This is a genomic window from Pseudoduganella sp. R-43, from assembly GCF_049913255.1.
Lineage (GTDB): Bacteria > Pseudomonadota > Gammaproteobacteria > Burkholderiales > Burkholderiaceae_D > Rugamonas.
In genome coordinates, this window is record NZ_CP183988.1 from 4,864,612 (window position 1) to 5,316,366 (window position 451,755).

At 62.3% G+C, this 451,755-nt stretch carries 428 protein-coding genes, 5 tRNA genes, 1 pseudogene and 1 riboswitch (1 of these 435 only partly in view); of the genes and pseudogenes, 127 read left to right on the forward strand and 307 right to left on the reverse strand.

Going from position 1 to position 451,755, the window contains the following annotated elements; genetic code table 11:
* Positions 1-481: 481 nt before the first annotated feature.
* Genes ACN9M3_RS22010 through pnuC form a run of 3 tightly spaced genes read right to left on the reverse strand, consistent with a single transcriptional unit; the run spans position 482 to position 2,319 of the window.
* Positions 482-1,186: a hypothetical protein gene (locus tag ACN9M3_RS22010; protein ID WP_426318623.1), complete on the reverse strand. Its 705-nt coding sequence runs from the start codon at positions 1,184-1,186 to the stop codon at positions 482-484.
* 3 nt (positions 1,187-1,189) lie between these two features.
* Positions 1,190-1,705, reverse strand: coding sequence for an AAA family ATPase (locus ACN9M3_RS22015; protein ID WP_426318624.1), 516 nt, complete (start codon positions 1,703-1,705; stop codon positions 1,190-1,192).
* Positions 1,702-2,319 (reverse strand): nicotinamide riboside transporter PnuC, encoded by a 618-nt coding sequence (gene pnuC / locus ACN9M3_RS22020; RefSeq protein WP_426318625.1) that lies wholly within the window; start codon positions 2,317-2,319, stop codon positions 1,702-1,704. Before pnuC ends, ACN9M3_RS22015 begins: the two co-directional genes overlap by 4 nt.
* 222 nt (positions 2,320-2,541) lie before the next feature.
* On the opposite strand from pnuC, the gene ACN9M3_RS22025 reads away from it, so the two are divergent.
* Complete coding sequence (locus ACN9M3_RS22025) at positions 2,542-3,009, forward strand: hypothetical protein (RefSeq protein WP_426318626.1); 468 nt, start codon at positions 2,542-2,544, stop codon at positions 3,007-3,009.
* 59 nt (positions 3,010-3,068) lie between these two features.
* On the opposite strand, the gene ACN9M3_RS22030 is transcribed toward ACN9M3_RS22025, so the two are convergent.
* From ACN9M3_RS22030 to ACN9M3_RS22075, 10 genes are all read right to left on the reverse strand, one after another.
* A complete protein-coding gene (locus tag ACN9M3_RS22030) occupies positions 3,069-5,150 on the reverse strand; it encodes a S46 family peptidase (RefSeq protein WP_426323823.1) in 2,082 nt (693 codons plus the stop codon).
* Positions 5,151-5,276: 126 nt separating this feature from the next.
* Positions 5,277-6,809, reverse strand: coding sequence for a PAS domain-containing protein (locus tag ACN9M3_RS22035; RefSeq protein ID WP_426162681.1), 1,533 nt, complete (start codon positions 6,807-6,809; stop codon positions 5,277-5,279).
* Positions 6,806-7,720, reverse strand: a complete 915-nt coding sequence (locus ACN9M3_RS22040; RefSeq protein WP_426318627.1) for a PAS domain-containing protein — start codon at positions 7,718-7,720, stop codon at positions 6,806-6,808. Before ACN9M3_RS22040 ends, ACN9M3_RS22035 begins: the two co-directional genes overlap by 4 nt.
* Complete coding sequence (locus ACN9M3_RS22045; RefSeq protein WP_426318628.1) at positions 7,710-8,714, reverse strand: chemotaxis protein CheB; 1,005 nt, start codon at positions 8,712-8,714, stop codon at positions 7,710-7,712. Before ACN9M3_RS22045 ends, ACN9M3_RS22040 begins: the two co-directional genes overlap by 11 nt.
* Positions 8,715-8,776: 62 nt before the next feature.
* Positions 8,777-10,150, reverse strand: coding sequence for an efflux transporter outer membrane subunit (locus tag ACN9M3_RS22050; RefSeq protein ID WP_426318629.1), 1,374 nt, complete (start codon positions 10,148-10,150; stop codon positions 8,777-8,779).
* On the reverse strand, positions 10,147-13,386 hold the full coding sequence (locus ACN9M3_RS22055) for an efflux RND transporter permease subunit (protein WP_426162686.1): 3,240 nt from the start codon (positions 13,384-13,386) through the stop codon (positions 10,147-10,149). The genes ACN9M3_RS22050 and ACN9M3_RS22055 overlap by 4 nt, the downstream gene beginning before the upstream one ends.
* Positions 13,383-16,433, reverse strand: a complete 3,051-nt coding sequence (locus ACN9M3_RS22060) for an efflux RND transporter permease subunit (RefSeq protein WP_426318630.1) — start codon at positions 16,431-16,433, stop codon at positions 13,383-13,385. The genes ACN9M3_RS22055 and ACN9M3_RS22060 overlap by 4 nt, the downstream gene beginning before the upstream one ends.
* Complete coding sequence (locus ACN9M3_RS22065; RefSeq protein WP_426318631.1) at positions 16,430-17,905, reverse strand: efflux RND transporter periplasmic adaptor subunit; 1,476 nt, start codon at positions 17,903-17,905, stop codon at positions 16,430-16,432. Before ACN9M3_RS22065 ends, ACN9M3_RS22060 begins: the two co-directional genes overlap by 4 nt.
* Before the next feature lie 180 nt (positions 17,906-18,085).
* A complete protein-coding gene (sppA, locus tag ACN9M3_RS22070) occupies positions 18,086-19,963 on the reverse strand; it encodes a signal peptide peptidase SppA (protein ID WP_426318632.1) in 1,878 nt (625 codons plus the stop codon).
* Positions 19,964-19,989: 26 nt separating this feature from the next.
* Entirely contained in the window at positions 19,990-21,459 is a 1,470-nt protein-coding gene (locus ACN9M3_RS22075; protein WP_426318633.1) for a sodium:solute symporter, read from the reverse strand.
* An 89-nt stretch (positions 21,460-21,548) separates the two neighbouring features.
* Between ACN9M3_RS22075 and dgt the strand changes: the two genes are divergently transcribed.
* From dgt to ACN9M3_RS22090, 3 genes are read left to right on the forward strand one after another with little or no spacing between them, the layout of a single operon-like run.
* Positions 21,549-22,772 carry a dGTP triphosphohydrolase gene (dgt, locus tag ACN9M3_RS22080; protein ID WP_426318634.1) on the forward strand — a complete coding sequence of 408 codons (1,224 nt, stop codon included), beginning with the start codon at positions 21,549-21,551 and terminating at the stop codon, positions 22,770-22,772.
* Positions 22,769-23,698: an AraC family transcriptional regulator gene (locus tag ACN9M3_RS22085; RefSeq protein WP_426318635.1), complete on the forward strand. Its 930-nt coding sequence runs from the start codon at positions 22,769-22,771 to the stop codon at positions 23,696-23,698. The genes dgt and ACN9M3_RS22085 overlap by 4 nt, the downstream gene beginning before the upstream one ends.
* A gap of 4 nt (positions 23,699-23,702) precedes the next feature.
* Positions 23,703-23,924: a DUF3820 family protein gene (locus ACN9M3_RS22090; RefSeq protein WP_426318636.1), complete on the forward strand. Its 222-nt coding sequence runs from the start codon at positions 23,703-23,705 to the stop codon at positions 23,922-23,924.
* Here the strand turns inward: ACN9M3_RS22090 and ACN9M3_RS22095 are convergent.
* Positions 23,921-24,457, reverse strand: a complete 537-nt coding sequence (locus ACN9M3_RS22095) for a pilus assembly FimT family protein (RefSeq protein ID WP_426318637.1) — start codon at positions 24,455-24,457, stop codon at positions 23,921-23,923. The two genes, ACN9M3_RS22090 and ACN9M3_RS22095, sit on opposite strands and share 4 nt — an antisense overlap.
* Before the next feature lie 99 nt (positions 24,458-24,556).
* On the opposite strand from ACN9M3_RS22095, the gene ACN9M3_RS22100 reads away from it, so the two are divergent.
* Positions 24,557-25,804, forward strand: a complete 1,248-nt coding sequence (locus ACN9M3_RS22100; protein WP_426318638.1) for a dipeptidase — start codon at positions 24,557-24,559, stop codon at positions 25,802-25,804.
* On the opposite strand, the gene ACN9M3_RS22105 is transcribed toward ACN9M3_RS22100, so the two are convergent.
* From ACN9M3_RS22105 to ACN9M3_RS22115, 3 genes are read right to left on the reverse strand one after another with little or no spacing between them, the layout of a single operon-like run.
* Complete coding sequence (locus ACN9M3_RS22105; RefSeq protein ID WP_426323825.1) at positions 25,761-26,162, reverse strand: PPC domain-containing DNA-binding protein; 402 nt, start codon at positions 26,160-26,162, stop codon at positions 25,761-25,763. The genes ACN9M3_RS22100 and ACN9M3_RS22105 overlap by 44 nt on opposite strands.
* Positions 26,162-26,542, reverse strand: coding sequence for a glutaredoxin domain-containing protein (locus tag ACN9M3_RS22110; RefSeq protein ID WP_426162705.1), 381 nt, complete (start codon positions 26,540-26,542; stop codon positions 26,162-26,164). Before ACN9M3_RS22110 ends, ACN9M3_RS22105 begins: the two co-directional genes overlap by 1 nt.
* Positions 26,539-26,964: a DUF1810 domain-containing protein gene (locus tag ACN9M3_RS22115; protein ID WP_426318639.1), complete on the reverse strand. Its 426-nt coding sequence runs from the start codon at positions 26,962-26,964 to the stop codon at positions 26,539-26,541. Before ACN9M3_RS22115 ends, ACN9M3_RS22110 begins: the two co-directional genes overlap by 4 nt.
* A 126-nt stretch (positions 26,965-27,090) precedes the next feature.
* On the opposite strand from ACN9M3_RS22115, the gene ACN9M3_RS22120 reads away from it, so the two are divergent.
* Positions 27,091-27,432, forward strand: a complete 342-nt coding sequence (locus ACN9M3_RS22120) for a KGG domain-containing protein (protein ID WP_426162709.1) — start codon at positions 27,091-27,093, stop codon at positions 27,430-27,432.
* On the opposite strand, the gene ACN9M3_RS22125 is transcribed toward ACN9M3_RS22120, so the two are convergent.
* From ACN9M3_RS22125 to ACN9M3_RS22140, 4 genes are all read right to left on the reverse strand, one after another.
* Positions 27,429-28,340, reverse strand: a complete 912-nt coding sequence (locus ACN9M3_RS22125) for a DMT family transporter (RefSeq protein WP_426318640.1) — start codon at positions 28,338-28,340, stop codon at positions 27,429-27,431. The genes ACN9M3_RS22120 and ACN9M3_RS22125 overlap by 4 nt on opposite strands.
* Positions 28,337-28,876, reverse strand: a complete 540-nt coding sequence (locus tag ACN9M3_RS22130; RefSeq protein WP_426162713.1) for a glutathione binding-like protein — start codon at positions 28,874-28,876, stop codon at positions 28,337-28,339. The genes ACN9M3_RS22125 and ACN9M3_RS22130 overlap by 4 nt, the downstream gene beginning before the upstream one ends.
* A 76-nt stretch (positions 28,877-28,952) precedes the next feature.
* Positions 28,953-29,126, reverse strand: a complete 174-nt coding sequence (locus ACN9M3_RS22135) for an EAL domain-containing protein (RefSeq protein WP_426162715.1) — start codon at positions 29,124-29,126, stop codon at positions 28,953-28,955.
* Between the two features lie 51 nt (positions 29,127-29,177).
* Positions 29,178-30,110: a LysR substrate-binding domain-containing protein gene (locus ACN9M3_RS22140; protein ID WP_426318641.1), complete on the reverse strand. Its 933-nt coding sequence runs from the start codon at positions 30,108-30,110 to the stop codon at positions 29,178-29,180.
* A gap of 105 nt (positions 30,111-30,215) precedes the next feature.
* On the opposite strand from ACN9M3_RS22140, the gene ACN9M3_RS22145 reads away from it, so the two are divergent.
* The 4 genes from ACN9M3_RS22145 to ACN9M3_RS22160 all read left to right on the forward strand — a co-directional run bounded on the left by ACN9M3_RS22145 (position 30,216) and on the right by ACN9M3_RS22160 (position 34,067).
* Positions 30,216-30,914, forward strand: coding sequence for a pirin family protein (locus tag ACN9M3_RS22145; RefSeq protein WP_426318642.1), 699 nt, complete (start codon positions 30,216-30,218; stop codon positions 30,912-30,914).
* 177 nt (positions 30,915-31,091) lie between these two features.
* A complete protein-coding gene (gene ribA / locus ACN9M3_RS22150; protein WP_426162722.1) occupies positions 31,092-31,745 on the forward strand; it encodes a GTP cyclohydrolase II in 654 nt (217 codons plus the stop codon).
* 31 nt (positions 31,746-31,776) lie between these two features.
* Positions 31,777-33,093, forward strand: a complete 1,317-nt coding sequence (locus ACN9M3_RS22155) for a S1 family peptidase (RefSeq protein ID WP_426162725.1) — start codon at positions 31,777-31,779, stop codon at positions 33,091-33,093.
* Positions 33,090-34,067, forward strand: coding sequence for an FHA domain-containing protein (locus tag ACN9M3_RS22160; protein ID WP_426318643.1), 978 nt, complete (start codon positions 33,090-33,092; stop codon positions 34,065-34,067). Before ACN9M3_RS22155 ends, ACN9M3_RS22160 begins: the two co-directional genes overlap by 4 nt.
* Here the strand turns inward: ACN9M3_RS22160 and ACN9M3_RS22165 are convergent, their stop codons facing one another.
* The 27 genes from ACN9M3_RS22165 to tpiA form a co-directional block, all read right to left on the reverse strand.
* A complete protein-coding gene (locus ACN9M3_RS22165) occupies positions 34,068-34,478 on the reverse strand; it encodes a VOC family protein (RefSeq protein ID WP_426318644.1) in 411 nt (136 codons plus the stop codon).
* 17 nt (positions 34,479-34,495) lie between these two features.
* On the reverse strand, positions 34,496-35,356 hold the full coding sequence (locus tag ACN9M3_RS22170; RefSeq protein WP_426318645.1) for a hypothetical protein: 861 nt from the start codon (positions 35,354-35,356) through the stop codon (positions 34,496-34,498).
* A gap of 10 nt (positions 35,357-35,366) precedes the next feature.
* Positions 35,367-35,669, reverse strand: a complete 303-nt coding sequence (locus ACN9M3_RS22175; protein WP_426318646.1) for a hypothetical protein — start codon at positions 35,667-35,669, stop codon at positions 35,367-35,369.
* Positions 35,670-36,204: 535 nt separating this feature from the next.
* Entirely contained in the window at positions 36,205-36,906 is a 702-nt protein-coding gene (locus ACN9M3_RS22180) for a hypothetical protein (RefSeq protein ID WP_426318647.1), read from the reverse strand.
* 36 nt (positions 36,907-36,942) lie between these two features.
* A complete protein-coding gene (locus ACN9M3_RS22185) occupies positions 36,943-37,863 on the reverse strand; it encodes a cupin-like domain-containing protein (RefSeq protein WP_426318648.1) in 921 nt (306 codons plus the stop codon).
* A gap of 4 nt (positions 37,864-37,867) precedes the next feature.
* A complete protein-coding gene (ispF, locus tag ACN9M3_RS22190) occupies positions 37,868-38,365 on the reverse strand; it encodes a 2-C-methyl-D-erythritol 2,4-cyclodiphosphate synthase (RefSeq protein ID WP_426162740.1) in 498 nt (165 codons plus the stop codon).
* Complete coding sequence (gene ispD / locus ACN9M3_RS22195; RefSeq protein ID WP_426318649.1) at positions 38,362-39,045, reverse strand: 2-C-methyl-D-erythritol 4-phosphate cytidylyltransferase; 684 nt, start codon at positions 39,043-39,045, stop codon at positions 38,362-38,364. The genes ispF and ispD overlap by 4 nt, the downstream gene beginning before the upstream one ends.
* Positions 39,042-39,749 carry a hypothetical protein gene (locus ACN9M3_RS22200; RefSeq protein WP_426318650.1) on the reverse strand — a complete coding sequence of 236 codons (708 nt, stop codon included), beginning with the start codon at positions 39,747-39,749 and terminating at the stop codon, positions 39,042-39,044. Before ACN9M3_RS22200 ends, ispD begins: the two co-directional genes overlap by 4 nt.
* A 4-nt stretch (positions 39,750-39,753) precedes the next feature.
* A complete protein-coding gene (locus tag ACN9M3_RS22205) occupies positions 39,754-40,311 on the reverse strand; it encodes an NUDIX domain-containing protein (RefSeq protein WP_426162746.1) in 558 nt (185 codons plus the stop codon).
* Positions 40,312-40,513: 202 nt separating this feature from the next.
* On the reverse strand, positions 40,514-40,816 hold the full coding sequence (locus ACN9M3_RS22210; RefSeq protein ID WP_426162748.1) for a DUF2818 family protein: 303 nt from the start codon (positions 40,814-40,816) through the stop codon (positions 40,514-40,516).
* 3 nt (positions 40,817-40,819) lie between these two features.
* A complete protein-coding gene (nuoN, locus tag ACN9M3_RS22215) occupies positions 40,820-42,304 on the reverse strand; it encodes an NADH-quinone oxidoreductase subunit NuoN (protein WP_426318651.1) in 1,485 nt (494 codons plus the stop codon).
* Between the two features lie 22 nt (positions 42,305-42,326).
* Positions 42,327-43,835, reverse strand: a complete 1,509-nt coding sequence (locus tag ACN9M3_RS22220; RefSeq protein WP_426162754.1) for an NADH-quinone oxidoreductase subunit M — start codon at positions 43,833-43,835, stop codon at positions 42,327-42,329.
* 24 nt (positions 43,836-43,859) lie between these two features.
* Positions 43,860-45,908, reverse strand: coding sequence for an NADH-quinone oxidoreductase subunit L (gene nuoL / locus ACN9M3_RS22225; RefSeq protein ID WP_426162756.1), 2,049 nt, complete (start codon positions 45,906-45,908; stop codon positions 43,860-43,862).
* Positions 45,909-45,940: 32 nt separating this feature from the next.
* Positions 45,941-46,249, reverse strand: a complete 309-nt coding sequence (gene nuoK / locus ACN9M3_RS22230; RefSeq protein WP_028104269.1) for an NADH-quinone oxidoreductase subunit NuoK — start codon at positions 46,247-46,249, stop codon at positions 45,941-45,943.
* Complete coding sequence (locus ACN9M3_RS22235) at positions 46,246-46,878, reverse strand: NADH-quinone oxidoreductase subunit J (protein WP_426162758.1); 633 nt, start codon at positions 46,876-46,878, stop codon at positions 46,246-46,248. Before ACN9M3_RS22235 ends, nuoK begins: the two co-directional genes overlap by 4 nt.
* A gap of 18 nt (positions 46,879-46,896) precedes the next feature.
* Positions 46,897-47,385, reverse strand: a complete 489-nt coding sequence (gene nuoI, locus ACN9M3_RS22240) for an NADH-quinone oxidoreductase subunit NuoI (protein WP_028104271.1) — start codon at positions 47,383-47,385, stop codon at positions 46,897-46,899.
* Positions 47,386-47,400: 15 nt separating this feature from the next.
* The gene (nuoH, locus tag ACN9M3_RS22245; RefSeq protein ID WP_426162760.1) at positions 47,401-48,483 is read right to left on the reverse strand and encodes an NADH-quinone oxidoreductase subunit NuoH; all 1,083 of its coding nucleotides are present in this window, start codon (positions 48,481-48,483) and stop codon (positions 47,401-47,403) included.
* Positions 48,483-50,813, reverse strand: coding sequence for an NADH-quinone oxidoreductase subunit NuoG (nuoG, locus tag ACN9M3_RS22250; protein ID WP_426318652.1), 2,331 nt, complete (start codon positions 50,811-50,813; stop codon positions 48,483-48,485). The genes nuoH and nuoG overlap by 1 nt, the downstream gene beginning before the upstream one ends.
* 12 nt (positions 50,814-50,825) lie before the next feature.
* Positions 50,826-52,124: an NADH-quinone oxidoreductase subunit NuoF gene (gene nuoF / locus ACN9M3_RS22255; protein ID WP_426162764.1), complete on the reverse strand. Its 1,299-nt coding sequence runs from the start codon at positions 52,122-52,124 to the stop codon at positions 50,826-50,828.
* The gene (gene nuoE / locus ACN9M3_RS22260) at positions 52,121-52,600 is read right to left on the reverse strand and encodes an NADH-quinone oxidoreductase subunit NuoE (RefSeq protein ID WP_057259375.1); all 480 of its coding nucleotides are present in this window, start codon (positions 52,598-52,600) and stop codon (positions 52,121-52,123) included. The genes nuoF and nuoE overlap by 4 nt, the downstream gene beginning before the upstream one ends.
* 9 nt (positions 52,601-52,609) lie before the next feature.
* The gene (locus ACN9M3_RS22265) at positions 52,610-53,863 is read right to left on the reverse strand and encodes an NADH-quinone oxidoreductase subunit D (RefSeq protein WP_426318653.1); all 1,254 of its coding nucleotides are present in this window, start codon (positions 53,861-53,863) and stop codon (positions 52,610-52,612) included.
* 3 nt (positions 53,864-53,866) lie between these two features.
* On the reverse strand, positions 53,867-54,457 hold the full coding sequence (locus tag ACN9M3_RS22270) for an NADH-quinone oxidoreductase subunit C (RefSeq protein ID WP_426162770.1): 591 nt from the start codon (positions 54,455-54,457) through the stop codon (positions 53,867-53,869).
* A 6-nt stretch (positions 54,458-54,463) separates the two neighbouring features.
* The gene (locus tag ACN9M3_RS22275) at positions 54,464-54,940 is read right to left on the reverse strand and encodes a NuoB/complex I 20 kDa subunit family protein (RefSeq protein WP_028104278.1); all 477 of its coding nucleotides are present in this window, start codon (positions 54,938-54,940) and stop codon (positions 54,464-54,466) included.
* A 3-nt stretch (positions 54,941-54,943) separates the two neighbouring features.
* On the reverse strand, positions 54,944-55,303 hold the full coding sequence (locus tag ACN9M3_RS22280; protein ID WP_426162773.1) for an NADH-quinone oxidoreductase subunit A: 360 nt from the start codon (positions 55,301-55,303) through the stop codon (positions 54,944-54,946).
* Positions 55,304-55,445: 142 nt separating this feature from the next.
* A tRNA-Leu gene (locus tag ACN9M3_RS22285) sits at positions 55,446-55,530 on the reverse strand.
* Between the two features lie 95 nt (positions 55,531-55,625).
* Positions 55,626-56,081, reverse strand: coding sequence for a preprotein translocase subunit SecG (gene secG, locus ACN9M3_RS22290; protein ID WP_426162776.1), 456 nt, complete (start codon positions 56,079-56,081; stop codon positions 55,626-55,628).
* 30 nt (positions 56,082-56,111) lie between these two features.
* Entirely contained in the window at positions 56,112-56,858 is a 747-nt protein-coding gene (gene tpiA / locus ACN9M3_RS22295) for a triose-phosphate isomerase (RefSeq protein ID WP_426162779.1), read from the reverse strand.
* Positions 56,859-56,933: 75 nt separating this feature from the next.
* Between tpiA and ACN9M3_RS22300 the strand changes: the two genes are divergently transcribed.
* Positions 56,934-57,335, forward strand: a complete 402-nt coding sequence (locus tag ACN9M3_RS22300; RefSeq protein WP_426162781.1) for a hypothetical protein — start codon at positions 56,934-56,936, stop codon at positions 57,333-57,335.
* On the forward strand, positions 57,332-57,724 hold the full coding sequence (locus tag ACN9M3_RS22305) for a hypothetical protein (RefSeq protein WP_426318654.1): 393 nt from the start codon (positions 57,332-57,334) through the stop codon (positions 57,722-57,724). Before ACN9M3_RS22300 ends, ACN9M3_RS22305 begins: the two co-directional genes overlap by 4 nt.
* On the opposite strand, the gene ACN9M3_RS22310 is transcribed toward ACN9M3_RS22305, so the two are convergent.
* The 5 genes from ACN9M3_RS22310 to ACN9M3_RS22330 all read right to left on the reverse strand — a co-directional run bounded on the left by ACN9M3_RS22310 (position 57,721) and on the right by ACN9M3_RS22330 (position 61,344).
* The gene (locus tag ACN9M3_RS22310; RefSeq protein ID WP_426172269.1) at positions 57,721-58,701 is read right to left on the reverse strand and encodes an NAD(P)H-quinone oxidoreductase; all 981 of its coding nucleotides are present in this window, start codon (positions 58,699-58,701) and stop codon (positions 57,721-57,723) included. The two genes, ACN9M3_RS22305 and ACN9M3_RS22310, sit on opposite strands and share 4 nt — an antisense overlap.
* Before the next feature lie 39 nt (positions 58,702-58,740).
* Entirely contained in the window at positions 58,741-59,319 is a 579-nt protein-coding gene (locus tag ACN9M3_RS22315) for a TMEM165/GDT1 family protein (protein WP_426318655.1), read from the reverse strand.
* Positions 59,320-59,324: 5 nt separating this feature from the next.
* Positions 59,325-59,500: riboswitch (yybP-ykoY riboswitch) on the reverse strand.
* Positions 59,501-59,626: 126 nt separating this feature from the next.
* A complete protein-coding gene (locus ACN9M3_RS22320; RefSeq protein ID WP_426162788.1) occupies positions 59,627-60,244 on the reverse strand; it encodes a tetratricopeptide repeat protein in 618 nt (205 codons plus the stop codon).
* 43 nt (positions 60,245-60,287) lie between these two features.
* Positions 60,288-61,049: a GIN domain-containing protein gene (locus tag ACN9M3_RS22325; RefSeq protein ID WP_426318656.1), complete on the reverse strand. Its 762-nt coding sequence runs from the start codon at positions 61,047-61,049 to the stop codon at positions 60,288-60,290.
* Positions 61,050-61,080: 31 nt separating this feature from the next.
* On the reverse strand, positions 61,081-61,344 hold the full coding sequence (locus ACN9M3_RS22330) for a hypothetical protein (protein ID WP_426318657.1): 264 nt from the start codon (positions 61,342-61,344) through the stop codon (positions 61,081-61,083).
* Positions 61,345-61,360: 16 nt separating this feature from the next.
* Here ACN9M3_RS22330 and ACN9M3_RS22335 point away from each other — a divergent pair, with 16 nt between their 5' ends.
* The 5 genes from ACN9M3_RS22335 to ACN9M3_RS22355 all read left to right on the forward strand — a co-directional run bounded on the left by ACN9M3_RS22335 (position 61,361) and on the right by ACN9M3_RS22355 (position 64,710).
* Positions 61,361-62,782 carry a DUF7133 domain-containing protein gene (locus tag ACN9M3_RS22335; protein WP_426318658.1) on the forward strand — a complete coding sequence of 474 codons (1,422 nt, stop codon included), beginning with the start codon at positions 61,361-61,363 and terminating at the stop codon, positions 62,780-62,782.
* A 138-nt stretch (positions 62,783-62,920) separates the two neighbouring features.
* Positions 62,921-63,334, forward strand: coding sequence for a hypothetical protein (locus tag ACN9M3_RS22340; RefSeq protein WP_426318659.1), 414 nt, complete (start codon positions 62,921-62,923; stop codon positions 63,332-63,334).
* 134 nt (positions 63,335-63,468) lie between these two features.
* Entirely contained in the window at positions 63,469-63,876 is a 408-nt protein-coding gene (locus tag ACN9M3_RS22345; protein ID WP_426162799.1) for a hypothetical protein, read from the forward strand.
* Between the two features lie 17 nt (positions 63,877-63,893).
* Positions 63,894-64,298 carry a hypothetical protein gene (locus ACN9M3_RS22350; protein ID WP_426162802.1) on the forward strand — a complete coding sequence of 135 codons (405 nt, stop codon included), beginning with the start codon at positions 63,894-63,896 and terminating at the stop codon, positions 64,296-64,298.
* Positions 64,299-64,311: 13 nt separating this feature from the next.
* Complete coding sequence (locus ACN9M3_RS22355; protein WP_426318660.1) at positions 64,312-64,710, forward strand: hypothetical protein; 399 nt, start codon at positions 64,312-64,314, stop codon at positions 64,708-64,710.
* A gap of 49 nt (positions 64,711-64,759) precedes the next feature.
* On the opposite strand, the gene ACN9M3_RS22360 is transcribed toward ACN9M3_RS22355, so the two are convergent.
* The 9 genes from ACN9M3_RS22360 to ACN9M3_RS22400 all read right to left on the reverse strand — a co-directional run bounded on the left by ACN9M3_RS22360 (position 64,760) and on the right by ACN9M3_RS22400 (position 73,546).
* Positions 64,760-66,121 carry a serine hydrolase gene (locus tag ACN9M3_RS22360; protein ID WP_426318661.1) on the reverse strand — a complete coding sequence of 454 codons (1,362 nt, stop codon included), beginning with the start codon at positions 66,119-66,121 and terminating at the stop codon, positions 64,760-64,762.
* Between the two features lie 112 nt (positions 66,122-66,233).
* Positions 66,234-66,554 carry an MmcQ/YjbR family DNA-binding protein gene (locus tag ACN9M3_RS22365; RefSeq protein WP_426162808.1) on the reverse strand — a complete coding sequence of 107 codons (321 nt, stop codon included), beginning with the start codon at positions 66,552-66,554 and terminating at the stop codon, positions 66,234-66,236.
* The gene (locus tag ACN9M3_RS22370) at positions 66,551-67,006 is read right to left on the reverse strand and encodes a YciI family protein (protein ID WP_426162810.1); all 456 of its coding nucleotides are present in this window, start codon (positions 67,004-67,006) and stop codon (positions 66,551-66,553) included. The genes ACN9M3_RS22365 and ACN9M3_RS22370 overlap by 4 nt, the downstream gene beginning before the upstream one ends.
* A gap of 114 nt (positions 67,007-67,120) precedes the next feature.
* Positions 67,121-67,519 carry an NAD(+)--rifampin ADP-ribosyltransferase gene (gene arr / locus ACN9M3_RS22375; protein ID WP_426162812.1) on the reverse strand — a complete coding sequence of 133 codons (399 nt, stop codon included), beginning with the start codon at positions 67,517-67,519 and terminating at the stop codon, positions 67,121-67,123.
* Positions 67,516-67,983, reverse strand: a complete 468-nt coding sequence (locus tag ACN9M3_RS22380; RefSeq protein ID WP_426318662.1) for a GNAT family N-acetyltransferase — start codon at positions 67,981-67,983, stop codon at positions 67,516-67,518. Before ACN9M3_RS22380 ends, arr begins: the two co-directional genes overlap by 4 nt.
* 145 nt (positions 67,984-68,128) lie before the next feature.
* Positions 68,129-70,411 (reverse strand): hypothetical protein, encoded by a 2,283-nt coding sequence (locus ACN9M3_RS22385; protein WP_426318663.1) that lies wholly within the window; start codon positions 70,409-70,411, stop codon positions 68,129-68,131.
* Positions 70,412-70,422: 11 nt separating this feature from the next.
* Positions 70,423-72,252, reverse strand: coding sequence for an ATP-binding protein (locus ACN9M3_RS22390; RefSeq protein ID WP_426318664.1), 1,830 nt, complete (start codon positions 72,250-72,252; stop codon positions 70,423-70,425).
* A gap of 134 nt (positions 72,253-72,386) precedes the next feature.
* Entirely contained in the window at positions 72,387-72,974 is a 588-nt protein-coding gene (locus tag ACN9M3_RS22395; protein ID WP_426318665.1) for a DUF4303 domain-containing protein, read from the reverse strand.
* Complete coding sequence (locus ACN9M3_RS22400) at positions 72,932-73,546, reverse strand: hypothetical protein (RefSeq protein WP_426318666.1); 615 nt, start codon at positions 73,544-73,546, stop codon at positions 72,932-72,934. The genes ACN9M3_RS22395 and ACN9M3_RS22400 overlap by 43 nt, the downstream gene beginning before the upstream one ends.
* A gap of 244 nt (positions 73,547-73,790) precedes the next feature.
* Between ACN9M3_RS22400 and ACN9M3_RS22405 the strand changes: the two genes are divergently transcribed.
* Genes ACN9M3_RS22405 through ACN9M3_RS22440 form a run of 8 tightly spaced genes read left to right on the forward strand, consistent with a single transcriptional unit; the run spans position 73,791 to position 84,825 of the window.
* On the forward strand, positions 73,791-75,038 hold the full coding sequence (locus tag ACN9M3_RS22405) for a PHA/PHB synthase family protein (protein ID WP_426318667.1): 1,248 nt from the start codon (positions 73,791-73,793) through the stop codon (positions 75,036-75,038).
* Between the two features lies 1 nt (position 75,039).
* On the forward strand, positions 75,040-75,807 hold the full coding sequence (gene fabI, locus ACN9M3_RS22410) for an enoyl-ACP reductase FabI (RefSeq protein ID WP_426318668.1): 768 nt from the start codon (positions 75,040-75,042) through the stop codon (positions 75,805-75,807).
* A 7-nt stretch (positions 75,808-75,814) separates the two neighbouring features.
* On the forward strand, positions 75,815-77,239 hold the full coding sequence (locus tag ACN9M3_RS22415; RefSeq protein ID WP_426318669.1) for an efflux transporter outer membrane subunit: 1,425 nt from the start codon (positions 75,815-75,817) through the stop codon (positions 77,237-77,239).
* Positions 77,236-78,309: an HlyD family secretion protein gene (locus tag ACN9M3_RS22420; protein ID WP_426318670.1), complete on the forward strand. Its 1,074-nt coding sequence runs from the start codon at positions 77,236-77,238 to the stop codon at positions 78,307-78,309. Before ACN9M3_RS22415 ends, ACN9M3_RS22420 begins: the two co-directional genes overlap by 4 nt.
* Positions 78,306-81,056: a ribosome-associated ATPase/putative transporter RbbA gene (rbbA, locus tag ACN9M3_RS22425; RefSeq protein WP_426318671.1), complete on the forward strand. Its 2,751-nt coding sequence runs from the start codon at positions 78,306-78,308 to the stop codon at positions 81,054-81,056. Before ACN9M3_RS22420 ends, rbbA begins: the two co-directional genes overlap by 4 nt.
* Positions 81,057-81,058: 2 nt before the next feature.
* Positions 81,059-82,186 carry an ABC transporter permease gene (locus ACN9M3_RS22430; RefSeq protein WP_426318672.1) on the forward strand — a complete coding sequence of 376 codons (1,128 nt, stop codon included), beginning with the start codon at positions 81,059-81,061 and terminating at the stop codon, positions 82,184-82,186.
* Positions 82,187-82,213: 27 nt separating this feature from the next.
* Positions 82,214-83,620, forward strand: coding sequence for a bifunctional enoyl-CoA hydratase/phosphate acetyltransferase (locus ACN9M3_RS22435; protein ID WP_426318673.1), 1,407 nt, complete (start codon positions 82,214-82,216; stop codon positions 83,618-83,620).
* A complete protein-coding gene (locus ACN9M3_RS22440) occupies positions 83,617-84,825 on the forward strand; it encodes an acetate/propionate family kinase (protein WP_426318674.1) in 1,209 nt (402 codons plus the stop codon). The genes ACN9M3_RS22435 and ACN9M3_RS22440 overlap by 4 nt, the downstream gene beginning before the upstream one ends.
* On the opposite strand, the gene ACN9M3_RS22445 is transcribed toward ACN9M3_RS22440, so the two are convergent.
* The 12 genes from ACN9M3_RS22445 to rpsO all read right to left on the reverse strand — a co-directional run bounded on the left by ACN9M3_RS22445 (position 84,797) and on the right by rpsO (position 96,696).
* Positions 84,797-85,321: a YbhB/YbcL family Raf kinase inhibitor-like protein gene (locus tag ACN9M3_RS22445; protein ID WP_426318675.1), complete on the reverse strand. Its 525-nt coding sequence runs from the start codon at positions 85,319-85,321 to the stop codon at positions 84,797-84,799. The two genes, ACN9M3_RS22440 and ACN9M3_RS22445, sit on opposite strands and share 29 nt — an antisense overlap.
* A gap of 84 nt (positions 85,322-85,405) precedes the next feature.
* A complete protein-coding gene (locus ACN9M3_RS22450; RefSeq protein WP_426162844.1) occupies positions 85,406-86,287 on the reverse strand; it encodes a helix-turn-helix transcriptional regulator in 882 nt (293 codons plus the stop codon).
* Positions 86,284-86,631 (reverse strand): hypothetical protein, encoded by a 348-nt coding sequence (locus tag ACN9M3_RS22455; RefSeq protein ID WP_426318676.1) that lies wholly within the window; start codon positions 86,629-86,631, stop codon positions 86,284-86,286. The genes ACN9M3_RS22450 and ACN9M3_RS22455 overlap by 4 nt, the downstream gene beginning before the upstream one ends.
* Before the next feature lie 111 nt (positions 86,632-86,742).
* The gene (locus tag ACN9M3_RS22460; RefSeq protein ID WP_426162848.1) at positions 86,743-87,006 is read right to left on the reverse strand and encodes a PAAR domain-containing protein; all 264 of its coding nucleotides are present in this window, start codon (positions 87,004-87,006) and stop codon (positions 86,743-86,745) included.
* 21 nt (positions 87,007-87,027) lie between these two features.
* On the reverse strand, positions 87,028-87,495 hold the full coding sequence (locus tag ACN9M3_RS22465) for a hypothetical protein (protein ID WP_426318677.1): 468 nt from the start codon (positions 87,493-87,495) through the stop codon (positions 87,028-87,030).
* On the reverse strand, positions 87,495-87,953 hold the full coding sequence (locus ACN9M3_RS22470; protein ID WP_426162852.1) for a hypothetical protein: 459 nt from the start codon (positions 87,951-87,953) through the stop codon (positions 87,495-87,497). The genes ACN9M3_RS22465 and ACN9M3_RS22470 overlap by 1 nt, the downstream gene beginning before the upstream one ends.
* Before the next feature lie 3 nt (positions 87,954-87,956).
* Complete coding sequence (locus ACN9M3_RS22475; RefSeq protein WP_426318678.1) at positions 87,957-89,645, reverse strand: LysM peptidoglycan-binding domain-containing protein; 1,689 nt, start codon at positions 89,643-89,645, stop codon at positions 87,957-87,959.
* Positions 89,635-90,183 (reverse strand): hypothetical protein, encoded by a 549-nt coding sequence (locus ACN9M3_RS22480; RefSeq protein WP_426162856.1) that lies wholly within the window; start codon positions 90,181-90,183, stop codon positions 89,635-89,637. The genes ACN9M3_RS22475 and ACN9M3_RS22480 overlap by 11 nt, the downstream gene beginning before the upstream one ends.
* The gene (locus ACN9M3_RS22485; RefSeq protein ID WP_426318679.1) at positions 90,183-93,410 is read right to left on the reverse strand and encodes a type VI secretion system Vgr family protein; all 3,228 of its coding nucleotides are present in this window, start codon (positions 93,408-93,410) and stop codon (positions 90,183-90,185) included. The genes ACN9M3_RS22480 and ACN9M3_RS22485 overlap by 1 nt, the downstream gene beginning before the upstream one ends.
* 144 nt (positions 93,411-93,554) lie before the next feature.
* On the reverse strand, positions 93,555-93,785 hold the full coding sequence (locus tag ACN9M3_RS22490) for a hypothetical protein (protein ID WP_426318680.1): 231 nt from the start codon (positions 93,783-93,785) through the stop codon (positions 93,555-93,557).
* Positions 93,786-94,123: 338 nt separating this feature from the next.
* On the reverse strand, positions 94,124-96,244 hold the full coding sequence (pnp, locus tag ACN9M3_RS22495; RefSeq protein ID WP_426162862.1) for a polyribonucleotide nucleotidyltransferase: 2,121 nt from the start codon (positions 96,242-96,244) through the stop codon (positions 94,124-94,126).
* A gap of 182 nt (positions 96,245-96,426) precedes the next feature.
* Complete coding sequence (rpsO, locus tag ACN9M3_RS22500) at positions 96,427-96,696, reverse strand: 30S ribosomal protein S15 (protein ID WP_130311226.1); 270 nt, start codon at positions 96,694-96,696, stop codon at positions 96,427-96,429.
* A gap of 172 nt (positions 96,697-96,868) precedes the next feature.
* Here rpsO and ACN9M3_RS22505 point away from each other — a divergent pair, with 172 nt between their 5' ends.
* Positions 96,869-97,165, forward strand: a complete 297-nt coding sequence (locus ACN9M3_RS22505) for a hypothetical protein (RefSeq protein ID WP_426318681.1) — start codon at positions 96,869-96,871, stop codon at positions 97,163-97,165.
* Here ACN9M3_RS22505 and ACN9M3_RS22510 read toward each other — a convergent pair whose 3' ends face one another.
* From ACN9M3_RS22510 to ACN9M3_RS22525, 4 genes are read right to left on the reverse strand one after another with little or no spacing between them, the layout of a single operon-like run.
* Positions 97,166-97,498, reverse strand: coding sequence for a helix-turn-helix domain-containing protein (locus ACN9M3_RS22510; protein WP_426318682.1), 333 nt, complete (start codon positions 97,496-97,498; stop codon positions 97,166-97,168).
* Positions 97,482-97,748, reverse strand: a complete 267-nt coding sequence (locus ACN9M3_RS22515) for a type II toxin-antitoxin system RelE family toxin (protein WP_426318683.1) — start codon at positions 97,746-97,748, stop codon at positions 97,482-97,484. Before ACN9M3_RS22515 ends, ACN9M3_RS22510 begins: the two co-directional genes overlap by 17 nt.
* Before the next feature lie 13 nt (positions 97,749-97,761).
* Positions 97,762-98,340: a helix-turn-helix domain-containing protein gene (locus ACN9M3_RS22520; RefSeq protein WP_426318684.1), complete on the reverse strand. Its 579-nt coding sequence runs from the start codon at positions 98,338-98,340 to the stop codon at positions 97,762-97,764.
* Positions 98,341-98,379: 39 nt separating this feature from the next.
* On the reverse strand, positions 98,380-99,687 hold the full coding sequence (locus tag ACN9M3_RS22525; protein WP_426323828.1) for an MFS transporter: 1,308 nt from the start codon (positions 99,685-99,687) through the stop codon (positions 98,380-98,382).
* A 221-nt stretch (positions 99,688-99,908) separates the two neighbouring features.
* On the opposite strand from ACN9M3_RS22525, the gene cyoA reads away from it, so the two are divergent.
* The 9 genes from cyoA (at position 99,909) to ACN9M3_RS22570 (ending at position 107,450) form a co-directional block, all read left to right on the forward strand.
* Positions 99,909-100,850 (forward strand): ubiquinol oxidase subunit II, encoded by a 942-nt coding sequence (gene cyoA / locus ACN9M3_RS22530; RefSeq protein ID WP_426162872.1) that lies wholly within the window; start codon positions 99,909-99,911, stop codon positions 100,848-100,850.
* Positions 100,851-100,852: 2 nt separating this feature from the next.
* Positions 100,853-102,856, forward strand: coding sequence for a cytochrome o ubiquinol oxidase subunit I (gene cyoB, locus ACN9M3_RS22535; protein WP_426318685.1), 2,004 nt, complete (start codon positions 100,853-100,855; stop codon positions 102,854-102,856).
* Between the two features lie 49 nt (positions 102,857-102,905).
* Positions 102,906-103,490 carry a cytochrome o ubiquinol oxidase subunit III gene (gene cyoC, locus ACN9M3_RS22540; RefSeq protein ID WP_426172271.1) on the forward strand — a complete coding sequence of 195 codons (585 nt, stop codon included), beginning with the start codon at positions 102,906-102,908 and terminating at the stop codon, positions 103,488-103,490.
* Positions 103,487-103,897: a cytochrome o ubiquinol oxidase subunit IV gene (gene cyoD, locus ACN9M3_RS22545; RefSeq protein WP_130311219.1), complete on the forward strand. Its 411-nt coding sequence runs from the start codon at positions 103,487-103,489 to the stop codon at positions 103,895-103,897. Before cyoC ends, cyoD begins: the two co-directional genes overlap by 4 nt.
* On the forward strand, positions 103,894-104,619 hold the full coding sequence (locus ACN9M3_RS22550; protein ID WP_426318686.1) for an SURF1 family protein: 726 nt from the start codon (positions 103,894-103,896) through the stop codon (positions 104,617-104,619). The genes cyoD and ACN9M3_RS22550 overlap by 4 nt, the downstream gene beginning before the upstream one ends.
* Positions 104,616-105,899 carry an ATP-binding protein gene (locus ACN9M3_RS22555; RefSeq protein ID WP_426318687.1) on the forward strand — a complete coding sequence of 428 codons (1,284 nt, stop codon included), beginning with the start codon at positions 104,616-104,618 and terminating at the stop codon, positions 105,897-105,899. Before ACN9M3_RS22550 ends, ACN9M3_RS22555 begins: the two co-directional genes overlap by 4 nt.
* A gap of 10 nt (positions 105,900-105,909) precedes the next feature.
* Positions 105,910-106,446, forward strand: a complete 537-nt coding sequence (locus tag ACN9M3_RS22560) for a response regulator transcription factor (protein ID WP_426318688.1) — start codon at positions 105,910-105,912, stop codon at positions 106,444-106,446.
* Between the two features lie 86 nt (positions 106,447-106,532).
* The gene (locus tag ACN9M3_RS22565) at positions 106,533-106,688 is read left to right on the forward strand and encodes a hypothetical protein (RefSeq protein WP_426318689.1); all 156 of its coding nucleotides are present in this window, start codon (positions 106,533-106,535) and stop codon (positions 106,686-106,688) included.
* 33 nt (positions 106,689-106,721) lie between these two features.
* Positions 106,722-107,450, forward strand: coding sequence for an alpha/beta hydrolase family esterase (locus tag ACN9M3_RS22570; RefSeq protein WP_426318690.1), 729 nt, complete (start codon positions 106,722-106,724; stop codon positions 107,448-107,450).
* Here the strand turns inward: ACN9M3_RS22570 and ACN9M3_RS22575 are convergent.
* The 5 genes from ACN9M3_RS22575 to ACN9M3_RS22595 form a co-directional block, all read right to left on the reverse strand.
* Complete coding sequence (locus ACN9M3_RS22575) at positions 107,406-108,047, reverse strand: CatA-like O-acetyltransferase (RefSeq protein WP_426318691.1); 642 nt, start codon at positions 108,045-108,047, stop codon at positions 107,406-107,408. The genes ACN9M3_RS22570 and ACN9M3_RS22575 overlap by 45 nt on opposite strands.
* 138 nt (positions 108,048-108,185) lie before the next feature.
* Positions 108,186-109,727: a 2-isopropylmalate synthase gene (locus ACN9M3_RS22580; RefSeq protein WP_426318692.1), complete on the reverse strand. Its 1,542-nt coding sequence runs from the start codon at positions 109,725-109,727 to the stop codon at positions 108,186-108,188.
* A 35-nt stretch (positions 109,728-109,762) separates the two neighbouring features.
* The gene (gene pssA, locus ACN9M3_RS22585; RefSeq protein WP_426162895.1) at positions 109,763-110,608 is read right to left on the reverse strand and encodes a CDP-diacylglycerol--serine O-phosphatidyltransferase; all 846 of its coding nucleotides are present in this window, start codon (positions 110,606-110,608) and stop codon (positions 109,763-109,765) included.
* Between the two features lie 71 nt (positions 110,609-110,679).
* A complete protein-coding gene (locus tag ACN9M3_RS22590) occupies positions 110,680-111,438 on the reverse strand; it encodes an SIMPL domain-containing protein (protein ID WP_426318693.1) in 759 nt (252 codons plus the stop codon).
* Positions 111,439-111,483: 45 nt separating this feature from the next.
* Positions 111,484-112,149 (reverse strand): SIMPL domain-containing protein, encoded by a 666-nt coding sequence (locus ACN9M3_RS22595; protein WP_426318694.1) that lies wholly within the window; start codon positions 112,147-112,149, stop codon positions 111,484-111,486.
* Positions 112,150-112,183: 34 nt separating this feature from the next.
* Between ACN9M3_RS22595 and ACN9M3_RS22600 the strand changes: the two genes are divergently transcribed.
* The gene (locus tag ACN9M3_RS22600; RefSeq protein WP_426318695.1) at positions 112,184-113,806 is read left to right on the forward strand and encodes an alkaline phosphatase family protein; all 1,623 of its coding nucleotides are present in this window, start codon (positions 112,184-112,186) and stop codon (positions 113,804-113,806) included.
* Positions 113,807-113,899: 93 nt separating this feature from the next.
* Positions 113,900-114,499 (forward strand): hypothetical protein, encoded by a 600-nt coding sequence (locus tag ACN9M3_RS22605; RefSeq protein WP_426318696.1) that lies wholly within the window; start codon positions 113,900-113,902, stop codon positions 114,497-114,499.
* Positions 114,500-114,623: 124 nt separating this feature from the next.
* Here ACN9M3_RS22605 and ilvC read toward each other — a convergent pair whose 3' ends face one another.
* The 3 genes from ilvC to ACN9M3_RS22620 are packed head-to-tail and all read right to left on the reverse strand — an operon-like array spanning position 114,624 to position 117,891.
* Positions 114,624-115,640: a ketol-acid reductoisomerase gene (gene ilvC / locus ACN9M3_RS22610; RefSeq protein ID WP_130311207.1), complete on the reverse strand. Its 1,017-nt coding sequence runs from the start codon at positions 115,638-115,640 to the stop codon at positions 114,624-114,626.
* A gap of 35 nt (positions 115,641-115,675) precedes the next feature.
* A complete protein-coding gene (gene ilvN, locus ACN9M3_RS22615) occupies positions 115,676-116,167 on the reverse strand; it encodes an acetolactate synthase small subunit (protein WP_028104341.1) in 492 nt (163 codons plus the stop codon).
* Between the two features lie 2 nt (positions 116,168-116,169).
* Positions 116,170-117,891 carry an acetolactate synthase 3 catalytic subunit gene (locus tag ACN9M3_RS22620; protein WP_426318697.1) on the reverse strand — a complete coding sequence of 574 codons (1,722 nt, stop codon included), beginning with the start codon at positions 117,889-117,891 and terminating at the stop codon, positions 116,170-116,172.
* A gap of 392 nt (positions 117,892-118,283) precedes the next feature.
* On the opposite strand from ACN9M3_RS22620, the gene ACN9M3_RS22625 reads away from it, so the two are divergent.
* From ACN9M3_RS22625 to ACN9M3_RS22645, 5 genes are read left to right on the forward strand one after another with little or no spacing between them, the layout of a single operon-like run.
* A complete protein-coding gene (locus ACN9M3_RS22625; RefSeq protein WP_426323830.1) occupies positions 118,284-118,877 on the forward strand; it encodes an RNA polymerase sigma factor in 594 nt (197 codons plus the stop codon).
* Entirely contained in the window at positions 118,874-119,284 is a 411-nt protein-coding gene (locus tag ACN9M3_RS22630; RefSeq protein ID WP_426162909.1) for a DUF3619 family protein, read from the forward strand. Before ACN9M3_RS22625 ends, ACN9M3_RS22630 begins: the two co-directional genes overlap by 4 nt.
* 3 nt (positions 119,285-119,287) lie before the next feature.
* Positions 119,288-120,148, forward strand: coding sequence for a DUF3106 domain-containing protein (locus tag ACN9M3_RS22635; RefSeq protein ID WP_426318698.1), 861 nt, complete (start codon positions 119,288-119,290; stop codon positions 120,146-120,148).
* Positions 120,135-120,665 carry an RDD family protein gene (locus tag ACN9M3_RS22640; protein WP_426162914.1) on the forward strand — a complete coding sequence of 177 codons (531 nt, stop codon included), beginning with the start codon at positions 120,135-120,137 and terminating at the stop codon, positions 120,663-120,665. Before ACN9M3_RS22635 ends, ACN9M3_RS22640 begins: the two co-directional genes overlap by 14 nt.
* A 37-nt stretch (positions 120,666-120,702) precedes the next feature.
* Entirely contained in the window at positions 120,703-121,509 is an 807-nt protein-coding gene (locus ACN9M3_RS22645) for a class I SAM-dependent methyltransferase (RefSeq protein WP_426162916.1), read from the forward strand.
* Here ACN9M3_RS22645 and ACN9M3_RS22650 read toward each other — a convergent pair.
* The 3 genes from ACN9M3_RS22650 to ACN9M3_RS22660 form a co-directional block, all read right to left on the reverse strand.
* Complete coding sequence (locus ACN9M3_RS22650; protein WP_426162919.1) at positions 121,493-121,786, reverse strand: hypothetical protein; 294 nt, start codon at positions 121,784-121,786, stop codon at positions 121,493-121,495. The genes ACN9M3_RS22645 and ACN9M3_RS22650 overlap by 17 nt on opposite strands.
* 96 nt (positions 121,787-121,882) lie before the next feature.
* Positions 121,883-122,536 (reverse strand): hypothetical protein, encoded by a 654-nt coding sequence (locus ACN9M3_RS22655; RefSeq protein ID WP_426162921.1) that lies wholly within the window; start codon positions 122,534-122,536, stop codon positions 121,883-121,885.
* Entirely contained in the window at positions 122,537-123,436 is a 900-nt protein-coding gene (locus ACN9M3_RS22660; protein ID WP_426318699.1) for a LysR family transcriptional regulator, read from the reverse strand.
* A gap of 97 nt (positions 123,437-123,533) precedes the next feature.
* Here ACN9M3_RS22660 and ACN9M3_RS22665 point away from each other — a divergent pair, with 97 nt between their 5' ends.
* On the forward strand, positions 123,534-123,761 hold the full coding sequence (locus ACN9M3_RS22665; protein WP_426162925.1) for a DUF2798 domain-containing protein: 228 nt from the start codon (positions 123,534-123,536) through the stop codon (positions 123,759-123,761).
* A gap of 5 nt (positions 123,762-123,766) precedes the next feature.
* Here the strand turns inward: ACN9M3_RS22665 and ACN9M3_RS22670 are convergent, their stop codons facing one another.
* From ACN9M3_RS22670 to ACN9M3_RS22745, 16 genes are all read right to left on the reverse strand, one after another.
* Positions 123,767-124,450, reverse strand: a complete 684-nt coding sequence (locus tag ACN9M3_RS22670) for an RNA pseudouridine synthase (RefSeq protein WP_426162927.1) — start codon at positions 124,448-124,450, stop codon at positions 123,767-123,769.
* Positions 124,450-125,481: a low-specificity L-threonine aldolase gene (gene ltaE / locus ACN9M3_RS22675; RefSeq protein ID WP_426323832.1), complete on the reverse strand. Its 1,032-nt coding sequence runs from the start codon at positions 125,479-125,481 to the stop codon at positions 124,450-124,452. Before ltaE ends, ACN9M3_RS22670 begins: the two co-directional genes overlap by 1 nt.
* Positions 125,482-125,510: 29 nt before the next feature.
* Positions 125,511-126,419: a class I SAM-dependent methyltransferase gene (locus ACN9M3_RS22680; protein ID WP_426318700.1), complete on the reverse strand. Its 909-nt coding sequence runs from the start codon at positions 126,417-126,419 to the stop codon at positions 125,511-125,513.
* Positions 126,406-126,600: a Fe-S cluster assembly protein IscX gene (gene iscX, locus ACN9M3_RS22685; RefSeq protein WP_090444923.1), complete on the reverse strand. Its 195-nt coding sequence runs from the start codon at positions 126,598-126,600 to the stop codon at positions 126,406-126,408. The genes ACN9M3_RS22680 and iscX overlap by 14 nt, the downstream gene beginning before the upstream one ends.
* Positions 126,601-126,616: 16 nt before the next feature.
* On the reverse strand, positions 126,617-126,958 hold the full coding sequence (fdx, locus tag ACN9M3_RS22690) for an ISC system 2Fe-2S type ferredoxin (RefSeq protein ID WP_090444791.1): 342 nt from the start codon (positions 126,956-126,958) through the stop codon (positions 126,617-126,619).
* A gap of 17 nt (positions 126,959-126,975) precedes the next feature.
* On the reverse strand, positions 126,976-128,856 hold the full coding sequence (hscA, locus tag ACN9M3_RS22695; protein WP_426318701.1) for a Fe-S protein assembly chaperone HscA: 1,881 nt from the start codon (positions 128,854-128,856) through the stop codon (positions 126,976-126,978).
* A 21-nt stretch (positions 128,857-128,877) separates the two neighbouring features.
* Positions 128,878-129,393 carry a Fe-S protein assembly co-chaperone HscB gene (hscB, locus tag ACN9M3_RS22700; RefSeq protein WP_426323835.1) on the reverse strand — a complete coding sequence of 172 codons (516 nt, stop codon included), beginning with the start codon at positions 129,391-129,393 and terminating at the stop codon, positions 128,878-128,880.
* 4 nt (positions 129,394-129,397) lie between these two features.
* A complete protein-coding gene (iscA, locus tag ACN9M3_RS22705) occupies positions 129,398-129,721 on the reverse strand; it encodes an iron-sulfur cluster assembly protein IscA (protein ID WP_028104360.1) in 324 nt (107 codons plus the stop codon).
* An 18-nt stretch (positions 129,722-129,739) separates the two neighbouring features.
* A complete protein-coding gene (gene iscU, locus ACN9M3_RS22710) occupies positions 129,740-130,123 on the reverse strand; it encodes a Fe-S cluster assembly scaffold IscU (protein ID WP_028104361.1) in 384 nt (127 codons plus the stop codon).
* Between the two features lie 24 nt (positions 130,124-130,147).
* Complete coding sequence (locus ACN9M3_RS22715) at positions 130,148-131,413, reverse strand: IscS subfamily cysteine desulfurase (protein ID WP_426318702.1); 1,266 nt, start codon at positions 131,411-131,413, stop codon at positions 130,148-130,150.
* 19 nt (positions 131,414-131,432) lie between these two features.
* Positions 131,433-131,915 carry a Fe-S cluster assembly transcriptional regulator IscR gene (iscR, locus tag ACN9M3_RS22720; RefSeq protein WP_057259448.1) on the reverse strand — a complete coding sequence of 161 codons (483 nt, stop codon included), beginning with the start codon at positions 131,913-131,915 and terminating at the stop codon, positions 131,433-131,435.
* Positions 131,916-132,062: 147 nt separating this feature from the next.
* Positions 132,063-132,824, reverse strand: a complete 762-nt coding sequence (locus ACN9M3_RS22725; RefSeq protein ID WP_426162937.1) for a uracil-DNA glycosylase — start codon at positions 132,822-132,824, stop codon at positions 132,063-132,065.
* Between the two features lie 55 nt (positions 132,825-132,879).
* Complete coding sequence (locus ACN9M3_RS22730) at positions 132,880-133,191, reverse strand: c-type cytochrome (RefSeq protein WP_426162939.1); 312 nt, start codon at positions 133,189-133,191, stop codon at positions 132,880-132,882.
* 10 nt (positions 133,192-133,201) lie between these two features.
* Positions 133,202-134,425, reverse strand: coding sequence for a molybdopterin-dependent oxidoreductase (locus tag ACN9M3_RS22735; RefSeq protein WP_426318703.1), 1,224 nt, complete (start codon positions 134,423-134,425; stop codon positions 133,202-133,204).
* A 46-nt stretch (positions 134,426-134,471) separates the two neighbouring features.
* On the reverse strand, positions 134,472-135,812 hold the full coding sequence (locus ACN9M3_RS22740) for a hypothetical protein (RefSeq protein WP_426162944.1): 1,341 nt from the start codon (positions 135,810-135,812) through the stop codon (positions 134,472-134,474).
* A gap of 33 nt (positions 135,813-135,845) precedes the next feature.
* Positions 135,846-136,250 carry a hypothetical protein gene (locus tag ACN9M3_RS22745; RefSeq protein ID WP_426318704.1) on the reverse strand — a complete coding sequence of 135 codons (405 nt, stop codon included), beginning with the start codon at positions 136,248-136,250 and terminating at the stop codon, positions 135,846-135,848.
* 129 nt (positions 136,251-136,379) lie between these two features.
* On the opposite strand from ACN9M3_RS22745, the gene ACN9M3_RS22750 reads away from it, so the two are divergent.
* Positions 136,380-140,057 carry an ATP-binding protein gene (locus ACN9M3_RS22750; RefSeq protein ID WP_426318705.1) on the forward strand — a complete coding sequence of 1,226 codons (3,678 nt, stop codon included), beginning with the start codon at positions 136,380-136,382 and terminating at the stop codon, positions 140,055-140,057.
* Positions 140,058-140,143: 86 nt separating this feature from the next.
* Positions 140,144-141,817: a diguanylate cyclase gene (locus ACN9M3_RS22755; RefSeq protein ID WP_426162950.1), complete on the forward strand. Its 1,674-nt coding sequence runs from the start codon at positions 140,144-140,146 to the stop codon at positions 141,815-141,817.
* Here ACN9M3_RS22755 and maiA read toward each other — a convergent pair whose 3' ends face one another.
* Genes maiA through ACN9M3_RS22770 form a run of 3 tightly spaced genes read right to left on the reverse strand, consistent with a single transcriptional unit; the run spans position 141,818 to position 144,033 of the window.
* Positions 141,818-142,462: a maleylacetoacetate isomerase gene (gene maiA, locus ACN9M3_RS22760; RefSeq protein WP_426162952.1), complete on the reverse strand. Its 645-nt coding sequence runs from the start codon at positions 142,460-142,462 to the stop codon at positions 141,818-141,820.
* On the reverse strand, positions 142,459-143,481 hold the full coding sequence (locus ACN9M3_RS22765) for a fumarylacetoacetate hydrolase family protein (protein WP_426162954.1): 1,023 nt from the start codon (positions 143,479-143,481) through the stop codon (positions 142,459-142,461). Before ACN9M3_RS22765 ends, maiA begins: the two co-directional genes overlap by 4 nt.
* Positions 143,482-143,502: 21 nt before the next feature.
* Positions 143,503-144,033, reverse strand: a complete 531-nt coding sequence (locus ACN9M3_RS22770) for a VOC family protein (RefSeq protein WP_426162956.1) — start codon at positions 144,031-144,033, stop codon at positions 143,503-143,505.
* Positions 144,034-144,119: 86 nt separating this feature from the next.
* On the opposite strand from ACN9M3_RS22770, the gene ACN9M3_RS22775 reads away from it, so the two are divergent.
* Entirely contained in the window at positions 144,120-144,989 is an 870-nt protein-coding gene (locus ACN9M3_RS22775; RefSeq protein WP_426318706.1) for a LysR family transcriptional regulator, read from the forward strand.
* 8 nt (positions 144,990-144,997) lie between these two features.
* Positions 144,998-145,558: a gamma-glutamylcyclotransferase gene (locus ACN9M3_RS22780; RefSeq protein ID WP_426318707.1), complete on the forward strand. Its 561-nt coding sequence runs from the start codon at positions 144,998-145,000 to the stop codon at positions 145,556-145,558.
* 8 nt (positions 145,559-145,566) lie between these two features.
* On the opposite strand, the gene ACN9M3_RS22785 is transcribed toward ACN9M3_RS22780, so the two are convergent.
* Complete coding sequence (locus tag ACN9M3_RS22785; protein WP_426318708.1) at positions 145,567-145,698, reverse strand: hypothetical protein; 132 nt, start codon at positions 145,696-145,698, stop codon at positions 145,567-145,569.
* A gap of 362 nt (positions 145,699-146,060) precedes the next feature.
* Positions 146,061-147,227, reverse strand: coding sequence for a PA0069 family radical SAM protein (locus tag ACN9M3_RS22790; protein WP_426318709.1), 1,167 nt, complete (start codon positions 147,225-147,227; stop codon positions 146,061-146,063).
* Positions 147,228-147,352: 125 nt separating this feature from the next.
* On the opposite strand from ACN9M3_RS22790, the gene ACN9M3_RS22795 reads away from it, so the two are divergent.
* The 3 genes from ACN9M3_RS22795 to ACN9M3_RS22805 are packed head-to-tail and all read left to right on the forward strand — an operon-like array spanning position 147,353 to position 152,603.
* Positions 147,353-147,931 carry a DUF2760 domain-containing protein gene (locus tag ACN9M3_RS22795; protein WP_426318710.1) on the forward strand — a complete coding sequence of 193 codons (579 nt, stop codon included), beginning with the start codon at positions 147,353-147,355 and terminating at the stop codon, positions 147,929-147,931.
* Positions 147,928-149,775, forward strand: a complete 1,848-nt coding sequence (locus tag ACN9M3_RS22800) for an Hsp70 family protein (protein WP_426318711.1) — start codon at positions 147,928-147,930, stop codon at positions 149,773-149,775. Before ACN9M3_RS22795 ends, ACN9M3_RS22800 begins: the two co-directional genes overlap by 4 nt.
* Positions 149,772-152,603: an Hsp70 family protein gene (locus ACN9M3_RS22805; protein WP_426318712.1), complete on the forward strand. Its 2,832-nt coding sequence runs from the start codon at positions 149,772-149,774 to the stop codon at positions 152,601-152,603. The genes ACN9M3_RS22800 and ACN9M3_RS22805 overlap by 4 nt, the downstream gene beginning before the upstream one ends.
* On the opposite strand, the gene ACN9M3_RS22810 is transcribed toward ACN9M3_RS22805, so the two are convergent.
* From ACN9M3_RS22810 to ACN9M3_RS22845, 8 genes are all read right to left on the reverse strand, one after another.
* Entirely contained in the window at positions 152,596-153,219 is a 624-nt protein-coding gene (locus ACN9M3_RS22810; RefSeq protein ID WP_426318713.1) for a tRNA-uridine aminocarboxypropyltransferase, read from the reverse strand. The two genes, ACN9M3_RS22805 and ACN9M3_RS22810, sit on opposite strands and share 8 nt — an antisense overlap.
* Before the next feature lie 15 nt (positions 153,220-153,234).
* A complete protein-coding gene (gene tssA, locus ACN9M3_RS22815) occupies positions 153,235-154,119 on the reverse strand; it encodes a type VI secretion system protein TssA (RefSeq protein ID WP_426162974.1) in 885 nt (294 codons plus the stop codon).
* Positions 154,120-154,128: 9 nt separating this feature from the next.
* Positions 154,129-156,726 (reverse strand): type VI secretion system ATPase TssH, encoded by a 2,598-nt coding sequence (gene tssH / locus ACN9M3_RS22820; RefSeq protein ID WP_426318714.1) that lies wholly within the window; start codon positions 156,724-156,726, stop codon positions 154,129-154,131.
* On the reverse strand, positions 156,723-157,181 hold the full coding sequence (gene tssE / locus ACN9M3_RS22825) for a type VI secretion system baseplate subunit TssE (protein WP_426318715.1): 459 nt from the start codon (positions 157,179-157,181) through the stop codon (positions 156,723-156,725). Before tssE ends, tssH begins: the two co-directional genes overlap by 4 nt.
* Before the next feature lie 63 nt (positions 157,182-157,244).
* A complete protein-coding gene (locus ACN9M3_RS22830; protein ID WP_426318716.1) occupies positions 157,245-157,736 on the reverse strand; it encodes an Hcp family type VI secretion system effector in 492 nt (163 codons plus the stop codon).
* A 14-nt stretch (positions 157,737-157,750) separates the two neighbouring features.
* Entirely contained in the window at positions 157,751-159,232 is a 1,482-nt protein-coding gene (gene tssC, locus ACN9M3_RS22835; protein ID WP_426318717.1) for a type VI secretion system contractile sheath large subunit, read from the reverse strand.
* Entirely contained in the window at positions 159,233-159,727 is a 495-nt protein-coding gene (gene tssB, locus ACN9M3_RS22840) for a type VI secretion system contractile sheath small subunit (protein ID WP_426318718.1), read from the reverse strand. It abuts the gene before it with no gap.
* A 10-nt stretch (positions 159,728-159,737) separates the two neighbouring features.
* The gene (locus ACN9M3_RS22845; protein WP_426318719.1) at positions 159,738-160,319 is read right to left on the reverse strand and encodes a hypothetical protein; all 582 of its coding nucleotides are present in this window, start codon (positions 160,317-160,319) and stop codon (positions 159,738-159,740) included.
* Positions 160,320-160,483: 164 nt separating this feature from the next.
* Between ACN9M3_RS22845 and tssK the strand changes: the two genes are divergently transcribed.
* A complete protein-coding gene (gene tssK / locus ACN9M3_RS22850) occupies positions 160,484-161,788 on the forward strand; it encodes a type VI secretion system baseplate subunit TssK (RefSeq protein WP_426318720.1) in 1,305 nt (434 codons plus the stop codon).
* A complete protein-coding gene (icmH, locus tag ACN9M3_RS22855; RefSeq protein ID WP_426162992.1) occupies positions 161,785-162,531 on the forward strand; it encodes a type IVB secretion system protein IcmH/DotU in 747 nt (248 codons plus the stop codon). The genes tssK and icmH overlap by 4 nt, the downstream gene beginning before the upstream one ends.
* Here icmH and ACN9M3_RS22860 read toward each other — a convergent pair.
* The 4 genes from ACN9M3_RS22860 to ACN9M3_RS22875 form a co-directional block, all read right to left on the reverse strand.
* Positions 162,528-163,274: an OmpA family protein gene (locus ACN9M3_RS22860; RefSeq protein WP_426162994.1), complete on the reverse strand. Its 747-nt coding sequence runs from the start codon at positions 163,272-163,274 to the stop codon at positions 162,528-162,530. The genes icmH and ACN9M3_RS22860 overlap by 4 nt on opposite strands.
* A gap of 14 nt (positions 163,275-163,288) precedes the next feature.
* Positions 163,289-164,245, reverse strand: a complete 957-nt coding sequence (gene tagF / locus ACN9M3_RS22865; RefSeq protein WP_426318721.1) for a type VI secretion system-associated protein TagF — start codon at positions 164,243-164,245, stop codon at positions 163,289-163,291.
* Complete coding sequence (gene tssM, locus ACN9M3_RS22870; RefSeq protein ID WP_426318722.1) at positions 164,242-167,805, reverse strand: type VI secretion system membrane subunit TssM; 3,564 nt, start codon at positions 167,803-167,805, stop codon at positions 164,242-164,244. Before tssM ends, tagF begins: the two co-directional genes overlap by 4 nt.
* 69 nt (positions 167,806-167,874) lie before the next feature.
* Positions 167,875-168,588, reverse strand: a complete 714-nt coding sequence (locus tag ACN9M3_RS22875; RefSeq protein ID WP_426318723.1) for a M15 family metallopeptidase — start codon at positions 168,586-168,588, stop codon at positions 167,875-167,877.
* Between the two features lie 102 nt (positions 168,589-168,690).
* On the opposite strand from ACN9M3_RS22875, the gene ACN9M3_RS22880 reads away from it, so the two are divergent.
* The gene (locus tag ACN9M3_RS22880; protein WP_426163004.1) at positions 168,691-169,266 is read left to right on the forward strand and encodes a hypothetical protein; all 576 of its coding nucleotides are present in this window, start codon (positions 168,691-168,693) and stop codon (positions 169,264-169,266) included.
* Here the strand turns inward: ACN9M3_RS22880 and ACN9M3_RS22885 are convergent.
* Genes ACN9M3_RS22885 through ACN9M3_RS22900 form a run of 4 tightly spaced genes read right to left on the reverse strand, consistent with a single transcriptional unit; the run spans position 169,247 to position 176,166 of the window.
* Positions 169,247-170,011, reverse strand: a complete 765-nt coding sequence (locus ACN9M3_RS22885; RefSeq protein WP_426318724.1) for an alpha/beta fold hydrolase — start codon at positions 170,009-170,011, stop codon at positions 169,247-169,249. The genes ACN9M3_RS22880 and ACN9M3_RS22885 overlap by 20 nt on opposite strands.
* Before the next feature lie 9 nt (positions 170,012-170,020).
* Positions 170,021-173,236, reverse strand: coding sequence for a DUF748 domain-containing protein (locus ACN9M3_RS22890; RefSeq protein ID WP_426318725.1), 3,216 nt, complete (start codon positions 173,234-173,236; stop codon positions 170,021-170,023).
* A gap of 11 nt (positions 173,237-173,247) precedes the next feature.
* Positions 173,248-175,188 carry a DUF6351 family protein gene (locus ACN9M3_RS22895; RefSeq protein WP_426318726.1) on the reverse strand — a complete coding sequence of 647 codons (1,941 nt, stop codon included), beginning with the start codon at positions 175,186-175,188 and terminating at the stop codon, positions 173,248-173,250.
* Positions 175,189-175,236: 48 nt separating this feature from the next.
* The gene (locus ACN9M3_RS22900) at positions 175,237-176,166 is read right to left on the reverse strand and encodes a hypothetical protein (RefSeq protein ID WP_426318727.1); all 930 of its coding nucleotides are present in this window, start codon (positions 176,164-176,166) and stop codon (positions 175,237-175,239) included.
* A 66-nt stretch (positions 176,167-176,232) separates the two neighbouring features.
* Here ACN9M3_RS22900 and ACN9M3_RS22905 point away from each other — a divergent pair, with 66 nt between their 5' ends.
* From ACN9M3_RS22905 to ACN9M3_RS22920, 4 genes are all read left to right on the forward strand, one after another.
* Positions 176,233-176,850, forward strand: coding sequence for a TetR/AcrR family transcriptional regulator (locus ACN9M3_RS22905; RefSeq protein WP_426163016.1), 618 nt, complete (start codon positions 176,233-176,235; stop codon positions 176,848-176,850).
* On the forward strand, positions 176,847-177,701 hold the full coding sequence (locus tag ACN9M3_RS22910; RefSeq protein WP_426318728.1) for an alpha/beta fold hydrolase: 855 nt from the start codon (positions 176,847-176,849) through the stop codon (positions 177,699-177,701). The genes ACN9M3_RS22905 and ACN9M3_RS22910 overlap by 4 nt, the downstream gene beginning before the upstream one ends.
* A 49-nt stretch (positions 177,702-177,750) precedes the next feature.
* Positions 177,751-178,164, forward strand: a complete 414-nt coding sequence (locus ACN9M3_RS22915) for a GNAT family N-acetyltransferase (protein WP_426163021.1) — start codon at positions 177,751-177,753, stop codon at positions 178,162-178,164.
* Between the two features lie 133 nt (positions 178,165-178,297).
* On the forward strand, positions 178,298-178,519 hold the full coding sequence (locus ACN9M3_RS22920) for a GNAT family N-acetyltransferase (RefSeq protein ID WP_426323837.1): 222 nt from the start codon (positions 178,298-178,300) through the stop codon (positions 178,517-178,519).
* 333 nt (positions 178,520-178,852) lie between these two features.
* Here the strand turns inward: ACN9M3_RS22920 and ACN9M3_RS22925 are convergent, their stop codons facing one another.
* The 3 genes from ACN9M3_RS22925 to ACN9M3_RS22935 all read right to left on the reverse strand — a co-directional run bounded on the left by ACN9M3_RS22925 (position 178,853) and on the right by ACN9M3_RS22935 (position 182,303).
* Positions 178,853-181,294, reverse strand: a complete 2,442-nt coding sequence (locus ACN9M3_RS22925) for a UvrD-helicase domain-containing protein (protein WP_426318729.1) — start codon at positions 181,292-181,294, stop codon at positions 178,853-178,855.
* A gap of 290 nt (positions 181,295-181,584) precedes the next feature.
* Positions 181,585-182,142 carry a serine hydrolase domain-containing protein gene (locus tag ACN9M3_RS22930; protein ID WP_426323839.1) on the reverse strand — a complete coding sequence of 186 codons (558 nt, stop codon included), beginning with the start codon at positions 182,140-182,142 and terminating at the stop codon, positions 181,585-181,587.
* Positions 182,139-182,303: a hypothetical protein gene (locus ACN9M3_RS22935; RefSeq protein WP_426318730.1), complete on the reverse strand. Its 165-nt coding sequence runs from the start codon at positions 182,301-182,303 to the stop codon at positions 182,139-182,141. Before ACN9M3_RS22935 ends, ACN9M3_RS22930 begins: the two co-directional genes overlap by 4 nt.
* Before the next feature lie 395 nt (positions 182,304-182,698).
* Between ACN9M3_RS22935 and ACN9M3_RS22940 the strand changes: the two genes are divergently transcribed.
* Together ACN9M3_RS22940 and ACN9M3_RS22945 are read left to right on the forward strand one after the other, a co-directional pair.
* Entirely contained in the window at positions 182,699-183,274 is a 576-nt protein-coding gene (locus tag ACN9M3_RS22940) for a hypothetical protein (protein ID WP_426318731.1), read from the forward strand.
* A gap of 290 nt (positions 183,275-183,564) precedes the next feature.
* On the forward strand, positions 183,565-184,047 hold the full coding sequence (locus tag ACN9M3_RS22945; protein ID WP_426318732.1) for a hypothetical protein: 483 nt from the start codon (positions 183,565-183,567) through the stop codon (positions 184,045-184,047).
* Between the two features lie 162 nt (positions 184,048-184,209).
* Here ACN9M3_RS22945 and ACN9M3_RS22950 read toward each other — a convergent pair.
* From ACN9M3_RS22950 to ACN9M3_RS22975, 6 genes are all read right to left on the reverse strand, one after another.
* Positions 184,210-184,285, reverse strand: a tRNA-Asn gene (locus ACN9M3_RS22950).
* Positions 184,286-184,336: 51 nt separating this feature from the next.
* Positions 184,337-185,443: a hypothetical protein gene (locus tag ACN9M3_RS22955; protein WP_426318733.1), complete on the reverse strand. Its 1,107-nt coding sequence runs from the start codon at positions 185,441-185,443 to the stop codon at positions 184,337-184,339.
* 129 nt (positions 185,444-185,572) lie between these two features.
* Positions 185,573-187,756 (reverse strand): TonB-dependent receptor, encoded by a 2,184-nt coding sequence (locus tag ACN9M3_RS22960; RefSeq protein WP_426163031.1) that lies wholly within the window; start codon positions 187,754-187,756, stop codon positions 185,573-185,575.
* A gap of 107 nt (positions 187,757-187,863) precedes the next feature.
* Positions 187,864-188,283, reverse strand: a complete 420-nt coding sequence (locus ACN9M3_RS22965) for a cupin domain-containing protein (RefSeq protein WP_426163033.1) — start codon at positions 188,281-188,283, stop codon at positions 187,864-187,866.
* 101 nt (positions 188,284-188,384) lie between these two features.
* On the reverse strand, positions 188,385-188,585 hold the full coding sequence (locus ACN9M3_RS22970) for a hypothetical protein (RefSeq protein ID WP_057259495.1): 201 nt from the start codon (positions 188,583-188,585) through the stop codon (positions 188,385-188,387).
* 70 nt (positions 188,586-188,655) lie between these two features.
* Positions 188,656-190,023, reverse strand: coding sequence for an HD-GYP domain-containing protein (locus ACN9M3_RS22975; protein ID WP_426318734.1), 1,368 nt, complete (start codon positions 190,021-190,023; stop codon positions 188,656-188,658).
* Positions 190,024-190,252: 229 nt separating this feature from the next.
* Between ACN9M3_RS22975 and ACN9M3_RS22980 the strand changes: the two genes are divergently transcribed.
* Complete coding sequence (locus ACN9M3_RS22980; RefSeq protein WP_426318735.1) at positions 190,253-190,837, forward strand: hypothetical protein; 585 nt, start codon at positions 190,253-190,255, stop codon at positions 190,835-190,837.
* Positions 190,838-190,884: 47 nt separating this feature from the next.
* Here the strand turns inward: ACN9M3_RS22980 and ACN9M3_RS22985 are convergent, their stop codons facing one another.
* The 5 genes from ACN9M3_RS22985 to ACN9M3_RS23005 all read right to left on the reverse strand — a co-directional run bounded on the left by ACN9M3_RS22985 (position 190,885) and on the right by ACN9M3_RS23005 (position 195,879).
* The gene (locus ACN9M3_RS22985) at positions 190,885-191,343 is read right to left on the reverse strand and encodes a hypothetical protein (protein WP_426318736.1); all 459 of its coding nucleotides are present in this window, start codon (positions 191,341-191,343) and stop codon (positions 190,885-190,887) included.
* Positions 191,344-191,424: 81 nt separating this feature from the next.
* A tRNA-Asn gene (locus ACN9M3_RS22990) sits at positions 191,425-191,500 on the reverse strand.
* Positions 191,501-191,552: 52 nt separating this feature from the next.
* Positions 191,553-192,242, reverse strand: a complete 690-nt coding sequence (locus ACN9M3_RS22995) for a DUF3334 family protein (RefSeq protein ID WP_426163044.1) — start codon at positions 192,240-192,242, stop codon at positions 191,553-191,555.
* A gap of 100 nt (positions 192,243-192,342) precedes the next feature.
* Positions 192,343-194,745, reverse strand: a complete 2,403-nt coding sequence (locus ACN9M3_RS23000; protein ID WP_426318737.1) for a glycoside hydrolase family 95 protein — start codon at positions 194,743-194,745, stop codon at positions 192,343-192,345.
* A gap of 84 nt (positions 194,746-194,829) precedes the next feature.
* Positions 194,830-195,879, reverse strand: coding sequence for a pectate lyase family protein (locus ACN9M3_RS23005; RefSeq protein WP_426163048.1), 1,050 nt, complete (start codon positions 195,877-195,879; stop codon positions 194,830-194,832).
* A 166-nt stretch (positions 195,880-196,045) separates the two neighbouring features.
* Between ACN9M3_RS23005 and ACN9M3_RS23010 the strand changes: the two genes are divergently transcribed.
* On the forward strand, positions 196,046-197,494 hold the full coding sequence (locus ACN9M3_RS23010) for a serine hydrolase (RefSeq protein ID WP_426318738.1): 1,449 nt from the start codon (positions 196,046-196,048) through the stop codon (positions 197,492-197,494).
* 276 nt (positions 197,495-197,770) lie between these two features.
* Here the strand turns inward: ACN9M3_RS23010 and ACN9M3_RS23015 are convergent.
* Both ACN9M3_RS23015 and ACN9M3_RS23020 read right to left on the reverse strand, forming a co-directional pair.
* Positions 197,771-197,846 (reverse strand) — tRNA-Asn (locus tag ACN9M3_RS23015).
* Between the two features lie 37 nt (positions 197,847-197,883).
* A complete protein-coding gene (locus tag ACN9M3_RS23020) occupies positions 197,884-199,086 on the reverse strand; it encodes an amino acid aminotransferase (protein ID WP_426318739.1) in 1,203 nt (400 codons plus the stop codon).
* 110 nt (positions 199,087-199,196) lie between these two features.
* Between ACN9M3_RS23020 and uvrB the strand changes: the two genes are divergently transcribed.
* Complete coding sequence (gene uvrB, locus ACN9M3_RS23025) at positions 199,197-201,263, forward strand: excinuclease ABC subunit UvrB (protein WP_426163056.1); 2,067 nt, start codon at positions 199,197-199,199, stop codon at positions 201,261-201,263.
* Between the two features lie 85 nt (positions 201,264-201,348).
* On the opposite strand, the gene ACN9M3_RS23030 is transcribed toward uvrB, so the two are convergent.
* The 5 genes from ACN9M3_RS23030 to ACN9M3_RS23050 form a co-directional block, all read right to left on the reverse strand.
* Positions 201,349-202,008 (reverse strand): peroxiredoxin, encoded by a 660-nt coding sequence (locus ACN9M3_RS23030; protein WP_426163059.1) that lies wholly within the window; start codon positions 202,006-202,008, stop codon positions 201,349-201,351.
* Between the two features lie 70 nt (positions 202,009-202,078).
* The gene (locus tag ACN9M3_RS23035) at positions 202,079-202,393 is read right to left on the reverse strand and encodes a hypothetical protein (RefSeq protein WP_426163062.1); all 315 of its coding nucleotides are present in this window, start codon (positions 202,391-202,393) and stop codon (positions 202,079-202,081) included.
* Positions 202,390-203,685: a TolB family protein gene (locus ACN9M3_RS23040; protein ID WP_426318740.1), complete on the reverse strand. Its 1,296-nt coding sequence runs from the start codon at positions 203,683-203,685 to the stop codon at positions 202,390-202,392. The genes ACN9M3_RS23035 and ACN9M3_RS23040 overlap by 4 nt, the downstream gene beginning before the upstream one ends.
* Positions 203,686-203,788: 103 nt before the next feature.
* Positions 203,789-204,385, reverse strand: a complete 597-nt coding sequence (locus ACN9M3_RS23045; RefSeq protein WP_057259514.1) for a MarC family protein — start codon at positions 204,383-204,385, stop codon at positions 203,789-203,791.
* Entirely contained in the window at positions 204,382-205,377 is a 996-nt protein-coding gene (locus ACN9M3_RS23050) for a hypothetical protein (RefSeq protein WP_426318741.1), read from the reverse strand. The genes ACN9M3_RS23045 and ACN9M3_RS23050 overlap by 4 nt, the downstream gene beginning before the upstream one ends.
* A 150-nt stretch (positions 205,378-205,527) precedes the next feature.
* On the opposite strand from ACN9M3_RS23050, the gene ACN9M3_RS23055 reads away from it, so the two are divergent.
* Positions 205,528-205,968 (forward strand): FKBP-type peptidyl-prolyl cis-trans isomerase, encoded by a 441-nt coding sequence (locus ACN9M3_RS23055; protein WP_426318742.1) that lies wholly within the window; start codon positions 205,528-205,530, stop codon positions 205,966-205,968.
* Positions 205,969-206,020: 52 nt separating this feature from the next.
* On the opposite strand, the gene ACN9M3_RS23060 is transcribed toward ACN9M3_RS23055, so the two are convergent.
* The 16 genes from ACN9M3_RS23060 to ndk form a co-directional block, all read right to left on the reverse strand.
* The gene (locus ACN9M3_RS23060) at positions 206,021-206,566 is read right to left on the reverse strand and encodes a phosphoribosyltransferase (RefSeq protein ID WP_426163072.1); all 546 of its coding nucleotides are present in this window, start codon (positions 206,564-206,566) and stop codon (positions 206,021-206,023) included.
* A 104-nt stretch (positions 206,567-206,670) separates the two neighbouring features.
* On the reverse strand, positions 206,671-207,981 hold the full coding sequence (locus tag ACN9M3_RS23065) for an adenylosuccinate synthase (protein ID WP_426163074.1): 1,311 nt from the start codon (positions 207,979-207,981) through the stop codon (positions 206,671-206,673).
* 5 nt (positions 207,982-207,986) lie between these two features.
* Positions 207,987-209,147, reverse strand: coding sequence for an ATP phosphoribosyltransferase regulatory subunit (locus ACN9M3_RS23070; RefSeq protein ID WP_426318743.1), 1,161 nt, complete (start codon positions 209,145-209,147; stop codon positions 207,987-207,989).
* 146 nt (positions 209,148-209,293) lie between these two features.
* Positions 209,294-210,169 carry a protease modulator HflC gene (gene hflC, locus ACN9M3_RS23075; RefSeq protein ID WP_426318744.1) on the reverse strand — a complete coding sequence of 292 codons (876 nt, stop codon included), beginning with the start codon at positions 210,167-210,169 and terminating at the stop codon, positions 209,294-209,296.
* Complete coding sequence (hflK, locus tag ACN9M3_RS23080) at positions 210,169-211,401, reverse strand: FtsH protease activity modulator HflK (protein WP_426163080.1); 1,233 nt, start codon at positions 211,399-211,401, stop codon at positions 210,169-210,171. Before hflK ends, hflC begins: the two co-directional genes overlap by 1 nt.
* Before the next feature lie 9 nt (positions 211,402-211,410).
* Positions 211,411-212,556, reverse strand: coding sequence for a GTPase HflX (hflX, locus tag ACN9M3_RS23085; RefSeq protein WP_426318745.1), 1,146 nt, complete (start codon positions 212,554-212,556; stop codon positions 211,411-211,413).
* A gap of 10 nt (positions 212,557-212,566) precedes the next feature.
* On the reverse strand, positions 212,567-212,812 hold the full coding sequence (gene hfq, locus ACN9M3_RS23090) for an RNA chaperone Hfq (protein WP_055931606.1): 246 nt from the start codon (positions 212,810-212,812) through the stop codon (positions 212,567-212,569).
* A gap of 190 nt (positions 212,813-213,002) precedes the next feature.
* The gene (gene der, locus ACN9M3_RS23095; protein ID WP_426318746.1) at positions 213,003-214,349 is read right to left on the reverse strand and encodes a ribosome biogenesis GTPase Der; all 1,347 of its coding nucleotides are present in this window, start codon (positions 214,347-214,349) and stop codon (positions 213,003-213,005) included.
* Positions 214,350-214,356: 7 nt separating this feature from the next.
* A complete protein-coding gene (gene bamB / locus ACN9M3_RS23100) occupies positions 214,357-215,505 on the reverse strand; it encodes an outer membrane protein assembly factor BamB (protein ID WP_426163090.1) in 1,149 nt (382 codons plus the stop codon).
* 4 nt (positions 215,506-215,509) lie between these two features.
* The gene (locus ACN9M3_RS23105; protein WP_426163092.1) at positions 215,510-216,157 is read right to left on the reverse strand and encodes a YfgM family protein; all 648 of its coding nucleotides are present in this window, start codon (positions 216,155-216,157) and stop codon (positions 215,510-215,512) included.
* 24 nt (positions 216,158-216,181) lie between these two features.
* The gene (gene hisS, locus ACN9M3_RS23110) at positions 216,182-217,480 is read right to left on the reverse strand and encodes a histidine--tRNA ligase (protein WP_426318747.1); all 1,299 of its coding nucleotides are present in this window, start codon (positions 217,478-217,480) and stop codon (positions 216,182-216,184) included.
* A gap of 44 nt (positions 217,481-217,524) precedes the next feature.
* Positions 217,525-218,787: a flavodoxin-dependent (E)-4-hydroxy-3-methylbut-2-enyl-diphosphate synthase gene (gene ispG / locus ACN9M3_RS23115; protein ID WP_426318748.1), complete on the reverse strand. Its 1,263-nt coding sequence runs from the start codon at positions 218,785-218,787 to the stop codon at positions 217,525-217,527.
* 15 nt (positions 218,788-218,802) lie between these two features.
* Positions 218,803-220,035 carry a RodZ domain-containing protein gene (locus ACN9M3_RS23120; RefSeq protein WP_426163100.1) on the reverse strand — a complete coding sequence of 411 codons (1,233 nt, stop codon included), beginning with the start codon at positions 220,033-220,035 and terminating at the stop codon, positions 218,803-218,805.
* A 13-nt stretch (positions 220,036-220,048) separates the two neighbouring features.
* Positions 220,049-220,864 (reverse strand): type IV pilus biogenesis/stability protein PilW, encoded by an 816-nt coding sequence (gene pilW, locus ACN9M3_RS23125; protein WP_426318749.1) that lies wholly within the window; start codon positions 220,862-220,864, stop codon positions 220,049-220,051.
* Positions 220,864-222,036 (reverse strand): 23S rRNA (adenine(2503)-C(2))-methyltransferase RlmN, encoded by a 1,173-nt coding sequence (gene rlmN / locus ACN9M3_RS23130; RefSeq protein WP_426318750.1) that lies wholly within the window; start codon positions 222,034-222,036, stop codon positions 220,864-220,866. The genes pilW and rlmN overlap by 1 nt, the downstream gene beginning before the upstream one ends.
* Before the next feature lie 92 nt (positions 222,037-222,128).
* A complete protein-coding gene (ndk, locus tag ACN9M3_RS23135; RefSeq protein WP_155441729.1) occupies positions 222,129-222,554 on the reverse strand; it encodes a nucleoside-diphosphate kinase in 426 nt (141 codons plus the stop codon).
* A 214-nt stretch (positions 222,555-222,768) separates the two neighbouring features.
* Here ndk and ACN9M3_RS23140 point away from each other — a divergent pair, with 214 nt between their 5' ends.
* Complete coding sequence (locus ACN9M3_RS23140; protein WP_426163108.1) at positions 222,769-223,452, forward strand: Bax inhibitor-1/YccA family protein; 684 nt, start codon at positions 222,769-222,771, stop codon at positions 223,450-223,452.
* A gap of 133 nt (positions 223,453-223,585) precedes the next feature.
* Complete coding sequence (locus tag ACN9M3_RS23145; protein ID WP_426318751.1) at positions 223,586-223,918, forward strand: hypothetical protein; 333 nt, start codon at positions 223,586-223,588, stop codon at positions 223,916-223,918.
* A gap of 3 nt (positions 223,919-223,921) precedes the next feature.
* Here the strand turns inward: ACN9M3_RS23145 and rlmD are convergent, their stop codons facing one another.
* The 7 genes from rlmD to ACN9M3_RS23180 all read right to left on the reverse strand — a co-directional run bounded on the left by rlmD (position 223,922) and on the right by ACN9M3_RS23180 (position 230,708).
* The gene (gene rlmD, locus ACN9M3_RS23150) at positions 223,922-225,262 is read right to left on the reverse strand and encodes a 23S rRNA (uracil(1939)-C(5))-methyltransferase RlmD (RefSeq protein ID WP_426318752.1); all 1,341 of its coding nucleotides are present in this window, start codon (positions 225,260-225,262) and stop codon (positions 223,922-223,924) included.
* Positions 225,263-225,418: 156 nt separating this feature from the next.
* Entirely contained in the window at positions 225,419-226,432 is a 1,014-nt protein-coding gene (rpoS, locus tag ACN9M3_RS23155) for an RNA polymerase sigma factor RpoS (RefSeq protein ID WP_426163114.1), read from the reverse strand.
* A gap of 10 nt (positions 226,433-226,442) precedes the next feature.
* On the reverse strand, positions 226,443-227,339 hold the full coding sequence (locus ACN9M3_RS23160) for a peptidoglycan DD-metalloendopeptidase family protein (protein ID WP_426318753.1): 897 nt from the start codon (positions 227,337-227,339) through the stop codon (positions 226,443-226,445).
* Positions 227,340-227,355: 16 nt separating this feature from the next.
* Positions 227,356-228,240, reverse strand: a complete 885-nt coding sequence (locus ACN9M3_RS23165; protein WP_426318754.1) for a protein-L-isoaspartate(D-aspartate) O-methyltransferase — start codon at positions 228,238-228,240, stop codon at positions 227,356-227,358.
* Entirely contained in the window at positions 228,237-228,974 is a 738-nt protein-coding gene (gene surE, locus ACN9M3_RS23170) for a 5'/3'-nucleotidase SurE (protein WP_426318755.1), read from the reverse strand. The genes ACN9M3_RS23165 and surE overlap by 4 nt, the downstream gene beginning before the upstream one ends.
* Before the next feature lie 54 nt (positions 228,975-229,028).
* The gene (locus ACN9M3_RS23175) at positions 229,029-230,081 is read right to left on the reverse strand and encodes a KGGVGR-motif variant AAA ATPase (protein WP_426163122.1); all 1,053 of its coding nucleotides are present in this window, start codon (positions 230,079-230,081) and stop codon (positions 229,029-229,031) included.
* A 21-nt stretch (positions 230,082-230,102) separates the two neighbouring features.
* Positions 230,103-230,708, reverse strand: coding sequence for a toll/interleukin-1 receptor domain-containing protein (locus ACN9M3_RS23180; RefSeq protein WP_426163124.1), 606 nt, complete (start codon positions 230,706-230,708; stop codon positions 230,103-230,105).
* A 116-nt stretch (positions 230,709-230,824) separates the two neighbouring features.
* Here ACN9M3_RS23180 and ACN9M3_RS23185 point away from each other — a divergent pair, with 116 nt between their 5' ends.
* Entirely contained in the window at positions 230,825-231,799 is a 975-nt protein-coding gene (locus ACN9M3_RS23185) for an NADPH:quinone oxidoreductase family protein (RefSeq protein WP_426163126.1), read from the forward strand.
* On the opposite strand, the gene ACN9M3_RS23190 is transcribed toward ACN9M3_RS23185, so the two are convergent.
* Genes ACN9M3_RS23190 through ACN9M3_RS23230 form a run of 9 tightly spaced genes read right to left on the reverse strand, consistent with a single transcriptional unit; the run spans position 231,789 to position 236,859 of the window.
* Positions 231,789-232,196 (reverse strand): hypothetical protein, encoded by a 408-nt coding sequence (locus ACN9M3_RS23190; protein ID WP_426318756.1) that lies wholly within the window; start codon positions 232,194-232,196, stop codon positions 231,789-231,791. The genes ACN9M3_RS23185 and ACN9M3_RS23190 overlap by 11 nt on opposite strands.
* Positions 232,197-232,208: 12 nt before the next feature.
* Positions 232,209-232,940 carry a DUF899 domain-containing protein gene (locus ACN9M3_RS23195; RefSeq protein WP_426318757.1) on the reverse strand — a complete coding sequence of 244 codons (732 nt, stop codon included), beginning with the start codon at positions 232,938-232,940 and terminating at the stop codon, positions 232,209-232,211.
* A gap of 2 nt (positions 232,941-232,942) precedes the next feature.
* Complete coding sequence (locus ACN9M3_RS23200; protein ID WP_426163132.1) at positions 232,943-233,596, reverse strand: glutaminyl-peptide cyclotransferase; 654 nt, start codon at positions 233,594-233,596, stop codon at positions 232,943-232,945.
* Positions 233,597-233,644: 48 nt separating this feature from the next.
* Positions 233,645-234,856, reverse strand: a complete 1,212-nt coding sequence (locus tag ACN9M3_RS23205) for a helix-turn-helix domain-containing protein (RefSeq protein ID WP_426163134.1) — start codon at positions 234,854-234,856, stop codon at positions 233,645-233,647.
* 6 nt (positions 234,857-234,862) lie between these two features.
* Positions 234,863-235,333 (reverse strand): hypothetical protein, encoded by a 471-nt coding sequence (locus ACN9M3_RS23210; protein ID WP_426318758.1) that lies wholly within the window; start codon positions 235,331-235,333, stop codon positions 234,863-234,865.
* A complete protein-coding gene (locus tag ACN9M3_RS23215; RefSeq protein ID WP_426163138.1) occupies positions 235,330-235,692 on the reverse strand; it encodes a GFA family protein in 363 nt (120 codons plus the stop codon). Before ACN9M3_RS23215 ends, ACN9M3_RS23210 begins: the two co-directional genes overlap by 4 nt.
* Complete coding sequence (locus ACN9M3_RS23220) at positions 235,689-236,342, reverse strand: DUF6683 family protein (protein ID WP_426318759.1); 654 nt, start codon at positions 236,340-236,342, stop codon at positions 235,689-235,691. The genes ACN9M3_RS23215 and ACN9M3_RS23220 overlap by 4 nt, the downstream gene beginning before the upstream one ends.
* Positions 236,339-236,722: a hypothetical protein gene (locus ACN9M3_RS23225; RefSeq protein WP_426163142.1), complete on the reverse strand. Its 384-nt coding sequence runs from the start codon at positions 236,720-236,722 to the stop codon at positions 236,339-236,341. Before ACN9M3_RS23225 ends, ACN9M3_RS23220 begins: the two co-directional genes overlap by 4 nt.
* Positions 236,719-236,859 (reverse strand): hypothetical protein, encoded by a 141-nt coding sequence (locus ACN9M3_RS23230; RefSeq protein WP_426163144.1) that lies wholly within the window; start codon positions 236,857-236,859, stop codon positions 236,719-236,721. Before ACN9M3_RS23230 ends, ACN9M3_RS23225 begins: the two co-directional genes overlap by 4 nt.
* Positions 236,860-236,968: 109 nt before the next feature.
* Here ACN9M3_RS23230 and ACN9M3_RS23235 point away from each other — a divergent pair, with 109 nt between their 5' ends.
* A complete protein-coding gene (locus ACN9M3_RS23235; RefSeq protein WP_426163146.1) occupies positions 236,969-237,733 on the forward strand; it encodes a hypothetical protein in 765 nt (254 codons plus the stop codon).
* 4 nt (positions 237,734-237,737) lie between these two features.
* On the opposite strand, the gene ACN9M3_RS23240 is transcribed toward ACN9M3_RS23235, so the two are convergent.
* Genes ACN9M3_RS23240 through ACN9M3_RS23250 form a run of 3 tightly spaced genes read right to left on the reverse strand, consistent with a single transcriptional unit; the run spans position 237,738 to position 241,039 of the window.
* Complete coding sequence (locus ACN9M3_RS23240) at positions 237,738-238,781, reverse strand: DUF2157 domain-containing protein (RefSeq protein WP_426318760.1); 1,044 nt, start codon at positions 238,779-238,781, stop codon at positions 237,738-237,740.
* A 15-nt stretch (positions 238,782-238,796) separates the two neighbouring features.
* Positions 238,797-240,812, reverse strand: a complete 2,016-nt coding sequence (locus tag ACN9M3_RS23245; RefSeq protein WP_426318761.1) for an ATP-dependent DNA helicase — start codon at positions 240,810-240,812, stop codon at positions 238,797-238,799.
* Positions 240,813-240,838: 26 nt separating this feature from the next.
* Positions 240,839-241,039, reverse strand: a complete 201-nt coding sequence (locus ACN9M3_RS23250; RefSeq protein ID WP_055931517.1) for a YdcH family protein — start codon at positions 241,037-241,039, stop codon at positions 240,839-240,841.
* A 135-nt stretch (positions 241,040-241,174) separates the two neighbouring features.
* On the opposite strand from ACN9M3_RS23250, the gene ACN9M3_RS23255 reads away from it, so the two are divergent.
* Positions 241,175-241,981 carry a PP2C family protein-serine/threonine phosphatase gene (locus ACN9M3_RS23255; protein WP_426163152.1) on the forward strand — a complete coding sequence of 269 codons (807 nt, stop codon included), beginning with the start codon at positions 241,175-241,177 and terminating at the stop codon, positions 241,979-241,981.
* On the opposite strand, the gene ACN9M3_RS23260 is transcribed toward ACN9M3_RS23255, so the two are convergent.
* The 7 genes from ACN9M3_RS23260 to ACN9M3_RS23290 form a co-directional block, all read right to left on the reverse strand.
* Entirely contained in the window at positions 241,978-242,679 is a 702-nt protein-coding gene (locus ACN9M3_RS23260; protein WP_426163154.1) for a hypothetical protein, read from the reverse strand. The genes ACN9M3_RS23255 and ACN9M3_RS23260 overlap by 4 nt on opposite strands.
* A 13-nt stretch (positions 242,680-242,692) precedes the next feature.
* A complete protein-coding gene (zapE, locus tag ACN9M3_RS23265; RefSeq protein WP_426163157.1) occupies positions 242,693-243,790 on the reverse strand; it encodes a cell division protein ZapE in 1,098 nt (365 codons plus the stop codon).
* Between the two features lie 101 nt (positions 243,791-243,891).
* Positions 243,892-245,325 (reverse strand): dihydrolipoyl dehydrogenase, encoded by a 1,434-nt coding sequence (gene lpdA, locus ACN9M3_RS23270; protein WP_426163159.1) that lies wholly within the window; start codon positions 245,323-245,325, stop codon positions 243,892-243,894.
* A 13-nt stretch (positions 245,326-245,338) separates the two neighbouring features.
* The gene (locus ACN9M3_RS23275; protein ID WP_426163161.1) at positions 245,339-245,668 is read right to left on the reverse strand and encodes a PspC domain-containing protein; all 330 of its coding nucleotides are present in this window, start codon (positions 245,666-245,668) and stop codon (positions 245,339-245,341) included.
* Between the two features lie 136 nt (positions 245,669-245,804).
* The gene (gene odhB / locus ACN9M3_RS23280) at positions 245,805-247,034 is read right to left on the reverse strand and encodes a 2-oxoglutarate dehydrogenase complex dihydrolipoyllysine-residue succinyltransferase (protein ID WP_426318762.1); all 1,230 of its coding nucleotides are present in this window, start codon (positions 247,032-247,034) and stop codon (positions 245,805-245,807) included.
* 76 nt (positions 247,035-247,110) lie between these two features.
* A complete protein-coding gene (locus ACN9M3_RS23285) occupies positions 247,111-249,966 on the reverse strand; it encodes a 2-oxoglutarate dehydrogenase E1 component (protein WP_426163165.1) in 2,856 nt (951 codons plus the stop codon).
* A 175-nt stretch (positions 249,967-250,141) separates the two neighbouring features.
* Positions 250,142-251,041, reverse strand: a complete 900-nt coding sequence (locus tag ACN9M3_RS23290; protein WP_426318763.1) for a LysR family transcriptional regulator — start codon at positions 251,039-251,041, stop codon at positions 250,142-250,144.
* A gap of 100 nt (positions 251,042-251,141) precedes the next feature.
* Here ACN9M3_RS23290 and ACN9M3_RS23295 point away from each other — a divergent pair, with 100 nt between their 5' ends.
* The 3 genes from ACN9M3_RS23295 (at position 251,142) to ACN9M3_RS23305 (ending at position 253,866) form a co-directional block, all read left to right on the forward strand.
* Complete coding sequence (locus ACN9M3_RS23295) at positions 251,142-251,990, forward strand: MBL fold metallo-hydrolase (RefSeq protein WP_426318764.1); 849 nt, start codon at positions 251,142-251,144, stop codon at positions 251,988-251,990.
* A gap of 192 nt (positions 251,991-252,182) precedes the next feature.
* The gene (locus tag ACN9M3_RS23300) at positions 252,183-252,554 is read left to right on the forward strand and encodes a BlaI/MecI/CopY family transcriptional regulator (protein WP_426163171.1); all 372 of its coding nucleotides are present in this window, start codon (positions 252,183-252,185) and stop codon (positions 252,552-252,554) included.
* Between the two features lie 43 nt (positions 252,555-252,597).
* Positions 252,598-253,866, forward strand: coding sequence for a leucine-rich repeat-containing protein kinase family protein (locus ACN9M3_RS23305; RefSeq protein ID WP_426318765.1), 1,269 nt, complete (start codon positions 252,598-252,600; stop codon positions 253,864-253,866).
* Between the two features lies 1 nt (position 253,867).
* Here ACN9M3_RS23305 and ACN9M3_RS23310 read toward each other — a convergent pair whose 3' ends face one another.
* Positions 253,868-257,209 carry a S41 family peptidase gene (locus ACN9M3_RS23310; protein ID WP_426318766.1) on the reverse strand — a complete coding sequence of 1,114 codons (3,342 nt, stop codon included), beginning with the start codon at positions 257,207-257,209 and terminating at the stop codon, positions 253,868-253,870.
* A gap of 198 nt (positions 257,210-257,407) precedes the next feature.
* Between ACN9M3_RS23310 and ACN9M3_RS23315 the strand changes: the two genes are divergently transcribed.
* Both ACN9M3_RS23315 and ACN9M3_RS23320 read left to right on the forward strand, forming a co-directional pair.
* Positions 257,408-258,283, forward strand: coding sequence for a hypothetical protein (locus ACN9M3_RS23315; protein WP_426318767.1), 876 nt, complete (start codon positions 257,408-257,410; stop codon positions 258,281-258,283).
* A 13-nt stretch (positions 258,284-258,296) separates the two neighbouring features.
* Positions 258,297-258,776, forward strand: a complete 480-nt coding sequence (locus ACN9M3_RS23320; protein WP_426318768.1) for a hypothetical protein — start codon at positions 258,297-258,299, stop codon at positions 258,774-258,776.
* Here ACN9M3_RS23320 and ACN9M3_RS23325 read toward each other — a convergent pair.
* The 8 genes from ACN9M3_RS23325 to ACN9M3_RS23360 form a co-directional block, all read right to left on the reverse strand.
* A complete protein-coding gene (locus tag ACN9M3_RS23325) occupies positions 258,742-259,530 on the reverse strand; it encodes a DUF6585 family protein (RefSeq protein WP_426163182.1) in 789 nt (262 codons plus the stop codon). The two genes, ACN9M3_RS23320 and ACN9M3_RS23325, sit on opposite strands and share 35 nt — an antisense overlap.
* An 872-nt stretch (positions 259,531-260,402) precedes the next feature.
* A complete protein-coding gene (gltA, locus tag ACN9M3_RS23330; protein ID WP_426163186.1) occupies positions 260,403-261,707 on the reverse strand; it encodes a citrate synthase in 1,305 nt (434 codons plus the stop codon).
* Between the two features lie 45 nt (positions 261,708-261,752).
* On the reverse strand, positions 261,753-262,034 hold the full coding sequence (locus ACN9M3_RS23335; RefSeq protein WP_057259569.1) for a succinate dehydrogenase assembly factor 2: 282 nt from the start codon (positions 262,032-262,034) through the stop codon (positions 261,753-261,755).
* 7 nt (positions 262,035-262,041) lie between these two features.
* Positions 262,042-262,752: a succinate dehydrogenase iron-sulfur subunit gene (locus tag ACN9M3_RS23340; protein ID WP_426163189.1), complete on the reverse strand. Its 711-nt coding sequence runs from the start codon at positions 262,750-262,752 to the stop codon at positions 262,042-262,044.
* Between the two features lie 16 nt (positions 262,753-262,768).
* Complete coding sequence (gene sdhA, locus ACN9M3_RS23345) at positions 262,769-264,547, reverse strand: succinate dehydrogenase flavoprotein subunit (RefSeq protein WP_426163191.1); 1,779 nt, start codon at positions 264,545-264,547, stop codon at positions 262,769-262,771.
* Positions 264,548-264,550: 3 nt separating this feature from the next.
* Complete coding sequence (gene sdhD / locus ACN9M3_RS23350; protein ID WP_130311080.1) at positions 264,551-264,916, reverse strand: succinate dehydrogenase, hydrophobic membrane anchor protein; 366 nt, start codon at positions 264,914-264,916, stop codon at positions 264,551-264,553.
* Positions 264,917-265,339, reverse strand: coding sequence for a succinate dehydrogenase, cytochrome b556 subunit (gene sdhC / locus ACN9M3_RS23355; protein ID WP_426163194.1), 423 nt, complete (start codon positions 265,337-265,339; stop codon positions 264,917-264,919).
* A 128-nt stretch (positions 265,340-265,467) separates the two neighbouring features.
* On the reverse strand, positions 265,468-266,244 hold the full coding sequence (locus tag ACN9M3_RS23360; protein ID WP_426163196.1) for a GntR family transcriptional regulator: 777 nt from the start codon (positions 266,242-266,244) through the stop codon (positions 265,468-265,470).
* Positions 266,245-266,418: 174 nt separating this feature from the next.
* Here ACN9M3_RS23360 and ACN9M3_RS23365 point away from each other — a divergent pair, with 174 nt between their 5' ends.
* The 5 genes from ACN9M3_RS23365 to ACN9M3_RS23385 all read left to right on the forward strand — a co-directional run bounded on the left by ACN9M3_RS23365 (position 266,419) and on the right by ACN9M3_RS23385 (position 273,098).
* Positions 266,419-267,408, forward strand: coding sequence for a malate dehydrogenase (locus ACN9M3_RS23365; RefSeq protein WP_426163200.1), 990 nt, complete (start codon positions 266,419-266,421; stop codon positions 267,406-267,408).
* Between the two features lie 93 nt (positions 267,409-267,501).
* The gene (locus ACN9M3_RS23370) at positions 267,502-268,503 is read left to right on the forward strand and encodes an HpcH/HpaI aldolase/citrate lyase family protein (protein ID WP_426163202.1); all 1,002 of its coding nucleotides are present in this window, start codon (positions 267,502-267,504) and stop codon (positions 268,501-268,503) included.
* Positions 268,503-268,904: a hypothetical protein gene (locus ACN9M3_RS23375; RefSeq protein ID WP_426163204.1), complete on the forward strand. Its 402-nt coding sequence runs from the start codon at positions 268,503-268,505 to the stop codon at positions 268,902-268,904. The genes ACN9M3_RS23370 and ACN9M3_RS23375 overlap by 1 nt, the downstream gene beginning before the upstream one ends.
* A 16-nt stretch (positions 268,905-268,920) precedes the next feature.
* Complete coding sequence (gene acnA / locus ACN9M3_RS23380; RefSeq protein WP_426163206.1) at positions 268,921-271,629, forward strand: aconitate hydratase AcnA; 2,709 nt, start codon at positions 268,921-268,923, stop codon at positions 271,627-271,629.
* 203 nt (positions 271,630-271,832) lie between these two features.
* Positions 271,833-273,098, forward strand: a complete 1,266-nt coding sequence (locus ACN9M3_RS23385) for a DUF2863 family protein (RefSeq protein ID WP_426163208.1) — start codon at positions 271,833-271,835, stop codon at positions 273,096-273,098.
* A gap of 16 nt (positions 273,099-273,114) precedes the next feature.
* On the opposite strand, the gene ACN9M3_RS23390 is transcribed toward ACN9M3_RS23385, so the two are convergent.
* From ACN9M3_RS23390 to ACN9M3_RS23415, 6 genes are all read right to left on the reverse strand, one after another.
* Positions 273,115-273,390, reverse strand: coding sequence for a hypothetical protein (locus ACN9M3_RS23390; protein ID WP_426318769.1), 276 nt, complete (start codon positions 273,388-273,390; stop codon positions 273,115-273,117).
* Between the two features lie 25 nt (positions 273,391-273,415).
* Positions 273,416-273,883, reverse strand: a complete 468-nt coding sequence (locus ACN9M3_RS23395) for a CYTH domain-containing protein (RefSeq protein WP_426318770.1) — start codon at positions 273,881-273,883, stop codon at positions 273,416-273,418.
* A 4-nt stretch (positions 273,884-273,887) separates the two neighbouring features.
* Positions 273,888-275,012, reverse strand: coding sequence for a M14 family metallopeptidase (locus ACN9M3_RS23400; protein WP_426318771.1), 1,125 nt, complete (start codon positions 275,010-275,012; stop codon positions 273,888-273,890).
* A gap of 156 nt (positions 275,013-275,168) precedes the next feature.
* Positions 275,169-276,632 carry a catalase gene (locus ACN9M3_RS23405; RefSeq protein WP_426318772.1) on the reverse strand — a complete coding sequence of 488 codons (1,464 nt, stop codon included), beginning with the start codon at positions 276,630-276,632 and terminating at the stop codon, positions 275,169-275,171.
* A gap of 86 nt (positions 276,633-276,718) precedes the next feature.
* Positions 276,719-277,780, reverse strand: a complete 1,062-nt coding sequence (locus ACN9M3_RS23410; protein WP_426172277.1) for a patatin-like phospholipase family protein — start codon at positions 277,778-277,780, stop codon at positions 276,719-276,721.
* A gap of 8 nt (positions 277,781-277,788) precedes the next feature.
* Positions 277,789-278,535: a transporter gene (locus ACN9M3_RS23415; RefSeq protein WP_426318773.1), complete on the reverse strand. Its 747-nt coding sequence runs from the start codon at positions 278,533-278,535 to the stop codon at positions 277,789-277,791.
* Between the two features lie 62 nt (positions 278,536-278,597).
* Between ACN9M3_RS23415 and ACN9M3_RS23420 the strand changes: the two genes are divergently transcribed.
* A complete protein-coding gene (locus tag ACN9M3_RS23420; RefSeq protein ID WP_426163220.1) occupies positions 278,598-278,951 on the forward strand; it encodes a VOC family protein in 354 nt (117 codons plus the stop codon).
* Here ACN9M3_RS23420 and ACN9M3_RS23425 read toward each other — a convergent pair.
* The 4 genes from ACN9M3_RS23425 to ACN9M3_RS23440 all read right to left on the reverse strand — a co-directional run bounded on the left by ACN9M3_RS23425 (position 278,948) and on the right by ACN9M3_RS23440 (position 282,776).
* Positions 278,948-279,688, reverse strand: coding sequence for a metallophosphoesterase family protein (locus ACN9M3_RS23425; protein ID WP_426163222.1), 741 nt, complete (start codon positions 279,686-279,688; stop codon positions 278,948-278,950). The genes ACN9M3_RS23420 and ACN9M3_RS23425 overlap by 4 nt on opposite strands.
* Positions 279,689-279,699: 11 nt before the next feature.
* On the reverse strand, positions 279,700-281,943 hold the full coding sequence (locus ACN9M3_RS23430; protein WP_426163224.1) for a LamG-like jellyroll fold domain-containing protein: 2,244 nt from the start codon (positions 281,941-281,943) through the stop codon (positions 279,700-279,702).
* 129 nt (positions 281,944-282,072) lie between these two features.
* Positions 282,073-282,228 carry a hypothetical protein gene (locus ACN9M3_RS23435; RefSeq protein ID WP_426318774.1) on the reverse strand — a complete coding sequence of 52 codons (156 nt, stop codon included), beginning with the start codon at positions 282,226-282,228 and terminating at the stop codon, positions 282,073-282,075.
* A 143-nt stretch (positions 282,229-282,371) separates the two neighbouring features.
* On the reverse strand, positions 282,372-282,776 hold the full coding sequence (locus ACN9M3_RS23440; RefSeq protein WP_426163229.1) for a VOC family protein: 405 nt from the start codon (positions 282,774-282,776) through the stop codon (positions 282,372-282,374).
* A gap of 281 nt (positions 282,777-283,057) precedes the next feature.
* Here ACN9M3_RS23440 and ACN9M3_RS23445 point away from each other — a divergent pair, with 281 nt between their 5' ends.
* Positions 283,058-283,291 carry a hypothetical protein gene (locus tag ACN9M3_RS23445; protein ID WP_426163230.1) on the forward strand — a complete coding sequence of 78 codons (234 nt, stop codon included), beginning with the start codon at positions 283,058-283,060 and terminating at the stop codon, positions 283,289-283,291.
* 58 nt (positions 283,292-283,349) lie between these two features.
* On the opposite strand, the gene ACN9M3_RS23450 is transcribed toward ACN9M3_RS23445, so the two are convergent.
* From ACN9M3_RS23450 to ACN9M3_RS23460, 3 genes are read right to left on the reverse strand one after another with little or no spacing between them, the layout of a single operon-like run.
* Positions 283,350-284,552 (reverse strand): hypothetical protein, encoded by a 1,203-nt coding sequence (locus ACN9M3_RS23450; protein WP_426163232.1) that lies wholly within the window; start codon positions 284,550-284,552, stop codon positions 283,350-283,352.
* Between the two features lie 2 nt (positions 284,553-284,554).
* Positions 284,555-292,765 (reverse strand): filamentous hemagglutinin N-terminal domain-containing protein, encoded by an 8,211-nt coding sequence (locus tag ACN9M3_RS23455; protein ID WP_426318775.1) that lies wholly within the window; start codon positions 292,763-292,765, stop codon positions 284,555-284,557.
* Positions 292,762-294,447, reverse strand: coding sequence for a ShlB/FhaC/HecB family hemolysin secretion/activation protein (locus ACN9M3_RS23460; protein WP_426318776.1), 1,686 nt, complete (start codon positions 294,445-294,447; stop codon positions 292,762-292,764). Before ACN9M3_RS23460 ends, ACN9M3_RS23455 begins: the two co-directional genes overlap by 4 nt.
* Positions 294,448-294,574: 127 nt before the next feature.
* Between ACN9M3_RS23460 and ACN9M3_RS23465 the strand changes: the two genes are divergently transcribed.
* On the forward strand, positions 294,575-295,249 hold the full coding sequence (locus ACN9M3_RS23465) for a response regulator transcription factor (RefSeq protein WP_426163239.1): 675 nt from the start codon (positions 294,575-294,577) through the stop codon (positions 295,247-295,249).
* A complete protein-coding gene (locus tag ACN9M3_RS23470; RefSeq protein ID WP_426318777.1) occupies positions 295,249-297,174 on the forward strand; it encodes an ATP-binding protein in 1,926 nt (641 codons plus the stop codon). Before ACN9M3_RS23465 ends, ACN9M3_RS23470 begins: the two co-directional genes overlap by 1 nt.
* A 51-nt stretch (positions 297,175-297,225) precedes the next feature.
* Here ACN9M3_RS23470 and ACN9M3_RS23475 read toward each other — a convergent pair whose 3' ends face one another.
* Both ACN9M3_RS23475 and ACN9M3_RS23480 read right to left on the reverse strand, forming a co-directional pair.
* A complete protein-coding gene (locus ACN9M3_RS23475) occupies positions 297,226-297,522 on the reverse strand; it encodes a Txe/YoeB family addiction module toxin (protein WP_426163243.1) in 297 nt (98 codons plus the stop codon).
* The gene (locus ACN9M3_RS23480; protein WP_426163245.1) at positions 297,500-297,772 is read right to left on the reverse strand and encodes a type II toxin-antitoxin system Phd/YefM family antitoxin; all 273 of its coding nucleotides are present in this window, start codon (positions 297,770-297,772) and stop codon (positions 297,500-297,502) included. The genes ACN9M3_RS23475 and ACN9M3_RS23480 overlap by 23 nt, the downstream gene beginning before the upstream one ends.
* Before the next feature lie 148 nt (positions 297,773-297,920).
* Between ACN9M3_RS23480 and ACN9M3_RS23485 the strand changes: the two genes are divergently transcribed.
* Positions 297,921-299,267, forward strand: a complete 1,347-nt coding sequence (locus ACN9M3_RS23485; protein ID WP_426163247.1) for a PAAR domain-containing protein — start codon at positions 297,921-297,923, stop codon at positions 299,265-299,267.
* Positions 299,264-299,488, forward strand: coding sequence for a hypothetical protein (locus ACN9M3_RS23490; RefSeq protein WP_426163250.1), 225 nt, complete (start codon positions 299,264-299,266; stop codon positions 299,486-299,488). The genes ACN9M3_RS23485 and ACN9M3_RS23490 overlap by 4 nt, the downstream gene beginning before the upstream one ends.
* A gap of 23 nt (positions 299,489-299,511) precedes the next feature.
* Here the strand turns inward: ACN9M3_RS23490 and ACN9M3_RS23495 are convergent, their stop codons facing one another.
* Positions 299,512-299,973, reverse strand: a complete 462-nt coding sequence (locus tag ACN9M3_RS23495) for a RidA family protein (protein ID WP_426163252.1) — start codon at positions 299,971-299,973, stop codon at positions 299,512-299,514.
* A gap of 243 nt (positions 299,974-300,216) precedes the next feature.
* Positions 300,217-300,293, reverse strand: a tRNA-Pro gene (locus ACN9M3_RS23500).
* A gap of 64 nt (positions 300,294-300,357) precedes the next feature.
* On the opposite strand from ACN9M3_RS23500, the gene ACN9M3_RS23505 reads away from it, so the two are divergent.
* Entirely contained in the window at positions 300,358-301,194 is an 837-nt protein-coding gene (locus ACN9M3_RS23505) for an SIR2 family NAD-dependent protein deacylase (RefSeq protein WP_426318778.1), read from the forward strand.
* Between the two features lie 63 nt (positions 301,195-301,257).
* Here the strand turns inward: ACN9M3_RS23505 and ACN9M3_RS23510 are convergent, their stop codons facing one another.
* Together ACN9M3_RS23510 and ACN9M3_RS23515 are read right to left on the reverse strand one after the other, a co-directional pair.
* Positions 301,258-301,965 carry a fumarylacetoacetate hydrolase family protein gene (locus tag ACN9M3_RS23510; RefSeq protein ID WP_426318779.1) on the reverse strand — a complete coding sequence of 236 codons (708 nt, stop codon included), beginning with the start codon at positions 301,963-301,965 and terminating at the stop codon, positions 301,258-301,260.
* Between the two features lie 11 nt (positions 301,966-301,976).
* Entirely contained in the window at positions 301,977-302,582 is a 606-nt protein-coding gene (locus tag ACN9M3_RS23515) for a TetR/AcrR family transcriptional regulator (RefSeq protein WP_426318780.1), read from the reverse strand.
* 93 nt (positions 302,583-302,675) lie between these two features.
* Here ACN9M3_RS23515 and ACN9M3_RS23520 point away from each other — a divergent pair, with 93 nt between their 5' ends.
* Complete coding sequence (locus tag ACN9M3_RS23520; RefSeq protein WP_426163260.1) at positions 302,676-303,173, forward strand: GNAT family N-acetyltransferase; 498 nt, start codon at positions 302,676-302,678, stop codon at positions 303,171-303,173.
* Positions 303,174-303,180: 7 nt separating this feature from the next.
* Here ACN9M3_RS23520 and ACN9M3_RS23525 read toward each other — a convergent pair whose 3' ends face one another.
* The 3 genes from ACN9M3_RS23525 to ACN9M3_RS23535 are packed head-to-tail and all read right to left on the reverse strand — an operon-like array spanning position 303,181 to position 308,917.
* A complete protein-coding gene (locus tag ACN9M3_RS23525; protein ID WP_426163262.1) occupies positions 303,181-304,566 on the reverse strand; it encodes an efflux transporter outer membrane subunit in 1,386 nt (461 codons plus the stop codon).
* A 1-nt stretch (position 304,567) separates the two neighbouring features.
* The gene (locus ACN9M3_RS23530) at positions 304,568-307,699 is read right to left on the reverse strand and encodes an efflux RND transporter permease subunit (protein ID WP_426163264.1); all 3,132 of its coding nucleotides are present in this window, start codon (positions 307,697-307,699) and stop codon (positions 304,568-304,570) included.
* Positions 307,700-307,714: 15 nt separating this feature from the next.
* Complete coding sequence (locus ACN9M3_RS23535; RefSeq protein ID WP_426323841.1) at positions 307,715-308,917, reverse strand: efflux RND transporter periplasmic adaptor subunit; 1,203 nt, start codon at positions 308,915-308,917, stop codon at positions 307,715-307,717.
* 167 nt (positions 308,918-309,084) lie between these two features.
* Here ACN9M3_RS23535 and ACN9M3_RS23540 point away from each other — a divergent pair, with 167 nt between their 5' ends.
* Genes ACN9M3_RS23540 through ACN9M3_RS23555 form a run of 4 tightly spaced genes read left to right on the forward strand, consistent with a single transcriptional unit; the run spans position 309,085 to position 314,857 of the window.
* Positions 309,085-311,817: a type VI secretion system Vgr family protein gene (locus ACN9M3_RS23540; protein WP_426318781.1), complete on the forward strand. Its 2,733-nt coding sequence runs from the start codon at positions 309,085-309,087 to the stop codon at positions 311,815-311,817.
* Between the two features lie 7 nt (positions 311,818-311,824).
* The gene (locus ACN9M3_RS23545; protein WP_426318782.1) at positions 311,825-313,504 is read left to right on the forward strand and encodes an esterase/lipase family protein; all 1,680 of its coding nucleotides are present in this window, start codon (positions 311,825-311,827) and stop codon (positions 313,502-313,504) included.
* Complete coding sequence (locus ACN9M3_RS23550; protein ID WP_426163270.1) at positions 313,494-314,594, forward strand: T6SS immunity protein Tli4 family protein; 1,101 nt, start codon at positions 313,494-313,496, stop codon at positions 314,592-314,594. The genes ACN9M3_RS23545 and ACN9M3_RS23550 overlap by 11 nt, the downstream gene beginning before the upstream one ends.
* Complete coding sequence (locus tag ACN9M3_RS23555) at positions 314,591-314,857, forward strand: PAAR domain-containing protein (protein ID WP_426318783.1); 267 nt, start codon at positions 314,591-314,593, stop codon at positions 314,855-314,857. Before ACN9M3_RS23550 ends, ACN9M3_RS23555 begins: the two co-directional genes overlap by 4 nt.
* Before the next feature lie 282 nt (positions 314,858-315,139).
* Here ACN9M3_RS23555 and ACN9M3_RS23560 read toward each other — a convergent pair whose 3' ends face one another.
* Entirely contained in the window at positions 315,140-316,021 is an 882-nt protein-coding gene (locus tag ACN9M3_RS23560) for a hypothetical protein (RefSeq protein ID WP_426318784.1), read from the reverse strand.
* On the opposite strand from ACN9M3_RS23560, the gene ACN9M3_RS23565 reads away from it, so the two are divergent.
* The 3 genes from ACN9M3_RS23565 (at position 316,002) to ACN9M3_RS23575 (ending at position 317,906) form a co-directional block, all read left to right on the forward strand.
* Entirely contained in the window at positions 316,002-317,063 is a 1,062-nt protein-coding gene (locus ACN9M3_RS23565) for an SPFH domain-containing protein (protein WP_426318785.1), read from the forward strand. The genes ACN9M3_RS23560 and ACN9M3_RS23565 overlap by 20 nt on opposite strands.
* 24 nt (positions 317,064-317,087) lie before the next feature.
* Positions 317,088-317,528 (forward strand): hypothetical protein, encoded by a 441-nt coding sequence (locus tag ACN9M3_RS23570; protein ID WP_426318786.1) that lies wholly within the window; start codon positions 317,088-317,090, stop codon positions 317,526-317,528.
* Positions 317,529-317,636: 108 nt separating this feature from the next.
* Complete coding sequence (locus ACN9M3_RS23575) at positions 317,637-317,906, forward strand: hypothetical protein (protein WP_426318787.1); 270 nt, start codon at positions 317,637-317,639, stop codon at positions 317,904-317,906.
* A 45-nt stretch (positions 317,907-317,951) separates the two neighbouring features.
* On the opposite strand, the gene ACN9M3_RS23580 is transcribed toward ACN9M3_RS23575, so the two are convergent.
* The 10 genes from ACN9M3_RS23580 to ACN9M3_RS23625 form a co-directional block, all read right to left on the reverse strand.
* A complete protein-coding gene (locus ACN9M3_RS23580; protein WP_426318788.1) occupies positions 317,952-318,413 on the reverse strand; it encodes a YaiI/YqxD family protein in 462 nt (153 codons plus the stop codon).
* Between the two features lie 40 nt (positions 318,414-318,453).
* Positions 318,454-319,818, reverse strand: a complete 1,365-nt coding sequence (locus ACN9M3_RS23585; protein ID WP_426318789.1) for a reverse transcriptase family protein — start codon at positions 319,816-319,818, stop codon at positions 318,454-318,456.
* Between the two features lie 220 nt (positions 319,819-320,038).
* A complete protein-coding gene (locus ACN9M3_RS23590) occupies positions 320,039-320,758 on the reverse strand; it encodes a hypothetical protein (RefSeq protein WP_426318790.1) in 720 nt (239 codons plus the stop codon).
* A 117-nt stretch (positions 320,759-320,875) separates the two neighbouring features.
* Entirely contained in the window at positions 320,876-322,762 is a 1,887-nt protein-coding gene (locus ACN9M3_RS23595) for an MFS transporter (RefSeq protein ID WP_426318791.1), read from the reverse strand.
* A 106-nt stretch (positions 322,763-322,868) separates the two neighbouring features.
* Positions 322,869-323,945: an AbrB family transcriptional regulator gene (locus ACN9M3_RS23600; protein WP_426318792.1), complete on the reverse strand. Its 1,077-nt coding sequence runs from the start codon at positions 323,943-323,945 to the stop codon at positions 322,869-322,871.
* Positions 323,933-324,994, reverse strand: coding sequence for an ABC transporter ATP-binding protein (locus ACN9M3_RS23605; protein ID WP_426323843.1), 1,062 nt, complete (start codon positions 324,992-324,994; stop codon positions 323,933-323,935). Before ACN9M3_RS23605 ends, ACN9M3_RS23600 begins: the two co-directional genes overlap by 13 nt.
* Positions 324,995-325,022: 28 nt before the next feature.
* Positions 325,023-326,798 (reverse strand): ABC transporter permease, encoded by a 1,776-nt coding sequence (locus ACN9M3_RS23610; protein ID WP_426318793.1) that lies wholly within the window; start codon positions 326,796-326,798, stop codon positions 325,023-325,025.
* Positions 326,799-326,808: 10 nt separating this feature from the next.
* The gene (locus ACN9M3_RS23615; RefSeq protein WP_426318794.1) at positions 326,809-327,891 is read right to left on the reverse strand and encodes an ABC transporter substrate-binding protein; all 1,083 of its coding nucleotides are present in this window, start codon (positions 327,889-327,891) and stop codon (positions 326,809-326,811) included.
* 29 nt (positions 327,892-327,920) lie between these two features.
* On the reverse strand, positions 327,921-328,865 hold the full coding sequence (locus ACN9M3_RS23620) for a Bug family tripartite tricarboxylate transporter substrate binding protein (RefSeq protein ID WP_426318795.1): 945 nt from the start codon (positions 328,863-328,865) through the stop codon (positions 327,921-327,923).
* 13 nt (positions 328,866-328,878) lie between these two features.
* The gene (locus ACN9M3_RS23625) at positions 328,879-329,952 is read right to left on the reverse strand and encodes a porin (protein WP_426318796.1); all 1,074 of its coding nucleotides are present in this window, start codon (positions 329,950-329,952) and stop codon (positions 328,879-328,881) included.
* Positions 329,953-330,052: 100 nt separating this feature from the next.
* Between ACN9M3_RS23625 and ACN9M3_RS23630 the strand changes: the two genes are divergently transcribed.
* Together ACN9M3_RS23630 and ACN9M3_RS23635 are read left to right on the forward strand one after the other, a co-directional pair.
* Entirely contained in the window at positions 330,053-330,739 is a 687-nt protein-coding gene (locus tag ACN9M3_RS23630) for a response regulator (RefSeq protein ID WP_426318797.1), read from the forward strand.
* Positions 330,739-332,178: a sensor histidine kinase gene (locus ACN9M3_RS23635; RefSeq protein WP_426318798.1), complete on the forward strand. Its 1,440-nt coding sequence runs from the start codon at positions 330,739-330,741 to the stop codon at positions 332,176-332,178. The genes ACN9M3_RS23630 and ACN9M3_RS23635 overlap by 1 nt, the downstream gene beginning before the upstream one ends.
* Here the strand turns inward: ACN9M3_RS23635 and ACN9M3_RS23640 are convergent.
* Entirely contained in the window at positions 332,141-333,400 is a 1,260-nt protein-coding gene (locus ACN9M3_RS23640; RefSeq protein ID WP_426318799.1) for a sensor histidine kinase, read from the reverse strand. The genes ACN9M3_RS23635 and ACN9M3_RS23640 overlap by 38 nt on opposite strands.
* On the reverse strand, positions 333,400-334,038 hold the full coding sequence (locus tag ACN9M3_RS23645; RefSeq protein ID WP_426163306.1) for a response regulator: 639 nt from the start codon (positions 334,036-334,038) through the stop codon (positions 333,400-333,402). Before ACN9M3_RS23645 ends, ACN9M3_RS23640 begins: the two co-directional genes overlap by 1 nt.
* Before the next feature lie 142 nt (positions 334,039-334,180).
* On the opposite strand from ACN9M3_RS23645, the gene ACN9M3_RS23650 reads away from it, so the two are divergent.
* The 5 genes from ACN9M3_RS23650 to ACN9M3_RS23670 all read left to right on the forward strand — a co-directional run bounded on the left by ACN9M3_RS23650 (position 334,181) and on the right by ACN9M3_RS23670 (position 338,714).
* Positions 334,181-334,828: an energy transducer TonB gene (locus ACN9M3_RS23650; RefSeq protein ID WP_426318800.1), complete on the forward strand. Its 648-nt coding sequence runs from the start codon at positions 334,181-334,183 to the stop codon at positions 334,826-334,828.
* Between the two features lie 74 nt (positions 334,829-334,902).
* Positions 334,903-336,324 (forward strand): HAMP domain-containing sensor histidine kinase, encoded by a 1,422-nt coding sequence (locus ACN9M3_RS23655; protein WP_426163310.1) that lies wholly within the window; start codon positions 334,903-334,905, stop codon positions 336,322-336,324.
* On the forward strand, positions 336,314-336,853 hold the full coding sequence (locus tag ACN9M3_RS23660; RefSeq protein ID WP_426163312.1) for a hypothetical protein: 540 nt from the start codon (positions 336,314-336,316) through the stop codon (positions 336,851-336,853). Before ACN9M3_RS23655 ends, ACN9M3_RS23660 begins: the two co-directional genes overlap by 11 nt.
* Positions 336,850-338,229, forward strand: coding sequence for a sigma 54-interacting transcriptional regulator (locus tag ACN9M3_RS23665; RefSeq protein ID WP_426163314.1), 1,380 nt, complete (start codon positions 336,850-336,852; stop codon positions 338,227-338,229). The genes ACN9M3_RS23660 and ACN9M3_RS23665 overlap by 4 nt, the downstream gene beginning before the upstream one ends.
* 173 nt (positions 338,230-338,402) lie before the next feature.
* Positions 338,403-338,714 (forward strand): BON domain-containing protein, encoded by a 312-nt coding sequence (locus ACN9M3_RS23670; RefSeq protein ID WP_426163316.1) that lies wholly within the window; start codon positions 338,403-338,405, stop codon positions 338,712-338,714.
* 59 nt (positions 338,715-338,773) lie between these two features.
* Here ACN9M3_RS23670 and ACN9M3_RS23675 read toward each other — a convergent pair whose 3' ends face one another.
* The 5 genes from ACN9M3_RS23675 to ACN9M3_RS23695 form a co-directional block, all read right to left on the reverse strand.
* Entirely contained in the window at positions 338,774-338,941 is a 168-nt protein-coding gene (locus tag ACN9M3_RS23675; protein WP_426318801.1) for a hypothetical protein, read from the reverse strand.
* 5 nt (positions 338,942-338,946) lie between these two features.
* Positions 338,947-340,086, reverse strand: a complete 1,140-nt coding sequence (locus tag ACN9M3_RS23680) for a serine hydrolase domain-containing protein (protein WP_426318802.1) — start codon at positions 340,084-340,086, stop codon at positions 338,947-338,949.
* 98 nt (positions 340,087-340,184) lie between these two features.
* The gene (locus tag ACN9M3_RS23685; RefSeq protein WP_426318803.1) at positions 340,185-340,475 is read right to left on the reverse strand and encodes a hypothetical protein; all 291 of its coding nucleotides are present in this window, start codon (positions 340,473-340,475) and stop codon (positions 340,185-340,187) included.
* A gap of 228 nt (positions 340,476-340,703) precedes the next feature.
* Positions 340,704-342,026, reverse strand: coding sequence for a homoserine dehydrogenase (locus ACN9M3_RS23690; RefSeq protein WP_426163322.1), 1,323 nt, complete (start codon positions 342,024-342,026; stop codon positions 340,704-340,706).
* A gap of 20 nt (positions 342,027-342,046) precedes the next feature.
* Positions 342,047-343,279 (reverse strand): pyridoxal phosphate-dependent aminotransferase, encoded by a 1,233-nt coding sequence (locus tag ACN9M3_RS23695; protein ID WP_426163325.1) that lies wholly within the window; start codon positions 343,277-343,279, stop codon positions 342,047-342,049.
* A 133-nt stretch (positions 343,280-343,412) separates the two neighbouring features.
* Between ACN9M3_RS23695 and ACN9M3_RS23700 the strand changes: the two genes are divergently transcribed.
* The 3 genes from ACN9M3_RS23700 to ACN9M3_RS23710 all read left to right on the forward strand — a co-directional run bounded on the left by ACN9M3_RS23700 (position 343,413) and on the right by ACN9M3_RS23710 (position 346,283).
* Positions 343,413-343,787 (forward strand): Mth938-like domain-containing protein, encoded by a 375-nt coding sequence (locus ACN9M3_RS23700; protein WP_426163327.1) that lies wholly within the window; start codon positions 343,413-343,415, stop codon positions 343,785-343,787.
* Between the two features lie 24 nt (positions 343,788-343,811).
* Positions 343,812-344,267 carry a peroxiredoxin gene (locus tag ACN9M3_RS23705; protein ID WP_426163329.1) on the forward strand — a complete coding sequence of 152 codons (456 nt, stop codon included), beginning with the start codon at positions 343,812-343,814 and terminating at the stop codon, positions 344,265-344,267.
* A gap of 237 nt (positions 344,268-344,504) precedes the next feature.
* Entirely contained in the window at positions 344,505-346,283 is a 1,779-nt protein-coding gene (locus ACN9M3_RS23710; RefSeq protein ID WP_426318804.1) for a PhoH family protein, read from the forward strand.
* A 95-nt stretch (positions 346,284-346,378) separates the two neighbouring features.
* On the opposite strand, the gene ACN9M3_RS23715 is transcribed toward ACN9M3_RS23710, so the two are convergent.
* From ACN9M3_RS23715 to ACN9M3_RS23725, 3 genes are read right to left on the reverse strand one after another with little or no spacing between them, the layout of a single operon-like run.
* Entirely contained in the window at positions 346,379-346,804 is a 426-nt protein-coding gene (locus ACN9M3_RS23715) for a VOC family protein (protein WP_426318805.1), read from the reverse strand.
* Complete coding sequence (locus ACN9M3_RS23720; RefSeq protein ID WP_426318806.1) at positions 346,804-347,670, reverse strand: ATP-grasp domain-containing protein; 867 nt, start codon at positions 347,668-347,670, stop codon at positions 346,804-346,806. Before ACN9M3_RS23720 ends, ACN9M3_RS23715 begins: the two co-directional genes overlap by 1 nt.
* Positions 347,667-348,503, reverse strand: a complete 837-nt coding sequence (locus ACN9M3_RS23725) for a DUF4349 domain-containing protein (RefSeq protein WP_426318807.1) — start codon at positions 348,501-348,503, stop codon at positions 347,667-347,669. The genes ACN9M3_RS23720 and ACN9M3_RS23725 overlap by 4 nt, the downstream gene beginning before the upstream one ends.
* A gap of 19 nt (positions 348,504-348,522) precedes the next feature.
* Here ACN9M3_RS23725 and ACN9M3_RS23730 point away from each other — a divergent pair, with 19 nt between their 5' ends.
* On the forward strand, positions 348,523-348,723 hold the full coding sequence (locus tag ACN9M3_RS23730) for a heavy-metal-associated domain-containing protein (protein ID WP_426318808.1): 201 nt from the start codon (positions 348,523-348,525) through the stop codon (positions 348,721-348,723).
* On the opposite strand, the gene ACN9M3_RS23735 is transcribed toward ACN9M3_RS23730, so the two are convergent.
* Complete coding sequence (locus tag ACN9M3_RS23735) at positions 348,707-349,453, reverse strand: glutathione S-transferase (protein WP_426163339.1); 747 nt, start codon at positions 349,451-349,453, stop codon at positions 348,707-348,709. The genes ACN9M3_RS23730 and ACN9M3_RS23735 overlap by 17 nt on opposite strands.
* Positions 349,450-350,328, reverse strand: coding sequence for a LysR substrate-binding domain-containing protein (locus tag ACN9M3_RS23740; RefSeq protein WP_426163341.1), 879 nt, complete (start codon positions 350,326-350,328; stop codon positions 349,450-349,452). Before ACN9M3_RS23740 ends, ACN9M3_RS23735 begins: the two co-directional genes overlap by 4 nt.
* A 109-nt stretch (positions 350,329-350,437) precedes the next feature.
* On the opposite strand from ACN9M3_RS23740, the gene ACN9M3_RS23745 reads away from it, so the two are divergent.
* A complete protein-coding gene (locus tag ACN9M3_RS23745; protein WP_426318809.1) occupies positions 350,438-351,130 on the forward strand; it encodes an FMN-dependent NADH-azoreductase in 693 nt (230 codons plus the stop codon).
* A 110-nt stretch (positions 351,131-351,240) separates the two neighbouring features.
* Positions 351,241-351,987 (forward strand): sulfite exporter TauE/SafE family protein, encoded by a 747-nt coding sequence (locus ACN9M3_RS23750; protein ID WP_426163346.1) that lies wholly within the window; start codon positions 351,241-351,243, stop codon positions 351,985-351,987.
* A gap of 15 nt (positions 351,988-352,002) precedes the next feature.
* On the opposite strand, the pseudogene cueR reads toward ACN9M3_RS23750, so the two are convergent.
* The 8 genes and pseudogenes from cueR to ACN9M3_RS23790 all read right to left on the reverse strand — a co-directional run.
* Positions 352,003-352,368: pseudogene (cueR, locus tag ACN9M3_RS23755) on the reverse strand (Cu(I)-responsive transcriptional regulator); the annotation flags it as partial.
* Between the two features lie 5 nt (positions 352,369-352,373).
* On the reverse strand, positions 352,374-354,557 hold the full coding sequence (locus ACN9M3_RS23760) for a heavy metal translocating P-type ATPase (RefSeq protein WP_426318810.1): 2,184 nt from the start codon (positions 354,555-354,557) through the stop codon (positions 352,374-352,376).
* Positions 354,558-354,641: 84 nt separating this feature from the next.
* The gene (locus ACN9M3_RS23765; protein WP_426318811.1) at positions 354,642-355,343 is read right to left on the reverse strand and encodes a FecR family protein; all 702 of its coding nucleotides are present in this window, start codon (positions 355,341-355,343) and stop codon (positions 354,642-354,644) included.
* A 4-nt stretch (positions 355,344-355,347) separates the two neighbouring features.
* Positions 355,348-360,069: a filamentous hemagglutinin N-terminal domain-containing protein gene (locus tag ACN9M3_RS23770; protein ID WP_426318812.1), complete on the reverse strand. Its 4,722-nt coding sequence runs from the start codon at positions 360,067-360,069 to the stop codon at positions 355,348-355,350.
* 10 nt (positions 360,070-360,079) lie between these two features.
* Complete coding sequence (locus ACN9M3_RS23775; protein WP_426318813.1) at positions 360,080-361,660, reverse strand: ShlB/FhaC/HecB family hemolysin secretion/activation protein; 1,581 nt, start codon at positions 361,658-361,660, stop codon at positions 360,080-360,082.
* Between the two features lie 135 nt (positions 361,661-361,795).
* Positions 361,796-362,413, reverse strand: a complete 618-nt coding sequence (locus ACN9M3_RS23780; protein ID WP_426163356.1) for a hypothetical protein — start codon at positions 362,411-362,413, stop codon at positions 361,796-361,798.
* A gap of 127 nt (positions 362,414-362,540) precedes the next feature.
* The gene (locus tag ACN9M3_RS23785; protein WP_426323845.1) at positions 362,541-364,796 is read right to left on the reverse strand and encodes a CHASE2 domain-containing protein; all 2,256 of its coding nucleotides are present in this window, start codon (positions 364,794-364,796) and stop codon (positions 362,541-362,543) included.
* Positions 364,796-366,400, reverse strand: coding sequence for a GAF and HD-GYP domain-containing protein (locus tag ACN9M3_RS23790; protein ID WP_426318814.1), 1,605 nt, complete (start codon positions 366,398-366,400; stop codon positions 364,796-364,798). The genes ACN9M3_RS23785 and ACN9M3_RS23790 overlap by 1 nt, the downstream gene beginning before the upstream one ends.
* A gap of 101 nt (positions 366,401-366,501) precedes the next feature.
* Between ACN9M3_RS23790 and ACN9M3_RS23795 the strand changes: the two genes are divergently transcribed.
* Genes ACN9M3_RS23795 through ACN9M3_RS23805 form a run of 3 tightly spaced genes read left to right on the forward strand, consistent with a single transcriptional unit; the run spans position 366,502 to position 370,110 of the window.
* Positions 366,502-367,347, forward strand: coding sequence for an MBL fold metallo-hydrolase (locus tag ACN9M3_RS23795; protein ID WP_426163360.1), 846 nt, complete (start codon positions 366,502-366,504; stop codon positions 367,345-367,347).
* A 10-nt stretch (positions 367,348-367,357) separates the two neighbouring features.
* Entirely contained in the window at positions 367,358-369,721 is a 2,364-nt protein-coding gene (locus tag ACN9M3_RS23800) for a GspE/PulE family protein (RefSeq protein WP_426318815.1), read from the forward strand.
* Entirely contained in the window at positions 369,718-370,110 is a 393-nt protein-coding gene (locus tag ACN9M3_RS23805) for a VOC family protein (RefSeq protein WP_426318816.1), read from the forward strand. The genes ACN9M3_RS23800 and ACN9M3_RS23805 overlap by 4 nt, the downstream gene beginning before the upstream one ends.
* On the opposite strand, the gene ACN9M3_RS23810 is transcribed toward ACN9M3_RS23805, so the two are convergent.
* The 10 genes from ACN9M3_RS23810 to ACN9M3_RS23855 form a co-directional block, all read right to left on the reverse strand.
* A complete protein-coding gene (locus ACN9M3_RS23810) occupies positions 370,107-370,709 on the reverse strand; it encodes a GNAT family N-acetyltransferase (RefSeq protein ID WP_426318817.1) in 603 nt (200 codons plus the stop codon). The genes ACN9M3_RS23805 and ACN9M3_RS23810 overlap by 4 nt on opposite strands.
* On the reverse strand, positions 370,697-371,257 hold the full coding sequence (locus ACN9M3_RS23815) for a helix-turn-helix domain-containing protein (protein WP_426163369.1): 561 nt from the start codon (positions 371,255-371,257) through the stop codon (positions 370,697-370,699). Before ACN9M3_RS23815 ends, ACN9M3_RS23810 begins: the two co-directional genes overlap by 13 nt.
* A 71-nt stretch (positions 371,258-371,328) precedes the next feature.
* A complete protein-coding gene (locus ACN9M3_RS23820) occupies positions 371,329-372,339 on the reverse strand; it encodes an anion permease (RefSeq protein ID WP_426163371.1) in 1,011 nt (336 codons plus the stop codon).
* Between the two features lie 16 nt (positions 372,340-372,355).
* Complete coding sequence (locus ACN9M3_RS23825) at positions 372,356-372,982, reverse strand: DUF47 domain-containing protein (RefSeq protein WP_426163373.1); 627 nt, start codon at positions 372,980-372,982, stop codon at positions 372,356-372,358.
* A 66-nt stretch (positions 372,983-373,048) separates the two neighbouring features.
* Positions 373,049-374,440, reverse strand: a complete 1,392-nt coding sequence (locus tag ACN9M3_RS23830) for a replicative DNA helicase (protein ID WP_130312785.1) — start codon at positions 374,438-374,440, stop codon at positions 373,049-373,051.
* A gap of 96 nt (positions 374,441-374,536) precedes the next feature.
* Positions 374,537-374,989, reverse strand: coding sequence for a 50S ribosomal protein L9 (gene rplI / locus ACN9M3_RS23835; RefSeq protein ID WP_055931250.1), 453 nt, complete (start codon positions 374,987-374,989; stop codon positions 374,537-374,539).
* Between the two features lie 34 nt (positions 374,990-375,023).
* The gene (rpsR, locus tag ACN9M3_RS23840; protein ID WP_057259638.1) at positions 375,024-375,314 is read right to left on the reverse strand and encodes a 30S ribosomal protein S18; all 291 of its coding nucleotides are present in this window, start codon (positions 375,312-375,314) and stop codon (positions 375,024-375,026) included.
* Between the two features lie 31 nt (positions 375,315-375,345).
* Positions 375,346-375,639, reverse strand: a complete 294-nt coding sequence (gene priB, locus ACN9M3_RS23845; protein WP_028104934.1) for a primosomal replication protein N — start codon at positions 375,637-375,639, stop codon at positions 375,346-375,348.
* Between the two features lie 18 nt (positions 375,640-375,657).
* Positions 375,658-376,038 (reverse strand): 30S ribosomal protein S6, encoded by a 381-nt coding sequence (gene rpsF / locus ACN9M3_RS23850; protein ID WP_090438998.1) that lies wholly within the window; start codon positions 376,036-376,038, stop codon positions 375,658-375,660.
* Between the two features lie 240 nt (positions 376,039-376,278).
* Entirely contained in the window at positions 376,279-376,740 is a 462-nt protein-coding gene (locus ACN9M3_RS23855; protein WP_426163379.1) for a hypothetical protein, read from the reverse strand.
* Between the two features lie 130 nt (positions 376,741-376,870).
* On the opposite strand from ACN9M3_RS23855, the gene lexA reads away from it, so the two are divergent.
* The 3 genes from lexA to ACN9M3_RS23870 all read left to right on the forward strand — a co-directional run bounded on the left by lexA (position 376,871) and on the right by ACN9M3_RS23870 (position 380,362).
* Complete coding sequence (gene lexA, locus ACN9M3_RS23860; RefSeq protein WP_426163381.1) at positions 376,871-377,560, forward strand: transcriptional repressor LexA; 690 nt, start codon at positions 376,871-376,873, stop codon at positions 377,558-377,560.
* A gap of 204 nt (positions 377,561-377,764) precedes the next feature.
* Positions 377,765-378,793 (forward strand): alpha/beta fold hydrolase, encoded by a 1,029-nt coding sequence (locus tag ACN9M3_RS23865; RefSeq protein WP_426318818.1) that lies wholly within the window; start codon positions 377,765-377,767, stop codon positions 378,791-378,793.
* 105 nt (positions 378,794-378,898) lie between these two features.
* Positions 378,899-380,362, forward strand: a complete 1,464-nt coding sequence (locus tag ACN9M3_RS23870) for a hypothetical protein (RefSeq protein ID WP_426318819.1) — start codon at positions 378,899-378,901, stop codon at positions 380,360-380,362.
* A gap of 92 nt (positions 380,363-380,454) precedes the next feature.
* Here the strand turns inward: ACN9M3_RS23870 and ACN9M3_RS23875 are convergent, their stop codons facing one another.
* From ACN9M3_RS23875 to ACN9M3_RS23960, 18 genes are all read right to left on the reverse strand, one after another.
* Entirely contained in the window at positions 380,455-381,684 is a 1,230-nt protein-coding gene (locus ACN9M3_RS23875) for a cystathionine gamma-synthase family protein (protein ID WP_426318820.1), read from the reverse strand.
* Positions 381,684-383,210, reverse strand: coding sequence for an amidophosphoribosyltransferase (gene purF / locus ACN9M3_RS23880; RefSeq protein ID WP_426163389.1), 1,527 nt, complete (start codon positions 383,208-383,210; stop codon positions 381,684-381,686). Before purF ends, ACN9M3_RS23875 begins: the two co-directional genes overlap by 1 nt.
* 39 nt (positions 383,211-383,249) lie before the next feature.
* A complete protein-coding gene (locus ACN9M3_RS23885) occupies positions 383,250-383,738 on the reverse strand; it encodes a CvpA family protein (protein WP_426318821.1) in 489 nt (162 codons plus the stop codon).
* 24 nt (positions 383,739-383,762) lie between these two features.
* Complete coding sequence (locus tag ACN9M3_RS23890) at positions 383,763-384,707, reverse strand: SPOR domain-containing protein (protein ID WP_426318822.1); 945 nt, start codon at positions 384,705-384,707, stop codon at positions 383,763-383,765.
* A gap of 11 nt (positions 384,708-384,718) precedes the next feature.
* A complete protein-coding gene (gene folC, locus ACN9M3_RS23895) occupies positions 384,719-386,008 on the reverse strand; it encodes a bifunctional tetrahydrofolate synthase/dihydrofolate synthase (protein WP_426318823.1) in 1,290 nt (429 codons plus the stop codon).
* 78 nt (positions 386,009-386,086) lie between these two features.
* Positions 386,087-386,959 (reverse strand): acetyl-CoA carboxylase, carboxyltransferase subunit beta, encoded by an 873-nt coding sequence (gene accD / locus ACN9M3_RS23900; protein WP_090439030.1) that lies wholly within the window; start codon positions 386,957-386,959, stop codon positions 386,087-386,089.
* An 89-nt stretch (positions 386,960-387,048) separates the two neighbouring features.
* Complete coding sequence (gene trpA / locus ACN9M3_RS23905; protein ID WP_426163398.1) at positions 387,049-387,852, reverse strand: tryptophan synthase subunit alpha; 804 nt, start codon at positions 387,850-387,852, stop codon at positions 387,049-387,051.
* A 114-nt stretch (positions 387,853-387,966) separates the two neighbouring features.
* Positions 387,967-389,208 carry a tryptophan synthase subunit beta gene (gene trpB / locus ACN9M3_RS23910; protein ID WP_426163401.1) on the reverse strand — a complete coding sequence of 414 codons (1,242 nt, stop codon included), beginning with the start codon at positions 389,206-389,208 and terminating at the stop codon, positions 387,967-387,969.
* Positions 389,192-389,884, reverse strand: a complete 693-nt coding sequence (locus tag ACN9M3_RS23915) for a phosphoribosylanthranilate isomerase (RefSeq protein WP_426318824.1) — start codon at positions 389,882-389,884, stop codon at positions 389,192-389,194. The genes trpB and ACN9M3_RS23915 overlap by 17 nt, the downstream gene beginning before the upstream one ends.
* A 12-nt stretch (positions 389,885-389,896) precedes the next feature.
* The gene (truA, locus tag ACN9M3_RS23920) at positions 389,897-390,700 is read right to left on the reverse strand and encodes a tRNA pseudouridine(38-40) synthase TruA (protein ID WP_426163405.1); all 804 of its coding nucleotides are present in this window, start codon (positions 390,698-390,700) and stop codon (positions 389,897-389,899) included.
* 58 nt (positions 390,701-390,758) lie between these two features.
* Positions 390,759-393,686 carry a FimV/HubP family polar landmark protein gene (locus ACN9M3_RS23925; RefSeq protein WP_426318825.1) on the reverse strand — a complete coding sequence of 976 codons (2,928 nt, stop codon included), beginning with the start codon at positions 393,684-393,686 and terminating at the stop codon, positions 390,759-390,761.
* 249 nt (positions 393,687-393,935) lie between these two features.
* Entirely contained in the window at positions 393,936-395,063 is a 1,128-nt protein-coding gene (gene asd / locus ACN9M3_RS23930) for an aspartate-semialdehyde dehydrogenase (RefSeq protein ID WP_426163411.1), read from the reverse strand.
* Between the two features lie 86 nt (positions 395,064-395,149).
* Positions 395,150-396,217 (reverse strand): 3-isopropylmalate dehydrogenase, encoded by a 1,068-nt coding sequence (gene leuB / locus ACN9M3_RS23935; RefSeq protein WP_426318826.1) that lies wholly within the window; start codon positions 396,215-396,217, stop codon positions 395,150-395,152.
* Between the two features lie 14 nt (positions 396,218-396,231).
* Positions 396,232-396,879 carry a 3-isopropylmalate dehydratase small subunit gene (gene leuD / locus ACN9M3_RS23940; protein ID WP_426163415.1) on the reverse strand — a complete coding sequence of 216 codons (648 nt, stop codon included), beginning with the start codon at positions 396,877-396,879 and terminating at the stop codon, positions 396,232-396,234.
* Between the two features lie 60 nt (positions 396,880-396,939).
* A complete protein-coding gene (locus tag ACN9M3_RS23945) occupies positions 396,940-397,068 on the reverse strand; it encodes an entericidin A/B family lipoprotein (protein ID WP_057259662.1) in 129 nt (42 codons plus the stop codon).
* 23 nt (positions 397,069-397,091) lie between these two features.
* The gene (gene leuC, locus ACN9M3_RS23950) at positions 397,092-398,495 is read right to left on the reverse strand and encodes a 3-isopropylmalate dehydratase large subunit (protein ID WP_426172286.1); all 1,404 of its coding nucleotides are present in this window, start codon (positions 398,493-398,495) and stop codon (positions 397,092-397,094) included.
* 180 nt (positions 398,496-398,675) lie between these two features.
* Positions 398,676-400,550 carry a chemotaxis protein CheA gene (locus ACN9M3_RS23955; RefSeq protein WP_426163418.1) on the reverse strand — a complete coding sequence of 625 codons (1,875 nt, stop codon included), beginning with the start codon at positions 400,548-400,550 and terminating at the stop codon, positions 398,676-398,678.
* A complete protein-coding gene (locus tag ACN9M3_RS23960) occupies positions 400,550-401,389 on the reverse strand; it encodes a protein phosphatase CheZ (protein WP_426318827.1) in 840 nt (279 codons plus the stop codon). Before ACN9M3_RS23960 ends, ACN9M3_RS23955 begins: the two co-directional genes overlap by 1 nt.
* A 336-nt stretch (positions 401,390-401,725) precedes the next feature.
* On the opposite strand from ACN9M3_RS23960, the gene ACN9M3_RS23965 reads away from it, so the two are divergent.
* The 6 genes from ACN9M3_RS23965 to ACN9M3_RS23990 all read left to right on the forward strand — a co-directional run bounded on the left by ACN9M3_RS23965 (position 401,726) and on the right by ACN9M3_RS23990 (position 405,834).
* Positions 401,726-402,193: a universal stress protein gene (locus ACN9M3_RS23965; RefSeq protein WP_426163423.1), complete on the forward strand. Its 468-nt coding sequence runs from the start codon at positions 401,726-401,728 to the stop codon at positions 402,191-402,193.
* A gap of 76 nt (positions 402,194-402,269) precedes the next feature.
* Positions 402,270-402,914: a response regulator transcription factor gene (locus ACN9M3_RS23970; RefSeq protein WP_130310986.1), complete on the forward strand. Its 645-nt coding sequence runs from the start codon at positions 402,270-402,272 to the stop codon at positions 402,912-402,914.
* 136 nt (positions 402,915-403,050) lie between these two features.
* Positions 403,051-403,863: a Crp/Fnr family transcriptional regulator gene (locus ACN9M3_RS23975; RefSeq protein ID WP_426163427.1), complete on the forward strand. Its 813-nt coding sequence runs from the start codon at positions 403,051-403,053 to the stop codon at positions 403,861-403,863.
* A gap of 129 nt (positions 403,864-403,992) precedes the next feature.
* The gene (hemP, locus tag ACN9M3_RS23980; RefSeq protein WP_426163429.1) at positions 403,993-404,187 is read left to right on the forward strand and encodes a hemin uptake protein HemP; all 195 of its coding nucleotides are present in this window, start codon (positions 403,993-403,995) and stop codon (positions 404,185-404,187) included.
* A 73-nt stretch (positions 404,188-404,260) separates the two neighbouring features.
* Positions 404,261-404,590: a hypothetical protein gene (locus tag ACN9M3_RS23985; protein WP_426163432.1), complete on the forward strand. Its 330-nt coding sequence runs from the start codon at positions 404,261-404,263 to the stop codon at positions 404,588-404,590.
* 8 nt (positions 404,591-404,598) lie between these two features.
* Complete coding sequence (locus ACN9M3_RS23990) at positions 404,599-405,834, forward strand: DUF2325 domain-containing protein (RefSeq protein WP_426318828.1); 1,236 nt, start codon at positions 404,599-404,601, stop codon at positions 405,832-405,834.
* A gap of 139 nt (positions 405,835-405,973) precedes the next feature.
* On the opposite strand, the gene ACN9M3_RS23995 is transcribed toward ACN9M3_RS23990, so the two are convergent.
* From ACN9M3_RS23995 to ACN9M3_RS24025, 7 genes are all read right to left on the reverse strand, one after another.
* Positions 405,974-408,742 carry a TonB-dependent receptor gene (locus ACN9M3_RS23995; protein WP_426163438.1) on the reverse strand — a complete coding sequence of 923 codons (2,769 nt, stop codon included), beginning with the start codon at positions 408,740-408,742 and terminating at the stop codon, positions 405,974-405,976.
* Between the two features lie 391 nt (positions 408,743-409,133).
* Positions 409,134-411,881: a TonB-dependent receptor domain-containing protein gene (locus ACN9M3_RS24000; RefSeq protein WP_426163440.1), complete on the reverse strand. Its 2,748-nt coding sequence runs from the start codon at positions 411,879-411,881 to the stop codon at positions 409,134-409,136.
* Positions 411,882-412,089: 208 nt separating this feature from the next.
* On the reverse strand, positions 412,090-413,457 hold the full coding sequence (locus ACN9M3_RS24005; RefSeq protein ID WP_426318829.1) for a sulfite reductase subunit alpha: 1,368 nt from the start codon (positions 413,455-413,457) through the stop codon (positions 412,090-412,092).
* A complete protein-coding gene (locus ACN9M3_RS24010) occupies positions 413,454-414,494 on the reverse strand; it encodes an FAD:protein FMN transferase (RefSeq protein WP_426318830.1) in 1,041 nt (346 codons plus the stop codon). The genes ACN9M3_RS24005 and ACN9M3_RS24010 overlap by 4 nt, the downstream gene beginning before the upstream one ends.
* A 4-nt stretch (positions 414,495-414,498) precedes the next feature.
* Positions 414,499-415,326: a DUF4198 domain-containing protein gene (locus ACN9M3_RS24015; protein WP_426318831.1), complete on the reverse strand. Its 828-nt coding sequence runs from the start codon at positions 415,324-415,326 to the stop codon at positions 414,499-414,501.
* Between the two features lie 9 nt (positions 415,327-415,335).
* On the reverse strand, positions 415,336-415,851 hold the full coding sequence (locus ACN9M3_RS24020; protein ID WP_426318832.1) for a DUF2271 domain-containing protein: 516 nt from the start codon (positions 415,849-415,851) through the stop codon (positions 415,336-415,338).
* 10 nt (positions 415,852-415,861) lie between these two features.
* On the reverse strand, positions 415,862-416,497 hold the full coding sequence (locus ACN9M3_RS24025) for a PepSY-associated TM helix domain-containing protein (protein ID WP_426318833.1): 636 nt from the start codon (positions 416,495-416,497) through the stop codon (positions 415,862-415,864).
* Between the two features lie 170 nt (positions 416,498-416,667).
* Between ACN9M3_RS24025 and ACN9M3_RS24030 the strand changes: the two genes are divergently transcribed.
* Positions 416,668-418,926, forward strand: coding sequence for a catecholate siderophore receptor Fiu (locus ACN9M3_RS24030; RefSeq protein ID WP_426318834.1), 2,259 nt, complete (start codon positions 416,668-416,670; stop codon positions 418,924-418,926).
* 45 nt (positions 418,927-418,971) lie between these two features.
* Here ACN9M3_RS24030 and ACN9M3_RS24035 read toward each other — a convergent pair whose 3' ends face one another.
* The 7 genes from ACN9M3_RS24035 to ACN9M3_RS24065 form a co-directional block, all read right to left on the reverse strand.
* On the reverse strand, positions 418,972-419,208 hold the full coding sequence (locus ACN9M3_RS24035) for a hypothetical protein (protein ID WP_426163456.1): 237 nt from the start codon (positions 419,206-419,208) through the stop codon (positions 418,972-418,974).
* 25 nt (positions 419,209-419,233) lie between these two features.
* Entirely contained in the window at positions 419,234-419,578 is a 345-nt protein-coding gene (locus tag ACN9M3_RS24040) for a KGG domain-containing protein (protein WP_426163458.1), read from the reverse strand.
* A 129-nt stretch (positions 419,579-419,707) separates the two neighbouring features.
* Complete coding sequence (pdeM, locus tag ACN9M3_RS24045; RefSeq protein WP_426163460.1) at positions 419,708-420,364, reverse strand: ligase-associated DNA damage response endonuclease PdeM; 657 nt, start codon at positions 420,362-420,364, stop codon at positions 419,708-419,710.
* A complete protein-coding gene (locus ACN9M3_RS24050; protein WP_426318835.1) occupies positions 420,361-422,820 on the reverse strand; it encodes a ligase-associated DNA damage response DEXH box helicase in 2,460 nt (819 codons plus the stop codon). Before ACN9M3_RS24050 ends, pdeM begins: the two co-directional genes overlap by 4 nt.
* 68 nt (positions 422,821-422,888) lie before the next feature.
* Complete coding sequence (locus tag ACN9M3_RS24055; protein WP_426318836.1) at positions 422,889-424,523, reverse strand: ATP-dependent DNA ligase; 1,635 nt, start codon at positions 424,521-424,523, stop codon at positions 422,889-422,891.
* Complete coding sequence (locus tag ACN9M3_RS24060; protein ID WP_426318837.1) at positions 424,516-425,520, reverse strand: ligase-associated DNA damage response exonuclease; 1,005 nt, start codon at positions 425,518-425,520, stop codon at positions 424,516-424,518. The genes ACN9M3_RS24055 and ACN9M3_RS24060 overlap by 8 nt, the downstream gene beginning before the upstream one ends.
* 2 nt (positions 425,521-425,522) lie before the next feature.
* The gene (locus ACN9M3_RS24065) at positions 425,523-426,947 is read right to left on the reverse strand and encodes a RecQ family ATP-dependent DNA helicase (RefSeq protein WP_426318838.1); all 1,425 of its coding nucleotides are present in this window, start codon (positions 426,945-426,947) and stop codon (positions 425,523-425,525) included.
* A 64-nt stretch (positions 426,948-427,011) separates the two neighbouring features.
* Here ACN9M3_RS24065 and ACN9M3_RS24070 point away from each other — a divergent pair, with 64 nt between their 5' ends.
* On the forward strand, positions 427,012-427,521 hold the full coding sequence (locus tag ACN9M3_RS24070) for a GAF domain-containing protein (RefSeq protein ID WP_426163473.1): 510 nt from the start codon (positions 427,012-427,014) through the stop codon (positions 427,519-427,521).
* Between the two features lie 157 nt (positions 427,522-427,678).
* Here ACN9M3_RS24070 and ACN9M3_RS24075 read toward each other — a convergent pair whose 3' ends face one another.
* The gene (locus ACN9M3_RS24075) at positions 427,679-428,443 is read right to left on the reverse strand and encodes a sulfite exporter TauE/SafE family protein (RefSeq protein ID WP_426318839.1); all 765 of its coding nucleotides are present in this window, start codon (positions 428,441-428,443) and stop codon (positions 427,679-427,681) included.
* A gap of 89 nt (positions 428,444-428,532) precedes the next feature.
* On the opposite strand from ACN9M3_RS24075, the gene ACN9M3_RS24080 reads away from it, so the two are divergent.
* Positions 428,533-429,432 (forward strand): LysR family transcriptional regulator, encoded by a 900-nt coding sequence (locus ACN9M3_RS24080; protein WP_426163478.1) that lies wholly within the window; start codon positions 428,533-428,535, stop codon positions 429,430-429,432.
* On the opposite strand, the gene ACN9M3_RS24085 is transcribed toward ACN9M3_RS24080, so the two are convergent.
* Entirely contained in the window at positions 429,421-430,257 is an 837-nt protein-coding gene (locus ACN9M3_RS24085; protein ID WP_426163480.1) for an HDOD domain-containing protein, read from the reverse strand. The two genes, ACN9M3_RS24080 and ACN9M3_RS24085, sit on opposite strands and share 12 nt — an antisense overlap.
* An 8-nt stretch (positions 430,258-430,265) precedes the next feature.
* On the reverse strand, positions 430,266-432,287 hold the full coding sequence (locus ACN9M3_RS24090; RefSeq protein WP_426318840.1) for a methyl-accepting chemotaxis protein: 2,022 nt from the start codon (positions 432,285-432,287) through the stop codon (positions 430,266-430,268).
* A gap of 222 nt (positions 432,288-432,509) precedes the next feature.
* On the opposite strand from ACN9M3_RS24090, the gene ACN9M3_RS24095 reads away from it, so the two are divergent.
* On the forward strand, positions 432,510-433,247 hold the full coding sequence (locus ACN9M3_RS24095) for a substrate-binding periplasmic protein (RefSeq protein WP_426163485.1): 738 nt from the start codon (positions 432,510-432,512) through the stop codon (positions 433,245-433,247).
* Here ACN9M3_RS24095 and ACN9M3_RS24100 read toward each other — a convergent pair.
* A complete protein-coding gene (locus tag ACN9M3_RS24100; protein WP_426318841.1) occupies positions 433,241-435,448 on the reverse strand; it encodes a TonB-dependent receptor in 2,208 nt (735 codons plus the stop codon). The genes ACN9M3_RS24095 and ACN9M3_RS24100 overlap by 7 nt on opposite strands.
* A 135-nt stretch (positions 435,449-435,583) precedes the next feature.
* Here ACN9M3_RS24100 and ACN9M3_RS24105 point away from each other — a divergent pair, with 135 nt between their 5' ends.
* Genes ACN9M3_RS24105 through ACN9M3_RS24115 form a run of 3 tightly spaced genes read left to right on the forward strand, consistent with a single transcriptional unit; the run spans position 435,584 to position 439,746 of the window.
* Entirely contained in the window at positions 435,584-438,676 is a 3,093-nt protein-coding gene (locus tag ACN9M3_RS24105; protein WP_426318842.1) for a ligand-binding sensor domain-containing diguanylate cyclase, read from the forward strand.
* A 60-nt stretch (positions 438,677-438,736) separates the two neighbouring features.
* Positions 438,737-439,153 (forward strand): ester cyclase, encoded by a 417-nt coding sequence (locus ACN9M3_RS24110; RefSeq protein WP_426318843.1) that lies wholly within the window; start codon positions 438,737-438,739, stop codon positions 439,151-439,153.
* A gap of 8 nt (positions 439,154-439,161) precedes the next feature.
* Positions 439,162-439,746, forward strand: a complete 585-nt coding sequence (locus ACN9M3_RS24115) for a Crp/Fnr family transcriptional regulator (protein WP_426318844.1) — start codon at positions 439,162-439,164, stop codon at positions 439,744-439,746.
* Positions 439,747-439,750: 4 nt separating this feature from the next.
* On the opposite strand, the gene ACN9M3_RS24120 is transcribed toward ACN9M3_RS24115, so the two are convergent.
* The 7 genes from ACN9M3_RS24120 to ACN9M3_RS24150 are packed head-to-tail and all read right to left on the reverse strand — an operon-like array spanning position 439,751 to position 447,216.
* Positions 439,751-440,287, reverse strand: coding sequence for a hypothetical protein (locus ACN9M3_RS24120; RefSeq protein ID WP_426163496.1), 537 nt, complete (start codon positions 440,285-440,287; stop codon positions 439,751-439,753).
* Positions 440,288-440,321: 34 nt separating this feature from the next.
* Entirely contained in the window at positions 440,322-444,023 is a 3,702-nt protein-coding gene (locus ACN9M3_RS24125; protein ID WP_426163498.1) for a pilus assembly protein, read from the reverse strand.
* Positions 444,024-444,040: 17 nt separating this feature from the next.
* Positions 444,041-444,679: a pilus assembly PilX family protein gene (locus tag ACN9M3_RS24130; RefSeq protein ID WP_426318845.1), complete on the reverse strand. Its 639-nt coding sequence runs from the start codon at positions 444,677-444,679 to the stop codon at positions 444,041-444,043.
* Positions 444,676-445,800 (reverse strand): PilW family protein, encoded by a 1,125-nt coding sequence (locus ACN9M3_RS24135; protein ID WP_426318846.1) that lies wholly within the window; start codon positions 445,798-445,800, stop codon positions 444,676-444,678. Before ACN9M3_RS24135 ends, ACN9M3_RS24130 begins: the two co-directional genes overlap by 4 nt.
* Before the next feature lie 5 nt (positions 445,801-445,805).
* Positions 445,806-446,174, reverse strand: coding sequence for a type IV pilus modification PilV family protein (locus ACN9M3_RS24140; RefSeq protein ID WP_426163504.1), 369 nt, complete (start codon positions 446,172-446,174; stop codon positions 445,806-445,808).
* An 11-nt stretch (positions 446,175-446,185) separates the two neighbouring features.
* Positions 446,186-446,776, reverse strand: coding sequence for a GspH/FimT family pseudopilin (locus ACN9M3_RS24145; RefSeq protein ID WP_426318847.1), 591 nt, complete (start codon positions 446,774-446,776; stop codon positions 446,186-446,188).
* Positions 446,776-447,216 (reverse strand): type IV pilin protein, encoded by a 441-nt coding sequence (locus ACN9M3_RS24150; protein ID WP_426318848.1) that lies wholly within the window; start codon positions 447,214-447,216, stop codon positions 446,776-446,778. Before ACN9M3_RS24150 ends, ACN9M3_RS24145 begins: the two co-directional genes overlap by 1 nt.
* Before the next feature lie 948 nt (positions 447,217-448,164).
* Between ACN9M3_RS24150 and ACN9M3_RS24155 the strand changes: the two genes are divergently transcribed.
* Entirely contained in the window at positions 448,165-449,421 is a 1,257-nt protein-coding gene (locus ACN9M3_RS24155) for an AAA family ATPase (protein WP_426318849.1), read from the forward strand.
* Positions 449,422-449,423: 2 nt separating this feature from the next.
* A complete protein-coding gene (locus ACN9M3_RS24160; protein ID WP_426318850.1) occupies positions 449,424-450,047 on the forward strand; it encodes an RloB family protein in 624 nt (207 codons plus the stop codon).
* Between the two features lie 130 nt (positions 450,048-450,177).
* Here ACN9M3_RS24160 and ACN9M3_RS24165 read toward each other — a convergent pair whose 3' ends face one another.
* From ACN9M3_RS24165 to ACN9M3_RS24175, 3 genes are all read right to left on the reverse strand, one after another.
* A complete protein-coding gene (locus ACN9M3_RS24165; protein WP_426318851.1) occupies positions 450,178-450,402 on the reverse strand; it encodes a hypothetical protein in 225 nt (74 codons plus the stop codon).
* 91 nt (positions 450,403-450,493) lie between these two features.
* Positions 450,494-451,282 carry a DNA adenine methylase gene (locus ACN9M3_RS24170; RefSeq protein WP_426318852.1) on the reverse strand — a complete coding sequence of 263 codons (789 nt, stop codon included), beginning with the start codon at positions 451,280-451,282 and terminating at the stop codon, positions 450,494-450,496.
* Between the two features lie 176 nt (positions 451,283-451,458).
* Positions 451,459-451,755, reverse strand: the 3' portion of a protein-coding gene (locus ACN9M3_RS24175) for a hypothetical protein (RefSeq protein ID WP_426318853.1). It continues 228 nt past the right edge of the window; the window shows 297 of its 525 coding nt (coding positions 229-525); its start codon lies off the right edge, out of view; its stop codon occupies positions 451,459-451,461.

The following is a 451,755-nucleotide window of genomic DNA, read 5'->3' on the forward strand; positions in this document are numbered from 1 at the left end:
GCTAGGGTCCAATTTGTTTTGAAAGGCCGACTACTGCCAACCATTCGGGAAGCGCGAAATGTGGCGGAGACAAAGCCTGGAAGTCCTAAGATTGAATTGCGTGGCCCCATCGGTCTGCCCTTACCTCTTCATTCAAACAGCTTCAGGCCTCGATCAAGACCATCGCATCGATCGCCCTTACCTAATGCAACAAGCCTAACGCCCTGCACCTCAAAGGTCTCGATCATTCTCCGAAGCTCATTGGCGTTCGATGGCTGCTTGCTCACATAACAATGCCCATCGGACGCGTACGAGAATATATCAGGGTCCACGGTAAAAGGCTTTCCACACGCAGTGCAGCAACCCGCCTCCACATAAAAGTCGCCGCTCACGTTGTCGGCGAACGGGGCGCGCCCGCCCCCTTCACTTTCGGCGCAGGAACTCCATAGCGCGTTCCGAAAAGGATGAGTGCCCCCTGGCGGCAATCTGCGATGGGCGCAGTTCAGAACAGGTACTGCGCACGCATCGAGAAGGAATTGGCTGCGCGTCCTGAGTTTTTGCCAAACAGGTAGGCCGCTTCGTATTTGAGGCGGCCCGCTTCGCCGAAGAATGCCGGGCCGGCGCGGTGCGATTGTTTTTTCGACGGCAGCCAGTTGTTCCACTTTCCTACTTCGCCAAAACCTTGCAGGCCGGGAGAGAACCAGCGCTTCCAGCGTTGTTTCACCTGCCACTGGTAGGCCAGTTCGGTTTCGTTCTGCTTCCCGTTGTCCATCTCACGCTGGAAGAACACGTTGAAGTTCAACTGGGTGCGCCAGATCTGCGTTTGCAGGACTGGTCCGAATTCCACGTAGTAGCCGTTATCGCTCCGCCGGGCACGCTCCACCAGCGTGTGCAACGCGACATCGACGTCGTACTGGCCCTGGGTCAGCAGGAAGTCGTTTTGCCATTCGACGCCGGTGTTGCGGGTTTGCCGCCCGTTGCGTTGAAACCATTGCGTGGTGAGTTCGGTGTACCAGCGCGACGTTACGCCATAGCCGATACCGATCTCCGGGCTGGCTGTGTTGCGCGAATTCTTGTAGTGGGCGTTCCAGTATTTGTAGTCGATTGAAGCCTGGCCTTCTACGTCGTAAACGGTGACCATGTAATAACCGGTCTCGCCAAACGCCGCCAAGGGGAACATGGCGGCCAACGCGAGCAGTTTTTTCATGCTTCAATCCCCCAGGAGTTGAGCTACTTGCTTCAGGCGTTCATCGAGGTTGCCCGAGATGCGCGTGTACGGTACACCGCGCCGGGCCAATTCATCGAGCAGGATCGCATCAATAATACCGCTGACATCCTGCTCCTCATGATGAAGTCCGTCAGGTATCCAGGCAAATTCGGGTTTGCAGACAAGGGTTATGTCGTATTGGCGCGACGATGCGAGACTTGCGAGCTGCTCGTCGATGCCGCCGAAGTAATGGATGCTGTAGACCGCCGTCATCAGCGGCGTGGTGTCGCAAAAGAGGAAGCGGCCGCTCTGTGCAGCCAAGGCATCTTCCCGCGCCACCTGGGTGGTGGCAATGTGGAACTGGTCGGTCGATACGGGAACGCATTGGCGCGCGTCGCAGAATTCGCGCAGGTATTCGGGCACCCAGACCGCGCCGTAGCGCTCTGCCAGCGCTTGCGCCAGGGTGGTCTTGCCGGAGGATGCAGCGCCGATGATGGCGACGCGGTATGGCTGCTTCATTTCCAGACGACTGCTTCTTCCGGTTCGTCCCTGCTGCTGTCCTGCCAGGCCAGCAGGCCGGCAATCGCCATCGCCACGAACATGCCGTACAGGACGGCCGTCAACATCAGGCCTTTGTGGATGTACAGCGCGACGTACAGCACGTCGACGATGATCCAGACGTGCCAGTTTTCGATCTTCTTGCGCGACAGGAGGGCTTGGCCGACCAGGCTGCCGGCGGTCAGGAATGCGTCGGCGTTAGGGACGTCGGTATCTGTATAGCGGCGCAGGAACCAGGCCAGTATGCCAAAGCCCACCAGCCAGGCCACGCCGCACACTACTCGGCCGCGCGCGTTCAGTGTCGACACGCCCAGCTGGTTTCCATGGTTCCCGTGCAGCCATTGGTACCAACCCCAGATCGAAACCGTGATGAACACGCCCTGCAGCGCCATGTCGCCATACAGCTTGGCGCCGAAAAACACCGCGCCGTACAGGGCCGATGACAGGATGGCAAACAACCAGGCCCAGTGGTTCTGGCGGATATTCAGCCACACGGTCAGCACGGACAGCACGAACGACACCAGCTCCAATGGCGTGGTGGTGGCGAGGCCGAACAGGGAAATGGTTTCGTTCATGGGTCTGCGTTTGGGTGACCCGGGATTATGCCATGAGCAGGAGCCCTAGCCAAACCAAGAAGTTGCAATTTCAGAATCACCTTCAGGCAGCAGTAGTAAGGCGGTCGCGATTTAGAGGGAAACTCTTATTCACTCTTATCCACACTTAGAACCTCTTATTTGAACTTTTTTTCTCTTAAATTGGTCAAAGTCTGCATGCTTTTTTGAAAGAAGGAGGATGCCATGACCAAAGTGCTCTTCAGCTTGCCGGCCTCACTAGAGACATACCAAGGCCTCGGAAATTTTATGTACACGCACGGCCTGAAACAGGAAATGTTCGAGATCGTCGACGAGGCGATCAACGCCTGGATGGAAGGATTCGTGACGGCGCAGTCTAGGCGCTCCGCATCGACACTCGATGGTTATCAATGGAAGAACGTATTCCTTCCCGACGGGACAACATTACGAAACGTCTACAAGCGCACAAGCGATCTCGCACATGTCGAAGGACGTGAATTGCTCTTTGAGGGCAAATGCGTTTCGCCGGCTCAGTTTGTCAATCGAGTCGGCGGCGCATTTCGCAACGCGTGGGCAACGATATGGATTCGTTTTCCGAATGAAGGGGAATGGAAACAGGCAATGAGCCTGCGCAAGAAAACTCCTCGATTTAAGAGAAAACAAGGTCGAACAAGAGGAAATAAGAGCGCCTAAGAGCGTTTAAGAGTTTTACCCTAAATCGAAAAGGGGCTCATTGCGAGCCCCTTTCTTGGTTACTTCTGCGGATACTTGATCGTCATTTCCTTCAGCAGGTTGTCCGCATGGTCAACCTCCTTCATGACCCACAGCATGTAGCGCACGTCCAGGTGGATGGCGCGCGTGATGTCGCGGTCGAAGTACCAGTCCTTGGTGATGGACTCGTAAGTGGAGTCGAAGTTCAGGCCAATCAGTTCGCCGCGCTTGTTCATGACGGCAGAACCGGAGTTGCCGCCGGTCGTGTCAGCCGAGGACAGGAAGTCGACCGGTACGGTACCCAGTACCGGGTCCTTGAACTGGCCATAGCGCTTGGCCTTGACCGCATCGATCAGCGCCTGCGGCGCGTCGAACGGCTCCTTGCCGGTGTGCTTCTCAAGGATGCCTTCCACCGTAGTGAACGGCCCCTTGGTAATGCCGTCGCGCCCTGGGTAGGCCGACACGGTGCCATAGGTCACGCGCAAGGTGGAGTTGGCGTCAGGGTAGACTGGCTTGCCCTGCGATTTCTTCCACGCGATCACCGCGCCCATGTACTGCGGGATGATCTTCTCCAGGTTGCCGTCGACTTCCTTGCGGCGCTCTTCCAGCACCATGGCCGCGCCGTGCATGCGCACGGCCAGCTTGATGAAGGGGTCGGCGGACTGCTCGAATTCGGCCGGCGCCTTGTCCATCCAGGCCAGGCGGGTTGCGGTATCGGCCAGGCCTGACTTCTGGTACATGGCAGGCACGTCGGCGATGGCCGGGGTCAGGTTATCTAGCCACTGCGGATGCGCCTTGGGCGGCAGCTTGGCGTAGCGCTGCAGGCCGGCCACGTAGCGGGCCTGGTCGACCGATGCCACCAGCGACTGCTCCAGGCGGCTCAGGCGCGCCTTGATGTTGGCCAGGTCGCGTTCCTGGAAGCCCGATTCGCGGTCGGCGTCCGGCTTCTGCTTTTCCAGCGCCAGGCGATACAGGGTGCGCGCGGATTTCAGCAGGTCGCTGTAGGTCGCCACGCCGTAGGCGAATTCGTCGTCGCTCAGTTCCATGTCTGCGGCGATGGCGGCATCCAGTTCGGCCAGCATGGCCTGCGAAGATTTCGGCTGCTTGCCGTACCAGGCGCGGAATTCGGCGTCCTGCATGTCCTTGATGGCAGCGATGTCCTTGCGGGCGAAGCCGTCCAGCAGGCCCTGGGTCTTCTTCATGCGATTGTTGATCGACTTGACCACGCTGGCATAGCGCACCACGTCGTTTTCCTTGCCCTTGGTGGCGGCTGCGATGGCGTCCAGGTCGGCCTGGTAGTCGGCCACCATGGCCGGGTAGCTCAGGTCGCGCGCATAGCGGATCTCGACCGGCAGCTTGTAGCGGCTGGTGCGGCCTGGATAGCCGGCCAGCAGGATAGGATCGCCGTTCTTCAGGCCTTCGGCGGACACCACCAGGAAGTCCTTCGATTTGTAAGGCACGTTGTCCGGCGACGGGTCGGCCGGCTTGCCGTCCTTGCCCACGTAAGCGCGCAGGAAGGAGTAATCGCCGGTGTGGCGCGGCCATTCGTAATTGTCGATGTCGCCGCCGTAATTGCCGATGGATTCAGGCGGCGCGTAGACCAGGCGCACGTCCTTGATCATCATCTGGCGGATGCGGTAGTACTCGGCGCCGCGGTGGAAGGCCGGCACGGAGCAGCGGTAGTTCTTGTCGGTCTCGCACTCGGCGATCAGCGCCTTGATGCGCTTTTTTACTTCGGCGTTGCGATCCTTGCCGGCCAGCTTGTCCAGGCCATCGTTGACGCGCGCGGTCACGTTGTCCACCTTGTCGGTCACGTAGACGCGCGTGGTCGGGCCGCCCGGCAGCTCTTCGGCGCGGGTCTTGGCCAGGAAGCCATTGGCGATATAGTTCTTTTCAGCGGTTGAATTGCGCTGGATGGCGCCGTAAGCGCAGTGGTGGTTGGTGACCACCAGGCCGTCAGGGGATACGAACGACGCGGAGCAGCCGTCCAGCGACACGATGGCGCTCATCGGATGCCTGGACAGGTCGGCCAGGCGTTCGGCCGGGATGGTGATGCCGATGCGTTTCAGTTCCGCCTTCAGTTGTGGCAGTTGGTGCGGCTGCCATTGGCCTTCGTCGGCCATGGCGGGAGCGAATGCTGCTAGCAATGCTGCCGAAAGTGCGAGTTTTTTAGTCAAGTCAGTCCCCTGAACGTATAAAAGCACCGGCAGTATATGCGTTCCCGGCGTGCAGGGCTATTGACTTTTTGCTTACAAAGGGAGGCGAACCGTCACGCAGCATCCCGCGCCGGCTTCGTATTCATTCAGGGTAAAGCTGCCATGCAGGGCGTCGGCGCGCTCCTGCATGCCGATCAGGCCAAAGGACCCGGGCCGCTCGCGGCAGGACGGCGCGATGCCGATGCCATTGTCTTCCACTTCCAGCAGCACCACGCCCTCTTCTACCCAGAGGCGCACGGTGGCCACGCTGGCGCGCGAGTGACGCAGCACGTTGACCAGCGATTCCTGTACGATGCGGAACAGCACCAGGCCGGTTTCGCCGCCAATGGCCGCCAGTTGCGCCTCTCCGGGCAGCTCCAGTTCGTAATGCAGGTTGCTGCGATGGCGAAAATCGTTGACCAGCCATTCGAGCGCCGCCGCCAGCCCCAGGTCCAGCACCGAAGGACGCAACTCATTCATGATGCCGCGCACGCTGCGCAGGGTCGCGTCGACATTGTCCAGCGCCGAGGCGACCCGACGCGCAAAGCGCGTCTGGCGCCCGCCCATGCGTTCATTCAGCTGCGCGATGTCCAGCTTCAGCGCCAGCAGGTTCTGTCCCAATTCATCGTGGATTTCGCGCGCGATGCGCTTGCGTTCTTCTTCCTTGACCGCCGCCATATGGGCCGACAACTGGCGCAACTGGCCGTTGGCATGCAGCAGTTCGGCGGTGCGCTGCACCACCCGGGTTTCCAGGTTGCGGTGCAGGTCCTGCAGCGCCGATTCGGCCTGCTTGCGGCGGCTGATATCGGACAGCACCGCCACCACGCCGGCCACGCCGCCATCCGGCCCGGCCAGGGCGCGCAGCGACAGGGTCGCATGGTAGTCGCCGCCGTCCGGGCGACGCCCCGTCAGTTCACCTTGCCACCGGCGGCCGTCAAAAGCTGTCAGCACGGCGTCGGGGCCGCACAGCGTGGCCAGATCGCGGCCGATCGCGACCTCATCGGTGAGCCCGCTAATCGCGGAAAATGCAGGATTTACGGTCACGATTACGCCATCCGCATCGGCAAGCGCCACCCCCTCGCCGAGATTGTCCAGCACCGCAAAGGCGCGGCGCAGGGCCGCATCGTTCTGTTCGCGCGAACGCGCCAGGCCGATCACCATGCGGATCGCCTCGCCCGCGCCATCGAGGTTGGCCTCGATGCGTACCTGCCCACCGCCAATGCCTTCAAACAGTTGCGCCTCCATGGACGCACTGGCGCCGTCGGCGCGCAAGCCGGCCAGCAGCTGGCGCAAGCCGGGCTGGTAGTGCGGCGCCAGGAAGCGTTCCACCGGCTGTCCAGGCAAGTCCTGCAGCGGCATGGCAAACAGCACTTCGGCCGCGCGGTTGGCGCCGGCGATCATGCCGTCGCGCGCCAGCGCCAGGTAACAGACTGGCGCTTGGTCGAACAAGCCAGCGTAGCGCAGCAGGCCCTGCTCCACCTCGCGTTTCTGACGCTCGAGCTCCGCCAGGGCGGCACTCTGGACTTCCAGTTCCAGCTGGCTGACTTGCAGCTCATGCCATTGGCGCAGGGCGTCGGTGCGGCTCATTTGGTGCTACCTCCTTCAGGCGTTAAACGCGCTTCCAGCAGTTTCAGTTCGGTGACGTTGACGAAGGTTAGCACCAATCCGTCGATCACGTTGTTCACTGTACGGTACGGCATGATGCGCACCATGAACCAGCGTCCGTCGCGGGTCGGGATCTGGCGCTCGCAGAACACCAGGGAGCGCAGCACTTCGGCCGCATCGTCTCCCATGTCAGGGTAGACCAGGTCGTTGGCGATGTCGCTCAGCGGGCGATTCAGGTCGGTGGCGATCAGCTTGTACAGCCGGGTGGCCTGGTTGGTGTAGCGCCGGATATTCATCTGGCTGTCCAGGAAGATCACGGCGATATCGGTACTGTGCAACAGGTTCTTCATGTCGCTGTTGACCAGCGACAGGTCGTCCACCTTGGACTGCAATTCGGCGTTGACGGGGTACAGCTCCTCGTTCAGCGACTGCATTTCTTCCTTCGAGGTGGTGAGTTCCTCGTTGGTCGACTGTAGCTCCTCGTTGGTCGACTGCAGTTCCTCGCGCACGGCCTGCAATTCCAGGCGCGCCATGGTCAGTTGCTGCTCCAGCTCCTGCGGGCGCGGATCGGCGCCGCGGCTGCCGCTCCTGCGGGCCGGCATCGGCGCTGCATTGAAAGTCACCAGCAGGTTGTGGCCGGACTGGCCGTCTTCGCGCACCACTTCGGCCGTCATGTCGACCAGCAGCGAGGACACGCCATCCTTGAACAACAGCTCGCGCACCGATTCCGTGCTTTCGCTGCGGTTGGCGCGTTCGATCAGGTCCGCCAGCTCGTAGCGCAGGCCGTCACGCGCCATGGCGTGGATATTCCAGTTGGCGCGGCCGGAAGCAGGCTCCAGGTAAGTGCCGGTACGGCCGTGGATGTAAAGGATGTCGCCATCGCTATTGATCATGACTGCCGCCGGCGTATGCGTTTTGTGCAGCAGGTGTTCTACTTGTGTCTGGATATTGCCATTCATGGTCATGGTCGTAACTTCGATGGAACTTGGTTGCGCGGTCTTTGCTATCTTGGTGGGAAAGTAATTCGCCACGCGCTGCGTGCTGGCATCGAGCCGGCGGTAAATGCGTCCGCAGCCCGGAACCGGGGTAAACAACTCGTTGTAGCTGCCGGGCGTCAAGCTGGTGCAGCTTCATGCGGCGCTCGATGCGGCGCAGCACGGTGCTCATCTTGTACTCGGTGAAGTTGTTGCCCGTATGCCGCTGCAATAGCGACATCAGCTCGCGCAAGGCCTGGCGCCGCGCACGCGCCGCACCGTGGGCGCCGCCGTGCGGCACCGAGCGCACCTGGCACAGCCACATCGGCATGGCGCCGGGCGGCGCGACAAAATCGGCCACGCCGGCGGTAATGGCGCTGCGCGGCATCGAGTCGAACTTGGCGGAATTGGGCTCCTGCGCCAGCGTCACCCCGCCGGCTTCCTGGATCGCGCGCAAGCCGGCCGTGCCGTCGGTACCCATGCCGGAGAACACCACGCCGGCGGCGGCCTGCCCTTTTTCGGCAGCCAGTGCACGGAAGAAGGAATCGATCGGGTAGCGCGCGTGGGCTTCGGCCGTTTCCACCGGCATCAGCTTTTCGCTGGAAAAGGCCAGCTCGTGGTTGGGCGGGGCCACATAGACATGGTCTGGCCGGACTTCGATCGATTCGGCGATCTCGCATACTTCCATGCTGGTGATACGGCGCAGCAGCTCCGGCAACAGGCCGCGGCGCGACGGATCCTGGTGCTGCAGGACGATGAACGCCATGCCGGTACGCGTGGGCATGGAGGCAAGGAACTCGGAAATCGCATCCAGTCCGCCGGCAGAAGCGCCCATGCCGACGATCTGCACCGCCTGTCGGTGCCGTAGCGTTTCGCTGGAGTCCGGATCGGATGAAACCAAGGGGTTAGTCATTCCACCATGATGCCAGTGCGGCAAGGAAATGGCAAACCGCCAGTTACACCCGGCAGCGAGGTTTACCGGGCGTGCCAGCCGCCTCCCAGCGCCTGCACCAGGGCCACTGCGGTTGACTGCCGGTCGGCCTGCGCCTGTAACAGGGCGCGCCGTGCATTGAGTGCCGTGACCTGGGCCGTGACCACTTCCGTGTAGCCGACCTGGCCGGCGCGGTAGCGATTCAGCATCTGCTGCTCGACCTGGCTGGCCGCGGCGGCCGACGTCTCGCGCAAGGACTGTTGTTGCGCCAACACACGGCTGGCCGCCAACTGGTCTTCCACGTCGGCCAGCGCGTTCAGGACGGATTGGCGATAAGCCGCCACCGCCACGTCGCGGGCGGCGTTGGCCTGGTCGACGCGGGCGCCGATGGCGCCGGCATTGAACACCGCCTGCGCCGCCGACAGGCCGAGCGACCACAGGGTGTTGGAGGCGCTGAACAAGCCGCCCAGCTGGCTGCCCGCCACGCCGTAGCTGCCGCCCAGGCTCAGGCTCGGGAAATAGGCGCTGCGGGCGATGCCGATCTGCGCGTTGGCCGCCGCGACCCGGCGTTCGGCGGCGGCGATGTCGGGCCGCCGCTCCAGCAGCGTGGACGGCAGGCCGGCCGGGACCAGCGGTACCTGCAGCGTCCAGGGCGCCGGCGCCAGCGTGAAGTCGGCCGGCGCCTTGCCAAGCAGGATGGCGATCGCGTGTTCGAGCTGGGCGCGCTGGCGCTGTACGGCCAGGCGGTCGGCGCTGGCGTTGGCCAGCTGGGTCTGTGCCTGCAGCAGGTCCGAACTGGGCGCCACGCCGGCGTTGACCCGGTTCTGGGTGATCTGCAGCACGCGCTGGTAGCCCTCCACTGTTTCGCCCAGCAGCGCCAGTTGGGCATCCGCCAGACGCAGGCCGATGTAGTTGACGGCCAGCTCGCCCTGTGCCGCCAGGCGCGCGGCCGCCAGGTCAGCTTCGCTGGCCTGGGCGCTGGCCTGGGCGCCGCTGACGCCGGCGCGCAGCCTGCCCCATACGTCCGGCTCCCAGCTGGCGCCGATGTTGACGCGGTACTGGTTGCCGGTACGCGTGTCCCCGCCGCCGCCATTGCGGTTGGCGCTGGCGTCCAGCGTCACCACCGGGAACAGCGCCGCGCGTTGCTCGGCCACGGCGGCGCGCGCCTGAGCGTAGCGCGCCCCTGCCGCCGCCACGTTCTGGTTGTTCACTTCCACCAGCCCGGCCAGCGCGTTGAGCGCAGCGTCGCCAAACAGCTCCCACCATGGCCCTTTTTCCAGCAAATCCGCCGGCGCGGCCGGCTGCCAGCCCTGTGCTTCCTTGAATTCGGCCGACAGCGGCGCGCTGGGCGTGTGGTAGGCCGGGCCGGTGGCGCAACCGGCCAGTATGAGCGTGCACGCGCCAAGAATTTTTTTCATGATGTGGCCTTCGCGCCACGCAGGCGCATCTTGTCGAGCAAAAGGTAGACCACGGGCGTGGTCAACAAGGTGAGCAACTGGCTGGCGACCAGGCCGCCGATGATGGCAATGCCCAGCGGCTGGCGCAGCTCGGAGCCTTCGCCGAAACCAATTGCCAGCGGCAGCGCGCCCAGCGCCGCTGCCATGGTCGTCATCAGGATCGGGCGGAAGCGCAGCAGGCAGGCTTCCCGCACGGCGCTGCGCGGATCGAGGCCGCGCGTGCGCTCCGCCTCCAGCGCGAAGTCGATGATCAGGATGGCGTTCTTCTTCACGATGCCGATCAGGAGGAAGACGCCGATCAGGGCAATCAGCGAGAACTCCATGCGGAACATCAGCAGCGCCAGCACTGCCCCCACGCCAGCTGACGGCAACGTCGACAGCACCGTGATCGGGTGCACCAGGCTTTCGTACAGCATGCCGAGGACGATATAGATCACCACCAGCGCGGCGGCGATCAATAGCGGCTGCTGCTGGTTGGTTTCCTGCGCCGTGCGCGCCGTGCCCTGGAAGCTGCCGCGCACATTGTTGGGCATGCCGATGGCGTTTTCCGCGTCTTTCACCGCTTGCTGCGCCTCGCCCAGGCTGGCGCCATCGGCCAGGTTGAAGGAGACCGTCGTGGCCAACTCGCCATCCTGGTGGTTGACCGAGGCCGGCGTCGAGCGCTCGGCGAAGGTCGCCAGCGCCGCCAGCGGCACCATTGCTTCCGCCTGCGCGCTCAGGGCCGAGCCGCCGGACGGGTCGCGCATCCCTGCCCCCACCACGCTGCCAGCCGTGCTGGCGCTGGCGCCGGCGGCCGAGCCAGCGCCGCTCGCCGATGCGCCTGCGCCATTCGCCGCACTGCCCAGCTCCTGCGCAGTCGCCGCCGCGCGCCGCGCCACATAGACATCGGCCAGGGCCTCGGGACTGCGCGCGTATTGCGGCGCCACCTCCATCACCACCTTGTACTGGTTCAGCTCATCGTAGATGGTGGCCACCTGGCGCTGGCCGAAGGCGTTATACAGCGCGTTGTCGACATCGCGCATCGTCAGCCCCATGCGCGCCACCATGTCCTTGTCGGCCGCGACGAACGTTTCCACTCCGTTGTCCGCCTGGTCGGTATCGACGTCCACCAGTGCTTTCTGCCGTTTCATCTCGTCCGCCAGCCGCGATGCCCAACGTTTCAAGTCGGCCCGGTTATCGCTCTTCAGCGTGTACTGGTAGGTGGAATTGCTCTGCCGCCCGCCCATGCGCAAGTCCTGCACCGTATTCAGGAACAGCGACACGCCGGTCACGCGCGCCAGCTTGGGCCGCAAGCGCGCAATCACCTGCTGCCCGGTCACGTCGCGCTCGGCCACCGGCTTCAGGCTGACGAACATGAAACCGCCGCCCGCCCGCGAGCCGCCGGTAAAGCCGACCACCGTGGCCACCGCCGGATCGTCGCGGATGATATTCACCAGCTGCCGCAGCTTGCCCTGCATGGCCTGGAACGAGATGCTCTGGTCGGCCCGGATGCCCCCGTTGATCTGTCCCGTATCCTGCTGCGGGAAAAATCCCTTCGGCGCCGACGCATACAGGTACACGTTCAGCCCCACCACGAACACCAGCACCAGCATCACCAGCCAGGCACTGTCCAACGCCCAGTCCAGTGATTTTTCATACGTGCGCAAGATGACGCCGAAACCGCGCTCGAACCAGCGCGACACGCGCCCCGGCGGCTTCTGCCCGGCGCCCGGCCGCAGCAGCCAGGCGCACAGCATCGGCGTAGTGGTCAGCGAGATCACAAGGGAAATCATCACCGCCGCCGACAGGGTGACGGCAAATTCGCGGAACAGCCGCCCCACCTGTCCACCCATGAACAGCAGCGGAATGAATACCGCCACCAGCGACACGCTGATCGACAGCACGGTGAAGCCGACTTCCCTGGCCCCCTGCAGCGCGGCGGCGAAGCGCTCCATGCCCTGCTCCATGTGGCGCGCCGTGTTCTCCAGCACCACGATGGCGTCATCGACCACGAAGCCGGTGGCTACGGTCAGCGCCATCAGGCTAAGGTTATTCAGGCTGAAGCCCAGCAGGTACATCACGCCGAAGGTGCCCAGCAACGACACCACCGTGGCGATCGCCGGGATCACGGTCGCCCGCGCGCTGCGCAGGAAGGCACTGACCACCAGCACCACCAGCACGATCGAGATCAGCAAGGTGAATTCGATCTCGTGCAGCGACGAACGGATCGAGTTGGTGCTGTCCGAAGCGACCTGCAGTTTCACGTCCTGCGGCAATTGCGCCTGCAGCTGCGGCAGCAGCGCGCGCACCGCATCCACCGTCTCGATCACGTTGGCGCCAGGCTGGCGCGTCACCAGCACGATGACTGCGGGATCGCCGTTGAACAGGCCCAGCGTATTGCGGTTCTCGGCGCCGTCGGTGACCTCGGCCACGTCGTCGAGCCGGATCGCGGCGCCGTCGCGCCAGGCTACCACCAGGTCGCGGTAATCGGCCGCGCTGCGCCCGCCGCTGGCTGTTGAAGCTGCCGAATAGATTTGCAGGCGCCGCCCTTCGACCTCGATCGCGCCTTTGGGCCGGTTGGCGTTCGTGGCCTGGATCGCAGCCCGCACGTCCTCGGACGATACGCCATAGCGGTTCAGCGCAAACGGCAGCAACTCGACGCGTACCGCCGGCAGCGAACCGCCGCCGATCTCCACGTCGCCGACGCCCTTCACCTGCGCCAGCTTCTGCTGCACGATGTTCGACACCGACTCATACACTTGCCCCGGGCTGCGCGTCGCCGATGTCAGCGCCAGGATGATGACCGGCGCATCGGATGGATTGGCCTTGCGGTAGGTCGGATTGCTGCGCAGCGTCGCCGGCAGGTCGGCGCGCGAGGCATTGATGGCGGCCTGCACTTCGCGCGCCGCGGCATCGATCTTGCGGTTCAGCTCAAACTGCAGGTTGACGCGGGTCGAACCGCTGCCGGATGAAGAAGTGACCTCGTTGACGCCCGCGATCACGGCCAGGCGCCGCTCCAGCGGCGTCGCCACGCTGCTTGCCATGGTGTCCGGGCTGGCGCCCGGCAAGCTGGCGCTGACCGAGATCGATGGATAGTCCACCTGCGGCAAAGGCGATACCGGCAGCACGAAGAAGGCCGCAATGCCGGCCAGAGCCAGCCCGATCGTCAGCAGCACCGTGGCAATCGGACGGCGGACAAAGGGCTCGGACAGGTTCATGCTTCTCTACCTTTTCGGCGGCGCTGCGCAAGCCGGTCAAAGGCCAGGTAGATCACCGGCGTGGTGTACAGCGTCAGCAACTGGCTGACAATCAGGCCGCCGAAGATCGACAGGCCGAGCGGCCGGCGCAGCTCAGCGCCTTCGCCCCAGCCCAACATCAGCGGGATGGCCGCAAACAGCGCCGCCATGGTGGTCATCAGGATCGGCCGCAAGCGCAGCAGTGCGGCCTGGTGGATCGCGTCGCGCGGCGCCATGCCCTGCTCGCGTTCCGCCTCGATGGCGAAGTCGATCATCATGATGGCGTTCTTTTTCACAATGCCGATCAGCAGGATGACCCCGATGATGCCGATCACGCCCAGCTCCTGCCCCGTCAGCATCAGCGCCAGCAGCGCGCCGACGCCGGCCGAGGGCAGCGTGGACAGGATGGTCAGCGGGTGGATATAGCTTTCGTACAGCACGCCCAGCACGATGTAGACGCACACCACGGCCGCCAGGATCAGCCAGAGCTGGTTGCTCAGCGAAGCCTGGTAGGCGCCGGCCGCGCCGAGGAAAGTCAGGCTGACCGACTGCGGCAGGCCGACTTCTTTCGCCGCATCGCGAATGGCGTCCACCGCCTGCCCCAGCGCGACGCCCGGCGCGGCATCGAAGCCGATGGTGGTGGCCGGGTATTGCGCCACGTGCGTGACCTGCAGCGGCGCCGGGCGCTCCTGCACACTGGCAATGGCCGACAATGGGGTCGGCTTGCCGCTGCCGGTGCGCAGTTGCAGGTTGCCAAGTGCTTCCGGCGTGTCCATGCGGTCCTGGCCGGCCTCCAGGATCACCCGGTACTGGTTGGTCTCGGTGAAGATGGTGGACACGATGCGCTGGCCGAAGGCGCTGTACAAGGCATCATCGACGGCGGCAGCGGTGATCGACAGCCGCGATGCCGTGTCACGGTCGATGCTGACGTACGCACCAGCGCCGGTAGCTCCCACGTCGGACACCACATTGCGCAGGCGCTCCTTGGCTGCCATGCGTTCGGCCAGTCTGGCAGCCCACTCGGACACGGTGGCGTTGTCGGCGCCTTCCAGCGAGACACGATACTGGGTCGGCCCGCTTTCAGCATCGATGGTCAGGTCTTGCGTGGGCTGCAGGTAAAGCTTGACGCCCGCCACCTGCGCCACGCGCTGGCGCAGGCGCTCCATCACGACCTGCAGCTTGTCGCGGTCCGGTTTCAGGTTGACCAGCATGCTGCCGGTATGCAGCATGGTGTTGTTGCCAGCATCGACGCCGACCACCGAACTAAGCGAGGCCACGGCCGGGTCGTCCAGCAGTGCGCGGGCGGCTTGCTGCTGCAGTTGCGCCATGCGTTCATAGGACACGGTCTGCGCGGCCTCGATGCGGGCTTGCAACTGGCCGGTATCCTGGGTCGGGAACAGGCCTTTTGGAATCCACAGGTAGAGCAGCACCGTCAGCAGCAGCGTGCCCAGCGCCACCAGCAGGGTCAGGCCCTGGCGCTCCAGCACCCATTGCAGGCTGCCGTCATAGCGCTTGACCAGGCGGTCGAACAGGGTCTCCTCATGCTCCTTGTGTTCGGCCAGCCAGCGGCCCGACATCATCGGCACCAGCGTCAGCGACACCACGGCGGAGATCAGGATGGTGATGGCCAGCGTGACCGCGAACTCGCGGAACAGGCGGCCCACGACGTCGCCCATGAACAGCAGCGGGATCAGCACCGCGATCAGCGACACCGTCAGGGAGATGATGGTGAAGCCGATCTGCTGCGCGCCTTTAAGGGCGGCATTCATCGGGGTCTCGCCTTCTTCGATGTGGCGCGCGATGTTCTCGATCATGACGATGGCGTCGTCCACCACGAAGCCGGTGGCGATGGTGAGCGCCATCAGGCTGAGGTTATTCAGGCTGTAGCCGAGCAGGTACATGATGCCAAAGGTGCCGACCAGCGAGATCGGCACCGCCAGGCTGGCAATCACCGTGGCGCGCGGGCTGCGCAGGAAGGCGAAGATCACCAGCACCACCAGCACCACGGCCAGCAGCAATTCCAGCTCCACGTGCAGCACCGATGCGCGGATGCCGTGGGTGCGGTCGCTCAGCACCGTCACCTCGATGGCGCCGGGCAGGCTGGCCTGCAGTTCCGGCAGGCGCTCCTTGATGGCGTCCACGGTGGCGATGACGTTGGCGCCCGGCTGGCGCTGCACGTCGAGAATGATGGCGGGCGTCAGGCCGGCCCAGGCGCCGAGCTTGACGTTTTCCGCACTATCCACTACGCGGGCCACGTCCTGCAGCCGGACCGGCGCGCCGTTGCGGTAGGAGACAATCAACTGGCGGTAGTCGTCGGCCGCCAGCAACTGGTCGTTGGCATTGATGGTGAAAGCGCGCGTGGGACCGTCGAAGCTGCCTTTGGCGCTGTTGGCATTGGCCGCCGTGATGGCGGTGCGCAGCGTATCGAGGCCCAGTCCGTAGCTCGCCAGCGCCTGGGTGTCGGCCTGGATGCGCACGGCAGGCCGCTGGCCGCCGCTCAGCGTGACCAGGCCGACGCCGTTGACCTGGCTGATTTTCAGCGCCAGCCGCGTGTTGACGATGTTCTGCACTTCCGTCAGCGGCATGGTTTTCGACGTGATGGCCAGGGTCAGCACTGGCGCGTCGGCCGGGTTGACCTTGGCGTACACGGGCGGCGCCGGCAAGTCGGTCGGCAGCAGCGAGCCGCCGGCATTGATGGCGGCCTGCACTTCCTGCTCGGCCACGTCCAGGGTCTGCCCCAGGCTGAACTGCAGCGTGATGATGGAAACGCCGGCGGCGCTGGTGGAACTCATGCGCTGCAGGCCGGACATCTGGCCGAACTGCCGCTCCAGCGGCGCCGTCACCGTGCGGCCCATCACTTCCGGGCTGGCGCCGGGATACAGGGTGCGTACCTGGATGGTCGGGAAGTCGACCTGCGGCAGCGCCGACAGCGGCAGGAAGCGGTAGCCAAGCAGTCCTGCCAGCACGATGGCCAGCATGAACAGCGCCGTCGCCACCGGCCGCTGGATAAATGGCGCCGAGGGGCTCATCGCGTCACGCCGTCCGCTGCCCGGCCCTCGCCCCGCGCCCCGCCTGACGCACCGTCACGCGTCCGGCGGCCATCGCCTCCCGCTCCCGATGCGTCGCCGCCCGCCCCGGCATCGTCGCGATGACGCCGCCACTTGCCGCCGCCCTCGCCCGCCGGCCTGCCTTCGCCGCGCGAGCGGCCCGCGTGCTCGCCGTCGGCGCCTGGTCGCTGCGTTGGCAGCGTCACGCGCGCCCCATCCTTGATGCGGTCCGCGCCTTCGGTAATCACCTGCTCGCCCGCTGCCAGGCCGCTCTCGATCTGCACCTTGTCCACGGTGGCAATCCCGCGCCTGACCGGCCGCAGCGACGCCGTCTGGCCATCCTGCAGCACGTATACGTAATCGCCCGAAGCACCGTGCCGCAATGCCGTCACCGGCACCACGACGGCGTCCTTGATTGTGCGCAGCTCCAGCCGCACGTTCACGAACTGGCTGGGGAACAGCGAGGAACCGGCGTTGGCAAAGCGCGCCTTGGCCATTACCGTACCGGTCTGGGTGTCGACCTGGTTGTCCAGCGCGTAAAACTCGCCTTTCTCCAGCACTGTGCTGCGCGTGCGGTCGTACGCCAGCGCCACCATGCGATCGCCGGCGCGATCGCCTGCGCGCTGCCCCAGCTCGGAGACCCGGTCCTGCGGCACCGCAAACTCCACGTCGATCGGCGCCAATTGCGTAATCACCGCGATGCCCCCGGCATCGCCAGAACCTACCAGGTTGCCGATATCGACCACCCGCAAGCCGACCCGCCCGCTGATCGGCGCAAGCACCTTCGTATAGCCAAGGTTCAGGCGCGCCGTGCCCTCATTCGCGCGGTCGGTGGTGACCGTGCCCTGGAGCTGCTTGACCAGCGCCGCCTGCGTATCGACGTCCTGCCGCGCAATGGAGTCCTGCGACAGCAAGGTGCGGTAGCGTTCAAGGGTCAGGCGGGCGTTTTCCAGCTGCGCTTCGTCGCGTTCGCGCTGGCCGGTCGCCTGCATCAGTTGCAGCTCGAAGGGACGCGCATCGATCTGGGCCAGCACCTGGCCCGCCTTCACCATCTGGCCTTCCTTGAACAAGACCTTTTGCAGGATGCCGGAGACCTGCGGCCGCACCGTCGTCGTAGCGGCTGCGGTGACCGTGCCCAGCGCATCGAGCGTGACCGGCAGGTCGGCCTTTTCGGCAGTCGCCACGCCCACCGTGGCAGCCGGACCGCGGCCGCTGCGTCCGCCCCGGCCGCCGCCAGCGCCGCCCGCACCAGCGCCGCGCCCCCCCTGTCCGGCGGCAGCGGCTGAGGTACCCGGACCACCCGGCCCGGCATCGGCCGGGCCGCGGTGGGTCAGGTACCAGGCCAGGCCGCCCAGGGCCAGCATCCCGGCCAGGGCGGCGACTCCCCCGATCCAGCGCGCCCGCTTGCCGGCGCGAGGTTTCGACGGGGTACTGGATGTTGTTGGAGTCTCCATGGGGCGACCCTTTCTTCTTTTGGTAAGAACGCGAATTGACTCTAGCACAGCGCCCCGGCGCAAATGCGTTAGGCAAGAAACATCGGAAACAATTCAAGCGCCCTGGCGCCCCAAAAGAAAAGCCGCCAGACTGGCTGGCGGCTTGTTTCTTGTAATAACTGCTTACAAAGCTGCTACAAACTAATCGGGCGAACTGCAGAGGCAATGGGTCAGCGCCATGAACGGCTTGCGCTGGGCGGTCATTTCGTTCAACCAGCCCAGGTCCTGCACCACCTCGGTAGCCACGCCAGCCGGCATCCCGGCAGGCAGCAGCGAAGCGCGGGCCTGGTCGCCAAAGGCCTTGGCGGCAGCGGCCTTCGCAGTCGAGGCGCCGAAGAACTCCAGCACCTTGTCGAAGCGCGACACTTCACGCTCGATGTAGACGATACGCGGCTCGCCGCTCATCTTGGCACGGCGTGCAGCCGCCTTCAGCGCATCCTGGTAGCCGCCCAGCGTATCGACCAGGCCGCGCTCCTGCGCCTGCGCGCCGGTCCATACGCGGCCCTGGCCCACGGCATCGATCTTGTCAGCCGTGGTCTTGCGCGCCTTGGCCGCCTTGGCGGTGAATTCCTCGTAGGTGTGGCCAATCACGCCCTGGATCAATTGACCGAAGCGAGGGTCCATCGGACGCAGCGGATTGCCCGCGTCGCCCAGCCAGGTGGTGGTCTGGCCGGCGGTGTGGATGCCCAGCTTGTCGATCACCTTGTCCACGGTCGGGAACAGCGCGAACACGCCGATCGAGCCGGTAATGGTGGCCGGGTCGGCAATTACTTCGTCGGAAGCCATCGAAATCCAGTAACCGCCAGACGCGGCCACATTGCCCATCGAGACCACCACCGGCTTGCCTGCCGCGCGGGTCAGCTCCAGTTCGCGGCGGATCAGCTCCGAGCCGAAAGCGCTGCCGCCGGGCGAATCGACGCGCAGCACCACCGCCTTGATCGAACTGTCTTCGCGCGCCATGCGCACCAGGCGTGCCGTCGACGCGCCGCCGATCTGGCCGGCCGGCGCATCGCCGTCGCTGATTTCGCCGACCGCCATGACCACGCCGATCGCGTCGCCGGTCAGTTTAGGGAAGACGCGCGCCAGGTAATCGTGGAAGTTGACCTGGCGGAAGGACTTGGCCGCAGGATCGTCCACGCCGCGCTTGGTCATCATGACGCGCAGTTCATCCTTGGTTTTCAGGCCGTCGACCAGCTTGGCGTCCAGCGCTACCTGCGCCAGGTTGCCTTTTGCTTCAGCCACCAGTGCCGGCAGGTTGTCGATCGCCTTCATCAGCGCGCCTTCCGGCATTTTGCGCGACTGCTCCACCTGGGCGGTGTAGCGCGCCCACAGGTCGTTGTACAGGAAAGCATCCGCTTCCGCCGCCGCCGGCGAAGGGCCGTTGGCGATGAACGGCTCGGCGAAGCTCTTGTAGGTGCCGACCTTCATCAGGTTCACAGTCACGCCAACCTTGTCCAGCGCATCGCGGTAGTAATTGCGGTACTTGCCGAAACCGTCGAGGAACACTGCGCCCATCGGGTGCAGGTAGACTTCGTCGGCGTGAATCGCGACCTGGTACTGGCGCTGGTTATAACTGGAGCCCCAGGCCACGACCTTCTTGCCGCTGGCCTTGAAACGGTCCACCGCGGCGCCGATCTCGCGCAGCATGGCCTGGCCGCCGCCCTGCATTTCGTCCAGCACCAGCACGGCGCCGCCGATTTGCGGGTCCTTGGCCGCCGCATCGAGCACGTTCAGGACATCGCGCAGTTGCACGGATTTGTGCACTTCGCCGCCGGACAGGCCGGCCATCAGCGCGTCACGGCTGCTGCCGGACGATTGTTCAACCAAAGAGCCCTCCAGGTTCAGGACCAGCATGGTCTTGTCGCCCAAGGGCTTGACGCCGCCGCCGAACATGGCGGCAATCAGCAGCACCACGACCAGCAGGAACAGGAAGTTCATGGTGGCGCGGCGGCTCTTATCCACGGCATTCCAGAACCAGGCAAATCCACCGCGGACATACGAGAAAACAGAGCGGGACATCTTTACTCCTAGTGCAAAAAATGAAACTACTTCACACTATAAGCGACATTGGCCTTGGAGGGTGAAGAAATCAGGTAAAGCCCAGCCATGACCAGCAGGCCGTTGATGACCAGCAGCTCCAGGCCGATGCGGTAGCTGCCGAACAGGCTTTGCTGGTTAAAGTCGATCAGGGCGCACAGCAGCGGCCCGGCCAGCGCCACACACGGCACCAGCCTGTCGCTCACCGCCCGCTTGCTGAGCAGGCCGAAGGCGAACAGGCCAAGCAGCGGGCCGTAGGTGTAGCCGGCCAGCTTCAGGATCATGCCGATCATGCTGGTGCTGTCGATCCACTTGAACACCATCACCAGCAGCAGGAACAGCGCGCAGAAAGCCAGGTGCACCCGGTGGCGGATGCGCAGTTGCGCGCCCTCGCCCAGGTCTCCGCGCCGTTTCAGGCCCAGGATGTCAATGCAGAAGGACGAGGTCAGCGCCGTGATCGCGCCATCCGCACTCGGGAACAGGGCGCTGATCAGGGCAATGATGAACACCAGCTGCAGCAGCGCCGGCATATGGCCCATCACCACGGCCGGGAAGATCTTGTCGCCGCTCGCGGCCACGCCCACTTGCGGCGCGTACAGGTACAGCAGGCCGCCGAGGAACAGGAACAGCGCCAGCACGCCGGCCAGGATGGCGTTCAGCGCCAGCATGTTCTTTTGCGAATCGCCCAGGGTCTTGACCGAGATATTCTTCTGCATCATTTCCTGGTCCATGCCGGTCATGGTGATGACGATGAAGATGCCCGCCAGCACCTGTTTCCAGGCGTTGCCAGGGCTATTGATATCGGTCGTGAACACGCGCGCCAGCCCGGCAGAGCGCATGCGCTCCAGGCTTTCCAGCAAGCCCAGGTTCATCTCGTCCAGCAGGAAGGCCGTGCAGGCCACCAGGCCAAGCAGCATGCCGGTGGTCTGCAGCGTGTCGGTCCAGACGATGGTCTTGACCCCGCCCTCGTAGGTATACAGAAGGATCATCGCCAGGATGACCAGGTTGGTCAGCCAGAACGGCACGCCAAGGCTGTCCAAGATCACCGCCTGCAGGATGTTCACCACCAGGTACAGGCGCGCAGTGGCGCCAAGGGTGCGCGACAGGATGAAGAATGCCGCCCCGCTCTGGTAGGAGCGCCGGCCCAGCCGCACGTCGAGGTAATGGTAGATGGACGTCAGTTTCAGGCGGTAGTACAGCGGCAGCAGGATGCAGGCCACGGCGATATAACCGAGTACATAGCCGATCATGATCTGCATGTAGCCAAAGCCGTCGCGCCCCACCGCGCCCGGCACGCTGATGAAAGTCAAGCCGCTCAGCGTGGTGCCGACCATGCCGAAGGCCACCAGCATCCAGTTCGAACTCTTGTTCCCGATGAAGAAGCTGTCGTTGTTGGCGTTGCGGGAAGTGGCCCAGGCCACGCCCAGCAACAGGCCGAAATAGGCCAGAACCACGAGGAACAGCGAAACAGGTGACATTTTATTATCCAGCCGTGAAACAATTTGGGCTGCAATATACACCGGAATGCGGAAGCGACTTAGAATCCCCTGCAAACCAGAGGAAAACAATGTACGACCAACAGACCATCGAATTCGCCCGCGCCCAGGAGGCGCTGGTACTGCCGCTCGAATACCGCGTCCACGCCCAGGCCGACGGCCGCGGCGAGGGCCGCGAGGAGTGCATGCGCGATTATGCGCGCGTGCTGTATTCGTCTTCTTTCCGCCGCCTGCAGGGCAAGATGCAGCTGCTCGGCGTCGACGCCAACCGTTTCAACCGCAACCGCCTGACCCACAGCCTGGAAGTGGCGCAGATCGCCCGTTCCATCGCGGCCGACCTGGGGCTGGAGCGCAGCGTGGTATCGGAAACCTGCTCGCTGGCGCACGACATCGGCAACCCGCCTTTCGGCCATTACGGCGAAAAGATCCTGGACGAGCTGGCGGCCGGTTCCGGCGGCTTCGAGGGCAATGCGCAAGCCTTCCGCACCCTGCGCACGCTGGAAAAGAAGCACCACGCCTATGCTGGCCTGAACCTGACCGTGCGCTCCCTGCTCGGCATCACCAAGTACTTCCAGCGCCGTGCCGACAATCCGAAGAAATTCCTGTACGACGATGACTATGCGTTCCTGATCGGACAGCTCAACGCCGCCGGCATTACGGTCCGCAAGAGCATCGACGCCCAGATCATGGACCTGGCCGACGAAATCGCCTATGCCGCCCACGACGTGGAAGATGCGCTGAGCTTCGGCATCATCACCTGGGGCGAGATCGTCCACGAATTCAGGATCAGCAAGGACTTTTCCGCCGCCTACGAGCAATTCGCCAGCATCGCCAACCACGCCCACGAGGAAGCGCTGAAATGCGACATGCAGGAAAGCTCGGAGGAATATTCGATCGTGCTGCGCAAGGAGCTGACCTCGCAGATCGTGCATGAACTGTGCCGCGACATCGCCGTGGTGGAAGGCAAGCACGGCCCCGAACTGGGCTACCGCACCAAGGGCCTGCTGGCGCGCGGCCTGAAAAGCCTGCTGTGGCGCGCCATCCTGCGCAAGAAAGACGTGCAGCTCTACGAAAAGCGCGGCGAGAAAATCATCCGCGGCCTGTTCGAAGTCCTGACCGACAAGACCTACAACAAGGGCGGCATCCTGCTGCCGCCGGCCATCCGCAGCCTGAAGGATTCGCGCGAGCGGCTGGTAGTGGACTACATTTCCGGCATGATGGATTCCTACGCTGCCAGGGAATACGAAAAGTACTTCGGCCCCGGCAGCCTTGACCGCATCTATCCCCTCGCATGAACGATCCGCGCAGCGAATACGAGCGCCGCATGAACCGGGTGCTAGACCATATCGACCGCAACCTGGACGCGCAGCTTGACCTGCCGGCCCTGGCCGACATCGCCAACTTTTCGCGCTACCACTTCCACCGCATCTTCGCCGGCTGGATGGGCGAGACCATCGGCGACTATGTGCGCCGGCGCCGCCTGGAAGTCGCGGCCCACAAGCTGGCTGCCGGCGGTACGGTGCTCGAGGTCGCGCTGTCGACCGGCTTCGGCTCGGGCGAAGCCTTTGCCCGGGCCTTCAAGACCCGCTTCGGCAGCACGCCCACCGAGTGGCGCAACAGCACGCCCGAGCGCACGGCCGCGTTCCTGGCGGCGCAAAATAGCAATCTGGATCAGGCGAACAGCAAGTACGGTCAGGCCGGCGCAGGCGCGAACGGCGAACATGGCGTCTCCAACAACCCATTCGGAGAAATGATCATGGAAGTCAACATCGTCGACCTGCCAGCTGCCCGCATCGCCTACCGCCGCCACATCGGCCCCTACGGCCCGGCCGTCGGCCAGTTCTGGGCCCAGGCCGTCATGCCCTGGATGCTCGGCCACGGCCTGGCCGGCGCCACCTGCTACGGCATCGGCCACGACGACCCGAGCGTCACACCGGCCGACAAGTGCCGCTATGATGCCTGCGTCGAGATCCCGGAAGGTTTCGAGCCCGGCGGGCAATTCAGCGTCGCCCATCTGCCCGGCGGGCGCTATGCTGTCACCCGCTACACCGGTTCGCCGCGCGACATCGGCCCGGTGTGGAACCGCATGATGAAGGAATGGCTGCCTTCCAGCGGGCTGCAATGCGACGAGCGCCCATGCTTTGAACGCTACGAGAACCTTGCGACGCAGACCGACGGCAGCTTTACCTGCGAGATCTGCATACCTGTGAAAGCACTGTAGAAGAATGAACCCGGAATACCTGGCAATGCTGGTGGCGCGCGATATGCCCTACGGGAAGTACAAGGGCCGCAAGCTGGCCGACTTGCCAGGCCATTACCTGGGCTGGATGGCGCGCGAAGGCTTCCCGAAAGGGGAGCTTGGCGCGCTGCTGGCATTGATGTACGAGATCGACCACAACAACCTGCGCGCCCTGCTCGATCCGCTGCGCGCGCCCAGGCGCCCTTAGCAGCCGCTGGTGTTCACTGTGACCACTGGAGTGCCGCTGCCGTTGTAGTTGTATCGGACGGAGCACTGCGTCGGGTTCGGCGCCTCCTCGATTCGCCACCCGGCGTCGCCGCCGGGGATCTGGCTATTGCCGTAGCCGTAGAAAGTATAGTCGCCGGTCTTCACCGCGCTGGATGACAGGTAGCAGCCGCCGGCCGGTATCTTGGTGCCTTGCAGCGCAATGCCGATGCCGTCGCACCAGCGGTCAGGGTAGCCGCTCCAGACGCGCATGCTGGTCGTGTCGTCCAGGTCGACAAACGTGATGTTGGCCTGGGCGCCGGGCGTGCCTTCGCCCCTCAGCGCGGTAAGCGACTTGACCAGGCCGATCGACGTCCTGACCGATCCTGCAAGGGCCTGGATCGATGCGGTACGGGCGGAGGAGCCGAAGTTGATCATTTTCGGCAGCGCCACCGCAGCCAGAATGCCGAGGATGACGATGACGACAATCAGTTCGATGAGCGTAAAGCCCCTGGCAGGTGCGCGATGTCGATGCATGAAGAATTCCGGATTCAGGTCTTGCTAAACCGCCAGAGTATACCGGCGTTTGGCGCTGCGGCATACTTGAAAAATAATCGCTATTTCAACGGAGATAATTTGAACCGACTGTACATCACACTGCTGTGCGGAGTCCTGGGCTGTTCGCCCGCCTTCGCCGCAGACGCCGCCCTGCGCCACGCCCAGGCCCTGCTGGACCGCGTGCCCCTGGTCGATGGCCACAATGACCTGCCCTGGACCATCCGCGAAGACGCCGGCCATCCGATGGACGTGGACCACTACGACCTGCGCCAGCGCACCCCGCACGAAACCGACCTGGCGCGCCTGAAGCAAGGCAAGCTGTCCGCCCAGTTCTGGAGCGTCTACGTGCCGGGCGAGCTGAAAAGCGGCTGGGCCGTCGCGCAGCTGGAGCAGATCGACCTGGCGCGCCGCATGATCGCGAAATATCCTGAAAGCCTGGTGCTGGCCACCCGCAGCAGCGACATCGCCAAGGCCAAACGCGAAGGCAAGATCGCCAGCTTCATCGGCATGGAAGGCGGCCACGTGATCGAAAACAGCCTCGGCGCCCTGCGCGCCTACTACGACCTCGGCGCCCGCTACATGACCCTGACCCACAACAGCACGCTGGACTGGGTCGACGCCGCCATGGGTGAACGCAAGCACGGCGGTCTGACGCGCTTCGGCCAGGAAGTGGTGCGCGAAATGAACCGCCTTGGCATGCTGGTGGACCTGAGCCACGTCAGCACGGAAGTGATGCTGCAGGCGCTCGACACCAGCGAGGCGCCGGTGATCTTCTCGCACTCCAGCGCCCGCGCACTGGACGACCATCCGCGCAACGTGCCGGACGAAGTACTGAAACGGCTGCCGGCCAACGGCGGCGTGGTGATGGTAACGTTTGTGCCGGCCTTCGTCTCGCCACAGGTGGCGGCATGGGGCAAAGGCCTGGGCGACGCCGCGGCAGCCGCCGGCGCCAGGCCGGACAGCCCGGAATTCAAGGCCGTCAGGGAAGCGTATATCGCCAAGGCCGGCCCGCAGCCGAAAGCCACCCTGGCCATGGTGGCCGACCACATCGAGTACGTGGCGCGCGTGGCGGGCAAGGACCACGTCGGCATCGCCGGCGACTATTACGGCTCCATCAACCCGGAAGGGCTGGAAGACGTATCGACCTACCCTGCCCTGTTTGCGGAACTGATACGCCGCGGCTGGAGCGACAAGGACCTTGCCAAGCTGGCCGGCGGCAACCTGGTGCGCGCCTTCGCCGGCGCGGAACAAGTCGCTGCCCGCCTGCAGAAGGAACGCAAGCCTAGCCTGGCGCGCGCCGAATCGCCAGCTCCGCAAAGCCCGTAAGCGGGTCGTGCTCGCGCGAGAACCGGTGCGCCGGCAGCAGCACCAGCAGCAACTCGGCCGTGGTGCGCACGATGCAGCCGCGGCCCACGTGCCCGCCGAACACCCTGCCGCGCGCATCGGACAGCATCATGTGCAGGTGGGCGCCGTCCGGCGCCACCGAGCCGGCTACCGTCAGGATTTCCAGGTCGCCCAGCAACTCGGTCGGCTGCGCCAGCCCGGCATAGCGCAGCTGCGCCACAGACAGGCTGCCGATGCCCTGCACCAGGTAGCCGGCCGCAGCTCCCGCATCGCGCAGCGCCTGTTCGACGGCGCCGCGCAGGTCGTCGCCGGGATTCAGGCGCAAAGGCAGCGCGTCCATCATCCCTGCAGTCGCGGTGCGACCAGCGAAGTAAATTCGCCCTTCTCGATCAGGCGCTCCAGGTCGCTGAAGCCGCCAATCAGGACGCCGTCGATGAAGATCATCGGGAAGGTCGGCCAGCCGGTCCACATCTTCAGCGCCGTGCGGCGGCGCCACATGCTGAAGTAGCTGCCGTATTCGAGGTAGGCATACTTGGTGCCTTGCGCGTCCAGCAGGCGGCAGGTCTTTTTCGGGAACGGGTTCTGGCGCATGCCGACGACCACCACGCGGTTGGCCGCAATGGCCGCCTGCACTTCCGCCACGATGTCGGCATGGTTCTTCGCCACGCGTTCGCGGATGGCCGGGTGCAGGTGGGCGTCGTCGAGGATGGTACGGGTCATTGTTTTTCCTTGTGCAGTAAGTCCAGCGTGGCCGGGTCGGGCACGCCGCCAAAATATTTGTCGAGGCAAGCGCGGAACAGCGCTTCGTCCGGCGCGGCTTGCGCGAACAGCGTCATCGACGAATGAAATTTCATATTGTCCGGCGACCCGAAGATACCATGGACCGTGGCTCCCTGGACAGCCAGCACCAGCGCGCTGCACTGGCGCAGCCGCGCGCCCAGCAAGGGATGCGCCAGGTAGGCTTGCGCTTCGGCCAGCCCGCTGATCGCGTAATGCTGCGCCATGGCGCTGGCGCCGAGGCCGGCGATCTGCGGAAAGATGAACCACATCCAGTGGCTGCGCTTGCGTCCAGCCGACAGTTCGCTGACCACCTGTTGGTAGAGGCCTTCCTGCGCAGCGGTAAAGCGATCCAGTAGGTACATGGCCTGCCTCGAAAAGTTACTTTTCAATGAGCCATTGTCCTACAAACTCTGGTAGCGTGTTCTGATTAATTGGCGCCCCTGCCACGCCTACCATGACGACTCCTTGAACCGAATTGGGAGATGATCATGGCATCCAGTAATCAAGACAACCGCGGCGGGAACAAACAGTCGGGCGATACCAGCAACCGTGGCTTCGCATCGATGGACCCCGAAAAGCAGCGTGAAATCGCCAGCGAAGGCGGCAAGGCAGCCCACGCCTCCGGCAATGCGCACGAGTTCACCTCGGAAGAAGCGCGCAAGGCCGGCAGCATGAGCCACAAGAATGACGGCAACCGCCAGTCCGGCTCGTCCGAATCGGGCAGCCGCCAGAGCGGCAGCGGCGGCAGCGGTGGCGGCACCCGTGGCGGCACCCCTGAGCAGCACGCCGAAGCCGGCCGCCAAAGCCACAAAAACGATGACAAGCGCTAAGCGCGCCTAGTCAGGAACGGAACCGTCCAGCGCGACGGTTCAACAAGCCCGGTGGTCAGCGCGCAACCCGCGAGGATCACCAGGCAGCTCAATCCCATCTGCAACGAGAACGTCTCCCCCAGGAACAGGCAGCCCCACAGCACGCCAAAGGCCGGGATCAGGAACAGCGCACTCATCGCCTTGCTCGCGCCCAGCCGCGCAATTAATCCAAAGAACAGCACGTATGCGAACGTCGTGCACAGTGCAGCCAGCGCCAGCACCGCGCCCCAGGCCTTGGCCGAAGGCGGCTCGGCAGGCCACAGCGCCAGCGCCGGGCCAATCAAGAGCACGGCAGCCACCATCTGGCTGCCCGTCGCCACCGCCAGCGGCGGCGCTTCGGCCAGGTAGCGCTTGCTGAAATTGCCCGAAATCCCATACAGCAGCGTCGCCGCCAGGCAGGCCAGCGAGGCCAGCACCGTGCGCAGCATGTCGTGTTGCGGCAGGAAGTGCAGCTTGCCCGCCACCAGCAGCACCACGCCGCCAAAGCCCAGCGACAAGCCGGCCATGCGCGTGAGGGTCAAGCGTTCGCCGAGCCAGATGGCGCCGATCAGGGCCGCGAACAAGGGCGTGGTCGCGCTCAGGATGGAGGACAGGCCTGCCGGAATCGTCAGCGCGGCGAAATTGAACAACAGGAAAGGCAGGGCCGCATTGGTCACGCCAACAAAGCCGATGCCGCGCCAATGCTTGCGCAGTGCGCCGAGCTGGCCACGCCACAACAGCAGCGGCAACAACAGTCCTGCCGCTGCGACAGCGCGCACCCCGCCCATTGCCGCCGCGCCAAACTCCGGCGCGCCGACGCGGATGAACAGATAGGAGGCGCCCCAGATCGCCGCCACCGACAACATGCTGCCCGCATCGCTCCGCTTCATGGCAATACTCCCGCCAGCGCTTCGCTTTCGGCCGGCGGCGCCACGCTGTCCGGAGCGCCGTAGGCGCGCTGCGTTGCCGGCCGCTGGCTGACGGCATGGAACCAGCGCGCCAGCTTGGGATAAGCGGCCAGCCGTGCACCGCGCGCGCTCACCCAGGGGAAGCAGGCGATGTCAGCCACGGAGTATTGCTCCCCGCACAGGTAAGCCTGCCCTCCCAGTTCCTTGTCGAGCGCACTGTACAGCCCACCCGTTTCATTGCTGCGGCATTCGAATGACTTCTGCCAGAACAGCCACTGCCTCGTCGCTGCCCGTGCGCGCATTCCGGCCGGCATGCCGAAACCGGCTTTTTCGGCCAGGTAAAGCAGCATGGCGCCCGACTCCTGCAGCGGCAACGGTTCGCCGGCATCCATCGGCCAGTGGTCGACAATCGCCAGCGACCTGGCGTGGGGAATGCGGCGAAATGGCAATCCGGTCTCTTCCAGGAACATCAGCAATTGCTGACCTTGGGGTGTCGCGACGTAATAGAAGTCCAGCATGGCAATCCCTTTCGATGTTGGCAGGGACAGTTTGCACCGCAACATGGCCCTAAGAAAGGTCCAGTAATGGGTGATTTCATGGAGCCAGCGTCGCCTGGCGCCCGGTGACCGCCAAGCGCTTGCCTTCGCGCAGCATGCGTTCGAGGCCTGCCGCGCCGACCGGCTGGCTGAACAGGTAACCCTGGAGCTGGTCGCAGCCCAGGTCGCGCAGGAAGCTCATCTGTTCGATGGTTTCCACGCCCTCGGCCACGATTCCCGCCGCAATTGCTTGGCCATGGTGACGATGGCGCGTGCAACACGCTTATTGACCAAGCGCAACTTTCGGCAGGTGCGAGCATAGGCGATCGAACAAGCCCGGTTCGGCCATGCGTTGCCGCCACCAGCGCAGGGCTGCGCCGGACTCGCCGCTGCGCCACGCGAGGTAGAAAGTTTCATCGGGCTTGGGCTCTTCCACCTCCTTTTCCACCAGCAGGCCGGCAGCAATCGCCTCGCGCGCGCAGCGTTCGGGCAGGAAGCCGAAGCCCAGCCCAGCGCACTGGTAGTCGAATTTGGCCTGCATGGTCGGCACCGTCAGCGTGTCCTGCCCCAGCACCAGGCCGACCGTGCGCGGCGCCAGCAGCCGTGCGGAATCGGCCGTGGCAATCGCACGGTGCAGCTGCAACGCGTTGCGCCCCAGGCGGCCGGGCAACTGCGCCAGCGGATGCTGCGGCGCGACCGCGAACACCCATTTCAACTGTCCGATGGGCTGCGACACATAACCGCCCCCGGCCGGACCGTCGCCCGGCGCGCCGACCACGAGATCGACGCGCCGGTCCAGCAAGGCCTCCCAGCTGCCGCCGAGCGTTTCCTGCACCAGGCGCAGGCGGGTTTGCTGGGTGACCTCATAGAAAGCGCGCACGTCCTGAGCCAGCACGGCGGCGCCGAACATAGAGTCAAGGCCGACTGCCAGCTCCGTTTCCCAGCCGGAGGCAACGCGCCGCACGCGCTGCTCCAGGTCGCCCGCCGCCTTGAGCAGGTAGCGTCCCTCCTTCAGCAGTTCGTGCCCGGCAGCTGTCAGTGCAACGCGCGGGCCGAAGCGCTCGAACACTTGCACCCCAAGCTCCTCTTCCAGCTTGCCGACTGTATAGGAAATGGTCGAAGGGACGCGGTACAACTCCCGCGCGGCGGCGGCAAAGGAACCGCCACGGTCGATGGCGTCCACGATTTGCAGGGCTTCCAGGCTTAATCTCAGCATTCGATTTTTTCGATCATAGACAGGCAAATTATTCGCTTTTTAACACGATTGCCCACACTTATACTGTGAAACATCTGATCGAAATTATCGCACAAGGAGCTAATCATGTTGCAAGTACGTAAATCTGAAGACCGCGGCGTTGCCAATTTTGGCTGGCTGGATTCGAAACACAGCTTCTCTTTCGGTCACTACTACGACCCGAACCATGTCGGTTTCGGCCCCCTGCTGGTGATCAACGAGGACAAGGTGTCGCCGGGCCAGGGTTTCGGCACCCACGGCCACCGCGACATGGAGATCATCTCGTATGTGCTGAGCGGTGCGCTGGAACACAAGGACAGCATGGGCAATGGCTCGGTCCTGCACTACGGCGACGTGCAGCGCATGACGGCTGGCACCGGCGTGCGCCACTCCGAGTACAACCACTCGAACAAGGAAGGCGTGCATTTCCTGCAGATCTGGATCCAGCCTTCGCAGGGCGGCATCGAGCCTGGCTACGAGGAAAAGCACTTTACGCCGGAGAGCAAAACCGGCGCCTTGCGGCTGATCGCATCGCCGGATGGACGTGAGGGGTCGGTGCTGGTGCACCAGGACGCGTTTATCTACGCCTCCATCCTGAATGACGGCGCAGGGGCGGTGCATGCGCTGGACGCGGGGCGGCAGGCTTATGTCCACGTGATCCGCGGCACGCTGACCGTCAACGGTACTGCGCTGAAAGGTGGCGATGCTGCCAAGATTACCGGCGAGGAGTCGGTGAGGCTGTCGGGTGGCGATAATGTCGAAGTTCTGCTGTTTGACCTGCCTTAAACCGGTAAACCTGGGTCTGACCCGCAGGGTCAGACCCAGTCTGCGGCGCGGCCAACGGTTCTGGTTCGAGACCGTTGGGGGGCAGACGGGACGGCCATCCGGCTTGGGGCTGCCCCCTAATATCCGGGTTTTTGTTATGATTGCAGGGTTACACAACACAAAGATTGAAAGAGCATCATGCAGCCCGTAGCAGAACAACCGGTAAAAGAAGACCTGGACTACGTCACCTCGTGCGCCCTGCCGACGCCGTGGGCCCAGTTCACGCTGCATGCCTTCGTCGAACACGCGACCGGCAAGGAGCACCTGGCCATGGTGCTGGGCGATATCGGCAATGGCGAGCCTGTGCTGGCGCGCGTCCATTCCGAATGCCTGACCGGCGACGTGCTGTTCTCCCAGCGCTGCGACTGCGGCGCCCAGCTCGAAGGCGCGCTGAAACGCATCGCCGAGGAAGGCCGCGGCGTGCTGCTCTACCTGCGCCAGGAGGGCCGCGGCATTGGCCTGATCAACAAGATGCGCGCCTACCGCCTGCAAGAGCAAGGCGCCGACACCGTGCAAGCCAACGAACAACTAGGCTTCAAGCCAGACCAGCGCAACTACGCCCTGGTTGAACCGATGCTCAAGCAGTTTGGGGTGAAGAGCCTGAAGCTGATGACCAACAACCCGCGCAAGATCGCGGCCATGGGCAGCCTTGGCGTCGAAGTCGCCGAACGGGTGCCGCTGCTGGTCAACCGCAATGCCTTCAACCAGCACTACCTGAATACCAAGGCGCTCAAGCTGGGGCACATGATGACCCCAGTCACCCCGCCAGCCGCCGAAGACGGCGAACTGTAATCCCCGCCTCACTCCCAGGTCTAAGGATTAGATGAAATTCACTAAACTTGCATTACTACTGACTTTGACCTGGGGCTGCGCAGCAGCCAACGCCCAGCAGGCTCCGGCCCAAGCCCCCGATGCAGTCGCCCTGCCGACACCATCGAGCACCGCGCAAAAACTCTATTCCGCCGCCAAGGCCGACCTGCTGCAGGTACGCTCGCTGCTGAAAACCGGCCGCACCCAATCCTCGGTCGGCTCCGGCTTCCTGGTCGGCACCTCCAACCTGGTGCTGACGAACTACCACGTCGTCTCGCAGTTCGCACTTGATCCGGATACCTACACCGGCGAATGGGTCGATACCGCCGGCCAGCGCGGCAATATCGAATTGCTGGCAGTCGATGTGCTGCACGACCTGGCCGTGGTGCGCGTCAACCGCTACGGCACCGGCTACTTCAAGCTGGGCGACAAGCCGGTCACCCTGACGCAAGGCCAGTACCTGTACTCGCTGGGCAATCCGCTCGACCTGGGCTTTGCCATCTCCGAAGGTTCGTTCAACGGCGTAATCGCGCGCAGCTTCTACGAGCAGCTGATGTTCACGGGCCCGATCAACGCCGGCATGAGCGGCGGCCCGAGCGTGACCGTGGATGGCGCGGTGGCCGGCATCAACGTCTCCAAGCGCCTCGATGGCGAACTGGTGTCCTTCCTGGTCCCTGCCCGCTACGCGCAAGAGCTGCTGAAGAAAGTCGATCCGGAGGCCAAGCCGCCGAAGGACTTCACCGCCATCGTCGCGCAGCAGCTTCTGGTGCACCAGAAGGCCATGATCGACCAGTTGCTGGAAAAACCGCTGTCCGCCAAGGCCATGGGACCGTACTCTGTGCCGGTGCGCGAATCGGAACAGATGCGCTGCTGGGGGCGGTCCAACGACCGCGACTCCTTCCAGGTGGAAGTCACCAATTGCCAGATGGAGTCGTCGCTGTTCGTCTCCGGCTCGCTGCAGACCGGCCAGGTGCAGATCCAGCATCAATACATGAAGAGCACGGGACTGGATGAAGTACGCTTCGCTGTCCTGTCCAGCAACTCGTTCAAGAACGAGAGCTTCGGCAGCCACAAGGACAAGCGCCTGACCGGCCCGATGTGCACCGAACAATTCGTCAAGAACAGCAACCTGCCGATGCGCGCCGTGATGTGCGTGCGCGCCTACCGCAAGTTCGACGGCCTGTACGACTTCGCCCTGCTGACCTCCAGCACCGACGAAGGCAAGATGAACCTGCAAAGCCGCCTTGATGCGCGCGGCGTGTCCTATGAAAACGGCCTGCGTGCCTCGCGTGCCTTCCTCGAATCGCTGGCGCGCGGGGGCAGGAAATGAACGGCCCGTTCTTCATCGAGACCCTGGCGCGCAACGGCGACGTGCTGCATCGCCACCGCGTCGACAAGCTGCCGATCACCATCGGCCGCGGCTACAACAACGACTTCATCCTGGACGACGCGCATACCGCGCCTACCCACGCCGTAGTGGAGCTGGCGGAAGACGGTGCGCTCGTGATGCGCGACCTGGGCAGCCAGAACGGCATCGTGGTGCACGGCAAGCGCCAGGCTTCGGTCCCGATCAACGGCACCACCGTGGTGCGCCTCGGCCACACCCGCCTGCGCGTACGCGACGCGGCATTCCCGGTTGAAGCCGAAGTCACCGATACCACCATGCATGCCTGGGAAGGCGGCGTGCCCGCGCTGGCAGGCATGGCGCTGATTGCCCTGTTCGTCGGCGTGACCGAAGCGCTGTCCGATACGGGCGCCTTCCAGGCCATCCGTTACCTGCTGGTGATTGTCACCGGCATCGGCGCCGGCATGGTGTGGAGTGGCGTCTGGGCCCTGGCCAATCGCATTTTCGGCGGTCATGCACGCCTTGGACGCCATCTGTTCATCCTTGGCAGCGGACTGGTAGCAATCGGCGCATGGAAGGCTTTGAGCAGCGTGCTGGCGTATGCCTGGTCGGCGGAAATGTTCACGCGCTACGGCAACCATGTGGTGATGCTGATCCTGGTGGCGATGATCTACAACCACTTGCGCACCGTGAAGCCGCACAAGCCGCGCGCCTTCATCTCATCCTGCGCCGTGTTCCTCGCCCTGGGCTCTGGCCTGATCCTGATGCGGAATTACGAGGGCGCCGGACGGCTGCGCGATGAGCTCTACATGTCGGTGATCCTGCCGCCCGAAGTCCGCCAGAGCAAAGACCACAGCGTGGATGAATTCATGGGCGATGCGGCCAAGCTGAAAGCTGCCGCCGATGAAGCGCGCAAGTCCTCGAAGCTCAAGAAGGACGACGAGGACGACGACGAGTAATCAGCTCGTGTAAGGCGCACCGCGCAGTTCGACGGTGTTGCCTTCGGGGTCGTTGACATAGATCGACGGCCCTTCGCCTTCCGCACCATAGCGTGATTCGGACGGGCCATTCGCCACGTCGTGCGCGCTCAGGTGGGCGCGGATCGCCGCCTCGTCAAACGGCTCGACGCGGAAGCAGAAATGGTCGACATTGCGCCCTTCCTTGCCCGGCGCAGCACCGCCCATCCTGCCCAGCTTTTTATCAACCGGCACCAGGTCCACCAGCGAGCTGCCAGCGCGCAGCTGGATCAGGCCGATCTCGTCCTGGCGGCGCTCGATCGTACAGCCCAGCACTTCGGTATAGAAGCGGATCATGCGGTCGGCGTCGACAACGCGCAGTACGATGTGGTCAATTTCGCGAATCTTGATCATCGTTTGTCTCCTTTGATTTAAGCGTCCGGAACGGGATTGCTGCCGGAGACGGGCACATAGCGCCCGCCGCGGAATTCGAACTTCATCGCCTGGTCGACGCGCTGCGCAGGAGCATTGCCATCCTTGCCTGCCTTGCTCACCGCGCCAGTGAAACGCAGCGTCAGCGCGCTTGCACCGGCAAGCTCCCAGCGGCCTTCGATGTCATAGCATTGGCCCGGCGGCACCTTCTCGTCGGCGTAGGCTGGATCGGCAGGATGCAAGCCTTGCACGATGCCGCCCAGGCGGTCGACGCAATCGGGGCGTGAGTAGACGTTGCTGCCCTTGATCTTTTGCAGCAGGAGCGGCTGTGCTTTCACGCCGTCGGCGCCGATTGCATACAGCGCGATGACATCCACGCAATGCCCTTGCCAGCAGCTTCCCCAGGTAGCTTGCAACGCCTGCGACTTTGCGGACAATGGAGCCGTCGCCAACTGCACCCGTCCTTCAAAGCCCTGCAGGGCGAACGGCTCCTGGCGCCTGGCGATCTTCCAACCGTCCTTGCCGGGCTTGAAGGTATAGGCTGCAAGGCCGGCCGGCGTGCCGTGTGCAACTTGCGGCTCGCCGCCATCGCCTGCCGGCATCATGGTCGCCAGCAGCACGATGCGACCCGGGGCGACGCGCACCACCTGGCGCGGCAGCACGATGACGTTGCGCTTCCTGCCTTGTTTCGCATTCCAGCCGCGCGTAGCGGCGCTGGTCGGGATCGACTGCAAACGCCCGCCCTCCTCGTCGACCCATTTCGGGAATGCGATTTGCAATAGTTCGTCAGGCTGAGGGTCGGCAGCCTGCGCGATCGCCAGTGCGGGCGCCGCCAGCAACGCAGCAAAAACAAGCTTCATCAATATTCTCCTAGATCCGCAAGCGGCGGCGGTCATTGAGGAAAGTCTCGAGATGCGCAGGCGTCAGCACCTTGACCGGGTCGCCGTGGAAGACGTACAGGTAAGGCTCCCCCCCGAGACGGTCGGTCATCTTCGCCAGCACAAGGAAACAGGTACCCAGCGGATAAACGGCCGTATCGCGCAACTGCCGCGAACACTGAACCCGCATCTCCGGGCTGAACGCCTGCCCATTCACCGGCCGCAGCACCACCTGGCCGTATTCCTCGACCGATTCCACCGCCACCTCGCGGTAATCAAAAGTATCCCTAGTCATCCCGCGATCTTACCTGATCCACCTCAACACATGTGCCGTCGAAGCGCTTGAGCATCAACTTGCCGCCCCGGCTGCTTGACCTCCTTTTTCAAAGGCCTGGACTGACCATGTCAATCTTCTGAGACGAACTAAAGCGAATAATCGGATTCGTGGAAGGGCGAATTGCCAAGTTGACCTACTGCTATGAAAGCGAGACCCTCAGTGTCATTTCCTTTCGAAAAGCCACCAGGCCAGAAGCCCTTCAATATCACATCATCCTGCGTGAGCGAGACGGATTGGGACGCAATTGACGCGATGAAAGACGATGACATTGTCCCGACTGAGGAATGTTCCGAGATGCAATCGCACGATTTCGAACGAGGCAGGCTGCTTTTCAATGGACGCACGCCAACACAAGAAGAAATTGAAGAAGGACGGCGCATCATCCTTCAGTACCACAACCGCTCACAAGGTGCAAAGAGTGGCAGGTGAGCATCAGGCAAGACATGCCTGGGCCGAACCGGACAAGTCCGGTCCATGGCAGTCCAACGCCGCCTTAAGATTCGACCTTCAACTCCCTAATTGCCGCTACAGCCCTATTCCAGGCCTGGCGGACCTGAATATGTTCGTGTTGAGCGCAACGCTCCGCTAACCGCATCAAGTAAGGGGCCGGTCTCTTTTCAATTTCCCTCGCCACGGCTTCTCCGTAAAAGAAATTCGAATCAGAAGCGAGCCGGCTCAATAACCTTTCGTCTCGTAGATCCATGGAGGGAATAATCGCGAGCACAGCGGCCTCGATCTCGGGATCGCTATTGTCGAGCAGATCGGTAATCAGTTGGCTCAGAGCAACTTGATCCTCAACAATAGTGGATCTTGAGGGATGGAGATCACTGAACCATAGGCCTTCCCGTTTTGCCTTCCCGACGAAATCCATGAACTCCGCAAGCGATGCAAACACGACTCTCGAATCGCCAACATGCGACAAGAAAAGAACACTTCCCTTCAAAGCGGGATGATTCAAATAGATATGATGGTCACTCGTATTCGGATCATCCAGAACAATTCCGTTGAGTACACGGACAACTGGATGCGATGCGATGGCGCACGTGCATTTTTCAGCATGAACACGATCGAGAAGATTGATTCCAATGTCCCAACGCTCCGAGTAGTCGCCATTTAGGACAGGAAAGTATCGATCTAGCTCAGGTGGCAATTTCGTCGGCTGCGCGCCCCATTCTGGCGTGACAAGTGCCCGCAATTTTGTTCACTTTGGAAACGGCCACATACCTGTCTTTCAAGCCAAGGCAAAAGGTTTGCCGCGCGCCCAGCGGTTTGACGACAGCGAGAAAGTCAGTGCGCGCACCTGGTGGTACCAGCCGGCCGGAACGAAGAGCATATCGCCAGGCTGGACGATCACTTCGATCATCGTGGCCTGGCGCGCCAGCGGGTAGCGTTCGAAATCTGGCGCTTCGGGATCGAACGGGCTGCCGAACAAGACCGGATTGGCCTCGCGGGTGTAAAGGAACTCGTCGTGGTGCGGCGGCGCGAGGAAAATCCGCTTGCTGCCCCAGACCTGCGCGAAAATGTTGTCGTCAAAGTCGCTGTGCAGCGGCGTGACAGTTCCGGCGGGGCCGATCCAGAAGCGCGGCGGCCCCATCTTTTCGAAATACGCCGGCCAGTGGCACAGGCTATTCAACTCGCGCAGTTCGAGGTTGCCGAGGTATGGCGGCAAGCCTTCAGCCACATCGGCGAGATCGAGATACTCGCGCATGGTCATGTCCTGCATCGCGCGGTCGGGTGCGAAGGCCGTGCCGATGTAGTCGCCAACGCGTGCGCGCACGTGTACATCACCAAAGCGCTCTCGCAGCACTTCCGGACCGAGCGCGCAGACCGGCCAGCGTGCAACTGCGCCGGGAATCAGGAATGGCAGCCCTTCACGCGCCCGTGTGCGGAACGCGGTTGCGCTCATCGGGCGTACGCGCGGCACGGCATCGATGGCCGGCAACGCGCGGGCTGCCGCGCGGATGGCTTCACGCATCTCCTGCATCGAAGACACGCCTCGCACCGCTGCATCGCGGCGCTCGCGCGCTTCGGCTTTGGCGGCTTGCGCCGCCTCCCCGTCCGGTACGTTGCGCGAAGCTTCGAGCGGCGGCAGGCGCGACGCAGCAAGCGCTGCGCCGGGCGCCGGTTCGCGCTGCTGCTGGCGTGACGTCATGGATTTACGCCCCCTGGCGCAGCACCAGCAGCGCTACAGCTTCGGCATTGATGCCTTCTTCTCGGCCGAGATAGCCGAGCTTTTCGTTGGTCTTGGCCTTCACGTTCACATGGCCGTCCGGCACGCCGAGGTCAGCGGCAATATTGGCCGCCATGGTTGCAATGTGCGGCGCCATCTTCGGGCGCTGGGCGATGATGGTGCAGTCCACATTGCCGATATCGTAGCCTGTTGCGCGCACGCGCTTGGCGGCCTCGCGCAGCAGCACGCGCGAATCGGCGCCGCGGAATTCTTCGGCCGTATCCGGGAAGTGCTTGCCGATATCGCCCAGTGCCGCCGCACCGAGGATGGCGTCGGTGATCGCATGCAGCAGCGCGTCTGCGTCCGAGTGCCCAAGCAGGCCGCGTTCGTGCGGGATATCGACCCCGCCAAGAATCAGCTTGCGGCCTTCAACCAGGCGGTGCGAGTCATAGCCCTGGCCGATGCGGAATGGGAGTTGCGTCATTTTGAATCCTGTCCTAAATACATTTCTGCGATCGCGATATCGGTCGGCAGCGTGACCTTCAAATTGCGGGGATGGCCTTCCACCAGTTTCGGCGAGAAGCCTAGCATCTCGACGGCACTGGCGTCATCGGTGATGGCGTTCGGGTCCGGCGCCAGCGCCAGGGCGCGCAGCAGCAGCGCGTACGAGAACATCTGCGGCGTCTGCGCCAGCCACAGGCCGTCGCGCGGCGTGGTCTGCAAAGTGCCAGTGCGCGTGGACTTTACCGTGTCCACCACCGGCAGGGCAAGCAGCCCCCCGCCCTCGTGGTCGCCGACAGCGGCAATCAGCTTTGCGATCAGGGCCGGCGTCAGGCCGGGACGTGCAGCGTCATGCACCAGCACCATGTCGTCATCGCCCACGTTGGCGCGAATGGCGCGCAAGCCGTTCAGGATCGAATCCATGCGCGTAGCGCCGCCGCAGCGCAGGACCGTCACGCCAAGTTCGGGCGTGATGGAATCGATATAGCCGTCGCCCGCGCTCACCACCACATAGGTATGCGCAATCAGTTCGCTGCGGCGAAACGCTTCAAGCGTGTGCTGCAGCATCGGCACGCCGTTGATGGGCAAGTACTGTTTGGGGCTGGCGGCCGCTATGCGCGCGCCAACGCCGGCGGCGGGAATCAATGCGAAGTATCGCTTCATTTTCTGCTACGTGACTTCCTTAAAATGGTTTGTATCTCGCCGTTGCACGCCTTGCTCAGGCGGGCGTATTCTGCCTGCGAATCGATCAGCGCCTGCTGCACCTCCACCTTGGCCATTTCGGCCTTGATGTACGGCAGCCAGCCGCTGTCGATCTCGTGGGCCAGGGCCGAGCGCGCGGTGCCGGCCGGGGCATAGAGCGGCTTGGCCTCGAAGCGCCGCGCCAATGCGGACCGCACGATTTCCTCGACCTTGACCAGGTGGTCCATGTAGGCGTTCATGTGGCGCAGTTCGTGCGTCAGGATCTCCGCGTAACCGCAAGTCCCCGGCGGGAATTCATTGCCGACATAAATGCGCACTGGCGCGTACGTCAACTGCACCTTGATCCGCGGCGCCACGCACTCGTAGCCACTGGCCGGGTCGGTGAGCATCGGACCATCGAGGGCGATCTGCACGCGCGACTCGGTGCGGGTCAGGCCCAGCACATAGCCGGTGGCCGGCATCTTTTCGGTGCGCATGGCCGAGAGCTGCTTGTACGACAGCTGTGTGTTGACGGTGTAGCCGTTCTGGCGCGCCGACAGCACTGAGACTGTCTTGCTGATCGTATCTTCGCAGCGGATCTGGAACGGCGTGCGCTGCACCGGCGCTGCCTGCGCCTGGTTTGCCGCGAGGGCTCCAACCAGTAGCAGGCAGCGCATGCCGTTCATGGCCTCAGTCCAGCTTCCAGGCGCCGGCGCGCAGCTTGTCGAGCCAGAAGGCGCCGATCACGGTCTTGACGTCGGTGATCTTGCCGCTGCGGACCCAGTCCAGCATTTCATCCACGCTGGCGGTAATGGTTTCGATGAATTCACCGTCGTCCAGCTTGACTTCGCCAGCGGTCAGGCCGCGCGCCAGGTAGATGTCCAGGTGCTCGTCCGAGTAGGCGATGGCGTTGTGGATGGTGCTCACGAATTGCCAGTCGGCGGCGGTGTAGCCGGTTTCCTCTTCCAGCTCGCGCATGGCGCAGGCCAGAGGGTCTTCGCCAGGGTCGATCTTGCCGGCGGGGAGTTCGATGAAGACGCGGTCGTTGGGGTAGCGGTATTGGCGCTCCAGCAGGACCTTGCCGTTGTCGAGCACGGGGATGATGACTACAGCGCCGGGATGGCGGATGTATTCGCGCTTGGTGTGCTTGCCGTCGGGCAGGCTGACCGTGTCGCGGTGGACTTTGAGGAAGCCGCCGTCGTAGGCGATGCTGCCGTCTATCTTGGTTTCTTTTAGGTGTTTGTCCATGGTTTGCTTTTTAAACCGGTAAACCTGGGTCAGACCCGCAGGGTCCGACCCTCAACGGTCTCCAGACCATGGGGTTGGTTCCAGGCTTTTGACTTATTGAGAAGATCAAAGGCGCACAACCCAATCGCAAGCTTGGAGACCGTTGGGGGTCTGACGGGACGGCCATCCGGCTGCGCGTCAGACCCAGGTTTACCGGTTCTATTTAGTGGTGTTTACGCAGGTAGCGTACCACGAAGCCAGGAAAAGCAAACACCAGGAAGGCGAAAGCCGCGACCCAGTAGAACTCCCAGTTCTGCGGAAACGCGGTGCCGATGCGGGATTCGAGCGCAATGCCGATGCCGCCAACGACAACATACAGCACTGCCAGTTCCGCCAGCCGCACCAGGAATGGCTTGCGTGCGGCTTTCAGCGGAACCAGGGCAAATACCTTCTCGTTCAGGAAAGGCAGGTTGGCGGCCACCACTGCAAGCAGGATGACCAGCCAGGATGAAGCATTGACGTCCATCTATCAGGAAGCCAGGGTCTTCTGCATCGCCGCCATGCAGGCGTTCAGCAGAGGGCCTGGGATCATGCCCAGCACCACGACGGCCAGGCCGTTCAGTGCCAGCACGACACCCTTGTCGGTGGTGACGGACAGAGGAGTGGTGTCAGCCGGCTCGTCGAACCACATCACTTTCACGATGCGGATGTAGTAGAACGCGCCCACCAGCGAGAACATCACTGCAAACACGGTCAGCCACACAGCGCCTGTCGCCAGCACCGATTGCAGCACCGCAAACTTGGCGGCAAAGCCCATCATCGGCGGCACGCCGGCCAGCGAGAACATCAGCACGGACATCAGCACTGCGTAGCCCGGGCTGCGCTTGGACAGGCCTTTGAAGTCGTTGATTTCTTCGGCTTCAAAGCCCTGGCGCGCCAGCACCATGATCAGGCCAAACGAGCCGACGGTGGTCAGCACGTAGGTGATCGCGTAGTACATGGCGGACGAGTAGGCGGCGGCGCCATTGGCCGTCTCGTGGCCCACAACGCCGGCCATCAGGCCCAGCAGCACGAAGCCCATTTGCGCGATCGTGGAGTAAGCCAGCATGCGTTTCAGGTTGGTCTGTGCGATGGCGGTCAGGTTGCCGATGGCCAGCGACAGCACGGCCAGGATCATCAGCATCTGCTGCCAGTCGCCAGCCGCAGGGCGCATGCCTTCCACCAGCAGGCGCACGCAGATGGCGAAGGTCGCCAGCTTCGGAGCGCCGCCCAGCAGCAGGGTCACGCCGGTTGGAGCGCCTTGGTAGACGTCCGGTACCCACATATGGAACGGAACGGCGCCCAGTTTGAACGCCAGGCCGGCCACCACGAACACCAGGCCGAAGGTCAGGATGGTCGGGTTGACGGTACCGGAGCCGATCTTGTCAGCCACGCGGGAGATATCCAGCGAACCGGTCGCGCCATACAACATCGACATGCCATACAGCAGGAAGCCGGAAGCCAGCGCGCCCAGGATGAAGTACTTCATTGCAGCTTCGGTTGCGCGGGCGTCGTCGCGGCGCAGGGCCACCAGGGCGTACAGCGACAGGGACATCAGTTCCAGGCCCAGGTAAATGGTCAGGAAGTTGTTGGCCGAGATCATCACCATCTGGCCCAGCAGGGAGAACAGCGCCAGGACGTAGAACTCGCCGCCCAGGTTACCGCCCAACATGCCGCGGTCGGTGGAATACTGGCGTGCATACACCAGCGTCATCGCCATGGTCAGGTAGGAGAACAGTTTCAGCAGGTTGCCCATCGGGTCGCTGATGAACATGTTCGAGAACGCGTACACCGTGCTGCCGGATGTGTAGTCGGCAAAGCTGAAGAAGGCCGCGCCCACCAGGGTCGCCAGCGTCAGCATATAAGTGATCGCACGTTTGCCCTCTGCCAGGAACATGTCGATCAGCAGGATCGCCGAAGCGGCGATCAGCAGAAAGACTTCTGCGTAGAGCGGGATCAGGTTAGTGGTATTCATGAAAACTTGGTCCTATTTGCAATCAAGGGGCCACGGCTGGCAGCTTGCTTTGAGCCGCATGCGCCAGCAGGTCGGCCACGGAAACCTGCATCACGTCGGTGAATGGCGCTGGGTACAGGCCCATCACCAGCACAGCGATCGCCAGGATGCCCAGCATCAGGAACTCGCGGTTGTTAACGTCGGTCAGCTCTTCCACGTGCTTGTTGGTGATGGCGCCGAAGATCACGCGCTTGGCCATCCACAGGGAGTAAGCCGCGCCGAAGATCAGGGCGGTAGCAGCCAGGATGCCGGTCACGAAGTTGAACTGCACGGCGCCCAGGATCACCATGAACTCGCCCACGAAGCCGGAGGTGGCTGGCAGGCCGCAGTTGGCCATGGAGAACAGGATGAACAGAGCGGCGAACTTGGGCATCTTGTTCACGACGCCACCGTAGTCGGCGATCTGGCGCGAGTGCATGCGGTCATACAGCACGCCGATGCACAGGAACATCGCGCCGGAGATGAAGCCGTGCGACACCATCTGCACGATACCGCCCTGCACCGCCATCTCGTTGAACATGAAGAAGCCCAGGGTCACGAAGCCCATGTGCGCGATGGACGAATACGCCACCAGTTTCTTCATGTCCTTCTGCACCAGGGCCACCAGGCCGATGTAGATCACGGCGATCAGGGACAGCACGATCACCATCGGCGCCAGCTTGTGCGAAGCGTCAGGCACGATCGGCAGCGAGAAACGCAGGAAGCCGTAAGCACCCAGCTTCAGCATGATCGCGGCCAGCACGGCGGAACCGCCGGTCGGCGCTTCCACGTGCACGTCCGGCAGCCAGGTGTGGACCGGGAACATCGGCACCTTCACGGCGAAGGCCATGAAGAAGGCGAAGAAGATCGCAACCTGCTCGCCCATGGTCAGCGGCAGCTTGTGCCAGGCCAGGATATCGAAGCTACCGGACTTGTTGTACAGGTAGATGATGGCAACCAGCGTCAGCAGCGAACCGAAGAAGGTGTACAGGAAGAACTTGAATGCTGCGTAGATGCGGTTGGCACCACCCCACACGCCGATGATGATGTACATCGGGATCAGGGTCGCTTCGAAGAAGAAGTAGAACAGCAGGCCGTCCATGGCGGCGAACACGCCGATCATCAGGCCCGACAGGATCAGGAACGCGCCCATGTACTGCGCCACGCGTTCGGTGATCACTTCCCATGCCGAGATCACCACGATCACGGTGATGAAGGCGGTCAGCGGGATGAACCACATCGACAGGCCGTCAATGCCCAGCGAGTAGAAGATGTTGAAGCGCTCGATCCAGGCGGCCTTTTCCACGAACTGCATGCCGTGGGCCGCCTTGTCGAACTGCGTCATCAGCGGGATGGTCGGCACCAGGGATACCAGGGCGCCCACCAGCGACAGCACGCGCACCATGCCGGCCCGCGTATCGCGGCCGATGGCCAGTACGATCAGGCCGAAGACGATCGGTACCCAGATCGACAGGCTGAGGTAAGGAGGTAGAGTATTAATCGTTGACTGCATTTGTTATCTCTTTTGCGTCAGCTGTTAAGCGTGCCAAAACGGCAGGAAGTACACCAGGAAGCCCAGGATACCGATGATCATCACGAAGGCGTAGTGATAGATGTAGCCGGTCTGGAACACTTTGGTGACACTGGAGAACCAGCCCACCACTTTCGCCGAACCGTTCACCATCAGACCATCGATGATGGCGCGGTCGCCAGCAGCCCACAGGCCTTCGCCCAGCAGGCGCGCGCCGCGGGCAAAGACAGCCTCGTTGAACTTGTCCATGTAGTACTTGTTGTCCAGCAGGGTGTGCAGGAACTTGAACTTCTCATAGAACCAGGCAGGAACCTTCGGATTGACCATGTAGCAGTAGTAAGCCGAAGCCACGCCCGCAATCGCCAGCCACAGGGGCAGCGTAGTCAGGGAGTGGATTGCCATGGCAACCGGGCCATGGAATTCTTCCGCCAGTTCGTGCATCGCGTGGTGGTTTTCACCGACGAAGATCACGTCCTTGAAGAAGCTGCCAAACAGCATAGGTTCGATCGCGATCGCGCCGATGATGACCGACGGGATAGCCAGCAGGATCAGCGGCAGGGTCACTACCAGGCCCGGCGAATGCGGCTTCTCGCCCGGAGCCAGGCCGTGGTGGCCGTGGTCGTCTTCTTCGCTTTCGTCAGCGTGGTGCGAATCGTGCGCGTGGTGGTGTTCCTTGCCGAAGTTCTCAGGGCCGTGGAACACGACGAAGTACATGCGGAAGGAGTAGAACGCGGTCACGAACACGCCCGCCAGCACGGCAAAGTTGGCAAAGCCAGCGCCCGGCAGGTGGGTTGCGTGCACGGCTTCGATGATCATGTCCTTCGAGTAGAAGCCGGAGAAGAACGGGGTACCGATCAGCGCCAGGGAGCCCAGCAGCGAGGTAATCCAGATGATCTTCAGGTACTTCTTCAGGCCGCCCATATTGCGGATGTCCTGGTCGTGGTGCATCGCCATGATGACAGCGCCGGCGCCCAGGAACAGCAGCGCCTTGAAGAAGGCGTGGGTCATCAGGTGGAACACGGCCACCGAGTAAGCGGAGGCGCCCAGCGCCACGGTCATGTAGCCCAGCTGCGACAGGGTCGAGTAAGCCACCACGCGCTTGATGTCGTTCTGGATGATGCCCATGAAGCCCATGAACAGCGCGGTAATCGAACCGATCACCAGGATGAACGACAGCGCTGCGTCCGACATTTCGAACAGCGGCGACATGCGGGTCACCATGAAGATACCGGCGGTAACCATGGTTGCCGCGTGAATCAGTGCGGAGATCGGGGTCGGGCCTTCCATCGAGTCAGGCAGCCAGACGTGCAGCGGGAACTGCGCCGACTTGCCCATGGCGCCGATGAACAGGCAGATGCAGGCCACCGAGATCAGCGCCCAGCCGAAGCCCGGCAGGGTGCCGTTGACCAGCACGTCCTTCTTGGCAAACACTTCCTGGTAGTCCATGGAACCGGTGTAGGCCAGGATGATGCCGATGCCCAGGATGAAGCCGAAGTCGCCCACGCGGTTGACCAGGAAGGCCTTCATGTTGGCGAAGATGGCGGTCGGACGGGTGTACCAGAAACCGATCAGCAGGTAGGACACCAGGCCCACAGCTTCCCAGCCGAAGAACAGCTGCAGGAAGTTGTTCGACATCACCAGCATCAGCATGGAGAAGGTGAACAGCGAGATGTAGGAGAAGAAGCGGTTGTAGCCTTCGTCTTCAGCCATGTAGCCGATGGTGTAGATGTGAACCATCAGCGACACGAAGGTCACCACGTTCATCATCATCGCGGTCAGCGCGTCGATCTGGAAGCCGACGGCCAGCTTGACGCTGCCCACGGTCATCCAGCGGTACACGTCACCGTTGAAGGTGGCGCCATCCATCACCTGCAGCAGGGTCTGGAACGAGATCAGGAAAGCGATCAGCACGCCCAGGATGGTCGCGGTATGCGACACCTTGCGGCCGACGACATTGCCGAAGAACTTGGTGCCCAGCAGGCCCGCGATTGCGGAACCTGCCAGCGGCGCCAGCGGAACGGCCAGAAGGAGGGTTGGGTTAAGTTGCCCCGTCATGATTTACCTTATCTATTTTTCGAGGTTTTAACTTAGCCTTTGAGGCTGTCCAGGTCTTCCACGTTGATGGTGTCCAGGTTACGGAACATCACCACCAGGATCGCGAGGCCGATTGCCGATTCGGCAGCCGCCACGGTCAGGATGAAGAAGACGAAGATCTGCCCGGCCGCGTCGCCCAGGTAGTGCGAGAACGCGATGAAGTTCATGTTCACTGCCAGCAGCATCAGTTCGATGGCCATCAGCAGGACGATGACGTTCTTGCGGTTCAGGAAAATACCGACGATCGAGATCGCGAACAGGATCGCGCCAAGGACCAGGTAATGAGCCAGGGATAAAGTCATGGTGCCTCCTTCGTTTCCGCTGCTGCGACCGGAGCGTGGACGGTGGCGTCCATCTTCACGATCTTCAGGCGGTCATTGCGCTTGACGCGGACGGCAACGCCCGGGTCGATAGCCTTGGTGTCTTTGCGCTTGCGCAGGGTCAGGGCCACGGCGGCAACGATAGCCACCAGCAGGACCACGGCTGCGATTTCAAATGCGTAGACGTACTCGGTGTAGATCTTCAGGCCCAGCGCCTTGGTCTGGCCGATGCTGTTGGCCGCCTCAGGCACCGCGGTGCCGGTGGACGGGAACGAGCGCCAGATCACGGCAGCCATTTCCAGCACAATCACACCGCCGATGATGGAAGCAACCGGCAGGTAATTCCAGAAGCCCGCGCGCAGCTTGTCGAGGTCGATGTCGATCATCATCACGACGAACAGGAACAGGACCATGACGGCGCCGACGTACACCAGCACCAGCACGATGGACAGGAATTCGGCTTTCAGCAGCATCCAGATGCCGGCCGCCTGGAAGAAGGCCAGCACCAGGTACAGCGCCGCATGCACCGGATTGCGTGCAGTAATAACGCGCAGCGATGCCAGCACCAGGATGGCAGCGAACACGTAGAACAAAATAGAAGTGAAGTTCATTTTTATTAGCCTCGGCGATCAGCGGTACTTGGCATCGGCCGCGCGGTTAGCCGCGATTTCCGCTTCGTAGCGGTCGCCTACGGCCAGCAGCATCTCTTTGGTGTAGTACAGGTCACCGCGTTTTTCGCCGTGGTATTCCAGTACGTGCGTCTCGACAATCGAGTCCACCGGGCAGGATTCTTCGCAGAAGCCGCAGAAGATGCACTTGGTCAGGTCGATGTCGTAACGGGTGGTACGGCGGCTGCCGTCGTCACGCTGCTCCGACTCGATGGTGATCGCCATCGCCGGGCAAACTGCTTCGCACAGCTTGCAGGCGATGCAGCGCTCTTCGCCGTTCGGATAACGGCGCAGGGCGTGCAGGCCGCGGAAACGCGGCGAGATCGGGGTTTTCTCTTCAGGGAACTGGACGGTGATCTTCTTGGCAAACATGTATTTGCCGGTCAGCGCCATCCCCTTGAACAGTTCGGTCAGCAAGAAGCTGCCGAAGAAATCTTTCAATCGGTCCATTCTGTATTCGCTCTCTTACTTCCAAATATTCCAGGAGGTCTGCATCCAGGTCGCCACGAACACCAGGTACACCAGGGTCAGTGGGATGAACACTTTCCAGCCCAAACGCATGATCTGGTCGTAGCGATAACGTGGGAACGTTCCGCGGGTCCAGATGAACAGCGACACGATGAAGAAGGTCTTGATGAACAGCCAGAAGAAGCCGCCGAACACGCCGCCGATTTCCAGCGCTGCGATCGGTGCGGACCAGCCGCCCAGGAACATGATCGAAGCCAGCAGGCCGATCAGGATCATGTTGGCGTATTCCGCCAGGAAGAACATCGCGTAAGCCATGCCGCCGTATTCGACCATGTGGCCGCCGACGATCTCGGATTCGCCTTCCACCACGTCGAACGGGTGGCGGTTGCATTCAGCCAGGCCGGACACCAGGTACACGACGAAGATCGGCAGCAGCGGCAGCCAGTTCCAGGAGAACAGGTTCAGGCCCATGGCAGCCATGGTGCCCTTCTGCTGGCCGGCCACGATCTCGGACAGGTTCAGCGAACCGGAAACCATCAGCACGATCACCAGGGCGAAGCCCATGGCGATTTCGTAGGACACCATCTGTGCCGATGCACGCATCGCGCCCATGAAGGAGTACTTCGAGTTGGCGGACCAGCCGGCGATGATGATGCCGTACACCTCCATCGAGGCGATCGCCATGATCAGCAGCAGGCCGGCGTTCACGTCGGCCAGGGCGGCGCCCGGGGCGAACGGCACCACGGACCAGCAAGCCAGTGCCGGCATGATGGTCATCACAGGACCGATGAAGAACAGGGACTTGTTCGACTTGGTCGGGACGATGATCTCTTTGAAGAGCAGTTTCAGTGCGTCGGCGATCGGCTGCAGCAGGCCGTTCGGGCCCACGCGGTTCGGGCCGATACGGATCTGGATCCAGCCCAGCAGCTTACGCTCCCACAGGGTCAGGTAGGCAACCAGGCCCATCAGAGGCAGGGTCACGCACAGGATCTTGGCCATGGTCCAGACGAACGGCCAGAAGGTGCCGAGGTTGGCCTCGCCCATCACTTTAATCGAATCAATCATTTCTGGCAGAGCCATTACTTGCCCTCCCCTGCTTTAGCAACGGTGATGTCACCGAACATCGCGCCCAGCATCGCGGTCGATGCGTGTGCGGCGGACACGCGCACCACGTTCGCTGGCAGGCCGGCGTCGATGGTCGCTTCCAGGATCGCAAAGCCGGAGCCCTGCTTCACTTCAACCTTGTCGCCGGCCTTCACGCCGATCTGCTGCGCAGCGGCAGTAGACAGGTGCGCTTTCGGAGCGGCAGCATCGGTGGTCGCCAGCAGCGGGCCGGAACGGCGCGCGAGGGCGTCGGCGAAGTAGATCGGCACGTCGGCGAGGCGCTGCAAGCCGGTCGCGGTGAACGGCACGCCGGCAACGGCAGCCTTGCGCGACACGTTCGACAGCTTGGCCGACAGGTCGGACGCGCCTTTTTCGAACAGTTCGTCGCGGATCGATTCCGAGGTCTCGTAGTCGAAGCCGCCCAGGCCGAGGATGTTGCCCAGTACGCGCAGCACTTTCCAGGCCGGACGGGCATCGCCCATTGGCTTGACGGTGCCGTTGAAGGACTGCAGGCGGCCTTCGGCGTTGACGAAGGAGCCGGAAGTCTCGGCGAACGGAGCGACCGGCAGCAGCACGTCGGCGTAGTCCATGCCGTGCTTGAAGGCCGACATCACGACCACCATGTCGGCAGCGTTCAGCGCGGTCTTGGCAGCTTGCGGGTTGGCAGCGTCCAGTTCCGGCTCGGCGTTCAGCAGCACATAGGCTTTCTTCTGCACGGAGAAGGCTGGCGCCGCGTTCTTCGCGGTGGCGCCGACCAGGTAGCCGCCAACGGTGTTGGCTGCTTCGGTCAGGTAGCCCAGCTTGGCGCCGGTTTGTTCAGCGATCCACTGTGCGGCAGCGTGCAGCTTCGACGCTTCCGGATGCGCCACGGCGGCGTTACCCAGGAAGATAGCTTTGCGCTCGCCGCCCACCAGCGATTCAGCGATGGCTTCTGCTTCGGCCGAGGCGACCACGCCTTCGAAACCGGCCGGAGCGGCAACGCCCTTCGCCTTGGCCACAGCGGACACTACGCCGGACAGCGCGGCCAGCCAGTCGGTCGGCGCAGCGATGATCTTGTTGGCGGTGGTGATCAGGTTTTCAGTGTCGGCAGCGTGCAGCACGGACAGCTTGCCGCCGGCTTTCACGGCCGCGCGGATGCGGGTCGCGAACAGCGGGTGGTCCTTGCGCAGGAAGGAACCGATCACGAACACGCGCTGCAGCGAGCTCAGTTCAGCAATCGGCATGCCCAGCCACGGCTTCACTTCGCCATCCAGCGCGAAGTCGGACTGGCGCAGGCGGAAGTCCACGTTCTCGGAACCCACGCCGTGCATCAGCTTCTTCAGCAGGGCCAGTTCTTCCACGGTGGAGTGCGCGGTGCCGTAGGCAGCCAGCGAGTCCGCGCCGTGTTCGTGCTTGATGTTCTTCAGGCCGTGCGCCACGTATTCCAGCGCGACTTGCCATTCAACTTCTTTCCACTCGCCGCCCTGCTTCAGCATCGGCTTGGTCAGGCGCTCGGCGCTTTCCAGCGCTTCGTAGGAGTAGCGGTCCTTGTCGGAAATCCAGCACTCGTTGACTGCTTCGTTCTCGAACGGCAGCACGCGCTTCACGGAGCCCTGCTTCACTTGCACGATCAGGTTCGCGCCGGTGGAGTCGTGCGGGGAGACCGATTTGCGGCGCGACAGTTCCCAGGTACGGGCGCTGTAGCGGAATGGACGCGAGGTCAGCGCGCCGACCGGGCACAGGTCGATCATGTTGCCCGACATTTCGGAGCTCACTGCTTCGCCCACGAAGGTGGTGATCTCGGAATGCTCGCCGCGGCCCAGCATGCCCAGTTCCATCACGCCGGCCACTTCCTGGCCAAAACGCACGCAACGGGTGCAGTGGATGCAACGCGACATTTCTTCCATCGCCACCAGCGAGCTGCCGGCCTTCGGCGGCACAACGCGCTTCTCTTCTTCGTAGCGGGACTCCATCTTGCCGTAGCCTACGGCCAAGTCCTGCAGCTGGCACTCACCGCCCTGGTCGCAGATCGGGCAATCCAGCGGGTGGTTAATCAGCAGGAATTCCATCACCGACTTCTGTGCTTGCACAGCCTTGTCGGAGGCGGATTTCACGACCATGCCAGCCGATACCGGCGTGGCGCATGCTGGCAAAGGCTTAGGCGCCTTCTCAACTTCGACCAGGCACATACGGCAGTTCGCAGCGATCGACAATTTCTTGTGATAGCAGAAGTGCGGGATGTAGGTACCCAGCTTGTTGGCGGCGTCCATCACCATGCTACCCGCAGGGACTTCTACCTTTTTGCCGTCAATTTCGATTTCAACCATGATAATCGCAGCTTAGTAAGCCGAAACAGGCACCAGGCAGTGCTTGTGTTCGACGTGATATTCAAATTCTTCGCGGAACTGCTTGACGAAGGCGCGTACCGGCATGGCGGCAGCATCGCCCAGCGCGCAGATGGTGCGGCCCTGGATGTTGTCGGCGATGGAGTTCAGCATGTCCAGGTCCGAAGGACGGCCCTGGCCGTTCTCGATACGGTGGATCATGCGGTACATCCAGCCGGTGCCTTCACGGCACGGGGTGCACTGGCCGCACGACTCTTCAAAGTAGAAGTAGGACAGGCGTTCCAGGGCCTTCACCATGCAGCGCGTCTCGTCCATCACGATCACGGCGCCCGAACCCAGCATGGAGCCGGCTTTGGCGATCGAATCGTAATCGAGGTCAGTCTGCATCATGATCTCGCCGCGGATCACCGGAGCGGACGAACCGCCAGGGATCACGGCCTTGATCTTCTTGCCGCCGCGCATGCCGCCAGCCAGCTCCATCAGCTTGGCGAACGGAGTGCCCAGCGGGACTTCGTAGTTGCCCGGACGCTCAACGTCGCCCGAGATCGAGAAGATCTTGGTGCCGCCGTTGTTAGGCTTGCCCAGGCCGAGGTAGTTTTCGGCGCCGATGTTCAGGATGAACGGAACGGCCGCGAAAGTCTCGGTGTTGTTGATGGTGGTCGGCTTGCCGTACAGGCCGAACGAGGCCGGGAAAGGCGGCTTGAAGCGCGGCTGGCCTTTCTTGCCTTCCAGCGATTCCAGCAGCGCGGTTTCTTCGCCGCAGATGTAGGCGCCGTAGCCATGGTGGGCGTGCAGCTGGAAGCTGAACTCCGAACCCATGATCTTGTCGCCCAGGAAGCCGGCGGCGCGCGCTTCTTCCAGCGCTTCTTCAAAGCGCAGGTATTCCTGGAAGATCTCGCCGTGGATGTAGTTGTAGCCCACGGTGATACCCATCGCGTACGCACCGATGGCCATGCCTTCGATCAGCGAATGCGGGTTGTAGCGGATGATGTCGCGGTCTTTGAATGTGCCCGGTTCGCCTTCGTCGGTGTTGCAGACGAGGTATTTCTGGCCAGGGAACTGGCGCGGCATGAAGGACCATTTCAGGCCGGTCGGGAAACCCGCACCGCCGCGGCCGCGCAGGCCGGAGGTCTTCAGGTCGGCGATGATCTGCTCTGGAGGAATCTTCTCTTCCAGGATGCGGCGCAGCGCCGAGTAGCCGCCACGCTTGACGTAGTCGGCCAGGCGCCAGTTGTCGCCGTTCAGATCCTTCAGGATCAGGGGGTTGATGTGACGGTCGTGCAGGGAAGTCATTTCTTGAGCTCCTCCACGAGGGCGTCCAGTTTGTCGTTGCTCATGTGGGAACACATGCGGTGGTTGTTGACCAGGATGACCGGTGCGTCGCCGCAGGCGCCCATGCACTCCCCTTCCATCAGCGTGAAAGCACCGTCTTCGGTGGTGCCGCGGAAGTCGATGCCCAGCTTGGCCTTCAGGTGCTCGGCAGCTTTCACGCCGCCCGACAGTGCGCATGGCAGGTTGGTGCACACGGTGATCTTGTGCTTGCCGACCGGCTTCAGGTTGTACATATTGTAGAAAGTCGCGACTTCCTGCACGGCGATGGCCGGCATGCGGATGTAGTCCGCGATTTCCTTCATGGTTTCTGGCGACAGCCAGCCCAGTTCAACCTGGGCGTGGGCCAGCGCGGCCATCACGGCCGACTGGCGCTGGTCGGCCGGATACTTGGCCAACTCGCGGTCGATTTTTTTATAGCATTCTTGGGATAACAGCATTTCTTGCCCTTAGCGGTCGATTTCACCGAAAACGATGTCCTGGGTACCGATGATGGTCACGGCGTCGGCGATCATGTGGCCGCGCGACATTTCGTCCAGACCCTGCAGGTGGGCGAAGCCCGGTGCACGGATCTTCATACGGTATGGCTTGTTGGCGCCATCGGAGATCAGGTAGATGCCGAATTCGCCTTTCGGGTGTTCCACCGCGCTGTACGCTTCGCCCGGCGGCACGTGGAAGCCTTCGGTAAACAGCTTGAAGTGGTGGATCAGCGATTCCATATTGGTCTTCATGTCCACGCGGTTAGGCGGAGCGACCTTGCGGTTGCTGGTCATGACAGGACCCGGGTTGGCTTTCAGCCATGCCACGCACTGCTTGATGATCCTGTTCGACTGGCGCATCTCTTCCACGCGCACCAGGTAGCGGTCGTAGCAATCGCCGTTGGTACCGACCGGGATGTCGAAGTCCATCTTGTCGTAGACCTCGTACGGCTGCTTCTTGCGCACGTCCCAAGCGATGCCCGAGCCGCGCAGCATGGCGCCGGTGAAGCCCATGGCCATTGCGTCTTCAGGAGACACCACGCCCACGCCGACGGTACGCTGTTTCCAGATACGGTTGTCGGTCAGCAGGGTTTCGTATTCATCGACATAGGTCGGGAAACGCTTGGTGAAGTCTTCGATGAAGTCGAGCAGCGAACCCTGGCGGTTCTCGTTACGCTCTGCCAGCGCTTTCGCGTTGCGGATCAGCGATGCCTTGTACTGCGGCATGGCGTCCGGCAGGTCGCGGTACACGCCGCCCGGACGGTAGTAAGCCGCGTGCATGCGCGCGCCCGACACTGCTTCGTAGCAGTCCATCAGGTCTTCGCGGTCGCGGAATGCGTACAGGAACGGGCCCATGGCGCCCACGTCCAGCGCGTGCGCGCCCAGCCACAGCAGGTGGTTCAGCAGGCGGGTGATTTCGTCGAACATCACGCGGATGTACTGCGCGCGCACCGGCACATCCAGGCCCAGCAGCTTCTCGATCGCCATCACGTAGGCGTGCTCGTTGGACATCATGGACACATAGTCCAGGCGGTCCATGTACGGCACGGATTGCAGGTAGGTCTTCTGCTCGGCCAGCTTCTCGGTGGCGCGGTGCAGCAGGCCGATATGCGGGTCGGCGCGCTGGATCACTTCACCGTCCAGCTCCAGCACCAGGCGCAGCACGCCGTGCGCCGCAGGGTGCTGCGGACCAAAGTTCAGGGTGTAATTCTTAATTTCAGCCATTTCTTACTTCCCGTAGTTTTCTTCGCGGATCACGCGCGGCACGTTTTCGCGCGGCTCGATGGTCACAGGCTGGTAGACAACGCGCTTCTGCTCCTGGTCATAGCGCATTTCAACGTAGCCCGACACTGGGAAGTCCTTGCGGAATGGATGGCCGATGAAACCGTAGTCGGTCAGGATGCGGCGCAGGTCGTTGTGGCCTTCGAAGATGATGCCGAACAGGTCGAACGCTTCGCGCTCGAACCAGTTGGCGGAGCGCCAGATCGAGGTCACGGAGGCCAGGATAGGCATGTCGTCGTCCGAAGCGAACACGCGCACGCGCAGGCGCCAGTTCTTGGTGACGGACAGCAGGTGAGTCACGGCCGCGAAGCGCAGGCCGTCCCAGGTGCCTTCACCGTAGGTCGAGTAGTCAACGCCGCACAAGTCGATCAGCGTATCAAAACGCAAAGCTGCGTCGTCGCGCAGCTCTTGCATTACCTGGTAGTAGTCCCCAGATTTGACTGTAATCGTCACTTCGCCCAGCGCGACGACGATGGAGGCCCGCTCGCCCAGCTTTTGCTCGAGGGCGGAGACCAGTGTTTGCAGATGTGTGTTCATAAGGTCTTACCGCGCGATCGTGTTGGTCTTCTTGATCTTGTTGTGCAGCTGCAGGATGCCGTACAGCAGTGCTTCTGCAGTCGGCGGGCATCCCGGCACGTACACGTCGACCGGCACGATACGGTCGCAACCGCGCACTACGGAGTACGAGTAGTGGTAGTAGCCGCCGCCGTTGGCGCAGGAACCCATGGAGATCACCCAACGCGGGTCAGGCATCTGGTCATAGACCTTGCGCAGCGCAGGGGCCATCTTGTTGCACAGGGTGCCTGCCACGATCATCACGTCGGACTGACGTGGCGACGGACGGAACATGAAACCGAAACGCTCCAGGTCGTAACGGGCAGCACCAGCATGCATCATCTCCACTGCACAGCAAGCCAGACCGAACGTCATCGGGTACATCGAACCCGTACGCGCCCAGTTGATTACCGTGTCAAAGGTAGTGGTGATGAAGCCTTCGTTAAATACGCCTTCAATAGACATGGCTTATTCCCAATCAAGGGCACCTTTCTTCCAGATATACCAAAAACCGACCACGAATTCGGCGATGAACACCATCATCGTCACGTAACCCTGCCAGCCCAGTTCACGCATGGAGACGCCCCATGGGAAGAAGAATGCAGTTTCAAGGTCGAACAGAATGAACAGAATTGCGACGAGGTAGTAACGCACGTCGAATTTCATGCGCGCGTCTTCGAAAGCTTCGAAGCCGCACTCGAATGGGGAGAGCTTGGCCGCATCGGGCTTGTTCGGGCCAAGGATATGGCCGAGCACTTGCGGGACTACGCCGACGCCAAGGCCGACGATCAGGAACAACAGGACGGGGAAGTAATTTTCGAGGTTCACGATGGGTAAGCAGCTTAGTTGAATTACGCTCGACCCCAATCACCTACTACTGAGACCAGGATCAAACGACACATCCTCGTAAAAAAACCAGCTAAGCCACTGAATCTACGATTCAAACGACCTGCTGGCTTTTGATCTTTTTTGGTGCCGACGACGAGACTCGAACTCGTACAGCTTGCGCCACTACCCCCTCAAGATAGCGTGTCTACCAATTTCACCACGTCGGCAATAGGCCGCTATTCTACACTGTGATCATCGCTTTGTTAATGCAAATTGCGCATAATCAAGAAGAAAAACGGCAAAAAGTTCAAAGTTGCCAGTTTTACTTCGCTGGCGAAGCAGCTGGAGCGGCCGCAGCAGGCGCCGAAGCAGCTGGCGCGGAAGCAGCCGGCGCCTCGACAGGAGCCGGAGTCGCAGCCACTGGAGCAGCAGGAGCGGCAGGAGCAGCCGAAGGAATCGCCGCAGCACCACCCACCGGCGCAGGAGCCGCCGCCGGGGCCTTGACGTTATCCATCACACCGGCGCCGGCCGAAATATTGCCTTTGCTAGCCAGGACCGACAGGCCGAGGGTGGCGCCGAAGAAAATGGCTGCCGCCAGTGCGGTCGACTTAGACAGGAAGTTGGAGGAGCCAGAAGCACCAAACAAGCTGCCCGAAGCACCAGAGCCGAAGGCGGCACCCATATCGGCGCCCTTGCCATGCTGCAGCAGTACCAGGCCAATGATCGCCACGGCGGAGATGACCTGCACTACGATAACCAGATTGAACAAAGTGTTCATGCTATTCCTTAAATAATAAAATTGCCCCGCTTATGCAGCAGCGATGATGGCAAGAAAATCCACCGCCTTCAGTGCTGCACCGCCAATCAGGCCGCCGTCGATATCAGGCTGGGCCAGCAACTCCTTGGCGTTTTCCGGCTTCATGCTGCCGCCATACAGGATCTGCATGCCGGCGGCAGATGCCGCATCCTTCTTTGCCACCCGGGCGCGCAGCAGCGCATGCACTTCCTGCGCCATTTCCGGAGTGGCGGTCTTGCCGGTGCCGATTGCCCAGACAGGCTCGTACGCCAGCACAATCTTTGCCAGCTGTTCAGCGCCCAGCACCTCCAGCACCGCATCCAGTTGCTCGCCCACCACGTCGGCGGTCTTGCCGGCCTCGCGCTCTTCCAGCGTCTCGCCTACGCAAACCACCGGCACCAGGCCGGCATTCACGGCAGCCAACGCCTTCTGGGCCACCAGGGCACTGCTCTCCTGATGGTAGGAGCGGCGCTCGGAGTGGCCGACGATGGCGAATTTGCTGCCGAAATCCAGCAACATGGCTGCCGAGATTTCACCTGTGTAGGCGCCCGAAGCGTGGGCGGACACATCCTGGGAACCCCAGGCAATCGCGCTGCCCGTGAGTTCAGCCTGACATTGTGCCAGATACGGGGCTGGGACGCAGACCGCGGTATCGGCCTTTGCATCACCCAGGCCAGCCTTGATGCCTGCCAACAGGGTAGTGTTGGCGGCACGGCTGCCGTTCATTTTCCAGTTACCGATGACGAGTTTGCGGCGCATAGTAGCTTAATTTTTAATAACCCGTTATTGTAGCGTGCGCCCCAAAGTCGGGTCAAACGCTAGACTTCGCGCCCCATGAAAAATAATATTCTTGACATCTTTTTCGGGTTCGCGTTGGCGTTACCCACCGCTCTCATCATCGGCAGCGTGCCAACGTTATTCAACAATCAACCTCATGGCGGTTTGACGGCGATGACGTTCTGGATCTTTGTCATCGGCTTTCCTTCCTTGTCCTGGCGCTGCGTCGAGATCCGCAGGCTGCGCAAGCGCGAGCTCGACAACATGTTAATCACCCTCATGTCCCTGCTGCCGCTGGCGGCGATTGCCGCGATCCACGGCCTGGCCGCAGATCGCGGCGGGCTTGTCGGCACTTTTGATGCCATGTTCAGGCAGGTGCTTGGGGCCATGACTGTTGCCTGCGGCTGGCTTGGCGCTACGCTTGCCTTCGCGACCAGAAGCAAGGCGGTCGCGCCATGAAAAAGCTCCTGGCTATTATCTGGGGCATCGTGCTGGGCTTCATCCAGGTCACGCTCCTGCTCATCCTGTTCAGGCTCGTATCCAGCAACGACGAGATCAGCGCGCTGATCTTCCTGCTCGGGTGGCCAGCCCTGGCCTGGCGCAACTTGCGTAAGCCACCGGCAGAGACGAAATCGCGCCCTTCCCTGCTGAAACGCTCGGTGTGGGCCCTGGTCGCGCTGCCGATCATCGTCGCGGTCCCACTGTTTGCCTTTCTCGGAAGCCTCAAGGGCCAGGGCTCGGAGATTGTGGTCCTCGTGTTCAGCGCCCTACTGCTCGTCGTCACTGCGGTGAGCTGGGGCGCTGCAATGATCACCTATATTGTCGGCCACTACCGCAAGAAACCTTAAAGCACCTGCAGCATGATCTTGCCAACATGGCTGCTGCTCTCCATCAGCGCGTGGGCCTTGGCTGCCTGCTCCAGCGGGAAGCTCTCGTAGATCACGGGCTTGATGTCGCCCGCCTCGATCAGCGGCCAGACCTTTTCGCGCAGTTGTCGCGCGATGGCCCCCTTGAACGCGACCGAGCGCGGACGCAGGGTCGAACCCGTGATGGTCAGGCGGCGCTTCAGCACCTGCCCCATGTCCAGCGTACCCTTGGCGCCGCCCAGCAGCGCGATGATGGCGATGCGGCCATCGTCGGCCAGGCAGCTGATTTCGCGCGGCAGGTAATCGCCGCCCACCATGTCGAGGATCACGTCGACCCCGGTATCGCCGGTCAGTTCCCGCACCACGGCTGCGAAGTCTTCGGTGCGGTAGTTGATGCCGCGCGCCGCGCCCAGGGCCTCGCAGGCCCGCGCTTTCTCGTCGCTGCCCGCCGTGGCAAACACGCGATGGCCGAGTGCGCGGGCGAGCTGGATCGCCGTCACGCCGATGCCCGAGGTGCCGCCCTGCACCAGCAAGGTCTCGCCCTTGCCCAGCCCTGCGCGGTCGAATACATTGCTCCAGACGGTGAAGAAAGTCTCCGGCAACGAAGCCGCCTCCAGCGGCGACAGGCCGTGCGGCACGGGCAGCACCTGCTGCACCGGCGCCGTCACGTACTCGGCATAGCCGCCACCCTGCACCAGCGCACATACCATGTCGCCGATCCTGAAGCCGCTGGCAGCCAGGTCACCATCGACGATCTCCCCCGCCACCTCCAGGCCCGGGATATCGGTGGCGCCCGGCGGCGGCGCGTAGCTGCCCATGCGCTGGAACACGTCCGGCCGGTTGATGCCGGCCGCGTGCACGCGGATGCGCAACTCGCCCTCCTTCGCCACCGGCAGCGGACGCTCGCACAGGCGCAGCACATCGGCGCCACCCGGTTTCTGGATTTCAATCGCACGCATCATGGCATCACCTCTCCTGGAAAGAGGCGATTGTAGCGCTTACAGCCCGAAGCGAGCGCCCATGCCGAGCAAGGTGGCCAGGCCCAGCCCCGCGAACATGGCGGCGGCGATGCCGTGCACCAGCTTGAGCGGGATTTTCGCGGCCAGCTTGTCGCCCGCAAAGACGGCAGGCACGTCGGCGATCAGCATGCCGAGCGTGGTGCCGGCCACCACCATCAGCGGGTCCGGATAGTGGGCGGCCATCGCCACGGTGGCGACCTGGGTCTTGTCGCCCATCTCGGCCAGGAAGAAGGTCACCAGGGTGGCGCCGAAGACGCCGAAGCGGCTGGCGATCGTGGTTTCGTCGTCCTCGATCCTGTCCGGCACCAGGGTCCAGGCAGCCATGCCGAGGAAGGACAGGCCCAGCACCCAGCGCAGCACTTCCGGCGTGAGCAAGGAGGTGATCCAGGCGCCCAGTGCACCGGCCAGGCCGTGGTTGAAGATGGTGGCGATGAGGATGCCGGCGATGATCGGCAGCGGTTTCTTGAAGCGGGCGGCAAGCAGGAAGGCCAGCAGCTGGGTCTTGTCGCCGATTTCGGCCAGGGCGACGACGCCGGTTGAGACGAGGAGCGATTCCATATTGTGTTTCCAGGCCGGGCACGGACGAATGACCACAACTCGCCCCCGGCCTACATCGGCGGCGCTGTGGTCAAAGGTCTTGCCAAGTGTGGGACCGCATATGCCATGGCCTGTGGGCCAAGTGTGTTGACATATGCCTCCTCCGGGGGCGGAGGAGAGGCTACTCCCCGATGACGGGCGGGATTTTACCTCAAAACCGGTAAACCAGGGTCAGACCCAAGGGTCTGACCCTGAACAGTCTTCGGGCCTGGGGTTGCGGTTGTGCGATGCCCGAACCAACACCGTTGGCCGCGCCGCAGACGGCTTTTCAGCCGCCGCCAGTCCGCGACGACCTTGGCAACGGCGTATTCCGTTTCCACGCCGACGACAACGCCTGCCCTTCCTCAATCTGCTCCTGCGTCATGCCCCTCGCCACGGCCGCCCGCTGCTCCGCCGCATTGGCCGAACCGCCCGCCGCTGCCAGGTTCCACAGCATATAAGCAATCACATTATCCTGCGGCATCCCGCCAATGTGATACCGGTACATCAGCCCAAGAACCTGCTGCGCATCCGCATGCCCCTGCTCCGCCGCCTTGCGGAACCAGGTCACCGCTTCCTTATGGTCCTGCAACACCGCATTGCCCGTGTAATACATGGCCCCCACCACATACTGCGCATCGGCCTTGCCCTTGAGCGCGGCCTTGCGGTGCCAGGTCAGCGCCAGCTTGTAGTCCTGCGGCACGCCACGGCCCATGTAGTACATCAAGCCAAGCAAATGCTCGGCTTCCGTATTGCCCGCCTTGGCCAACGGCAGGATCTCCTTGTAGGCCAGCGCATAATTCTTGTTGTTATACGCCGTGGCCCCTTCCGCGAACCCGGCATGCGCACTGGCCTGCAGCCCTAGTGCGATGCCGAGCGCGATTAACACGCCTCGTAGTTTTTTCATGGTGCTTTAGATTTATCTCTTTTTATGCACTGCAGAATGTCTCTTACTTCCAGCTCACCTTGCCCAGCCCATCCACGCTGACGTTGCGGGTGGTGGGCTTGCCGTACACGGTCACGGAACCCAGTCCGCTCAGATTCAGGTTGGCGTTGTTGGACGCATTGATGGTTGCATTACCCAGGCCGCTCAAATCCAGGCTCACGTCTTCCGCCTTGAACTGCTGCGCATTCAAGCCGCCCAGGCCGCCCAGCGTCGCCTTCAGGTTCTTGCTGCGGCCACCGATGGTGATGTAGCCCGCGCCCTGCAGGTCGAGATCGACATTCTCGTTCTCCGTCACCCACACATGCATGCTGCCCACGCCGCCCAGGTTGGCCTTCAGCTTCTTGTAGTCGCAAACCACCTTCATGCTGCCCGCCCCATCCAGGGTCAGGTCGATATTGTCGCCACTGAAGCCGCTGACTTCCGTGCTGCCCACGCCCTCCGATACCAGTTCACGCAACTGCGGCAGCACCAGCTCCACCTTCACCGCCGAGGACTTCAGCTTGACGCCGCGGCTCTCGGTATCGAGATAAAGCGTATCGCCGGTCTGCACTGCCGTTACCTTGTTGACGTAACGCTTGTCGGTGGTGATGTTGAGCGCCGGGGTGTCGCCGCGCCGCAGTTTGAGGTCGATTACGCCGTCGAGCTTGACGCGCACCACGCGCGCATCGATGGCCCGCGTTTCCGTCGTCGTATCGTCGGCCCGGGCCAGCCCCAGGAACAGACACAGCGCGGTAAACAGCAAGCCAAACTGGAATGGTTTCTTCATTTTCTATCCTTGGTAAGTCATCAGCGCGCTATCACAGGTTGGCTGCCGCGAGGACAAAAGGCAGTTCGGGGATCGCACTGGTGGCAACGATGGTTGCCATATTAATACCACCAAGGACCAAAAGGGCGGCCAGGAAGATGGCTTCCATGTTTTTAGCGATTTTCATTTTGCGCTCCCCATCATGACTGTTTTTCGATGGTTTCATCATATCGGCGGGCTCGCCCAGCGTCCCGCCATATGCGACGAAATGCAAAAAACAGGGAACAGGCGGATAATCCGGCTGCCATTTCGACATTCCAGAGGGAAATAAGATGATGAAAAAAATCCTGGTCCTGGCCGCCCCTGCCCTGGCCGCTACCCTGCTCTCCTCCCTTGCATCGGCAGCGCCCGACCTGGCCGCCGCCCACAAGCTCTACCAGGCAAACTGCGCCCAATGCCACGGCAAGGACCTGGAAGGCGCCGCCGGCCCCAACCTGGCCGACGCTACCTGGCTGCACGGCCAGCCGACCAGGGCCAACCTGCTGCGCGTGATCGGCAAAGGCGTCGTCGACAAAGGCATGCCGGCCTGGGACAAGCAACTGAACAACGTCCAGCTCAATCAGCTGGCCGAATACGTGCTGCCGGCCAACGCTGCGGCCCGCAAGGCCGCCGCCGGAAAAGGCGCCGCTCCCGCCGCAGCCCCGGCTGCCGTGGCAAACACGAGCCTGGCCGCGCTCAGACTGCCCAAAGGCTTCCAGATCGCGGTCTATGCCGACAATGTGCAGGGCGCACGCGAACTGGCCGTGACCGACAGCGGCCTGGTCTTCGTTGGTTCGAACAAGGCCGGCAAGGTCTACGCCCTGGTCGATGCCAACAGGGATGGAGTGGCCGAGAAAGTGGTCACCGTTGCCGAAGGGCTGGACCATCCCAACGGCGTCGCGCTGCTGAACGGTGCGCTGTATGTCGGTGAGATCTCGCGCATCATCAAATTCGACGACATTGAGAAAAACTACGCCAGCAAGCCGGCCTACAAGGTCATCAAGAATGACCTGCCGAAGGAGACCTGGCACGGCGCCAAATACATCAAGGCTGGACCGGACGGCAAGCTGTACGTCCCGATCGGCGCACCCTGCAATATCTGCGACAAGGAAGACGAGGCCTATTCGAAGATCTGGCGCATGAACCCGGACGGCAGCAACTGGGAGTTGTACGCGCGCGGCGTGCGCAACACGGTCGGCTTCACCTGGCACCCGGTCACGAAGGAATTGTGGTTTACCGATAACGGCCGCGACGAAATGGGCGAGAACATGCCGTCCTGCGAATTGAATGTGGCCCCGAAAGCCGGCATGCATTTCGGCTTCCCTTACTGCCACGGCGGCGTGCTGCCCGATCCGCAGTTCGGCAAAGGCAAAAGCTGCGACGCCTACGTGCCGCCAGTGGCGGCACTGGGCCCGCACGTGGCGCCGCTTGGCCTGGCCTTCTATACCGGCACCCAGTTCCCCGAGCAGTACCGCAACCAGTTGCTGATTGCGGAGCACGGCTCATGGAACCGCACCAACAAGATCGGCTACCAGGTGCGCCTGGTCACCCTGCATGGCAACAAGCTGGTCAGCGATACCGCCTTTATCGACGGCTTCCTGCAAGACGAAGCAGTGAGCGGCCGTCCGGTCGATATCGCGGTGATGCCGGATGGTTCGATACTGGTTTCCGACGACCATGCACACAAGGTGTATCGCGTTACCTACCAACGCTGATGGGGCATATGCACAAGGTATCGCCACAGATGGTTTCATCAAAATATTGAACTTCCGTCGGCCACTGCCAAGGCTATAGTGAAAAGTGCCAGACAACAATTGAGACCTGGCACCCTTGGTCCACGAATGGAGGCAGTCATGAAGCGATACTTCGCTGCCGCCGGGCTACTTGTCCTCGCTGCAAGCGCAGCAGCACAAAGCAGCACCGGCGCTGACCAATCGGTGGTTGTGCCCGCGCAGAAGCAAATGCATTTGGAACGCAAGCTCATCTCACCGCAAGAGTTCTACCAATACCAGGGCGCCTACGCCCTGTCCAACGGCCAGACCCTGACCTTGTCGCGTACTGCAATGCATATCTACGCGCAAGTTGGCCAACAGCCGCGGCGGCAAATCCTGTGGCAAGGCGACGGCAAGTTCACTGCCGCCGACGGCAGCATGGATATGAACATCGTCTGGATCAACGACGATACCGCCACCGGTGAACTGAACTTCTCTCCCAGCATGGCCGACCGAAAGCCGGCCCACGCCACCCTCGCTATAGCCTCGCGTTAAACGCGAGCGAAAGCCTGCGCGCCGCGGCCACGAACCAAGACGACGCAGGGATAGCAATCCGCCCAACCGGGCACTATATTGAAAGAGCCAGGCAATTTTAGAGTCCTGGCCACACCAAAAAGATGGAGGCAATCATGAAGCGGTTAGTGGCTACCGGCTGCCTGTTCGCGCTCGCCCTTTCGGCGTACGCACAGAGCACCGAACAAAAAGTTTTGATCCCCGCCTCGAAAGAGGTTAATCGTACCTACATGTCGCCCGACGAATTCGGCAAATACAAGGGCGCATACGATCTTTCCAACGGCAAGACGCTCTACCTGATTCGCAAGGCTAACCGCATGTATGCGCGCGTCGACGAACAGGGCGAACACGAAATCACCCGCTCCGGCAACGGGCAATTCCTGGCGCTCGATGGCAAGATGTGGATGGAGCTGGTGTGGGACAACGGCAATTCCGTCAGCGGCAGCTTGAACTATGTCGACGAATCGCCTTCGGTGGCAGGCATTGAACCCAAGATCATCAGCATCCGGTTTGCATCGCGCTGACGCCATGGGAGGCTATCGTGAAACGCCTATTGCTCGCGTGCGGCCTGGGCTTCTTCGCATTTAGCATTCCAGCCCAGAGCCAGACTTCGGTCGAAACAGTTGTGGTGCCTGCCCAGAAGGACGTGAAGCCGCTTACTTTGTGGCCCGACGAAATCCTTGAATATATTGGCGACTACCAGCTCGCCAACGGCAAGACCTTGTACCTCACCAGGCAAGGCGCCAGGTTGTACGGCCAGATTGGCTCGCTACCGAAGCACGAAATGATCGCCACGGGCTTGCGCAAGTTCAGCGCAGTGGACGGCCAGCTTTCCGTCCACATCAAATACACCTGGGACGGCCAGATCACCGGCAATGTCGCTTATGTCGATAGCAGCCGCGGCGCCGGCCTCTTGCCGGTGCTGGTGGAATTCGCCTCGCGGTAAAAAAGGAGGCGCCATGAAAAGAACGATTGCAATGCTGGGGCTTGCCATGTGCTGTACACAAGTCCCCGCGCAGCAACAAGCCGATGCCGGCCGAGTCATCATCCCGGCCGCCAAACCCCAGCCATATTTTGTATGGCCGGACGACCTGCATGCATACAAGGGCGAATACTATCTGTCAAACGGCAAGAAGATGTATATCAACCGCATAGGCAAGCACTTGTACGCCCAGGTGGGCAAGCAAGCCGAAAGGGAAATCATAGCGACGGGCGAGAACATGTTCGAATCGGTCGACAATTCCATGACCCTCAACATCGTCATCTCGCGCCAGGGCTATGTCAGTGGCAGCATCGCTTATCAAGATGAGGACCTGCCAGATAAACCGCTGGCCTATGCCTCCCTCATGACGCGCTAGCCGCGGGCACGTCCGGGCCGCCAGCAGGAACTGCGCTGGCGGCCTCTTTTTACTGGCGCAATGCGGTCTCGTCTGCGCCGGGCTGGCGCACCAGCAGGCTGTGGACCGTGCCGTCCGCACCACGCTGGAATTCCAGGCTCGCCAGCGATCCCTCCATGAAGAAGCTGTCCGGCGCGTGTGCGAAGATCGGCGCCGCATCGCGCCCTTCCCTCTGCATGACCAGCTTGTCGCCATCGCGGCGTACCACACGCTTGACCCTGTCGGGGCTGACGTAAGTGCCGACGAAGGCGTCCAGCGCGTGCGGCGCCAGCGTGATTGCCTTGAAATCGGTGAAGGGCCGGCCAATCGCGATGCCTGCCGCCTTGTAGGCAATCACTGGCGTGTTCACCGCGCCACCGTTGCCGTTGGTAAGCACCGCCACGAACACCTTGTCGTCAGGCAGCCGCAGCGCCTGCGCGGTAAAGCCCGGGATCGAGCCGCCATGGTGGATCATCCTGTGGCCCGCAAGCGCGCCGATATTCCAGCCGTAGCCATAGTTGCAGGGCGCCTCCTTCGGCAAGCGGCAGGAAGTGAAGGCCTGGCGCCAGGTGGCCGGCTTGAGCAGCTTGCCGCTGCTGACAGCGGCATCCCAGCGCGCCATGTCGTCCACGGTGCTCACCAATGCCCCCGCCGAATAGGCCAGGGTCACGTCGATATCCTTCACCGGCACGATCTGCGTTCCGTTGAGGCGGTGGCCCTTGATGTGGCGCTTGCCGCTGCGCTCGAACCCTTCATGCGCCGTATCTTGCATTCCAAGCGGATCAAAAATGTTTTTCGCAACGAAGTCGTGATACTTCATGCCGGACAGCTTTTCGATAATGAGGCCCAGCAGGAAATAGCCTGAATTGCTGTAGCTGTAGCGATCTCCCGGCGCAAAGTCGAGCGGCTCCCTGGCGAACACATCGAACACCTGCCTGAGAGTCACGCCTTCATCGGGCAAATCGCGGAAGCCTTTCAGCGCGGTGTAGTTCGGAATGCCGGACGTGTGCTGCAGCAGGTGTTCAATCGTGATGGTACTGCCCTTGTCCGGGAAGTCCGGCAGGTACTTGCGCACGTCATCCTTTACTGACAGCTTGCCCTGCTCCTCCAGCATCAGGATGCCGACTGCCGTGAACTGCTTGGTGATGGAGCCGATGCGCAGTTGCATGTCCGGCTGCATCGGCGTGTCTTCAGCCACATTGGCCAGGCCGTAAGCCTTGCGGAAAACCGGCTTGCCGTCGCGCGTGACGATGACCGTGGCGCCCGGCCAGCCAGGCTTGAACATTGGCGCCAGCGCGGCATCAAGACGCTGCTCGAGCGGCGTTGCGGCCATCGCGCAAGTGGCTTGCAGAAGGGAGAGTGATGCAAAGAGAATTGCGGGTAGTTTCGTCACGGCCTGGCCTCCTCAAAAAACTGGATGCTAATGCCGGCCTGTCCCGCACAGTTGGCCGAGCCGACGAATGGTCGATTCCGGGGGATGAACGGTCGCTTCCTGAGCGCGAATCTCAGGCACCCTTGCGTTTCAGCGCCTTATGCTCCCAAGCCTGCTTCACCAGGCGCTTGACTACCGCTGCATCGGCCTTCGCCAGTTCGACCCGCACGCCCAGCACCTTGCTTCCCCACAGCAGCTTCTCGGCGAAAGAGGAATACAGCTCCAGCACCTCATCACGCTTCTCATCGGGAATGAAAATATGGACAAAATCCTCCCCCGGTGGAACGGTGACGAAGATCTTACCTTTCACGCGGAACGAGCCAAAGTTGTGGTGCGGCTCGTCGCTGACATCAGGCAGCGACATGGCGAAAGTACGAACCGTTGAAAATTTCACTTCGCCGCCGGCTTCATGATTTGCGAGTGGACCTGGTTCACCATCATCAGGCCCGCCGAACCGAAGTGCAAGTGATATTCCGCCACCATCTCGCCTTTGATGATTACAGGATCGGTGGCCACCAGCGCCCTGGCCTCGTCGATGCTCTCAACCGCGAAAATAAAGATGCCCCGGGCGCCGTCGACGCCATCCAGCGGGCCGGCATAAGCCAGCTTGCGCTCATTGGCCAGGCGCTGGATATTTGCCATATGGCCGGCGAACATCTCAGTTCGCTCCTGCCCCGCCGGCACCTTGTTTGGGCCCGAGCGCAGCACCACGAACACATACTTGCGCATGCCGTTCTCATTCCCGCCCAATGACTTCGCCAGCTCGGCATCGTATGCAGGCGTCGCCTGCGGATGCGCCTGCGCCGAACTCGCGAACACGGCCAGCAGGATCGTCGCGAGATTCACTTTAATTGCCCTGCCTATACTTCCAGCGTATCCCATCATATCCCTCCATCCGATTTCCGCAAATAATACTCCAGCCGCCAAGCCCGCAGCCGCATGCCCAGCCAGGTCAGCGATTTACTCTTCGATCGCCTCAATGCCTTGCTCCTTGAGTTTCTCAAGGTGGTCGAGCATTTCACGAAGACGCTCTGGTGGATGGCCCGTCCACTCCGCCACTTCACCGACGATGCGCAGCGGTTCTCGAGAACGATATGACTTGGTAGGGTTGCCGGGGAAGCGCTTGTTTGTCAGGTTTGGGTCATCTTCTATCGGACCTGTCGGCTCCACGATGTAGATCCTGCCCCGCCCCTCGCCGACGGCCAATTCCGCGCCCCAGGTTGCCGCTTCCAGGGTCGCAGTGAGATAGACGAAATTGGCCTGCCGCCTGGTTCCATAATTGGAGGAAAAGCCGCGCTCAATGAGGTCGCCAACCTTCAGGTCGGCCTTGGTACCATGATAAAAAGGTCCCTCGATCACAATAACACCTTCAGTTTCCGGCCACCGCTGATTGCAAAGCCCTCGCGCTCATAAAATGCGAGCGTCCTGTCGAACTGGGGCAACGGTGGCGTCGTCACCTCCAGCCGCTTCCAACCGCGCGAACGGCCGAAAGCCTTTGCCTTGGAAAGCAATTGCAAACCCAATGCCTTGGAGCGAAAGGCCGGGCGAACATAGAACTCGGGGATCGTGCCAAAGGCCCCCTCAGCATACAGCGCGTAGCTTTCGTAAAGCGCCACGAATCCGGCTGGGCGATCGCCATCAAAGGCGACGAAGACAAAGTACTTCTCTTGTGAGAGGAAGGCCCCCAGCCGCTCGATCGTAACCGCCAGATCGAAATTGAACGCCTGCTCGCCAATGGCCGCCATGATTTCAGCAAGCAGCTCACCGACCATTTCGGCAATCTGAGGAACGTCTTGAACGGTAGCGGTACGGGTAATCATCATATGGCTCCAGTTATCGACATATTAGTCTTCAAGGCGAGATGCGAGCTGCCTGATTGGTATCCCCCAAAGCGCGCTGGATCGAAAGCTGCGGTAACTTTGGAACGGGGGCCCACGCGCCTGACTAACATTAGCGATCCTCCTCTGATCACAGCTCGTATCGTTCCATGAGCGCTTCGTGGTGGTTGACATCCGAGCCAGCGGCTTCGGCAAGGCCTGTCCAGCACATGGGATGTTCGAAGCCGGCGGTCAGTTCGCGCAGCGTTTCGTCGATGACGGCAGCAGCGGTATTAACGGGAGCGGCAACGAGGAAATACACGCCAGGATGCTCGATTTCGGCTTCAGTGTCGAAGACCGTGTAGTCCTTCTCGCTATGCACGACCCATTTCCAGCCCCGCGCCGAAAACGCCTCGGTGAGGGCATTCAATGCGGACTCGCCTGGATGCACGCCATCGACCAGGTAGCTGGTACCGAAGCTACTTTGCTCAATGACTTTAACGACCTTGTAGAGTTGCACGAACTGGCTGTCCTCTTCTTCGCCTTCCGGCCGCTCCTCCAATGGCTGCGGATGGAATACTACCAGCTGGCCAAAGGTCTGCCGCCGCCTGGAACCCGATAGCGAGACAATGCGCGCCGTGACGGGCCCGGTCCGGTGAGCGTAACGTTCAATCACTTCGCCGTCGTCTTCGTACTGCACCCGCACGACGCCCCACTTCTCCTCGATCAGGCCCTCGCCGGCCTCGAACTCCATGCCAAGTGCCGCGCCCAACGCACGCACCCTATCCCATCGACCCAATACGCTGGCGGCGACGATCGCTTCCCAATATGTGTTGCCGGTGGCGCCATCTGCCTCGATCGATTGTTCGAACAGCGCAAGCGCCTGCTCGTAGTCCCCCATGTGCATGCAAGCATATGACCACAAGGCTCGCGCCCGACCGTTGCCAGGCTCCAGCTCCAGCACCAGCCTGGCGTTGCTGCCGACCTCACTCCAGCGCTCGCCCTTGAACGCAAAACGGGCAAGGCACAAATGGGCCCGGATCGGATCGGATTCGCGCAACATGCCGGCCAGGGCCTGCACGCCGGCTTCGTCGCGAACCTCGACCAGCACCGATTCCAGTTCTTCCACAACGGCATCAGAGCGAGGATTCGCTCGCAGGAAGGACCACAGGTACGCGCGGGCAGCCTCCATTCCGCCGCAGGCACGCATGGCGCACGATGTGAGCACGGCCAGGCCGGCGTCCGACGGCAGGCTGGCGGCACCCGCCAGCAGCAGCTCGATGTCCTGCTCCGCATCCCGGGATTCACTCTGCCGGATGTAATCAGCCAACTCGCTCGCCGGGACTGGCAACTCGCGTACAGCAGGCATGGCGGCCACCATTGACTCCAGTTCAGCAAATGCCTCTGGAGCGCCCAATGGCTGCTTCAGTTTCCCAAGATGGGGGCGCGCCAGCTCGAGCATTTGCATTGCCGGCCAGCGCGCACCGCGGGCGACCGCCAGCCGCACGTGCGGTGCCAGTGCATCCAGCGTGAGGCGATGCGAGCCGGATGCGCTGTAGCGTCGCACGGCGGCCGCAGTACGCCGGCCAACCAGGTAGTCATTGCGCTCCGGGGCTTTCTGCAGCAGGACTTCGAGGCCAACCGACAGGTCCAGGCATTCGCCAAACTCCCGCCCCTTTTCTTCCGGCGGCAGCATCGCCCATGCATCTTCGGATCGCCCGAGCAGCGCAAGCAGCCGGAAACGCATGCAGGAACGGGCGTAGTGCTTGGGCGGGTTATCGCTGTCAAACCCTTGCTCCTCGATGTAGTCCAGGGTCGCCAGCGCCGTTTCGTACTGGCCGGCGGCGAACTGCGCCTGCGCCAGCGGCTCGAACCAGTCGACGCTTTGATCGGCGCCGGTCTCCTGCAGCTGAGGCAACTGCCGTTCTGCAAACGCCAAGGCCTCCTCCGGCTTTGCGGCATCCACCAGCGCATTCATCATCTCGCTGCTGATGCAACGGAAACACCCCCAGCTGCTGTCGATGCGGGCCAGGGTATCCTTGCACACCGCGATGCGGTCATTTGCATAGCCGGCGCCGTCCACATTCGCATAGCAGCAGGCGATGTCCTGCGTGGTGCAGACGCTTTGCGGGCAGTCGGCGGTTTCCGGCCGGTGCGCGAATTCGAATAGCGACACCGTGTCTTTCAGGGCTGCCTCGCCTTCCCTTCGCGTGCAGACGCGTGGATTGATCGTCCAGTGGCGAAAGTACACTTCGAGCCATGGCAGGCGCGCTGCCCGTGCGGCCGCCAGCGCTTCCGGCAGCGCAGCTTGCGCGAGTTCGAGCCTTCCCTCGCTCGCGTTGCTCGGGATCTCGTTAATGAGCTCCGCCAGACGGTAGTTGCCGGCCTCCTCGAGGTCGCGCTGCGTGTCGAAAACCCACTTCCAGATATCCATTTGATTCCTTGCTATTCAGTTGTTGCTTGAGACCGGGTCAATACCTGTACAAGCTGGCTGATGTCATGCAAGGCGCCGGTCAGGCCTTCCGTTGCAGGGAGCTTGCTCGTATCGCCGGCCATCATGACGATCTTCATCGAGCGCAGCAGCTTCAGCGCATGCAGGCAGCCGGCCGTTTCACCCTGTTCGCGATACGCGTTCAGCAGGCTGGTAATGGCCGGGTTTTCGAGGTTGATGTACAGCCGGGCCTTGATCTCGCCGTCAATATTGCTGGTGAACTGGCGCACCAGTTGCAGCGCCGATTGGGCGATGCGCTGGTCTAACTCGTCCGACTCCAGCCTTTCCTTCAATTCGGCATCCCGGTCCGGGACAACAACCAGCGGCAGGTGCGCGGGCATGAAGCGTGCAGGCACCAGCAGTTCGCCGTTGCCCAGGTGCCGTTTCAGCCACTCGGTGTGGTGGTCCGGCAGCTCGGCCTCGGCAAACAGCTGCCGGTTGCCTTTTTCGGTGCCGATTTCAACCAGCTTCCCGCCACACTGCTGCGCCCAGCGGCGCAGGAAGCTGTGTACGGCGTAGCGATCGCCTTTCACCACCGGGATATGCATGGCCCGGCACACCATGTCTTCGAAACCGCCGCTGTCGCCGAGGCTGACGTGGATCGGGCCATGCCCCTGCAGCTCCGACAAGGACAGGTCGCCACGCGACGTTGGAATACGCACTGCGTCCAACAGCAAGGTGAACAGATCATCATTGCACAGTGCCGCCGCCATCAGTGCCTCATTGTGACGGGTCAGTATGCGGCGCCATGCCGCCGGCTGTCCGGCCGCGATTTCGGCCAGCCCCTTCACCAGCGAATCGAGAAGGTCTGCCTGGGCGAATCCGTAATGGGCGTCGCGCTGCAGGTCTTCGCGGCTCGCAGTTGGCGTAAGGTCCTGTGACTCGATGACACCGCCAACAAAGCCCGCCCAGCGCGGCAGCAGGTCGCGGGCATCATCGTCAAGCAGCATGCCGCGCACGAATACCTTCAGGTTGCGGTTGTCGCTGCTGCTGTAAGTCGCGCCGTCCTGGATCCAGAGAATGCCGCGCACATCGCTGGCGGAGGTCTTCACCGGAATCGTGCAAATGGGTTCGAATTGCTGCTCGAACCGGGCCGCAAAGGCCAGGCTGCGCTTGCGCTGCTGCAGCGGGTGCTCCACTACATTGCCCTCCGCCTGGCGCCATGGCGGTGTAATTTCGTTGATGCGGACATCGCCGCAATAGACTGGCTCCGGGAGCAAGGCGCAGTAATGCCCCAGCAAGCGTTCCAGGCTGGACGCGCTGGCCAGGTAACGGTGCGCCGGGCGCAGCTTCAGCTCAATGCAGGTTCCGACAAGGCCGTCGTTCGGTACCGGTTCGACCGTGTAGGATTCTCCATTCTGCGACTGGTAGCGCCAGGCCTGGCCGGGCTCCTGGTAAGAAGTGGTCGTGACCGTGACCTGCTCAGCCACGACGAAAGCAGACAGGAATCCGAGGCCGAACATGCCGATCAGGGCATCGCTTTGCGTGCGCAAGGTGCGCGTGTAGCCCGCGCCGACGGTGGCGAGAAATGCGTGGATTTCATGTTCCGACAAGCCGGAACCGTTGTCGGTGATTCGCAGCACCCCATTGAGCTTGTCGCCGTCGAGCTTCAGCTTCCCGGTCTCCTGCCAATCCGGGCATTCGATGCGTCGGCGCGTGATGGAGTCGTGGGCATTCTGGATCAACTCCCGCACCGCCACCAGGGGCGTGGAATAGAGATGCTTGCCGAGGACCGACAGCAAGCCGCCAAGGTCAACGTTAGTTGCGTGTTGTTCTTTGATCATAGAAGAAAAAAAGGGCCGCCTATGCCAGCCCTTCAATCGTTGAAGCGTTGGCGCCTCGCAGAGGCCAGATCGTGAACATCATAGCTTGCGCAATGCAAGTAAAAACTCTCCAAATATCACGTAAGTATTGCCGTTCAACGCTGCGATTGCGGAATCGGACGTTTCAGCCATTTATTGAAAGCATCCAGGCCGGCCTCGAGTTCGGCCGAATACCGTTCCACCGAAGGCCGCCAGTTGAGTTTTGCTGCGGCGTCCAACATCATTGCGTGACTCTCGTCATGCAGCCATACACTGAGAATGACTCTTTCACGCACTTGGCCTGTGCCAAAGATGCCTTCGTCGTCAAGCTCCTTGATGGCAGCGAAGGCAGCCGCGAAGAAACGCTCACGCGACGCCTCGATCTCGCTTTCGTCACCGTCTGAGTATGGATCGGGCTCCAGAGCGCGAAGTTCATTCGTGAGCGGCATCATGTCGAGGCCCTCATCGAAGAATGGCGAGTCGCCGATGCTCCAACGCAGTGACTCGCGGTGCAGCTCAAAATTCGAGCCATAGTGTTCAGCGTAGTTGTCCGCGGCCGACTCGAGCCCCTGCTCAGAGCAAGCAACCGCGCCACAATAGGAAGCCGTGTCGGTGGTGTACAGCCCGAACGCATAGAAGTCGTCGTCGGGATAGCGGTCGCTTATGTGAGCTGCTCGTGTAATACTTGAACCGCCTTCATACATTCCTTCAATTCCCCTCCTATGCATTTTTTCCAGAGCAAAGCTGCGGCCGAAAGCTTCCGCTCCTGCAGCAAATCCAGGATGTTTTCTTGTTCATCCTCACCGAGTTTCTGGAATTGACGGACCTCAATCGCTCGCGGCTCGCCATGCCGGCCGGAAGGGTCACGACTCATGAGGCAGGAGTGCAGGTCATGGATCGGAAGCGCATTTTCGCCGGATTCCTGAAGACCGACGAACATCGTCAATCCAGACGGCTCTTCAAGCTCGAGTTCGTATGTCGGCCAGTCGATCAGGTTGGCTACACTGTAGATCATGTCTACCTGGGTCTCGCGGACGACATCCATCAAGTCGTCCATGTCGACGCCCTTGTCCAGGAGTCGCCTGACGGCATCGCCGCCAAGCACTGGCAACTTCGAGGGACTTGATTCGTCAATGACCAGGCTCCAGAGCCCGCGTTGCAGCAATTCAGATAGCAAGGTACGGGCGTCGTTCCCGGAGAGATCGTCGGCGATGGATTCAGCCTGCGCTTGTGAGACCCCGATGCGTTGAAGTTCTTCCGAAACTGCTCGATTCATTGTTCAAATGCCTGAATTGTGGGGAGCTTCGCAGCGTGGAGCATTGCGCAGCCCAACTTGAATCGCCGGTCGAGTTGACGATCTTGCAAATTCTATCACGATGCTGCGCACTCCATTTCCGGGCGTGACAGGCAATGGTTTAGCACGTTCGTTCTCGTTTTGATCCAGATCAAGGAAAGATCGCACTTCACTCCCTAAAGTGAAGCGCAATATCCGATCCCGGCCCAAAACGATGGAACCGCCCATGCCAGTTAGCTCCCACGCCCCACGCACAGCCTATGAACAGCTGGACCAGCAGGTGCATGCCAGCCTGGCCAGCGCCAGCTCCTCCTTGTCGATCGCATCCGCCTTGCTGGCGGCAACGGATTGGGCACTGCACCTTGCCGTCTCGCCCGGCAAGTGCGCCGAACTGGGACAGCTTGCCCTGCGCCAGTCCTGCGCCTTGGCGCGCTACACACTGGAAAGCGCGCGCGGTCACGCGCCAGCGCCGTTGGCAAGCGAACGGCGCTTCGCTGCGCCCGAGTGGCAGCAATGGCCGTTCAATACCTGGCACCAGGCCTTCCTGCAAACCGAACAATGGTGGAAGGCTGCCAGCAGCGATGTCTGGGGCGTATCGGAGCATCATCAGTCGCAAGTCGGCTTTGCAGCCCGCAACCTGCTCGATGTGTATTCGCCCGCCAACCAGTTCTGGACCAATCCGGAAGTACTGCGCGCCACCATCGAACAGGGCGGCTGCAACCTGGCGCGTGAGCAAGACCACCGGCTGGCTTCCCTGACCTTGCTGACCGCCCAGACCGACTTCACGGAGCCGGGCGAACTGGGCCTGTTCATCGACGACAGCCAGCTTGGCGTGCTGGAGGCGCAAATGCAGCAGCGCGGCGTGCTGCGTGCGGAACAAATGGCGGGCGCTTTCCAGCTGCTGCGCGCCAACGACTTGCTGTGGTCGCGCATGGTGCGCCGCTACCTGCTCGGCGAGGAAGAATTCCCCAACGACCTGATGGCCTGGAACGCGGACGCCACCCGCATGCCGGCGCGCATGCATTCGCAATACCTGCGCCGCCTGTTCCTCGACAACGACCTGGCCGCCGGCCGCTATTCCGTACAGGGCAAGCCGGTTGCGCTGGGCGACGTCGCGCTGCCGGCATTCATGGTGGCCACCCAGTCCGACCACGTGGCGCCCTGGCGTTCGGTCTACAAATTCCACGCGCTGAGCCGCGGTGAAATCACCTTCGTGCTGTGCAGTGGCGGGCATAACACCGGCATCGTGAGCCCACCCGGTTCGCCGCATCGCCAATACCAGATCCATACCCACGCGGCCAGTGCACACCACCTGTCGCCGGACGAATGGCTGGCCGTGGCGCGCCAGGAGCAAGGCTCGTGGTGGCCCGCCTGGCAAAGCTGGCTGGCCGCGCGTTCGGGGCCGCGCGTGGCGCCGCCGGCGCTGGCTCCGGCTGGAGCCGATGCGCCCGGCAACTACGTGATGGAGAAGTAAGATGCGCCTTTCACTGGACGGAAAAAAAGGACTGGTAGTCGGCATCGCCAACCGCGACAGCATTGCCTGGGGCTGCGCACGCGCATTGCGCGAGGCCGGGGCCACGCTGGCGATCACCTGGCTTAACGACAAGGCACGGCCGCACGTCGAACCGCTGGCGCAGGAACTGGATGCGCCGCTCCGCCTGCCGCTCGACGTGGAACAGCCGCAGCAGATGGAAGCCCTGTTCGATGCCATCGATTCCCAATGGGGCAAGCTCGACTTCGTCCTGCATTCAATCGCCTATGCGCCAGGCGCCGACCTGCAGGGACGCGTGGTGGACAGCTCGGCAGCCGGCTTTGCGCGCGCCATGGACATCTCCTGCCATTCATTCCTGCGCCTGGCGCGCCTGGCCGAACCGCTGATGAAGGACGGCGGCAGCCTGCTGACCATGAGCTACCTGGGGGCGGAGGAAGTGGTCGCCAGCTATGGCGTGATGGGCCCCGTCAAGGCTGCGCTGGAGTCGAGCGTACGCTACCTCGCCTCAGAGCTGGGCCCGCACGGCATCCGCGTCAACGCCGTCTCGCCCGGCCCGTTGGCTACACGTGCCGCTTCCGGCATCCCGGGCTTTGACGCCTTGCTGGCGAACGCGGAGCGCCGCGCGCCGCTACATCACAAGGTCACGGTGGACGACGTCGGTGCGCTATGCGCCTTCCTGGTCAGCGACGCCGCGCGCGCCATCACCGGCGACACGCTGTACGTCGACGCCGGCTACCACATCCTGGACTGAAGCTGCGATGCCACGACTTCCCTTCCGCTCCCTGCCGCTACTGCTGGCAGCCTCGCTCGGCGCCTGCACCAGCCTGGCGCCCGGCTACCAGCAGCCGGCGCTGCCAGTTCCTGCACAGTATCCACCGTTCGCACCAGCCGGCGGCGCGGCGCTGGAAAGCGACTGGCGCAACTTCTTCCGCGACCCGCAACTGCAGGCGCTGATCGCGCAAGCGCTTCAGGACAACCGCGACTTGCGCATCGCCGTCAGCCGCGTGGCGCAGGCGCGTGCCGCCTATGGCATTGAAGCGTCCGCCCAACTGCCGGCAGTGGCGGCCCAAGCCGGCGCCGATCGTTCGCGCGTGCCGGCCGACTTGAACCTCACACGCCGGCCGCTGCATGCCAGCCAATACCAGGCCGGAGTTGGCCTGGCGAGCTGGGAGTTCGATTTCTGGGGCCGCGTGCGCAACCTCAGCGAAGCAGCGCTGCAAGCCTACCTGGCGACCGACGCTGCGCGCAACGCCGCGCGCGCCAGCCTGGTCGGTCAGGTCGCCCTGGCCTACCTGGACCTGTGCGACACCGCGCAGCGCATAGCGCTGGCCGAGCGCACGCTGGCCAGCCGCCAGCAGACCTTCGACATGGTGGCACGCCGCGCGACATTGGGTTCTTCCTCGCAGCTGCAGCTGGCCCAGGTCGAAACCCTGCTGATCCAGGCACGCTCCCTGCTCTTGCAACTGCAACAGGAACGCGACACGCAGCAGCATGCGCTGGACCTGCTGGTCGGCGCCCCGGTCAAGCTGCCTGACGGCGGCGCCGAAATCTCCCTGGCCGCACCGGCCGCCGGCCTGCCATCCGACCTGCTGGCGCAGCGGCCCGACATCATCGCTGCCGAACACCGGCTGCGCGGCGCCAATGCCAGCATCGGCGCCGCCCGCGCCGCCTACTTTCCGCGCATTGCGCTGACCGGATCGCTGGGCAGCGCCAGCGCCGAACTCGACGGCCTGTTCGAGGGCGGCAGCCGCGCCTGGAATTTCGCTCCCGGCATCACCCTGCCCCTGTTCGACGGCAACCGCCGGCGCGACCAACTGAACCTGGCCGAAGCGCGCCGCGACGAAGCACTGGCCGCGTACGACAAGGCCGTGCAAGGCGCCTTCCGCGACGTGGCCGATGCGCTGTCGGCGCTGCACTGGCTGGCCGGCCAGCTGGAAGTGGCCGATGCCGCGGTGCTGGTGCAGCAGCGGCGCGCGCGCCTGTCCCAGCTGCGCTACGACAGCGGCGCCAGCTCCTACCTCGACGTGCTTGACGCGCAGCGCGACCTGCTGACGGTCGAACAGCAGCAGGTGCGCACCCACCATGCGCTGCAGGCGGCCCGCGTCGCCCTTTACCTTGCCCTGGGCGGCGCTGCCGGCGAATCTTCCGCACCGTCATCCGAACATCCAGGTCTTTCATCATGATCAAGTTCAAGAAAAAACAACTGCTGCTGGCTGCGCTGCTGGCCGCCCTGTCCATTGGCGGCGCCTATGCCTGGGTCCAGGCCCGCCAGCGCGGCTACGGCGACCAGGTCCTGAGCGGCAACGGCCGCATCGAAGCCACCGAGATCGACGTCGCCGCCAAGCTGCCGGGCCGCCTGCAGGACATCCTGGTCGACGAGGGCGACTTCGTGCGCACCGGCCAGGTGCTGGCCCATATGCAGGTCAATTCGCTGGAGGCCCAGCGCGACGAGGTGCTGGCGCAGCAACAGCATGCGCGTGCCAACGTCGCCAGCGCCGAGGCTGCCGTCGCCATGCGTCTTGGCGACCAGGCTGCCGCCCAGGCGGTGGTGGCACAGCGCGAAAGCGAGCTGCAGGCCGCGCGCCGCCGCCTGGCCCGCTCCGAGACGCTGGCCGGCGAAGGCGCCGCCTCGGAGCAGGAGCTGGACGACGACCGCGCCCGCGTCGGCACCATCAGCGCCGGCCTGCGCGCAGCCCAGGCGCAGGCGGCAGCAGGTGGCAGTGCGGTGGAAGCGGCCCGCATGCAGCTGCAAGGCGCGCATGCCGCGGTCACGGCGCTGCAGGCGACCCTGGCCCGCATCCAGGTCGATATCGACGACGGCGCCCTGCTGGCAGCGCGCGACGGCCGCGTGCAATACCGCATCGCCCAGCCGGGCGAAGTACTGCCCGGCGGCGGCAAGGTCCTCAGCCTGGTCGACCTGGGCGACGTCTACATGACCTTCTTCGTGCCGGAAGTGGCGGCTGGCCGCCTGGCGCTTGGCAGCGAGGTGCATGTGGTGCTGGACGCCGCGCCGCAATACGTTATCCCGGCACGGGTCTCCTACGTTTCCAGCACCGCCCAGTTCACGCCAAAAACCGTGGAAACCGCCAACGAGCGGCAAAAGCTGATGTTCCGCGTCAAGGCGCGCATTGACCCCGCCCTCCTGCAAAAGCATTTGCCGCTGGTGAAGACCGGCCTGCCCGGCACGGCGTGGATCAAGCTTGACCGCCAGGCGGAGTGGCCGGCGGCGCTGGCCCTGCGGGTGCCACAGTGAACGGTCCGGCGCCGGTCGCCGAACTATCCGGCGTCAGCCTGCGCTATGGCGAGGTCACCGCACTGAGCGACATCACGCTGGCCTTGCCGGCAGCTTGCATGGTGGGCCTGATCGGTCCGGACGGCGTCGGCAAATCGAGCCTGCTCTCGTTGGTGGCCGGCGCGCGCGCAGTGCAGCTGGGTGGCGTGCGGGTGCTTGGCAGCGATATGCGCGACAAGACGCAGCGCGGCCTTTTATGTCCGCGCATCGCCTACATGCCGCAAGGCCTGGGAAAAAACCTGTACCCGACGCTGTCGGTGGAAGAAAACCTGCAGTTCTTTGGCGGCCTGTTCGGCCATGGCGCCGCCGAGCAGCGGCGCCGCATCGCCCACCTGACCGCCAGCACCGGACTGGCGCCCTTCCTCGACCGCCCGGCAGGCAAGCTGTCGGGCGGCATGAAGCAGAAGCTGGGCCTTTGCTGTGCGCTGATCCACGATCCCGACCTGCTGATCCTCGATGAACCGACCACCGGCGTCGATCCGCTGTCGCGCGCCCAGTTCTGGGACCTGATCGCGGGCATCCGTGCGCAACGGCCGCAAATGAGCGTGATCGTGGCCACCGCCTACATGGATGAAGCCAATCGCTTCGACTGGCTGGTGGCGATGGACGGCGGCCAGGTCCTGGCGACTGGCGCGCCGCAGGAACTGCAGCAACGCACCGGCAGCGCTTCGCTGGAGGAAGCGTTTATCGCCCTGCTGCCGGAAGCCCGGCGCAGCCAGCACCGGCCGGTGCGGATTCCGCCGCTGGAACAAGGCGGCAGCCAGGCCGTCGCCATCGAGGCCAGCGGCCTGACCATGCGCTTTGGCGACTTCGTGGCGGTGGACAATGTGGACTTCCGCATTTGCCGCGGCGAGATCTTCGGCTTCCTCGGCTCCAACGGCTGCGGCAAATCGACCACCATGAAGATGCTGACCGGCCTGCTGCCCGCCAGCGCCGGCAGCGCAAAGCTGTTCGGCCAGGTGGTCGACCCGCGCGACCTGGCCACCCGGCGCCGGGTCGGCTATATGTCGCAGGCATTTTCGCTGTATGGCGAACTGACGGTGCTGCAAAACCTGGTGCTGCATGCACGCCTGTTCAGCGTGCCGGAGCCGGAGATTGCCGGCCGAGTGCAGGAATTGGCGCAGCGCTTCGGCTTGGGGGATGTGCTGGACACCCTGCCCGAGCAACTGCCGCTTGGCATCCGCCAGCGCCTGTCGCTGGCCGTGGCCATGGTGCACCGCCCGGAATTGCTGATCCTCGACGAGCCCACTTCAGGCGTCGATCCGGTGGCGCGCGATATGTTCTGGCAGTTGATGATCGACCTGGCGCGCCGCGACCAGGTCACGATCTTCATCTCCACCCACTTCATGAATGAAGCCGAGCGCTGCGACCGCATCTCGCTGATGCATGCCGGGCGCGTTCTGGTCAGCGCGGCGCCTGCCGAACTGGTTCGCCAACGCCGCGCCGCCACGCTGGAACAGGCCTTCATCGCCTACCTGGAAGATGCCGCCGGGGCCAGGAACGCAGCCGACGCCGACGATCCCGGCGCCGGCGTGCCGGGCTCGGTGCCTGCGGCGACGCCGCCCGTTGCAGCCCGTCCCTGGCAACAAAGCCTGCGCCGCGCCCTCAGCTACACGCGCCGCGAGACGCTGGAGCTGCGGCGCGACCCGGTGCGCGCCACGCTCGCCCTGCTGGGCACGCTGATCCTGATGTGCATCATCGGCTACGGCATCAACCTCGATGTCGACCACCTGAACTTCGCCGTGCTGGACCGCGACCAGAGCGCCCTGAGCCAGAGCTACGCGCAAAACCTGGCCGGCTCACGCTACTTCATTGAACGTCCGGCGCTGGCCGACTATGCTGAACTGGACCGCCGCATGCGCAGCGGCGAACTGGCGCTGGCAATCGAACTTCCACCCGGCTTTGGCCGCTCCCTGCAGCGCGGCGCCCCGGTCGCGGTCGGGGCGTGGGTCGACGGCGCCATGCCGCTGCGGGCGGAAACCACGCGCGGCTACGTGCAGGCCGCCCACCTGGGCTGGCTGCAGGACATGGCCACGCGGCGGCTGGGCGCCCGCTTCGCCGCTCCCGGCGCCATCGAAACGCGCTACCGCTACAACCCCGACGTACGCAGCCTGCCCGCCATGATCCCCGCCGTGATCCCGCTGCTGCTGCTGATGATCCCGGCCATGCTGGCGGCGCTGTCCGTGGTGCGCGAGAAAGAGCTGGGGTCCATCCTCAACCTGTACGTCACGCCGGTCAGCCGCGCCGAATTCCTGATCGGGAAACAGCTGCCCTATATCGCGCTCGGCATGCTCAACTTCGTGCTGCTCACGCTGGTGGCCCAGTCCGTGTTCGGCGTGCCGCTTAAAGGCAGTTTCGCCGCCCTGAGCCTGGCCGCGCTGTTCTACGTCGTCTGCGCCACCGGTTTTGGCCTGCTGGTCTCGACCTTCACGCGCAGCCAGATCGCAGCCCTGTTCTTCACCATGATCGGCACCCTGATCCCTTGCGTGCAGTTTGCAGGCCTGATCAACCCCGTGTCGGCGCTGGAAGGCATCGGCGCGCTGATCGGCCGCGTGTATCCGGCCACGCATTTCCTGGCCATCAGCCGCGGCGTGTTCAACAAGGCACTGGGCCTGGGCGACCTGCAGCAAGCCTTTGCCATGCTGGCACTGGCGCTGCCGCTGATCCTGCTGTCGGCGATTGCCCTGCTCAGGAAACAGGAGGCCTGAGCATGCGCGCCCGTCTTTCAAACATCTACCGGCTCGGCATCAAGGAACTCTGGAGCCTGGTGCGCGACCCGATCATGCTGGTGCTGATCGCCTACACCTTCTCGGTATCGATCTACGTCGCCGCCACCGCCATGCCGGAAAGCCTGCACCATGTGGCACTGGCCGTGGTGGACCAGGATGCCTCGCCGCTGTCGGCCCGCATCGTCTCGGCCTTCTACCCGCCGCAGTTCGTCACGCCGGTGCTGCTCACGCCACAGCAGGCCGACGCCGGCATGGACCGCGGCGACTACACCTTCGTGCTCACCATTCCGCCCGGCTACCAGCGCGACCTGCTGGCAGGCCAGTCGCCGCCGCTGCAGCTGAACGTCGACGCCACCCGCATGAGCCAGGCCTTCACCGGCAACGCCAGCATCAGCCGCATGGTATCGGCCGAGGTGAGCGACTTCCTGCGCCGCGGCCGCCCCGACCCCGGCCTGCCTGTCGGGCTGGACCTGCGCCTGCGCTTCAACCCCAACCTGGAACAAGCCTGGTTCGGCGCACTGATGGAGATCATCAACAACGTCACCATGCTGTCGATCATCCTGAGCGGCGCGGCGCTGATCCGCGAACGCGAACACGGCACCGTCGAACATTTGCTGGTGATGCCGGTATCGCCGGCCCAGATCATGCTGGCCAAGGTGTGGTCCATGGGGCTGGTGGTGCTGCTCGCGGCGCTGGGCGCCCTGCTGTTCGTGGTGCAGGGCGCACTGCGCGTGCCGGTGCAGGGTTCGATCGCTCTGTTCACGCTGGTGGCCGCGCTGCACCTGTTCGCCACCACGGCGATGGGCATCTTCATGGCCACGCTGGCGCGCAGCATGCCGCAGTTCGGCATGCTGCTGGTACTGGTGCTGCTGCCCCTGCAGCTGTTGTCGGGCGGCGTGACGCCGCGCGAAAGCATGCCGGCGCTGGTGCAGCACCTGATGCTGGCGGCGCCCACCACCCATTTCGTGGCTGCCGGCCAAGCCATCCTGTACCGCAACGCCGGCATCGACGTGGTCTGGCCGCAACTGCTGGCCATCGCCGCCATCGGCGCCACGCTGTTTGCCATCTCCTTGCGGCGCTTCCGCGCTACCATTGCGCAGATGGCCTGAACCTTTTCGAAGACCTGGGAATCCACCATGCTACAAGACGATTTAAGCACCATCCGCAACCGCGTTTTCGACGACATTGCCGTGGGCGACACCGAAACGCTGGTGCGCACGCTCACGAGCGCCGACATCCAGCTCTTTGCCGTGCTGTCGGGCGACGCCAACCCGCAGCACCTGGACGAGGATTTCGCCGCCAACACGCGCTTTCACAGCGTGATCGCACACGGCATGTTCGGCGGCGCCCTGATCTCGGCCGTGCTGGGCACCCGCCTGCCGGGCCCTGGCACCATCTACCTCGGGCAGACCCTGAAATTTACCGCTCCGGTGCGCGTTGGCGACACGCTAACCACCAGCGTCACCGTCACCGCCCGCGACGAAGCGCGCAAGCGCCTCAAGCTGGCCTGCCAGTGCATCAACCAGGATGGCGTGGCCGTAATCACGGGGGAAGCCGATGTGATCGCGCCCACTGAAGCAATCGCCCGTCCCCGCGCCACGCTGCCGGAGGTGCGCCTCATGCCCGGCGGCGGCGAAATCCAGGCCCTGCTGGCGCATGCACGCGGCTTCGGCCCGCTGGCTACCGCGGTGGTCCATCCCTGCGACGAGTCCAGCCTGGGCGCTGCGCTCGACGCGAAGGCCGCCGGCCTGATCACGCCGATCCTGGTGGCGCCGCAAGCAAAACTGCAGGCCGTGGCCAGGCAGGCCGGCCTGGACCTGGGCGGCTGCCGCATCGAGGATGTGCCGCACAGCCATGCGGCCGCTGCACGCGCAGTCGAACTTGCCGTGCAGGGAGATGCGGCGCTGCTGATGAAAGGCAGCCTGCACACCGATGAACTGATGGGCGCCGTGGTCGGCTGCCCGGCCCTGCGCACCAAGCGCCGTATCAGCCACTGCTTCCTGATGCAGACCCCGGCCTATCCTCGTCCCTTTATCGTGACCGACGCCGCCATCAATATCGCGCCGACGCTGGAAGAAAAAGCCGACATCATCCGCAATGCCATCGACCTGGCGCACGCCATCGGCGTCGCCACGCCGCGCGTGGCCATCCTGGCCGCAGTGGAGACCGTCAACCCCCATATGCCGGCCACCCTCGACGCCGCGATCCTGTGCAAGATGGCCGACCGCGGCCAGATCAGCGGCGCCCTGCTGGACGGGCCCCTGGCCTTCGACAATGCCGTATCGCCGGCAGCGGCGCGCATCAAGGGCATCGTGTCGAAAGTAGCCGGGCAAGCCGACGTGCTGGTCGCTCCCGACCTGGAAAGCGGCAATATGCTGGCCAAGCAGCTGGAATACCTGGGCGGTGCCAACAGCGCCGGCGTGGTGCTCGGCGCGCGCCTGCCGATCGTGCTGACCAGCCGCGCCGACAGCTGCGAAAGCCGGCTCGCTTCCTGTGCCGTGGCCCTGCTGCTGGCCCGCCAGTATGAGGCGACCCCGCCATGACACCACGCATCCTGGTACTGAACTGCGGATCGTCGAGCATCAAGTTCGCCCTCTTTGACGCCGGGGAAACCGGATTGGACGCGAAGGCACTATGGCATGGCAAAGTCGACGGCGTGACCGGTCCCCGGCCAACGCTGGACCTGCCGGGCGCCACGTCCCGTGCGCTGCCGGCCGGCGGCGAACAACCCTACCACGCAGCACTGGACGCCATCCTGGCGCAGCTGGCGCAACGCCTGCAGGGCGCTGGTGAAACGCTGACAGCCATTGCACACCGGGTGGTGCACGGAGGCCTCAAGTACAGCGCGCCGGTGTTGCTGGACGCGCAGGTGCTGGCCGACCTGCGCAGCTACATCCCGCTGGCGCCGCTGCACCAGCCCTTTGCGCTGGAAGCGATCGAGACCCTGCTCGCCAGCCACCCCAGCCTGCCGCAAGTCGCCTGCTTCGATACCGCCTTCCACCATACCCTGCCGGTGGTCGAACAAATGCTGCCCCTGCCCTACGCGGCGTGGGAGCGCGGCTTGCGGCGCTACGGCTTCCATGGCCTGTCCTACGAATACCTGTCGCTCGCGCTGGCAGCGCGGCACGGCGGCGCAGCGCAGGGCCGCACCATCGCCGCCCACCTGGGCAGCGGCGCCAGCCTGTGCGCGATGCAGGGCCTGGCCAGCGTCGCCACCACCATGGGCTTTTCCGCCCTGGACGGCTTGATGATGGGCACGCGCTGCGGCGCACTGGACCCCGGCGCCTTGCTCTACCTGATGGATATCGAAGGCCTGAGCACGCACGAAGTCGGCCATTTGCTGTACCACGAGTCAGGCCTGCTGGGCGTATCGGGCATCGCCGCCGATCCACGCCTGCTGCTGGAGCAAGAGGCGGAGTCTCCGCGTGCACGCGACGCGCTGGCCTTGTACGTGCGCCGCATCGTGCGCGAAATCGGCGCCCTGTGCGCGGTACTGGGTGGCCTGGACATGCTGGTCTTCACAGCGGGCATTGGCGAGCACAATGCCGAGATCCGCCGCCGCATTTGCGCCGCGCTGGGCTTCCTCGGCGTGCAGATCGATGACGCGGCCAACCGCAGCAACGCCCCGCTGATCAGCTGCGGCGCCGGACCACTGGTGGCAGTCGAACCTACCGATGAAGAATGGATCGCCGCGCGCCACGGCCGCGCCATCCTCGGGCTTAATCGCGCTGGTACAGGGCCTCGATAGTGCTCGCTCCGAGCGAGTGCGCCCTGACCATATAACCGGTCAGTGCGCCCGATGCGTCCTCGGGAAGGTCGAGTTTTTGCGACAGCGCATGCACCGTGAACCGATAGTGATGCACGCCGTGCCCCGATGGCGGGCATGCGCCGCCGAACCCCTTCGCGCCGTAGTCGTTGCGCATCTGCTGGCTGCCCGCAGGAGCCAGCGCGCCCGCCGGCAGCGAAGTCACATCCTTCGGAATATTGACAAGCTGCCAGTGCCACCAGCCGCTGCCAGTCGGCGCATCGGCATCATGGACCAGGATGGCGAAAGCCGCCGTGCCTTGCGGCGCTCCGGACCAGGATAGTTGCGGGGACTGGTTTCCACCGCTACAGCCGAAGCCCTGGAATTCCTGGGCCTTGGCCATGAACTTGCCGTCGGCGATGTCGGTGCTGGCCAGGGTCAGCGATCCCGCCAGCGCGGAGTTGGATACCAGCAGTGCTGCAAAAATAAGGTGTCGCATATGTGCTCCCGTGTTGAAGAACGCACATGGTAAGCAGCAACCGAAAAGCGGTTTAGTCCGAAACCAGCCAGAGTTTCGCCTTAATCAGTCATTCGTGGGAAGACGACGCAGTAACGCTCGGTCTTCGTCGCGCATCCTTGTTTTGCGTAGTTCGGACGGCGTGATGCCGAAGAATTGCTTGAACTTGTCGGTAAAGCGCGACTGGGACTGGTAACCGCACCTTTCCGCAACCCGTCCGATTGGCTCAAATGTTGTTTGCACCAGGTGCAGGCCATGGCCCAGCCTTGCCCGATCCTTGATCGCCTGCAAAGTAGTGCCTTCCGCTGCCAGCTTGCGACGCAGGGTGGACTCGCTGAGCGCGAGACGGGATGCAAGAACGTCGGCACCCATCTCAATGCCGAATTCCACGCAAATCATGCTGTGCAGGCGATGGCTAAGGCTGGGCGGTTCCATGACAGCGCTGACCTGGACATGGCCCAGGTGGTAAATCAGCTGAAGAATCTCACGCCGGCGCGCAGCCCATATCGCCTGCGGCGCGAAGGCGGCCCATTCAACGAACTGCTGCAAGGTCTTTTCAAATACCGGGCCTATCTCGCCCTGCACAAACGGCACGGTCCTGGCGGCCTTCGGCGGCAGGCAATCGAAATCATCGTGTTCGAACTCCACGATCAGCGCCAGGTATTCCCCATCCCCGGGGATATTGCGCATATTGATGCTGGGGTGGTTCGACAGCACGATAAAGCTGCCGCGCGGACAAACAATCTCGCCCTTGCTGCCCAAGCGCTTGCTGCCGTCGAGCACGCAGATCAGCATCGGCCTGATGATCGGCACATTGACGATCTTCTGCTCCTTGACCGACGAATACACCGAGAACGGCAGAACCCGCCCTGCCCCTTGCAGCGTCCTCGCTGCATGGATTAGCGCTTGCTGGTTCCATTCATGGCTGAGGCGCTGACGGCCTTTCATTCGCACCGTTGATCCTGTTCTCGCTGCGCCAGAAGATAGCTTCTTTGGACTGGCGTCTTCAGCGCAAGTTGATGCTCGTCCAGGAATGCAGCGAGGCGCTGCTCGTTTGCCACACTCCCAATGAACCTTGAGCGCGCACTGTCAACGGCGACAGGTTCCCGGCATGCCGAACATACAAGGTAGGACTTGGACAGGAATGGAATCGTCTTGATCGTAAAGAACGACACCCACTCCGTCTCTTTCCAATGCTCCCACATACGCGTGCACTGGCAGCGATAGCAATGACAGGTAAGCGCCTGGCCGACCTCTTTTCGTTCCTTGACCCAGCCAAACATGATGAACACTACTTCTTCCTTTGTAATTCTGCGAAGGCGGAAGAATGCCATTGCCGATGACGGCCAAATCTATTCAATAGTCACCATCCAACAAATTACCCAACGAAACCAAGACCTGGCCTACTTGATCAGGTACCTGGTCTGGCTGGCAATCAGCGTGGCGCCGCAGGCAGTGGTATCGCCGTCGCGGGCAGTTGGCTTGCCGTCGGTGATGTAGGTTTCGCTGCCGCTGTTGATGGTGGTTTCGCTTGGATGCAACGGGCAACTCACCGTATCGCCCAGCCGCGCCACCCCCTTGCCGTCGACGACAAAGTTGGAGCTGCCGGTCTTGACCTCCCCGCCATGCGACGTCTTATCTCCAATGCGAATCACTGGACGACTCATCCTGCTACCCTTCCTGATAATCTATTTTTTTCCAACGAGCTTGACGCAGTATTGCGCAGCCTTGCGCGCCTCCGCTGAAGGCAACGCAGCGATGGCCTCATCGAATTGCTGACGGACGGGCACCTTGGTGCCCACGCTCATGAAAATGGCCAGCTCCCCGCCAAACTCCGGGTCAAAGTAAGTCGAGCAGGACGATTGGTCCATCAAGGCCCCGCAGGCCGAAACTGCCGCAATCTCCTCTATGGCCTTGGGGTCGATGCGCTTGGAGGAAATCGGCTTGCCGATCCATTTATCCTTGCCCCAGACAGTGTCGAAGCGCTGACGCAGGATTTCCCCGACCTTGTTGACATCCTCTTCCGCAGGCACGCCGTTCGGCCCGGCCACGCAACGCAGCCCACCATTGGAATACCCCTCGCCCGCGAATGCCTGTGCAACCCCGCAGCCGAGCAAAATCGCCAGGCCAGCCTGTGTCAATACCGTCTTGTGCACTATTTTTTTCCGACAAGCTTGACGCAGTACTGGGCGGCTTTTCGTGCTTCGACCGATGGCAATGCCGCGATAGCTTCATCAAACTGTTTGCGGATCGGTGCTTTGCTGCCCAAAGCGGTAAACACCGTAAGGTTGCCACCGAATTCGGGATCAAAGAAGTTCGAGCATGCAGAACGGTCCAACATGGCAGCGCAACCTGCGATGCTTGCAATCTCTTCCATCGCCTTCGGGTCAATACGCTTGGTTGGAAGCGTCTGATACACCCAATCCTTGCCCCAGATGGCGCTGAAACGCTGGTCCAGGCTTGCGCTGACCTTTTTCACCTCTTCGCCAGGCTCGCCGCCGCGTGTACAGCTCAAGCCAAACGGCGAATAGTTCTCTCCTGCAAATGCTGGCGCAAACTGGAACGCGGCCAACAGCGTCAAGCCGGCCTTCAGAACTATTTTCATATTTCGCATCTCTTACTCCAAATACCAAATTCCCGTTACCTTGAACCGGACCTTGTAACTGCCGCTCACAGGCGAAACCATCGTGATGTAATCCGTACGATAGCATGGGTCAATTTCATTAAAGTCGCTGACGAAACCTCCCGCATGCTTGATCTCGATATGCCCGGAGATTACTTTGCCAGCGCTGGTAACCTGCTTCTCAATTGGGGCGTATATGACGATCGAGCCGTACGGCGCGGTTTTAAGATTGATTCCCGGCGTCGTTTCCAACAGATTCTTGAAGCCATTCTTTGCTAGAACCGGCCCAAAGTCCTTGGCATGCTCGCAACTTGGGTACTTGAAGTACCCTGCGGCCACCAGAGCTCTTTTTACATACATCAAGCAGTAGTGGATGGATTTAGGATGCTTATGTTTCATTGCATGAGCAATTGCAATCTCAATCCTGCTCGATGCTGCCGGTTTGATGACGGTCGCTTCCGGATGCTTTGATTCAGCGCTACGATCTTCTTTCACGACCGGCTTGGTTGCAGCCGGCGACGCCGCGGCCGGAGGGGTAGCGGGCTTATTGGAAGCCGCTGCTTGCGCACCGCCCGTTGCACCGGCAGAGCCGGCCGGCTTCGTCGGTGCAGATGCCGCCGCTGCTGGCGCTGCCGGTTGTGCTGGCTTGGCATGCTGCTGCGCCGGCTTGCCTTTAGTATCAGGTACTTTCAGCATCTGGTGAGGATGCAGCAGGTATGGCTTGTCGATGTTGTTCATCTTGGCCAGGACCTGGTAGGTCGTGCCGTAAAGGCGCGCGATGGACGAAAGCGTCTGGCCCTTTTTCACCTCGTGCATGCCTGGGGTCTTGGGCGCTGCAGCCTTGTCCTCGTGCAGGTGAGTCTTCACCGGTACGCGCTCTTTCGGCGCGACGATCGTCCAGCTGGAGTTCAGTTTGTCGATCGCAAGCTGGCCGAGTTCCTTGAACTCATCGGTCGTTTTCTGGATGAAGACGGTCAGCGGCCCGAAGTCAGGCGACGCAAGGAAGGTCGGCAGCAAGCCATGCTCGTTGGACTTCATGATCTTCGACTTGCCGTTCTGCTCCACCCGAATGGTCGCATCGGCAATCGGACTGCCGGCTGCGTCGACAATGCTCAGCGCATGGCCGACGTCGAGCGCCTTTTCGTAGAGATCGGCCAGCTTGGCAAATTTTCCGGTAGCCAGGCCCTCTCCGCCATAATTGCCGCTCGGGCCATCATGGTGGTATTTGTAGCACCAGACATCAGGCTTCTTCCGCTTCTTGGCCAGCGCCTCGTTGTCAAGGAAATGCTCCAACAAGGCCTTGACGTTGGCATTCGTGTCAAATCGATTGCTATTGTCCAGGCCATAGAAGTTGCCGGTTTTGTTGACGAACTGGCCCAGGCTGCTGGCCGAGGTGGTGCCGGCAGCGGCATCGGGATTGAAGCCCGATTCGATTTTAGCCGTCGCCAGCAGCAAAGCCGTGCGGCGCACGTTCAGGCCTTTGGCCTTGGCAGCGGCGATCAGCTTGTCAATCACCTGCTTTTGCACGGCAAGCGATGCATCGCCCCAGATGCGGGAATTACCGGCCAGCCTGCCCGGGCTGTGGTCGACCGGCTCCTTGTAATGCGAGTACGACTTCACTTGCTCGTCTTTGTACGCCGCGCCCTTCTTCTGGGTGTAAAAGACGTTGTAATCAATGGCCATTCAACGCACTCTCGATATAAACGTCGAACAGGCTGCCCTGCCCTATCTTCTTCACTTTCTTGTCGAAGGCGGTTTTCACCGCTTCGCCCACCGCGGGGTTCTTTTTCTTGTCGCGATTGGAGCCGATCAGGTTGCCGTCCCAGCTATACACGTCGGCCCATTCGCATTGCGCGCAATTGCCGCCGTTCGACATCGAAACCACGATGACTTTCTCTTTGGCGGGCGTTTCGGCACAGACGACATCACCGACCTTGTCAGCGATGATTGGATAGGAATCGCCAGTCTGCAACGGCTCCGCCTTGAATGACTGGCCGCCGAGCTCACGCCCGCTGGCGCCGTCGCTAATGCTCAGGCGCTGGCTGGTGCAGGACAAGCCAGGATAGCCCACTTCCTTGTAGCAGCTTGCTTTCAGCTCGATCTTGCGGTCAACGCACTGCAGCGCCGCGACGCGCTGGCGCAACGCCGGCTTGGATTCGGCCAGCGCGGCCTGTACCAGGCAGGCGGACAACAACAAACCCAGGATCAAATTGTTTTTCATTATGAGGCCTCACGAACAGGTGGAATTGAATTTGGTGCGTCTTCTTCCGGACGCAAATCGGCTGGCGGCGCGTCCAGCTCAATCAGGTCAAGGTCGGACAGCGACAACGCATCGAGGTCGTCGTCAATGCCGAAGCAGCCGGACGTGGCGCGCTCCATCACTTTGGCCATGTCGCGCACGCGCTTGGCGGCGGCTTCTTCGAAGATCGACGACACGTCGCGCGGCAGTTCGCCATCGCCGCGCCAGTCGCGCGTGACCATGGCCACCAGCCTCGCGGCTGAATGGTTGACCTTGCGTTCGACCAGGTCGACCAAGCCTTCCTGCGCCGCCTGCACCATGCGCTCCGTGCCGAGTCCAATAACCGCATCCTTCATATTGTCGCTGCGCTTCAGGATGTGCACGATGGTCGAAGGCGGCATGCCGATCTTCTGGCCCAGCAGCGCCAGCGCTTCGGCGCGGATATCGATTTCGCCGTCAGGCATGAACAGCTTTTTCGCATGTTCCACCGAAATCTGCGTCTTCGACGCCAGCACGCCAACACCAACCGGCGTCTTTACCTTCTCGGTCAACGCATCATCTACTTCCTCGTCCATCTCAGGGTCGTGCTTGACGTCTTCCAGGAATTCCCACTTACCGTTATTGCGGTCGATCTCGACCTGCAGTTCCTCCATGTCCTCGGTGAACACGCGCGCCGTCTTGCCTTCCTCATCCAGCTTGCCGGACTGCAGCACGGAGCCATCCTTCGCCAGGATCTTGTAGGCGTAGCCGGCCGCCGCCCCCGCCGCCAGGTACAGCGCATCGCGCAGCACCACCTGCTGGCTGAACTTGCCGACGTTCATCTTGCCCCAGAATTCGGTCACCGGCGCCGACTTCACCGAGCCCTGGTTCACCACCTTGGCTGCGCCCAGTTCAAGAGTGCCGGCGATTTCGTGGGTTTCCTTGGCGCCCTTGATCAGGATCTCGCCGCTTTCGGTCAGGACGATGCTGCCGCCCTTGGTCTTCAGCACGATATCGCCGGTCTTGGCCTCGAAGACCATGCCTTTTTGCGACACGGTTTCGACCTTCCCGTCCTGCACGTGCAGGTAATGGTTGCCGTGGCTGATGGCGGTCACCATGCTGCCGCGCTCGACGTGCTGCTGGATGCCCTTGGCCGAGCTGAACGACATCTGTTCGCCGGACGTCATGTCGACATTGCCCGCGGCGTAGCAGCCCAGGTCTTCACCGGCTGCATGCACGATGCTCTTCGGCGTACTGGCGGCCACGCCGTCCGGCGCGGAAATGAAGACCAGCGGCTTGGTCAGCGACCAGGCGTTTTCGTTCAGCGCCTTCTGGTTCTTCAGGCCACGGTGCGAGTTTTTCTGCTCGCCGCGCTGCTCGGTCGCCATCTCGGCCGCCTGGCTGCGCATGGTTGCGCTGTCCAGCACGGCGCGCAAGGTGTCGGCGCCCTCGGTATTGTCCTGCTGGGTAGTACCGCTATCCTGCACCGGCTGGCCCCAGGCCGTGACCAGCACGCCCTTGGCGGCGCGCACTGCGCCCCAGCCATCGGTACGCAGCTCGAAGCCTTCACCGCGGTGGTCCTTGCGGCCGGAGGTGTCGAGCACGCGCGTCAGGTAGCCCAGGTTAAGCTGGCTGCGGTGATGGTCGGAGGACAGCACGGCCTGGATCTGGCCAGCCGTATCGTCCATCAGCAGGTGGTTGTTGCGGCCGCCGGCGCCGCCGGCGCCCTTCAGCTCCCGGCTGCGGATGCCGGACAGCGCATGCTGGTGCGGCAGTTCCCAGGGCGACATGTTCTCGCCGTTATAGACGCGGCCCGTGATGATGGGACGGTCCGGATTCGAGTCCAGCCACTGTACGATGACTTCCTGTCCGATGCGCGGCAAGGAAATGCCGCCAAAATTGCCGCCCGCCCAGCTCGAGGCAACCCGCACCCAGGCCGAACTCTGCTCGTCATGCGTGCCAACGCGGTCCCAATGGAACTGCACGCGCACGCGGCCATGTTCGTCGGTATGGACTTCCTGCCCGGAAGGGCCGACCACGATGGCGGTCTGCGGGCCATGGATCCTGGCCTGTTCGCTGTTAAAACCGCGCCCCGGACGCCAGTGCACCGTCTTGCGTATGCAGGTCAGCTGGTTGCTGTATTCGGAAATCCCTTCGGACTGCTGAAGATAGTTGTTAGTGGCGGAATGGTGCACGCTGATCACCACGAATTCGAGCTTGTCGTCCGAAGCGCCGTGCGCATCCGCGGAAAAATGCTCGGAAAGGCGGAACCAGCGGCCCGGCATCAGGTAGCGGCTGTTGCCCTTGGCCTCGATATGCTTGCCGCGGCTTTCAATTTCCTCCATCCGCAGCAAGGCCAGCGCTTCCGCATCCTTGCGGTTCCGCACGCCGTACGCGCCGGCATACTCATAGCTCTCCATCGACAGCACATCGCCCTGCTGGTTCAGCGTGGGCAGGTCGACATGGCTTGGTACCGGCTGTTTGAAGTCGAACGCCGACAGCGCCACCTTGCTGGAAACGATGCTGCGCACCGGCGACCAGTCGCCGATGCCGTCTTCTTCGGCCGCGCCTCCGTGGCGCTGGAAACGCACGCCAGGATTGCCGCCGTCAATCGGTGCGGCCTGGCTGGAATCGTCCGACAGCACCAGCGTGTGGCCGCGTTCACTATGTTCGTACCAATAATGCCAGCCCGCCGCTTCCCAGCGCCGGTGCAGGTAGTTGTAATCGGTCTCATCGAACTGGCAGGCCATGGTCATGGCCTCGTCAGCGCCCTGCACGCGGCAGCTCCAATCGGGATGCGTGCCGTAGTCGGCAAACACCTCTTCCGACTGCTGGCGCAGGGTCTTGCCGTGGAAAAGGTAATTGTCGCGCCGCAGCTTCAGGTAGGCCAGCCAGGGCCGCAGGACCATCGAATAGAAGGCGATGGCGCCATCGGTCTTCACCAGGCGGAATTCGAATACGTAGCCGTTGAAGTAGCGCATGCTGCCATCGCCGCGCACCAGCGAAATGGTGACGAGCTTGCCTTGCACGTCCTTCAGCGCAATGCTGGCATCTTCGGCCAGCACCTCCACGGTATATTCGAAATCGCGCGACAGGCCCTCGTCCGCTTCCAGCCGGTTTGCCAGCAGCAGGGAATGCGGGCCGTCGTTATTGGGGAACGACAGGCGCAGGATACGATTGTTTTGCCGTCCAAACGGCAGCTCGGATAAGATTTGCGACAGGCTACGCATGCGGAATTTCCTCGGACTGCTCTCGGCAATCCCTCACTAGTTACAAATAATGCAAGTTTCCGCGTGGAATTATAGCAGCGCTCGACCTGCGCACGATTGAATCTTTGTAATATTTTTTGACAACTTCCAAGTTTCCACAGCGGACTAGCCCAGCCGAAAGTCGGCAGGTGATGCTTGATAGAGGCTGTCAACCTTCGCCATCCATCTGCGGGCAAGCTCCGGCGGAGCATAAGCATCATAGGCATCGGCGATCGCATAAAGTTCAGCCGGATCGTCGCCCAGCATACGCACCAATACCAGGATCAGCGCGAGCCTCCATCGAGATACGTAGACGTACCTGTACGCCGGTTGCTTCCGGCGCAAGGCATCGAACACAAAATCAGCGCCTCAAGCTTGGTGAAGTGGACGAAAGAGCCTGCAGTAACTGTCAGCAATCCAGCTCGGGCATCAAAGTCGAGAGGGAATTCAATTATGCCATGCGCGAAAGGCCTTCGGAACCGGTGCCCCGTTTTCGCGTATTTGTAGCCGAGCTCCGTCATACGTGGCACAAGCAGGTCCAGCACGCGCTTTGAAGGTGGTGTCGATGCGATCATAATATTTGCCCTGTCAGACCGCTGGATCATAACTTGCCAGATGCAAGCAAAGTCTCACCAAAGGTAACAAAAAAGCCGCCGGGCTTTCGCACCGGCGGCTTTTCTTGTCAGCTTGGCTGATTACTGTGCAGCGGCAGCAGCTTCTTCAGCGGCAGCTTTCATCGACAGTTTCAGGCGGCCACGCTCGTCGGTCTCGAGGACCTTCACGCGCACTTGCTGGCCTTCTTTCAGGTAGTCGGCCACGGCGTTCACACGCTCGTTGGCGATCTGCGAGATGTGCAGCAGGCCGTCCTTGCCAGGCATGACCTGGACGATGGCGCCGAAGTCCAGCAGCTTCAGCACGGTACCGTCGTAGCACTTGCCCACTTCCACGGAAGCGGTCAGTTCTTCGATACGGCGCTTGGCTTCCTGGCCGGCAGCTGCGTCGACCGAAGCGATGGTGACGATGCCGTCGTCGCTGATGTCGATCTGGGTGCCGGTTTCTTCGGTCAGCGCGCGGATCACGGCGCCGCCCTTGCCGATCACGTCACGGATCTTCTCAGGGTTGATCTTGATGGTGATCAGGCGCGGAGCGAAGTCGGACAGTTCGGTCTTCACAGTCGGCATGGCCTTCTGCATTTCGCCCAGGATGTGCTGGCGGCCTTCTTTGGCCTGTGCCAGTGCAACCTGCATGATTTCCTTGGTGATGCCCTGGATCTTGATGTCCATCTGCAGCGCGGTAATGCCGTTGGCAGTACCAGCTACCTTGAAGTCCATGTCGCCCAGGTGGTCTTCATCGCCCAGGATGTCGGACAGCACGGCAAAGCGGCCGCCTTCCTTGATCAGGCCCATGGCGATACCGGCCACGTGCGCTTTCATCGGCACGCCGGCGTCCATCAGTGCCAGGCAGCCGCCGCAGACGGAAGCCATCGAAGAGGAACCATTGGATTCGGTGATTTCCGACACCAGGCGCACGGAGTACGAGAAGTCTTCCGGTGCCGGCAAAGCAGCAACCAGTGCACGCTTGGCCAAGCGGCCGTGGCCGATTTCGCGGCGCTTAGGCGTACCAACACGGCCGGTTTCGCCGGTGGCGAACGGAGGCATGTTGTAGTGCAGCATGAAGTCGTCCGTGTACTCGCCCATCAGCGCATCGATCTTCTGCGAATCGCGGGCGGTGCCCAGGGTCGCTACGACCAGTGCCTGGGTTTCGCCGCGGGTGAACAGGGCGGAACCGTGAGTGCGCGGCAGGACCGAGGTGCGGATCGAGATCGGACGCACGGTCTTGGTGTCGCGGCCGTCGATACGTGGCTCGCCTTGCAGGATCTGGGAACGAACAACCTTCGCTTCCATTTCGAACAGGATGTTGCCGACTTCGACCGAGTCAGGAGCGTCAGCACCGTGTGCGGCAGCTTCGGCAGCCAGGTCGGCCATCACTTCGGCCGACATGGCGCGCAGCTTGTCGGTACGGGCTTGCTTGTCCTTGGTCTGGTAAGCGGCGTTGATCTTCGCTTCGGCGAAGTGGGCAACGCGGCCGATCAGGGCTTCGTTCTTGGCAGGTGGAGTCCACACTTGCTCAGGCTTGCCGCCGTCGCGCACCAGTTCATGGATTGCGTCGATCACGGCCTTCATCTGCTCGTGGCCGTAGACGACGGCGCCCAGCATGATTTCTTCGGACAGCTGCTGCGCTTCCGATTCCACCATCAGCACGGCGGATTCGGTACCGGCGACCACCAGGTCCATCTGGGAGTCTTTGAGCTGGGAAGCGGTCGGGTTCAGGATGTACTGGCCGTTTTTGTAGCCGACGCGCGCAGCGCCGATCGGGCCGTTGAATGGCACACCGGAGACGCACAGGGCGGCGGACGCGCCAATCATGGAAGCGATGTCCGGATCGATCTCAGGATTCACGGACAGCACGTGTACGATCACCTGGACTTCGTTCATGTAGCCCTCTGGGAACAGAGGACGGATCGGACGGTCGATCAGGCGGGAAGTCAGGGTTTCTTTTTCAGAAGGACGGCCTTCGCGCTTGAAGAAGCCACCAGGGATCTTGCCCGCTGCGTAGGTCTTTTCCAGGTAGTCGACGGTCAGTGGGAAGAAGTCCTGGCCTGGTTTTGCGTCTTTACGCGCCACCACGGTTGCCAGTACGACGGTGTCATCCATCGATACCATTACCGCGCCGGATGCCTGGCGAGCGATTTCGCCGGTTTCCAGCGTCACGGTGTGTTGGCCGTACTGGAAGGTCTTCGTTACTTTGTTAAACATGGGTTTATCCCTCTTTCTCTTTAGCCGACAGATTTTCAGGAGCTGTCGTAGCACCTCACCACGGACGGCCAGGAGGCCGCCATACTGCTTTACTGCAATAAAACTAAGGGTTTAAAAAACCAAAATGCCTGCGGCAGCGAACTGGCGCAGGCATTTCTCGTTTAAACCTGGTAACGCAAGAATTACTTACGCAGGCCGAGTTTAGCGATCAGGTCGCGGTAACGGTTTGCGTCTTTGTTCTTCAGGTAGGACAGCAGGGACTTACGACGGTTAACCATCTTGATCAGGCCACGACGGGAGTGGTGATCCTTGGTGTGCTCTTTGAAGTGGGTGTTCAGTTCGTTGATGCGAGCGGTCAGCAGAGCAACTTGCACTTCTGGGGAGCCGGTGTCGTTTTGGCCACGAGCGTTGTCGGCGATGATGGCCGACTTGTTGATGTTTTCAACGGTCATTTTCTTACCTTTCACATGCGATGCACGGAGTCTTGGGAACCCTGCACATCGTGAATTACGTTTAATATAAAAATCCGGCCGGATGGCCAGACACGGGAGTATAACCGGAATAAGGGTCGAAAGCTACCGCCACACACGATCAGCCATGAAAACACCTCTTCGCGTTGCATTTTTGTCATTATTATTAAGCGCCTGCGCCGTCGCCCCACCCACTTGGCAACGCGGCAACGACAGCTTCAAGCCGATACAGCTCGGCGTGACCACCCAGGCCGACCTGCTGCGCCTGTACGGCCCGCCAGACGAGCGTACCTACCTGCAGCTGCGCGACCTGAATGTATGGAGCTACCGCTACAAGGAATCGGGCGTATGGGATTCGATGATGCACATCATGATGGACCGCCAGGGCGTGGTGCGCGAAACCATGAGCGGCCCCGACCTCGAAAAAGAAGAGCGCGGCTTCTTCCGTTAATCAGAACAAAAGCTGTTCGGGGAAGATGCCAAGTGCAGCCGCGACGCGTTCACGGGTAGCTTTGCGTGGCCGCGCAGAGGATTCCTGCTGTGCGAATGCAGGCTGTGAAATGCCGAGCCGTTCAGCCATCTCCTGCTGCGTCACCCCGAGATGCTCGCGCCAGGCGCGAATTGGACTCCAGCCATTCAGGACAATCATGCCGACGACTTCGTGCGGCATTGCCACCTCTTCTTCGTCCTTGCGCGAACGCAAGTAAGCTTCGTAAGGGATCACTGCGAACGCAGGGCGACCATCCGGGCCGTTTATGATCTGCACGTTAGTAGGCTTGTTCATCGCGCTTCTTCACTTCTTCAATGCTGACCACTCGCAGCCTGCCGTCAAAATCGAACAATATGCGGTAGCGCCCTGCCCGCAATCGAAATCCATACTGATGCGTTTTCAGGACAATCACATTCGCGCCCCACGGCAACGTCGCCAAAGCCCCGACTTCGCGCCAAATAAACACCTGGTCAGTCTTACCCAACTTTGAAAGCTGGCGTTTCGCCCTGGCTTGCCAGACTATCGCAATTGGGGTTGAGATCATTATAGGCTTTCGTTCAAAAAAACCTTATATCGTTGAACAAAAGCTTATATTGCAGACGACATTCCCTATTGCGCCGACTCAAGCCCCCCTCCGTTTGGTCGTGCCAGATACCGTATTTGTCGCCCTGCCACAAAATGAGATGAAACAAGTAGGCATTCGCGAGCATGATCAGGCCGCCAACCAGTCCTGCAGGGCTATAAAGGCCAACCAGACAGCCAAGGTAGCCGCTGAGATGGCTTGCAATGAGGGCGCGGCGCGCCGCCTGCCGTGCTGGCTGCTCCAGCATCAAGTTGAACCAGAAGAAGCACTTCAAATGGATTGGCAGGTCCCGCCAGTGATCCGAGCTTTTGTCGATCATAAATTTCTCCTGTTTTAAGGTGGAAACATCAACTTCGAACACGGCGGCAAGACATTTCAATGATTCCAGGCTGGCGTTTTGCCCGTTTTCGATCCGCTGAGTCGTGCGCACGTTGAGCCCGGACATTTGGGCCAATTGTTCCTGCGACAGGTTTCGGCTGATTCGGATTTGTTTCAGGATCACCCAGCCGACCACGACAAAAACCCGACATTCGCCCGAAAACAAACGGGCCACCCTTGGGCGGCCCGTTCAAGGATGGCGTTTCGCGCGATCTCAGTCCTTGATCTCCAGCGCGCGGTTCAGGCTGAGGGCGGCGAGCGAGCCGGCGGCACCGGACAGCAGGTACAGGCTGACATAGGCCAGGCCGAAGTGCGCCGACAGGCCCAGCGCGACCAGCGGGGCGAAGGCGGCGCCGACCAGCCAGGCCAGGTCCGACGTCAGCGCTGCGCCGCTATAGCGGAAGCGGGACTCGAAATTGGCGGTCACGGCGCCGGCTGCCTGGCCATACGACAGGCCCAGCAGCGCGAAGCCGAGCAGGATGAAGATGGTCTGCCCTGCGTCACCGCCCTGCATCAGCAGCGGAACAAAGCCGCTGAACACGCCGATCAGCACAGCCAGCGAGCCGAGCGTGCGGCGGCGGCCGATACGGTCAGCGATCCATCCCGATGCGACGATACAGGCTGCTGCGAGGAATGCGCCGCCAATCTGGATCACCAGGAACTCGCTGACCGAGCGCTCTGAATACAGCGTAATCCAGGACAGCGGGAATACGGTCACCAGGTGGAACAGCGCGTAGCTGGCCAGCGCTGCCAGGGCGCCAATCACCACGTTGCGGCCTTGCGTTTTGAACAACTCGCCAATATCGGTCGGCTGCAACTCACGCTCTTCCAGCAGGCGCGCGTATTCATTGGTGGATACCAGGCGCAGGCGGGCAAACAGCGCCACCACGTTGATCGCGAAAGCGACGTAGAACGGATAGCGCCACCCCCAGTCGAGGAAGTCTTCCGACGACAGGCTCGACAACAGGAAGGAGAACAGGCCCGCCGCGATGATGAAGCCGGTCGGCGCGCCGAGCTGGCCCAGCATCGCGTACCAGCCGCGCTTCTCTTTCGGTGCATTCAGGGCCAGCAGCGACGGCAGGCCGTCCCAGGAGCCGCCCAGGGCAATGCCCTGCCCGAAACGCAGCATGGCCAGCAAGGCCAGCGCGCCCAGGCCGCTTTGCCCGTAGGTCGGCAGGAAGGCCATGCCCGCTGTCGAGGCGCCCAGCAGGAACAGCGCCGCCGTCAGCTTGGTTTCGCGCCCGAACCGCAGCTGGATCGCCATGAAGGTCGCCGTCCCCAGCGGCCTTGCCAAAAATGCAAATGAGAAGATCACGAAGGAATACAGCATCCCGTCCAGCTTGGAGGCGAACGGGAAAAACACCGCCGGGAAGACCAGGACGGAGGCAATGGCATAAACAAAAAAGTCGAAATATTCGGAAGCCCGGCCAATCACCACGCCCACGGCAATTTCGCCGGGGGCAATGTGCTGGTCGCTCGAATCGGATGGCCGCATCGGAATACCGTGGGCTGGTGCGGACATACTCTGCATGGTTCAGTCTCCTGTTTCTCACCGGTTGAGAGATATCACCGGTGTTTATTACTGTTATCTAACCTGCTGGTAGGACAATATGTCCAATTTCGCGCCTTGTCCAGACCCCTCAAAATAGAAAGATTCTTGACTTAGGACATTGTTTCTTGCGCATGCCTATATTACTTCTCCTCCTCGCAGCCGTCTGCCTTTCAGGCTGCAATACCATCGTTATGAACCCCGCCGGTGACGTTGCCTCGCAACAGGCTCACCTGGTGACCATCTCGACCCTGCTCATGTTGCTGATCATCGTACCGGTGATCGCGCTGACTGTGCTGTTCGCTTGGCGTTACCGAAAAGGCAACACCAACGCCAAGTACACCCCGGACTGGGACCACTCGACCCAGCTCGAACTGGTGATCTGGGGCGCCCCGCTGATGATCATCATCGTCCTCGGCCTGCTGACCTGGATCAGCACCCACCTGCTGGATCCTTACCGTCCACTGAGCCGCATCGACGAAAAGCGTCCGCTGGCAGCCGACCACAAGCCGCTGGTGGTGCAAGTGGTGGCCATGGACTGGAAATGGCTGTTCATCTACCCGGAACAGGGCATCGCCACCGTCAACGAACTGGTGACCCCGATCGACACCCCGATCCGCTTCAAGATCACCGCGTCGACTGTGATGAACTCGTTCTACATCCCGGCGCTGGCCGGCCAGATCTACGCCATGCCGGGCATGGACACCACCCTGAATGCGGTGCTGAACAAGCCGGGCACCTATGAAGGCTTCTCCGCCAACTACAGCGGCGCGGGCTTCTCGCACATGCGCTTCAAGTACCACGGCGTGTCGACCGCCGACTTCGACGCCTGGGTCGCCAAGACCAAGGCTGGTGGCGGCAACCTGAACCGCGCCGACTACCTGGCCCTCGAAAAGCCAAGCGAGCGCGAACCTGTGCGCCGTTATGGCGCGGTTGAAGACGCGCTCTACACCGCGATCATCAACCGCTGCGTCGAACCTGGTTCGACCTGCGCCAGCCAGACCATGGCTGACGATGCCGCCCGTGTACGCGCCGTGGCCGCCAAGAAGGAAATGGAAGCGCGCATCTGCACGCCAAGCGATACCTACGCTGAAGCCAAGCAGGTCGCCCTCGTATCTACTCCTCGCAAGAACTGAATATGGAAAACCAAACCACCCTCCACCCGCTGCTGGGCCGGCTGAGCTTGGACGCGATCCCGTACCATGAGCCGATCCTGGTCGCCACCTTCACCATGGTGGTCCTGGGCGGCCTGGCCGTCATGGGCGCCATGACCAAATACCGCCTGTGGGGCCCGCTGTGGCGCGACTGGGTCACCAGCATCGACCACAAGAAAATCGGCATCATGTACATGATCCTGGGCCTGGTCATGCTGCTGCGCGGCTTCGCCGACGCGCTGATGATGCGCCTGCAGCAGGCCATCGCTTTCGGCGACCAGATGGGCTACCTGCCTCCGCACCACTACGACCAGATCTTCACCGCCCACGGCGTGATCATGATCTTCTTCGTGGCGATGCCTTTCGTGACCGGCTTGATGAACTACGTGGTGCCGCTGCAGATCGGCGCGCGCGACGTGGCCTTCCCGTTCCTGAACAACTTCTCCTTCTGGATGACCGCATTCGGCGGCGGCCTGACCATGGTCTCGCTGTTCGTCGGCGAATACGCGAAAACCGGCTGGCTGGCTTACCCGCCGCTGTCCGGCATCCTGGCCAGCCCTGACGTCGGGGTGGATTACTACATCTGGTCCCTGCAGGTGGCGGGGGTCGGGACATTGCTCTCAGGGGTCAACCTGATCGCGACCATCGTCAAGATGCGCGCGCCAGGCATGAAGCTGATGAAGATGCCTGTCTTCACCTGGACTTCGCTGTGCACCAACGTGCTGATCGTGGTGACCTTCCCTGTACTGACCGCCGTGCTGGCCATGCTGTCGCTGGACCGCACCTTCGGTACCCACTTCTTCACCAGCGATTTCGGCGGCGATTCCATGCTGTACGTGAACCTGATCTGGATCTGGGGCCACCCTGAGGTGTACATCCTGGTGCTGCCGGTGTTCGGCGTGTTCTCGGAAATCGTGTCGACCTTCTCCGGCAAGCGCCTGTTCGGCTACGCCTCGATGGTGTACGCGACCGTGGTGATCACCATCCTGTCCTACCTGGTATGGCTGCACCACTTCTTCACCATGGGCTCCGGCGCCAGCGTGAACTCCTTCTTCGGCATCACGACGATGATCATTTCGATCCCGACCGGCGCCAAGATCTTCAACTGGCTGTTCACCATGTACCGCGGCCGCATCCGCTTCGAACTGCCGATGATGTGGACCATCGCCTTCATGATCACCTTCGTGATCGGTGGCATGACCGGCGTGCTGCTGGCTGTTCCTCCTGCGGACTTCGTGCTGCACAACTCGCTGTTCCTGATCGCCCACTTCCACAACGTGATCATCGGCGGCGTAGTGTTCGGCGTGTTCGCTGCGATTAACTACTGGTTCCCGAAGGCCTTCGGCTACAAGCTGGACGTGTTCTGGGGCAAAGTCTCCTTCTGGTGCTGGGTGGTCGGCTTCTACCTCGCCTTCATGCCGCTGTACGTGCTGGGCCTGATGGGCGTGACCCGCCGCATGAGCCACTTCGAAGATCCTTCGCTGCAGATCTGGTTCCAGGTGGCTGCCGTGGGCGCCGTCCTGATCGCCGGCGGTATCGGCTCCATGCTGATCCAGTTCTACGTGTCGTTCCGCCGCCGCGCTGCCCTGCGCGACGTGACCGGCGATCCGTGGGATGGCCGTACCCTGGAGTGGTCGACCTCGTCCCCTCCACCGGACTACAACTTCGCGTTCACCCCGCGCGTGTATGACAACGACACCTGGACCGACATGAAGCGCAAGAACTACCTGCGCCCGGTGAAAGACTTCGTGGCGATCCACATGCCGAAGAACACCGCTGCCGGCTTCGTCATCGCCGGCCTGAGCGCCGCGACCGGCTTCGCCCTGGTCTGGCAGATGTGGATCTTCGCTGTGCTCGGCCTGGTGGCCACCGTGGGCGCCGCGATCATCCATACCTTTAACTACAAGCGCGATTACTACATCCCGGCCGAAGAAGTCGTTGTGACCGAAGCCGAGCGCACCCGTACCCTGGAGGCCGCCAATGTCTGAAATGGTTCTTGATCCTGCCAAGGCAGGTGCGCACGGCGCGCAGGACGACATGCCGTTCCACGTCCGTGAACACCACCCGGAGAACGGCACCCTGCTGGGCTTCTGGATTTACCTGATGAGCGATTGCCTGATCTTCGCCGTCCTGTTCATCGCTTACGCTGTCCTGGGCCGCAACTTTGCGGGCGGCCCGTCCGGCGCCGAGCTGTTCGACCTGCCGCTGGTGGCCCTGAACACCGGCTTCCTGCTGCTGTCGTCGATCACTTACGGCTTCGCCATGCTGGCGTCCCAGCGCGCCAAGCTGGGCACCACCCTGGCGTGGCTGGCGGTCACCGGCCTGTTCGGCCTGGGCTTCCTCAGCCTGGAAATGTTCGAGTTCGTTCACCTGATCCATGAAGGCGCCGGCCCGCAGCGCAGCGCGTTCCTGACCTCGTTCTTCGCGCTGGTCGGCACCCACGGCCTGCACGTGACCTTCGGCGTGATCTGGCTCGTTACCCTGATGGTCCAGCTGAACCGCCACGGCCTGACCGAAGCCAACACCCGCCGCCTGATGTGCCTGTCGATGTTCTGGCACTTCCTGGACGTGATCTGGATCGGCGTCTTCACCTTTGTCTACCTGATGGGAGTCCTGCCATGAGCGCACACCACGACCACGAACACGGCCATGGCCACGGCGCGCACGGCGACGGCCATGACCACGGCAGCCTGAAAAGCTATGCGATCGGCTTCATCCTGTCGGTGATCCTGACCGCGATTCCGTTCTGGCTCGTCATGGGCCACGTGATCAAGGATTCGAGCACCACCGCCTTCGTCATCCTCGGCTTCGCAGCAGTGCAGATCGTGGTTCACATGATCTACTTCCTGCACATGAACTCGCGTTCGGAAGGCGGCTGGAGCTTGCTGGCACTGATCTTCACCATCGTCCTGGTCGTCATCGTGCTGACCGGCTCGATCTGGGTCATGTACCACCTGAACCACAACATGATGCCGTCCATGGGTCCGGCCGGCAGCTCCTCCGTGCAGCAAATGCACGACATGCCTTGAGCCAAGCGCGCACCGCCTCCCCGCGGGCGCGCCTGTTCTGGGCCGCCGGGATCTCGCTCGCCTGTGCGGTATTCCTGGCGCTCGGGACCTGGCAGCTGTTTCGCATGCAGTGGAAGCACGAGCTGATCGCCCGCGTCAACCAGCGGGCGCACGCGGCTCCTGTTGCAGCTCCCTCCCCTTCCGAATGGCCGTCCCTCACGGCCGACAATGCCGAATACCGGCACGTGCAAGTTTCCGGCACCCTGCTGCTCGATCGCAGCACCCTGGTGCAGGCATCCACCCAGCTCGGCCCCGGTTTCTGGGTCATGACGCCGCTGCAAACCGCCGCTGGCGACATCGTATTCGTCAACCGCGGCTATGTCGCCGACCGCAAGACGGGCGTCGGCTCCGGCACTGCTGCTGCCGAAGTCACCGGCCTGCTGCGCATGAGCCAGGCCGACGGCGACCTGCTGCGCAAGAACGATCCTGCCGGCCAGCGCTGGTATTCGCGCGACGTGCAAGCCATGGCCGCGGCCAGCGGCCTGTCCCAGGTCGCCCCCTACTTCATCGATGCCGACGCCAGCCCCGCCCCACAGGCCGCGCAGCCCGTCGGCGGCCTCACCGTGATCACTTTCCGTGATAATCATCTGGTATACGCATTAACTTGGTATGCTCTAGCGTTGATGATCATCGGGCGAACATGGCAAATCACTCGGAAAACACGGCGGAACCTGGCGGAATGATGTCCTTGTCCCTCGCGGCGGGCGTCGGCGATACTACTGGCCACAAAAACATGCTGTACCTGATCCGGCTGCGCTGGATTGCGGTACTGGGCCAGATCACGACCATCGCTGGCGTTACCCTTGGCCTTGGCCTCAACCTGCCGATGCCGCAGATGCTGACGGTGCTGGCCTGCCTGATCGCCTTCAACATCGGCAGCCATTTGCGCTGGCACGAAAACCCGATCGTCACCAATAACGAAATGCTCCTGGCGCTACTGGTCGACGTGGCCAGCCTGACGGCGCAGCTGCATTTCAGCGGCGGCACCACCAATCCCTTCGCCTTCCTCTACCTGCTGCAGGTGATCCTGTCGGCCGTGCTGCTCGACGCCTGGGCTGCCTGGACCATTGTCGGCATCACCGGCGCCTGCCTGGGCGGCCTGGCCCTGTTCTCCAAGCCCCTGCCCCTGCTGCTGGAGGATGAAAGCGCGTTTGCCCACCTGTATGTGGTGGGCATGATTATCTGCTTCCTGCTGAACGCCGGCCTGCTGGTTATTCTGATCAAGCGCATCACCGGCAACCTGCGCGAACGCGACGCGCACCTGGCCGACCTGCGCCAGCGCGCTGCGGAGGAAGACCATATCGTGCGCATGGGCCTTCTGGCGTCGGGCGCAGCCCATGAACTGGGCACGCCAATGGCAACCATGTCGGTCCTGCTGGGCGACTGGAAGCGCATGCCCGAATTTACCGGGAATGCAATCCTGCAGGAAGAAATCGAAGAGATGCAAACCCAGCTCCAGCGCTGCAAGACCATCGTCACCGGCATCCTCCTGTCGGCCGGCGAGCTGCGTGGCGAATCGTCTGCCAAGACCACGCTGCGCGCCTTCCTTGGCGAGCTGCTGGACGAATGGCGCAGCAACCGCCCGGTGATGGCATTCGAGTTCGATGACCGCTTGCCGAGCGACCTACCGGTTGTCTTTGAATCGGCACTCAAGCAGACGATTTTCAATTTGCTCGATAACGCGCTGGAAGCCTCGCCGCGATGGGTCAAGCTCGAGGCTTCTGCGGAAGACGAGGTTCTGAAACTGGCCGTAAGCGACCGCGGTCCCGGCTTCGCGCCGGCGATGCTGGCGCAATTCGGCAAGCCCTACCAGTCGAGCAAGGGCCGGCCCGGCAGCGGGCTGGGACTGTTCCTGGTCGTGAATGTCATTCGCACGCTGGGCGGCACCGTCGAAGCACGTAATCTGGAACAAGGCGCGCTGGTCGAGCTGCGCCTGCCGCTGTCGGCAATCGCCCTGGAATAGGAGAAGCAGGATGACTACAGAGCGCTTATTGCTGATCGTGGAAGACGACCCCGCTTTCGCGCGCACCCTTTCACGTTCGTTCGAACGGCGCGGCTACACCGTGCTGAAAGCATCCAACCTGGAAGAAGTCGGCACCCTGCTGCAAAAGCACACGCCGACGCACGCCGTGGTCGACCTCAAGCTGGAAGGCAACACCTCCGGCCTCGCCTGCGTGCAGGCGCTTCACACCCACTCGCCTGAGATGCTGATCGTGGTGCTGACCGGCTTCGCCAGCATCGTTACCGCTGTCGAAGCGGTCAAGCTGGGCGCCTGCCAATACCTGGCCAAGCCTTCCAATACAGACGATATCGAAGCCGCCTTCTCGCATGTTGCCGGCGTGGCCGAGGTCGAGCTGACCAACCGCTCCACCTCCATCAAGACGCTGGAGTGGGAACACATTCACCAGGTGCTGGCGGAAACCGGTTTCAACATCTCGGAAGCCGCCCGCCGGCTCGGCATGCATCGCCGCACGCTGGCGCGCAAACTCGAAAAGCAACGGGTGAAATAGCTCATGGGTCTCCGCGACTCTTGCACTCCTTCTTCATCGGGTCAAACCTGAGTGATGGCCCGGTCGCTCCGCTGACCCGGGTCGAGATGATGCAGCCAGAGGGCCCGCGCCATTACCTGAAAGCCGCACCGCTCCCGCGCCCCGGCGAAAAGCGTCCATTGGTCGTAGTCCTGCATGGCAGCGGTGCTTCTGCCGAACAGGTCATGGGCCAGGCATTTCCTTTTTCGCCACTGTCGGTCTGACTGGAAATCGCCGAACGAGAGCAAGTTGTCGTTGTGGCGCCTGACGGAATCAAGCGCCGCGGCCAACGCGCATGGAACGACGGTTTTGCCGACGTGGCGAGCAATCCCAAGTGCGACGACGTCGCCTTCATCGGCGCTGTCATCGATCACGCCATCGCCGAGGATGGCGCCGATCCGGAACGGGTCTACGTGATCGGCGTTTCCAAGGGCGGCATGATGGCCTACCGGATTGCCGCCGAACTGCCGCAAAAACTGGCCGCGTTCGCGACCGTGCTGGCAGCGATGCCGCAGCGAGCGGCTTACGCCATGCCGGAGACGGCCCTCCCCGCCCTGATCGTCGCCGGCGAAAGAGACCCGTTCATTCCGTACTCGGGCGGCAAGTCATTCGTTACGCTGTGGTACACGGCACCGTCATTGGGCATGGAAGCCACAGCCGCCGTCTGGCGAAAATTGGCCCGGCTCGCGGGCGAGCCTGCCGTCGAGCACCTGGCAGCCACGAAGGGCGATTCGACCCGAGCAATCCGTTACACATGGGGCAATCAAGCCGAAGAGGTTCAGGTCAGCCTCCTGAAGATCGTCGGCGGCGGCCACGCGGAACCAAGCCGGAAGAAGCGCTATCCCGGCTTGTTCAGCCGTTTCCCCGGCCGCCAGAACGCAGGCATCGAGATCGCGGAAGAAGCCTGGACCTTCTTCAAGGACAAGCGGCGCAAGCCGCCTTCAGAGGCTGGTCTCGAGCGCAATACGTTCGCCGAGACGCTGTAGCAGCAGGTGGACGTGGTAGCCGTCCACGAAACCATGATGCGCCTGGACACAGAATGGCACCGTCATCATGTCGCCACCCAGCTCACTGTAGCGCCCCCATGCAATTAACGGAATATCGGCCGATGTGTACTCATAGATCGGGTGTTCGATGGCGCGCATGTCGAGCCATGGCATGCAGGTGGTGTAGACGTTGTTCTTCTGCTCGCGCGGCGTCAGGTCGCGGCCAGTGTTAATGAATTCACGCGTCGCACGCGCCTCAACGCCTGCCGCCAGGCTACGGGTGATGAACTCGGCACGGTCGGTCGACATGTCGAATCGCGCGTAATTCAGGTTGTTGTCAAGATTGATGACCGTGTAACCACCGTAAAAATCATCGATCTTGATCACCTCTCCTTCGAACTCGCGGTACAGGAAGTTGTCGACATCCTTCACGCTCATATACAGGCAATACAGGAGAAAATGGAACGGCGGCAGTTGCCGCTCCTTGCAATAATGGCGAAACTCCGGCAACCGGGCGACGACGCTCAGGTTCAGCAGCGGGTTGGCATATTGGCGAAACGACTCATAGCGATCGCGGCGAAATTCAAATTTATCCATTTTCAGAGCTCACTCAGCGAGTCGGTCATCATATGGAGGACTCAACGGCCTGTCCTTAACATTTGCCAAGCATATTCCTTTGCGATTGATGCGCTTAAGGTTCCGTTCTGGAATAAGCGAGAAAGAAAGCTCATAGGGTCAGATAGCTTGCGGGTTGAGTCGTTCGATTTTGGAATGGAGCTTGTTCAGGCCCGCAAGGTACGCTTTGGCGGAAGCAACCACGATATCCGGGTCGGCGCCGACGCCGTTGACGATGCGGCCCGAATGCGCCAGCCGCATGGTCACCTCCCCCTGCGACTGGGTTCCGGGGCTGATGCCGCTGATCGCGAACAGCACGAGTTCCGCGCCGCTTTGGGCCTTGCTTTCAATGGCGTTGACCATGGCGTCGACCGGGCCGTCGCCCGTGCCTTCGGCGGCATGCTCGATGCCGTCAATCGAAAACACGACGCGCGCAAACGGCAGTTCGCCGGTTTCCGAACGCTGCGACAGGGAAACGAAGCGGTAATGCTCGCCGCCGGACGCAGCCTCTTCATCGCTCACCAGCGCCATGATGTCTTCGTCAAAGATTTCAGCTTTGCGGTCTGCCAGCTCCTTGAAGCGCGTGAAGGCGGCGTTCACTTCGGCTTCGGTATCGAGCTCGATGCCCAGCTCCTGCAAGCGCTGCTTGAAGGCGTTGCGGCCGGAGAGCTTGCCCAGCACGATCTTGTTGGCCGTCCAGCCCACATCCTCGGCGCGCATGATTTCGTAGGTTTCGCGCGCCTTGAGTATACCGTCCTGGTGGATGCCGGAAGCATGGGCAAACGCGTTGGCGCCAACGACCGCCTTGTTCGGCTGCACGGCAAAGCCGGTAATCTGCGACACCATCTTCGATGCCGGCACGATCTGCGTCGTATCGATGCCGCAGTCCAGGTTGAAGTAGCCGGCCCGCGTGCGCAGCGCCATCACCACCTCTTCCAGCGCCGTATTGCCGGCTCGTTCACCCAGGCCGTTGATGGTGCATTCAACCTGCCTGGCACCTCCAATCATCACGCCTGCCAGCGAGTTTGCCACGGCCAAGCCAAGGTCGTTATGGCAATGGACCGACCACACAGCCTTGTCCGAGTTGGGAATGCGCTCGCGCAGCCGGCGGATCGTCTCGCCGTACAGCTCCGGCACGGCATAGCCCACGGTATCAGGGAAATTGATGGTGGTGGCGCCTTCCGCGATCACGTTTTCCAGCACGCGGCACAGGAAATCCTCTTCCGAACGGCTGCCATCCTCCGGGCTGAATTCAATATCGTCGGTGAATGTGCGCGCGAAGCGGATCGCAAGCCTGGCCTGTTCCAGCACCTGCTCCGGCTCCATGCGCAGCTTCATCTGCATATGCAGCGGCGAGGTCGCGATGAAGGTGTGGATGCGTTTGCGCTCCGCCGGCTCAAGCGCTTCCGCAGCGCGGGCCAGGTCGCGGTCATTGGCGCGCGCCAGGGAGCAGACGATCGGCTCGCGAACGGCTGTGGCAATGGCACGGATGGATTCAAAGTCGCCCTGCGAAGCAGCGGCAAAACCCGCCTCGATCACGTCGACCCGCAGCTTTTCAAGCTGGCGGGCGATGCGCACTTTCTCTTCGCGGGTCATGGACGCGCCCGGCGATTGCTCGCCGTCGCGCAAGGTTGTATCGAAGATGATGAGGCGGTTATTCATGGAGTCGCTCCTTCTGAATTGCCGCCCCAGCGGCGTTACGATTTATCTTCTGGCGAGGTTTTCTCGATCAGCTTGACCGGGTTGCCCTTGAACAGGCGGGTCAGGTAAATCACGTAGCCTGACAATCCATATGCCACGAACAGGACGAACAGCACCTTCGGCGGATCGATCGAGATCAGGGCGAAGAACATCGCGATCAGGAACACGGCCAGGAACGGTACCGACTTGCGGAAGTTGATGTCCTTGAAGCTGTAGAACGGCACGTTCGACACCATGCTCAGGCCAGCGAATACCGCTAGCACCCAGCCCTGCCACGGATACAGCACGCCATCGACTTCCAGGTCGGTCAGCAGCATGACGAAGCCGGCGATCAGGGAGGCCGCAGCCGGTGAAGGCAGGCCCTGGAAGTAGCGCTTGTCGACCACTTCGATATTGGTGTTGAAGCGGGCCAGGCGCAGTGCAGCGCCGGCACAGTAGACGAAGGCTGCGATCCAGCCCAGCTTACCGAGGCCGCGCAATGCGAATTCATAGATCACCAGCGCCGGAGCGGCGCCGAAGGACACCATGTCCGACAACGAGTCGTACTGGGCGCCGAATTCACTCTGGGTGTTGGTCAGGCGTGCCACACGGCCATCCAGGCCGTCCAGCAGCATGGCGACGAAAATCGCCCAGGCGGCGTGTTCGAAGCGCTGGTTCATGGCCATGACGATGGCGAAGAAGCCGCAGAACAGCGCACCGGTGGTGAAGGCGTTCGGCAGCAGGTAGATGCCGCGCGAGCGCGGCCTGTCGAGGCCATCGGCTCCCTTGCGGCGGGCGAAGCGGCTGAACAGCGATTGCTTGCCGGCGGCATTCTTAGGCCGGCGGCGGGGGAATTTGGCCATACTCTTCCATTTTTAATACTAGGGTGACCCCTATTATAGAGGACACCCAGTATGGAAGTGGCAACTTTGGCTTACTTGAACTTGACCTTGCCGACCACGCGCATTTCCAGCGTGGTTTCGCCTGGCTCGAAGCTTGGCTCGGCCACGGACTGGTCCATCTCTGCCTTCGCCGCCATGCGGGCCATCATGGGCGCCGGGGCACCTGCAGGGCCGCCGCCGTAATTGCCGGAACCCTCGTAGTCGATGGTGTCGAGCACCGCATCGCTTACCGGACGGCCCATGGCAGAGGCAATGGAAGCAATGCGCTCGTTCAGGTTCTTGTAAGTGGCCGCGATGCGGGCGTCATCGAGCTTGCGGGTAGCGGCAGGGCTCAGGCCGAAGGACAGGCCGTTCAGGGTCAGCACTTTCTGTGCAGCGGCAACGGTCTTCGGCAGCACGCCGATATTGGTGGTGGTCATCTGTACATACTGGCCAACGCGCCATGCGGTCGGCTGGCGCGGCTTGGCAGCGGCGCCCGGCGGCAGCGGACGGTCTTCCGGATAGACCGGATAGGTGTAGTAGCCCTGGGTTTTCAGCTTGGCCTGCGGGTCTTCCTTCTTCAGGATTTCCAGGCCTTGCTTGATCTTCTGGTTCACGCGCGAGGCTGCGGCAGCCTTGTCCTTGTCCTGCTCTTCGATCGCCAGCGTGGCCACAGCCTGGTCGTTCGGCGCAGTGACTTCACCATAGGCAGGCACGATGACGGTGGCGCCTGCGGTCGGGACGGATTGTGCGATGGCAGCCTGGGTACCCATCGCCAGCGCGGCAGCGGCTACAGCTTTCAGGACGGTCATTGTTATTCTCCTTACGTGATGACGATGGACGCACTTTAACCGAAATCAAATCACAAAATTGTCGTAGTTCGTGAGCGTTTGTAACACTCTGATTACTTGAAGCGTACTTTTGCGGTCCACCGACGAAGCGCCAAAGTCGAGCGATTCCAACTTCGCGTCAGCAACAGGGCGGCGCATCGCGCCCGCAATAAAGGCGACCTGCTCTTCCAGGCTGCGATAGGCTGCTTCCACACGGCGCTGCTCCAGCTTTTTCGTGGTCTCCTCGTTCAGCCCGAAATTGACGCTCTTGAGCGCCAGGACTTTCTGGGTAGAGGCAACCGTAGCCGGCAAGGAGGCGAAATCGCCGGTTACAAGCCTCACTTCCTGGCTGACACGCCATCCGATTTGCTGCGCATCGCGCTTCTGGGAACGCGCAAGTGCTTCGTCGTAGACCGAGAAAGTCCGGTAGCTGTCCAGCGATAGCCGCGCATTCGGGTTGGCCTTTTTCAGCGCTGCGATGCCCTGCTTCAGCCGCAAGTTGGCATTGGACGCCAGCGCCGCCTTGTCCTTGCCCTGTTCTTCGTAGCCGAAGACGAGCTGCGCCTCATCGTTAGGCGCGGTGACGCTGCCGATCACAGTCACCGTGACCAACGCGTTTTCCTTATCGAAGCTCGAATGTAACTGAAACTGATACAAAAGTGTCATCTGCCTGACACCGGGCTGTGGCATCATCACGTGTCGTCCACTCCATACATGAACAAGGAAAATGGCAAAGCACCTGATTCCCGCACTGGCCCTGGCGGCCTCGTTCGGCGCTTATGCAGCGCCGGCAAAACAGCCAGCACAACCAAAACTCGTCCTCGTGATGGCCGTCGATGGCCTGCCGCAAGAGCAGGTGACGCGCTACGCCAGCCAGTTCGGCCAGGGCGGCTTCCGCCGCCTGCTCGATCAGGGCGCATGGTTCAGCAATGCGCACCAGGCGCACGGCATCACCGTGACCGCCGTCGGCCATGCAGCCATCTTGAGCGGCGCCTATCCTTACCAGCACGGCATCATCGGCAACAACTGGGTGAACCCGGCCAATGGCGGCAGCATGTACTGCACCGAGGACCAGAACTACAAATACATCGGCAACGAGAAGACCGATCCGCATGACGGCACCGCGCCGACCAACCTGCGCGTCGACACGCTGGGCGACCAGCTGCGATACGCGACTGGCCAGCAGTCCAAGGTGATCACCGTATCCGGCAAGGACCGCGGCGCGATCCTCCTGGGCGGCAAGACCGGCACGGCCTATATGTACATGGAAGAAAGCGGCAATTTCGCTTCTTCTACCTTCTACATGAAAGAGCACCCGCAGTGGGTGCAGAAGTACCAGGCCGGCAAGCCGCAAGAGCGCTATTACGGCGTGAAGTGGAAGCCGCTGCTGGCTGATTCGGCTTACGCGGGCGATTACGGCGATGCGCCGAACCTGCAGCTGTCCAGCGAATCGGGCCAGACCGACGCCGCTTATTACAAGCGTCTGAAGGCATCGCCATTCCTCGACGAACTGACCGTAGAATTCGCGCAGGCTGCCATTGAGGGCGAAAACCTGGGCAAGAACCCGGCTGGCGTGCCGGACTTGCTGGGCGTGAGCTTCTCCGCGCACGACCTAGCGAACCATGAATACGGGCCGGAGAGCAAGGTCTCCCACGACCACCTGATGCGCCTGGACCGCATGCTGTCCAACTTCTTCACGTACATCGACAAGCGCATCGGCATGGACAATGTGCTGGTGGTGCTGACTGCCGACCACGGGTTCCCGAACACGCCGGAGTTTGCCAATGAAACCCAGAAGGCGGGCGTCAACCGCGTCGACGGCAAGAAGCTGGTTGATGACCTGAACGCCCACCTGTCGTCCAGGTTCGGCTTGAACAAGGGCGTATCGGTTTACTCGATCCCGAACATCCACCTGGACTACGCGCAGATTGAGACCAAAGGTTTGAAGCGCGAGGATGTTGAAAATGCCGCTGCACGTTTCCTGATGTCGCAGCCTGGCATGGCGGATGTGTTCACCCGTACCCAGATGGAAAGCGGCGCCGTCGGCGGCACCCGCGTCGCAACCCTGATGCGCCGCGCCTGGAACCGCCAGATTTCCGGCGACCTGATGGTAGTCGCCAAGCCGCACTGGATCTTCGGCTTCTCGACCGGCAAAGGCACCACCCACGGCGCCCCGTATGCCTACGACACCAATGTGCCATTGATCGTGATGGGCAAGCCATGGGTGAAATCCGGCCACTACGGACAGTATGCCGAAGTCGTCGACATCGCCCCCACCCTCGCCTACCTGCTGAACGTGCGCCCGCCTGCCGGCGCCGAAGGCCGCGTCCTCACCGAAGCGTTGAAGTGATTCAAGAAATGTCCGCCTAGGGTCAGGAACCAAGTGGACATTTCTTCTTTTCAGACCTTTATAATGAGGGTCCATTCCCTTTTCGGAGCAGATATGTCGACATGCCGCATCATCCTCGCTTCCGCCATCCTGGCATTGGCCACCGGTTGCTCAATTAACCGCCCAGTTGCCGACGATTACAGTACCTATTTAGGGAACAATGCGCGCACAGGCGCCTTGCCGAGTGCGAAGGTTGCTGACAAATATTATCTGCCGCCCGCCACACAAGCCCATCACTACGAATTCAAAAGTGTGATGGGTGGGTATGCAAATACCTGGGTAGTCGAATTCGGAAAGGTGCTCGACGCAACCATGCGTTCTTCCGACGTTGTCGCCGCCCTTGGAAACCTGAATAAGGCCGGCAATGACAAGCCGGCCGCCGGGAATACCCTCGTATTTGACCTGCTTCGCTATTCGTTCGAAGAGCATGGCGCGCATATTGAGCTGGCGATCAGCATCCGCAATGCCAAGGGCGAGGTCTTCCGCAAAGTCTACAACGCTGACGGACAGACGCAGGGAGGCAAGATGTTCTGGGGTGGCGCATTCGCGATGAAGAACGCAGTCCAGCAATCCACCAAACTGGCCATGGACGATATACTGGCCCGCTTTATTCGCGACGCGGGGAGCAGCAACGTAGCTTCGGCAGGAAAGTGATCCGTGCAGTAACGGCAGAGCCCGTGTCACACCTTGGGGTCTGACCCCACGGTGTGACACGGGCTCTGCACTTGCCATAAAAAAACGGCCCCGAGGGGCCGTTGAAGTTTGCTTCTAGGGACAATCAGTTCTTGGACTGGTCGACCAGTTTGTTTTTGGCGATCCAAGGCATCATTGCGCGCAGCTTGGCGCCGACTTCTTCGATCTGGTGCTCGGAAGTCAGGCGGCGGCGGGAGATCAGGGTCGGTGCGCCGGCCTTGTTCTCGAGGATGAAGCTCTTGGCGTATTCGCCGGTCTGGATGTCTTTCAGGCACTGGCGCATGGCTTCCTTGGTGGCCGAGGTCACCACTTTCGGGCCAGTCACGTACTCGCCGTACTCCGCGTTGTTGGAGATCGAGTAGTTCATGTTGGCGATGCCGCCTTCGTAGATCAGGTCCACGATCAGTTTCAGTTCGTGCAGGCACTCGAAGTAAGCCATCTCCGGCGCATAGCCTGCTTCCACCAGGGTTTCGAAACCGGCCTTGATCAGTTCCACGGTACCGCCGCAAAGCACGGCCTGTTCGCCGAACAGGTCGGTCTCGGTCTCTTCACGGAAGTTGGTTTCGATGATGCCGGCCTTGCCGCCGCCGTTTGCCGATGCGTACGACAGGGCGATGTCGCGGGCGGAACCGGATTTGTCCTGGTACACGGCGATCAGGTGCGGCACGCCGCCACCCTGGCGGTAGGTGCCGCGCACGGTGTGGCCTGGGGCCTTCGGTGCGATCATGATCACGTCCAGGTCGGCGCGCGGCACGACTTGGCCGTAGTGCACGTTGAAACCGTGGGCGAAGGCCAGAACGCCGCCTTGCTTGATGTTCGGTTCGACGTTTTCCTTGTACACCTGGGCGATGTTCTCGTCCGGCAGCAGGATCATCACGACGTCGGCGTTCTTCACCGCTTCGTTCACTTCCGCCACTTTCAGGCCAGCCGCTTCGACCTTGTTCCAGGAGGCGCCGCCCTTGCGCAAGCCGACCGTCACGTTCACGCCGGATTCGGTCAGGTTCTGCGCGTGCGCGTGACCTTGCGAGCCGTAGCCGATGATGGCAACGTTCTTGCCTTTGATGAGGGAGAGGTCAGCGTCTTTGTCGTAGAAAACTTTCATGGTCATTCCTTGGGTGTGAATTCGGTTCGTATTGTTTAAACTTTGAGGATGCGTTCGCCGCGGCCAATGCCGGAGCCGCCAGTACGGACAGTCTCCAGGATCGAGGCGCGGTCGATCGCGTCGATGAAGGCGTCCAGCTTGCTCTTGGCGCCCGTCAGCTCAATGGTGTAGGTCTTTTCGGTCACGTCGATGATGCGGCCGCGGAAGATGTCGGCGGTGCGCTTCATCTCTTCGCGCTCCTTGCCGACTGCACGTACCTTGATCAGCATCAGCTCGCGCTCAATGTGTTGGCCTTCGGTCAGGTCCACCACCTTCACCACTTCGATCAGGCGGTTCAGGTGCTTGGTGATCTGTTCGATGATGTCATCGGAACCAGTGGTCACGATGGTCATGCGCGACAGGGTCGCATCTTCGGTCGGCGCAACGGTCAGCGTTTCGATGTTGTAGCCGCGGGCGGAGAACAGGCCCACCACGCGGGACAGCGCACCCGCTTCGTTTTCGAGCAGTACAGAAATAATGTGTCGCATGATTACAGGTCCTCCGAGCCAAGCAGCATTTCGGAGAGGCCTTTGCCGGCTTTCACCATCGGCCACACGTTTTCACTCTGGTCGGTAATGAAGTTCATGAAGACCAGGCGGTCCTTCATGCCAAACGCTTCTTTCAGCGCGCCTTCGACGTCACCCGGTTTTTCGATGCGCATGCCGACGTGGCCATAGGCCTCGGCCAGCTTCTCGAAGTCCGGCAGCGAATCCATATAAGACTCGGAGTAGCGCGAACCGTAGTCGATCTGCTGCCACTGGCGAACCATGCCCAGGAAGCGGTTGTTCAACAGGATGATCTTCGGCGTCAGGCGGTACTGTTTGCAGGTAGCCAGTTCCTGGATATTCATCTGAATCGAGCCTTCGCCGGTAATGCAGGCGACAGTCGCATCCGGATTGGCCATCTGCACGCCCATGGCATACGGCAGGCCGACACCCATGGTGCCCAGGCCGCCGGAATTGATCCAGCGGCGCGGTTTGTCGAACTTGTAGTACTGCGCAGCCCACATCTGGTGCTGGCCGACGTCGGAGGTGATATAGGCGTCGCCCTTGGTGATGTCGAACAGTGACTCGACCACTTGCTGCGGCTTGATCACCAGGTCGGACGTGGCGTAGGCCAGGCACTTGCGGCCGCGCCATTCGTTGATCTGCTTCCACCAGTCTTTCAGTGCGGCGGCGTTCGGGCGCTGCTCGGTCGCCTCCAGCTGCGACAGCAATTCGACCAGCACGTCCTTCACGTTGCCGACGATAGGAATGTCCACTTTCACGCGCTTCGAGATCGACGAAGGGTCGATGTCGATGTGGATGATCTTGCGCGGGTTCTGGCTGAAGTGCTTTGGATTGCCGATCACGCGGTCGTCGAAGCGGGCGCCGATCGCAATCAGCACGTCGCAATTCTGCATCGCGAGGTTGGCTTCGTAGGTGCCGTGCATGCCGGGCATGCCGACGAAGCACGGGTCGGAAGCGCGCGAACCGCCAAGGCCCATCAGGGTATTGGTGACCGGGAAGCCGAGTTTATCAACCAGTTTGTTCAGCTCATTCGACGCATGCGCCAGGATCACGCCGCCGCCGGCGTAGATCATTGGACGCTCTGCCGACAGCAGCAGCTGCAGCGCCTTGCGGATCTGGCCGGCGTGGCCTTTGTCAACCGGGCGGTAGGAACGCATCTCGATATCCTTCGGATACGAGTACACGTGCTTGTGCATCGAAATGTCTTTTGGAATATCGACCAGCACCGGGCCTGGACGGCCGGTCTTGGCGATATAGAAAGCCTTCTTGATGGTTTCCGCCAGGTCTTTCACGTCCTTCACCAGGAAGTTGTGCTTGACCACCGGGCGGGTAATGCCGACGGTGTCGCATTCCTGGAACGCATCCTGGCCAATGGCGTGGCTCGGCACCTGGCCGGAGATCACCACCATCGGAACGGAATCCATGTATGCGGTGGACAGGCCGGTCACCGCGTTGGTGACGCCAGGTCCGGAAGTGACCAGCGCCACGCCCACTTTGTTCGAGCTGCGCGAATACGCATCGGCGGCATGGATGGCGGCCTGCTCATGGCGAACGAGGATGTGCTGGAATTTGTCCTGCTTGAAGATGGCGTCGTAGATATAGAGAACGGCGCCGCCGGGATATCCGAAAACGTGTTCTACGCCTTCCTCAGCGAGGCAGCGGACAACGATTTCGGCGCCCGTGATGGGAGCTTCGGTATTCATGAAACATTCCTTTCAAGGTCCATAGGAGATTGATCGGATGCTCTTGCCTAGCGAAGTGGGCGACACCGTGCACGACTCTCAGCTTCCCTTCTTTCTGCGGTCACACTGACCCTTCCCCCATGCGTAGCTGGAGTACAAGCCGGTGCTAAACGCAACTCGTTTGGCCGGAGTTTTGCAGCGGTTTCTGGCCTACCTCTCGCGCTTGTGGCACGGGTTAGAGCAAACTGCTGACAATAGAAAGCTGGCTTTCCAGAACGGCTTTGTGTGCCTGTCCCGAAGAACCGGGGAGCCTTGTGGTGTGCAAAGCGTCCTTAACGTTACCGCGCTGCACCATATTGGTCAAGCATATTCTGCATTTTTTGTTAAAATGCCGGATTGTTCAGACTTGCGATATAGCGCAGCCCTCTTCCCGACGCATGGCCACAGACAAAGAATTATCGGATTTCCTCGAAAGTGTCGAGCGCCGCGCCTTCAAACAAGCGGTCTATGCCGTCCGAAAGGACGAATCCGCACTGGACATTGTTCAGGATGCAATGATTAAATTGGCAGAAAAGTACGGCGACAAGCCGGCAGCCGAACTGCCAGCGCTGTTCCAGCGCATCTTGCAAACGACTATACTTGATTATTTCCGCCGCGAAAAAGTCCGTAATACCTGGGTAAGTCTTTTCTCGGGCCTTGGCCCTGGCCAGGAAGAGCATGAGGACTTTGATATACTGGAATCCTACGAGGCTGAAGAGGGTTCCCAGGCGGCCGAGTCGAGTGCAGACCAGGTAGAACGGGCACAGATCTTGCAGATAATTGAAGAAGAAGTGCAAAAACTACCTGCGCGTCAACGAGAAGCGTTCCTCATGCGTTACTGGCAGGACATGGATGTAGCAGAAACTGCCGAAGCGATGGGATGTTCCGAAGGGAGCGTAAAGACGCATTGCTCACGAGCAACACACACTCTCGCTGAATCGCTCAAAGCCAAGGGAATTAAGTTATGAACACCGAAGACACCAACTTTGCATACGGCGTGCGGCGCGCGCTCAATGAAAAGCTAGACGATCTGCCAGCCTCGACCACAGACCGCCTGGCCGCAGCCCGCATGGCTGCAATGAAGCGCAAGAAGGCCGATGCGCCGGCCCGCGTGCGCGTGACCCGTACCGCCCCGGCAGTGGCCGGCGGCGCTAATGGCTTCTTCGCCAACCCGTTTGCCTGGTTCAACCGCGTCAGCGTGGCCCTGCCCTTGCTGCTGCTGATGGGCGGCATGGTTGGCGTGTACCAGTACGAACAACAGCAATCGATCGTGGAACTGGCAGAAATGGACGCCGCCGTGCTGTCCGATGAACTGCCGCTGTCTGCTTACCTTGACCAGGGCTTTGGCGCCTATCTCGAGACCCGCGAGCAATAAAGTATGGCGCGTGTAAGTGGCAGGACAAAATGGGTTGCTGGAGCAATCACGCTGCTGGGTGTGGGGATCGCTGCCGTCGTCTGGCTGGTGAGCCGTCCTGCTTTGCAGCCTGCGTCAGCGCCATCAACTGCCGCTACCGCCGCGGAGCCTGCCAAGCCGGTAGGTGAAAAGCCGCACTGGTCCGATCTCAAGCCAGCCCAGCAACAGGCCTTGGCGCCCCTCGAGTCGACCTGGGAAGAACTGGGCCCGGTGCGCAAGCAAAAATGGATTTCCATCGCCAACCGCCTGGCCAAGATGAAGCCGGACGACAAGGCGCGCGTACAGGAACGCATGCGTGAATGGGTGGCGTTGTCGCCAGCCGAACGCAAGCAGGTGCGCGAGAACTATGCGCGCGCCCAGAAGAAAGCGACGCCACCGGGCCAGCGCGCTGCCGAGTGGGAGCAGTACCAGCAACTGCCGGAAGAAGCCAAGAAGGCCCTGGCAGAAGCCGCCGCGGCAAAGAACAACCAGGTGGTCAAGACGCCTAGCCTGGCGCAGTCCAGCGTGAAGACCCCTGCTCCAGTCAAGGCCCAGGGCCACGGCCTGGTGCCGGCGCCGGGTACCGTCCCGCCGGGTACCGTACCGCCAGCCCCGATCGGTTTGCCGCAAGGCTCTCCTGCCGTCGTGCCGCCAGGCAGCTCGCTGGGTGCAGGCAACGTCGCTCCGGCAACTGCCGCAGCGCCTGCAGCCGCCTCCGGCACCGCTGCGCCGGCCGCGACGACGACCGCCACCCCGGCTGCGCCAGCAGCCGATGCGAACGCACCAGCGTCCCCGTCCCCTGCCGCACCAAGCGCCCCGCCGGCCGTTCCCAATGCAAGCAAATAACGCTGTCCCGACCGTCAAGCGTCGCCTCATTTGCATCGTGTACGAGTCGCTCCTGCTGCTCGCGGTGGAAATGTTTGCGATCGCGGTCTACCTGCTCGTGACGTTTGCGGCGCATTCGCCTGTCCTGGATGCGGGACGCGGCATTTTCGTGATCCTGGTGGCGGCTGCCTATTTCATTTACTCCTGGACGGGGAGCGGCCACACCTTGGCCATGAAAACCTGGCGCATCAAGATTGCATCTGCTGGCGCCGGCCGAATTTCGCTCCGTGCAGCGGCAACCCGCTTCATCCTTGCATGGGGCTTTGTGGCGCCGGCACTTGTCATCATCCATGTATCTCAGCTGCTGACAACACGCGCAGGCATCAGCATGGCTGTCGCAATTCTGGTCGGCAACATCGTGCTGTGGTCGCTGACAGCCCTCCTTGACAAGGATCGCCAGTTCCTGCACGACCGCATGGCCGGCACCCGCCTGCTGCAATTGCCGAAACCGGAGAAAAAAGCCGCGAAAGCCGCCTAAGCAATCGCTATACTGGACTTGGACAAGGGAGGCAACCATGGACAAGGACAGCAGCTTCACTGGCTCAATTCCGGAAACTTACGAGCGTGCCATGGTGCCGCTCCTCTTCACCCCCTACGCGATCGACATGGCGCACCGTATCGCGCAGCGGCGTCCCGCGCGCATACTGGAAGTGGCAGCCGGCACCGGCGCCGTTACCCGCCACCTGCTGCAGGAGATCCCCAACGCGCAAATCGTCGCCAGCGACCTCAATCCCGCCATGCTGGACCAGGCACGCAAAGCCGTCGATTCGCCGCGCGTCGAATGGCGCGAGGCGGACGGGCAGGCGCTCCCCTTCCCCGACGCCAGCTTCGACGCCGTGGCATGCCAGTTCGGCGTCATGTTCTTTCCCGATAAGGCGCGCGGATTCAGCGAAGCACGCCGCGTACTAAAGCCGGGCGGCCTGTATTGCTTCAATGTATGGGATGGCATCAGCCACAACGACTTTTCCGCCACCATCAATCATGCACTGGCCAAGGTATTCCCCGACGACCCACCGCGTTTCCTGGCGCGCGTGCCTTACGGCTGGCATGACATCGACGTGATTCTTGAAGAGCTGAAGCGTGGCGGCTGGACCGGCAACATCACACATGAACTGGTGACGGCCACCAGCCGCGCCGGCTCCGCGGCGTCCACTGCAACGGCGCTATGCCAGGGTTCGCCGCTCAGGGCAGATATTGAAGCGCGCGATCCGGCGCGCCTGCAGGAGGCAACCGACGTGGTAATTGCCGCACTGACCGAGAAGTTCGGCAGCGGCGCCATCGAAGGCAAGATGCAGGCGATCGTCTTTACTTGCGAGGCGTGAACTCGTAGACGCGGGCGCCCTCGCCCACGTCAACATCGTCGCCAAGCGCCAGCTCGCCGCGCTCGAAAGCCGCGACCACTTCCAGTGCCTGCTCCAGTTCGTCCTGCGGCACCATTACACGCGCACCGCCAATGGCAGGCGCCAGCAGGAATGCCGCCTGCACGTGCTGGTCGTCCATCACCGTTGCATTCAGTCCCGCCGCACGCAGGCAGCCGCACAGGATAAAGGCATCCGCCGGAATCAGGCAGCGGCGAACGAGGCAAAAGTCGTTGTCCATGCCCCCATCATAGCAAGCCTTGGTCATCCACGCCGAAACGGATGCCTTGCCGACCGTGGACAATATACATGGCGGCGGCCATCCACACTGTGCCGTTCATCGAAGGTGTCTGAAAGGCGAATCAGGGTCGTCCTTGCATTCCAGGTAATGCGATTTCTCATCCAGCTTTTCGAACCCGTGGGGGCAAATCCGGTCGAGGCCAGGTTGCACATAAGTCTCCAACAGTTTTCCCCTGGCGTCGAAATCGAAGCCCTGCCCCCCGACCAGCGCCGAATCATAGCAATCGGGGTGCGTGCAGTAATACTCGCACTCCTTGCAGGCCGAGCCGATTCCATCATCGTGGAAGGGATGGCAATGGTCATATTCTGCCTGCACGACAATCTTGAACGTGCTGGACTGGAAATAGCCGCATTTGCCGTTCTCACGGAAGCGTCCTACGCCTAGCGGCGCATACGGATAATCGAAATCGCCGGTATGGTAGATGCCCGGCACAACGACACGGCCACGCCGGTCAAGCGCCACCACTTCGTTGGGGCCAGGGTCGCCGTCAATGACAATAACCGACTTGCCCGACTTTTCGAAGGCGAGCTTGCGCAGGTATTGCGGCTTGAGCTGGCGCACACCCTCCCGCACGGTGAAGCAGAGCGGGGACCATTCCTCTCCTCCATCTCGTGCTGGACAGGCCGGCTTGGCAGCAAGGGCGCAGAGTGGCGCCAGCACGAGCAGCAACGACAGGATCGCCCGCATCATTCATTTTTCTCCGGTCAGCAAAGGGTGTTGGGCGGTGAAGGCCGCCAAATGTTCAAGGAGGGCGCGTACGCGGGCCGGCAGGTAACGCTGCTGCGACCAGACGGCATAAACGCTGCGCTCACGCGATGTCCAGCCCGGCAGGAGCCGCACCAGCGCGCCAGACTCCAGGCTGGCGTGGCACTGCAGCTCTGGGGCCAGTACGATGCCAAGGCCCGCCTCCGCCATCATCACCGCCAGCCGCACCTCGTTGACGCGCACGCGCGGTTCGGGATGCAGCACAGAGTGCGCGCCCGTAACCGGGTCCTGTAAATGCCATTCACGCAGCGGCAGCGTGGCGATTGTGGAATGTCTTTCCAGTTCAGCCACATCGGACGGCGTGCCGAACTGAGCGAGGTAAGCCGGCGACGCAGCAAGCACCAGATTGACATTTCCCAGCTTGCGCTGGGTGAGCGTGGAATCGGCCAGTGCGCCGATGCGGATCGCCAGGTCGGCACCAGTGCCAACAATGTCCTGCACTTCGTTGGACAGTTCGAGCTCCAGCCTCACCTTCGGATACTGTTCAAGGAAGCTGGCCCATGCCGGCGCCAGGATCTCGCTCGCGAAATTGACCGGCGCCAGAACGCGGATCGTGCCTTCGATCGCGCCCAGCGTGGCGTCCAGCCGCAGCGTAGCCTGGCGCAGCGACTGAACCAAGGGGCGGCACTGTTCGTAGTACTGCATCCCCTCTGCAGTAGGCTGGGTGCGACGAGCGCTGCGATGCAACAGGCGATAGCCGAGCGCCGCCTCCAGCTTTTGCAGGCGGCGAGTGACAGTCGCGGTCGGCAGCCCCTCTTTCTCGGCAGCAGCGTTCAGGCTGCCCGCTTCGACGATGGCGATAAACAGGGCGAGGTCATCCAGCATGATTCCATTTTTGGAATTAGAGATTGAATTTTCATCGCTAGTGTACGCCAACGAAATTAACTACGCTTGAGTCATTGATAACTTGCTGGAGAAAGCCATGACTGACCTGCGTACCCGGATGATCTTTGCAGCCCTGATGTCGTTCCTGATGAGTGTGATCATGAGCGGCTGGATCACCTGGCTGAACATCGGCTTCCACCCCGAATATACGGCGCGCTGGGGCCACGCCTTCCTCGCCGCCTGGCCGGCCGCCTTCTTCGCCGTAATGACGATCGCACCGATGGTGCAGCGCCTTACCCAGCGCCTCGCCGCGGCCTTACGCTAGGTTCTTCAGAAGCGTTCGTAGCCTTGGAGGTAGCGCCATTCGCCGGGCTGGAGGCCGGACATGGAGATGCGCCCGATGCGCTGGCGCTTTACTGCGGTGGCTTTCAGGCCGACGTCGGCGCAAAGCTTGGCGACCAGGGCTGGCTTCGGCGGCTTGACGGCGAAGCGCAGGCGGCGTTCGTTTTGCCAGCTCACCTTGCCTGCGCCCTGGTTCAGGAGCGTGAGGCCGTTGTCGGCAATCTCGCCTTCGACATCGACGATCAACTCCTGTTCGACCGTGGCGCCTTCATCCACCAGCTTGCGCGCGACGCGGAAGTCTTGCGTGAACACGAACAGGCCACTGGCTTGCTTGTCCAGCGCGAGGCAGGCGGTCAGGTTGCGCAGGTGGCGCTTGAGGAAGCGAACGCGCTGGGCGTCCTTGCTGCGCGCTTCCGGCAGCAGGCATGCCAGCGCATCGGCGCCGGCAGGCTTGTTCAGAAGGATCGTTACCGGCGCGATGTCGAGCAGGGTTGCGTCGGCGGACAGCACGACTTGCTGGCCGGGCGCGACGCGCGCACCGGGTTCTTCGACGATTTCGCCGTCTACCGTGACGTAGGCGCCTTCGATGTAATTCTCTGCTTCGCGGCGCGAGCATGGAACCATGTCCGCCACGCGCTTGGCGAGGCGGATGGTGTTGTCTTCGTTGTTCATTATTGCTTGAAGTAGTGGGCGAATACGGCGGCGACGTGTTCGAGGTCGGCGCGCGTTACGTCCAGGTGGGTCACGAGGCGCAGTGTCGGCGCCATCGAGACGCGGATGCGTTCTGCTGCCAGCTCTGCATTCAACCCTTCGCAGGCTTCGCGTGGCATGGTGACGAACAGGATGTTCGTTTGCGGCACGCTCACTTGCAGCACGCCGATCTTTGCCAGTTCGGCGGCGAGCCAGCTTGCGTTGGCGTGGTCCTCGGCCAGGCGCTGGACGTTGTTCTGCAGGGCGTATAGGCCTGCGGCAGCAATCACGCCAGCTTGGCGCATGCCGCCGCCCAGCATCTTGCGCCAGCGCTTGCCCTGCTCGATTAATTCACGGCTGCCGCACAGGACGGAGCCGACCGGGGCGCCGAGGCCTTTGCTCAGGCAGACGGAGACGCTGTCGAAGCCTTTTACCGCGTCCTTCAGCGAGATGCCTTGCTTGACGGCGGCATTGCAGATGCGGGCACCGTCGAGATGCGTGGCCAGGCCGCGTGCGTGCGCGAGGCCGGTGGCTTGCGCGACGTATTGCTGCGGCAGGACCTTGCCGCCGATGGTGTTTTCCAGCGCCAGCAGCTTGGTGCGGGCGAAGTGGAAATCGTTCGGCTTGATGGCGGCTTCGATGTCTTGCAGCGCGATGCTGCCGTCCGCCTGGTTGATGATCGGCTGCGGCTGGATACTGCCGAGGACTGCGGCGCCACCACCTTCGTACTTGTAAGTGTGGGCGTCCTGGCCGACCAGGTATTCGTCTCCCCTGCCGCAATGGGCCAGCAGTGCAATCAGGTTGGTTTGCGTGCCGGATGGCGCGAACAGCGCAGCTTCGTAGCCGAAGAGTTCCGCTGCGTAGGCCTGCAGCGCATTGACCGTGGGGTCGTCGCCGTACACGTCGTCGCCGACCTGGGCGGTGAACATGGCTTCGCGCATTTCGGCGCTGGGATGCGTGACAGTGTCGCTGCGCAGGTCGATCCAGCGTTCGCCGTCTGCGGCGAGCGACATTGCGCCTGCGCCGGCCGGATAGCCGGTGCTCACGGCGCCACCTCGGCGTCAGTTGGCGTTGCGACAGGCGCGCCGGTGTAGAAGCGTTCGCCCATTTCGTCGAGGCCGATGGTGGACAAGACTTCCTTCAGGCGCTCGGCAGGCTTGCGGCGCGGGAGGTTCTTGTATGTGGCAACGATCAATTCGTTCTTCATCGAATGCTCCCAGCCTACGAGTTCGGTGACGGTGACCTGGTAGCCGTGCGACTCAAGCTGCAGGCAGCGCAACACGTTGGTGATCTGGCTGCCGAATTCACGGGTGTGAATCGGGTGGCGCCACAACTCAGTGAGCACATTCTTGCCCAGCGAAGAGCCCTTGTTCTTGCGCAGCACGGAGGCGACTTCGGCCTGGCAGCATGGCACCAGCACGATGTGTTTAGCCCTTTTCTTCAGCGCGAAATCGATGGCGTCGTCGGTGGCGGTATTGCAGGCGTGCAGCGCGGTGACGATGTCGATCTGCTCCGGCAGCTTGTCGGAGGTGGTCGATTCGGCCACCGACAGCGGCAGGAAACTCATGCCGGGGAAATCGAACTTGCGCGCCAGCTCTTCGGAACGCGCCACCAGTTCTTCGCGGGTTTCGATGCCATAAATGTGCGAATCGTCGCCCAGCGCCTTGAAGAACAAGTCGTAGATGATGAAGCCGAGGTAGGACTTCCCTGCCCCGTGGTCGACCAGCGATACCGAGCCCTTCGCCGTGCGTACGTCGTTCAGCAGCGGTTCAATGAACTGGTAGAGGTGGTAGACCTGTTTGAGCTTGCGGCGGCTGTCCTGGTTCAGCTTGCCGTCGCGGGTGAGGATGTGCAGCTCCTGCAGCAGCGCGACCGACTGGCCGGGCTTGACTTCAGGGATGTCTGTGACGGTAGCGGGCAGCGGCGTGCCCGGGGCCTTACTGCGCTTCATCGATCCACGCCTGCTGGATCGCTTCCAGCACTTTTTCGCCGCCGCGCTTGTGGTCGTCGTCGAAGCCATCCAGGTCGACGATCCAGTTGTGCAGGTCGACAAAGCGCACCGTCGTCGGGTCGACGTCCGGGAACTTGTCGTACAGGGCTTCGGCAATCGCCGTGACATCACTCCATTTCAGCATGGTGCACCTCGGCTCAGTGGCCGCCTTCGCTGGCGTGGTTGATCGTGTACTTCGGAATTTCGATGACCAGGTCTTCGTCCGCCACGATGGACTGGCAGGACAGGCGCGAGCAGGCTTCCAGGCCCCAGGCCTTGTCCAGCAGGTCTTCTTCGGTGTCGGTCGCTTCGTTCAGGGAGTTGAAGCCTTCACGCACCAGCACGTGGCAAGTGGTGCAGGCGCAGGACTTCTCGCAGGCGTGTTCGATGTGGATGTCGTTCTCCAGCAGGACGTCGCAAACGGACTTCCCTGCTTCGGTTTCGATCACGGCGCCTTCGGGGCACAGCTTGGCATGCGGCAGGATGACGATTTGTGGCACTTCTATTCCTCAGTCAATTAAACAACCTGGTCCAGCGTCTTGCCGGCCAGTGCGCTGCGCACGCTGCGGTCCATGCGGCGCGATGCGAATTCTTCGGTGCCCTGGGCCAGGGCTTCGTAGGCGGCTTTCACCGCGTAGTGGTCGGCTTCGCCGCTGCCGGATTTCACCAGCATGTCCATGGTGGTGGCCATCAGGGCGTTGATGGCGGCGCGCTCGTCGTCGTTCAGAAGGTTGCCGTCTTCGTCCAGCGCGGACTGGGTGGCCAGCATGATGCGCTCGGCTTCGACCTGCTCTTCGCGCAGAGCGCGGGCTTTCATGTCGGCTTCCGCTTCGGTGTGCGATTCGGACAGCATCCGTGCCACGTCGTCGTCACCCAGGCCATACGAAGGCTTGACGGTGATCGATGCTTCCACATTCGAGCGCAATTCGCGTGCGGAGACGGACAGCAGGCCGTCAGCGTCCACCTGGTAAGTGATGCGGATGCGCGCCGCACCGGCCGCCATCGGCGGAATGCCGCGCAGTTCGAAGCGCGCCAGCGAACGGCAATCGCTCACCAGTTCGCGCTCGCCTTGCAGCACGTGCACCGCCAGCGCGGTCTGGCCATCCTTGAAGGTGGTGAACTCCTGCGCGCGGGCGCATGGAATGGTGGAGTTGCGCGGGATAATCTTCTCGACCAGGCCGCCCATCGTTTCAATACCCAGCGACAGCGGGATCACGTCCAGCAGCAGCCAGTCGTCGCCTGCGGCGCGGTTACCGGCCAGCAGGTTGGCCTGGATGGCGGCGCCCAGCGCCACGACCTTGTCCGGATCGATATTGGCGTGCGGGATAGTGTGGAAGTATTCGCCTACCGCGCGCTGCACGTGCGGCATGCGGGTCGCGCCGCCGACCATGACCACGCCGTCGATATCGTCGGCGTCGATGTTGGCGTCGCGCAGGGCCTTCTTCACCGCGTTCATGGTCTTGGCGACCAGGTGCTTGGTGATGTCGGCGAAAATTTCAGGGGTCACGCGCTGGTGGACTTCTTCGCCCGAGCGCAGCACGGCGTCGATGGTGACTTCCGGCTTGGTCGACAGCAGCTCTTTCGCCTCGCGCGCCTTGACCATCAGGGTCGCGGTGTCTTCGTCGGACAGCGGCGCCAGTTTTTCCTGCTCGTGAACCCAGCAGAACAGGCGGTGGTCGAAGTCGTCGCCGCCCAGCGCGGAGTCGCCGCCTGTGGCCAGCACTTCAAACACGCCTTTCGACAGCTTGAGGATCGAGATATCGAAGGTGCCGCCGCCCAGGTCGTACACGGCGAAGATGCCTTCGGAGCCGTTATCAAGTCCGTAGGCGATGGCCGCGGCAGTCGGTTCGGACAGCAGGCGCAATACGTTGATGCCGGCCAGTTGCGCGGCATCCTTGGTGGCCTGGCGCTGCGCTTCATCGAAGTAGGCAGGCACGGTGATCACGGCGCCGACCAGGTCGTCGCCCAGCGAATCTTCCGCGCGCTGGCGCAGGGTGGCCAGGATCTGGGCCGACACTTCAACCGGCGATTTCACGCCGGCGACAGTCTTCAGCTGCACCATGCCCGGAGCATCGACGAAATCGTATGGCAGGTTCTCGGCGTAGGCGATGTCCTTCAGGCCGCGCCCCATGAAGCGCTTGACCGACACGATGGTGTTTTTCGGGTCGGTGGTCTGGTGCGCCTGGGCTTTGTATCCGATATTGGCATGGCCGTTTGGAAGGTAACGCACCACGGAAGGCAGCAGCGGGTGGCCGTCTTCGTCGTTCAGCACTTCAGGAATGCTGCTGCGGACGGTCGCTACCAGCGAATTGGTGGTGCCGAGGTCGATGCCCACCGCCAGGCGATGCTGGTGCGGGGCGGTCGACATGCCCGGTTCGGAAATCTGCAAAAGAGCCATGGTGAAACCTGTCTTGTTCTTTTACGCCTCGATGGCGTCGTAAGCGAAGCGCACTTCTTCGCCAAATTTTTCGATGAACATCAGCGCGCGCACACCTTGCGCGACTGCGTGATAGTCACCGCTATTGCAATGCTGTTCGATCTCCGCCAGCTGAGCCTTGCGCGCGGCACGCAACTGACCGTCCAGCTTGTCGAGCAAATCGCCATCCTTGCCGGCGCGGGCTTCGGACAGCTCTTCGCGCCACTCCATCTGCTGCATCAGGAATTCCATCGGCATGGCCGTGTTGGATTCCATCTTCAGATCGACGCCATTCAGCTCGCACAGGTACTGCGCGCGCTTCTGCGGATTCTTCAGGGTCTGGTAAGCCTCATTGGAGCGGGTCGACCATTGCATGGCGACGCGCTTTTCGGCATCGGTGGCGTTGACGAATTTGTCCGGGTGGACGCGGCTCTGGACTTCGCGGTAGGCGGCGTCCAGGGCGCTCGTATCGACGGCGAACTGCTGGGGAAGCTGGAAGAGTTCGAAGTGGTTCTGCACGATATTAAATGCGGAAGCTTTCGCCGCAGCCGCATGCATCCTTCTCGTTCGGGTTGTTGAACTTGAAGCCTTCGTTCAGGCCTTCGCGGGCGAAGTCCAGCTCGGTGCCGTCGATGTACGGCAGGCTTTTCGGATCAACGAAGACCTTCACGCCATGCGACTCGAAGACCGAATCTTCCGGCGTCACTTCGTCCACGTATTCCAGCTTATAGGCCAGACCGGAGCAGCCGGTCGTGCGTACGCCAAAGCGCAGGCCAATGCCTTTGCCGCGACGCTCGATGTAGCGGTTGATATGCTTGGCTGCTTTTTCGGTCAGGGTGATTGCCATACTTCCTCCGCGCGCTGCTTAGGCGCCGTGTTTTGCCTTGTAGTCGTTCACAGCTGCCTTGATGGCGTCTTCCGCCAGGATGGAGCAGTGGATCTTCACTGGCGGCAGTGCCAGTTCTTCCGCGATCTGGGTGTTCTTGATGGCCAGCGCTTCATCCAGCGACTTGCCCTTCACCCATTCGGTGACCAGCGAGCTGGAGGCGATTGCCGAACCGCAGCCGTAGGTCTTGAATTTCGCGTCTTCGATCTTGCCGTCTGCGCCAACCTTGATCTGCAGCTTCATCACGTCGCCGCAAGCTGGTGCGCCGACCATGCCGGTACCGACGGTTTCGTCGCCCTTTTCAAAGGAACCGACGTTGCGCGGGTTTTCGTAGTGGTCGAGAACTTTTTCCGAGTATGCCATTTTGATGCTCCTGTAATCGTTGAATTAGTGCGCTGCCCACTGGATGGTGCTCAGGTCGATACCGTCCTTGTACATTTCCCACAGTGGCGACAGTTCGCGCAGCTTGCCCACTTTGCCTTTCAGCAGTTCGACGGCGAAGTCGACGTCTTTTTCAGTGGTGAAGCGGCCGATGGTGAAACGGATCGAGCTGTGCGCCAGTTCGTCGCTGCGGCCCAGGGCGCGCAGCACGTAGGATGGCTCCAGCGAAGCCGAGGTGCAGGCGGAACCGGACGATACGGCCAGGTCTTTCACGGCCATGATCAGGGACTCGCCTTCCACAAAGTTAAAGCTCACGTTCAGGTTGTGCGGCACGCGGTGGTCCATGTCGCCGTTGACGTAGGTTTCTTCGATTTCCTGCAGGCCCTTGGCCAGGCGGTCGCGCAGTGCGCGGATACGCTCGATCTCGGAGTCCATTTCCACTTTCGCCAGGCGGAAGGCTTCGCCCATCGCCACGATCTGATGGGTCGGCAGGGTGCCGGAGCGCAGGCCGCGCTCATGGCCGCCGCCGTGCATCTGTGCTTCGATACGCACGCGCGGCTTGCGGCAGACGTACAGGGCGCCCACGCCTTTCGGGCCATAGGTCTTGTGCGCGGTGAAGGTCATCAGGTCGACTTTCAGGTCTTGCAGGTCGATCGCCACTTTGCCGGTCGCTTGCGCGGCGTCGCAGTGGAAGATGATGCCTTTCTTGCGGCAGAAGGCGGCGATTTCCTTGATCGGCTGGATCACGCCGATTTCATTGTTGACCATCATGACCGAAATCAGGATGGTGTCCGGGCGCACAGCCGCTTCCAGCTGCTCGATGGTGATCAGGCCATTGTCCTGGGTGTCCAGGTAGGTGGCGTCGAAGCCCTGGCGCTCCAGTTCACGCACGGTGTCCAGCACGGATTTGTGCTCGGTTTTCACGGTGATGATGTGCTTGCCCTTGGACTTGTAGAAATTGGCCGCGCCTTTCAGGGCGAGGTTGTTCGATTCGGTGGCGCCGGAGGTCCAGATGATTTCGCGCGGGTCGGCGTTGACCAGGGCGGCCACGTGGCCGCGCGCTTCTTCCACCGCTGCTTCCGCGGTCCAGCCGTACATGTGGCTGCGGGAGGCCGGATTGCCGAATTGTTCGCGCAGGTAAGGGATCATCTTGTCCGCAACGCGTGGATCGATCGGCGTGGTGGCCGAGTAGTCCATGTAGATCGGGAAGTGCGGTGCGGTCTTGAATTCTACCGGTGCTACCTGGGCGACGTTCTTTTCGGGGGCGTTCATCTAAATTACTCCAATTCGGTTAACCGAGGGCTGCTTGGTTGCTGTTGCGGTGCACATGGACTGGCTGCTCTGCCGCGGCTTTGGCTTTTTGCTGGTCCACCAGGTCCTGCAGCGACACGGAATCCAGGTAGTCGACCATCTTTTCGTTCAGGGTGGCCCACAGTTCGTGGGTCATGCAGCGGGCGCCGTTCGCATGGTCGGCGCCGTGGCAATTCTCCTTGCCGCCGCACTGGGTTGCATCGAGCGGTTCGTCAACAGCAATAATGATGTCGGCGACGGTCACCTTGTCTGCCTTGCGGGCCAGGCTGTAGCCGCCGCCAGGGCCGCGGATCGATTCCACGATTTCGTGGCGGCGCAGCTTGCCGAACAATTGTTCGAGATAAGACAGGGAAATCGACTGGCGCTGGCTGATTCCGGAAAGCGTCACCGGACCCTTGCCCTGGCGCATAGCCAGGTCAATCATCGCAGTCACTGCAAAACGGCCTTTGGTAGTCAGACGCATCACAACCTCGGTTCAACTCAGTTAAAATATCGTTCTGTTCTCGCAAATCAAAACCTGATTACTTGAACGATTTAGTCAAGTATAACAGACTTGCGCAGACCTTGCCGGACGCGCCTTTCGCTGTCCGAGGGGCAATACGCGCCCTTCTTACCTCTTCAGCAATCCCATCGGGCCGAACAGCGCCTGCATTTTCTTATTAGCAATAAACGACAGGTTGTAAGGGTGTTCCGCCACGATCTGCGGCAAGGCCTGCACGCTGGGCAGCTTGTTGAGCTGTTCGGCGATCTTTCCCCAAAGAATTAATTTTGGCTGCTGGATGGCCAGCGCCTGCATGACGGTCTCGAAGAATGGCAGCCAGGCCTTGGCATCTTTCACTGGAGCAACATGCGGGCGGAACACCAGCGAGGCGTTCAGCAGCAGGAAGCCGTGGCCGTGCAGGCGCTCCTGCATCTCGGCCAGGGTCTGGATCGCGGCGCCGGACTTGGCACGGGTTGAACAAGCGGCGAGGGCTTCGCCGGCGGTATTGCTTTCCTCGAGCTGGCCATCGGCGACCAGCAGCATTTTCATGAAGTTGCGCAGCGAAGTGGCTTTATTGACGGGCTTGGACAGGCCGCCGCCCTCTTCTTCCGACCACAGGCCTTTGACAGCGCCGTCCATGAAACAGACGCCGGTAGCGCTTTCTGCACGCGGATAAGGCCCCTCGCCCACCAGTACGTAGCGCACCTGCTCCAGCGGCTGCTGGAAGGCGGCAAACAGGCGCAGTTCGGTCGGCAGGTAGCTGTCATCCGCCAGTTCCGGCAGGTAGGCCGGGTTGGCCGCTGCAATCGCCTGCAGGCCGCGCTCCAGGATCGGACGCCACGAAGGGTGGGCACGGTCGAGCGCTTGCAGGATGGGGCTGGGAATCGTCATGGCGGCTGTCGGTGATGGGCAAAGGCGAGATTGTATCGCCGCCAGCCATTGCGGTCTACGGCTTGGGCTTCTCCGCACCGTAGACTTTGGCGAGGTAATCCACCATGGCGGGGACGTCGTCGTCCGAGAACTGGGCGCCGAACGGTTTCTTCATTTTCTTCACCGTAGCCTCCCAGTAGCTGCGCGGCGACGTTGGCGGCTGCATCTGCGCGTACTGCGCCGAGTGGCATAGCAGGCAGTTGGCCAGCACGAGCTGGTAGCCCGGCAATGTGCTCTGTTTGTAGGCCGCCGTCTCGTCGGGCAGCTTGATCTCGGCAGCGCTGGCGGCGCCGGCGGACAGCAGGAGCATGATGGCAAAGGTCTTCATCGGTTCCTCCTCAAGCCGCGATGACGCGGGTGGTTTCCACCACGTTGCGCATATAGCCGGCCGCGTTCCACAGTGCGGTCGAAGGCTGGCTCTGGCCGATTCGGTTCACGGCGCGCACCATCAGTGTGTGCTCGCCCTTGCCCGGCTTGAACGAAGCGCTCCACTCGCGGAAGGAATACTTGCCCATATCCTTCCCGAGCGTCGCGGCCTGCCAGCTCTTGCCGCCGTCGGCAGAGAAGGCGACTTCGGTGATGCCGTAGCCGCCGTCGAAGGCGATGCCTTTCACAACCACCTGCTTGCCTGCTTTGAGCCGCGCACCGTCCTGGTGGCTGGTAATGAAAGACCGCACATTGAAGCGGTTGATCGGCACCGTTTTGGCCGGCGTCGTGCCCGGCGTTACGCAAGCGCAGGCGTTATCTGCAATGCGGTAGGCGCTGGCGACCCAGAAGCCGTTGAAGGGCTTGTCCAGCACCGTGATGTCCGACAGGTGCTTGATCCAGTAAGTGCCGTAATAGCCCGGCACTACCAGGCGCAGTGGATAGCCGTTCAGCATCGGCAAGTCTTCGCCATTCATTTGCCAGGCCAGCATCACTTCCTCCTCAAGCGCGTGGTCGATATTGAGCGACTTGACGAAATCGGGGCCGTCGCCGGCGGGCGGCGTATCGAGGCCATTGAACGCCACCTGCACTGCGCCGGCCTTGATACCCACGCGCTCCAGCACTTTTTTCAGCGGCACGCCAGTCCAGCGCGCATTGCCCATGGCGCCGTTCGAAAGCTGGCCGCCGTTGGCGCGCGGGGCAAAGTGGCCACGGCTATTGCCCGAGCATTGATTGACCGCGACAATCTCGATTGGGTCGGCGAGCTGGCGCAGTTCCGCCAGCGACAGTTCCAGCGACATGTTGACGTGGCCGCCGATCTTCAGGCGGTAGCTCTGCGGGTCGATCGAGGTCGGAATGGCGCTCCAGTGATAGCGCACGAAGAAGGCATCGTTCGGCGTCAGCACACCTTCGCCGAACACGCTGAAGGGTGTTTCGAGCTGCGGCGGGCGGCTGGTCAGCACGATCATCGGGCGCTTCTGCGGAAACGCCACCAGATCCCTTTCGCCATTTTCAAACGGCAGCGTCACGCTGCGCGAATCGGCCAGCGCCGACAGCGCCGGGCTGCCCAAAGCGGTCGCCACGCCCGCCATGCCTGCCTGTTTCAGGAATTCACGTCTTGGAATGCTGCTTTTCATGCCTGCCTCCCGGTGGGTGATTCACTCGAGATGCAAATTTATCATGCTATTCCGCTGGGGAATCGGAATTCTTCAGCCTGACGTTGGCGGCGCGCAGCTTGCGGTACAGGAAGGCCACCGCGAGCAAGGCCGCCGCGGCCAGTGCTGCGGCCACCGACCAGGCCAGCCGCAGCTTCGACTGGTTGCGCAAATCCTTGGTATTTTCATCCTTCTGGCGCAAGAGTTCTTCGTCTTCGCGTTCTCTTTTCTGGAGTTGGGTCTGGACCGTGTTGGCGTCCTGCGCCTTGCGCCCCGCGCGCGCGTAGACCTGCAGCGCAAGCTCCTTCAGACCGACATAGTCCAGCGCCCGCGCATATTCCGATAGCGCGTCGGCATCCATCATCTCGATGTTGACCGCCTCGATGGCATCCCTGCCGGCGTCAAGCTGGCCCAGGTAAATCAGGGCGATCCCTTCGTTGAACTGCGAAATCTCCGCCATTTCGCTGTTGCCGGTAGCCAGGGCAGCCTTCTTGGATTCCTGGCTGAGCGACAACGCCTCCTTGTAGTCCTGGCTTTTCAAGCTCATGTCCGCTAGTGTGACTTGCAGCTCGGGCACATCTTCATCCATATGGTGTTTCTGCAGCCAAGCCACCACATCGTTCAGGGCTTCGCGGGCGCGTGCAACCTGGCCAGCGCTTTCAGCGATCTCCCACTCGGCATAGCGGGCCCGGATCATCGGTCCGTCGAGCGGGATCAGCGCAGCCTTGGCTTTCAAGACGTCGATCGACTTCAGTGCTTCCTGGCTGCCGCCGGCCAGTCCGTTCAACGCATAGGCCCTGGCGCGCAGCGCCATGAATTGAGCGATGGGCTGCCCCGACTTGTCAGCCAGCGCCACGGCATTGTCGATGTACTCCAGTCCCTTGCGCCCATTCCCGCGGCGGATTTCATCCTGGCCAACAGTAAGGATTACTTTGGCCTGGAGCGCAAAATCGCTGGTCTGTTCGGCCAGCTGGCGCGCCAGTTCCAGGTTCTTGCTCGCGGCCTCCCGGTCTTCCAGCGCGGAGAAAAGATAGGAACGGTCGAGCAAGCTGTTGGCGATGATCGATTCGTCATCCAGTTGATGGCCGATGCGCTCTTCCTCCGCGACCGCCTTCAGCGAGGTGGCGCGGTCCGAAGTCCGGGTAACTTTGCTGAGCACGGAATAATAAGTCGCCTGGTCACGCTGCGGCCACTGCCCGACTTGCGGTTTCAGTTTCTGCAATTCGGCCAGGGTGCTATTGGTGGCGAGGTAGGAAAACTCCCGCAACTGCCCCAGGCGAGCTGTCACATCCTGTCCCCAGGCCAGCGGCTGGGCCAAAGTAGCGGCGAGGAAGGACATGCGAAGCACGCGCGGAATATTGCAAAACATACAGCTTTCGATTTGATAGGGAGTAAATATATTTTACTGCCCGGCAAACAAATCGTGTGCATTCAGGATTGCAAAAGCGATTTCCGGGTGTCGATCAAGGCATTTGCGTATCGCCGCAGGTACAGTTTGCCGCGTTTTTCGACACAGGCCGGGCTGGTCGCCCAGCTCGATCTGGAAGCCGCGCACAGTGCGCACTTCGTTCGGGCCGGGCGCGATGCGGACCGAGACGCCAAGCTGCTCTTCCAGGCGCTGGCCAATGCGCATCAGTTCCGCATACGTGGAGATCGCCTCGATGCGTTCGAGCAGGCGCTTCTCTTCCTCCTTGGTCAGGCGCAGGACGCGCAAGTCGGCCTGCGGGTCCTCGAGCAGTGACTCGCGCTGGCAGTCGCAGGCGCCCGGCGGGCACTCCTTACGGATGGGAAAAGGCGGCATCGTCATCGCCCCAGTATCCGTTGCTTGCATCGTGCTGTCAAACGCGGCCGGAGCCTTGTCTGTATAGGACACTTGTGTGCGCCGTTCAAGTTCCGTACAGTGCAGAATTGCTAAAAATTACAGCTAGAGAAACGTGTGACTATCAATCCGGAAAGCTTGCAGTTTCTTGCTTCCCCAGGTGCGCTCGGCCAGCAGATCGCAGCCTTCGACTGGTCTTCCACGCCGCTTGGACCGCTCGATGCCTGGCCGCAGAGCTTGCGCACGACCGTCAACCTGATGCTGAATTCGAGCCATCCGATCTGGATCGGCTGGGGTCCGGATGCCACTTTTCTCTACAACGATGCCTACATCGACGTGCTGGGTGCGGCCAAGCACCCATGGGCGCTGGGCCGGCCGGCGCAGCAGGTCTGGGCCGAAATCTGGCACTACTGCGGCCCGCTGGTCGACAAGGTATTCCAGCGCGCCGAATCGAGCTACGTCGACGCGGTGCAGCTTTTCATGAACCGCGGCGACTGGGTGGAGGAAGTCTGGTACTCCTTTTCCTACAGCCCGATCTTCAATGAAGCCGGCGCAGTCGGCGGCCTGTTCTGCCCTTCCACCGACACGACAGGCACGCGCCTCAATGCGCGCCGCCTGGCCGCGCTGTCGACGCTGTCGGCCAGCGCCTTGCGCGAGCAGGACGTGGCCAGCGCCTGCGCCACCGCCATGCACACGATCGCCGAGAATCGGGAAGATATGCCTTTTGCGCTGTTGTTCAAGCGCACCGGCGACAGCATACGCCTGCAGCAAACGGCGCACGTTGCGGAGGAAGCCTGCGACCTGGCGCTGTGGCCAGTGGAGCAAGTCCTGGCCAGCGGCGAAGCGGCAACAATTGCAACGGATGGCATGCCCGGCCTGCCTTCAAGCCTTGCAGGCCAGGCGGTGCGCTTGGCGCTGGCCTTGCCCATCACGGATGGGGTGCTCGTCCTGGGCACCAGCCCCGCCCGCCAGCTCGATGCGGAATACCGCACCTTCTGCGACCTGGTGGCGGGCCAGCTATCGGCTGCCGTGCAGAATGCCAGCGCCGCTGCCGAGCAGCGCCAGCGCGCCGAAGCGCTGGCTGAACTGGACCGCGCCAAGACCGCCTTCTTCAGCAACGTGAGCCACGAATTCCGCACGCCGCTGACGCTGATGCTGGGCCCCATCGAAGAAGCGCTGGGCGACAGCGCCAGCCGCCTGCCGGCTGTGCACCACGAACGCCTGCGGCTTGCGCAGCGCAACGCCCTGCGCCTGCAAAAGCTGGTCAATACCCTGCTTGACTTCTCGCGCGTGCAGGCCGGCCGCATGCACGCCACATATGCCAGGGTTGACCTGGCCGGCCTCACCCGCGACCTGGCCAGCGGCTTCCGCTCGGTGGTCGAAAGCGCGGGCCTGTACCTGGCAGTCGACTGCGATGAAGTCGATACCGGCGCCTGGGTTGATGTCGCGCTGTTCGAGAAAATCGTGCTGAACCTGCTGTCCAACGCCTTCAAGTTCACCTTCGACGGCGGCATCACGGTCAGGCTGCGGCAACAGGGCCAGTCAGCCGTGCTGTCGGTGACCGATACCGGCGTCGGCATTTCGCCCGACCAGCAGCAGCGCATTTTCGAACGCTTCCGCCGCGTGGAAGGCTCGCGCTCGCGCACGCACGAAGGTTCCGGCATTGGCCTGGCGCTGGTGCGCGACCTGGTGGAGTTGCTGCACGGACGCATCGACCTGGAAAGCAGGCCGGGTGTCGGCAGCACATTCTCCATCACGCTGCCGCTTGGCCACAGCCACTTGCGCGAGGACCAGTTGACCAATGTCGCCGACGCCGACACCAGCGAAGTGCGTGAAGCCTTCCTGCTGGAAGCGCAGCGCTGGCTGCCGCAAGAAGACGACGAGGAACCATTCCTCGACCTGGCCGACGACGAGAGCCTGCTGACGCTTGGCGCACACGTGCTGGTGGTGGACGACAACGCCGACATGCGCGCCTACCTGGCGCGCCTGCTGCGCCAACGCTGGCACGTCAGCACAGCCGCCAACGGGCGCGAAGCGCTCGACGCCATGGCGGCCGGCATGCCGGAGCTGGTGGTGTCGGACGTGATGATGCCCGAGCTGGACGGCTTTGGCCTGATCGCGGCCATGCGCGCCGACCATGCGCTGCACGACGTGCCGGTGCTGCTGCTGTCGGCCCGCGCCGGCGAGGAAGCGCGCATTGAAGGCGTCAATGCCGGCGCCGACGACTACCTGGTCAAGCCCTTCTCCGCCCGCGAACTGCTGACGCGGGTCGACTCGCAGCTGATGCGGGCCCGCATCCGCCAGGCCGAACGCGCCCATATGGTACGCATGGCCAACACCTTCCAGCAGGCGCCGGCCGCCATCGCCATTGTGCGCGGCCCCGACCTGGACTTTGAACTGGCCAACGATCGTTTCGTGGAACTGAGCTGGCAGCGCGAGCTGATCGGCTTGCCGATGCGGCGCGCGTTCCCGGAACTGGAGGGCCAGGGCATGGTGGAGGAAATGGAACTGGCGCTCACCAGCGGCCAGCCGGTGACCGGCAAGGCGCGCCGCGTCATGCTGAAGCGCGACGGCGGCCTGCAGGAATGCTATTTCGACTATGTGCACCAGCCGGTGCGCAATGCGCGCGGCGAAGTGGACCGCGTCGCCATCGTCGCTTTCGAAGTGACCGAACTGGTGCGTGCGCGGCGCGATGCCGAACTGGCCAACCGCACCAAGGATGATTTCCTGGCGATGGTGGGGCACGAGCTGCGCAACCCGCTGTCGCCGATCCTGATCGCGCTGGAACTGATGCGCCTCAAGGGCCTGGGCGGCCTGGCGCGCGAGCATGCAGCCATCGAACGCCAGGCCCACCACCTGGTGCGGCTGGTGGACGACCTGCTTGATGTGGCGCGCATCGCGCAAGGCAAGATTGCGCTGCGGCCCGAGCGCGTCGAACTATCCAGGCTGCTGGCGCAAGCGCTCGAGACGGTCAGCGGCCTGCTGGAAGAACGCCAGCAAAGCCTGGAACTGGACGTGCCGCCGCACGGCCTGGCGGTCGATGCCGACCCGATGCGTTTTGTGCAGGTGCTGGTCAACCTGCTCACCAATGCAGCCAAGTATTCCAACCTGGGCGGCCATATCCGGCTGCAGGCTGGCGCCGTCAAGGGACGCGCCGTGATCAAGGTGCGCGATACGGGCATCGGCATCGGCCCGGAAATGCTGCCGCACCTGTTCGACAAATTCGTGCAGGCGCCGCAATCGCTGGACCGTTCGCGCGGCGGCCTGGGGCTGGGCCTGGCGATTGCCCGCAGCCTGGTGCAACTGCACGGCGGCGAGATCGAGGCGCATAGCGCCGGACTTGGCGCCGGCAGCGAGTTCACCATCCGCATGCCGCTGGCGGGCGACCTGGCCAGCGCGCCCCTTGCCAGCGCAGCGCCAGGCGGCCTGGCCGCCGCCGCGCCGCGCCGCGTGCTGCTGGTGGACGACAACCAGGACGTGCTGCAAGGCTTGCGCGCCCTGCTGGAAGTCGGCGGTCACGAGGTGCAGGCCGTCGCCGATCCTGCCAGCGCACTACGTGCCAGCGCCAGCTTCGTGCCCGACCTGGCCATCCTCGACATCGGCCTGCCCGGCATGGATGGTTATGAGCTGGCCACCGAACTGCGGCGCCGTCCCGGTTATGGCAACACGCGGCTGGTGGCCCTGACCGGCTACGGCCAGCCGGCCGACCAGGCACGCGCCCATGCGGCCGGCTTTGCGGCCCATCTTGTCAAGCCGATTACGCCCGCCCAGCTGTACGCCCTGCTGGTCGATTAAATGCGCCGGGAGCGTTGCAAAACTGCCACGATAGTTGCCTTTAGGGAAATTAAGTTGCACGCGACCGTGCTACACTCATTTCCCCTATGCGTCCCCACTTTTCCCGCCGTGCTGTCCAGTGCCTTGCCGCCGCCTTGTGGCTGGCCTGCGCCTGCAGCCATGCCCTGGCGGACGAACGGCGCGTACTGGTGCTGTACTCTCTGGGCGCCGATTCTTCCTCGGGCTGGCAAAGGCTGGTGCACAAGGGCCTGTACGACGAACTTGAACGCAGCAGCCAGGGCGCGACGCCGGCCATCTTCGAAGAGCGCTTCGACGCCAACCGGGTCGGCGAGGACAAGTCGCAAGAGGGCATGGCGCCCTACCTCGCCACCAAGTACGCCGACGTCAAGTTCGATGCCATCGTGACCGAGAACTTCGTCGCGGCGCGCTTCCTGTCCAGCCATCCGGAACTGTTTGCCGGCGTGCCGCGCCACTATGTCAATCACGGGCGCGAGCAGTGGCAGCCGCGCGATGGCATGGCTTACGAGGTGAGCTCCGATTTCGAGCGCGCGATCGGCGTGATTCCGCTGGTGGCGCCGAACGTGCAGCATATCGCCATCGTCGGCGACAAGACTACGCGCGGCCAGCTGTGGCTGGAGCGCATCCGCAGCGTGATGCCGCGTTTCCCGTCCATCCGCTTCGAGGTGTGGGACGATGGCAGCGTGCAGGAATTGCGGCAGCGCGCCGCGCGGCTCGATCGCAGCAGCGCCATCTTCATGCTGGCATCGCTGCGCGGCGAAGGCAATGCACGGCTCCAGCCGCGCGAGCTGGCGCTGCAGATTGCAGCAGCCACCAGGGCGCCGCTGTTCACCCACTCCGAATCGCTGGTGATGCCGGGCGTGGTGGGCGGCTATGTGGTCAGCGGCGAGGCAGTGGGCCGCATGATGGCGCGCCTGCTGCTGGGCCAGCCGGCCATGACCAGCCAGGTGCAGGGCTATTATTTCGACTATCCAACGGCGCGCCAGGCCGGCTTGCGCAACCTGCCGCAGGATGCGGTGATCCTGAATCGTCCGCACAATGTGTGGGAGCTGTACCGCTGGCAGATCGTCACGGCGGGCGCGCTGATCGTGTTCGAGGGCCTGCTGATCACAGCGCTGGTGTTGTCGCTGCGCTCAAGGCGCCGCGCAATGTCTGAGCTGGCATCGGAACGCAGCAGCCTGGAGGACCGCATTTTGCAGCGCACGCTGGAACTGCTGCAGGCCAACCGCAAGCTGGAACAGCTGGCCACCACCGACCCGCTGACCGGCATCGCCAACCGGCGCAAGATGACGGAGCAGATTGCGCAGGAGCTGGAACGCGCGCGGCGCTTCCACCACCCGCTGTCGCTGCTGATGATCGATATCGACCACTTCAAGCGCATCAACGATACCTACGGCCACGAGGTGGGTGACCAGGCGATCATCCAGACTGCGACGTTGCTGACGGCGAGCCTGCGCGCGGTGGACATGGTGGCGCGCTTCGGCGGAGAGGAGTTTGTGCTGCTGATGCCCGAAACCCATATCGCGGTGGCCGTGCATGCGGCGGAGCGCTTGCGCGAACGCGCGGCGGAGCTGCGCGTGCGGATAGAGCCGGGCGTCGAGGTCGAGCTGACGATCAGCATCGGCGTGGCGGCAGCCGACCCGCATGGCACGCCGGACACGCCCTCCTCCCTGCTGGTGCGCTCCGACAAGGCGCTGTACCGGGCAAAGAAGGAAGGACGCAACCGCGTCGTGCAGTTCTGATTACTCTGCGTCAGGCTGCGAGGAAGGATGCGCCGCCTTAAACGCCGGCAAATCGGCACAATTGGCAGCAATGCGCGCCACGTTCGGATAGGGCGTCAGGTCGATATTGAAGCGCTGCGCGTTGTACACCTGCGGCACCAGGCAGCAATCGGCAATGGTCGGCGTGTCGCCATAGCAGAAGCGGCCGGCGTCGCCGTCGCGCTCCAGGTGTGCTTCGAGCGCCTGCATGCCCTCGCCCATCCAGTGGTAGTACCAATCCATCTTCTGCTCTTCGCTCAGGCCCATCGGACCCTTGATGTGCTTGAGCACGCGCAGGTTCATCAGCGGGTGCGTATCGCAAGCGACCGTCTGTGCCAGGGCGCGCACGCGGGCGCGGCCCACTGCATCCTGCGGCAGCAGCGGCACCATCGGATGCACCTCTTCCAGGTACTCCATGATGGCCAGCGACTGCGTCAGCACGATGCCGTTGTCCTCCAGCGCCGGCACCAGCCCCGCGGGATTGACCTTGCGATAGGCCGGCGCCAGTTGCTCGCCGCCGTCGCGCAGCAGGTGCACCGGCACCGCTTCATACGCCAGCCCTTTCAGGTTCAGCGCAATGCGGACGCGGTAAGCGGCCGAGCTGCGGAAGTAAGTATAGAGCTTCATTGACGTTCCCCGTAATTGCGCACGGTCTGGTCGATGGCGCCGAAGATGGTCTTGCCTTGCGCATCATGCATCTCGATGCGCACGGTGTCGCCGAATTGCAGGAAACCGGTTGCCGGCTTGCCGCCTTCGATGGTTTCGTACATGCGCACTTCGGCCAGGCAGCAGTAGCCCACGCCGCCGTTGGCAATGCTGGAGCCATGCAGGCTGCCCTGCTTGTTCGACACGGTGCCGGAGCCGATGATGGTGCCGGCGCACAGCTCGCGCGTCTTGGCGGCATGCGCCACAAGCTGGGCGAAGTTGAAGGTCATGTCTTCACCGGCATTCGGCTTGCCGAATGGCTGGCGGTTGATCTGCACCAGCAGCGGCAGGTGCAGCTTGTTGTCCTGCCAGGCCTTGCCCAGTTCTTCGGGCGTGACGGCCACCGGCGAGAACGCACTGGCTGGCTTGGAGTTGAAGAAGCCGAAGCCCTTTGCCAGTTCGTTCGGGATCAGGTTGCGCAGCGAGACGTCGTTGACCAGCATGACCAGGCGGATGGCCTGGGCCGCTTCTTCATCGCTGGCGCCCATCTTCACGTCGCCGGTGATGACGGCCACTTCCGCTTCCAAGTCGATGCCCCAGGCTTCGTCGAGCGCGTACACCGGGTCGCGCGGGCCGACGAAGCTGTCCGAGCCGCCCTGGTACATCAACGGGTCGGTGTAGAACGATGCCGGCACTTCCGCGTTGCGGGCCTTGCGCACCAGTTCCACGTGGTTGATGTAGGCAGAACCGTCGGCCCACTGGTAGGCGCGCGGCAGCGGCGAGTGGCACATGCTTTCGTCGAAAGGCTTGGCGCCCGATGCGCTGCCCTGGTTCAGCAGGGCGTAGATCTGTTTGAGCTGCGGCGCGGCGACGTCCCAGTTGTCCAGCGCATCCTGCATGGTGGCGGCGATGTTCGGTACCGGCTGGCAGGATTTCAGGTCGCGGCTAACAACGACCAGGCGGCCGTCGCGGCTGCCGTCTTTCAGGGAAGCGAGTTTCATGTATTTCCTTAGTTCCGGATCTTAATTCTGCGGCGCGTGCATCCAGGCTGCATGCTTGGGCGCCTTTTTCGTTTTAGACCATTCTTCCAGCATTTCCCACTTCACATCATCCAGCTTCCGCATCATTTCCGGAGTGCCGGTGTTGGCGGCCAGTTCCAGGCGGTGGCCGTTCGGATCGAAGAAGTAGATCGACTTGAAGATGGTGTGGTTGACAGGGCCCAGCACCTCGATGCCGGCGGCCACCAGGCGCTCCTTGGCGGCCAGCAGCTCGTCCATCGATCCTACTTCCAGCGCCAGGTGTTGCACCCAGGCCGGGGTATTTTCGTCGCGCCCCATTTCCTTCTGGGTCGGCAGCTCGAAGAAGGCCAGGATGTTGCCCTGGCCGGCGTCCAGGAAGACGTGCATGTAGGGGTCCGGGGCCTTGGTCGAAGGCACTTCATCCTCCGCGATGGCCAGCACGAAGTTCATGTTCAGGTGCTTGACGTACCACTCGACGGTTTCCTTGGCGTCTTTGCAGCGGTAGGCAACGTGGTGGATTTGCTTGATTTTCATGGCGGGCTCCTTTGTATCCCGCCATTAAACTCTTGTTTCAGCTATCATACAAACGATATTTTCACGTCAATTTATTAGTTTTTCTGATGAGTCCAACCGTTCGCCAGATGCGCGCCCTGGTCGCCGTCGCCCGCACCGGCAGCTTTACCGCGGCCGCCGAACTGCTGCATGTCACCCAGTCCGCCCTGTCGGGGCAGATCAAGGAGCTGGAGCAGCTGCTGGGCGTGAAAGTGGTCGAACGCAATACACGTCGCGTCCAACTTTCCGAAGTGGGGCGCGAGCTCTATCCGCTGTTCGACAAGATGCTGCAGGACCTGGATGGGGCGATGGCCGATATCGCCAGCCGCAAGGCTTTGAAGAAGGGTATCGTGCGGGTGGCCGCGCCACAGATGATGGCCTGCACCTTGCTGCCGCAGGTGATCGGCGCCTTCCGCGCTTCTTATCCGGACGTGCAGGTGCAACTGGTGGATTGCCCGGTCGACAACGTCGCCGCACGCGTGGTCAGCGGCGAGGTGGATGTCGGCATCGGCCCGGAGCGCGACGTGACGGCCGAAGTGGACGCGCAACTGCTGTTCGAGATGCCTTTCGTGGTGGTCTTCCCGTCCGCGCACCCGCTGGCCGCCCGCCGCACGGTCGCCTGGGCGGAGGTCAACCAGCATCCCTTCATCGCCTTGCAGGGCCAGTTCACCGAACGGCTGCTGCGCGACATGACCACGCTGGCGCCCTACAACGAAGTGACCTTCATGACGACGGCCCTGGCCATGGTGGCCGAAGGGCTCGGCATCACCGCCTGCCTGCCCTATGCGGAGCCGATGGTGCGGCTGTACGGACTGGAAATGCGTCCGCTGGTCGAGCCGGAACTCAAGCGCAAATTCTTCATCTACACCAAGACCTCGCGCACCCCCTCCCCGGCTGCGGAACGCTTCATCAGCGTGCTTGGCGAGTATTCCCTATAATTTGCCGCATGTCGCACAATACGATTGAAGCCAACCAGGCTATGGACAAGTTCGACGGCCACCACCAGGTGTGGCTGTTCGGTTATGGCTCGCTGATTTACAAGGCGGACTTTCCCTTCATCGAGCGCCGGCCCGCGCACATCTTCGGCTGGTCGCGCCGCTTCTGGCAAGGCTCGCACGATCATCGCGGCACGCCTGACGCGCCCGGCCGCGTGGCCACGCTGATTCCAGCCGAAGGGGACGTCTGCCACGGCATGGCCTACCTCGTTACGCCGGAAGAATTCGCCCACCTCGACCATCGCGAAAAGAACGGCTACCTGCGCGTGGCCATCGACATCCATTTCGAAGCAGGCGGCGTGGAAGAAGGCCTGATCTATATTGCCGCCGCCGACAACGCGGCCTGGCTGGGCGAGGCGAGCGTGGAAGAAATCGCCCACCATATCGCTTCCGCATCCGGCCCAAGCGGCCCGAACATCGAATACTTGCTGCGCCTTGCTGCTGCCTTGCGGGAAATGGGACATCACGACGAGCATGTGCATGCCATCGAGGCATATCTCGATCGCCTGTAAGAGGCCCATCAGGCGACGAGAGGCAAGCCGATCAGGAAAACCACAAAACCGATCAGGCCAGCAAATCCGCCGAGATTCACGAGGAACTTACCGGTATGTTCAGTGTCCTGGAAGTGATACTGAAGAAATTCGTTGATCATGGTGGCCTCCTTCTGCAATGGGCGCACTTCATCATAGTCCGAATTGAACTACCAGACGAACCAAGGCTGCCCAAACGGTCAATAACAGTGAGAACGCAAACGTTGAGTAATGGCGGAGCGGGGCAACACCTTCAGGCCTATGCAGCGAGGTTGGAAATGTTGCGCCACCAGCAGCTACGATACTTGATGCCGCAATGATGAAGACTGCTACTCCCTGTATGTAGCCAACACTCGTGGTTCCCGGAACGCTTCTTCCAACGCCGATTTCATATAACGCTGATGCAGAAAAGGCGATTGCTGTCCAGGTGCCGTAAGCGGTAGCATGACATTGATCAGAAACCAGCCCATCATCGCCTCCCATTTCAGAAAAGGTTCATTTGCCCCGCTTTGGCTGCAGCAACTGCGCGGGCGCCGGAGGGTGGAATGTATTCGGGTCGCTTGAACTGGGTGCAGTCGAGCGAGCGGAACTTGCTGTGGCGGCCGTGGAAGCCGAAGCGGGTGATGCCTTTCTCGATGCGCTGCAGGATCAGGTCCGCCCACACGCCTTCGCCACGCATGCGTGCGCCGAACTCGGCTTCGTAATCCTTGCCACCGCGCATGTCACGCACGCGGTTCATCACGCGCGCGGCACGGTCGGGGAAATGCGCTTCCAGCCACTCCTTGAACAAGGGGCTGACTTCCCACGGAAGTCGCAGTACGACATAGGTTGCCATCACCGCGCCGGCATCGCGGGCTGCGGACATGATCTTTTCGATATCGGGCTCAGTGACAAAAGGAATGATCGGCGCAATGCTGACGCCAACCGGAATGCCGGCCTTCGCCAGCGTCTCGATTGTGCGCAGGCGGCGTGCGGGCGCGGCAGCGCGCGGCTCCAGGGTGCGCGAGATTTTGCTGTCCAGCGTGGTGATGGTGACCGATGCGGCGGCCAGGTTGCGCGCAGCCATCGGCGCGAGGATGTCGATGTCACGCTCGATCAGCGAGGATTTGGTGATCAGGCCAACCGGATGGTTGCACTCGGCCAGCACTTGCAGCACCCGCCGCGTGAGCTGGTATTCGCGCTCGCAAGGCTGGTAGGCGTCGGTATTCACGCCCAGTGCGAGCGACTCCACCTGATAACCTGGCTTGGACAATTCGGCGCGCAGCAGGTCCGGCGCATTCACCTTGGCGAACAGCTTGGTCTCAAAGTCCAGGCCGGGCGACAAGCCCAGGTAGCTATGCGATGGCCGCGCAAAACAATAAATGCAGCCATGCTCGCAGCCGCGATAAGGGTTCAGCGAAACGTTGAACGGAATATCGGGCGACTGGTTGCGCGTGAGGATGGTCTTGGCCGTCTCCGCGGTGACAATGGTGCGCGGTGGAAGCAGTTCAGCCTCGGCATCGTCCGGATCGGGTGCCCAGCCGTCGTCGAACGCTTCGCGCGCCTGCAGCTCGTACCTTCCTTGCATGTTTGATACCGCACCGCGCCCTTTTTTGGCCTTGAGCGATTGCGGCGGCAGCATCACCTGCCCTTCGAATTCATGGTCCTGCATGCGGCGCCCCGAAGTATAACTGTATATACATACAGTATTCTAATCCGCCTGCGCCAAGGCTGCAAGCCAAGCTGGTATCATGCGCACTTCTCCGGGATATCCCCCGACATTCAAAGAGCAATAACATGAGCAAAACCACCAATCTGCCCTCCTTTGGGAGCAGGATTTCCCTCGCCTTTGGCGCCTTTTTCAAAACCCTGGGCGATGCTGAATTCGCCGCCCGCGTGCGTGACGACAGCGTGGGCCCCGCAGCGGCTCCGGCTGCCGCGCCAGCACCTGCACCAGTCGCCGCCCCAGTGCCAGCCGCCGCGCCCCTGCGCGAAGCCACGCCCGACGCAGCACTGCAGCTCCTGTCCCTGTTCCAGCGCGAAGCCCGCCTGATCGACTTCACGCAGGAAAACCTGTCCGGCTATTCGGATGCCGACATTGGCGCCGCCGCCCGCGTGGTGCACGAGGGCTGCTCCAAGGTGCTGCGCGAGCATTTCACCATCGACGCAGTCCGCTCCGAAGCGGAAGGCAGCCGCGTGACGCTGCCGGAAGGCTTCGATGCATCCGCCGTGCGCCTGACCGGCAATGTGGTCGGCAAGGCGCCGTTCACCGGCACCCTGAGCCACCGCGGCTGGCGCGCCTCCAGCGTGCGGCTGCCGAAACTGGCGGAAGCGCATAACGCCAGAGTATTGGCCCCGGCTGAGGTGGAACTGTGAGCGATCCGCGTTTTGCCATCGGCATCGACCTTGGCACCACCCACAGCGCGCTGTCCTACGTTGAACTGGCGGGCAGCGATGGCGAGAAAACCAGGCATGGCGTGCTGGGCGTGCCCCAGCTCACCGCGCCAGGCACGGTAGAAGAACTGCCGCTGCTGCCAAGCTTCCTCTACCTGCCGCATCCGGACGAGCTGGCGGCCGGCGAACTGGCCCTGCCCTGGGCTGCTGCCGACGGGACGCCCGCAGTGACGGGCGAAATGGCCCGCAGCCGCGGCGCCACCACGCCGATCCGTTTGGTGTCGAGCGCCAAGAGCTGGCTGTGCCACCCTGGCGTGGATCGCCGCGCAGCCATCCTGCCGCATGACGCGCCGGAAGAGGTGTCGCGTGTGTCGCCGCTGGAGGCTTCGACCCGCTACCTGAAACACCTGCGCGCTGCATGGGACAACGCCCATCCGGATGCGCCGTTCACGCAGCAGGCAGTCACGGTCACCATCCCTGCATCGTTCGACCCGGCCGCGCGCGAACTTACCGCCGAAGCGGCTCGCGCCGCCGGCTACGAGAACGTCACCCTGCTGGAAGAGCCGCAGTCGGCGCTGTACAGCTGGATCCAGAGCAGCGACGGCCGCTGGCGCAAGGAAGTCAAGCCGGGCGACATCATCCTGGTGGTGGACGTGGGCGGCGGTACCAGCGACTTCTCGCTGATCGCCATCCTCGAGCGCGACGGCAAGCTGGAGCCGCACCGGGTGGCTGTGGGCGACCACATCCTGCTGGGCGGCGACAATATGGACTTGGCGCTGGCTCACCTGGTGGCGCGCAAGCTGGCTGCCAACGGCACCCAGCTCGACGCCTGGCAGATGCGCGCGCTGACCTACGGCTGCCGCGCGGCCAAGGAAAACCTGCTGGCCAACGCGCAGGCCGAAACCTGGCCGATCGTGGTGCCAAGCCGCGGCTCGAAGCTGATCGGCGGCTCGATCCGCACCGAACTGACGCGCGCCGAAGTCACGGCCTTCATCACGGACGGCTTCTTCCCGAAAGTGGAAGCTTCCGCACGCCCGGCCGTGCGTTCCCGCGCCGGCCTGACCCAGCTTGGCCTGCCTTACGCGCAGGACGCTGCGATCACCAGGCACCTGGCAGCTTTCCTGGCGCGCCAGGCAGGTGCTACGGCGGAACTTGAAGGCTTTGCCGCCAATCCGGCCCATACCTTCCTGCATCCAAGCGCGGTGCTGTTCAACGGCGGCGTGTTCAAGTCCGAACTGCTGGCCAATCGTGTGATGGAAACCATCAACGAATGGCTGTCCATGGAAGGCGCGGAACCGGCGCGCATGCTGGACGGCGCAGACCTGGACCTGGCCGTCGCGCGCGGCGCGGCCTATTACAGCTACGTGCGACGCGGCGCCGGGGTACGCATTCGCGGCGGCACGGCGCGTTCCTATTACGTTGCGGTGGAATCGTCGATGCCGGCCATTCCGGGCATGGAGCCGCCGATCCAGGCGCTGTGCGTTGCACCGTTCGGCATGGAAGAAGGCAGCGAGCTGGAACTGCCGGGCCAGGAATTTGGCCTGGTGGTCGGCGAGCCGGTGCACTTCCGCTTCTTCGGTTCTTCCGTGCGCCGCCAGGACCAGATCGGCGCCGTGCTCGATTTCTGGGGACCGGAAGAACTGATCGAGCTGAACGAAATCCAGGCCACGCTGTCGCCGGAAGGCCGTTCCGTTGGCGAGGTGGTGCAAGTGCGCCTGCATGCCTGCGCCAGCGAGTCCGGTACCCTGGAACTGCTGGCGGTGGCGCAGGATGGGCAGCGCTGGAAGGTGGAATTCGACGTGCGCGGCGCCGGCGAAGGCCAATGACGCAGTACCTGGTCAGCATCGACCTGGGCACCACCAATTCGGTGCTTGCCTATGCCGCGCCGGGCGGCGACGTGCAGTTGCTCGAAGTCGAGCAACTCACTGCGCCCGGCGAGGTTGGCAGCGCCGTGCTGCTGCCCTCCTCCCGTTATCACCCTGCCAGCGGCGAATTTGCCGCGGGCGAGTTGCAGTTGCCGTGGCCGGAGCCGGCCGTGGCGGACGCGCCGCCCGCAGCGGTCATTGGCCGCCTGGCACGCAAGCTGGGCGGACAGGTGCCGGGCCGGCTGGTCGCCAGCGCCAAGAGCTGGCTGTCCCACACCGGCGTCGATCGCATGGCGCCGATCCTGCCCTGGGGCGCCGCCGCCGACGTCGAGCGCGTTTCGCCGGTGGCGGCCAGTGCGAGCTATCTCGCGCACCTGCGGGCGGCCTGGAATGCGCGCTTTCCCCACGCGCCGCTGGAGCATCAGCAGCTGGTGCTGACCATTCCCGCATCGTTCGACGAGGGCGCGCGCGCGCTCACGCTGGAAGCGGCGCGCATGGCGGGCTTGCCGGCCCTGCGCCTGCTGGAAGAACCGCAGGCGGCCCTGTATGACTGGCTGTATCGCCACCGTGCAACGCTGGCGCAGGACCTGGCCCAGGCGCGCCTGGTCCTGGTCGCCGACGTCGGCGGCGGCACTACCGACTTCACCCTGGTCAAGGTCGAGATGGCCGGCGGCGAACCGCAATTGACCCGCATCGGCGTCGGCAACCACCTGATCCTCGGCGGCGACAATATGGACCTGGCGCTGGCCCACCTGGCCGAACAACGCCTGGGTGGCGACGGCAGCGGCGCGGCGCCCCCGCAGCGCCTGTCCGCAGCGCGCCTGGCGCAGCTCACGGAACGCTGCCGCGCGGCGAAAGAAATCCTGCTCGCGGCCGACGCACCGGAGCAAGTCGCGGTCACTTTGCTCGGCTCCGGCTCAAAACTGATCGGCGGCAGCCGCTCCGTCGCGCTGCTGCGCGCAGACGTCGAGCGCATTGTGCTGGACGGCTTCTTCCCCCTCAACGAAACCCAGCAGCTCGCGCAGTCCAAGCGCGGCGGCATCGTCGAATTCGGCCTGCCTTACGCCAGCGACCCGGCCATAACGCGCCACCTCGCCAGCTTCCTGCGCCAGCACGCTGGCGCCGCGCGCGAAGCATTGAGAGTGCCGGACGACGGCAAGCTTGCCGTCCCCGACACGCTGCTGCTGAACGGGGGCGTATTCCGCGCCGCCAGGCTGGCCGCGCGCCTGGCCGACACGCTGTCGGCGTGGCGCGGCCAGCCTGTGCGCGTGCTGCACAATGACGATCCCGATGTCGCGGTCGCGCGCGGCGGCGTCGCCTATGCGCTGGGCCGGCAAGGCATGGCGCCCGCCATCGCCGGCGGTTCTCCGCGCAGCTATTGGCTGCTGCTCGATAATGCCCGCGCTCCGGGCGTAACGCGCCGCGCCGTCTGCCTGCTGCCGCGCGGCTCCGCCAGCGGCCATGAAGTGCGCCTCGCCGATCGCAGCTTCGCGCTGCGGCTCGGACGCCCGGTGCGCTTCCACATCGCCACAACGCTGGCCGATGCCGTGCCACCGCAAGCGGGCGAGGTCGCCGACCTGGCGCCTGGCGAGCTGACCGCGCTGCCGGCCATTGCCACCGTGCTACGCGACAGCAAGGACGCCAACGCGCGCAAGGAAATCACCGTGCAGCTGGCGGCCTCGCTGACTGAAGTGGGCACGCTGGAAGTGCATTGCGAAGGCAACGGCCAGCGCTGGCAGCTCGAATTCCAGCTGCGCGAACACGGCGCGGACGCCACGGCGGCAGCCGACGCCAACGATGCCGATGACGATGACGCCGCGGCAGCTCCCCTGCCGGTTCGCCTGCCCGAAGCGCTGGAGAAGATCGACCGCATCTTCGGCAGCCGCGCGCAACAGGTCGACGCCAGGGAAGTGCGCCAGCTGCGCGGCCAGCTCGAACACCTTCTCGGCAGCCGCGAACGCTGGGCAACGCCCGTGCTGCGCCGCCTGTTCGATGCCCTGCTGGAACGCGCCAAGGGTCGCCGCCGGTCGGCGGAGCATGAACGCACGTGGATGAACCTTGCCGGCTACAGCCTGCGGCCGGGCTTCGGCCATCCGCTGGACGAATGGCGCATCGAACAGCTCTGGGCGATGTTCGACACCGGTGTGCAAAACCACAAGGACAACCAGGTCTGCGCCGAGTGGTGGACACTGTGGCGCCGCGCATCGGGCGGTCTGCCGCCAGCGGCCCAACTGCGCCTGCTGGACGATTTCGCCTTCAACCTGCAGGCCGACGCCAGTGAACGCGGCCGCCGTCCCGTCACCCTGGTCAACGGCAGCGAAGAAGACATGCTGCGCCTGGGCGCTTCGCTGGAGCGCATTCCATCGGCCTACAAGGCGGAAATCGGCAACTGGATGGTGGGGGAGCTGGGGAAAGCCAGGAGTCTCGCCGTGCAAACCCGTTATCTCTGGGCGCTGGGCCGTGTCGGCGCACGCCGGCCATTCCACGGCAGCGCACATGACGTGGCGCCGGTCGAAACGGTGGAGCAGTGGCTGCAGGCGGTCATGCTGCTGGACTGGCGCAAGGTGGAGCCGGCGGGCTTCGCAGCAGCCCACCTGGCGCGCATGACCGGCGACCGTTCACGCGATATCAGCGATGCCCTGCGCCTCGAAGTCGTGCGCCGGCTGCAGGCTGCGGGAGCGCCGCCAGGCTGGCCGGCCATGGTGCGCGAGGTTGTCCAGCTCGACCAGGCCAGCGAGCAGCGCATGCTGGGCGAGGCGCTGCCGCCGGGCCTGAAGCTTCTCAGCTAGCCGCGCTGCCGCGCGCAGCCTGCGCTTGCTGCTGCGCGACGAAGCCGTCGAAGGCCGCGATGACGCACTGGTAGCCTTGCTCCGTGCCCTCCAGCTGCGCCAGCGCGTAGCAGCTTGCTTCCAGCGTCGAGAGCTGGTCCGGCGCGTGCGCCTTGCGGATCAGGTAATGCGATGGCGGCGTGTCGCGCAGCGGAAGGCGCGGCAGGGCTTGCAGCGCCGGGTTCAGGTACAGCATCTTGCGGCTCTTGCGCCAGGTGGCGTCCAGCACCACCAGCCGGACTTGCGCCGGCGCCAGCACGGCATTGAACTGCGGCGGCGCGATGCCGTGCGAACGGTCGCCTGGCGTGTCGGGGTACAGCAGCACCGGCTGGCGGCCGCCTGCCTCGAGCAGGTCCTGCAGCGCGGCTTCATCAAACTGTTCGCCAACTTCCATGCGGCTGCCAGGCAGGCAAAGATGCAGCAGGCGTGCACTGCCCTTGGCGTTGCTCACTTCCATGGGATGCTGCAGGATCAGGACCTCGACCGTGCTGGCCACCGGCGCCGCCCAATGGCAGATGCAGGTGGCGGCAGGGCGCAGGCAAGTGCTGCAAAGAAGTCGGCGCGGCAGGCTGTTCATGCCGCGGATCATACACTAGGCCGGCGGCGCGGCGCCCAGCAGTTCGTCCAGCTGCGCGATCTGCGCCGGGTCCTTGACCACGGCGCGCAGCCATTCGTGCAGCGGCAGGCTGCCCCAGTTGGCGGCCTTCTCCGCCAGGTAGGCGACGGGGCTGTGCGGCTCGGTGCGACGGAAGAATTCAGCCACCAGTCGCAATTGCGCCAGTGCGTGCTCGCGGGTCTGCGGCATCGCCGGCAGGCTTTGCACGCCCACGCTGGCGACGACCATGCTCCCGCTGGCAGCGCCGCTGCCTGCCGCGCTGTCGGCCGAGGGCAGCCTGCGCGCTGCATCGTCGACTGCTCTTTGCACCGCATCCCGTGCCGGCCCGAACGCCGGGCCGGCCGCGCCAAGGCGGGCGTCGACCGCTTCCTGCAGCTGCTGCAAGGCAGCCAGGCAATGGCGCGCATCCTGCAGGCCAGCATCCGCATCGCTGACTGGCGGGAAGTCTTTCACCAGCGCCGGCGTGCGCCCCAGCAGCCACGCCAGGTTGCCGCTGCGCAGCTCATGCTCGCCATCCTCCGGCAAGGGATGCACATGCTCCCAGAAGCGTTCGCACAAGCCGGCCAGCAGCAGGAAGCCATCGCCCAGGCCGCGCATGCCGTGGGTGTGTGCGCGCGCCTCCGCCAGCCACGCAGCCAGCCGCAAGTCCTTGCTGCGTGAGCGCAGCAACTCGGCGCAGCGGCTGGCCACCAGCGGCCAGTCCGCGCTATGCAGCGGTGTCGCCCATTCGCCCTGCTCCAGCGTGGGATCGTCCTGCCGCCTTGCCGCAGCTATGGCGTCCATGCAGGCATCAAACGAGACATCCTCGCCGCAAGGCTGGGCGACGCTGAGCGGCACCAGCAAGTCCTCATTCGTGAACATACGGCCTCCTTATTTGGCGCTAATCCTGAACTGGCCCTGGCGCGTTACGCCCGCCTTCACCTTCGTCACCGGCATGCCTTCCGCCATGCGCGCCAGCAGCATATCGGCCACGCCCGGCAGCAAGCTGCCGTGCAGGATGCTGTCGATATTGCGGGCGCCGGAATCGGTCTCGGTGCAGCGTGCCAGCACTGCCTGCACCAGCGCATCGTCCCAGCAGAATTCGGCGTGGTGGTTTTCGCCGATGCGCTGGCCGATCCGGCCCAGCTTCAGCGCAATGACCTGGGCCAGGGCTTCATCCGAAATCGGATAGTAGGGCACCACTTGCAGGCGTCCGAGGAAGGCCGGCTTGAAATGCCGCACCAGCTGCGGCCGCAGCAGCGCGTCGAGTTCCTCAGGCGTCGGCAGCGGCGCCTCGCCCCGGTTCAGGCAGGCCTGCATGATGGCGCCCGACCCGAGGTTGGACGTCAGGACGATGACCGCGTTGCTGAAGTCGACCATCTGCCCTTCCGAGTCCTCCAGCATGCCCCGGTCGAACACTTGATAGAAAAGTTCCAGCACGTCCGGGTGCGCCTTGTCGGCCTCGTCGAGCAGCACCACGCAGTAGGGGTTGCGCCGCACCGCCTCGGTCAGCACCCCGCCCTCGCCATAACCGATATATCCGGGCGGGGAACCTTTCAGGCCTGCCACACTATGCGCCTCCTGGTATTCGCTCATGTTGATGGTCACCAGCTTGCGCTCGCCGCCGTACAGGAGGTCGGCCAATGCCAGTGCGGTTTCCGTCTTGCCTACTCCGGAGGGACCCGTCAGAAGGAAAACGCCCTTGGGCTTGCGCGGATCATCAAGCCCGGCACGCGCAGTGCGCATGCGCTGCACAATGGTCTCGACGGCGTGCGGCTGCCCCAGCACGCGCGACTCCAGCGCAGGCTTGAGCTGCTGCACGGCGCGGATTTCGTCGCGCAGCATGCGGCCTACCGGGATTCCGGTCCATGCAGCGACCACACCGGCCACGACGTGGCGGTCAACCTCCAGCGGAACCAGGGGAGACTCGCGCTGGATTGCGTTCAGCTCCTGTTGCGCGCTCACCGCAGCGGCGGCATCGCCCTCGTGGCGCAGCGCCATCACCCGGGCGCACAGTTCGCGCTCATGCTCATGGCGGGCGGCCAATTCCGCGTGCCAGGCCTGGAGGCTGCCCCGCTCGTCGCGCAATGCCGACAGTGCCGATGGCCCGGCATCGGCGGCAGTTGCCGCATCGCGTTCCAGCGCCGCGATGCGCACCGACAGCCGTTCGATCTGGCAAGCTGCATCTTCCAGCAAGGCGGGCGATGCGCACTGGCCCAGCGCCACGCGGGCGCATGCGGTATCGAGCACGCCGACCGCCTTGTCCGGCAGCTGGCGGCTGTTGATGTAGCGATGCGCCAGGCGCACTGCCGCCGTCACGGCGTCGTCGCGCACGCGCACGCCGAAATGCCGTTCCATCAGCGGCACCATGGCCCGCAGCATGCCGGCGGCCGTTTCTTCGTCCGGCTCCTCGACCTTGACCACCTGGAAGCGGCGTGCCAGGGCGGCGTCCTTCTCGACATAGCGTTTGTACTCGCTCCAGGTCGTCGCGGCAATCGTGCGCATCTCGCCGCGTGCCAGGACCGGCTTCAGCAGGTTGGCTGCATCGCCCTGCCCGGCGCTGCCGCCGGCGCCAATCAAGGTGTGCGCCTCGTCGATGAACAGAACGATGGGGTGCGGGCTGCGGCGCACTTCCTCGATCACGTTTTTCAGGCGGGCTTCGAACTCTCCGCGCACGCTGGCGCCGGCCTGCAGCAGCGCCAGGTCCAGTGCGTGCAAGGCAACGTTGCGCAACGGCGGCGGCACCTCGCCGGCTGCGATGCGCAAAGCCAGTCCTTCCACCACGGCCGTCTTGCCGACGCCGGCTTCGCCGGTCAGGATCGGGTTGTTCTGGCGCCGGCGCAGCAGGATGTCCATCAGTTGCCTTACCTCCGCAGCGCGGCCGACGACAGGATCGAGCTTGCCGTCGCGCGCCAGTTGGCACAGGTTGACCGTGTACTGTGCCAGCGCCGGCGACGAGGGAGGCACGGCCTGCTGCGCGCCAACATCATGCGTTGCGGCCGGCACCGCCGCCTCTGCCGAACCGGCAACATACTTCTCCATGCGGTGCTTCAGCCCATCGACCGGAAAGCGGGCGAACAGTCCCGAGATCCGCGCCGCCTGCTGCGACAGTTCCGACTCGGTCAGAAGAGCGAGCAGCAGGTGGCAACTGCGCACCTGGTCCGGCTGCGGCAACGCCAGCGAGGCAATCAGCCAGGCATGTTCCAGCATTATCTGCAGGCGCCGCGCGAATACCGGAACGCGCGTCGCGGCAATGCGGACACCGGCCAGTTCGCACCGCAAATCGGCTTCCAGCGCGGTGGCGCTGACGTCGCTGCGGCGCGCAATGACCAGCAGGTCGCATTCCGGCTGCTCCAGCAGCGCAAGCAAGAGGTGCTCGACATCGACTTCGCCGTGTCCCATGCCGATGGCAATATTGGCGGCGCGCGTTGCGGCAGTACGGCAGGCGTCGTTCAGCTTTCCAATCAGGGTTTTCAGTTGAATGCTCATGCAATGGCTCCGCGCTTGATGGAATAATGCATCGATGACGGTTGCAAGGCCGCGCTGAAGCTCACGGCTTCGTTGGCGCCATTTGCCCGCAACATGCCGGAAATGACGATGTCGATGCGATTGACGGTGCCGCTGCGCTCGGCCAGCGTAACCTGCACATTGCACAGCCGCGGCTCGTAGCGTTCGACTGCCTGGCGGATGCTGCCGCAGATGCGCTGCCTGTCCTCGCTGCCGCTATGAGACAAGCCGGCGAAATCGGCGAGTCCGAAGTTCAGGATCGAGCGCGCACATTCCGGATAGGACTGCAACAGCTGCTGCGGCAGCGCGCTGCGCGTGTTGAGCAGCGCCTCCAGGTCGCGCGCTACGCTCTCCTTCAACTGCTCCTGCGTCAGGAAACGCCCGCCAGGATGGTTCCCCAGCAAACGGTCCAGCAAGCCTGGCCGGTAACCCTCCATGCCGCACCTCCCAAAAAAAGCGGCTGCAGCACGTGCGCACCGCAGCCGCAACTCCCTCCAAAATCATGCAATACGGTTGGTCGCCAGGTCCCAGCCGCCGGACGTATTGCCGCCCATCCCGCCCGAAACGCGCTGCTGCGTGTATTTCCAGCGCACTTTCGAGAATTTGAATCCCACCTCCTCGGTCATGATGTCGCCCTCGCTGACCGATGGAGATACAGCGCCAATGAGCACGTTATCGAGTTCGATTTCAAAGTACTTGACCCGCTCGCCCTGCGCATCGGCGCGCATGAATTCCAGCTTGGCCTTGGGAATGGTGCGGCCTGCGGAGCAGGTCTGCATCAGGATCGGCGAAGCCAGGTCGGCCAGCTTGGTGATCACCACGTCGCGGTGCTCGCAGCGTTCGGCCGTATGGCCGCCACCTGTGGAAGAAGTGGCCGAACGCGGTTGCTCCACCGACCAACTGACCGATTTGCATTCTATCCAGTCCTTGTGACGGTCATCGGTCGACTCCCCCTTGATGCCATCGATATGCAGGTACACGTCAATTGCCATTGCAATGCTCCTTCTCAGTAGTTGGTGGTTTGCGGCAGTTCCGCCACGAGGCGGAGGGAAACGGTCAGCTCGTCGAGCTGAAAATGGGGGCGCAGGAAGCTGACGGCGCGGAACACGCCTGGCCGCCCGGGCACCTCGCTGACCTGGACCGAAGCTTCACGCAGAGGGAACTGCGCCTTCTGTTCCTGGCTGGCGTTATCGTCCAGCAGCACGTACTTCATCAGCCAGCGGTTCAGGAAGTCTTCTACATTCGAAGCGGCTGCAAAGCTGCCGATCTTGTCGCGCATCATGGCCTTCATGTAGTGCGCGATGCGCGACACGGCGAAGATGTATTGCAGTTGCGAGGACAGCACGGCATTGGCGTTGGCCGCGTCGGAACTGTAGCGCATGGCCTTCTGCGCCGATTGCGCGCCGAAGAAGGCGGCGTAGGCGGTGTTCTTGCAGTGGACCAGGGAGATGAAACCGAGGTCGCTCAGTTCCTTTTCGCGCCGGTCGGTGATGGCCACTTCGGTCGGGCATTTCAGCGCCACCTCGCCTTCGTCGGTCTTGAAGGTGTGGGTCGGCAGGTCGTCAACCAGGCCGCCACCCTCCACGCCGCGGATGGCGGCGCACCAGCCGAATTCCTCGTGGGCCTTGGTCAGCCTGGCGCCAAAGGCGTAGGCGGCATTGCACCACAGGTATTTGTGGTGATCGCGGCCATCCACGTCTTCCACGAAGTTGAAGCCTTCCACCGTGGTGCCGTCGACCGGATTGAAAGGCAAGCGGCCAAGGAAGCGCGGTAGCGTCAGGCCGACGTAGCGCGCATCTTCGGATTCGCGGAAGGCTTTCCACTTCGCGTATTCCACGGTGTCGAATACCTTGGCCAGGTCGCGCGGCTTGCCAAGGTCGCCGTAGCTCTCCAGTCCGAACAGCTCGGGCGAAGCGGCGCTGATGAAGGGGGCGTGCGCCGCTGCAGCCAGGTGCGACATCTGTTCGATGAAGTAGATATCCTCGGGCTGGCGCGAGATCTCGAAGTCCCCCAGCAGCGCCGCATAAGGTGAGCCACCGAAGGTGCCAAATTCCTCCTCGTAGACTTTCTTGAAGATGGTGCTCTGGTCGAAATCGAGCGCACTCTGGAAGTCACGCACCAGTTCGCGCTTGGTGGCGTTCAGCAGACGGATTTTCATCGTAGGCCCGGTCGCAGTGCTGCGCACCAGGTAATGCAGGCCGGTCCAGCTTTGTTCGAGCTTCTGGAATTCAGGCGCATGCATGATGGCGCTTAATTGCTCCGAGATCACGCGGTCCAGCTCAGCCACGCGCGCATCGATGGTAGCCGACAGGTTATGCGACAGCTGCACGCTGCCCTGGACCACCTGCCGCGCCAGTTCGCCGATGATGTCGCGGGCGCGTTCGTGTTCGCTGCTGGATTTGGCTACCCTGCTTTCCTCGACGATGCGGTCGAGCAGGTCGCCATCTTCGATCGCACTCGCCGCTGCAGCCTTCATTTGCGCGCTCATTCAGTCCTCCTTGGGCGCGATGGCCGCCAGGTTTTCAGTGCTTTGCAGCACGTCCGTCAGCAAGTCCTCCAGCCTGTCGTTGCCGGCCAGCTTGTTGCGCAGGTCAGCCAGCTTGCTGCGCGCTTCCAGCAGCTTGCCAAGCGGTTCGACCTGGCGCACGATGGCTTCCGGGCGAAAGTCCTGCATCGATCCGAAGCGCAGCTCTACCGGGAACTCGCCCTGCCCGCCGAGGCGGTTCTGCACCTGGAAGTTCAGCACCGGGCTCACGCCGGCCAGCACCTCGTCGAAGTTGTCGCTGTCGATGTTGACGAAGTTGCGCTCCTTCAGCCGCTTCTGCGGAACCTCCGGGTTGCCGCCAAAGTCGCCCATGACGCCGACCACGAAGGGCAACTCCTTGTTCTCCAAGTCGCCGCCAACTTCAACGTCGTAGGTCATCTGCACGCGTGGCGGGCGGACTTTGGTCAGGCGCTTCTGCACGCTGTCACGATTTGCCATTGCCTGCTCCTTATTTGAGTGCGCCGAATGGATCGGCGGCGGTGGAAGGGTTGGGTGCCGAGCGCGACGCCGGCAGCTTGATCGGGGGCGCCGTCTTTTTCGGCTGGCGCGCACTTCCGGCCACTGGCACCAGGACGTCTTCCCCGAGCGTATTGCGCAGCGTACGCGCCAGTTCCTGCGCTTCGCTGCGCACCGACCCGCCAAGGCTGCTTTGCTGGTTCAGTTCCGCCAGCGAACGGGTTGACAGGCGCAGGCCGGCGACGGCGATGATGCTGAGGGCTTGTTTGTCGGCTGGATCGCGCTGCAGCGCTTCCTGCGCTTGCACGATGGCGTCGCTGTAATTGCCGCGGTCAAATCGCATCTGCGCCATTTGCAGCCAGGGCGCTTTCTCGGCGGGGTAGCTAGCGGCGGCTGCCTTCAGCGCCGCGTGCGATTTCTCATGCTGGCCCGCCGCAGCAGCGCGGTCGGCATCTGCCAGCATTTTTTCCAGTGTCTGGTGGCTGGCCCGGTCGGCGCCCTGCAGCGGCGCATCAACGGCGCATCCGGCCAGCGTGGCCGCGCCAATCAATACTGCGGTCAATGATCTGCGCATCGTTCTCTCCTTCCGCAAAGTGAAGGCCATTATTGAATCGATGCGCATTCCCGCCATTGCGTTGTCTCAAAGGCCGCCGACATCGCCGCGCCGCTGTTTGCGCCCGCGCAAACGCTGGCTGCACGCGGCCAGTTTTAATGGATACCTCAACCAAGGAGGCCGGCATGACACTACCTGCAAAGATCCTCTGGAGCGAAGGCTTGTTCCTGCGTCCGCAACACTTCCAGCAGCAGGACCGCTATCACGAAGCGCGCATGCACGCGACCGTTCTGGCCGCGCAGCCGATGCTGTGGGGCGTGCAAACGGTGGAGTGGGACACGGCGGCACTGGTGAACGGCAAGCTGCGCGTGCTGGCCTTGCGCGCGATCTTCCCCGAAGGCGGGATATTCGACGCTCCCGCCAGCGACCCGCTGCCGCCAGCCATCGACCTCGCCAGCCTGCCGGCCGAGGTGCAGGAAGTCTGCTATCATGCCGCCCTGCCATCGCAGGACGCCGACCGCTTCCAGCAGTCCGAGCGCGAGACGGCGGACCTGTTCAGCGATGCCCTGCCTGCCGGGCTGACCTACCTGCGCAAGCAGGTGCGACTGGTATCGGACCTCGAACCCCGCGGCGCCTATGACAGTTTTCCCTTGCTGCGGCTGCGCCGCGTCGTATCCGGCTGCTTCGAGATCGATCCATCCTTCATGCCGCCCTCGCTGTCCATCAACGCGACGCCGCGCCTCAAGCTCCTGCTCGACCAGCTGATGGACGCGCTGCAGGCCAAGGTCAACGCCTTGCAGGGCCACATGCGGGAGCCGAGCCGCAATGTGATCGAGTTCCGCAGCGGCGACGTATCGTCATTCTGGCTGCTGCACACGGTCTCCACGTCGGCGGCAACCTTGCTGCACCTGCTGCGCCACCCGTCGCTCCATCCGGAACGCCTGTACCAGGCCATGCTCGGCCTTGCCGGCGGGCTGATGACGTACTCGCGCCTGGTCCACCTTGGCACCCTGCCTTCCTACGACCATGCCGCCCCCAGCACGCCTTTCCTGCAGCTCGATGCCCTGATCCGGGAGCTTCTCGACACGGTGATATCGGCGCGCTACTTCGCCGTCGCCTTGCGCGAGGATAAACCCGGCTACCACATCGGCAAACTCGATTCGGGCAAGATCGGCGCCGGCGCCACCCTCTATCTCGCCATTGCCGCGGCCATACCGGTACTTGAGCTGGTCGAGGCAGTGCCGCTGCGCGTCAAGGCCGGTGCGCCGGACGACGTGGAGCAATGCGTGCTTTCCGCCATGCCGGGCGTGAAACTGGTGCACGCACCGCAGGTCCCTTCCGCCATTCCGGTGCGTCCCGACACCTGCTACTTTGCGCTGGAAAACCGCGGCGTGCTGTATGAGCAGATGCTCAAGGCGCAATCGATTTCCATCTATGTCCCTGCGGGGATCAAAGAACTGCGGCTTGAACTGCTGGTGGTGACGGCATGAGCCATTTCATCGAACGGCGCGCCGCGCCCCCGCAACAACGCGTCCCGGCCCTGGTGGACCTGATGCACGAAGGTTTCCACATGCTGTCCTTGCTGCGCCACGGCAGCGCGCCTCCCGGCGAGACCGAGTTCGCCGCCGCCATCCGCAGCTTCCTCGACGAACTTGGCAGCCATGCACGCGAACTGCACATCGCAGCCGAAGACATCGACGCCGCGAAGTACGCCTTCTGCGCCGCGCTGGACGAGACCATCCTGGCGTCCGCATTTCCCTTGCGCGACGCCTGGGAGCGCAGGCCCTTGCAGTTGCTGCTGTTCGGCGACCAGTTGGCGGGCGAGCATTTCTTCGACAAGCTGGAACAGCTTCGCCTCAGCGGCAGCGAAAGGCTGCAGGCGCTGCAGGTATTCCATATGTGCCTGCTGCTTGGCTTCAAGGGCCGTTATGCCCTGGACAATGCCGACCGCCTTTCCTACCTCACTGCCCGCCTGGGGGACGAGATAGCGCACCTGCGCGGCAAGGAAAAGGGCTTTGCCCCGCGCGCCGCGCGGCCGGACAATATCGCGCACAAACTGCAAAGCAATGCGCCGCTCTGGATCGCGGGCGGCGTCTTCGCCCTGGCCGCACTGGCCTCTTTCTGCGCCATGCGCTATTCGCTCGCCAGTTCCACCAGTACCACGCTGGCGGCCTACCAGGACGTTGTCAGGCAGCCGCCGCGACCGGCCACCCTAGCCATGACCCTGCCCTAGTCCGCGACCCGGAACTCGATGCGCCGGTTGCGCGCACGCCCTTCTGGGCTGGCGTTGTCTGCCACCGGCTGGTCCGGGCCTGCACCCGCAACCGCGATGCTGGCTGCCGCAATGCCCTTGGCCGCAAGATAGCTGCGCACCGCGCCGGCGCGGGCCAGGCTTAGCGACAGGTTGCCCTCACGCGTTCCGGTATTGTCCGTGTGGCCGATCACTTCAACCTTGCGGCCGCCGATCTGTCCCAGGACGGCCGCCATTTCGTCGAGGATCAGCATGCCGGAAGGGCGAAGCACCGCTTGCCCGCTTTCGAATTCGATGATGCGCCGAGCCAGAGCAGTATCGAGCATCTTTTGCGCCGGGGCGTTGACGCGCAAGCCGTTGCTGATCGTATAGGTTGGATTGAGGCTGTTGGCAAGGTCGCTGGCCACCTGCTGCCGCAGCGCCTCGTTCGCGACATCGCCGCGGATTCCAACCCGGTTGCCTTCCACCGTCAACTGGCCCTGGGTCACCTGCTTCAGTGGCTCGGCAAGCAGCTTCTGCATATGCGCGCTCCAATTGGGCGGCGCCACCACGCTGCCGACCGCAAGCTGGTCGACTACCCGCGCAGCGCCATACAGGGCCCGCGCCCGCTGCAAGATGGCCGCCCTGGTCGCTTCGTCGGGCACGGTGCCCGATACGATGACCGGCGCAAGTTGCGCGAACGCTGGCGTGCAGGCCAGGAAAAGGACCAGGGCCGACTTGCGCATGGCAGGCTCCCTTATCAGCAGAAGGTTTCATGGAACAGCTGCATGGCAACGGGCAGGCCAAGCTGCCCCTGTTCCAGGCATGCCGAGAGGCGCTGCAAGGGAGCATCGCCATGGGCCGCGGCTTCGGCCCACGCGCAGTCGCCAAGCACCACCATGCCATCCTGCCCCGCCTCCGGATCTATCACGGAATACAGGCTGGCCGGGTTGGCGCCATCGAGCCCGAGGACCAGCGACGGCTGCCCGGCGACAGGCGCGAGGAACATCGCAATTTCGAGGTCCTGGCGCGCCAGCAACGGCGCAGCCAACGACATCCAGAAGGCGGCAACCGGCGCACGCAATACTGCGTCGCGCGGCAAAGGCAGCGCCAGGCTGCGCGCGGTGACCGGAGGGTGTTCGCTGAGCGGCGACAACAGCAAACCCAATGCCAGCAGCAGGTTCCGTACCGGCATGCTTCCCTGCTGCGCCGCCAGCGAATTTTCCAGGCTGTCCAGGCAGGCGTGCGCAAGGTAGTCATCCAGTGAAGCTTGCGCCGGCGCCAGCTCGCGCAAGGCCACAGGCAAGATGCCGTCGACAGGCCGGGTGGCTGCAGCAGTGGCTGCACCGGCTGCGACAGCCAGGCCCTCCCATGCCGGCGCCAGCGCCAGCGGGCTGCAGGGAAGAAAATCGTGCGGCTTTGCGACCTGGTGCACCGCCATGCAAGTGAAAGGAAAACGGCGTTCGGACTGGTCCCGGCTGGCCAGCAGACGTCCGCAGACAACCTGGCGCGAGCGCGTGCCGATAAACGCAAAGTCCAGCGGAGGGCATGCGTCGTAATGCTGGCGCCAACGCGGATTACCGGCGAGGCGCTGCATGACAGCTGCCAGCCACTGGTCCATCAACTCCACCAATACCTGGTCGCCGGGCGAGCGCACAAAATCAGCGCATCCAGGCAGCTTGCCGAAATAGGCGACGCGCTGTGACTGGGCGTTCATGGCGCGCTTCCTTTGCCGACCACTACCTCGGGCAAGCGCATGCCCCGGAATCCGCCGTCGCCCTGTACGCTCCCGGGCGTGCTGGTGATGCGCAAGTCCACCGCGACCATCACGCTGCCGCTGCTCCAGCGCAGTTCATGCACACCCTCTTCCTTGCGCGTGCGAGCGGCGGAATCGATCATCCGCCGCAGCCCGGTGGCGCCGCTCTCGCTAAACAGCTCTACCACCTTTCCGTCCGGCGTGACGCCGCTGATGCGCACGCCGCTGCTTCCCTGCGGCCCCGGGTAAACCATGTTCGCCCATTGCGGCACGCCGTTGCGAAAGCGCAGCAACTGGCCGTCTATCTCGATCGAATATTCTGCCAACCCGGTGCCGGCATGCGGCAAGAGCTGGAAGACCGTTTGCGTAGAGGAGGCAACCCCGCCCGCCGCCACTGGCGCCATCCAGGCCGGAAAGCGCTGCAAGGCCTGCGGCGCAAAGTTGATGCCCATGTCGGCCCAGGTCCGCGGAGCCAGCACGTCGCCGCGCCGCACGACCAGCGCCCCCAGCGCGCTGCCGGCAAACTTTGCGATTGCGCCATCCGGTCCGAACACCTGGCCAATCTCCGCCTGGCTCGCTTCTGCGCTACCGGCGGGGGCGAAAGGGAATTTTCCCGCGAGCGTACGGTTGAACGGCTCGTAGACCTGCGCCTGCCAGGTCTTGTTGATCTCGGCCTCCGCCGGAGCGACCAGCCCCGCAAAGACCTGCATCAAGGGTCGCACCAGCAGCGGCCGCACCGCCTGCCTTTGCGCCTCCCCCAGCCCCGCCATCATCTGTTCATCGACATGGCGCAACGCATCGGCCAGTTCGGAACCCGGGCCCTCCAGCGTTTGCTGCATCAGCTGCCTGGCGCCCGGGCCTGGGTCGCCCTGGTTGCGGATGCCGTTGAGGCGTGCGCGCAGCCGCGAAAGATGGTCGAGGTAGGTCCGCATCTGCGAGCCATCCCTGTCACGCGCTGCCAGCAAGCCGGCCACCGGCGCAAAATCGCGGCCCAGCGCGCCGGCCTGCGGCAACGAGGCCGCAACCACGCCTGCGGTTGGCGTGCGCTCGAACAGCCGCGCCTTGAACCAGTGCGCCAGGCTCTGTTCCGCCTGTTGCGCGCCGGCCGCAGCCAGGCCCGGATTGTCCCACCCCGTCTGCGCCACCACGGTGCTCCAGACCTTCAGCAGCGGCGAGATGGCAGGGTCGCCCAGGCGGTTCATGGCCTCGACCGTATGCGAAAAGTCGGGCATTGCGGCAATCGCGACGCCTTGCAGGAAGGCTTGCCACTCCTTGGCGTATTCCGCCTTGTAGCTGTCGGTCAGCGCCTTTTGCACCTGTTCCGGACTGCCCTCCAGCGTCAGGTCCGTGCGCTCCTCCGTTTTCAGCACCCAGTCACGCGATTGCAGCGCGCTGTTTGCTGCCTCGCGGATCGCAGCGCGGACGTAGCCCTCCCATGCCTCGCGCGTGAACGCGCCCGATACGGCATGGCTGCCCTGCACCAGCTCCCGATCCTGCTCCCCGACAATGCGCGCCACCGTCATCGCTGGATAGCGCGTGCTGGCGCGCGCCTTGATCTCGGCATACACGCGCTCCCGCGCCGTCATGCCGCGCACCACCTGGCGCAATTGCTCGCGCGCCGTATCGACCAGCGCCAGCTTGGGTTCGATGCGCGGCCAGGCCGGATCGTTCAACTGCGAAAGGTAAAACGATAACAAGCCTTCCCCACTGCGCAATAGTTGTTCGCGCGGCATGGCGCCGCGGTTGGCCTCAAGCCAGCTGCGCCAGTGGCGCGTAAGCTGGTCACCCAGATGGCCGGTTTCCGCATGCTCCTTATCGGCCAGCATCAGGTAGGTTTTCAGCGCGTTATAGGAGTCCTCGACATTGCTCGTCTCGCGCTGTCCAAGGGCGAACAATTGCGTTTCCAGGCTGGCTGCGACAGGCTTGAGCAGGATTTCAGCCATCCCCTTGAAGTACTCGCTGCGCAGCTTGCGGCCCAGCACCTCGCCCTGATAAAGGCCCATGCCCAGCAGCCATGGCGATTCGCGGTCCAGCGTATCCAGTTGCCCGATCCGGTCTTGCAAGAGCTGCAGCGCTTCAAGGCGCGATTGCAGGTCCGGGCGTTGCGCCTGCAGCTTGACAGCCTTGTCCAGGTCCGCCGCCGCATTGGCGACTAGCTGCGCGTTGCCCGAATACGACCAGGTCCATGCGCCAAGCGCCACGCCGAGCAGCAGGATCGCCACGGCAAAGCCGCCGTTGCGCAACAGCCGCTGCCTGCGCGTCGCATATTGGGAGACCAGGTCCTTGTCGGCGAAGATCACCTCACGGAAAAGACGGGGCAGGAAATATCCGGCTTGCGTCCCCGTTCCCATGCGAGGCTCCGGCTCGGCGGGTCGAGTCAGTCCGAAGCGCTGCGCAACCCGCAGCGACTGCGCGCACAGCGGCTGTCCTTCCTGCAACGCGCTGGTAAAGTAGTATCCCCGGAACAAGGGGCGGAACTGGAAAGGATTGTCTTCAAACAGCGTGGCCAAGAAGGCTTTCAACGGTGCGCGCAACGCCGCGAACTCCAGCGGCAAGGTATGCACGCCGGCGGGCACCAGCTCGCGGCGGCGCTGGGCCATGGTGGCGATCCCCATTTCGCGCAGTCCTTCGCATAACTCGTCGAAACTCTGCTCGAAGAAGGCCAGCATGTCGCGGCAGCCGGCCTTCTGCCGGAAAGGCATTGTGGCCCCCCAGGGCCGCTCGCGCTCGGCCGCCTCCGCGTCCATGAAGAAGTCAGCAAACCCGGCCACCAGGTCGGCCTTGGTGAACATCACATACACTGGCGCGAACACTTCGAGTTTCTCGATCAGGTCCTGCACGCGCTGGCGCAAACTGCGCGCAAGCTGCAATACCGACTCGGTGTCGTCGCCGCGCAACTCGGCGATGCTGACCGCGATGATGATGCCGTTGACGGGCGCCCGTGGCCGGTGCTTCTTCAACAAGCCGAGGAAGCCATGCCACTCTTCCCGGTCCACGGCCTGTACCGCGTAGCGGCCGGCGGTATCAAGCAGGATGCCTTCGGCGGTAAAGAACCAGTCGCACTGGCGCGTCCCGCCGACGCCCTGGACCGCCTTTGGATCGGCGAACGGAAACTGCAGGCCGGACTGGGTGATCGCGCTGCTTTTGCCGGCGGCCGGATTGCCGATCACCATATACCAGGGCAGTTCGTACAAGGCGCGTGCTCCGCTTGCTCGGCCCAGGCGCGAATTCCTGATCGTGGCGACGGCTTCCAGCATGGCGCTGCGAACGGCATTCAGGTCGGCCTCGGCGCGCGTTTCCGCGGCCGGCGGTGGTTCGGCTTCACGCCGGTGAGAGAGGTAGCGGCGGCCGCCCCGCACGGCCAGCGCCAGCAATGCGACCGCCGCGGTAGCGGCCAGCGCCCACACCAGCGCCAGTTGCAAGAGTTCTGCGCCAAGCAGGAATAGTCCCGCCAGCAATGCGAAGGCCAGGACATTCAGGGTGCGCCTGTCGGTGAGCAGGTACCAGGTTCGTTGCAGCATGATGGACCCGAAAAGGGAGGCAGGTTGGCCGATGTTGCCACCAAGCCGGGCGCCGCTTCTTGAGCCTCCTCAAGCCCTGGTTTCGAGTACGCGCAATTCGGTGTGGCCAAAGTCCATCATGGCCCAGCGGCCTCCCCACACCAGCCCTATCGCTTCCGCCGCTTCGCCATACAGCTGGTAGCCGCGCATGGCCCAGGGATCGCGTTCGCTGATGACCACCTTTCCTTCACGGATAAAGCCGCAATCGGCGGCCAGCCCGAACTGGTGGTAGCTCTGGAAGGCGCGCGCGTTGCTGACATGGCCGCCCGCCGCGGCCAGCCGGTCCTGCCGTTCAGGGCTGCGGTAACCTTCCAGAAGTGCCATCTCGTAGCCGTGCCGATCGCGCATGACATTGAACACCAACAGCAGGCGCTGCGCGAAATCCTTGTCCAACCGGTGCCAGTCGCGATCGGCCTGCGACAGCATCGGCCGCAGCAACTCCACTTCCGCCGTGGCGAAAGCCGGCGGCGGCAACGGGAGTGGCGGCACCAGTTGTTCGCCTTGCAGCAAGGCGGCAATTTGCGGATCGGCAGGCCGGCTGCTGTCGTCGAACGCCGGCAGCATCTGGCGTGGACGCAGCAGGCGCACCAACAATGGCGGCGCGGCTGCCAGCAGCGCAGTCGCGACACCACTCAACAGCATGCGCCGCTGGCGTGGGCTGGGCCGGCGCTTTGGCGGAAATAGCAACAGCCAGCCGGCGGCGCTGGCCGCGACGAAAATGCCCGCAACGATAAATGGCAACATGGTGCGATCCATCAATACGAAAGCGCATTTGGCGCGCGACACTGGAATCCTATGCCGCCCCGCAATCGGACGGGTCGAGCGAAATCAAGCTTGGGAGGACTTATGCGGCCGGACTTGTTTACAGGCCCCGCGCAGCGGGACGATCGCCATCGCATCCTGGCGCGGCTGGCCAATGGCGGCAGCGTGCCAGTCCCGGCCCGCCAATGGAGCGGGTGGAGTGCGGCGCAGCGCGCCCGTCTGGCGGCCATCGCGACGCTGCTCGCCGTAGCCGCCGCAAGCTGGGCCTGGCTTCAGGATGGCAGCCCGGTCCATGGGCCTACGCCGGAACTGCCGCCGGTATCGGCGTTGCCGGCCGCACCATCGCAGGCCTCAACGCCGGGGCACGCCGAGCGCGATGCCGCGTCGTCCCAGGCTGCGACGATCGTCAACGCTGTGGCGCCGCAGGGCGAACCTGCCGTCACACCGCAACTGTCCACGCCCGGCTTGACCACCACCGGGCCATCCCTCCCGACCGTAAAGCCGGCGCACCCACGTTCCGCCAAGGCGCCAGGTGCGCCGCGCAGGCAGCAGCAAGCCGCAACCGCGCTACCGGAAAGCGATGAAGACGTCACCCTGCTGGCGGCAATGCTCAAGCATGCCAAGCCGCAGAAGCCTTCTCCTACCCCGCCAAAGGATTGATGAAAGCCGCCATGGCCTGCAAGGCGGCATCCGGCAGTTCGATGTGTGGGCTATGGCCGCAGCCGGGCAAGAGCAGCTGGCGGGCGCCAGGCGTGCCCCTTTCAATGGCATCGAGTTGCGCGCCGGAGCCGTAATGATCTTCGCTGCCCTGCATTGCCAGCAACGGACAGGCTATCGCCGGCAGCAGGTATTCGATATTCCATTGCCTGAACCAGGGCGACAGCCAGGTATCGGCCCAGGAGGAAAACACTTGCTCGGCCTTGTCGCCGTGATAGCGCGCCAGTGCCCGCATCTTGCCGGCGCTGTGGGCCGCCAGCACTGTTTGGATGCCCTCGATCGTCACGTCTTCGACAAACACGTGCGCAGCAGCGGTGAGCACCCCGCGCAAGCCCTGCGGCCGTCCCGCCGCATAGATCAAGGCAATGCTGCCGCCATCCGAGTGTCCTACCACGATATGTTCGCGGCCCGGTGCCAGGCGCTCCATCACTGCCGGCAGTTCGGCCAGCGCAAACTGGTGCAGGTAATGAATGCTGCGCAGCGCCGGTTGCGGCGAAGACTGCCCGTATCCCTGGCGCTCGTAGACCATTCCTGCGCATCCCGTGGCGGCACAGAGCCGCTCCGGGAATTCCTTCCACATCCTGATGCAGCCGAGGCCTTCGTGCAGGAACACCAGCAATGGCTTGCTCAGATCGCCCTCGATCATCTCATAATGCAGTTGCGCGCTACCCAGTTCCAGCGTTGGCATGCGTGGCTCCTAGTGCAAGGCAAAGTCGACGCGGGCAGCGGCACCGGCTTTGGGCGCAACAAGGAAGATGCGTTCCGGCGGCACCTGGCCCTGCTTTACCAGCCAGTCCTTGGCCGCCTGCGCACGGCGGTTGCCGAGGGTGATGAAATCGTCCTGTTCCAGCTTGGTATTGGCCATCATCAGCTTTTCCATTTCATCCGCAGGGAGCGATTTGGCAAAGCCCAGCGCGTTGCGCGGCTTGACGAAGGTCTCGTCCTTGTAGGCACGCTCCAGCAAGCCGGCGTATTCCTCCCTGGCCACCACTACCCCGCCTTCCGGCAGCGCCGCACCGCGCGCCTGCAGGTCGCGCGTCTTGAGCTGGCGCAGCTTGCGTTCCAGCGCCACGTGCTTGAGCGCTTCCAATTCCGCCGCGTCATCGAAGCGGCCGGTAATATCCAGCTTCAAGCCAGGGCGCTCGGTCAGCGCCTTGGCCAGCGACTTCAGCTTGCCTTCCGATGCGGGCAGCAGCGCAGCGCGCCCCTGGTCGAATTCCAGCATCGACAACTCCTCGCCGCCGCCAAACAGGGAGCCTATCAGGGCGAATGGCGAAGTGACGGTCTTCATGATGGCGTTGCCGATCACCTTGAGGATGATCCCGCCCAGCGAGAACTGAGGATCGTCCAGCGATCCGCCAATCGGCACGTTGATATCGATCACGCCATTGCGGTCGCTAAGCAGTGCCACCGCCAGGTTCACGGGCAGCCTGGTGGCGTCAGGGTTCGTGCTCTCCTTGCCGAAAGTGAGCTGATCGAGCACCAGGCGATTCTCGGCTTTCAACTGGCGGTTCTGCAGCGCGTAGGCCACCTCGAACGTCATCTTGCCTTTCTCGATGCCATAACCAACGTATTTGTCCGCATACGCCGACAGCTGCGACAGTTCCATGCCGCGCACCTCCGCGCGCAGGTCCAGCGAAAGCTCCTGCTTCAGCGGGTGCACACGGCCGGCGATCAGCAGCGGCGCGCCGCTGACGTTGCCGCGCAGGTCTACGTTTGCATCATGCGCCGGATCCGACGACAGGCCGTTTACCGTGCCACCCAGGTCCTTCAGGTTGGCCGTGTAGTTTGGCTTGATGAAATTGTCGGTAAAGCGCACGCGCCCGCCGGAAAGCAGCACCTTGCCAATGCGGATCGGCGGCAGCGGTTCCGCAGACTTGGCCGCAGTCGCCTTGGGCGCAGCAGGCGCGGCGGCTGGCGGCGGCGCTGCCTGCGTCACCTCTTTCGCCCTGGCCTTGGCATCCTTGACTGCCTCGGCGCGCGTGCCCGCCTCGGTCAGGCTCTTGCCCTCTTCGCCTTCCTTGCGCATCACGTCCTGCACGTTCAGGCGGCCGTTCGGGTCGATGATGACGCGGGCGAAGAAATCATCCAGCGCCACGCGGTCGATGTTCAGGGTGAACGGTTTGAAGTTCACCTCCATGCCGCCAAAGGCCAGCGTTTTCCAGCTCAGGAAGTCGTTCGAGCTCGATTTGTCGACAGTGGAAAGCCGGTTCACGCTGACGTCGCCCTTGAAACCGCCGGCCACCGCACCGTCCTTGCCCGTTTCAAGCCGCAGGCGCGCCTTGCTGGAAACGTCAGCCTGCAACAGGCGCAGGTTGACGTAATCGGTGACATAAGGCTGCAAAGGCAGCAGGTCGAAATTCTTCAGCTCCAGCGCCAGATCCGCACTCAGCGGAGATGGCGCAAGCTTGCCCTTGATTTCCAGCTCGCCTTTATTGACGGCGGTTCTCAGCGCCACTTCGGAAGCCGCGCCCGGTGCGTTGGAATAGCCTTCAACGGTCAGAGACAGCGGCGACAGCTTGAACACGGTCGGTTCGTCACGCAGGTCCTCACGCAACTTCGCATCCCAGTCGGCAATCTCCACCTTGCCGATCCTGATCTGCGTCGTGCCTTCGCCTGCCGGCTTGGCTGCCGCCTGGTCGCCGGCTGGCTTGCCGGCCTGCTTACCCTGGTGGACGTCGATTTGCGCACTGCTCGAATTGACAGACGCGATGTCCAGCGTATGTTTGGCGCCGTCGAAAGCGATATCCTGCACAAGCAGCCCAAATTTCGCCAGGTCGGCGCGCAGGTTGCCCTGCGGCGTATCATCGGCATAGCGCAGCGCCGCCCCGTTGACAGCCAGTTCCTTGAGCAGCACGACCGGCCCGGTGGCTACCGGCTTGGCCGCAGGCACAGGCGCATCTGCCGGCGCAGGGGCGACGGCAGGCAGCAACTGATCCAGGTTCAGCACCCCATCCTTGCTGCGTTTGACATCGAGTTCCAGCCCATCGATGCCGACCTTCGCGATCTCGAAACGCTGCGCCAGCAGGTCCAGCTTGCCCAGCTTGACCTTCAGGGCGTCCAGCCTGGCCACTTGCGTGCCGTCGAGCTGCTGCAACTGCGCACCGGACAACGTCGCCTCCCCGCCCAACACCAGCGATGCCGGTTTTTCCTTTGGCTGCACCACGGTCAGGCTAAGCTGCGCCTCCAGGTGTGCCGACGGCAGCTTGAAGCCCGGCTTGAACGGCAGGTACCCCAGGTAGCTGGTCAGGTCGGCCTTATCGAGCTTCAGGTCCAGCGCATAGTCTTTCGGCTCGGCGAACGGACGCGCCTTGCCCTTCAGGAGCAGCGGCGCGCCATTGATATTGGCGCTGAACAGCGGCTCCACGAAAATCGTCACATCCGCGGGAAGCGAGGAGACAAACGGTAAACCCAGTTTCAGGTCCTGCACCTTATGCGTCACTCCAGCCGGTTTGTCATCGAAGGACAAGCTGCCCTCCTCCAGCTGGATGTTATTGACCGAGAAGCGCGCCGGCTCAGGCGACGGCGGCTGGCTCGCGATCAGTTTCAGGATGTCGTCGATGTTGTAGCGGTTATCGGCGTTGCGCGCCAGGTGCACATAAGGCCTGGTCAGCCGGATTTCCTGCACGACTGGCGCCATTTTCGTGACGGATTGCCACGACAGGTCCGCTCCCAGCCGGTCAAAGCTGGCAAAAACAGTGCTGCCATCCTGCTCCATCATCTTCAGGCCGCGCACCGAGGCGGCCAGCGTAAACGGATTGAACGAGACTTCCTCGATGCTGAGCTGGCGATGCAGTTTTTCCGAGGCCTGCTTGGCCGCTTGTGACTTGACGATGGCCGGCACGGCGAGGAAGCCGATGCCGGTGTAGGCAAGCAGCAGCCCGGCCAGGGTGCCGGGAACAAGGTATTTCAATGGTGGGATCTTCATAACCCGTTATTGTAATCGCACACGCCTTGCGGGAAGATCCGGGAGAGCCACGCTTTTTGCGCATCGCTGAACCTTATTGCAGGCCCATAAGTCCCGTCAGTATAGGCCTTCGCAAGGGGTTTCAGCCGGCATTTGAAGGTGTCGCCACGGATCGATTCGCCGGCCACCATGCGCGGGCTGGCATGGATCGGGAAAGCCTGCGTGCAGGCGCCAGGCTTGCCGCCATCCAGGATGCCGGCCCAGGCCTGCGGACCGGAAGCCAGCACGGTGCCGGCGCTGTCCACGCAGCGGTCGGCAAATTCGGCCGGCGCGCCGCCGCTGGAAAGATACTTGTCCAGCACCGATACCGCCTGCATCACCTGCCCCGAAAGATCCGTGTCCGGCCTTGCAAACCAGACAACCTGCCGCTTTGCTTCGCCCGGGTTAGCCGCCAGCAGGCGGGCGCGAATCGAAAACGCCTGCCGTGCATTGTGCATGTCCAGTTCCGCCTCGCGGTACGGACGCAGGTCGATCATCGGTATGCCAAGCCGCTTGCCGGTGAACACATGGCCGGAATCGAATGCCGCGCGTATCGCCCCCTGGTTGCCCTCCCGGCGCTGCGCCGGTGTCCCGGCCGGATCGCGGCAAGCCGCGCTACGGTGCATATTGGCCGAATCGAAAGGATCGCTGTCAGGCTTATACGGCACGAAATCGCGCTGTTCCTTCCAGCTTCCGGCGCAGGCGTTCAGCCGCAGGAATTCATCGGCACCAAGTTTGCCCGCTACCAGCGCGGCAAGGCCATACTGCACTCCCACATTGTCCAGCGGGATCGGCGCGAAACCTTCTGCATCCGAACCATAGAACTCCTCCAGGTCGTTCCAGTGCGTCCACTTCACGCCGGCGAAAGCTGCCGGCGCATAACCATAAAAGGCAATGGCCTTGTCGAATTTACTGTCGCGGAAATGCGGGTTCAGCACCGTCGGCATCGCAAAGCGCCAGCCATTGATGCACTCGGTGGTGCCGGGCTTGCCGGTAAAAGGATTCTTCACGGTGTCGCTGGCATTCATGCCCTGCACCAGCGACTGGCGGCTCCAGGTCGCCCACGGCGAATTAGGATCGCGCGCCACCTCGTCGCGGAAGTATTGCCCCAGCAATGGGCAGTCGGAAACCGGTATCGATTGCGTCACCATGTCCGGATAGGACTGCACCGGAATACCCGCATCGAGCAGGCCGGGGCGATTTTGCGCAAACATGTACTGCTGGACCGCCCCGCCCGAGCCACCGATGCCGATCGTATACAGCGGCTTGCCGTACTTCTCGACGAAGTAAGCCTTGGTCTGCGCCGCCGTCTCCTCGGCCAGCCGCATATTGTAGTGAACGCCGCTCTCGTTGCCGGAGGAATTGGCGATCGCATAGCCCTGCGCCAGCAGCTTCGGCATCAACTGCTTCTCCGAGCCGTTCAAGGCATCGCTGAACCACATTGCCGTGCCTTGCTGGTGGCCGATGCCGACACCGCCGCGCATCCAGTAAACCAGCTTGTGGTTCCAGGGCGCACGCTCAAGCATCGCAATCGTGTAGATGAAACGGTTGATGGTGCCGGCCTCCACGCGCACTACAAACGGCACCACCGTGCCATTCACGACTACCGTCTTGAGATCGGCAGGTGGCGATTGGTAGCCGTTCCCGATATCAAACGGCTTGAAGCCCGTGCCGGTGTAGTAAAAATGCTGGATGCGCGGCTTGATGGCGCACTGGCTGCTGTAACCGGCCAGCTTGCCGGCGTCATCGCGCACGGGATGGCCGATGCCCTGCTGGTTATCGACCAGGGGCTGGCCGAGGCCCGACTCCACCGTCCGGCAAATGAAGGGTTGCTGCTGGCGTGGTTGCTCGTGCGATTGCGGGGTGCTGCATCCTGCCAGGGTGATAGCCGTCACGACGGCCAATATCCAAGCTTTCATGGCGCCTCCTCCTTGCCAGCCAGTGTAACCCGGCCATTGCGATCGTGCCTATCGCTTGCCTGCCGGCTCCTGCGGCCGATACCACAACTCGCTGCGTGCCAGCGGTGTTTGCGGCGGCAGGTCTGGATTGGGAATGCGGAACAGGCGGCGCCGCGCCAGGCCGGAACGCTTGATCAGCGGACCCTTGTAGGTCATGAACAGCGCCTGCAGCGAACCATCCTGCACCATCGCCTCCAGCCCCGCCTCCAGCCGGTTCGCCAGCGCCTCCCCTTCCGCATCGCGGCGCGTGAAGAAGTAGCGCGCCAGCGGATAGTAAAGCGCGAGGTCAGGCTCCACCTCGAAGCCGAAGCGCTTGTGCCATCCATCGTATTCGCTCAAGGCTTCGTCGACGGAACGTGACAGGGCATCGAAGCGCCTGACTTCCAACATGGAGAACAAACCGTCGTAGTTATTTCCTTCCACCACCTTGAAGCCACCGGCCTGCAGGATGCCGATATCGACCCAGCCCTTGCCTTGGCCAATGCTAAAGCGGCGCAGCTGGTCGAGCGACTTGACCTCGGCGAACCGGGGCAAGTCCTCGTGGCGCACCAGCAGCAAGCGGTAGCCGATCAGGCCTCGATCAACCGGAATGCGCACCGGGCGAAATTGCTGCTCCAGTTGCGCCGACGTGGCCCGCACAAAAAGATTGATCGAGCCTGATCCTGCGGCTTCGGTCGTCACCCGTGCCGGCGACATGAATTGGCTGGCCTGGCGCAACTCGTAGGGCCCGAACCTGGCGCGGGTCTTCTCGAGCGCCGTGCGCAACACCTCCCAGTCGTACAGGTAACGGCTGTCATGCTCGGACTCCGGTCGCGGATAAACAACCTGCTGCGGCGCCTTGGCGGGGTTTGCAGCCGCCGGCTGCGTGGTCGACAAGGCCAGGAATAGCAGGCTCAAAAACATGGCGCGTCCCGTACGCCGGGCCCTGGTCTTTTTCATGCGGGTGAGCTTAACCCGAAACGAAGAAACTTGACTAGAATGTCATTCTAGAACAATATTCTAGACATGACCCAAGCCGACCGAAAATCAGCCATCCTGTCCGCCGCCCTTGCCGTGTTTTCCGAAAAAGGCATCGAGGCCACGTCGATCGACGACATCCGCCAGCGCAGCCAGTCGTCGGTGGGCAGCATCTACCACCACTTCGGCAACAAGGAAGGCATTGCCGCCGCGCTGTTTGCACAAGGGCTGGATAGCTACTGGCAGCAGATCAAGGCCAATGTGGCTCGGGCCGGAAACGCCGAATTCGCCATCCATGCCATCGTCAGCACCCACCTGAACTGGATCGTGGAGCAGCCGGACATGGCGCGCTTCCTGTTCGCCCGCCGCCAGGCCGTGAGTGCCGAACATGACGATGCCATCCGCCAGCGCACGGCGAGTCATTTCAAGGAGGTGTTCGAGAAGTTGAAGCCATGGTTCAAGCAGGGCGTGCTGCGCCGGATGCCCATCGAACTGTACGGCCCCCTGCTGCTCGGCCCATCACAGGAACTGGCGCGCAACTGGCTGGGAGGGCGCGTCGGCTTCAATCCGCTTAATGCAATTGATGAATTGAGCAGCGCCGCCTGGCGCACGCTCGCCACCAATCCATCCCACACCGGCGTCGCCTACGAAGGATCAAAACGATGAGCGCCACCCGCTTCACGCTGCAAGCCCAGGACGGCCAGCAACTGGCCGCCTACCGCCACGATCCGCCGCGCCCCGCCCGCGCCCAGGTGGTGATCGCCCCTGGCATGGCGATTCCCCAAGGCTTCTACGCCGCCTTCGCCGCCTTCCTGGCAGGATTGGGCTACCGTGTATGGACCTTCGATTACCGCGGCATGGGCGAGTCCCGCGAAGGACCGCTGCGCCGCTGCAAGGCCGACATCACGACCTGGATTGCGCTCGATCTCGAATCCGTCGTGCAGCACGCCGCGCGGCATGACGCCGCGCTTCCCCTGTTCTTGCTCGGCCACAGCCTGGGAGGACAGACCGCGCCACTGCTGCCGTCCATCGGCAAGGTAGCGGGCTTGATCAACATCGCCGTTGGCAGCGGCGCCACGCGCCACAACCAGCCGCGCATCCAGCGTACCGCGCCGTTGCTGTGGCACGTCCTGACGCCGCTGTTCTGCAGGGTGCTCGGCTACTTCCCCGGCAAGCGGCTGGGCATCCTTGGCGACATTCCGCGCGGCGCAATGATGCAGTGGCGCCGCTGGTGCCTCACGCCGGATTACCTGCTCACCGGCGAACCCGGCGCGCGCGAAGCCTATGCCAGCGCCAGCTTCCCGGTACTCGGCCTCACGTTCGGCGATGACGAACTATTGCGCGAATCAGGCTCGCGCATGCTGCACGAGGCGTACACCAGCGCAAAGGTTGATTACCGCGTGCTCAGTCCCGCCAGTTTCAACCAGGAGCGCATCGGCCACTTCGGCTTCTTCCGCTCGCACCAGGAAAAAGTCCTGTGGCCACTCGTCGGCGAATGGCTCGACCAGCACTGCTGATCAGAGTCTTCGGACTTGGGTGAGTTGGCAATTTGGTAAAATTCGGTGCATGAATCCGACCATCACCTACTCCGTTGAAGCGGACGTCGGCATCGACGAATTCCGCCATCTTTTGCACGCATCTGGCCTGGGCCGCCGCCGCCCTCTGGACGACACCGCGCGGCTGGGCGCGATGCTGGCGAATTCCAACCTGATCCTGACCGCACGCATGGATGATGGAAAACTGGTCGGCATCGCGCGCGCCATGACGGACTTCTCGTTTGCCTGCTACCTGTCCGACCTGGCGGTCAGCGACGAGGTGCAAGGAAAGGGCATCGGCGCGCGCCTGATCGAAGAAATGCGCGCGCATCTCGGTCCAACGGTCAACCTCATACTCAGTTCAGTCCCGGAAGCAGTACCCTTCTACCAGCGCATCGGCATGGCCGCATTGCCCGACTGTTTTTGGTATCGGCGGGAGTACTAGCAAGCGCCTGGTGATCATAGATTCCAAATCGGATCGCATCATTGGCACCATCTGGCATTTCCGCTCAGTACCCTACTTTAACGCGCGCGAAATCGGTTACACCATGTTCTCGGCCTAACTCCGGGGCCAAAGCATCGCCACCCAGGCTGTGCGGTTATTGGTGCGCCATTTGTTCGAAAGCCTGCTGATAAACCGGCTGGAGATTCGCATGGATTCCCGCAACCTGGCTTCCGAACGTGTCGCCATCAAAACAGGCTTTACCAAGGAAGGGGTGGCGCGGGGAGCCAACTTCGTGCGCGGCAAGCACATCGACATGAATGTTTACGCATTGCTACGTTGCGAATTACTCGACTGAATGGGCCATACGATTGTTGACAGCTTATCTTCCCGCCTCCTCCCACCTTGATGAACCTGGGGCCGATGCGATCTCGTAAATCACTTTCGCCTGTTCAGCCAATAGCGCGTTGAGTTCTATGCGCCATCATCCCCTTAGCTCTCCAACGGGCTCTGGGGCCGCGCCAAGGTTTTCGGCCCCGGCAATCGACTGTCGACTTGCCGATTCCTGCAGCTCCAGCGTCCATCCGAGGCTGCGCCCTTCCGCGCTTTAAAAAAACGCGTGAAGGCTGGGCACTTGTCGAGGAAAGCCATGCAACTTGCAGTTGAATTCGATAAACGTCGGTATGCCGCGCTATCGTGGATCGAGGCGCGCGAATTCTGCAAATACCGCGCCTTTGGGAATGCTGCCGATTGCCCCGCCATCCTTCTTTGCAGCGTACCAGGTGCAGCTCTCCATGGCCCTAGTGACTCCAACATAAGCGAGCCGCCTCGCCTCCGCACGTTGCGCCTCATCGTAGCTTCCAAGCCCTGCCTGCGCATAAAGGAAGTTCTTTACCGGGTTGGTACCATCGTAGTTGCAATCTCCGAGCAGTACCACCGATTGTGCCTCGAGCCCTTTCGAGCCGTGGATCGTCATGAGTTTCGCCTTCTTCCCCCAAGACCTATTCGGAGAGCCGCTAAGCTGCGTAAGGACGGCCCTGCTCCGCGCAAGCACCAGCATAGGGTGGCTTTCACTGGCTTTCGTTCGCTCGATTTCCGACGATATGTGCTGGCGGATCTCGGCGTACGGCAAGTCCTTCTTCGCTTCGAAAATTCGTACGGGCGTGGCAGAGTCTGCCCATTCCCCCTTCGCTCGACAGGTCTTGCTTTCCATTCCCGGAACGCCGGCCAATACGGACTCTGCACATCGCAGTATGCAATCACTGCTCCGGAAGTTCTCTTCCAAAAGGATCTTTCCGTGAGAGATTGCGGGGAAACTATCCTTGAACCGCACGAAAAATTCAGGCGAACTGCCCCTCCAGCCATAAATGGACTGGTAATCGTCGCCAACGCAAGTAAGCGACCCTGCCATCCCCCGCTTGACCAGCTCTTTTTGGCATCCACGCACCCATTTGACAATCTGCGGTGAAACATCCTGAAACTCGTCAATCATCAGGTGCCGCATGGCCCCGAGCACCTGGGAGGAGACCTTCGAAAAGTTCTCCGGATTGTCTTCAGAGAACCGGGCAAAAAGCTGGTTGAACGTGCAGATTCCGCGCTCTTCCAATACAGCCTCGAAATACGGCCAGAACAGGGCCGTGGCACGCATGAAGTCGATATCTCGCCCCAGGTTGTTATCCTTGGTCACTTTAGCTGATGAGAGCGTGTCTGCCACGGGCAAGCCGAGGTTTTCGACGAACTGGGCAAGGCCATGGAAGCCCTTGACGATGGATTTCGACTTGAATTCGCCCGGGGCGATCATGTTGAACATGAGGACCTCGCTCCGCTTTTCCTCGTCGTCGGCCAGCCATTTCAGAGTGGCACGCAAGGCGGTCAACTGATCCAAGTCATCGATCCAGACAATCGGCTTTTCGCTAATCCCTGCCAGGAGTTTACGCTTTGTGTTGATGTTGCCAGCCGAAGGCACGTCATCAAATGAGGTGCCCTTGTAGAACTGCGCGCCGCCAAGGACAATGTGAGCCCCGATTTGGGGTACGTAGCCGTTGACCCAGAATTCCTGCGAAAACTGCGAGGACACAGAAATCGCTGTCGTCTCGGCCACGATTCCGGGCAGCGGCCACACGCCGGGGGCGACTTCCGCACTCCACTTGATGTCGAGCGCCTCGGTCATCTTTTTGTCCACTTTTGCAATTTTGGCGATGTTACCCTGCGTGCTCTTGTCCGTCGCGCGTCGGGTCAGCGTCAATCGCTGCTTGAAAAGCTTGACGACAAGGCCGTGGAACTCCTCGTTCCTGCTGAATGCCCGTTCGTAGGCTATGCGAAGAAGGTCGTCGAGATTATGCGTATCCGGGCTGTCATCGACGATGTCTTCGCGCCTGGAAGCAACCGAAGTTGCCTCCTGTTCGCTTTCATCCTCCAGCTCGTCTTCTTCGCTCAACTCGAGGAAGTTTTCGACATCGACGTCCCGCACTGGTCCTTTGCGTTCGCGATCCAATAGCTCCAGTACCTTAGGCGGGGGCGACATGCTCTGCCGCGCCATCTTCAGCACCATGGAATGGAATGTGCGCACAATGCTTCTCGCATCGGTTTCTGAGAGGTCTACTCCCCATTTTTTCATGGATTCGCGAAGTTTCTTCACGAAGTCCGCGCGGCTATCCTTGGTAAAGGTGAAAACCGAAATGCGGCTACGGTCAATTTCACGATACAGGTTGAGGGCGATGACTCGCAAAACGAGGGACGAGGACTTTCCTGAGCCAGCTCCCGCAATGACGTAGGTAGCGGGATCGTCGGCGAGTATCATTTTCCATTGCTGGGGCTGTGGCGGATATTCAACCCGCGCTTCCACGTCGCGCATGAACTCGTCGCGAATTTGGCTCGTGAATCCGATGGGAGTTGGACTAACAACCCATTTTGCCCGCTCGCGCGCAGCCTCCCGTTCCTTACGTTCGGACTCTTCGGCAGCGGCACGAATTCGCTCGGCATGTTCGAGCCTTTCGAACTCCCGGCCTTCGGCAAATCCCCGCCTGTAGGATGCTTCGGCATTGGCTTTCAATACCTCCGCATCGCGATGCAGCGCGTTCTCGACCTCTTCCCGTTGCGTCCGACTACTTTCTCGCAATTCCTCTAACGCCATCCTCGAATTGCGTCGGACCGCGGCCAATTCGTGCTTATGCCTCTGCACGGATACGAGTGAAAGTACATCCAAAAAAGCATCGAATAGAGACATGAGAACCTAGTTTGCTAACTGATGGCAATATAGTATCGCAGGGCGGCGCTCGAGCCCAATCCTTCAAGGTCTGTAGGAAATGCCTACCGTGGTGGGAATATTGGAGGAATAATCAAGTGAAAACGACCCCGCGACTTCTCTCGGGGCCATTCAAGAGCAGCTGGTGCCAGAACGTCATGGCGCTCTGCCGTCGGAATTTATTTGGCTGGAGCCAGCGTTGGAAACAAGGCGCCCAGCATCCCATTGATGACCACATCGGCGCCCATGTCTTCGAACGCATTGGCCACGGCGAGCACGCCGCTGTCCTGTTCGGGGAATAAAACGACTACCGCAAGCCAGTTGCCATCGGAACCCTGGTGCACCAGTGCCGGTCCCTTGCGTCCGGCGATTGACGCTTGCACTCCCCAGTCGAGCCCTGCCCCACTACCCGGCTGGGCCGTCTGCATCAGCGTATAGCTGGCTGGCAGCAACAGCTTGCCCCGTCCTTTAGCGCCAGCCAACTGGTCGAGACTGAAACGCGCCCAGTCAGCGAGGCTCATGTGCAGGAATCCAGCCGGCGCATACATGTCCGGCACGCCATCGGCTTCCTGCTTGACCTCCAGTTTCGGCCTGCCTTTGCTGTGGCCGCGGATCTGGCCGTCGTGGGTCGCACCGCTACCTGCTGTGGCCATGCCTAGCGGCCCGAAGACTTCAGCCTGCATCAACTCGTCGTAAGGTTTTCCAGTGGCGCGTTCGGCAATGGCAGCCGCGATCAGGAATCCAGTGTTACTTTCCGCATCACCAGCACGCCAGCAGCGGGGACCTTGGTGCCGGCCATGGCCCTGGCCAAGACGGCATCGAGCTTGTCCGCAGCACTAGCGGGCATTGCAGTGGTCAGGATCAGGGCCGCAGCGGCGGCGAGGAAGCGAAAGCGCATGTTCTCTCCTTCATGTTGGGCTATTGCCAATGAAACAAAGTCTACCGGCGATCCGATTACGCCCACCCATTACGTGCGACGAACTGCAATATCAGTCGCCTGAGCCGTCACTTTTCGATCGCAAACACGGCTTACGGAATAGAACGTCGCCAGGAGCGATCCCCAATCCTGTCTTCCGGAAGTCGCTGTATCTCAGGCCGCGCTTCCCTCACCTTGACCAAGCAATGCGTAGGTCTTTGCCCCGCGTGCTCCCACAACAAATTGCCAGTGGTGATTCGCTGGGTTTGCTCCAAAGGCTTGGAAGCGGAAAATATCCAAAGAGTGGGAATGTACTTCGTGCCAACGACTAAACAAAATGCTATCCTGCCTGCAATCCAAATCTTCCATCGAAAAATATGATCGAAATTGCAGGTCTCATTCTTGGCATTGTTGGCATTATCTTCGCCTTTGAAACACCACGACGTTGTGTCGTTGGTATTTTTGTTCGGGGATCGAAAATGCACTCTGACCGCGACCTTACAATTCCTGTAATTGATATATGCCGCAGGGGCATTTCAGTCAAAGAAATTGAGCCAAATAAATTACTTTTTGACATCCCTTATTGTGCTGGAAAGAACGCTAATGCTCATAATGTAAAGTTGCGAACTGCAGTTCTGCTCTGCGAGGGACCTGAAATCAAACTTCTTGCACCTTTTGGGGATGATTTCCCAGATGGGATTTCGCTGACCTACGAGTTGGGAAAATGTATTACCTACACCTTATCTCCCTTAAAATGCGAGCAGCTTCCGAATCTCTACATTGTAATTCGTGGGACGTACACCTCAGAGAAAAACGATAGAATCTTTCAAGTCTTCGATGTTTTCAAATTCAGTACTACCACAAATAGCTGGATTCGTACGTTAGGTGTAGAAGACAAACGAATTCGCGCATTCGTTAACGAAGACGGTTCGACTGAAGCCGCTAACGCATAAGCTCGTCATCACCTGCAAACCCCTTGCCATGCTAGCACTCGAATTGCTTTTTGATCAACTTTGAAGAGAAATTCAATGCACAAACATAGGATTGCAGTCGAAGCAACCTCAAAGGCAAAATCGCAGAAATCGGCTTCTTTCTCGGCCATATTCTTCGGGTTTCGGACGCGATTGTCAAAAAGCGTCTATCTCAGGATTTTCCAATTAGCTCTGATCTAGATGAGCTTAACTTCTTTTTTAGCGCGTATCTTAACTCGATTCAAGCACTTAAAGATGCAAGCGAGCTAGCAATGGATATGAAAAATACTTGGGAAGAGCTTTCGCCAACGTACGGAAAATTCATCTATTACAGCCGAACCGCTACCACGCATGACGGATCACTCCCAACAAACGCGGGACAAGGGCTCCAGACCGACATCGTAGGCCCACTTCGACGTGTTGACAGCAAAGGAAAAGTCAAAGAATTTGAGCCGCCACTGGAAGACGCAGCAATGCTGAGCCGAAATATAGCCTGTGAAGTTCTTCAAAGCATTAAGGCCATGCTTATTGAGAAAGGGGCTGATATCCCATCCCCGAGTCATGCAGATCTTATTGACCATTTGGAGGCGTCGATTAACAGCGACAACTTCATACCGCACTTCGTGAAGCAAATGATGCTGGAAAACCGTGATGAAATCTCAAGCTCACCAAGTGCTGCTAACTTCAACTACGCACGTGACACTCTAAGCGCAATTGAGACCGTAAGAAAACGATTTGAGCTGCCAATTAAGTGAGCCGCCACCTGCCCCGCTGCGCCCACAAAGGCCAGCCCCATGGCCTCCCCTATCCCCACTGCCCAAGCGCTTCACCACGGACCACTATGCGCAAATAAACGCCCCATGAAAAGCAAAAACCCAACCGGGTTAGGGCTGGGTTCTTGGCATGCTGCTGTATTCTGGCTCCCCGACCTGGACTCGAACCAGGGACCTGCGGATTAACAGTCCGTCGCTCTACCGACTGAGCTATCAGGGAAAAGAGGCCGCATTATATCGACCCATTTCCGATTTGCCTAGTCTTGGCCATTCATTTTTTTTGAACCGGCCCCGAATCGGTGTTTTTCGCCATGCGGCGGTCGCAGACATCGACCTTCCAGGATTCCGGCCACTGCTCGTCCTCGATAGCGTCTCCCAGTTCCTGTCGCTGCTTAAGGTAAGTATCCCGATCATTGGCGCGGCAAGCGTAAGAGGCATACTTGTTGCGGTTGTGGACCTGGTCCGGATAGCGCCGCAGCATGTCTTCAAAGCCAGCCTTCATCCGCTTCCAGTCCGGATCGCCCGGCCGGCCAAACTCAAACTCGTCGTCATAGTCCCGAATCCAGAACAAGCGCGCATACATGGCGCCGCCTTCACTCCGCTGCGACAGGCCGGCTGCCCGGCGCGCAAAGCGTTCGTATTCGCCTGGCGCCCCACCCCACTTGCGCTGCTTGGCGCGAGACATCGAAAAATGGATCTGCTGCGACTCCGGGAATGCCTTGACTGCGTCATCGTAAGCCGCGTCAAGGCGGTCCCGCGCGACGTTTGAATCAATCAGGACGTCGATGTAAGTGCTATGCCACAAAGGGCAGTTGCCCGCCACCGCCTTGGCGTCCTCCAGCCTTGCGCGAGCCTTCGCCATCCTTTCGCGGAACAATTCCCAGCCTTCTGGCGGCACGCTGCCGGCATATCCGCCGCCTCGGCCGTGCCAAGCGTATGCTTGCCAATACAATGCTTCGAGCAAAGCCTGCGCCGGCGAATCAGGCGACTTGCTGCGCCACGCGCGCAACGTCGTCCCCACGCCGCTCCAGTCCTTCCACGTGTTGAACTGCCTCACGAATGTACGCGAAAACACCAGGATTTCCGGCTGCCCGTCGGGCAGGCGGGTGTCCTCCGCGCACAATGCCAGCAGCAGCCGGTCAAGTTGTTGGTAGTCTTGCTGGTGCCACATTGCCGTCAATGGCATGCCTCGCAACCAGATAATGGTCTCCATCAGACACAGCTTGCTGACCACATCGTCCTGGCATGGCGCATCCTTTGGGACGCCCGGCAAGACTGGCTTGGGCAATATCGCCTTCAGCAGAGGGGTCGCGGCGTTACAAGTAAAGCTGGCTGCACACAGTAAGGCAATCGACAAAAGGCGGGCAAACGCATTCATTTGGCGGCTCCTTGCGGTGGCGTTCAGTCAGATTACCCTATCTCTTCCGAGCCGGAAAACAAAAAAAGCGGCCCGCAGGCCGCTTGTATTGATAAAGCCACGCGCTCGCGCGGCGGCTTTACCGGAGGATCAGAACGAACCCTTGAACTGCACGCCAAACTGACGTGGCTCGTTGACGAAGCCGGTCAGGTTGTTGAAGTCGATGGCGCCGGTGACGCGGCGCTGGTCGGTGATGTTGCGTGCAAAGGCTGCGACTTCATACTTGCCGCCGGCCCAGTTGTAGCCCACGCGCAGGCCGCCTTCGGTCAGCGGAGCGCCGGTGAATTCAACTGCTTCGTACAGGAAGAAGTTCACCTTCGAACGGTAGGACCAGTCGGTCACCACGAACAGGTTGCCTTCTGCCAGCGGGTAGTTGTAGCGGGCGTTCAGGTTGATGATCCACTTTGGAGCCTGCGGCAGCGCGTTGCCGTCGATGACCACGCGGCCGGACGAGTTGATCGGGTCCAGGATGGTGCACTGCGCGCACTTGTTCACGGACAGCGAAGGATCGCGGATCTCGGTGAAGTTGTACGAGGCGCTGGCGGACATCTTGAAGTCGTTGGTGATGAAGCCTTCGATTTCGCCTTCGATACCACGGCCCTTGGTCTTGGCAGCGTTAATCAGCTTGGTGACGTTGGAGTTGCCGCCAACAACGGTCAGCTGCTGGTTCTTCACGTCGTAGTCGTACACGCTCAGGGTTGCGCGTGCGCGGCGGTTCCACAGGTCGGCCTTCACGCCGGCTTCGATCGAAGTGATGGTTTCGGCGTCAGCCACGGTGATCGGCACCGCGGTGGAAGCGGCGGCGATCGATGGCGCGCGGAAGCCGGTTGCGTAGCGGGCGTACAGGCTGACATCGTTGTTCAGCTTATAGGTGCCGCTCAGGTCCCAGTTGAACTTGTCCTTGGATTCGGAAACCGATTTAGGACCAACCAGCGTGGTGCCGGTGGTTTCCAGGGTATCGAAGTCCTTCTTGTCTTCGGTGTAGCGCAGGCCGCCGCGCACGGTGAACGCGTCGTTCACGGCGTAGTTCACGGAACCAAACAGCGCCCAGGCTTCGTTCTTCTGCTGCGATTTCACGCGCGAGGTACGGTCGCCGGCAACGTTGAAGTTATCCTGGCCTGCCACTGCCTTCTCGTCGAAGTAGTACACGCCTGCCTGCCAGTTCATCGGGCCGGTGTACTTGGACTCTACGCGGAACTCCTGCGAGTACTGCTTGATGTCCGGTACGAAGGCTGCGGTGGCAACCTGGAACGGCACTGCTGGCGCGTCGCCCGGATTGCCGCCGTCGATGTCGCCGCGCGAGTTGTAGCGAGCCACGGTCTCGTAGCCGGTGATCGAGTACAGCTTGTGCGCGCCCAGGTCCCAGCTCATGCGCACATTGGCGCCCTGGGTCTTCAGTTCCTGGTCTTCACGGCCGTTGATAGCGATCTTTTCCGGATCGAAGCCGTCGGCGAAGGTATTGGAACCCTTCTTGATGATATTGGCGCGGAACAGGCGCGAGCTGCCGGTGGTCTGGCGCTGGTGCACGTTGAACAGGGCGTTGAACACGCCGTTCGGCTGGTACAGCACCTGCACGCGTTCAGCGTGTTCGTTGTAGCCTTCCAGCGCATCTTTCTCGCCGGTGTAGGTGTTGTCGACGAAGTCGTCGCGGTGCTGGCGCAGGGTCGAGACGCGCAGGGCCCACTCTTTCGACAGCGGCACGTTGGCGGCGGCTTCCAGGTTGACGGTAGCGTCGGTAGCGTAGGAAACGTTGTAGAAGCCTTCCACGCCACGCAGGCTTGGCTTGGCCGATTCGAACTTGACCACGCCGGCCGGGGTGTTACGGCCGAACAGGGTGCCTTGCGGGCCGCGCAGCACTTCCACGTTGGCCAGGTCGAACATCGGGTAACCCTTCAGGATCGGGTTTTCCTGCACGACGTCGTCGTAAATCAGCGAAACCGGCTGCGAGGCGAACACGGCGAAGTCGGCATTACCGTAGCCGCGAATGTAGAAGCGCGGGAACACACGGCCGGTCGACGATTCGACGTTCAGCGATGGCGTCTTGCCCGCCAGGACGCGGATGTCCTGGCCGCCGGACAGCAAAATGTCCAGTTTTTCGGCCTTGATCGAGGACACGGACACCGGCACGTCGCGGATATTTTCGGCGCGGCGCTGTGCGGTAACGGTCACTACTTCCATTTGGCCGGCTGGGGCCTGGGTTGCTTCCTGGGCCATGGCGGCCATCTGCACAGTAGCCAGGCTCACCAGCACGTGCATCTTGGACAACTTCATCATGTTCTTTCCTTGTGGGCGGTTTGATGGATGTCCCCTATTCTCCCCACAGGTTGCGGTCTGTCGCCGCAAAATAGCGGGCATTATATACCCACTATAATTTTTAGACACTATTCCGTGACCGTCAGCGTGCTATTGGAGGCTCCCGCATAGAACACCACCAGCTTGAGCGGAACCTTGCCAACGTTGCGGCCGTTATGCAGCGTATTGACCACTTCCGCCAGCGCCTGGCCCGCCTTCAGGTGCTTCACCGAGCCATCCTTCAGGCTCACTTCCAGTTCGCCTTCCAGGATATAGGCAAACGAGGCAACAGGATGCAGGTGCCAGCCCGTCTCCGCTCCGGGAGCGATCTCGATCAGCATGGCCGTCACCTCAGCCTGCCCGTTCGGGTATGCCAGCGCTGCACCATTCCAGCTCGTAGGCGTCTGCAGCAATCTGGTGACTTTGACGGAAGCGCTCTGTTCCAGCGCAAAAGCAGGCTGGGCAGCGAGGAGGGAGATCGCTGTAACGGTTGTGGCGAAAATTTTCATGGATGGCTCCGGTTGGTAGATGCCGTATGATAGGCACAAGCCAAATAAAAAAGGCTTTGCGAGCGATCGCAAAGCCTTTTTTTAATGCGGTGCCAAGAGGTTCAAGCCAGCGCTTCCTTCGCCGCTTCTTCCGGCGTCAAGCCGTCATAGAACAGGTCTGTGAACCACTCAATCTGTTCTTCGATATGGTCCTGGGCCTGCTCCACCGTGGCGCCGCCCTTGACCAGGAAACCTTCCACCTCGATGCACCACTGGATCAGTTCCAGGGTTTCCGGATCGAGTTCTTCTTTCTTTTTTGCCATGTCATCCTCCCGCGCAATGCAAAAAGCCCAACCGAATGGCCGGGCTTTCAGTACCAAGCCATTTTACCACCTACGCCCGCATTAAACGCCTGTCGGCGGCGGTCTGCGGGCACATGCCATGCAGCGGGACTGGGGGACGCCGCTGCGGTTCGACGATGCCTTCGTCGTTATCGAGCAGATTGATCAGCGATGCCAATACCAGTTTTTCGTCCGGCGATTCAGCCTGCAATGCAAGGTCGCGCGCAAGGTCGCGCAAGCGCCATTGCAGTTCCCGGCTCGCCACGTCCTTTTCGAATAGAAGAAGGCTGTCGGATGCAGCACCGAATGGCATGGGCTGCAAATAACCATCCAGGCCGGTACTGACGAAGGCGCGCTGGATCTTGCGCACGCGCTCCTGCGTCGCTCGCAAAAGTTTGCAGGTTCGCTCGGATTTCGCCGCCGGGCCATCAATCAGGCGCTCGCCCAGGTTAAGAATGGCCGCAATGCGTGCATACAAACCCGGCACGCTTTCGCCTGCCCGCCAGGCCGCTAACTCCGGCGCCACGACACCGTGCGGGCACTGACGCAAGGCGCCTGAAACGGCAGCCAACAGTTCCGGCGCTTGCTCACCCGGCACGATTTTCAGCGCCAGCTCCGCGCGTTCCAGCGCATGGTCTTTTAGCAACAGCCCGGCGATCATTTCGGCCACGGCGACTGCCTGCCCCGGGCCGCTAATCTGTTGGCCGCAGACCTGCCTTGGATAGCCCGTGCCGTCGTAACGTTCATGATGTTCAGCCACCGCACGCCCGACGGATGGCGGGAAGGATTCCAGCTGGTCGATCAGCATCTGGCCGGTGCGCGGGTGTACCACGACGTGCGCCCATTCATGCGGCTGCAAGCGCTTGCCGCGCGCAAGGAAACGGGGATCGACATACAGCTCGCCGATATCGTGCAGCAGGCCGGCCAAGCCCGCCGCCATCTGGTCCTGTTCATTGAGGCGCAAAGTCTTGGCCATGCAAATGGAAAGCATGCTGACCAAAACCGCATGTTCAAGCGATGGCCCGCCGGCCTTGTCCGACGCGGTCAACATCAGCGCCATCGCATTGCCGAATTCCATTTGCCGCAATACCTGCAGGGTCGAATTGCCGCCAGCCGGCACGCTGCGTAGCAGGCTGGATACAGGAGCACTGACATCGGCCAGCCTCTCGGCCACTTGGGCAACCGCCCGGGAGTCCACGCCATCGGTGATGCGGATCGAAGCTTCGAAGGGCCGCATCAACTTATGTGCGATCAGTTTTTCGCGCAAGGCTCGCGTGACGCGCGTGCCCTTCGACACCAGCTTCATGCCGCGCACATCGAGGATGTCGACAATCACCTCAACCGACATCTGTTCGGCAACGTCCATCACCTTGTCCAGGTAATGGGTGTTCACCGAGGCGTTGATGTGAGTGGGTTTCATGTCAAATGTCCAATCGTCAAACTTCACAAACTATCATATCACAAGTTTCCGCACGGCACTATTTATTTCTTTTTGATAATTTTTAAATGTTTGCAGGTTGGAACGATGTGCAAGAGAATGTCGAGCGAAAAATAAAAAACTAGCCGCACCAGTGGAAGCCGGTGTAATTCCGACTTCATTCAACTGACTTCTGGACTGGTTTCCGAATACAGAGCAGAAAGACCATCTCATGTTATCGACCGCTATTAAGGGCCGGTGCACAGCCGTTTTGCTTGCGCTACTCTGCGCCAGTGCGGGCGCGCAGGAAAGCAACCACCCTCCCCAGTTCCTGCGAGATCCCGTCCTGGGCCTGCGGTTTCGAGCCGACGCCAAGCTTGATCTTTTGCCTGAGGATATACGCGCACTGTGCATGCCAATGGCCGACAATGAAACCTGGGCCACGCGCGAATGGATATTCGGTGTAGCAACGCATTCCACAGCGACGTATTACCTCGTTAACGGGTATTCCAAACGCCGCAACCCCAAGCCAGGCCAGCGCCTGTATTTTCAGCACATTGACGGCGGCGTTTATAAGGTCGCCGGCAAGGAATGCAATGGCGATCCGGCGCGAGAAACGTTTGTGGCGCGCGACCCAAAGCAGATTCCAAGAGAAGTACTACAAGAACTCGCCCAAGATCTGGTAACCCGCCTGGCACGCGCCGCCGGAAGCACACAACGACTGCGTGCAGAAATCAAGAAGCAGCGCATCGACTTTCATCGATTGTCGCCCGAGATGCAAGAAGCGTTCAAACCCTACTTTGGGCCCGCACATTAAGCCTGTCGGCGGCAGCCCACCCTGGGGCAGTCGTGTGAGTGGCCGGTCTATGTTGAAAAATATCGCCGGGCTTTTACCGAGAAACCGAAGGCGTAAATCCAGTAAATAAAGACAAGGAAAACGACCACCGCAAGCGAGATCCAAAGCGGCGCGCCGTCGCCCGAGCCTGCGACGCTGAATGCGATGCATAGCAAGCTCGAAGAGACGCCAAGCGCAGCAATGAGTATGACTGCGACAAACTCGCACAAGCGATTACGGCGGTATCCGCAAACAACCACCACCCCCATCGCTAACAGCAGGACCACGCGGGGAGCGATGCCTTCCGCGATACTTTTACCACTTTCCAACCGTACCGGATCAAATAGCTGGAAGAAGCCGAGGAGCGCTACCAGCACTGCTATCCAGGCAAAAAACCTGTACATTGAAACTGCCACCGGTTTGGAAGGAAGCAGATCGTGCTCCGCCTGCACAGCGGCGCTTGGCTGGGAATATGGATTATCGGTCACGGTACGGTCTTCCAGTAGTCGAGAAAAGAAACGACACCATGAAAAAAGCCCAACCGGTGAAGGCTGGGCTTTTCAGTGTTCTGGCTCCCCGACCTGGACTCGAACCAGGGACCTGCGGATTAACAGTCCGTCGCTCTACCGACTGAGCTATCAGGGAAAAGAGGCAATATTATAACCGTCGTTCCTGCTTTTGCAAAGCCTATTTTAGATCACATGCCGAGGGACTTCAAAAGCTCGTCGGCGTCATCCGACGAGATGGCCTCGGCCGGTGCTGCAGCAGCCTGGGCAGCCTGCTCGCGCTCCAGCAGGGTATCCGGATCTTCGGCCTCGGTCTTCTCGAAATCATGCAATTTAATAAACTCGGTGCGGTCGATCGCCAGTTCGAGGTAGAAGATATTGTTACGCTCGGTGAAGAAGGACACGCGGCGCATTTCCGGACGGTCGAGCGGGGTATCCACGCTCAGCGTCACCTGCTTGTTCAGCACCAGCATTTTCGGCTGGTTCTGGGTAATGTTGGTGTGCAGTTCGCTGCGTACCTTGCCAGTGAAGTCGCCAACGATCTGGTTCATCAGCTCGCCCATGATGTTCGCCACTTCGTCGGAAGTGAAAGAACTGGCCAGTTCGGATTTCGGCATGCCCATGCTGAGCATGTAGCGTTCGTAAATCTCCATCGCCGCTTCGGCCGAGAAGTTCAGTACAACCAGGCCGGTAAAGCCGCCGTCGAACAGCACGAAGCAGCCAATATCAGGTTTCAGGCCGACCTTGGTAATACGCTGCACCATGGCCGAGTAGGTAATCCGGCTTTGCGACGCCACGTTCAGCACGCGGGTGACCGACGAGCACAGGGTGGTCAGCAAGTCCTCGGTTCCGTACACCACCCGTTCTTCTTTTGTAATCATTCTTCAAATGCTCCGGATTAAATCTGATAGATAACTTGAAGAATAACTGATTCCACCCCAAAAGCAAAAAAGCTTATGTCCAGTTTGCCAACATTCAGTCTCATCCTTGCAATATCCAGGCCGCCCGCCCCTTGCCATCCAGCTTCAAGGAACGCTTCTCGCCGCGGTAGCGCACGCTGACGCTCTCGCCTGGCTTGCCGCGCAGCGCCAGGCGCCGCAGGCGCCCGCCGGACCACTCGACGTCGGCTTCGACTCCGCCGCGGGCACGGATGCCGTGCATGGCCCCCTCCGGCCACCCCTTGGGCAGCGCCGCCAGCACGTGGATTTCATCGCCCCAGGATTGCAGCACCATTTCGATGATCCCCGCCGCGCCGCCGAAATTGCCGTCGATCTGGAACGGAGGATGGGCGTCAAACATGTTCGGATAGGTGCGCTCCGGCCCCAGCAAGCCAAGCAGGATGGCGTGCGCGCGATCACCCTCCCCCATCCGTGCCCACAGGGCCAGCCGCCATGCGGTGGCCCATCCAGTCGATTTGTCGCCCCGCGTGTTCAGCGTGATCATCGCCGCCTGCACCAACTGCGGGGTGTCGCGCACGTTCGCCTGGCTGGACGGATAGATGGCATACAGGTGGGATACATGGCGGTGCTTCTGCTCCGGCGCCCCGGCATCCCAGTCTTCCAGCCATTCCTGGAACTGGCCTTGCGCACCAATGCAGTCCACGGGCAGGCGCGCCATCGTTGTCTCCAGTACGCGCCGCAGTTCGGCGTCGTCCTTCCTCAGCAGCACCTGAGCGGCCAGCGTGTTGCGGAACAGGTCGCGCAGTATCTGGCGGTCCATGGCAGGGCCCGCGCAAATCGCAACGCCCTTGTGATGCTGGTTTTCCGGCGAGATCGAAGGCGATGTCACCAGGCCCCTGCCCTTCGGATCTTCCACCAGGGTATCGATGAAGAACAGGCATGCGCCCCTCATCAATGGGTAGAGACGGCGCAACCAGGCCTCGTCACGCGAATAATCATAATGATCCCAAAGCGTATTGCACAGCCATGCGCCGCCGGTTGGCCAGATTCCCCACAACGGTCCATCGATTGGCGCACTGCCGCGCCACAGGTCGGTGTTGTGGTGGGTGACCCAGCCGCGTGCACCATAAGCCTTGCGCGCCGTGATGGCGCCGGTCACAGCAAGACCCTCGACCATGCGCAGCACCGGCTCCACGCATTCGCCCAGGTTGGCCGGCCCCGCCGGCCAGTAATTCATCTGGGTGTTGATGTTGATTGTGTACTTGCCGCCCCATGGCGGATTGGTACCCTCGTTCCACAGGCCCTGCAGGTTGGCCGGTTCGCTGCCGGGGCGCGAACAGGAAAGCAGCAGGTAGCGCGCATATTGCACGTACAGCGCAGCCAACGTCGGGTCGGGCTGCGATTCCGCGGTGGCGATACGTTCGCTGGTCGGGCGCACATCCTGTCCTTTGCCCAGCCGGATCGAGAACCGGCGGAACAGTGACTGGTGCGAATTCACATGCTCCTGCCGCAAGAGCGCATAAGGCTTTTGCGCCGCCCCTGCGCAATCGCGGCGCACCCGCGCTACAGGATCGCCGCTCGTATCGGCAAAATTGACGTAGCTGGTAGCGGCAGCCACCAGCAGCGTCACAGTGCGCGCACCACGCACCTGTAAACGGTCGCCGGCCACGATTACCTGGCCGTCTGCGATCGCCTGCACCCGCACCGCGTAGCGCAGCGCGCCCGGAATGCCGGAAGAATCATTATTGCGTCCCTCTACCAGCAGCGCGCCATCGCCATCGGCGCCGATTGCCAACTGGGCCGGGCGCGCCGCCTCGTTCAGGTCTTCGCGCAACTCCACCGGCGCTTGCGTAGCACCATACTTGACCTGCGCCGGATGGCGATAGCCAAGATCGAAATCCAGCACGCCTTGCGTAGCGGTCAGCCGGGCCACGATTACCTGCGCGGGAGCGCTGGCAAATACTTCGCGCGTGTAGCGCACCTTGCCTGCCGCATAGCTGGTGTGGACCACGGCTGAATCGAGGCCAAGGGAACGGCGGTATACCGATGGCGCCGCAGGCGCGCCGATAAAGTCGATCAGCAGGTCGCCGGCAGAGCTGTAGGGCATCTGCTGGTGGGAGATCATGGTGCTGCCGCACAGGTCGTGGGCTTCCTTGAACCTGCCCTGATCGATCAGGGTGCGCACTTGCGGCAGCGCAGCCTGGGCGGTGGGCATGTTCGGGTCATGCGGGCCGCCTGCAAACAGGGTATCTTCATTGAGCTGCAGGCGTTCCTGCCCCACGCGCCCGTACACCATGGCGCCCAGCCTGCCGTTACCGACCGGCAGCGCCTCTACCCATGGCCCTGCCGGACGCGCATACCAAAGCTCCAGATCTTCGCGCTTGCCGCGCGCCGTGGCACTCACTGCGGCACCCGCGAGCCCTGGAAATGCCGCCGCCATGCCGAGCGAGACCATCAGGTGCCGCCGCCTGGAATTCACGCCCATCCTGCCTCCGTTCTTGTTAGCATGGGCAAATTATCCTCGTGCCTGACAGCGGCAAAGCTATGACTTATTTAACGCGAACTATGCCTATTGGGCCAGGTTGGTGCGCGCACCGGCGGTGGCAATCGCCTTGGCCTTCACGTCGGCGCCGGCAATCGGGGTATAGGAATAGCCGGTCGGGCCATAGGACTGGGTGCTGCCCCAGTTAGTGGCATTGACCGCGCCGCTCGGGGTGTCCCAGGTAATGCCGCTGCCAACATAGTTGTTGCGCAGCTCCCAGTAACCGATACGGCTGCTGTCGCGCGACGTGACCGGGTTCTTCACGTTCTCGAAGTAATTCGCTTCGATCAGCGAAATGCCGTCCATGCGAACGTTGATGCCGGACGTTTGCACGTCATTGAAGTAGTTGTTGAAAATGTGGCTCATGCCGAAACGCTGCAACGGCAAGCGCGACTTGACGTGCTCGAAGCGGTTGTTGTGGTAGGTGGTGCGGGCGTTGGCGTTGGCCGTATCGCTGTCGCTGTAGCCGTTCAGGGCCACCTTCTGGTAGTTGTACACGTGGTTGTACGACACCGTGATGTGGTGCGCGCCCTTCTTCATGTCGATGCCGCCATCGAACGACGCATCGCCTGCGCCTGGGCAGGAAGTCAGCGAAGCGAAGATGGTGTTGTGGTCGATCCAGATATTGCTTGGCTGGCCGGAGGACATGCCCTCGATCGATATCGAATCGGCCGCCTCGCCGCCCTGCAGCAGGCCGATCATCATGTTCTGCACAATCACGTTGTGCGCATTGCCGGCGATGTGGATGCCAAAGTTGGCGCTCGAATCGCTGGCGCCGATGATGGTGATGTTGCTCTTGTTCTTGATCTCCAGCGTCTGCGCCGGCTTCTGCCACTGCGCGCACACGTCGGTGATGGTGTTGTAGTCGAATTTGCCGGTATACCTCAGTACCAGGCCGGAGTTATCGGTGTAGGCGTTGATCTTAGCCTGGGCATCGGCCAGCGTGGCCACATTGACCGGGGTCTTGCTTCCACCGCCAGTGGTGGCGGCGCCATAGCCGACGGGTCCAGCAACTGCAGAGGTGGCTGCCGCGATAGCGGCCGCCAGGAAGACTACCTTGAGTTGATTAACTTTCATGCGCTTGTCTCCTGTGCTTTCTGGTTTGAGGAGCGCACAGGATGCATTTATTCCAACAGCGCGTCAATTGGCCTGACCAAAATACAACAATCGGACTTACCGCATTAATTTTGGTCCGACCAATATCCAAAGGCAAATAAACTTGGCGGTATGCTATCGTTGAAAAATGAGAAAAATCCTGATCGCCCTGCTTCTGCTGTCCGCCCTGCCCGCAAAAGCCGAGCGCGCCGCCGACATCGACCGCCTGGCCGAGCGTTACCACTCCCTCGGCCAACTGGATGGAGCTGTACTGGTCGCCGACCATGGAAAAGTGGTTTATCACCGCGCCTTTGGGCTGGCCAACCGCGAATGGAAAATTCCCCACACCACTGACACCGTTTTTCGCGTCGCCTCGCTGACCAAGCAATTCACCGCGACCCTGGTCATGCAACTAGCGGAGCAAGGCAAGCTGCAGCTGGACGACCCGATTGGTAAATACGTGCCCGAACTTGATTCGGGGATTGGCAAGCGCGTCACGCTGCACCAGTTGCTGAACCACACTTCCGGCATCGTCGACTACGCAAATTTCCCGGGCTTCTGGGCTAACCGCCTTGGCGAAAAAGTGCCGAAGGCCGATCTCCTCGCGATCATGAACCGCCCGCTGGAATTCGAACCCGGCAGCCAGGGCCACTACAGCAGTTCCAACTACACCCTGCTCGGCTGGGTCATCGAAAAGCAGACCGGAAAGACGTACAGCGAAGCCCTGGATAGCATGATCCTGCGCCCAGCCGGCATGCAGCGCACAGCATATGACGCGCCGGACCGCATCATCCCGCGCAAGGCATCCGGCTATGTGCGTGCCCTCGGCGAATACCGTCCCGCTGATCCGCTCTGGATTCCGAACGTCGGCGCCGGCGGCGGCGTCGCCAGCACCACCGGCGACTTCTTCAAGCTCGATCGCGCCCTGGCCGGCAACGCGCTGCTCAAGCCCGAATCAAAACGGCAGATGTTCACCGCCTATGTCAAGGACGATGTGTGGGGCGATCTCGGTTATGGCTACGGCTGGCTGGTTGGAACGCGCACCATTGCCGGCAAGCCGCGCCTGGTACACGAGCACGGCGGCAACGCCAACGGTTTCCGCACGTTGGTCACGCGCTATCCGGAAGACGGCAAGCTGGTTGTCATCTTCCTCAACGAAGGCAATGGCAACAAGGGGCCGGAGATTTATCGGATGCGCCGCGATTTCACCGACGTACTGTATGGCCAGGCCGTTGCGCAACCCAAGCCCTCTTTGAATGATGTGCTGGCTGCAGAAATTCGCCAGGCCGGCGCCGACGCGGCATTGGCGCGCTTCAAGTTCTTGCTGGCGCAAAGCGACACGCCGGAGGACGGCAATGCGTTGAACCGCCTGGCCTACCAATACGCCGAAGCCGGACAAGCGGCGACCGGCATCGCTATCCTCCAGCGCGCAAGCGAGCTTTTCCCGCGCGACGGCAACCTGCATGACTCCATGGGAGAGCTGTACCTGGCGCTGGGCGAGAATGCCAAGGCCATTGCGGCCTATCAGCGTGCGCTGCAACTGGATCCCGGCAATACGAACGCTGCGGCCATCCTGAAAAGGCTCCAGCCCGAATAGGACGGATCAGTACCGGCCCTGGCAAGTCGGGTATTTATTGTCCATCTATTGTCCATCACGTAGGAATTGGTGAGTGTCTTCCTGGACTGGTTGACCGCCGGAAGTGTTGAAATAAGGATGGCCACATGAAGTTACCTTAGCGACCACACTAATTAACTTTCATCAAATGTAGCACTTACTAATGCAACTAAATTGGGCACAGATGTTGCGACAGGGCGCAATGCGGCCCTGAAATGCAAAAAGCCCAACCGGTTAAGGCTGGGCTTTTCTATATTCTGGCTCCCCGACCTGGACTCGAACCAGGGACCTGCGGATTAACAGTCCGTCGCTCTACCGACTGAGCTATCAGGGATCATTCTCTGACCGCGTTGCGATCAGAGAGCAGCATATTAAAGGACCTTGGCGATGGCGTCAACTACCACATCAATATTCTTCGAGTTCAGCGCTGCAACGCAGATACGGCCGGTGTCCACAGCATAGATCGACTGCTCGCGCAGCTTGCCCACCTGCTCCTTGGTCAGGCCGGAATACGAGAACATGCCGACCTGCTCACGCACGAAGTCGAAATCGTGGCCAGGCGCCTTGACCTTCAGCTTCTGCACGAAGGCCTCGCGCATTTCCTTGATGCGCACGCGCATGCCGGCCAGTTCGTCTTCCCACATCTGGCGCAGCTCTGGGGTTGCCAAGGCGGTTGCCACTACCTTGCCGCCGTGGACCGGTGGGTTGGAGTAGTTGGTACGCACCACGCGCTTCAGTTGCGACAGCAGGCGCGAAGCTTCTTCGGCGGATGCAGCCACCACGCTCAGGGCGCCCACGCGTTCGCCATACAGCGAGAAGGATTTGGAGAAAGAGTTCGACACCAGCAGCGCCACGCCAGTCGCGGCGAAGCGGCGCACTACGGCGCCATCTTCCGCAATGCCGGCGCCGAAGCCCTGGTACGCCATATCCAGGAACGGCACCAGGCCGCCGGCGACTACAGCGGCGATCACCTCATCCCACTGGGACTGGGTCAGGTCGGCGCCGGTCGGGTTGTGGCAGCAAGCGTGCAGCACGACGATGGAGCCGCGCGGCATGGCCTTCAGGGCAGCCAGCATGGCGGCGAAGTTCACGCCATGGGTGGTCTCGTCGTAGTAAGCGTAGTTGTTGACTTTGAAGCCGGCGCTTTCGAACAGCGCGCGGTGGTTTTCCCAGCTTGGATTGCTGATGTAAACCTCGGAATCCGGCGAGAAGCGCTTCAGGAAGTCGGCGCCGAGTTTCAGCGCGCCGGTACCGCCCAGTGCCTGCACGGTCACCGCACGTTTCTCTTGAATTACGGCGCTGTCGGCACCAAATACCAGCTCTTGCACGGCCTTGTCGTATGCGGCCAGGCCTTCGATCGGCAGGTAGGTGCGCGGGGCGTGCTGTTCGATCAGGATTGCTTCCGCCTTTTCCACGCACTTCAGCAGCGGCACTTTGCCATTGTCGTCATAATAGACACCTACGCCCAGGTTAATCTTCGCTGGGTTAGTGTCTGCATTAAAGGCTTCGGTGATGCCGAGGATCGGGTCGCGCGGGGCCATCTCGATGGCGCTGAATACGGAAGGGTTCGTCATGATAAGTTTAGTAACGTTTGAAGGCGGGTCGATGCAAAAGCAGGCCGGCACCCGAACAAAATCCGGTCAGGGCCGCTGACAATCGCATATTCTATCAAAGGTCTGCAGTAATGTCTGATTCCCAAAATACCAGTGCCCCGGCTTCGGAAGTTATCACTTTCCCGGATTCGCCTTACCGGCTGCACCAGCCCTTCCCTCCCGCCGGTGACCAGCCGACCGCCATTGATGGCTTGTGCGAAGGAATTGAAGACGGCTTGTCGTTCCAGACCCTGCTCGGGGTGACGGGTTCCGGCAAGACCTACACCATGGCCAATGTGATCGCCCGTATGGGCCGTCCGGCCATCGTGTTCGCGCCGAACAAGACGCTGGCCGCGCAGCTGTATTCCGAATTCCGTGAATTCTTCCCGGAGAACGCGGTCGAGTACTTCGTGTCGTACTACGATTACTACCAGCCGGAAGCCTACGTGCCGCAGCGCGACCTGTTCATTGAAAAGGACTCGTCGATCAACGAGCACATCGAACAGATGCGCCTGTCCTGCACCAAGTCGCTAATGGAGCGGCGCGACGTAGTGATCGTGGCGACCGTGTCGGCCATCTACGGTATCGGTAATCCGAACGAATACCACCAGATGATCCTGACGCTGCGCGCCAAGGACCGCGTGTCGCAGCGCGACATCATCGCGCGCCTGATCCAGATGCAGTACACGCGCAATGAGATGGACTTCGGCCGCGGCACCTTCCGCGTGCGCGGCGACACCATCGACATTTTCCCGGCCGAACACGCCGATCTGGCGGTGCGCCTGGAAATGTTCGACGACGAGCTGGAATCGATCCAGCTGTTCGATCCGCTGACGGGCAAGGTCAAACAGAAGATTCCGCGCTTCACCGTCTACCCAGGCTCGCACTATGTGACGCCGCGCGCCACCGTGCTGCGTGCGATCGAGACCATCAAGGAAGAACTGCGCGAGCGCCTGGAATTCTTCCGCCGCGAGAACAAGCTGATTGAGGAACAACGCCTGGAACAGCGTACCCGCTTCGACCTGGAGATGATGTCTGAAGTCGGCTTCACCAAGGGCATCGAGAACTACTCGCGCCACCTGTCCGGCGCCAAGCCGGGCGAACCGCCGCCAACCCTGGTCGACTACCTGCCGCGCGATGCGCTCATGTTCCTGGACGAGTCGCACGTGCTGATCGGCCAGTTGTCAGCCATGTACAACGGCGACCGTTCGCGCAAGACCAACCTGGTGGATTACGGCTTCCGCCTGCCATCGGCACTGGACAATCGACCGCTGAAGTTCGAGGAGTTCGAGTCGAAGATGCGGCAGACGGTTTTCGTCTCCGCCACCCCGGCCGAGTACGAGAAGAAGAACGCCGGCGCCGTGGTCGAACAGGTGGTGCGTCCAACCGGCCTGGTCGACCCGCAAGTGATCGTGCGCCCTGCCCGTACCCAGGTCGACGACCTGCTGGGCGAGATCAACGACCGCATCGAGAAGAATGAACGCGTGCTGGTCACCACGCTGACCAAGCGCATGGCGGAGCAACTGACCGAATACCTGGGCGACCACGGCATCAAGGTGCGCTACCTGCACAGCGATGTGGATACCGTGGAGCGCGTGGAAATCCTGCGCGACCTGCGCATTGGTACCTTCGACGTGCTGGTGGGGATCAACCTGCTGCGCGAAGGCCTGGACTTGCCCGAAGTATCGCTGGTGGCGATCCTGGATGCCGACAAGGAGGGCTTCCTGCGTTCCGAGCGCTCACTGATCCAGACCATTGGTCGGGCGGCGCGTAACCTGAACGGTGTGGCGATCCTGTACGCGGACAACATCACCGACTCGATGAAGCGCGCGATCGATGAAACCGAACGGCGCCGGGCCAAGCAGATTGCCTATAACGAGAAGATGGGCATCACGCCGCGCGGCGTGAAGAAGATCATCAAGGATCTGATCGATGGCGTCTACAGCGCTGCGGCCCGCGAGCAGTTGGAGGTATCCGAGGAAGCCGCGAAATACGAGGCCATGAGCGAGAAGCAGATCAGCAAGGAGATCAAGCGGCTCGAGAAGCTCATGCTGGACCACGCGAGGAACCTGGAGTTCGAAAAGGCGGCACAGGTGCGGGATCAGTTGCACCACCTCAAAGAGCAGCTGTTCGGCGCGCCTGGCGCCGATGCGCTTTAAAACCGGTAAACCTGGGTCTGACCCAGAGGGTCAGACCCGGGACTTTCGACGAAGATCAAAGGCGCACAACCAAACCCGTACGGTTTCAGGAAGGCTGCTTGACGATCCGCAGGTAAGGCTTAGGCGCCTTCCACCCGCCTGGGAACAATCCCTTGGCATCATCATCGCTGACCGAGCCAGCGATAATCACATCTTCCCCATCCTTCCAGTTCACCGGCGTGGCCACCTTGTGCTTGGCGGTCAGCTGCATCGAATCGAGCACGCGCAGGATCTCATCGAAATTACGGCCGGTGGTCATCGGATAGGTCAGCATCAATTTGATCTTCTTGTCCGGGCCAACGATGAATACCGAACGCACGGTCGCATTGGTGGCAGCGGTGCGGCCATCCGCAGTACCCGGCTCCTCAGCCGGCAGCATGTTGTACAGCTTTGCCACATTCAGGTCCGTATCGCCAATCATCGGATAGTTCACCTTGGCGCCCTGGGTTTCTTCGATGTCGGAAGCCCACTTGCTGTGGTTCTCGACCGGGTCGATCGACAAGCCGATGATCTTGGTATTGCGCTTGGTGAACTCCGGCTCGATCTTGGCCATGTAGCCCAGCTCCGTGGTGCAAACCGGCGTGAAATCCTTCGGATGCGAGAACAGGACGGCCCACTGGTCGCCAATCCATTCATGGAAATCGATCGGGCCCTTGGTAGTCTGGGCCTTGAAATTTGGTGCGGTATCGTTGATGCGCAGGGACATGACAGCTCCTTTAATGATTGGCATGGCGGGATCAATATCGTGCCACGCCGTCATTATCAAAGCAACATGTTTAGTCCAGAAGTTTGCCAAACAGCGAGACGCCATCGCCGATCAGGTCGATGACATCCAACCCCGTCGCCACGCCATCGATGACGTCCGACGCTGCGCTGCCCTGGGCCTGCGGGCGCGGTGCGGGATGCTGTGCAAGGCGCTTGCGTGCCTCTTCCATGCGCGCATGTTCAGCGTCGCGTTGTGCGATCATTTCCGGTGCAAGCCTGGCCTCGGCAGGCAGGTCGGCGCCGCAATACAGGCAGCGGGCCACGCAGCGATTCAAAATGCCCCGGTTGCAGCCCGTGCAGCGGAACATGGGTTCAAGTTGTTTCATGCCGGCATCTTATCATGCACCAGCACTGCGCCGACCAGGTCTCCCTGCGCAACCAGTACCGAGCGCCCTTGCGCATCCAGCGCAAACAGGCCGCGGCCGTTGCTGTAGACAATGGTGCCGCCCGGCGTCATATCAAACGAACTCACATTGTTCGCCACCACCGCCTCGCCACCGCTGCGCGTGCGGCGCATCAGCTGCCACGACGACGGCACCAGCGAAGGAATGCCGCCGATGCTGGCTTCCTGGCGCAGCGCACGCTCGGCGTCGATACGCTTGCCCTGCAAGACGATGTTTTTCATGTCCGCCTGCATCGGCATGCCGCTCGCACCGGTCAGCGGCTTGCGCGAGTACATCAGCGAGAAGAAATTCAGGTAATGGAACACGGCGCGCAGCAGCCGGAATGGGAAGAACAGCGTATCCAGCACTACATTGCCGGCGTTGTACTGCGGCGGTTCATAAGGACGGCGAATGAAGAACAGCACCCCATCCGGCGCCACGCGTGGGGACAGGAAGTCGTAGCGCGGATCTTCCAGCACCGGCGTAACGCGGCCGGTCGCGGTATTCAATTCCTGCAGCGTCACATGGCCCGTTGCGGCCCAGCCGCCGTGCTGGTCGCGTCCAATCGCTGCGGACTGGTAGATGACTTTGGTCTCGTCACCCGGCACGGGCGCAGGCGCGGAATCGATCGTATCTCCGCCGGTGAGTTCGCGCAGTCCATCGCCATTGCTGCGCATGGTCGCAATATGGCTGGCGCCACCACGCGCCCGCAGCGTGCAGACAATCGTCTCGCCGGACGGCGACAGGCACAAATCATCGAGCTGCAATTGCTGGCGATGCAGCAGGCGTTCTTCCTGCCCGCTGGCGGTGTCGTAAGCGAACAGCCCGCCCATGCCATGGTCTGCCTGGAAGTACAGCAGTTTGCCGTCGCCGGTGAACAGTGCCGACGAAATCAGGAAAGGATCGGTCTGATGATCGAAGTCGCGGTAATTGCCTTGCGCGGCGACACCGAAGGCAGTGTCCTTCTTCCACGCGTTCTTTTCGCGGCTGCGTTCCGCGCGGTCCATCGCCTGCTGCGCATAAGGGCTGGAAATCTCCTGCACTGCGCCATAACCGCCCTGCACGAACAGCTTGCCGTTGGAGACCCAGCCAAGCTGCACCGGCGGCGCGTTGCCGCCCATGGCTTGCGTCGGCGCCGGGGCTGGCGAGCCGGCTGGCTGCACATACTGGTTGGTCGACTTATAGAACAACACAACCAACAACACGACGATTCCCAATATGATCAGGACATGCATGGATCACCCTACCTGTGGCGCCGCGGCGCGGCAAATTCGGATGATTATATTGCCATTGCCCGACAGAAAAAGTCACGGAAAATCACGAGGCGTTACTGCCGCTTTAAAGCGTCTTGACGAACTCGCGCACGCCGCCCAGCAGCATCTCGATCGACATCGCCGCGAGGATCAGCCCCATCAGGCGTTCGAAGGCCGTCATCACCTGCGAACCGAGGGCCTTTTGCAAGCGCTCGGCGCCGAGGAACACCACCAGCCACACCACCACCACGGCCGCCAGCGCCGCCACGTGCATCAGTACTTCGCCGGTGCTCTCGCGCGAGAACAGCAACACGGTCGCCAGCGCGGATGGGCCTGCCAGCGCGGGAATCGCCAGCGGCACGATGAACGGTTCCCCGCCCTCCTGCTTGCCCAGCACCCCGTCCGGATGCGGGAACACCATGCGGATTGCAATCAGCAGCAGGATCACGCTGCCCGCGATGCGCAGCGAGGCTTCAGACAGGCTCAGGGCCTTGAGGAAGTGGCTGCCGAAGAACATGAACACCAGCAGCACGACGAAGGCGATCAGGCATTCGCGCACCACGATTTTCGGGCGGCGCTTGGGCGGCACCGTGGCCAGCGCCGACGCAAAAATGGGAACGTTGCCGAACGGGTCGGTCACCAGCATCAGCAGGATAAAGGTCTGGAAGAAGTCTTGAGTCATGAGTGCGAGTTTACACCACCGGCTTGCGTCGGCGAAGTGGCGGCGGAGGCGCCCTTGCCCAGTTTGCGGTCGCAGGCCTCGGCACTGGCCACGTCCGGCCACAGCTCGGGCATGATGCGCTCGCCAAGTTCCTGGCGCAGCCGGAGGTAAGTCTCGCGGTCATTGGCACGGCAGGCGAATGAGGCGAACTTGTTGCGGCCGCGCAGGTCTTGAGGATGCCGCTGCAGCAGGTCTTCAAAACCGCTCTTCACCATGCGCCATTCCGGCAGGCCGCGTTGCTCGCGGAACTGGATCGCATCGCTGCCATTGCCATCTTCGCGCCAGTACAGGCGCGCGTACATGGCCCCGCCCTCCACTGCCTTGGTGAAGAACACGGCACGCCGTGCAAACTGGTCGAACTGGACCGCACTGCCGCCCGAACGCGGGCTGTAGGCGCGCGACATGGCGAAGTGGATCTGCAAGTCATTCGGGAAAGCCTGCACCGCGTCGAGGTATGCGCTGGCGGCACTGCGGCGCGAACCGGCGCCCTCCAACTGCAGGCTGATGTTCAGGCTATGCCACAGCGGGCAGGCATTGGCCTGCGCCTTGACGTGCTGCAGGCGCGCCATGCCGCGCCCCAACTGCTCCTGGTAAAACGCCATGGCCTCTTTCTGCAGGTGGCCAACGGCGCCCAGGCGCAGTTGCGAGGCATAGGCGCGCCAATAGATCGCTTCGACCAGCGCCTGCGCCAGCGCATCGGGCGCTTGCTGGCGCCATTGCTCCAGCGCGTTGCGGTCAGCTTCCCAGGTTTGCGTGCTGCGGAAATAGCTGTCGAATTGCGCTTCGAAGCCGGCCGGGTCGGATGTGCACGACTCGCGCAGGCTGCGCTCGATGGCGTCGAATTTGCGCTCGGCCCAGTGCTTGTGCAATGCGGCAGGTTTGGCGGCCTGGGCGCCGCCCGGCTCAGGGGGCGACACCGCCAGCATCACAGACAACAGCATCGAAGGAAACATCGACTATCCTGGCAACAGCAAAATAATGCCAAGAATTGTATAGTCATTTCCCCATGGAAATATCTTAAAATACCGATAGCTGCTGATTTTTCGCAATTTGTGGCGAATTCAGTACACTTGCTTCTTTGCCGTTTATTTTGAAAGAAGAACATGAAGCGACTGTTTTCCGCCTGCCTTATCGGCGCAAGCCTTACCCTGGCATTGGCCGGCTGCGAGCGCAGCAATCCACCGGCGCAATCCGAAGCCGCCGCCATCCCGTTCCAGAAGATTGATACCGTTGTCGGCACCGGCAAGGAAGCGCTTGCCGGCGCTAGCGTCGTCGTCAATTACACCGGATGGATTTACGAACCGAACTCGCCGCAGCAGCATGGCGCGCAGTTCGATTCGTCCATCGGCCGCAAGCCTTTCAGCTTCCCGCTCGGCGCCGGACAAGTGATTCCAGGCTGGGACCAAGGCGTGCAGGGAATGAAGGTGGGCGGCAAACGCACCCTGGTCGTGCCTGCTTCCCTGGGCTATGGCAGCAACGGCATCGGTCCGATTCCGCCGAACTCGAACCTGATCTTCGACGTCGAACTGCTGGAAGTACGCTGAAAAAAAAGCGGAAGGGCTTCCACCCTTCCGCTTTCTTTCGAAGCCGACGCAATTATGCGCCGGTCTCGCCTTTCTTGATCCATGCCGCCAGCTGGTGCGGACGCAGGCCGTCGTAGTCTTCGAACGGCTGGTGGATCCACGGATTGTGCGGCAGCTCTTCCATCTGGTAATCAGGCTTGAACGCGGAGCAGCCCTTGGTCCAGATCACGGCCGAACGCACTTCAGTCACGCCTTCAAAGTTGTCCTTCAGGTGCTTCATCACCTTGGTCAGGGTCACGCCGGAATCAGCCAGGTCGTCCACCAGCAGGATCTTGCCGGACAGCGGGCCCTTGGTCATGGTCATGTACTTGGCGATATCCAGGTCGCCGCGCACGGTGCCCGCTTCTTCGCGGTAGGAGCTGGTCGACAGGATCGCCAGCGGCACGTCGAAGATGCGCGAGAACACGTCGCCAGGACGCACGCCGCCGCGCGCCAGGCACAGCACCATGTCGAACTTCCAGCCCGATTCATGGACCTTCAGCGCCAGGCGCTCGATCAGGCGGTGATACTCGTCCCAGGAGACCCACAGGTGCTTTTGGTCGGATTGCGGAGTGCTCATTATTGCTTTTCCTTCTCTCTGAAATTGGAAAGGCGGGTCATTGACCCGCCCTACTGTCCGGCGCTGGCCGGTACGGGCGGGCTTGTGGCCCGCCTTGCAATGCGTTACTCGAACGGGTGGCGCAGGACGATGGTCTCTTCGCGGTCAGGGCCGGTGGAAACCATATCGATCGGCACGCCGACCACTTCTTCAATGCGCTTGATGTAAGCACGGGCAGCGGCAGGCAGCGCGTCCATCGACTTGGCGCCGACGGTGCTTTCCTTCCAGCCTGGCATTTCTTCGTAGATCGGCTGGCACAGCGCAGCGTCTTCGGCGCCGACCGGGAAGATGTCGACCTGCTTGCCGTTGATGGTGTAGCCGGTGCAGATCTTCAGGGTTTCCAGGCCGTCCAGCACGTCCAGCTTGGTCAGGCACATGCCCGACACGCCGTTGATCTGCACCGAACGGCGCAGCAGCGCTGCGTCGAACCAGCCGCAACGACGGGCACGGCCGGTCACGGTGCCGAACTCGTGGCCCACGGAGGACAGGTGGTGGCCGACGCCTGCATCGGTCGGCAGTTCGGATGGGAACGGGCCGGAACCAACGCGGGTGGTGTAGGCCTTGGTGATGCCCAGGATGTAGTGCAGCATGCCAGGACCGACGCCGGCGCCGGCAGCAGCGTTACCCGCCACGCAGTTCGACGAGGTGACGAACGGATAGGTGCCGTGGTCGACGTCCAGCAGCGAGCCTTGCGCGCCTTCGAACAGCAGCGAGCCGCCGGCCTTGTGGGTTGCGTACAGGGCGGACGACACGTCAGTCACCATCGGGCGCAGGCGCGGCACGTAGGCCAGCGCATCGTCCAGGGTCTTCTGGTAATCGATCTTCGGCGCCTTGAGGTAGTTTTCCAGGACGTAGTTGTGGTAGTCCAGGTTCTCTTTCAGCTTCTCTGCAAAGCGCTCGGCGTTCAGCAGGTCGGCCACGCGGATGGCGCGGCGGGCGACCTTGTCTTCGTATGCAGGGCCGATGCCCTTGCCGGTGGTGCCGATCTTGGCGGCGCCGCGGGCGGCTTCACGCGCCGCGTCCAGCGCCGTGTGGTAAGGCAGGATGACCGGGCAAGCCTCGGAGATCTTCAGGCGGGAAGCCACTTCCACGCCGGCTGCTTCCAGCTTGTCGATTTCGCGCAGCACGTCAGGCACGGACAGCACCACACCGTTGCCGATGTAGCAGGCCACGCCTGGGCGCATGATGCCCGAAGGGATGAGCTGCAGGGCGGTCTTGACGCCGCCGATCACGAGGGTGTGGCCCGCGTTGTGGCCGCCCTGGAAGCGCACCACGCCCTGGGCGTGTTCAGTCAGCCAGTCGACGATCTTGCCTTTGCCTTCATCGCCCCACTGGGTGCCGATAACAACAACGTTCTTTGCAGTTTTGTTTGACATCACAATTAACCTAAGTTTTTGAGAATCCAGTTACTACCACTTTCGTCGAGCACCAGCGCGCGATCGCACTCGAACTCGTCCTGTTCATCGTTATGACCCGGCAGCGACTGGATCACAACTTCGCCGGACTTGCGCAGCTCGGCGATTTTTTCTTTCAATTCCGGTGCATTGCCCCATGGCGCGCGGATCGAATGCTTGCGCTCCGCGGTCGGCAGCAGGCGCGCCAGTTCGCGCAGGTCCAGCGAGAAGCCGGTGGCCGGACGCGCGCGGCCGAATGCTTCGCCCACGTGGTCGTAGCGGCCGCCGCGTGCTACCGCATTCGGCAGGCCCGGCACGTACAGGGCGAACATGGCGCCGCTCTCATACTGGTAGCCGCGCAGGTCGGCCAGGTCGATCGCCACTTCGGCGCGGCCGATGGCCGATGCCGCCAGCGCAGCCAGTTCCGCCAGCGCATGGGTGATGCCCGGCAGTGGCGGCAGCACTTCGCGCGCGCGCTTCAGCACTTCGACGTCGCCGTACAGGTTCGGCAATGCCAGCAGTGCTGCGCGGGTCACCTCGTTGTACCTGGCGGTCTGCTGCTGCAGCCCCGGCGCATCCTTGCCGCGCAGCAGGGCCACGATGGCGTCGTAATCCCTGGTCGCGGCAGGATCCTGCGCCAGGATCGCGCGCAGCACGCCGACGTGGGTCAGGTCCAGGCGCATGTCGGTGAAACCGGCCAGCGACAGCGAGCCGAGTGCCAGTTCCTGGATTTCCGCGTCCGCTTCCAGGCCGGCATGGCCGTAGATTTCGGCGCCGATCTGGTAAGGCTCTCGCGTCGAATGCAGGCCGGACGGGCGGGTATGCAGCACGGAGCCGGCATAGCACAGGCGGGTCACGGTGGCGCGATTCAGCAGGTGGGCGTCGATGCGCGCCACCTGGGTCGTCATGTCGGCGCGCAGGCCCAGCATGCGGCCGGAAATCTGGTCCACCAGCTTGAACGTGCGCAGGTCCGTGTCGGCACCGGCGCCGGTCAGCAGGGACTCGACGTACTCCAGCATCGGCGGCATCACAAGCTCGTAGCCGTACAGCCGGAAGTTATCCAGCATCAGGCGGCGCAACTCCTCGATCTTGCGTGCTTCGGATGGCAAGACGTCGGCAATATATTCAGGCAAAAGCCAATTCGGCATGGTTGGTGCTATTGAATTAAAAACAATGCAGGCGCAACTACGCCATCCGGAAAATCGGATGACCAAACCGCGTATTTTACGCGAAATTGTTGCGGTGCAGGTAAAAAAATGGCGCCGCAGGAGCGGCGCCATAGCTGCTGAAACTGTTACTTGCCGGAGCCTGCGCTCTTGAAGTATTTGAAGAAGTCGGACTGTGGATCGACCAGCATCACGTCAGCCTTGGTCTTGAAGGAAGCACGGTAAGCTTCCAGCGAACGGTAGAACTTGTAGAACTCCGGATTGCGGCCGAATGCTTCGGCATAGATCTGGGACGCCTTGGCATCGCCCTCGCCCTTGATCTTTTCCGCTTCGCGGTAAGCCTCGGCCAGGATCACGGTACGCTGCTTGTCGGCGTCGGCGCGCACCTGCTCCGACTCGGCGGCGCCGGTGGAACGGGCTTCGTTGGCCACGCGGGCGCGCTCGGCCTTCATGCGCTCGTACACCGAGTTGTTGATCTGCTCAACGTAGTCCACGCGCTTCAGGCGCACGTCGACGATTTCCACGCCGATCTGCTTGGCCTCGTCCACCACCTTGCTGCGGATTGATTCCATCACCTTGCCGCGCTGGCCGGAGATCACTTCGCGCACGGTGCGCTTGGTAATTTCGTCGTTCAGCGCCGCCTTCACGATCTGCTGCATGCGGTCGCCGGCCCTGCTTTCGTCGCCACCGAAGGAGACGAAGTACAGGCGCGGGTCAGTCACCTTCCATTTGACGAAGGCATCCACCAGGATGTTCATCTTTTCAGCGGTAATGAAGCGGTCAGCCTCTTTCGGGTCCAGGGTCTGGATGCGCTTGTCCAGGTACACCACGTTCTGGAACGGCGGCGGCAGCTTGAAGTGCAGGCCAGGCTCGGAGATCACCTGCTTCACTTCGCCCAGCGCGAACACGATGGCGTACTTGCGCTGGTCCACCACGAACACGGTGGACGACAGCAGCATCAGGGCGATGAAGCCGGTAATCAGGATAGTTGCAAAGCGATTCATTAACGGCCCTCCCGGTCACGGGACGATTCACGCGAACGGCCATCGCGGCGGTTCGGGTCGGATGTCGGTTCCGGCGGCAGCAGCACGGCCGCTGGCGGCGGCGGCGTCACGCTGGCGGCGCGGCCCTCGGTAGCTGCCACCTGGGCGATCAGCTTGTCCAGCGGCAGGTACAGCAGGTTGCTGCCAGCCTTGGAATCGACCATCACCTTGCTGGTGTTGGAGAAGATCTGCTGCATGGTGTCCAGGTACATGCGGTCGCGCGTCACGGCCGGCGCCTTCTGGTACTCGGCCAGCACGGACTTGAAGCGGTCCGCGTTACCGGTCGCATTCTGCACCGTCATGGCGCGGTAGGCTTCGGCTTCCTGGATCAGGCGGAATGCCGCACCGCGCGCTTTCGGCACGATGTCGTTGGCATAGGCCTGGCCTTCGTTCTTCTGGCGCTCGCGGTCCTGCCCTGCTTTCACGGCGTCATCGAACGCGGCCTGCACCTGCTCCGGCGGCTGCACGCCCTGCATCGTCACGTTGGTCACTTGCGCGCCCGAGTTGTAGCGGTCCAGGATGGTCTGCATCAGTTGCTGGGTGTCGGTGGCGACCTTTTCGCGGCCTTCATACAGCACGAAGTCCATCTTGCTGCGGCCGACGATTTCGCGGATCGCCGTTTCGGCCACCTGGCCTACCGTGCCTTCCGCATCGCGATTGGCATACAGCCACTTCACCGGATCGCTTACCTTGTACTGCACGGCGAACTGGATGTCGATGATGTTCTCGTCTTCGGTCAGCATCAGCGCTTCGGAAGCCATCTTGGTCTTCGCGCTGCCGCGGTAGCCTACTTCGACCGTGCGCACCTGGGACACGTTGACGATTTCATTGCCCTGGAACGGATACGGCCAGCGCCAGTTGAAACCGGCCGGCGTGGTATGGCTGAATTTGCCGAACGTGGTGACCACGCCGGTCTGGCCTTCCTGCACGATGAACGCGCCGGAGGCGAGCCACACCAGGGCTGCCACCGAAGCGACCGCGCCAACGGTGAAGCCGGCGCCCTTCATGTCGCCGCCGCCATTGCCGCCACCGCCCGGATTGCTGCCGCGGTTCTTGCCGCCGCCGAACAGGCCATTCAGGCGCTGGTTGAAATCACGCCAGAGTTGATCGAGGTCCGGCGGCCCTTCGCCGGGCTTTTTGCCTTCCTGGGCAATATAGTTGCCGAGTCTTTTCTTGAGAGAGGAAAAAGGCATATTTTTCTTTTAGTGAGATCCTACTTGGGTAAAGTTGAGAATACTGTCAGGCGCCAGCTCCTCCTTGGGGTTGGCCAGCGCCTCCTGCTCATCCCGTGCTGCCTCACAGATTGCATCGCGCAGCAGGTTCAGGCCTTCGCCCGTGCGTGCGCTGATGAATACGCGGGAAATCTTATCATACTCATTACGTTCGACCGCCGGCTCCAGGCCTGCCGCATCGATCTTGTTCCACACCAGGATCTGCGGGATATGGTCGGCGCCGATCTCGCGCAGCACCAGGTTGACCTGCTCGATCTGCTCCATGCGCACCGGCGACGAACCGTCGACCACGTGCAGCAGCAAATCGGCATGGATGGTCTCTTCCAGCGTGGCGCGGAAGGCGGCCACCAGCTGGTGTGGCAATTCGCGCACGAAGCCGACCGTGTCGGAGACCACCACGTTGCCGATTTCCTCGCCCATGTAGACCCGGCGAGAGGTCGTATCGAGCGTGGCGAACAGCTGGTCCGCGACGTAGACGCCGGCCTTGGTCATGGTATTGAACAGGGTCGACTTGCCGGCATTGGTATAGCCGACCAGGGACACCGAGAACGTGTGGCTGCGGCCGCGGGCGCGGCGCTGGGTCTCGTGCTGCTTGCGCAGCTTGGCCAGGCGGGCACGCAGCATCTTCACGCGTTCGCCGATCAGGCGGCGGTCGGTTTCGAGCTGGGTTTCACCGGGACCGCGCAGGCCGATACCGCCCTTCTGGCGCTCAAGGTGGGTCCAGCCGCGCACCAGGCGCGTGGCCAGGTGCTGCAACTGGGCCAGCTCGACCTGCAGCTTGCCCTCGTGGCTTTGCGCGCGCTGCGCAAAGATGTCGAGGATCAGGCTGGTGCGGTCAAGCACCCTGACGTTCAGGCGTTTTTCCAGGTTGCGCTGCTGGGCTGGGGACAGCGCATGATTGAAGATGACGATTTCGAGCTTGTGGTCTTGCACTGCATGACCGATTTCATCGGCCTTGCCGCTACCGACGAAATACGCGGCATCCGGCGAAGACCGTTTGCCGGTAATGGTGGTGACCGGCTCTGCGCCCGCGGAGCGGGCCAGCAGCATCAACTCCTCGATACTGGCAGCAAAGTCGCCCTGACCGAAATCTACCCCGACTAAAGCTGCACGCATACGAAGTGGCTTACTCCGCTGCCTCGGAGGAGTTATCCATGTTCAGGTTGACGGCGCGGGCAGGCACCACGGTGGAAATGGCGTGCTTGTAAACCATCTGGGTCACGGTGTTACGCAGCAGGACCACGTATTGGTCGAAAGACTCGATATGACCCTGCAGCTTGATGCCGTTGACCAGGTAGATCGAGACTGGAACGTGCTCTTTACGCAGCGCGTTCAGGAATGGGTCTTGTAACAATTGCCCTTTATTGCTCATAACAGCTCCGTTTTATGTTGTTGTGTACGAATTGGAGACGCTGCGCCTGTTTTTCAAGTGCTGGGGATGCTGCTCCAAAGACACTGTACCTTGTTTTTTTAAATCTTGCAGCCGGATAAACCTTAAGGTCAGCTTATTCCGGGGTCAGGGCCGGCATTTGCTCCGCAAATGCCGGCCCTGAACTCGCTGATCAAGCCTTCTCGCGCTTGTCGAAAGGATTCTTGCCGTTGCGCAACTCAATCCGCAGCGGGGTGCCGACCAGCTTGAAACTATCGCGGAAATGCTTCTCCAGATAGCGCTTGTACGGCTCGGACACCGCATCCAGCGAATTGCCGTGGATGACGATGATCGGCGGATTCTGGCCGCCCTGGTGCGCATAGCGCATTTTCGGACGCACGCCAGCCTTGCGCTTCGGTTCCTGCTTCTCGATCGCTTCCTGCAAGGCGCGGGTCAGCTTGGGCGTCGGCAGGTCGGCCGTGGCGGCGGCATAAGCGCCGTTCACGGATTTCATCAGCGGGCCGATGCCGGTGCCGCGCAGGGCCGAGATGAAGTGGGTATTGGCGAAGGACAGGAAGTCCAGCTTGCGGTCCATGTCCATCTTCACCTGGTCGCGGTCGTCCGACTGCAAGCCGTCCCACTTGTTGACCGCCACCACCAGGGCACGGCCCGACTCCAGGATGAAGCCCGCAATGTGGGCATCCTGCTCGGAGATATCCTGCTGCGCATCGAGCATCAGGATCACCACATTGGCTTCCGAGATCGACTGCAGCGTCTTCACTACCGAGAACTTCTCGATGGCCTCGAACACCTTGCCGCGGCGGCGGATACCGGCCGTGTCGATCAGGGTGTACTGCTTGCCGTCGCGCTCGAACGGGATCTCGATCGAATCGCGGGTCGTGCCCGGCATGTCGAAGGCGATCACGCGCTCTTCGCCCACCAGGGTGTTGATCAGGGTCGACTTGCCCACGTTCGGGCGGCCTACCAGGGCGATCTTCACGCCGCGTTCCTGCGGCAGCAGTTCTTCCTCGTCGGCCGGGCGCGAGGCGAAAGCCTTGTCCAGCGCTTCGGCCACCAGGTCGTGCACGCCGTCGCCGTGGGCGCCGGAAATCGCATACGGATCGCCCAGTCCCAGCTCGTAGAAGTCCGATACGGCAGCGGTATAGCGCATGCCTTCGGCCTTGTTCACCACGAGCAGCACCGGACGGCCGGATTTGCGCAGGAAATCGGTAATCGTCTTGTCGTGCGGGGTCATGCCCTGGCGGCCATCGACCAGGAACACCACCACGTCGGCTTCGGCCACGGCCTGCTTGGTCTGCAGGGCCATCTGGAACATGATGCCTTCCTTGGCGACCGGTTCGAAACCGCCGGTATCGATGACCAGGAACGGGCGATTGCCCACGCGGCCCTCGCCATAGTGACGATCGCGCGTCAGGCCAGGGAGGTCCGCCACCAGCGCATCGCGCGAGCGGGTCAGTCGATTGAATAAGGTCGATTTCCCGACGTTCGGGCGACCAACAAGTGCAATTACCGGCTTCATATTATTTTTATTCGACCGCGATAGCGGCCACAGTCCCATTCTGGGTTTGGAAAATCACATTCGGACCCGACAACAGCGGCGCCGACTTGATGGCGCTGCCGTCGGTGCTGATCCGACCTAAAATCGTGCCGTCTTCCCGCGACAGGAAGTGCACATAACCTTCGAGGTCGCCCACGGCCACGAAACGGCCATAGGAAACCGGAGCCGACAAGCGGCGGTATGCCAGCTTCTCGTTCTTCCATGCCGATGCGCCGCCTTCGCGGGCAAAGGCCTGCACGGCGCCCTTCTCGTCCGACACGAACACGAAGCGCTGGTCCACGCCCACGCCCACGTCCGACGATGCCGGCTTGGTCCAGCGGGCCACGCCGGTATTGATGTCCAGGCAGCCCACCTTGCCCTGGTAGCTCACCGCGCACAGGTCTTGCTCGAACACGGTCGGGGTGCCGCTGATGTCGGACACGCGTTCCAGTTCAGTCGCGCCGCGCGGTTCGGACAGCGGCACTTCAAAGCGCGGCACGCCGTTTGACAGCGCCATCGCCAGAATGCGGCCAGCAGGCTGCGCCGCGTACACATTGTTGTTGGCGATCACCAGGCCTGGCATATTACGCAGCGTCAGCGGCGGCGTGACACGCTGAATGAACCAGCGCTTCTTGCCATCGGCCGCGTCATAGGCGGTGACCTTGTTATCCACGGTGCGCACGATCACCACGTCGTTGCCGACTGCCGGCGAGGACAGGATTTCGCTCGACGCCTGGACTTTCCACAGCGCCTTGCCGCTGCCATCGAAGGCCATCAGCTGGCCTTTGACAGCGCCCACTGCCACCAGCTTGCCATCCGGGCTGACGCCGACGCCGGCGGTCAGGTCGGCGCCGGTCTTGCTGCGCCACTGCACCTTGCCGCTGGCGGCGTCCAGGCGCTCGATCACGCCGTCGGCATCGGCCACGAACACGCTGTTGTCTGCCAGCGCAGGCGTGAACACGTTGACGCCCGCCTTGCCGGTGCTGTGCTTCCAGACGATGCGGGCCGGCACGCCGGACTTCAGTTCTTCCAGCTTGGCCGGCGCGAACTTGTCTTCCTTCTTGAACGGATTCAGGCTGCCGCAGCCGGCAGCCAGCGCTACGACGCCCAGCGCAATAACAGTACGGGTGGCAAGCATCGGATCAGGCCTTCACTTCCGGCACCGTGCCGCCAATGGATTCGAGCTTGAGCTGGATCAGCTGGCGGCCGGGATTGTTCTTCTCGGCCGCTTCCAGTGCTGCCTTGTAGGCAGTGCGGGCCTCTTCCATCTTGTTCTGGGCAGCCAGGATGTCGCCCTTGCGGTCCTCCACGGAAGCCTTGAACTGCGGCAGCGCTGCCACGGCCAGCGCCTTCAGCGCGGCGTCGTAGGCCTTCTCGTCCAGCAGCACGCCGGCCAGGCGGATCGACGCGATGTTCTTGTGTTCATCGTTGCCGTGCGCAACCACCCACTCCAGCTGGGCCTTGGCAGACTTCAGGTCATTGGCATCGAAGAAGGACTTGGCAGCGCTCAGTGCGCCCAGCGAAGCATAGGCGGTGCGGCCGAACTTGGTCTCGATGTCGCCCGCCACGCGCGCCACCTTGGCATTGTCCTTGGCGTTGACAGCGCTCTGCAGTTCGTCAAACAGCACGGAGGCTTGCGCCGCCTGGTTGCGCTGGTAGTAGTTCCAGCCGTTCCAGCCCGAATAGGCGGCCAGGCCTGCGATCACCACCCAGGTGGTCAGGTTACCGTACTTTGCCCACCATGCCTTGAGGTTAGCAAGCTGTTCTTGTTCGTCGAGATCGTATGCCATGTTTCAGTCTGCCTGTTTCTTTAATTAATGGTGGTGGTGATGGTCGTGGTCACAATCGTCTCCGCATGTGATCTGGTCCACGACGTAATCGACAACGCCTTCAAACGCGACGGTTTGCTGCTGGCCCTCGCCTTCTTCAGCGCGCATTGCCTTGACGACGGCAGTGTTATTGGCCACTTCGTCTTCGCCGATGATGACTGCGAAGCTTGCGCCGGAGCCGTCGGCTTTTTTCATCTGCGACTTGAAGCTGCCGGCGCCATTCAGGCCGCCGCAGTGCAGGATCACGTCCAGGCCGGCGTCGCGCAGGCGCTCGCCGATGATGAAGGCTTGCATGCGCGCCGCTTCGCCCTGGTGCACCAGGTACACGTCGCACTGGCGCGGCGCTGCGGTGTCGCCGGCGCCTTTCATCAGTTCGATCAGGCGCTCGATGCCCATCGCAAAGCCGACCGCAGGGGTTGGCTTGCCGCCGAACATTTCGATCAGCGGGTCGTAACGGCCGCCGGCGCACACGGTGCCCTGCGCGCCCAGTTCGTCGGTGACCCATTCGAACACGGTGCGGTTGTAGTAGTCGATGCCGCGCACCAGGCGGGTGTTGACGGTGTACTGGATCGCGTTGGCGTCGAGGATCTTCTTCACGCCTTCGAAGTGCGCACGCGATTCATCGCCCAGGTAGTCCAGCAGCTTCGGCGCGCTGTTGACGATGCCTTGCAGGTCCGGGTTCTTGGTATCGAGGATGCGCAGCGGATTGGTATGCAGGCGGCGCTTGGCGTCGGCGTCGAGGTGCTCTTCGTGCTGCTGCAGGTAGGCGATCAGGTCGACGCGGTGGCGTGCACGCTCCTCGGCATCGCCGATGGAGTTGATTTCCAGGCGGATGTTTTCCAGGCCCAGGTCATCCCACAGGCGGCGGCACATCACGATCATTTCGGCGTCCACGTCCGGGCCGGTGAAGCCCACGGCTTCCGCGCCGAACTGGTGGAACTGGCGGTAGCGGCCGCGCTGCGGACGCTCGTGGCGGAACATCGGGCCCTTGTACCACAGGCGCTTGGGGCCTTCGTACACCAGGTTATGTTCCAGCACCGCGCGCACCACGCCGGCGGTGCCTTCCGGGCGCAGGGTCAACTGGTCGCCGTTCATGGAGTCTTCGAAGGAATACATCTCCTTCTCGACGATGTCGGTCACGGCGCCGATGGCGCGCGAGAACAGGCGGGTTTCTTCCACGATCGGGGTGCGGATCTGCTGGAAGCCGTAGCTCTGCACCACGGACTGCGCGGTGTTCTCGAAGATTTCCCACAAGTGGGCGTCGGCCGGCAGGAGATCGTTCATCCCCTTGATTGCCGAGATTTTGTCTGCTTTATTGGACATGTTCTTTAAGCTGCTTTGCTATAGTTTTTCTGTACGTAGTCGAGCACGATGGCCTGGAATTCGCTGACGATATTATCGCCGCGCAGCGTCGCCACCTTTTGGCCGTCGACGAAAACCGGAGCGGCCGGCGATTCGCCGGTGCCCGGCAGGCTGATGCCGATGTTCGCATGCTTCGATTCGCCCGGGCCGTTGACGATGCAGCCCATCACGGCCACGTTCATCGCCTCCACGCCCGGGTAGGTCTTTTTCCATTCCGGCATCTGCTCGCGCAGGTAGCTCTGGATATCGTCCGCCAGTTCCTGGAACACGGTGGACGTGGTACGTCCGCAGCCCGGGCAGGCGATCACCATCGGGGTGAACTTGCGCAGGCCCATGGTCTGCAGGATTTCCTGGCCCACCACCACTTCCCTGGTGCGGTCGCCGCCCGGTTCCGGGGTCAGGGAAATGCGGATGGTGTCGCCGATGCCTTCCTGCAGCAGCACCGACAGCGCGGCGGTCGACGCCACGATGCCCTTGCTGCCCATGCCCGCCTCGGTCAGGCCCAGGTGCAGCGGATAGTCGCAGCGCTTGCCCAGTTCACGGTACACCGCGATCAGGTCCTGCACGCCGGACACCTTGCACGACAGGATGATCTTGTCGCGCGCCAGGCCCAGTTCTTCCGCGCGCACCGCGTTTTCAATCGCGGAAGTGATCAGCGCTTCGTACATCACGGCCTGCGCGGTCCATGGATTTTCGCGTGCCGCGTTTTCGTCCATGATGCGTGCCAGCAGCGCCTGGTCCAGCGAGCCCCAGTTGACGCCGATGCGCACCGGCTTGCCGTACTTGGCCGCCACGTCGATCATCTGCGCGAATTGCGTGTCGCGCCTGGCGCCCTTGCCCACGTTGCCCGGGTTGATGCGGTACTTCGACAGCGCCGCGGCACAGTCCGGGTACTCGGTCAGCAGGGTGTGGCCGTTGTAGTGGAAGTCGCCCACCAGCGGCACGTCGATGCCCATCTTGTCCAGCTGGTCGCGGATGTAAGGCACGGCGGCAGCCGACTCCGGGCGGTCCACCGTCAGTCGCACCAGCTCGGAACCGGCGCGTGCCAGTTCCTTGATCTGGATCGCCGTCGCCACCGCGTCGGCGGTGTCGGTATTGGTCATCGACTGCACCACCACAGGCGCGTCGCCACCGACCCAGATCTTGCGCTCGCCATGCTGCACCAGCACGCGGCGGCTGGCACGGCGCGCCAGTGGTCCGGATGGGATCGGGTTGTTCGAAGAAGACATGCTTGGCTACTCTTATTACTTGATGTTCACGAGGGCATACGACTTGCCCGGACCTTGCGTCAATTCCAGCTTGCCGCCCGCCAGGCTGGCGCTCACGGCGCTCGGCTTGCCGACGATCAGCACGTCATCGGCGCGCACGTTGAAGGTCTGGGTGCTGCCGGCCTTCACAGTGCCACGGGTCAGGTTGGGCTGGCCGGCGCGGCGAATCTCGACCCACGAATCTTCCTTCACCGTCAGCACCAGCTTGCCGCCGGCAGTACCTACCGCGGGAGCTGCCCCAGCTACCGTTGCCGGCACGGCCGGCGCGGTTGCAACCGGTGCGGTGCCCTGCGCAGCGGCTGGAGCAACCGCCGTTGGCTTGGCCGGGATCAGGCCCGGCGAAGCTGGCGTCGTGGTTGCCGGCGCCGTGCCAACGGCTGGCGCACCGCCAACGGTCGGTGCAGCGCGGTTGACCGGGGCGACGCCCGCTACAGGCGCGCCTGCGGCATTGCCTGGCGCCGTCACGGGCGCAGTTGCCGGCGCAGCAACGCCGCCCGATGTCGTGGTCATGCCAGGAGCCATGGCCGGGACGGTGCCCGGCGCGGCTGCCGGTACAGCCGCTTGCGCAGGCACGCCGACGCCCGCCACCGCATCCGGCGCAGTATTGCTGCCTGGTTGCGGCGGCACCGAAATCAACGGCACGTTCTGCGTCTGCATTGGCGCTTCGGCAGGCTGCACACCCGCTTGCGTTACCACTGGCACCGCAGGCTCGGCCGGAGCTGCTGGCGCAGTGAGCCCGCCGCGGGTCGCCAGCGTCAGCGGCGACAGGATGCCCATCTGCCAGGCCGCTGCCAGGCCAAGCAATGCCAGCACGCCCACGCCGGCCACGATCGCGCCCAGCGGCTTGCCGTTATTGCGTTCGTTCAGCGAAGGGAAGCGCGACTCCTGGAACGAAGCCTTCACCATGGTCGGGCGCACGGTCGCATCGGCATGCCCTGCCGCCCCTTCCACTTCCACCATCGCCACCAGCGGCGCCGGGTCGAGACGTACTGCCTTCGCGTAAGCGCGGATGAAACCACGCGTTACCGCGCGGTTTGGCAAGGCATCGAAATCGCCCTGTTCGATCGCCACCACCTGGCGCGGCGCCAGTTTCAGTTGGTCGGCAACCTGCTCGACCGACAGCCCCATCGCCTCGCGTGCCGCTGCCAGTGCTGCCCCGGGCGCGGAAGCTTGCTGCCGGCTGGTCGGCTTGTCCTGCTCAGAATCCATTGGTTCCCCGTTCTCACTCATCAAACGCCCCACGTTGATACGCTGCGTACTCCGGCGACTGGGCGTGGTGACGCCGCAATTGGGTCGCGAAGCCCTGCTCCAGACCCTCATCGCCCATCTTGTGCTGCACCTTGATCGCCAGCCACAGTATGTCGGCCGGCAGGCTGTCCAGCTTCGCTACCTTGTGCAATTGCGTGATAAAGAAGCTGGCGCGCGGATAATCGCGCCGCGCATAGTACACCTTGGCCAGGCCGATATTCGTTTCCGGCACATCCGGCGTCAGCTTCAAGGCGCCCAGCAGGTAGCGCTCGGCCAGGTCGATGTCCCTGACCTTCAGCGCGCAGTTGCCCGCATTGTTCATGGCACCGGCCGGCGAGCGGTAATTGCGGTTCGCCAGCGCTGCATCGAAATGCTTGAACGATTCCTTGACGCGGTCGTTCTGGCACAGGAAGGACCCGTAATTATTGTTCAGGTCAGGATCGTTTGGCGCCAGCTTCAGCGCCTGCAGGAAGTTGTCATTCGCCAGGTCCTTCTCGCCCATGCGCATGTAGATGATGGCGCGCAGGCTGTAGCCATTGGCGCCCTGCGGATCGGCAGCGATCGCCTTTTTCACCTCGTCGAGCGCAATCGGGTAGTTACCCTGCTCGAAGTAGCCGATCGCGAGCTGCATGCGGATCTCGGCGCGCTTCTGCGCGGAAGTCTGGTCGGAAAGGGTCTTCAGATCTTCTCTGCCGCTGGGGCCATGCCCCGAAGTCGCGCAGCCCGCCAATACGCCGGCCAGCACGACCGCGGCCAGGCACTTGAAGCGGCGCTGGGCGAAATCGGTCATCAGGAACGAATCTCCACAATCTTGCCGAAATCGGCGCCGTACTTCTTCTGGTATTCGGTCATCTTTTCCATCCGTTCAGCCACGCGGGTGCGATCTTTCACTTCGCCCGCCAGCTGCCCGCAAGCCGCGTCGATATCATCGCCGCGCGTCTTGCGGATGGTGGTTACGATGCCCGCATTCATCAGAATTTCGGCGAAGGCCTTGATGCGCGGGTTCTTGGAGCGCAGCAGGCCCGATTCCGGGAAGGGGTTGAAAGGAATCAGGTTGAACTTGCAATTGACACCGAACTCCGGATGGTTCACCAGCGCGATCAGTTCGCGCGCATGTTCATCCGTGTCGTTGTAGTTATCGAGCATGCAGTACTCGAATGTGATGAAGTCGCGCGGCGCGAACTCCAGGTAGCGCTTGCACGCCGCCAGCAGTTCCTTCAGCGGGTACTTCTTGTTCAGCGGGACCAGCTCGTCGCGCAGCTTGTCGTTGGAGGCGTGCAGCGATACGGCCAGCGCCACCGGCACGTCCTGCGACAGCTTGTCGATCATCGGCACCACGCCCGAGGTGGACAGGGTCACGCGGCGGCGCGACAGGCCGTAGGCGTTATCGTCCAGCATCAGCTTGAGTGCGGTGGCGGTCGGTCCGTAATTCAGCAGCGGCTCGCCCATGCCCATCATCACCACATTGGTGATCTGGCGCTCGCCTTTCGGGCCGGGTTCGATGCCTTTGGTCTGGCGCAGCGCGAATTCGGCCATCCACAGCTGGCCGACGATTTCGCCCACGGTCAGATTGCGGTTGAAGCCCTGCTTGCCGGTCGAGCAGAAACGGCAATTCACGGCGCAACCGGCCTGGGTCGAGATGCACAGCGTGCCGCGGTTTTCTTCCGGGATGAACACGGTTTCCACGGCATTGCCATTGCCCACGTCCACCAGCCATTTGCGGGTGCCGTCGGCGGAAGTATGGTCGCTGATGACGGCGGGCGCCACGATGTGGGCGCGGGTCTTCAGCTTCTCGCGCAAGGACTTGGCGAGGTCGGTCATGCTGTCAAAGTCGGATGCACCGAACTGGTGGATCCAGCGCTGCAGCTGTTTGGCACGGAAAGGCTTCTCCCCCAGCTCCGCGCAGTAGGCGACTAGTTGCTCCGGATCAAAATCCAGCAGGTTGGTGAGGGATGTTTCCATGCTTTTTACTCAATTTCAAAAACGGCCTTGCCCCGGACCGAAGACCCGGGGCAAGGCGCAATACTACTGTACTACATTACAACCGCTAAAAATTAACGGGAGTAGACGTTCAGTGCTGGGAAGAAGTAGGCGATTTCAACGGCAGCGGTTTCAGCGGCGTCGGAGCCGTGAACAGCGTTAGCGTCGATGGAATCAGCGAAATCAGCACGGATGGTGCCTTTTTCTGCCTTCTTCGGATCGGTAGCGCCCATCAGGTCGCGGTTTTTCAGGATCGCGCCTTCGCCTTCCAGAACCTGGATCATCACAGGACCGGAAACCATGAAGTCAACCAGGTCCTTGAAGAAAGGACGCTCGCGGTGCACAGCGTAGAAGCCTTCGGCTTCAGCGCGGGACAGCTGGGTCATGCGGGCAGCGATCACTTTCAGGCCTGCGCCTTCGAAACGGCTGTAGATCTGGCCGATCACGTTCTTGGCTACTGCGTCAGGTTTGATGATCGACAGGGTGCGTTCGATTGCCATTATGAAAAACTCCAATAAAAAGAAAGGTTTAAAAGAAGAAATTAGATTCTCGATCAACCCTAGATTTTAACATAGTTCACTCTCTATGCCCAAGGAAACACTCCTCGGGCGCATATAAGGGCTTCCCCTAAGCGTTTTTAAGTATTTCCTAAGCCAGAAAGTCCCCATCCGGTCAGCGGCATGCTATGCTTTTTGGTAAAGGAGGCATTTAAATATGCAAAACGTACATCATTTTGGCAGCGCCGTCGCCACCGACAACGCGCTGATCCGCAACCGCGTGCTGCGCAATACCTACTGGCTGCTGGCCCTGTCGATGATCCCGACCGTGCTGGGCGCATTCGTTGGCGTGACTTTCGGCATGCCCTTCCCGCGCGGCTTCATCGGCGCAATCTTGTTCCTGGGTATCGCTTTCGGCTTCTTCTGGGCCATTGAAAAGAACAAGGACTCCGGCATCGGCGTCGCCCTGCTGCTGGGCTTCACCTTCTTCATGGGCCTGATGCTGACGCCGCTGCTCAGCCGCACCCTGGGTTACTCCAACGGCGCCACCTTGATCATGACCGCATTCGGCGGCACGGCATCGATTTTCGCCGCACTGGCCAGCTATGCCACCGTGACCAAGCGCGATTTCTCGATGATGGGCAAATGGCTGTTCGCCGGCGTGATCGTGCTGATGCTGGCTTCGATCGCCAACATCTTCCTGGGCATGAGCGCGCTGTCGATCGTGATCTCGGTGCTGGTGATTGCCGTGTTCTCGGCGTATATCCTGTTCGACGTGCAGCGCATCGTCAACGGCGGCGAGACCAACTACATCTCCGCCACCCTGGCCCTGTACCTGGACGTGTACAACATCTTCACCAGCCTGCTGAACCTGCTGGGCCTGGCCGGCGACCGCGAATAAGCGACAAGCTGTCCAATGAAAAAGCCGGCATCCGCCGGCTTTTTTTCGTTTGACCCACACCTTTGCGCCAACTCAATCCGTACCCCACACGATTGGCAAACACTTATCGCATCGCCACCCGTGGGAGCCTATCATGGAAGCGGATTCCCCTGACCACGAAGAAGGTATTCGCAAACTGGAGGAGAGAGTGCCTGACCTCGCCTGCGAAATCAAGCTTCTGAGTGAACGCCTGGACAAGTTCGCGATAGAGCTGCGGGCTGAGATCGCCAGTGCTGTCGCCGAGTCGGAAACGCGCATGCATGCCTATGTGGATGGGCGCCTGGCGGAACTGGAGCAGCGGCTGACCGCGCGCATTGTCGCGCTGGAGCAAGGGCAGCGCTGGATCATCGGACTCCTGGTCGCCATACTGCTCGGGATGGTCGGCCTGGCAAGCGGCATGGCGACTATCCTTTCCCGGCTGGCTTAGGCCTTACACGAGGTCGAACACCGCCATCGACTCCACGTGCGAGGTGTGCGGGAACATGTTCATCACGCCCGCTTGCGACATGCGATAGCCGGCGCGGTGCACCAGCACGCCGGCATCGCGCGCCAGGGTCGATGGCGAGCACGACACGTAGACGATACGCTTCGGCAGCATGTCCGGATTCGACTCCCTCAGCTCGGCCAGCGCCAGCGACAAGGCCATGGCGCCGTCGCGCGGCGGGTCGATCAGCATGCGGTCGAACTTGCCGAGGACGATCAGGTCATCCTTGGTGATCTCGAACAGGTTACGGCACTGGAAAGTGGTGTGGCCGTCAACGCCGTTCACCTTGGCGTTCGACAGCGCGCGCTCAGTGAGCGCGGTGGAGCCTTCGATACCCACCACTTCGCGCGCCTGGGTCGCCAGCGGCAGCGTGAAGTTACCCAGGCCGCAGAACAGGTCGGCCACGCGCTCTTCCTTTTGCACGTCCAGCAGGCGCAGCGCCTTGTGCACCAGCACGCGGTTGATGTGGTGGTTCACCTGGGTGAAATCGGTCGGCTTGAACGGCATCTTGACGCCGAATTCCGGCAGCGTGTAATACAGCTCCTTGCCGGCCGGGTAGAACGGGTATGCCGTGTCCGGGCCTTTAGGTTGCAGCCACCACTGGATCTTGTATTCGTCGGCGAAGGCCTTCAGCTTGTCCTCGTCGCCTTCGCCCAGCGGTACCATATTGCGCATCACCAGCACGGTATTGTCTTCGCCGACGGCCAGTTCGATCTGCGGCACCTTGTCGAAGATGGTCAGCGAGTGGATCAGGGCGCGCAGCGGCATCATCATGTCCGACACGTGCTTCGGCAGGATCTGGCAGCTCTGGATATCGGCTACAAAGACCGATTTCTTTTCGTGGAAGCCGACCAGTACCGTGCCCTTCTTGGCCACGTAGCGCGAGGACAGGCGCGCACGATAGCGGTAGCCCCAGGTCGGTCCATACATCGGGCGCATCATGGTGTCGGACTTGACCTTGGACAGGTGCCACAGGTTATCTTCCAGCACGCGCTGCTTGATCGCCACCTGGGCCGACGCTTCCAGGTGCTGCATGGAGCAGCCGCCGCAAATGTCGAAGTGCTCGCACTTCGGCTTGACGCGCATCGACGATTCCTTGTGCAGCGCGGTCATGCGCCCCTGCTCCCAGTTCTTCTTCTTGCGCAGCAGCTCGAAGCTGACTTTTTCGCCCGGCAGCGCGCCTTCGATGAAGACCACCTTGCCCGGCGAGCCGTCTTCGTTCTCGATGTGGCCAACGCCACGGGCATCCATGTCCAGGGATTTGATTTCGACGATGTTGTCTTGCATAGCGATTAAGGTTGCAGCCGGCGCGTTGCGCGCCCAAAGCCCGCTATGATACCAAAAACCGGTACCCCGGTGTCAGACCCGCGGGGTCTGACACCAATCCACAGCAACTGCAGGCCAGGTGTCTGACCCTGCGGGTCAGACACCGCACTTCCGGTTTCAGAGAAGCGAATCGCGTACCACGCCGCGCGCCGCCATCGCCCGCTTCAGCTTGACCAGCGCTTCCTGCTGGATCTGGCGCACCCGCTCGCGCGTCACGCCCATTTCCTCGGCCAGGGTTTCCAGCGTCGCCGGATCGTCGTTATCGAGCCCGAAGCGGCGCATGATGACAATGCGCTGCTTGTCCGGCAGCTTGGTCAGCCAGTCGCGCACCAGCACCGTCATCTCATGGTGTTCGGCGCGCGCGTCGGGCGAATCCTCGGAATCGCCCGGCAGCATGTCCATCAGCGACGACTGGGGGTCGTTATCCAGCGGCGCATCGAGCGAGGTGGCATGCTCGGACAAGGCCAGGATATCCTGCACCTCTTCCACCGGCCGCCCCACCAGGTCGGCGATATCCTCCGCCGTGGCATCCTTGCCATTATGGTGCTGCGCCTCCAGGTGGTACTTGCCGCGCAGGATCTGGTTCAGTTCACGCACCATGTGCACCGGCAGGCGCACCGTGCGCGCCTGGTTCATGATGGCGCGCTCGATGCTCTGGCGAATCCACCAGGTGGCATAGGTAGAGAAGCGGAAGCCGCGCTCCGGCTCGAACTTGTCGATGGCGCGCATCAGGCCGATGTTGCCCTCTTCGATCATGTCGAGCAGCACCACGCCGCGATTGATGTAATGCTTGGCGATCGACACCACCAGCCGCAGGTTATGCTCGATCATGGTCTGGCGGGCGGCGAAATCGCCCTGCTTGGCCAGCGTGGCGAAATGCACCTCCTGCGGCGCCGTCAGCAGGGGACGGGTGCCGATCTGGTTCAGGTAGTGCTGGGTAGTGTCGGTGGAGAGCTCCGCCGCCAGCACCTTTTTCAGTTCGTCGACCGTTTCAAGGACGGCGCTGGCGCCTTCAACCGCAACCTCGCCGTCCGGTTCCATGGAATCGATGGCTACTTCATCGATCGGCTCGTCCGGGAATTCCTCAGGAATCGAGTCGTCTTCCAGTTGGTCATTCGGCGAGCGTGTCATGGGTGCTTATCTAGCGGTTAGGCAGGAATTTCGATGGATCCACCGGCTTGCCCTGCTGCCTTATCTCAAAGTGCAGCTTGACCGTGTCGGTATCGGAGTCCCCCATTTCAGCAATTGCCTGGCCCCTGCGCACTTCCTGCCCCTCCTTGACCAGGATGGAGCGGTTGTGGGCATAGGCCGACAACAGGCTGTTACTGTGCTTCACAATGACGAGATTACCATATCCGCGGATGCCGCTACCGGCATACATCACTTTTCCTCGTTCAGCAGCCAACACTTGTTGTCCGGCGCGCCCTGCGATGTCGATGCCCTTGTTCCTGCCCTCGTCGAACTGTGCCACCACGCGGCCATCGGAAGGCCAGGTCCACGACAGGTCGCGGTCTTCCGCGCTGACCGCAGCTGCCGGCGGCACGGCCGGCGCCGGGGTTGGGGCCAGGCTGGCCACCATGGCCGGCTTGTCGGCGCGTTCGTCGGATTTCTGCAAATCCGCCACCGCGGCATCGGAATACGGACGTTTCTCCCCCTTTGGCGTCGACTTGCGCGGCGGCGGCGGGGTCTTCTCGATCTGCGGCGGGGTCGGCACGGCCGCTACCTGCACGCCTTCGGGTTGGGTCAGGCGCAACACCTGGTCGACCTTGATGTCGTCCGGGTTCGACAAGTTGTTCCAGGCCGCCAGGTCGCGATAATTCAGGCCGCGGTCGAAGGCGATGCGGATCAGGGTGTCGCCCTTGTGGACGGTATAGTAGCCTTCCTTGTCTTTCGGCTCCTCCACCGGGGCCACTTTCGGCGCTGTGGTGGGGTGCGGTGTCGAACGATCTTCGACCGGGGCCTGGGTCGGCACGGTCGAACATGCGGTCAGCACGGCCAGCGAGGCCGCCATCAGGAAAAGGGAATAGTTCTTCGTCATTCTATTGATCTGTGTGTTAAACGGTGCCAGGGCGCAGCGGCACAAAATGGCAGTCTTCCAGCGTCTGGCGCACCCATTCGTTCTTGCTGACACGGGTCACCAGTTCGAGATGCTGGGTGCGAGCCCCGACCGGGGCGACCAGGCGGCCGCCGATATTCAGTTGATCCAGCAAGGCCTGCGGCACTTCCAGGCCAGCGGCGGCAAGGATGATGCCATCGAAAGGCGCCGCCTGCGGCAAGCCTAGCATACCATCTCCGTAGTGCAAACGCAGGTTCGGCACCCGCAGGGGCCGCAAGTTGGCCTTGGCCAGTTCATGCAGGGGCTTGATGCGTTCGATCGAAAACACCTCTTTCGCCACGCAGGCCAGCACCGCCGCCTGGTAGCCGCAGCCGGTGCCGATTTCCAGCACGCGGTGCAGATCCTGCCCGGCGCGCATCACCTCGATCATGCGCGCCACGATATAAGGCTGGGAAATGGTCTGGTGGTGGCCGATCGGCAGCGAAGCGTCGATATAGGCTTGCGGCGCCAGGCCCTCGTCCATGAACATATGGCGCGGCACGGTGTCGAGCGCGCCCAGCACTACCGGGTCGCTCACGCCCTGCTTCGCCACCCGCTGCACCATGGCGCGACGCACGCCGTCCGATACCAGGGCATTCTGGCGCGGCGCCGCCACGGGGCCAAGCTGCACCTGGGCGCGTTCCTGGGCATAGGAATGGGCGCGCGAGGGCGATGCCACCGGTTGCGGCGGGCGCCAGCCGCCCGGGCTGGCTGCGGCAGTGCGGGCGGCATTCTGGGTGGCGGTTTGGGGCGTGGCCACGGAGCTGTAGACCGGCTTTTTCGCCGGGCTCTTGTCGGTAACAGAAGACAGGGGCAGCGGGAAAGTGCGGGTCTTTTCGCTCATTCGATGGCCTTTGCCAGGGTAGCGAGTTGTTGGCGATGGGTCAGGTCGATCTGCAATGGCGTCAGCGAAACGCGGCCATTGGCGACGGCATGGAAGTCGGTGCCCTCGCCGGCATCCTTGCAGGCGCCGGGCGGGCCAATCCAGTAGATCTCCCGGCCGCGCGGGTCAAGCGCCTTGACCACGGGTTCGGCCTGGTGGCGGCGGCCGAGGCGGGTCGGGGTCAGTGGACCCAGCTGCTCATACGGCAGGTTCGGGATGTTCACGTTCAGCAGGTAGGGCCGCTCCAGCAGTCCCAGGTAGCGCTGCACCAGGTCGCGCGCCACGCGCGCCGCGGCATCGACATTCGCCCAACCGTAGGAACCCTGCGAAAAAGCCATCGCCGGCACGCCGAACAGGTAGCCCTCGGTGGCGGCGGCCACCGTGCCCGAGTACAGCGTGTCATCGCCCATGTTCGGGCCGTTGTTAATGCCCGACACCACCAGGTCCGGCACGTGGTCCAGCAGGCCGGTCAGCGCCACGTGCACGCAATCGGTCGGCGTTCCATTGACAAAATAGAAACCATTGGCCGCCTGCTGAACCGACAAAGGACGGTCCAGCGTGAGGGAATTGGAAGCGCCGGAACGGTTGCTGTCGGGCGCCACAACCACGATATCGGCAATTGGCTGCAGGGCTTCCGCCAGCGCATTGATGCCAGGCGCCAGGTAGCCGTCGTCGTTACTGATAAGGATTCTCATACAGGGAATTTTACCTGAAGCAACGACTGGCGCAGCGCGCCGGCGGCGACAAATTTACATTGCCGCCGGCATCGGCCAGTACCCTGCGCGCTCTTGCTCGAGCGGCAAGGCATGGTGGTTGTTCAGGGTGGCCGGCCCGGCAGCGGGCAGGCGCTGCCAGGGGCAGAGCCCATCGCCAAACCATTGCATAAATGCATAATAGCCTTGCTGCAGCGCCAGCGCCGGCAGCGGTTCGCCACTGGCCAGGCTGGCGCAGTGCGGCAATTGCACCGCATCGAAGTACTCTTCCAGCGACAGCCAGGGCAAACCGTAGGCCTGGCCCAGCATGCCTTCGAACAGGGGCTGGTAGCCGCCCTCCCCATCCTCGCCGCGGCGCCAGAACCTGCATTGCGCCTCGTCCGAGGTATCGATGCGCGATGGCAGCGGGTAGACCAGCAACTGGCGCTGTTCGTCCTCATGGCAACTGCGATAGCCGGTGGCGCGCGCCACCAGGTCCCGCAGGCCGTCCAGGTTTTGCCGGTTCGGCGCGAACACCAGCACCAGCCGTGTCGGCAGCAAGGTTGTGCAGATGGCGGCGCAGTCGGCGCGACCGCTGCGCGCATCGACCAGCACATGGCCGAAATGGCGCGCCAACCGCGCGGCAAAGGTGCGGAACAGCGCGGGGCAAGCGTCGAACAAGCTTTGCCAGTCCAGCATCGCCGCGCGTTCCGCATGGCTGCCATCGCACCGCCCAGCGCGCAGCAGCCAGAGTGGCCGGTCATCGCATGCCCTGATCAGGTACTGCTCCCAGCGTACCGCGTCGAACACCGCCTCGGCCAGCGCCTGCTCGCTGGCGTAGCGGCCGGCGCGCTCCTGGAGCTGCTCGCGGCATTCTTCGAACAGGTCCAGCACTCCCGGCGCCTCCGCCGCGCCGGGAAAGTAGTAATGCAGCCCCGGAGCCTCCAGGTCCCAGTCGACCAGCAACACCGGCGCCGTGCGGCGGCTTGCCAGGATGTGCCCAAGATTGGCCAGCGCCATGGTACGGCCTACGCCGCCCTTGTAGGAATAGAAAGTGGTGACTTCGCCGGCTGCGGGCAGCTCTGGCAGGTGCAGGCGTAGGTGTTCCATGGCGCTCTTTCAGAGGTTTTTCTAGCGAGGAAAGTGAGGCGGGGCCGGCGGGCGCCATTCCGGCGGCACCGGCGGCAGCACGAACTGCCTGCAGTCGTGGTCGGGCGGAATGCTCGCCTTCAGGCAGTGGTAGTGCATCGTGATGCGCTCGACGATGCGCCGGATATCGGGCAGGAAATCGGGATTGGTCTTCAGATCCCCGGTTGCCAGCGTATAGCGCGAAAAATCGACATACATGCCAGGCTCGCTGATCTGGCGCGGCAGGTTCAGCGGATGGCGGGTCATGATGACGGGGATGATCAGGTGGCTTGGCAGCTCGTACCAGCCGCTGCGCTCGGCCTCGATCATCTGCATGGCGGCGAATTCGCGCCGGGTATATGGGTGGGCTTCGTACTTGGGCGTGTAGATCACGATCATGGTGGCGCTCTGGCACATGGCCAGCGCAAGCCGGCGGTCGATATCGTCCCCGCCACCCAGTTGCTCGCTATCGACAAACAGCTCGGTCTCGTTGTCGAAGTGGGGCTCAAGATAGCACTTCAGGGCATCGACCAGGTCGTCCTTGAAGTGGCTCATATATGCGTGCTGGCCATGCGCGTAACTGAAAAAGCAGCCGTACCGGATACTCATGGCAATCGCCTCCCCTGCCTGCCAAATGTATTCCCCTCCCGCGCGATAAACTTTGTGCCGGCGCAAAGTGTTCTCGGGCATAATCGCACGATCGTTCCAAAAATGATGGAGACCATATGAAGGCTATCGTTTGCAAGGAGTGGGGCCTGCCCGACACGCTGGTGCTGGAAGATGTGCCCGACCCGCAGCCTGGCCCCGGCCAGGTGGTGTTGCAGGTAAAGGCGGCAGCAGTCAACTTTCCGGATGTACTGATCATCCAGGGCAAGTACCAATACAAGCCTGCCCTGCCCTTCACGCCGGGGAATGAAGTCTCGGGCGTGGTGCTGTCGGTGGGCGAAGGGGTGCAGGGCTTCAAGCCGGGCGACAAGGCGATTGCCTTCTCCGCGCATGGCGGCTTTGCCGAACAACTGCTGGTGCCCGCCGCTTCGCTGATGCCGATGCCGCCGGGGATGGATTTCGACACCGCCGCCGCGATCACCCTCACCTACGGCACCTCGCACCACGCCGTGGTGGACCGCGCCCGGTTGAAGGCCGGCGAAACCATGCTGGTGCTGGGCGCCGCCGGCGGCGTCGGTCTGGCGGCCATCGAGATCGGCAAGGCGCTCGGCGCGCGGGTGATTGCCGCCGCTTCCAGCGAGGAAAAGCTGGCCGTCTGCAAGGAGCATGGCGCCGACGTCCTGGTCAACTACAGCAGCAACGACCTGCGCGAAGCCATCAAGGCCGCTACCGACGGCAAGGGCCCGGACGTGATATACGACCCGGTCGGCGGTGAATACGCCGAGCCGGCCTTCCGCTCGATCGGCTGGCGCGGCCGCTACCTGGTGGTGGGCTTTGCCAACGGCGAGATACCGAAGCTGCCCCTGAACCTGACGCTGCTCAAGGGCGCTTCGCTAATGGGCGTGTTCTGGGGCGAGTTCGTCAAGCGCGAGCCGAAAGCCAACCTGGCCGGCATGATGCAGCTCCTGGGCTGGCTGGCCGAAGGCAAGATCCGCCCGCACATCTCGGCACGCTACGCCCTGGCCGACACGCCGCGCGCGCTCGAAGCGATGGCAGCACGCAAGGTCACCGGCAAGGTGATTGTCAAGCCTTAAGCCACTGCACGAAGCGAACGGCGAGATAAAGCATCGCGCCGTTCGCGGCAAGCATCGCCGCCAGGTGCAGCGCCATCGCCGCCAGCGTTTGCAGCAACGGCCCTGCGGCGCCACTGCCGCTGCCGCAGATCGTCATCAGCGCCGGCACGAGGATGAAGCCTGCGCCGTGCGCCGTGGATGTGATGAAAGTCCACAGCGCCATTCCCGCCTGGCCCGCCAAGGCGTGGCCTTTGCCGATGCGGCAGGCCAAAGCAACCAGCAGCAGCACGCCTGCGCCCCACTGCAGGGCCGGGCGGTCCAGCGGCAGCCGGAATGCCACCGCCGCCGCCACCGCCATCGACGCCGCATGGCCGCAGGCGATCGCCGTCACGGCCCGCCAGGGCCGGAAGATCGACATGGCATCCCCGCATCACGCCTGGGAGCCGCAGCATGACGCCGCCGGTTGCGCGTAGCGGTCATGATGCCTGACCCACGCCATCGTGTACGGCAAATCATCCTCGTGCCGCCCGAACGGCGTGAGATCGAGGAAGCGATAGGTATGCATCATCACTTCCACCCCGCGGCCGTAGGTCGAATAAGTGTGGTAGACCGTGCCCGCGTCGTCCTTGTAGAAAACGCTGACGCCGGGCGCATCTTCGTGCGGGAAAGCCTGGCCGGTGTAGTTGTAATAGACTTCGCCTGCAGCCATTTCTTCCGGCGCGAAACTGACGTGGAAGTCGTAATTGAAATCGCTGTCACCCGACGACACCCATTTGAACCGCCAGCCCATTTCCTTGCGCATGCGCTCCAGGCTGGCCAGCGGTGCGCGCGATACCGCCACCACGCTCACGTCGCGCTGCGCCAGGTGCGCCAGCGCGCCATCCGTATGGTCGGCCATGTAGGAGCAGTGCGCGCAGCCGCGCTCCTGCCCGGGCGCAAACATGAAATGCTGCACCACTAGCTGGCTGCGCCCTTCGAACAGGTCGGACAAGGAACGCTTGCCCTGCGGCGTGTCGAACACGTACTGCTTGTCAACGCGCACCCACGGCAGCGCGCGGCGGGCGCTGGCCAATTGGTCCTGCTGGCGCATCAACTCCTTTTCGCGCACCAGCAACGCCTTGCGCTGCGCTACCCATTGCTCCTGATTGACGATGGCGTTCATGATTACTCCCCTCGTGGGCGGCGCACTGCACGCACCTTGCCGCTATTCTCGCCGCCGGCATAGAACAAGCCGGCGCCATCGGATTCCAGGCCGCTGACGAAGACGCCCGGCGGCATTTCCAGCCGTTCCAGCACGGCCCCGCTGTGCGGATCGACATGGCGGATGTCGCTCTGGTCGCCCTCCCAGGTGCCATGCCAAAGCTCGCCGTCCACCCATGTCACGCCGGTGACGAAGCGGTTCGATTCGATGGTGCGCAGCACGGCGCCGGTCTCCGGATTGACCTGATGGATCTTGCGTTCGCGGTACTGCCCCACCCACAGGCTGCCTTCCGCCCACGCCAGGCCGGAATCCGCGCCTTTGCCGGGCGCAGGAATAGACGACACCACCGCTCCGCTGGATGGGTCGATCTTGTTGATCCGTTCTGCCGCGATCTGGTACAGGAACTTGCCGTCGAATGCCGTGCCGGCATCGGCGGCCACCTCCAGCGAGCGCGCCTGCTTGCCGCTCTCGGGATCAATGCCGATCAGGCGGGCGCCTGTTGCCGCCCATACCAGATGGCCGTCGTAAGTAACCCCGCCGACTTTGGTAACGCCGTCGAACGGGCCGTATTCGCGCAGGATTTCAGCCGTGCGCACCTTGCTTGAATTGTGTGTCATTGCCTGGCTCCTTATGAGGCGCGCCTCGATTGGCGCCGCAAATGAACTTTATTCCAACGGCAGTGCAGCAGGGAGTAACAAGATTGTCGTGAATCCGGCCAGCGGCGGCGACAGCCAGCGCCGCGTGCGGGCACTGCCGATCGAGCGCACCCGTCCCTCCGCCTCCAGTTCAGCCAGGGCGCGCTGGACGGTGCGCTGGCTGGCATCAAGCGCCAGGGCCAAGGCCGAAGTCGACCAGGCAGCGCCCTCGGACAAGAGCGCCAGCAACGCAGCCTGCTCGCCATCGATCGGCGGCTCCAGCATGGCCAGGCTGCGCCCATCACCAGGCCGGATCGCAAAGCCGAGCGGCGTTGCCTCGATGCCGGCCAGTCCCTTGAGGAGCGCGCGAAGGCGGCCGATCTCCACCCGCAACCGCGCGCGGTGGGTTTCGTCGGGGCGACGCGTGTTGAAGGCCCGTTCGATCAGCAGGTCTCGCCCGGCATCGCCCGGCCAGGCCTCAGCCAGGATGCGGGCCAGCGCAAACAATACCGGCCTGCGGGCCAGGGAACGCCAGGCCGCGCCGCAGCCCAGGCCTCGCCGGCAGGCATCCAGTACCAGTGTGCCCGATGCCAGCAGAGCTGCCACTTCGTCGAGCGACAGCGCGCCGCCACCGTGCAGGCGCGCGGCGGGACGATGCAGCGCAGCGCTGGCCTCCACTACCTCTGCCAGAAGCTCCGGCACGCCCGAGCGGGTGGCCGCCGCATGCGCGTGCGCAAGCGCGGCCCTTGCCTGCGCCGGGCGTAGCGTTCGCATTGCCAGTTCGGCCGCGGCCAGTTGCGCAACTGCCGCCAGAGACGGCGTCAGGGCACGGATATCGAGGCGCGACAGTTCAGTTGCAGCGGCTTCGAGGCGTCCAAGCAGGAGGAATTTACGGGCGGCGATCAAGCGCGCCTGCAAGGCATTGCCATAGTCGCCGTGCGCTTCCAGCACCGCCAGCGCGGCCGCCAGCGCGCGCGGCGGGGCTGCAAAATCACGCATGGCCATCGCCACTTCCGCTTCCGCGACAAGGCAGCGCGCGCGGGCCAGTTCTTCATGCGAGCCAAAGCCACGCGCGGCACGCCGCAGCAACTCGCGCGCCCTGGGAAAGTCGCCCAGCCGCGCCATGGCGATGCCGCGCAGGGCCAGCGCCGGTGGGTCGTCGCGCAGTGCCACATGTTTCAGGGCGCCCAGCACGTCACCGCTGGCAAGGGAACGGGCCGACGCGGTAATCAGGGAATCCATCGCGCTTCAGCCGGCCCTGCGCACGCGCGAGGCAGCGGCGCGCAACAGGATGCGTGAATAGAGCTGATGGAAGCCAAGCAGCGCGCGGAACAGGCCTCCCTGCCGCGAGTGCACGACTGCGGAGCCAAAATACAGCCGCGTGCCCTGCCCGGCCGGCGCCGCCATCAACCATGAACGCGTGCTGCCTGCGACATCGCACATCAGCAACTGATCCGGCGCCCGCCCTTCCACCGACCACGCGGAGAAATGCTGGCGCTGGCCGCGCGCCAGCTCACGCGCTTCCACATCGCGCGAAGGCCGCGCAACGAACAGCGCCAGCAGCAACCGTTCCAGCTTGAAGACGGCGGTGGTGTAGAAAGCCTCGACATAGGCTGCATGCGCGACCTGTTCCGGCACGTCGATGGCGAAACAATCGGTGTAAGCCCCCTGCTCGCGGTAACGCTGCAACAAGGCGTCCTCGGGCAGGTCGGCGATCACAAGTAGGTCCAGGTGTCGGCGCCGTCGAACTTGCGGACTTCCATTTCCGCCACGGCTTCCGGCGCGAAATTGGCCATGTTCACGCCCATGCGGCCATCGTCATTGGGCTTTAGCGACTTCCAGTGCGTGACACAGCCGCAGGTCCGGCAGCGCACCGTGCGCAGTGACTTGTCGCCCCAGACGTAATCCTCGGCATGCGCCGGATCGCCCTCGATGCGGACCCCGTCTTCGGGATAGAACGCCCACAGCGCCCGCGTGCGGCGGCAAATCGAGCAGTTGCAGTCGATCAGGTAGGCCGGCGCGGCCGGCACCTCGATCGTGATTGCGCCGCAGTGGCAGGAACCGGCAAGGATGGTCATTTGACAAGCATAACACCTCGCTCGTCGATCTGCAGGCGCTCGGGGTCGGCCCCCAACACCAGCTTCAAATTTTCTCGAGCGCTGTTGCGCAGGTTGGCAGCCGCGTGCTCCGGCTGCGCCTTTTGCTGCTGTGACTTGTAAGCCAGCGCCATGAAAGCGCCGACCATGGCGCTTTTCTCGTACAGGTTGCGGATTGTTTCCGCGCTTTGCTTCTCGGCCACCGCCGCGAATTCCTCGTCCGGCACCTCGCGGTTGGCGAAGACCATGTAATTGCCAACGATGAAGGCCGCCATTGCGCCGTCCAGGTCATCGCGCTGCCATCCCATTTTGGCAGCCACCTGCTGGTAGACGTCCATGCTCTGCTGGAAGGCTTGTGCCATCGCTGCCTGGCTCGACGCCGGAAACACCTTTGCCAGCTCCCGCGCGTTGCGCTGCACCGCCGGCGGCGCCTCCATGCGCGCCGCCTTGCCGCGTGAGTGGAGCCCGGTGTTCATGGAATTGTTGTTCATCACCGCCATGTTGGCGAAGTTGATCAGCGGCGCCGTCGTCATGGAGTAATCCAGCCCCAGGCCGACATAGCCCTGCGCGCGGGCCGCAGGCGCAGCGAGCAGCGCGGCGTACAGCATCAGGTGCGGCAGCAGCCGGTTCATGCGCTCATCACCTGGCTAGGCAGCAGGTCGCTCATATTGTCCGCCACATTGCGTGCATTGAAGCAGCGGAAACGGAACTCGCCGCCATCCTCCAGCTCGACTACCACGATGCCGGTCAGGATGCCGAACTCGCGCCGCACGGAACGCACTTCACGCAGCGGGATGTGCACCGGCTGCAAATCATCGTGCACGGCCTTGTTCATGATGTTCGGCACCCAGTCCAGCGCGTCGGCCGATACAGTGACGATGCCGCCCACCCACAATCCGCCAATGACGGCGCCGATCGCTTCCACGTTGCGCGCGGCCGCCCCGCCGAAACGGCGATTGACTACTGCATCGGTAATGAAGGCATTGCACAATTTCTTGATAAAGATCGTCATTGGAACCTCATGCCGTGTTTGTCGAGGAATAGGTTGGCGGGATCGCCCTTCAGCACCAGCTGCAGGTTTTCGCGGGCGGCGTTGCGCATGTTCTCGTACACGTCAGGCGGGGCACTCAGGATCAACTTGCACTTCATCGCGTCACCTCGACATTGCACAAAACGTTGTCTGAGAATATACAATTTTGCACAACGCGCCAACCGAATCGAGGTGCGTGAAAGTCACTCAGGGCGGGAGGTATCGGAAATGAAGATTCGCACGCTGGCCTGGCTGGCCATCGCACTGCACGGCTCCGTGCAGGCAGGCGAAGTACTGCTTGATATTCCCACGCGGCCAGGCGCCACCGTGCGCGTGCTCGAGATGACAGGCGAGCGCACCCCCAGCCATGTGGTGCTTTACCTCGCAGGCGGTTCAGGCCAGCGCGGTTTGCAAGGCGTATGGCCAGGCAGCCTGCCGGCCGATCCGGACACCTTGTTCGGCGCACAGCGCCAGATGGCGGACCAGGTGGGCGCCATGGTGGCGCTGGACACCGCCAGCGATCACGAAGTACTGGATATCGCCAGCCGTCAGGGATCCGCGCACGGCCAGGACGTCGCCGCTGTCGTCGATTTCATGCGCAAGCGCCACCCGCAGGCGCGCCTTGTCCTGATGGGGAGCAGCGACGGCGCCTTTTCCGCCGCCTTTCTTGCCAACCGCTTGCCGGCCGTGGATGCAGTGGTGCTGGTCAATGGCAGCGCCGACGCCTGGGCCGAAGCACCGCACCTGAAGCGCCCCGTGCTCGGCGTACACCACCGGCGCGACGCCTGCCTGCCCTTCCGCGACAGCTATCCGAAGGCGCGCTTCTTCCCGCTGATCGCAGTCGACAGCGAAGCCTTCCCGCAGGTCTTCGCCGGCACACGCCGTGACTGCAGCCGCGAAAGCGCGCACGGTCTGCAAGGCCAGCGCTCGCAAGTCTACCGGGCGATCGGCAACTGGCTGCAGAGCGGCGAGGCGCCGCCGGAACTGCGCTAGCGATTCATGCCGCCCGGCGTTCGACCAGCAGGCGCACAGGGCCGGGCAGCCATTGGCGCAGGCTGGCGCCGATCGCGGCTTCCCGCCGCTGCCAGAACACGCCGGCGGCGATAATGGCGATGCCGATAGCCGTCAGGGCTACCGGGAACAGCAAGCTGTCGCGGAAAACGGTGTATGACAGGTGGCCCAGGTAGCCAGCCAGGCCAAAACCGCCAAACACCGCGAACACGCGGCGCGACAAGGCGGCGCCGATGCCGATCATCAGGACGTTGATCAAGCAGTAGACCAGTTTGCCCAATTCGCTGCCCGAATCCATCGACGACAGGGCGCCCCAGAACGTCAGCACGCCCCAGATGTACAGCCAGAACGCATAGTCCTTGTCGCTGCGGTTGCGCAGGTCGATCCACAGCGCGAGCAGCGTCATGGCAATGCCGAATAGCGCCGAAATCACTTTGCCTTCGTGGGAAAACAGGCTGTAATGGCCAAGCAGCATTTCCGTCACGTCCATGCTCATGTACCACAGGGTCACCGCCAGCGGCATCACGGTAAATGGCATGCGGTAGCGCCATAGCACCACGGCGCCGGCGCCCAGCGTGGCCAGCTCCATGAGAATCCAGCGCCAGTCGATGAAGTAGTGATAGTTGCGATAAGTGCTGCCGGCGCCGCCGTCCGCCCACAGGCCGAGCATATGCTGCAGGCCGTATACTGCCACCGGCACCAGCACCACCGCGAAAGCGGCCAACACACCGGCCGGCAGCATCATGCCGCGGGCGCGCAGCCACTCGACCGCTCCCAGTGCGGCCACCATATAGCAAATCGAAATGAACAGCAGGCCGGTGCCGCCAAACGACTCCCAGCCCAGCGTCATGAACAGCGACATGGCGCCGATGGCGACCAGGCCGCCCAGGTAGTACAGGATGTGCGCCGGTTTGAAGCCGGGCGTATGCTGCTCACGCTCCACCAGGAACTGCCACAACCGCCCTGCCTGGCCTTCGTCCAGCAGGCCCTGGCCTGCTGCTTCGTCCAACATCGCGCGTGTCAGTTTCATGACGTCTCCCTGGGGTTAATGGCCTTTGAAGAATTCGATGACTTCCGCCGCTTCGCGCGTACGCTTGAAAGGCGGCAGGCTTTGCCAGATGCGGCGGCCATACGGCTTGGAAATCACGCGCGGGTCGCACAGCATCAGCACGCCGCGGTCGCCTTCATCGCGAATCAGGCGGCCGGCCCCCTGCTTCAGGTTGATGATTGCTTCCGGCAGGGTATGGCCCATGAAGCCGTTCAGGCCCTGGCGCTCCATCACCTCGATGCGGGCGGCCAGCACAGGATCGTCCGGCGGCGCGAATGGCAGCTTGTCGATGATTACCAGCGACAGCGCTTCGCCGCGCACGTCCACGCCTTCCCAGAAGCTCTGGGAGCCGATCAGCACGCCGTTGCCGGCCTTGCGGAACTGGTCGAGCAGTTCGGTGCGGCCACGGTCGCCCTGCACGAACAGCGGGAACTTCAGGCCGCGCTTGTCGAATTCGTCGCGCAGGCGGTCGGCGGCGCGCTTGACGGCGCGCAGCGTGGTGCACAGCAGGAAGGTGCGGCCGCCGGCCGCCTCGATCACCGGCAGCGCCGCATCCAGCACGGCGTCGGTATAGCCCATCGAATTCGGGTCCGGCAAGCCTTGAGGCACATACAGGATGCCCTGCTCCTCGTAGTTGAACGGGCTTGGCCAGTTGCGCGCGACTTCATTCTCCAGGCCCAGTTGCTGGGCGAAGTGGGTGAAGTCGTTTTTCACCGCCAGCGTGGCGGAAGTGAAAATCCAGCTGCGCGGCACGCCTTCGCGCTGGCCGTTGAAGATCGGCGCTATCGACAGCGGCGTTTTATGCAGTTGCAGTGAGCTTTGGAAGGCCTCCACCCAGAACACCGCTTCTTCGCCGGCAGCCACCTTGGCCTTCGGATCGAACTTCCAGGCTTCCAGGCGGGCCGACAGCTCGTTGCCGCGCACGCGGCATTGTTCTATGGTCTCGGCGCGCTCGGCATTCTTTTCCAGCACGGCCACCATGTCGTTCAGTTCATCCTTCAGCGTCTGCAGCGCCGGGAAGAAATCGCTGGAGGGGGCGATCTGCGGCAGCGACATGCGCACGATGTCTTGCGAGAACGTCAGGCGCAGGTCGCGCGCTGCTTTTTCCACCGGCGTGACCACCTTGGCCCACTCGGCGCCGTCGCGCGCATGGGCCAGGCCCTCGGCCAGCACATCGCGGCACAGTTCAAGGATCTGCGAGGTGGATACGCTGTCGCCGAAGAACAGCGTGGCAGTATCGGGCAACTGGTGCGCCTCGTCGAAGATCACGGTGTTCGCGGAAGGCAGCAGTTCGGCCACACCGGTATCCTTCAGCGCAACGTCGGCGAAGAACAGGTGGTGGTTGACTACCACCACGTCGGCCTGCTGCGCCTCGCGGCGCGCCTTCATCACGAAGCAGTCCTGGTAGTACTGGCACTCCTGCCCCATGCAATTCTCGCGGGTCGACGTCACCAGGTTCCACACCAGGGCGTTTTCCGGCACGCGCGCCAGTTCGGCCTTGTCGCCGGTGCTGGTCATTTTCAGGAAGCGCGAAATCTCGCGCAGGTAGCCAACGTCCTCGCGCGAAGTCATGCGGCCGTTTTGCAGCGTGCGTTCCAGGTGGTAGTGGCACAGGTAGTTGGAGCGCCCTTTCAGCAGCGCGACCGAGACCGGTGCCTGCAGCGCGGCGCGAATGGTCGGAATATCGCGCAGGAACAACTGGTCCTGCAGGTTCTTGGTACCGGTGGAGACGATGGTCTTGCCGCCCCACAGCAGCGCCGGTACCAGGTAGGCAAAGGTCTTGCCGGTGCCGGTACCGGCTTCGGCGATCAGGGTCTGCTGCTTGGCGATGGCATCGGCGATCGCCTTGGCCATCTCGGTCTGCGATTTGCGTGGACGAAAGCCACCCACCGCCGGGCCGAGGGGGCCGCCGGGTCCAAACAGGCGCTCAATATCGGCGTCGTGCGCCCCCGGAGGAAAAACCGGATCGCTCGGCGCGCCGGAAGCGGCGGTCGGCTGTTGTGTATCAGTCAAGTTATTCGAAGAATGAGTGGCCCTGCTCAGGCCGGTACGTCGGGCACCAATTGCATTTTCAGCAGGGTGATATAGTCTTTCAATTGCAGCTTACGCTTCTTGAGGCGGCGCAACTGAAGTTGATCGTGGTGACCATCCAGGGTCAACATTTCAATGACTGCATCCAGGTCGCGGTGCTCGACGTCGAGCTCAACGATGCGACGCTGGATTTCTTCTTTGTTGATCATAAATGGGAAGTCTGCACGATTTCGATTAACGTTTGCTTACAGTTTCGTAGGGACAACAGGCTATACTTGCAACAAAACTGCATACTGTGCATAGTTTAACTCAGGTAGTCATTGGAAAGAAGCTGTCAAGTCCCTATGAGCACGTACAAGATCGAGGCTGGAACCGCCCAACATATCGGTAGCCGGCCCCTACAAAATGACCGTGTCGCGCTGTTTACAGCGCAGAAAGCACCCGGCTATGTGCTGGCCGTGCTGGCCGATGGCATCAGTGGTGGCGCTACTGGCGCTGAACAGGTGCTGCATACGGCCAAACAATTGTTTGACGATTACCGGGCGTCGGAGACCGTCCACCTGGGGCGTCTGGAGGAATTGCTGCGAGAAATAGCGCACGATGTCCACCAGATCCTCGTCATGGACCCGCGAACGGGCGCCAGCGAGCCCCAATCGAGCATGGTGCTGATGGTGCTGACGCCGGAGCGCCAGGCCGTCTGGGCCGTGGTTGGCGACTCGCGTCTGTATCGTTTTGACAACAAGGAGTGCCTGGCCCGCACCAGCGACGCCGAGTATGTCGCCCACCTGATGGAGAAGGAAAACTTGCCGGAAGAAGCGGCGCGCAAGCATCGCCAGGCCAAGCTGCTCAGCAACGCCCTGGGCAACAAGCATAGGGAACCGTTTGTCACGTTCGGGGTACAGCACGACCTGAAGGCAGGCAACTCATTCCTGCTCTGCTCGGACGGGCTGTGGTCGTATTTTGCGGATGTGGAACTGGCGAGCGCGATCGCCAAGAAGTCGCCGCGCGAAGCGGCGGAACTGCTGATCAACAAGGCCCGCGAACGTGCCCAGGGCAAGGGCGACAACTGCTCGATGGCGATCATCAAGCTGGTGGCCCCGCCAAAGGAAAAGGTCAATTACACGGTGCAGAAGCTGCGTAAAGCTGTTTAAGGCTTTTTCGAGGCTGCAGCCTTGGCTGCGGCCTCGGCTTTTGCTGCTTCGGCCTTCTGCGCTTCCGCAGCACGGCGCTTCTTCTCTTCCTTCTCGGCCATCTTGGCCTTGACTTCCGCCTGCCGCTTCTCCGACTCGGCTTTCTTGCGTTCGAATTGCGCCGCCTTGGCAGCGCGTTTCGGCGCGTCGGCAGCTTCCTGGGCGACGCGGGCCTGTTCGCGGGCATCATGCTCCGCCTGGCGCTGCTGCACCGAGACCGCAGCCGGCTTCGGTGCCGGCTTCGAAGCAGGGTCGACTTTTGGCGGCTTGGGATGGGCGGCGTTGTAGGCCGCTTCCGCGGCATCCTTCTGGGCGCGGTCTTCCAGTTCTCGGTCGCGCGCTTCCACCGCATTACGGCGCTTGAAGTAATTGGCTTCCACTTCCACCGCGCGCAGTTCGGCCAGGCGCAAGCGGCGCTGTTCCTTGGCTTTGTCGATACAGGCATTGACGAAGAACTTGTCGTAGCAAAGCGCTTCGCTGGCGCTGAACTCCGCCTCCACCGCTTCGCGGTCCTTCTTCACTTGCGCCAGGCGCGCGTCAGCCTGCTCGACCGAATGGGTTTCCGGGATGCCAGGAGCACCAGTCGTTGCCGGACGGCCGATGTCCTGCGCCAGCACGGCGCTTGGCAGCATCACGGCCAGCCAGATCCAGTTCTTCAAATTATTCTCCTTGTCAGGACAGCTTTTCGGCAGCGCCGCGCTGTTCCTTTTCCATATATTCGCGCGATTGCATCTCGACGATACGCGACACGGTGCGGTGGAATTCATTGGACAGCACACCGGACGTGTACAGCTCCTCCGGCTCCACTTCGGCCGACATGATCAGCTTGACCTTCTGGTCGTAGAACACGTCGATCAGCCAGGTGAAGCGGCGCGCTTCGGACGATTGCCCGGCCGACATCATCGGAATACCGGACAATATCACGGTATGGAAGCGGCTGGCGATTTCCAGATAGTCATTCTGCGAGCGCGGGCCGCCGCACAGCGTGGCGAAATCGAACCAGATGATGGTGCCGGCGCGGCGCAAGGCTTTCAGCTCACGGCCTTCCACATGGATGCGCGGGTCTTCGTCGGAAGTTTCGGCCACGCGCGCGAAGGCTTCGCGCAACTGGTGGTCGGTATTGGCGTTGAGCGGCGTGTAGTAGGCATCCACCTGCTCCAGCGCCCGGCCGCGGTAGTCGACGCCCGCATCCACGTTCAGCACGTCCATCTTTTCCTTCAGCAGGGCGATGGTGGGCAGGATGCGGTCGCGGTGCAGGCCGTCGGGATACAGGGTGGACGGCTCGTAGTTCGAAGTCATGATGAAGGACACGCCGTTGTCGTACAACGCCTTCATCAGGTTATACAGGATCATGGCATCCGCCACGTCCGATACGTGGAATTCATCGAAGCAGATCAGGCGGTATTTTTTCGCGATCCGTTTTGCCACTTCGTCCAGCGGGTCTTCCACGCCGCGCAGTTCGTCCAGTTGCATGTGAACGTCGCGCATGAATTCGTGGAAGTGCAGGCGCGTCTTGCGCACCAGCGGGATCACCGAATAGAACGAATCCATCAGGAAGGACTTGCCGCGCCCTACCCCGCCCCACATGTACACGCCGCGCGGAGGCGTCGGGCGGTTGATCAGGCGTTTGAAGGAATTCGAGCGCTGGGCCTTGTAGGCGACCCATTCGTCGTAGCACTGCTGCAGGCGGTCGACGGCGCGCTGCTGGGCGGCGTCGGCTTTGAAGTCGCGCTGCGTGAGCGCGTGCTGGTAAAACTCTTGGACGTTCATTTTCTTAAACCGGTAGACCGGTGTCTGACCCACAGGGTCAGACACCTGCAGGCCTGGTGTCTGACCCTGCGGGTCAGACACCGCTTTGCCGGTTTTCCGGTTTAGAAGTTCAGCGTACGCTTATCAACAGCCAGCGCCGCTTCCTTGGTCGCTTCGGACAGCGATGGGTGTGCGTGGCAGATGCGCGCGATGTCTTCGGCCGAAGCCTTGAACTCCATCGCCACCACGGCTTCGGAGATCAGCTCGGAAGCCATTGGACCCACGATGTGCACGCCCAGGATCTCGTCGGTGGTTGCATCGGCCAGGAACTTCACCATGCCGTTGGTATCGCCCAGCGCGCGTGCGCGGCCGTTAGCCAGGAACGGGAAGGTGCCGGCCTTGTATGCCACGCCTTCGGCCTTCAGCTGCTGCTCGGTCTTGCCCACGGAAGCGATTTCCGGATGGGTGTAGATGACGGATGGCAGGGTGTTGAAGTTGGTGTGGCCATGCTGGCCGGCGATGCGCTCAGCCACGGCTACCGCTTCTTCTTCCGCCTTGTGCGCCAGCATCGGGCCGCGCACCACGTCGCCGATCGCCCATACGTTCGGCAGGTTGGTCTTGCAATCTTCGTCCACGGTGATCATGCCGCGCTCGTCGACAGCCAGGCCCACTTTGTCGGCGCCCAGGCCGATGGTGTTGGCGGTACGGCCGATCGACACGATCAGCTTGTCGAAGGTCGCCTTCTGCGCTTCGCCCTTGGCGTCGGTGTATTCAACGGTGACGTTGTTCTTGCCGGCTTCGACCTTGGTGATCTTGCAGGACAGGTTGATCGACAGGCCCTGCTTGGTCAGCAGCTTCTGTGCTTCCTTGGCGATCTGCTCGTCGACTGCGCCCAGGAAGGTCGGCAGGCCTTCCAGCACGGTCACTTCCGAACCCAGGCGGCGCCACACGGAGCCCAGTTCCAGGCCGATCACGCCGGCACCGATCACGCCCAGCTTGGCCGGCACGGTTTCGATGTTCAGGGCGCCGGTGTTCGACAGGATCAGTTTCTCGTCGAATGGTGCGCCTGGCAGTGCACGCGGGTTGGAGCCGGTAGCAACGATGATCTGCTTGCCGGTGATGGTTTCGGTGGTAGGACCGGAGATGGCGATCGGGTAGCCTTCGGCACCAGCGGCGCCGGCGAATGCGCCGCGGCCGTGGAAGAAGGTCACCTTGTTCTTCTTGAACAGGAACAGGATGCCGTCGTTGTTTTGCTTGACCACGGTGTTCTTGCGCTTCAGCATCTGGGCCACGTCGAAGGACAGGCCTTCCACATTGATGCCGTGCTCTTTGAAGCCGTGCGATGCGTGTTCGAAGTGCTCGGACGATTGCAGCAGCGCTTTGGATGGAATGCAGCCTACGTTGGTGCAGGTGCCGCCTGGGGCTGGCTTGCCGGCGTCGTTGCTCCACTCGTCGATACAGGCTACGGAGAAGCCCAGCTGCGCTGCGCGGATGGCCGCGATGTAACCGCCAGGACCGGCGCCGATAACTACTACGTCAAATTGTTTGTTGCTCATGTCTTTTCCCAAATCATTGGTCGTCCGTGGGGACGAAAATCCACATAAGGATGTAAATCAGCCCGCCGAAGCCGAGGCATGTTGCGACCAGGACGAAGATCAGGCGCCAGATCCAGGACTCGATGCCGGATTGTTTGGCGATGCCGCCGCACACGCCGCCTAGCCAGCGGTCGGTGGTGGAGCGGCGCAGCTTGCCCACTTCGGTGGCGAAATCGCCGCCGGGCTGCTGGCTGGTACCGCCGCTTTGCAGCAGCTTTTCCTTGGCACGGGCGAATTCTTCATCGCTCAGGGCACCGGCCTGGTGCAGTTCGTGCAGGCGCTTCAGTTCTTCGGAGACGCTCATGTGACTCCCTTCGTGTTTTCTAAACCGGTAAACCGGTGTCAGACCCGCAGGGTCAGACACCAGCCGGTAACAGTCGCTGACTTGCAGTGAGGGACGGGGGCTGGACCTAGGGCCAGTCCCCGCCGCTTTACCGGTTTTACAGGTCCAGCAGCAGGCGCGCAGGATCTTCCAGCGCTTCCTTCATTGCCACCAGGCCCAGGACAGCTTCGCGGCCGTCGATGATACGGTGGTCGTAGGACATCGCCAGGTAGTTCATCGGGCGAATCACGATCTGGCCGTCAACGACAACAGCGCGGTCCTTGGTGGCGTGCACGCCCAGGATTGCGGATTGTGGCGGGTTGATGATCGGGGTCGACAGCATGGAGCCGAAGGTACCGCCGTTCGAGATGGAGAAGGTGCCGCCGGTCAGGTCTTCCAGGGTCAGCTTGCCTTCCTTGGCTTTCGCGCCGAACTCGCCGATCTTTTTCTCGATCTCGGCGATGCTCATCTGGTCTGCGTTGCGCAGGATAGGCACCACCAGGCCGCGCGGGGAACCCACGGCGATACCGATGTCGAAGTAGCCGTGGTAGACGATGTCGTTGCCGTCAACCGAAGCGTTCAGGATCGGGTACTTCTTCAGTGCGTGCACAGCGGCCTTCACGAAGAAGGACATGAAGCCCAGCTTCACGCCGTGTTCTTTCTCGAACTTGTCCTTGTACTTGTTGCGCAGGTCCATGACCGGCTTCATGTCCACTTCATTGAAGGTGGTCAGGATCGCGTTGGTGGACTGGGACTCAACCAGGCGCTCGGCGATACGTGCACGCAGGCGGCTCATTGGCACGCGCTCTTCCGGACGGTCGCCCAGGTTGGCAACGGCTGGAGCAGCAACCTTCTGCAGTTGCGCTTTAGGAGCGGCTGGCGCCAGCGGTGCTGGAGCGGCTGGCTTCGGTGCAGCGGCAGCGGCCAGGGCGTCGCCCTTGGTCACGCGGCCGTCCTTGCCGGAACCGGCAACGTCGGAAGCGGCGATGCCGGCTTCGGAAAGGATCTTGGCAGCGGCTGGCATGGCAACGCCGGACTTGTCGGCGGCAGCGGCTGGGGCGGCAGGAGCGGCGGCGGCAGGAGCCGATGGGGTCGCGCCGGCAGCGGCTTCGGTATCGATGATGGCGATCACTTCGCCGGCAACCACGGTGGCGCCGTCGGCCTTGATCACTTGCACAACCACGCCTGCGGCTGGTGCTGGCAGTTCCAGGACAACCTTGTCGGTCTCGATGTCGATCATGTTTTCGTCGCGGGCCACTGCCTCGCCGACTTTCTTGTGCCAGGACAGCAGGGTCGCTTCAGCGACGGATTCCGACAGTTGAGGAACTTTGACTTCGATTTGTGCCATTTGTTTTTTACTCCGAATTTTGTGTGTTTTTCGCGCCGCCCGCTTGACGCGGGCGGCTCACCCGCTAATGCGTGAATTACTTGGTCAGGATGAAGCCCTTCAGCTTCGAGAACGCGGTTTCCAGCAGGTCTTTCTGCTGCGCGTAGTGCTTGTCGTAGTAACCCACGGCAGGCGAAGCGGAAGCAGGACGGCCGGCGTATGCCAGCTTCTGGCCCGATTCCATGGCCTCGAAGATGTTGTGCTGGATCTGGAACCAAGGACCCTGGTTCTGCGGCTCGTCCTGCGCCCACACCACTTCGGTCAGGTTCGGGAACTTCTTCAGTTCAGCAGCGAATGCCTTGTGCGGGAATGGGTACAGCTGCTCGATACGCACGATGGCGGTATCGGTCACGCCGCGGGTCTTGCGGGTGTTCACGATGTCGTAATACACCTTGCCGGAGCAGGCGATCACGCGCTTGACCTTCTTGGCGTCGATGGACTCGTCCACTTCGCCGATCACGGTCTGGAACGCGCCCTTGGCCAGTTGCTCCAGCGGGGAACCTGCATCCTTGTTACGCAGCAGCGACTTAGGAGTCAGGATCACCAGCGGCTTGCGGAACTGGCGCACCATCTGGCGGCGCAGCACGTGGAAGATCTGCGATGCGGTGGTCGGCTGCACCACTTGCATATTGTTGTCAGCGCACAGCTGCAGGAAACGCTCTGGGCGGCACGACGAGTGTTCTGGGCCCTGGCCTTCGTAGCCGTGCGGCAGCATCATGACCAGGCCGGAAGCGCGGCCCCACTTCACTTCGCCGGAGCTGATGAACTGGTCGATCACAACCTGGGCACCGTTGACGAAGTCACCGAACTGGGCTTCCCAGATGGTCAGGGTGTTAGGCTCGGCGGTCGAGTAGCCGTATTCGAAGCCCAGCACTGCCTCTTCGGACAGCACGGAGTCGATCACGGTGAACGGTGCCTGGCCTTCTGCGATGTTCTGCAGCGGAATGTAGGTGCCGGCATCCCAACGCTCGCGGTTCTGGTCGTGCAGCACGGCGTGACGGTGGGTGAAGGTGCCGCGGCCGGCGTCCTGGCCGGTCAGGCGCACTGCGTAGCCGGAGGAAACCAGGGACGCGAAGGCCAGGTGTTCGCCCATGCCCCAGTCCAGGTTCATCTCGCCCTTGCCCATGGCAGCGCGGTCAGCCAGCACTTTCTCGACCAGCGAGTGCACCTTGAACGATTCAGGCACGGTGGTGATGGCGGTCGCCAGGCGCTTCAGCTCAGTCATCGGCACGGCGGTATCGGCCGCGTCGGTCCACTTGCGGTTCAGGAACGGCAGCCAGTCAACGGCGTACTTGTTCTTGAAGTTGGAGATCACCGGATCGATGGTGTGCTTGCCCTGGTCCATCGCAGCGCGGTAAGCGGCCACCATGGCGTCGCCGCCGTCGGCCGGGATCACGCCCTGGGTAATCAGCTTGTCCGCGTACAGCTTGCGGGTGCCCGGGTGCTTGGCGATCTTCTTGTACATCAGCGGCTGGGTCAGCGCCGGGGTGTCCTGCTCGTTGTGGCCCAGTTTGCGGTAGCAGATGATGTCGACAACGATGTCTTTCTTGAACTGCAGGCGGTAGTCCAGTGCGATCTGGGAAGCCAGTACCACGGCTTCAGGATCGTCGGCGTTCACGTGCAGCACAGGCGCTTCGATCATCTTCACGACGTCGGAGCAGTAGATGGTGGAACGTGCATCGCGCGGATCGGAAGTGGTGAAGCCGATCTGGTTGTTGATCACGATGTGCACGGTGCCGCCGGTGCCGTAGCCGCGGGTCTGCGCCAGGTTCAGGGTTTCCATCACAACGCCCTGGCCGGCGAATGCCGCGTCGCCGTGCACCAGGATCGGCAGCACCTGCGCGCCGTGCGCGTCGCCGCGGCGGTCCATGCGGGCCTTCACGGAACCTTCAACCACCGGGTTGACGATTTCCAGGTGGGACGGGTTGAACGCAAGCGACAGGTGGACCGGGCCGCCTGCGGTGGAGATGTCGGAAGAGAAGCCCTGGTGGTATTTCACGTCGCCGGCCGGCAGGTCGTCGGCGTGCTTGCCTTCGAATTCTTCGAACAGGTCCTTAGGCGCCTTGCCCAGGGTGTTTACCAGCACGTTCAGGCGGCCGCGGTGGGCCATGCCGATCACGATTTCCTGCACGCCTTTTTCGCCGGCGCGCTGGATGATTTCGTCAATCGACGCGATGAAGGTCTCGCCGCCTTCCAGTGAGAAGCGCTTCTGGCCGACGTACTTGGTGTGGAGGTAGCGTTCCAGGCCTTCAGCGGCGGTCAGGCGCTCCAGGATGTGCTTTTTCTTTTCGGCGGTGAAGTTCGGGGTCGAACGGATCGACTCCAGGCGCTCCTGCAGCCAGCGCTTTTCGGCCGGGTCGGAGATGTACATGTATTCCGCGCCGACGGAACGGGTGTAGGTGTCCTTCAGCAGGTTGGTCAGGTCGCGCAGGGTCGCGGTCTCTGGGCCGAAGTAGGTGTTGCTGATGTTGAAGACAGTGTCCTGGTCGGCATCGGTGAAACCGTAGAAAGATGGCTCCAGTTCAGGGATGCTCGGACGTTCCTGGCGCTGCAGCGGGTCCAGGTTTGCCCAGCGAGAGCCCAGGTAGCGGTAGGCTGCGATCAGCTGGGTGGCGGCCACGCGCTTGCGGCCCATTTCGGCGTCGGACGAAGCGACGATGGTGCGGATCGGACCTGCTTTCGCGCGTTCGGCGAAGGAGGCGATGACGGACGAGTGAACGACGTCTGGCTTGGCGCTGCCGTCGACTGCCGGCACGTTCTGCATGGCGTCGAAGTACTGGCGCCAGTTGTCTGGCACGGAGCCAGGATTTTCGAGGTACGCCTCGTACAGTTCTTCTACGTACGGCGCGTTCCCACCAAACAGGTAGGAATTGGACGTCTGTTGTTGCATCATTTCTTTGCTCACCTTTCTTCGCGCTTCGCGAGGAATTAGCGGGTTGTTCAAACCTTCCGCGACACGGCCTGACCGGTTAGCGGATTGCACATCAAGTTGTGGGGGAAGGGCTCTGTTGTTTCCAGATTTTCCAAAAACGGTCGCCTAGCATAGCACTGTCATTGAACTGAAACAACTAAAACTCCGATCCGTGCCGGGCGAACCAGTCGGCCAGGTAGTCCAGCAAGGCCCGCAGCGCAGGCGGCATGTGCTGGCGCGATGTGTAAATGGCATGCATTCCCAGCGCCTGCGGTTGCCAATCCGGCAAGACCTCCACCAGCCGGCCCGCCGCCACTTCCGGCATGACCACAAAGCGCGGCTGCATGGCGATGCCGGCACCCTGCCCGGCCGCCGCCAGCAGCGCCATCGATTCGTTCGACGACAGGTTGCCGCCGACCGGCACCTCCACCACTGCCGCGCCGGCGCCGGCCAGGGTCCACACGCTCTTGCCAAAGTAGCTATAGGCCAGGCAGTTATGCCGCGCCAGGTCCTGCGGGTCGGCGGGCGTGCCACGCTCCGCCAGGTAGGCCGGCGCCGCAGCCAGCATCGAACGGCATTCACCAAGCTTGCGCGCGATCTGGTTCGGTTCCAGCGCATTGGTGATCCGGATGGCAAGGTCGATGCGCTGCTCGACCAGGTTGACGGCACGGTTATCGACCTGCAGGTCCACAGTCACCTGAGGGTAGCGGCGCAGGAAGCCCGCCAGCGCATCGGCCAGCGCCGTCTGCGCCAGGAACTGCGCGCAGGCCACGCGCAGCAAGCCGCGCGGCGCGCCAGCTCCGGCATCGCCCGCAGCCGGAATCGCCCCGGCCAGCGCCAGCAATTCGCGGCAACGCGCCAGCGTCACCTCCCCCGCCGCAGTCAGCCCCAGGCGGCGCGTAGTCCGGTGCAGCAGGCGTGCCCCCGCCCACTCCTCCATTTCCGCCAGGTAGCGCGTCACCATGGCGCGCGACATATCCAGTGCTTCAGCCGCAGCGGCCAGGCTGCCGCGTTCGGCAATGGTGACAAAGACGTTGGCAGAGGCAATACGGTCCATATGAGCGATTTAAGCAATAAACAATTTCAATATAACCTATTTTTAGAACATCTCCAGCGCCCTACACTGGCCTCATCTACTCACCCAAAGGAATGCAAACATGCTCAAGCACACCCTCGCCGCAGCCGCCCTCGCAGCAAGCACCGCGGGCGCCATCGCCGCCCCGCTGACACTGGAAGTCTTCAATCCGGGCGAAGCCGCCATCTTCCCGGTTGCCTCCGTGCTGGTGAAAGGCGAAAAAGACGCCGTGCTGGTCGACGCCCAGTTCTCGCGCGCCGAAGCCGAGAAGCTCGCCGCCCAGATCAAGGCCAGCGGCAAGCGCCTGACGACTATTTATGTGAGCCACGGCGACCCGGACTTCTACTTCGGCCTGGACGTACTGAAAGCAGCCTTCCCGACAGCCCGCATCGTGGCACGCGGCACCACCATCGCTGCCATGGAAAAGAAAGGGCAAGCCAAAGTGGCCTACTGGGGCCCGATCCTCGGCGCCAACGCCCCAAGTGGCGTAGTGATGCCGGAACTGCTGCAAGGCGATATCGAGCTCGAAGGCAAGAAGCTGGAAATCAAAGGCCAGGGCGACCGTAGCTATGTGTGGATTCCATCGATCAAAGCCGTGGTCGGCGGCGTGGTGCTGTTCAAAGGCCTGCACGTCTGGGTTGCCGACACCCAGACACCCGAATCGCGCGCCCAATGGCTGTCGGTACTCGACGACATGGCCAAGCTGAAGCCGGTCACTGTGGTGCCCGGCCACTTCGCCCCCGGCGCCGCCCTCACCCCGGACGCCATCAGCTACACCGCCGACTACCTGGGCCGCTTCGAAGCCGCCACCCCGGCCGCCGCAGACAGCGCAGCCCTGATCGCAGCAATGAAGTCCGCCTACCCGCAAGCCGGCCTCGAAAGCGCCCTGCAACTGAGCGCCAAAGTCGCCAAAGGCGAGATGAAGTGGTAGTACAGCCCAGCCCGTGTCACACCTTGGGGTCACACCCGAAGTGTGACACGGGCTCGACCGCGCGACGCTTGAGCCCGTGTCACGTTTGGGGTGTGACCCCAAGGTGTGACACGAGGCCAGCAGTTTGCGGGTGTAGACTTTTCTGTCTAGATCATTTATTCTAGATCCATCAACGCTCTTCCTGGATCTATCATGGCCTTGCCGAAACCTACTCCTAGCGAACTGGAAATGCTGCGCCTTTTGTTTGCACTAGGTCCGGCGACCGCGCGGCAAGTGCATGAGGCGGCCATGCAGACGCGGCCAGATATGCAGTACGCGACCGTGCTTCGCCTGCTGCAAGTGATGCACACCAAGGGTTTGCTGAACCGCGACGAAAGCCAGCGCGCCCACATTTATTCGCCTGTAGAGCAGCAAGACTCGATCCAGACTTCCTTGCTGAAGGACTTGATCCACAAGGCTTTCGCCGGTTCCGGCAAGGCCCTGGTGATGGCGGCCCTGCGCGGCGGCCACGTCTCGCCCAAGGAGCGCGCCGAGATCCAGAAAATGCTGGACGAGGAAAGCTAGCCGCAAGCTATACTGCGCCCGCCAAAACTCTTCATGTAAATCGATGCAAACGCTTCAACAACTGCGCTCCGGCGAGCTGGCCGGCGCAGTGCGGCTGCAGTTGCGCTGCGGCCTGACTGAATTCCCACGCGAGATCTTCGGCCTGGCCGACACGCTGGAGATCCTGGACCTTACCGGCAACGCCCTGTCCTCCCTGCCGGACGATCTTCCACGCCTGCATCGCCTGCGCATCATCTTCTGTTCCGAAAACCAGTTCACGGAACTGCCGCCAGTGCTGGGCCGCTGCGCTTCGCTGACCATGATCGGTTTCAAGGCGAACCGCATTGCGAGCGTGCCCGCTGACGCCCTGCCCGCCCGGCTGCGCTGGCTGATCCTGACCGACAACAGCTTCGAACAGCTTCCTGCCGAACTTGGCCGCTGCACCGACATGCAAAAGCTGATGTTATCGGGGAACCGCTTGCGCGCATTGCCTCCGGCGCTGGCAAATTGCAGCAAGTTGGAACTGCTGCGCATTTCGGCCAACCGTCTTCCGCAACTGCCAGCCTGGCTGACCTCGATGCCGCGGCTTGCCTGGCTGGCTTTCGCCGGCAACCCTTTCAGCGAGGCGCCATTGCCGCCTGCGGCCAGCATTTCCTGGAACGCGCTGCAAATCCAGGACAAGCTGGGCGAAGGCGCGTCCGGCGTGATCCACCAGGCCACGCTCGATGGCAAGCCGGTGGCGGTCAAGGTGTACAAAGGGGCCATGACCAGCGATGGCTTGCCAACGCAGGAAATGGCCGCCTGCATTGGCGCCGGCACGCACCCCAACCTGATCCCCGTACTCGGCACGATCCCCGATCATCCCTCACAGCTGCCCGCCCTGGTCATGCCCCTGGTCGACCCCGGCTTGCGCAACCTGGCCGGCCCGCCAAGCTTTGCAAGCTGCACCCGGGACGTTTATGCCGAGGGCCAGTTTTTCAGCACAGAAGCCCTGCTGGGCATCGCACGCGGCATTGCCTCTGCCGCCGCGCACCTGCATGCGCGGGGCATCATGCATGGCGACCTTTATGCGCACAATGTACTGAACTGCGGCAAAGGGAATGCAGTGCTGGGCGATTTCGGCGGGGCCTCGCGCTTCGAACCAGGCACCGCGCTCGCATCTGCGCTGGAGCGCCTGGAAGTGCGGGCCTTCGGCTATCTGCTGGAAGAACTGCTCGAGCGCTGCGAAGAAGAACTGCCTCACGTGCGGTCACTGGCAATTGATTGCCTGCGCCCGGCACCTGGAACCCGCCCTGCATTTGCCGAAGCGGTGGCAAGGCTGGCTGCAGCTTGAGCTAGCGGCTCTTGTCCGGATAGGCCGGACGCGCCGGTCGGCTTGGCGGCGACTTCGCCAGTTCGGCCTTGATCACCTCAATCGCCTTCTCCAGCTGCGGATCGCGGCCCGCAATCACATCCGCCGGATTCTGGTCTACTTCAATATCCGGCGGCACGCCCTCGTTCTCGACACCCCAACCACCTTCGCGGGTCCAGAAAGCCAGGTTCGGCGCGGTGATCGTGCCGCCATCCAGCAGCACCGGGAAACCAAGAATGCCAACCAGTCCGCCCCAGGTCCGCTTGCCAATCAGCGGACCAAGCTTATTCTTGCGGAACATCCACGGCAGCAAGTCGCCTCCCGAGCCTGCGGTTTCATCGATCAGCATCGCCCGCGGCCCCTGGATCGAGGCGGAAGGCGTCTTCATATCCGCGCCATAGCGCATGGCCCACCAGGCGATCTCCTGCTTTTGCAGCAGCTCGATATAGTAGTCGGCCAGGCTGCCGCCGCCATTGAAGCGTTCATCGATGATGATCGCGTCCTTGTAGGCTTGCGGGTAGAAATAGCGCTTGAAATAGGTATGCCCCAGCCCCGCTGTATTCGGCACGTAGACATAGGCGACGCGCCCGCCGGTTGCAGCGTCGACTTTGCGGATATTCCCTTCCACCCAATCGCGGTTGCGCAGCGCATCTTCACTCGCCACCGGCACCACCGTGATATGGCGCGCGCCCTTGCCATCTGCGTTCGGCCCGACCGTGATTTCAATCGAGCGGTTGGCGGTATTTTCGAACGCGCTGTACAGGTTGGTCGGCGGCGTCAGCGGACGTCCGTCGACGGCCAGCAGGTATTCGCCCGCTTTCACATTCAGCCCTGGTTCGGTCAATGGCGCACGCAGCGTCGGGTTCCAGTTCAGGCCGCCGTAGATTTTCTTGAAGCGATAGTGGCCGTTGGCGACCTCGTAGTCAGCGCCCAGCAAGCCGCCCGGCACCGGCTTGACATCGATGAAGTTGTCACCACCACCACCGCGATGGTGGCCAACCGCCAGCTCGCTGCACAGCCACTGGATCACGCGATTCAGGTCACTGCGCGTAGCGACGTCGGGCAGGAACTGGGCATATTTATCGCGCATCGCTTTCCAGTTCACGCCATGCATGTGCGGGTCGTAGAAATAGTCGCGATTGATGCGCCAGACTTCGTCGTAGATCTGCTTCCACTCCACGCGCGGATCGGCCCTGGTTTCGATGGCTTCCACACGCAGCTTGCCTTCCGAGGGCGACAGCAGCTTGCCGGTGGCGGAGCCGGTATTCCACTGCTCCTTCAGGCGCCAGGCGATCTTCTTGCCGTCAGCGCTGATTTCAAAGTCATCCGCGTCGGCGACGATGGTTTCGGTCTTGCGGTCTTTCAGGTCGAAGCGCTGGACCTGGCGTTTGCCGTCCACCTCGCGCAGGAAGAAGATCTGGCCTTCCGCACCTGCCTCCAGGTCGAAGTATGGCGAAACCGGCGGCGGCATGTCGATCACGCGGGTCGATATGCCATCCCAGTCGATGCGCATCGGCACAGGCGGCTTGGCCGTGGCAGCGGCGGCTTTCGCTTTGGCGTCCGCACCGCGGCTGGTCGAGGTATCGGCCACTACGCGTTCCTCGCTCTTGTCGCCGGCGGCGCCTTCCTTGGGCGGCTCCTTTGGCGCAGGGGGTGCAGTTGGCGCCCCTTTCTCCTCATCGCTTTCGCGCACCAGTGGCGACGGGACATCATTACGCAGCACCATCAGCCAGAGCGAGCGAGTTGGGCGGTTGTCCTGGTTCTGCAGCGAGAACCAGTTGTTGCTCGGCCCCGCGTCGGTGGATGCGAAGAAGTAAAGGTATTTGCCGTTGCGATCAAAGACCGGATTGGCGACGTCGGACAGGCCATCTGTCACCGCATGCGATTTATCCTCGTCCAGGGCGTAGATATACGCCGTGCGCGTATAGCTCAGCGAATTGAGCGTATAAGCGATAAAGCGCGAGTCCGGCGACCAGACGCCACGCAGCGACTTGTCGATACCGTACATTGGCTCGGTGGCCACTTTCTTTTGCACACCAGTCGCCAGGTCGATGTAGTACAGCGTCCAGGAGTTGTCGATGAAAGCGATTTTCTTGCTGTCCGGCGACCACGCTGCACGTTCAAAGAATCCGGAACCGTTCAGCTTGAACTTGCGCAATTCGCCCTTGCCGTCCTGTTGCCTGACATGCAAGGCGTATTCACCGCTTTCATCGGAGAAGTAGGCGACTTGCCGGCCGTCCGGCGACCAGGCTGGGCCGCGTTCATGGGCGCCAGGCGTTTGCGTCAGGTGACGAATATCCCCCTTCTCTGCCGGGAGTGTAACGATATCGCCGCGGAACTCGAACGCCACGCGCGCCCCCGATGGCGATAGTGACGAATTGCGAATATATTTTGCCCCGCGCACCCAGCGCTCACGCGACAGTCCCAGGTCGGCACTGACGCCAATCGCCAGCCTCCTGCCAACAGTCGCGCCGGTATCAAGGTTGAGCATATGAAGGTAACCGGCTTGTTCGTACAGAATCTGTCCGCCGGATAAAGCCGCATTCAGCACAGGAAAATCCGAATGACGGGTCAACTGCTTAATGGCCTTGCTGCGGGTGTCGTACACATACAGATTAAACTCGCCATCGCGATCAGAGCGGAAATAAACCTGATCGCCAACCCACATTGGATCGACATCATTCACCCGGCTTGGCGGTTGTGGAATACGTTCGACAGCTTGCGTGTCGCGATTGAACAGCCAGATAATCGAATTCAAACCGCCGCGATAACGCTTCCATTGCAGGAAAGCCGGCGAAGTCGGGTTATAGGCGATTTTCCGGCCATCCGGCGAGAAAGTCGCACGCGCGGCATTCGGGATTTCCAGCCGGGTTTCAACACCACCACCCACCGGCACCGTGAACAGGTTGCGATAGCGGTTATTCGACGCCACGCGTGGAGAGGTGAATAAAACCTGCGCGCCGTCGGGCGTAAAGCCTTGCACGAGATCCTGGCCCGGATGCCAGGTCAGGCGGCGCGGAATGCCGCCTGAAATCGGCAGGATAAATACATCGATATTGCCATCGATATTCGCGCTGTAGGCAATCGACTTGCCATCGGGCGAAAAGAACGGATTCGATTTCTCTCCCAAATCCGAAGTCAAGCGCCGGGCATCCTGGCCATCCTGGCCGGCCAGCCAAACATCGCCGGCATAAATAAACGCAATGTGGTCTTTGGAAATTGCCGGCTCGCTGAGCAGGCGGGTGTCGGCAGTATTTGGTATGGCATGTGCTGCAATGGGGAGCAGCAATGCAGTGGCGAGAATAAGGTTAGGGCTGGTGAACAAGCAGGACTCCTTGAAAGGAAAGCACTCGTGTCTTCACTGACTCATAAACACGATATCAGAACTTCATCTCCGGCGGGGCATCTGAATGTCCGTCAAGCCAATTTATAGCGCGTTCATGCCGATATTTAGCTCAACGCCGGGCTTGTCTTCGTCGTCCAGCAAGCCCATACTTGCTCCCGATGGGCGATAACACTAAAGGTGACTCAAATAGCACTCCAGGATTATTCGGACGACGACGATTTTTACGGCCAGGGCTTTCAGCGACAAAACAAAGTTTCGGTCTGGGTTGGCCTTGATGGCAGCCGGGGCGAACCGGAACTCGATGTCCTCCAAGATTTATGTGGCGTCGGCTATTACAGGCTGAGCGACCAGGAACATTACAACTTCGATTTCGCAGCCGTCGATTTGCGTGACTTAATCGCCCCCCTCTCGTATTCGGCCACTTTTATTGGCGCCGCTATTGCTACGGCACGCAAGCGGGGCCTGGAGAAAGCGCGCTGGGTTACCGTGCAATACGATTTCGAATACGATCCGTTAAAGGTGACACGGCAGATTTCCAGCGATCCAATATTCGTTGGCAGCTTTTTCTATACAGCCGACAGCGTGGAATCCTTGACCCACATTCGCCAGGACGGCAACAGGATTGAAGAAGGCATGGGTGTGGGAGCGCTCCTTGAAAAGGGATGGGAGCCTCAGCCCGTCGTGCGGATTGAATGGAAATCAAATGGCCATTTTTATGGCCTCGATTTTCCCGATGGGGTTCTGGCAATAGTACTTCCCGGCCGCAGCCGAATTGCATCTTTCGAGCCGGCAGTGCAAGGCGGGCCACTGCGCAATCGCCTGGTTGTTAGAAGCGCGCAAGGCGAACAGCTTTATGTTATCGATGGCCGGCTGCCATTTGAAGGCATTCCGCCGAATGGAAAATTCGTCTGGTTCGAGCCATCGCCACAGCAACCCGAACAGTGGTTCGGTGCCGTCCTGGAGGCGAATGGCCGGGATGGCATGGAGCAGTTCCTGCTCAGCTTCGAGATCGAAACTGGCGAGTTGAGAAGCGTGCAGCCCTTGCAACGCTAACCAAACATTAATAATGACAGCACAAATAGCCGACCGACTGATCAATGCCTGCCCGGACCTGAAGCTACCCGGATACCAGCTTTTTGGTATATTCACCGGCGCATTCGCAGGGGCGCCATCAGTGTCGGCCAGGGACTTGATGAGAGAACGCGCCGCACAACGTGAGTTCGCTCGCAGCGCGACTGTCCGAGTGCTGTGCGCGGAAGATGCGCTATTTGGCCTCTCGAAATTCAGCATCTATATCGATGGCAACGGCCACCGAACACCGCCGCGGCTCAAGCACCTGGCTTCGCCAAGCCTTGAAATCATCCCCGTCGAGCCGGGCAAACATCGCATCGTCGTCCGCGAAGCTGACGTACGCAAGCCCGACCGGGCCGAATCGAACACAGAACACTTCGAGCTCGCTTCAGGCGAAGAGGCGATATTTGCCTTGCAACTGGACGGCGAGGCCCTCCTTCTCAAGCCATTGCAACCATTTGTTGCGGCACCTTAGTCGCCCCAACATCAATCTGAGTGAAGTGTTCGAGCACGGCCAGAAACACGAAGAGATTCTTGATCTGGAAGGAGTGAGGCCTTCCCCAAGGAATCCGGCGCCCCTTTCTCTTGATAATGACTTGCCCCGACCTGAGTTCGGCATCACCGACTTCCGACCAGGGAAGCTTGGCGAAACGCCTGTTAAGCCCGGCCCGGCTGACCTCGATTGCACCAAAATCCACAGTTTCACCACGCTCCAGTTTGGCAATCACGAGCGGAACCATCTCCGCCGCAGTCAGCGTCAATAAATTGATGCCGAGGGAGAAAACCTCCTTATAGTTGTCGGTGAATTTCAACGTCGTTTTCGGCGCCAGTTTTATCTTCACCCATGTACTTCGAATCAGGAAGTTATGCATTCTTGTAGCGCGAACAGTCACATCCTGCACCTCGCGCCAGCGGAAGAAAGTGGTTCTCCCCCTCATCCGATGGGCAATTCCCTTCTCGAAGACCGTCAGGCTTGAGCCTTTGAGCCTATACCAGCGAATGACAACGACTATTCCGAGCAAACAGGATATTCCAGCAGCTATGGCCAAGAATACAAACAGGTTCGTACCCATCACCGCCACCTGAACGTCAGCGACGATGAAGGCCAGTGTAGTAGCTGCGGCAATCAGCGCGATCGCAAGCACAGGATAGAGCAAGCCCAGCCCTCTGATCGGATGGGTACTGACAATTTTCCCGCACTGGCTCACTGAACGAACTTTCGCAGACAAAATGATTCCTTAAACACAGAGCAAAACCAAACAAGCAATATTTTCGATAGTATTATTGAAATCTTTCGACTTGGCAACTTTCTGTCTTCATCGGGAATAAAAAAACGAGCCCGCGAAGCTCGCTTTTTGTATGAGGCGCGCCGTCTGAAATGGTTGGACACTTTGAGAACCACCACCGAAGCGCCACCGCCCACCAATTGAACAAGCTACAAAAGCATGAATTCTTTCGAACAGTAGCTCGAATAGCTAAGAATCTGCCGCTCAGCGCAGTAAGGACTACCCATCACTCGGAGCGCCTTACCTTGCTCATCAAGCAGAATCCGCGTTTGCAAATCCAGTCCTGCCAGTATGGTCTTTGCCCTCAGTCGTCTTCGCTTCGTTTTCATTGTTCCAGTTACCGCATGTCTCAACGTCAACGTGCTTCCATCAAGCGGCCGATATGGGATTTCGGAACTCGACAAGAAGGTCTTGAACATATTTACATCGTCAAAGACGGAGGTATCCAAGTCCCCAACATCAAACCACCAGCCATGCTCTTCTAACTCACTGACCGCACAAGTTACAGCGTCCAAAGCCCCCCCACGAACCATAGAGTCCAGATTCCATATCCCCATAAGTCGGCGTCCATGTAATTTTGAACTTCATCGGGCGTGGCAGTGCTGGCCCAACCGGCTGGCTCAGCAAGTGCCCTGAGTATGGTCACTTTATTGCTCCCCAAACTGGCCAGACCAAGTTTTCCCGTCTTGATCCAAGATGCAACATCCACTTTCGACCTTACGCCCATTCCTAATACTCTCTTTTAAAGCGACATGCGGTCGTACTGTTCGAAAAAAAAGCGAGCCGAAGCTCGCTTTTTCGTGCATCAGCAAGGATTACTTGCGGTCTTTCAGCGGAGGAACGTCGCGCACTGCCGAGCCAACGAACAGCTGGCGTGGGCGGCCAATCTTCTGCTCTGGGTCGGCGATCATTTCGTTCCACTGGGCGATCCAGCCGATGGTACGGGCCATGGCGAAGATACCAGTGAACAGGGACACCGGGATGCCCAGGGCCGACTGCACGATGCCGGAGTAGAAGTCCACGTTCGGGTACAGCTTGCGGGACACGAAGTACTCGTCGTTCAGCGCAATCTTTTCCAGTTCCATGGCCAGCTTGAACAGCGGGTCGTCTTGCAGGCCCAGTTCGTTCAGCACTTCGTGGCAGGTTTCGCGCATCAGCTTCGCACGCGGGTCGAAGTTTTTGTACACGCGGTGACCGAAGCCCATCAGCTTCACGCCGGAGTTCTTGTCTTTCACCTGGGCGATGAACGCAGGGATGTTGTCGACGGTGCCGATTTCCTTCAGCATGTTCAGCGCAGCTTCGTTAGCGCCGCCGTGGGCAGGGCCCCACAGGCAGGCGATACCGGCAGCGATACAGGCGAACGGATTGGCGCCGGACGAACCGGCCAGGCGGACGGTCGAGGTCGAAGCGTTCTGCTCGTGGTCTGCGTGCAGGATCAGGATGCGGTCCAGGGCGCGCACCAGCACTTCGTTGACCTTGTACTCTTCGCATGGATTGCCGAACATCATGCGCATGAAGTTGGCGGAGTACGACAGGTCGTTGCGCGGGTACACGAACGGCTGGCCGATCGAGTACTTGTATGCCATGGCGACCAGGGTCGGCAGCTTGGCGATCAGGCGGATTGCCGAGATTTCACGCTGCTTGGCGTCGTTGATGTCCAGCGAGTCGTGGTAGAACGATGCCAGCGCGCCGACGGTACCAACCAGTACCGACATCGGGTGCGCATCGCGGCGGAAGCCGCGGAAGAAGAATTGCATCTGCTCGTGCACCATGGTGTGCTTGGTCACGGTGTCGACGAACTTCTGCTTGTCCACGGCGTTCGGCAGTTCGCCGTTCAGCAGCAGGTAGCAGGTTTCCATGAAGTCGGCGTTCACGGCCAGTTGCTCGATCGGGTAGCCGCGGTATTGCAGCTCGCCCTTGTCACCGTCGATGTAGGTGATCGAGGAGTTGCACGACGCAGTGGACATGAAGCCTGGGTCGTAGGTGAATTTGCCGGTGGCGCCGTACAGCTTGCGGATGTCGATGACGTCCGGGCCCACGGTGCCCTTGTAGATCGGCATTTCTACCGATGGGCTGCCGTCGGAGAACGATAGCGTTGCTTTGGTATCAGAGATGTTCATGGACTCTTCCTTTGGGAGAGATGCAGCAAATAAAAAAACTTAAACTCAGGCTTGGCGCAGGCGTGCCAGTAACGCATGTACATGCGGCAGGTCTATTTCGCCTTCCGGCTCCTTACGGGCCAAGACCAGATCCATCAGTGCATTGTCCGACAAATCGAGGAGCCGCGTGAACGCGTCCACTTCTTCGTCGGTCAATTCAGCCTCGTGCGCATCAAGGAAACGAGTCAGGATAATGTCGTTTTCCAACAGGCCCCGGCGTGCGCGCCAGCGTAGGCGCGCACGGTTGGTGGGATCAGCCTGGTGCGCTCGTTTTTCGAGTTCCGCCATTTTTGTATTAAATCGCGCGGCGAACCATCAGTTCCTTGATCTTGCCGATTGCCTTGTTTGGATTCAGGCCTTTCGGGCACACATCGACGCAGTTCATGATCGAGTGGCAGCGGAACAGACGATATGGGTCTTCCAGGTTATCCAGGCGCTGGCCGGTGGCTTCGTCGCGCGAGTCGGCGATGAAGCGGTAGGCTTGCAGCAGACCGGCTGGGCCGACGAACTTGTCCGGGTTCCACCAGAACGATGGGCAGGAAGTCGAGCAGCAGGCGCACAGGATGCACTCGTACAGGCCGTCCAGTTCTTCGCGTTCCGCAGGCGACTGCAGGCGCTCTTTCTCCGGAGGGATCGAGTCGTTGATCAGGAACGGCTTGATCGAGTGGTATTGCTTGAAGAACTGGGTCATGTCGACGATCAGGTCGCGCACCACCGGCAGGCCTGGCAGCGGACGCAGCGTGATTGGCTCGGTCAGCTCGTTCAGGTTGGTGGTGCAGGCCAGGCCGTTCTTGCCGTTGATGTTCATCGCGTCGGAACCGCACACGCCTTCGCGGCAGGAGCGGCGCAGCGACAGCGAATCATCCACGTCGGACTTGATGCGCTGCAGTGCGTCCAGCAGCATCTTGTCGGTGTCTTTCAGCTCGACCGTCAGGTCTTGCATGTACGGCTTGGCGTCCTTGTCCGGATCGTAACGGTAAATCTTGAATTTGAGAGTGCGTGCCATGTTGTGAGGCCCTTGCTTAGAAAGTACGTGCTTTTGGCTTGAAGGTTTCGACCGTCAGCGGCTTGGTGACGACTGCCTTGTATTCCAGGCGGTTGCCTTCGGAGAACCACAGGGTGTGCTTCATCCAGTTTTCGTCGTCGCGCTTCGGATGGTCGTCCTGTGCGTGTGCACCGCGCGATTCCTTGCGCGCGTTGGCCGACACGATGGTCGCTTTTGCGGTTTCGATCAGGTTGTCCAGTTCCAGCGCTTCCACGCGGGCGGTGTTGAACACCTTGGACTTGTCCTTGAAGGAGACGTGCTTGCGGCGCTCATCCAGCTGCATGATCGCTTCCACGCCCTTGGCCAGCATCTCGTCGGTACGGAACACGCCGCAGTATTTCTGCATGCTGGCGCGGATGTCGTTGGCGACGTCCTGCACGCGCTCGGAACCGGTGGAGGTTTCCAGCTTGTTCAGGCGGTTCATTGCGAAGTCGGCGGCGTCCTTCGGCAGCGGCTTGTTTTCCTTCTGCTTCAGGTTCTGCGCCACCACGTGGTTGCCGGCTGCGCGGCCGAACACCACCAGGTCCAGCAGGGAGTTGGTGCCCAGGCGGTTGGCGCCGTGCACGGAGACGCAGGCACATTCGCCGATGGCGTACAGGCCGTTCACCACCTTCTGGCTGCCGTCGCCGGCAGGCACGACCACCTGGCCGTGGATATTGGTCGGGATACCGCCCATCTGGTAGTGGATGGTCGGCACGACAGGGATCGGTTCCTTGGTCGCATCGACGTTGGCGAACTTGTGGCCGATTTCCAGGATGGACGGCAGGCGCTTCTGGATGGTCTCGGAGCCGATGTGGCGCAGGTCCAGCAGCACGTGGTCTTTATTAGGACCGCAGCCGCGGCCTTCCTTGATTTCCTGGTCCATGGAACGGGACACGAAGTCGCGCGGCGCCAGGTCTTTCAGGGTCGGAGCGTAGCGCTCCATGAAGCGTTCGCCGTTCGAGTTGATCAGGATGCCGCCTTCGCCGCGCACGCCTTCGGTGATCAGCACGCCCGCGCCGGACACGCCGGTCGGGTGGAACTGCCAGAATTCCATGTCCTGCAGCGGCAGGCCGGCGCGTGCCGCCATGCCCATGCCGTCGCCGGTGTTGATGAAGGCGTTGGTCGATGCTGCGAAGATACGGCCTGCGCCGCCGGTTGCGAAGATGGTGGTCTTCGCTTCCAGGATCATGACTTCGCCGGTTTCCATTTCCAGTGCAACCACGCCAACGACGTCGCCGTCGGCATCGCGCACCAGGTCCAGGGCCATCCACTCAACGAAGAAGTGGGTACGGGCGCGCACGTTGCGCTGGTACAGGGTGTGCAGCAGTGCATGGCCGGTACGGTCAGCCGCGGCGCAGGCGCGCTGCACAGGCTTCTCGCCCAGGTTGGCGGTGTGGCCGCCGAACGGACGCTGGTAGATGGTGCCGTCAGGGTTACGGTCGAAAGGCATGCCGAAGTGTTCCAGCTCGTACACGACCTTAGGTGCTTCGCGGCACATGAATTCGATTGCATCCTGGTCGCCCAGGTAGTCGCCACCCTTGACGGTGTCGAACATATGCCAGTACCAGTTGTCTTCCGACATATTGCCCAGCGAGGCGCCGATGCCGCCCTGCGCTGCCACGGTGTGGGAGCGGGTCGGGAACACCTTGGACAGCACGGCCACGTTCAGGCCGGCTTCCGCCAGTTGCAGGGAGGCGCGCATGCCGGAACCGCCGGCGCCAACGATCACCGCGTCAAAGCGGCGGGTAGGGATTGCAGATTTGATAGCTGCCACGATTTACACACTCCACAGAATTTGCAGCGACCAGGCGGCGCAGGCGATCAGCCAGCCAATGGTTGCGATTTGCAGGAACAGGCGCAGGCCGACCGGCTTGATGTAGTCCATCCAGATGTCACGCACGCCAACCCAGGCGTGGTAGAACAGGGCCAGCAGGGTCACGGCGCTGAACAGCTTGAACCACTGCTTGGCGAACAGGGCCGCCCAGCCTTCGTACGACGGAGTCGACGAGGTGAAAATCATGAAGAACAGGACGGCGGTGTACACCACCATCAGGACAGCAGTCACACGCTGAACCAGCCAATCCTTGACGCCGTAGTGGGCGCCGACAACCAGGCGTTTTGGGCCGATGTTATTGTTAGCCATTTAGAACACTCCAAACAATTTCAGTGCAACCAGCGCGGTCACGATGACGGTGATCACAACCACCACGGTGGCGGACTTGCGCGCGGAATCCTTGTCCAGGCCAACGTGGGTGTCCATGACCAGGTGGCGTACGCCGGCGCAGAAGTGCTGGGTATAGCCCCAGACCAGGGCCAGCATGACCAGCTTCGCGATCGGGTGGGAGGCAATGATCATGAAGTTGGCGAAGGTGTACTCGGAGCGCAGCGATTCCTGCAGCAGGTACAGCACGAACGGCAACAGCAGGAACATCAGTGCGCCGCTGATGCGGTGCAGGATGGAGACGATGCCGGCCATCGGCAGTCGGTACTTCATGATGTCCGTAACGTGGATGTTACGGAATTCTGGCCGCTCTTTTTTCGGTGCTTCCCGCACGGCTTCAGTCATATACAACCTCCCTATGCTTTATTACAAAGTGTTTTGCCAAACTTGGCGAAGCTACGATTTTCGCCGATTTTTGCTCTTACAACCAATATGTATTGTTACATATCACCAAAATATTATTGCAGCGCACCCTAACTGAGATCATTTTGATAATGATGGCGCTCCGTTAAGTACAGACCGCGGCGCAACTCGACCGGTTTGTCGCCATAAGTGAAGGAGACGCGCTCGGCGCACAGCAGCGGCGTGCCTGCCGCAATTTTCAGCAGCTCGGCGTCCCCCTCCTCCGCGCAGACGGCACGGATCTTTTCTTCGGCGCGGATCATGCGAGTACCAAACTCGGATTCGAACAGGCCGTACATCGGGCCCTTGTACTCATTCAGGCGTTCCGCCGTCAGGCCTTTGAAGATCAGGCCGGGCAACCACAGTTCTTCCACAATGGTGGGCACGTTGTCGAAGCTTTGCACGCGCTTGATGTAGACCACGGCGTCGCCCGACTTCAGGTCGAGCAGGCGCGCCACTTCGGCCGGGGCGCGCAGGCGCTTGACTTCAATAAACCGGGATTCCGGATAATGCGGCACACCTTCGTCCGGCACCAGGCGCAGGAAGCGGAAATGCGCGCGCGCCTCGTGGTGGGTCGATACAAAGGTACCCTTGCCCTGGCGGCGCACCACCAGGTTTTCCGCCGCCAGCTCGTCGATCGCCTTGCGCACAGTGCCCTGGCTGACCTTGAAGCGGTTGGCCAGTTCAACTTCGCTGGGGATCATTTCGCCCGGCTTCCATTCGCCGGACTGCAGGCTCTGCGTGATCAGGCCTTTGATCTGCTGGTACAGGGGAGAGAAAGTCGGGGACGGAGCGCCGGCCGCGCCTGGGGCGTCAGAAGTGGTCTGGTTGGGCGTGACGGGATTCATAGCCCGCTATTCCACCACATCCAACCCCTCGCGTCCAGAAAAATCCTATAACTTATATGTCTTATATAAGACATAAGATAGGATTGACAGGCAGTCGACAGGAGCCTACACTCGCCCGAATTGTCGTATCATTACGAGCTTACACCGTTTTCACGTCCACTTTGGAGATTCACCATGGCTAAAACCCCAATGCGTGTTGCCGTTACCGGCGCCGCCGGCCAGATCGGCTATTCCCTGCTGTTCCGTATCGCCAACGGCGACATGCTGGGCAAAGACCAGCCAGTCATCCTGCAACTGCTGGAAATCCCTGACGAGAAGGCCCAGAAAGCGCTGAAAGGCGTGATGATGGAAATCGACGACTGCGCGTTCCCTCTGCTGGCCGGCATGACCGCCCACTCCGACCCGATGACCGCCTTCAAGGACGCCGACGTGGCCCTGCTGGTTGGCGCCCGTCCTCGCGGCCCAGGCATGGAGCGTAAAGACCTGCTGGAAGCCAACGCACAGATCTTCACCGTGCAAGGCAAGGCGCTGGACGCCGTCGCTTCGCGCAACGTTAAAGTCCTGGTGGTCGGCAACCCAGCCAACACCAACGCCTACATCGCCATGAAGTCCGCTCCTTCCCTGCCAGCGAAGAACTTCACCGCCATGCTGCGCCTGGACCACAACCGCGCCCTGTCGCAAGTCGCTGCCAAGACCGGCAAGGCTGTCAAGGACATCGAAAAGCTGTGCGTATGGGGCAACCACTCCCCAACTATGTACGCCGACTACCGCTTCGCCACCATCGACGGCGCATCGGTAAAAGACATGATCAACGACCAGGAATGGAACGCCAACACCTTCCTGCCAACCGTGGGCAAGCGCGGCGCAGCGATCATCGAAGCGCGCGGCCTGTCTTCCGCAGCTTCCGCAGCCAACGCTGCGATCGACCACGTGCACGACTGGGTGCTGGGCACCAACGGCAAGTGGACCACCATGGGCATCCCATCCGACGGTTCCTACGGCATCCCTGAAGGCACCATGTTCGGCTTCCCAGTGACCTGCGAAAACGGCGAATACAAGATTGTCCAGGGCCTGGACATCGACGCCTTCTCGCAAGAGCGCATCAACATCACGCTGAAGGAACTGACCGAAGAGCGTGAAGGCGTGAAGCACCTGCTGCCATAATCGTCTTTGACAGTGGAACCGGTTAAACCACCGATCCGCCGTACCCGCCGCGCTGCCGATGGCAGCGCGGCTGCTGTTTCATCTAACGTACCAATGCATCCATCCGAGGTTTTATTCCAGGGCACACGCCAGCCGCTGCTGCTCCCTGCCTGCGACCACTACGCCGGCAGTGAAAAGCTGATGCGCAAATCCATGGCCCTGCAACAAGAGCTTGGTCCCCTGTTCGACATCACCTTCGATTGCGAGGACGGCGCCGCCGCCGGCAACGAAGAATCCCACGCCAAGCTGGTCGCCCTGCTACTGCTGGACGAAGCCAACGCCTTCAACCGCATCGGCGCCCGCGTGCACGACGTGAACAGCCCGTTCTTCGAGCGCGACGTCGAAATCATCTGCACCGAAGCGGGCCACAAGCTGGCCTACATCGTGATCCCCAAGCCGGAAAGCGTGGGAGAAGTCTCGCGCGCCATCGACCTGGTGAACAAGCATGCCGCCAAGTCCGGCCGCGCCACGCCGGTGCCGGTGCACGTGCTGATCGAAACCCACGGCGCACTGCGCGACGTGCACGATATCGCCGCCCTGCCCCAGGTTGAATGCCTGTCCTTCGGCATCATGGATTTCGTCTCGGCCCACTATGGCGCCGTGCCGGGCAGCGCCATGCGCACGCCGGGCCAGTTCACGCACCCGCTGGTAGTGCGCGCCAAGCTGGAAATCGCCGCCGCCTGCCACGCGCACGGCAAGGTGCCGTCGCATAACGTGACCACCGAAATCAAGGACTCCGCCGTGGTGGCGACCGATGCCCAGCGCGCAGCCGCGGAATTCGGCTTCACCCGCATGTGGAGCATCCATCCAAGCCAGATAAAACCTGTCATAAAAGCATTCACCCCGCGTGCATCCGAAGTCAATGAGGCTGCAACCATCCTGCATGAGGCAGAGAAGGTACAGTGGGGCCCGATTAACCAGCATGGTCGCTTGCATGACCGCGCGAGCTATCGCTATTATTGGACGGTTCTGCAGCGAGCCAAGCTCGCAGGCCTGCCGCTGCCGGACTCCGTTGCCGCCCTAGTCGGGGCGGCCGAATCAAAAGGAGCCCAATAATGTCGTTTATGAAACTGATCACCGCCTGCGCCATGGCCCTCGCCATCGCCGCCCCTTCCGCACACGCAGCCCCCAAGAAAGCCGCCAAACCAGCCGCCACCCAAGGCGAGCCGGAATCGAGCGTGAGCGGGCGCACGGCCACCAACTACGCCTGCGAACTGGGCAACAAGATCACCATTTACAGCAGCGCCGACGATGGCAACAGCATCGTCATGCGCTGGAAGAACCGCCTGCACCGCCTGACTCGCGAAGCCACCTCCACCGGTGCGCAACGCTTCGAGAACAAGATTGCAGGCTTGATCTGGATCGGCATCCCTGCCAAGGGCATGCTGCTGGATTCCAAGGTGAACCGCCAACTGGCGAACGAATGCAAGACATCTGATCAAGCGCTCGGACTTTAATCAATAAGGAGAGGACATGTCCCGCAACACACTGAATACGCTTAAGGATTTCCCGATCGGGGCAAAGAAGGGTAAGTTCTACTCCCTGCCAGCCCTGGAAAAGGAACTGGGCGCCAAGATTTCCCGCCTGCCGGTATCGATTCGCGTCGTACTGGAATCCGTTCTGCGTAACTGCGACGGTAAGAAAGTGACCGAAGAGCACGTCAAGCAGTTGGCTAACTGGGGCGCTACCGCTGCCCGCACCGACGAAATCCCATTCGTCGTAGCCCGCGTTGTGCTGCAGGACTTCACCGGCGTTCCGCTGCTGGCCGACCTGGCTGCCATGCGTAACGTCGCCTCCAAAATGGGCGTCAACCCTAAGAAGATCGAACCGCTGGTTCCAGTTGACCTGGTGGTCGACCACTCGGTCACCATCGACCACTTCCGCGAGCCTAAGGCCCTGGACCTGAACATGAAGCTGGAATTCTCGCGCAACAACGAGCGCTACCAGTTCATGAAGTGGGGCATGCAAGCCTTCGACACCTTCGGCGTGGTTCCTCCAGGCTTCGGTATCGTTCACCAGGTCAACCTGGAATACCTGGCACGCGGCGTGCACAATGCATCCGGCGTGTACTACCCTGACTCGCTGGTCGGCACCGACTCCCACACCACCATGATCAACGGTATCGGCGTTGTGGGCTGGGGCGTGGGCGGCATTGAGGCGGAAGCCGGCATGCTGGGCCAGCCAGTGTACTTCCTGACCCCGGACGTGATCGGCGTGAACCTGACCGGCGCGCTGCGCGAAGGCTGCACCGCAACCGACCTGGTGCTGACCATCACCGAAATGCTGCGTAAAGAGAAAGTCGTGGGCAAGTTCGTCGAATTTTTCGGCGAAGGCACCGAGTCCCTGTCCGTGACCGACCGTGCAACCATCGCCAACATGGCGCCTGAATACGGCGCGACCATGGGCTTCTTCCCGGTTGACGACGCCACCATCGAATACTTCGAAGGCACCGGCCGCACCAAGGACGAAATCGCCGCATTCCAGTCCTACTTCAAAGCGCAAGGCATGTACGGCGTGCCGAAGAAAGGCGACATCGACTACACCCGCGAACTGCACCTGGACCTGTCCACCGTTGCACCGTCGCTGGCCGGTCCAAAGCGTCCGCAAGACCGTATCGAAATCGGCAACGTGAAGTCGACCTTCACCGAACTGTTCTCCAAGCCAACCACCGAGAACGGTTTCAACAAGAAGGCCGACGACCTGACCAACACCTACACCACCAGCAACGGCGTGCACGTGAAGAACGGCGACGTCCTGATCGCCGCCATCACCTCCTGCACCAACACCTCGAACCCGAGCGTGCTGCTGGCAGCCGGCCTGCTGGCCAAGAAAGCTGTGGAAGCCGGCCTGACCGTCGCTCCGCACATCAAGACCTCGCTGGCTCCTGGCTCGCGCGTGGTGACGGAGTACCTGACCGCTGCCGGCCTGCTGCCATACCTGGAAAAACTGGGCTTCGGCGTGACCGCTTACGGCTGCACTACCTGCATCGGCAACGCCGGCGACCTGACCCCGGAACTGAACGCCACCATCACCGGCAACGACATCGTTGCTGCTGCCGTGCTGTCCGGTAACCGTAACTTTGAAGCGCGCATCCACCCGAACATCCGCTCCAACTTCCTGGCATCGCCACCGCTGGTCGTCGCTTACGCGATCGCCGGCAACGTGACCCGCGACCTGATGACAGAACCGGTCGGCCAGGGCAAGGATGGCAAGGACGTGTACCTGGGCGACATCTGGCCGACCTCGAAAGAGATCGCCGCCCTGATGAAGTTCGCGATGAACTCCAAGGTCTTCAAGTCCAACTACGCCGACGTCAAGGGCAACCCAGGCAAGCTGTGGGAAGCCGTATCGTCGACCGAAGGCCAAGTGTACAACTGGCCTGATTCGACCTACATCGCCGAGCCGCCATTCTTCGACGGCTTCGAGATGAAGCCTAAGGCAGCGGAAGCCGGCATCAAGGGCGCGCGCGCACTGGGCGTGTTCGGTGACTCCATCACCACCGACCACATCTCGCCAGCAGGCTCGATCAAGGAAGACGGCCCGGCAGGCAAATGGCTGAAGGAAAACGGCGTGATGAAGGCCGACTTCAACTCCTACGGCTCGCGCCGCGGCAACCACGAGATCATGATGCGCGGCACCTTCGCCAACGTGCGTATCAAGAACAAGATGATCCCTCCGAAAGCCGACGGTTCCGCGGTTGAAGGCGGCATCACCCTGCACCAGCCATCGGGCGAACAACTGTCGATCTACGACGCGGCAATGCGCTACGTTGAAGAAGGCACCCCGACCATGATCTTCGGCGGCGAAGAATACGGTACCGGCTCCTCCCGTGACTGGGCAGCCAAGGGCACCCAGCTGCTGGGCGTGAAGGCCGTGATCTGCCGTTCCTTCGAGCGTATCCACCGCTCCAACCTGGTGGGCATGGGCGTGCTGCCGCTGCAATTCATCGGCAACGACTCCGTTGAATCGCTGGGCATCACCGGCAAGGGCGAAACCTACGACCTGAAGGGCCTGGAAGGCGAGATCAAGCCTCAACAGCAAGCCACCCTGGTGATCCACCGCGCCGACGGGTCGAGCAAGGAAGTGCAAGTGCTGCTGCGTATCGACACCCCGATCGAAGTGGACTACTACAAGCACGGCGGCATCCTGCCATTCGTGCTGCGCCAACTGCTGGCTGCTTAAAACCGGTAAACCAGTGTCTGACCCTCGGGGTCAGACACTGCTGCTCTGCCGTCAACGAACGCCTGGCCTGTGCCCGGCGTTTTTGCTTTTAAGGTGTCAGACCCAATGGGTCTGACACCGGTTTACCGGTTTAAAACGCCGAGTCTTGCCGAATCCACTACAATAAGGGTACCAAGGTCTCCTTTTTCACTAAGAAAAGCGCTATGCGTCGCCCATCCAAAGATTCAACCCATAAATTATCTGCCGACAGCCAGCGCCTTATCTCCCTCGCCCAAGCCCTGGGCCAGGCCGCCAGCCGCATTGAAGAGCGTAACTGGGAACGGGTGCTGGATGCCCAACTGCACAAACTGCTGCGCACAGGACATCAGGATACTGTCGACTCGGCACTGAACTCGCTGTTCAGCGTGGACTTGCCTGCCTACGACATCCTGATGGACAGCGTGGAAGCAGTCAGCGAATCCGACTCCATCGTGGTGGAAGTCGACGGCGAATCGCGCGAATACGACATCCTGCTGGTGGCCGCTCCGGTGCTGGCCTGGACCCGTTTCTCGATCGCCTCGGGCCAGATCCCGGCCGACATCCTGAACACCCTGTCAGCGCATTTCTCGGCCCACCTGCTGGCTGATGGCACGCATATGGCGATGTCGTCCACCCTGTACTCGATCGACCAGCTGCCGCGCACCCACGCCGAGGCCTATTCCAAGGTGCATAAACTGGCACAGGCCGCGTTGAAGGGACAGGCCCTTAAATCGGAAGCCAAAACGCCTGAAACCGCGCCCTTCCTGGCCGATACCCGCTACCTGATGGTGGCCGTGGTGGCGCCGCACAATGGTCCGATGTTCCGCTGGCAGATGCCTGCGCACCATGCAGCACAAGCCGAAGCCCGCCGCGATGCGCTGGCAGCATGGACCACGCAGGCTACGCCGACCGTGGCACGCTTGCTGCCAGGCTGCGGCATCGAGTTGCTGCTGCCGGAAGCCTATTACACCGGCTGCCGCGAGGCCGACAAGCTGATCCGCCCGGTCTCGATCCGCGCTGCCGTGCATTACCTGACGCACTCGCTGGCTTGCGAGCCCTCCGACCTGCGCGCCGTGATCGCCGGTTTCGGCGATGAGTCGGCGCCAGATGGCCAGGTCGACGAATACCGTGTCGCTTTCACCCGCCGTTCCGACAGCGATGTGATGTACGGCGTGGTGTGGCCGCTGTATGGCCAGGAAGACGAGGAAGGCACGCCGGCCGAAGGCCTGTCCGGCAGCATGGCCGAACTGCTCAAGCCGCGCACGCCTGTCGAGGAAATCGTCGAGCACCTGAATGCCGCCGGCGTGTCCCAAGTGAAGAAGCTGGGCGAGAAGTATGTCGCGGAATACTGCGATGACTGCGGCGCTCCCCTCTTCGCCGATCCGTCAGGCGAGCTGGTCCACGCAGAAATGCCGGAAGACGCCGCCACCGGTACCGAGCACTTCCACTAATGCAAAAAGCCCGCGGTCAACGCGGGCTTTTTTCTTGAGGCGCCGCCGGTTGCGGTACCGGACACGGCTGACATGCCGCAGTTCGCGCAGGCGGTGGTGCCGGTGCGGCAGTTGGCGTGCGCGTTAGCGCGACGATCAAACCAGAGAAGCTCAGGAACAAGCCAACCATCGTTCCCAGCATCCAACGAGTAAACTCTGCGCGCATCGCTTCGAGGTCGGCTTTGGTTGCCAAAGTCGGCAAGATCGCCTCGACCCGCGCCTTGAATTCGATAAATTCGTTTTCGATGCCCATGCATCCAGCATACGCCGGACCCCGATCACTTCCAAGTGGAATACGGCTGCCTAATCAGGTTGGAATTGAGGTAGCGCAAATCGTGTGTGACGTCTTCGCCTGCCCAGTCCGGCTTATCGAACTTGCCGTCCTCTGCCGGCAATTCGATCTCGGCGACGACGAGGCCGGCATTCTCGCCGAGGAACTCGTCCACTTCCCACACGAAGCCGCCGTAAGGAATTCGGCGGCGGTACTTCTCGATCAGCGGCCGTTCGCACAGCCGGTCCAGCAGCTCGGCGGCGTCGGCGACAGGAACGGGATACTCCCATTCGCCGCGTGCCGCGCCCACGTTCTTGCTCTTGATCGTCAAGACCGCCCGCTCACCCTCGATCCGCACGCGCACGGTGCGCTCTGCGTGCGAGGACAAATAGCCCTGGCGCAGCAGCACCGGCTCGCCTTGCGTACGCCAGCCATCGCCCTTTACCAGGAACTTGCGTTCGATCTCGACGCCCATCTGCTTACTCGTCCAGCGACAGCAGGATCGGCTGCAGGATCGCAGCGCCCAGTGCCGCACTGCGGGCACCATTCCAGCCCACGGTCGGAACCGGCAGGTCGGCGTTGTCCTTGAACGGCATCTCCAGCGTCAGCGACAATACCTTGAAGTGGTGGCCGATGTACTTGGAGGCCAGGGTCAGCATGTCTTCCTTGTACTTGGAAGGCGCGTAGCCCACGGCGTCCTGGAAGTCCGGCGAAGCATTCTTGTAGCGGTTGATGAAGTTCTTCTGGCGCGCCATCTGTTCCGGCGTGAAGTTCTCCAGCATTTCGTTACCGGCCACGAAGTTGTAAGGCAGCGCTTCGTCGCCGTGGATGTCGAAGAACATGTCGACGCCGGTTTCGTGGATCTTCTCTTTCACGCACAGCACTTCCGGCGAGCGCTCCGCCGAAGGCGTCATCCATTCGCGGTTCAGGTTGGCGCCGGCTGCGTTGGTACGCAGGTTGCCGCGGATCGAGCCGTCAGGATTCATGTTCGGCACGATGTAGAAGCAGCAGCGCTGCAGCAGCTTGCGCGAAATCGGGTTGGCGTCGTCCAGCAGGGAGTCGATCAGGCCTTCGGTGAACCATTCGGCCATCGATTCGCCCGGGTGCTGGCGAGCGATGAACCAGATTTTCTTTTCAGCTTCCGGCTCGCCGATCACGACCAGGTTCATGTCGCGGCCATCGACGGTGGAGCCGATATCCAGCACGCGGGCGATCGGGTTTTCGGCCACTTCGCCCAGCAGGCGCAGGTGGCGTTCCCACGAATATGGCTCGAAGTATGCGTAGTAGACGCTGTCGTTGTGCGGCGTGTGCTTGATGGTCATGACCTGGCCATCAAAGGAAGTCGGGACACGGAACCAGTTCTCGCCATCGTAGCTGGCTGCAGCGTTGTAGTCTTCGAAGCCTTTGGCGTAGGTGGCGTCGCCGGCGTTCAGGAACTTCATCGTCACCGCTTCGCCACGCGCGCCTTGCAGGCGGAAGTGGAACCACTGGTGGATGTCGGCGGCGTTGTCCTTGCGGAGTTTCAGTTCGATGTTCGCGGCGCTGTCGGCGCGGACTACTTCGATGGCGCCAGAGTCGAAATTCTGGCTGATTTTGATGGTCATTACGGTCCCGTTCAGAGGCTTGGGTTGATCGGAACCGATATTGTACACACCAAAACCGGTAACCCGATGTCTGACCCACAGGGTCAGACACCGGTACGCGACGGCCACCGGCCAAGTGTCTGATCCTGTGGGTCAGACACTGGTGTTCCGTTTTTTTTAATCGACGTTGCGCCCACGCACCTTCAACGCCGCCCGCACCCCGGCGCCATACGCCGCATCAGCCTTGTCGAAATGGCCGAGCTGCCGCTGGATGATCTCGTCGCTGACCTGGCTCAACGGTCCGGCAAAATTGTCAAACAGGTTCTGCTTCTCCTGTTCAGGCAACAAACGGAACAGGTTGCCCGCCTGGGTGTAATCGTCCTCCTTGCCCCGTCCATCGTAGCGCCCTGCCCCGCCGTCCAGCGCCAGCGCTGGTTCGCCGTGGCCCATGCCCTGCGGATTGGTTCCCGCCGCTTCCACTGGCGCATAGTTCTGCTCCGCGCCGCCAAAGCCGGCCGCCATCGCGCCATCACGCTGCTGGTGATGGAATGGGCAGCGCGGCGCATTCACCGGCAGGTGCTGGTGATTGGTGCCAACGCGGTACAACTGCGCGTCGTGGTAGGCAAACAGGCGCGCCTGCAGCATCTTGTCCGGCGAATAGCCCATGCCCGGCACCACATTGGCCGGCGACAGGGCCGCCTGCTCCACCTCGGCGTGGTAGTTGACCGGATTGCGGTTCAGTTCCAGCACGCCGACGGGAATCAGCGGGAAGTCAGCATGCGGCCAGACCTTGGTCAGGTCGAACGGGTTCCAGCCGGTGCGTTGTTCCCACGCCGCCAGTTGCTGGTCGGTCGCCACCTGCACCTTCACCTCCCATTGCGGGAAGTCCCCCGAAGCGATGGCGTTGTACAGGTCGCGCTGCGCATGGTCGGGATCGGCGCCCGCCAGGCGCGTCGCTTCGGCCGCGCTCAAGTTCTTGATGCCCTGCCTGGTCTTGAGGTGCCACTTCACATAAACGCGCTCGCCGGCTGCGTTGACCAGGCTGAAAGTATGGCTGCCGAAACCGTCCATGTGGCGGTAGCCGTCCGGCGTGCCGCGATCGCTGAACAGCATGGTGACCTGGTGCAGCGATTCCGGCGTCTTGCTCCAGAAGTCGAACATCATGGTCGGCGATTTCAGGTTGGTTTGCGGGTCGCGCTTCTGGGTATGGATGAAGTCGGGGAATTTGATGCCGTCCTTGATGAAGAACATCGGGGTATTGTTGCCGACCAGGTCCCAGTTGCCTTCCTCGGTGTAGAAACGCACCGCGAAGCCGCGCGGATCGCGCTCGGTATCGGCGCTGCCGCGCTCACCGCCAACGGTGGAGAAGCGCACGAAGGTCTCAGTCTGCTTGCCAATGGCCGCGAACAGCTTGGCCTTGGTGTACTTGCTGATGTCGTGGGTGACGGTGAAGGTGCCGTAGGCGCCGGAGCCTTTGGCGTGGACCACGCGCTCGGGAATGCGTTCGCGGTTGAAATGCTGGAGCTTCTCAATCAGGTGGAAGTCCTGCAGCAGGACGGGGCCACGCGGGCCGGCAGTCAGGGAGTTCTGGTTATCGGCGACTGGAATGCCGGATGCGGTGGTGATAGGGGTCTGGCTCATTTACTGGCTCCTTCATGTGATCGGTGAAATCATTCTAAAGAGACACGAGCAATTAATGAATTTGATTAATTCTATGAAATCGATAGTCAAAAGCGTTCATGGATGGCAATCCCCTCAAAGGTGTCCGACTCGCCAGCCCACGGCTTGGCCTTGAAGGCCCGCTGCGCATCCGCGTAGCCAGCCTGCCAGCGCTGGTTGATGCCAGCGCTCGAGAAGTCGATGTCCTTGGTGTGGTCCTCGCAGTTCAGATGCGGCGCCTTGAGCAGCACGACGTGCATCGAGGTACCGCAGCCCCATAGCGCCAGCTCGCGCGCTTCCGGACTCGCGCGCACGTCCTCCGGCAGCTTCATCGCCAGTTCGCGGATCACGCGCCGCAGGCGGTGCAGCTTGCGCTGCTGCTCGATATGGCTGGCGCGGCTGGCATACTGGATCTCCTTGTGCTTCTCCAGCACGTCCAGCACGCTTTGCGGCTCGCTGCCGTCCGGATTCCACACCTGGACCGAGAAGATCACCGAGTCGCGGCGCGGTTCGTCGTCGAGCACCGCCTCGATCGGCGTGTTGGAATAGATGCCGCCATCCCAATACGGCTCGCTACCGATGCGCACCGCCGGAAAGGCTGGCGGAATGGCGCCGGATGCAATCACGTGCGACAACTCGAGCGCCTCCTTGCGCGAATCGAAGTAGCGCATGACGCCATTGCGGGCGTTCACAGCTCCCACGGTCAGCCGCGTATGGCGCTCGTTCAGGTAGGCCATGTCGACCAGGCCTGCCAGTGTATTGCGCAGCGCATTGGTGCGGTAAAACGATGCATTCTCCACGCCTAGCGGCGCGGCCGGATTCCACCACGCGAGCGGATTGGGATCAAAGAAGGCGGGAATGCCTTGCGCCAGCGTGAGCGCGTTGGCGAACGCGGGCGGCAGGCTGCCGAATGGGTCGTGGCGCTCCATCGCCTCCCAGAATGCGCGCAGGCGCGGCACGCGCTGTTCGGGTGGATTTCCCGCGATGATGGCGCCGTTCAGGGCTCCGATCGAAGTGCCGATCACCCAGTCCGGCTCCACGCCCGCTTCGTGCATGGCCTGGTAGACGCCAAGCTGGTATGCGCCCAGCGCCCCTCCGCCCTGCAGCACCAGCACCACCTGCCCCGGCATGCCCTTCTTCACAAGCGCACCGACAGGCCGACGGTGAATGCCAGGTCCGGCGTACGCCGGTTCAGGCCAAGCATGACGCCGGCATCGACGTGCAGGTCGCGCGTGAACGAATAGCCGCCGCCGAAGTCGAAGCTGGCGGTGGTCCCGCCGTCGCGCGCGCGGGCAATGCGCGGCGTGGCCACTTCAACGAAAGTGTAGGCGCGTTCGCCCAGGTTTTTTGCCAGCGTGATGCCGAATTGTCCGGTGGAGACATGGCGTCCGGATTCATCGCGATCGAGGTAGTAGCCGGGCATGACGCCCAGCTCCAGGTCGTGCGGCAGCTCCCATTCGATTGGCACGCGGAAGGACGGCCTCGTGCCATTGCCTTTGAATTCGCGCGACCCGGTCGCGAAGTCCGCTTGCATGATCAGGCCAACCGACGGCGCGCCGCCCTCCCCCTCGCGTACCTGCCACTTGAAGCTTGCGGCTGCGTCGCCCCAGCCGCGCGTGCGGGCCGGATCGCTGCGGTCGGTCAGACGTCCGTCCGACTCCAGGCGCAGCTCCAGGTCGTCCGTCACGCCCACGCGCAGCAGCAACGGGGTGCTGCGCGCCTCCTTCGACTGCAGCAGGCCGGTCTCAAGCTGTATGCGTCCCTTGCCGACCACCTCCGGCGCATCCACGAAATCGGGACGGTCGGTGGTTATCCAGCTATCGGATTCCGCCGCCGCGCAGCACAAAGGCAACGCAAGGGCAGCGCACAGGACGCGTTTCGGCATTTTGCTCTCCAGGGCATTTACGGCTTAGGATAGAAATATGCCACTAATACCGGAGATCAACAATGAAGCTTAACCATATTGATTTGCCCGTAACGGACCTGGAAGCAGCAGCCGGCTACTTCCAGCGCGGTTTTGGCTTTGAACGTTTGCCAGCGCCGGCCGAAGGCATGGCGATCCTGCGCGGCGAAGGCGGCTTCGCCCTCATCCTGCAACAGGCCGGGAGTGCCGTCTATCCGGCCGGGTTTCATATCGGCTTCCTGCAGTCATCCGACGAGGCAGTGCACGCCGCCTACCGGCGACTGGCCGACGCTGGACTGCCCTTGCCACCTGCCCCGGCGGAGAGTTACGGCTGCCTCTCTTTCTGGTGCCAGGCTCCCGGCGGCATCCTGGTTGAAGTCAGCCACCGCCCAGGCTAAGCAGGCATGCGCCCCGTGCGCAGGGCAAACGCCCAATCGGGCCGCCCGTGGCGCGCGGCAACGTCCGCCGCGGCATGCCAGTCGTAAGCAACGGCGTACTGTTCGACCGACCATGCGCCGCCAGTACGTTCGACAATGGCATAACGCGCATGCGGCGTGCCGTTTTCGGCCTTGTGCGGATAAGGCAGGTCATCGTCGTAAGCCTGCAAGCCGACGCTGCCCGGATTGAGCACCAGGCGCCCGTCTTCGAGCAGCATCGAGCGCGGCACGTGGGTGTGGCCGCACAGGATCAGGGAAGCTTGCGCATCCCCTGCCCGGTCCAGGACCTCGCCATAGCTTGCCGCGCGCTGCCCGGCAGGATCGACGGTTTCCATCCAGTACACCAGGTCCGAAGCGGGCGTGCCATGCACCATCAGGACATCGTCCTGCAAGCGCATGGAGGCCGGCAGCGATGCGATCCACGCACGATGCGAGGGCCCGATGTGATCGTGGGCCCAGCGGTCGGATGCACCCATGCGTGCCGGGTCGTGCTCCAGCACCTGGCGTTCGTGGTTGCCGCGAATGGTGGGCAAGCCCAGCGCCATCAGGCGCTCTGCAGTTTCAGCCGGCAGCAAGGGGCCGGACAGGATATCGCCCAGGTTGACCGTCAGCTCGACATTGCGCCGTGCGATGTCGGCCAATACGGCATCGAGAGCCCACAAGTTCCCATGGATGTCCGACATCACTGCGACTCGCATTGCATATGCTCCTAACTGGCAAGCGCCGCGACCTCCGCTGCGCTGAGAGCGCCATTATAGATCCGGAAATCGTCAATCTTGCCGTTGAAATAAGGATCAGCGGAATACTGCGAGCGGCCCAGCCAGTTCTGCGTTCCCGACCGCATCCGGAATGGCGCATGGGTCATCTGGTTATTCGTCGCGACCGCGCTGCCATTCACGTACAAGGTGCCGGTAGTACCCGATAAAGTCACCGCAACGTGCACCCATTGCCCGGCCGGCAGCGTTGCGGCCGACAGCGACTGGTCGCCCCATCCGTTGGTCAGGTTGATGGTGAATCGCAGGCCGCCGCCGCCAGCCTGTGGCGTCAGGAACATGCATTGCGTCGTGCCGGAGCCGAAATCGAAAATGCGCGTCCAGTTACGCCCGCCATCCCAGTAGACCCAGGCTGCGATGGAGAAGTCGGCCAGGCCATCCATGAGTCCAGCCGGCAGGCTGACGTAGTCATCGACGCCATCGAGTGCCACGGAGTTGGCCTTCTTCCCTGCCGCCCACTGCGCACCGTTCAGCAAGGTGGCATGGCGGCCATTGCCGCTGGTGTCCTGCGCGGTCGTGCCTTGCGCCTCGTTGAAGGCCAACAGGACATGCGGCACCACGGCGGTGATCACTTTCGCTTCGTTCGATACCGCGCTGGCGCCCGCCGGCGACTGCGCAGTGATTACGTAGTAGTAGCTGTTTGGCGCCATCCCGCTGTCGGTATAGGTAAGCAGGCCGGTAATGCCGCTGGCGACAGTGGCATACGGCCCGCCCGGAGCGGTCGCGCGCAACACGGTATAACTGGTGGCGCCAGCTGCGCCCCACCAGGACAGCTCGACCTTGCCGCCGACCAGGCGCGCCGTCAGGCCGCTTGGCGCTCCGCCCGCTGCCTTGGCATCGCGGCTGAACGTAAGGGTGCCGACGCCAAGCTGGTCGCCGTTGTTGCCATCGCCCTCGGCGCGCACCCTGGCCGCCATCTGCGCGGTGAACGGCGCTGCCAAGCCGCGGCGGTTCACGTAGTGGTTGTAGATCATTTCCCAGACCGGACGGATGCTTGGCAGCCCGGCCGGCGAAATGCCCGTGCCGGTGCCCTGCCGGTTGATGTAGGTATCGAACGGCATCGAGGTGTAATAGGGAGTGCCGCTCGCATCGGACAGGTTGGTCTTGGCCACGTATTCAGCCCCCGCCAGGAAGCGGTTGTTGTCGTAGCCGTAGAAATCGTCGCCCTGGTTCCACGCCATTTCGCAGAAGACCCCGGCCAGCCCGATGCCCAGCGTGCAGTGGCCCTGGTCGCGCGAGCTTTCCTGCCATTGGCCAAGGTAGCCCGGGTGGATAAAGGGTACGGCCTGGCTCGATGCGCCATTGCCGCGGCCAGTCCGGTAATACGTAACCGCTTCGTTGTACAGGTCTTCGCGGTCGCACATTACGCCGATGGCCAGGATGGCCGCCAGGTTGCACTGGTCCCAGTTGGCCCAGTAGTTGGTGATTTCCGAGCCATTGTGCCCCGTCAGGAACTGGTGGCTGAGCGGATAGAACACGTTCAGCATCATGTCCTGGAAGCGCTTCAGGTCGGCCGCAGCCCAGCCAGGGTAAGTCCGCATGATTTCAGCGGCATTGGCGAACTGGAAGCCGTAAATGCCGGCAGCCAGGAAGCGGTCGGCATTGCCGGTAATGGTGGTCAGCGTGGACGACCAGGCGTTCAGAAATTCGACAGCCTTGTTGGCGTATGCAACGTCGCCCGACACTTTCCAGCGCACCGCCAGCTGGTAGGTGCGGGCGATGTCGATATACATTTGGGAGAAATTGCTGTCGGTGCCGCCGCGGATGACGGTTTGCAGCGGACGCGGACTGTTGTTCAAGTGGGAGCGACCGGTATTCAACAACGCATTCCAGCCATCCAGCCAGGGTTGGGCTCCCGCCGCCACTTTGGCGCGCATGCGGGCAAAGTCCTCCTCAGTATGCAGCAAGCCGGGGTGAACGAAAGCCCGGCCTGGCGCAGGCTGCGCCGGTGGGGCCGTGTCGGCCGGTTGCGTTGGCTGGGTCGATTGCGCTGGCGGAGCGGGCTGGACAGCCGGTGACGACTGCGCAGGCAGCGCGCCTTCCGCGCCTTGCGAATTGTGCGGCGAAGACCCGCCGGCGTTGCAAGCGCTGAGCGCGAGTGGACCGAGCGCCGCCAGGCTAAGCGAACCGGTGCAAAAAGTCCTGCGAGGAAGGGAAATACCTTTGGTTTGCCTGGTCATAGTTACTTTCGAACGTTTGCGGGCAGGATGCCGCGAGCGGTCGTATGATAACTTACCTTAAGGCAACATTTTTGTTAGCACTTGATGAATTTTGCTTATGCCGACACTGAAAGTTTGATATTTTTGGAATCAGTTGCCGGCCAGGGCGTCTGCTACCTTGTCCATCTGGGAGGCCTTGGCAATGGCGTTGGCCGGCTTCTTCTCATCTTTTTGAGATTCCTTGGCCTGGGCCGAGGGCGGCACCGGCAACGTGGAGGCCACGCGCACCGTATCCATGGCATACATTGATATCCCAAGCCCCACCGTTCCGATCAATAACCAGCGTACCCATGAGGACAACACGATAGCCTCCGGCAAATTTTTCTACTAATGAGTTTAGTGTCGAAATTTGCCGGGATTCTATTCTATTGTCACAAGGGCTGAAGATTTTACTGCTGAGGTTGCTGGGCCATGTAGACCAGCTCCCAGATATGGCCGTCCAGGTCTTCAAAGCCATGGGCGTACATGAAGCCATAGTCTTTCGGTTCACGCGGCGTCTTGCCGCCCGCCGCAACGGCCTTGCGCACCAGGTCGTCGACCTCTTCACGGCTCTCGCAGGACAGGCAGACCAGCACCTCGGTGGCCTCTTTCGCATTGGCGATCGGCTTCGACGTGAAGGTACGGAAAAAGTCCTCGACCAAGAGCATCGCGTAGATGCTGCCGTCGTGGATCACCATGCTGGCGGCGTTTTCGTCGGTGAACTGCGGGTTGAAGGTGTAACCCAGCGCAGCGAAGAAGGCCTTCGACTTTTCCAGGTTCTTGACGGGCAGGTTAACGAAGATTTGCTTGTTCATTTGGGCCTCTCGAAAAAGGGATTTACAGGGTGGTTTGTAAACCTACGACGAGGCAGCGCTCCGGAAATCGACATCCGAGGAAAAAAAAATTTAACGCATCCCAACGAAGTATGCTCCTCGCGAATATAGCACCCAGGTCCCGCCGAGAATTTCGCAAATTGTCACAAACACAAATATTATCAAATAATACAAATATGTGACAAATCGCGTGCTAGATTCATGGTCTCACCTGGAGCACGAGCGCTCCGGGTTTTCAAAATCCCTCAAAGTCAGGAATAAGCATGAATAAAGTAATCTTTGCTGCGGTGTGCGCGATTCTCATGTCCGGTTGCGCTGACATGCCCTCGAAGGAAACCGCTGGGACAGCTGCCAAGGAAGAGACATATACCACGACGGGTTCCCGCATCCCGCGCAAGGTGAGCAGCACCGCACGCGCCGATGCAGCCATCCTGGATAAGGACGAAGTGGAGCGCCAGGTGCAGAGCCAGGGAAGCACCAACACCATGGGCCGCTAATCATCGCAAACAAGCCCGCGAACCTGGGACCAGGCTTGCGGGCTTGTTTGTCGGAACGTTAGTTCTTCACCGCCACGTAGGCAACCCGCAATTTGGCCGGCCCGCTGCCACCAGCCGTTTCCCCCACCGGTCCACGCACCGGAACGCCCAGCAAGCTCACTTCCACCATCGCCTTGTGCACGTCGATTCCGCTGAAAAGCGCCACGCCTTGCTGGCCGATCGGCACCCCCATGGTCGCCGCTTTCGGTCGCCACTTCAACGCGCGGAAGGAATCGGCCAACTTTACGCCGGCCGCAGCCAACCGGTTGCGTTCCGCCGCATCCGGCGACTGGCTCGTGCTCCACAACAAGTTGACCTGGACCAGCTTGCCGCCGGGGCCATCAAAGATATAAGTCACGCCCGCCGGTCCCGGGCCAGGCGACAATTGCGCCAGCGGCAGCACCAGAACCCGCGCACCGCCCGGCAACTTCGCTTGCTGCAGCAGCTTGGCTTGCTCCTTGAAGTCGGCGGCTACCGCCGCCCTCACCTGCTGTTCATCCATGCCAAACCGCGCGCTGCGAAAGCCTTTGATTTCATGCAGCGCATCTTGCGCCGCGTTGGCGACGAAAGTCTGGCGCAGCACCGCCGGGCCGGCAGGCGCGGCACGATGCTCCTGGCGTCGCTGAGCGCCAGGTAGCTCGACATCGAACGCGGCGCCCCCGAGGCGGATCTCGACGCCGGCACCGGCCTCATCGCGCCCGGCAAAGACCACCAACTCGCCCGGCGCAACCACCCGGCCGCGTGCGGTCGCGAACACCGGCCACTGGTAGCCAATCTGCTCGCTCGCCAGCGCCGCCGCGGCCGACAGCAGCGGCGCACGCTCCGCTTCAGCAGGATTGCCGGCGATAGACCAGGTACTGTGCACGCCGACCAGCCGCCGCTCATCGGTGCTGAAAACATAGCTGATACGCGCCGGCCCCGGCCCGGGCGCCAGCGTCGGCAGCGTTACCTCCAGCGCCAGCGTGCCGGCGGCATCGTCCGCGCCCATCTGCGCCGTCGCCAGGGCACTCGGCCAGGCAGCGGCAATTGCCGCCTTGACCTGCGCGATATCCATGCCCCAGCGCGCGCCACAGGCGCCGGAAATCTTCGCCGGCTCGCCGCGCACCGTCCAGGAATGCGGCTGGCCGCTCAGGGAAACTTCTTCGCGCGGCTGCTGCGCCTGCACGGCCGGTCCGGCGGCGAGGCCCGCCGCGACCAGCGCGGCACACAATGTCTTCTTCATAGTCATTTGTTCCAGGTTGCGTACTTCAATTCGCCGTCCACCACCTTGAGCGTCACGCCCATTCTCGCGGCTTCGTATTTCACATCGAATTGCTGCTGCCAGAAATCGGGCTTGTTGCGCGAGAATTCCACAGCCTTCGCGGGATCGGTCTTCAGCAGGTCGACCATCTTGCTTTGCCATTCCTGCTGGTTCTTGACCATTTGCCCGGTTGATTTCAGCAGTTCTCCATAGCGATACATGAACATATTGTTGTCGCTGCTGCCACGATTGCCGTAGTTCCACTCAGGGTTTTGCGACAGGTAAGCGTAGCGCGCTGCGGGATCATCCTTCAGCGACAGGCCATGCTGGTCGAGGCCTGGCTGCCGCTCAGTATTGCTCACCGTCGGCGCGAAGCCGCTGGCGACAGCGCCAACGTCGATCCCCAGGTTGAACTTGAATTCGATACCGCCGATGCCGATCGCGGCGCCAATGTCCATGCTCAGGTTGATCACGCCGTCCGAATAGCCGGCGCCGATGGAGATATTGCCGCCCACAATGCCAGGCGTATAGAGCGTTGCGCCGCCGCCCACGCTGCCAAGGCCGTATTGCAAGCCGCCGTTGGCGCCGAGGGAGGAACCCACGCCCGCCATGCCGCCCTGCGTCATGGTCAGCACGCCGCCGACCAAGCCGTAGCGGTAATTGGTCTGGGCATAGGCGAAGGTTCCAGTGGTGACGTCCACGTTGCCCGATACGCCGCCGCCCAGGTTGCCGCTGACGCCGGCATTGGCGTACACGCCCACCGTGGCATCCGCCCCAATGGTGACGCCGGTGCGTCCCAGCCGCAGGTTCGCTTCCGCAGCTCCCTGCGCGCCGGCGGTCAGGTCCATTGGGCCGCTGCTGATGGTGATATCGACGTGGCCTTCGGCAGACGTCGAGAGCTTGACGCCAGTGACGCCGAATGAAGCGAGCGCTGTGACGACGCCACTTGCCTCGGCATCGGCCGACACGCCGTTGGATGTGCCAAGGTCGGCGCTGGTCCCTGCGCCAACCGTGGCGCCGGCGCGATTCGGACCGAGTTCCGTATCGGTGACGGTGCCGTCGCCGTCCACCAGGCGGCCAGGATTTGGAGCCGGTGCGTTCTGCTCTCCCCAGGTCTTTTCCAGGTCGGTCTGGTCGCGATCGATGATGGTGGCCGATGGCGGCCGCACCGGCAGGTTCCTGGACTCGACCAGGTTCAAGCCGAAGCTGACATTGGAATAGACGTCGTAGGTGCCGATCGTGTTCACGCCGCTTGGAACGCCGAACCTGCCATGGGCGACTGGCATCAGGCGGTAATTGCCCGCATTCGCGCCGACCAGCCCTGCTGCTTCGTAGTAATAGCGGCCTTGCGGCAGCACGGTGTCCAGCGGCACCATACCGTTCAATTGCGGCACATAGATCGCGGTAATGGCGTCCACGGACTCGCCATTGGGCATCGGCACGCCGCCGATGGTTTCCAGCTTGATCGTGCCATGCTCGCCGATTTCGCCGTAGCTATCCAGCACGTTGACGCTGCTGCCGGTCGAGTAACGCAGCCACAGGGGCTTGATGGTCAGGGTACCGGGCAGGTTGCCGCTGGTGGCCAGCGTATAGTTTTTCGCGCTGGCGCCAGTCAGTTCGGTGACCACCTGGAAGTAGGTGCCGACCGGGGTCCTGGCATCCACCGTCATCGGCTTGCCCTGCAAGTCCAGCACGATGACCTTGCCATCGAGCTGGTCGCCTGCCAGTGCGCCCGGATAGACTGGCTTGCCAAGGTCAACGCCTTGCACCAGCTGCGAGCAGCTCATGCCATCGCAATCCTTGTAGAAGCCGTACTGGCCGGTGCCGGCAGACACCGTCCAGTTCAGCGCCTTCGGCGCCACACTGAGCTTGCCGCTGCTGCGGCCCGTGAGCACATAGTTGCCGGCTTTGGCGCCAGTCAATTGGATCTGGTAGTTGTAGTCGCCGACATTGACGCGCTGGTCCAGGTACAGGTTACGGTCGGACGCGCTGCCCGGCGTCAGTGCCTGGGTCGTGAGCCCGGCCCCGGACAGCATGAAGGACACGTCGTCGCTTCTGAACAGCACGTCGTTCGCGTTGCCAAATAGGGCCGAAGTGCCATACACAGTGTTCGCCTGCTCCGGCGCATTCAGTGCGATGGCGTGCGGCGTAATCACCAGCTTGCCCGCCACGGAACTGACGTTGTCGATCACGTAATTATTGGCATTGGTGCGGCCCAAGCCTTGCAGCGAAGTGACGCGCGCCTGGTAGGTGCCGGCATCGGTCTGTCGGCCATAGGCGACTTCCTTGCCGCTGGCATCGTAGTAGGACTGCTTGCCAGCCAGCGCTTCGCCGGACAAGACGCCGCTGAAGGTTGGGGCCAGACGGTCCAGCCAGAAGGTGCCGTTGATATCGCCGTACTCTACGCTGGTGCCGGCGCCAATGGCCGACACCTGCCTTTGCGCGATACGGATGGTGCCGATATCCGTTTTCGACAGCGTGTAGTTGCGTGCCAGGTCTGCCGGCAGTCCCACGGTGGAACGGTAAGTGCCCGCGTCAATACGGTCGCCAGGGCCGGCTGTGCCGCCGCTGTTCCACACGTCAAAGGTCCGGCCGACTGCGCCAGGCGTCGGCGATGCCAGCGTGGTGAACATGTTCCACCAGTTCGGCACGTCGCCGGCAATCCAGCCGGTGACGGTGGCGCGCCCCGGATTGCTGCCGTAGACCATGTCGTATGGTCCGCCAAAACTCACGTCCAGGCTGCGCTTGTCAACCTGGAACCGGGCCTCGCTGCTGCTCGGGCCAACCGAGATCACCTTGCCGGTCTGCGAATCGAGCCAACTGGCGCCGGACTGGGTAATGTACTGGTGCTGCGTTCCGGTGCCGGACAGCCCGCTCGGCCGGAACGTATAGGTACCGGCAGGAGTGCGGCTGGCCACCACTTGTGGAATGCCTTTGTCGTCGAGCAGGTCGCCGGTTACCTGCACATTCCTTGGATCGCCATGGAAGCCGTTCAGTGTTGCCTTGGTATCCGGCGCAATGCCGTAGGTCGACTTGCTCAATGATGGGTAGACGACGCTGACCGGTCGCGGTACGACGTCGATCATGCCAAACAGCCCGGTCGGACTTGCGTCCGGAATGTAGTAGTTACGGGCATCCACGCCGCCCAGGGCGCCGCCGACATAGTAAGTGCCCGGGATTGCATCCGCCGGCAGCGATTTCGCCGCGCCGCCCGGCAATTGGAAGTTGGCGTCCAGGTTCATTTTATCGCCCGCCAAGGCCTGGTCCCTCAGGAAGGACAGGTAGGCGCCGCCGGTGCTGCCATAGACCAGGCTCTTGCCCATGTCCAGCCCGCCCCACTGGGTGCGCACGGTAAAGCTGGCATCCACTTTGCGTGGAATGACGGTCAATTCGGCGATAGTGTTGCCGCTGGTGGCGAGGACGTAGTTGCCGGAATCCAGGCCGCGCAAGCCGCCGGGTTTGGTGGCGTAGGTGCCCACGTTCAGGTAGCCGCCGGATGAACGGCTTTCGCCGACCAGCGAACCGACGTTGATGGCCACATTGTCTTCCGGGAAGGCCGGGGTGAAGTCGACGAACACCCACACCGGGCTAGTATCACCGTAGGTACGGGTGGTCCGGTCGTCCGAGAAATAGGTGCGGTAATGCAGCGCCTTGGGCGTAATCGTGATCAGGCCATTCCGCGAGCCGGTATCGGTCACCGCGTAATTTGCCTTGTCACGGCCATTCAAGCCGATGTACGAGAGGATGGGCAACACATAATCACCCACCGGCAGCCTGGCATTGGGGTTGGTCCAGCTGCCAGAGAGCAGCACCGGAAGCGACACGTCGTCGCCATCCAGCACACCGTACAGGGTGTTCTTGAAATCGGCGCCGGTAAACAGGCGCGCGCCATATTCGTAACTTGCGACCGGGCCGCTATAGGTCAGTGTCTTGGGCTGCACGGTCAGCGTAGCGCTGCCATTGGTGGCGCCCACCGTGTAGTTGGCATTCGCCGCTACCTGTGCGCTCACCTGCATGGCGTAGCTGCCTGCCGGAGTGCGTGCTCCCAGCACCACCGGGCTGCCGTTCTGCGAGATGGCCACTTGGGTTTGCACTGCGAAGGAATCGCTGCCCACCAAGCCTTCCACCGTCACCGACGGCACGGCCAGCGTGCCGTACACCGACAAGGCATTGTTGATGATGACGTTCAGTTGCTTGGGCGTGATGACCATCTGGCCGGTCGCGTTGCCGGTGGCCGCAAACACATAGTTGCTTGCTGCCGAACCGCCCAGGCCAGTGACCGCTGCCACGTAGCTGCCGACGCCGGGCAAGGCAATGGGCGCGCCGTTGCCGTCCAGCGCCTGCAGCAACGGCGTGAGCGAATCGCCCGCCGCCACGTTGTTCAGCGTGACCTGGTTCGCAGGCGCGGCACCATACACCGAGCTGCCGTTGCCGACGTTCCAGGTCAGCGAGCGCTTCGCGATGTTCAGCACGCCCGGCGTGTGGCCGCTATCCGCTAGCTTGTAATTGTCCTGCGGAGAGGTTCGGAACAGCACGTTGACTGCGTAGCTGCCGGCCGGGGCGTGGGCATCGATCGTTTGCGAAGCGCCCAGGCCCGCAATCATCGGCACCGTGTTGATGGAGTCGCCCGCCAGCAGGCCGTTGAAGGTAAATGCCGGCAAGGTGCCGCCATCGCCATAGGTCAGGTTCAGCGTGCCGCCGGTATAGGTCAGCTCGCGCGGCACGACGGTAACGAGATTGTTCTGGCCGCCGTTCGGGTCCAGTTCGTAGTTCGCCGCGCCGCCGCCACTCAGGCCGCCCACGCGCACCGAGTAGAAGCCAACGGACGGCTTGCCGGTCGGGCTGGCACTGCCAGTGACGGTGCTGGATGCGATCGATTGAACGGGGCTTACCTGGTCGCCATTGATCACGCCCACCAGCGACGGCGTCGGCAGGTCGCTGCCGTATTGCTGGGTGCTGGCGTTGCCGCTCCAGGTCAATTGCTTGCGCGCGATGCTGAACACGCCGCCGACCTGTGAACCGGCCAGCGTGTAGCTGCCGGCATCGGCGCCACCCAGGCTGGTGATGGTCTGCGCGTACGCGCCCGCATTCGTGGTCGCGCTGGAGTTCGACAGGCGCGCGCCGCCGACATCGAAGCCAACCGGACCCGCCGTGAGATCGTCGCCTGCCAGCACGTTATTGAAGCTCAGGGCGCCTGCGGACGCCGGCGTGCCGTACACCGTCTGGACATTGCCGACCGAGTAGTTCAGCACACGGGGCGAGATCGTGAATGCCCCGGGGTCGTTGCCTTCCGCGGCGATGATGTAGTTGCCTGCGTCGCTGCCGGCCAGGCCAACTGCGGCGTAAGAGTACGAGCCGGCCTTGAGCCGCCCGGCTGGAGCGACGCCCCCGCCCTGCAGGATCGAACCCGCCACCGGGCTCACACTATCGTTGCCGACAATACCGCCCAGCACCACGTACGAACTGGCGCTGTCCGCATCGCCGTACACCTGGTTCGGATAGAAGGCGACGAAGGTCAGCGCTTTGGGCGCCACGGCCAGGGAACCGGCCCAGCTACCCGGCGCCAGCTCGTAATTGCTCGCCGCCGCGCCGGTCAGCCCGATCACCTGGTAGGCATGCGCCCCTGCCCGCGTGGTCGCACTGAAGGCGTAGCCGTTGCCCACGGCGGACAGTGCCTGCTGCCCGCCGCCGTCGATGGTAGCGAGCGGCGCCAGCACGTCGTTGTTGACGACGTTGTCCAGCGTAACCACCGGGGCCGCCGTGCCGTACGTGCCCTGGTGGTTGCCCACCACCGGCGTGACGGACCGGCGCGTGATCGTCAACGGCATGCTGACTGGGCTCATGTCGATGAAATAGCTGCCAGCCAGGCCGTTGTTGAATGCCAGGCCCGCGCCGCCGGAAAGGCTGATGGTGCGAGTACCGGCGTTGGCTGTCACGCCGGGACCGCTGGTCGCCAGCGAGCCGCTCGCAAGAATGTCGCCCAGCGCATCGCTTGCAGTGCCGGAAGTGACGTGCAGGAGCTGGATGCCCAGGCCATCGGCGCCCGGATCGGCGTCGCCATACACTTTGCTGACAGCTGCATTGATGCCGTCGCCCAGCGCCAGCCGCGTGGCAGACCCGCCATTCAGCGAACCGATACGCGAGGTGATGCCGTCGGCGACGAACTTGAACTTGCCTTCACCGCGCAGGGCAGCCGTGGTTTCGTTGGTCCAGTCCACATGGCGCCCGCTCAGGGTCACGCTGGATGCGGAGACGCTCAGGTTGCCGGTCAGGCTGATGTCCTCGGCCACGTTGACGTTGTTCGTCAGCGTGATGTACGGCGCGATGCCGCCGCCCCAGCTCGCGCCAGGGGCAATCGTGGCCGACAAGCCATTGCCGGAGTACCCGCCCAGCGTGATGCCGCTGGCTTCGCTGTTGGTGTTGCCGGCGCCGTCGGACAGGTGCAGGGTCAGCTTGCCGTTGCTGTTGATGAAGTCGGCTCCGCCCAGTTCGATCGACGCCGCACCGGCGCCACGCTCGCTGTCGACCACGCCATTCGCTGCGCGGTCATTGGCGGTGATGCTCCAGTCGGCATCGGCGGTACCGAAAATGCCGTTCAGCGAAACCGAGCGCCCCGCCGCCAGCGCCAGCGAACCGGCCGGCGCCGCGCCTGCGCGGGCGACGATGCTGGTAAAGGTATTCCAGGTGATGTCCTGGCTGGCCTTCAGGCTGATGCTGGTACCGCCGCCGAGCAGCGCAGTAAGGTCGCCCGAATACAGGTGGGTGACGCCACTGGGGTTGTCGCCATAGCCGACGCTGCCGGCCGGGTCGCCCCCGGCATTGTCGTCGATCTGGATGTCCTGCGGATCGAGCAGCAGCTTGCCGCCCTTGCCCAGCGCAATGCGGCCAAGCGCCACGGATTGCACCGTGGACGCGGACGACACTTCCACCGCGCCGGCCGCTGCGGCGCCCCTCGCATCGATACCGCCGCGCATGACGGTCGCCTTGTCGCTCCACACGACTGCGGTGCCGCCCTCGCCTGCCGCGCCGCGAGCCGACACGTCGATGCTGCTCGCCGCATCGATGCTGGTGCGAGCAGCATTAGCCGGCGCCGAGCCGGCGGCAGCCGCGCCAAAGCGCTCCGTGTAGCGCCGCGCATCGTCCGAGCCCGCCTCCTGCTCCCTGCCGCCCTGGAAGGCGCCGCCGATGCGTACCAGGCCGCCGCGCGCATTACCGCTTGCATCCAGCCTGGCGCCGGACAGCGAAACCTCCTGCCCCCCGACGTCGATCCGACCGCCATTGGCCGCGCCAGGCGCTGCCGACGCGTCCAGCGTGCCCGACACCTTGACCGCACCGGCCGCACCACCTTCCAGCACGATCGCACCATCATGGCCCGACACGCTTTGCGCGCGGATGGTGCCCGGCATGTTCACCGCTTCGCGCAAGGCTGCGCGGACCGTTTCAGCCTTCAGCATGACGGTGCCGCCAGCAGCGTCGATCACGCCGCTATTGGTGACCAGCGCCTGCCCATCGGCCGTCACCGCATCGGATGGCAGCATCACCTGCAGGTAGCCATCGCCGGACAGGTCCAGCGTGGCCGCCTCGCCAGCGCCCAGCGCGACTTTGCCCAGCGGCGCGCTGATCACACCCTCGTTGCTGACGCTCGATCCCAGCAAGGCCACGTTGCCGCCCGGTCCGGTAATGATTTGCCCCTGGTTGACGACCGCTCCGCCCTTGCCCTTGAAGACATTGCGCCCGGCCATGAAATCGTCTTCCGACATGCCCAGCGTGGAAGCCACAAAGCCGGCGCGCGTATCGACCATGCCGGTCGGCGTAATCGCGATGCCATTCTGGTTGACCAGGAACACCGAGCCATTCGCCTTCAGGCTGCCCGCGATTTCTGAGGACTGGCTGCCCTTGACCACATTCAGCGTCGCCGCGCCGGCGCCCGGCTGTGCGAACGTCACCGTATTGCCCTTGCCGATGCTGAAGGAATTCCAGTTCACCACGGCGCGCTGGCTATCCTGCCGCAGCACCATGCTGTTGGCGTTTGGCGTGGAGATGCTGACTTTGCCGGCGCCCACGACGCCGCCCGATGGCATGGCCTGGCCATAGGCCGGCATTGGCGCCACGACAGGCAAGGTTGCGGCCACCAGCATCGGCCAGGCCATGTCGCGCCGCATGCGCGAACTACGCAGGATCGTCTTATTTCTCAAAATTGCACCTGTGCTTTGAAGAAGGCCTGGGTCTCGTACCGGCCATTAGGGCTCACGCGCCCGCGTCCAAATTCCCCCGACAGGCTGGCGTTGCGCCAGCCGGCCCGCAGGCCAATGCCGTAAGCCTCCGCATGGTCCGCCCGCGCTTGCGCCAGGCGTGTGTGAGGATGGGCATACGCGCCATAGGCATACGGCGCCAGCGACACAGCGCCCGGCAACTGCACCGGCCGCGACACTTCCTGCCGCACGACCCAGCCTCCGTCGTCGGAGAGCTGGCCGGCAGTGAGCGCCGACACGCCGTCCTCGCCATCCATGCCGAAGGTTTCGGCGCTCGGCAACACACCGCGCAAGGGCGCTTGCCCGCGCAGCACGCTGCGGCTTTGCATCCCCCAGGGCAGGCCAAGGTCGTAGCTGGCGTTTGCCTCCAGCTTGGTGTAGCTTGGACCCGCGCCCGCGCGCAACATCGGCACCTCGCTGGCTGCAATTTCCGCGCGGCTGCGGCCGCCGAACTTGCTGGTGCCTTGCGACAGGGTTGCGCCGGCCCGCATCTGGCCTTCGCCCATCGTCCCGCTCCAGTCGGCGCTGAAGCGCAGTACGCGCAAGCGGTCCAGGTCCTGGATGAAATTGAAGTAGGTCAGCGTATCAACCTGGCGGCTGGCCTCCGCCACAGCGGTCAGGGTCAGCTCCTGCTGGCGGCTGACGATGGCCGGATACACCAGCCGCAGTGAAGCGCGCCGCAACTGGCTGCGCGATGCCAGCGCAAAGAAGATGGGGCGCGGCTTGCTGTCCGAGACCGTGAATTCAGGATTCAGGCTCAAGCCGTTGTCAGCCAGCGGCAGGATCAAGCCGCCGCCGGCAACGCGGCGCCGCGCGTCGGTTTCGAACGCATGCCACAAGGGATAACCGCCCGACACATACAGGTAGGCCTGTTCGCCCATTCCCAGCAACTGGTTGGCGCGCAACTGCGCCGTCATCTGCCAGGGACCGATGCTGTCGGATTGGCGATTGTCGGACGACAGGCTGCCCACCACGCTATCCAGCAAACCTTGCAGCACCAGTACCGTGCCGCCGGGCTCAGAGCCCGCGCCCAGCGCACTGCGCAAGGTCAGGCCATGTACCCGCCCCGCCAGCGTCAAGGCCCTTTCCAGCGCCTCGTCCTTCAGGTGGCGCCGGCCGAGCAGCGGGTGCAGGATACGTTCCACCGCCTTACGTGCAGCGGCCGGCACGGCGTCGAGGTTGAGGCGCTCAATGAAGCCGTCAAGGACCACCAATTGCAGCGCAGCGCCATCCACCAGCGACTGCGGAGGAATCACGACGCGCACCAGCGGATAACCTGCGGCGCGGTACAGGGCCTCGATGTCGTCGGCCAGGGCGTAAAAGTCGGCCCCCGAGATGCGCTGGCCGCGCAGCGGCGCAACCAGGCGTTCCGTTGCATCGGCAAATTCGGGGAAGCCGCCCTGCACCACCGCATTCCCCAGCGTGACGAACAGCTTGTCGGCATTGGGGGGCGGCGCCGAACGGGAAGGCTGCTGCGGCAAAACAACGGCAGGCTTGGGCGGCGCTTCCGGGCGCAAGTCGCGCGGGGTCACCTGGGGCGCTTGCTGTGCCAGCGTCGAGGCCGCCGGCAACAGGCAAAACAAGGTCGCACCCAGCAAGCGGGCGTGCAATGATTCAACAGACATGGATTATGGGAAAATGTGAAGTGTTACGCGCAGGAATTTGACATTATAATACCTGCAATGGTTTTAACAGTCTGTAGCACAAATGCACTACACGCCGGGTAACGCCGCAGCGCCGTAAAATGCCCGAATGACCGAGATTGAACTCATGGAAACGCCCATCGCCGTCGCCATCGTCGAAGACGACCCTGATTTCAGCAGTGCGCTGCGCCAGGTGGTGCAGGACGCCCCCGACATGCGCCTGGCCGGCCATGCCGCCACCCTCGCAGACGGCCTGGCCATGCTGGCCGGACCTGCCGCCGACGTGCTGCTGGTCGACCTTGGCCTGCCGGATGGTTCAGGGATTGCCGTGATCCGCGCCGCAGCCCAGCGCTGGCCCGGCTGCAACATCATGGTGAGTACCAATTTCGGCGATGAGACCCATGTCATGCGCTCGATCGAAGCCGGGGCCGCGGGCTACCTGCTGAAAGACAGCTCGCCGTCGCGCATGGGCGACGAAATCCGCAGCCTGGCCAGTGGCGGCAGCCCAATCAGCCCCATCATCGCCCGCCAGGTGCTGGCGCGCTTCCGCAGCCCGGCCCCCGCTACCGCAGCCACGGCGGATGACGGCGCATCGCAGCTCTCGCAGCGCGAAAAGGAAGTCCTGGACTACATCACCAAAGGCTTCACCGTACCGGAAATTGCAGGCCTGATGCAGCTCTCGCACTTCACCGTGCGCACCTTCGTGCGTCGCATCTACAGCAAACTCAAGGTAACCTCCAAGGCCGAAGCAATCTACGAGGCCCGCAACCAGGGCCTGGTCTGATGAACACCCGAACCGCACGCCTTGCCGGCGGCCTGCTGGCAATCCTGTCCTGCGCCGTGCTGGTTGCTGCCGCCCTGCTCTACCTGGGCGGCGGCCATGCTGGCGATACACGCATCCACCTCACCCGCGCCAGCTGGCTGCAGCAAGAGGCAGAAGCCTTCACCACTCCACCGCAGTCCGTATCGAGCGCATTCCTGGCTGGAGAATGGCAAAGCGTAGAACTGCCTTTCCGCCCCCGCATTGCACTGCTGCGCCAGGCCGCATCCGGCCGCGCAGACGAACAGGCGCAGCATGTGAGGGTCAGTTGGATCAGGGTCGACGTGACAGGGCCGCAGCAAGGAGCGGAGGCCCTCGCTATCTACGGCGCCCGTATCAAGACCGACGGCACGGTGGCTGTCTACATCAATGGCCGCCTCGCGCATCGCTCGCAGCAGAACGGTCCGCTGTACAACAGCACTCGCACCCCGCTCTGGATTACGCTGGAACCCGGCCAGGCGCCGGTAAAGGAAATCCTGCTGCGGCTCGAACACACGCCGCGTTCGCAAGTTGCCCTCTCTTCGCTCTGGCTCGGGCCAGCAGATGTGCTGCGACAGGCCTTCCTGGTTCGCGAATGGGTACAAAAAGAGCTGCCTGCATTATTGAGTTCCGCCTTCATGGCGGTTGGCCTGTTCGCGCTGTTCGTCTGGTTCCGCCGGCCGCAGGACATCGCCTACCTGCTGTTCTTCAACCTCTCCGCCACCTGCTTCCTGCGCGGCCTGCATTTCTATGTGTCCCTGCCCATCGCCAACAACTGGTTCGCCTGGCTGACCGTCAATTCCCTGTTCTGGCTCGTGCTGGCGGTGCATTTCTTCCTGCGCCAATTACACCACCGGCCGCTGAAATGGCTGACCCGCAGCCTGGTTGGCATCACCGCGTTGATCGGCGTGCTCACCACGCCGGTGCTGGCAGTGCTGCCGAATATGCCGACCGTCACGCCGATGATCTATCCGGTAGCAGCCCTGATGTGCCTTATCGCCAGCTTTGTCGCCGGCTTCCTCTCGTGGAAGCACTCCAGCGAAGGCCGGCTGGTCGTGGTTGGCCTGCTGCTGTGCATCGGCATGGGGATGACCGACTGGCTGCTGCAAAATAACTTCATCAGCGTGGAAGGCTTCTACATGGGCGCCTACATGCCGGCGGTCTGTTTCGCTACGTTCGGCGTGCTGCTGTACCGGCGCTACGTATCGGCCATCGCCGAAGTGGAACAAGCAAACGTGCGTCTGGCCGAGCGCCTGAAAGCACGCGAAGCGGAACTGGAAGCGAGCCATCGCCGGCTGCGCGAAAGTGAACTGCGCCAGACCATCAGCGACGAACGCCAGCGCCTGATGCAGGACATGCACGACGGCCTCGGTTCATCGCTGATCGGCGCCATCCGTTCCGTCGAACATGGCAAGATCAGCGGCGACCGCGTCGCACCGATCCTGAAGGATTGCCTGGACGATCTCAAACTCACCATCGACTCGATGGAACCGGTCGATGCAGACTTGCTGTTGTTGCTGGCCACCCTGCGCTTCCGCCTTGAACCGCGCCTTGAAGGCTCGGGCGTGCGCCTGATTTGGGAAGTACGGGAGGTGCCGACTTTGGAGTGGCTGACGCCATCAAGCGCCCTGCACATCCTGCGCATTGTGCAGGAAAGCATAGCCAACATCCTGCGCCACACACGGGCGACCGAAATCCGCGTAGCGACCAGTGCGCATGAGGAAGGCATCCAAATTTCAATTGCCGACAATGGCGCAGGCTTCGACCTTGCCGCCGCACTTGCCAGCGGCTCGGGGCGCGGCCTGCAAAACCAGCAACGCCGCGCAGCAGCATTGAATGGCAGCGTAGTGTGGGACTCGAGAGCCGCGGGCACGACCTTCACCCTCTTGTTGCCGCTACAGGCGAATTAAACGTCAGTTCGTGTTCGGATACCCATGCCATTTCCCTCAGCTTAGCAAAGCCTAGTAATGGTAACGGCACGCGACAATGTACACACTGGTGCCTTCGACTGCATATACCAGACGGTGTTCACGGTCAATTCGGCGCGACCATAATCCCGTCAGGTTCCCCTTCAGCGGTTCGGGCTTGCCAATTCCCTCGAATGGGTCAGAAATGCAGGCATCAATAAGAGTGTTGATCTTTACCGCCAGCTTAGGGTTCTCCTGTTGCCAGTGGAGGTAGTCATCCCAGGCGTGTTCGGTAAATGCGACTGCGGATTTCTTGGCTTGATCTTTGTTACTTGCCTTTTTGTCCTTCATTCCGGATAAGCTCCCGTTTTCGCACCTTACCGGACTTCAACTGTTCGAATGATTCCAATAACCGGCTGGCGTTCTTCGGAGACCGAAGGAGGTACAGCGTCTCCTCGATGCTATTAAAGTCCGCCAAAGACAGCATCACGACCGGCTCACCGTTTTGACGGGTGATAACCGTTGGGCTGTGGTCATTGCATACATCATCCATCACAGCTTTCAGCCCGGCTCGCGCTTCGCTAAAAGTTAAGATGTTCATGCCATTTCACCCTTCTCGCTCGACGGCTCTTAAGCGTCAAGCCTCTCCTGGTAAATAAAAATCTCGATTTCCGGCAACCTGCCGGCCCGAAAACATTGTACTTAAATCGGTACAACAAGTATACGTTGTACCGATGTCCGTACCATATTTGAGCCTCATCCCAACTGTGCGGCACTCGCAATATTTTTTTGATAATGTTGCCGGCTTTTCACAGCTTACGTTGGATATGGCACAAGCCGCTCGTTTGTACGATCCCATTGGGCACAGTCCCACAATGAGCTGGCTGCTGACAGGCTTGCTGGCAGGTGCTGCAATTGCCGTGGCAGCAGTCGCCATCGTCGGCACCGGCGGTTTAGCTGCTGCCGCCGTTGTGGGCGGAATGGCCGCCGCAGGCGCTGGCGTGGGCGAGATGATGAGCACAATGAGCTGGGCGCCCAAAGAAGTGGTCGGCAAAATCATGCGCGCAGGCTCCGCCAATGTTTTCACCAACCGGCGACCAGCCGCCCGCGCCCACCTTGACTACGCCAAGTGCGAAAAACACACCGATAACGAAGTCATTGCCACCGGCAGCGGAACGGTTTTCATCAACGGCATGCCCGCCGCGCGGGAGTCCGACAAAACCAGCTGCAGTGCCGAAATCACCGAGGGTTCGAAGAACGTCAATATCGGCGGCGAGACGGTGCAGACCGACGAAATGCATGCAGAAGACCTGGTACCGACCTGGGTGCACGTCGGGCTGTTCGTCGTTGGCGCGGGGGCTGCGGTGGTATTGGGCGGGCCATTGCTGGCAGCTGGCGGCCTGGTTGGCGGACTTGCCGGCGGTTTTGGCGGCGGTTGGCTGGGCGGGAAAATCTTCGGCGAAGGCTCGGACGGTCAAAAGTGGTCGATGCTGGCCGGCAGCGTGTTGGGTGGAATCTTCGGTGCCAAAGGCGCTACCTGGGCTGGTGGCAAATTTACTTCGCCAAAAGCGCCGCCGAGCTCCGAACTTCTTAACCAGGCGGGCGGCAAGACCAGCGGCGGCAAGTTCCCCAAGAGCGAAGGTCTCGGCACCCACACCACCATGGCAGAATTGAAGGCGACCGGCCACCTGCCTGGCGAACACGGAGTAATCGTCACGGATAAAACCATTCGTTTTGGCGACGTGTACGAACTCGGTACGCTGGGCGGCCGCAAAGTTGAATTTGCGCTGGTGAGCGAACGCATAAACGGCAAACTTGTGAAGACCCTCTATAGCGGCGATGCGTGGAGCAGCCCGGTGCCAAAGAATGGACGTTTGATCGGCCACGTGCACCCTAACGAGATCAGCACGCAAAAGTGGCCGTCGCCGGCGGACATGGACATGATCAACGGCCGCTATTTTAAAGAGCTCCAGGTCAATCCCGATGCCCGCCCCGTCCCGACCAGGATATTCTGGGGGCCGGGCGATGCGGACAATACGGTGTACTATCCGGGCTTCTATAAAGACCCTGTTCCTAAAGTTGGAAACAAGCGATGAATGAAATGGAATTGAATGAGCGAGTAACGGAATTTCTCTTTGGTCGCGGCCAGACGCTCGATAGCTACTACATCGAGGTGACGCCCTATTCCGAGATGCTGTGCTACGTGAACGAAGAAGGCCGCGAGTTCGACTTGCCGATCAATGACGAGGAGCTGGCGCAAGCGGTCCTGCTGCGGCTACGAGAAATGGGCGTACGCATCGCCAAATACGGACCGTGACGCGACCGATTGAACTGCGTTGCTTACTCGTCGGCGCCATCTGGCAGAACGGCACGGAAAGTTATCTCAATTAGTTGCGGTGGAAACGCAAGGCGGCTGACGCCAATGAGATTGCTCGCGCATTGCGGAAGATCGATGCCATACATCTCTTTCCGCACCTTTCCCGCCACTGCGAACGCAGCATCTACATCCAGAACATAGAGCGTCTCTTCAACAACATTGTCCAGCGTAGCGCCGAATTCAGCCAACAGGGCGATTGCGTTCAAGTAGGTCTGCCGCATCTGTTGCTCCATACCGGAGAAATCGGTCGGCCTTCCGCTGGAATCAAGCGTTGCGGGTGCAACCAGAACGCCCTGGCTGTCATGACCGAGTTGGCCGGACACATATATCACGTCCTTTACTTTGACGGCCTGGCTGTAGCCGTAGATGCCTTCCCAGGCAACGCCGTGATTGGCGAATGTTTTCTTGAGGGTTTTACTCATCATGCTCCCATGGTTCGTTTCGGTTTCGAATGCCCGGAGGTTATTTGCACGAGCAAACGGGCCAATTTTCACAAAACGAACCTGTTTCCGCATCCCTAAAAAGAGTTACGGGATGTCGCGCTCCGCTAGCGCGTGAGAGTCAGCTACGATGCCAAAAAGGGGGCGAGGCCAAAGTTGAAGGGCCGTAGGACATCGCGGATATGAAAAAGGCCAACCATAGTGGTTGGCCTAAATCCTTGATTCTATTGGTCGGGGCGAGAAGATTCGAACTTCCGACCCCCTGCACCCCATGCAGGTACGCTACCAGGCTGCGCTACGCCCCGACTCGAGCCACAGATTATATCAGAGCAATTTGTGGTTTTGTCAAAGTTACCTCAAACTATACGAATGACGATCGAATCACAGCTGGCTGCGCGTGCGGCCGAACTCATTGATCAAGCCGATGGGCTGGTCATAGCTGCCGGTGCCGGCATTGGCGTGGACTCGGGTTTGCCGGATTTTCGTGGCAATGAGGGATTCTGGAAGGCCTACCCTGCCCTGGGACGGGCGCGGATGGAATTCACCAGCGTGGCGTCGCCGAGCACTTTCCGTGACGACCCGGCTTTGGCCTGGGGCTTTTACGGCCATCGCCTGAAGCTTTATCGTGAGACGGTGCCGCATGAAGGGTTCGCGCTGCTCAAGGCTTGGGGTGATGCGATGGACCACGGCAGCTTTGTCTTCACCAGCAATGTTGATGGCCAGTTCCAGAAGGCGGGCTTTGATCCGCGGGCCATTTATGAATGTCACGGCTCGATCCATCACCTGCAGTGCCTGGAGCCTTGCTGCGGCAAGATCTGGCCGGCGGACGGTTTCGCGCCGGATGTGGATGCCGATGCTTGCCGCCTGCGCAATGAGGCGCCCCGCTGCCCGGATTGCGGCGGGCTGGCGCGGCCGAACATCTTGATGTTTGGGGATTGGGGCTGGGTCGAGCACCGTAGCGGGATGCAGGCGGCGCGGCTGGAGGCGTGGCTGGAGAAGGTGCTTCGGCCGCTGGTCATTGAGCTGGGGGCGGGAACGGCGATTCCTTCGGTGCGGCATTTTGGCCATGGCGTGGTGCAGCGTGGCGGGCGTTTGGTGCGGATCAATCCGCGCGAGTTTGCGGTTGGTGGCGCGGCGGATGTGGGGATCGCGGCGGGGGCGTTGGAGGGGTTGCGGGCGATTGGCCGCGAAATTCAAAACCGGTAAACCGGGGTCAGACGGGACGGCCATCCGGCGAGGGTCTGATCCCGACTGCTCAGGTTTCTCGGCTTAGATGAACTTTACTGACAGGCTGGAGAGGCCTTCGATGCTGCCTGTCAGCGATTGGCCGCGCGTGACGGCGCCGACGCCTTCCGGGGTGCCGGTGAAAATCAGGTCGCCGGGTTCGAGGCGGAATAGCGTGGAGAGGTTGGCGATGGTTTCAGCTACCGACCAGATCATGTGGCCGGTGCTGCTGGACTGCTTGACCGTGCCGTCCAGCGCCAGTGCGATGGCGGCGCTTTCGACACCCGCTGCTTCGGCTGCGCGGCGCAATTCGCCCACTGGCGCGGAATAGTCGAAGGCCTTGCCTATCTCCCACGGACGGCCGGCATCCTTCATTTTTCCTTGCAGGTCGCGGCGCGTCATGTCCAGGCCGACGGCGTAGCCGAAAATGTGCTTTGGCGCGTCGACTACGGAGATATCGCTGCCGCCGGCGCCGATGGCCACCACCAGTTCGCACTCGTAGTGGTAATTGCTGGTTTGCGGAGGGTATGGCAATTCGACTACCGTGCCCGGCGCCACAGGCACCACGGCCGCAGCATCACCGGGTTTGCAGAAGAAGAACGGCGGTTCGCGGTCCGGGTCTGAGCCCATTTCGCGCGCGTGGCCGGCGTAATTGCGGCCCACGCAGTAGACGCGGCGTACCGGGAAGCGCTCGTCGGAACCGGCGATATGAAGCGCCGCAACCTGGTGCGGCGGGAATACGTAATTGGCCATTGCTTGAATCCTCAGGTGAAAAGGAGCGCGCGCAAGGCGACGCGGAACGATGCGACCAGCTCGGGGACCGGCAGCTCGGGATAATTCAGCACGCGTAGCTGCAAGCCTTGGTACAGGCAGATCACGGCCTGCATGCGGCCTTCGACGGTGGCGTCATCGGCAGCCAGGCCATGCTTCGCGCGGCCGGCTTTGAGCATCGCGAGGAAGCGTTCGCACATGCGGCGGTCGGCGCCCTGGCTCAAGGCGGCGATGGCAGGGTTGCGCGCACTTTCGGCGGCGATTTCCAGCGGCAGCGCCCAGTAGTCGGGGTCGAGGTTGTCGCGAATGCTCTGGTCGACGTCGTCAATGATCGCTTGCAGCGGGTCGGGCTGGCTGCCGATGTCGCTGATGATGCCAAGCACCCGCGTTTCGTTTTCTTCAACGAAGGCGGCAATGATGGCGTCCTTGCTGGCGAAATAGTTGTAGATATGGCCGGCGCTCATGCCGGCCGCTTTGGAAATCTCGGACATGCTCGCGCCGTGGAATCCGCTGCGGCGGAAACAGGTGGCGGCGGCGTCCAGTACCTGGCGGCGGCGGTTGGCGGCGCGCTCTGGGTCAATGTGGCGTTTTTCAGTCATAAGGCGTAACAATGGCCAAGGGAATGAACTTTGTCAAATTACAACGTGCTATGATGGAAAGGCAGTTACTTCATTCTTAAAGGAAAGAGTGATATGCCTTCCCGTACCTCTCGCTCGATTGAGATGCGGCCCGCCGAAGCGGGCGACCTGGCCTTCATGCAGCAGCTTTATTCCAGCACGCGCAGCGCCGAAGTTCGGATGGGAGCCTGTGACCTTGCCACCGAAACCCTGCTGCAAGGCTTGCAGTTCAAGGCGCAGCAAACCTGGTACGAAACCCAATACCCCAATGCCGACCTGGCCTTGATCATGGATCGCGAACGCCCGATCGGGCGCCTGTACGTCGATTACGGCCCGGACGAATTGCGCATCCTTGATATTTGCCTGCTACCCGAATACCGCAACCGCGGCATCGGGCTTGGCCTGCTGCGCAGCCTGCAGGCCCAGGGCGAGCGCCTGCGCCTGCCGGTGCGGCTCAACCTGGTGCTTGGCAGCCCGGCGCAGCGCCTGCTGCTGCGCTGCGGTTTCGACATACTGGCGGCGGACGGCAACTACAACATCATGGAGTGGATGCCGCCAGCCGGGATCGACTAGGCGCTGATCAGGCCCAGCCTCCAAGCACCTTGTACAGGGTGACCTGGTTGGTTGCTTTGGCCAGGCGCACGCTGATCAGGCTTTGCTGCGCGGCGTACAAGGCACGCTGCGACACCAGGGCATTCAGGTAAGACTCCGCTCCTTTCTGGTAGCGCGCTTCATGGATGCTGTAGCTGCGGCTTGCCGCTTCGGTCAGCGCTGCCTGCGATTCCACCCGCTCGTCCAGCGTGCCGCGCTGAGCCAGCGCGTCGGCTACTTCACGGAAGGCCGACTGGATGGCCTTTTCATAGCGCGCCACGGCGATGCCGTTGTCCGCCTTGGCGATATCCAACCTTGCCTTGTTAGCGCCGCTGTCAAAGAGTGGCAGCGTCAGTTGCGGCAGGAAGGTCCAGGCTCCGGTACCCGCCTTGAACAAATTACCCAGGCTGCTGCTTGCGCTGCCTGCCGTCCCGGTCAGCGTAATGCTCGGGAAGAAGGCTGCACGCGCCACGCCGATATTGGCGTTGGCTGCCTTCAGCGAGGCTTCCGCTTCCAGCACGTCCGGACGTTGCAGCAGCACGGAGGACGGCACGCCTTCAGGTAGTTCGGCCAGCGTGGTCACCGACGTCGGCAAAGCTTGCGGAAGCAGGCTTGCCGGCACTTGGGTACCGACCAGCAGGGCCAGCGCGTTCTCGCCGGCCGCTACCTGGGCGGTATACAGGGCCATGTCGTTGCGCGCGGCTTCGACACTGGTTTGTGCTTCGTACATGTCGAGACCCGAAGTGGCGCCGGATTCGAAACGGCGTTTGCTCAGCTCATAAGTAATCTGCTGGCTTTTCAGCGTGTCCTGCGCCAGCAGCAGGCGCTCCTTGTCGGCAGCCAGGCCAAGCCAGGTGGTGGCCACTTCGGCCACCAGGCTAAGGCGCTGGGCGCGCTGTGCTTCCTGCGTGCCGAGGTAGGCCTGCAGGCCAGCTTCCGACGTGTTGCGCAGCTTGCCGAACAGGTCCAGCTCGTAGGCTGGAATTGCCAGGCCGCCGGTGTATTGGCGGTTGATGTCGCCGCCCGGCGCACGGGAGGCGCTCTGGCCTACCTGCGCATTCACCTTGGGCAGTTGAGCGGAACGGTCGATGCCGTACTGCGCCCTCGCCTTCTCGATGTTCAGCGCCGACACGCGCAGGTCGCGGTTGTTCTTCAGCGCCAGCTCAACGACTTCGCGCAGTTGCTGGTCGCCGATGAAGTCCTGCCAGGCGATTTCGCTGGCTGGCTTGGCATCGGCCGCTGTCTTTGCAGGCTTGTAGGCCTCGCCCTGCGGCCAGGCCGCAGCTACCGGCGAGTCCGGGCGTTGGTAAGTCGGCGCCAGGCTGCAGCCGGCCAGCAGGGCTGCCGCTGCGAGGGTCAGAATGGTCTTGTTCATATCAGTTCGCCTCCAAAGCGAGGGTGGCCGGTGCGGCGGAAGCCTTGCGGCTTACCCATGCGCGCACCACCACGAAGAACACCGGCACGAAGAAGATGCCGAGGAAAGTAGCCGTCAGCATGCCGCCCAGCACGCCCACACCGATCGCGTTCTGGCTGCCGGAACCGGCGCCGCTCGAAATGGCCAGCGGCAGCACGCCAAGGCCGAAGGCGATGGACGTCATCAGGATCGGACGCAGGCGCAGCTTGACTGCCTGCAGCGTGGCTTCACGCAGTTCGATGCCCTTTTCCTGCAGTTCCTTGGCAAATTCCACGATCAGGATCGCGTTCTTCGCCGACAGGCCGACCACGGTCAGCAAGCCGACCTGGAAGTACACGTCGTTCGACAGGTGGAAGCCCCAGGTCGCCAGCACGGTACCGATCACGCCCAGCGGCACCACCAGCAGCACCGAGAACGGCACCGACCAGCTTTCATACAGCGCGGCCAGGCACAGGAATACGATCAGCACGGAGATGGTGTACAGCACCGTGGTCTGCGAGCCGGAATCGCGTTCTTCGACCGACAGGCCGGTCCACTCGAAGCCGATACCGGCCGGCAGCTGCGCCACCAGCTTTTCCATTTCAGCCATCGCCACGCCGGAGCTGACGCCTGGCGCCGGCATGCCCTGCACGTTCATCGACGAGACGCCGTTATAACGTTCCAGTCGCGGCGAAGCGTAAATCCAGCGGCCGGTGGCGAAGGCGGAGAACGGCACCATCTCGCCTTGCGCATTGCGCACAAACCACTTGTTCAGGTCTTCCGGCGCCATGCGCGATTCCGGCGAGCCTTGCAGGTAGACGCGCTTGACGCGGCCACGGTCGACGAAGTCGTTCACGTACGACGAACCCCAGCCTACGCTCAGCACCTTGTTCACGTCGGCCACGGTCAGGCCCAGCGCGGTAGCTTTCTGCTGGTCGATATCGAGCTTGAATTGCGGCGTATCTTCCTGGCCGTTCGGACGCACCGCCATCAGCAGCGGGTTCTTGGCGGCCATGCCGAGCAGCTGGTTACGCGCAGCCATCAATGCTTCGTGTCCAAGGCCCCCTTGGTCCTGCAGTTGCAGGTCGAAGCCGCTGGCATTACCCAGTTCCATCACGGCTGGCGGAGCAAAGGCAAACACCATGGCTTCGCGGATTTGCGAGAAGGCGCCCATGGCACGGCCAGCCACAGCTTTTACGCTCAGGTCCGGGCTCTTGCGCTCGGACCAGTCTTTCAGCCGCACGAAGGCCAGGCCGGCGTTCTGGCCGTTACCGGCAAACGAGAAGCCTGCCACGGTGAACACGGATGCCACGGAGGCCTTTTCATCCTCCATGAAATGGTGCTCCAGCTTTTCCAGCACTTTCAGGGTGCGTTGCTGGGTGGCGCCGGTTGGCAGCTGCACCATCGAGAACAGGATGCCCTGGTCTTCTTCCGGCAGGAAGGAAGTCGGCAAGCGCATGAACGATACCGCCAGCACGGCCAGCAACGCACCATACACCACCAGCGAACGACCGCTGCGGTTGATCATCTTGCCGACCCAGCCCTGGTACTTGGTGCTGCTGCGGTCGAAACTGCGGTTGAACCAGCCGAAGAAGCCCTTTTCCGACACGTGTGCGCCAGGTTTCAAGAAGGTCGCGCACAGCGCAGGCGTGAACACCATGGCCACCAGCACCGAAAGCACCATCGCGGAAACGATGGTCACCGAGAACTGGCGATAAATTACGCCGGTCGAACCGCCGAAGAAGGCCATCGGCACGAACACGGCGGACAGCACCATGGCAATACCTACCAGCGCGCCGGAGATCTGGCCCATCGATTTCCTGGTCGCCTCTTTAGGCGACAGGCCCTCCTCCGTCATCACGCGCTCGACGTTCTCCACCACCACGATCGCGTCGTCCACCAGCAGGCCGATGGCCAGCACCATGGCGAACATGGTCAGCGTGTTGATCGAATACCCCAGCGAGAACAGCACGGCGAAGGTACCCAGCAGCACGACCGGAACGGCCAGCGTAGGAATCAGGGTGGCGCGGAAATTCTGCAGGAACAGGTACATCACGATGAACACCAGGATCACCGCTTCCACCAAGGTCTTGACCACTTCTTCGATGGACAGCTTGACGAAAGGCGTGGTGTCGAATGCCACCACGGCCTTCATCCCTTGCGGGAACTGCTTGCCCATTACTTCGATCTTCTTCTTCACCAGATCGGCGGTGTCCAGCGCGTTGGCGCCGGTCGCCAGCTTGATCGCCACGCCCACCGCAGGTGCGCCGTTGTAGCGCGCCACGGTGTTGTAGTTTTCGTTGCCCAGCTCAATGCGAGCCACGTCGCGCAGGTGCACGGTGGCGCCGCTGGCCGTGGTCTTTAACAGGATGGCGCCGAATTGTTCCGGCGTTTGCAAACGGCTCTGGGCCGTCACCGTGGCGTTCAACTGCTGGTCCGGCACGGCTGGCGCGCCGCCCAGTTCACCGGCGGACACTTCCGCGTTTTGCGCCTGAATGGCCGCGCTCACGTCAGCAGGCGTGAGCTGGAAGCCCTGCAGCTTTTGCGGGTCCAGCCAGATGCGCATCGCGTACTGGGAGCCGAACAGTGTCACATCGCCCACGCCCTGCACTCGGCTCAGGGGATCGATCACGTTGGCAGCCACGTAGTCGCCCAGATCGGAATTCTTCATTTTGCCGTCTTCGGAAATGAAGCCGAGCACCATCATGAAGTTGCGGGTTGCTTTCGACACCACCAGGCCTTGCTGGGTAACAGCGCTAGGCAGCAGCGGCGTAGCCAGCTGCAGCTTGTTCTGTACCTGCACCTGGGCGATGTCCGGGTTGGTGCCGCTGTTGAAGGTCAGCGTGATATTGATGCCGCCGGTCGAATCGCTGTTCGACGACATGTAGCGCAAGCCGTCGATACCCTTCATCTTCTGTTCGATGACCTGGGTCACGGCATCTTCGACCGTCTTGGCCGATGCGCCCGGATAGGAACCGGTGATCGAGATCGATGGCGGCGCAATGCTTGGATACTGCGCAATGGGCAGGCCCTTGATCGCCATCACACCCGCCAGCATCACAACGATGGCGAGCACCCAGGCGAAAATGGGCCGGTCGATAAAGAAACGAGACATGATGAAAACCTCCGCTTAGCGCACCGCGACAGCAGGCTTGTCGGCAGCCGCAGTCGTGGCGGTACCGGAGGTGTTCTTTGCCACCACGGCGCTCGTCGCATGCGCCTCGCCACCAGGCTTCACTTTCTGCAGGCCTTCGACGATGACGCGATCGCCGGCAACCAGGCCGGATTTCACCAGCCATTTATCGCCGATGGTGCCGCCGGTTTGCAGCACGCGCTGTTCAACCTTGCCTTCCTTGTTCAGTACCAAGGCCGTAGCTTCGCCTTTCGGGTTGCGGGTCACGCCCATTAGCGGCACGGCGATGGCTTGCTCGCTGACGCCCGTTTCCAGCACGGCACGCACGAACATGCCAGGCAGCAGGTCATGCTTCGGATTAGGGAACAATGCGCGCAGGGTCACGTTGCCGGTGCCCGGATCAACACTGACGTCGGAAAACTGCAGCTTGCCCGGCAGCGCGTACTTGCTGCCATCTGCAAGCAGCAGCGTCACCGCCGCCTGGCCGTCGCCTTTCTTGAGCGAGCCGCTTTCCATTTCGCGCTTCAGGCGCAGCAGTTCCTCACTGGACTGAGTCACGTCAACATAGATCGGGTCCAATTGCTGCACGGTGGTCAGCGCAGTGGCCTGGCCGGCAGTTACCAGCGCCCCCGGCGTCACATTGGATCGGCTGATGCGGCCGGAGATCGGCGATGCCACCTTGGTGTAATCCACGTTGATGCGGGCCGAATCGACGGCGGCTTGTGCCGCCTCCACTTCGGCCTTGGCCTGTTCGTGGGCGGCGACGGCATCGTCGTAATCCTGGCGGCTCACGCCTTCGATTGCCACCAGCTCCTTATAGCGGGCGACTTTCGGCGTGGCGGCAGCCAGGTTGGCTTTGGCCTTGGCCAGGTTGGCCTTGGCGGAATTGAAGGCAGCTTCATAGGTTGCGGCATCGATCTGGTAAAGCTGGACGCCGGCCTTGACGTCGGCGCCTTCAGTGAACAGGCGCTTCTGGATCAGGCCACCCACCTGTGGACGCACCTCAGCGACTTGGTAGGCAGCGGTGCGGCCCGGCAGCTCGGTGCTCATGGCCAGCGCTTGCGGGGCCACGGTGAAGACCGCGACTTCCGGCGCCTGCTGGGCGCCCCCTTGGGCTGGACCGGCCTGTTTGCCGCCGCAGCCGGCGACCATTGCGGCTACTGCGGCAGCAGCACCCAGCAGCATGAAATTCTTTTGCATGTTTTTCATCTTTTTTCCCGAAAGACTTAGAATGAACGATCATTCTAACACAAATCAAAAAATTGACCAGCGGGTCAGTAATTAGCACTTTGCCGAAGATCAATGTCGACATCTTTTACGCGTGCAAACATGAGCTACCGCATTGACCAAGCCATGGGAGCAAAAAAGTGGACAACGCCCTGCTCAGCTTCTTCCGGCAAGACAAAGACCTGCTTTCAGACGATCGCCCCCTTCGCCTACGCCTGGCCCACAGCACGCAGATGCTGGAAGATGTCCTGCTGCCGCAATGCATAGACGGCAGCGAGTCTATTTGCGGGGGCCTTGAATTCCGCATCTTCTGCGTCTCCCTCGATGCCTATATCCCGTTGAAAGAACTGATCGCTCTACCCGTGGCGGTAGACATCGTCACCGATCGTGGAGACTTGCGCAGCATTTGCGGCATCGTCACGGAAGCGCGCGCCGGAGACAGCGACGGCGGACTGGCCAGCTATCAGATTGTGCTGCGCGATGCGTTATCCATCATGGAAAAACGCACCAACACCCGCGTGTTCCGCAACAAGAACGAAGTGGAAATCGTGCAGCACATTCTCGACGAATGGATCCATACCAATCCAATCATAGGCACCTGCTTCAGGTATGAACTGGACGAAATTCTCGCGAATGCCAATTACCCGCAGCGTGAATTCACCATGCAATACAACGAGTCGGATGCCGCGTTCATACGGCGCATGCTCAAGCGGCGCGGTGTGGCATGGTTCTTCCGTCCGGACCAAGGAAACCATCCGTCCCATACGATGGTGTTATTCAATGACTCTAACGGCCTCCAGCCGAATAGCGCCGGCGTCGTTCGCTATCACCGCGATGCCGCAACCGAAGATCGCGACACGATCACGTCTTGGTGCGCAAGCCGCACCCTGCAACCATCCAAAGTCACGCGCTACAGTTGGGACTATAAGCAGCCTGGTAATGCGGATTATCAGACGGCCACAGCCGACAGCAACATGAAGCATGGGGAGACAGCGTACGAATTGTCCGCTACGCTGGACGACTATCAGGTGCTGTCACCGCATGCGGGTAGCGACTACGACGACCTCTGCCAGCTAGGCCAGTTGGCAATCGACCGCCACGATTATGAATCCAAATGCTTCCGCGGTGCAGGCAGCGTCCGCGACCTTTGCGCGGGCGAATACTTTTCCTTGGAAGGGCATCCTGAGATAGATGCGCACTCCGGTCCTGACTGCGAATTTGTGATTACGTCCTTACATCTCGCAATTTCGAACAACCTGTCGCAAGGGTTGACAGAGCGGATGCAACGCCTGCTTTCTCGCAACCAGTGGATGCAACGCGTAAATTGCCAAGACCCTGGCGACGAACAGTCCAACACTCACATCAGGGTCAGTTTCGACGCAGTCCGGCGCGGCATCCCTATCGTTCCGTCGTACGACGCGCGTACTGAACTCCCCAACATACCAATTCAGAGCGCCGTTGTCGTCGGGCGAGACGGCGAAGAGGTACATTGCGATGAACTGGGCCGGGTAAAGGTACGGTTCCGCACAACGAGAACTGCTGATCATCAGCATGCACAAGGTGCAGGTGCTGCGGAGACCGATATGGACTCCGCCTGGGTACGCGTCGCCAGCAGTTGGGCTGGCAACGGGCCAGGTTCTCAACTCCAATGCGGCTATCTAGGGCTTCCCAGGGTTGGCACCGAAGTACTGGTCGCTTTCATTGGCGCTGATCCGGATAAGCCGGTCATAGTTGGGCAGCTGTTCAATCAACGGGGGCTGCCGCCCGCCATGAGTCGCGCAGACGGCCTGCCGACAAATCGATACATGTCTGGCATCCGCAGCCGCGAGATTTTCGGAAGCAGAGGGAGCCAGCTTCGTTTCGATGACACCGCAAATGAAATCAGCGCGCAACTGGCAAGCGACCATGGCGGCAGCCAATTGAATCTGGGCTTCCTTACGTCCGACAGGGCTGGCGGGTCTGGTGACCCGCGTGGCGAAGGCGCTGAACTAAGGAGCGAACAGGCTATTTCCATCCGGGGCGAAGCGGGGGTTTTGATTGCCGCCAATTGCTTCACTGGTCCCAAAAAAGAACTCCTGGACAGAGAGCGTCTTCAAGGAATAGCCATCCTTGCCAAGAACGTTTCGTCTCACCTTACATTAGTTGCTGACGCACATTCTGAAGATCACGGCGATAACGCCTCGCTCAATGCCTTAACCGACAAGCTGGAGAGTTGGAAAGCGAACGGAGGCGCGCCGCTGGTGGCGATATCCGGTGCAGAGGGAATCATCGCCGGCAGCTCGGAAGCAATAGCACTCGCTGCTCAAACCGACCTGTTTGCCAACAGCGTCGGAAACACCAACATTGGTGCTGGTGGAAGCCTCTTTGCCAGGGCCGCCAAGGGGATCAATGTGCTGGCATGCAAACTCGGAATGAAGCTGATCGCAGCAAGCGGCGACATAAAAATCGAATCGCACGATGGCAGCATCGTGATCGCATCTTCCAAGGCCATCAAGCTGGTCGCAAATGATGGAATTGAATTGCACTCTCCGAAGATCAAGATGGTCGCTCAGGGAACCCAGATCGATTGCGATGGCGGGAAGATTATCCAGCAAAGTACCGGCGCGCATACGATCAAGTCCTCGAAATTCGAACACCTCAACGGCGGCGATGGAAGTCCCGAGAGCATGCAGGTCCCCTCTGCCGAGTCCGAGCACGACCAGCAAGTTGTGATTACCGACCTCCGATCTGCCCGCCCACTCGCGGAAAGGCGGTACCGAATCGAGCTCGAAGACGGCAAGGTAATTGAAGGAAGGACTGACGCTAGTGGGTTAACGGAACGGTTCTCCACGAAGACCGCGTTCGCGAAATACTCGATCGAACTTCTCGACTAGGTGAAGTATGTCAATCCAACTGCCCATTCGCCCCGAAACCGGCGGCACCAAGTCCGAAGGCTTTTGCACTCCCAAGGAGGACAAACGCCCACAGCGTTTCGTTGTTCCGCCCAAGAAGGTCATACCCATCGTCTTTCTACCTGGGATCATGGGATCAAACCTGCGCATGTCGCAGCCGAGGCAGTGGACGCTCAAGAAAAAGAACAACATTGCATGGCGGCCGGACAGGAAAGGCGAGGCACTTGATCTTATGTCGGTAACGCCGGCGTATCGCCAACTAGCGCTGGACCCAGATGCGACAGAGGTTGATACATATGACAATGGCCGAAGCCCAACGGGCACGCGAAAGGAAACGTCCGATGACAGGCATGCCATTGGCGGACTTGATGTTGACCTTCCCTTTACGCCGAACTCCCCTCTTCTTACTGATGATCCAGCTACAGTCATACCAAGGAGATCAAAGAGGGACAAAGCAAAGCGTCGCGGATGGCAGGAAATTCTATATTCAAGCTATCGCATTCTTCTGGAACAGTGTGAATCGAAGTTGAACGCTCCAGACATCGACGATGCCTGGAAAGACATCGCTACCCAATCTCCTCGGAATTGGCAAGCCACCGATACACCTGTTATCCCTCCGCTAAGCATGAGCGATATCAAAGACGCTCTCTCGTCGGCCTGGTTCCCTGTTCATGCAATGGGGTACAACTGGCTAGAATCTAACGCGATCTCTGCCACGAAAATCGCTGCACGCATAAATGCACTGATTGCCGAATATTCCTCTAATGGCTTCCACTGCGAGAAAGTCATTGTCGTCACACACTCCATGGGAGGACTGGTCGCGCGTGCTTTGGTGCATCCCGAAATTGGAGGTGCCATGGAAAAAATCCAGGGCATCGTGCATGGGGTGATGCCTTCCCGTGGCGCACCTGCCGCTTACCGGCGAATGCGTTGTGGCTTTGAAGAGGGCCTGGTCGGATGGGCCCCTGCCCCAAAAGTCCTTGGTAACTTTGGACCAGAGGTCACTGCAGTCCTTGGCAACTCACAGGGAGGATTGCAGCTCTTGCCGAGTGCAGCATATGGAAATGGCTGGTTAGAAATACGTCAGGGGAATAACTTGATAAGGCGCCTACCTACCTATGGAAACCCTTACAACGAAATATATAAATTGCGCACCGAGTGGTACCGACTCATTCGGGAGGAATGGCTCAATCCAGCAAAAATACAAGGTGTCAGCATAAGCAGGACATTTCGGTATCTAGGGCTTGCACAAAGATTCCACGAAATGATCGCGGATTTTTTCCACCCCAATACCTACGCACACTATGGATCTGACGTCGACCGCAACTCATGGGAAACCATCGGATGGAATGTGGGGGAAGGCCAGCTTTATCTTGGCTGGGAAAATCTCGCCATTACTGAAGACAATCAGCAAGGCAAATTCAAGGTCCAGACCGCGCAAGACAAACGTTCGATAAAAATCTCTCTAGGCCCGTCCGTAGGAGCCGGTGATCAAACAGTGCCACTGCGGTCTTCAGATCATCAACGCCAGAGCGGCAAGGTGAAAGGGATATTTCGACAATCCGGGTATGAACATCAAGATAGCTATAAGGATGAAGCTGCGCTTCGATCTACTTTGTACTCGCTTGTGAAGATCATTCAAACGATGAGGTGGAACGATGTCTCATAAATTTTCTGACGTGATTCTGAGCGCACTGATCGGGATTCTGGCTGCAGCCCCTATTCAGGCAACCGGTGCCGATAAAACCTCCGGAGTTAAAATGAAAACCAAACATGATCAAATCTCAAGATGGTTCGAAAAGACAAAGACCTATTGCATCGGGCGCTTTCTCATTGATGTTCCAGCCCAAGCGGAGGTGGTATATGGCCCGGCCTACCTCGGCGCTGACATCGCCGTTATTCCTTCTGGCGTTGCAAAGCTCGACTCAATTTTAAAAGCAGATCAAGCGGAAACATCCGAGAAGAAGAAACTCACGAGTACAGTGTTGGGTGATGCCGGGCCAATGCTCGGTAAGATCATCGATGGGGCAGTTCCAGGCCAAAAGATTGTCTTCGCGATGAGAGGATCAAATGAAGATGAGTACGAGCTTCGTTCCTATACCCCAATCGGTCACGACTTGTTCCTTGCGTGGGGTTTCGCTTATAAAAAGACTGATGATTACCAAGAACTATTGGCTCATCTAAACGCAATAAGCAGAAGGGTCCACCAACGAGCTGACGACGAAATTCCTACCTCTCCAGGAATGTGCATCGACGGTGCCCTCATCGCTCCTCTCGATGAATTTAACACCGAGCGCGTAACACTTGGCGTCAGGCTGAATGACGTCCATTTTTCGATCGATATGACCGCCAAATCCGATCTGGTGGAGTCTGATGGACTGGAGTGGCGCATTGTAGGCGCCGAGCAAGAAGCCAAGAAGCGAGGCGGCGCAGATTGGTATTCCAGGATCAAATTCTTCAGGCGCGGCAATCGAACTATTGGAGGCTGGACAGGCTTCGAGGTCGCGGCGTGGAAACCCGCCCAGAAAGACGAACATCAGTCACATGAATTTGCATTCGTCAGCCACGGCGAACCAATGAATCCGATGTTGCCAGTGCTGGACCTGGCGCTACATTCTGGCGTTGATGGAGACACTCAAGGAGCCAAAACGCCGAGCATCAGCGATGCGGAGGCTATTGCGTTGTGGGACCGCCTGATCGGTTCAATTCGAGAACGCCCCACAGTGCCTAAAACCAAAAGTACAAACACCGCGAAATGAAAAACGTCATCCGAGTTGGCGATCCAACCTCTCATGGCGGGAAGGTGGTCGCCACAAGTGCCCCGCAATTTCGTGTCAGCGGAAAGCCAGTCGCCCTGGTAGGTGATCGATGTACATGCCCGATCACTGGCCACCAGAACTGCGTCATTGTCAGCGGCAACAGCGGCCATCTAGTCAACGGTAAAGCTGTCGCCTACGAGGGCGACAAGACGAGCTGTGGCGCGACACTGCTTTCGACAGCAACAAGCTTCGCCTCAACCTGATTAGAGAAAAAGCTCTAATCGCAGTGCAGCATCTTTAATTTTTATCAAGGTGTGCCAGAATGATTTCACGCACTCATTGAAGAGCAATAACAAAAAATCGTGTTCGACCTCGTGTCACCAGTGCTCAACGCGCAACCGCAGTTCCTCCCGCTGGCTTATGCCAACCACCCTGCCCCTTTGTCCATCACGGCCCCGCCGCGACGCTGACTTTACGCGCGCCTACATGCGTCGCCGTGACGCATTCGTGTTCCCTGCTTTATCCACAACCGAAAGGTATGTATGTCAAGCCAGCTGTTTGGCCTCATCGTTGTAACAGCGATTCTGTTTGCTGCATTGCTGTTGTTGTTGATTTCCGGCGTCATCAAGTACATCTCGAACGACCGTATCGGGGTTGTTGAAAAACTCTGGAACCCGTCCGGCTCCGTGCAAAGCGGGCTGCTCGCACTGAATGGCGAAGCAGGCCTGCAGCCAGAACTCCGCCGCGGCGGTTTCCACTTCTTCGCGCCGTTCCAGTACCGTGTCCACATTCACCCAATGGTGTCCGTCACCCAAGGCACCATCGGCTACGTCTTCGCACGTGACGGTATCGACCTGCCCGCCGGCCAGACCCTGGCAGACAACTCCGGCATCGACGACTTCCGCGACGTGCGCGCTTTCCTCAATAACGGCGGGCAGAAAGGCCCGCAGCGCAAGATCCTGCGCGAAGGTACGCACATCATCAACCCAGCCCTGTTCGTAGTGATGACCGGTGAAGCGACGTACTCGATGTCGCTCGACGCCAAGGAAAAAATCTACTACGAACAAATGCGCGGCCTGCTCGACGACCGCAACGGGTTTACGCCTGTCGTCATCAAGGAAACCACCGGCTCGCACGATTCCGACCAGCTGGCCGTGGTCACCGTGCAGGATGGTCCTGGCCTGCTCAAGGACGAACTGCTGGCGCCGGATGTGGGCGATACCCACAACTCCTACCAGGAACCTGAGAAGTTCATCGCCGCCGGTGGTCGCCGTGGCCGCCAGGAACGCTTGCTGGTGGAAGGTACCTACTTCATCAACCGCCTGTTCGCGACGGTGGAGTTCATCAAGAAGACCGTGATTCCGGTCGGCTTCGTCGGCGTGGTGGTATCTTACACGGGACGCAAGGGTGCTGATTTGGTCCGGCACCGAATACTCGCACGGCGAGCTGGTGGAAAGCGGCTGCCGCGGTGTGTGGCGCGACCCGCTCATGCCGGGCAAATATGCCTTCAACACTTACGCCGGCAAGATCGAGCTGGTACCGACCACGAACTTTGTGCTGATGTGGAAGTCGGGCGAAAGCGGTTCCAGCTTCGACAAGAACCTGAGAGAAATTACCTTGATCACCAAGGATGCCTTCGAGCCTCAGCTACCGCTGTCGGTCGTGGTGCACATCGACTATCGGAAGGCGCCGATGGCGGTACAGCGCTTCGGCAACGTGGCGCAACTGGTGGAACAGACGCTGGACCCGATGGTGTCCTCCTACTTCAAGAACGTCTCGCAGACCAAGGCCTTCATTGAACTGATCCAGTCGCGCAGCGAGTTGCAGCACAACGCTTCGGAAGACATGAGGCAACGCTTCCAGGCGTACTCGCTGGAGTTCCAGGAGGTCTTGATCGGCACGCCGAAGCCGCAGCAAGGCGACTACAAGATCGAGAACATCATGGCCCAGCTGCGCGACCGCCAGATTGCCCGCGAACAGGTAGAAACGTTCGCGCAGAAGCAGATCGCCGCCGACAAGGAACGCGAGCTGAATGAAGCAGAACAGCGCGCCGCCAAGCAGAAAGAGCTGACCGGCTCGCTTGTCGACATCTCGATCAAGGAGAACCAGGGCGCCGCGAACGTGAAGGCCGCCGAGAAGCGCCGCCAGGAGATCGAAGCGCTGGCGCAGGGCGAACGCTTCAAGCAGGAGATGGAGGGTTCGGGCCGCGCATCCGCGATCCGCTCGGTGGGTGAAGCGGAAGCCGCCGCGATCCAGGCCAAATCCGAGGCAATGCAAGGCGAAGGCGCCGACAAGCAGCTGATGCAGACCGTGATGCTGCGCCTGGCCGAAGCGTTCGAGGCGTCCAGGATTCCGCTGGTGCCGCAGATCCAGATGGGTGGCGGCGACAACAACGCCTTCAGCACCCTGCTTGGCTTGATGAGCGCCATCAAGGCAGGCGAGCTGACCGCAACCACTGAGAAGGAATAATCTTCGACGCGGGCTGGTACGAGAATGCCGGCCCGCTTTCTCATGCCCACTTACATGAAACAGCTACCTCAAACTACACTCGTACCGGAACTGAAGGCCTGCAGTTCATTGCAGGACGTCTGCGGTTTCCTCGATAAGTCACGCGGCGCCCGCTCCCACGTATGGGTTTGTGCGGCACAATACGCAATGGCCCTTGCGGCGCGCAGTGCAGTTGGCGCGACGAGGGATTTCGACGCCGCACTATCGGTCGCGAACAGCCTGGCACGCGCCAAATCAGAAATCGACATCGTATGCTGGCACTCGCAGCGGGTGATAGCGGAGACCGAATTTATCCTGCGTGCCGCCCAGGACTTCCTCGATGAAAATACGATTCCATGCAATGAGTGGCCATTCCCCCAGGAGATTTGCGATGAAGTGGAACGCGTCGTGGCGCAGCGCGCGCCGGGAAATCACGCGCTCAAGTAGGAGCGATCAAGATCTCGGCCAGCTTTGGATCTTATGATGTCACGGAGAATGCGTTAACGAGCCACTTGGCCAAGCGCGTAGAATTGCGCCTTTTGATTGGAGAGCGATGTGAAGAAAACAGACTTGGCAAAGAACGACGCGAAAAAGCTGATGGGCAAGATGGTCGCACCGGGCGCGACTTCGTTCGGCACCACGGCCAGCCCTGCCGTCGACAAGCGCGAACAGCGCAAACGCGATCAGGCTCTTGGCCTGGTACCGTTTGCAGTCAAGCTGAATAGCGACCTGGTGAAGCGTTTGCACGACCTGGCCAACGACCGTGGGCTCGACTTGAATACTGTCGTTGCCGATGTCCTTAACAAAGGGCTCGACGCAAAGTGAGCCGAGCAAGTGCAGCTCCAGCCGGACTTTGACCGTGATCGGGACTTACGCAGGTCGGCCTTGCCTTCTGCGCGCCAATTCTCGATCCAGCGAGTTGGCAAAGTTCTGACGGTCGCCTTGACTGAAGGCCGAAGGTCCGCCAGTGTCGACGCCCGCACCGCGCAGTTCTTCCATGAATGCCCGCATCGTCAATTGCTGCGCGATGGTGTCTTTGGTGTACCACTCGCCACGTGGATTGAGCGGCAGGCCGCCCTTCTCCAGCACCTGGGCGGCCAGGGGTATATCGGCAGTGACGACGATATCGCCAGCGCTGACGCGTTCGACGATCTCCGCATCGGCGGCATCCGCGCCTGCCGGCACTTGCAATGCGCGGATAAAACGGGACCCCGGCACGCGGATTAACTGGTTGGCCACCAGCGTGACCTCGATCTGCGTGCGGTCCGCCACGCGGAACAGAATGTCCTTGATGACTGCGGGACAGGCATCCGCATCTACCCAAATATGCATGAATTACATCGAATCCGATAAAAAGAATCAGACATTGTAATCAAGTTGGCCAAACTATTTTCTCAAATAGGCGCTGAAGCTTGGCTGCACGATCAGAATTTACCATCGCCACATAAGAAATCCTGCCTGCCAGGTAGGACTGAAAGTTGGGATGGTTCTGCCGGTTCTGCGATGCGGGACCATGACGCATGCAATTCGTCAGCACCGCCTTGAGCCTGTCGTACTCGTCGCGCGCAATGTTCGGATGTGCGTTGATGACGATGCCCGTCACCTGCTGCCGCGTCCCTTCGCGCATCAACCGCGTTTTGCGGGTGTTCACGCGAAAGCCCTCTTCCAATGCAATTGCAGCAGCCTGGATATGGAAACGCTCTGCGGACCGCGCGAACTCCTCGCCACCGGAAAAAGCAAGGTCGTCGGCGTAGCGGCTATACGACGCTCCCATCGACCGCGCCAGCGATTCAAGCCGAATGTCGAGACGGTATGCGCAAAGGTTTGCCAGTGCAGGCGAGCACGGCGAACCCTGCGGCAAATGCGGCGATTTCAATGCCTGGCGCTCGGACCAGGCTAGCGAGCCTCCTGCCCGCCTGTCGCGGAACAGGCCATGGGGCGCACGGTTGACGCAGATGCGCGCGAGCGTGCCGGCGACGCTCTCCGGGTAGCCCAGCTTTTCAAACAGCGCCTGGACGCGCGAGTGCTGGATGCTCGGGAAGAAATCCTTCAGGTCCATGCGGATGACCGCATGCTGGCCTGCATGACGGGCCGCGTGCGTGACGCAGGAGTGTCCGCGCCGGAAGCCATGTGCCGATGGATGCGGCGGCACCAGGTCCAGTATCCGGCGCAGGATTGACTGCTGGATGCGGCGTAGCCGCTCTTTGGGAATCTCGATCAACCGCTGGCCGCCACTACGCTTTGGCACCCAACGGTAGTGATAATGCTGCAGGCGCGATTGCTCGTCGCGCGCGATGCGCCACTGGTCGGCAAACCAGCGCAGTGCGCCGACGGGCTCATTCAGCAAGGCGGCCAGGTCGCCGACCGTTGACAGTTCCGGTAGCGCGAGTGCGGCGAGCCACGCCGGCTTTGGGGGACGTCGCGGCTGGTCAATGCAATAGCGCCGCACGGCCGGAAGCTCGATGAAAGGCGGTGCGCTGTCTCCGGCCTCGTCATCTTCACCAATGTCCACGCATCCGCGCCCAAGAAGCTCCAGCAGGATATCTGCCAGCTCGTGCCGGCTGAAGTAATGGAAGTTCTCTCCGGTTCGGAGAGCGAGCGCCATGCAGATGCCGGGCGCCCACGGCTGCGACGCAGCGAACACACGGGTGCATGCGGCGACCAGGTTCTCCGGGCTGCCGTCCGTGGCCAGCATCGTGTCGGCCAGAGCCAGCGCAGTGAGTTTTTCGATATCCATACAATTGAAGGAGCGGAGAGCCGTCAACGAGTCTCGTGATGCGTGAGCGCTCTTGCGCGCAAGCGCAATGCGGCTCATGCGGCGAAATGCAGAACATTAAACATCCCGCGGGGTAACCCCGCAGAGGCTGTCCCTGCACGAAGCATGGACATGCCGGCTTGACGGTTCCGCCCCGCCGACACAGTAGGTTACTTTTGCTGGCAGGTCAACACTGCCGCGCTTACAGCGTCGCTGGAATGGCGTCGAGCTGGATACTCTGCAGGAACACCTGCGAGTAGGCCTCAAAGCCCGAATCGATGCCCAGGAGGATCCATACCGCGCCATTCGCATCGGTCGTCACCTTCTGCGCCTTGTCGTTCTTCAGCGTCTTGCTGGCATAGGACACCGCGGTGCCGCAAGCCTGGCCGTTGGCGATATTGCCGATCACTTGCGCCTCCTTGCCGCCTTCGGCCTGGTTGCCGCGATCGATATTCATGCGGATCGCGTTGTTGACCGTGACTGCCTTTGGCTCGATGGCCGTGGCGCCCGCATAGACCCACACCGCTTCGCCCGGCGCCCCGCCCACGCCCATGCATCCTGTCTGCGCATTGCTGGCAAATTTGAGCGAGAAGTTGATGTTGTAGGTGGTGTTCTTGGCCAGGCCGGAGAACTGCTTCTTCACAAACAGGAACAGGTCGTCGCTACGATTGGTGCCGCCAACCAGGTAACCCTTGCCGGTCAGCGGAGCTGGCAGCGTGCGCTGCTCGACGACGACATTGGTCGGCGCAGTCTCCGGCGTATAGTCCGAGGAACTCCCGGTCCAGCCAGTAACGCCATCCTTGTCGAAGTCCACCGATGCCGAGACCTGTTTAGGACGATTGTCAGTCTCGTTGCCGCCACCGCAAGCAGCCAGCAGGGACAGCATGGCGACGGAGATGCCGGTTCTCAGGATTGTTTTCATTGACTGCCCTTCTCACAAAAGTTTTGGAAAACCAATTGTAAAAAGGACCAAAGGCGCCGGGATGGCGCCTTTGTATGTAGAGGTATGTAGCCCGCTTAGACCATTAACGACATTTTTCTACTTCCAGTCGCCCCTCAGTTCTGCTACCTGGCGATACAGCAGTTCCGGACTCACTTCGGTCGGTTCGACCGGCTGGCCGACTGCCAGCGAGAGCTGCGAACGGAAGCCCTTGCGGAAGGCGCGCTCCAGCAAGCCATCCTTGCTGCGGCTAAGCAGGTGGCCCCACAGGCCGCGCAGCGCCATCGGAATCACCGGCACCTTGGTGCGCTCGATGATCTTGCTGATGCCGCCTTTGAACTCATTCATCTCGCCAGTACTGGTCAGCTTGCCTTCAGGGAAAATGCAAACCAGTTCGCCTTCATGCAGCGCTTGCGCGATGTCGACAAAGGCTTTTTCCATCAGCCATGGGTCTTCCTTGGCAGGTGCAATTGGAATCGCCTTGGCAGTACGGAAGATCCAGCCGAAGAATGGGGTCTTGAAGATGCGGTGGTCCATCACGAAGCGGATCGGGCGCGGGCTGGCGGCCACGATCACGATCGCATCAACGTAGCTCACGTGGTTGCAGACCAGGACGGCGCCGCCTTCTTCCGGGATGCGGTCGGCATCGATAGTCTTCACATTGTGCACGGTATGGATCAGGAGCCACGCCAGGAAGCGCATCAGGAACTCGGGCACCAGGGAGAAGATGTACGCCGCCACAATGGCGTTCATGATCGCGGTGGCGAGGAACACCTGCGGAATCGTGAAGCCCTGGCCCAGCAGCACGATTGCCACGCCGGTCGCCACCACCATGAACAGCGCGTTCATGATGTTCATGCCGGCGATAGTGCGCGACAGGTGTTGCGGGTCCGCGCGCAGCTGGATCAGTGCGAACAATGGGACGATAAAGAAGCCGCCGAACACGCCGATCATCACCACGTCGAAGATGATGCGCCATGCGCCGGGCAGCATGACCATGGCGTAGGCATTGACTTCGCCTGGTGCGCTGTAGCCCTGGCTGGCCAGGTACAGGTCGATGCCGAACACCGACAGGCCGATGGAACCGAACGGCACCAGGCCGATTTCCACTTTGCGGCCGGAGAGCTTTTCGCACAGCAGCGAGCCGGCGCCGATCCCCAGCGAGAACATGGTCAACAACAGCACGAAGACGCTGTTGTCGCCTTTCAGGTAGTCCTTGGCATAGACCGGGAACTGGGCCAGCACGATCGCGCCATAGAACCAGAACCAGGAGTTGCCCAGCATGGACAGGAAGACGGAACGGTTGCCGGCCGAGAAGCGCAGGTTGCGGATCGATTCGGTGAAGGGATTCCAGTTCACTTTCAGGTCGGGCTGCGGCGCTGGCGTTTTCGGGATGCCGTGCGCAGTGACCAGGCCTGCGACCGCGAAAAATACCGTGGCGGCAGCGAGCCAGGTGATGCCGCCGGGCTTGTGATTGACGATGATGGCGCCGAATACCTGGCCAAGCAGGATGCCGACGAAGGTGCCCATTTCAACGATGCCGTTGCCGCCGGTGAGTTCTTCCGGCTTCAGGTGCTGCGGCATGTAGGCGTATTTGACGGGGCCAAACAGTGTCGAGTGCATGCCCATGCCGAAGACGGCGACCAACAGCAACGCCAGCGTGTGGGTGAACCAGCCGACGGCCGCGACGGCCATGATGCCAATTTCCAGCCACTTGATGAAGCGCGCCAGCTTGCCCTTCTCTACTTTCTCGGCAATCTGGCCGGAAGTGGCGGAGAACAGCACGTATGGCAGGATGAACAGGCCGGGCACCAGGTTGGTGATCAGCGACGGGTCAAGGGTGGTCCAGCTTGACGCTTCGAACGCCAGCGCCACCACGAGCGCGGTTTTGAACAGGTTGTCGTTAAACGCGCCGAGGAATTGGGTCCAGAAAAACGGCGCGAAGCGGCGTTGTTTCAGGAGATCGAACTGGCTGGGATGGCTCATGTTGCGTCACGGGAATAGTGAAAATATCGACAACATACAGCACATTGCCCAAGCTCTCAACCCGACTTGTCAAAGTATCGAAATTTAATACTTTTCGACAGCAGCGTCACATGCGTAGCAGTCGGCGAAATGCCGGGCCGACGGCCAATACTAGCACCACCATCCGGCATACGTGGAAGGCCGTTACCACCGGGACTTCAACGTGCAATGCGCGTGCGGTGAGCGCCATTTCCGCGATCCCGCCGGGTGATGTCGCCAACAAGGCTGTTGCTGGATGCAGGCCGCCGAATTTCGCCAGCACCAGGCCGAAAAGCGCTGCCAGTCCCAGCGCCGTTGCCGTGCAGGCGGCCACGGCCGCCATGAAGCGCGGCGCAGTGTGCAAGAAGCCTGGCGTGAAGCGGGTGCCAAGCGACAGGCCGATGCAAAGCTGGCCGGTGCGCACCATCCATTCAGGCACGGCGCCGACCGGCACTTGCGCCGCCGCCAGCAGCCCGGCGCCGAACAGGGGGCCGAGTACCCAGGCGTTCGGCACGCCGCGCTTCCACAGCAGCCATCCCATGGCACATGTGACCCCGGCCAGCAGGCCGAATGCCAGCAATGCTTCCGCCGCGCCGGGCGGCAGCGCCGCAACTGCCCTCGCTGGCGCAAGTGACGCGCCGGCCGGCAGCGGCGGCATGCCATGCCTGCTCCAGTAACGCAGCACGAATGGCAGGAAGCTGACCACGAACATCAGCCGCACGCCCTGCGCCGCCGCCACATGCTGCGCCACAGCGCCATGCCGCTCGCCCTGCACGGCCATCTCGAAGGCGCCGCCAAGCGCCATGGAGAAGAACGCCGTGGCAGCGCTGACGTCCGCCAGCCGTTTGAGCAGCCAGGCGCACAGGCATCCCAACGCCAGCGCAAACGCGACAGCCAACGCAATATAGCCGGCACGCGCGGCCACCACCGCCAACACTGCGGGCGTAAAGTACAGGCCAAGCATCGTGCCGATTGCCCACTGCCCCGCCGCGCGTGCGGGAACCGGGCAGCACAGGTCGACGCCGGCGATGCGCAGCGCCGCACTGGCGAACAATGGCCCGATCAGCCAGGGCAGCGGAGTATCGAGCCACCTGCAAAAAAAAGCGGCCAGCAAGCCGGCCGCCAAAGCTTGGAGGAAGCAACGGTGGCGGGTCAGAAGACCCACAGCTTGTCGGCCGGCAGTTGCAGCCAGTACTGGCCGTCCTGCAGGCGGTATTTCGAATGAGCGCGCACGCTGATGTCGCCGCGCTTGAACAGGCACTCCCAGCGATCACCAAGGTACATGCAGGTGACCAGCGCGAGCTGCAGCGAGTTCTCCACCTCGCTGCTGTTCACGCGCACTTCTTCAACCCGGATCAGCGGAGCGATCGTTTCGCCGCCCTTGCCGCGCGCAGTCGCCTGCAGCCTGGTGCCGGCTACCTCGATCACCACGCGGTCGCCATCGCGCGAAACCAGGTTGCCAGGCAAGCGGTTGTTACTGCCCATGAATTCAGCCGTGAACAAGGTCTCCGGCGTTTCGTACATTGTCTGCGGCGTGCCCTGTTGTTCGATCTTGCCGTTATTGAGCAGCAGGATGCGGTCGGAAATCGCCATCGCCTCATCCTGGTCGTGGGTCACCATCAGCGCCGACAGGCCAAGACGCACGATCAGTTCGCGCAGGAAGGCGCGCGCCTCCTCGCGCAGTTTCGCGTCCAGGTTGGACAGCGGCTCGTCCAGCAGGATCACCGGCGGGTTGTATACCAGCGCACGGGCAATCGCCACGCGCTGCTGCTGGCCGCCCGACAACTGGTGCGGGAAGCGCTCGCCCAGGTGGCCCAGGCCCAGCTGTTTCAGCACCTCGCCCACGCGGCGGCCGATTTCTTCCTTGTTCATCTTGCGCAGCTTCAGGCCGTAGGCCACGTTCTCCGCCACGGTCTTGTGCGGCCACAGCGCATAGGACTGGAACACCAGGCCCAGGTTGCGCTGTTCGGCCGGCATTTCATAACCCTTGCTGCCGTCGAACACGCGGCGCTCGCCGATGTCGATGGAGCCCAGGCGCGGGCTTTCCAGGCCGGCCACGGCGCGCAGCAGCGTGGTCTTGCCGCTGCCCGAGGGGCCCAGCAGCGCCACCACTTCGCCTTTTTGCAGGTGCATCGACACGCCCTTCAGGATCGGGTTGGCGTGGGCGCCGGTACCGTAGTCCAGGTGCAAGTCTTCGACGGACAGTTCGTTCATTTTGAGGTCTCGTTTCATGATCTATGTCTCAGTTATGCAGCTTGACGCCGAAGCGCAGCGCGATACCCAGGCCGATGCCGACCAGGGTGATGTTGATGAAGGAAAGTGCAGCCACCAGGTCGGTCGAACCACCCGCCCACAGCGACACGATCAGCGCGCCAATCACTTCGGTACCCGGCGACAGCAGGTACACGCCTGTCGAATACTCACGTTCGAAGATCAGGAAAATCATCAGCCACGCACCCAGCAAGCCGTACTTGATCAGCGGCAGGGTCACGTCGCGGGTTACCTGGCCGCGGCGGGCACCGACAGCGCGCGCAGCTTCTTCCAGTTCAGGGCCGACCTGCAGCAGCGCAGTGGAAATCAGGCGCATGCCGTAAGCCATCCACACTACCGAGTACGCCAGCCACACCGCGAAGATGGTGGTACGCAGGCTGCGCAGCGCAGGGATCGCGTTTTCCACCAGCCAGACCGCCAGGCCGTTTTCAGAGCCTTTGAGCATGCCGTCCAGCCAGCTCGGCACGAACAGGAACACCCACAGGAAAGCCAGGCCAGCCAGCAGGCCGGGGACGGCACGCGGCACCAGCACGCTGTAGTCGAGGATACGGGTCAGCAGGTCCGGCTTGCGGTGCATGGCCAGCGCGATGAAGCTGTAGCAGAAGATCGCGAGGCCGCCGCCGATCACGCCGATCAGCACCGTGTTGATGATGCCGCGGATCAGCGCATGCTGTTCGAAGATGTCGCGGAAGTGCTGCAGCGTCAACACGTCGGCCAGCTTCACGCCCTCGCCCCAGTACTGCACGAAGGAGCGCAGCGCAATGCCGGACAGCGGCATCACAATGGTGAACAGCAGCCATGCGCCCAGCAGTGCAAACGCCAGCCACTTCCAGCGGCCCAGCGGCAGCGCCTTGCTGCGCGCGCCCTTGCCCTTGATCGACACGTATTTGTTGGCCGATTTCAGCAGCCAGCGCTGGATCATCACCAGCGGCATGGTCACCGCCACCAGGCACACGGCCACGGCAGCCATCAAATGGTAGGACGGAGTGCCCAGCTTGTTGGTCAGTTTGTACAGGTAGGTCGGCAGCACCAGGTGGCCTTCCGGGTCGCCCAGCACCAGCACCAGGCCGAACACTTCGAAGCCGAGGAAGAACACCAGCACGCCCGCATAGGCCAGGGCCGGCATGATCATCGGCAGCGACACGTTGAACATCACCTGCAGCGGCGAGGCGCCGGCCACGCGGGCTGCTTCTTCCACGTCCGAACCGAGGCTTTTCAGCGCCGAGGACGCATACAGGTAGACATGCGGCACGTGGGTCAAGCCGGCGATGATCACAATGCTGGTGAAGGAATACACATTCCAGGGAATGAAGCCGATCAGGTCCTTCACCCAGGTGGAGTAGAAGCCAACAGGTCCCATCGACACCACATAGCCGAAGCCCATCACCATCGGCGAGACGAAGATCGGCACCAGCAGCAGCGGGGAAATCCAGCCGCGACCCGGCAGGTCGGTGCGCACCATCAGGAAAGCCAGCATGCCGCCCAAAGGCACGGCGATGGCGGCCAGGCCTGCCGCCAGCAGCAAGCCATTCTTGAATGCCACGGCAAAGTCCGGGTCATCGAAGATGAAGCGGAAGGCATCCAGTCCGACTTCCTTGCCGGGCATGAAGAACGGCGCCGACAGGAAGCTCTGGTAAAAGATCAGGATCAGCGGCAGGAAGATGGCGGTGCAGGTCAGCACTGCCACAATCCCGCGCGGCCAGTTGATGCCGGCGCGGCCACTTCCCTGCAAAGTCGCGGTGGTCATTTACAACTCCTTATTTCTTGCCAGCGGTTTCTTTCCACTGCTTCAGGAAGGCCATGCGTTTCTGCGGGCCGAGGAACTGCAGCAGGATCGGGTGCACCGGCACCGGTTTGATCTTGTCCTGGCCGATTTGCTTGACCAGGTCGGACGAAGTGGTTTCACCGGTCACGTCGGCACGGATCGCGAACAGCTTTGATTCGTTGGCGATGATGGTCTGGCCGCGGTGCGATAGGGTGTAGTCCAGCCACAGCTTGGCGGCGTTGACGTTCTTCGCGCCCTTGTTGATGAACATTACGCGCGACATCACCAGGGTATAGTCCTTGGGCAGTTGCACGCCGATCGAAGGGTCGGTCTTGGCGCGCACCAGTGCGTAAGAGCCCAGCACGTTGTAGCCAATCAGGTTTTCGCCGGAGGAGATGCGCTCCATCATGGTGCCGGTGGAAGACTGCACGCGCACCTTGGCTTCGCCGAAGGCGTTTTCCAGTTCCAGGAATTTCGGGTATTCCTTGGCGTCCTGGCTCATGAACATGAAGCCGACACCGGATTTCTCGATGTCGTAGGTGGTGACCTTGTCCTTGAACTTCGGCTGCTGGATCAGTTTCACGAAGTCGGCGTGGGTCTGCGGTACCTCTTTTGCATCGACCAGGCGCTTGTTGTAGACGATGGCGGCCGGCTCGAAGGTCGTGCCGTAAGCCTGGTCATCCCACACAGCCCAGCCGGGAATCTTGGACGCTTCCACCGATTTGTATTTCAGCGCGTAGCCGTCGGAGGCCAGGCGCATCTGCAGGTCCATGGCGGACGACCACATCACGTCGGCGGTGTTGCCGCCCGCTGCCATTTCGGAGATGAAGCGGTTGTACACCTCGGTCGAGTTCATGTCGTTGTATTCGACGGTGATGCCAGGGTACAGGGCATTGAAGTCGCGGATCAGAGGCTGTGCAGCCTTGCTGTCAGTGGCGCCGTACACCACCAGCTTGCCCTCTTTTTTCGCCGCATCGATGACTTTCTGGTAATCGGCAGGATAGCCTGCCGGCGATTGTGCGAATGCGGTGCACGCGAACAGGCCCGCGGCGGCCACCAGGGTCGTCTTGATCATTTGTGTCTCCTAGAATTTTTGAGGGATGTTTAGCGCACCAGGCCTAGATGGCTGGCGCGTTTGCCGTAATCGTCCACGGCCTTATGCACATACTCGTTGAGTGCCTGTCCTGTCAGGCTGAAGGGATATAGTCCCGCTTCCGTTCGCAGCTTCGCGAATTCCGGCGTCGCCATGAGGTGCTCGAAGGTTTTCACCCATTGCTGGTAGTCGGCGTCGGCAACTTGCGGCCCCATCCACACGCCGCGAATGACCGGCCAGACGATGTTGTAGCCTTGCTCGCGAGCGGTCGGCACCGCAGCGAGCTTGCCTGGCAAACGCTCTTCCGACATCACGGCCAGCACGCGGATCGTGTTGCCGGCCAGGTTGGCTTCGGAAGCATCGCCCGACACCACCTGCACGTAGTTGGCCTGCATGGCAGTGAAGGACTCGCCGCCGCCTTCCAGTGCCACGAAACGCAGCACTTTCGGGTCCAGGCCTGCCTGGCGCACCAGCAAGGCCACCTTCAGCCAGTCCTGGCTGCCGATGGTGCCGCTGACGCCGATCAGCACTTTGGAAGGGTCGCGCTTCAATGCCGCCACCAGGTCGGCCAGCGACTTGTACGGCGAATCGGAGCGCACCGCGATCATGCCGTAGTCCGCCCCCAAGGCCGCCACCCAGCGCACGTCGTCCGCAGTGGCTTTGCCGAACTTGCCCTGCGCGAGATTCAGCAGTGAACCGCCGGAAAACGCCACCAGGGTGTTCGGTTCGGCGCGGCGCTGCGATACCAGCGAGTGCCATGCCACGGCACCGATCCCGCCCGGGCGATACACGAGCTTCATGGGCTGGCCGCCCGGCACCGTCGCCAGGCCCTTCTGGGCCAGCTTGCACGTCAGGTCCATCGCACCGCCCGGCTTGGACGGCACGATGCATTCCGCAGCGTGCACCCGCCCTGCCAGCAGCAGGACAGCAGCGAAGATGGAAAACAGGATCTTCATGGCTTCATTATGATCAGAAGCGGTGCTGGATGCCAACCATTACGCCGTGCTGGCTGTCGCCAAAGCCGGCATCGTCGCGCGACAGGCCGACCAGCTGGTCATGCTTGCCTTTGGTGTAACCGACAGTCGCATACAGGTCGGTGCGCTTGGACGCCGCGTAGCGATAGCGCAGCACATACATGGTCGGGTCGGCGTCCTTGCCGGCGGCCAGGTTGCGCTGGTCGACGTGGTAGACAGCACCGGTGATGGTGACGTTTGGCTGCGGCTTGTATGCCACACCAGCCCACAGCGTGTTGCCTTTTACATCAGCCGTGGCGGCCTTGCCGGACACCAGCTTGTAGGTCCGGCCGCCGAGCCAGAACTTGAAATCGCCCGTGGCGTAGTAGCCGCCCAGGTGGTAGGCGGTGGTCTCGTCACGGTTGCCGGTAGCGACTACGTTGTTGCCGTTGATGCGCTCCGCGGTGAACATCGCGCCCAACGACTCGGACTGGTAGCTGACCGCGCCTGCATACTTGGCGCTGTCGGCCGAACTGGCGTCGGCGCCCTGCTGCTCGCCCATGCCGTAGCTGAAGCCATAGTTCCAGTCGCCGGTCTTGCCGGAGTATTTGATCAGGTTATCGAAGCCGGTGGTCATGCCGTACTTGCTTGGCAGGGTGGCGCTGCCGCCGGTCGCCCAGGAATAGTAAGGCGCAAAGCCCATCGGATCGAAGCGGATGACGGTGTCGTACACGCTGGTGAAGGAGCGGCCCAGCACCACGCGGCCCCAGTTGCCCTCAAGGCCGACGTTGGCCTGGCGCTTGAACAGGTTGCCGTCCTGCGCGCCGGTATCCATCAGGATGCCGCTTTCGAGCTGGTACACGGCTTTCAGGCCGCCGCCCAGGTCTTCGCTGCCTTTGATGCCCCAGCGCGAAGTATTCATGCCGCCGGAGCTGACGTGGGTGACGCTGCCGCCGCCGGCCTGGGCATTGTTGGTAATGTCGACTCCCATGTCGAGCAAGCCGTAGACCTGCACATTGGATTGGGCGTGGGCGGAAGTATAGGCGGCAAACATCATTGCGACGGCCGCCGCCATCGAAGTTCTTTTCACAGTCAGTCTCCTGGGTTTATAGTTATTTCAGTCATGCCTCGCTCTGGCACGGTTCAACTATAAAATCGCCAACCTTTCAAACGCCTTTCAGGCAAATGCCATGCGAATATTGTTAGTGGAAGACCACACCGAATTACAACACTGGCTTTCCAAAGCCCTGCGTGATGCCAACCTTTCAGTCGAATGCGCCGATAACGGCGCCGACGCCGACTCCCTGCTCCTGACCCAGGAATATGCCCTGGTGATCCTCGATTTGACCCTGCCCCGCATGGACGGGCTGGAAGTATTGAAACGCCTGCGCGCGCGCGGCGGCAAGACGCCTGTATTGATCCTGACCGCGCGCGGCGGCCTGGAAGACCGCGTGCAGGGCCTGAACCTTGGCGCCGACGATTACCTTGCCAAACCTTTCGAACTCGCGGAACTGGAAGCGCGCGTCAAGGCTTTGCTGCGCCGCAGCGTGGGCAATGAATCGCTGGTGTATGAATGCGGCGCGCTGCGCTTCGATACGGTCAGCCGCATGTTTTCCTATTTCGGCGAAAACCTGCAGCTCACGCCGCGCGAACATGCCGTGCTGGAAGCGCTGATCACCAAAGGCGGCAAGCCGGTAGCAAAAGAAAGACTGTTCGACCAGGTGTTCTCGCTGGCCGATGACGCCAATCTCGATGCCATCGAACTGTATATCCACCGCGTACGCAAGAAGCTTGACCGCAAGGAGCCCGGCGCCGCGGCCATCACTACCCTGCGCGGCATCGGCTACCTGCTGCAGCCGGCCGAAGCGAAGCCCTGATGAAGGCCATGCTCGCCATGGGCAGCCTGCGCGGCCAGCTGCTGCGCTGGCTGCTGCTGCCATTGGTCCTGCTGGAGATCATTAACACCATTTCCGTCTATTACAACGCGGTGGACGCGGCCGACATGGCGTACGACCGCTCGCTGCTGGCCTCCACCCGCGCGCTGGCGGAACGCGTGTCGGTCGAAGGCGGCAAGGTGGTGGCCGACGTGCCCTACGTCGCGCTGGACAGTTTTGAGACCGACACGCTGGGCCGCATCTACTACAAAGTCACCGGCATCAATGGCGAAACGGTGTCCGGCTACGACGACCTGCCGAAAGTTCCGCCGAATGTGCCGCGCTCCGAGAACTATCCTGCCCTGGTGCGCTTCTATCACGCCAACTATAACGGCCAGCCAATCCGCATCGCGGCCCTGCTGCAGCCGGTGTACGACGACAATATGCGCGGCATCGCACTGATCCAGGTCGGCGAAACGCTCGACGCGCGCAATGGCCTGACGCTGAAAATCCTGTATGACACCATCGCCTGGCAGGCGAGCGTGGTGCTGCTGGCGGGCCTGCTGGTGTGGTTTGCAGTCAAGCTGGTGCTGCGGCCGTTGATGCAGTTAAAGCATGAAGTCGAGTCGCGCGACGTATCCGACCTGTCCGACCTTGATCCGGCATTGGTGCACAAGGAAGTGCGGCCCCTGGTGCAGGCCATGAACGCATCCACCACCCGCATCGCGGGCCTGATCGCCAGCCAACGCCGCTTCATCGCCGACGCTTCGCACCAGCTTCGCACTCCGCTGACGGTACTGAAAACCCAGGCCGAACTGGCGCAGCGCGAGCTGGAACGGGCTGCGTCAGCCTCGCCGGAGCTGCGCAATGTGGTTGCCAGCATGGCCGCCACCACCGACTCCACGGTCCATCTCGCCAATCGACTATTGATGCTGGCTCGCATCGAGCATAGCGAGAATCGTGAGCCGGTGCCGGTGCCATTACGCGAGACGGTACAGCAAGTCGCGCTGGAATTGGCTCTATCCGCCGTGAACCGCGGCATCGACCTTTCGCTGGAGGGCGATGGTGAAGCCAGCGTCTACGGCCAGGCTTTGCTGCTGCACGAGCTGGTGTCAAACCTGGTCGACAACGCCTTGCACTACACTCCGCGCGGCGGCAGCGTCGTATTACGCGTGATGCCAGGCGAAACGCAGGTCGTTCTGGAAGTTGAGGACAGCGGGCCCGGTATTCCGCCTGAGGATCGCGACCGCGTGTTCTCTCCCTTCTACCGCGCCGCTTCGACCATGCAGGCCAATCCGGGAGGCTCCGGCCTGGGGCTGGCCATTGTGCGCGATATCGCCGTCCTGCACCACGCCGAGCTTGAACTCGACCAAGGCTCGGGTGGGCGTGGTCTGCTGGTGCGCGTCAAGTTCCCGCGCACCATGCCTCCACCGGCAGCATGATGCTGATGCGGGTGCCGGACAAGCAATCCATAGCAAAGGTGCCGCCCAGCGCCTGGACCCGCTCCCGCATGCCCGCCAGCCCGACGCCTGCAGCAGTGCGCGCCGGGTCGAAGCCTACGCCATCGTCTGCCACCGCGATCTGCAAGGCCTCGCCGTGCCGCGCGACTTCCACATTGGCCGTGCCGGCGCGAGCGTGCTTCACGATGTTAGACAGCGCCTCCTGCACGATACGGTAGGCCGAGATCGCGGCGTCGCCATCCAGACCGGCGAAATCGCCCTCGGTGCGCAGCGAGAAGCGGCAGGCCGGGTGGCTGCTGCCGACTTGCCGCACCATTTCTTCCAGCGCACCCTGCAGGCCAAGCATGTCCAGCATTTCCGGCCGCAAGCGGCGCACCAGCGTCCTGCCACTGTTGTACAAGCCCAGCGCCAGCTTCGTGATCGCCTGCGCCTTGTCGCGAATCTGCGTCGCCGCGTCCGTCGGCGGCAGATTGCCCGCCAGGCCGGCGATCTGCTGCGCCTCCAGCCGCACCGCGATGAGCGTCGCGTTCAACTCGTCGTGGATCTCCAGTGCAATGGTCTGGCGTTCGTCTTCGACTGCCGTGGTCACGCGTTGCAACAGGCGACGTTTCTCCGCATCAGCCGCGCGCACGGCTTGCATGGACGCCCGCAGCGATGCGGCAAAGCCGCTGGTCATCTGCCACGCCAGCCCTGCGCAGACAAGCAAACCCGCCAGCGCCACCGCCAGTTCAAGCTGGAAACGCGAGCGAGCCTTGCGCAGCATGACAGTTGGCGACATGCGCACCTGCACGTAGCCCATGTTGCCGACATTGCGGTTGCCGCCGCCAGTCACGTAAAGCAAACGCTTGTGCACCGCGGCCTCGTAATAGCGCGCCTCGGGCACCCCGTCGCCGCGCGCGGTCACGTCCAACAGGGGCTTGCGGTCCGCATCGAGCAAGGTCACGCGATGGATCGCGCTGTCGGTCTGCAGCATGCCGTCGATCGTCGCGCGCAGTTCGTCGAACTGCCCACGTACCAGGCTGATTTCACTGCTCGTCACCAGTGCTGTGGCCAGCAACTGCCCGCGCTCCGCAAGCTCGGCATGCACCTCGGATTGACGCGATTGATAGCTGTACCAGGTAAGTGTAACGAACAGCGCAAGCACCGGCAGCAAGGTAATCGCCAGCAGCCGCCCGCGGGTGCCGACGCGCCATGTGACCCGCATCAGGCTTGCAGTACGCCGTGGCGCACGGCCAGGCGGGTGATGTCTGCCGCGCGCTCAACACCCAGCTTGTCCTTGATGGCCTGGCTGGAGTTGCTGATGGTCTTGCTGGAGACGCCGAGCTTTTCGGCGATTTCAGCGTTGGTCAGGCCTTCCGCCATCAGCTTGAAGATTTCAAGCGAACGTTCATCCAGCAGCGCCTGCGGCGATTGCTCGCCCAGCACCGACAGGCTGGCCAGGCGTTCCGCGATGGCCGGCATGAAATACAGCTCCCCTTGCGCAGCACGCTGCACGGCGGTGAAAAGTTCGGCCGGATCGCAATCCTTGGTGACCAAGGCCCGCGCACCAATGCGGTAGGCCTCCTTGACCAGCGCATCCTGGTCGAACTGGGTCAGGAAGATGATGTGCGCCTTGGGGGCCGCTGCCAGGATCTGGCGCGCCGCGTCCAGGCCCGTCATTTGCTCGCCGAAGCGCATATCGAGGATAGCAACGTCGGGTGCCAGTGCCTGGTAAGCCTCAACGGCTTCAGCTGGCGTCCGGGCCTGGCCGACAACTTCCACGCCGAAACCGGCAAGCGCCATCGCAAATCCCCCCATCACGACCGGGTGATCATCTGCCAGCAGTACTTTGATCTTATTCATAGCATTCCTCATTTCCAGATGATGGAAGGATATCACGCCAAAGGGTAGCAATAAAAATTGCTTGCATATTTCCATTGAATGGAAGAATATCTTGCCATGGACTGGCAATTCGGCCTACCAACAAGAAGAAAGGAGCATTTCCATGAACTTCGATACCTCTCGCAAGAACTACTCTGGCCTGGCTTTCGTCGCCGTACTGCACCTTGTTGCCGCCGGCATCGCCCTGAAGCACTCAACGATCCTGATCACCCGCAGCGAGCCGACCGTGATCGTCGATGTGCCGCCGCTGGAGCGCCAGGATCCTGAGCCGCAACGCTCCAAGGAATTCGAGGTCCAGGAAAAGGCAGCGCCGGTGATCGCCCCGCCACCGCCGGACGGCATCAAGATCGAGGTTCTCGAACACACCATCACGACATCCCCGCCGGAGACTGCACATGGCCACAGCGAACCAGGGGGCGGCGGTGGCGGCACCGGCGGTGGCAGCGTCGAAGCTGTGCGCCACGAGCCAGTGAACGTTGCGGCGGTGATCGATGCGGCCAATTGCGCGAAACCCACCTACCCCGCCGGTGCCTTGCGCAACGGCGACGAAGGCACGGTCACCCTGGCCTTCCTGATCGGCAAGGACGGTCAGGTGGCCAGCGCCAAGATCGAACGCACCAGCGGCCACCGCGACCTGGATCGCGCCGCGCTGCAAGGCCTCTCGCTGTGCGCCTTCAAGCCCGGCACCGTAGACGGCGTGGCACAGGAATCGTGGGCTCGCATGCAATATGCCTGGCGTCTCGACGAGTGAGCAATAGAACGCGGCCGTAAAGCGAATTCCCCTATCATGCGCCGGTTAACCATGTGGTTCCCGGCGCATGCTCTATGTTCATCAAGCTTTCTTTCCGCCAATTACTTCTGGGCGTCTTCTTGCTGATCGCCCTGCTGCTCAGCGCGACCTCGATCCAGGCTTTGCTCACGCTGGACCGGCTGGCCACTGAAAGCCGCGAAGTCGGCCAGCACGCCGTCGTGCTGACCGCGAACGTGCAGCGCCTGGCCGAACGCAGCGTGGCCATGGAACGCAGCGCGCGCCAGTTCCTGGTGCTGGACGATCCAGCCTTCCGAGACCGCTACGCGGCAGCCTGGCGCGACGGCCAGGATGCGCTGTCGGCGCTGGCGGCCGGACTGCCCTCCGCGCCCAAAGCCAGTTTCGCCGCCTGGCGCGACCAGGGCGAGCAAGCCTGGCGCGCACTGGAGGCTCCCAACGCCAAGCGCGCCCAGCGCCAAAAGATGCTGAACACCGCGTTGGCGGGCCTGGCACCGGTCAACGAAGAACTGGCGGACGAAGTCAAACGCGAAGTCGACCAGCGCAACCAGCGCATCCTGCTTGGCCTGGAACATCGGCGCAGCGTGCTGGGCGGACAACTGCTGGCCTCCATCAGCCTGGCCGCCGCCCTGGCCCTTGGCTGCGGCATGTGGCTGTCACGCCCCCTGGCGCAAATCGAAAGCGCCATCGACCGCCTGGGCGGCAACCGCTACGACCAGCCAATCGAAGTCGAAGGACCCAACGACTTGCGCCGCCTTGGCCAGCAACTGAATTGGCTGCGCCAGCGCCTGGCCAGCCTGGAAGCTGATAAATCGCGCTTCCTGCGTCACATCTCTCACGAACTGAAAACCCCGCTGGCCGCGCTGGTGGAAGGCGTCGCCCTGCTGGAGGATGAAGTGGCCGGCACGCTGACGCCGAACCAGCGCGAAGTGGCCGGAATCCTGCGCCAGAACACAGCCTCGCTGCAAAACCAGATCGAAGACCTGCTGCGCTATAACACCGCCACCTTCGCCGCCCAGCACCTGCAGCGCCAGCCCACCGATATCGTGGCCCTGCTGCGCGACACCGTCGACGCCCAGCGCCTGCAGTGGCAGGCGCGCCGCCTCGATGTGACGGTGGACGGCAGCGCCCCGGCCATTTCGGTCGATCCCGGCAAGCTCGCCATTGCCAGCAGCAACCTGCTGACCAACGCGGTCCGCTATAGCCCCGAAGGCGGCACCGTGCGCTTCATCATCGGCGAGCAGGCCGGCACATTGGCCATCGACTGCATCGACCAGGGGCCTGGCGTGGCCCCGGAAGATGCTGCCCATATTTTCGAACCCTTTTACCAGGGGATGCGCCAGCCGCCAGGCGCACGGCGGGGCAATGGCGTCGGCCTCTCCATCGTGCTCGAATACATCAGCGCCCACGGCGGATCACTGCAATTGCTGCCGACCAGTAGCGGCGCACACTTCCGGATCGACCTGCCTTATGAACATTAAAACCCTGCCTTTGCTGCCGATCCTGCTGCTCGCCTCCTGCGCGCAGCGACAGCCAGTAGCGCCAACGCTGCCGCCCTTGCCGCCGCCTCCGGCGCCCGCGCCACTGACGCTGCTTGTCGCGCCGCAGGACGAAGTGGCGCCGCTGCTGGCCTACTACCAGTCGCTGCGCCGCATGACGCAAGGCGAGTTGCTGAAGGAACTGAGCGGCTTGTCGCTGCAGCAGAAAACACCAAAGGTGCTGCTGCAATCGGCCATGGTGCTGTCGCTCACGCGCGGCAGCGGCGACCTGGCAAAGGCGCAGGCGCAATTCGATGTCGTCGCCACCGCGCCGGAGCCGGAAGCGCAAGGCTTGCGGCAGCTGGCGCAACTCCTCTCTGCACAATGCGCCGACACGCGCCGGCTGGTCGACGAGAGCGACCGCCTGCGCATGCAGTTGAAGGACAACCAGCGCAAGAACGAACAATTGAACGAAACCCTGGAAGCGCTGAAAGAAATCGAGCGCGGCCTGCCTGCGAGAGCCAGTAAATGAATGCACTTGTTTCCCCACGCTTGCTGCTGGTCGACGACGACGCCGACCTGCTGCGCCTGCTGTCGATGCGGCTGAGCGCCAACGGCTACCAGGTCACCGCCGTCGGCAGTGCCGAAGCCGCGCTGGCCAACCTGTCGATTGCGCTGCCCTCGCTGGTGATCAGCGATGTGCGCCTGCCCGAGCGCGACGGCATGTCCCTGTTCCAGCAAATCCGCAACCAGCACCCGGCGCTGCCGGTGATCCTGCTCACCGCCCACGGCACCATTCCCGACGCGGTGGAAGCGACCTCGCTCGGGGCCTTCGCCTACCTGACCAAGCCCTTCGATGCGAAGGTGCTGCTTGACCGCATCGGCCAGGCCCTGAGCGTGGCCGCACCGGACGCCACACCGGAGGCCGGCAGCGGCGCCTGGCGCGCCGAGATCATCAGCCGCAGCCGCGCCATGGAAGAAGTGCTGCATGAAGCGCAGCTGGTTGCCGCCTCCGACGCCAGCGTACTGATACGCGGCGAAAGCGGCACCGGCAAGGAATTGCTGGCACGTGCCATTCACCGCGCCAGCCGCCGCGCCGCCGCGCCGTTCATCGCCGTGAATTGCGGCGCGATTCCCGAGCAATTGCTGGAGTCCGAGCTGTTCGGCCATGTAAAAGGCGCCTTTACCGGCGCCGTCGCCAGCCGCGAAGGCTTGCTGCAGGCAGCCGACGGCGGCACCCTGTTCCTCGACGAGATCGGCGATATGCCGCTGCTGCTGCAGGTAAAGCTGCTGCGCGTGCTGCAGGAGCGCGTGGTGCGCCAGGTCGGCTCCGACAACGGCCGCCCGGTCAACGTGCGTGTGCTCTCCGCCACCCACCGCGACCTGGAAGCGGCCATGCTGGAAGGACAGTTCCGCGAGGACCTCTACTATCGCCTGAACGTCATTACGCTCACCCTGCCCCCGCTGGCGGAACGTCGCGAAGATATCGGGCTGCTGGCCACGCGCTTCCTGCAAATGCTGGCCGCCAAATACGGCAAGACCGTCAACGGCTTTGCTCCGGAAGCGTTGGAAGCGCTGTCGCGCGCCTCCTGGCCCGGCAATGTGCGCCAGCTCTACAACGTGGTGGAACATGCCTGCGCCCTGGCTACGGCGCCGCTGGTGCCGCTATCGCTGGTGCAGCGCGCGTTGCGCGTGCCGTCGCTGGAAGTCCTCAGCTATACGGAAGCCAAGCTGCGCTTCGAGCGCAATTACCTGGTGCAGCTCCTCAAGCTCACCGACGGCAACGTGGCCGATGCCGCGCGCCTGGCAGAGCGCAACCGCACCGAGTTCTATCGCCTGCTGCAAAAGCATGAATTGAACGCCGCGCAGTTCCGCATTGAACCTGTCGCCGAGGGGCGACAGCCATAAAGCCCGCCAAATCAAGGCCTTGCGCATTGCAGCCCAGACCGTGTCGCCGTGTGGCGACAAATTCAATGTTGCCGCACAGCTAAGTCATTGATTTCTCTACATGGCACGCGCCTTGCAATACCAGGGACAACGCACAAGCGTTGACTGCCAACTTGAAAATGGAGAGATAGACCATGAAGGATTCCAAACTGATCGCAGGCCTGTTCGCCGCCGCAGCATTCGCCCTCGCCTCGCTGTCCGCACACGCACAGCAAGAAGGCGCCATGGCCGGTGCCGCCGTGGCCACCGCCGATTCCACGCTGCAGGCCAAAGTCAAGGCAGCCCTCTCGGACCAGAAAGAGATCATCGTGTCCGCCAACCAGGGCGTAGTGGTCCTGAGCGGCACGGTGTCAAGCTCCGATGCCGGCGCCAAAGCGATCCAGGCGGCATCTGCCGTGGCGGGAGTGAAGGAAGTGAAGAGTGAGCTGACTGTCGCCGGCAAATAATGCCTTCGCTGCAGTAGTACCTCCCTTATCGGGCGACCCTGGGTCGCCCGCTTTTTTTCTCACCGGGTGTCGGCAACGCAGGACTTGTACCTGGCCGTGCATTCGGCAAAGGCAGCCTTTCCGATCGCCGCCTGGCCAAGGAATCGCACGCGCGCTCCGGCCGGCTTGGCGTCTGTTGTTTCCGCCCCCAACGCGCACAGCAGCGCCGCAGAGGCGAGCCATCCCATCCTGTTCATCTTTGCAAATGCTTTGAATTGAAGTTCTTGGCTTGCGCCATCCGCAACAGCAGGCGATGCCCGATCCTGTCCGTCCAGTTGAAGTTATTTTGCAGCACGACCACGGCGGTACGTGTCTGTTCGTCAATGCCGATGTAAGCGGTGTAGCCGGCCACCAGGCCAATCTGGTGCGCGATCCTATGGCCATCGATGTCGTCGACAAACCAGGCGCTGGCCGCCGCCTCCCGTTCACGCTCGAACTGCACCTTCAGGGTATCCCGCAGGCCCGCATCGAGCACGCCGCTGCCGGTCGAGGCCAAGTGGGCATTTGCGTAGGCAAGCAGATCGCTCGCGTTTGAGTACAGTGCCGCCGAACCACTCATGATGTCGGTGAACTGCCAATCGGGGACAAGCTCGCCGCGCCGGATGAATTTGGGCTGGTCACCCGCGTGGCCCAAGGCCCGTTCGCCGTAGCCAGGCAATTTCTCAGGCACATAGCCAGTGCTGTGCAGGCGCAGCGGATCAAGTACTTTCTCGTGCACCAGCGCATCGACCTTCTTCCCGGTTTTCAGTTCCAGCACATAACCAAGCACGCCGTAGCCGATGTTTGAGTACTGAGGCACACCGCCATGATGCTTCTTGAATGTCGACAGGTACTCCAACAAATAAGCCCGGTCGAAGTGGCGATAAAAGCTCTTGCCGGTGAACAGATACTCCACAAAATAGAGCAATGTCCTCTCGGTCATCGGCTGACGTGGCAGGCCCGCGGTATGCGTGACAAGCTGGCGCAAGGTGATGCGTTTGGCATCCTCGCTAAGCGGCACACTCGCAGGCAACAGCGTCGCGAGGGTTTCGTCCCAACCCAGCACGCCCTCTTGCACCAGTACCGAAGTCGTCGCCGCCAGAAAGCCTTTGCTCAGCGACCCGACGGCAAACAGCGTTTGGCCATCGGGTTGGTGCCCGCCGTCCTGGTGCGTGGTCCCAAAGCCGAAGAACTGCCGCTTGCCATCGGGCGTCAGTACGCCAACCACCAGCCCCGTCGTTTCATTGGAATCGATCATCGGCTGCGCCAAGGCAGCAACCTCGGCCCCGATGTCGCCAGTTGCTGCCAGATGCTGTGCCGCGCGGAAGTCCGGATCCAGCTGCTTATCGGACAAGGTGCCGCATCCCGCCAGGACGGTCGAGATACAGGCCAGGCAAAAAATGCGAACCCAATTCTGCATAAAACTAAGATAACGACTGCTTTCGCCAGGCTTTATTCAAACTCGAAACGTACGTCTTTGACGATCTGGTGTTTGCCCCAATAGAAGTTGCAAACCCGGGCGGATTCGGCGCCATCCTTGCTCTCCGGGACACAACCACCCTTGATCGTGACTGTCTTCCCGCCTTGCAGCGACAAGGGGAACTCAAGCGCAGGGCCTTCAGGAACCTCGTGCTCCAGCCGGACGTTATCCGCGTAGTCATCCACCAGCGCGAAAATAAGAACTTTGTCGGCTTTCAGCGTGTAAATATCGTGCTGGAACGCCGCGCCCCTCACCAGGCACATTTCGATCAGGTATTTTTCGACGGTCTATCGCTTGCACTCCGGCCCCTCTGCCGCATGCACGCCAAAGGCCGCGCCCAAGGTGCAAACAAGTGTCGCGAAAGATTTCACGTTAAACAATTTTATATTCCAAAAGGAAACAATTATATCAAAACTTCATGCCATCGCAGCTTGGAACAAAATAAGAAAATGGCCCCAGCGGGGCCATTGGGACGCCGGATGACGGGACGGTCAGGCGAGATTTTCCAGGCGGATCTTAGTGACGTTGCCGACAATGCTGGACAGCTTTTCGATCTTCTCGATGGCTGCGACCACGTTTTTCTCCTGCGTCTGGTGCGTCAGCAGGATGATGTCGGTGTGGGTCTCGCCTTCCGCCGGTTCCTTCTGCATCATCGCATCGATGGAGATGGTGGCGTCGGCCAGGATGCGGGTCAGCTCCGCCAGCACGCCCGGGCGGTCAGCCACCGTCATGCGCAGATAGTAGCTGGTGGTGATCTCGGACATCGGCATGATCTTGATGTCGGTCATCGCATTCGGCTGGAAGGCCAGGTGCGGCACGCGGTGTTCAGGATCGGCCGTCGCCAGGCGGGTGATGTCGACCAGGTCCGCAATCACGGCGGAGGCAGTCGGCTCAGGACCGGCGCCTTTGCCGTAGTACATGGTGGCGCCAATCGCGTCGCCCTGCACCAGCACTGCATTCATCGCGCCTTCCACATTGGCGATCAGGCGCTTGGCAGGGATCAGGGTCGGGTGCACGCGCAACTCGATGCCCTCGCCGCCGTTCACTTGCGCGCGGCGTGCGATGCCCAGCAGCTTGATGCGGTAGCCCAGTTGTTCGGCATATTTGATGTCGATCGCCTGCAGCTTGGTGATGCCCTCGATATGGGCCTTGTCGAACTGCACCGGGATGCCGAAGGCAATAGCGGACAGGATGGTCGCCTTGTGCGCCGCGTCGACGCCTTCGATGTCGAAGGTTGGATCGGCTTCCGCATAGCCCAGGCGCTGCGCCTCCTTCAGCACGGTGGCGAAGTCCAGGCCCTTGTCGCGCATCTCGGACAGGATGAAGTTGGTGGTGCCATTGATGATGCCGGCGATCCATTCGATGCGGTTGGCGGTCAGGCCTTCACGCAGGGCCTTGATGATCGGGATGCCGCCTGCAACGGCAGCCTCGAACGCCACCATCACGCCCTTGGCCTGGGCCGCGGCGAAGATTTCGGTGCCATGCATGGCCAGCAGCGCCTTGTTGGCGGTGACCACGTGCTTGCCGTTCGCGATGGCCTGCATCACCAGTTCCTTGGCGGTGTCATAGCCGCCAATCAGCTCCACGACGATATCGATTTCCGGATCGTTGACGATCGCGAACGGGTCTGCCACGACTTTGCACTGGCCTTCGGTGCGCTCTTTTGCGCGCTCCAGGTTGCGGGCCGATACGGCCACAATCTCAATGCCGCGGCCGGCGCGGCGGCGGATCTCTTCCTGGTTGCGTCGCAATACGCTGAACGTGCCGGCGCCCACATTACCTACGCCCAGCAAACCTACTTTAATCGATTTCATCTTCAAATTCCCTGGTGTTGTTAGCTGTGCCCGTGCCGCTTTCGGTAGCCTTCCATGAAGCGCGCGATGCGGCCGAATGCATCTTCCATATCGTCCGAATTCGACAGGAACACCACACGGAAGTGGTCCGGGCTATGCCAGTTGAAGCCCGTGCCCTGCACGATAAGGACCTTGGTTTCTTCCAGCAGTTCATACGCGAATTGCTGGTCATCCGCGATCGGGTAGATCTTCGGATCGAGGCGGGGGAACATATAGAGTGCAGCTTTTGGCTTGACCACGCTGACACCCGGAATGTCGGACAACAGCTTGTATGCCAGGTCGCGCTGCTTGAGCAGGCGCCCGCCAGGCGCCACCAGGTCGTTGATGCTCTGGTAGCCGCCGAGCGCAGTTTGGATCGCAAACTGCCCCGGCGCGTTGGCGCAAAGGCGCATCGAGGCCAGCATGTTCAGGCCCCAGATGTAATCCTTCGCATATTTCTTGTTTTCGCCCGAGAGCACCATCCAGCCGGCGCGGTAGCCGCAGGAACGGTAGCTCTTGGACAGGCCGTTGAAGGTCACGCAGAACACGTCGTCGCACAGCGCGGCGATCGAGGTGTGGGTGACGCCGTCATACAGCACCTTGTCGTAGATTTCGTCGGCGTAGATGATCAACTGGTGCTGGCGCGCCAGTTCAATAATCTGCAGCAGCACTTCGTCCGGGTACAGCGCGCCGGTCGGGTTGTTCGGGTTGATGACGACGATCGCCTTGGTGTTCGGCGTGATCTTCTTGCGCATGTCGTCGATGTCGGGGAACCAGTCCTGCTGCTCGTCGCAGACATAGTGCACCGGCTTGCCGCCGGACAGGCTGACCGCCGCGGTCCACAGCGGATAATCCGGCGCCGGCACCAGCACCTCGTCGCCGTTGTTCAGCAGCGCGTTCATCGACATCACGATCAGTTCGGACGCGCCGTTGCCCAGGTAGATGTCGTCCATGGTGACGTTGGCGACTTTCTTCTGCTGGGTATAGTGCATCACCGCCTTGCGCGGCGCGAACAGGCCCTTGGAATCGGTGTAACCGGCCGCATTGGGCAGGTTCATGATCATGTCGTGCACGATCTCGTCCGGCGGATCGAAGCCGAACGGCTGCATATTGCCGATGTTCAGCTTGATGATCTTGTGGCCCTCTTCTTCCATCAGGCGGGCCTTCTCCGGCACAGGGCCGCGGATCTCGTAACAAATCTCGTTAAGCTTGTTGGATTTCTGAACCGGACGCAAAATCAATCCCTTACGTATAAATGCTGCATTGCGAAAATACCCATTCTGCCGAATTAAATTGGTTTAATCAACCATCGATATGCGCAAAACGTTACAATAAGATCTCTATTGTATTTAAATATAGCGAAAAGTTATGAAGCTCCACTCCAGCACCACCGGCCAATACCAGACCGTTTCCGGCTATTTCGAAGGTGGAGTCGAGATCAACGGCAAGCCGTTCGACTACAGCCTGCTGGTGCTGCCGGAAAGCGCACCGCGCCCCTGGCCCGTGGCAAAGTTCGAGGAACTGACAGTCGAACATTTCGAACAACTGCTGGCCGAACAGCCCGACGTGGTCATCCTCGGCACCGGCGAGCGCCAGCGCTTCGTCCATCCGCGCCTGGCCGCGCCGCTGATCTCCAGGCAGATCGGCGTCGAATGCATGGACACCAATGCCGCCTGCCGCACCTACAACATCCTGATGGGCGAAGGCCGCAAAGCCCTGCTGGCATTGATCATTGAAAAATAACACTTTGCCCCCAACTAAACGCGCATGAGCCAAACCATCCCCGACTTCAGCGCCGCCATGACCGGCGGCCAAACCTTCCAGCTCTCCGGACGCCCCGCCAAAGCCACCGTACTGTTCTTCTACCCCAAGGACAACACCCCGGGCTGCACTACCGAGAACATGGCGTTCCGCGACCTGCACGACCAGTTCACCGCTGCCGGTGCTGAAATTTACGGCATCAGCCGCGACTCGCTGCGCTCGCACGAAAACTTCAAGACAAAACTGGGCTTGCCGTTCGAACTGATCTCCGATCCGGACGAAGCGGTGTGCCTGGCCTTCAATGTCATGAAGATGAAAAAAATGTACGGTAAAGATGTACGCGGCGTTGAGCGCAGCACGTTTGTGATTGACGCAAAAGGCCGATTGGTGAAAGAATGGAGAGGCGTGAAAGTACCAGGTCACGTCGATGAAGTGCTGGAATTCGTGGCAAACCTGGGCTGATGGCAAGGCCCTCGCCGCGAATGTGTTAGCTCAACGGGAGCTTTACATTTGAACGTGTCAGCCAGATTTTGAGTCGAGCAAGTCCTTCCACCCACTGTCCCCGGTGGCATGCCCACCGGCTTTCGGGCGACGCAGACGCCCGCCAGGCATCCTTTAGTTTTTCCGAACCACCCCATAGTTCATCCATGCCGGGCATTCGCCCTCGCGTGGATGCATCTTTTTTAGATTGAGATCCTGATGCCACTGCCAAAACTGCCTAGCAAGCCAGCCACCCTGCTGCTGGCTAAAGACTACCCGAAGGCGAGCGGAGCAAATCCGGTTCCCTTCCCTACTGAAGAAAAGGCAGCACCAGCGCCGAAGAAAGCGGCGCCCAAGACTGCTGCCAAAGCAGTAAAAGAACCGGTTGCGAAGAAAACCGAAGCGAAGAAGACGCCTGCACTGAAGGCCGTCAAGCTGCCGGACGACGTACCGGCGCCACCGCGCACCAAGGCTGCGCCGCAAGCGCGCTCCAAGGTCACGCCGATCAAGGCCGATGCGCCGCACCCGGCCAAACACAAGGAACACGAAGTGGTGCTCAAGTCCGCCTCCAGCCGCAAGGCCGACGTGGTGGGCAGCACCAAGCTGTTCGTGCTCGACACCAATGTGCTGATGCACGACCCGTCTTCGCTGTTCCGCTTTGAAGAACACGATGTCTTCCTGCCGATGATGACGCTGGAAGAATTGGACAACCACAAGAAAGGCATGTCCGAAGTCGCGCGTAATGCGCGCCAGGTATCGCGTACGCTGGATGCCCTGGTCAGCAACACCGACGACGACGACATGGAAACCGGCATCCCGCTGAACAAGCTGGGCAACAAGGATGCCAAGGGCCACCTGTACTTCCAGACCAGGGTGCAGGTAGCCGACTTGCCGGAAGGCCTGCCGCAAGGGAAGGCCGACAACCAGATCCTGGCCGTGGTGCGCTCGCTGGAAGCGGAGCAGCCCGGCCGCGCCGTGGTGCTGGTGTCGAAAGACATCAATATGCGCATCAAGGCGCGCGCCTTGGGCCTGCCGGCGGAAGACTACTTCAACGACCACGTGCTGGAAGACACCGACCTGCTGTATTCGGGCATTGTCCAGCTGCCGGACGACTTCTGGAACAAGCATGGCAAGGACATGGAGTCCTGGCAGGAGAACAAGCACGGCCAGTCGAGCACCTTTTACCGCGTGACCGGCCCGTTCATCCCATCCCTGCTGGTGAACCAGTTCGTGTACCTGGAACCAAACAACGGCGAGTCGCCGTTCTACGCGCAAGTGAAGCAGATCAACGGCAAGACCGCCGTCCTGCAAACCCTGCGCGACTACTCGCACAACAAGAACAGCGTATGGGGCGTCACTGCGCGCAACCGCGAGCAAAACTTCGCGCTGAACCTGTTGATGAATCCGGAGTGCGACTTCATCACCCTGCTGGGCCAGGCCGGTACCGGCAAGACCCTGCTCGCGCTGGCCGCCGGCCTGGCGCAGGTGCTGGAGACCAAGCTGTATAACGAGATCATCGTCACCCGCGTCACGGTGCCGGTGGGCGAGGATATCGGTTTCCTGCCGGGCACCGAGGAAGAGAAGATGGGGCCGTGGATGGGCGCCTTCGACGACAACCTGGAAGTGCTGAACAAGTCCGACGGCGAAGGCGGCGAATGGGGCCGTGCGGCGACGCAGGACCTGATCCGCTCGCGCATCAAGATCAAGTCGCTGAACTTCATGCGCGGCCGCACCTTCGTCAACAAGTTCCTGATCATCGACGAGGCGCAGAACCTGACGCCGAAGCAGATGAAGACCCTGGTGACGCGCGCCGGTCCTGGCACCAAGATCCTGTGCCTGGGTAATATCGCGCAGATCGACACGCCTTACCTGACCGAAGGCTCGTCCGGCCTGACCTACGTGGTCGACCGCTTCAAGGGCTGGGCACACAGCGGCCACGTCACGCTGGCCCGCGGCGAACGTTCCCGCCTGGCAGACCACGCGAGCGACGTGCTTTAAGCAACGCCGCCCGCAGTCCACAAGCCCCGCCAAGTGCGGGGCTTTTTTTCGCGCAGTCGGGGCACGGTGCCTGACCCTGCGGGTCAGGCACCGGTTTACCGGTTTACGCGCCGAGCAATATGATGGTCTGGATTCAATTGCAACAAGTCCCACAGGTTGCCGTACAAGTCCGCAAAGACCGCAACCATCCCGTAGTCCTGTTGCTTCGGCTCGCGCACAATGCGCACGCCCTTTGCCTTCAGCCGCTCAAAATCGCGCCAGAAATCGTCCGTGTTGAGGAACAGGAATACCCGGCCGCCGGCCTGGTTGCCGACAAATGCTTCCTGCTCCGGCTTCGACGCACGCGCCAGCAAGATGGTGGCGCCACTGCCGCCAGGCGGCGCCACGACGACCCAGCGCTTGTCCTGTTCCGGCTGGTGGGTATCATCGAGCAGCTCGAAGCCGAGCGTGTTGACGTAGAAATCGATCGCCTCGTCATAGTCGCGTACGACGAGGGCGATATGGACAATGGACTGCTTCATTAAGCCTTCTCCAGTACGAAATCGTGCACGGCATGGAAGATCTTCGCGACGTCTGCTGCATACATGCGCGACGCATTCCAGCAGTTGTATTCAACGATACGGATTCCTTCCGGTGTTTCGGCCAGGTCCATCGTGAATACCGAATGCGGCTGGTACACTTGTGCGAATTCGATCGCACTTCGCATCACGTTGGCAGGAATGTTTGCATTGAAATTCGCCTTGCCCACGAATCGGTAAAGTGATCCGGTGATGACCTGCCGGTCGACCACGAAGAAGCGGTATTCGGCGGTAATGGCCTTGCATGGCGCGATAACGGCCATTTCATCTTTCCAATTTCGCGCCTGCGGCTGGCCCGCGATAAACCCTTCGATCGTCTGCCCTGGCGCAAGAATTCCCGCATCGAATGCTTTCTCGTCCTTGCTCGGCTTGACAAACATCTCGCGATCAAAAGACTGCGCCAGGTTCGACGCAATCGGATACAGCGTGGCATCGCCGTTCAGCAACGGCAAGCCAAGGCCGGCGTAATAGGCCTGGTCGAACCTTTGCTCGTCGTAGAAAATCCCTTGCCTGAGCTGCTGCAGGTAGAGCGAACCATGTTCCACCTGCTCGGGAGTCAGCCGCTCACCCAGTTCGTCCAGGCTTTGGGCTGCATTCAATATGGCATGCAGGCGCGTCCCGCCGCGGACGATGTACTTCGACTCAGGATCCGACAGGATTTGCGCGAGATTCAAGACCTTCGTCCACGGCGGCGCAAGGCCAAAACTGTCGTGGTCGAATCCAAAACGCTCCAGTACTTCCATGGCTTCCATACGGTTTGCCATGGCGAAGCCTTCCTTTTGCACCAGCCATTTGACCTTGCCACTCATTTCCGCCGCATCCTCCGCCAGATCTTGCGCAGTACAAAGCCCGCAACAAACAGAATCAGCGACCAGGGCAGCAGGTAGGCCAGGCCAGTGATTGCGCTGGCGATGCCTTCTGACAGGTTGCTGCCAAAATCGCTGGAGGCGCGTCTGACTGGCGACCAGAAACCTCGCTGGGTGCGGGACTGGATGGAGACGTTCAGCAAGTCCATATTAACCCGCTCCATCAGGCGCGCTTCAACGCCGGTCGCCGATTCCAGTTCGCTTTGCACCGTCGCCAGTTCCTGCGACAGCTTGATCAAGGCTTCGGCGTTGTTGCCTACTTTGCTCTCCAGCGCCAGCAGCTTCTCGCGATATGAGCGCAGCATGTCGAGTCGCTTGGCGTTGTCGCGGATCGGACCTTCAAGGTCCTCCGCCGAGGTGTTACGTGAGGCAAGCTCGCCGCCTGTCGCCGCAAGTGCAATCAATTTCTCGATGCCGGGCCGCTTCACGCGAACACGGAAATGGGCGCTCGACTCCCTTCCGCCCTCCAATCCGGATGCCAACAACGTGCACTGGTTCGTCGCGTCGGCCTGGCAGGCCCCGACCAGTTTGTCGAGCAGTGGCTTGACGCCTCCTTCAGGCGAATCGACCGTGACCGAGTGTTCGTAGGCGAGATACTTGCCGCGTTGGACTCCGGCTGACGAACCATCCGTCGCCGGTCCCGCCATGCGTGCCTCCGCGACAGCGCCTGCCGCTCCTGGCGGCGGAGCATATTTCGCGGAACAGCCCTGCAGCAATAGCAGCGCAAACACGCTTGACTTTACAATGGTGGGAAGGATTAAAGTACGTTTACCCATATGACGAAAGGAACTCCAAATGTATGAACTGACTGTAGAAAACATGACATGCAGCCACTGCGTATCGGCCGTGACCGAAGCCGTGCATACAGTTGATCCGGCAGCCTTTGTCGAGGTCGACCTGAAGGGCAAGCACGTCAAGGTCAACTCGGCTTCGGCACTGGAGCCGATCAAGGCAGCCATTGTGGATGCCGGATATCCTGTTACCCGCGCGGTTTGACGCGGACGCCCTGCTCCAGTTCCGGGTAATGCCGGAATACGTCATCCTCGTTGTTGGCCAGGCGGCGTTTGGATGCCAGGTAGGCGGCGACGCGCGGACGGGCCGCCACGCGCCCGGCCAAGCGCTGCAGGCCGGGCCAACGCCCTTCATAGCCAGCCATCGCTTTCGGGAAGGCATAGCGCAAGCCGTCCAGCAACTGGAACAGCGACAAGTCGACATAACTCAGGCGGGAGCCGACAATCCAGCCGCCGCGCGACTGGTTGGCCCGCAGCACGGTCTCGAAATAGTCCAGGTACTTCGGGATGCGCTCAATCGCAAAATCCCGCGCCCGCGCCTTCGATTCCCGCGCCTGCTCCTCGTAGTACATATTGACCGAGATCGGGTGATGCGTATCGTGAGCCTCGCCAACAATGTCCGCAATGGTCAGCTGCAGCTGGTTGCACCACAGGCGCCCCGCTTCGGAGCGCGGCGCCAGCTTGTGCCGCGCCCCGAGGAACATCAGGATATTCGCCGTCTGACCGATCATGAGTTCACCGGCCTGCAGGATGGGCGGCGCGAAAGCGGCGCGCGGATCGCTGCCGCCGGCGATCAACTCCGTCATCGCCTTCATGCCGCCCTTGCCGCGCGCCACGTCAACGTAAGGAACGTCGGCCTCGACCAGCGCCAGCCGCACGAATTCTCCCCGGCCCTGGATCGTCGGCCAGTAGTAAAGCTTGTAAGGCTCCATCATTGCTCCTCCTGTGCCAGCAGCCATTCTGCGACGGCGCGCACCTCTTCGCGCGGAGCGTCGCCTTCAGGCCGCACAACATAAAAATCGAATCCGCCGAGCACCGGGCCAACCGGCGCTTCCAGCAGTCCCAACCTGATTTCCTCGCGCACCAAGGGCAAGGCAGTCAGCACAACACCTTGCCCTGCAATCGCCGCTTGCACCGCGTGCGACTCTTCCGAAAAACGCGCGCCTGTCGTGACATCCAGCTCTACGCCTGCCGCTTTCGACCATTTATCCCAGGTCAAGGCGCCCTTAAAGCCGCGCTGCCAGTCAAAGTGGATCAGCGGATGGCGTGCCACGTCGCCCGCCTTGCGCAGCTTCAGGCGCGGGCTGGCCACCGGCGCGAAGCCGGCATGCATCAGGCGTTGCGCTTGCAGCCCCGCGAAATGCCCGGCGCCACCGCGTACCGCAAGGTCGGCCGCGCCGCCGGCCAGGTCAACCGGCTTGTTGCTGGCCAGGACGTTGAGGGCAATGCCGGGATGGGCCGCGTTGAACGAAGCAAGCCGCGGCACCAGCCAGCGCGCCGCGAAGGATGGCGTGGTCGACAAGGTGACCGTGCGGCGCTGTTCTCGCCGCAGCCGTTCGACGCCGGCAGCGATGGCGTCGAACCCGCTGCCGGCTGCCTGCATCAGCGTGCGGCCCTCAGGTGTCAGCTCGACGGCCCGGGTCTTGCGCAGGAACAGCCTTACGTTCAGTGCCTCCTCCAGCGCACGCACCTGGTGGCTGATCGAAGTCGCGCTGACCGACAGCTCCTCGGCAGCGAGCTTGAAGCTTTGCAGCCGCGCCGCGGCCTCGAAGCTGCGCAGGGCGGACAGGGATGGAAGGCGGCGTTTCATGTGAAGGACTATACATGAATTCAGTTCATCCATCTGCTGCGAATTGATCGTTTGTCACCGTCTGCCGCGCAGCGCACAGTACACCCATAGCAACCAATTGGAGAGAACAATGACCACGATCCTGCATATCGATTCAAGCGCCCGGCCCGGGCGCTCCGGCGAACAGGCGCACGGTTCGCATACGCGGCGCCTGACTGCACGCTTCATCGCGCGCTACCGGCAGCTCGATAGCAGAACAGAAGTCATCTATCGCGATGTGGGAGCCGTGCCGCCATCCCCTGTGACCGGGGACTGGGTACATGCCGCGTTCACGCCGCCGGCGGCGCGCGAGCCATGGATGGTGGAAGCGCTGGCGCAAAGCGACGCGCTGGTCGACGAAGTGCTGGCCGCCGATATCATCGTGGCAGGAGTGCCGATGTATAACTTCGGGCCGCCGGCACAGTTCAAGGCCTGGTTGGATAACATCGTGCGTGTCGGCCGCACGTTCGGCTTCGACCGCTCACGTGCCGGTGAACCATATTTGCCACTGCTGGCAGATGCAGGCAAGCAGCTCGTCATCCTGTCCTCACGCGGCGATTACGGCTACGGCCCAGGGCAACGGCTGGAGGGCATCAACCATGTCGAAGGATCGGTGCGCAGCGTGTTCCGCTACCTGGGCGTGACGCATGCATACGATGCAGCCGTCGAATACGACGAATTCGGCGACGAGCGCCTGCTGCGCTCCCTCGCCGACGCGGAAAGCGCTACCGACCGTATCGCACAAGTCATCGCCTCCGCCCGCACGCGACGCCACGCCGCATGATGAAAGTCGGGGTCAGGTCTGGCAATCCGCCATATTTTTCGCATTGCGAAAAATATGGCGGATTGCCAGACCTGACCCCGACTTTCAAATAGCTTGGCTATAATGGCCCGATGCCCGAACTCCACACCATCTTACTGCTCGCCGCAGCAGGACTTTTCGCCGGCACGCAGAATGCGTTGGCTGGCGGCGGCTCTTTCATCACCTTTCCCGCCCTGCTGTTGGCCGGGCTGAACCCGGTTGCGGCGAACATGACCTCCACGGTCGCCATGTTCCCGAGCCAGGCGACATCCGCCGTGGCTGGCCGCAAGTTCGCGGAAGGCGTGAGCGGCCTGACCTTCACGCAGCTTTTCACGATCAGTATTGTCGGCGGCATTTTCGGCGCGATCCTGCTGTGGATTACGCCCCCGACCTTCTTTGCCAGGCTGGTGCCCTGGCTGGTGCTGTTTGCCACCACCATGTTCGCCTGGGGTGCTTTCCGGCGCCAGCCGTTGCAGGCCGCTTCCAGCATGCCGAAGTGGATGCTGGCCGTTGTCCAGGCCTGCATTTCGATCTATGGCGGCTATTTTGGCGGCGGCATCGGTTTCCTGATGCTGGCCGCGCTGACCATCGCTGGCCAGCAGATCCGCGCAGCCACCGCCACCAAGAACATGCTGGCGATGGCGATGAACGCTTCCGCCACCCTGATCTTCGCCTTCTCCGGCATGATCAGCTGGGCTGCCGCCCTGGCCTTATGCGCGGGTGGTATTGCGGGCGGCCTTCTGGGTTCGTGGCTGATCTACCGCCTTCCCCCGCAACTGATGCGCATCTTTGTTGTGATCGTGGGCGCAGTGCTCACCGTGTACATGTTCCTGCGCTGATCCCAGCGTTTGCAGGATCGGGCAATCCGGCCGGTCGTCGCCGTGGCAGGTTTTAGCCAGGCTAGCCAGCGTGTCGCGCATTTCGGTCAATTCCACGATGCGCTGGTTCAGTTCATCGACGTGGCTCATCGCGATCGTCTTCACGTCCGCGCTGGCACGGCCTGTATCCTGCCATAGCGACAGCAGGTCGCCGATCTGCTCCAGCGAAAACCCGAGGTTGCGCGCGCGCTTGATGAAACGCAGAGTATGCAGGTCGTTTTCGCCGTAGATGCGGTATCCGCTGACGGTGCGCGCAGTTTCGCGCACCAGGCCAATGCTCTCGTAGTAGCGGATCATTTTGGCGCTGACGCCGGATGCGGCAGCGGCTTGTCCGATATTCATTTCCCTTACTCCTTCGAAGGCTGCCAGCGGCGCAGCAGCAAGGCATTGCTGATCACGCTGACCGAGCTGAATGCCATCGCGGCGCCGGCCAGCAGGGGATTCAGCATGCCGAGGGCCGCCAGCGGAATCCCTGCCACATTGTAGATGAAGGCCCAGAACAGGTTTTGGCGGATCTTGCTGAAGGTGCGGTGCGAGATGTCGATGGCGTCGGCCACCAGCAGCGGCTCGCCGCGCATCAGCGTGATGCCGGCAGCGTTCATGGCAACGTCGGTGCCGGTGGCCATCGCGATGCCGACGTGCGCCGCAGCCAGCGCCGGCGCGTCGTTGATGCCGTCGCCGACCATGGCAACGCGCCTTCCCTCGGCCTTGAGCCGCGCAATGGCCGTGGTTTTGTCGGCCGGCAGGAGGTTGGCTTCCACGCTGCCAATGCCGATCGCCTGCGCTACCGCTTGCGCGCTGCCCTGGTTGTCGCCGGTCAGCATCACCGTCGCGATGCCGCGTGCGTGCAGGCGCTCCACCGCGGCGCGCGCATGTTGCTTGGGCTGGTCGGCGAAGGCGAGCAGGCCAAGCAGCTTGCCCCTTCCCGCGCCGGCTTCGGCCAGCCAGGAAATCGTGTGCCCCTGCGCTTCCAGTTCGACGGCTTGCAGCTGCAGAGGCGCCAGTTCGACGCCGCGCTCCGCCATCAGGCGTCCGCTGCCAAGCAGAAGGTCGAGGCCATCGACCTGCGCAGCCAGGCCCCGCCCCGCCAAAGTCGTCACTGCGCTTGCCGTCAGCGGCGCCAGCACGTCCCCGCCCGGTGCGGCTTCCGCGTCGAGGACGGCGCGTGCCAGCGCATGTTCGCTGCCGCGCTGGATCGCCGCCGAAAGCTGCAGTGCACGGCCGGCAGGCACGCCATGCGGCAGCAATTGCGCCAGCACCGGTTTGCCTTGCGTGAGCGTGCCGGTCTTGTCGAACACCACGGTATCGACCTGGCGCGCCATTTCCAGTGCCTCCGCGTCCTTGATCAGGATGCCGTGCCGCGCCGCGACGCCGGTACCGGCCATGATGGCTGCCGGCGTGGCCAGGCCAAGCGCACAGGGGCAGGCAATCACCATCACCACCACCGCATTGAGCACGGCCTGCTCGACATCGCCCGTGGCCAGCCACCAGCCCGCAAGCGTCAACAGCGCCAGCACCAGCACCACAGGAACGAACACCGCGGCAACCTTATCGACCAGCTTCTGCACCGGCGCCTTGGCTGACTGCGCATCTTCCACCAGGCGGATGATCCGCGACAGCATGGTCTCGGCCCCTGTCGCGCTTGTGCGCACCAGCAGCAAGCCTTCGCCATTGATTGCGCCACCGGTCACGCGGTCGCCAACGTGCTTGGCAACTGGCAGGCTTTCGCCGGTAATCAGGGATTCGTCAACGTGGCTGGCGCCATCCATCACCTCGCCGTCCACCGCCACCCGCTCGCCGGCGCGGATCACCACGATATCGCCCACCCGCACCTGGTCGATCGGCAGGTCGGCGTCCGATCCGCCCTCGCGCCGCACGCGCGCCGTCACCGGCCGCAAGTCCTGCAGCGCGCGGATGGCGGAAGCGGTTTGCCTCTTGGCCCGCGCTTCCAGCCACTTGCCCAGCAAGACCAGTGTCAACACCACTGCCGACGCTTCGAAATAGAGATGCATGCCCTGCCCTCGCGCCAGCGCCAGGTACACACTCAGGCCATACGCCGCGGAAGTGCCGAGCGCCACCAGCAGGTCCATATTGCCCGCGCGCGCTTTCACAGCCTTCCAGCCGGCGCGATAGAAGCGCGCGCCGAACACGAATTGCACCGGCGTCGCCAGCAGCCATTGCAGCCACGCCGGCATCATCAGGTGCACGCCAAGCCATTCGGCGACCATCGGCACCACCAGCGGCAGCGACAGTGCGGCGGACAGGATCACGGCCAGGCCTTCGGGTATGCGCGGCGCGGAATCGGCAGCCGGCGCCGCCAGCTCGCTGGCGGCATAGCCAGCCTTGCCGATGGCCTGCTGCAGGGCGGAAAAGTCCACCGGCGAATCGGAATCGACGCGCGCGGTCTCGGTGGCCAGGTTGACGGCGGCATGCGCCACGCCCGGCACGGTCGCCAGCGCCTTTTCGACGCGGCGCACGCAGGATGCGCAACTCATGCCCTCAATACGGACGGTTTGCTGGAACTGACTCATGGGATACTCCTCGCCTATGTTCTGGCGACCAGTATCAAGTATCCCACGATGGGAAGGTCAAGCGCTATTTTGCACGGACCATCGTCAGCGCACTTCGCAGTCGACGGCGCGTTGCGCCCGGTTATCGACAGCACGCGGGCCTGCCGTCTGGCTGCTAAAGACGGGCGGCGGGTTGAACTGCATGCCCGGATTCTGCGGTACTATCACGGGCGGCAGCGTCATGTTCGGCGTAAAGCCGAACTGGCCGGCATTGAAAACCTGGGTTCCCGCAGGGTTGTTCAGGTGGACCATGCCATCCAGCACCTGCACATACAGTCCCGGCGCCCGCACCGTTTCCGCCTCCGGCAACTTGCCCGCCACCGGCACGATTTCAGCCACGAACAGCGTACCGCGGATGCCGATGGTGGCCGCCGGCGTTTTCAGTTCAAATTTCTCCCTGCTGCGCTTGCCCAGCAGGCCCGATGCCGCCCGCAAGCCCCCTTTGACGAGGTTGAACTGCGCCCGGTCAGCATCCTGCTTGCCGCTGTCGAAGCTGAAATTCTCGATCGTCAGCGTGCTGCTTGGCCGCAGCGTAATTTCACTATTGTCAATAAAACGCAGCAAGGCATAGGTATTTTTCTCGGTCACCAGCGTATCGCCATTCTCGACCTCGGATTTGATGGCAAGCACCTTCACCGTGCCATCGGTCTTGCGGGCCATCAGCGGACCGCTCAACTGGACCACGGTCCCCGCTACCGGCGCCGCCAGTGCCAGCGCGGACAGCAGCCACAGTAACGCCAGCAGCAACCCCTTAGTTGCAGTACATTTTTGTAGCGGGTTCATTCTTTTTCGCTCCGGTGGTTTTGTCCTGGGCCAGCTTGTCGCCTTTATCGCCCTTCTTCGCCTGTTTGTCTTTGCCTTCGTCCGGCGAAACGGCTACCGACACCTCGCCCGGCGCTGCGGCGGTACTATTGATGACCTGGATGGTCTGGCTGATCGCTTGCTGCACGGGGTTGGTGGGTTGCGCTTCGGTGGGCGGCAGCACGAGCTGGCAGCCGGGCAGGCTGGGGTCCAACTGGCATTGATCGACCGAAGTCGGCGGCTGCACGGGCGGCGTCACGATGGTGCCATTGACGCCGATACTGCCGGCCGGCGCCTGCACCGTTCCAGCCACATAGTTGACGTCTGAACCGGCAGCCAGCTTGACATTGCCCGTGTTACTTTTCACCAGAGCGCCGCTGGCAATTGTCAGGTCGTCGGCATCGCTGCCTGTGCCCGCCGCTTCCAGCAGGATGTCACCGGAATTGGACAGCACGCTGCCGAAAATGCTGAGCGGGCTATGTGCCGTCAGCCGGATATTGCCGGTGTCGCTGCTCACGCCCCCGCCGGACGCCAAGGTCAGCGCGCCGTAGTTGTCGAGTACGATCTCGCCGCTGTTGCCGGAAGCGAGTTTCAGCTGCAACAGCGAAAGCGGGGCCGGTTTGCCGGCATTATTGCTGACGTAGATCGGCGCCGCGCCGCTGGTGGCAGTGCTTTCCGCATCCAGCTCCGCGACAAAGGTCTGCAGCGCTGCCGCCGCGGTCCCGATATTGGCGCCCGCTTTCGCCACCAGCTTGCTGGCCCGGATCGCCGCGCCGTCCGTGGCCAGGGCGCCATCGGAACGCAGCGTCGCCGTGCCGGCAACCTGGATGCCATTGATGTCGTAGCCGCTGCCCCCGGCACTATTGCCGCCCTGCAGGCGCACCACCGAGAGCGCCTGGTTGCTGCGGAAGTCAAGGTTGCCGCTGCTGACCACCGCGGCCAGGCGGGCCACCTGGTTGCCACTGTGGTCCAGCTGGACGCCGGCTCCGGCATCGATGCCAAGTTCCTGTACCTTCAGGGCCGCTGCCGCATTGGCGGTATCCTGCGTAATGCCGGCGGTGGTAATCAGGCCCAGGCGCATGGTCAGCGCATTCAGGTTGGCGGCGCCGCCGATTTGGATGGCGCCGGCGCCCCAACCCGGGTGCCCCCCTGTGCCGCTATCCGCGCCGGTGCCGCTGGTCGCGGTGCCAGGCTTGGTCCCGGGGATGGGCGCATCGCTGCCGTCGTCGCGATTGCCAATACCCAAGGTACCGGCGGCGATCCTGTTCAACTGGGTCAGCGACAAACAAGCCGTGCCGCAGGCGGCGCCGATGGTGATGCTGTAGCCGGGCGTGGCCGGCGTCAGCGAGGCCAGGCTGGCCGTCACATCGGCCGTGAAATCCATGGCATCGGCATTCAGGTGCACCACGTCCGCCTGCAACGGCGCTGCCACCTGGAGCGAGCCGGAACGCGCCTCCAGTTCCAGTTCCCTGCCGGGCAAGCTGACCGCCCCGCCAACTTTCATGCCGCTGGCAGCGGTGATGAACAGGCGCGGCGTCTTCAGCGACGCCAGGCCGGCGCCGCTCAGGTGCGTGTTGGGCGTGCCGCTTGGCCGGTCGCCGCCAAGTTCGACGGTGCCGGCACTGTCAATCCCGATCATCTCGGCTGCCATGCCAGTGCCGGCAGCCCCGCTCAGCACCACGGAGCCGCCGCGCAGCTTGATGCTCTGGGCGCTGACCATGGCAGTATTGCTCAAGGTACCGCCCGCCTCTGCCCCCAGGCCTGCGCCCGCCGGCAGCTTGACTGACCCGATCAGGTCGACATTGCCGCCGGTCTGCAGTACAAGCGACTTGAGCAGGCTGGAGCCGGACAGGTCCAATTGATTGGCCGTGATATGGCTGGCATTGGGGACCGGATTGCCGTTCGGATCGAGGAAGCCGCCGCCGACCAGCAGGTTGGGCGCCGACAACCGGCCCAGGTCGGCATTGCCCACCACCAGCCCGCCGCTATCCGATGTGGGCGTGCCTCCCACGGTGATGGTCCCGCCGCCCAGGCTGGAAACGCGGATGCTGTTGCTAGCGCTGGTCTGGCCCGCCAGGCTCATGGCGTTCGCCTCCAGGCCGACGTCGGTGGCATTCACCTGCGCACCAACTTCGCTGGCCAGGCTGCCGTTATTGGCGCGCAACAGCATCGGCCCACCGCTGACCATTGCGGTAGGCGCCAGCCGCAGCGAGCCGCCTTCCAGTTGCACCGGCTTGCCATTGCCATTCACCGCACCGCTGACTACCAGAGTGCCGAGGGCTGCCACGTGCAGGTTGCCAAAACCGCCAGTGCTGGCACTATCTGCCTGGCTCACCGCCTGGACCTCGAGCGAACCGCTGTCGAAGTAATTCAGGTTGCCAACGCCCTGGGCGCGCAGGATGTTGACCTGGTTGTTGCCGCCGGACAGGTTGACCTGCCCGCTCCCGTCCAGGGTCAGGCTGGCGGCACGCAAAGGCATGCCGTACTCTTGGTTCAGGCTGCTAGCCTTGAGGCTCAGGTTGCCGGACGTCTGCACCCCGGTCAGGCCATTCCCATACGTGAGGTTCAGGTTGCCCACGTTATTGAAGCTGATGTCGCCCGTCGCCATCGCGGCAAGCCCCATCACCTGGTTGGGGCCCGTCAGCGCCACCGACCCTGCGTTAACCAGCAGGACCGGCGCTGTGATGGAACCGTTGCCTGCAAGGGCGCCGCTGGTTTGCAGGGAAACGCCGGAGCGCGGCTTCAGCGCACCGTTGACCGCAATGGCGTTGCTGGCCAGGGTCAGCATCGCATTGCCGGCATTGCTGGCTGCCAGGTCCAGCAAGCCATCAATGCTGAGTGTGCCGTAATGCTGGCCGAAGCCGATATTCAGGTTTTGCGTATTGATGGCGGAAAGCTCCGCACCGTCCAGCGCCAGCACGCCAGGCGTACCGTCGCTCGCCTCGCCCACCTTGATGGCCGTGGTCAGGCTGTACGGATTTAACGACACGCTGTTGGCCGCTTGCACCTGGGCACCGCTGGCGATGCGCATGCTGTCGGCTTTCCAGCGCTGCTCCTGCCCCGCCACCAGGACACCCGGGCCGACGTCGATTTCAGCACCGCTCAATTCGATGGCGCCCATGCCGGTCTCAAGGCCCGCCGTCAGCTTGACGGCGCCGCTGCCGCTGGCCGTGCCCGATGCCGGGTCGTTTGCCTGCAAGCGCAGCATGCCGCCATTGGTCGCCAGCCGGCCCTTGACCATGATATGGTTGCCGGCCTGGGCCAGCAGGCCGACGCCCGGGGCGGCAATGGCAACCGGATCAACAAAGGTGATGTCATGTTTGGCCTGCAAGGTGACGTCGGCAGTCGCGCCATTCAGCAAGGCTGTGGCCAGTTCGGTGACGCCGCTGGGATTGCCCGCGTTGAAATTCGCCACGTCGGTCAGGGTGGCAGGCACGCCTGGCACCACCTTCACTTCGATATCATAGGGATCGAGCAGCCACTGGCCAAGCCGCCCCTGCACGGCGCCGGCGTCAACACGCAGGCCGCCCAGCTCCAGCTGGCGCGCCGATGTTTCCACCAGCCCGCCGTCGCCGCCTTGCCTGCCGCCGCGGGCGGAAATGCTGCCATGCACGCGCGCGGTCTCGTCGGCCCAGACCACCACCTTGCCGCCCCTTCCGCTGCTGCCGGCGTCGGCCGCCAGCACCGCATCCCTGCCCACGTAGACCTGGCGTGCATTCGGCACCTGCGGGTTGGCGCCACGGTAATCACCGCCGACCAGCACGCTGCCGCCGCCTTCCTCGCCGCTGGCATCGACCCGCGCATCGCCCGTCAGGCCGACTTGCTGCCCCAGTATGGCAATTTCGCCGCCGCGCGCCGTGGTGCGGCTGCCGCCTTCCAGCATCGTGCTGCCGCTGGCGCGCAGCAGCACCTGGCCCTGCGCGCCACGCACGGCGCTGTCGGCGCTGACGGTGCCGCGCTGCTTGACCAGCGCGCCGAAGATGCCGACACGGCCACCTTGCGCCACCAACTGGCCCAGGTTCAGCGCCTGGTCGGCAGGCGCCGATACCACCACCTGCAGCGCCGGGTTGGCGCTATCCACCAGTTGCACGCTATGGCCAGCGGCCAGCATGACCGCCCCTCCCGGCGACTGGATGATGCCGCTGTTCTCCACCTGCGGCGCCACCAGGTAGACCTGCCCACCATGCGGCGTGGCGATCTGGCCCTGGTTCTCCACCTTGCCGGCGCCCGCAGCACCCGTGAAACGCATGCGCCCGGCAAGGAAATCAGCATCGGACAAGGCCAGGCTCGACGCCACCAGCCCTTGCACGTCGATGCGCGCGCCCTGCCCGAACAACACGCCGTTCGGGTTGAGCAGGTAGACCTGGCCGTTCGACTGCAGACTGCCCAGGATGCGGCTGGGATCCTGTCCGCTGATCCGGTTCAGCACCTTGCTATCGGCGCCCTGCTGCAGGAAACGCGTCACCTCGTCGGCGCCGATCGAGAAGCTTTGCCAGTTGATGATGGTGTTCGGCGCATTGGCCACGGTGAAGACATTGCCCTGCTGGCTGAAGCTGGCTTGGCCCGCCACCACCCTGGGCGCCACTGGATTGGCTTGCGCGCTGCCGAAACAGGCGGCAATCGCCAGGCCCAGCAGCTTGCGCTGCAACGTGCTGTGCTTGCTGTGCTTCATGATGATGTCCTCAATAAGCAAGACCGATGCGCAGGTGCAGCCTGCTGCTGCCGTCGCGCCCGGTGGGGCCGCCTTGTACCACATGGCCATAATCGAGTTGCAGGTTGGCCTGGCTGCCCAGCAGCAGGCGCAGGCCGAGCCCCGTGCTGGCCACGCTGGCTGACGTCAGCTCGCCCGGCAACGCATCGTTGCGCCGCACGTGGGCACGGTCGTGGAAGGCCAGCAACCGGCATTGCCAGCGCTCGCCGCACAAGTTGGGTGTGTACAGTTCCAGGTTGACGCCTGCCCCCTTGTCGTTGGCAATTTCGCGCTCGGGCAGGCCGCGCACCGAAGCCGCGCCCCCGGCGCCGAATTGTTCGCCCGGCACCAGGGCGTCAGCGCTGTACTGGCCATTGAAGATGGCACGCCATTGCCAGTCCTGCGGCAGCAGGCGGCTGACGCTGGCGCCCAGCCGCACGATGGTGTAATCGTCGGGCGCCCCGGCGCGTGCCCGGTTGAAGTCGTCCTGGCCGCCGCGCTTGCCGCCTGGCACATTGCGCAGCAGGGTCAGCGACAGGCCGCTGTCGCCCTGCGCTGAACTCCAGTTGCCCAGGTAGCCAACGCTGAGCGGGCGCACAGTCACGTCGTTGCCCAGCTCCTGTCCCAGCAGCACCACGCTGTTGCGGAAGGCCTTCGACTCGGCACCGAACAATAGCCGCCCTTCGTAACCGGGCCTGCGCGCCAGGTAGCGGCTGTAGCGCAGGCCGAACACCGTGCCCTGCCCGCTTACCGCCACATTGAAGGCGCCCACGCCCACGGTGCCCGAGTCGACATTCGAATAGCTGGCGTACAGGTCCAGCGTATCGCCCAGCTGATACAGCGGAATGTGGTAGCCCAGGCCATAGACCTTGACCCGCCCCGGCTCTTCCGCCGAAGTGGTGTACTGCAGGCTGGCCACATGGTCGAGCCCGAATAGGTTGGCATGCTGCAGCCCCACGCCGATGCGCGCGCGGCCGGTCTGCTCCGTACCGCTATTGTCGGCATTCAGCAAAACCTTCCATGGCCGCTCGTCGGCGACTTCCAGCATGGCGTCCACTTCGTCATCGCGCCCCCCGCTTTGCAGCTTCATGGTGACCTGGCGCGCCGGATGCTCGTTGGCCAGCTTCAATGCCGCCGAGATCGCCTCCATATCCGGTACCTGGCCTTCGCGCAGCGGCGGCAGCGCACGCCGCACATTGGCCTCGTCGACATAACGCTGGCCGTGCACCCGGACCTGGCCGATGCGCGTCTGAACCACGTCCAGCCGCACCACGCCGCGCGCCAGTTCCTGCTCGGGCAGCGTAACCGCGACCAGCGCGTAACCGGCAGCATGGTAGGCGGCAGTCAGGGCTTCCAGCGCCTGTTGCACATCGCCGAAATCGCGCCCGCGGCCGGTGAATGGCGCCAGCACGCGCGCCACCTGCTCCGGCGGCAGCAGTGTATTGCCGCGCACATCATACCGCTCGATATCGAATCGAACGATGCCGGGGTCGGGGACAGGATCAGGCGCGGGAGCAGAAGAAGCCGCAGTGCAAAGGGTGACAGCAAACAGGAACGCGAGGCGTCGTTTCATATTTTCTGTTCAGGGTAAAGGTGGGCAGCAGCCATTGTCGCGCGTTGCGGCGCGAAAATCGCTGCTTGCAAATGGCGAGGAAGTCGGAACGCGGGGGACTGATGTTTTTTCGCAAATGGACAGGCTGGCGCCAGCTCACCATGCATAGCCGTAGCGCAGCGTCACGCGGCTGCGCGCATCGTCGGGCATGATGTCGGAACGCACCACCCGCCCCAGGTCCAGCTGCATGCTGGAATGCCTGTCCAGTTTCATGCGTACGCCGATGCCGGCGCTGCCCACGTTGCGGCTGCGCAGCTGGCCGTTCGACGCCCGGTTGTAGCGCAGCGCATTGCGGTCGTAATACAGCAGTGCGCGGCAATGGCGTCCGGCGCCCAGGCACAGGTCCGGGGAATACAGTTCGACATTGCTGCCCAGGCCGCCATCGCGGATGGTGTCCCGGTTTGCCATCAGGCGCAGCGCGGTCATCGGCGCCGGCGCCAGGCTGTCCAGCAGCGCGACGTCGCCGGGGCTGTACTGGGTGTTGACGCTGGCTCGCACCAGGAAGTCGCGCGGCAGCGCCTGGGTCAGCGAAGCAGCCAGGCGCATGGTCGGCATGCTGCCAGGCAGGCCGGGCAAATTCGACTGCGGATAGCTGGTGGCGGAGAAATCAAAGGCAGGCGCGTTGCGGTCGCGGTCGCGTTCGGTGCTGGGCGGTGCGGCCAGCGCACCGGTGCAGGCGGCCAGGGCCAGGATCGACACAAGGCAAGGCTTCATGATGGTTCTCCCGGCATATGATTGCCTGGCAAACGAGCAACTCTTGTTACCTTCAGTTTAGGTCATAAAGGCCTTCACCACAGCTTCATTGTACGCCTGCCGATGCTCACGCACGGTTGAGTGTTGCTTATTTGCTGTCGAAATTTGTGACGCCATCCCAGCCTGCTCCAGGCGGCTGCGAGCGGTAGTGCGCGATGCGTTCAAGGTAGAGGGAATACAGGACGGATTGTGGGGCGGCCGCAGCCAAAGCCGCAAGCGCGTCATGGGCTTCTTGCCACCGCTGCGCGCGCACCATGGCCAGCGCCGCATGCCAGCGCTCCAGCTCGGCGCGCGCTGCGGCGTCCAGCGCTCCTTCGCGTCCCAGCGGCTCGAAGATGGCCACCGGTTCCAGTTTGCCTTTGACCCGCACCAGGTCCAGTTCTCGCCAGGCAAAATCGGGCGCGGCCAGGCGCGTTGCAGCACCCACAACTATGCCTGCGCCGTATACCTTGGTGATCCCTTCCAGCCGCGATGCCAGGTTGACCGCATCGCCCATCACCGTATAGGCGCGGCGGATGCGCGACCCCATGTCGCCCACGTGCATCGGCCCGGTATTGATGCCGATGCCGATACGCAATGCCGGCCAGCCGCGCTGCTCGAATTCCACGCTCAGGCGCCGGGCGCTGGCCTGCATCTCGAGGGCCGTTGCCACCGCCCGCGCGGCGTGGTCGGCGCAAGCCAGTGGCGCCCCCCAGAACGCCATCACCGCATCGCCGATATATTTGTCGAGGGTGCCGCGGTGGCGGTCGCGGATCTCCTCCGACATGGCCGTCAGGTAGCGGTTGATGTATTCGCGCAGTTCATGCGGCGACAGGCTCTCGGCAATGGTGGTGAAGCCGCGCACGTCGACGAACATCACGCTCAGTTCGCGGCTGGCCCCTTCCATGCTGTAGGCCGCCGGGTTTTCCGCCATTTCCGCCACCAGTTCCGGCGCGACATATTCGCCAAAGCGCGACACCAGGGCACGCCCGCGGCGCACCTCGAAGAAATAGCCCCAAGCCAGGTTCAGCACGAACAGCCCGATCCCCAGCAGCAGCAAGGTGGCCATATTGAGCACGGCGTCGTAGCGGCGGTACAGCAGGAAGTTCAGCGCCACCGTCCCGGCCAGCGCCGCCAGCGACAGCAGGATGCCCCAGGCCGGCGCCAGCACCGGCAAGGCCAGCGCCAGCAGCCCGCCCAGCACCAGGGCTTGCAGGACTTCGATCTGGGTGGCCACGTCGGGCCGCTGCTTGAAACTGTCATCCAGGATCGACTTGACCAGGTTGGCATGGATTTCCACCCCCGGGTACTCGGCATTCACCGGCGTTGCGCGCAAGTCGTTCAAGCCCGGTGCGCTGGTCCCGACCAGCACGATGGCCCCGGCCAGCAGGTCCGGCCTGGCGCGCCCGGCCAGCACGTCGGCTGCCGGCACATAGCGGAAGGCGCCGCCGGCCGGCCCGCCGCGCCCGCGGAATTGCACGGTGTTGGCCAGGGCCTCCCCGACCGGGATGCGCAATTGTCCTTCGCGGTGGAACAGGGCGATGGCATCCAGGCCGCCGGCCTGGCGCTCGGCGGCACTGAGCGTATCGACCGTGCCCTGCCACAGCGGCGCAATGGCGCGCCCGCCCAGTGCGGCCGACACCGTGGCCAGCGCCAAGGTCGGGTAATAGCCGTCGCCGATGCGCTGCAGCAGCGCCGAGGAGCGCACCAGGCCGTCGCTGTCGACCAGAGCGGTGAAGATGCCGGCGCCCTGCGCCGCCTCCTGCAGCCGCGCGATATTGGCTTCGTAGCCCTGGGCCGTGTAAGCATCCAGCGTACGCCCGTTCAGGCTCTCGACCGTGAAAGCCGGCGCCGGCAGCACGCCCTTGCGCTGGCTGCCCGACAGGCTGTAGCCCAGCACCACCGGCTGGCCGCGCATGGCTGCCGCCAGCCGGCCGTCGTAATCGAGCTGCGGCTGCAAGCCCGCCAGTGCGCGCGCCAGCCCCGGCACCGCGTGCAATTCACCTTGCGCCAGCTGCTCCAGCACGCCATAGCCGGAACTGGTATCGGGCTCAGGGAAGGAAATATCAAAGCCCACCGCTGCCGCCTGATAAGGACCGGTCAATTGTTCGACCAGGCGCGCGATCTTGTCGCGGCTCCAGGGAAAGCGCCCCACTTCGGCCAGGCTGCGCTCGTCGATATCGACGATCACGATGCGCGGGTCCAGTTCAGGCTTTTCCAGCCGCATGCGCAGCCCGGCAAAGAAGCTGTCCATGCGCGCCAGCGATTCCGACGGCAGCACCTGCACCAGTTGCAGCACCGCCAGCGCCGTGAGCAGTAGCCCCAGCAGCCAGCGCGCGCCGTAGCGCTGCAACAGCTTGCGCATCACGGGCGGTACCCTGGGATGCGCGTTTCATCGACCGCGTCAACCTGGCGCGGGTCCATGTATTGCCTTGCAAATTCCAGGTAAACCTTGCGGCGGATGAAGATGTCGAACAGGTCGGGATCGATATGCCCGTTCAGGCTGAACTTGCCGAGGATCTCCAGCGATTCGGACAGCATCTTGCCTTTCTTGTAGGGCCGGTCGCGCGCGGTCAGCGCCTCGAAAATATCGGCGATCGCCATCACCCGCGCCGGCACCGACATCTGCTCGCGCACCAGCCCGCGCGGATAGCCCTTGCCGTCCATCCGTTCGTGGTGGCCGCCCGCATATTCCGGCACCTGCTGCAGGTGGTGCGGCCAGGGCAGCGATTCCAGCATGCGCACCGTGACCACGATGTGGTTGTTGATCACCTTGCGCTCGGCTTCGGTCAGGGTGCCGAAGCGGATGGTCAGGTTTTCCACCTCGTCTTCGCTGAGCAGGGCATGCTCCTGTCCGTCCGGCCCCATCCAGCGCCGCTGCGCGATCTCACGCACGCGCTGCTGCTCCTGCGGCGCCATGCCCTCTCCGCCGATATTGGCAAGGCGCAGGAAGTCCCGTTCGGCGCGCAAGCCGGCCTGCTCCGCCGCCAGCGCCGCCTGCAACGCAGAGCGCTCGCCGCCGGCCAGCTCGGCGCGCAGCGCACGCAGTTCTGCGTCGCGCAGCAGCACCTCAAAGCGGGTGTCGAGCAGGCCGATGCGGTCGTAAATGGTTTGCAGCTTGGTGGCCTTGTCCACCACGTGCACCGGGGTCGTGATCTTGCCGCAATCGTGCAGCAGGCCGGCCAGCCAAAGCTGCTTGCGCTCGCCCTCGGACAGGCGGAAGCCGGCCAGCGGGCCGCTATCGGCGGCGTGCGCGGCGTCGGCCAGCATCATGGTCAATACCGGCACCAGCTGGCAATGGCGCCCGGTGTACGGCGACTTTTCGTCGATGCCGATGTTGATCAGGTTGACCAGTGCTTCCAGCAGTTGCTCCAGCTGGGCCACCAATTGTTGCTTGGTCAGCGCTACGGCCGCCTGCGCCGCCAGCGCCTCGATGAAGCGCTGGTCGGTGGCGCTGAACACGCCGTCGGCGTTGCGCGCGTTGACCAGTTGCAGCACGCCCAGCAACTGGCCTTCATGATTGCGCATCGGCACCGTCAGGATCGAGCGGGTGCGGTAGGCAAAGCGCTGGTCGAACTGGCGCATGCCGGAAAAATTGAATTCGCTGGCCTGGTAGACATCGTCGATATTCACCGCGCAACCCTGGTTGGCGGCGTAGGCCGCCACCGAATCGAGCTTGGGCGCTCCCTGCGCATCGACCAACGGCACTGGCGCGATATCGATGGCAGCGCCGCTGCTGCCGCCCAGGTGCAGGCCCAGCGTGTCGTTGACGGTGATATGGAAATGCAGCTTGCTGCGGCTGGCGTCGGGACGGTACAGGGTGCCGCCGTCGGCATGGGTCAGGTGCTTGGCCGCCAGCAGGATGCGCTCGAGCAGCACGCCGGTATCCTGCCCGTCGCCAAGGGCGACGCTCAGTTCGGTCAGCTGCTCCAGCCGAGCCGCTATCTGGGTCGGGGTCAAGTCTTCCATGAGGCAAGTGTATCCCTGCCGCGCCGGCGCACACAAGAAACTGCCGATGCCGGGCAAAAAAACGCTATCATCCCCTTGTCAATTCGACCATGGGACCCGTGATGAAATTCAAGTTCTGGGGCGTGCGCGGCTCCATCCCGGCGCCCGGGCCTCGTACGGTGCGCTACGGCGGCAACACCACTTGCATTGAAGTACGCAGCGACGACGGCACCCTGATCGTGCTGGACGCCGGCACCGGCCTGTTTCCGCTGGCGCAATCCCTGCTGGCCGATGCCAGGCGCCCGATCGAAGCCAACCTGTTCATCAGCCATAGCCACTGGGACCACATCCACGGACTGCCCTTCTTCTCTCCCTTGTTCCTGAAAGACAGCCGGGTGCGCCTGCACGGCGCCGGCGACCCGGCCAGCGGCAAGGGCATCGAGCACGTGATGGGGGTCCAGCTGCAGTACAGCTACTTCCCGGTCGGCGAAGCGCAGATGGGCGCAACCATCGAGTACCGCACGCTGGAGCCGGGCGATGCGGTCGAGGTAGGCGATGCCCGCGTGCGCCACGCGCTGATGAACCACCCGGTGACGGACCTTGGCTACCGCATCGAGTGCAACGGCAAGTCGCTGTTCTTCACCGGCGACCACGAGCCGCCCGGCAGCGCCGAACACGTAGCCGCCATCGATGCCATGGTGCAGGGCGTCGATGCGCTGATTGCCGACTGCTCCTACACGCGCGAGGAATATCCGTCCAAAGTAGGCTGGGGCCACGGCACTTTCGACAGCGCCCTGGCGCTGGCCCTGCGCTGCGGCGTGCGCCGCCTGTACTGCACCCACCACGAACCGACCCGCAGCGACGACGAGTTGGAAGCCGTTTTCGCCGACGCCATGGCGCGCCACGCCGGGCAACTGGACGGCCTGCAAGTGTTCCTCGCCTACGAGGGACTGGAAGTCAACCTTTGAGCCCGCAAGCATGAGCGAAACCGACCAACTGCCTGATACCAGTTCCAGCGCCGAAACCGAACGCCGCCTGGCCTTCTTCCGCAAGCTGCAAGCCGTCACCACCAAGATCCACGCCACCAGCAACCTGGACGAAATCATGCTCGACCTGGGCATGGAGTTCTGCGACCTGTTCGAATGCGACCGCTTCACCCTGTATGCGATGAACGACGAGAAGAACTATATCGTCTCCAAGGTGAAGACCGGCATGACCAGCTTCCGCGACCTCAAGCTGGCCATCAACGCTTCCAGCATTGCCGGCTACGTCGCCATGACGCGCCAGACGCTGAACATCCGCGACGTCTATGACGCCGACGAATTGCGCCGCATTTCGCCCGAATTGCACTTCCAGCAGGGCGTCGACCAGCGCACCGGCTACCGCACGCGCCAGATGCTGGTGGCGCCGCTGGTGGCGATGGCCCATGACCGCCTGCTGGGCGTGGTCCAGTTCATCAATACGCGCAACGGCCAGCCCTTCTCCTCCATCGCGCTGGAAGGCGTGCGCCAATTGGGCGACACCCTGGCCGTGGCCTTCAGCCAGCGCCTGAAACCGGCCCCGCTGCCGCGCACCCGCTACGATGCGCTGGTGGCCGACAGCGTGCTGTCGGCGCAGGAACTGGAGCAAGCCCTGCGCACCGCGCGCGAGAAGGAAGCCGATGTGGAAGCGGTGCTGGTGCAGGACTTCCACGTCAAGCCCGCAGTCCTCGGCGCGGCACTGTCCAAGTACTACACCATCCCGTACGAGCCGGCGCGGCCCGACCGCGTGCGGCCGGTCGACTTGCTGAAAAAGCTTCCGCTGCAATACCTCGAGGAGTCGGGCTGGCTGCCGCTGGAGGAGAACCGCGACGGCCTGCTGGTGCTGACCATCGACCCAGACCGCGTGATGCAGTCGCACATCGTCAACCAAGTGTTCCCGCGCGTGCACGTCAACTACCGCGTCACCACGCGCGCCGAATTCGCCCAGACCCTGGGGCAGTTCTTCGGCACCGGCGATGCCACCAGCGTGGGCGAACTGCTGTCCGGCATGGGCGAGGATGGCGACAGCGACGTCGAGGCGCCGCAGGAGGTATCGGAAGCGGTCGAGAACGAGCTGGTCAAGCTGCTCAACAAGATCATCGTCGACGCGCACCGCCAGGGCGTGTCGGACATCCATATCGAACCGCTGCCGGGCAAGGGCAAGACCGGCATCCGCTTCCGCAAGGACGGGGTGCTGGTGCCCTACATCGAAATCCCAGCCTCCTACCGGGCCGCCATGGTGGCGCGCATCAAGATCATGTGCGACCTCGATATTTCCGAGCGCCGCAAGCCGCAGGATGGCAAGATCAAATTCAAGAAATACGGCCCGCTCGACATCGAATTGCGGGTGGCCACCATCCCTTCGGCCGGCGGCGTCGAAGACGTGGTGATGCGTATCTTGGCGGCGGGCGAGCCGATCCCGCTCGACAAGCTGGGCGTGCTGCCGGCCAACCTGGACCGCCTGCGCGCCACGGTGGAAAAGCCCTACGGCCTGTTCTTCGTATGCGGCCCGACCGGTTCCGGCAAGACCACCACCCTGCACTCGGTGCTGAACTACCTGAACACGCCCGAAACCAAGATCTGGACCGCGGAAGACCCGGTGGAGATCACGCAGAAAGGCTTGCGCCAGGTGCAGGTCAACCGCAAGGCCGGCCTGGAATTTTCCACCGTGATGCGCGCCTTCCTGCGCGCCGACCCGGACATCATTATGGTCGGCGAGATGCGCGACAAGGAAACCGTCAGCATGGGCATCGAAGCTTCGCTGACCGGCCACCTGGTGTTCTCCACCCTGCACACCAACAGCGCGCCGGAATCGGTGGTGCGCCTGCTCGACATGGGCATGGACCCGTTCAATTTCGCCGATGCGCTGCTCGGCATCCTGGCGCAGCGCCTGGCCAAGCGCTTGTGCGGCAATTGCAAGGAGGCTTACCAGCCGGGCGAAGCGGAACTCGACCTGCTGCTGTCTGAATACTGCGAAGAACTGCAGAACACTTCCGCGTTCCAGCGTGACGCGCTGGCCGCGCGCCAGCAGGTAGTGGCAGGCTGGCGCGAGCGCTATGCCGACGCCGAAGGCCGCTTCACGCTATACCGGCCGGTCGGCTGCGAACAGTGCAACAAGGGCTACCGCGGCCGCGTCGGCCTGCACGAATTGATGATCGGCACCGACCGCGTGAAAAAGCTGCTGCAGGAGCATGCGCGCGTCGCGCAGTTGCTGGCGGCCGCGCTGGAAGACGGCATGCTGACTTTGAAAATGGACGGGATCGAAAAGGTCCTGCTGGGTATTACCGATATCAAGGCCGTGCGCCAGGTGTGCATCAAATGATCTCCCACATCTTCCTGGGTGCCGCCGATTTCGAGGCAGCCTTCCGCTTCCATGGCGCCGTGATGGCGGCCTTGGGCCACAAGCTGCGCTTCCGCGACGATACGCGGCCCTGGGCCGGCTGGCAGCCGGCAGAAGGCGGCCGTCCGCTATTCCTGGTCGGCCGCCCGTTCGACGGCCAAGCGGCAGGCGCCGGCAACGGCCAGATGGTGGCCCTGGCGGCGCCATCGCGAGCGGTCGTCGACGCCGCCTACGCCGCGGCGCTGGCCCATGGCGGCAGCTGCGAAGGGCCGCCCGGCCTGCGACCGCACTACCATCCCGACTATTACGGCGCCTACTTCCGCGACCCGCACGGCAACAAGCTGTGCGTGGTCTGCCACGACCCGGCCTAAAGCGTGCGGCCGCGGTCGCCGGTGATCGCCTGCAGCGTGCCATCCAGTTTCGCTGTCAACACCAGCGCATCCGCCTCGCCCGGCAGCAGCTTGTACATGAAAGTCGTCGCGCCAAGGCGCCCGTCCGGCATGGTAGCGAATTGCGGGATCTCGCCGCAGCGCTCATAGCCAAGCTTCAGGTACATGCCTTCCGCCGGTTCACCGCTGCAGGTGTCGAGCACGATCAGCGTGCGGCCCAGGGCACGCGCTGTCGCCTCCGCGTGACGCACCAACGCCTGCGCCACGCCTTGGCGGCGGGCGCGCGGGTGCACCAGCATCTTGGACAGTTCTGCGCGGTGGCGGCTGTTCGGCATGGCGGCCAGCACCAGTTGCAGCGTACCGTCGATCCGCCCGTCCGCGCCGCGCACGATGAACAGCCGGCGCTCGCCGCGCCCCACGGCGTCATGCAGGCCAAGCCAGAACGCCCGCGCCTCCTCGCGCGGGCATGGCAGTTCGAATCCTACGCTGGCGCCGGCCAGCACGCAGGCACGCAGCACTTCCGCCAATTGATCGGCGTGCGCCAGCACTCCGGCGCCATCCAGTTGTTCTATGGTTCGCATATCGCAATCAGGTAATGGGCCTGGTCCGGCCCGGGACAGGAAAAACGCGTCGCACCATGCAGGTGGAAGCGCAGGCAATCGCCCGGCTGCAGCCGGTGCAGGCTGCCGTCGATGGTGTAGTCCAGCACCCCCGACAGCATCCACATATGCTGCTCCAGGCCATTCACCGGCGGCTGCGCGTATTCGATCACGGCGCCGGGCGGCAGCCGTCCTTCGATCATCTCCGCCCGGAAGCCGCGCGCCGGCGGCGACACCATGCGGCGCACGAATCCGGTGGCCGGATCGTGCCACTCGGCCTGCTCGGCGCGGCGGATCAACTGCACCGGCGCCTGCTCCACTTCCGCGATCAGGCGCGACATCGGCATGCCGTAAACAGCGCACAGCTTGCCCAGCATTTCCGCCGTCGGGCTGGTTTCGCCGCGCTCCAGGCGCGACAAGGTAGCGCGGCTGATGCCGCTCTGCGCAGCCAGTTCCTCCAGCGACAGCATGCGCTCTTCGCGCAAGCCGGCCAGGCGCCGCACCAGGCGGTCTTCGAATGAATTTCCCATAATTGAGAATATATCCCAATTTTGAGAATTTGTGAGCAAAATAAAAGGGCGCCGCAGCGCCCCTTCGGGAATTACATGATGTGCTTGCCGACCCACCATGCCACCGCCGCCACGAAGGCGGAAGCAGGAATGGTAAAGATCCAGGCCCACACGATATTTCCTGCCACGCCCCAGCGCACGGCCGACATCTTCTGCGCCGAACCCACGCCGACGATCGCGCCGGTGATGGTGTGGGTGGTGGAGACGGGAACGCCCCAGAAGGACGCCATCAGCAGGGTGATCGCACCGCCGGTTTCGGCGCAGAAGCCGCCCACCGGTTTCAGCTTGGTGATCTTCTGGCCCATGGTCTTGACGATACGCCAGCCGCCGAACAGCGTGCCGAACGAGATCGCGCCGTAGCAGGCCACGATGACCCACACCGGCGGCGCCGCGTCGCCGGCAGCCACATGGCCGGAAGCGATCAGCAGCATCCAGATGATGCCCATGGTCTTCTGCGCGTCGTTGCCGCCGTGGCCCAGCGAGTAGCCGGCCGCGGACAGCAGCTGCAGCCGGCGGAACCAGCCGTCAACTTTGCGCGGGGTCGATTTCACAAAGACCCACGACACGATCAGCATGATCAGCGAACCAAGCACGAAGCCCAGCAGCGGCGCCACGACGATGAACACCACGGTCTTGATCAAGCCGCCGGAGATCAGCGCGCCGGTACCGGACTTGGCCACCGCTGCGCCCACCAGGCCGCCGATCAGGGCGTGCGAGGACGAGGATGGAATGCCGTAGTACCAGGTGATCACGTTCCAGACGATCGCCCCTATCAGCGCGCCGAAGATGACGTAATGGTCGATCACCGAGGGTTCGATGGTTCCCTTGCCGATGGTGGTCGCCACTTTCAGGCCGACCACGAATATCGCGATGAAGTTGAAAAAGGCAGCCATCATCACGGCGGTCTGCGGTTTCAGCACGCCGGTGGACACCACCGTGGCGATCGCATTCGCGGCGTCGTGGAAGCCGTTCATGAAGTCGAACACCAGTGCGAGGAAGACCAGTGCCCCCAGCGCCCAGATGCTAATTTCGAGGTTGCTCATGAAATGATCTTTTTAATTATGCGTTTTCGACGATGATGCCTTCGATGATGTTGGCAACATCTTCGCAGCGGTCGGTGACGGTTTCCAGGATCTCGTAGATAGCCTTCATCTTGATCAGGTTGCGCACGTCCGGTTCGTCGCGGAACAGCTTGGACATGGCAGCGCGCATCACGTGGTCGGCGTCCGATTCCAGGCGGTCGATCTCTTCGCAGATGCCGACGATCCGGGACGCATTGTCCATGTTCGACAGCAGGGCCACGGCATCCTTCACCTTTTCGGTGCAGGCCAGGACCAGTTCGGCCAGGCGCTTGGCTTCCGGGGTGACGGAGTGCAGGTCGTACAGCGACACGGTCTGGGCGGCGTCTTCCATCAGGTCCAGGATGTCGTCCATCTTGGTGATCAGCTTGTGGATGTCGTCGCGGTCCAGCGGGGTGATGAAAGTTTTGTGCAGCAGGTCCACCGCCTGGTAGGTGATCTTGTCAGCCTGCTTTTCGATGCTTTCGATGGCGTGGACACGGTTTTCCAGGTCGTCGAAATTGGCCATCAGGCCCAGCATCTCTTTGGCGCCCTTCACGCAAAGTTCGGCATGCTGGTTAAACATGTCAAAGAATTTGCCCTCCGAGGGCATCAAGCGTCCAAACATTTTTGTTCTCCGTTGGTTGATTCGTAGATACTGCAGCATGGCCACCCAGCGTGGCCCGCCTGGTAATCAGTCGCCTTGGTAGATCGACAGGTTACCGGTGTAATTGCCAAACTTGGTGTACGCACCGATCCAGGTCAGGCGCACCGCACCGATTGGACCGTTACGCTGCTTGCCGATAATGATCTCGGCGGTACCTTTATCCGGCGAGTCCGGGTTATAGACTTCGTCGCGATACAGGAAAATGATCACGTCCGCGTCCTGCTCGATAGCGCCGGATTCGCGCAGGTCGGACATAACGGGACGTTTATTGGGACGTTGTTCCAGCGAGCGGTTCAGCTGGGATAGCGCAATGACGGGGCAATGCAGCTCTTTGGCCAGTCCCTTCAGGGAACGCGAGATCTCGGAGATCTCGGCCGAGCGGTTGTCGCCCGGCTGGCTGCCCTGCATCAGTTGCAGGTAGTCGACCACGATCAGGCCCAGCTTGCCGCATTGGCGGGCCAGGCGACGCGCACGGGCGCGCATCTCGATCGGGTTCAGTGCCGGGGTCTCGTCGATGTAGACCTGGGCTTCATTCATTTTCTGGATGGCGTGCGTCAGGCGCGGCCAATCCTCGTCGATCAGTTTGCCGGTACGCAGGCGGTGCTGGTCCAGCAGGCCGACCGAGCCAAGCATACGCATGGCCAGCTGCACGCCGCCCATCTCCATCGAGAACACGGCGACCGGCAGGCCCGCCTCCACCGCCACGTTTTCGGCGATGTTCATGGAAAATGCGGTCTTGCCCATTGATGGCCTGCCAGCAACAACCACCATGTCGCCAGGCTGCAGGCCGGAAGTCATTTTATCCAGGTCGGTCCAGCCGGTCGGCACGCCGGTGATTTCGGAGCTGGAGTCGCGCGAATACAGTTCGTCGATACGCTCCACCACCTGGGTCAGCAGCGGCTGCACCGGCAGCCAACCGGCGGCGCCGCGCGAACCGGCTTCGGCGATGGCGAAAATCTTTGCTTCCGCCTCGTCCAGGATCTGCTTCACGTCCTTGCCCTGCGGGCTGAAGGCGTTGCCCGACACTTCGTCGGCCACGGTAATCAGCTTGCGCAGCACGCCGCGGTCACGCACGATTTCCGCATAGCGGCGGATATTGGCGGCCGAAGGGGTGTTCTGCGCCATGGCGTTCAGGTAGGCCATGCCGCCCACCTCTTCCGCCTTGCCCAGCATGCTGAGGGCCTCGAACACGGTCACCACGTCGGCCGGCTTGCCCGAGTTAATCAGGCGAATCATCTGCTCGAAGATGATGCGGTGGTCGTAGCGGTAGAAGTCTTCCGCATTCATGAAGTCCGCAATACGGTCCCACGCCGCGTTGTCACGCAACAAACCACCGATGACAGATTGCTCTGCCTCGATCGAGTGCGGCGGGATGCGGAGGGAATCGACTTGTGGGTCGGACTGGGGTGCGGCGTTCATGGCGCGCATTATACCTGCTTCGGCAACGCCGTAATAATCCCTGAAAATAAAAAAAGCCGGGCGAACCCGGCTTTCTTGCTGTATTTACGACGCTGATTAAGCAGCTTCGCCAACAACAGCCACGGTCACTTCTGCGACCACGTCGGTGTGCAGGGCAACAGCCACTGGGAACTCGCCGGTGGTTTTCAGAGGACCGGTTGGCAGGCGCACAGCGGACTTTTCCACTGCGAAGCCAGCTTTGGTCAGGGCTTCAGCGATGTCGAAGTTGGTCACGGAACCGAACAGGCGGCCGTCAACGCCGGCTTTCTGCGACACGGTCACGGTCATGCCGTTCAGCTTCTCGCCTTGGGCTTGGGCAGCAGCCAGCTTGGCGGCAGCAGCTTTTTCCAGTTCGGCGCGCTTGGCTTCGAATTCAGCAACAGCAGCAGCGGTAGCGCGGCGTGCCAGTTTCTGAGGGATCAGGAAGTTACGGGCGTAGCCGTCTTTCACTTTCACCACGTCGCCCAGGTTGCCGACGTTAACAACTTTTTCCAGCAGGATGATTTGCATATTAATTCTCCAGGATCTCTGATCTGATCGCTAATTAAGCGTGGTGCAGATCGGTGTATGGCAGCAGGGCCAGGTAGCGGGCGCGCTTGATCGCGGTGTCAACTTGGCGCTGGTAGTGCGCCTTGGTGCCGGTCAGGCGTGCTGGCATGATCTTGCCGTTTTCCTGGATGAAATCTTTCAGGGTGTCTACGTCTTTGTAGTCCACTTGCTCAACGCCAGCGGCGGTGAAGCGGCAGAACTTCTTGCGCTTGAACAGTGGGTTTTGTTGCTTGCGCTTTTCTTTCAGCTTGAGCTTGTTTTTGTCGAACTTTTTACCGAATGCCATTTTAGGCTCCTGTATTTAAAAATTGCGCTGTTTAGACAGCACGAAAATCAATGATGTGAAACACCAGGGTTCTGCTATTGCGGTTCTTCTTGGCCAGGAAACCGGTGAACTCGTACAAGCCTCCAAGGGGCGCCTGACTGAATCGTTTTGACAACTCACCTGCCGCAACGGCAGGGACTTCAAACTCGGTCAGTCGGGCAATGCCTGCCTCTGTCTGCTGCGAACTGTGCTGCAAGCTTGCATTCACAATCGGCAGGCCGGCCGGGGTGTATCGAATCTCATCCCGTTCGGCGATCAGGGCGGTAACCCGGAGCTGGTTGTACAGACCGTCTCCTGTCAGGAATTAGGCCGCTGCAGGAGCTGCTGGGGCTTCGGCGCGATGGCTCTTGGCCGCGTCTTCACGCTGGACCGACTTCATCATCGGGGAAGGAGCGGTTTCCGCTTTCTTCATCTTGACGGTCAGGTGACGCAGCACGGCATCATTGAATTTGAATGCGGTTTCCAGCTCAACCAGGGTCTCGTTGTCGCATTCGATGTTCAGGCAGATGTAGTGTGCCTTGGCCAGTTTCTGGATCGAGTACGCCATTTGACGGCGGCCCCAATCTTCAACACGGTGCACGTTACCGCCGCGCGAGGTCACGCTGGTCTTGTAACGTTCGATCATCGCGGGCACTTGCTCGCTTTGGTCCGGGTGGACGATAAATACGATTTCGTAGTGACGCATTAATAACTCCCTTAAGGACTGTGAATATAGCCCACCCCGGCGTCAAGACGGGTGTGGGAAGAGGTAAGCCCGCAAGCATAGCAGACTTTGCCGGCCGGCTCAAGGTTTACTGATGGCGCGCAAAGCCCCCTGCCCGCTGGGCTGGCATGCCGGGGCATGGACCAGTCGACGCCGCCTGGAAGCTGCGCCCTTGCATTGCTCCGGGTAAGAACCCTGGATGACGCGCTGCTTGCCTGCGGCTTAATCGCCTGAGGCTTCGCCCCTCGCCGCCATGGCAGGCTGCGTCGCCTCAGACGATTGCAAGATCCCGGCGAGGAACCCGAGCCCGGCCGCCAGCCAGACCAGGGAGGCGACCACATCAAACGTCCACACACGATCGGGGAATTTGTACAAGTAAGGCACCACCAGCAGCCCGCGCAGCAGGCAAATCGCAGCAATCGTGCCCTGCGCCATTTGCGCAAATGGCAACCAGCGCAAGCGCCCTGCGCCAGCCAGCGCATACAAGGAGCAGATCAACATCAAGGCCCCTATGACTACCGCGCCAGCCGGCGCGAACCACGTCCCGGCGCGGGCTGATGCAACGACCTTGGGCGGCGCCTGCAGGAAGGCATACCACTCCGGCCCCAGCCAAGGCGCCGCGAAATGAATCACGGCACCGAACAAGGAAATCCCCGCCGCCAGCAAGAAAGCAAACCGTCCCATCCTGCCCTCCAATGGTTGTCGAAACATTATTAAGCCGAATATTTTCTGTCATTGCAACAAATTTGCTTGCAATTCCTTTCATACTGTACAAAAATACAGACTGTCTATATCCACAGTTCACCATAGCGCCATGATCAAGCTCACAGCACGACAAGAACAGATCCTCAACCTGATCAAGGATGCGATCGACAGCACCGGCTTCCCGCCTACCCGCGCCGAAATCGCGGCGGAGCTTGGCTTCAAGTCCGCCAATGCTGCAGAAGAACACTTGAAAGCCCTGCAACGCAAGGGCGCCATCGAAATTACCGCCGGCACCTCGCGCGGCATTCGCCTGACCGGCAACTTCGGCGGCCCGGCGACCGGTGCAGCAGCGCCGCGCCCGGCCGCTCGTGCCAATGTCGAATTCGACGACATGCCAGCCGTCCCGGCCGGCATGCTGGTTTCCCTGCCGCTGATCGGCCGCGTCGCCGCCGGCTCGCCCATCCTGGCCCAGGAAAACCTGGAGACCACCTACAGCGTCGACCCCAAGCTGTTCTCGGCCAAGCCGGACTTCCTGCTGAAGGTGCGCGGTGAATCGATGCGCGACATCGGCATCATGGACGGCGACCTGCTGGCCGTGAAAAAGACCGACAGCGCCCGCAATGGCCAGGTCGTGGTGGCTCGCATCGGCAACGATGTCACCGTCAAGACCTACCGCAAAACCGGCAGCAAGATCGAACTGCTGCCGGAAAATCCGGACTTCAAGGTGATCACAGTGACCGAAGAAGACGACTTCGCCCTGGAAGGCCTGGCCGTTGGCCTGATGCGAACCTGGCACTAAGACCGTCCTGCGCTCGGGGTGCGACGTGCGCCCTGGGCCTTTCTCCCGCGCTGGCCCGGCTGGCGCAATCCCTGCCCCTCCGCTGGCCAGCATGCCGTTTTAAGCCAGCCTGCGTCTCCATTTCTGCATTCTGTCGCACTCGGGTTCCATGACAAGGGCCGCTCGAGTTATCCTTCTTGCATCGAAAAAAGGAGAGGAGATCACATGCACGTCCGCCGTATCAGCTCGATCCTGTGCGCCTTGGCGCTGTCCATTTCCACCGCATACGCCGCCGCCCCGCAACAGCAGTTCGCCAACATGGGCGACCTGCAGCTTGAAAACAAAGCCACCATCAACGATTGCTCGATCGGCTACCGTACTTTCGGCACCCTCAACGCTGACAAATCAAACGTCATCCTGTTCACGACCTGGCACACCGGCACCAGCCGCGATGCGGCAGGGATGCTGCAAAGCGGCGCCCTGTTCGATCCGGCGCCATGGTACGTGATCGTGGTCGATGCACTGGGCAATGGCGTATCCTGCTCCCCTTCAAACAGCAAGACCCAACCAGGCCCCTCCTTTCCGCAGTTCTCGGTACGCGACATGGTCGCCAGCCAGCACAAGCTCCTGACCGAAAAACTGGGCATCAAGCACCTTCACGCCGTCATGGGCTACTCGATGGGCGGCATGCAGGCCTTCCAATGGGCCGCCAGCTACCCGGGCTTCATGGACGTAGCCATTCCCATCGCGGGCACACCGCGACTGACATCGTCCGACATGCTGTTCCTGCGCATCGTTGAAAAGTCGGTACTTGACGAGCCAGCCTACGCAGGCGGCCGCTATGCCCAGAACCCGCCGCTGCCAATGTATAACCTGCTGTTCGCCATGAACTTCGACAGCCCGGCGCATCGCAGCGCACGCACCGCGCCGAAGGACTTTGAAAAATTCTTCCGCGAGAGCCAGGCCTCCGATCCTGACGGCACTGACGCCAACAATTCCCTCTGGCAGATCCGCGCTGTACTGGGCCACGATATCGCCCAGGGCGGCAAGCTGGAAGACGCGGCGCCGCGCATCAAGGCGCGACTGGTCCCGATCAATGCAGCCCAAGACCACTTGGTCAACCCTGGGCCGGCAATCGCCTTCTCCAAGCTGCGCAAGGAAGAAGCCACCGTGCTTGACACCGACTGTGGCCACGCAGCGCTGCGCTGCGCCATGCCTGCCATGAAGGCCGTTGTGGAAAAAGCGCTACGCTAAACCTGCAGCCTGTCTAGCCAATCCTGCATTTCGTCGCAGCCACGCTCCCCGGGTGGCTGCGCTCACTTACAGTCACAAAAAGCACACCACAACCGGGGAGATTTGATGTTCAAGCCTTTCTGCATCGCAGCTGCGATGCTGGCGGCGCAATCCGCGTTCGCCTTCGACAACCAGGCCAACCACTACCGCCTCAGCATCGACAAGGATGCCAAACGCGCCCACGTCGAAGCCGACGTCTGGGTCGAGGGCCGCGACCTCGCGCTGTTCAACTGCATGCCGATACCGCAGCTCAAAAACGGCCAAGCCGACCTGATCGAAAAACTGCAAGTGCACGACATGGCCGGCAATGCCGTCGTCCTGAAAGACAAGGGCGAAGGCGAATACGACGTGGACGGCGACCGCCGCCTGCGCCTGTCTTACGACATCCGGCTGGAGCACGACAAATACCAATGGCCGGGCGGGAACGAAGAAGTATCCTATCACACCGACGAAGGCTTGATGTCGGTCGGCTATCCCTTGTTCATCGTCCCCGGCGAGAAAATGCTCGGGCAAACCGAAGTCACATTCGACCTGCCGATAGGATGGAAAGCCAATACGCCTTGGCGCAGCACCGGCAAGCCGGGCACCTTTTTGGTCGAGTCGCGGCGTGAACTGGTGAACAACGCCTTCTTCTTCGGCACGGCTCACGCGGAAACCTTCAAGGCGGGCGGTGTTGAAATGACGCTGGTGATGGGCAAGCAGTACTGGAAGCGTCGCGACGCCTTCATCTCCATGATCGACAAGCAGATGAACAGCTACCAGAAGCTGTATGGCCGCGGACCGGTCGCCGACCGCTTCCTGATCGTGATCAACCAGGGCGATAGCGGCGACGGCGGTGCGTTTGCCGGCTCCTTCAGCCAATACCTGAAAGACGACGGCAGCGAAGTCGCCCGTCCGATCTGGGGCAAGGTAATGGCGCACGAACTGGCCCATTTCTGGGATGGCCACTCGCTGGTGCCGAAGAACGAAAGCGAGGAATGGTTCAAGGAAGGGGTGAACGACTACGTCACCGTGATCACCATGGCGCGCAACAAGCTGATGGACCGCAGCATGCTGATCCAGCAGCTGGAAAATCTCGCACGCGGCCAGAACGTCGCGCGCAACGTGCAAGGCTTGACCGTCACCGTACGCGAAGCGGTGAAGGACAAGCACCGCAACTGGCTGCTGGTCTACGGCGGCGGCACGATCGCCGGCCTGGCGATGGACGTCGAACTGCGCAAGGCCAGCAAGGGCAAGGTCAGCCTCGACACGCTGCTGAACGAGATGTACAAGGAGTTCGGGCACAAGGGCAAGCAATACGACCAGGCCGATATTGTCCGCATCGGCAAGGCGATCAGCGGCGTCGACCTCGACCCGCTGCTGAACAACATCGTCGCCACCAGCAAGGCGCCGGATCTGAGCCCGCTATTCAAGGAGATCGGCCTGCGCCTTGAGCAATTCGGCATGCTGGAAACCTACCTGCTGCGCGACCCGGCCGCGACAGTGGAGCAGAAAGCCCGCTTCAGCGCCATCTTCGGCGTCCCGTACTAAATAAAAGTCGGGGTCAGGTCTGGCAATCCGCCACGTTTTTCGCATGGCGAAAAACGTGGCGGATTGCCAGACCTGACCCCGACTTTCGTCTCTTAATCCAATGCGTTCTTGAAGTCGGCGATCAGGTCGGCGGTATCTTCGATGCCGACGGAGACGCGAATCAGGCTCTCGGCGATACCCATCGAAGCGCGGCGTTCGGGGCCCATCTCGTAGAAGATGGTGTGCGAGACCGGGATCACCAGCGTACGCGTGTCGCCGAGGTTGGAAGTCGGGATCGCGAGCTTCAGCTTGTTGAGGTAGTCGAAGCAGTCGATGCCCTCCTTCAGCTCGAAGCTCAGCAACGAGCCGAAGTCCTTGAACAGCTCCGCTGCGATGCCATGCTGCGGGTGCGATTTGAGGCCCGGGTAGTACACGGCTGCCACGCGCTCTTCGGCTTCCAGCATTTCGGCCAAGGCGCGCGCGTTGGCCGACGTGCGGTCCATGCGCAGTGCCAGCGTTTCGGCGCCGACGGCGATATGGTGTGCAGCTTCCGGCGCCAGCGATGCGCCGAAATCGCGCAGCGCCTTGGCGCGGATTTGCACCAGGCCCCACTGCACCGCTGGATTTTTCTTGTAGTTCTCGAAGATATTCGGGAACCTGGTCCAGTCGTAAGCGCCGGTGTCGGTCAGCGCGCCGCCCAGAGCGTTGCCATGGCCGCCGATGGATTTGGTCAGCGCATTCACCACCAGGCCCGCGCCCACGTCCTTCGGCCGGAACAGGTAGGGCGACGTCATCGTGTTGTCGACGATGTACAGGATACCGCGCGCGGCACACAGTTCACCGATGCGTTTGAGGTCGGCGATCTGGGTGCGCGGGTTGGCGATGGTCTCCACGAACACCATGCGGGTTTCTGGCTTCAGCGCCGCGGCTACGTTTGCCACGTCGGTGGCGTCGACAAAGTCCACGCCCACGCCCTGCCCCGCCACGGTCTGCCACAGCGAGTTGGTATTCCCGAACAGGAACGACGACGACACGACATGGTCGCCGGCACGCAGCAGCGCCTGGAACACGGCGCCGATGGCGCCCATGCCCGTGGCAAAGCAGATCGTGCCCACGCCCTGCTCCATCTTGCTGACCTTGTCCTCCAGCGCGGCAACCGTCGGGTTGCCCTGGCGGCCGTAGCGGAAGCCCGGCTCCTTGCCCTGGAACACCGACGCCAGCTGGCGCGCGTCGGCGTAGCCGAACGTCACCGAGGTATGGATCGGCTTATGCAGGGAGCCGTGTTCGATGCCTTTCTGGCGGTCGTTGTGCAGGATGGTCGTCGTGAAGCCGTAGTTCTTCATCAGGATTCCGTCGTAGCAGTGTTCAGGTTCAGTTGCGTGCGTGCCGCGTCTTCGGCAACCTTGGCCTTGGTCGGGTTGTGGCGCGCCTGTTCGATGCGGTCCAGGTACTCGGCCGACACGTCGCCGGTGATGTACTTGCCGTCGAAGCAGGAGGCCTCGAACTCGGTCAACGCCGGGTTCACGTCGGCGATCGATTTCTTCAGATCTTCCAGGTCCTGATAGACCAGCGCGTCGGCGGTGATTTCCTTGCAGATTTCGTCCAGCGTGCGGCCGTGGGCGATCAGTTCGTCGCGGGTCGGCATGTCGATGCCGTACACGTTCGGGTACAGCACTGGCGGTGCGGCGGAGGCGAAGATCACTTTCTTGGCGCCGGCTTCGCGCGCCATTTGCACGATCTCGCGTGAGGTGGTGCCACGCACGATGGAGTCGTCCACCAGCAGCACGACCTTGTCCTTGAATTCGTCGCCGATGGCGTTCAGCTTCTGGCGCACGGATTTCTTGCGCATTGCCTGGCCCGGCATGATGAAGGTGCGGCCGATGTAGCGGTTCTTGATGAAGCCTTCGCGGTAATCCACACCCAGGCGCATCGCCAGCTGGATCGCGGCAGGACGCGAAGAGTCAGGGATAGGCATCACGACGTCCACGCCTTCGGCCAGGCCTTCGCGCTTGATCTTGTCGGCCAGGTATTCGCCCATCTTCAGGCGGGTGTTGTAGACCGAGGCGCCGTCAATCACTGAGTCGGGACGCGCCAGGTAGACATATTCGAACACGCATGGATTCAGTTTTGGCGCAGCGGCGCAGATCTGCGCATGCAGCTGGTTGTCGTTGTCGATGAAGATCGCTTCACCCGGCAACACGTCGCGCACGAAGCGGAAGCCCATGCCTTCCAGCGCGACGGATTCGGATGCGATCATGTATTCGGTGCCGTCGGCGGTTTCGTTCGCCCCCAGGCACAGCGGGCGGATGCCGTTCGGGTCGCGGAAGGCCAGCATGCCGCTGCCTGCGATCTGCGCCACCGCGGCATAGCCGCCGCGCACGCGCTTGATCAGCACCGTCACTGCCTGGAAGATGTTGGCCGGGGTCAGGGTGACGTCCGTGGAGGCTTTCTGGATCTCGTGCGCCAGCACGTTCAACAGCACTTCCGAATCGGAATCGGTGTTGATGTGGCGGCGGTCGTTCTTGAACATCTCGTCCTTGAGCTGTTCCCAGTTGGTCAGGTTGCCGTTGTGCGCCAGCGTGATGCCGAACGGCGCGTTGACGTAGAACGGCTGCGCTTCTTCTTCGCTGGAGGAACCGGCGGTCGGGTAGCGGCAGTGGCCGATACCGGAATTGCCGTTCAGCGAACGCATATTACGGGTACGGAACACGTCGCGCACCAGGCCATTGGCCTTGTGCATCGAGAACGTGTTGCTTTGGTTGGTTGCGATGCCTGCCGCATCCTGGCCGCGGTGCTGCAACAGCAGCAGCGCGTCATACAGCATCTGGTTGACTGGTTGGTGGGATACGACGCCGACGATGCCACACATGGTGTGCTCCTAAACTTGGTGCTGCGGATTTAAAGAATTCTAAAAATGGACATGCTCCGCCATCGCGGCGGGCAGGAATGGTTTCACGGTACGCACGCCGGATTCCGCCATGGGACTCAACAGCGCGCCTTTCCAGAATTCCTGCTTGGGCATGGAGGTCATCCCACACAATATGACGCCGGCCAGCACAATCACAATGCCCCGGCCGAGCCCGAACAGGGCTCCCAGGCCGCGGTCGGCGAACGACAGGCCGCCGGCTTCGATCAGCGCATTGATTGCCATGGTCAACAAGGCCATGAGGATGAGCACTCCGATAAACAGCGCAATGAAGGCAACGATCAGGCGCACCACCTCGCCCGGCAGGGCTTCCGGCAGCATGGGCGCGAGCCATGGACCGTAAGCGTTGGCGATGACGAAGGCAACGATCCAGCCAGCCAGCGACAATACTTCCTTGACCAGGCCGCGCATGGTACTGATGACGATGGATGCGATCAGCACGAAAATAACCAGGTAATCGAAAATCGTCACGTCAGCGCAGCCTCAAATCGTCAGTCAGGCCGGGGTCACGTTGCCGCTAAGGCCCAGTTTGCCCAGCTTGGCTTTGACCTTTTCGGCCTCTTCCTTGTTCGGGAATGGACCGACTCGCACGCTGGTCAATTCGCCGTTGGCGGTGTTGACTTTCTGCGCATAGGACTTGATGCCGGCTTCGCCAAGCTTGCGCTGCAGCTCGTCCACTTTGTCTTTGGTCGCGAAGGCGGCGACCTTGACCACGTATTTGGTCGAAGGCGCTGCTTCGGCTGGCTTGCCTTCCAGGATAGCCATGGCGCGCGCATCGTCAGTGTGGGCAGGCTTGGCTTCCTGTTTAGGTTCCGGTTTCTTTGGTTCAGGCTTCGGTTCGGGATGCTTCACCTCGGCCTTGGCGACTTTCTGCTCGGTCGCTTTCGGTTCGGCCGCTTTTGGCGGCTTCGGAGTTTCGGTCACGGCCGGCTTGGTCGGCACGTGGACAATCTCTTCGCCTTTATCCAGCGACGCGCCCGCTGCGGCAACAGGAGCCACGGTACGCGTCGATGGCGACGCGGAGACTGGCTTGTTGGCCGCCGGAGCTGGCGCCTGGGCAGGCTGCTCGAGCGCAGGCGCCACGGCAGGGCCGCCATTCAGCGGTTCGCCCGGCTTGTCCTTCGACGGCATGCTGATGGCGATATCGGACACCGATGATTTCGGCTCCGAGTCGAGCAGCATCGGCAGGCCGATGGCAACGGCCAGCGCCAGCGCGATCGCGCCTACCAGGCGACGGCGGGCGCGTTTCTTCTCCGGCAGGACCGGATCGGGGGAATTTTTGCTGGAATTGCGGCGCGGCGCCGCGTCGGCGCCAGCGCTGGATGCGCGCTTGGAACGGGCCTTTTCGTCCAGGGCCCTGTCGTCCTGCGCGCGGTAGTAGCCGCTGTCTTCACCAGCAGCATCTTGCTTGTTTTTGCCAAATTTCGATAACAAGCCCATGCGGAATGTTCTCAGTGGAGTGAGGATTTTTTCGCCGCCATGACGCCGGCGACAGTCAGAAATGATCCAAAGACCACAATTCTATCATTCTCGCCTGCCCTGCTCATCGCATTTGCGAATGCCTGGCCTGGATCATCGAAAATATTGACGGTTTTTTCGTCCATTTTCGGCTCAATTAGCTGCACCTTGGCAGCCAGCTCGGAAGCGGTGGCTGCGCGCGGCGATGGCAAATTGGTAAGGCACCAATGGTCCACGCATGGCGCCATGGCCTTGATGACGCCATCGATATCCTTGTCGTGCATGGAACCGAACACCGCGAAGGTAAATGGGCTGAAGCCCATATTGCCTACGTTCTGCGCCAGCGCCGCCGCCGCGTGCGGGTTGTGCGCCACGTCGTAGATCACCGTCGGACGGCCTGGCAGCACCTGGAAGCGGCCCGGCAGCTCTACCATCACTAGCCCGGTACGCACCTCCTGCGCGCCAACCGGCAGCTCCATCTTCAGCGCCTCCAGGGCCGCCAGCGCCGCGCAGGCGTTCAGCAACTGGTTGGCGCCGCGCAGGCCGGGATAGGCCAGCGAATTGCGGCGCTGCGACCGGCCGCCGTAGTTCCACTGCTGCTTGTCGCCCGCATAATTGAAATCGCGGCCCATCAGCCAGAGGTCAGCGCCGATTTCCATGGCGTGGTCGATCAGGGACTGCGGCGGCACCGGGTCGCTGCAGATCGCTGCCTTGCCGGTGCGGAAGATGCCGGCCTTTTCAAAGCCGATCTGTTCACGCGTACCGCCCAGGTAATCGACGTGGTCGATATCGACGCTGGTCACGATCGACACGTCGGCATCGATCACATTGACCGCATCCAGGCGGCCGCCCAGGCCAACTTCCAGGATGACCACGTCCAGCGTCGCCTGCGACATCAGGTGCATGATGGCCAGCGTGGTGAACTCGAAATAGGTCAGCGAAATATCGCCGCGCGCCCGTTCCACGAAATTGAAGCTCTCCACCAGCTGTTCGTCGCTGGCCATGTTGCCGTTCAGGCGCGCACGCTCATTGAAGTGCAGGAAGTGCGGCTTGATGTACAGGCCGACACGGTAGCCGCCTTGCAGCAGGATCGATTCCAGCATGGCGCAGGTCGAGCCCTTGCCGTTGGTGCCGGCCACCATGATGACCGGGCACTTGAAGGCAAGCGCCATGCGTTCCTTGACGGCGCGCACGCGGTCCAGGCCCATATTGATGACGGTTTCGGCATGGCGCGACTCGATCAGCGCAAGCCATTCAGGGAGGGTATTCGGGAGATTGGACATTGTCGCCAGGGAGGGATTTTTGGGCGCGCAGCGCAGGAGGCTGCGCGCGCCGGTGATACTTAAAACTCGACGTAAAGCTTAGGCCAGCACTTCCGCGGCCTGGTTCTGCATCAGCGCCAGCAGGCGTGCGATTTCTTCGCGCATCTGGCGGCGGTCCACGATCATGTCGATCGCGCCCTTGGTCAGCAGGAACTCGGAACGCTGGAAGCCTTCCGGCAGCTTTTCACGCACGGTATTCTCGATCACGCGCGGGCCGGCAAAGCCGATCAGCGCCTTCGGCTCGGCCATCACCACGTCGCCCATGAAGGCGAACGATGCCGACACGCCGCCCATGGTCGGGTCGGTCAGCACGGAGATGAACGGCAGCTTCTTCTCGGCCAGCTTGGTCAGCATGGCAGTGGTTTTTGCCATCTGCATCAGCGACAGCAGGCCTTCCTGCATACGTGCGCCGCCGGTGGCGGTCACGCAGATGAACGGCACCTTCTGCTCCAGCGCCACCTGGGCCGCGCGGGCAAAGCGTTCGCCCACCACGGAACCCATGGAGCCGCCCATGAATTCGAATTCGAAGCAAGCCACCACAACCGGCAGGCTCATGATCGAGCCGCCCATCGCGATCAGGGCGTCGGTTTCACCGGTGGCTTCCATCGCCTGCTTCAGGCGATCAGGGTATTTCTTGCTGTCCTTGAACTTCAGCGTATCGACCGGCAGGGTCTCCTGGCCGATTTCATAACGGCCGCCGGCGTCCAGCAGTGCATCCAGGCGCTCGCGGGCGCGGATACGCATGTGGTGGTCGCACTTGGGGCAGACGTGCAGGTTCGACTCGAGGTCGGTACGGTACAGCACTGCCTCGCAGGATGGGCATTTCACCCACAGGCCTTCAGGCATTGTCTTGCGAGCGGCAGCTTCCGAGCGCTGGATGCGCGGTGGCAGCAATTTTTCCAACCAGCTCATAAATTTCTCCTCTTGCACTAACTTAGGCCGGAAGTGTAGCCGGTTCTGCCTGTCCTGTCGAACAAAACAGGCAGAACATTGCTCTCAAATCAACGGTTTTCGTCGAGTGCCTGGCGAATGCCGGAAACGAACGATCGTACTGATTTTGCAGCATTTTCCGGGCCGGCCGCTTCGATTTCCTGGATGATGCGGCTGCCGATCACCACCGCATCGGCCACCGAAGCCACAGCCTTGGCCGTGGCGCCGTCGCGGATGCCGAAACCGACGCCCAACGGCAGCTGGACGTGCTTGCGGATCATGTCCAGCCGGCGCGCCACGTCTTCGGTATCGATATGGCCGGCGCCGGTGACGCCCTTCAGCGACACATAGTACGTGAAACCGCTGCCGACGCGCGCCACTTGCTGCACGCGCTGCTCGGTCGACGTCGGGGCCAGCAGGAAGATCAGGTCCTGCCCGGCCGCGCGCATCTTGGCGGCGAATTCCTCGCACTCTTCCGGGGGGTAGTCGACCACGATCGCGCCATCGGCACCGGCGGCGCGGCTGGCGTCGATGTAGGCGTCGGCGCCGAGGCGCTCGATCGGGTTGGCGTAGCCCATCAGGACGACTGGGGTGGTCGTGTTGGTTTTGCGGAATTCGCGCACGAAGTCGAAGCAGTCGCGGATGCCGACGCCGTTGGCCAGCGCACGCTCGCAGGCGCGCTGGATCACGGGACCTTCGGCCATCGGGTCGGAGAATGGGATGCCGAGTTCGAGAATGTCGGCGCCGCCCTCGACCAGGGCGTGCATCAGTTCCACGGTTTTGCCGGGCTGCGGGTCGCCTGCGGTGATGAAGGTGACCAGGGCTTTCTTGTTTTGCGCTTTCAGGGCGGCGAAGGTTTGTGCGATACGAGTCATGTTTTTTCCTTTCAAACCGGTAAGGCAGTGTCTGACCCACGGGGTCAGACACTGGTACGCGGCGGTCGCTGGCCAGGTGCCTGACCCTGCGGGTCAGGCACCGGTTTACCGGTTTTAGAACTGCAGGCCGGCGCGCTGGGCGACGGTGTGCATATCCTTGTCCCCCCGGCCCGACAGGTTGGCCAGGATGATCTTGTCCTTCGTCAGTGTCGCCGCCAGCTTGGCCGCATAGGCCAGCGCATGCGAAGACTCCAGCGCAGGAATGATCCCCTCGATATGGCAGCAATCATGGAAAGCCTGCAGCGCCTCATCATCGGTGATCGACACATACTGCGCACGTCCCGAATCCTTCAGGTAGGAGTGCTCAGGGCCCACGCCCGGATAATCCAGGCCCGCCGACACCGAGTGCGTCTCGATAATCTGCCCGCCCTCGTCCTGCAGCAGGTAAGTGCGGTTGCCGTGCAAAACGCCCGGATAGCCGGCCGTCAGCGAAGCAGCGTGCTTGCCGGTGTCCAGCCCCTCGCCTGCCGCCTCCACGCCCACCAGCGCCGTCGCAGCCTGGTCGATATAAGGATAGAAAATACCCATCGCATTCGAACCGCCGCCGATGCAGGCCACCACATAGTCCGGCTGGCGCCCGGTCATCTCGGGCATCTGCTGCAGGCATTCCTCGCCGATCACGGACTGGAAATCGCGCACCATCATCGGATACGGATGCGGACCCGCCACCGTGCCGATGATGTAGAAAGTGTTTTCAATATTGGTGACCCAGTCGCGCATCGCCTCGTTTAGCGCATCTTTCAGGGTCTTGGAGCCGGATTCCACCGGCACCACGGTCGCGCCCAGGAGCTTCATGCGATACACGTTCTGCGCCTGGCGTTTCACGTCCTCGCTGCCCATGTACACCACGCATTCCAGGCCGAAGCGCGCGCAGATGGTGGCAGTGGCAACGCCGTGCTGGCCGGCGCCGGTTTCGGCGATGATGCGCGGCTTGCCCATGCGCTTGGCCAACAAGGCCTGGCCGATCACGTTGTTGATCTTGTGCGCGCCGGTGTGGTTCAGGTCTTCGCGCTTGAAGAAGATTTGCGCGCCGCCCAGTTGCTCGGACCAGCGCTTGGCGTGATACACAGGCGATGGACGGCCGACGAAGTGCTTCAGCTCATAGCGGAACTCTTCAAGGAACAGTTCGTCCTTGCTGTAGCGGTCATAGGCTTCGCGCAGCTCGGCCAGCGCGTAGCTCAGGGTTTCGGCAACGAAGGAGCCGCCGTAAGGGCCGAAATGGCCGGTGGCATCAGGCAGGTGGTAAGACGAGGCGTGGAACAGGTGCGCAGGAGGCGCATCAACCGGGGTTTTCATGGTGCGGATCTTTCTCAATAGTGGCATCTGCTGCCCGCACGCCGCGGATGAAGTCCGCGATCAGGCGAGCATCTTTGATACCCTTGGCGCGCTCGACGCCACTTGAGACGTCAACCGCGTAAGGGCGAACGCTGGCCACTGCGCCAGTCACATTTTGCACGCTCAAGCCACCACTCAAAACGGCCCGATGCGCGAGATCTTTTGGGATTAGGGACCAATCGAAAACCTTTCCTGCGCCGCCATATGCATCCACGAAGGTGTCGAGCAGGAGGCCCGAGAACAAGCCACTGGATGCGCGGCAAAGTCGCTCATATTCTAGCAGCTCAGCGCCGCTTGTGTCGGGTTTGACGCGGAAGACACGCACAAATGCCCTGCCCGCCGCACGCGCCGCTTGCGCGCATTGCTCCGCGGTTTCGTCGCCATGGAATTGCAAAAGTGACACTGGCGCGACTGCCACCGTGTCGGCCACCTGCTGCGCCGTGTGATTGACGAACAGGCCGACCGGCGTCACGAAGGGCGGCAGCAGCGTAATCAACTCGGCCGCGCGGGCCGGCGCCACGTAGCGCGGGCTCTTCTCGTAAAACACAAAACCCACCGCATCGGCGCCTGCAGCGACGGCTGCCTGGACGTCTTCTTCGCGGGTCAGGCCGCAGATCTTGATGCGCGTGCGTGGCATGGATGAATTTCCTCAGAAAGCAGGCAGGATGCTGGGCTCCTCGTACGGCAAGCCCCATTTTGCGTCGTATTCGATCCGGGACAGGTACAGGCCGTCCGGCATGAAGGTCGGCGCCGCCTTGGTGCGGTCCTTCCCTTCCAGCAGTTCTCCCATCCAGTCGGTATTTTCCCGTCCCTGGCCAACGTAGACCAGCGAGCCGACCAGGTTGCGCACCATATGGTGCAGGAAGGCGTTGGCGCGCAGCGTGAACAGGATCATGTCGCCGTGGCGCTCGATCTCGATCATCTGCATTTCCTTGACCGGCGTTTTGGCCTGGCACATGGAGGCGCGGAAGGCCGTGAAGTCGTGGGTGCCGATCAGCGGCTTGACGGCTTCGCGCATGCGCTCCACGTCCAGCTTCCAGTGGGTGAAGCCGGCGCGGCCTGCCAGCAGCGGCGAACGCACCTGGTGGTTGTACAGCAGGTAATGATAAGTACGGGACCGGGCGCTGAAGCGCGAATGGAATTCCTGCTCCGGCGTCGGCGCTTCCGGCAGGTAGCGCGCCCAGCGCACGCCGATCGATTCGGGCAGGAAGGCATTGATGCCGCGCACCCAGGCGTGTTCGGCGCGATCGAGTTCGGTGTCGAAATGCACCACCTGGTTCAAGGCGTGCACGCCGGCGTCGGTGCGGCCGGCGCAGGTTGTGCCCAGCCTGACGCAGGCGAAACGCTCGATGGCTTCCTCCAGCTTGTTCTGCACGGTCTGGCCGTGCGGCTGGATCTGGTAGCCAAGCCAGTCGGCGCCGTTGTACTGAACCCCTAATGCAATGCGTTTCAAAATAAAAAATGCCCGGTCAGATTGATCTGTGACCGGGCATTATACGGCGAATCAGGGATTAGCCGAGCTGGGCGCGCATTGCCGAAGCACGGGAGACCTGGTCGTCGCTGCCGCCGCGGATCACTTCATCCAGCAGCTCGCGGGCGCCTTCCTTGTCGCCGATTTCCTGGTAAGCCACAGCCAGGTCCAGCTTGGTGTCCATTTCCATGTGGAGGGCGGACATTTCTTCCTCGTTCTTCGGTGCCTCGGCCACTTGGGCCGCGCCGCCGAGATCAAGGTCGATGCCGGACAGGTCGAAGTCCGCTGCTGCCGGCGCCGGTGCCGCGGCAGGTGCGGCTTCCATTGGCAGGTCCAGCGCAAAGTCGGCCACCGACAGCGGTGCTTCTTCCACCGGCGCTGCTGCTGGCGCGCTTGCCGCAGGCAGCGAAAAGTCCATGCTGCTCAGGTCTGCCAGCGGATCGGCTGCCGGTGCCGCCGGCTTGGACTCGCTTGGCAGGTCCAGGTTGAAGTCCATGCCGATATCGGCCATCGCATCAGGCACTGGGGCTGCTTCCACCGTTTCCACCTTGGCAGCCGGGGTATCCAGGCCCAGGTCGAAAGACAGGTCCTGTACTTCTTCCGCAGCCGGGACAGGCGCCGGCGCAGCTTCAGCCACGACTGGCACCGCAGGTGCAGGCTCGTCGAAGCTCAGGCCACCGAGGTCGAAGTCCAGGGTGTTGCTGTCGGCAGCTTTCGGGCTTGGTTTGGATTCTTCAGCCAGGGACGGCAGCGCACCTGCGTCGCGGTCCAGGTCAAAGTCCATCACGCTGGCAGCAGCCGGTGCGGCGTCCTGGCTCAGGTCCAGGTCCAGGCCATCGGCAGCAGTTTTGGCTGGTGCAGCGGGCTCAGCAAACATCGCAGCGAAGTCGTTGAGCTCATTCGACTCGCTGGCTACGAAAGGGGCTGCACCGGCGGCAGCGGCGGCGCCGCCCATGCCGGCAGCGGCCTTGGCTTGCGCTGCACTGACGTACAGTGGATTGTCAGGATCGATGCTGACACCCAGCGCAGCAGCTTGCGCCCACTCATCGCCCACGCCCTTGGTCATCGAGTACAGCTCGCTGGCCTGGGTTTCGAAGGAACGTGCATCCTTGCGGCCGGCATAGATTTCCAGCAGCTTCAGGCGCACTGGGTGGCGTTCCGGATGGACGCGCAGCGCCTCCTTCAGGATTTCCTCTGCCTGGGCATCGCGGCCGTAAGCGATGTACACATCGGCTTCCGCCACCGGATCGACTTCATTGGTATCGAGCTGGCTGGCCGAAGGTGCGAAGTTGGAGTTGAACACGCTGTTGCTGGTGTCCACGCTCTGGCCGCCGGTTTCGGCGAACAGCGAGTGCGCGGTGGTGCCAGGATCGCCCAGCACGCTGGCTGCTTCCGTATTCGGCAGCGCCAGTTCTTCGGCAGCTTTGCGGCGGCGGACCACCATCAGCGCTGCGATGCCCAGCAGCGCAGCAACGCCGGCGCCGATCACCTTAATGTTCTCCATGATCATGTCGACCAGGCCCGGCTCGACCTTCGCAGGAGGAGGCGCAGCTACGGAACGCTTCGGCTTGGCTGGCTTCTCTGGTGCGGCTTCCGCCGGCGCCGAGGCTTCCGGAGCCGGTGCCGTAGCTGCTGGAACTGGAGCCGGGGCTGGAGCGGATGCAGCAGGCGCAGGCGTCGGTTCGGACAGCTTGACAGCCGGGCTGGCAGCCGGTGCCGCGGCCGCCGGCGCAGGGGCTGGAGCGGGTGCCGGCGCGCTGGCCTTCGCTTGCGCGCTGGCGGCTGCCTTGCTCTTCACCTCCATCAGCTTCTCGAGATTGTTGACGTTCTTTTCCAGCTCCTTCACGCGGGCGCTGGCGTCCGCCATCTGGCGGTCCTTGGCGATCTTGTCTTCCACCGCGCCGGTCTTGCCTGGCTTGCTGGAAGTTTCGCCTGCCTTGGACAGTTTCAGCTGGTCTTTCGACTCGGTGACGGCAGTCGGGCGTTCCTTGACCTGGGCGGTGATCTTGCCGGTCTGGCTTTGCTGGGATTCCGCTTCCTTGGACGGAGTCGCCGCAGCCACCTGGCCTGCCAGCTTGGAGCGGTAGGCGTTGAAGTCGGCAGCATGCGCCACCACCACGCCGTGGGCTTCGCCCTGGCTGGTGCCCTTGACGGTGCCGGCATCCGGCACGGACAGGATGGTGCCGGACTTCAGGCGGTTCATGTTGGAGCCGTTGAACGCATCCGGATTGGCGCGGTACAGCGCAACCAGCATCATGTCCAGCGACACGTCGGCCGGTTTCAGGCGGCCGGCGATCTTGCCCAGCGTATCGCCCTTCTTGACTTGATAGCTGTCAGCGGCACCGTCCTGGGCGGCAGCGGCGCGCGGCGCAGCGGCCGGCTCCGGTGCACGCGACGGGGCGGCCGCTGCCGACGGCGCGGCGCTTGGCGCAGCTGCTTGGGCCTGTGCTGCAGCAGCAGGCGCGGCCGCAGGGGCTGCTGCCGGCTTGGCGGCAGGACGCGAACGCTGCGCCGCCACTTGCGCCGAATTGGTCGTGCGCAGGTCGGCCGGGTCCAGCAGGAAGGTGTACTCGCGTACCAGGCGACCGTTAGTCCAGGTCAATTCCAGCAGCATGTCAACGAAAGGCTCGTTGATCGGCTGGGACGAAGTAATGCGGATAAATTGGCGCGAGCCACGGGCTTCGACCTCGAAGCGCAGGCTGAGCAATGCCGAATTGAAGTCGATATTGGCGGCACGGAAGGCATCCACCGAGGCCAGCTTGGCCACCAGTTCGGATGCTTCTTCAGGGGTAACGGCAGTCAATTCGATTTCGGCGCGCAGCGGCTGCCCCAGCGAGGAGAGCACAGTGAGCTTGCCAAGGCCTGCTGCGTTGACGGAAATAGGTGCGAGCACTGCACCGCTGAGCATGGCAGCGGTCAGTGTTTTCAACGCGAACGAAGCGACCTTGGAAGGTTTTTGAACAGGCATAGTGAGCGACGAAAAATGGTTAACGTGGAAACAAAGTTACTTTTCCAGAGGTCTCAACATAACATCATGCTTTGGAGCATGCAAGCATTGTCCCACTATTCTTCCTTTAAAGGAACTATTCTGTTTCGTTCATGCCGAAAATATTCCTTCGCCCAAAGAAAAAGCCGGAATTTCCTTTGAAATCCGGCTTTTAGAAAATACTGTTTAACTTGTTTATTATTCAGTAGTTATTAGCTGATTAATAACAGTTTATTTATCCAATACGATGCGCAGCATGCGGCGCAGCGGCTCGGCCGCGCCCCACAGCAGCTGGTCGCCCACCGTGAAGGCCGACAGGTAGTCGCCGCCCATCGACATCTTGCGCACGCGGCCGACCGGGATCGTCAGGCTGCCGGTGACGGCGGCCGGGGTCAGTTCCTTGACCGACGCCTCGCGGGTGTTCGGCACGAACTTCACCCACTGGTTGTCCTTGGCGATGATGTCGTTGATCTCGTCCAGCGGCACATCCTTGCGCAGCTTGATGGTCAGCGCCTGGCTGTGGCAGCGCATGGCGCCGATGCGCACGCACAGGCCGTCGACCGGGATCGCGGAGGCGGAGAAGCCTTCGCCGCGACCCAGGATCTTGTTGGTCTCGGCGCCGCCCTTCCACTCTTCCTTCGACTGGCCGTTGCCCAGGTCCTTGTCGATCCATGGGATCAGGTTGCCGCCCAGCGGCACGCCGAACTGCTTGGTTTCTTCCGGCGACAGGCCGTGCTGGGTGGCCAGCACCTGCTTGTCGATTTCCAGGATGGCGGAAGCCGGGTTGTCCAGCAGGTGCTTGACGGAGGCGTTGATGGTGCCGTACTGGGTCAGCAGCTCGCGCATATGCTGGGCGCCGCCACCCGATGCCGCCTGGTAGGTCATGGAGGTCATCCACTCCACCAGGTCCTGCTTGAACAGGCCGCCCAGGCCCATCAGCATGCAGGACACGGTGCAGTTGCCGCCGATGAAGTTCTTCACGCCCTTGGCCATCGCGTCCTTGATCACGTTCAGGTTGACCGGATCGAGCACGATCACAGCGTCCTTGTCCATGCGCAGGGTCGACGCGGCGTCGATCCAGTAGCCGTTCCAGCCCGCTGCGCGCAGCTTCGGGAATACCTCGGTGGTGTAGTCGCCGCCCTGGCAGGAGATGATGATCTCGCAGCGTTTCAGTTCGTCGATGTTGGTGGCGTCCTTCAGGGTAGTCTCGTTCTTCGCCATCTTCGGCGCAGCGCCGCCGGTGTTCGAAGTGGAGAAGAATACCGGCTCGATATGGGCAAAGTCGCCCTCTTCCTGCATGCGCTGCATCAGGACCGAACCGACCATGCCGCGCCAACCAACCAGACCTACGAGTTTCATTTTGCTTTCCTTTGGGGTTAATTCGTTTCAATTCTAAACCGGAACCCGGTGTCTGACCCTGCGGGTCGGACACTGGTTTACCGGTTCTAGAGCGCCGCCACCACCGCATCGCCCATCTGCCCGGTGCCCACCTTGTTGGTGCCCTCTTCGTAGATGTCAGGCGTGCGCAGGCCCTGGGCCAGCACCTTCTTGACTGCGTTTTCGATGCGGTCGGCCTGCTCCGCGCGATTCAGGGAGTAGCGCAGCATCATGGCAGCCGACAGGATCGTGGCCAGCGGGTTGGCAACGTCCTTGCCCGCGATATCGGGAGCCGAGCCGTGCGATGGTTCGTACAGGCCCTTGTTGTTGGCGTCCAGCGAAGCCGATGGCAGCATGCCGATCGAGCCGGTCAGCATGGCCGCGGCGTCTGAGAGGATGTCGCCGAACATATTGCCGGTGACGATGACGTCGAATTTCTTCGGCGCGCGCACCAGCTGCATGGCGGCGTTGTCGACGTACATATGGTCCAGCGCCACGTCCGGGTATTCCTTGTGCACGTCGGTGACGATGTCCTTCCAGAACTGGAAGGTCTCCAGCACGTTGGCCTTGTCGACCGAAGTCAGGCGCTTGGCGCGCTTTTGCGCCGCCTGGAACGCCACGTGGGCGATGCGGCGGATCTCGCCTTCCGCATAGCGCATGGTGTCGAAGCCTTCGCGCTGGCCCTTGAACGGGCCGTCCGGGCATTCGCGCACGCCGCGCGGCTGGCCGAAGTAGATGTCGCCGGTCAGTTCGCGCACGATCAGGATATCCAGGCCCGACACCACTTCTGGCTTGAGCGTCGAAGCGCCGGCCAGTTCAGGGTACAGGATGGCAGGACGCAGGTTGCCGAACAGGCCGAGGTTCTTGCGCAGGCCGAGGATTGCCTGCTCCGGGCGCAGCGGACGCTCCAGCGTGTCGTACTTCCAGTCGCCGACGGCGCCGAACAGCACGGCGTCGGCCGCCTTGGCCAGCGCCAGGGTGTCTTCCGGCAGCGGGTGGCCCTTGGCTTCATAGCCGGCGCCGCCGACCGGCGCGGTTTCCATCTCAAACTTTTCGTCGAGCGCGTTCAGGACCTTGACGGCCTGGCTGACGATTTCCGGGCCGATGCCATCGCCCGGCAGGATTGCGATTTTCATTATTCGATCTTCTGTTAGATAACGTTGGCCAGCCAGGGCTGGCTGGCAAGACGGCGCTCCTCGAACGCGCGGATCTCGTCGGCGTGGCGCAGGGTCAGGCCGATATCGTCGAGACCATTCATCAGGCAGTACTTGCGGAAGGCGTCGATCTCGAAGGGATAGGAGACGGAGCCGTTGCTGGTGCCGACACGCTGCTGTTCAAGGTCCACTACCAGGCGGTAACCCGGGAAGGCCTTGACTTCGTTGAACAGATGATCGATCTGCGCTTCAGTGAGGACGACCGGCAGCAGGCCGTTCTTGAAGCAGTTGTTGAAGAAGATGTCCGCAAAGCTTGGCGCGAGGATGGCGCGGAAACCGTACTGGTCGAGCGCCCACGGCGCGTGTTCGCGCGAGGAGCCGCAGCCGAAGTTCTTGCGGGTCAAAAGAATCGAGGCGCCCTGGTAGCGCGGCTGGTTCAGCACGAAGTCCGGGTTGAGCGGGCGTTTGCTGTTGTCCATGCCCGGTTCGCCGTGGTCCAGGTAGCGCCACTCGTCAAACAGGTTGGGGCCGAAGCCGGTGCGATGGATCGACTTCAGGAATTGTTTCGGGATGATCGCGTCGGTATCGACGTTGGCGCGGTCAAGGGGTGCAACTAGACCTTCGTAGACGGTAAATTTTTCCATGATTCTCAACGAGGTGGCGACAGCGGGCCGGCATGCTTGGCGCAGCCCGCAGTGCGGCGGTTATTTACTGCCCGCGCCTTCCATTTTCTGGCCGACTTTCTGGACATCCTTGCCGAAGCCTGCAACGGTATTGCAACCGGTCAGGGCGAAGGCGGTGATAGCAATGGCGATGGCGAATAGTTTCTTCATGATGTGTCTCTGGCAGATTATGGTTAGCGGATGGATCGAACATCCACAAAATGGCCGGCGATACCGGCAGCCGCCGCCATGGCGGGAGACACCAGGTGGGTGCGTCCGCCCTGGCCTTGACGGCCTTCAAAGTTACGATTGGAAGTGGACGCGCAGCGCTCGCCCGGATCGAGGCGGTCGGCGTTCATGGCCAGGCACATTGAGCAACCCGGCTCGCGCCACTCAAAGCCGGCGGCCTTGAAGATCGCATCCAGGCCTTCACGTTCGGCCTGCTCTTTCACCAGGCCGGAACCCGGCACCACCATCGCCAGCTTCACGTTGGAGGCGCGCTGCTTGCCGCGCACGACAGCAGCGGCGGCACGCAGGTCTTCGATGCGCGAGTTGGTGCAGGAGCCGATGAACACCTTGTCGATGCGGATGTCTTCGATGCGGGTGTTAGGCGTCAGGTTCATGTACACCAGGGCCTTTTCCATGGCGTCGCGCTTGACCGGGTCTTTTTCCTGGTCAGGATCGGGTACGCGGCCGTCGATTGAAGTCACCTGCTCCGGCGAAGTGCCCCAGGTCACCTGCGGCAGGATCTGGGCCGCATCCAGCGTCACCACGAAGTCGAACTTGGCGCCCGGGTCGGAATGCAGGGTGCGCCAATAGGCCACCGCCTGTTCCCATTGCGGACCTACCGGCGAATAAGGACGGCCCTTGACGTAGTTGATGGTGGTCTCGTCGACAGCGACCATGCCGGCGCGCGCGCCCGCCTCGATTGCCATGTTGCAGACCGTCATGCGGCCTTCCATCGAGAGCGAGCGGATCGCCGAGCCGGCGAATTCGATCGCATAGCCGGTGCCGCCAGCAGTGCCGATCTTGCCGATCACGGCCAGCACGATGTCCTTGGCGGTCACGCCGGCCGGCAGCACGCCGTCGACCTGCACCAGCATGGACTTGGACTTCTTGGCCAGCAGGGTCTGGGTCGCCAGCACGTGCTCCACTTCCGAGGTGCCGATGCCGTGCGCCAGCGCGCCGAACGCGCCGTGGGTCGACGTGTGCGAGTCGCCGCACACCACGGTCATGCCCGGCAGGGTCGCGCCCTGCTCCGGGCCGATCACGTGCACGATGCCCTGGCGCTTGTCGTTCATGTTGAAATAGGTCATGCCGACCGACCTGGTGTTCTTGTCCAGGGTTTCCACCTGCAGGCGCGAGACCGGGTCTTCGATGCCGTGCGAACGGTCCGTGGTCGGAACGTTATGGTCGGCCACGGCCAGGTTGGCCGACAGGCGCCATGGCTGGCGGCCGGCGTCGCGCAAGCCGTCGAATGCCTGCGGGCTGGTCACTTCGTGGACCAGGTGGCGGTCGATGTACAGGAGGGCGGTGCCGTCTTCCTCAGTGCGTACTACGTGGGATTCCCAGAGTTTGTCGTAAAGCGTTTTCATGATGCTGCCGTAATAGGTGATCCGTTTGATTATGCCATATTTTGTGCAATGCAAAACCCGGCTGTTTTCCGCCTTGTGAGCAATCCAACGTAGATTTCGAGCGATGGCGCCAAATAAAAAAAGCCCGCAGCCCCTTTTTGGGAGGCTGCAGGCTTGTGTTTTCTTTATTTTTCGAAGGAGGCTTTAGGCCGCCATTCGTACACTTCCCCTGCAACCGTCCATCAGGAACGATAGGCCAACCACTAGGACCAGGTCGCCCTCCGCGGAACGCGCGGTACCGGTAATGCCGTCCACCGACAGCGCGGTCATCGGTTTGATGACCAGGTCGGCAGTGCCGTCCACGGCCGCTACGGCCAGGATGTATGGCTGCGGCGAGTTGATGACGATGCCCACGCGCTCCGAGCACGGCTCGTAGCCCAGCGCACCGGCCAGCGAACGCACCGGCAGCGGACGGCCCTGGTCCTTGAGGACTGGCGCGCCGCCCACTTCCATGAATACTTCCGGCAGTTCGACCACGCGCTCGACCACCGCCATCGGCAGCGCCAGCAGCGCGCCCGAGGTGGAGACCAGCATGGTCGGCACGATCGACAGCTCGATCGGCAGGCGGATGGCGAACTTGGTGCCCTTGCCCAGTTGCGATTCGATGTGGATGGCGCCGCGGTTCTTTTCCACGGCGGTCTTGACCACGTCCATGCCGACGCCGCGGCCGGACACTGAGGACGCCACTTCCTTGGTCGAAAAGCCCGGCAGGAACACCAGCTGGTAGGACTCGTCGTCCGACAGGTTGGCGCTTGGCGAGATCAGCCCCTTTTCCGCTGCCTTGCGGCGCAGCGCCACCGGGTCCATGCCCTTGCCGTCGTCCTGCAGCACGATCATGACGGAGTTGGCCTCCTGCCACGCCTTCAGGGAGATGTAGGCTTTCGGCGGCTTGCCGATGGCCATGCGGGCGTCAGGCGCTTCCACGCCGTGGTCCAGCGCGTTGCGCAGCATGTGCACCAGCGGGTCGTACAGGCTGTCCACCACTACGCGGTCCACCTCGGTTTCCGCGCCTTCGATGGTCAGCTCGACTTCCTTGCCCAGGTCCTTCGCCAGTTCGCGCACCAGGCGCGGGAATTTCTGGAACAGGCGGCCGACCGGCTGCATGCGGGTCGCCAGCGTGGCGCGCTGCAGTTCGGTGGAATAGCGCGAAGCGCGTTCCAGCGTCTCGGTCAGGGCCGACATCAGGGTCGCAGCCTGGCCTTCGAATTTGAATTGCTGCAGGCGCTCCAGCAGCACGGCTGCCTGGTTGGCGGCCTGCACCGACTCGCCGGCCACTTCGAGCAGCGCGTCGAGCTTGACGGCGTCGATACGGATCGATTCTTCCTTGGCCGGCGCGCTGGTCGGCTTGGCTTCGCCGGCCGGACGTTCGCGCACTTCCGGCGCCGCAGCGGGCGTGGCGGCCGGCGCGCCGGCTGCGGCGTGGGCCGCAGCCACGCCTTCGGCACGCGCATCGACAGCAGGCCGCACGTAAGTACCGGGTGGCACCACGGCTTCGTACATGCCTTCCCAGTCAAGGCCATCGGCCGACGGCGCGGCAGCTGGCGCAGCGCCCGGTGCGGCGGCGGCAGGGGCAGCCGCGGGAGCGGCGGCAACCGGCGCGGCGGCCGGCTTGGCCTTGCCCGCAGCGGAGCTGGCCTTGCCCTCGATCGCATCTTTCAGGATCGCTTCCAGGTCGGCCGGCATCGGCGCCAGCTGGTCCGGCGCGGTGCCGTTATTCAGGTCGGTCAGCTGGTCGGCCACGAAGCCGGAAGCCTGCAGCGCCGCTTCGATCGACAGCGGCGTGACCGGCGCAGCGCCGGTGCGCAGCGCATCGAACAGGTTCTCGGTCAGGTGGCAGGCCGACACCAGCGCCCCCAGGTTCATGAAGCCCGCGCCGCCCTTGATGGTGTGGAACGAGCGGAAAACTGCGTTCAGCGTTTCCTTGTTGTCGGGGTCACGTTCGAGGCGCAGCAAGTGCTCTTCGACGTTGACGGCCAGGTCCATGGCCTCGACAACGAACTCCTTGAGCATATCGTCCATTAGAACCCCAGGTCGGCAAGCAGGTCATCGACGCTGTCCTGATTCAGGGCTTCCGATGGGACGGATGGACCCGACATCAGCGACACCTCTTTCTGCGCAATCTTCTCGCGCACATCGGCCGGCGCATTGTCCTTCAACAGTTGCGCCAGTTCGGATTCGACCTTCTTGGTGATGGCGACGACCTTCTTGATCAACTGGCCGGTGATGTCCTGGAAGTCCTGGGCCATCATGATTTCCAGCAGGCGGGCTTTCTCCGCCTCCGTTGCTTGCGCTACCTTGCTGGCAAAAGCGCGCGAATCGCCCGCCAGGGCCTTGAAGTCCTCAATGCTCAGCTTGCCTGCGAACAGGTCGGCCCAGCGGTCTTCCATTTCCTTGGCCTGCTTGGACAGTACTTCCTGCGCCGGCATGCCGTCGTCCAGGGTATTCAAGACCTTGTTGGCAGCCTGCTCGGTCAGCGAGGCGACATATTCCAGGCGGTCCTGCGCGTCCACGATCTGGGTCGACGCTTCAGTCAGGGCCTTGTCGTAGCCCAGTTCACGCAGCGAGTCGTGCAGCAGGCGCACAATGCCGCCCAGGCGCTCGAACATGCCCTCGGCGTGCTCGCCGCCTTCCGCGGGCGCCTCGCCCGCCGGGGCCGGGGCCGCTGCCGGCGCTGCGGCAGGGGCTGCCGTTTTGCTGGACGCTGCTACGGAATCAAACAGGCTTTCCAGGTCATCAGAATCGCCCGACTCGGATGCCGCAGCGGCCGGAGCCGGCGCTGGAGCAGGTGCAGGCGCATTGGCCCGTTGCGCGGATACTTCCTCAAATAATGCATCGAAATCATCAGCGGCGTCGGTCATAATTCCTGCTTCTCCATTACGTTTCAAATTGCCAAAACATTGTCAAATTTAACGCTCGGCAATAAATTGGGTTCTCTCGCGAGTGTAACAGGGGCAGCCCCCACAGTTCAATCTCTTAGGTGAAGCCGGATGGCCCTACAAGTGTACTGTTGTATTTGCGGATCGTGTGAAATACACGCTGCAAGCCCCTGAAATAACGGGAATTTGCGGCATCTGCGATGTCCTCGTGACAGTTTCTTGATAATTATCAACTCTTTACAGCAGAACAATACTGGCAAACGGGGCTACAATGAAGGCAGGAACTGGCTCTTTTAAATAGTTAAAGGAGGCTGAGATATGTATCGGAAAATCCTGATTACGACGGACGGCTCGGCCGTTTCCAGCAAGACCGCTTGCGCCGGGGTCGAATTTGCCCAGCAGCTCGGGGCGGAAGTGCTGGCCCTGTTCGTGGCACCGGAATACCAGTACCCGATTTACGTGGAGATCATCCCGCCCAGCTATCCGAGCGAGGAAGAGTACCGGGCGGCAATGCAGCGCGCCGGCAATGAGCATGTTCAGTCTATCCTCGAGTCTTGCGCGAAAAAAGGCGTGCGGGCGGAAGGCATGACAGCTTTTGCCGAAAGTGCTGCACTGAAGATCGTGGACGTGGCCAACCAGTGCGGCTGCGACCTGATCTTCATCGGTTCGCATGGCCGCAGCGGCTGGGGTCACCTGCTGCTGGGTAGCGTGACCAACAAGGTGCTGTCCCATACCAAGATCCCGGTGCTGGTGCACCGCCTGATCAAGGACCCGCGCCCGGCCTGAACGGCCAGGCGTTACGACGCGCTCCAGCCTGCCGGGCTGGGGCGTGAAGACCAGTATTGATAACTATTGAGGAACCATGATTCGAATTGTCATTGCCGACGACCACACCATCATGCGCGAAGGGCTCAAGCGCATTCTTGACGGGGCACCCGACATCGACATCGTAGGCGAAGCCATCGACGGCTTCGAAGTCCTCACCCACATCCGCCAGGGCGGCTTCGACCTGCTGCTGCTCGACCTGTCCATGCCAGGGCGCAGCGGCGTTGACCTGATCCGCCAGATCCGCAGCGAATCGCCCAAGCTTGCCATCCTCATCCTCACCATGCACGAGGAAGAGCAGTACGCGGTGCGCGCCATCCGCGCCGGCGCCCAGGGCTACCTGACCAAGGAAAGCGCCGGCACCCAGCTGGTGGGCGCCATCCGCAAGGTTGCCTCTGGCCGGCCCTATATCTCCACCGAAGTGGCCGAGCAACTGGCGCTGAATATCATGCAGCCAGCCGAAACCCTGCTGCACAAACAGCTTTCCGACCGCGAGTTCGAGGTGTTTTCGCTACTGGTGTCGGGAAAATCCATCACTGAAATCGCCAACGGCCTGCATTTGAGCGTCAAGACCGTGAGCACCCACAAGACCCGCATCATGCAGAAGATGGGCATGGCTTCGCTCTCAGAAATGGTTCAGTACGCAGTGGCGCACAAGCTGCTGACCCCGTTCAAGGCATGATTGACAAGGTTGATTTTAGGATAATTCCTACATCGCCCCACTACCCTCCTACGGGTATATTCAGCAACGACTGATATTTTTCCCACATTCACGTTGGCATACTGAAACCATTCCGTTTGGGAACCAGGAGATCAGCATGCTCTCAACGCAACCCGTGTCCCATGAGGCCGGCCGTCAGCGGCAAGGCCGTTTGTGGTCCAACCTGAAAGAAGTGTGCGAACTGCTGCACTTGCCGCCGGTATCGCTCAATTCTGAAGAGCTGCTGTTCCAGCATGTGCAGTTCAAGACCGGCCAGCGCGTGCATACGATTGGCCAGCCGTTCGACATGCTGTACGTGGTGAATTCCGGCTTCATGAAAACGGTGCTGATTGACGAGTTCGGCAACGAGCAGGTGCTGGCCTTCCCGATGAAGGGCGACCTGATGGGCGTAGACGGCATCCACAGCAAGACTTACGCCTCGGAGGCGGTGGCGCTGTCGGACTGCGACCTGATCCTGCTGCCGTTCAAGAAGCTGACCACGCTGGGCCGCACCCACGTGGAGTTGGAGAATTTGATGTACGGCGTGATGAGCCGCGAACTGGTGCGCGAGCAAGCCATGATCGGCATGCTGGGCGCCCTGAGCGCGGAGGCGCGGGTGGCGCGCTTCCTGGTCACGCTATCGGAAAAGTTTTCGCAGATGGGTTATTCGAGCAAGCTGTTCAACCTGCGCATGACGCGCCATGAGATCGGCAGCTACCTCGGATTGACGCTGGAAACGGTCAGCCGCACACTGTCAGCCTTCAACGAGATCGGGCTGATCAGCGTGGACCAGCGCACCATCGGCATCAAGGATGTCGACGCCCTGAAATCGCTGCGTCGCCTGCCGCCATCGCGCACGCGCAGCAAGCTGCCGTCGCGCGCCAAAGCCGCCGCCAGCGAAGCTGCCGTGCCGCTGCTGGCGACTTTGTAAAGAGTACTACTCACCCAGCTTTGGCCCGCTTCGGCGGGCCTCTTTTTTTCTTCAATAATTTATTTGACAAGCTTTGCCGACCTGAGCATAATGCAAATGCGAATCATTCTTATCTGAGGAAAAATAACAATGTCTACTGCCACTATCGACGCCCCCAAACCCAAGGCTGCTGTCGCCCCTGCCGCGCAGCAGCCGACCCAGCCCCTGCGCCGCTACACCACCGCCGGCCTGATGGAAGATCAGCGCGAAATCGAAATTGAACATGCCGGCCGCATCTACCGTCTTCGCATCACGCAGTTGAACAAGCTGATCCTGACTGCCTGAAGCTTACCCTCCCCAATCGCCAGCCAGCCGTCACACGCGGCAGCCAGCCACCCCTGAAACTTTGGAGTGAATCATGGCTATCGACCGCAACGACCCGATCTTCACGCACAGCGCCGCTGCCCGGCAGCCGGAACTGATGCTGTCCGCCGTGCTGCACCTGATGTCCCACTATACGGCCAACGCCGCCGACAATGGCGGCTGCGTCAAGCTGGCATCGGTCATCGAGCGCCACCTGAAAGCGCTGGCGGCGCTGCCGGACCTCTCGCCCGTGCTGCGCGCCACCTGCCAGCAACTGTGCGAACAGTGGGGCGCCGTGGTCGAACATGCCCGTCCTCCGCAGGAACGCGCCAATTTCCTGGCGCGCCTGATCGGCCGCCCCCGCCCTGCCCCGCTGGCGGCCTGAGGGCCATCATGTGCGACAAGCACGACACTCCAGCCGCCAAGGCCGCGGCGGCCGAACCGGCGCGCCGCCGCCGCATCTGGGACCTGCCCCACACCTGCTACTGCCCCCTGGTCGGCGTCGGCCTGCCGCTTGGCGTGCTGCGCAAGATCGTCACCAAGGCAGTCGGCGGCAAGGTGCTGGCCGACGACTATGAAGTCCACGTTGGCGCCGTCAGCGAATGCAGCAACCGCAACCGCCTGTCCGAAGCCGTGCAGAAGGAATTGGAACGCCGCTATGCAGTGGTGATCCAGCGCTTCCGCCACGCCCGCGACACAGCGGCCCTGGAAGCGTTGTGGGAAGCTGCGGTCGCCAGCGGCGACGTGCCGGGCCCGTTCTGGGCCGGCCTGAGCCACCCGCACTGCACGCTCGAACTGCAGGAACGCATGTGCCGCGACCTGCACATGATCCAGCACCAGGCCGGCGCCGCCACGCGCGCCGACATCAGCCGCCTGCAGGCGCTTGAACAATCGAATGCCGCGCTGGAGCGCGAACTGGCACGCCAGCAGCAGCGCAGCGCCACCTGGCAAGCCGAGCGCCACTCCGAACAGGAAGCCCATGCAGCCGCCATGATGCAGCTGCGCGCGCAACTGGTAGGCCGCGACAGCGTGCTCGCCTCGCTGCGCCAGCAACTGGAAGAGCTGCACGCCACCGTACCCGGCCTCGCCACGCGCGAACGCCTGGCGCGCCAACTGGCCGACACCGAGCAACGCGTGCATGACTTGCGCGCCGAAGCCGCCGCCGCCCGCGCCGAAGCCAGCGCCCTGGAACGCCAGCTCAGCGAAGCACGCGCCGCCTTGGCCGCAGCCGCGGCGCAATCATCGCCCGCCATGCCGGCAGCCGCCACCGCCGCAACGGGCGGGCCGGCTGTCCGTGCGGGCACCACCTCGCAACGCATCACGCTGCACGGACTGCTGGCCGAGCGCGTGCTGTGCGTAGGCGGCCGCGCCGGCAGTGTGGCCGGCTACCGCAGCGTGATCGAAGAAGCCGGCGCCGAATTCCTGCACCACGACGGCGGCCTCGAAGACAACGTCGCCCGCCTCGAGACCAGCATGGCGGCAGCCGACCTGGTGATCTGCCAGACCGCCTGCATCAGCCACAGCGCCTACTGGCGCGTGAAAGACTTCTGCAAGCGGCACCAGAAGCGCTGCATCTTCGTCGACAACCCCAGCGTCACTACCCTCCAGCGCGCGCTAGAACCACAATAAAAGTCGGGGTCAGGTCTGGCAATCCGCCATTCCGCTGCGCGGAATGGCGGATTGCCAGACCTGACCCCGACTTTCAAAAAGAAACGCCCCGGCGCTTGCGCGCACGGGGCGTTTTGCTACTTGCTACTGAGGGCGGCGATTAGAAGGTGTAATTGCCGGTCAGGTAGAAGGTGCGGCCCATTGGGTCGGCGTAGCGTGGGTCGAAGCCAACCTGGTGGCCCGAGGAGTTACGCAGGGACAGCGGTGGGTTGCGGTCGGCCAGGTTCTTGATGCCGGCGCGCAGCGCCAGTTGCTTGTTGACAGCCCACTTGCCTTGCCAGTCGAAGGTCAGGTGCGATGGCACGTGGATGCGCACATCTTCGGAGGCGTTGGTACCCAGGTTCCACACAGTGGTCTTGGCATCGGTGTAGCCGTTGCGGTAGTTGGCGATGATCGAGTTGCTGAACGCGCCGGTTTCCAGGGTGTTGGTCCAACGTACAACGTGGCGGAACGACACGGCATTGTTGATGCCGAAGAAGTTCATGCTGTTGGTCCACTGATCGTCAGTGCCTGGCTTGGTGTAGTCAGACTTGATCAGGTAGGTGCCTGCCAGGGTCGACGAGAAGCGACCGAAACCGAAGTTGTGGCGGCCGGTCATGTCCCAGTCGATACCCTGGTTGTGGGTCTTGCCGATGTTGATCGACAGGCGCTGGAAGGCGTAGGACGTCTTGCCGCTTGCCACTTCGGTGAAGGTGGTGAACAGCTGCGGGTAGTCCGCGCCACCGTTGGCAAATGCCAGTTGCTCGGATACCGACGATACGGCGTCGCGAATCTTCACGTCCCACAGGTCGGCGCCGGCGGAGAACCAGTTTGCCGGCTCGACGCGGAAACCAACGGTGAACTGCTTCGACTTCTCAGGCTTCAGGTTCACGTTGCCACCCGACATAACCGGGTATTGCTCCAGGGCGCCAGATTTGCACAGGCTGCTGTTGCCTTGCACGTTCGGGCAAGCATACTTGGACGCGGTCACGCCTGCCGGCACCAGCGGCTGGCCGATGTTCAGCATGTCAGGTGCCTTGAAGCCGGTACCGTAGGAAGCGCGCACCACGGTGATGGAGTTCGGCTGCCAACGGGTGCTCAGCTTGTAGGTTACAGCCGATTCCTTCTTGCCCATCTCGGTGCCGGTTACGCCATTGTCGATCGCGGTGTAGGCGTCGTAACGCACGGCGCCGGTCACTTCAAAGGACTTCACCACTGGCACCAGCAACTCGGTGAACAGACCGTAGGTCTTGCGGGTCATGTCGTAAGTCGCAGGGCTGCTCAGGTTGTAGATCAGGCCATTCTTGGCAGCATCGCTCGGGGTTTGCTCGTAGTGGTAGCGACGCAGGTCACCGCCCAGTGCGATCGAGCTGGAGCCGCCGCCCAGGCCCAGGTCGAACAGCTCGCGCGATGCGCGGCCATCGATGCCGGTCATGGTGGTCGATGCATTGCGGATCGCGCCGCGGTAGGTCGAACCATCGATCAGCGCGCGGGTAGCGTCGCTTACCGGGCCCAGCGGTGCGAACGGATCGAGGGAACCGTTGGCCATCATGCTGCGGAACTCTTTGTTCAGTTGGTAGCCGCCAACATAGCGCTCTTCGTACTTGTTGCGCGACCAGGTCAGGCCACTGCTGAAGTTCCAGGCGCCGATGTCGCCTTCCAGGCCGGTCACAAAGTGCTGGGTGTCGGTCACGGTCTGGCTATCGCGGGTGCCCCAGTCGAAGCTGCGGTAGGTCGCGTTCACTGGCGAGACGCCCGGCTTGGTCACCGCCAGGTTGGCTTGCTGGGCTGGGGTCAGGAAAGGCTGTACGTAGTTGGTGTAGAACGCCGAACTGACTGGCACCGAAATCGGCATGGCGTTAGGCGCGATACGTGCGGTCAGGTCGAAGCGGCCAATGACGGTTTCAGCGAACAGGTTGACGTTGTCGGTCAGCTTGAAGGTGGCGTTACCGAAGAAGGTGTCGCGCTTGCTTTGCGGGACGATTTCAACGGTCGAACCGGAGTCGAAGCCGCAAGTCTGCTGGTTGGTCGGCACCACCACGTTCATTGGTGCGCACTTGCCGTTCTTCAGCAGGTATGGGTTGAAGGTGGTGCTGGTCTTGTCGTTGAAGTCGACGGTGACGTTGCCCGGCACAGCGGAGCTGCTGGTGCGGTCCATGACGTAGCTGTTGCCGTTGTAGTTGAACGGAACGAACGAGGTCTTGGCGAATTCACGCTCGGTTGCGCGCAGCTGGGTGCGCTCGTCGTGGCGGTAGGTACCCATCAGGGCCAGGCGGCCACCCAGCAGGTCGTTGCTGCCGAAAGTGATCGCGGCATCAGTCTGGCGACCGGAGCTGCTTTCGAACGGCTGGGAGAAGTTGGCTTCCAGGTTTACGCCATTGAAGTTCTTCTTCATGATGAAGTTGATCACGCCGGCGATCGCGTCGGAACCGTACAGTGCGGAGGCGCCGTCGGTCAGGATCTCAACGCGCTCGATCGCGCTCATCGGGATGGCGTTCAGGTTGACGGTCGAGCCATCATTTTGCGGAGCAATGCGGCGACCGTTCAGCAGGACCAGGGTGTAGCTCTCGCCGATATCGTGGATGGACGCGGAGACGCGGCCACCGGAGTTGGAGCCGGCAGCAGTTGCTTCAATGGAGAAGCCCTGCATTGCTGGCAGGGCCTGGATCAGTTCGGCGACGGTGTTGGCGCCGGTCTTCTTGATCGTTTCGGCGGACAGGCGCTGCACTGGCAGTGCGCCTTCGACGGCGATACGCTTGATCGCGGAACCGGTGATTTCAACGCGCTGCATTGGCGCTTCTTGCGCGGCGGCGTGGCCGGCAGCAATCAGGGCCAGGGCGGACATTGCCAGGCGCACGGAACGCACACCGACTTTTTCTTGGAAAGCCATTCTCTACTCCTTCGGGTTTCTAAAAACGTTCGAATGAGCAAAGTTTCTTTTTTGCATTTTGCTCACCGACCGCGGATTATGGGGGGAGCAAACAAGCAATTTCATGCCGGAGTATTACATTTCTAAAAGTTAAAGGGAAAATTCGCAAGATGGCGAAAGTATCGGAATTAAATTTGCCAAAAAACTGTGCAAATGTAGTTTTAACACAACAACACTAGAATCTTATTCAATCCAAATGGATTTCTATCAACCAGAACTTGCAACATCCGAGAAAGGTGTGCTTGTAATGAATTGTACTGATACTTAATTGAAATGTATTTATACTTGACTGAAAGAAAAAAACGCCCCGACGCTGACGCGCGCGGGGCGTTTTTGCAACTGCCTGGCTGACTTAGAAGGTATAGCCGCCGGTCAGGTAGAAAGTACGGCCCAGCGGATCGGCGTAGCGTGGGTCGAAGCCAACTTGGTGGCCGGACGAAGCGCGCAGCGAGAACGGTGGGTTGCGGTCGGCGATGTTCTTGATGCCGGCGCGCAGCAGCACGTTGCTGTTGACCTTCCACTTGCCCTGCCAGTCGAAGGTCAGGTGGGACGGTACGTGCACGCGGAAAGTTTCCAGCTGGTTGGTGGCAACGTTGCGGCTGGTCGCTTCGGCGTCAGTGTAGCCGTTGCGGTAGTTGGCCACCAGCGAGTTGGAGAACGCGCCGGTATCGAGGGTGGTCGACAGGCGGACGATGTGGCGGAACGACACGGCATCGTTGACGCCAAAGTAGTTCATGCTGTTCACCCAGTCGTTGTCCGTACCTGGCTTGGTGTAGTCGGACTTGATCAGGTAGGTGCCGTTCAGGGTGGTGGTCAGCTTGCCGAACGAGAAGTTGTGGCGATAAGTGGTGTCCCAGTCGATACCCTGGTTGTGGGTCTTGCCGATGTTGATCGACAGGGTCTTCTTGGCCCAGTAGGTCTGGCCGTTGCCCGGATCGACGAAAGTGGTGAACAGTTCGCGGTACTTGACCGGATCGCCGAAGATCAGCGCTTCCGACACGCTCGACACGGCGTCGCGGATCTTCACATCCCACAGGTCAGCCTGCACCGAGAAGTTGCTGGTCGGTTCGAAACGGAAGCCGATGGTGAACTGCTTGGACTTCTCTGGCTTCAGGTTTTCGTTACCGCCGGACAGCACGTTGTACTGGCGCTTGCCCACCTGGCAGTAGTCCGCATTCTCGGCCTTCAGATTGGCAGGGCAGTCCCACGAGTTGGAGGTGAAGCCGGCCGACACCAGCGGCTGGCCGATATCGAGCATGGAAGGAGCCTTGAAGCCGGTGCCATAGGAACCGCGCATCAGGAACGATGGCGTAGGCTGCCAGCGCGCCGACACCTTGTAAGTGGTGGACGATTCCTTTTTGCCCATGTCGCGGTTAGCCAGGTTGTTCTTGACTGCTTCGAAGGTATCGTAGCGTGCGGCGCCGTTCACCTCGAGGCCCTTGATCACTGGCACGTTAACTTCGCCGAATACGCCGTAGTTGTTACGCTCCATGTCGTAGGCTGGCGATGCGCTGAAGCCGAAGATGTCCGAGCTGGTGGCGTGCGGGGTCTGCTGGTAGTGGTAGTTGCGGTAGTCGCCGCCCAGTGCAATCTGCGCGGCGCCCGCTGGCAACTGGAACAGTTCGTGCGAAGCTTTCGCATCGATGCCCTTCAGGGTGGTCGAGGCATCGCGGATCGAACCGTTGAACACCGAGTTGGAGATCAGCTGCTTGGTCGCATCGGATTGGCCGCCAATGCCCAGGAACGGGTCGAACTGGTTCTTGGCCAGCATGTCGCGGAATTCGGTGTTCTTGACGTAGCCGCCAACATAGCGCTCATCGATAGCGTTCCGGGACCAGGTCAGGCCGGTGCCGAAGCCCCAGGAACCGATTTCGCCTTCAGCGCCGAGCACCAGGTTCTTGGACGTGGTGATGGTTTCGCTGTCGCGGGTGCCCCAGTCGTAGGTACGGTAGCTGGCGGTCACGCTCTTGATATCGGTATCTTGCGCAGCGGTGATATATGGACGTACGTAGGTGTTGTACAGCGGCGAGCCCTTGGCGATCGAGACCGAAGCGGTGTTCGGCGCGATGCGCGCGGTCAGGTCCAGGCGCGAGTATGCCGCTTCCACGAATACATTGATCTTGTCGGTGGCTTTCACGGTAGCCTTGCCGAAGAAGCTGTCGCGGCTGTTTTCAGGCACGATCTCGATGGTTTGCACGAAATCGAAGCCGCAGTTCTGCACCAGGGCGGTATTGCTCAACGAGAGCTGGTTCATGGCGGCGCACTGGCCGTTTTTCTTCTGGTACGGGTTAAAGCCGATTGGCGCGGCGCCGGACTTGAAGGTGGCCGACACGTTGGCAGGGATGGCTGCCGGGCTGGTGCGGTCGTAGATATAGCTGTTGCCATTCCAGTTGAACGGCACGTAGGCGGTGTCGGCGAAATCGCGGTCCAGCGCGCGCACCTGCTTGGTTTCGTCCTTGCGGTAGGTCAGCAGCACATTGTAGCGGTCCGAATCCAGGTCGCCCATGCCGTAGGTCAGGTTGAAATTGCTGGTGCGGCCTGCGCTCGATTGGGTGGGCTGGCTGTGGGTGGCTTCGATATTGAAGCCCTGGTAGTTCTTCTTCAGGTTGAAGTTGATGACGCCGGCAATCGCGTCGGAGCCGTACAGGGCGGACGCGCCGTCAGTCAGGATGTCGACGCTCTCAACCGCGCTCATTGGGATGGCGTTCAGGTTGATGGTCGAGCCGGAACCTTGCGGGGCAATACGGCGGCCGTTCAGCAGTACCAGGGTGTAGCTGGCGCCAATATCGTGGATCGAAGCGGTCACGTTGCCGCCGGAATTGGTGCCTGCTGCGATGGCGGCAACCTGGAAGCCCTGCATGGCGGGCAGTGCCTGGATCAGGTCGGCGACGTTGGCCGCGCCGGATTTGGCGATCTGCTCGGCGTTCAGGCGCTGTACTGGCAGCGAGCCTTCCGCATTGATACGCTTGATGGCGGAACCGGTGATCTCAACGCGCTGGATTGGCGTTTCCTGCGCAATGGCAGCGCCAGCGGCAAACACGGCCAGGGCCGACAAGGCCAGGCGTACCGAGCGCACGCCAATTTTCTCCTGGAAAAACATTCCCTACTCCCCTTTTGTTTATGGATGAACAGACTTCACTTTGAAAGTCGGCTCGGGAATTATGAGAGCTAAGCTGTTACCAAGAATTCATACTTGTTACAAGTTTGAAATATTGAGAGAAAATTTGAAGCACCGATCGATCGTCCGAATTTAATTCGACAAAATCAAAGCCCTTCGTTGTTTGGACGCGACAGTAAAAAATTATTAATTAATAGACATCACGCCGATAGCGGCCGGAACTTGCCATTTGAACCACAACTGTTTCCGTTAATATCTCGCGCAGGGCACGATCCACGCCGGCCGCCATGCCTTCCAGGCTACCGCACACGTAGATTGCCGCGCCCTCGTCCACCCAGGCGCGCACGGTGGCGGCGTGCCTCAGCAGCAGGTCCTGCACGTACTCCTTGCCAAGCGGGCCGCGCGACCAGGCCAGGTCCAGGCGCGGCAGCATGCCTTCACGTTGCCAGGCGTCCAGTTCATCGTGGTAGAAGGCGTCATGCGCCGGGTCGCGTTCGCCAAACAGCAGCCAGTTGCGCGACTGGCCGGCCGCGGCACGCGCCTTCAGGTGGCCCCGCAGTCCGGCGATGCCGCTGCCATTGCCGATCAGGATCAGCGGGCGCGCGGCATTTGCCTCGAGCCGGAAACGGCGGTGCTCGCGCAGGCGCAGGCGCACCATGGCGCCCGCCTCGGCCTGCTGCGTCAGCCAGCCCGAGGCCAGGCCGTGGCTGCCATCGCCATGGCGGTGCAGGCGCACCAGCAGGTGCACCCTGCCATCGGGCGGGATAGAGGCGATCGAATATTCGCGCGGGCGATCGGGATCGGCTGGCGCCGCGACCTGCACCAGGTCGCCCGATTGCCAGGCCGGCAGCGGCTGGCCTGGCATCGGCTCCAGTTCAAGGTGGTAGATCGGCGCACCGGCGCTGCCAGGATTGAGCTGGCGCCGCTCGGCCAGGCGCCATTCCGCGAAATCGGGCGCATCCCAGTCCGGCGCATCGCTGGTGCCTGCCAGGTGGCTCAATTGCTGGCGCCAGGCCGCGATGGCGGGCGCGGCGCTGCGGTCGACTTCGATGCGCGGGAACAGCGCTTGCGCGCCGCGTTCCGCCAGCCAGGCGTCGAGCGCGCGGCCGAAGCCGCAAAAGCTGCCATAGGCGCTGTCGCCCAGCGCCAGCACGGCGTAATGCATGCGCCCCAGCTGGTGGTCGCTGCGCGCCATCAGGCGCTGTGCAAAGCGCGCTGCGGCGTCGGGCGGATCGCCTTCGCCGTAGGTCGACGCCAGGAACAGCACGCGTTCGGCCGCCTGCAGCGTCGCCGCGTCGAGTTCGTCGAAGTCGCACAACTGGTTCGCAATGCCGGCCACGCGCAGGGTTTCGCTAGTCTGGCGCGCCAGCAGCTCGGCATTGCCGGTCTGGCTGGCGTAGGCCACCAGCCAGGGCGAGTCGCCCGCCGCCGCGCGCGCAGCCTGCGTAGCAGCGCGGGCGCGCCGCGCGCGCACCCAGGGCAGCAGGCATACCAGGCCATAGCCGGCAATCATGGCGGCTGTCAGGCCGAGGCGGGTCGGGTCGTTCGTCAGGATCATTCTTCTTCAAGCATTTTCTGGAAGCGGCTGCTGAGGATTTCGCGCAGCCCCTTCCCTTCGCGCAGCAGGAAGCGCGCGGCCAGGCCCTTGCGTTCTGCCAGTGCCAGCCCTTGTTCAGGGCCAAGCACCGTCAGCGCGGTGGACCAGGCATCGGCGGCCATCGCGCTTTCGTGCACCACCGTGACCGAAGCCAGCGCATTGGAGATCGGCATGCCGTTGCGCGGATCGATGGTATGCGGTCGCCGCTCGGCATCCTGCATGAAGTACTTGCGGTAGTCGCCGGAGGTGGCGACGGCCAGCCCATGCAGCGCGACGGCGATTTCACCCGCGCGGCCGGCGCCTGGCGCCGGCGGTTCTTCCAGCGCTACCCACCAGGGCTGGCCATCGGGCTTGAAGCCGGCGCCGCGCAGCTCGCCGCCGACTTCAACCAGATAGTGGCGGCAGCCCTGGGCTTCGAGGTATTGCGCCAGCCTGTCCACGCCGAAGCCCTTGGCCACTGCCGACAAATCAAGCTGAACCCCGCCGGGCTGGAAGGCGCGCTTGCGCGCGGCATCCAGTTCCACCGTGCGACCCGCCATGCCGGCGCGCACGGTCGCCACATCGCGTGCAGTGGGCGGCACGAAACCGGCTTCGTCATGGCGGCCGGTCGGGCCGAAGCCCCACAGGTTCACCAGCAGGCCGGCGCAGGGATCGCAGGCGCCCCCGGTCGCGCGCGCGACCTCGAGCGCGTATTTCAGGACTTCGAGAAAGCCGGCTGGCAGCACATGCCAGGTACAGGCGCCGGCGCGGTTGAAGCGGCCCAGGTCGGAGGCCGGCTCCCAATGGCTCATCTCGCGCACCACCTGGTCCAACTGCTCCTGCAAGCCAGCCTGCAGGCCGGCGGCCCGCAGCGGCACGCCGGCGGCCATGGCGCCAGGCGTCAGCGCTACCCGCGCCGACCAGGTGGTGCCCATGCTGGCGCCGCCGAAATCGACGATGCCCGCCCCCGCCGGCGCTGGCTCGGCGGAGATAGTGGGCGGCAGCAATACCCGGCGCACCTGCTTACTGCGGCAGTACTTCCACCGTCGCCGCGTAAGTCACGCGGCGCGGCGGCATCTGGCGCGGGCCCGGCTGCTGGCCGGCTTGCGGCGCGGCGGCTGCAGGCCAGCTGCTGGACACCAGGTACATGCCCGCTTCCGGAATCTTGAAGCTGATCTCGCCCTTGGCATCGGTCGCCATGCGGATCTCGCCCAGCGTGCCGCGATAGCGCACGCCACCCGGAATCAGGCTGAAGGCCTGGTTGGCCGCCGGCCTGCCGTCCAGCAGGAAGCGCCAGGTGGCCTGCTCGCCCGCGCGCATATCGTTCGGGTGCGTCACCGGCACCAGCTCCAGGCCAACGCCGCTCGGCTTGAACACCGCTTCATCGGTCTTGTTGGCGCTGACGAAGGTCTCCAGCCGGCTGGCTGTGCGCGACACATTGAGTTCTTCCGCATTGGCCGGCACGTTGGCCGCCAATTCCGCCTCGGAACCGCGCCAGCGCTTCATTTCGCCATTGACCTTCCAGCTCGCCATGACCGACTGGCTCACCAGCGCGATCTTGTAAGTGCCCGGCTTGGCCATCTTCACATCGAAGGTGGAACGCAGGCGGCCGGTCAGCGCGTTCAGCATCTCAACCTTGGCGCCATCAGGGCCGGTAATCGAAATGCCGTCGAGCTTCAGCGGCTGGTGGTCGATGTCGAACAGGCCTTCGGAAATCGCGGCGTCCACGGTCACCCAAGGCTCCTTGGAATCAACCAGGGAAGACGAAGGCAGCAGCCACGGCTTGTGCGCCTGTGCACTGAAAGCAGCGCCGGCCAGTGTCAGCGCGATCAGGGTTTTGCTCAGCTTCATGTCGGCTCCTTATGGTTTGACTTGCACGGTCACGTCGCCCAGTTCTTCCTTGCCCTTGGCGGAGAAGGACTGCGCCGACTTGGGCGGCCATGCCACCGGCACTTTCACCAGCTCGCGGCCGCCCGCTTCGCGCGCAGCTTCCACCACCAGCTGGTAATTGCCAGCCGGGAGCTTGTTCAACGCATCTTTCGCGACCGGGAAGCTCAGCGAAACTTCGCCCGGTGCGCGGGTGGCGCCGCTCACGCCATCCATCGGCATTTCGATGTCGCGGCCCGCCTTGCGCCACCACTGGCGCATATCCTTCAGCCACTTGGTACCGGCATTGTCCTTCTTCTTCACGTCGTACAGCACGGCCAGGTTGGCCACGACCTTCTGGTCCGCGTTCTCCAGCCAGGCCGCCACATATGGACGGTGGTATTCAGCGACGTTCAGTTGCGGGAGTTCGAATTTCAGCGTCAGGTCGGCCGCCATCGCGGACGCGCTCACCAGCGGCAAGCCGACGGCGATGGAATAGCGAAGTTTCATACAGAGGTCCTTAATGAATGTAGAGCAAAGCGATAACACAGGGAATAACGACACCCAAGCCCACCATCGGCCAGGTGAACGGCCGCTTGGCCGCGTGGAATTTCAGGATCAGCAAACCGGTAATGCAGAACACCAGGCAGGCCGCCGCAAAGATGTCGATGAACCAGTTCCAGGCCGCACCCGTGTTGCGGCCCTTGTGGACGTCGTTCAACCACGAAATCCAGCCGCGGTCCGTGTTCTCGAATTCCGCAGCGCCATCCTCCAGGCCGATGCGCACCCAGGCATCGCCGCCCGCCTTCGGCATCGGCAGGTACACCTCGTCGGCCGACCATTCGGCCTCGCGCCCGCCGGCCTTGATCGACCACGTTTCGCGCAGCCAGCGCTCGCCCGCTTCCGGCAACGGCGCTTTTTCGCCGTCGTGCTTTTCGGCGAAGGCATGCAGTTCGCCGACCAGGGAGTCTGGCGCCGTGGCCTGCTTGCGCACCACAGACGGCTTGGCCTCGATCTGGCTGGCGTGATTCAGGGTGATGCCGGTGATCGCAAACAGGAACATGCCGAGCAGGCACATGGCCGAACTGACCCAATGCCATTCGTGCAGGAGTTTGAGCCAAACTGCGCGCTTGGCCTGGATTTCTGGACTGCCCAAGTTGTTACTTTCCATAAGTGAATACCGGATGATAATGCACCGGGCTTGCCAATGCAATTGAGAATCGTTATCATTTACATTGCTTTACATACCCGCTATCGCCAGCCACCTCCAGTTTGACGGATGCAGCCAGCCGCCAAACATCAACTGCATCAAATCTGGAGAGAATTTTGACCATCCGTAGCCGCAAGCACACGCTGGCCGCCCAGCCGCTGCTGAACCAATCCCTGCTCGCCATGGCCGCCATCGGCCTGCCCCTGTCCGTCCAGGCCCAGGCACAAGAAAAGACCATGGCCGAAGTCAAGGTCGAAGCCGCCGCCGACGTCGCCTACAAGGCCGACCGCGCGTCTTCGCCAAAACTGACTGCCCCGCTGGTGGACACCCCGCAAACCATTACCGTCATCAAGAAGGAATTGCTGCAGGAGCAAGGCGCTGCGTCCGTAATGGAAGCCCTCCAGAACACGCCGGGCATCACCCTGCAACTGGGCGAAAACGGCAACACCAGTGCCGGCGATACCTTCCAGATGCGCGGCTTCTCGGCCCAGTCCTCGATCTTCGTCGACGGCATCCGCGACCTGGGCGCCGTCTCGCGCGACGCCTTTAACCTGGAACAGGTGGAAGTGGTGAAGGGCCCGGCCGGCGCCGACATCGGCCGCGGTGCGGCCGCCGGCTATATCAACCTGGTCTCCAAGACGCCGGTACGCGAGGATGCCGTTTCCGGCACCGTCGCCTTCACCCAGGGCGGCGTCAAGCGCCTGACCGCCGACGTGCAGCGCGCCTTCGGCAGCAGCGGCGCCTTCCGCCTGAACCTGATGGGTTCCGACGGCTCGCAAAAAGGCAGCCGCGCACTGGACCGTGAAAGCCACGGCATCGCGCCTTCCGTCGCCTGGGGCCTGGGCACGCCAACCCGCCTCTACCTGTACTCGCAGCACATCCGCCAGGACAACGTACCTGACGGCGCGATCCCGAGCGTGGGCATGGCCGGCTTCTACAATGGCACCTATCCATGGCTGGCGAAAGCGCAGCGCGTCGACCGCAACAACTGGTACGGCCTGGACGGCGACTATGAGGACGTGAAGGCCGACATGGTGACCGCCAAAATCGAACACGACCTGGCGCCGAAGACCAAGCTGACCAACACCACCCGCTATGGCAAGTCCAAAATGGACCGCATCCTGAGCGGTGTGAACGCCATTACGGCGCTGGATGCGGCCAACCCGGCCAGCTGGACCGTCGCACGCACGCGCCAGAGCGTGCTGCAGGAAAACCGTATCCTGGCCAACACCACCAACATCGTGTCGGAGTTCGATGCCTTCGGCGTGCAGCACACCATCTCGACCGGTCTCGAGTTGCTGAACGAAGAACAGTTCACCCCGACCCGCGTCGGCCTCGGCACCGCCAGCGCTGCCAACCTGTACAACCCGAACCCGAAAGATCCGCTGACCGGCTTCGCTCCTTATCTGAACGGCGCCTTCAGCAAAGGCGAAACCACCACCGTCGGCGCCTACCTGTTCGACACCATCAAGCTGAACGAACAATGGCTGGTGAACGCAGGCCTGCGCTACGAGCGCTACGACACGGAGACCAATAGCGCCACCGTGACCGCGCCAAGCACCGTGCCCGTCGCCGCCCACCTGGAGAAGTCCGGCAACCTGAGCAGCTACAAGACCGGCCTGGTCTACAAGCCAACGGCCGATGGCAGCATCTACCTGGCCTATGCCAACTCGAAGACCCCGCCGGGCAGCGCCAACCTCTCGCTGGCGGCCCAGGGCACCAGCGCCAACATCAACAGCGCAGCCCTGAAGCCGCAAACCACCACCAACGTGGAACTGGGCACCAAATGGGACGTGATCCAGAAGCAGCTGGCCCTGACCGCCGCCCTGTACCGCACCACCAACAAGGATGAAATCCCGGTCAAGATCGATGAAGTGACCAACACCTGGGGCCAGTTGGGCAAGCGCCAGGTGCAAGGCGTGGAGCTGGGCGCCGTTGGCCAGGTCACCAAGGCCTGGAGCGTGATCGCCGGCGTCGCCTTCATGGACACCGAGATCAAGGAAAGCAATACCGGCGCCAGCAACAATGGCCTGGGCGCGGCAACCCGCTGGTCGCCGAAAAAGACCGCTACCCTGTGGACCAACTACAAGCTGAACGACAAGCTGAGCTTGGGCGGCGGCGCGCGCTACACCGGTACCCAGTACCGCCTGGTCGATCCGACCGGCGACGCGGCCAAGACCAATATGCCGTCGATGCCGTCGTATACCGTGGTCGATGCCATGGCGGCCTACCAGCTGTCGAAGAACGTGTCGTTGCAGCTGAACGTGTACAACGTGTTCGACAAGTTCTACCTCTCCAGCCTGAACAATGGCGGCTCACGCTTCGTGATCGGTGCCCCGCGTATTGCCAAGGCGACCGCATCCTTCCAGTTCTAAGGATCGTGGCAAAAAGAAAGGCGGGCTCGCAGCCCGCCTTTTTATTCAAACGCCGGAACTTGCATCCGGCCCTGGCGCACCGCCTTCGGTGCCCAATCCACTGCCGCCCTGCCGCGAACCGCTTTCCGTAGCACTTTGCCGGTTACCCGGCAAAGGTCGGTCGGCGCGGCGGATCTGCCCCTCCGGAACCTCGGCGTTGGCTATTTCCGGATGCTCTGTATCGACCAGCACAAAGTTTTGCTGGTTCTCCGTGTCCTTACTGGGTTTGTCAGGCCTTCCCATGCTGGCCTCCTTACATCAATGAAACTTAGTACTTATCGCCACCCTGCTTGTTGCCCTGGTAGTCCTGCTGGTAGTCCTTGCTGAACTCTTGCTGGCCCTGGCTGGGTTGCTGCTCGGTACGGCTGGCGTTGCCACGCGAACCGCTCTGGCGGTTGCCATCGTTCTTGTGGCTCATGCTGCCGGCGCGGCGTGCTTCCTCGGAAGTGAATTCGTGTGCCGTGCCCTTCTGGTGGGCTGCGCGGCCGCCTTCGGAAGCAATTTCCCTCTGGCGTTGTGGGTCCATGGAGGCAAAGCCACGTGCACTTTGCTTGCTGCCGGAAGGACTGTCCTGCCGGTTGCCGCGTTTGTCGCCTGGATTGTTCGAAGCCATGATTCGTCCCCCTGCTTGGTTCGGTGGAAAAGACCCCCGCCCCTTACCGTAGGCGCGGGAGAACTCATGTTAGTGCAAGCACTGTACAGGTAATATAGGACGTTCAGCGCGACAAATGTAGGATATCGCCTACCTTTTTTCTATTGGGAAAACCGCATCATCGGCCACAACATACACCCTGTCCGTGGTTTCCGGAATCAAAGAGTGCCCGCCAGTAAAGGCGCCAAAGGCCGGCAAGATGGCGCGCGTAGTGCCAAGCAGAAAGCAAGGCAAGCGCAACGACTCGCGCGCGGTGCGTAGGTGAAACACGGGATGCACGTGGCCAGCAACGGCATAGCCTTCGCAAGCCACATCGGGATGGTGGCACAGGGCGAACGGGCCGCAGGCATACGGCTCGTCGGCCATCGTTACGTCGAGCAGCGTGGATGGATCGCCCGCGTGCCAGTCATGGTTGCCGCGCACCAGCAGCAGCGCCAGATCGCGATGCCGGCTGCGCCAATCTAGCATGGCCTGCAATGTTGCCGGCGCCTGCGCGGCCCTCGCGTGCAGGAAGTCGCCGAGAAAAATGATGCGTTGCGTGTCATGCGTCGTTAGCAAGGTTTCGAGCACGGCAAGGTTTTCGCTTGTCGTCCCGCGCGGCACCGGTACGCCCAGCGCGCGGAAGCTGGCCGCTTTGCCGAAATGGACGTCCGCCACCATCAAGGTTTTCGCAGCCGGCCAGTACAGTGCCTTTTGCGGCAACAGCAGCACGCGCTCGCCTGCCAGTTCGGTTGCGACGGAATTCATGGACCGGCGGCCTTTTCCAGCTCACGCAGCATGCGGGCGACGCGATCGGACAGCCTTTCGGTCGTCAGCTTCTCGCGGAAGCGTTCCACCATCAACGCGAAGCCGAACGGCGTGGCGCGGCGCACTTCATGGAAGCTGGGCCGGCGCCGCTGCAAGTCCTGCAGCGTGGCACGCAAGCGCCCCAGTTCAAGCTCTTGCTCGAGCACTTCGCGCTGGGCCTGCGTCAGCAGCAGGTTGTTGGCGTCGTGCTTGCGAAAGACTTCAAAGAACAAGGACGAAGAGGCCTGCAATTGGCGATTGCTTTTCGGCTGGCCCGGAAAGCCCTGGAAGATCAATCCGGCGATGCGCGCAATCTCGCGGAACCGCCGCTGCGACAACTCGCTGGCATTCAGGCTGGCCAACACATCTTCCAGCAAGTTCTCCGTCGTGAAGGCGCCGCCCTCGTCCAGTGCCTCGCGCCACGGCAGCGCCTCCGGCGCCAGCAATTCAAAACCGTAATCGTTGACGGCGATCGAAAACGTCGCGGGCCGCGCGCGGGCAATGCGATACGCCAGCAACGACGCCAGGCCGATGTGCACCGAGCGCCCGGCGAAGGGATAGACGAACAGATGGTGTCCCTCCCTGCTTTCCATCGCCTCGATCACGGTAGTATCCGGTGTTGGGAGCGCCGACCAGCGCTGCTGGATATCGAGCAGCGGCTTGATGGCCTGCATTTCCGGTCCCGCGTAGCAGCCCTCCGTGGCACGCCGCAACTGCTCTAGCGCGGCGTGCGCCAGCTCGGACGACAATGGCATCTTGCCGCCCTGCCAGCGCGGCACAGCGCCCTTGGCTCCCGTAGCGCGCCGCACGAAGGCCGTCATTTCATGCATGCGCACGAATTCGAGAATGCGGCCGCCGAACAGGAAGTGGTCGCCTTTGGCCAGGCGTGCAATGAAGCCTTCCTCCACGCTGCCAAGCGCGGAGCCGTTCATGTATTTCACCTGCACCGTCGCTTCCGAAACAATGGTGCCGATGCCCATCCGATGGCGGCGCGCGATGGCTGCATCGGGCACGCGGTAAATGCCCTCCTCGTCCGCCAGCACACGGCGGTATTCGGGATAGGCGGACAGGCTTTGCCCGCCGCGCGCCACGAAGTCCAGGGCCCATTGCCATTCCTCCTGGCTTAGCGCGCGATAAGACCATGCCGTTCGCACTTCGGCCAGCAGTTCCTCACTGCGGAAGCCGCCGCCCAGCGCCACCGTCACGAGGTGCTGGACCAGCACATCCAGCGGCTTTTCCGGCGGCGGCCGGGGTTCCACCCGGCGTTCGCGCACCGCCTCGATGGCGCCTGCAGCCTCCAGCAGTTCCAGGCTATGCGTCGGCACCAGCGTCGCGCGCGAAGTGCGGCCTGGCGCGTGCCCCGAGCGTCCGGCGCGCTGCAGCAGGCGCGCGATGCCTTTGGCGCTGCCGATCTGCAGTACCCGCTCCACCGGCAGGAAGTCGACGCCAAGGTCGAGGCTCGATGTACAGACCACGGCTTTGAGCTTGCCCTGTTTGAGACCCTGCTCTACCCATTCGCGCACTTCCTTGTCGAGCGAACCATGATGCAGGGCCAGGACGCCCGCCCACTCGGGTCTCGCATCGAGCAGGTTCTGGTACCAAAGTTCGGCCTGGGAGCGGGTGTTGCAGAACACCAGCGTGCTGGCGTGTTGCGCGATCTCGTTGGCGACCGGTTCCAGCATCTGCAAGCCCAGGTGGCCGGCCCAGGGAAAGCGCGATGGATGGTCGGGCACCAGGGTATCGACCAGAACCTCCTTGCGCAGGTGGTCTTCGACGATTGCCCCATGCGGCGCCAGCACGTCGCGCGCCTGCTGCAGGTTGCCAAGGGTGGCCGACAGGCCCCACACCACCAAGGCAGGCTGCCAGCTGCGCAACCGCGCCAGCGCAAGCTGGGCTTGCACGCCGCGCTTGTTGCCCATCAACTCATGCCATTCGTCGACCACCAGCATGTCCAGTTGCGCAAACAGTTCGCTCGCTTCCGGGCGGCTAAGCAGGACGCTGAGGCTTTCCGGCGTCGTGACCAGCGCATGCGGCAGGAGGCGCGCTTGCCTGGCTCGGGTTCCACTGTCGGTGTCGCCGGTGCGCGATTCGATTTGCCAGGCGGGCAACAAGTCGGCGGCGGAGGTCTGCAGCGCGCGCAGGGTGTCTGCCGCAAGCGCCCGCATCGGCGTGACCCAGAGCAGGCGCAAGCCGGGCTTGCGACTGGCCCTCGCGCGCTGCAAAGCCGCCAGCCAGACGGCCAGCGTCTTGCCGGAGCCGGTCGTGGCATGCAGCAGGCCGGACTCGCCGCGCCGTGCCGCATCCCATACCTCGCGCTGGAAAGGAAAGACCGACCAGCCGCGCGCTGCAAACCATTCCTCCACTATCTCGCGTGAAGGGCCTGCCGGTGAGCCGGAGGCAGGCAGCCGTGCGGGCATTGACGCCTCGCCGGGTGGCACTGGAGGCTGGTGGCGCGGCAAGGGCCGCGGACGGGGGAAGGCAGGACTCATGGCGGCGCCTGTGCCAGCAGGCCGCGCAAAGTGTCGAGCGTATCGGCATCCTCGACGGCCTTGTCGTCGCGCCGCCGCAGGATGCGCGGGAAACGCACCGCAATGCCAGACTTGTGGCGCGGCGACAACGCAATGCCTTCGAACCCGATCTCGAACACCATGGTCGGCCGCACGCTGCGCACCGGCCCGAAGCGCTCGACGGTCGTGCGGCGCACTGCGTTATCCACCTGCGCGATTTCGGCATCGGTCAGGCCGGAGTAGGCCTTGGCAAATGGCACCAGCTTGCGCTCGCCCTCCCCGTCGCTGTCCCATACCGCAAACGTATAGTCGGTGTACAGCGAAGCGCGCCGGCCATGTCCGGCCTGTGCATAGACCAGTACCGCATCAACGCTGAAAGGGTCGATCTTCCACTTCCACCAGGTGCCCACGTCCTTGGTGCGGCCGACGCCATACTGAGCATCCTTCGCTTTGAGCATCATGCCTTCCACGCCCCGTGCCCGCGATTCCGTGCGGACCTGCGCCAGTTGCCCCCAGTCCTCCGCCAGCACCAGCGGCGACAGGCGCAGCTGCGGCTGCGCTACCTGCGCCACCAGCTGCTCCAGCAAGGCGCGCCGCTCGTACTGCGGCAACTGGCGAACGTCGACGCCGTCGAGCTCCAGCAAATCATACGCCACAAGTACTGCCGGAAGTTCGGACAGCAGCTTCGCGCTGAGCAGCTTGCGACCGATGCGCTTCTGCAGCGCTGCGAAAGGCGCCGGCGCATCGCCTTGCGGCCAGACAAGGATTTCGCCATCGATCACCGTGCCCTGCGGCAGGTGCAGGGACGCCAGTTCAGGGAAGCGTTCAGTGATCAGGTCCTCGCCGCGCGACCACAGGAAATTCAGTCCTGCGCGTGACACAAGCTGCGTGCGCATGCCGTCGTATTTCCACTCGACCTGCCAGGCCGCCAGGTCGCCCAGCGTAGCGGGATCGGCCTGCAAGGCATGGGCCAGGAAAAATGGGTAGGGCTGCCCGCCGCGCTCCGCATGCTCGGTCGCGGACGGCGCCGCAATCAGCTGCAGGAAGCCTTGCGCCGTCGGCCGCACCCTGCCATCGGTCCAGCCCATGAGCCGCTGCGCCACCAGCTTGCTGTCCACCGCTGCAATGGCGCTGAGCGCACGGGTGACCAGCAGGCGCGACACGCCAACACGGAAACCGCCGCCGATCAGTTTCACCAGCAGGAACCGTTCGCGGGTCTCCAGTTCGTCCCAATAGCGGAACAGGGCGGCCCGCACCTCGTCCGGTGCAGCACCGCGCAAAGGCGCGATGCGCTGCTCGATCCACTCCGCCAGGCCGACGTCGCTCTCCAGGTTTGGCGCCGGCAGGATGTGGGCGATCGTCTCTGCCAGGTCGCCGACCGCGTTGTAGCACTCATCAAACAGCCATTCATCCAGTCCCGCATACTCCGTCGCATACTGGCGCAGCAACTTGACCGGGACCGCCTGCCGCGGCTTGCCGCCGGCCAGGAAATACACGGCCCACGCCGCATTCTCCGGTGCTGCCTTGCTGAAATAGGCTTGCAGCGCTTCCAGCTTGCGCTTGGTGGACGTGGTTTCATCCAGTTCCGCATACAGGCGGGCAAACTCACGCATCGCCCGCCTCCCCTGCCTCCTCGTCGCCGTATTCGGTATCGAAGCCCTTGGCGTCATAGCCGTTCTGGCACAGCCAGCGCACCATGACCGGAATCGAGCCATGCGTGACGATCACCCGTTGCGCCCCGGTGGCGCGAATGGCTTGCATCAAGCCCGGCCAGTCGGCATGGTCGGACAACACGAAACCGCGGTCTACCGCCCGTCGCCGGCGCGCGCCGCGCAATTGCATCCAGCCGCTGGCAAAGGCATCGCTGAAATCACCGAAGCGGCGTATCCACGGCGACCCGGCAGCCGATGGCGGCGCCAGTACGAGCGCCTGGCGCAGCGCTGCCTTGTCCACATCGCCCACCATCACCGTCGGCGGCAGCGCAACCCCGCCCTCCCGATATATCCGGTTCAAGGGCTCCACCGCTCCGTGGCAGACGATAGGACCAATCGAAGGATCGAGCCCGCTCAGGATGCGCTGCGCCTTGCCAAACGCGTAGCACAGCATGACGCTGCATCGCCCTTCTTGCGCATTGCGGCGCCACCAGGCATTCATGTCGTCGAAAATCGCCTGCTGCGCCTGCCAGCGGTAGATTGGCAGGCCGAAAGTGGACTCCGTGATGAAGCAGTGGCAGCGCACCGGTTCGAAGGCCGCACAGGTGACATCTGGCTCCACCTTGTAGTCGCCCGAGGCAACCCATACCTCGCCCCGGTATTCCATGCGCACTTGCGCCGAGCCGAGCACATGCCCGGCCGGGTGCAGCGAGATGCGCACGCCAAGGTGCTCCAGCGCCTCGCCATATTCGAGACCCTGGACGTTTACCTGGCCCAGGCGAGCGCGCAAGATGCCGATGCCCGGCGCGGCGCACAGGTAGTGCGCGTGACCGGGACGTGCATGGTCGCCATGGCCATGCGTGATCACGGCGCGTTCCACAGGGCGCCAGGGGTCGATATAGAAGCCGCCCGGCACGCAATACAGCCCCTCTTTGCGCACGACTACCATGTCGGCCATCGCTACCCTCCTGAGTCGATTGTCGGCGGCGACCTGCAGTTATCGCAAGTACCGCAGCGCTCTATGCCGGCTGACTCATCGCCGAAATAAACGAGCAGGAGCTTCCAGCGGCAGAAGCCGCTCTGCGCGTAAGACACCATCTGCGCCAGCGCCTCGCGGTCGTGCTCCTGCTTCTCGCGATAGCGTTCCGCCAGGCGCTCGAGGTCGACCGGGCGCGGCGCACCGCCTGCCGCCCGGTATTGCAGCTTGCGATCCTGTTTCAGCCAGCCGCCTTCCTTCAACAGCTTGAGCGCGACCTGGCTGCGCTTGTCGCGCGGCCACTCGCCACCTGAAGCAGCATCATACGCCGCGCGCAGCAAGGCCGCGTCGGGATAGCTGCGCGCAAGGAAGAACTGCTGCACGCGCTTGTCCTCGTGGAAGTACAGCAAGGTGCATTCGGCTGACTCGCGGTCGCGCCCTGCCCGCCCCGCCTCCTGGTAGTATGCTTCCAGGCTGGCCGGCACCTGCAGGTGGATCACGAAGCGGATGTCGGACTTGTCGATGCCCATGCCAAAGGCATTGGTCGCCACCATGACGCGGCGCGCGCCGGACATGAACATTTCCTGGTTCTGGTGGCGTTCGGCGGCATTCAGTTTGCCGTGATAGAGCGTTACGCTTTCGCCGGCTTCCTCCAGCGCGGCCAGCATGTCTTGCGCGGCCTTGATGGTAGCGGCATACACAATGCCGCTACCCGGCGTTTCGCGCACCAGGCGCAACGCCTCGGCCGCCCGCTCATCGGCATTGGTCACCTGGCGCACGGCCAGATGCAGGTTGGGCCGGTAGATGCCGGTATTCACAATGCGCATTTCCGGCGCGCCAAGCTGGCGCCGAATATCGTCTACCACTTCGTCGGTGGCAGTGGCGGTCAGCGCCAGCACCGGCGGCCGTCCCAGCGCATCGAGAGCTGCACCGATATCGAGGTAAGCCGGCCGGAAATCATGGCCCCAGCGAGAGATGCAGTGGGCTTCATCGACCACCACCAGGCCAATGTCGGCCTTGTGCAGCAGGGACATGAACTCCGGCGTCGCCAACCGCTCCGGCGTGCAGAACACAATGCGCTCCTCGTTGTTGCGCAAGCCTTGCAATGCTTCCTGCTGCTCGTCAGCCGGCACTTTGCTGTTGAGCTGCGCGGCCTCGATGCCGATATCATCGAGCTTCTCGGCCTGGTCCTTCATCAGGGAAATCAGCGGCGAGACGACCACTGTGCTGCCTTTCAGGATCGAGGCGGGGATCTGGTAGCACAGCGACTTACCGCTGCCGGTCGGCATGATGGCAAGCGTGTCATGCCCCGCCAGCACGCTGTCGATCACTTGTCGCTGGCCAGCGCGCAAACGGTCAACGCCGAACACGTCGCGCAGCAGGGTGCGGATTTGATGATGAGTAGCCATGGCCGCAACTTAGCGCGATTGCTGGTAAGATGTCGGCGTCCTAAGTAACATACCGAGCGGCAAAATGTCTTTCTCCCTTAGCGAAACCACCTACAGCACTGACACTCCCGAAGCCAAACGCGCCATGTACGAAGACTTGCGCGCGCAACTGGGCGGACTGGTGCACGGCGAACATGACTGGATCGCCAACACTGCCAATGCCAGCTCGCTGGTGTTCAACACCATGCCGGGCTTGAACTGGGCGGGTTTCTATTTCATGCAGGGTCCGGATGAACTGGTGCTCGGCCCATTCCAGGGCAAGCCAGCCTGCATCCGCATCAGGAAGGGCCGTGGCGTATGCGGCAGCACTGTCGAAAAGCGCGCCACCAGCGTAGTGGAAGACGTGCATGCCTTCCCGGGCCATATCGCCTGCGATGCTGCCTCGCGCTCCGAGCTGGTGGTGCCGATCTTCGGCAAGGACGGCGAAGTGATCGGCGTGTTCGACCTCGACAGCCCTCTGCCGGGCCGCTTTGACGCTGTCGACGCTGAAGGCATTGAATCGCTGGTCCGCATCCTCGAACAAAGCCGCGCCTGATCCATCTCAAGAACCGTGGCGGCGCGCTTTGCATCGAAGCTGCCGTTCACGGTTGACGAGCTCTCGATTTCGATGTTGAGCCTTGGGCAAGCATGTGGCCAGTTTTACGCCAATGCTGGCCAGTACACCCAGCGTTCCAATCGTTTCCAGCAATGCGTCAAGCATGGTTGCCTCCCAGGCAGGCCTTCACAAAGAACATCAAGGTGATGCAGAACGTGGTGAGCAGCGTGACTGCGCGGATCACCTCAGCTGGTGCGCGGCGCCCGGCGCGAGCGCCGCCATAGCCGCCGATGACCGCGCCGGCCAGCATGGCCAGCGTGAGCGGCCAATGTACTGCATGGGCAAACACGAATGCAGCCACCGCCACGCCGTTGGCTGCGCTGACCAGCAGCGTGCGCGGCGCATTCAACTCCTTCAGGTCGCGCTTGTCGATCAGGCCCCACATGGCCATCATCATGATCCCGACCGCGCCGCCAAAATAACCGCCGTACACGCCGAGGGCGAACTGCAGCGCCAGCACCGCAGGCGCGCCCACCTGCCAGCGCGCTCGCAGTGCCGCACCAAGGCGCCGCCCGAACGCCAGCGCAATCGACGCCAACAGCAGGAGCCATGGCAGCACAAAGGTAAATGCCGCTGATGAAGTCCGCAACAGCAGCAGGGCTCCGGCCAAGCCGCCGCACAGCGTTGTCGCCAGCATCAGTCGCAGTGGGACGCCGCCGACCGGCTGCAAGCCGTCGCGGTAGGCCCAGGCGCTGGCCAGCCCGCCCGGGAACAAGGCTACCGTGCTGGAAGCATTCGCCTGAACCGGTGGCACGCCAGCGGCGATCAGTGCCGGCAGGCTGACAAATGAGCCTCCGCCCGCCAGCGCGTTCATCGCTCCAGCCAGCATCCCCGCGGAAAAAGTCAGAATCATCGAATCCATGCCGCCGATGTTAGACGGCCGGCCCGCTGCCCGCAATCTGGCAATTCCGGTGCTACACTTCGGAAATTCCGAATGCTGGAGACTTGGCAATGCGCTTCGACCTGACCGATATGCGGCTCTTCCTCACTGTCGTGGAATGCGGCAGCCTGACCCAGGGTGCACGCAGCATGCACCTCGCGCTGGCCTCGGTCAGCGAACGCATCGCCGGCATGGAGGCGGCGCTGGGCGCGCCGCTGCTCGAGCGCAACCGCCGCGGCGTGCGGGCCACGGCGGCGGGCGAAGCATTCGAGCGCCATGCACGTTCCATCCTGGGCCAGGTCGAACAGATGCGCGGCGACCTGCGCACCTACGCCACTGGCCTGAAGGGCCGTATCAGGGTGCTGTCGAACTCCGCCGCCATGGCTGCTTTCCTGCCGCCGCACCTGTGCCGCTTCCTGGCCACGCACCGCGACCTCTCGATCGACTTGCTGGAGCGACCCAGCGCCGAGATCGTCCAGTCCATGGTGGACCGGCGCGCCGACCTTGGCATCGTGGCAGACATCACCGACTTCGGCCCGCTGCAGACCCACCTGATCGCCAGCGACCAGTTGGTCGTCGTCACCCACCGCCGTCACCGGGTGGCGCGGCAAGGCGATGCGACCTTTGCCGACATCCTTGGCGAAGCGATTGTCGGCATCGCGGACACCGCGCTGGAAACCCACCTGGCGGAGCGCGCTTCGCGCCTGGGGCGCCAGCTCGACTACCGCATCCAGCTGCGCAATATCGAGCACGTGGCGCTGCACGTCGAAGCGGGTATCGGCATCTCGATCATGTCCAGCGCGCTGGCCCGGCAAATCCGGCGCGACCTTGCCGTGGTGCGCCTCTCCGAACCATGGGCCACGCGCCGGCTCTTTCTCTGCGCGCGGGATTTTTCAGCCTTGACGCCGCACGCCGGCCTGCTGGCGAAACAGTTGCTGGAGGATGCGCCGCCGGGCGCTTCAGGCCAGTAGCGCCACGCCCATCGAGCGCGCTTCGGCCGCGGCGACGTCGAGCAGCTCGGCAAGGTCGGGGAAGCTTTCCAGGCATTGCACGATGTCGGAGCGCCGCACCAGGTAATCGTCCTGCGGCGCAGGCAGCGGCGACAGCACGGGGCACAGGTGACGCGCCAGCAGCAGGGTATCGCGCAGGCCGGCGGGCGGCAGGCTGATCGCGCCATCGCGCAGCGAAATGATGGCGGCGCCGACTGCCTCCGGCACCTGCAGCTTGCGCAGCACTTCGCGCGCCACGATTTCCTGCACCGGTCCCAGGCGGTGCCCCATGTCATCCAGCAAGCCGGGAACCTGGTCTGCTTGGGACAGCAGGAAGAAATTACCGGCCTCATGCACAATGCCGGCGAACAGCGCCGTGTCGGGATCGGTGCTGGTGATATGGCGCGCCACCTGGTATGCGATGGCCGCCACGTGCGCGGAATACTTCCACAATTGCTCGGCGCGTTCGCGCAACTGCGGGTCGCGGATGCGGGCGCCGAACTGGCGCACCACCATGGCAGCGGCCAGCGAATACAGGTTGCGGTAGCCAAGCCGCATCACGGCAGCGCGCGCACTGGTGATGGGCGGCGCGCCATGGCGCCGGAACACCGCGGCATTGGCCAGGGCGACAGCGCGCGTCGCCAGCACCGGTTCGCCCAGCACTTTGCGCGCTATCTCATCGTCGTGGCAATCAGGGTCAGCCAAGGCAAGCTGCAATGCCAGTGCGGCATTGACGCTGGTGGGGAATACCAGTTCCCCACGCTGCACTTCCGAAATAATGGTGGCTAAGTCCCTGAGCTTTTCCATGCAAGAAATTATACCGAGGCCGCCCGCAACGCGCGCACATTGCTCGGCATGCGGCGCGAAGCAGCCGCCTTGCGCACCACCGGTGCGGCCGCATCTTCATTCCCCAGCGTGAAGATGCTGATCGATTTCACCAGCATCTGCGCCTGCTCCTGCAGGCTGGCCGACGCGGCTGCGGTCTGTTCCACCAGCGCCGCGTTTTGCTGCGTGGTGTCGTCCATCTGCGTCACGGCCATATTGATTTGCTCGATACCATTGCCCTGTTCGGCCGATGCGGTAGCGATCTCCTGCATGATGGCGGTAATGCTCTGCACGCTCTTCAGCACCTCCTGCATTGCCAGGCCGGCTTCGCCGACCAGGCGGTTGCCGGTCTCGACCCGGTCCACGCTGTGGTTGATCAAATCCTTGATTTCCTTGGCCGCCGAGGCCGAACGCTGCGCCAGGTTGCGCACCTCGGAAGCCACTACCGCAAAGCCGCGCCCCTGCTCGCCGGCGCGCGCCGCTTCCACCGCGGCGTTCAGGGCAAGGATATTGGTCTGGAAAGCGATGCCATCAATCACGCCAATGATGTCCACGATCTTGCGCGAGCTGTCATTGATTTCGCCCATGGTCTGCACCACTTGCGACACCACTTCGCCGCCCTTGCCGGCCACGCCGGCCGCGCTGTGCACCAACTGGTTGGCCTGGCGCGCATTATCGGCATTTTGCTTGACGGTGGAAGTCAGTTCTTCCATTGAAGATGCGGTTTCTTCCAGGTTGGAGGCCTGCGATTCCAGCCGCGACGACACATCGGCATTGCCGGTGGCGATATCGCGGCTGGCCGCATTGATCTGGTCGACACTGGCGCGCACATCGGACACGATGCCGCGCAAGCTCTCGCTCATGGACTTGAGGGAACGCAGCAACTGCCCTACTTCATTGGGCGGACCAACATCGATGTCGTTATCGAGCTTGCCTTTCGCCACTTCGTCCGCCACCGCAATGGCATTTTGCAGCGGCACCGTCACCGAGCGGGCGATCAGCATGCAGATCCAGGCAGCCAGGGAAAACAACAGCACCATCGATACAACCATGATCCAGCGCTGCTCGGTGAAGCCCTTGATTTTCTGTGACAGCATGACGTCGATCTCTTTCGCAGCAACTTCGTTGACGGCAAACTGCATATCAATTGCCGCCGTGGTCTTGGCCACCCACTCTTCGCCGGAATAGGTCAGCGGATCGGCTTTCACGATCTGCTCCGTGCCCAGGTCGACGATCTTGCGTGCTGCATCGCCCGCCTCGCGCAACTGCGCCCCAAGCTTGGCCTCAATGGCAGGATTTGCGGCGGCGGCCTTGCCGAAGGCCGTCAGGGTCTGGTCCAGGCGATCGGTCACGCGCGACATGATGGCTGCCTGCTGCATGCGGTCCTCGGGCGTGGCTTCCTTTTTCGCCAGCAGGCCGGCGCCCTTGGCGCGCGTCTTGCCGGTTTCTTCGGTCAGCCATGGCAACTGGTAGAACATCGACTGGATGAGCTGGTAAGTATCCTTGTCGGGATCGAGGCTCAGGCCGTACGCGTCGCCAATCAGCTCGTTCACCTTGAGCAGCTTGGGCACCAAGCCGGTATGGCCCGCATAGCTTTGCGGCACGGTGATCTTGCCCTCAGCTACATTGTTGCGCAGCGTCTCCCACTCCTGCTTGGCGGCAGCGAAGGCGTCGATGATGGCTTTGTCGCCCAGCTTTGCCGCCGCCTTCTCCAGCCGGCCATACGCCGCGTCCGCCTCAGCCTGTTTGGCGCGGCGCTTTTCCGCCACGCTGGTCACGCCGCCCAGCACCAATGCCGACAGGCCGCGATGCTGCTGCGTGTACTGCACAACCTTCAGTCCATCCACCACGATCGGCAAGCCTTCATGCTCACCTTCATATGCATCGAGAACCTTGCCAGCCTCGCTCATGTAGAGGAATGCAGGAATGATAGCCAGCAGTGCAGCAATCAGGCCGAGGATCATGAACTTGTGGCTCAGCTTGAGCTGGCCGAGAAGAGAGGTAGGATTCATGGCAGTTTCCCAAAGAAAAGTTCAGTAAAAGGTGCGTTACAGCACCGCGATACCTCTTGCTTTGATCATATGCCGATTTATGGCCCCACGTTACAATTCGTGAGAATTAACGACAAAAATCTCTTTCTCCATCACCATTTGTGTTGCAGGCGCGCGAAACAATTGCCATTGAAGAATTTAACTTTCATGATGCAAGTGCAAGCGCTTTGTTATAGTGCCCTTATGAAATTTATTACGCCGCTGTTGACGCTGATTGTTACGCTGCTCTTGCCAGTCGCGCAGGCAGAAACCGTCACCGTCTACACCAGCGCTAACTTTGCCCCGCTCGTCATCGATGGCACCCGAGGTATCTATTACGAAGCAATCGACTACCTGAACAAACAGGCCACGGACGGCACCAGCTACCGGCTGGCCTACCTGCCGCGCAAGCGCTTGCAGATGCGGCTGGAAGACGGCACGCTGGACGGCATCGTTATTGGCATGATGCCCCAATGGTTCGATGACGTCGCACAGAAGAAATACCTGTGGACCACGGCTTTCGCCATCGACCATTTCGTGCTGGTGTCGCGCATCGACCATCCGGTGCAGATGGATGCCGGGCAAGGGCTGGCCGGCAAATCGATTGGCTTGACGCTGGGCTACGTCTACCCGGGCATTGAGGAATGGATCCAGCGCCACGGCTTGCTGCGCCAGGATGCCATCAGCGAGGAAATCAACTTGGAGAAGCTGCGCCGCGGCCGCATTGATTGCGTGGCCGTTTCGGAATCGGCGGCGCGCTATTTCGTACGGCTGCATGGCTTGCACGGCAGCCTGACTTTCGTGGATTTGCCGGGCCGCGCGACGGAGCGCCGCTTCCTTGTGCCGCTGGGACGCAATGACCTGTTCGACAAGGTTGCTCCCATCGTCAAGCGCATGCGCGAAGATCCGCAATGGCTGCGCATGACGTCGAAGTATCAGTAAGTGAATTTCACCTGCACGCCGTAGCTGCGCGGTTCGTTGACGACACCGGTGAAGTTGTTGAAGTCGATGGCTGCCACCGCCACCAGCCTGTTCGCCGCGTTGCGTACGAAAGCCGCTACCTCGAAGCGTTCGCCCCTGTCCCGGTAGCCAAGCCGCAGCCCGCCGTCCAACAGCGGGCGCGCCTTGTACTCCACCGCCTCGTACAGGAAGAAATTGTATTTGCCGCGATAGGCCCAGTCGGCATACGCGAACAATTCACCGTTGCGCCAGGGCCGGCTGTAGCGCAGCGCGGCATTGGCGATCCAGCGCGGTGAACGCGGCAGCGGATTGCCGTCGATGAAGACGTTGTTGGGCGCCGTGCCGCGCGGATCGAGCACCGTGCAGCCATTGCCGCAGGGGAGCACGAACAGGCCGGCATCGCGGATCCTGGTGGCGTTGTAGCTGGCGCCCACACTGGCTGTCCATTCGCTGTTGGGACGCATCAGCCATTCGACTTCGGCGCCCTGCCCGCGCACCCTGGCCGCGTTGACCAGGCGGTTCTGGTTGACGACGCCGCTGCCGGCCGTAAGCTGCATGTCGTCGATCGTGTAGCGGAACACGGCCAGGCCGAGGCGCGCACGGCGCTGCATGAGATCCTGCTTCCAGCCCGCTTCCCAACTGCGGGCTTGCTCGGCGCTCGCGACGGACAGGCTGTTGCCGAACAGGATGCGGCCCTGGATCGACGGTGCGCGGTAGCCGGTCGCAAGGCGCGCGTACACATGGCTGTCCGGCGACAGGGCCTGGGTGGCGCCGAGATCCCAGCTGAAGTCGTTGCCGCGCGGAGCGGCTTCCAGCCTGGCGATCGGCGACGCGCCGGGCGCCGCTTGCGGGCGCGCGGCGACGAAGTCCTTGCGGTCCTTGGTGTAGCGCAGGCCGGCGCGCAGCAGCAGGCCCGGGCGCGCGCGCCACGACACGGCGCCGAAGGCGGCCAGCGAACGGCTGTCCTGCTCCTGCCAGGCGTAGGCGTTCTGGCGATTGCCGTTGAAGGTGTCGAAGCTGAAGCTGTCGACCCTGATCTTCTCGCTGAAGCCGTACACGCCGGCCAGCCAGCTCCATACCTGCGCCGGATCGGACTCGAGCCGGACCTCCTGCGTCAACTGCCTGTGCTTCGGCAACGCGTCGGCGGTCTCGGACGGGAAAGGAATGCGGCCCGGTCCCATGGGAGGATGCGCCAGCGAGCCAAAGCCGGCGTCGACGTCGGCACGGCTGTAGAAGCGCGCCCGCTCCCAGCCCGAGATGGCATGCAGGGAAAGGCCGTCGAACTGCCAGCGCAGGCGCAGGCTGGCACCGTTGGTTTTCAGGGACTGATGGTTCATGCCGTCGGTCGGCAGGCTGGCGTAATCAAAGCCCGGCGCCAGTGCGTTGCTGCCCTTTTGCAGGATATTGGCGCGGAACAGCGTGGCACGTCCTCCCATGCGGCGCCCGTGCCCGTTCAACAGCGCGCTGAAGGCGGAGTTCGGCTGGTACAGCAGCTGTACCCGCGCGGCATTGTCATGATAGCCCTCGAATTCCGTGGTGGCTGCGTTGGGGCGGTCGTTGAAGACACGGTTGCCGCGGTGCTGGCTAAGCAGCGACACACGCAGCGCCAGCGTTTCGCCCAGCGGCGTATTGAATGCGCCATCCAGGTTGCGCATCTCGTCACTGCCGTAAGCGGCATTGGCGTAGCCTTCGGTCCTGAAGGCAGGCCGCACCGAATCGAACTTCACCACGCCAGCCGGCGCATTGCGCCCGAACAGGCTGCCCTGCGGCCCGCGCAGCAGTTCCACTTGCTGCAGGTCGAACAGGGGGAAGGACTTGAGCAGCGGATTCTCCTGCACGACGTCGTCGTACACGATGCCGACCGGTTGCGCGGCGTTCAGGTCGAAGTCGGTATTGCCCAGGCCGCGCAGGTAGAAACGCGGGAACGATCGGCCAAAGTCGGATTCGATGTGCAGGCTGGGCATGCGCGATGCCAGGTAGCGCAAGTCGCGGCCGCTGGCGGCCAGCACGTCGAGCGCTTCGCCGCCAAGGACCGACACGTTGAACGGGACTTCCTGCAGCGGCTCGGCGCGGCGTTGCGCCGTGACGTAGACGCTGGGCAGCGCGCCATCCTGCGCCTGCTGCGCCAAGGCCGGCGGCAACGCCGCCAGGCCAGCCACACCGATCGCCCACCATGCGCGCATGCCGCCTCCCGTGTGGCTTCATGCTAGCAGAGATAGCTGATCATGGCATAATGATAGTTTCAATTTGACCATCTCCTGGCGATGCGTGCGCTGCTGCGGTCCTCTCTGTTCGCCTGCCTGCTGGCTGCAGGCACTATGGCATCGGCGCAACAACGGCCGGGTGTAGTCTCGTTCCAGCGCGTCGCCATGCCGGACCAGGTGCCGGCCCACCTCAGCACCGTGATGGCGCAGGACGCCCAGGGCATGCTGTGGATCGGCACCCAGGACGGCCTGGTGCGCTACGACGGCTACGGCTACAAGGTATTCCGCCCGCACCCCGGCGATCCCGCATCAATCGGCGGCAGCTACATCCGCGCCTTGCACGCTGCGCGCGATGGAAGGCTGTGGATCGGCACCATCAGCGGCGGCCTGTCGGTGTTCGATCCGCGCACCGAACGCTTTACCCAGTACCGGCACGACCCGCAACGCAAGGACAGCCTGGCCAACGATCGCGTGGAAGGCATCGCGGAACTGGCCGGCGGCGTACTCTGGCTGGCCACCGACAACGGCTTGTCGGTCCTTGATCCCGCCAGCGGCCGCTTCACTCAATACCGCCACGTGGAGGGCGACAGCAACAGCCTGGCCAACAACCAGCTGCGCTCCGTCCTGCTGGACCGCGAAGGCCGCCTGTGGGTGGCCAGCGACGCCGGCTTGCAGCGCTGGCTGGGCGACGGCCGCTTCTCGGCGCCGGTCGGCCCGGCCAATGCGATCCGCCTGTTTCAGGACGGCCGTGGTCGCATCTGGATCGGCAGCTCGCGCCAGGGCGCCGCCGTGTACGATCCTGCCAGCGGCCAGTTGCATGCACTGGCAGGGCTGAGCCACTTCTGGATCTATAGCATTGCCGAACCGCTGCCGGGCGAAATCTGGCTCGGCACTTTCGGCAAAGGCATCGACGTGATCGACGGCGCCAGCCTGGCCGTGGTCGACCGCTTGCAATACGACAGCACCAGCACGTCCAGCATCGGCAACGATCGCATCGGCGCGCTGCTGGTCGACCGTTCCGGCCTGGCCTGGGCCGGCACCTGGGGCGGCGGCATTGCGCACCACGATCCCGCCAGCCGCGCCTTCCTCAAGCTGCGGCACAGCCCATCCAACCCGCTGGGCCCGAGCCACCCGGCCATCGTGCGCGCGCTGGAAGCGGCCGACGGCAGGCTGTGGCTCGGCACCAATGGTAATGGCGTCGACGTGCTCGATGCCAACGGCCGGCTGGCGGCAGGCTTCCGCCCCGACGCCAGCCGCGGCGACGCGCTGTCAGACGGCGCCATTTCCTGCCTGGCCCAGGGGCCCGATGGCAGCATGTGGGTGGCGACACTGGATGGCACGCTGCACCTCCAGCGCCCCGGCCAGCAAGGCTTCCAGCGCTTCGGCAGCGCGCATGGCTTGCCGGGCGGCCCGATCCGCACCATGGTTTTTGGCGCCGACGGCGCGCTGTGGGCCGGCGCCCAGCAAGGCCTGGCACGCATCGGCAAGGACGGTGCCGTGAGCGCCTGGCGCCACCAGCCCGACGATCCAGGCAGCCTGTCCGGGCGCGAAGTCGAAGCGCTCGCCTTCACGCCGGACGGCACGCTGTGGATCGGTACCAATGACGGCCTGAATGCATTCGACACCAGGAGCGGCAAGGCGCGCCGCATTGTGCGCGATCCGGCGCGCGCCGACAGCCTGCCCGACAACTGGGTGCCGGACCTGATGGTCGACAAGGACGGCCAGCTCTGGCTGGCCACCCAGTCCGGCGCTGCCATCCTGCGCTCCTTCGACGGCCAGGCCGCGCACTTCGACGTGCTGTCAACGCGCCTGAAACTGCCGCCCCACCCGCCCGAGTCGCTGCTGCAGGACGCGCAAGGCCAGGTGTGGCTGGGCAGCCGCGTGCGCATCGACCCGCTGACCTGGCGCTGGCGCAGCTTCGACCGCGCCGACGGCAATGAATTCCGCACCTTGTATTACGCCAGCCGCGCGCGCATGCGCAACGGCGACCTGCTGTTTGGTTCGCCGGAAGGCTTGCTGCGCGTGCGCCCGCACATGCTGCGGCGCTGGGAATACCAGCCTGCCGTGAGCGCGACCGCACTGACCATCGACGGCGTCGAGCAGCCCGGCGCCGGCGTGCTCGCCGAGCGCACGCTGTCGCCCAGCCAGCGCGACCTGCGCCTGGAGTTTGCCGCGCCCGACTTCAGCGCGCCGGAACAGCAGCAATACCGCTACCGCCTGGACGGCTACGACGCCGGCTGGGTCAATGTCGATGCGCGCCAGCGCGTGGCCGCCTATTCCCACCTGCCGCCGGGCGACTACCAGCTACGGGTCCAGGCCAGCAACCGCGCCGGCCACTGGAGCCCGCAGGAATGGGCGCTCAAGCTGCACGTGCAGCCGGCCTTCTACCAGACGTGGTGGTTCCGTACTTCCATGTGGGTGCTGGGCGCACTGGGCGTGGCCTTCCTGTTCCGCCTGCGGCTGCACACCTTGCGCCGCCGCGGCGAACGCCTGGAGCGCCTGGTGGCCGAGCGTACCGCCGCCCTGGAAGCGGCTTCGCGCCGGCTGGAGCAAGCCAGCCTGACCGACCCGCTGACCGGACTGCACAACCGGCGCTACCTGGAACAGACCATCCAGGCCGACTTCGACCTGGCGGCGCGCCGCCATCGCAGCCTGCCGCCCGAGCCGCATGCCGACCTGGTGCTGTTCATGCTCGACCTCGACCACTTCAAGCGCGTCAACGACCAGCACGGCCATGCCGCCGGCGACGCCGTGCTGCAGCAGACGGCCAGGCTGCTGCGCGACTGCATGCGCAGCTCCGACCACATCGTGCGCTGGGGCGGCGAGGAGTTCCTGCTGGTGGCGCGCTTCATCGACCGCAACGACGCCACCGCGCTGGCGGAAAAGATCCGCTTGGCCATCGCCGCCCACGAATTCCTGATTCCCGGCGGCCAGGTGCTGCGCAAGACCGTCTCGATCGGCTTTGCCACCTTCCCCGGCATGCCGGGCCGCCCCAGCGCGCTGACGCCGGAATCGCTGCAGCGCCTGGCCGATGCCGCCCTGTACGCCGCCAAGCATACCTGGCGCGACGCCTGGGTCGGGGTGCAGGCGCGCAGCGGGGAAGCCGGCCTGTCGCGCTTCCTGGCCGACCCGAGCAGCGCGGTGGAAGCCGGCGACGTGACGCTGCTGGTGCCGCAGCAGCGCGGCCGCGTGGTGAATTGGCATTAACCCGGGTTAATTACGCGCGGACCACGCCTCGCTAAGCTGTCCTCTTTCAAGGAGGAAGACATGTCATTGCAAGCGAACGCGCGGCTGATCGAACGCTACTTCGAAGAAGTCTGGAACCAGGGCAAAGTCGACGTGCTCGACGAACTGCTGACCAGCGACTACCGCAACCACAGTCCGGGCCTGCCCGATCCGCAACCCGGGCCGGCGGGCCTCAAGCCCATTGTGCTGATGATGCGCAGCGGGATTCCCGACCTGCATTACGCCATCGTAGACCTGGTGGTCGCAGCAGACCGCGTAGCGGCCTACGTCCACATGACCGGCACGCACACCGGCAGCTTGTTCGGCATCGAACCGACTGGCAAATCGATCGACGTGCGGCAGATGCAGATCGAATGGATCAGGGATGGACGCATCTGCCAGCACTGGCGCATCACCGAAGACTTGAAGATGATGCGCCAGCTCGGCGTCATTCTATAATCGCCTGCATGGAACATTTGACGCTGGTGCGCGCATTGCGCCGACTGGAACAGGCTGCCGGCCTGCAGTTGCCCGAGGTGGAGCAACTGGCCGCCTCCGTGCAGCTGCTGCAACTGCGCGAGCGCGAGTTCGCGTTCCACGAAGGCGATGCCTGCCCGCGCCTGTTCGCTGTGCGCACCGGCCTGCTCAAGCAGTTCTACACCACGGCCGACGGCAAGGAGTGGATCAAGAGTTTCACGGTGGAAGACGAGCTGTTTGCCTGTCCGATTGGATTCCAGCCGGGCGGGCGAACCAGCTTTGGCGCGGCGGCGCTGGAGGCCAGCGTGCTGGAGGTCATCGACTGGCGCCTGCTGGACGACCTGGGTGAGCGCCACCTGGCATGGCAGAAAGCGATCCGTTTCGGCTTCCAGGCTTTGACTCAGCTGAAAATGGTGCGCGAGCGCGACCTGTTGATGTACTCTCCGGAACAGATGTACCAGCACTTGCTGGAAAGGCGCGCCGGGCTGGTGCAGCGCGTGCCGCAGAAGGAATTGGCCGCTTATCTCGGCGTGACGCCCGTGGGCCTGAACCGGATTGCGCGCCGGCTCGAATGAAGGTTTAGAAACCCACTTCGCCGACCACCCGCAAGTCCATTTGCACTTCGCTGTGCACGGCGATGCGCCCGATATGGGCTGGATGGAAAAGCACTTGCTGCAACGCCGCCAGCATCGCTGCTTTCTCTTCCTCATTGGCGTCGCTGTGAACCAGATGTACACGTATCACATCGCCCATGTCGTTGATCCAGAAGCGCACCGTGATGTTGCCGCTGGCAGCCCCCGGCAACACCAGCCAGCGACGCCTGGCCAGGCCACTGGCCACGGAAGGCTGCTCGGTCAATTCATCCTGGAGGAAATAGCGCGGCGTAAACGCCGGTTCCGCCGACGGTTCGGCCTGCGCCAGGGGCGCGGCTGGCGCGGCCGGAGCCGGCGCTGGTCGTTGCACCGCCCCACTGCCACGAGCCGGCGCCAATGCCGGCGCCGGCAGCAAGGTAAGCACCAGCATGGGGGAGGCAGGCTGCGGCGCGGATTCACCAGGCGTGCCCTGCCTGCCCACGCTGGCCAGGACAGCCAGGTGGGCCAGGACAGTCAGCAGCAAGGCCAAAGCATTCGCCCTGCCTGCCGCCCGGGTATTACTTGACCAGTTCACGCCACTGCAGTCGCCTGGTGACAGGCTCGCCATTGTTTGAGTCACCGTCGCCGCCCCCGCTGTGCGACGGGGTATTCAATGGAATCGACTTCGGACGCTTGCCGTCGGCAGTAATGGCGAAGACCACCGCCTTGTCGTTCGACAGCCTGCTGAGGGTCGTGCCGACCACAGGCGACACCAGCCTGGTGCCGACGGGCACATCGCGTTTGGCACCCGCGGTGCTGAACTGGTACAACCAGCTGTAACCACCAGGCTGGCAAGCCGACGCTGTTGGCACCACGCTCGGCACAAGGAAAATGCCGTCAAACACATGCGGGTCGATGGCAACGCGCTCGCCCTTGCTTGGCAATTCAAGGTACCAGCCCTTGTCCTTGTCCCAGTCAACCGCTTTATCCGTGGTGCCCTTGCGGGTATCCGCGCCTTGATCCATGGTCTGAACGGCCAGCGATTCCAGCTTGATTGGGCCGTCCGTCACCACATCCTTGACGGCGGCAACGATTTGCGTAGGCATGCTCCCCTCGGGAACCACCAGGTCGGAGGCGCCCAGGAAGCGCCCTGTGCCGAAATACACGATGATGGTGCCGTCGCCGCGACGGGTCAGGTCCGGTGCAGCCGTGATCGGCCGGGTGTTACCCAGTTCCATCACCTTGGTGGCGGTGCGCTGCTTCAGGTTGAAACGCCACAGATTGCCCTGCAGGTCACCACCGTAAGCCCTGTCTTCCGTGTTGTCCGTGTAGAAGTCCTTTACAGCGGCAATATTGATGCGCGCCAGCCCGCTTGGGTTCAGCCTATCACCGGCGCCGGTGGAGATATCCACGACATTCTTCGGATCGGCCAGGTCAAGGATGAACACGTGGCCCTGTCCATCGCCGTCATACTTGCCGTTTTCCGCGATGTTGTTGTAGCCGGAGGTCAGCACCGCCACCCATTTGCCTTCGAGCTTGGTCACTTGCGCAGGGCCAAAGCTGTACCCCAGGTTAGGGTTGTCGTCAGCCGTGTAGGTCCACAATACTTTCGGCGGCTGCTTGGGGTTGGTGATGTCAAGCGCATAGTAACCGCGGCCGCCCTTGCCCATCGCGCCGATCAGGATAGTCATCCACTCCTTGCCGATCTTGACGTCGGACACGATGATCGCGCCGTCCAGGTAGTAGCGGTGGCGATCGGCGTAATCCTTGTTGGCCAGCTGCCACAGGTCCGGCAGCACCATCGGCGGAATGTAAGCCCAGCGCTCTTCACCGGTTTTTGCATCAAAGGCGTGCAGCATGCCATCGTTGGCGGCAGCGTAGACGATGGCGTCCCGGTCCGTTTTCGTGTACGCGGCGTAGCCCTCGTCCAGGAAGCCGAACGGCGGATTCTTGACGTAGATTGGCTGCGAATGGATGAAGTCGCCAAGCACCTTGTCGCGCTCGCGGTACAGGCGCATGCCATCCTTGTCCAATGGATCCTGGCCGCGCAGGAAGTTCACCAGGGTCGTTTCATCAGCCGCTTCGACTTGCTTGCTGGTCCAATTCTTAAATTGGCTCAGCGACCGCTGCACCGACTTCGAGAAGAACGCCAACTGGCTCTTATCCAAGTTTGCGGCCTTGAATGGCACCAGCCTGTTGCTGGCGTCCGAGGTCCAGATGGTACGGCTGTCGCTGCCGTCCGACGCGAACCTGCTACGCAGCAGCGTCCCAGCCTGCCACTTCGGGTCGCCGGTAATTTCGCCGGTCTGGACGTTGATCGCATAGGCGCTCAGCTCGCCATCCCAGAGCTGGGTTCGATAATTCGCCAGATAGATGAAATTATCGCCTTCGACCGGGTTCAGGTTACTGGTCGCCGCGGCTGCGCCGCTGCCGTCCGACTGGCCGATACTGCCCAAGGCCTGGTGCAGGCTTTCCTGCAAGGTGGTCGGGTCCTTGGCACTGAAATAGCTTCCACGGCCGCTGACGGCGGCATGCCATAAGTCGTCGATCGCGGTCGGGTCGTTAGGCAATGGTGCTGGCCATTCCTTGGTGCCCCCTTGCAGGATCTTATAGTAGTCGCCCGTCTTTGCAGTCTTGTAGTCCTTGCTGTAAGCCAGCGTACCATCCACGCCCAGGCCAAGGGTAAAGGTGGTCATGTGCTGGTGGTTGGCGACATCGTTGATGTTCTTGTTGCCGCCGGCGCTGGGGACGATGTTCTCCATGTCCGGACGCAGGTCGTTGTTGTAGTAGTAAAACGCAATGTCAGCCAACGACACCTGGTCACCTGGGTTGTTCCTGGTACCGTCACCGGCTTTGTATGGCGCGTATGACGGCCGCGGCGCTTTTTTGATGTCGCCGTCCTGGTCCTTCAACAGCGTGCTCTTTGGGTCGTCAGTGTAGAGCGCCTGATTCCCGTTCCAGTAGCCGTCCGTTGCCAGGATGACGAAGTTGCGTTGGCAAGCAGCCTCGATCGGGTCATTTTTCCCATCCGGGAACGCGTCGTTCTTGCCAAACTTGTACAGACGGCCGACCTCGTTCAGGGCGTTACGCAATGGCGTGCTGGTATTGGGGTAGAGCTTGTACAGTTCGTCAAAGAAGGTCTGCTTGTGCACACCCTCAAAAGGCGCGATCGGCACTGCAATGGTCTTGTTATCGATCGTCATCATCCCAAGGCGCGTATGGAAATAGCTTGGGTCGGTCTTGTCTTCCGCCATCGACTTGGGATTTCCCCGTACGTCCTTGAATGCCAGGCCAATGGCCGTCTTGGTCATCTGGGTCCGGGTCCGGTACCAGGCATACCACGTCGCGAAATTGGTCATCTCGTTATCGTAGCTGCAGCTGACGCCGGGGCAATCGGTGCGCGTGGGCGCTTTCGGGTAGCTGCTACGGGTCGGAACAATGTCGACCCGTTCCCATTTGCCGAACACAACGGTCTTGTAAGTGTTGTCACGCAGGTCCGCACAATTTGTGGCGGAATTATCCGTGCACCATTTGACGGTCACATTGTAGTAATAGGGCGCGCCCTTCACTTCCTTCGCAACCGAGTAATCTCCGGTCGGATAGGCGTAGCTGGTCCCCTCGACTGCACGCTTGCAGTCCTTTTCCTTGGACGACGAATCAGGGCACCAGACACGATCGGGATAGCTGGCTTTCACGCTGCCGTACGTCTGCAAATTGACGGTCTCGTTAGGCCCCTGCGACTTGCAATCGATGGTTCGCCCTGTATAGGGATTGGTGACCCCGCAAGGGTACTCTCTATACAGCGGTTCCGAATACGTCTTATCGATATCCTGGATGCCATAGCCGTCGCTCGGGATGTTCGACCATGGCGCCAAGTATTCAGTCCGGTGCTCAGTGGTCGCATCGGCCAGGCGTTTGCCGTCGGCCGTGGTCGGCCAGTCATAACGCACCGCCGGGTTGTAGTAGACCTTGTTGAAAGCGCTGGCCGCAAAAGGCGGATCACCGTCATGGCAGATCACTGCCAGGCTGCCATTGGAGTAACGGCAAAACGTCAGGTAGCTGCCGTTCGACTGCACGCGCACATAGTCGGGCATGTAGCTCCACAGCATGCTGCCCGAGTTGTCCAGGTCGAGCATGATGTTAGGCAAGAGCTGCACGGTGGTGGAGTTTGCCAACGGCTTGTCTGCCAGGTCGGTGCTGGCAGCACGCGACAAGGCGGCGCCCAGCACGCTGCCGGTGAACAGTGCCGCCAGCATCAATTGTTTAAAGAGTGGCCTCATTGATAGGTCTCGCATACTCATTGTGAAATAATTGCCTGCACGAAGCTGACGTTGGAACGCGGCCCGGCAACCCGCACCGTGATCCGGTACAGTCCAAACGGTGACGAACGACCGTTGCTGCTGTTGCCTGGCGATGTCTGGTAAGTCAGCATCGGAAGCAGAATGCCAACGCTGTCGTCAGTCGGCCCCCCTGCCGTATCGCGAGGCGTGCTGGCGCAAATGGCCGGATCCAGCACACCAGCCGTTTGACACATGCGGTGGATCACGTAGGACACCTGGTTGCCGGCCGAGTCGACCGGCAGTTTCTTGACGAGCGTGGCTTTGCTCCAGTCGAGGTCATCGTCTGCGTCCACCGTGTTATTACCTGTCAGGTCCAGGTCGTCCTGGCTGCTGGCCGAATAACCCTCGCTGTCATGGTCCTCGTTAAGTGACTTGGGGTTGCCATGCAGCCAAGCAATGGCCGCCTCCACGCCGGCGTCGGCGCTGATGGACGCACTCTGCTTGAACGCCAGGTTGCCGGCAACCAGGGACGAGCCATCGACCGAGCGCATCATGGCCAGCCCGGCCAGGGTCATGGCCACCAGCACGATGAGCGCCATGATCAGGGCCACCCCCTCCTGCTGGCGGCGCCACGCGGAAATGACTACGGATTTCATATTTTCCCCCAGATCACGTTACGCAGCGGGATGACCGTTTCAAACACGCGATAACGGTAGCAACCCCAGTCGCTTGGATATTTATCAGTTTTGAATGCGGCCCAGCTGGACGACAAGGCGGTGGTCGCTGTGCAACCTTTGTCGGCGCTCTTGGGCCGCTCATACTGGACACCGCGCGTAACCATGGCAACGCGGATCGCCTTGATGCGCTGCCAGTCGGACCAGGAAGGTTCCTTCCATGGCGAGGAGGCGGCGCTGACCCAGGTGTCAATCGTCTGGCTGCCCGCCGGGGCGACGCCATATTCAGCCTGCATGTCCACCACTTCCGACATGACCAGCTCATTCGTGACCGCCGGCGCTTGCGAGTTATCGCTGCGTTCCAGCTGCTTGGTGGCCGTATTGACCGAGTAGGTCTTGCGGAAAATCGGGTGGCCATTGGCCGGCTTGAAACAAGTGACGCTCGCGCCTGCGGGATATTTCGGCCAGGCATTCGCTCCGCTTTCGAAATACGATGCCGGCGGATTGTAGCTTCCGCCAGCGCCAGAATTATGCTGTAGCTTCGAGGCTTGGGCCTGGACCTCGGTGATCTTCATGATGGTGCAGTTGCCTGCCTGCGATACCAGCGCAAGGTCGCCATCCTGGCAGACAGCGGCATTGGCCACGTCCAGTTCTGCCGACGGCTGCGGCATCGCCCTGCGTATCGTGGTGCTGCCGGATGGCTGATAAGAGGACTGGCTTGGATCGGCAAAATACTGGACCGAAATGCTGTCCGGCCCGTCGCCACCATCCTTGATCAATGCCGGCGCAAAATTCACATCGGTCAGCGCGCCTTCCTTGCCGCCGCAGTCCGCGCTTTTGTCGCAATAGGCAAAGATGTTGCTGCATCCGACGTAGGATTTGGGGCTGGCGGTCATGCCCCAGCCAGCCATCTTGGTATCGCGTTCCAGCATGTACAGCGCAATCGCGCCATTGGCCTGGGCGTCGCCGCCGCTGGTGGTGGTGCGCTTGCGCGCTTCGTTATTGGTGAAGGCCTGGGCCACGATCAAGGTGCCCAACATGCCGACGACGAGACCCACCATGATCTCGACCATCGTAAAGCCTCTCTGGGAGCTCTGCATCATTTTCCTCATCCGTTGATCTGCGCCACCGCCTGGTAGCTGTGGGCCTTGGACTCGCCCGGACTTTTCCAGCTGATGGTGACGGTCACCTGCCTGCCGTTGAGCGCCACCGTACGCTTGCCCGCCGGCAGGGTTGTCACCGGCACGTCAGTTCCCACGTAGGCGGTCCAGTCGTCGGGATGCACCCACATCTCGCCCAATATCTGGTTGGCAGCAAAGCTGGCCTCCAGGCGGTACTTGGAGTCGGTAACCTGGCGCGTCGCCGAGGCTTGCATCCAGAGGAAGGCAAGAATGCCGAACGAGAAAACCAGGATGGCCGCCAACGCTTCAAGCAATACGATGCCATCCTGGCGGCCAGGTGTTAAATTGCGAATCATGGGATTACTCCTTAAGTACAGCCCTGGGGGGTGCCATTCAGTTTGCTGTCCGGATCGCACATGCGAACCTGGCCGCCGGAGCCAACCGTCACCACATAGCGGCGCGCGTAACTGGCTTTGGCGTTGGTAACGTCAATGCGGCTGATTTCGGTGCCTGCGGCAGCGCTAACCCGCCCGAAGCTGTCGAACGTGACCACGGCGGACTTGTCGAGGCCGGCGCCGGCAGCCAGCACACCGGCAAAGGTGTCAGGCTTGAGCGGTCGCGGAAGGGCATCGGTGGTGACGCCAACCCGTGCGTTGCCGCCGCCTTCTTCCGGCGCCCGTTTCTGGATCTCCGCCGGACAGAGGTTCGCATTCACGCAGCCAACCGTCCAGGCCACCTTGCCATCCGCGTCGGTCAGGCTGAAGCGCACCTGCGTGCTGCGCCGCAGAGCTTCGGTGCGCGCCAGTTGCAAACCGTTCAGCACAGATTCCGCGGCAGTCCGGTTTTGCGCATCCTGGATCATGCGGGAAAAACTCGGCATTGCGAGCGCCAGCAGGATGCCGAGCACGCTGATGGCCACCAGCAGTTCGATTAGGGTCACGCCATTTTGCTTACGCATCAGCAGCGCCCGCCCTTGGCGGTTACCCAGCACGAGTCGGAACCAGTCCATCCGGTCGGCGTCGCCGATGTTTTCTTGGCATTGGCCTCGTTCAGCTCATAAGTAAAGCCGGTCATCGGCCCCTTGCCTGTGGCCTTCAATTGATAGCTCATGCCGTCGGCAGCGATGGTGCAGGTAAAGGTGAAATCAGGGCTCGTAGGGGGTGCCGCTGCTGCCCCGTCGGCGCAGGCACCGGCATAGGTACGAGTGTCCTGGAAGAACTGCTCCAGTCTGATGCGCATGTCCGACAGGCCATTGGTAGCCTGGGGAATGTGGCCGCGAATGATATAGTCTTTATAAGATGGCAACGCCACTGCCGCCAGGATGGCGATAATGGCCATCGTGATGAGGGCTTCGATCAGGGTAAAACCGCTGTTGCGATTTTTGAATACACGTTTCACAAGGATTCCTTAACCAGCAGAACATATCTTGCCGAAAAATAATTTGACGGAAGTTTAACTGCATTTGGGCAAGAAGTCCCGCACAATACGTTGCCAGAATGCATCATTAGAGCGGTTTATCTATGAAACCGGGCGGCTGTCGCACACCCGCCCCGTGGGGTAAAATGCAACGTTTTACCGCGCCCGGCGCGACGCCCGAACGAAATCCCTAAAAATGACCACCCTGCCCTCCGAAATCAATCCTGACGCCGTCAAGAACAGCCCGGCCGAAAAAGTCACGCCGATGATGCAGCAGCGTGTTCTTCCTATGAAAAGAATCAGAAAAAAGTAAAACCTACGCCAAAACTTACGCTGCAAACTGTTGCGGTACTTCCCCATTCACAAGTCGCCAATGGGAGCGTTGTAAATCGGTACAGTCGAACGTCTTGATCGCGATTACTCCAGAAGCCTCGAAATTGCCCATAGCTGACGAAGTTCATGCGTTTTGCTGCCCTGGGCGTGAATTTCCCACCCGGCGAAGATTTGCCAGCCCCCTATCCAACTGACCAAATAAGGATCAAACAAGGGAGGACGCAACGATGCTGGCGAGTTCCCAACGTTCTGCCGAAGCTCGAGGTGAGCCGGACGCCAATGTTGACCTCCATCGGCACGGACGAACCGGCACCGACCAACAAATGTGTTCTCGTCAGAGGGCGACGGAATTCTAAAGTTTGCGGGGCGAACGCCTTCGTCGCGCATTACTACGACCCGAACTAGTTCCCATTGCGGCTCAGGCGTCTCCTTGGGACCAACAGGCGGAGTGGAGTGAGATTTACTGTACATACACACAGTATATCGTAGTGTACGGGGGACACCGGTGCCGCGCTTGATCTGCAAAAAAACTGCATTACAATGCGATTCTAGGCCATACTTTGGCTAACCTCCCTCTCTCATCTGCTGATTTTCTACATGTTAATCGAATTTTCCGTCGCTAATTTCCGGTCTTTCCGCGAGCGCCAGACGCTGTCGATGGTGGCGGCTGCCCGTTTACCGAAGCGAGAGAACGTGCTTGCCCCACTCGTATCGGACGAAGAACTTCCTGATCTTTTGAAGGTTGCAGCGATCTACGGGCCTAATGCATCGGGGAAGAGCAACTTGCTGCGGGCACTTGACGTCATTCCGACGTTAGCAAGTTCAAGTCCAGCAGTCGTAAAAACTTTGCCCGTTGCGCCATTCCGCTTTGATAAAGATCTGCTGTCGAGCCCAAGTGAATTTGAGGTGCATTTCATTTGCGATGCTGTCCGGTATCAATTTGAACTCTCATTGACGTCCGAACGTATCGTGAAAGAGCGGCTCATTTCTTACCCTAATGGAAAGTCCAAGCTGCTTTACGAGCGAAGGTTCACGGATAAGGAAGGGGATGAGTATAGGTTTGGCGACACGTTGGAGGGCGGTTCTGAATTACATCAGGCATGGCGTCGTCTTACTGCCCCTACTTCGTTGTTTATTGCTCAGGCAGTAGCCAATAGTAACGAAGACCTTCACCAATTGAGGGTTCCCTTCGGTTGGCTGCTTAATGGGATGTTTGTAATCGAGGGCGGCATGGCTTCGTTGGCCAGGTCATCTCAGCGTCTGGTTAAGAAGAATCCCAACTACGCAGCTGAAGTTGCAAGCTTCTTGCAAGAGGTAGATGTTCCTGTGACTGAAATGCGTGTGGATTCAGTCCAAGAGAAGCCCTCCCCGCTCAGTGCACTGGCGATGTTAGCAAGCCCGAGCGCATCCCAAAAGGAAGTTAATCGCACAATTTTCAAGCATCGCACCGCTTTAGGTGAAGCTGAATTCGATTTTGAAGAAGAATCAGAAGGAACCAAAGGGTTGGTTGGATTCTGGCTGCCATGGAGCATGATTGCGCACGGCGAAAGTACTATTAAGGCTGTAGCGGTGGACGAAATTGATAGTAGCCTTCACCCTGAGATCGTGGCCTCATTGATTCAAAGATACCTCGCTTCTGACAAAAGCGCGCAACTCATTTTCACTACGCACGACACACACTTGATGGATACCAAGCTGCTTCGGCGAGATCAATTCTGGTTAACAGAACGTGATGCGAACGGTGCGACCCAGCTTCGCTCAATTCATGATTTTAAAGGCCGCGAAAGTGAAGACGTCGAAAAACGCTATTTCGAGGGAAAGTATCGAGGCCTTCCAATTCTGTCTAGAGGTTAGCAATGGGACGTACCGCTAAGTCCTACAATCGAAGCAAGCCCCGATTCAAGCCACAGCCAACAGTATTAGTGATCTGTGAAGATAGCAAATCCGGGAAGCGATATATCGAAGATGCAACGAAGCACTATCGCGTCAACGTAAAAGTACTTGTAATGCATGCTGGACGGACGGACCCAAAGGGCATAGTGGAAGAGGCGTTGCGCCAAGCCAAACACTATGATCAAGTGTTTTGTGCGATAGATCGTGACACGCATGAGACGTTCGATGAGGCCCTGCGGTTAGCACGGGGTTCGGCGAAAATCGATGTCATTGCATCTTATCCATGCATCGAATTTTGGTATCTCTTGCATTTTGGCTTCAATCGCCGAGGGTACGTGCGCGCCGGGGCGAAATCACCTGGCGAGTGTGCGATTGATGACTTGCGCAGATGTAGAAATATGGAAGGCTACGCGAAAGGCGCTGGGTTAAGCGTGTTTGATGGCTTGCAACCTCTTTTAGAGGGTGCAATTATCACTTCAGAACGAGTTTTGCAGCAGGCGGTAGCAGAGAATGAATTCAACCCCAGCACTCGTATGCATGTGTTGATGAAGCACTTTCAACTACTATCCACACCGCAGCTTGCATAGGATGTCTACGATCAAATGCACGTGCCTCAAACGCCGTCATACTTTGGCATCGCGCCGTGCGGGTCAAGTTCAATAAGGTGAAGTCCCCAAAAACGCCCCGCAAGGGGCGTTCCGTGCTGCTGGTACTGCCTTAAGTTTCTTCGCTCGGGACGATCGTGTAGCCCTTGCGCTCCATACACTGGGCGGTGAAGTAGGGACGGTCATTCTTCCCAGCGCACAGGTACGCATCGCGCGCCGCCTCTTCTTTTGTAACACCAACTTTCGAAAAGGCAGTGTTCTGTTTTGGGAGTTCAGCACAGCCCAACGATACAGCGGCCACGAATACGGAGAGTGCCAACTTGGCGATTTTTTTCAATGTGAGACTTTCATCAGGGTTGCAAAACGTTATTTTAAACATAATTTTGCCCAAAGGTTACATGTGTTGTTGTTATCGAAACTATGGTTGACTAGAAAAGTCCAACTGGCTCAGCGGTCTTGTCCCAGCTATAGATAATCAGCTCCTGCCGATCAACAGCCTTCCCGCCGCCCCCAACGGTGTAAGAAATGTCTGTCGATTCCATCTGGAACCGAGCGAACACACGCCGAATCTCGGGGTGGTCGTTCAAGCTCAGAATCGCCTTGCCCTCAAGCCTGGCCATCAGTTCGGCCATACGCTCATACTCAGTGAGCGGGAATTCGACGCCATACCCTTCCGTCTCCCAATACGGCGGATCGAGATAGAACAAAGTGTGTGGGCGGTCGTAACGTTCCATGCACTTATGCCAATCCATGTTTTCGATAAACGCGCTGGCCAAGCGCAAATGTGCCGCTGACAGATTCTCTTCAATACGGAGGAGGTTGACGGGCGGCGCCGTGGTTGCGGTCCCCCAAGTTTGTCCCTGGACCTTGCCGCCGAAGGCTTGCTGCTGCAGGTAAAAGAAGCGTGCTGCACGTTGAATATCGGTGAGCGTGTGCGGGGGCGTTTCCTGCAGCCACTTGAACACATCACGACTGGAGAGCGCCCACTTAAACTGGCGCACGAACTCTTCCAGGTGATTCTTCACGACTCGGTAAAGGTTCACCAGGTCGCCGTTGATATCGTTGATGACCTCAACATCAGCCGCAGGGCGCATGAAGAACAGCGCGGCGCCACCCGCAAACACTTCAACGTAGCACTTATGTTTTGGGAATTGAGGGATGAGGCGATCGGCTAAACGTCGCTTGCCGCCGATCCAGGGAATAATAGGAGTTGCCACAGAGTAAACCTTATTAGCTATTTGTGCTAGACTTCTGCCGCCCTCCGGAGGGTGCAGAGCCTTGGCTCGGTTCACTGCTTATCCAGTGTATTGAGGCCTGGTCGTGCTGTTGACGCAGCACGACCAGGCGCTCTGTCTTTACTACTCGAATTTCTTTGTGTGCAGACGTCTGCACATCATTTCAAAACCGCCTGCTGTTTCAGATAATGCTCCCTCAACCCCAACGCTAATTCACGCCAGGCGAGGCAGGTGGTGGCGTTGTGGGCAGTGGTTTCTGCGACCTCAGCGAGCGAAACTCCGGAGGGGTCACGGTCAGTGCCGGCGGCAGGTCCGGCAGGCTCACCTGACCAGGCGGCGTCGTATGACCGCACGAAGCCAGCGTTAATGTGGCACTCAGCGTTATCAGCAGCGGTGACATACACGGGAACTTGCTTTTCAATGACTTCTCCTTTCAGGTAGATTTTCTGGATGCG

Excerpts from the sequence above, each read along its gene's own strand:
- rlmN (WP_426318750.1), bottom strand. The coding sequence starts at position 222,036 with ATGGAAACATCCCTCACCAACCTGCTGGATTTTGATCCGGAGCAACTA.
- ACN9M3_RS23335 (WP_057259569.1), bottom strand. The coding sequence starts at position 262,034 with ATGGCGGAACTCGAAAAACGAGCGCACCAGGCTGATCCCACCAACCGT.
- ACN9M3_RS23145 (WP_426318751.1), top strand. The coding sequence starts at position 223,586 with ATGGAAGCGGATTCCCCTGACCACGAAGAAGGTATTCGCAAACTGGAG.
- ACN9M3_RS23250 (WP_055931517.1), bottom strand. The coding sequence starts at position 241,039 with ATGATCAACAAAGAAGAAATCCAGCGTCGCATCGTTGAGCTCGACGTC.
- ACN9M3_RS22390 (WP_426318664.1), bottom strand. The coding sequence starts at position 72,252 with ATGATCAAAGAACAACACGCAACTAACGTTGACCTTGGCGGCTTGCTG.
- ACN9M3_RS22395 (WP_426318665.1), bottom strand. The coding sequence starts at position 72,974 with ATGTATGAAGGCGGTTCAAGTATTACACGAGCAGCTCACATAAGCGAC.
- ACN9M3_RS24065 (WP_426318838.1), bottom strand. The coding sequence starts at position 426,947 with ATGGCTACTCATCATCAAATCCGCACCCTGCTGCGCGACGTGTTCGGC.
- rpsR (WP_057259638.1), bottom strand. The coding sequence starts at position 375,314 with ATGGCATTCGGTAAAAAGTTCGACAAAAACAAGCTCAAGCTGAAAGAA.
- ACN9M3_RS23255 (WP_426163152.1), top strand. The coding sequence starts at position 241,175 with ATGAGCACGTACAAGATCGAGGCTGGAACCGCCCAACATATCGGTAGC.
- ACN9M3_RS24105 (WP_426318842.1), top strand. The coding sequence starts at position 435,584 with ATGGCATCGGCGCAACAACGGCCGGGTGTAGTCTCGTTCCAGCGCGTC.
- ACN9M3_RS23820 (WP_426163371.1), bottom strand. The coding sequence starts at position 372,339 with ATGAGCAACCTCGAAATTAGCATCTGGGCGCTGGGGGCACTGGTCTTC.
- ACN9M3_RS22650 (WP_426162919.1), bottom strand. The coding sequence starts at position 121,786 with ATGGACAACGACTTTTGCCTCGTTCGCCGCTGCCTGATTCCGGCGGAT.
- ACN9M3_RS22580 (WP_426318692.1), bottom strand. The coding sequence starts at position 109,727 with ATGAATAACCGCCTCATCATCTTCGATACAACCTTGCGCGACGGCGAG.
- ACN9M3_RS22325 (WP_426318656.1), bottom strand. The coding sequence starts at position 61,049 with ATGAAGAAACCATTCCAGTTTGGCTTGCTGTTTACCGCGCTGTGTCTG.
- ACN9M3_RS22415 (WP_426318669.1), top strand. The coding sequence starts at position 75,815 with ATGCCACGACTTCCCTTCCGCTCCCTGCCGCTACTGCTGGCAGCCTCG.
- ACN9M3_RS23185 (WP_426163126.1), top strand. The coding sequence starts at position 230,825 with ATGAAGGCTATCGTTTGCAAGGAGTGGGGCCTGCCCGACACGCTGGTG.
- ACN9M3_RS23465 (WP_426163239.1), top strand. The coding sequence starts at position 294,575 with ATGACCGAGATTGAACTCATGGAAACGCCCATCGCCGTCGCCATCGTC.
- ACN9M3_RS22960 (WP_426163031.1), bottom strand. The coding sequence starts at position 187,756 with ATGATGAAGTTGTCCAAGATGCACGTGCTGGTGAGCCTGGCTACTGTG.
- nuoG (WP_426318652.1), bottom strand. The coding sequence starts at position 50,813 with ATGGTTGAAATCGAAATTGACGGCAAAAAGGTAGAAGTCCCTGCGGGT.
- ACN9M3_RS22925 (WP_426318729.1), bottom strand. The coding sequence starts at position 181,294 with ATGGCGTTAGAGGAATTGCGAGAAAGTAGTCGGACGCAACGGGAAGAG.
- ACN9M3_RS22860 (WP_426162994.1), bottom strand. The coding sequence starts at position 163,274 with ATGCGCAAGTCGGCCCTGGTCCTTTTCCTGGCCTGCACGCCAGCGTTC.
- ACN9M3_RS23800 (WP_426318815.1), top strand. The coding sequence starts at position 367,358 with ATGAGCGAAACCGACCAACTGCCTGATACCAGTTCCAGCGCCGAAACC.
- uvrB (WP_426163056.1), top strand. The coding sequence starts at position 199,197 with ATGTCTGATTCCCAAAATACCAGTGCCCCGGCTTCGGAAGTTATCACT.
- ACN9M3_RS22025 (WP_426318626.1), top strand. The coding sequence starts at position 2,542 with ATGACCAAAGTGCTCTTCAGCTTGCCGGCCTCACTAGAGACATACCAA.
- tssC (WP_426318717.1), bottom strand. The coding sequence starts at position 159,232 with ATGAGCGCGCAAATGAAGGCTGCAGCGGCGAGTGCGATCGAAGATGGC.
- ACN9M3_RS23480 (WP_426163245.1), bottom strand. The coding sequence starts at position 297,772 with ATGAACATCTTAACTTTTAGCGAAGCGCGAGCCGGGCTGAAAGCTGTG.
- ACN9M3_RS23160 (WP_426318753.1), bottom strand. The coding sequence starts at position 227,339 with ATGACGAAGAACTATTCCCTTTTCCTGATGGCGGCCTCGCTGGCCGTG.
- iscR (WP_057259448.1), bottom strand. The coding sequence starts at position 131,915 with ATGCGTCTGACTACCAAAGGCCGTTTTGCAGTGACTGCGATGATTGAC.
- hfq (WP_055931606.1), bottom strand. The coding sequence starts at position 212,812 with ATGAGCAATAAAGGGCAATTGTTACAAGACCCATTCCTGAACGCGCTG.
- ACN9M3_RS23705 (WP_426163329.1), top strand. The coding sequence starts at position 343,812 with ATGAGCCAAACCATCCCCGACTTCAGCGCCGCCATGACCGGCGGCCAA.
- ACN9M3_RS22945 (WP_426318732.1), top strand. The coding sequence starts at position 183,565 with ATGGATATGAAAAATACTTGGGAAGAGCTTTCGCCAACGTACGGAAAA.
- ACN9M3_RS23745 (WP_426318809.1), top strand. The coding sequence starts at position 350,438 with ATGACCACGATCCTGCATATCGATTCAAGCGCCCGGCCCGGGCGCTCC.
- ACN9M3_RS23620 (WP_426318795.1), bottom strand. The coding sequence starts at position 328,865 with ATGAAGATCCTGTTTTCCATCTTCGCTGCTGTCCTGCTGCTGGCAGGG.
- ACN9M3_RS23710 (WP_426318804.1), top strand. The coding sequence starts at position 344,505 with ATGCCACTGCCAAAACTGCCTAGCAAGCCAGCCACCCTGCTGCTGGCT.
- ACN9M3_RS23690 (WP_426163322.1), bottom strand. The coding sequence starts at position 342,026 with ATGAAATCGATTAAAGTAGGTTTGCTGGGCGTAGGTAATGTGGGCGCC.
- ACN9M3_RS22725 (WP_426162937.1), bottom strand. The coding sequence starts at position 132,824 with ATGACGATTCCCAGCCCCATCCTGCAAGCGCTCGACCGTGCCCACCCT.
- ACN9M3_RS23555 (WP_426318783.1), top strand. The coding sequence starts at position 314,591 with ATGAAAAACGTCATCCGAGTTGGCGATCCAACCTCTCATGGCGGGAAG.
- ACN9M3_RS23590 (WP_426318790.1), bottom strand. The coding sequence starts at position 320,758 with ATGAAAACAATCCTGAGAACCGGCATCTCCGTCGCCATGCTGTCCCTG.
- ACN9M3_RS22630 (WP_426162909.1), top strand. The coding sequence starts at position 118,874 with ATGAACACCGAAGACACCAACTTTGCATACGGCGTGCGGCGCGCGCTC.
- secG (WP_426162776.1), bottom strand. The coding sequence starts at position 56,081 with ATGAACACTTTGTTCAATCTGGTTATCGTAGTGCAGGTCATCTCCGCC.
- ACN9M3_RS23545 (WP_426318782.1), top strand. The coding sequence starts at position 311,825 with ATGTCAATCCAACTGCCCATTCGCCCCGAAACCGGCGGCACCAAGTCC.
- accD (WP_090439030.1), bottom strand. The coding sequence starts at position 386,959 with ATGAGCTGGTTGGAAAAATTGCTGCCACCGCGCATCCAGCGCTCGGAA.
- ACN9M3_RS22445 (WP_426318675.1), bottom strand. The coding sequence starts at position 85,321 with ATGCGACACCTTATTTTTGCAGCACTGCTGGTATCCAACTCCGCGCTG.
- ACN9M3_RS23200 (WP_426163132.1), bottom strand. The coding sequence starts at position 233,596 with ATGACACACAATTCAAGCAAGGTGCGCACGGCTGAAATCCTGCGCGAA.
- ACN9M3_RS22970 (WP_057259495.1), bottom strand. The coding sequence starts at position 188,585 with ATGGCAAAAAAGAAAGAAGAACTCGATCCGGAAACCCTGGAACTGATC.
- ACN9M3_RS23605 (WP_426323843.1), bottom strand. The coding sequence starts at position 324,994 with ATGAACGAACTGTCCGTCGAAGACTTGCACCTGGACTACGGTACCGGC.
- ACN9M3_RS22060 (WP_426318630.1), bottom strand. The coding sequence starts at position 16,433 with ATGAGCCCCTCGGCGCCATTTATCCAGCGGCCGGTGGCGACGGCGCTG.
- ACN9M3_RS22605 (WP_426318696.1), top strand. The coding sequence starts at position 113,900 with ATGTCGACATGCCGCATCATCCTCGCTTCCGCCATCCTGGCATTGGCC.
- ACN9M3_RS23890 (WP_426318822.1), bottom strand. The coding sequence starts at position 384,707 with ATGGGCTTGTTATCGAAATTTGGCAAAAACAAGCAAGATGCTGCTGGT.
- ispD (WP_426318649.1), bottom strand. The coding sequence starts at position 39,045 with ATGAAGCGATACTTCGCATTGATTCCCGCCGCCGGCGTTGGCGCGCGC.
- ACN9M3_RS23370 (WP_426163202.1), top strand. The coding sequence starts at position 267,502 with ATGCATCCATCCGAGGTTTTATTCCAGGGCACACGCCAGCCGCTGCTG.
- ACN9M3_RS23790 (WP_426318814.1), bottom strand. The coding sequence starts at position 366,400 with ATGGAAGACTTGACCCCGACCCAGATAGCGGCTCGGCTGGAGCAGCTG.
- ACN9M3_RS22790 (WP_426318709.1), bottom strand. The coding sequence starts at position 147,227 with ATGCAGGACCATGAATTCGAAGGGCAGGTGATGCTGCCGCCGCAATCG.
- ACN9M3_RS23320 (WP_426318768.1), top strand. The coding sequence starts at position 258,297 with ATGACAGCACAAATAGCCGACCGACTGATCAATGCCTGCCCGGACCTG.
- sdhC (WP_426163194.1), bottom strand. The coding sequence starts at position 265,339 with ATGACTGAAGCCGTGCGGGAAGCACCGAAAAAAGAGCGGCCAGAATTC.
- ACN9M3_RS22120 (WP_426162709.1), top strand. The coding sequence starts at position 27,091 with ATGGCATCCAGTAATCAAGACAACCGCGGCGGGAACAAACAGTCGGGC.
- ACN9M3_RS22775 (WP_426318706.1), top strand. The coding sequence starts at position 144,120 with ATGAGTCCAACCGTTCGCCAGATGCGCGCCCTGGTCGCCGTCGCCCGC.
- acnA (WP_426163206.1), top strand. The coding sequence starts at position 268,921 with ATGTCCCGCAACACACTGAATACGCTTAAGGATTTCCCGATCGGGGCA.
- ACN9M3_RS23300 (WP_426163171.1), top strand. The coding sequence starts at position 252,183 with ATGGCCTTGCCGAAACCTACTCCTAGCGAACTGGAAATGCTGCGCCTT.
- ACN9M3_RS22305 (WP_426318654.1), top strand. The coding sequence starts at position 57,332 with ATGAAAAAGCTCCTGGCTATTATCTGGGGCATCGTGCTGGGCTTCATC.
- ACN9M3_RS23610 (WP_426318793.1), bottom strand. The coding sequence starts at position 326,798 with ATGACCACCGCGACTTTGCAGGGAAGTGGCCGCGCCGGCATCAACTGG.
- ACN9M3_RS23475 (WP_426163243.1), bottom strand. The coding sequence starts at position 297,522 with ATGAAGGACAAAAAGGCAAGTAACAAAGATCAAGCCAAGAAATCCGCA.
- ACN9M3_RS23505 (WP_426318778.1), top strand. The coding sequence starts at position 300,358 with ATGACGATCGAATCACAGCTGGCTGCGCGTGCGGCCGAACTCATTGAT.
- ACN9M3_RS22730 (WP_426162939.1), bottom strand. The coding sequence starts at position 133,191 with ATGAAGACCTTTGCCATCATGCTCCTGCTGTCCGCCGGCGCCGCCAGC.
- tpiA (WP_426162779.1), bottom strand. The coding sequence starts at position 56,858 with ATGCGCCGCAAACTCGTCATCGGTAACTGGAAAATGAACGGCAGCCGT.
- ACN9M3_RS23720 (WP_426318806.1), bottom strand. The coding sequence starts at position 347,670 with ATGAGTGGCAAGGTCAAATGGCTGGTGCAAAAGGAAGGCTTCGCCATG.
- ilvN (WP_028104341.1), bottom strand. The coding sequence starts at position 116,167 with ATGCGACACATTATTTCTGTACTGCTCGAAAACGAAGCGGGTGCGCTG.
- ACN9M3_RS23295 (WP_426318764.1), top strand. The coding sequence starts at position 251,142 with ATGCTCAAGCACACCCTCGCCGCAGCCGCCCTCGCAGCAAGCACCGCG.
- ACN9M3_RS22645 (WP_426162916.1), top strand. The coding sequence starts at position 120,703 with ATGGACAAGGACAGCAGCTTCACTGGCTCAATTCCGGAAACTTACGAG.
- ACN9M3_RS22755 (WP_426162950.1), top strand. The coding sequence starts at position 140,144 with ATGCGTCCCCACTTTTCCCGCCGTGCTGTCCAGTGCCTTGCCGCCGCC.
- ACN9M3_RS23275 (WP_426163161.1), bottom strand. The coding sequence starts at position 245,668 with ATGAGCGTCTCCGAAGAACTGAAGCGCCTGCACGAACTGCACCAGGCC.
- ACN9M3_RS23810 (WP_426318817.1), bottom strand. The coding sequence starts at position 370,709 with ATGCGAACCATAGAACAACTGGATGGCGCCGGAGTGCTGGCGCACGCC.
- ACN9M3_RS22900 (WP_426318727.1), bottom strand. The coding sequence starts at position 176,166 with ATGAAAAAGACCAGGGCCCGGCGTACGGGACGCGCCATGTTTTTGAGC.
- ACN9M3_RS22715 (WP_426318702.1), bottom strand. The coding sequence starts at position 131,413 with ATGAACGCCCCCGAAAAGAACGTCGCCCAGGTAGCACCGGTAGAATTC.
- ACN9M3_RS22340 (WP_426318659.1), top strand. The coding sequence starts at position 62,921 with ATGAAGCGATACTTCGCTGCCGCCGGGCTACTTGTCCTCGCTGCAAGC.
- ACN9M3_RS22405 (WP_426318667.1), top strand. The coding sequence starts at position 73,791 with ATGCCAGTTAGCTCCCACGCCCCACGCACAGCCTATGAACAGCTGGAC.
- ACN9M3_RS23750 (WP_426163346.1), top strand. The coding sequence starts at position 351,241 with ATGCCCGAACTCCACACCATCTTACTGCTCGCCGCAGCAGGACTTTTC.
- pnp (WP_426162862.1), bottom strand. The coding sequence starts at position 96,244 with ATGTTTAACAAAGTAACGAAGACCTTCCAGTACGGCCAACACACCGTG.
- ACN9M3_RS24160 (WP_426318850.1), top strand. The coding sequence starts at position 449,424 with ATGGGACGTACCGCTAAGTCCTACAATCGAAGCAAGCCCCGATTCAAG.
- ACN9M3_RS22915 (WP_426163021.1), top strand. The coding sequence starts at position 177,751 with ATGAATCCGACCATCACCTACTCCGTTGAAGCGGACGTCGGCATCGAC.
- ACN9M3_RS22130 (WP_426162713.1), bottom strand. The coding sequence starts at position 28,876 with ATGCTGGACTTCTATTACGTCGCGACACCCCAAGGTCAGCAATTGCTG.
- ACN9M3_RS24050 (WP_426318835.1), bottom strand. The coding sequence starts at position 422,820 with ATGCCCGCACGGCTGCCTGCCTCCGGCTCACCGGCAGGCCCTTCACGC.
- ACN9M3_RS23770 (WP_426318812.1), bottom strand. The coding sequence starts at position 360,069 with ATGAAGCACAGCAAGCACAGCACGTTGCAGCGCAAGCTGCTGGGCCTG.
- nuoL (WP_426162756.1), bottom strand. The coding sequence starts at position 45,908 with ATGACGGGGCAACTTAACCCAACCCTCCTTCTGGCCGTTCCGCTGGCG.
- ACN9M3_RS23040 (WP_426318740.1), bottom strand. The coding sequence starts at position 203,685 with ATGCATGTCCTGATCATATTGGGAATCGTCGTGTTGTTGGTTGTGTTG.
- ACN9M3_RS23205 (WP_426163134.1), bottom strand. The coding sequence starts at position 234,856 with ATGGATTCCCTGATTACCGCGTCGGCCCGTTCCCTTGCCAGCGGTGAC.
- ACN9M3_RS22310 (WP_426172269.1), bottom strand. The coding sequence starts at position 58,701 with ATGCGTGCGATTGAAATCCAGAAACCGGGTGGCGCCGATGTGCTGCGC.
- tssK (WP_426318720.1), top strand. The coding sequence starts at position 160,484 with ATGACACTACCTGCAAAGATCCTCTGGAGCGAAGGCTTGTTCCTGCGT.
- ACN9M3_RS22905 (WP_426163016.1), top strand. The coding sequence starts at position 176,233 with ATGACCCAAGCCGACCGAAAATCAGCCATCCTGTCCGCCGCCCTTGCC.
- ACN9M3_RS23825 (WP_426163373.1), bottom strand. The coding sequence starts at position 372,982 with ATGTTTGGACGCTTGATGCCCTCGGAGGGCAAATTCTTTGACATGTTT.
- ACN9M3_RS23215 (WP_426163138.1), bottom strand. The coding sequence starts at position 235,692 with ATGACCATCCTTGCCGGTTCCTGCCACTGCGGCGCAATCACGATCGAG.
- tssE (WP_426318715.1), bottom strand. The coding sequence starts at position 157,181 with ATGGAGGGTTACCGGCCAGGCTTGCTGGACCGTTTGCTGGGGAACCAT.
- cyoB (WP_426318685.1), top strand. The coding sequence starts at position 100,853 with ATGGAAAACCAAACCACCCTCCACCCGCTGCTGGGCCGGCTGAGCTTG.
- ACN9M3_RS23240 (WP_426318760.1), bottom strand. The coding sequence starts at position 238,781 with ATGAAACTGACACGCGCGATGTTGGACGAAGCAGCAGGCCAGGGCCTG.
- ACN9M3_RS23775 (WP_426318813.1), bottom strand. The coding sequence starts at position 361,660 with ATGAAACGACGCCTCGCGTTCCTGTTTGCTGTCACCCTTTGCACTGCG.
- ACN9M3_RS23805 (WP_426318816.1), top strand. The coding sequence starts at position 369,718 with ATGATCTCCCACATCTTCCTGGGTGCCGCCGATTTCGAGGCAGCCTTC.
- leuB (WP_426318826.1), bottom strand. The coding sequence starts at position 396,217 with ATGAAAATCGCAATCCTGCCGGGCGATGGCATCGGCCCGGAAATCGTC.
- ACN9M3_RS22355 (WP_426318660.1), top strand. The coding sequence starts at position 64,312 with ATGAAAAGAACGATTGCAATGCTGGGGCTTGCCATGTGCTGTACACAA.
- ACN9M3_RS23650 (WP_426318800.1), top strand. The coding sequence starts at position 334,181 with ATGAACTTCGATACCTCTCGCAAGAACTACTCTGGCCTGGCTTTCGTC.
- ACN9M3_RS23305 (WP_426318765.1), top strand. The coding sequence starts at position 252,598 with ATGCAAACGCTTCAACAACTGCGCTCCGGCGAGCTGGCCGGCGCAGTG.
- ACN9M3_RS23000 (WP_426318737.1), bottom strand. The coding sequence starts at position 194,745 with ATGGGCGTGAATTCCAGGCGGCGGCACCTGATGGTCTCGCTCGGCATG.
- ispG (WP_426318748.1), bottom strand. The coding sequence starts at position 218,787 with ATGTCTTCTTCGAACAACCCGATCCCATCCGGACCACTGGCGCGCCGT.
- ACN9M3_RS23580 (WP_426318788.1), bottom strand. The coding sequence starts at position 318,413 with ATGCATATTTGGGTAGATGCGGATGCCTGTCCCGCAGTCATCAAGGAC.
- ACN9M3_RS23670 (WP_426163316.1), top strand. The coding sequence starts at position 338,403 with ATGAAGGATTCCAAACTGATCGCAGGCCTGTTCGCCGCCGCAGCATTC.
- ACN9M3_RS23635 (WP_426318798.1), top strand. The coding sequence starts at position 330,739 with ATGAAGGCCATGCTCGCCATGGGCAGCCTGCGCGGCCAGCTGCTGCGC.
- ACN9M3_RS22770 (WP_426162956.1), bottom strand. The coding sequence starts at position 144,033 with ATGAAAATCAAGCAAATCCACCACGTTGCCTACCGCTGCAAAGACGCC.
- ACN9M3_RS23595 (WP_426318791.1), bottom strand. The coding sequence starts at position 322,762 with ATGAGCCATCCCAGCCAGTTCGATCTCCTGAAACAACGCCGCTTCGCG.
- ACN9M3_RS22670 (WP_426162927.1), bottom strand. The coding sequence starts at position 124,450 with ATGAACAACGAAGACAACACCATCCGCCTCGCCAAGCGCGTGGCGGAC.
- ACN9M3_RS22265 (WP_426318653.1), bottom strand. The coding sequence starts at position 53,863 with ATGGCTGAAATTAAGAATTACACCCTGAACTTTGGTCCGCAGCACCCT.
- ACN9M3_RS22460 (WP_426162848.1), bottom strand. The coding sequence starts at position 87,006 with ATGAGTCGTCCAGTGATTCGCATTGGAGATAAGACGTCGCATGGCGGG.
- ACN9M3_RS22560 (WP_426318688.1), top strand. The coding sequence starts at position 105,910 with ATGACTACAGAGCGCTTATTGCTGATCGTGGAAGACGACCCCGCTTTC.
- tssB (WP_426318718.1), bottom strand. The coding sequence starts at position 159,727 with ATGGCAAATCGTGACAGCGTGCAGAAGCGCCTGACCAAAGTCCGCCCG.
- hscA (WP_426318701.1), bottom strand. The coding sequence starts at position 128,856 with ATGGCTCTTTTGCAGATTTCCGAACCGGGCATGTCGACCGCCCCGCAC.
- ACN9M3_RS22475 (WP_426318678.1), bottom strand. The coding sequence starts at position 89,645 with ATGGCCATTGATTACAACGTCTTTTACACCCAGAAGAAGGGCGCGGCG.
- ACN9M3_RS22830 (WP_426318716.1), bottom strand. The coding sequence starts at position 157,736 with ATGGCAATTGACGTGTACCTGCATATCGATGGCATCAAGGGGGAGTCG.
- ACN9M3_RS22785 (WP_426318708.1), bottom strand. The coding sequence starts at position 145,698 with ATGATCAACGAATTTCTTCAGTATCACTTCCAGGACACTGAACATACC.
- ACN9M3_RS23105 (WP_426163092.1), bottom strand. The coding sequence starts at position 216,157 with ATGGCATACGATCTCGACGAACAAGAACAGCTTGCTAACCTCAAGGCA.
- ACN9M3_RS22140 (WP_426318641.1), bottom strand. The coding sequence starts at position 30,110 with ATGCTGAGATTAAGCCTGGAAGCCCTGCAAATCGTGGACGCCATCGAC.
- ACN9M3_RS23740 (WP_426163341.1), bottom strand. The coding sequence starts at position 350,328 with ATGAAACGCCGCCTTCCATCCCTGTCCGCCCTGCGCAGCTTCGAGGCC.
- ACN9M3_RS23945 (WP_057259662.1), bottom strand. The coding sequence starts at position 397,068 with ATGAAGAAACTATTCGCCATCGCCATTGCTATCACCGCCTTCGCCCTG.
- ACN9M3_RS22090 (WP_426318636.1), top strand. The coding sequence starts at position 23,703 with ATGAACCCGGAATACCTGGCAATGCTGGTGGCGCGCGATATGCCCTAC.
- ACN9M3_RS22480 (WP_426162856.1), bottom strand. The coding sequence starts at position 90,183 with ATGAAAAACAATTTGATCCTGGGTTTGTTGTTGTCCGCCTGCCTGGTA.
- ACN9M3_RS22590 (WP_426318693.1), bottom strand. The coding sequence starts at position 111,438 with ATGACCGTCCTGAAAGCTGTAGCCGCTGCCGCGCTGGCGATGGGTACC.
- ACN9M3_RS23995 (WP_426163438.1), bottom strand. The coding sequence starts at position 408,742 with ATGGCTTTCCAAGAAAAAGTCGGTGTGCGTTCCGTGCGCCTGGCAATG.
- ACN9M3_RS22955 (WP_426318733.1), bottom strand. The coding sequence starts at position 185,443 with ATGAATGCGTTTGCCCGCCTTTTGTCGATTGCCTTACTGTGTGCAGCC.
- rpsF (WP_090438998.1), bottom strand. The coding sequence starts at position 376,038 with ATGCGTCACTACGAAATCGTATTTATCGTCCACCCGGACCAAAGCGAG.
- ltaE (WP_426323832.1), bottom strand. The coding sequence starts at position 125,481 with ATGTCGCTCGCCGCAGACGGCGAACGCTGGATCGACCTGCGCAGCGAC.
- ACN9M3_RS22555 (WP_426318687.1), top strand. The coding sequence starts at position 104,616 with ATGATGTCCTTGTCCCTCGCGGCGGGCGTCGGCGATACTACTGGCCAC.
- ACN9M3_RS22880 (WP_426163004.1), top strand. The coding sequence starts at position 168,691 with ATGCGGCCGGACTTGTTTACAGGCCCCGCGCAGCGGGACGATCGCCAT.
- ACN9M3_RS24130 (WP_426318845.1), bottom strand. The coding sequence starts at position 444,679 with ATGAAATCCGTAGTCATTTCCGCGTGGCGCCGCCAGCAGGAGGGGGTG.
- ACN9M3_RS23525 (WP_426163262.1), bottom strand. The coding sequence starts at position 304,566 with ATGAACAAGACCATTCTGACCCTCGCAGCGGCAGCCCTGCTGGCCGGC.
- ACN9M3_RS23955 (WP_426163418.1), bottom strand. The coding sequence starts at position 400,550 with ATGGACGATATGCTCAAGGAGTTCGTTGTCGAGGCCATGGACCTGGCC.
- ACN9M3_RS22205 (WP_426162746.1), bottom strand. The coding sequence starts at position 40,311 with ATGGACAAACACCTAAAAGAAACCAAGATAGACGGCAGCATCGCCTAC.
- ACN9M3_RS23665 (WP_426163314.1), top strand. The coding sequence starts at position 336,850 with ATGAATGCACTTGTTTCCCCACGCTTGCTGCTGGTCGACGACGACGCC.
- nuoE (WP_057259375.1), bottom strand. The coding sequence starts at position 52,600 with ATGCTGTTATCCCAAGAATGCTATAAAAAAATCGACCGCGAGTTGGCC.
- ACN9M3_RS22200 (WP_426318650.1), bottom strand. The coding sequence starts at position 39,749 with ATGAACGGCATGCGCTGCCTGCTACTGGTTGGAGCCCTCGCGGCAAAC.
- ACN9M3_RS22765 (WP_426162954.1), bottom strand. The coding sequence starts at position 143,481 with ATGAAACTCGCTTCCCTGAAAGACGGCAGCCGCGACGGCCGCCTGGTC.
- ACN9M3_RS23140 (WP_426163108.1), top strand. The coding sequence starts at position 222,769 with ATGCAAAACGTACATCATTTTGGCAGCGCCGTCGCCACCGACAACGCG.
- nuoH (WP_426162760.1), bottom strand. The coding sequence starts at position 48,483 with ATGGCTCTGCCAGAAATGATTGATTCGATTAAAGTGATGGGCGAGGCC.
- ACN9M3_RS22175 (WP_426318646.1), bottom strand. The coding sequence starts at position 35,669 with ATGACTAGGGATACTTTTGATTACCGCGAGGTGGCGGTGGAATCGGTC.
- ACN9M3_RS23530 (WP_426163264.1), bottom strand. The coding sequence starts at position 307,699 with ATGTCTCGTTTCTTTATCGACCGGCCCATTTTCGCCTGGGTGCTCGCC.
- ACN9M3_RS23010 (WP_426318738.1), top strand. The coding sequence starts at position 196,046 with ATGAGAAAAATCCTGATCGCCCTGCTTCTGCTGTCCGCCCTGCCCGCA.
- ACN9M3_RS24100 (WP_426318841.1), bottom strand. The coding sequence starts at position 435,448 with ATGCGCGCATGGTGGGCGATCGGTGTGGCTGGCCTGGCGGCGTTGCCG.
- ACN9M3_RS23020 (WP_426318739.1), bottom strand. The coding sequence starts at position 199,086 with ATGACGAACCCTTCCGTATTCAGCGCCATCGAGATGGCCCCGCGCGAC.
- ACN9M3_RS22145 (WP_426318642.1), top strand. The coding sequence starts at position 30,216 with ATGTTGCAAGTACGTAAATCTGAAGACCGCGGCGTTGCCAATTTTGGC.
- ACN9M3_RS23045 (WP_057259514.1), bottom strand. The coding sequence starts at position 204,385 with ATGACTCAAGACTTCTTCCAGACCTTTATCCTGCTGATGCTGGTGACC.
- sppA (WP_426318632.1), bottom strand. The coding sequence starts at position 19,963 with ATGTCCCGCTCTGTTTTCTCGTATGTCCGCGGTGGATTTGCCTGGTTC.
- ACN9M3_RS23795 (WP_426163360.1), top strand. The coding sequence starts at position 366,502 with ATGAAATTCAAGTTCTGGGGCGTGCGCGGCTCCATCCCGGCGCCCGGG.
- ACN9M3_RS23340 (WP_426163189.1), bottom strand. The coding sequence starts at position 262,752 with ATGGCACGCACTCTCAAATTCAAGATTTACCGTTACGATCCGGACAAG.
- hemP (WP_426163429.1), top strand. The coding sequence starts at position 403,993 with ATGTCTACTGCCACTATCGACGCCCCCAAACCCAAGGCTGCTGTCGCC.
- ACN9M3_RS22330 (WP_426318657.1), bottom strand. The coding sequence starts at position 61,344 with ATGTCGAAATGGCAGCCGGATTATCCGCCTGTTCCCTGTTTTTTGCAT.
- maiA (WP_426162952.1), bottom strand. The coding sequence starts at position 142,462 with ATGAAGCTCTATACTTACTTCCGCAGCTCGGCCGCTTACCGCGTCCGC.
- ACN9M3_RS24075 (WP_426318839.1), bottom strand. The coding sequence starts at position 428,443 with ATGGATTCGATGATTCTGACTTTTTCCGCGGGGATGCTGGCTGGAGCG.
- ACN9M3_RS23060 (WP_426163072.1), bottom strand. The coding sequence starts at position 206,566 with ATGAGCACTCCGCAATCCGACCAAAAGCACCTGTGGGTCTCCTGGGAC.
- sdhD (WP_130311080.1), bottom strand. The coding sequence starts at position 264,916 with ATGGCTAACAATAACATCGGCCCAAAACGCCTGGTTGTCGGCGCCCAC.
- ACN9M3_RS22845 (WP_426318719.1), bottom strand. The coding sequence starts at position 160,319 with ATGCGCAGATCATTGACCGCAGTATTGATTGGCGCGGCCACGCTGGCC.
- zapE (WP_426163157.1), bottom strand. The coding sequence starts at position 243,790 with ATGAACGTCCAAGAGTTTTACCAGCACGCGCTCACGCAGCGCGACTTC.
- ACN9M3_RS22565 (WP_426318689.1), top strand. The coding sequence starts at position 106,533 with ATGATGCAGCCAGAGGGCCCGCGCCATTACCTGAAAGCCGCACCGCTC.
- ACN9M3_RS23570 (WP_426318786.1), top strand. The coding sequence starts at position 317,088 with ATGCCGGCCCGCTTTCTCATGCCCACTTACATGAAACAGCTACCTCAA.
- ACN9M3_RS23870 (WP_426318819.1), top strand. The coding sequence starts at position 378,899 with ATGTTCAAGCCTTTCTGCATCGCAGCTGCGATGCTGGCGGCGCAATCC.
- pssA (WP_426162895.1), bottom strand. The coding sequence starts at position 110,608 with ATGGCCAAATTCCCCCGCCGCCGGCCTAAGAATGCCGCCGGCAAGCAA.
- ACN9M3_RS22210 (WP_426162748.1), bottom strand. The coding sequence starts at position 40,816 with ATGGACGTCAATGCTTCATCCTGGCTGGTCATCCTGCTTGCAGTGGTG.
- nuoF (WP_426162764.1), bottom strand. The coding sequence starts at position 52,124 with ATGACTTCCCTGCACGACCGTCACATCAACCCCCTGATCCTGAAGGAT.
- ACN9M3_RS23285 (WP_426163165.1), bottom strand. The coding sequence starts at position 249,966 with ATGATGCAACAACAGACGTCCAATTCCTACCTGTTTGGTGGGAACGCG.
- ACN9M3_RS23460 (WP_426318776.1), bottom strand. The coding sequence starts at position 294,447 with ATGTCTGTTGAATCATTGCACGCCCGCTTGCTGGGTGCGACCTTGTTT.
- cyoA (WP_426162872.1), top strand. The coding sequence starts at position 99,909 with ATGAACCCCGCCGGTGACGTTGCCTCGCAACAGGCTCACCTGGTGACC.
- ACN9M3_RS24145 (WP_426318847.1), bottom strand. The coding sequence starts at position 446,776 with ATGCGTAAGCAAAATGGCGTGACCCTAATCGAACTGCTGGTGGCCATC.
- iscA (WP_028104360.1), bottom strand. The coding sequence starts at position 129,721 with ATGGCAATCACCCTGACCGAAAAAGCAGCCAAGCATATCAACCGCTAC.
- ACN9M3_RS22515 (WP_426318683.1), bottom strand. The coding sequence starts at position 97,748 with ATGATCTCAACCCCAATTGCGATAGTCTGGCAAGCCAGGGCGAAACGC.
- ACN9M3_RS22910 (WP_426318728.1), top strand. The coding sequence starts at position 176,847 with ATGAGCGCCACCCGCTTCACGCTGCAAGCCCAGGACGGCCAGCAACTG.
- ACN9M3_RS24040 (WP_426163458.1), bottom strand. The coding sequence starts at position 419,578 with ATGGCTTCGAACAATCCAGGCGACAAACGCGGCAACCGGCAGGACAGT.
- iscU (WP_028104361.1), bottom strand. The coding sequence starts at position 130,123 with ATGGCATACTCGGAAAAAGTTCTCGACCACTACGAAAACCCGCGCAAC.
- ACN9M3_RS23400 (WP_426318771.1), bottom strand. The coding sequence starts at position 275,012 with ATGACCATCAAAATCAGCCAGAATTTCGACTCTGGCGCCATCGAAGTA.
- ACN9M3_RS24095 (WP_426163485.1), top strand. The coding sequence starts at position 432,510 with ATGAAATTTATTACGCCGCTGTTGACGCTGATTGTTACGCTGCTCTTG.
- ACN9M3_RS23780 (WP_426163356.1), bottom strand. The coding sequence starts at position 362,413 with ATGAAGCCTTGCCTTGTGTCGATCCTGGCCCTGGCCGCCTGCACCGGT.
- ACN9M3_RS22735 (WP_426318703.1), bottom strand. The coding sequence starts at position 134,425 with ATGAAAAGCAGCATTCCAAGACGTGAATTCCTGAAACAGGCAGGCATG.
- ACN9M3_RS23290 (WP_426318763.1), bottom strand. The coding sequence starts at position 251,041 with ATGGACCGTATTGCCTCTGCCAACGTCTTTGTCACCATTGCCGAACGC.
- ACN9M3_RS22065 (WP_426318631.1), bottom strand. The coding sequence starts at position 17,905 with ATGGAGACTCCAACAACATCCAGTACCCCGTCGAAACCTCGCGCCGGC.
- ACN9M3_RS24020 (WP_426318832.1), bottom strand. The coding sequence starts at position 415,851 with ATGAAACTTCGCTATTCCATCGCCGTCGGCTTGCCGCTGGTGAGCGCG.
- ACN9M3_RS23180 (WP_426163124.1), bottom strand. The coding sequence starts at position 230,708 with ATGAGTATCCGGTACGGCTGCTTTTTCAGTTACGCGCATGGCCAGCAC.
- ACN9M3_RS22345 (WP_426162799.1), top strand. The coding sequence starts at position 63,469 with ATGAAGCGGTTAGTGGCTACCGGCTGCCTGTTCGCGCTCGCCCTTTCG.
- ACN9M3_RS22050 (WP_426318629.1), bottom strand. The coding sequence starts at position 10,150 with ATGAAAAAAATTCTTGGCGCGTGCACGCTCATACTGGCCGGTTGCGCC.
- ACN9M3_RS22320 (WP_426162788.1), bottom strand. The coding sequence starts at position 60,244 with ATGAAAAAACTACGAGGCGTGTTAATCGCGCTCGGCATCGCACTAGGG.
- ACN9M3_RS24085 (WP_426163480.1), bottom strand. The coding sequence starts at position 430,257 with ATGGAAAAGCTCAGGGACTTAGCCACCATTATTTCGGAAGTGCAGCGT.
- ACN9M3_RS22155 (WP_426162725.1), top strand. The coding sequence starts at position 31,777 with ATGAAATTCACTAAACTTGCATTACTACTGACTTTGACCTGGGGCTGC.
- ACN9M3_RS22085 (WP_426318635.1), top strand. The coding sequence starts at position 22,769 with ATGAACGATCCGCGCAGCGAATACGAGCGCCGCATGAACCGGGTGCTA.
- ACN9M3_RS22300 (WP_426162781.1), top strand. The coding sequence starts at position 56,934 with ATGAAAAATAATATTCTTGACATCTTTTTCGGGTTCGCGTTGGCGTTA.
- ACN9M3_RS22430 (WP_426318672.1), top strand. The coding sequence starts at position 81,059 with ATGCGCGCCCGTCTTTCAAACATCTACCGGCTCGGCATCAAGGAACTC.
- ACN9M3_RS24080 (WP_426163478.1), top strand. The coding sequence starts at position 428,533 with ATGCGCTTCGACCTGACCGATATGCGGCTCTTCCTCACTGTCGTGGAA.
- ACN9M3_RS22115 (WP_426318639.1), bottom strand. The coding sequence starts at position 26,964 with ATGTACCTACTGGATCGCTTTACCGCTGCGCAGGAAGGCCTCTACCAA.
- ACN9M3_RS22940 (WP_426318731.1), top strand. The coding sequence starts at position 182,699 with ATGATCGAAATTGCAGGTCTCATTCTTGGCATTGTTGGCATTATCTTC.
- ACN9M3_RS24055 (WP_426318836.1), bottom strand. The coding sequence starts at position 424,523 with ATGCGTGAGTTTGCCCGCCTGTATGCGGAACTGGATGAAACCACGTCC.
- ACN9M3_RS24125 (WP_426163498.1), bottom strand. The coding sequence starts at position 444,023 with ATGAGGCCACTCTTTAAACAATTGATGCTGGCGGCACTGTTCACCGGC.
- ACN9M3_RS22045 (WP_426318628.1), bottom strand. The coding sequence starts at position 8,714 with ATGACTAACCCCTTGGTTTCATCCGATCCGGACTCCAGCGAAACGCTA.
- ACN9M3_RS24060 (WP_426318837.1), bottom strand. The coding sequence starts at position 425,520 with ATGGCCGACATGGTAGTCGTGCGCAAAGAGGGGCTGTATTGCGTGCCG.
- ACN9M3_RS23440 (WP_426163229.1), bottom strand. The coding sequence starts at position 282,776 with ATGAACAAGCAAATCTTCGTTAACCTGCCCGTCAAGAACCTGGAAAAG.
- ACN9M3_RS22595 (WP_426318694.1), bottom strand. The coding sequence starts at position 112,149 with ATGATGCCACAGCCCGGTGTCAGGCAGATGACACTTTTGTATCAGTTT.
- nuoI (WP_028104271.1), bottom strand. The coding sequence starts at position 47,385 with ATGGACCGATTGAAAGATTTCTTCGGCAGCTTCTTGCTGACCGAACTG.
- ACN9M3_RS23865 (WP_426318818.1), top strand. The coding sequence starts at position 377,765 with ATGCACGTCCGCCGTATCAGCTCGATCCTGTGCGCCTTGGCGCTGTCC.
- ACN9M3_RS22220 (WP_426162754.1), bottom strand. The coding sequence starts at position 43,835 with ATGCAGTCAACGATTAATACTCTACCTCCTTACCTCAGCCTGTCGATC.
- ACN9M3_RS23385 (WP_426163208.1), top strand. The coding sequence starts at position 271,833 with ATGCGTCGCCCATCCAAAGATTCAACCCATAAATTATCTGCCGACAGC.
- ribA (WP_426162722.1), top strand. The coding sequence starts at position 31,092 with ATGCAGCCCGTAGCAGAACAACCGGTAAAAGAAGACCTGGACTACGTC.
- ACN9M3_RS22665 (WP_426162925.1), top strand. The coding sequence starts at position 123,534 with ATGACTGACCTGCGTACCCGGATGATCTTTGCAGCCCTGATGTCGTTC.
- ACN9M3_RS22400 (WP_426318666.1), bottom strand. The coding sequence starts at position 73,546 with ATGAATCGAGCAGTTTCGGAAGAACTTCAACGCATCGGGGTCTCACAA.
- ACN9M3_RS22160 (WP_426318643.1), top strand. The coding sequence starts at position 33,090 with ATGAACGGCCCGTTCTTCATCGAGACCCTGGCGCGCAACGGCGACGTG.
- ACN9M3_RS23730 (WP_426318808.1), top strand. The coding sequence starts at position 348,523 with ATGTATGAACTGACTGTAGAAAACATGACATGCAGCCACTGCGTATCG.
- odhB (WP_426318762.1), bottom strand. The coding sequence starts at position 247,034 with ATGGCACAAATCGAAGTCAAAGTTCCTCAACTGTCGGAATCCGTCGCT.
- ACN9M3_RS23535 (WP_426323841.1), bottom strand. The coding sequence starts at position 308,917 with ATGCAAAAGAATTTCATGCTGCTGGGTGCTGCTGCCGCAGTAGCCGCA.
- ACN9M3_RS23065 (WP_426163074.1), bottom strand. The coding sequence starts at position 207,981 with ATGTCAAACAAAACTGCAAAGAACGTTGTTGTTATCGGCACCCAGTGG.
- nuoK (WP_028104269.1), bottom strand. The coding sequence starts at position 46,249 with ATGACTTTATCCCTGGCTCATTACCTGGTCCTTGGCGCGATCCTGTTC.
- ndk (WP_155441729.1), bottom strand. The coding sequence starts at position 222,554 with ATGGCAATCGAACGCACCCTGTCGATCATCAAACCTGACGCAGTAGCC.
- ACN9M3_RS23700 (WP_426163327.1), top strand. The coding sequence starts at position 343,413 with ATGAAGCTCCACTCCAGCACCACCGGCCAATACCAGACCGTTTCCGGC.
- trpA (WP_426163398.1), bottom strand. The coding sequence starts at position 387,852 with ATGACTCGTATCGCACAAACCTTCGCCGCCCTGAAAGCGCAAAACAAG.
- ACN9M3_RS23415 (WP_426318773.1), bottom strand. The coding sequence starts at position 278,535 with ATGCCGAAACGCGTCCTGTGCGCTGCCCTTGCGTTGCCTTTGTGCTGC.
- dgt (WP_426318634.1), top strand. The coding sequence starts at position 21,549 with ATGTACGACCAACAGACCATCGAATTCGCCCGCGCCCAGGAGGCGCTG.
- ACN9M3_RS23470 (WP_426318777.1), top strand. The coding sequence starts at position 295,249 with ATGAACACCCGAACCGCACGCCTTGCCGGCGGCCTGCTGGCAATCCTG.
- ACN9M3_RS22510 (WP_426318682.1), bottom strand. The coding sequence starts at position 97,498 with ATGAACAAGCCTACTAACGTGCAGATCATAAACGGCCCGGATGGTCGC.
- ACN9M3_RS22040 (WP_426318627.1), bottom strand. The coding sequence starts at position 7,720 with ATGATCAATAGCGATGGCGACATCCTTTACATCCACGGCCGTACCGGC.
- ACN9M3_RS22795 (WP_426318710.1), top strand. The coding sequence starts at position 147,353 with ATGAGCAAAACCACCAATCTGCCCTCCTTTGGGAGCAGGATTTCCCTC.
- ACN9M3_RS23220 (WP_426318759.1), bottom strand. The coding sequence starts at position 236,342 with ATGAACCGGCTGCTGCCGCACCTGATGCTGTACGCCGCGCTGCTCGCT.
- ACN9M3_RS23225 (WP_426163142.1), bottom strand. The coding sequence starts at position 236,722 with ATGACGATCTTTATCAAGAAATTGTGCAATGCCTTCATTACCGATGCA.
- ACN9M3_RS24110 (WP_426318843.1), top strand. The coding sequence starts at position 438,737 with ATGTCATTGCAAGCGAACGCGCGGCTGATCGAACGCTACTTCGAAGAA.
- ACN9M3_RS23495 (WP_426163252.1), bottom strand. The coding sequence starts at position 299,973 with ATGATGAGTAAAACCCTCAAGAAAACATTCGCCAATCACGGCGTTGCC.
- ACN9M3_RS23640 (WP_426318799.1), bottom strand. The coding sequence starts at position 333,400 with ATGCGGGTCACATGGCGCGTCGGCACCCGCGGGCGGCTGCTGGCGATT.
- ACN9M3_RS23365 (WP_426163200.1), top strand. The coding sequence starts at position 266,419 with ATGGCTAAAACCCCAATGCGTGTTGCCGTTACCGGCGCCGCCGGCCAG.
- ACN9M3_RS24000 (WP_426163440.1), bottom strand. The coding sequence starts at position 411,881 with ATGTTTTTCCAGGAGAAAATTGGCGTGCGCTCGGTACGCCTGGCCTTG.
- ACN9M3_RS24140 (WP_426163504.1), bottom strand. The coding sequence starts at position 446,174 with ATGATTCGCAATTTAACACCTGGCCGCCAGGATGGCATCGTATTGCTT.
- cyoD (WP_130311219.1), top strand. The coding sequence starts at position 103,487 with ATGAGCGCACACCACGACCACGAACACGGCCATGGCCACGGCGCGCAC.
- ACN9M3_RS23235 (WP_426163146.1), top strand. The coding sequence starts at position 236,969 with ATGAAGATTCGCACGCTGGCCTGGCTGGCCATCGCACTGCACGGCTCC.
- ACN9M3_RS22035 (WP_426162681.1), bottom strand. The coding sequence starts at position 6,809 with ATGAGCCGCACCGACGCCCTGCGCCAATGGCATGAGCTGCAAGTCAGC.
- ACN9M3_RS23990 (WP_426318828.1), top strand. The coding sequence starts at position 404,599 with ATGTGCGACAAGCACGACACTCCAGCCGCCAAGGCCGCGGCGGCCGAA.
- ACN9M3_RS22660 (WP_426318699.1), bottom strand. The coding sequence starts at position 123,436 with ATGCTGGATGACCTCGCCCTGTTTATCGCCATCGTCGAAGCGGGCAGC.
- ACN9M3_RS23445 (WP_426163230.1), top strand. The coding sequence starts at position 283,058 with ATGAATAAAGTAATCTTTGCTGCGGTGTGCGCGATTCTCATGTCCGGT.
- ACN9M3_RS22075 (WP_426318633.1), bottom strand. The coding sequence starts at position 21,459 with ATGTCACCTGTTTCGCTGTTCCTCGTGGTTCTGGCCTATTTCGGCCTG.
- ACN9M3_RS22875 (WP_426318723.1), bottom strand. The coding sequence starts at position 168,588 with ATGTTGCCATTTATCGTTGCGGGCATTTTCGTCGCGGCCAGCGCCGCC.
- ACN9M3_RS23360 (WP_426163196.1), bottom strand. The coding sequence starts at position 266,244 with ATGAATCCCGTCACGCCCAACCAGACCACTTCTGACGCCCCAGGCGCG.
- ACN9M3_RS23005 (WP_426163048.1), bottom strand. The coding sequence starts at position 195,879 with ATGAAAGTTAATCAACTCAAGGTAGTCTTCCTGGCGGCCGCTATCGCG.
- ACN9M3_RS23675 (WP_426318801.1), bottom strand. The coding sequence starts at position 338,941 with ATGGGATGGCTCGCCTCTGCGGCGCTGCTGTGCGCGTTGGGGGCGGAA.
- ACN9M3_RS22095 (WP_426318637.1), bottom strand. The coding sequence starts at position 24,457 with ATGCATCGACATCGCGCACCTGCCAGGGGCTTTACGCTCATCGAACTG.
- ACN9M3_RS24005 (WP_426318829.1), bottom strand. The coding sequence starts at position 413,457 with ATGATCCTGACGAACGACCCGACCCGCCTCGGCCTGACAGCCGCCATG.
- ACN9M3_RS23585 (WP_426318789.1), bottom strand. The coding sequence starts at position 319,818 with ATGGATATCGAAAAACTCACTGCGCTGGCTCTGGCCGACACGATGCTG.
- ACN9M3_RS22055 (WP_426162686.1), bottom strand. The coding sequence starts at position 13,386 with ATGAACCTGTCCGAGCCCTTTGTCCGCCGTCCGATTGCCACGGTGCTG.
- ACN9M3_RS22030 (WP_426323823.1), bottom strand. The coding sequence starts at position 5,150 with ATGGCCGACGAAGGCCAATGGCAGCCGCACCAACTGCCACAACTGAAG.
- tssH (WP_426318714.1), bottom strand. The coding sequence starts at position 156,726 with ATGAGCATTCAACTGAAAACCCTGATTGGAAAGCTGAACGACGCCTGC.
- ACN9M3_RS23175 (WP_426163122.1), bottom strand. The coding sequence starts at position 230,081 with ATGGAACACCTACGCCTGCACCTGCCAGAGCTGCCCGCAGCCGGCGAA.
- ACN9M3_RS24090 (WP_426318840.1), bottom strand. The coding sequence starts at position 432,287 with ATGAATCCTACCTCTCTTCTCGGCCAGCTCAAGCTGAGCCACAAGTTC.
- ACN9M3_RS23630 (WP_426318797.1), top strand. The coding sequence starts at position 330,053 with ATGCGAATATTGTTAGTGGAAGACCACACCGAATTACAACACTGGCTT.
- ACN9M3_RS23490 (WP_426163250.1), top strand. The coding sequence starts at position 299,264 with ATGAATGAAATGGAATTGAATGAGCGAGTAACGGAATTTCTCTTTGGT.
- gltA (WP_426163186.1), bottom strand. The coding sequence starts at position 261,707 with ATGAACATCTCTGATACCAAAGCAACGCTATCGTTCTCCGACGGCAGC.
- ACN9M3_RS23055 (WP_426318742.1), top strand. The coding sequence starts at position 205,528 with ATGAAGCGACTGTTTTCCGCCTGCCTTATCGGCGCAAGCCTTACCCTG.
- ACN9M3_RS22975 (WP_426318734.1), bottom strand. The coding sequence starts at position 190,023 with ATGAAACCCACTCACATCAACGCCTCGGTGAACACCCATTACCTGGAC.
- ACN9M3_RS22170 (WP_426318645.1), bottom strand. The coding sequence starts at position 35,356 with ATGAAGCTTGTTTTTGCTGCGTTGCTGGCGGCGCCCGCACTGGCGATC.
- rpsO (WP_130311226.1), bottom strand. The coding sequence starts at position 96,696 with ATGACCGTTGAAAACATCAACAAGTCGGCCATCATCGCCGACAACGCT.
- ACN9M3_RS23960 (WP_426318827.1), bottom strand. The coding sequence starts at position 401,389 with ATGACCGACGCCGCTGATGATTTCGATGCATTATTTGAGGAAGTATCC.
- trpB (WP_426163401.1), bottom strand. The coding sequence starts at position 389,208 with ATGAAAACCCCGGTTGATGCGCCTCCTGCGCACCTGTTCCACGCCTCG.
- ACN9M3_RS22380 (WP_426318662.1), bottom strand. The coding sequence starts at position 67,983 with ATGATGATTACCCGTACCGCTACCGTTCAAGACGTTCCTCAGATTGCC.
- ACN9M3_RS22450 (WP_426162844.1), bottom strand. The coding sequence starts at position 86,287 with ATGAAAGGCCGTCAGCGCCTCAGCCATGAATGGAACCAGCAAGCGCTA.
- ACN9M3_RS22110 (WP_426162705.1), bottom strand. The coding sequence starts at position 26,542 with ATGACCCGTACCATCCTCGACGACGCCCACCTGCACCCGGCCATCCGC.
- ACN9M3_RS22620 (WP_426318697.1), bottom strand. The coding sequence starts at position 117,891 with ATGAATACCGAAGCTCCCATCACGGGCGCCGAAATCGTTGTCCGCTGC.
- ACN9M3_RS22385 (WP_426318663.1), bottom strand. The coding sequence starts at position 70,411 with ATGGATATCTGGAAGTGGGTTTTCGACACGCAGCGCGACCTCGAGGAG.
- ACN9M3_RS22105 (WP_426323825.1), bottom strand. The coding sequence starts at position 26,162 with ATGGACGCGCTGCCTTTGCGCCTGAATCCCGGCGACGACCTGCGCGGC.
- ACN9M3_RS22780 (WP_426318707.1), top strand. The coding sequence starts at position 144,998 with ATGTCGCACAATACGATTGAAGCCAACCAGGCTATGGACAAGTTCGAC.
- ACN9M3_RS22165 (WP_426318644.1), bottom strand. The coding sequence starts at position 34,478 with ATGATCAAGATTCGCGAAATTGACCACATCGTACTGCGCGTTGTCGAC.
- ACN9M3_RS22655 (WP_426162921.1), bottom strand. The coding sequence starts at position 122,536 with ATGATGCGGGCGATCCTGTCGTTGCTGCTCGTGCTGGCGCCACTCTGC.
- ACN9M3_RS23615 (WP_426318794.1), bottom strand. The coding sequence starts at position 327,891 with ATGATCAAGACGACCCTGGTGGCCGCCGCGGGCCTGTTCGCGTGCACC.
- ACN9M3_RS23405 (WP_426318772.1), bottom strand. The coding sequence starts at position 276,632 with ATGAGCCAGACCCCTATCACCACCGCATCCGGCATTCCAGTCGCCGAT.
- ACN9M3_RS23550 (WP_426163270.1), top strand. The coding sequence starts at position 313,494 with ATGTCTCATAAATTTTCTGACGTGATTCTGAGCGCACTGATCGGGATT.
- bamB (WP_426163090.1), bottom strand. The coding sequence starts at position 215,505 with ATGCTTGCCACCCGTACTGTTATTGCGCTGGGCGTCGTAGCGCTGGCT.
- lpdA (WP_426163159.1), bottom strand. The coding sequence starts at position 245,325 with ATGAGCAACAAACAATTTGACGTAGTAGTTATCGGCGCCGGTCCTGGC.
- ACN9M3_RS24015 (WP_426318831.1), bottom strand. The coding sequence starts at position 415,326 with ATGAAGCTGAGCAAAACCCTGATCGCGCTGACACTGGCCGGCGCTGCT.
- pnuC (WP_426318625.1), bottom strand. The coding sequence starts at position 2,319 with ATGAACGAAACCATTTCCCTGTTCGGCCTCGCCACCACCACGCCATTG.
- ACN9M3_RS23830 (WP_130312785.1), bottom strand. The coding sequence starts at position 374,440 with ATGAACGCCGCACCCCAGTCCGACCCACAAGTCGATTCCCTCCGCATC.
- ACN9M3_RS23515 (WP_426318780.1), bottom strand. The coding sequence starts at position 302,582 with ATGACTGAAAAACGCCACATTGACCCAGAGCGCGCCGCCAACCGCCGC.
- der (WP_426318746.1), bottom strand. The coding sequence starts at position 214,349 with ATGAAGCCGGTAATTGCACTTGTTGGTCGCCCGAACGTCGGGAAATCG.
- ACN9M3_RS23760 (WP_426318810.1), bottom strand. The coding sequence starts at position 354,557 with ATGAGTCAGTTCCAGCAAACCGTCCGTATTGAGGGCATGAGTTGCGCA.
- ACN9M3_RS22270 (WP_426162770.1), bottom strand. The coding sequence starts at position 54,457 with ATGAACACACATCTGCAAACACTGGTCTCCGCCCTCGAGCAAAAGCTG.
- ACN9M3_RS22575 (WP_426318691.1), bottom strand. The coding sequence starts at position 108,047 with ATGGATAAATTTGAATTTCGCCGCGATCGCTATGAGTCGTTTCGCCAA.
- ACN9M3_RS23035 (WP_426163062.1), bottom strand. The coding sequence starts at position 202,393 with ATGAAACAACTTGAACCCATGTTCCGCTGCACGGGCTGCAACCGGGGC.
- ACN9M3_RS22745 (WP_426318704.1), bottom strand. The coding sequence starts at position 136,250 with ATGACGATGCCGCCTTTTCCCATCCGTAAGGAGTGCCCGCCGGGCGCC.
- ACN9M3_RS22470 (WP_426162852.1), bottom strand. The coding sequence starts at position 87,953 with ATGCGAAATATGAAAATAGTTCTGAAGGCCGGCTTGACGCTGTTGGCC.
- ilvC (WP_130311207.1), bottom strand. The coding sequence starts at position 115,640 with ATGAAAGTTTTCTACGACAAAGACGCTGACCTCTCCCTCATCAAAGGC.
- ACN9M3_RS24135 (WP_426318846.1), bottom strand. The coding sequence starts at position 445,800 with ATGATGCAGAGCTCCCAGAGAGGCTTTACGATGGTCGAGATCATGGTG.
- ACN9M3_RS23230 (WP_426163144.1), bottom strand. The coding sequence starts at position 236,859 with ATGAAGTGCAAGTTGATCCTGAGTGCCCCGCCTGACGTGTACGAGAAC.
- ACN9M3_RS23070 (WP_426318743.1), bottom strand. The coding sequence starts at position 209,147 with ATGCCGAATTGGCTTTTGCCTGAATATATTGCCGACGTCTTGCCATCC.
- ACN9M3_RS23410 (WP_426172277.1), bottom strand. The coding sequence starts at position 277,780 with ATGCCGGGGCAGGTGGTGCTGGTGCTGCAGGGCGGAGGGGCGCTGGGC.
- ACN9M3_RS22805 (WP_426318712.1), top strand. The coding sequence starts at position 149,772 with ATGACGCAGTACCTGGTCAGCATCGACCTGGGCACCACCAATTCGGTG.
- ACN9M3_RS22015 (WP_426318624.1), bottom strand. The coding sequence starts at position 1,705 with ATGAAGCAGCCATACCGCGTCGCCATCATCGGCGCTGCATCCTCCGGC.
- ACN9M3_RS22125 (WP_426318640.1), bottom strand. The coding sequence starts at position 28,340 with ATGAAGCGGAGCGATGCGGGCAGCATGTTGTCGGTGGCGGCGATCTGG.
- ACN9M3_RS22010 (WP_426318623.1), bottom strand. The coding sequence starts at position 1,186 with ATGAAAAAACTGCTCGCGTTGGCCGCCATGTTCCCCTTGGCGGCGTTT.
- ACN9M3_RS22440 (WP_426318674.1), top strand. The coding sequence starts at position 83,617 with ATGACACCACGCATCCTGGTACTGAACTGCGGATCGTCGAGCATCAAG.
- tssA (WP_426162974.1), bottom strand. The coding sequence starts at position 154,119 with ATGTTCACGAATGAGGACTTGCTGGTGCCGCTCAGCGTCGCCCAGCCT.
- hisS (WP_426318747.1), bottom strand. The coding sequence starts at position 217,480 with ATGAACGATCTCCTGCCGGCCGACGCCCACTTGTGGGAAATCTTCGAG.
- ACN9M3_RS23660 (WP_426163312.1), top strand. The coding sequence starts at position 336,314 with ATGAACATTAAAACCCTGCCTTTGCTGCCGATCCTGCTGCTCGCCTCC.
- asd (WP_426163411.1), bottom strand. The coding sequence starts at position 395,063 with ATGAAACTCGTAGGTCTGGTTGGTTGGCGCGGCATGGTCGGTTCGGTC.
- icmH (WP_426162992.1), top strand. The coding sequence starts at position 161,785 with ATGAGCCATTTCATCGAACGGCGCGCCGCGCCCCCGCAACAACGCGTC.
- ACN9M3_RS22895 (WP_426318726.1), bottom strand. The coding sequence starts at position 175,188 with ATGAAAGCTTGGATATTGGCCGTCGTGACGGCTATCACCCTGGCAGGA.
- ACN9M3_RS23685 (WP_426318803.1), bottom strand. The coding sequence starts at position 340,475 with ATGTGCCTGGTGAGGGGCGCGGCGTTCCAGCACGATATTTACACGCTG.
- rpoS (WP_426163114.1), bottom strand. The coding sequence starts at position 226,432 with ATGACACGCTCGCCGAATGACCAACTGGAAGACGACTCGATTCCTGAG.
- ACN9M3_RS23420 (WP_426163220.1), top strand. The coding sequence starts at position 278,598 with ATGAAGCTTAACCATATTGATTTGCCCGTAACGGACCTGGAAGCAGCA.
- rplI (WP_055931250.1), bottom strand. The coding sequence starts at position 374,989 with ATGCAAATCATCCTGCTGGAAAAAGTTGTTAACGTCGGCAACCTGGGC.
- ACN9M3_RS22885 (WP_426318724.1), bottom strand. The coding sequence starts at position 170,011 with ATGCCAACGCTGGAACTGGGTAGCGCGCAACTGCATTATGAGATGATC.
- pdeM (WP_426163460.1), bottom strand. The coding sequence starts at position 420,364 with ATGAATTCCGTCGCAACCGAACTGGCAGGCGAGCGCGTGCTGCTGTTG.
- ACN9M3_RS23970 (WP_130310986.1), top strand. The coding sequence starts at position 402,270 with ATGATTCGAATTGTCATTGCCGACGACCACACCATCATGCGCGAAGGG.
- ACN9M3_RS22740 (WP_426162944.1), bottom strand. The coding sequence starts at position 135,812 with ATGTTTTGCAATATTCCGCGCGTGCTTCGCATGTCCTTCCTCGCCGCT.
- ACN9M3_RS23985 (WP_426163432.1), top strand. The coding sequence starts at position 404,261 with ATGGCTATCGACCGCAACGACCCGATCTTCACGCACAGCGCCGCTGCC.
- hflK (WP_426163080.1), bottom strand. The coding sequence starts at position 211,401 with ATGCCTTTTTCCTCTCTCAAGAAAAGACTCGGCAACTATATTGCCCAG.
- ACN9M3_RS22640 (WP_426162914.1), top strand. The coding sequence starts at position 120,135 with ATGCAAGCAAATAACGCTGTCCCGACCGTCAAGCGTCGCCTCATTTGC.
- ACN9M3_RS23190 (WP_426318756.1), bottom strand. The coding sequence starts at position 232,196 with ATGTCGATCTTCCGGCCCTGGCGGGCCGTGACGGCGATCGCCTGCGGC.
- nuoN (WP_426318651.1), bottom strand. The coding sequence starts at position 42,304 with ATGAATACCACTAACCTGATCCCGCTCTACGCAGAAGTCTTTCTGCTG.
- ACN9M3_RS22980 (WP_426318735.1), top strand. The coding sequence starts at position 190,253 with ATGTTATCGACCGCTATTAAGGGCCGGTGCACAGCCGTTTTGCTTGCG.
- surE (WP_426318755.1), bottom strand. The coding sequence starts at position 228,974 with ATGAGAATCCTTATCAGTAACGACGACGGCTACCTGGCGCCTGGCATC.
- ACN9M3_RS22965 (WP_426163033.1), bottom strand. The coding sequence starts at position 188,283 with ATGAAAATTTTCGCCACAACCGTTACAGCGATCTCCCTCCTCGCTGCC.
- ACN9M3_RS23030 (WP_426163059.1), bottom strand. The coding sequence starts at position 202,008 with ATGTCCCTGCGCATCAACGATACCGCACCAAATTTCAAGGCCCAGACT.
- hflX (WP_426318745.1), bottom strand. The coding sequence starts at position 212,556 with ATGCGTGCAGCTTTAGTCGGGGTAGATTTCGGTCAGGGCGACTTTGCT.
- ACN9M3_RS23975 (WP_426163427.1), top strand. The coding sequence starts at position 403,051 with ATGCTCTCAACGCAACCCGTGTCCCATGAGGCCGGCCGTCAGCGGCAA.
- ACN9M3_RS22335 (WP_426318658.1), top strand. The coding sequence starts at position 61,361 with ATGATGAAAAAAATCCTGGTCCTGGCCGCCCCTGCCCTGGCCGCTACC.
- purF (WP_426163389.1), bottom strand. The coding sequence starts at position 383,210 with ATGTGTGGCATCGTCGGCGTCGTATCCCACCAACCAGTCAACCAGATG.
- ACN9M3_RS23915 (WP_426318824.1), bottom strand. The coding sequence starts at position 389,884 with ATGCCACGCACGCGCATCAAGATCTGCGGCCTGACCCGCGAAGAAGAC.
- ACN9M3_RS23510 (WP_426318779.1), bottom strand. The coding sequence starts at position 301,965 with ATGGCCAATTACGTATTCCCGCCGCACCAGGTTGCGGCGCTTCATATC.
- ACN9M3_RS23375 (WP_426163204.1), top strand. The coding sequence starts at position 268,503 with ATGTCGTTTATGAAACTGATCACCGCCTGCGCCATGGCCCTCGCCATC.
- ACN9M3_RS22635 (WP_426318698.1), top strand. The coding sequence starts at position 119,288 with ATGGCGCGTGTAAGTGGCAGGACAAAATGGGTTGCTGGAGCAATCACG.
- folC (WP_426318823.1), bottom strand. The coding sequence starts at position 386,008 with ATGTCCAATCTCCCGAATACCCTCCCTGAATGGCTTGCGCTGATCGAG.
- ACN9M3_RS23435 (WP_426318774.1), bottom strand. The coding sequence starts at position 282,228 with ATGTATGCCATGGATACGGTGCGCGTGGCCTCCACGTTGCCGGTGCCG.
- ACN9M3_RS22995 (WP_426163044.1), bottom strand. The coding sequence starts at position 192,242 with ATGATTACAAAAGAAGAACGGGTGGTGTACGGAACCGAGGACTTGCTG.
- ACN9M3_RS23425 (WP_426163222.1), bottom strand. The coding sequence starts at position 279,688 with ATGCGAGTCGCAGTGATGTCGGACATCCATGGGAACTTGTGGGCTCTC.
- fabI (WP_426318668.1), top strand. The coding sequence starts at position 75,040 with ATGCGCCTTTCACTGGACGGAAAAAAAGGACTGGTAGTCGGCATCGCC.
- ACN9M3_RS23120 (WP_426163100.1), bottom strand. The coding sequence starts at position 220,035 with ATGGATTCTGAGCAGGACAAGCCGACCAGCCGGCAGCAAGCTTCCGCG.
- leuD (WP_426163415.1), bottom strand. The coding sequence starts at position 396,879 with ATGGAAAAATTTACCGTCTACGAAGGTCTAGTTGCACCCCTTGACCGC.
- ACN9M3_RS22600 (WP_426318695.1), top strand. The coding sequence starts at position 112,184 with ATGGCAAAGCACCTGATTCCCGCACTGGCCCTGGCGGCCTCGTTCGGC.
- ACN9M3_RS23655 (WP_426163310.1), top strand. The coding sequence starts at position 334,903 with ATGTTCATCAAGCTTTCTTTCCGCCAATTACTTCTGGGCGTCTTCTTG.
- ACN9M3_RS23430 (WP_426163224.1), bottom strand. The coding sequence starts at position 281,943 with ATGACCAGGCAAACCAAAGGTATTTCCCTTCCTCGCAGGACTTTTTGC.
- ACN9M3_RS22680 (WP_426318700.1), bottom strand. The coding sequence starts at position 126,419 with ATGAAGCGCAGTAAGGCCCCGGGCACGCCGCTGCCCGCTACCGTCACA.
- rlmD (WP_426318752.1), bottom strand. The coding sequence starts at position 225,262 with ATGCAAGACAACATCGTCGAAATCAAATCCCTGGACATGGATGCCCGT.
- ACN9M3_RS24115 (WP_426318844.1), top strand. The coding sequence starts at position 439,162 with ATGGAACATTTGACGCTGGTGCGCGCATTGCGCCGACTGGAACAGGCT.
- ACN9M3_RS23735 (WP_426163339.1), bottom strand. The coding sequence starts at position 349,453 with ATGATGGAGCCTTACAAGCTTTACTACTGGCCGACGATCCAGGGCCGG.
- ACN9M3_RS22485 (WP_426318679.1), bottom strand. The coding sequence starts at position 93,410 with ATGCGTAGCCTGTCGCAAATCTTATCCGAGCTGCCGTTTGGACGGCAA.
- ACN9M3_RS23165 (WP_426318754.1), bottom strand. The coding sequence starts at position 228,240 with ATGAGCGAAAAGACCCGCACTTTCCCGCTGCCCCTGTCTTCTGTTACC.
- ACN9M3_RS23715 (WP_426318805.1), bottom strand. The coding sequence starts at position 346,804 with ATGAAGCAGTCCATTGTCCATATCGCCCTCGTCGTACGCGACTATGAC.
- ACN9M3_RS23195 (WP_426318757.1), bottom strand. The coding sequence starts at position 232,940 with ATGAACGCCATCGTCAATCAGGAGCAATGGGTAGCGCAGCGCAAGGCG.
- ACN9M3_RS22435 (WP_426318673.1), top strand. The coding sequence starts at position 82,214 with ATGCTACAAGACGATTTAAGCACCATCCGCAACCGCGTTTTCGACGAC.
- ACN9M3_RS23050 (WP_426318741.1), bottom strand. The coding sequence starts at position 205,377 with ATGTTTCCTTCGATGCTGTTGTCTGTGATGCTGGCGGTGTCGCCCCCT.
- ACN9M3_RS23450 (WP_426163232.1), bottom strand. The coding sequence starts at position 284,552 with ATGAAGAAGACATTGTGTGCCGCGCTGGTCGCGGCGGGCCTCGCCGCC.
- ACN9M3_RS22525 (WP_426323828.1), bottom strand. The coding sequence starts at position 99,687 with ATGTCCGCACCAGCCCACGGTATTCCGATGCGGCCATCCGATTCGAGC.
- cyoC (WP_426172271.1), top strand. The coding sequence starts at position 102,906 with ATGCCGTTCCACGTCCGTGAACACCACCCGGAGAACGGCACCCTGCTG.
- ACN9M3_RS23815 (WP_426163369.1), bottom strand. The coding sequence starts at position 371,257 with ATGGGAAATTCATTCGAAGACCGCCTGGTGCGGCGCCTGGCCGGCTTG.
- tagF (WP_426318721.1), bottom strand. The coding sequence starts at position 164,245 with ATGAACGCCCAGTCACAGCGCGTCGCCTATTTCGGCAAGCTGCCTGGA.
- ACN9M3_RS22275 (WP_028104278.1), bottom strand. The coding sequence starts at position 54,940 with ATGTCTATTGAAGGCGTATTTAACGAAGGCTTCATCACCACTACCTTT.
- lexA (WP_426163381.1), top strand. The coding sequence starts at position 376,871 with ATGATCAAGCTCACAGCACGACAAGAACAGATCCTCAACCTGATCAAG.
- ispF (WP_426162740.1), bottom strand. The coding sequence starts at position 38,365 with ATGACGCAACTCCCATTCCGCATCGGCCAGGGCTATGACTCGCACCGC.
- ACN9M3_RS22935 (WP_426318730.1), bottom strand. The coding sequence starts at position 182,303 with ATGCGCTTTCGCTTCCTCGCCGCCGCTGCGGCCCTGATCCTGACCACT.
- ACN9M3_RS23725 (WP_426318807.1), bottom strand. The coding sequence starts at position 348,503 with ATGGGTAAACGTACTTTAATCCTTCCCACCATTGTAAAGTCAAGCGTG.
- ACN9M3_RS23785 (WP_426323845.1), bottom strand. The coding sequence starts at position 364,796 with ATGCGCAAGCTGTTGCAGCGCTACGGCGCGCGCTGGCTGCTGGGGCTA.
- ACN9M3_RS23855 (WP_426163379.1), bottom strand. The coding sequence starts at position 376,740 with ATGGGACGGTTTGCTTTCTTGCTGGCGGCGGGGATTTCCTTGTTCGGT.
- ACN9M3_RS23965 (WP_426163423.1), top strand. The coding sequence starts at position 401,726 with ATGTATCGGAAAATCCTGATTACGACGGACGGCTCGGCCGTTTCCAGC.
- pilW (WP_426318749.1), bottom strand. The coding sequence starts at position 220,864 with ATGACCGATTTCGCCCAGCGCCGCTTCAAGTGCCTGGCCGCGGTCGTG.
- ACN9M3_RS23390 (WP_426318769.1), bottom strand. The coding sequence starts at position 273,390 with ATGGGCATCGAAAACGAATTTATCGAATTCAAGGCGCGGGTCGAGGCG.
- tssM (WP_426318722.1), bottom strand. The coding sequence starts at position 167,805 with ATGCTGCAACGAACCTGGTACCTGCTCACCGACAGGCGCACCCTGAAT.
- hflC (WP_426318744.1), bottom strand. The coding sequence starts at position 210,169 with ATGAATCGCTTTGCAACTATCCTGATTACCGGCTTCATCGCCCTGATG.
- ACN9M3_RS24070 (WP_426163473.1), top strand. The coding sequence starts at position 427,012 with ATGTCTTTCTCCCTTAGCGAAACCACCTACAGCACTGACACTCCCGAA.
- ACN9M3_RS22420 (WP_426318670.1), top strand. The coding sequence starts at position 77,236 with ATGATCAAGTTCAAGAAAAAACAACTGCTGCTGGCTGCGCTGCTGGCC.
- ACN9M3_RS23875 (WP_426318820.1), bottom strand. The coding sequence starts at position 381,684 with ATGAAGAACTACGGCTTCACGACGACCATCCTGCACAACGACCGCCAG.
- ACN9M3_RS23645 (WP_426163306.1), bottom strand. The coding sequence starts at position 334,038 with ATGAATAAGATCAAAGTACTGCTGGCAGATGATCACCCGGTCGTGATG.
- ACN9M3_RS22810 (WP_426318713.1), bottom strand. The coding sequence starts at position 153,219 with ATGAACAGCCTGCCGCGCCGACTTCTTTGCAGCACTTGCCTGCGCCCT.
- ACN9M3_RS23395 (WP_426318770.1), bottom strand. The coding sequence starts at position 273,883 with ATGGGCGTCGAGATCGAACGCAAGTTCCTGGTAAAGGGCGATGGCTGG.
- ACN9M3_RS22315 (WP_426318655.1), bottom strand. The coding sequence starts at position 59,319 with ATGGAATCGCTCCTCGTCTCAACCGGCGTCGTCGCCCTGGCCGAAATC.
- ACN9M3_RS22185 (WP_426318648.1), bottom strand. The coding sequence starts at position 37,863 with ATGACGTCACGCCAGCAGCAGCGCGAACCGGCGCCCGGCGCAGCGCTT.
- ACN9M3_RS24155 (WP_426318849.1), top strand. The coding sequence starts at position 448,165 with ATGTTAATCGAATTTTCCGTCGCTAATTTCCGGTCTTTCCGCGAGCGC.
- ACN9M3_RS24035 (WP_426163456.1), bottom strand. The coding sequence starts at position 419,208 with ATGGGAAGGCCTGACAAACCCAGTAAGGACACGGAGAACCAGCAAAAC.
- ACN9M3_RS23520 (WP_426163260.1), top strand. The coding sequence starts at position 302,676 with ATGCCTTCCCGTACCTCTCGCTCGATTGAGATGCGGCCCGCCGAAGCG.
- ACN9M3_RS22235 (WP_426162758.1), bottom strand. The coding sequence starts at position 46,878 with ATGAACTTCACTTCTATTTTGTTCTACGTGTTCGCTGCCATCCTGGTG.
- ACN9M3_RS23925 (WP_426318825.1), bottom strand. The coding sequence starts at position 393,686 with ATGCCTGTTCAAAAACCTTCCAAGGTCGCTTCGTTCGCGTTGAAAACA.